The 461,373-nt window shown below is 46.4% G+C and carries 399 protein-coding genes, 25 tRNA genes, 9 pseudogenes, 1 CRISPR repeat array and 2 riboswitches (2 of these 436 only partly in view); of the genes and pseudogenes, 163 read left to right on the top strand and 270 right to left on the bottom strand.

Annotated features, from left to right (window positions below; all coding sequences use genetic code 11):
* Together AC5YBX_RS08105 and AC5YBX_RS08100 are read right to left on the bottom strand one after the other, a co-directional pair.
* Nucleotides 1–469, bottom strand: the 5' portion of a protein-coding gene (locus AC5YBX_RS08105; protein ID WP_494524726.1) for an HvfB family MNIO-type RiPP peptide maturase. It extends 368 nt beyond the left edge of the window; the window shows 469 of its 837 coding nt (coding positions 1–469); the start codon lies at nucleotides 467–469; its stop codon lies off the left edge, out of view.
* 215 nt (nucleotides 470–684) lie between these two features.
* Entirely contained in the window at nucleotides 685–1,164 is a 480-nt protein-coding gene (locus AC5YBX_RS08100) for an HvfA family oxazolone/thioamide-modified RiPP metallophore (protein ID WP_494524725.1), read from the bottom strand.
* Nucleotides 1,165–1,532: 368 nt separating this feature from the next.
* Between AC5YBX_RS08100 and dusC the strand changes: the two genes are divergently transcribed.
* Both dusC and AC5YBX_RS08090 read left to right on the top strand, forming a co-directional pair.
* Entirely contained in the window at nucleotides 1,533–2,462 is a 930-nt protein-coding gene (dusC, locus tag AC5YBX_RS08095; protein WP_494524724.1) for a tRNA dihydrouridine(16) synthase DusC, read from the top strand.
* Between the two features lie 154 nt (nucleotides 2,463–2,616).
* Complete coding sequence (locus tag AC5YBX_RS08090) at nucleotides 2,617–2,973, top strand: TraR/DksA C4-type zinc finger protein (protein ID WP_494519274.1); 357 nt, start codon at nucleotides 2,617–2,619, stop codon at nucleotides 2,971–2,973.
* A gap of 58 nt (nucleotides 2,974–3,031) precedes the next feature.
* Here AC5YBX_RS08090 and AC5YBX_RS08085 read toward each other — a convergent pair whose 3' ends face one another.
* The 17 genes and pseudogenes from AC5YBX_RS08085 to rnm all read right to left on the bottom strand — a co-directional run bounded on the left by AC5YBX_RS08085 (nucleotide 3,032) and on the right by rnm (nucleotide 23,652).
* Nucleotides 3,032–3,973, bottom strand: a complete 942-nt coding sequence (locus AC5YBX_RS08085; protein ID WP_494524723.1) for a sialidase family protein — start codon at nucleotides 3,971–3,973, stop codon at nucleotides 3,032–3,034.
* 260 nt (nucleotides 3,974–4,233) lie between these two features.
* Nucleotides 4,234–5,100, bottom strand: a complete 867-nt coding sequence (rluB, locus tag AC5YBX_RS08080) for a 23S rRNA pseudouridine(2605) synthase RluB (protein WP_494519276.1) — start codon at nucleotides 5,098–5,100, stop codon at nucleotides 4,234–4,236.
* 249 nt (nucleotides 5,101–5,349) lie between these two features.
* Nucleotides 5,350–9,285: a CRISPR direct-repeat array (repeat unit 29 nt; unit sequence CGGTTCAGCCCCGTAGGTACGGGGAACAC).
* Between the two features lie 104 nt (nucleotides 9,286–9,389).
* Nucleotides 9,390–9,683 carry a type I-E CRISPR-associated endoribonuclease Cas2e gene (cas2e, locus tag AC5YBX_RS08075; RefSeq protein WP_494524722.1) on the bottom strand — a complete coding sequence of 98 codons (294 nt, stop codon included), beginning with the start codon at nucleotides 9,681–9,683 and terminating at the stop codon, nucleotides 9,390–9,392.
* 9 nt (nucleotides 9,684–9,692) lie between these two features.
* On the bottom strand, nucleotides 9,693–10,613 hold the full coding sequence (gene cas1e / locus AC5YBX_RS08070) for a type I-E CRISPR-associated endonuclease Cas1e (protein ID WP_494524721.1): 921 nt from the start codon (nucleotides 10,611–10,613) through the stop codon (nucleotides 9,693–9,695).
* A 5-nt stretch (nucleotides 10,614–10,618) separates the two neighbouring features.
* Nucleotides 10,619–11,275 carry a type I-E CRISPR-associated protein Cas6/Cse3/CasE gene (gene cas6e / locus AC5YBX_RS08065; RefSeq protein WP_494524720.1) on the bottom strand — a complete coding sequence of 219 codons (657 nt, stop codon included), beginning with the start codon at nucleotides 11,273–11,275 and terminating at the stop codon, nucleotides 10,619–10,621.
* 1 nt (nucleotide 11,276) lies between these two features.
* Nucleotides 11,277–12,029 carry a type I-E CRISPR-associated protein Cas5/CasD gene (gene cas5e, locus AC5YBX_RS08060; protein WP_494524719.1) on the bottom strand — a complete coding sequence of 251 codons (753 nt, stop codon included), beginning with the start codon at nucleotides 12,027–12,029 and terminating at the stop codon, nucleotides 11,277–11,279.
* Between the two features lie 11 nt (nucleotides 12,030–12,040).
* Nucleotides 12,041–13,075 carry a type I-E CRISPR-associated protein Cas7/Cse4/CasC gene (gene cas7e, locus AC5YBX_RS08055; protein WP_494524718.1) on the bottom strand — a complete coding sequence of 345 codons (1,035 nt, stop codon included), beginning with the start codon at nucleotides 13,073–13,075 and terminating at the stop codon, nucleotides 12,041–12,043.
* 61 nt (nucleotides 13,076–13,136) lie between these two features.
* Nucleotides 13,137–13,700, bottom strand: coding sequence for a type I-E CRISPR-associated protein Cse2/CasB (gene casB, locus AC5YBX_RS08050; protein ID WP_494524717.1), 564 nt, complete (start codon nucleotides 13,698–13,700; stop codon nucleotides 13,137–13,139).
* Entirely contained in the window at nucleotides 13,697–15,286 is a 1,590-nt protein-coding gene (casA, locus tag AC5YBX_RS08045) for a type I-E CRISPR-associated protein Cse1/CasA (protein WP_494524716.1), read from the bottom strand. The genes casB and casA overlap by 4 nt, the downstream gene beginning before the upstream one ends.
* Complete coding sequence (cas3, locus tag AC5YBX_RS08040; RefSeq protein ID WP_494524715.1) at nucleotides 15,283–18,024, bottom strand: CRISPR-associated helicase Cas3'; 2,742 nt, start codon at nucleotides 18,022–18,024, stop codon at nucleotides 15,283–15,285. Before cas3 ends, casA begins: the two co-directional genes overlap by 4 nt.
* A gap of 133 nt (nucleotides 18,025–18,157) precedes the next feature.
* A complete protein-coding gene (locus AC5YBX_RS08035; protein ID WP_475516675.1) occupies nucleotides 18,158–18,322 on the bottom strand; it encodes a BrxR family transcriptional regulator in 165 nt (54 codons plus the stop codon).
* A gap of 149 nt (nucleotides 18,323–18,471) precedes the next feature.
* Nucleotides 18,472–19,002: pseudogene (locus AC5YBX_RS08030) on the bottom strand (BrxR family helix-turn-helix transcriptional regulator); the annotation flags it as partial.
* A 178-nt stretch (nucleotides 19,003–19,180) separates the two neighbouring features.
* A complete protein-coding gene (locus tag AC5YBX_RS08025) occupies nucleotides 19,181–20,443 on the bottom strand; it encodes a tyrosine-type recombinase/integrase (RefSeq protein ID WP_494524714.1) in 1,263 nt (420 codons plus the stop codon).
* Between the two features lie 181 nt (nucleotides 20,444–20,624).
* Nucleotides 20,625–21,248, bottom strand: a complete 624-nt coding sequence (gene scpB, locus AC5YBX_RS08020; protein ID WP_494524807.1) for an SMC-Scp complex subunit ScpB — start codon at nucleotides 21,246–21,248, stop codon at nucleotides 20,625–20,627.
* A 16-nt stretch (nucleotides 21,249–21,264) separates the two neighbouring features.
* The gene (locus tag AC5YBX_RS08015) at nucleotides 21,265–22,053 is read right to left on the bottom strand and encodes a segregation and condensation protein A (RefSeq protein WP_494524713.1); all 789 of its coding nucleotides are present in this window, start codon (nucleotides 22,051–22,053) and stop codon (nucleotides 21,265–21,267) included.
* Nucleotides 22,054–22,174: 121 nt separating this feature from the next.
* Nucleotides 22,175–22,795, bottom strand: coding sequence for an L-threonylcarbamoyladenylate synthase (locus AC5YBX_RS08010; RefSeq protein ID WP_110458066.1), 621 nt, complete (start codon nucleotides 22,793–22,795; stop codon nucleotides 22,175–22,177).
* Entirely contained in the window at nucleotides 22,792–23,652 is an 861-nt protein-coding gene (gene rnm / locus AC5YBX_RS08005) for an RNase RNM (protein WP_494519278.1), read from the bottom strand. Before rnm ends, AC5YBX_RS08010 begins: the two co-directional genes overlap by 4 nt.
* A gap of 422 nt (nucleotides 23,653–24,074) precedes the next feature.
* Between rnm and AC5YBX_RS08000 the strand changes: the two genes are divergently transcribed.
* The 6 genes from AC5YBX_RS08000 to trpA all read left to right on the top strand — a co-directional run bounded on the left by AC5YBX_RS08000 (nucleotide 24,075) and on the right by trpA (nucleotide 30,820).
* Nucleotides 24,075–25,628: an anthranilate synthase component 1 gene (locus AC5YBX_RS08000; protein WP_494519279.1), complete on the top strand. Its 1,554-nt coding sequence runs from the start codon at nucleotides 24,075–24,077 to the stop codon at nucleotides 25,626–25,628.
* Nucleotides 25,625–26,239, top strand: coding sequence for an aminodeoxychorismate/anthranilate synthase component II (locus AC5YBX_RS07995; RefSeq protein ID WP_494519280.1), 615 nt, complete (start codon nucleotides 25,625–25,627; stop codon nucleotides 26,237–26,239). The genes AC5YBX_RS08000 and AC5YBX_RS07995 overlap by 4 nt, the downstream gene beginning before the upstream one ends.
* The gene (trpD, locus tag AC5YBX_RS07990; RefSeq protein ID WP_494519281.1) at nucleotides 26,240–27,277 is read left to right on the top strand and encodes an anthranilate phosphoribosyltransferase; all 1,038 of its coding nucleotides are present in this window, start codon (nucleotides 26,240–26,242) and stop codon (nucleotides 27,275–27,277) included.
* A gap of 14 nt (nucleotides 27,278–27,291) precedes the next feature.
* The gene (gene trpCF, locus AC5YBX_RS07985) at nucleotides 27,292–28,737 is read left to right on the top strand and encodes a bifunctional indole-3-glycerol-phosphate synthase TrpC/phosphoribosylanthranilate isomerase TrpF (RefSeq protein ID WP_494519282.1); all 1,446 of its coding nucleotides are present in this window, start codon (nucleotides 27,292–27,294) and stop codon (nucleotides 28,735–28,737) included.
* Nucleotides 28,738–28,806: 69 nt separating this feature from the next.
* Nucleotides 28,807–30,018 carry a tryptophan synthase subunit beta gene (gene trpB, locus AC5YBX_RS07980; protein WP_475516667.1) on the top strand — a complete coding sequence of 404 codons (1,212 nt, stop codon included), beginning with the start codon at nucleotides 28,807–28,809 and terminating at the stop codon, nucleotides 30,016–30,018.
* Entirely contained in the window at nucleotides 30,011–30,820 is an 810-nt protein-coding gene (gene trpA / locus AC5YBX_RS07975; RefSeq protein ID WP_494519283.1) for a tryptophan synthase subunit alpha, read from the top strand. Before trpB ends, trpA begins: the two co-directional genes overlap by 8 nt.
* A gap of 148 nt (nucleotides 30,821–30,968) precedes the next feature.
* On the opposite strand, the gene AC5YBX_RS07970 is transcribed toward trpA, so the two are convergent.
* Nucleotides 30,969–33,035 carry a S9 family peptidase gene (locus AC5YBX_RS07970; RefSeq protein WP_494519284.1) on the bottom strand — a complete coding sequence of 689 codons (2,067 nt, stop codon included), beginning with the start codon at nucleotides 33,033–33,035 and terminating at the stop codon, nucleotides 30,969–30,971.
* 260 nt (nucleotides 33,036–33,295) lie between these two features.
* Between AC5YBX_RS07970 and AC5YBX_RS07965 the strand changes: the two genes are divergently transcribed.
* The 7 genes from AC5YBX_RS07965 (at nucleotide 33,296) to xthA (ending at nucleotide 37,224) form a co-directional block, all read left to right on the top strand.
* On the top strand, nucleotides 33,296–33,592 hold the full coding sequence (locus AC5YBX_RS07965; RefSeq protein WP_494519285.1) for a DUF6482 family protein: 297 nt from the start codon (nucleotides 33,296–33,298) through the stop codon (nucleotides 33,590–33,592).
* A gap of 28 nt (nucleotides 33,593–33,620) precedes the next feature.
* Nucleotides 33,621–33,917: a DUF3081 family protein gene (locus AC5YBX_RS07960; RefSeq protein ID WP_494519286.1), complete on the top strand. Its 297-nt coding sequence runs from the start codon at nucleotides 33,621–33,623 to the stop codon at nucleotides 33,915–33,917.
* A 17-nt stretch (nucleotides 33,918–33,934) separates the two neighbouring features.
* Nucleotides 33,935–34,540, top strand: coding sequence for an HAD family hydrolase (locus AC5YBX_RS07955; protein ID WP_494524712.1), 606 nt, complete (start codon nucleotides 33,935–33,937; stop codon nucleotides 34,538–34,540).
* 226 nt (nucleotides 34,541–34,766) lie between these two features.
* On the top strand, nucleotides 34,767–35,357 hold the full coding sequence (locus AC5YBX_RS07950; protein ID WP_494519288.1) for a CIA30 family protein: 591 nt from the start codon (nucleotides 34,767–34,769) through the stop codon (nucleotides 35,355–35,357).
* A gap of 195 nt (nucleotides 35,358–35,552) precedes the next feature.
* On the top strand, nucleotides 35,553–36,098 hold the full coding sequence (locus AC5YBX_RS07945) for a septation protein A (RefSeq protein ID WP_494519289.1): 546 nt from the start codon (nucleotides 35,553–35,555) through the stop codon (nucleotides 36,096–36,098).
* Entirely contained in the window at nucleotides 36,098–36,397 is a 300-nt protein-coding gene (locus AC5YBX_RS07940; protein WP_494519290.1) for a YciI family protein, read from the top strand. Before AC5YBX_RS07945 ends, AC5YBX_RS07940 begins: the two co-directional genes overlap by 1 nt.
* Before the next feature lie 20 nt (nucleotides 36,398–36,417).
* On the top strand, nucleotides 36,418–37,224 hold the full coding sequence (xthA, locus tag AC5YBX_RS07935; protein ID WP_494519291.1) for an exodeoxyribonuclease III: 807 nt from the start codon (nucleotides 36,418–36,420) through the stop codon (nucleotides 37,222–37,224).
* 322 nt (nucleotides 37,225–37,546) lie between these two features.
* On the opposite strand, the gene AC5YBX_RS07930 is transcribed toward xthA, so the two are convergent.
* From AC5YBX_RS07930 to AC5YBX_RS07905, 6 genes are all read right to left on the bottom strand, one after another.
* On the bottom strand, nucleotides 37,547–38,995 hold the full coding sequence (locus tag AC5YBX_RS07930; protein ID WP_494524711.1) for a methyl-accepting chemotaxis protein: 1,449 nt from the start codon (nucleotides 38,993–38,995) through the stop codon (nucleotides 37,547–37,549).
* A 549-nt stretch (nucleotides 38,996–39,544) separates the two neighbouring features.
* Nucleotides 39,545–41,791: a xanthine dehydrogenase family protein molybdopterin-binding subunit gene (locus tag AC5YBX_RS07925; RefSeq protein WP_494524710.1), complete on the bottom strand. Its 2,247-nt coding sequence runs from the start codon at nucleotides 41,789–41,791 to the stop codon at nucleotides 39,545–39,547.
* Nucleotides 41,788–42,291, bottom strand: a complete 504-nt coding sequence (locus AC5YBX_RS07920; protein ID WP_494519294.1) for a (2Fe-2S)-binding protein — start codon at nucleotides 42,289–42,291, stop codon at nucleotides 41,788–41,790. The genes AC5YBX_RS07925 and AC5YBX_RS07920 overlap by 4 nt, the downstream gene beginning before the upstream one ends.
* Nucleotides 42,292–42,359: 68 nt before the next feature.
* Nucleotides 42,360–43,025, bottom strand: a complete 666-nt coding sequence (locus AC5YBX_RS07915; protein ID WP_494519295.1) for a nucleotidyltransferase family protein — start codon at nucleotides 43,023–43,025, stop codon at nucleotides 42,360–42,362.
* Entirely contained in the window at nucleotides 43,022–44,059 is a 1,038-nt protein-coding gene (locus AC5YBX_RS07910) for an XdhC family protein (protein ID WP_494519296.1), read from the bottom strand. The genes AC5YBX_RS07915 and AC5YBX_RS07910 overlap by 4 nt, the downstream gene beginning before the upstream one ends.
* A 285-nt stretch (nucleotides 44,060–44,344) precedes the next feature.
* The gene (locus AC5YBX_RS07905; protein WP_475516652.1) at nucleotides 44,345–44,989 is read right to left on the bottom strand and encodes an MBL fold metallo-hydrolase; all 645 of its coding nucleotides are present in this window, start codon (nucleotides 44,987–44,989) and stop codon (nucleotides 44,345–44,347) included.
* A 160-nt stretch (nucleotides 44,990–45,149) separates the two neighbouring features.
* Between AC5YBX_RS07905 and AC5YBX_RS07900 the strand changes: the two genes are divergently transcribed.
* On the top strand, nucleotides 45,150–46,439 hold the full coding sequence (locus AC5YBX_RS07900; protein ID WP_494524709.1) for an alpha/beta fold hydrolase: 1,290 nt from the start codon (nucleotides 45,150–45,152) through the stop codon (nucleotides 46,437–46,439).
* 52 nt (nucleotides 46,440–46,491) lie between these two features.
* Here the strand turns inward: AC5YBX_RS07900 and hrpA are convergent, their stop codons facing one another.
* Together hrpA and AC5YBX_RS07890 are read right to left on the bottom strand one after the other, a co-directional pair.
* Nucleotides 46,492–50,367 carry an ATP-dependent RNA helicase HrpA gene (gene hrpA / locus AC5YBX_RS07895; protein ID WP_494519299.1) on the bottom strand — a complete coding sequence of 1,292 codons (3,876 nt, stop codon included), beginning with the start codon at nucleotides 50,365–50,367 and terminating at the stop codon, nucleotides 46,492–46,494.
* 178 nt (nucleotides 50,368–50,545) lie between these two features.
* Nucleotides 50,546–50,962, bottom strand: a complete 417-nt coding sequence (locus AC5YBX_RS07890; protein ID WP_475516649.1) for a CBS domain-containing protein — start codon at nucleotides 50,960–50,962, stop codon at nucleotides 50,546–50,548.
* Nucleotides 50,963–51,561: 599 nt separating this feature from the next.
* Between AC5YBX_RS07890 and hyaA the strand changes: the two genes are divergently transcribed.
* From hyaA to AC5YBX_RS07825, 13 genes are all read left to right on the top strand, one after another.
* A complete protein-coding gene (gene hyaA, locus AC5YBX_RS07885; protein ID WP_494519300.1) occupies nucleotides 51,562–52,698 on the top strand; it encodes a nickel-dependent hydrogenase small subunit in 1,137 nt (378 codons plus the stop codon).
* Nucleotides 52,699–52,702: 4 nt separating this feature from the next.
* On the top strand, nucleotides 52,703–54,409 hold the full coding sequence (hyaB, locus tag AC5YBX_RS07880; protein WP_494519301.1) for a nickel-dependent hydrogenase large subunit: 1,707 nt from the start codon (nucleotides 52,703–52,705) through the stop codon (nucleotides 54,407–54,409).
* Nucleotides 54,410–54,419: 10 nt separating this feature from the next.
* Nucleotides 54,420–55,091: a Ni/Fe-hydrogenase, b-type cytochrome subunit gene (gene cybH / locus AC5YBX_RS07875; RefSeq protein ID WP_494524708.1), complete on the top strand. Its 672-nt coding sequence runs from the start codon at nucleotides 54,420–54,422 to the stop codon at nucleotides 55,089–55,091.
* 10 nt (nucleotides 55,092–55,101) lie between these two features.
* Complete coding sequence (locus tag AC5YBX_RS07870) at nucleotides 55,102–55,665, top strand: HyaD/HybD family hydrogenase maturation endopeptidase (protein WP_494519303.1); 564 nt, start codon at nucleotides 55,102–55,104, stop codon at nucleotides 55,663–55,665.
* Nucleotides 55,646–57,400, top strand: coding sequence for a NiFe hydrogenase (locus AC5YBX_RS07865; protein ID WP_494519304.1), 1,755 nt, complete (start codon nucleotides 55,646–55,648; stop codon nucleotides 57,398–57,400). The genes AC5YBX_RS07870 and AC5YBX_RS07865 overlap by 20 nt, the downstream gene beginning before the upstream one ends.
* 1 nt (nucleotide 57,401) lies before the next feature.
* A complete protein-coding gene (gene hypF / locus AC5YBX_RS07860; protein ID WP_494519305.1) occupies nucleotides 57,402–59,765 on the top strand; it encodes a carbamoyltransferase HypF in 2,364 nt (787 codons plus the stop codon).
* A gap of 126 nt (nucleotides 59,766–59,891) precedes the next feature.
* Nucleotides 59,892–60,695 (top strand): hydrogenase nickel incorporation protein HypB, encoded by an 804-nt coding sequence (gene hypB, locus AC5YBX_RS07855; RefSeq protein WP_494519306.1) that lies wholly within the window; start codon nucleotides 59,892–59,894, stop codon nucleotides 60,693–60,695.
* A 2-nt stretch (nucleotides 60,696–60,697) separates the two neighbouring features.
* Entirely contained in the window at nucleotides 60,698–60,937 is a 240-nt protein-coding gene (locus AC5YBX_RS07850) for a HypC/HybG/HupF family hydrogenase formation chaperone (RefSeq protein ID WP_110458100.1), read from the top strand.
* Nucleotides 60,938–60,939: 2 nt separating this feature from the next.
* Nucleotides 60,940–62,055, top strand: a complete 1,116-nt coding sequence (gene hypD / locus AC5YBX_RS07845; protein WP_494524707.1) for a hydrogenase formation protein HypD — start codon at nucleotides 60,940–60,942, stop codon at nucleotides 62,053–62,055.
* A 3-nt stretch (nucleotides 62,056–62,058) separates the two neighbouring features.
* Nucleotides 62,059–63,084: a hydrogenase expression/formation protein HypE gene (gene hypE, locus AC5YBX_RS07840; protein ID WP_494519308.1), complete on the top strand. Its 1,026-nt coding sequence runs from the start codon at nucleotides 62,059–62,061 to the stop codon at nucleotides 63,082–63,084.
* Nucleotides 63,084–63,431, top strand: coding sequence for a hydrogenase maturation nickel metallochaperone HypA (gene hypA, locus AC5YBX_RS07835; protein ID WP_475516641.1), 348 nt, complete (start codon nucleotides 63,084–63,086; stop codon nucleotides 63,429–63,431). Before hypE ends, hypA begins: the two co-directional genes overlap by 1 nt.
* Nucleotides 63,432–63,458: 27 nt before the next feature.
* The gene (locus tag AC5YBX_RS07830) at nucleotides 63,459–63,623 is read left to right on the top strand and encodes a hypothetical protein (protein WP_475516640.1); all 165 of its coding nucleotides are present in this window, start codon (nucleotides 63,459–63,461) and stop codon (nucleotides 63,621–63,623) included.
* 404 nt (nucleotides 63,624–64,027) lie between these two features.
* Nucleotides 64,028–64,270, top strand: coding sequence for a hypothetical protein (locus AC5YBX_RS07825; protein ID WP_494519309.1), 243 nt, complete (start codon nucleotides 64,028–64,030; stop codon nucleotides 64,268–64,270).
* A gap of 95 nt (nucleotides 64,271–64,365) precedes the next feature.
* On the opposite strand, the gene AC5YBX_RS07820 is transcribed toward AC5YBX_RS07825, so the two are convergent.
* The 25 genes and pseudogenes from AC5YBX_RS07820 to bioB form a co-directional block, all read right to left on the bottom strand.
* Entirely contained in the window at nucleotides 64,366–65,613 is a 1,248-nt protein-coding gene (locus tag AC5YBX_RS07820) for an ABC transporter permease (RefSeq protein WP_494519310.1), read from the bottom strand.
* On the bottom strand, nucleotides 65,610–66,800 hold the full coding sequence (locus tag AC5YBX_RS07815) for an efflux RND transporter periplasmic adaptor subunit (RefSeq protein WP_494519311.1): 1,191 nt from the start codon (nucleotides 66,798–66,800) through the stop codon (nucleotides 65,610–65,612). The genes AC5YBX_RS07820 and AC5YBX_RS07815 overlap by 4 nt, the downstream gene beginning before the upstream one ends.
* Nucleotides 66,801–66,877: 77 nt before the next feature.
* Nucleotides 66,878–68,056, bottom strand: coding sequence for an efflux RND transporter periplasmic adaptor subunit (locus tag AC5YBX_RS07810; protein ID WP_494519312.1), 1,179 nt, complete (start codon nucleotides 68,054–68,056; stop codon nucleotides 66,878–66,880).
* Nucleotides 68,043–69,038, bottom strand: a complete 996-nt coding sequence (locus tag AC5YBX_RS07805; protein ID WP_494519313.1) for an HlyD family secretion protein — start codon at nucleotides 69,036–69,038, stop codon at nucleotides 68,043–68,045. Before AC5YBX_RS07805 ends, AC5YBX_RS07810 begins: the two co-directional genes overlap by 14 nt.
* Nucleotides 69,028–69,714, bottom strand: coding sequence for an ABC transporter ATP-binding protein (locus tag AC5YBX_RS07800; RefSeq protein ID WP_494519314.1), 687 nt, complete (start codon nucleotides 69,712–69,714; stop codon nucleotides 69,028–69,030). The genes AC5YBX_RS07805 and AC5YBX_RS07800 overlap by 11 nt, the downstream gene beginning before the upstream one ends.
* A 200-nt stretch (nucleotides 69,715–69,914) precedes the next feature.
* Entirely contained in the window at nucleotides 69,915–70,304 is a 390-nt protein-coding gene (locus AC5YBX_RS07795) for a hypothetical protein (RefSeq protein ID WP_494524706.1), read from the bottom strand.
* Between the two features lie 229 nt (nucleotides 70,305–70,533).
* Entirely contained in the window at nucleotides 70,534–70,947 is a 414-nt protein-coding gene (locus AC5YBX_RS07790; protein ID WP_494519316.1) for a hypothetical protein, read from the bottom strand.
* 236 nt (nucleotides 70,948–71,183) lie between these two features.
* Nucleotides 71,184–71,777: a GNAT family N-acetyltransferase gene (locus tag AC5YBX_RS07785; RefSeq protein ID WP_494524705.1), complete on the bottom strand. Its 594-nt coding sequence runs from the start codon at nucleotides 71,775–71,777 to the stop codon at nucleotides 71,184–71,186.
* Nucleotides 71,778–72,088: 311 nt separating this feature from the next.
* Nucleotides 72,089–72,637, bottom strand: coding sequence for an NAD(P)H nitroreductase (locus AC5YBX_RS07780; protein ID WP_494519318.1), 549 nt, complete (start codon nucleotides 72,635–72,637; stop codon nucleotides 72,089–72,091).
* 106 nt (nucleotides 72,638–72,743) lie between these two features.
* Nucleotides 72,744–73,331, bottom strand: coding sequence for an HvfX family Cu-binding RiPP maturation protein (locus tag AC5YBX_RS07775; RefSeq protein WP_494519319.1), 588 nt, complete (start codon nucleotides 73,329–73,331; stop codon nucleotides 72,744–72,746).
* Between the two features lie 131 nt (nucleotides 73,332–73,462).
* Nucleotides 73,463–74,497, bottom strand: a complete 1,035-nt coding sequence (locus tag AC5YBX_RS07770) for a phosphotransferase (RefSeq protein WP_494524704.1) — start codon at nucleotides 74,495–74,497, stop codon at nucleotides 73,463–73,465.
* A gap of 9 nt (nucleotides 74,498–74,506) precedes the next feature.
* Entirely contained in the window at nucleotides 74,507–75,166 is a 660-nt protein-coding gene (gene pnuC, locus AC5YBX_RS07765) for a nicotinamide riboside transporter PnuC (RefSeq protein WP_494519321.1), read from the bottom strand.
* A gap of 47 nt (nucleotides 75,167–75,213) precedes the next feature.
* On the bottom strand, nucleotides 75,214–75,474 hold the full coding sequence (locus tag AC5YBX_RS07760; protein ID WP_494521631.1) for a hypothetical protein: 261 nt from the start codon (nucleotides 75,472–75,474) through the stop codon (nucleotides 75,214–75,216).
* 128 nt (nucleotides 75,475–75,602) lie between these two features.
* Complete coding sequence (locus tag AC5YBX_RS07755) at nucleotides 75,603–77,744, bottom strand: TonB-dependent receptor (RefSeq protein ID WP_494519322.1); 2,142 nt, start codon at nucleotides 77,742–77,744, stop codon at nucleotides 75,603–75,605.
* A gap of 89 nt (nucleotides 77,745–77,833) precedes the next feature.
* Nucleotides 77,834–77,968: riboswitch (TPP riboswitch) on the bottom strand.
* Between the two features lie 158 nt (nucleotides 77,969–78,126).
* Nucleotides 78,127–78,513, bottom strand: a pseudogene (locus tag AC5YBX_RS07750) (YcfL family putative periplasmic lipoprotein).
* A gap of 61 nt (nucleotides 78,514–78,574) precedes the next feature.
* Nucleotides 78,575–79,036, bottom strand: a complete 462-nt coding sequence (locus AC5YBX_RS07745; RefSeq protein WP_494519324.1) for a PaaI family thioesterase — start codon at nucleotides 79,034–79,036, stop codon at nucleotides 78,575–78,577.
* Nucleotides 79,033–79,530, bottom strand: a complete 498-nt coding sequence (locus AC5YBX_RS07740; RefSeq protein ID WP_494519325.1) for a PaaI family thioesterase — start codon at nucleotides 79,528–79,530, stop codon at nucleotides 79,033–79,035. Before AC5YBX_RS07740 ends, AC5YBX_RS07745 begins: the two co-directional genes overlap by 4 nt.
* Nucleotides 79,531–79,548: 18 nt before the next feature.
* Nucleotides 79,549–79,908 (bottom strand): purine nucleoside phosphoramidase, encoded by a 360-nt coding sequence (gene hinT, locus AC5YBX_RS07735; RefSeq protein ID WP_494519326.1) that lies wholly within the window; start codon nucleotides 79,906–79,908, stop codon nucleotides 79,549–79,551.
* A gap of 222 nt (nucleotides 79,909–80,130) precedes the next feature.
* Nucleotides 80,131–80,757 carry a LuxR C-terminal-related transcriptional regulator gene (locus AC5YBX_RS07730; RefSeq protein WP_494519327.1) on the bottom strand — a complete coding sequence of 209 codons (627 nt, stop codon included), beginning with the start codon at nucleotides 80,755–80,757 and terminating at the stop codon, nucleotides 80,131–80,133.
* Nucleotides 80,758–81,196: 439 nt separating this feature from the next.
* Nucleotides 81,197–81,544 carry a tetraheme c-type cytochrome CctA gene (gene cctA, locus AC5YBX_RS07725; RefSeq protein ID WP_494519328.1) on the bottom strand — a complete coding sequence of 116 codons (348 nt, stop codon included), beginning with the start codon at nucleotides 81,542–81,544 and terminating at the stop codon, nucleotides 81,197–81,199.
* 406 nt (nucleotides 81,545–81,950) lie between these two features.
* Entirely contained in the window at nucleotides 81,951–82,814 is an 864-nt protein-coding gene (gene htpX / locus AC5YBX_RS07720) for a protease HtpX (protein ID WP_494519329.1), read from the bottom strand.
* Nucleotides 82,815–83,103: 289 nt separating this feature from the next.
* Nucleotides 83,104–83,787 carry a dethiobiotin synthase gene (gene bioD / locus AC5YBX_RS07715; RefSeq protein ID WP_494524703.1) on the bottom strand — a complete coding sequence of 228 codons (684 nt, stop codon included), beginning with the start codon at nucleotides 83,785–83,787 and terminating at the stop codon, nucleotides 83,104–83,106.
* A gap of 3 nt (nucleotides 83,788–83,790) precedes the next feature.
* Nucleotides 83,791–84,555 (bottom strand): methyltransferase domain-containing protein, encoded by a 765-nt coding sequence (locus tag AC5YBX_RS07710; protein WP_494524702.1) that lies wholly within the window; start codon nucleotides 84,553–84,555, stop codon nucleotides 83,791–83,793.
* Between the two features lie 216 nt (nucleotides 84,556–84,771).
* Complete coding sequence (locus AC5YBX_RS07705) at nucleotides 84,772–85,947, bottom strand: 8-amino-7-oxononanoate synthase (protein WP_494524701.1); 1,176 nt, start codon at nucleotides 85,945–85,947, stop codon at nucleotides 84,772–84,774.
* Nucleotides 85,948–85,992: 45 nt separating this feature from the next.
* Entirely contained in the window at nucleotides 85,993–87,045 is a 1,053-nt protein-coding gene (bioB, locus tag AC5YBX_RS07700) for a biotin synthase BioB (protein WP_494524700.1), read from the bottom strand.
* A 150-nt stretch (nucleotides 87,046–87,195) separates the two neighbouring features.
* Between bioB and bioA the strand changes: the two genes are divergently transcribed.
* Nucleotides 87,196–88,533, top strand: a complete 1,338-nt coding sequence (gene bioA / locus AC5YBX_RS07695; protein WP_494524699.1) for an adenosylmethionine--8-amino-7-oxononanoate transaminase — start codon at nucleotides 87,196–87,198, stop codon at nucleotides 88,531–88,533.
* Between the two features lie 100 nt (nucleotides 88,534–88,633).
* On the opposite strand, the pseudogene AC5YBX_RS07690 reads toward bioA, so the two are convergent.
* From AC5YBX_RS07690 to AC5YBX_RS07655, 8 genes and pseudogenes are all read right to left on the bottom strand, one after another.
* Nucleotides 88,634–88,747: pseudogene (locus AC5YBX_RS07690) on the bottom strand (GGDEF domain-containing protein); the annotation flags it as partial.
* Nucleotides 88,744–89,001: pseudogene (locus AC5YBX_RS07685) on the bottom strand (winged helix-turn-helix domain-containing protein); the annotation flags it as partial. The pseudogenes AC5YBX_RS07690 and AC5YBX_RS07685, both read right to left, overlap by 4 nt.
* A 533-nt stretch (nucleotides 89,002–89,534) precedes the next feature.
* Nucleotides 89,535–90,635, bottom strand: coding sequence for a 2-alkyl-3-oxoalkanoate reductase (gene oleD, locus AC5YBX_RS07680; protein ID WP_494524806.1), 1,101 nt, complete (start codon nucleotides 90,633–90,635; stop codon nucleotides 89,535–89,537).
* Between the two features lie 132 nt (nucleotides 90,636–90,767).
* Nucleotides 90,768–92,552: an olefin beta-lactone synthetase gene (gene oleC, locus AC5YBX_RS07675; RefSeq protein WP_494524698.1), complete on the bottom strand. Its 1,785-nt coding sequence runs from the start codon at nucleotides 92,550–92,552 to the stop codon at nucleotides 90,768–90,770.
* Complete coding sequence (locus AC5YBX_RS07670) at nucleotides 92,552–93,424, bottom strand: alpha/beta fold hydrolase (RefSeq protein WP_475516610.1); 873 nt, start codon at nucleotides 93,422–93,424, stop codon at nucleotides 92,552–92,554. The genes oleC and AC5YBX_RS07670 overlap by 1 nt, the downstream gene beginning before the upstream one ends.
* Nucleotides 93,425–93,527: 103 nt before the next feature.
* Nucleotides 93,528–94,577 (bottom strand): 3-oxoacyl-ACP synthase III, encoded by a 1,050-nt coding sequence (locus AC5YBX_RS07665; RefSeq protein ID WP_494519338.1) that lies wholly within the window; start codon nucleotides 94,575–94,577, stop codon nucleotides 93,528–93,530.
* A gap of 225 nt (nucleotides 94,578–94,802) precedes the next feature.
* Nucleotides 94,803–96,125, bottom strand: coding sequence for a methyltransferase (locus AC5YBX_RS07660; RefSeq protein ID WP_494524697.1), 1,323 nt, complete (start codon nucleotides 96,123–96,125; stop codon nucleotides 94,803–94,805).
* 74 nt (nucleotides 96,126–96,199) lie between these two features.
* Nucleotides 96,200–97,360 carry a chemotaxis protein gene (locus AC5YBX_RS07655; protein ID WP_494524696.1) on the bottom strand — a complete coding sequence of 387 codons (1,161 nt, stop codon included), beginning with the start codon at nucleotides 97,358–97,360 and terminating at the stop codon, nucleotides 96,200–96,202.
* A 219-nt stretch (nucleotides 97,361–97,579) separates the two neighbouring features.
* Between AC5YBX_RS07655 and AC5YBX_RS07650 the strand changes: the two genes are divergently transcribed.
* Nucleotides 97,580–97,840 (top strand): DUF1289 domain-containing protein, encoded by a 261-nt coding sequence (locus tag AC5YBX_RS07650; RefSeq protein WP_494524695.1) that lies wholly within the window; start codon nucleotides 97,580–97,582, stop codon nucleotides 97,838–97,840.
* A gap of 44 nt (nucleotides 97,841–97,884) precedes the next feature.
* Here the strand turns inward: AC5YBX_RS07650 and AC5YBX_RS07645 are convergent, their stop codons facing one another.
* From AC5YBX_RS07645 to AC5YBX_RS07620, 6 genes are all read right to left on the bottom strand, one after another.
* On the bottom strand, nucleotides 97,885–98,250 hold the full coding sequence (locus AC5YBX_RS07645) for a YajD family HNH nuclease (RefSeq protein WP_110458134.1): 366 nt from the start codon (nucleotides 98,248–98,250) through the stop codon (nucleotides 97,885–97,887).
* 159 nt (nucleotides 98,251–98,409) lie between these two features.
* Complete coding sequence (locus AC5YBX_RS07640; protein ID WP_494524694.1) at nucleotides 98,410–100,389, bottom strand: BCCT family transporter; 1,980 nt, start codon at nucleotides 100,387–100,389, stop codon at nucleotides 98,410–98,412.
* 379 nt (nucleotides 100,390–100,768) lie between these two features.
* Nucleotides 100,769–101,470: a phosphate signaling complex protein PhoU gene (gene phoU / locus AC5YBX_RS07635; RefSeq protein WP_494519343.1), complete on the bottom strand. Its 702-nt coding sequence runs from the start codon at nucleotides 101,468–101,470 to the stop codon at nucleotides 100,769–100,771.
* Nucleotides 101,471–101,555: 85 nt separating this feature from the next.
* Nucleotides 101,556–102,374 carry a phosphate ABC transporter ATP-binding protein PstB gene (pstB, locus tag AC5YBX_RS07630; protein ID WP_494524693.1) on the bottom strand — a complete coding sequence of 273 codons (819 nt, stop codon included), beginning with the start codon at nucleotides 102,372–102,374 and terminating at the stop codon, nucleotides 101,556–101,558.
* A gap of 77 nt (nucleotides 102,375–102,451) precedes the next feature.
* Nucleotides 102,452–104,104, bottom strand: a complete 1,653-nt coding sequence (gene pstA, locus AC5YBX_RS07625; protein WP_494524692.1) for a phosphate ABC transporter permease PstA — start codon at nucleotides 104,102–104,104, stop codon at nucleotides 102,452–102,454.
* Between the two features lie 60 nt (nucleotides 104,105–104,164).
* Entirely contained in the window at nucleotides 104,165–106,423 is a 2,259-nt protein-coding gene (locus AC5YBX_RS07620) for an ABC transporter permease subunit (protein WP_494524691.1), read from the bottom strand.
* A gap of 183 nt (nucleotides 106,424–106,606) precedes the next feature.
* Between AC5YBX_RS07620 and AC5YBX_RS07615 the strand changes: the two genes are divergently transcribed.
* Nucleotides 106,607–107,104, top strand: a complete 498-nt coding sequence (locus tag AC5YBX_RS07615) for a glycine cleavage system transcriptional repressor (protein ID WP_494524690.1) — start codon at nucleotides 106,607–106,609, stop codon at nucleotides 107,102–107,104.
* A 182-nt stretch (nucleotides 107,105–107,286) separates the two neighbouring features.
* Nucleotides 107,287–108,108: a DUF2797 domain-containing protein gene (locus AC5YBX_RS07610; RefSeq protein ID WP_494521632.1), complete on the top strand. Its 822-nt coding sequence runs from the start codon at nucleotides 107,287–107,289 to the stop codon at nucleotides 108,106–108,108.
* Between the two features lie 86 nt (nucleotides 108,109–108,194).
* On the opposite strand, the gene AC5YBX_RS07605 is transcribed toward AC5YBX_RS07610, so the two are convergent.
* Nucleotides 108,195–108,785, bottom strand: coding sequence for a DUF4136 domain-containing protein (locus AC5YBX_RS07605; protein WP_494519348.1), 591 nt, complete (start codon nucleotides 108,783–108,785; stop codon nucleotides 108,195–108,197).
* 352 nt (nucleotides 108,786–109,137) lie between these two features.
* Between AC5YBX_RS07605 and AC5YBX_RS07600 the strand changes: the two genes are divergently transcribed.
* The 4 genes from AC5YBX_RS07600 (at nucleotide 109,138) to AC5YBX_RS07585 (ending at nucleotide 111,912) form a co-directional block, all read left to right on the top strand.
* Nucleotides 109,138–109,731, top strand: coding sequence for a LysE family translocator (locus AC5YBX_RS07600; RefSeq protein WP_494519349.1), 594 nt, complete (start codon nucleotides 109,138–109,140; stop codon nucleotides 109,729–109,731).
* A gap of 115 nt (nucleotides 109,732–109,846) precedes the next feature.
* Entirely contained in the window at nucleotides 109,847–110,362 is a 516-nt protein-coding gene (locus AC5YBX_RS07595) for a DUF1415 domain-containing protein (protein WP_494521633.1), read from the top strand.
* 39 nt (nucleotides 110,363–110,401) lie between these two features.
* The gene (locus tag AC5YBX_RS07590) at nucleotides 110,402–111,145 is read left to right on the top strand and encodes a ribonuclease H family protein (protein ID WP_494519350.1); all 744 of its coding nucleotides are present in this window, start codon (nucleotides 110,402–110,404) and stop codon (nucleotides 111,143–111,145) included.
* Between the two features lie 113 nt (nucleotides 111,146–111,258).
* Complete coding sequence (locus AC5YBX_RS07585) at nucleotides 111,259–111,912, top strand: cupin domain-containing protein (RefSeq protein WP_494524689.1); 654 nt, start codon at nucleotides 111,259–111,261, stop codon at nucleotides 111,910–111,912.
* 20 nt (nucleotides 111,913–111,932) lie between these two features.
* On the opposite strand, the gene AC5YBX_RS07580 is transcribed toward AC5YBX_RS07585, so the two are convergent.
* On the bottom strand, nucleotides 111,933–112,979 hold the full coding sequence (locus AC5YBX_RS07580) for an NAD(P)H-dependent flavin oxidoreductase (protein WP_494519352.1): 1,047 nt from the start codon (nucleotides 112,977–112,979) through the stop codon (nucleotides 111,933–111,935).
* Between the two features lie 323 nt (nucleotides 112,980–113,302).
* Nucleotides 113,303–113,716, bottom strand: coding sequence for a nucleoside diphosphate kinase regulator (rnk, locus tag AC5YBX_RS07575; RefSeq protein ID WP_494519353.1), 414 nt, complete (start codon nucleotides 113,714–113,716; stop codon nucleotides 113,303–113,305).
* An 808-nt stretch (nucleotides 113,717–114,524) separates the two neighbouring features.
* Between rnk and AC5YBX_RS07570 the strand changes: the two genes are divergently transcribed.
* The 3 genes from AC5YBX_RS07570 to AC5YBX_RS07560 all read left to right on the top strand — a co-directional run bounded on the left by AC5YBX_RS07570 (nucleotide 114,525) and on the right by AC5YBX_RS07560 (nucleotide 118,606).
* Nucleotides 114,525–116,441: a methyl-accepting chemotaxis protein gene (locus AC5YBX_RS07570; RefSeq protein WP_494524688.1), complete on the top strand. Its 1,917-nt coding sequence runs from the start codon at nucleotides 114,525–114,527 to the stop codon at nucleotides 116,439–116,441.
* Between the two features lie 290 nt (nucleotides 116,442–116,731).
* On the top strand, nucleotides 116,732–117,166 hold the full coding sequence (locus AC5YBX_RS07565; protein ID WP_494524687.1) for a hypothetical protein: 435 nt from the start codon (nucleotides 116,732–116,734) through the stop codon (nucleotides 117,164–117,166).
* 78 nt (nucleotides 117,167–117,244) lie between these two features.
* Nucleotides 117,245–118,606 carry a leucyl aminopeptidase family protein gene (locus AC5YBX_RS07560; protein WP_494519356.1) on the top strand — a complete coding sequence of 454 codons (1,362 nt, stop codon included), beginning with the start codon at nucleotides 117,245–117,247 and terminating at the stop codon, nucleotides 118,604–118,606.
* An 82-nt stretch (nucleotides 118,607–118,688) separates the two neighbouring features.
* On the opposite strand, the gene AC5YBX_RS07555 is transcribed toward AC5YBX_RS07560, so the two are convergent.
* Nucleotides 118,689–120,284, bottom strand: coding sequence for an ABC-F family ATPase (locus AC5YBX_RS07555; RefSeq protein WP_494524686.1), 1,596 nt, complete (start codon nucleotides 120,282–120,284; stop codon nucleotides 118,689–118,691).
* Between the two features lie 270 nt (nucleotides 120,285–120,554).
* Nucleotides 120,555–122,864, bottom strand: coding sequence for a heavy metal translocating P-type ATPase (locus AC5YBX_RS07550; protein ID WP_494524685.1), 2,310 nt, complete (start codon nucleotides 122,862–122,864; stop codon nucleotides 120,555–120,557).
* Nucleotides 122,865–122,958: 94 nt separating this feature from the next.
* Here AC5YBX_RS07550 and cueR point away from each other — a divergent pair, with 94 nt between their 5' ends.
* On the top strand, nucleotides 122,959–123,354 hold the full coding sequence (gene cueR, locus AC5YBX_RS07545; protein ID WP_494524684.1) for a Cu(I)-responsive transcriptional regulator: 396 nt from the start codon (nucleotides 122,959–122,961) through the stop codon (nucleotides 123,352–123,354).
* Here cueR and AC5YBX_RS07540 read toward each other — a convergent pair.
* The 10 genes from AC5YBX_RS07540 to cobB all read right to left on the bottom strand — a co-directional run bounded on the left by AC5YBX_RS07540 (nucleotide 123,351) and on the right by cobB (nucleotide 133,271).
* Nucleotides 123,351–123,581, bottom strand: coding sequence for a hypothetical protein (locus AC5YBX_RS07540; protein ID WP_494524683.1), 231 nt, complete (start codon nucleotides 123,579–123,581; stop codon nucleotides 123,351–123,353). The genes cueR and AC5YBX_RS07540 overlap by 4 nt on opposite strands.
* Nucleotides 123,582–123,786: 205 nt before the next feature.
* On the bottom strand, nucleotides 123,787–124,545 hold the full coding sequence (locus AC5YBX_RS07535) for an SDR family oxidoreductase (protein ID WP_494519361.1): 759 nt from the start codon (nucleotides 124,543–124,545) through the stop codon (nucleotides 123,787–123,789).
* 4 nt (nucleotides 124,546–124,549) lie between these two features.
* Nucleotides 124,550–125,449: a 3-hydroxyisobutyrate dehydrogenase gene (gene mmsB / locus AC5YBX_RS07530; protein WP_494519362.1), complete on the bottom strand. Its 900-nt coding sequence runs from the start codon at nucleotides 125,447–125,449 to the stop codon at nucleotides 124,550–124,552.
* A gap of 56 nt (nucleotides 125,450–125,505) precedes the next feature.
* On the bottom strand, nucleotides 125,506–126,639 hold the full coding sequence (locus tag AC5YBX_RS07525) for an enoyl-CoA hydratase/isomerase family protein (protein ID WP_494524682.1): 1,134 nt from the start codon (nucleotides 126,637–126,639) through the stop codon (nucleotides 125,506–125,508).
* Complete coding sequence (locus AC5YBX_RS07520; RefSeq protein WP_494519364.1) at nucleotides 126,639–127,412, bottom strand: enoyl-CoA hydratase; 774 nt, start codon at nucleotides 127,410–127,412, stop codon at nucleotides 126,639–126,641. The genes AC5YBX_RS07525 and AC5YBX_RS07520 overlap by 1 nt, the downstream gene beginning before the upstream one ends.
* A 21-nt stretch (nucleotides 127,413–127,433) precedes the next feature.
* On the bottom strand, nucleotides 127,434–128,591 hold the full coding sequence (locus AC5YBX_RS07515) for an acyl-CoA dehydrogenase family protein (RefSeq protein WP_494519365.1): 1,158 nt from the start codon (nucleotides 128,589–128,591) through the stop codon (nucleotides 127,434–127,436).
* Nucleotides 128,592–128,738: 147 nt separating this feature from the next.
* Nucleotides 128,739–130,244 (bottom strand): CoA-acylating methylmalonate-semialdehyde dehydrogenase, encoded by a 1,506-nt coding sequence (locus AC5YBX_RS07510; protein WP_494519366.1) that lies wholly within the window; start codon nucleotides 130,242–130,244, stop codon nucleotides 128,739–128,741.
* A 120-nt stretch (nucleotides 130,245–130,364) separates the two neighbouring features.
* Entirely contained in the window at nucleotides 130,365–131,555 is a 1,191-nt protein-coding gene (locus tag AC5YBX_RS07505; RefSeq protein WP_494519367.1) for a thiolase family protein, read from the bottom strand.
* Nucleotides 131,556–132,015: 460 nt separating this feature from the next.
* The gene (locus AC5YBX_RS07500) at nucleotides 132,016–132,486 is read right to left on the bottom strand and encodes an ATP-binding protein (protein ID WP_494521634.1); all 471 of its coding nucleotides are present in this window, start codon (nucleotides 132,484–132,486) and stop codon (nucleotides 132,016–132,018) included.
* A 44-nt stretch (nucleotides 132,487–132,530) separates the two neighbouring features.
* On the bottom strand, nucleotides 132,531–133,271 hold the full coding sequence (gene cobB / locus AC5YBX_RS07495; RefSeq protein WP_475516580.1) for a Sir2 family NAD+-dependent deacetylase: 741 nt from the start codon (nucleotides 133,269–133,271) through the stop codon (nucleotides 132,531–132,533).
* A 313-nt stretch (nucleotides 133,272–133,584) separates the two neighbouring features.
* On the opposite strand from cobB, the gene fur reads away from it, so the two are divergent.
* Nucleotides 133,585–134,016: a ferric iron uptake transcriptional regulator gene (fur, locus tag AC5YBX_RS07490; RefSeq protein ID WP_110458160.1), complete on the top strand. Its 432-nt coding sequence runs from the start codon at nucleotides 133,585–133,587 to the stop codon at nucleotides 134,014–134,016.
* A gap of 231 nt (nucleotides 134,017–134,247) precedes the next feature.
* On the opposite strand, the gene AC5YBX_RS07485 is transcribed toward fur, so the two are convergent.
* From AC5YBX_RS07485 to sdhC, 9 genes are all read right to left on the bottom strand, one after another.
* Complete coding sequence (locus AC5YBX_RS07485) at nucleotides 134,248–134,511, bottom strand: PepSY domain-containing protein (RefSeq protein WP_494519368.1); 264 nt, start codon at nucleotides 134,509–134,511, stop codon at nucleotides 134,248–134,250.
* Nucleotides 134,512–134,843: 332 nt separating this feature from the next.
* Nucleotides 134,844–135,716 carry a succinate--CoA ligase subunit alpha gene (sucD, locus tag AC5YBX_RS07480; protein WP_110458162.1) on the bottom strand — a complete coding sequence of 291 codons (873 nt, stop codon included), beginning with the start codon at nucleotides 135,714–135,716 and terminating at the stop codon, nucleotides 134,844–134,846.
* A complete protein-coding gene (gene sucC, locus AC5YBX_RS07475; RefSeq protein WP_475516578.1) occupies nucleotides 135,716–136,882 on the bottom strand; it encodes an ADP-forming succinate--CoA ligase subunit beta in 1,167 nt (388 codons plus the stop codon). Before sucC ends, sucD begins: the two co-directional genes overlap by 1 nt.
* A gap of 101 nt (nucleotides 136,883–136,983) precedes the next feature.
* The gene (odhB, locus tag AC5YBX_RS07470) at nucleotides 136,984–138,171 is read right to left on the bottom strand and encodes a 2-oxoglutarate dehydrogenase complex dihydrolipoyllysine-residue succinyltransferase (RefSeq protein WP_494519370.1); all 1,188 of its coding nucleotides are present in this window, start codon (nucleotides 138,169–138,171) and stop codon (nucleotides 136,984–136,986) included.
* Between the two features lie 30 nt (nucleotides 138,172–138,201).
* Nucleotides 138,202–141,021 (bottom strand): 2-oxoglutarate dehydrogenase E1 component, encoded by a 2,820-nt coding sequence (gene sucA, locus AC5YBX_RS07465; RefSeq protein WP_494524681.1) that lies wholly within the window; start codon nucleotides 141,019–141,021, stop codon nucleotides 138,202–138,204.
* Between the two features lie 216 nt (nucleotides 141,022–141,237).
* Nucleotides 141,238–141,945, bottom strand: coding sequence for a succinate dehydrogenase iron-sulfur subunit (locus AC5YBX_RS07460; protein WP_475516575.1), 708 nt, complete (start codon nucleotides 141,943–141,945; stop codon nucleotides 141,238–141,240).
* Between the two features lie 10 nt (nucleotides 141,946–141,955).
* Nucleotides 141,956–143,722 carry a succinate dehydrogenase flavoprotein subunit gene (gene sdhA, locus AC5YBX_RS07455; RefSeq protein WP_475516574.1) on the bottom strand — a complete coding sequence of 589 codons (1,767 nt, stop codon included), beginning with the start codon at nucleotides 143,720–143,722 and terminating at the stop codon, nucleotides 141,956–141,958.
* On the bottom strand, nucleotides 143,723–144,070 hold the full coding sequence (sdhD, locus tag AC5YBX_RS07450; protein WP_110458168.1) for a succinate dehydrogenase, hydrophobic membrane anchor protein: 348 nt from the start codon (nucleotides 144,068–144,070) through the stop codon (nucleotides 143,723–143,725). It lies immediately after the preceding gene.
* Nucleotides 144,064–144,438: a succinate dehydrogenase cytochrome b556 subunit gene (sdhC, locus tag AC5YBX_RS07445; RefSeq protein WP_475516573.1), complete on the bottom strand. Its 375-nt coding sequence runs from the start codon at nucleotides 144,436–144,438 to the stop codon at nucleotides 144,064–144,066. The genes sdhD and sdhC overlap by 7 nt, the downstream gene beginning before the upstream one ends.
* Before the next feature lie 435 nt (nucleotides 144,439–144,873).
* Here sdhC and AC5YBX_RS07440 point away from each other — a divergent pair, with 435 nt between their 5' ends.
* Complete coding sequence (locus AC5YBX_RS07440; protein WP_475516572.1) at nucleotides 144,874–146,163, top strand: citrate synthase; 1,290 nt, start codon at nucleotides 144,874–144,876, stop codon at nucleotides 146,161–146,163.
* Nucleotides 146,164–146,579: 416 nt separating this feature from the next.
* On the opposite strand, the gene AC5YBX_RS07435 is transcribed toward AC5YBX_RS07440, so the two are convergent.
* Nucleotides 146,580–147,655, bottom strand: a protein-coding gene (locus tag AC5YBX_RS07435) for an IS3 family transposase (RefSeq protein WP_494524680.1) whose coding sequence is annotated in 2 segments (ribosomal slippage) — nucleotides 146,580–147,403 and nucleotides 147,403–147,655 — 1,077 coding nt in all. Because the reading frame shifts where the segments join, the coding sequence is not laid out codon by codon here.
* A 216-nt stretch (nucleotides 147,656–147,871) separates the two neighbouring features.
* The gene (locus tag AC5YBX_RS07430) at nucleotides 147,872–148,429 is read right to left on the bottom strand and encodes an MDR/zinc-dependent alcohol dehydrogenase-like family protein (protein ID WP_494524679.1); all 558 of its coding nucleotides are present in this window, start codon (nucleotides 148,427–148,429) and stop codon (nucleotides 147,872–147,874) included.
* Nucleotides 148,430–148,515: 86 nt separating this feature from the next.
* Between AC5YBX_RS07430 and AC5YBX_RS07425 the strand changes: the two are divergent.
* Nucleotides 148,516–148,845 (top strand): annotated as a pseudogene (locus AC5YBX_RS07425) (transposase); the annotation flags it as partial.
* A 40-nt stretch (nucleotides 148,846–148,885) separates the two neighbouring features.
* Here AC5YBX_RS07425 and AC5YBX_RS07420 read toward each other — a convergent pair.
* A pseudogene (locus tag AC5YBX_RS07420) lies at nucleotides 148,886–149,961 on the bottom strand (IS3 family transposase).
* 68 nt (nucleotides 149,962–150,029) lie between these two features.
* Here AC5YBX_RS07420 and AC5YBX_RS07415 point away from each other — a divergent pair.
* Nucleotides 150,030–151,192 (top strand): annotated as a pseudogene (locus AC5YBX_RS07415) (IS3 family transposase); the annotation flags it as partial.
* 79 nt (nucleotides 151,193–151,271) lie between these two features.
* Here AC5YBX_RS07415 and istB read toward each other — a convergent pair.
* From istB to AC5YBX_RS07385, 6 genes are all read right to left on the bottom strand, one after another.
* Nucleotides 151,272–152,036 (bottom strand): IS21-like element ISShfr5 family helper ATPase IstB, encoded by a 765-nt coding sequence (istB, locus tag AC5YBX_RS07410; protein ID WP_494524678.1) that lies wholly within the window; start codon nucleotides 152,034–152,036, stop codon nucleotides 151,272–151,274.
* A gap of 28 nt (nucleotides 152,037–152,064) precedes the next feature.
* The gene (gene istA, locus AC5YBX_RS07405) at nucleotides 152,065–153,609 is read right to left on the bottom strand and encodes an IS21 family transposase (protein ID WP_494524805.1); all 1,545 of its coding nucleotides are present in this window, start codon (nucleotides 153,607–153,609) and stop codon (nucleotides 152,065–152,067) included.
* Nucleotides 153,610–153,921: 312 nt separating this feature from the next.
* A complete protein-coding gene (locus AC5YBX_RS07400; protein ID WP_494524677.1) occupies nucleotides 153,922–154,311 on the bottom strand; it encodes an alcohol dehydrogenase catalytic domain-containing protein in 390 nt (129 codons plus the stop codon).
* A 66-nt stretch (nucleotides 154,312–154,377) separates the two neighbouring features.
* Nucleotides 154,378–155,466, bottom strand: a complete 1,089-nt coding sequence (locus AC5YBX_RS07395) for an alkene reductase (protein WP_494524676.1) — start codon at nucleotides 155,464–155,466, stop codon at nucleotides 154,378–154,380.
* Between the two features lie 10 nt (nucleotides 155,467–155,476).
* Nucleotides 155,477–156,574: an alkene reductase gene (locus tag AC5YBX_RS07390; RefSeq protein WP_494524675.1), complete on the bottom strand. Its 1,098-nt coding sequence runs from the start codon at nucleotides 156,572–156,574 to the stop codon at nucleotides 155,477–155,479.
* Between the two features lie 226 nt (nucleotides 156,575–156,800).
* Nucleotides 156,801–157,682: a LysR substrate-binding domain-containing protein gene (locus AC5YBX_RS07385; protein WP_494524674.1), complete on the bottom strand. Its 882-nt coding sequence runs from the start codon at nucleotides 157,680–157,682 to the stop codon at nucleotides 156,801–156,803.
* Nucleotides 157,683–157,869: 187 nt separating this feature from the next.
* Here AC5YBX_RS07385 and AC5YBX_RS07380 point away from each other — a divergent pair, with 187 nt between their 5' ends.
* Together AC5YBX_RS07380 and AC5YBX_RS07375 are read left to right on the top strand one after the other, a co-directional pair.
* On the top strand, nucleotides 157,870–159,066 hold the full coding sequence (locus tag AC5YBX_RS07380) for an MFS transporter (protein WP_494524673.1): 1,197 nt from the start codon (nucleotides 157,870–157,872) through the stop codon (nucleotides 159,064–159,066).
* Between the two features lie 83 nt (nucleotides 159,067–159,149).
* Nucleotides 159,150–159,842, top strand: a complete 693-nt coding sequence (locus AC5YBX_RS07375) for an SDR family oxidoreductase (RefSeq protein WP_494519378.1) — start codon at nucleotides 159,150–159,152, stop codon at nucleotides 159,840–159,842.
* A gap of 563 nt (nucleotides 159,843–160,405) precedes the next feature.
* On the opposite strand, the gene AC5YBX_RS07370 is transcribed toward AC5YBX_RS07375, so the two are convergent.
* Nucleotides 160,406–160,582 (bottom strand): hypothetical protein, encoded by a 177-nt coding sequence (locus tag AC5YBX_RS07370; protein WP_494519379.1) that lies wholly within the window; start codon nucleotides 160,580–160,582, stop codon nucleotides 160,406–160,408.
* 146 nt (nucleotides 160,583–160,728) lie between these two features.
* Between AC5YBX_RS07370 and AC5YBX_RS07365 the strand changes: the two genes are divergently transcribed.
* From AC5YBX_RS07365 to AC5YBX_RS07340, 6 genes are all read left to right on the top strand, one after another.
* Nucleotides 160,729–161,793, top strand: coding sequence for an efflux RND transporter periplasmic adaptor subunit (locus tag AC5YBX_RS07365; RefSeq protein WP_494519380.1), 1,065 nt, complete (start codon nucleotides 160,729–160,731; stop codon nucleotides 161,791–161,793).
* Nucleotides 161,794–161,807: 14 nt separating this feature from the next.
* Complete coding sequence (locus tag AC5YBX_RS07360; RefSeq protein WP_494524672.1) at nucleotides 161,808–165,068, top strand: efflux RND transporter permease subunit; 3,261 nt, start codon at nucleotides 161,808–161,810, stop codon at nucleotides 165,066–165,068.
* Nucleotides 165,065–168,109, top strand: coding sequence for an efflux RND transporter permease subunit (locus tag AC5YBX_RS07355; RefSeq protein ID WP_494519382.1), 3,045 nt, complete (start codon nucleotides 165,065–165,067; stop codon nucleotides 168,107–168,109). Before AC5YBX_RS07360 ends, AC5YBX_RS07355 begins: the two co-directional genes overlap by 4 nt.
* Before the next feature lie 171 nt (nucleotides 168,110–168,280).
* Nucleotides 168,281–169,651 carry a sigma-54 dependent transcriptional regulator gene (locus tag AC5YBX_RS07350; protein ID WP_494524671.1) on the top strand — a complete coding sequence of 457 codons (1,371 nt, stop codon included), beginning with the start codon at nucleotides 168,281–168,283 and terminating at the stop codon, nucleotides 169,649–169,651.
* A gap of 44 nt (nucleotides 169,652–169,695) precedes the next feature.
* Nucleotides 169,696–170,481, top strand: a complete 786-nt coding sequence (locus tag AC5YBX_RS07345; RefSeq protein WP_494519384.1) for a DsbA family protein — start codon at nucleotides 169,696–169,698, stop codon at nucleotides 170,479–170,481.
* Nucleotides 170,482–170,957: 476 nt separating this feature from the next.
* Nucleotides 170,958–173,243, top strand: coding sequence for a hypothetical protein (locus AC5YBX_RS07340; protein WP_494524670.1), 2,286 nt, complete (start codon nucleotides 170,958–170,960; stop codon nucleotides 173,241–173,243).
* A 72-nt stretch (nucleotides 173,244–173,315) separates the two neighbouring features.
* Here AC5YBX_RS07340 and AC5YBX_RS07335 read toward each other — a convergent pair whose 3' ends face one another.
* The 6 genes from AC5YBX_RS07335 to AC5YBX_RS07310 form a co-directional block, all read right to left on the bottom strand.
* Entirely contained in the window at nucleotides 173,316–176,390 is a 3,075-nt protein-coding gene (locus AC5YBX_RS07335; RefSeq protein WP_494524669.1) for an NEW3 domain-containing protein, read from the bottom strand.
* A 621-nt stretch (nucleotides 176,391–177,011) separates the two neighbouring features.
* The gene (locus AC5YBX_RS07330; RefSeq protein WP_494524668.1) at nucleotides 177,012–177,728 is read right to left on the bottom strand and encodes a serine/threonine protein phosphatase; all 717 of its coding nucleotides are present in this window, start codon (nucleotides 177,726–177,728) and stop codon (nucleotides 177,012–177,014) included.
* 154 nt (nucleotides 177,729–177,882) lie between these two features.
* Nucleotides 177,883–178,062, bottom strand: coding sequence for a Trm112 family protein (locus AC5YBX_RS07325; protein ID WP_494519388.1), 180 nt, complete (start codon nucleotides 178,060–178,062; stop codon nucleotides 177,883–177,885).
* Nucleotides 178,052–179,089: a tetraacyldisaccharide 4'-kinase gene (gene lpxK, locus AC5YBX_RS07320; protein WP_494519389.1), complete on the bottom strand. Its 1,038-nt coding sequence runs from the start codon at nucleotides 179,087–179,089 to the stop codon at nucleotides 178,052–178,054. The genes AC5YBX_RS07325 and lpxK overlap by 11 nt, the downstream gene beginning before the upstream one ends.
* A gap of 4 nt (nucleotides 179,090–179,093) precedes the next feature.
* Nucleotides 179,094–180,908, bottom strand: coding sequence for a lipid A export permease/ATP-binding protein MsbA (gene msbA, locus AC5YBX_RS07315; RefSeq protein ID WP_494519390.1), 1,815 nt, complete (start codon nucleotides 180,906–180,908; stop codon nucleotides 179,094–179,096).
* A 35-nt stretch (nucleotides 180,909–180,943) separates the two neighbouring features.
* Entirely contained in the window at nucleotides 180,944–183,553 is a 2,610-nt protein-coding gene (locus AC5YBX_RS07310; protein ID WP_494524667.1) for a DNA internalization-related competence protein ComEC/Rec2, read from the bottom strand.
* A 31-nt stretch (nucleotides 183,554–183,584) separates the two neighbouring features.
* Between AC5YBX_RS07310 and AC5YBX_RS07305 the strand changes: the two genes are divergently transcribed.
* On the top strand, nucleotides 183,585–184,097 hold the full coding sequence (locus AC5YBX_RS07305) for a DUF2062 domain-containing protein (protein WP_494519392.1): 513 nt from the start codon (nucleotides 183,585–183,587) through the stop codon (nucleotides 184,095–184,097).
* A 108-nt stretch (nucleotides 184,098–184,205) separates the two neighbouring features.
* Here the strand turns inward: AC5YBX_RS07305 and lolE are convergent, their stop codons facing one another.
* From lolE to AC5YBX_RS07290, 3 genes are read right to left on the bottom strand one after another with little or no spacing between them, the layout of a single operon-like run.
* Nucleotides 184,206–185,462, bottom strand: a complete 1,257-nt coding sequence (gene lolE, locus AC5YBX_RS07300) for a lipoprotein-releasing ABC transporter permease subunit LolE (protein WP_494519393.1) — start codon at nucleotides 185,460–185,462, stop codon at nucleotides 184,206–184,208.
* Complete coding sequence (gene lolD, locus AC5YBX_RS07295; protein WP_494519394.1) at nucleotides 185,459–186,181, bottom strand: lipoprotein-releasing ABC transporter ATP-binding protein LolD; 723 nt, start codon at nucleotides 186,179–186,181, stop codon at nucleotides 185,459–185,461. The genes lolE and lolD overlap by 4 nt, the downstream gene beginning before the upstream one ends.
* A gap of 4 nt (nucleotides 186,182–186,185) precedes the next feature.
* A complete protein-coding gene (locus AC5YBX_RS07290; RefSeq protein ID WP_494519395.1) occupies nucleotides 186,186–187,418 on the bottom strand; it encodes a lipoprotein-releasing ABC transporter permease subunit in 1,233 nt (410 codons plus the stop codon).
* 95 nt (nucleotides 187,419–187,513) lie between these two features.
* Between AC5YBX_RS07290 and AC5YBX_RS07285 the strand changes: the two genes are divergently transcribed.
* The 5 genes from AC5YBX_RS07285 (at nucleotide 187,514) to AC5YBX_RS07265 (ending at nucleotide 195,026) form a co-directional block, all read left to right on the top strand.
* On the top strand, nucleotides 187,514–188,107 hold the full coding sequence (locus AC5YBX_RS07285; protein ID WP_494519396.1) for a hypothetical protein: 594 nt from the start codon (nucleotides 187,514–187,516) through the stop codon (nucleotides 188,105–188,107).
* A gap of 78 nt (nucleotides 188,108–188,185) precedes the next feature.
* Nucleotides 188,186–191,668, top strand: a complete 3,483-nt coding sequence (mfd, locus tag AC5YBX_RS07280; protein WP_494519397.1) for a transcription-repair coupling factor — start codon at nucleotides 188,186–188,188, stop codon at nucleotides 191,666–191,668.
* Nucleotides 191,661–192,683, top strand: a complete 1,023-nt coding sequence (locus AC5YBX_RS07275; RefSeq protein ID WP_494519398.1) for a peptidoglycan binding protein CsiV — start codon at nucleotides 191,661–191,663, stop codon at nucleotides 192,681–192,683. The genes mfd and AC5YBX_RS07275 overlap by 8 nt, the downstream gene beginning before the upstream one ends.
* 370 nt (nucleotides 192,684–193,053) lie before the next feature.
* The gene (locus AC5YBX_RS07270) at nucleotides 193,054–194,367 is read left to right on the top strand and encodes a molybdopterin-dependent oxidoreductase (RefSeq protein ID WP_494524666.1); all 1,314 of its coding nucleotides are present in this window, start codon (nucleotides 193,054–193,056) and stop codon (nucleotides 194,365–194,367) included.
* 5 nt (nucleotides 194,368–194,372) lie between these two features.
* Nucleotides 194,373–195,026 carry a c-type cytochrome gene (locus AC5YBX_RS07265; protein ID WP_494519400.1) on the top strand — a complete coding sequence of 218 codons (654 nt, stop codon included), beginning with the start codon at nucleotides 194,373–194,375 and terminating at the stop codon, nucleotides 195,024–195,026.
* 158 nt (nucleotides 195,027–195,184) lie between these two features.
* Here the strand turns inward: AC5YBX_RS07265 and AC5YBX_RS07260 are convergent, their stop codons facing one another.
* From AC5YBX_RS07260 to nagZ, 3 genes are all read right to left on the bottom strand, one after another.
* A complete protein-coding gene (locus tag AC5YBX_RS07260) occupies nucleotides 195,185–195,454 on the bottom strand; it encodes an acylphosphatase (RefSeq protein ID WP_494519401.1) in 270 nt (89 codons plus the stop codon).
* 572 nt (nucleotides 195,455–196,026) lie between these two features.
* Nucleotides 196,027–196,581 (bottom strand): alpha/beta hydrolase YcfP, encoded by a 555-nt coding sequence (ycfP, locus tag AC5YBX_RS07255; protein WP_494519402.1) that lies wholly within the window; start codon nucleotides 196,579–196,581, stop codon nucleotides 196,027–196,029.
* Between the two features lie 75 nt (nucleotides 196,582–196,656).
* A complete protein-coding gene (gene nagZ / locus AC5YBX_RS07250; RefSeq protein ID WP_494519403.1) occupies nucleotides 196,657–197,670 on the bottom strand; it encodes a beta-N-acetylhexosaminidase in 1,014 nt (337 codons plus the stop codon).
* Nucleotides 197,671–198,024: 354 nt separating this feature from the next.
* On the opposite strand from nagZ, the gene AC5YBX_RS07245 reads away from it, so the two are divergent.
* Nucleotides 198,025–199,401, top strand: coding sequence for an L-serine ammonia-lyase (locus tag AC5YBX_RS07245; RefSeq protein ID WP_494519404.1), 1,377 nt, complete (start codon nucleotides 198,025–198,027; stop codon nucleotides 199,399–199,401).
* Nucleotides 199,402–199,657: 256 nt separating this feature from the next.
* Here AC5YBX_RS07245 and cysB read toward each other — a convergent pair whose 3' ends face one another.
* On the bottom strand, nucleotides 199,658–200,632 hold the full coding sequence (gene cysB, locus AC5YBX_RS07240) for an HTH-type transcriptional regulator CysB (protein WP_494519405.1): 975 nt from the start codon (nucleotides 200,630–200,632) through the stop codon (nucleotides 199,658–199,660).
* A gap of 232 nt (nucleotides 200,633–200,864) precedes the next feature.
* Here cysB and AC5YBX_RS07235 point away from each other — a divergent pair, with 232 nt between their 5' ends.
* The gene (locus tag AC5YBX_RS07235) at nucleotides 200,865–201,641 is read left to right on the top strand and encodes a hypothetical protein (RefSeq protein ID WP_494519406.1); all 777 of its coding nucleotides are present in this window, start codon (nucleotides 200,865–200,867) and stop codon (nucleotides 201,639–201,641) included.
* A 162-nt stretch (nucleotides 201,642–201,803) separates the two neighbouring features.
* On the opposite strand, the gene pdxH is transcribed toward AC5YBX_RS07235, so the two are convergent.
* The 4 genes from pdxH to speA form a co-directional block, all read right to left on the bottom strand.
* Nucleotides 201,804–202,445 (bottom strand): pyridoxamine 5'-phosphate oxidase, encoded by a 642-nt coding sequence (gene pdxH, locus AC5YBX_RS07230; protein WP_494524665.1) that lies wholly within the window; start codon nucleotides 202,443–202,445, stop codon nucleotides 201,804–201,806.
* Nucleotides 202,446–202,504: 59 nt separating this feature from the next.
* A complete protein-coding gene (gene speB, locus AC5YBX_RS07225; protein ID WP_475516543.1) occupies nucleotides 202,505–203,428 on the bottom strand; it encodes an agmatinase in 924 nt (307 codons plus the stop codon).
* Nucleotides 203,429–203,456: 28 nt separating this feature from the next.
* A complete protein-coding gene (locus tag AC5YBX_RS07220) occupies nucleotides 203,457–204,377 on the bottom strand; it encodes an adenosylmethionine decarboxylase (RefSeq protein ID WP_475516542.1) in 921 nt (306 codons plus the stop codon).
* Between the two features lie 96 nt (nucleotides 204,378–204,473).
* On the bottom strand, nucleotides 204,474–206,387 hold the full coding sequence (speA, locus tag AC5YBX_RS07215; RefSeq protein WP_494519410.1) for a biosynthetic arginine decarboxylase: 1,914 nt from the start codon (nucleotides 206,385–206,387) through the stop codon (nucleotides 204,474–204,476).
* Between the two features lie 430 nt (nucleotides 206,388–206,817).
* On the opposite strand from speA, the gene AC5YBX_RS07210 reads away from it, so the two are divergent.
* The 4 genes from AC5YBX_RS07210 (at nucleotide 206,818) to AC5YBX_RS07195 (ending at nucleotide 210,346) form a co-directional block, all read left to right on the top strand.
* Nucleotides 206,818–207,651, top strand: a complete 834-nt coding sequence (locus AC5YBX_RS07210; RefSeq protein WP_494524664.1) for a CvfB family protein — start codon at nucleotides 206,818–206,820, stop codon at nucleotides 207,649–207,651.
* Between the two features lie 101 nt (nucleotides 207,652–207,752).
* Nucleotides 207,753–208,436 carry a YceH family protein gene (locus AC5YBX_RS07205; protein ID WP_494519412.1) on the top strand — a complete coding sequence of 228 codons (684 nt, stop codon included), beginning with the start codon at nucleotides 207,753–207,755 and terminating at the stop codon, nucleotides 208,434–208,436.
* A gap of 171 nt (nucleotides 208,437–208,607) precedes the next feature.
* A complete protein-coding gene (locus AC5YBX_RS07200; protein ID WP_494519413.1) occupies nucleotides 208,608–209,444 on the top strand; it encodes an ABC transporter permease subunit in 837 nt (278 codons plus the stop codon).
* Nucleotides 209,441–210,346, top strand: coding sequence for an ABC transporter ATP-binding protein (locus tag AC5YBX_RS07195; RefSeq protein WP_494524663.1), 906 nt, complete (start codon nucleotides 209,441–209,443; stop codon nucleotides 210,344–210,346). The genes AC5YBX_RS07200 and AC5YBX_RS07195 overlap by 4 nt, the downstream gene beginning before the upstream one ends.
* A 374-nt stretch (nucleotides 210,347–210,720) precedes the next feature.
* On the opposite strand, the gene AC5YBX_RS07190 is transcribed toward AC5YBX_RS07195, so the two are convergent.
* From AC5YBX_RS07190 to AC5YBX_RS07180, 3 genes are all read right to left on the bottom strand, one after another.
* Nucleotides 210,721–210,927, bottom strand: coding sequence for a cold-shock protein (locus tag AC5YBX_RS07190; RefSeq protein ID WP_028764848.1), 207 nt, complete (start codon nucleotides 210,925–210,927; stop codon nucleotides 210,721–210,723).
* Between the two features lie 303 nt (nucleotides 210,928–211,230).
* Entirely contained in the window at nucleotides 211,231–212,043 is an 813-nt protein-coding gene (gene rlmA, locus AC5YBX_RS07185; protein ID WP_494519415.1) for a 23S rRNA (guanine(745)-N(1))-methyltransferase, read from the bottom strand.
* A 78-nt stretch (nucleotides 212,044–212,121) separates the two neighbouring features.
* Nucleotides 212,122–212,943: a hypothetical protein gene (locus AC5YBX_RS07180; protein ID WP_494524662.1), complete on the bottom strand. Its 822-nt coding sequence runs from the start codon at nucleotides 212,941–212,943 to the stop codon at nucleotides 212,122–212,124.
* Between the two features lie 165 nt (nucleotides 212,944–213,108).
* Between AC5YBX_RS07180 and sbcB the strand changes: the two genes are divergently transcribed.
* Together sbcB and cdd are read left to right on the top strand one after the other, a co-directional pair.
* Nucleotides 213,109–214,521 carry an exodeoxyribonuclease I gene (gene sbcB, locus AC5YBX_RS07175; protein WP_494519417.1) on the top strand — a complete coding sequence of 471 codons (1,413 nt, stop codon included), beginning with the start codon at nucleotides 213,109–213,111 and terminating at the stop codon, nucleotides 214,519–214,521.
* A 96-nt stretch (nucleotides 214,522–214,617) separates the two neighbouring features.
* Entirely contained in the window at nucleotides 214,618–215,511 is an 894-nt protein-coding gene (gene cdd / locus AC5YBX_RS07170) for a cytidine deaminase (protein WP_494519418.1), read from the top strand.
* Nucleotides 215,512–215,616: 105 nt separating this feature from the next.
* Here cdd and AC5YBX_RS07165 read toward each other — a convergent pair whose 3' ends face one another.
* The 11 genes from AC5YBX_RS07165 to yceD form a co-directional block, all read right to left on the bottom strand.
* Nucleotides 215,617–216,492, bottom strand: coding sequence for an NAD(P)-dependent oxidoreductase (locus AC5YBX_RS07165; protein ID WP_494519419.1), 876 nt, complete (start codon nucleotides 216,490–216,492; stop codon nucleotides 215,617–215,619).
* Between the two features lie 459 nt (nucleotides 216,493–216,951).
* A complete protein-coding gene (locus AC5YBX_RS07160) occupies nucleotides 216,952–217,431 on the bottom strand; it encodes an acyl-CoA thioesterase (protein ID WP_494519420.1) in 480 nt (159 codons plus the stop codon).
* A gap of 88 nt (nucleotides 217,432–217,519) precedes the next feature.
* A complete protein-coding gene (locus AC5YBX_RS07155) occupies nucleotides 217,520–217,879 on the bottom strand; it encodes a hypothetical protein (RefSeq protein WP_494519421.1) in 360 nt (119 codons plus the stop codon).
* 160 nt (nucleotides 217,880–218,039) lie between these two features.
* Entirely contained in the window at nucleotides 218,040–219,281 is a 1,242-nt protein-coding gene (fabF, locus tag AC5YBX_RS07150) for a beta-ketoacyl-ACP synthase II (RefSeq protein WP_494519422.1), read from the bottom strand.
* A 185-nt stretch (nucleotides 219,282–219,466) separates the two neighbouring features.
* On the bottom strand, nucleotides 219,467–219,700 hold the full coding sequence (gene acpP, locus AC5YBX_RS07145; protein ID WP_011865403.1) for an acyl carrier protein: 234 nt from the start codon (nucleotides 219,698–219,700) through the stop codon (nucleotides 219,467–219,469).
* 160 nt (nucleotides 219,701–219,860) lie between these two features.
* Nucleotides 219,861–220,607 carry a 3-oxoacyl-ACP reductase FabG gene (gene fabG, locus AC5YBX_RS07140; protein ID WP_494524661.1) on the bottom strand — a complete coding sequence of 249 codons (747 nt, stop codon included), beginning with the start codon at nucleotides 220,605–220,607 and terminating at the stop codon, nucleotides 219,861–219,863.
* 11 nt (nucleotides 220,608–220,618) lie between these two features.
* The gene (gene fabD / locus AC5YBX_RS07135) at nucleotides 220,619–221,545 is read right to left on the bottom strand and encodes an ACP S-malonyltransferase (protein ID WP_494524660.1); all 927 of its coding nucleotides are present in this window, start codon (nucleotides 221,543–221,545) and stop codon (nucleotides 220,619–220,621) included.
* Nucleotides 221,546–221,588: 43 nt separating this feature from the next.
* Nucleotides 221,589–222,548, bottom strand: coding sequence for a beta-ketoacyl-ACP synthase III (locus tag AC5YBX_RS07130; RefSeq protein ID WP_494519425.1), 960 nt, complete (start codon nucleotides 222,546–222,548; stop codon nucleotides 221,589–221,591).
* A gap of 9 nt (nucleotides 222,549–222,557) precedes the next feature.
* On the bottom strand, nucleotides 222,558–223,586 hold the full coding sequence (gene plsX / locus AC5YBX_RS07125; RefSeq protein ID WP_494519426.1) for a phosphate acyltransferase PlsX: 1,029 nt from the start codon (nucleotides 223,584–223,586) through the stop codon (nucleotides 222,558–222,560).
* 15 nt (nucleotides 223,587–223,601) lie between these two features.
* On the bottom strand, nucleotides 223,602–223,772 hold the full coding sequence (rpmF, locus tag AC5YBX_RS07120) for a 50S ribosomal protein L32 (protein WP_020913118.1): 171 nt from the start codon (nucleotides 223,770–223,772) through the stop codon (nucleotides 223,602–223,604).
* A 17-nt stretch (nucleotides 223,773–223,789) separates the two neighbouring features.
* The gene (gene yceD / locus AC5YBX_RS07115) at nucleotides 223,790–224,314 is read right to left on the bottom strand and encodes a 23S rRNA accumulation protein YceD (RefSeq protein ID WP_494524659.1); all 525 of its coding nucleotides are present in this window, start codon (nucleotides 224,312–224,314) and stop codon (nucleotides 223,790–223,792) included.
* A 325-nt stretch (nucleotides 224,315–224,639) separates the two neighbouring features.
* Between yceD and AC5YBX_RS07110 the strand changes: the two genes are divergently transcribed.
* Nucleotides 224,640–225,248 (top strand): Maf family protein, encoded by a 609-nt coding sequence (locus AC5YBX_RS07110; RefSeq protein ID WP_494524658.1) that lies wholly within the window; start codon nucleotides 224,640–224,642, stop codon nucleotides 225,246–225,248.
* A gap of 192 nt (nucleotides 225,249–225,440) precedes the next feature.
* On the opposite strand, the gene AC5YBX_RS07105 is transcribed toward AC5YBX_RS07110, so the two are convergent.
* Complete coding sequence (locus AC5YBX_RS07105) at nucleotides 225,441–226,097, bottom strand: HAD-IA family hydrolase (protein WP_494519429.1); 657 nt, start codon at nucleotides 226,095–226,097, stop codon at nucleotides 225,441–225,443.
* Nucleotides 226,094–227,053 (bottom strand): 23S rRNA pseudouridine(955/2504/2580) synthase RluC, encoded by a 960-nt coding sequence (rluC, locus tag AC5YBX_RS07100; protein WP_110456148.1) that lies wholly within the window; start codon nucleotides 227,051–227,053, stop codon nucleotides 226,094–226,096. Before rluC ends, AC5YBX_RS07105 begins: the two co-directional genes overlap by 4 nt.
* 597 nt (nucleotides 227,054–227,650) lie before the next feature.
* On the opposite strand from rluC, the gene rne reads away from it, so the two are divergent.
* Both rne and AC5YBX_RS07090 read left to right on the top strand, forming a co-directional pair.
* Nucleotides 227,651–231,037: a ribonuclease E gene (gene rne, locus AC5YBX_RS07095; protein ID WP_494524657.1), complete on the top strand. Its 3,387-nt coding sequence runs from the start codon at nucleotides 227,651–227,653 to the stop codon at nucleotides 231,035–231,037.
* A 127-nt stretch (nucleotides 231,038–231,164) separates the two neighbouring features.
* Nucleotides 231,165–232,724: a SulP family inorganic anion transporter gene (locus AC5YBX_RS07090; RefSeq protein ID WP_494519431.1), complete on the top strand. Its 1,560-nt coding sequence runs from the start codon at nucleotides 231,165–231,167 to the stop codon at nucleotides 232,722–232,724.
* A 137-nt stretch (nucleotides 232,725–232,861) separates the two neighbouring features.
* Here the strand turns inward: AC5YBX_RS07090 and AC5YBX_RS07085 are convergent, their stop codons facing one another.
* Nucleotides 232,862–233,770: a bifunctional methionine sulfoxide reductase B/A protein gene (locus AC5YBX_RS07085; RefSeq protein ID WP_494524656.1), complete on the bottom strand. Its 909-nt coding sequence runs from the start codon at nucleotides 233,768–233,770 to the stop codon at nucleotides 232,862–232,864.
* 298 nt (nucleotides 233,771–234,068) lie between these two features.
* On the opposite strand from AC5YBX_RS07085, the gene AC5YBX_RS07080 reads away from it, so the two are divergent.
* The 3 genes from AC5YBX_RS07080 to AC5YBX_RS07070 all read left to right on the top strand — a co-directional run bounded on the left by AC5YBX_RS07080 (nucleotide 234,069) and on the right by AC5YBX_RS07070 (nucleotide 238,404).
* Nucleotides 234,069–234,908 carry an isopenicillin N synthase family dioxygenase gene (locus AC5YBX_RS07080; protein WP_494524655.1) on the top strand — a complete coding sequence of 280 codons (840 nt, stop codon included), beginning with the start codon at nucleotides 234,069–234,071 and terminating at the stop codon, nucleotides 234,906–234,908.
* Nucleotides 234,909–235,013: 105 nt separating this feature from the next.
* A complete protein-coding gene (ylqF, locus tag AC5YBX_RS07075) occupies nucleotides 235,014–235,952 on the top strand; it encodes a ribosome biogenesis GTPase YlqF (RefSeq protein ID WP_494519434.1) in 939 nt (312 codons plus the stop codon).
* 502 nt (nucleotides 235,953–236,454) lie between these two features.
* Nucleotides 236,455–238,404 carry a HAMP domain-containing methyl-accepting chemotaxis protein gene (locus AC5YBX_RS07070; protein ID WP_494524654.1) on the top strand — a complete coding sequence of 650 codons (1,950 nt, stop codon included), beginning with the start codon at nucleotides 236,455–236,457 and terminating at the stop codon, nucleotides 238,402–238,404.
* A gap of 145 nt (nucleotides 238,405–238,549) precedes the next feature.
* Here AC5YBX_RS07070 and AC5YBX_RS07065 read toward each other — a convergent pair whose 3' ends face one another.
* Complete coding sequence (locus tag AC5YBX_RS07065) at nucleotides 238,550–239,425, bottom strand: DNA ligase (protein WP_494524653.1); 876 nt, start codon at nucleotides 239,423–239,425, stop codon at nucleotides 238,550–238,552.
* Nucleotides 239,426–239,652: 227 nt separating this feature from the next.
* Between AC5YBX_RS07065 and AC5YBX_RS07060 the strand changes: the two genes are divergently transcribed.
* The gene (locus AC5YBX_RS07060) at nucleotides 239,653–240,024 is read left to right on the top strand and encodes a diacylglycerol kinase (RefSeq protein WP_494519437.1); all 372 of its coding nucleotides are present in this window, start codon (nucleotides 239,653–239,655) and stop codon (nucleotides 240,022–240,024) included.
* Nucleotides 240,025–240,427: 403 nt separating this feature from the next.
* Entirely contained in the window at nucleotides 240,428–241,234 is an 807-nt protein-coding gene (locus tag AC5YBX_RS07055; protein ID WP_494521635.1) for a DUF481 domain-containing protein, read from the top strand.
* Between the two features lie 117 nt (nucleotides 241,235–241,351).
* On the opposite strand, the gene AC5YBX_RS07050 is transcribed toward AC5YBX_RS07055, so the two are convergent.
* Nucleotides 241,352–242,578: a nucleoside recognition domain-containing protein gene (locus AC5YBX_RS07050; protein WP_494524652.1), complete on the bottom strand. Its 1,227-nt coding sequence runs from the start codon at nucleotides 242,576–242,578 to the stop codon at nucleotides 241,352–241,354.
* A gap of 87 nt (nucleotides 242,579–242,665) precedes the next feature.
* Here AC5YBX_RS07050 and rsmF point away from each other — a divergent pair, with 87 nt between their 5' ends.
* On the top strand, nucleotides 242,666–244,099 hold the full coding sequence (gene rsmF, locus AC5YBX_RS07045) for a 16S rRNA (cytosine(1407)-C(5))-methyltransferase RsmF (RefSeq protein WP_494519439.1): 1,434 nt from the start codon (nucleotides 242,666–242,668) through the stop codon (nucleotides 244,097–244,099).
* A gap of 415 nt (nucleotides 244,100–244,514) precedes the next feature.
* On the opposite strand, the gene AC5YBX_RS07040 is transcribed toward rsmF, so the two are convergent.
* The 9 genes from AC5YBX_RS07040 to apbC are packed head-to-tail and all read right to left on the bottom strand — an operon-like array spanning nucleotide 244,515 to nucleotide 251,436.
* Nucleotides 244,515–245,303 (bottom strand): TatD family hydrolase, encoded by a 789-nt coding sequence (locus AC5YBX_RS07040; RefSeq protein ID WP_494519440.1) that lies wholly within the window; start codon nucleotides 245,301–245,303, stop codon nucleotides 244,515–244,517.
* A gap of 46 nt (nucleotides 245,304–245,349) precedes the next feature.
* Complete coding sequence (locus AC5YBX_RS07035) at nucleotides 245,350–245,676, bottom strand: PilZ domain-containing protein (RefSeq protein WP_494519441.1); 327 nt, start codon at nucleotides 245,674–245,676, stop codon at nucleotides 245,350–245,352.
* A gap of 5 nt (nucleotides 245,677–245,681) precedes the next feature.
* Nucleotides 245,682–246,599: a DNA polymerase III subunit delta' gene (gene holB / locus AC5YBX_RS07030; protein ID WP_494521636.1), complete on the bottom strand. Its 918-nt coding sequence runs from the start codon at nucleotides 246,597–246,599 to the stop codon at nucleotides 245,682–245,684.
* A 2-nt stretch (nucleotides 246,600–246,601) separates the two neighbouring features.
* Nucleotides 246,602–247,231, bottom strand: a complete 630-nt coding sequence (gene tmk, locus AC5YBX_RS07025) for a dTMP kinase (protein WP_494519442.1) — start codon at nucleotides 247,229–247,231, stop codon at nucleotides 246,602–246,604.
* Nucleotides 247,228–248,235 (bottom strand): endolytic transglycosylase MltG, encoded by a 1,008-nt coding sequence (gene mltG, locus AC5YBX_RS07020; RefSeq protein ID WP_494519443.1) that lies wholly within the window; start codon nucleotides 248,233–248,235, stop codon nucleotides 247,228–247,230. The genes tmk and mltG overlap by 4 nt, the downstream gene beginning before the upstream one ends.
* The gene (gene pabC / locus AC5YBX_RS07015) at nucleotides 248,232–249,065 is read right to left on the bottom strand and encodes an aminodeoxychorismate lyase (protein ID WP_494519444.1); all 834 of its coding nucleotides are present in this window, start codon (nucleotides 249,063–249,065) and stop codon (nucleotides 248,232–248,234) included. The genes mltG and pabC overlap by 4 nt, the downstream gene beginning before the upstream one ends.
* Nucleotides 249,065–249,649: a dCTP deaminase gene (gene dcd / locus AC5YBX_RS07010; protein ID WP_475516507.1), complete on the bottom strand. Its 585-nt coding sequence runs from the start codon at nucleotides 249,647–249,649 to the stop codon at nucleotides 249,065–249,067. The genes pabC and dcd overlap by 1 nt, the downstream gene beginning before the upstream one ends.
* Nucleotides 249,650–249,676: 27 nt before the next feature.
* The gene (gene udk, locus AC5YBX_RS07005) at nucleotides 249,677–250,312 is read right to left on the bottom strand and encodes a uridine kinase (protein ID WP_494519445.1); all 636 of its coding nucleotides are present in this window, start codon (nucleotides 250,310–250,312) and stop codon (nucleotides 249,677–249,679) included.
* Nucleotides 250,313–250,323: 11 nt separating this feature from the next.
* Nucleotides 250,324–251,436: an iron-sulfur cluster carrier protein ApbC gene (gene apbC, locus AC5YBX_RS07000; protein WP_494519446.1), complete on the bottom strand. Its 1,113-nt coding sequence runs from the start codon at nucleotides 251,434–251,436 to the stop codon at nucleotides 250,324–250,326.
* Between the two features lie 158 nt (nucleotides 251,437–251,594).
* On the opposite strand from apbC, the gene metG reads away from it, so the two are divergent.
* Nucleotides 251,595–253,616, top strand: a complete 2,022-nt coding sequence (gene metG / locus AC5YBX_RS06995) for a methionine--tRNA ligase (protein WP_494519447.1) — start codon at nucleotides 251,595–251,597, stop codon at nucleotides 253,614–253,616.
* Between the two features lie 128 nt (nucleotides 253,617–253,744).
* Here the strand turns inward: metG and AC5YBX_RS06990 are convergent, their stop codons facing one another.
* Nucleotides 253,745–254,497 carry a Nif3-like dinuclear metal center hexameric protein gene (locus tag AC5YBX_RS06990; protein WP_475516504.1) on the bottom strand — a complete coding sequence of 251 codons (753 nt, stop codon included), beginning with the start codon at nucleotides 254,495–254,497 and terminating at the stop codon, nucleotides 253,745–253,747.
* Between the two features lie 228 nt (nucleotides 254,498–254,725).
* Here AC5YBX_RS06990 and AC5YBX_RS06985 point away from each other — a divergent pair, with 228 nt between their 5' ends.
* A complete protein-coding gene (locus AC5YBX_RS06985; protein ID WP_494519448.1) occupies nucleotides 254,726–255,067 on the top strand; it encodes a hypothetical protein in 342 nt (113 codons plus the stop codon).
* An 83-nt stretch (nucleotides 255,068–255,150) separates the two neighbouring features.
* Here the strand turns inward: AC5YBX_RS06985 and AC5YBX_RS06980 are convergent, their stop codons facing one another.
* Nucleotides 255,151–255,642: an outer membrane lipoprotein gene (locus AC5YBX_RS06980; RefSeq protein WP_494519449.1), complete on the bottom strand. Its 492-nt coding sequence runs from the start codon at nucleotides 255,640–255,642 to the stop codon at nucleotides 255,151–255,153.
* Nucleotides 255,643–255,694: 52 nt separating this feature from the next.
* Here AC5YBX_RS06980 and aat point away from each other — a divergent pair, with 52 nt between their 5' ends.
* The 3 genes from aat to infA all read left to right on the top strand — a co-directional run bounded on the left by aat (nucleotide 255,695) and on the right by infA (nucleotide 257,450).
* Entirely contained in the window at nucleotides 255,695–256,405 is a 711-nt protein-coding gene (gene aat / locus AC5YBX_RS06975) for a leucyl/phenylalanyl-tRNA--protein transferase (protein WP_494519450.1), read from the top strand.
* Nucleotides 256,395–257,117 carry an arginyltransferase gene (locus tag AC5YBX_RS06970; RefSeq protein ID WP_494519451.1) on the top strand — a complete coding sequence of 241 codons (723 nt, stop codon included), beginning with the start codon at nucleotides 256,395–256,397 and terminating at the stop codon, nucleotides 257,115–257,117. The genes aat and AC5YBX_RS06970 overlap by 11 nt, the downstream gene beginning before the upstream one ends.
* Before the next feature lie 114 nt (nucleotides 257,118–257,231).
* On the top strand, nucleotides 257,232–257,450 hold the full coding sequence (gene infA / locus AC5YBX_RS06965; protein WP_005500725.1) for a translation initiation factor IF-1: 219 nt from the start codon (nucleotides 257,232–257,234) through the stop codon (nucleotides 257,448–257,450).
* 184 nt (nucleotides 257,451–257,634) lie between these two features.
* Here the strand turns inward: infA and clpA are convergent, their stop codons facing one another.
* Nucleotides 257,635–259,890, bottom strand: coding sequence for an ATP-dependent Clp protease ATP-binding subunit ClpA (gene clpA / locus AC5YBX_RS06960; protein ID WP_494519452.1), 2,256 nt, complete (start codon nucleotides 259,888–259,890; stop codon nucleotides 257,635–257,637).
* Between the two features lie 34 nt (nucleotides 259,891–259,924).
* Entirely contained in the window at nucleotides 259,925–260,233 is a 309-nt protein-coding gene (clpS, locus tag AC5YBX_RS06955) for an ATP-dependent Clp protease adapter ClpS (RefSeq protein WP_494519453.1), read from the bottom strand.
* 244 nt (nucleotides 260,234–260,477) lie between these two features.
* On the opposite strand from clpS, the gene cspD reads away from it, so the two are divergent.
* Nucleotides 260,478–260,684, top strand: a complete 207-nt coding sequence (gene cspD / locus AC5YBX_RS06950) for a cold shock domain-containing protein CspD (protein ID WP_028764803.1) — start codon at nucleotides 260,478–260,480, stop codon at nucleotides 260,682–260,684.
* Between the two features lie 110 nt (nucleotides 260,685–260,794).
* On the opposite strand, the gene AC5YBX_RS06945 is transcribed toward cspD, so the two are convergent.
* Nucleotides 260,795–263,014, bottom strand: coding sequence for an NADP-dependent isocitrate dehydrogenase (locus tag AC5YBX_RS06945; RefSeq protein ID WP_494519454.1), 2,220 nt, complete (start codon nucleotides 263,012–263,014; stop codon nucleotides 260,795–260,797).
* Nucleotides 263,015–263,444: 430 nt separating this feature from the next.
* Between AC5YBX_RS06945 and AC5YBX_RS06940 the strand changes: the two genes are divergently transcribed.
* From AC5YBX_RS06940 to AC5YBX_RS06915, 6 genes are all read left to right on the top strand, one after another.
* Nucleotides 263,445–264,059 (top strand): rRNA large subunit pseudouridine synthase E, encoded by a 615-nt coding sequence (locus AC5YBX_RS06940; RefSeq protein ID WP_494521637.1) that lies wholly within the window; start codon nucleotides 263,445–263,447, stop codon nucleotides 264,057–264,059.
* Nucleotides 264,060–264,093: 34 nt separating this feature from the next.
* Nucleotides 264,094–264,543, top strand: a complete 450-nt coding sequence (locus tag AC5YBX_RS06935; protein ID WP_494519455.1) for an NUDIX hydrolase — start codon at nucleotides 264,094–264,096, stop codon at nucleotides 264,541–264,543.
* Between the two features lie 179 nt (nucleotides 264,544–264,722).
* The gene (mnmA, locus tag AC5YBX_RS06930; protein ID WP_494519456.1) at nucleotides 264,723–265,838 is read left to right on the top strand and encodes a tRNA 2-thiouridine(34) synthase MnmA; all 1,116 of its coding nucleotides are present in this window, start codon (nucleotides 264,723–264,725) and stop codon (nucleotides 265,836–265,838) included.
* 3 nt (nucleotides 265,839–265,841) lie between these two features.
* Nucleotides 265,842–266,459, top strand: a complete 618-nt coding sequence (gene hflD / locus AC5YBX_RS06925) for a high frequency lysogenization protein HflD (RefSeq protein WP_119978965.1) — start codon at nucleotides 265,842–265,844, stop codon at nucleotides 266,457–266,459.
* 32 nt (nucleotides 266,460–266,491) lie between these two features.
* A complete protein-coding gene (gene purB, locus AC5YBX_RS06920; protein WP_494519457.1) occupies nucleotides 266,492–267,862 on the top strand; it encodes an adenylosuccinate lyase in 1,371 nt (456 codons plus the stop codon).
* Between the two features lie 151 nt (nucleotides 267,863–268,013).
* Nucleotides 268,014–269,141 carry a ribosomal protein uL16 3-hydroxylase gene (locus AC5YBX_RS06915; protein ID WP_494519458.1) on the top strand — a complete coding sequence of 376 codons (1,128 nt, stop codon included), beginning with the start codon at nucleotides 268,014–268,016 and terminating at the stop codon, nucleotides 269,139–269,141.
* Nucleotides 269,142–269,232: 91 nt separating this feature from the next.
* Here AC5YBX_RS06915 and AC5YBX_RS06910 read toward each other — a convergent pair whose 3' ends face one another.
* Nucleotides 269,233–269,682, bottom strand: a complete 450-nt coding sequence (locus AC5YBX_RS06910; protein ID WP_494519459.1) for a DUF4826 family protein — start codon at nucleotides 269,680–269,682, stop codon at nucleotides 269,233–269,235.
* A 321-nt stretch (nucleotides 269,683–270,003) separates the two neighbouring features.
* Between AC5YBX_RS06910 and AC5YBX_RS06905 the strand changes: the two genes are divergently transcribed.
* Nucleotides 270,004–271,041: a Glu/Leu/Phe/Val dehydrogenase dimerization domain-containing protein gene (locus AC5YBX_RS06905; protein ID WP_494519460.1), complete on the top strand. Its 1,038-nt coding sequence runs from the start codon at nucleotides 270,004–270,006 to the stop codon at nucleotides 271,039–271,041.
* A 296-nt stretch (nucleotides 271,042–271,337) separates the two neighbouring features.
* Nucleotides 271,338–271,682 (top strand): hypothetical protein, encoded by a 345-nt coding sequence (locus tag AC5YBX_RS06900; protein ID WP_494519461.1) that lies wholly within the window; start codon nucleotides 271,338–271,340, stop codon nucleotides 271,680–271,682.
* 45 nt (nucleotides 271,683–271,727) lie between these two features.
* On the opposite strand, the gene AC5YBX_RS06895 is transcribed toward AC5YBX_RS06900, so the two are convergent.
* From AC5YBX_RS06895 to ppsA, 5 genes are all read right to left on the bottom strand, one after another.
* The gene (locus tag AC5YBX_RS06895; RefSeq protein ID WP_494524651.1) at nucleotides 271,728–272,159 is read right to left on the bottom strand and encodes a PliI family lysozyme inhibitor of I-type lysozyme; all 432 of its coding nucleotides are present in this window, start codon (nucleotides 272,157–272,159) and stop codon (nucleotides 271,728–271,730) included.
* Nucleotides 272,160–272,228: 69 nt separating this feature from the next.
* A complete protein-coding gene (locus AC5YBX_RS06890; RefSeq protein ID WP_494519463.1) occupies nucleotides 272,229–272,645 on the bottom strand; it encodes a MarR family winged helix-turn-helix transcriptional regulator in 417 nt (138 codons plus the stop codon).
* A gap of 141 nt (nucleotides 272,646–272,786) precedes the next feature.
* Nucleotides 272,787–273,248 (bottom strand): DUF1285 domain-containing protein, encoded by a 462-nt coding sequence (locus AC5YBX_RS06885; RefSeq protein WP_494524650.1) that lies wholly within the window; start codon nucleotides 273,246–273,248, stop codon nucleotides 272,787–272,789.
* Nucleotides 273,241–276,285: a D-2-hydroxyglutarate dehydrogenase YdiJ gene (ydiJ, locus tag AC5YBX_RS06880; RefSeq protein WP_494519465.1), complete on the bottom strand. Its 3,045-nt coding sequence runs from the start codon at nucleotides 276,283–276,285 to the stop codon at nucleotides 273,241–273,243. Before ydiJ ends, AC5YBX_RS06885 begins: the two co-directional genes overlap by 8 nt.
* A gap of 106 nt (nucleotides 276,286–276,391) precedes the next feature.
* The gene (gene ppsA / locus AC5YBX_RS06875; RefSeq protein WP_494519466.1) at nucleotides 276,392–278,761 is read right to left on the bottom strand and encodes a phosphoenolpyruvate synthase; all 2,370 of its coding nucleotides are present in this window, start codon (nucleotides 278,759–278,761) and stop codon (nucleotides 276,392–276,394) included.
* A gap of 126 nt (nucleotides 278,762–278,887) precedes the next feature.
* Between ppsA and ppsR the strand changes: the two genes are divergently transcribed.
* The 4 genes from ppsR (at nucleotide 278,888) to AC5YBX_RS06855 (ending at nucleotide 282,414) form a co-directional block, all read left to right on the top strand.
* Nucleotides 278,888–279,700: a posphoenolpyruvate synthetase regulatory kinase/phosphorylase PpsR gene (ppsR, locus tag AC5YBX_RS06870; RefSeq protein WP_494519467.1), complete on the top strand. Its 813-nt coding sequence runs from the start codon at nucleotides 278,888–278,890 to the stop codon at nucleotides 279,698–279,700.
* A gap of 177 nt (nucleotides 279,701–279,877) precedes the next feature.
* The gene (locus AC5YBX_RS06865; protein WP_475516482.1) at nucleotides 279,878–280,945 is read left to right on the top strand and encodes a 3-deoxy-7-phosphoheptulonate synthase; all 1,068 of its coding nucleotides are present in this window, start codon (nucleotides 279,878–279,880) and stop codon (nucleotides 280,943–280,945) included.
* A gap of 163 nt (nucleotides 280,946–281,108) precedes the next feature.
* A complete protein-coding gene (locus AC5YBX_RS06860) occupies nucleotides 281,109–281,537 on the top strand; it encodes an acyl-CoA thioesterase (RefSeq protein ID WP_494519468.1) in 429 nt (142 codons plus the stop codon).
* 217 nt (nucleotides 281,538–281,754) lie between these two features.
* Complete coding sequence (locus tag AC5YBX_RS06855; protein ID WP_494519469.1) at nucleotides 281,755–282,414, top strand: response regulator transcription factor; 660 nt, start codon at nucleotides 281,755–281,757, stop codon at nucleotides 282,412–282,414.
* Nucleotides 282,415–282,685: 271 nt separating this feature from the next.
* On the opposite strand, the gene fghA is transcribed toward AC5YBX_RS06855, so the two are convergent.
* Nucleotides 282,686–283,528, bottom strand: a complete 843-nt coding sequence (gene fghA / locus AC5YBX_RS06850; RefSeq protein ID WP_494524804.1) for an S-formylglutathione hydrolase — start codon at nucleotides 283,526–283,528, stop codon at nucleotides 282,686–282,688.
* 100 nt (nucleotides 283,529–283,628) lie between these two features.
* Nucleotides 283,629–284,759: an S-(hydroxymethyl)glutathione dehydrogenase/class III alcohol dehydrogenase gene (locus tag AC5YBX_RS06845; RefSeq protein WP_110456194.1), complete on the bottom strand. Its 1,131-nt coding sequence runs from the start codon at nucleotides 284,757–284,759 to the stop codon at nucleotides 283,629–283,631.
* 176 nt (nucleotides 284,760–284,935) lie between these two features.
* On the opposite strand from AC5YBX_RS06845, the gene AC5YBX_RS06840 reads away from it, so the two are divergent.
* Nucleotides 284,936–285,805 (top strand): LysR family transcriptional regulator, encoded by an 870-nt coding sequence (locus tag AC5YBX_RS06840; protein ID WP_494524649.1) that lies wholly within the window; start codon nucleotides 284,936–284,938, stop codon nucleotides 285,803–285,805.
* A 306-nt stretch (nucleotides 285,806–286,111) separates the two neighbouring features.
* Here the strand turns inward: AC5YBX_RS06840 and AC5YBX_RS06835 are convergent, their stop codons facing one another.
* Nucleotides 286,112–286,645: a protein tyrosine phosphatase family protein gene (locus AC5YBX_RS06835; RefSeq protein ID WP_494519472.1), complete on the bottom strand. Its 534-nt coding sequence runs from the start codon at nucleotides 286,643–286,645 to the stop codon at nucleotides 286,112–286,114.
* Between the two features lie 714 nt (nucleotides 286,646–287,359).
* On the opposite strand from AC5YBX_RS06835, the gene AC5YBX_RS06830 reads away from it, so the two are divergent.
* Nucleotides 287,360–287,917: an outer membrane beta-barrel protein gene (locus AC5YBX_RS06830; protein WP_494519474.1), complete on the top strand. Its 558-nt coding sequence runs from the start codon at nucleotides 287,360–287,362 to the stop codon at nucleotides 287,915–287,917.
* Nucleotides 287,918–288,079: 162 nt separating this feature from the next.
* Here AC5YBX_RS06830 and AC5YBX_RS06825 read toward each other — a convergent pair whose 3' ends face one another.
* The 3 genes from AC5YBX_RS06825 to AC5YBX_RS06815 form a co-directional block, all read right to left on the bottom strand.
* Nucleotides 288,080–289,369, bottom strand: a complete 1,290-nt coding sequence (locus tag AC5YBX_RS06825) for an NAD(P)/FAD-dependent oxidoreductase (RefSeq protein WP_494524648.1) — start codon at nucleotides 289,367–289,369, stop codon at nucleotides 288,080–288,082.
* A 190-nt stretch (nucleotides 289,370–289,559) separates the two neighbouring features.
* Nucleotides 289,560–290,171, bottom strand: a complete 612-nt coding sequence (locus AC5YBX_RS06820) for a fumarylacetoacetate hydrolase family protein (RefSeq protein WP_494524647.1) — start codon at nucleotides 290,169–290,171, stop codon at nucleotides 289,560–289,562.
* A gap of 24 nt (nucleotides 290,172–290,195) precedes the next feature.
* Nucleotides 290,196–293,618, bottom strand: a complete 3,423-nt coding sequence (locus AC5YBX_RS06815; RefSeq protein WP_494524646.1) for a hybrid sensor histidine kinase/response regulator — start codon at nucleotides 293,616–293,618, stop codon at nucleotides 290,196–290,198.
* Nucleotides 293,619–293,796: 178 nt separating this feature from the next.
* Here AC5YBX_RS06815 and acs point away from each other — a divergent pair, with 178 nt between their 5' ends.
* The 3 genes from acs to AC5YBX_RS06800 all read left to right on the top strand — a co-directional run bounded on the left by acs (nucleotide 293,797) and on the right by AC5YBX_RS06800 (nucleotide 297,985).
* Complete coding sequence (gene acs / locus AC5YBX_RS06810; protein WP_494524645.1) at nucleotides 293,797–295,749, top strand: acetate--CoA ligase; 1,953 nt, start codon at nucleotides 293,797–293,799, stop codon at nucleotides 295,747–295,749.
* A gap of 173 nt (nucleotides 295,750–295,922) precedes the next feature.
* On the top strand, nucleotides 295,923–297,662 hold the full coding sequence (gene radD, locus AC5YBX_RS06805) for a DNA repair helicase RadD (RefSeq protein ID WP_494524644.1): 1,740 nt from the start codon (nucleotides 295,923–295,925) through the stop codon (nucleotides 297,660–297,662).
* Between the two features lie 65 nt (nucleotides 297,663–297,727).
* On the top strand, nucleotides 297,728–297,985 hold the full coding sequence (locus AC5YBX_RS06800) for a GrxA family glutaredoxin (protein WP_494519480.1): 258 nt from the start codon (nucleotides 297,728–297,730) through the stop codon (nucleotides 297,983–297,985).
* A 366-nt stretch (nucleotides 297,986–298,351) separates the two neighbouring features.
* On the opposite strand, the gene AC5YBX_RS06795 is transcribed toward AC5YBX_RS06800, so the two are convergent.
* From AC5YBX_RS06795 to AC5YBX_RS06715, 17 genes are all read right to left on the bottom strand, one after another.
* Nucleotides 298,352–298,427: transfer RNA gene (locus AC5YBX_RS06795), tRNA-Lys, on the bottom strand.
* Between the two features lie 37 nt (nucleotides 298,428–298,464).
* Nucleotides 298,465–298,540, bottom strand: a tRNA-Lys gene (locus AC5YBX_RS06790).
* Between the two features lie 37 nt (nucleotides 298,541–298,577).
* Nucleotides 298,578–298,653 (bottom strand) — tRNA-Lys (locus AC5YBX_RS06785).
* A 37-nt stretch (nucleotides 298,654–298,690) separates the two neighbouring features.
* Nucleotides 298,691–298,766 (bottom strand) — tRNA-Lys (locus AC5YBX_RS06780).
* Nucleotides 298,767–298,803: 37 nt separating this feature from the next.
* Nucleotides 298,804–298,879: transfer RNA gene (locus tag AC5YBX_RS06775), tRNA-Lys, on the bottom strand.
* Between the two features lie 37 nt (nucleotides 298,880–298,916).
* Nucleotides 298,917–298,992: transfer RNA gene (locus AC5YBX_RS06770), tRNA-Lys, on the bottom strand.
* A gap of 37 nt (nucleotides 298,993–299,029) precedes the next feature.
* Nucleotides 299,030–299,105: transfer RNA gene (locus AC5YBX_RS06765), tRNA-Lys, on the bottom strand.
* Nucleotides 299,106–299,235: 130 nt separating this feature from the next.
* Nucleotides 299,236–299,311: transfer RNA gene (locus AC5YBX_RS06760), tRNA-Lys, on the bottom strand.
* A gap of 161 nt (nucleotides 299,312–299,472) precedes the next feature.
* Complete coding sequence (ybgF, locus tag AC5YBX_RS06755) at nucleotides 299,473–300,192, bottom strand: tol-pal system protein YbgF (RefSeq protein ID WP_494519481.1); 720 nt, start codon at nucleotides 300,190–300,192, stop codon at nucleotides 299,473–299,475.
* A 24-nt stretch (nucleotides 300,193–300,216) separates the two neighbouring features.
* On the bottom strand, nucleotides 300,217–300,756 hold the full coding sequence (pal, locus tag AC5YBX_RS06750; RefSeq protein WP_494519482.1) for a peptidoglycan-associated lipoprotein Pal: 540 nt from the start codon (nucleotides 300,754–300,756) through the stop codon (nucleotides 300,217–300,219).
* A 31-nt stretch (nucleotides 300,757–300,787) separates the two neighbouring features.
* Nucleotides 300,788–302,113 carry a Tol-Pal system beta propeller repeat protein TolB gene (gene tolB, locus AC5YBX_RS06745; RefSeq protein WP_494519483.1) on the bottom strand — a complete coding sequence of 442 codons (1,326 nt, stop codon included), beginning with the start codon at nucleotides 302,111–302,113 and terminating at the stop codon, nucleotides 300,788–300,790.
* Between the two features lie 9 nt (nucleotides 302,114–302,122).
* Nucleotides 302,123–303,058: a cell envelope integrity protein TolA gene (gene tolA / locus AC5YBX_RS06740; RefSeq protein ID WP_494519484.1), complete on the bottom strand. Its 936-nt coding sequence runs from the start codon at nucleotides 303,056–303,058 to the stop codon at nucleotides 302,123–302,125.
* Nucleotides 303,059–303,061: 3 nt separating this feature from the next.
* Nucleotides 303,062–303,496, bottom strand: a complete 435-nt coding sequence (gene tolR / locus AC5YBX_RS06735) for a protein TolR (protein ID WP_494519485.1) — start codon at nucleotides 303,494–303,496, stop codon at nucleotides 303,062–303,064.
* Nucleotides 303,496–304,185: a protein TolQ gene (tolQ, locus tag AC5YBX_RS06730; RefSeq protein WP_494524643.1), complete on the bottom strand. Its 690-nt coding sequence runs from the start codon at nucleotides 304,183–304,185 to the stop codon at nucleotides 303,496–303,498. Before tolQ ends, tolR begins: the two co-directional genes overlap by 1 nt.
* The gene (gene ybgC / locus AC5YBX_RS06725) at nucleotides 304,175–304,573 is read right to left on the bottom strand and encodes a tol-pal system-associated acyl-CoA thioesterase (protein WP_494519487.1); all 399 of its coding nucleotides are present in this window, start codon (nucleotides 304,571–304,573) and stop codon (nucleotides 304,175–304,177) included. Before ybgC ends, tolQ begins: the two co-directional genes overlap by 11 nt.
* A gap of 171 nt (nucleotides 304,574–304,744) precedes the next feature.
* Entirely contained in the window at nucleotides 304,745–306,892 is a 2,148-nt protein-coding gene (locus AC5YBX_RS06720) for a prolyl oligopeptidase family serine peptidase (protein WP_494519488.1), read from the bottom strand.
* Between the two features lie 580 nt (nucleotides 306,893–307,472).
* The gene (locus AC5YBX_RS06715) at nucleotides 307,473–308,306 is read right to left on the bottom strand and encodes a flagellar protein MotY (RefSeq protein WP_494524642.1); all 834 of its coding nucleotides are present in this window, start codon (nucleotides 308,304–308,306) and stop codon (nucleotides 307,473–307,475) included.
* Between the two features lie 191 nt (nucleotides 308,307–308,497).
* Between AC5YBX_RS06715 and rnt the strand changes: the two genes are divergently transcribed.
* Entirely contained in the window at nucleotides 308,498–309,187 is a 690-nt protein-coding gene (gene rnt, locus AC5YBX_RS06710; protein ID WP_494524641.1) for a ribonuclease T, read from the top strand.
* 280 nt (nucleotides 309,188–309,467) lie between these two features.
* Here the strand turns inward: rnt and AC5YBX_RS06705 are convergent, their stop codons facing one another.
* On the bottom strand, nucleotides 309,468–310,073 hold the full coding sequence (locus AC5YBX_RS06705) for a peroxiredoxin (RefSeq protein ID WP_494519491.1): 606 nt from the start codon (nucleotides 310,071–310,073) through the stop codon (nucleotides 309,468–309,470).
* A 310-nt stretch (nucleotides 310,074–310,383) separates the two neighbouring features.
* On the opposite strand from AC5YBX_RS06705, the gene AC5YBX_RS06700 reads away from it, so the two are divergent.
* Entirely contained in the window at nucleotides 310,384–311,703 is a 1,320-nt protein-coding gene (locus tag AC5YBX_RS06700) for a Na+/H+ antiporter family protein (RefSeq protein ID WP_494524640.1), read from the top strand.
* Nucleotides 311,704–311,785: 82 nt separating this feature from the next.
* On the opposite strand, the gene ompW is transcribed toward AC5YBX_RS06700, so the two are convergent.
* The 4 genes from ompW to AC5YBX_RS06680 form a co-directional block, all read right to left on the bottom strand.
* Nucleotides 311,786–312,433, bottom strand: coding sequence for an outer membrane protein OmpW (gene ompW / locus AC5YBX_RS06695; RefSeq protein WP_494519493.1), 648 nt, complete (start codon nucleotides 312,431–312,433; stop codon nucleotides 311,786–311,788).
* 510 nt (nucleotides 312,434–312,943) lie between these two features.
* On the bottom strand, nucleotides 312,944–313,342 hold the full coding sequence (locus AC5YBX_RS06690; RefSeq protein WP_494519494.1) for a YbaY family lipoprotein: 399 nt from the start codon (nucleotides 313,340–313,342) through the stop codon (nucleotides 312,944–312,946).
* Nucleotides 313,343–313,440: 98 nt separating this feature from the next.
* Nucleotides 313,441–314,304, bottom strand: coding sequence for an acyl-CoA thioesterase II (gene tesB, locus AC5YBX_RS06685; protein WP_494519495.1), 864 nt, complete (start codon nucleotides 314,302–314,304; stop codon nucleotides 313,441–313,443).
* Nucleotides 314,305–314,410: 106 nt separating this feature from the next.
* Entirely contained in the window at nucleotides 314,411–315,328 is a 918-nt protein-coding gene (locus AC5YBX_RS06680; RefSeq protein WP_494524639.1) for an SDR family NAD(P)-dependent oxidoreductase, read from the bottom strand.
* 432 nt (nucleotides 315,329–315,760) lie between these two features.
* On the opposite strand from AC5YBX_RS06680, the gene AC5YBX_RS06675 reads away from it, so the two are divergent.
* Nucleotides 315,761–316,636 (top strand): 1,4-dihydroxy-2-naphthoate polyprenyltransferase, encoded by an 876-nt coding sequence (locus AC5YBX_RS06675; RefSeq protein WP_494524638.1) that lies wholly within the window; start codon nucleotides 315,761–315,763, stop codon nucleotides 316,634–316,636.
* A 94-nt stretch (nucleotides 316,637–316,730) separates the two neighbouring features.
* Here the strand turns inward: AC5YBX_RS06675 and AC5YBX_RS06670 are convergent, their stop codons facing one another.
* The gene (locus tag AC5YBX_RS06670) at nucleotides 316,731–317,276 is read right to left on the bottom strand and encodes an aldolase/citrate lyase/malate synthase family protein (protein WP_494524637.1); all 546 of its coding nucleotides are present in this window, start codon (nucleotides 317,274–317,276) and stop codon (nucleotides 316,731–316,733) included.
* A 191-nt stretch (nucleotides 317,277–317,467) separates the two neighbouring features.
* Here AC5YBX_RS06670 and AC5YBX_RS06665 point away from each other — a divergent pair, with 191 nt between their 5' ends.
* Entirely contained in the window at nucleotides 317,468–319,000 is a 1,533-nt protein-coding gene (locus AC5YBX_RS06665; protein ID WP_494524636.1) for a DUF3612 domain-containing protein, read from the top strand.
* Between the two features lie 97 nt (nucleotides 319,001–319,097).
* Here AC5YBX_RS06665 and gnd read toward each other — a convergent pair whose 3' ends face one another.
* Entirely contained in the window at nucleotides 319,098–320,639 is a 1,542-nt protein-coding gene (gnd, locus tag AC5YBX_RS06660; protein WP_494519500.1) for an NADP-dependent phosphogluconate dehydrogenase, read from the bottom strand.
* 236 nt (nucleotides 320,640–320,875) lie between these two features.
* Complete coding sequence (locus tag AC5YBX_RS06655; RefSeq protein ID WP_475516453.1) at nucleotides 320,876–321,316, bottom strand: MarR family winged helix-turn-helix transcriptional regulator; 441 nt, start codon at nucleotides 321,314–321,316, stop codon at nucleotides 320,876–320,878.
* A 327-nt stretch (nucleotides 321,317–321,643) separates the two neighbouring features.
* On the opposite strand from AC5YBX_RS06655, the gene AC5YBX_RS06650 reads away from it, so the two are divergent.
* Nucleotides 321,644–322,642: an NADP-dependent oxidoreductase gene (locus AC5YBX_RS06650; RefSeq protein WP_494524635.1), complete on the top strand. Its 999-nt coding sequence runs from the start codon at nucleotides 321,644–321,646 to the stop codon at nucleotides 322,640–322,642.
* A gap of 116 nt (nucleotides 322,643–322,758) precedes the next feature.
* Here AC5YBX_RS06650 and AC5YBX_RS06645 read toward each other — a convergent pair whose 3' ends face one another.
* From AC5YBX_RS06645 to AC5YBX_RS06635, 3 genes are all read right to left on the bottom strand, one after another.
* Nucleotides 322,759–322,950 (bottom strand): DUF3185 family protein, encoded by a 192-nt coding sequence (locus AC5YBX_RS06645; protein WP_475516953.1) that lies wholly within the window; start codon nucleotides 322,948–322,950, stop codon nucleotides 322,759–322,761.
* A 76-nt stretch (nucleotides 322,951–323,026) separates the two neighbouring features.
* On the bottom strand, nucleotides 323,027–323,407 hold the full coding sequence (locus AC5YBX_RS06640) for an acyltransferase (RefSeq protein ID WP_494519502.1): 381 nt from the start codon (nucleotides 323,405–323,407) through the stop codon (nucleotides 323,027–323,029).
* Between the two features lie 158 nt (nucleotides 323,408–323,565).
* On the bottom strand, nucleotides 323,566–325,470 hold the full coding sequence (locus AC5YBX_RS06635; protein WP_494519503.1) for a propionyl-CoA synthetase: 1,905 nt from the start codon (nucleotides 325,468–325,470) through the stop codon (nucleotides 323,566–323,568).
* A 284-nt stretch (nucleotides 325,471–325,754) separates the two neighbouring features.
* Here AC5YBX_RS06635 and AC5YBX_RS06630 point away from each other — a divergent pair, with 284 nt between their 5' ends.
* The 8 genes from AC5YBX_RS06630 to AC5YBX_RS06595 all read left to right on the top strand — a co-directional run bounded on the left by AC5YBX_RS06630 (nucleotide 325,755) and on the right by AC5YBX_RS06595 (nucleotide 334,439).
* Nucleotides 325,755–326,153 (top strand): MerR family transcriptional regulator, encoded by a 399-nt coding sequence (locus tag AC5YBX_RS06630; RefSeq protein WP_494519504.1) that lies wholly within the window; start codon nucleotides 325,755–325,757, stop codon nucleotides 326,151–326,153.
* A gap of 119 nt (nucleotides 326,154–326,272) precedes the next feature.
* The gene (locus AC5YBX_RS06625; protein ID WP_494519505.1) at nucleotides 326,273–327,442 is read left to right on the top strand and encodes an isovaleryl-CoA dehydrogenase; all 1,170 of its coding nucleotides are present in this window, start codon (nucleotides 326,273–326,275) and stop codon (nucleotides 327,440–327,442) included.
* A gap of 94 nt (nucleotides 327,443–327,536) precedes the next feature.
* The gene (locus tag AC5YBX_RS06620) at nucleotides 327,537–329,144 is read left to right on the top strand and encodes a carboxyl transferase domain-containing protein (protein WP_494524634.1); all 1,608 of its coding nucleotides are present in this window, start codon (nucleotides 327,537–327,539) and stop codon (nucleotides 329,142–329,144) included.
* Between the two features lie 45 nt (nucleotides 329,145–329,189).
* Nucleotides 329,190–329,996, top strand: coding sequence for an enoyl-CoA hydratase-related protein (locus AC5YBX_RS06615; RefSeq protein WP_494524633.1), 807 nt, complete (start codon nucleotides 329,190–329,192; stop codon nucleotides 329,994–329,996).
* Between the two features lie 54 nt (nucleotides 329,997–330,050).
* Nucleotides 330,051–332,084, top strand: a complete 2,034-nt coding sequence (locus AC5YBX_RS06610; protein WP_494524632.1) for an acetyl/propionyl/methylcrotonyl-CoA carboxylase subunit alpha — start codon at nucleotides 330,051–330,053, stop codon at nucleotides 332,082–332,084.
* A 2-nt stretch (nucleotides 332,085–332,086) separates the two neighbouring features.
* Nucleotides 332,087–332,995, top strand: coding sequence for a hydroxymethylglutaryl-CoA lyase (locus AC5YBX_RS06605; RefSeq protein WP_494524631.1), 909 nt, complete (start codon nucleotides 332,087–332,089; stop codon nucleotides 332,993–332,995).
* Nucleotides 332,996–333,063: 68 nt separating this feature from the next.
* The gene (locus AC5YBX_RS06600) at nucleotides 333,064–333,771 is read left to right on the top strand and encodes a CoA transferase subunit A (protein WP_494519510.1); all 708 of its coding nucleotides are present in this window, start codon (nucleotides 333,064–333,066) and stop codon (nucleotides 333,769–333,771) included.
* Between the two features lie 11 nt (nucleotides 333,772–333,782).
* Entirely contained in the window at nucleotides 333,783–334,439 is a 657-nt protein-coding gene (locus AC5YBX_RS06595) for a 3-oxoacid CoA-transferase subunit B (RefSeq protein WP_494524630.1), read from the top strand.
* Between the two features lie 115 nt (nucleotides 334,440–334,554).
* Here the strand turns inward: AC5YBX_RS06595 and AC5YBX_RS06590 are convergent, their stop codons facing one another.
* Nucleotides 334,555–335,133, bottom strand: coding sequence for a thymidine kinase (locus AC5YBX_RS06590; RefSeq protein WP_494519512.1), 579 nt, complete (start codon nucleotides 335,131–335,133; stop codon nucleotides 334,555–334,557).
* Between the two features lie 269 nt (nucleotides 335,134–335,402).
* Between AC5YBX_RS06590 and AC5YBX_RS06585 the strand changes: the two genes are divergently transcribed.
* A complete protein-coding gene (locus AC5YBX_RS06585) occupies nucleotides 335,403–337,535 on the top strand; it encodes a M3 family metallopeptidase (protein WP_494524629.1) in 2,133 nt (710 codons plus the stop codon).
* Between the two features lie 81 nt (nucleotides 337,536–337,616).
* Here the strand turns inward: AC5YBX_RS06585 and AC5YBX_RS06580 are convergent, their stop codons facing one another.
* From AC5YBX_RS06580 to AC5YBX_RS06570, 3 genes are all read right to left on the bottom strand, one after another.
* Nucleotides 337,617–339,185, bottom strand: coding sequence for a Na+/H+ antiporter NhaC family protein (locus AC5YBX_RS06580; RefSeq protein WP_494524628.1), 1,569 nt, complete (start codon nucleotides 339,183–339,185; stop codon nucleotides 337,617–337,619).
* A gap of 78 nt (nucleotides 339,186–339,263) precedes the next feature.
* Nucleotides 339,264–339,480, bottom strand: a riboswitch (Lysine riboswitch).
* A gap of 149 nt (nucleotides 339,481–339,629) precedes the next feature.
* Complete coding sequence (locus AC5YBX_RS06575) at nucleotides 339,630–340,553, bottom strand: electron transfer flavoprotein subunit alpha/FixB family protein (RefSeq protein ID WP_494519515.1); 924 nt, start codon at nucleotides 340,551–340,553, stop codon at nucleotides 339,630–339,632.
* A complete protein-coding gene (locus AC5YBX_RS06570) occupies nucleotides 340,553–341,302 on the bottom strand; it encodes an electron transfer flavoprotein subunit beta/FixA family protein (protein WP_494519516.1) in 750 nt (249 codons plus the stop codon). The genes AC5YBX_RS06575 and AC5YBX_RS06570 overlap by 1 nt, the downstream gene beginning before the upstream one ends.
* 329 nt (nucleotides 341,303–341,631) lie before the next feature.
* On the opposite strand from AC5YBX_RS06570, the gene AC5YBX_RS06565 reads away from it, so the two are divergent.
* The 4 genes from AC5YBX_RS06565 to AC5YBX_RS06550 all read left to right on the top strand — a co-directional run bounded on the left by AC5YBX_RS06565 (nucleotide 341,632) and on the right by AC5YBX_RS06550 (nucleotide 345,442).
* Nucleotides 341,632–342,024: an H-NS histone family protein gene (locus AC5YBX_RS06565; protein ID WP_494519517.1), complete on the top strand. Its 393-nt coding sequence runs from the start codon at nucleotides 341,632–341,634 to the stop codon at nucleotides 342,022–342,024.
* 1,565 nt (nucleotides 342,025–343,589) lie between these two features.
* Nucleotides 343,590–343,976, top strand: a complete 387-nt coding sequence (gene rcsF, locus AC5YBX_RS06560) for an Rcs stress response system protein RcsF (protein WP_494519518.1) — start codon at nucleotides 343,590–343,592, stop codon at nucleotides 343,974–343,976.
* Between the two features lie 108 nt (nucleotides 343,977–344,084).
* Nucleotides 344,085–344,822, top strand: coding sequence for a tRNA (N6-threonylcarbamoyladenosine(37)-N6)-methyltransferase TrmO (gene tsaA / locus AC5YBX_RS06555; protein ID WP_494519519.1), 738 nt, complete (start codon nucleotides 344,085–344,087; stop codon nucleotides 344,820–344,822).
* A 2-nt stretch (nucleotides 344,823–344,824) separates the two neighbouring features.
* Complete coding sequence (locus AC5YBX_RS06550; RefSeq protein ID WP_494519520.1) at nucleotides 344,825–345,442, top strand: acyltransferase; 618 nt, start codon at nucleotides 344,825–344,827, stop codon at nucleotides 345,440–345,442.
* Between the two features lie 103 nt (nucleotides 345,443–345,545).
* Here the strand turns inward: AC5YBX_RS06550 and upp are convergent, their stop codons facing one another.
* Nucleotides 345,546–346,172: a uracil phosphoribosyltransferase gene (gene upp / locus AC5YBX_RS06545; RefSeq protein WP_110456250.1), complete on the bottom strand. Its 627-nt coding sequence runs from the start codon at nucleotides 346,170–346,172 to the stop codon at nucleotides 345,546–345,548.
* 212 nt (nucleotides 346,173–346,384) lie between these two features.
* Here upp and purM point away from each other — a divergent pair, with 212 nt between their 5' ends.
* The 5 genes from purM to asnB all read left to right on the top strand — a co-directional run bounded on the left by purM (nucleotide 346,385) and on the right by asnB (nucleotide 352,949).
* Nucleotides 346,385–347,422: a phosphoribosylformylglycinamidine cyclo-ligase gene (gene purM / locus AC5YBX_RS06540; RefSeq protein WP_494519521.1), complete on the top strand. Its 1,038-nt coding sequence runs from the start codon at nucleotides 346,385–346,387 to the stop codon at nucleotides 347,420–347,422.
* The gene (gene purN / locus AC5YBX_RS06535) at nucleotides 347,422–348,066 is read left to right on the top strand and encodes a phosphoribosylglycinamide formyltransferase (RefSeq protein WP_494519522.1); all 645 of its coding nucleotides are present in this window, start codon (nucleotides 347,422–347,424) and stop codon (nucleotides 348,064–348,066) included. The genes purM and purN overlap by 1 nt, the downstream gene beginning before the upstream one ends.
* 180 nt (nucleotides 348,067–348,246) lie before the next feature.
* Nucleotides 348,247–348,993: an HAD-IIA family hydrolase gene (locus tag AC5YBX_RS06530; protein WP_494519523.1), complete on the top strand. Its 747-nt coding sequence runs from the start codon at nucleotides 348,247–348,249 to the stop codon at nucleotides 348,991–348,993.
* A 197-nt stretch (nucleotides 348,994–349,190) separates the two neighbouring features.
* Complete coding sequence (locus AC5YBX_RS06525) at nucleotides 349,191–350,885, top strand: M28 family metallopeptidase (protein ID WP_494519524.1); 1,695 nt, start codon at nucleotides 349,191–349,193, stop codon at nucleotides 350,883–350,885.
* 402 nt (nucleotides 350,886–351,287) lie between these two features.
* Entirely contained in the window at nucleotides 351,288–352,949 is a 1,662-nt protein-coding gene (asnB, locus tag AC5YBX_RS06520) for an asparagine synthase B (RefSeq protein ID WP_475516425.1), read from the top strand.
* Between the two features lie 71 nt (nucleotides 352,950–353,020).
* Here asnB and AC5YBX_RS06515 read toward each other — a convergent pair whose 3' ends face one another.
* The 3 genes from AC5YBX_RS06515 to AC5YBX_RS06505 all read right to left on the bottom strand — a co-directional run bounded on the left by AC5YBX_RS06515 (nucleotide 353,021) and on the right by AC5YBX_RS06505 (nucleotide 354,549).
* A complete protein-coding gene (locus AC5YBX_RS06515; protein ID WP_475516424.1) occupies nucleotides 353,021–353,374 on the bottom strand; it encodes a 5-carboxymethyl-2-hydroxymuconate Delta-isomerase in 354 nt (117 codons plus the stop codon).
* 1 nt (nucleotide 353,375) lies between these two features.
* Nucleotides 353,376–353,726 carry a VOC family protein gene (locus AC5YBX_RS06510; protein ID WP_475516423.1) on the bottom strand — a complete coding sequence of 117 codons (351 nt, stop codon included), beginning with the start codon at nucleotides 353,724–353,726 and terminating at the stop codon, nucleotides 353,376–353,378.
* A gap of 118 nt (nucleotides 353,727–353,844) precedes the next feature.
* Nucleotides 353,845–354,549 carry a DUF445 domain-containing protein gene (locus AC5YBX_RS06505; protein WP_475516422.1) on the bottom strand — a complete coding sequence of 235 codons (705 nt, stop codon included), beginning with the start codon at nucleotides 354,547–354,549 and terminating at the stop codon, nucleotides 353,845–353,847.
* Between the two features lie 357 nt (nucleotides 354,550–354,906).
* Between AC5YBX_RS06505 and AC5YBX_RS06500 the strand changes: the two genes are divergently transcribed.
* The 3 genes from AC5YBX_RS06500 to rbsK all read left to right on the top strand — a co-directional run bounded on the left by AC5YBX_RS06500 (nucleotide 354,907) and on the right by rbsK (nucleotide 357,298).
* Nucleotides 354,907–355,263: a glutathione S-transferase N-terminal domain-containing protein gene (locus AC5YBX_RS06500; protein ID WP_475516421.1), complete on the top strand. Its 357-nt coding sequence runs from the start codon at nucleotides 354,907–354,909 to the stop codon at nucleotides 355,261–355,263.
* Nucleotides 355,264–355,475: 212 nt separating this feature from the next.
* Nucleotides 355,476–355,901 carry a hypothetical protein gene (locus AC5YBX_RS06495; RefSeq protein WP_475516420.1) on the top strand — a complete coding sequence of 142 codons (426 nt, stop codon included), beginning with the start codon at nucleotides 355,476–355,478 and terminating at the stop codon, nucleotides 355,899–355,901.
* Nucleotides 355,902–356,134: 233 nt separating this feature from the next.
* The gene (gene rbsK, locus AC5YBX_RS06490; RefSeq protein ID WP_494524627.1) at nucleotides 356,135–357,298 is read left to right on the top strand and encodes a ribokinase; all 1,164 of its coding nucleotides are present in this window, start codon (nucleotides 356,135–356,137) and stop codon (nucleotides 357,296–357,298) included.
* 166 nt (nucleotides 357,299–357,464) lie between these two features.
* Here the strand turns inward: rbsK and AC5YBX_RS06485 are convergent, their stop codons facing one another.
* The 3 genes from AC5YBX_RS06485 to yqfB form a co-directional block, all read right to left on the bottom strand.
* Nucleotides 357,465–358,439 carry a nucleoside hydrolase gene (locus AC5YBX_RS06485; protein ID WP_475516418.1) on the bottom strand — a complete coding sequence of 325 codons (975 nt, stop codon included), beginning with the start codon at nucleotides 358,437–358,439 and terminating at the stop codon, nucleotides 357,465–357,467.
* 603 nt (nucleotides 358,440–359,042) lie between these two features.
* Complete coding sequence (gene katG, locus AC5YBX_RS06480) at nucleotides 359,043–361,220, bottom strand: catalase/peroxidase HPI (protein WP_494524626.1); 2,178 nt, start codon at nucleotides 361,218–361,220, stop codon at nucleotides 359,043–359,045.
* A 213-nt stretch (nucleotides 361,221–361,433) separates the two neighbouring features.
* The gene (yqfB, locus tag AC5YBX_RS06475; RefSeq protein ID WP_494524625.1) at nucleotides 361,434–361,763 is read right to left on the bottom strand and encodes a N(4)-acetylcytidine aminohydrolase; all 330 of its coding nucleotides are present in this window, start codon (nucleotides 361,761–361,763) and stop codon (nucleotides 361,434–361,436) included.
* A 119-nt stretch (nucleotides 361,764–361,882) separates the two neighbouring features.
* Here yqfB and AC5YBX_RS06470 point away from each other — a divergent pair, with 119 nt between their 5' ends.
* Complete coding sequence (locus tag AC5YBX_RS06470) at nucleotides 361,883–362,131, top strand: DUF2986 domain-containing protein (RefSeq protein WP_475516415.1); 249 nt, start codon at nucleotides 361,883–361,885, stop codon at nucleotides 362,129–362,131.
* 87 nt (nucleotides 362,132–362,218) lie between these two features.
* Here the strand turns inward: AC5YBX_RS06470 and AC5YBX_RS06465 are convergent, their stop codons facing one another.
* On the bottom strand, nucleotides 362,219–363,730 hold the full coding sequence (locus tag AC5YBX_RS06465; RefSeq protein ID WP_494524624.1) for an MATE family efflux transporter: 1,512 nt from the start codon (nucleotides 363,728–363,730) through the stop codon (nucleotides 362,219–362,221).
* A gap of 40 nt (nucleotides 363,731–363,770) precedes the next feature.
* Nucleotides 363,771–364,598: an ion transporter gene (locus AC5YBX_RS06460; RefSeq protein ID WP_494519529.1), complete on the bottom strand. Its 828-nt coding sequence runs from the start codon at nucleotides 364,596–364,598 to the stop codon at nucleotides 363,771–363,773.
* Between the two features lie 138 nt (nucleotides 364,599–364,736).
* On the opposite strand from AC5YBX_RS06460, the gene AC5YBX_RS06455 reads away from it, so the two are divergent.
* Together AC5YBX_RS06455 and AC5YBX_RS06450 are read left to right on the top strand one after the other, a co-directional pair.
* Entirely contained in the window at nucleotides 364,737–365,285 is a 549-nt protein-coding gene (locus AC5YBX_RS06455) for a L,D-transpeptidase family protein (RefSeq protein WP_475516412.1), read from the top strand.
* Between the two features lie 125 nt (nucleotides 365,286–365,410).
* Nucleotides 365,411–365,989, top strand: a complete 579-nt coding sequence (locus AC5YBX_RS06450; protein ID WP_494524623.1) for a VOC family protein — start codon at nucleotides 365,411–365,413, stop codon at nucleotides 365,987–365,989.
* 116 nt (nucleotides 365,990–366,105) lie between these two features.
* Here AC5YBX_RS06450 and AC5YBX_RS06445 read toward each other — a convergent pair whose 3' ends face one another.
* From AC5YBX_RS06445 to AC5YBX_RS06375, 15 genes and pseudogenes are all read right to left on the bottom strand, one after another.
* Nucleotides 366,106–366,627, bottom strand: a complete 522-nt coding sequence (locus AC5YBX_RS06445; protein ID WP_475516410.1) for a DUF3833 domain-containing protein — start codon at nucleotides 366,625–366,627, stop codon at nucleotides 366,106–366,108.
* Nucleotides 366,624–367,130 carry a chalcone isomerase family protein gene (locus AC5YBX_RS06440; protein ID WP_494519532.1) on the bottom strand — a complete coding sequence of 169 codons (507 nt, stop codon included), beginning with the start codon at nucleotides 367,128–367,130 and terminating at the stop codon, nucleotides 366,624–366,626. Before AC5YBX_RS06440 ends, AC5YBX_RS06445 begins: the two co-directional genes overlap by 4 nt.
* A 3-nt stretch (nucleotides 367,131–367,133) precedes the next feature.
* Nucleotides 367,134–367,643 (bottom strand): DUF2878 domain-containing protein, encoded by a 510-nt coding sequence (locus AC5YBX_RS06435; protein WP_494524622.1) that lies wholly within the window; start codon nucleotides 367,641–367,643, stop codon nucleotides 367,134–367,136.
* Nucleotides 367,621–368,901 (bottom strand): class I SAM-dependent methyltransferase, encoded by a 1,281-nt coding sequence (locus AC5YBX_RS06430; RefSeq protein WP_494524621.1) that lies wholly within the window; start codon nucleotides 368,899–368,901, stop codon nucleotides 367,621–367,623. Before AC5YBX_RS06430 ends, AC5YBX_RS06435 begins: the two co-directional genes overlap by 23 nt.
* A 33-nt stretch (nucleotides 368,902–368,934) precedes the next feature.
* Entirely contained in the window at nucleotides 368,935–369,690 is a 756-nt protein-coding gene (locus tag AC5YBX_RS06425) for a DUF1365 domain-containing protein (RefSeq protein WP_494519535.1), read from the bottom strand.
* Nucleotides 369,687–370,940, bottom strand: a complete 1,254-nt coding sequence (locus tag AC5YBX_RS06420; RefSeq protein WP_494519536.1) for an NAD(P)/FAD-dependent oxidoreductase — start codon at nucleotides 370,938–370,940, stop codon at nucleotides 369,687–369,689. Before AC5YBX_RS06420 ends, AC5YBX_RS06425 begins: the two co-directional genes overlap by 4 nt.
* The gene (locus AC5YBX_RS06415) at nucleotides 370,940–371,659 is read right to left on the bottom strand and encodes an SDR family NAD(P)-dependent oxidoreductase (protein ID WP_494519537.1); all 720 of its coding nucleotides are present in this window, start codon (nucleotides 371,657–371,659) and stop codon (nucleotides 370,940–370,942) included. Before AC5YBX_RS06415 ends, AC5YBX_RS06420 begins: the two co-directional genes overlap by 1 nt.
* Nucleotides 371,660–371,688: 29 nt before the next feature.
* Nucleotides 371,689–372,123, bottom strand: a complete 435-nt coding sequence (locus tag AC5YBX_RS06410) for a nuclear transport factor 2 family protein (protein ID WP_494519538.1) — start codon at nucleotides 372,121–372,123, stop codon at nucleotides 371,689–371,691.
* Nucleotides 372,124–372,132: 9 nt separating this feature from the next.
* The gene (gene phrB, locus AC5YBX_RS06405) at nucleotides 372,133–373,527 is read right to left on the bottom strand and encodes a deoxyribodipyrimidine photo-lyase (RefSeq protein ID WP_494524620.1); all 1,395 of its coding nucleotides are present in this window, start codon (nucleotides 373,525–373,527) and stop codon (nucleotides 372,133–372,135) included.
* Nucleotides 373,524–374,471 (bottom strand): YbgA family protein, encoded by a 948-nt coding sequence (locus tag AC5YBX_RS06400; protein WP_494524619.1) that lies wholly within the window; start codon nucleotides 374,469–374,471, stop codon nucleotides 373,524–373,526. Before AC5YBX_RS06400 ends, phrB begins: the two co-directional genes overlap by 4 nt.
* 23 nt (nucleotides 374,472–374,494) lie before the next feature.
* A complete protein-coding gene (locus AC5YBX_RS06395) occupies nucleotides 374,495–375,247 on the bottom strand; it encodes a ChrR family anti-sigma-E factor (RefSeq protein WP_494524618.1) in 753 nt (250 codons plus the stop codon).
* Nucleotides 375,240–375,887, bottom strand: coding sequence for a sigma-70 family RNA polymerase sigma factor (locus AC5YBX_RS06390; RefSeq protein ID WP_494524617.1), 648 nt, complete (start codon nucleotides 375,885–375,887; stop codon nucleotides 375,240–375,242). The genes AC5YBX_RS06395 and AC5YBX_RS06390 overlap by 8 nt, the downstream gene beginning before the upstream one ends.
* Nucleotides 375,888–375,935: 48 nt before the next feature.
* Nucleotides 375,936–376,559 (bottom strand): hypothetical protein, encoded by a 624-nt coding sequence (locus AC5YBX_RS06385; RefSeq protein WP_494524616.1) that lies wholly within the window; start codon nucleotides 376,557–376,559, stop codon nucleotides 375,936–375,938.
* Between the two features lie 272 nt (nucleotides 376,560–376,831).
* Nucleotides 376,832–377,242: a hypothetical protein gene (locus AC5YBX_RS06380; protein ID WP_494524848.1), complete on the bottom strand. Its 411-nt coding sequence runs from the start codon at nucleotides 377,240–377,242 to the stop codon at nucleotides 376,832–376,834.
* A gap of 180 nt (nucleotides 377,243–377,422) precedes the next feature.
* Nucleotides 377,423–377,587: pseudogene (locus AC5YBX_RS06375) on the bottom strand (TetR/AcrR family transcriptional regulator); the annotation flags it as partial.
* Nucleotides 377,588–377,774: 187 nt separating this feature from the next.
* Between AC5YBX_RS06375 and AC5YBX_RS06370 the strand changes: the two are divergent.
* Together AC5YBX_RS06370 and AC5YBX_RS06365 are read left to right on the top strand one after the other, a co-directional pair.
* Nucleotides 377,775–379,277: a flavocytochrome c gene (locus tag AC5YBX_RS06370; protein WP_494524615.1), complete on the top strand. Its 1,503-nt coding sequence runs from the start codon at nucleotides 377,775–377,777 to the stop codon at nucleotides 379,275–379,277.
* 9 nt (nucleotides 379,278–379,286) lie between these two features.
* Complete coding sequence (locus AC5YBX_RS06365; protein WP_494524614.1) at nucleotides 379,287–379,637, top strand: cytochrome c3 family protein; 351 nt, start codon at nucleotides 379,287–379,289, stop codon at nucleotides 379,635–379,637.
* 223 nt (nucleotides 379,638–379,860) lie between these two features.
* Here the strand turns inward: AC5YBX_RS06365 and ushA are convergent, their stop codons facing one another.
* From ushA to yejK, 7 genes are all read right to left on the bottom strand, one after another.
* Nucleotides 379,861–381,534 carry a bifunctional UDP-sugar hydrolase/5'-nucleotidase UshA gene (ushA, locus tag AC5YBX_RS06360; RefSeq protein ID WP_494524613.1) on the bottom strand — a complete coding sequence of 558 codons (1,674 nt, stop codon included), beginning with the start codon at nucleotides 381,532–381,534 and terminating at the stop codon, nucleotides 379,861–379,863.
* A 238-nt stretch (nucleotides 381,535–381,772) separates the two neighbouring features.
* Nucleotides 381,773–384,361 (bottom strand): endonuclease, encoded by a 2,589-nt coding sequence (locus tag AC5YBX_RS06355; protein WP_494524612.1) that lies wholly within the window; start codon nucleotides 384,359–384,361, stop codon nucleotides 381,773–381,775.
* A 78-nt stretch (nucleotides 384,362–384,439) separates the two neighbouring features.
* Nucleotides 384,440–387,577: an ExeM/NucH family extracellular endonuclease gene (locus AC5YBX_RS06350; RefSeq protein WP_494519548.1), complete on the bottom strand. Its 3,138-nt coding sequence runs from the start codon at nucleotides 387,575–387,577 to the stop codon at nucleotides 384,440–384,442.
* Nucleotides 387,578–387,611: 34 nt separating this feature from the next.
* Nucleotides 387,612–388,679 carry a porin gene (locus AC5YBX_RS06345; protein WP_494524611.1) on the bottom strand — a complete coding sequence of 356 codons (1,068 nt, stop codon included), beginning with the start codon at nucleotides 388,677–388,679 and terminating at the stop codon, nucleotides 387,612–387,614.
* 1,576 nt (nucleotides 388,680–390,255) lie between these two features.
* A complete protein-coding gene (locus AC5YBX_RS06340) occupies nucleotides 390,256–391,044 on the bottom strand; it encodes a M23 family metallopeptidase (protein ID WP_494521639.1) in 789 nt (262 codons plus the stop codon).
* Between the two features lie 102 nt (nucleotides 391,045–391,146).
* A complete protein-coding gene (locus AC5YBX_RS06335) occupies nucleotides 391,147–392,028 on the bottom strand; it encodes a 6-carboxytetrahydropterin synthase (RefSeq protein WP_494524610.1) in 882 nt (293 codons plus the stop codon).
* Between the two features lie 235 nt (nucleotides 392,029–392,263).
* On the bottom strand, nucleotides 392,264–393,295 hold the full coding sequence (yejK, locus tag AC5YBX_RS06330; protein WP_110456279.1) for a nucleoid-associated protein YejK: 1,032 nt from the start codon (nucleotides 393,293–393,295) through the stop codon (nucleotides 392,264–392,266).
* Nucleotides 393,296–393,372: 77 nt separating this feature from the next.
* Between yejK and AC5YBX_RS06325 the strand changes: the two genes are divergently transcribed.
* The 4 genes from AC5YBX_RS06325 (at nucleotide 393,373) to AC5YBX_RS06310 (ending at nucleotide 398,206) form a co-directional block, all read left to right on the top strand.
* On the top strand, nucleotides 393,373–393,588 hold the full coding sequence (locus AC5YBX_RS06325) for a YejL family protein (RefSeq protein WP_494521640.1): 216 nt from the start codon (nucleotides 393,373–393,375) through the stop codon (nucleotides 393,586–393,588).
* Between the two features lie 115 nt (nucleotides 393,589–393,703).
* Complete coding sequence (locus AC5YBX_RS06320) at nucleotides 393,704–395,488, top strand: DUF3413 domain-containing protein (RefSeq protein WP_494524609.1); 1,785 nt, start codon at nucleotides 393,704–393,706, stop codon at nucleotides 395,486–395,488.
* 138 nt (nucleotides 395,489–395,626) lie between these two features.
* Nucleotides 395,627–395,703: transfer RNA gene (locus AC5YBX_RS06315), tRNA-Pro, on the top strand.
* Between the two features lie 334 nt (nucleotides 395,704–396,037).
* Nucleotides 396,038–398,206, top strand: a complete 2,169-nt coding sequence (locus AC5YBX_RS06310) for a sensor domain-containing diguanylate cyclase (RefSeq protein WP_494524608.1) — start codon at nucleotides 396,038–396,040, stop codon at nucleotides 398,204–398,206.
* Nucleotides 398,207–398,213: 7 nt separating this feature from the next.
* Here the strand turns inward: AC5YBX_RS06310 and AC5YBX_RS06305 are convergent, their stop codons facing one another.
* Nucleotides 398,214–399,752, bottom strand: coding sequence for an alpha/beta hydrolase (locus AC5YBX_RS06305; protein ID WP_494524607.1), 1,539 nt, complete (start codon nucleotides 399,750–399,752; stop codon nucleotides 398,214–398,216).
* 165 nt (nucleotides 399,753–399,917) lie between these two features.
* Between AC5YBX_RS06305 and AC5YBX_RS06300 the strand changes: the two genes are divergently transcribed.
* The gene (locus AC5YBX_RS06300) at nucleotides 399,918–400,370 is read left to right on the top strand and encodes a DUF6942 family protein (protein ID WP_475516386.1); all 453 of its coding nucleotides are present in this window, start codon (nucleotides 399,918–399,920) and stop codon (nucleotides 400,368–400,370) included.
* 71 nt (nucleotides 400,371–400,441) lie between these two features.
* Here the strand turns inward: AC5YBX_RS06300 and nadE are convergent, their stop codons facing one another.
* Entirely contained in the window at nucleotides 400,442–401,275 is an 834-nt protein-coding gene (gene nadE / locus AC5YBX_RS06295) for an NAD(+) synthase (protein ID WP_475516385.1), read from the bottom strand.
* 234 nt (nucleotides 401,276–401,509) lie between these two features.
* Here nadE and AC5YBX_RS06290 point away from each other — a divergent pair, with 234 nt between their 5' ends.
* On the top strand, nucleotides 401,510–402,154 hold the full coding sequence (locus AC5YBX_RS06290) for a LysE family translocator (RefSeq protein WP_494524606.1): 645 nt from the start codon (nucleotides 401,510–401,512) through the stop codon (nucleotides 402,152–402,154).
* On the opposite strand, the gene AC5YBX_RS06285 is transcribed toward AC5YBX_RS06290, so the two are convergent.
* Nucleotides 402,138–403,064 (bottom strand): M14 family metallopeptidase, encoded by a 927-nt coding sequence (locus AC5YBX_RS06285; RefSeq protein WP_494524605.1) that lies wholly within the window; start codon nucleotides 403,062–403,064, stop codon nucleotides 402,138–402,140. The genes AC5YBX_RS06290 and AC5YBX_RS06285 overlap by 17 nt on opposite strands.
* A gap of 190 nt (nucleotides 403,065–403,254) precedes the next feature.
* Nucleotides 403,255–403,974 (bottom strand): substrate-binding periplasmic protein, encoded by a 720-nt coding sequence (locus AC5YBX_RS06280; RefSeq protein WP_494524604.1) that lies wholly within the window; start codon nucleotides 403,972–403,974, stop codon nucleotides 403,255–403,257.
* A 205-nt stretch (nucleotides 403,975–404,179) separates the two neighbouring features.
* On the opposite strand from AC5YBX_RS06280, the gene AC5YBX_RS06275 reads away from it, so the two are divergent.
* Nucleotides 404,180–404,833, top strand: coding sequence for an RluA family pseudouridine synthase (locus tag AC5YBX_RS06275; protein WP_494524603.1), 654 nt, complete (start codon nucleotides 404,180–404,182; stop codon nucleotides 404,831–404,833).
* A 71-nt stretch (nucleotides 404,834–404,904) separates the two neighbouring features.
* Here the strand turns inward: AC5YBX_RS06275 and AC5YBX_RS06270 are convergent, their stop codons facing one another.
* From AC5YBX_RS06270 to AC5YBX_RS06235, 8 genes are all read right to left on the bottom strand, one after another.
* Nucleotides 404,905–405,312 carry a hypothetical protein gene (locus tag AC5YBX_RS06270; protein ID WP_475516380.1) on the bottom strand — a complete coding sequence of 136 codons (408 nt, stop codon included), beginning with the start codon at nucleotides 405,310–405,312 and terminating at the stop codon, nucleotides 404,905–404,907.
* 331 nt (nucleotides 405,313–405,643) lie between these two features.
* Complete coding sequence (gene sstT / locus AC5YBX_RS06265) at nucleotides 405,644–406,867, bottom strand: serine/threonine transporter SstT (protein ID WP_494519557.1); 1,224 nt, start codon at nucleotides 406,865–406,867, stop codon at nucleotides 405,644–405,646.
* Between the two features lie 304 nt (nucleotides 406,868–407,171).
* Complete coding sequence (locus tag AC5YBX_RS06260; RefSeq protein ID WP_494519558.1) at nucleotides 407,172–408,071, bottom strand: chemotaxis protein CheV; 900 nt, start codon at nucleotides 408,069–408,071, stop codon at nucleotides 407,172–407,174.
* A gap of 94 nt (nucleotides 408,072–408,165) precedes the next feature.
* Complete coding sequence (locus AC5YBX_RS06255; RefSeq protein WP_494524602.1) at nucleotides 408,166–409,683, bottom strand: phospholipase D family protein; 1,518 nt, start codon at nucleotides 409,681–409,683, stop codon at nucleotides 408,166–408,168.
* Between the two features lie 64 nt (nucleotides 409,684–409,747).
* A complete protein-coding gene (locus AC5YBX_RS06250; RefSeq protein WP_494519560.1) occupies nucleotides 409,748–410,218 on the bottom strand; it encodes a phosphatase domain-containing protein in 471 nt (156 codons plus the stop codon).
* 43 nt (nucleotides 410,219–410,261) lie between these two features.
* Nucleotides 410,262–411,560: a DEAD/DEAH box helicase gene (locus AC5YBX_RS06245; RefSeq protein WP_494524601.1), complete on the bottom strand. Its 1,299-nt coding sequence runs from the start codon at nucleotides 411,558–411,560 to the stop codon at nucleotides 410,262–410,264.
* A 63-nt stretch (nucleotides 411,561–411,623) separates the two neighbouring features.
* Nucleotides 411,624–412,208 carry a methylated-DNA--[protein]-cysteine S-methyltransferase gene (locus tag AC5YBX_RS06240; RefSeq protein WP_494524600.1) on the bottom strand — a complete coding sequence of 195 codons (585 nt, stop codon included), beginning with the start codon at nucleotides 412,206–412,208 and terminating at the stop codon, nucleotides 411,624–411,626.
* Nucleotides 412,205–413,686 carry a DNA-3-methyladenine glycosylase 2 family protein gene (locus AC5YBX_RS06235; RefSeq protein WP_494524599.1) on the bottom strand — a complete coding sequence of 494 codons (1,482 nt, stop codon included), beginning with the start codon at nucleotides 413,684–413,686 and terminating at the stop codon, nucleotides 412,205–412,207. Before AC5YBX_RS06235 ends, AC5YBX_RS06240 begins: the two co-directional genes overlap by 4 nt.
* A gap of 300 nt (nucleotides 413,687–413,986) precedes the next feature.
* On the opposite strand from AC5YBX_RS06235, the gene AC5YBX_RS06230 reads away from it, so the two are divergent.
* The gene (locus AC5YBX_RS06230) at nucleotides 413,987–415,816 is read left to right on the top strand and encodes an ABC transporter ATP-binding protein (protein WP_494519566.1); all 1,830 of its coding nucleotides are present in this window, start codon (nucleotides 413,987–413,989) and stop codon (nucleotides 415,814–415,816) included.
* A gap of 497 nt (nucleotides 415,817–416,313) precedes the next feature.
* On the opposite strand, the gene AC5YBX_RS06225 is transcribed toward AC5YBX_RS06230, so the two are convergent.
* The 10 genes from AC5YBX_RS06225 to gltX all read right to left on the bottom strand — a co-directional run bounded on the left by AC5YBX_RS06225 (nucleotide 416,314) and on the right by gltX (nucleotide 419,360).
* Nucleotides 416,314–416,389: transfer RNA gene (locus tag AC5YBX_RS06225), tRNA-Ala, on the bottom strand.
* A 52-nt stretch (nucleotides 416,390–416,441) separates the two neighbouring features.
* Nucleotides 416,442–416,517 (bottom strand) — tRNA-Glu (locus tag AC5YBX_RS06220).
* A 106-nt stretch (nucleotides 416,518–416,623) separates the two neighbouring features.
* A tRNA-Glu gene (locus AC5YBX_RS06215) sits at nucleotides 416,624–416,699 on the bottom strand.
* Nucleotides 416,700–416,805: 106 nt separating this feature from the next.
* Nucleotides 416,806–416,881, bottom strand: a tRNA-Glu gene (locus AC5YBX_RS06210).
* A 106-nt stretch (nucleotides 416,882–416,987) separates the two neighbouring features.
* Nucleotides 416,988–417,063, bottom strand: a tRNA-Glu gene (locus tag AC5YBX_RS06205).
* 106 nt (nucleotides 417,064–417,169) lie between these two features.
* Nucleotides 417,170–417,245 (bottom strand) — tRNA-Glu (locus AC5YBX_RS06200).
* A gap of 106 nt (nucleotides 417,246–417,351) precedes the next feature.
* Nucleotides 417,352–417,427, bottom strand: a tRNA-Glu gene (locus AC5YBX_RS06195).
* A 106-nt stretch (nucleotides 417,428–417,533) separates the two neighbouring features.
* Nucleotides 417,534–417,609, bottom strand: a tRNA-Glu gene (locus tag AC5YBX_RS06190).
* A gap of 161 nt (nucleotides 417,610–417,770) precedes the next feature.
* Nucleotides 417,771–417,846 (bottom strand) — tRNA-Ala (locus tag AC5YBX_RS06185).
* 104 nt (nucleotides 417,847–417,950) lie between these two features.
* A complete protein-coding gene (gene gltX / locus AC5YBX_RS06180) occupies nucleotides 417,951–419,360 on the bottom strand; it encodes a glutamate--tRNA ligase (protein ID WP_494519567.1) in 1,410 nt (469 codons plus the stop codon).
* A 650-nt stretch (nucleotides 419,361–420,010) separates the two neighbouring features.
* On the opposite strand from gltX, the gene AC5YBX_RS06175 reads away from it, so the two are divergent.
* From AC5YBX_RS06175 to AC5YBX_RS06115, 13 genes are all read left to right on the top strand, one after another.
* Nucleotides 420,011–420,086: transfer RNA gene (locus AC5YBX_RS06175), tRNA-Val, on the top strand.
* A 37-nt stretch (nucleotides 420,087–420,123) separates the two neighbouring features.
* Nucleotides 420,124–420,199: transfer RNA gene (locus AC5YBX_RS06170), tRNA-Val, on the top strand.
* Nucleotides 420,200–420,236: 37 nt separating this feature from the next.
* Nucleotides 420,237–420,312: transfer RNA gene (locus AC5YBX_RS06165), tRNA-Val, on the top strand.
* Between the two features lie 37 nt (nucleotides 420,313–420,349).
* Nucleotides 420,350–420,425: transfer RNA gene (locus AC5YBX_RS06160), tRNA-Val, on the top strand.
* A gap of 37 nt (nucleotides 420,426–420,462) precedes the next feature.
* A tRNA-Val gene (locus AC5YBX_RS06155) sits at nucleotides 420,463–420,538 on the top strand.
* Between the two features lie 37 nt (nucleotides 420,539–420,575).
* Nucleotides 420,576–420,651: transfer RNA gene (locus AC5YBX_RS06150), tRNA-Val, on the top strand.
* A 37-nt stretch (nucleotides 420,652–420,688) separates the two neighbouring features.
* Nucleotides 420,689–420,764 (top strand) — tRNA-Val (locus AC5YBX_RS06145).
* A 150-nt stretch (nucleotides 420,765–420,914) separates the two neighbouring features.
* Nucleotides 420,915–421,142, top strand: a complete 228-nt coding sequence (locus AC5YBX_RS06140; protein WP_494519568.1) for a hypothetical protein — start codon at nucleotides 420,915–420,917, stop codon at nucleotides 421,140–421,142.
* 541 nt (nucleotides 421,143–421,683) lie between these two features.
* Nucleotides 421,684–422,703, top strand: coding sequence for a TRAP transporter substrate-binding protein (locus AC5YBX_RS06135; protein ID WP_494519569.1), 1,020 nt, complete (start codon nucleotides 421,684–421,686; stop codon nucleotides 422,701–422,703).
* 88 nt (nucleotides 422,704–422,791) lie between these two features.
* A complete protein-coding gene (locus AC5YBX_RS06130) occupies nucleotides 422,792–423,430 on the top strand; it encodes a TRAP transporter small permease (RefSeq protein WP_475516366.1) in 639 nt (212 codons plus the stop codon).
* Nucleotides 423,430–424,827: a TRAP transporter large permease gene (locus AC5YBX_RS06125; protein WP_494524598.1), complete on the top strand. Its 1,398-nt coding sequence runs from the start codon at nucleotides 423,430–423,432 to the stop codon at nucleotides 424,825–424,827. Before AC5YBX_RS06130 ends, AC5YBX_RS06125 begins: the two co-directional genes overlap by 1 nt.
* Before the next feature lie 91 nt (nucleotides 424,828–424,918).
* Nucleotides 424,919–426,742 carry a sensor histidine kinase gene (locus AC5YBX_RS06120; protein ID WP_494524597.1) on the top strand — a complete coding sequence of 608 codons (1,824 nt, stop codon included), beginning with the start codon at nucleotides 424,919–424,921 and terminating at the stop codon, nucleotides 426,740–426,742.
* Nucleotides 426,739–428,109, top strand: a complete 1,371-nt coding sequence (locus AC5YBX_RS06115; protein WP_494524596.1) for a sigma-54-dependent transcriptional regulator — start codon at nucleotides 426,739–426,741, stop codon at nucleotides 428,107–428,109. The genes AC5YBX_RS06120 and AC5YBX_RS06115 overlap by 4 nt, the downstream gene beginning before the upstream one ends.
* 41 nt (nucleotides 428,110–428,150) lie before the next feature.
* Here AC5YBX_RS06115 and AC5YBX_RS06110 read toward each other — a convergent pair whose 3' ends face one another.
* Nucleotides 428,151–429,368 carry an MFS transporter gene (locus AC5YBX_RS06110; protein ID WP_494524595.1) on the bottom strand — a complete coding sequence of 406 codons (1,218 nt, stop codon included), beginning with the start codon at nucleotides 429,366–429,368 and terminating at the stop codon, nucleotides 428,151–428,153.
* A 247-nt stretch (nucleotides 429,369–429,615) separates the two neighbouring features.
* On the opposite strand from AC5YBX_RS06110, the gene AC5YBX_RS06105 reads away from it, so the two are divergent.
* The gene (locus tag AC5YBX_RS06105) at nucleotides 429,616–430,506 is read left to right on the top strand and encodes a LysR family transcriptional regulator (protein ID WP_494524594.1); all 891 of its coding nucleotides are present in this window, start codon (nucleotides 429,616–429,618) and stop codon (nucleotides 430,504–430,506) included.
* Between the two features lie 57 nt (nucleotides 430,507–430,563).
* On the opposite strand, the gene maiA is transcribed toward AC5YBX_RS06105, so the two are convergent.
* From maiA to phhA, 5 genes are all read right to left on the bottom strand, one after another.
* The gene (maiA, locus tag AC5YBX_RS06100; protein WP_494524593.1) at nucleotides 430,564–431,208 is read right to left on the bottom strand and encodes a maleylacetoacetate isomerase; all 645 of its coding nucleotides are present in this window, start codon (nucleotides 431,206–431,208) and stop codon (nucleotides 430,564–430,566) included.
* A gap of 81 nt (nucleotides 431,209–431,289) precedes the next feature.
* Entirely contained in the window at nucleotides 431,290–432,276 is a 987-nt protein-coding gene (locus AC5YBX_RS06095; protein ID WP_494524592.1) for a fumarylacetoacetate hydrolase family protein, read from the bottom strand.
* Nucleotides 432,277–432,484: 208 nt separating this feature from the next.
* Nucleotides 432,485–434,029: a transcriptional regulator TyrR gene (tyrR, locus tag AC5YBX_RS06090; protein WP_475516358.1), complete on the bottom strand. Its 1,545-nt coding sequence runs from the start codon at nucleotides 434,027–434,029 to the stop codon at nucleotides 432,485–432,487.
* Nucleotides 434,030–434,262: 233 nt separating this feature from the next.
* The gene (locus AC5YBX_RS06085; RefSeq protein WP_494524591.1) at nucleotides 434,263–434,601 is read right to left on the bottom strand and encodes a 4a-hydroxytetrahydrobiopterin dehydratase; all 339 of its coding nucleotides are present in this window, start codon (nucleotides 434,599–434,601) and stop codon (nucleotides 434,263–434,265) included.
* Nucleotides 434,602–434,641: 40 nt separating this feature from the next.
* Nucleotides 434,642–435,439, bottom strand: a complete 798-nt coding sequence (phhA, locus tag AC5YBX_RS06080) for a phenylalanine 4-monooxygenase (RefSeq protein ID WP_494524590.1) — start codon at nucleotides 435,437–435,439, stop codon at nucleotides 434,642–434,644.
* A 293-nt stretch (nucleotides 435,440–435,732) separates the two neighbouring features.
* Here phhA and galU point away from each other — a divergent pair, with 293 nt between their 5' ends.
* From galU to AC5YBX_RS06060, 4 genes are all read left to right on the top strand, one after another.
* On the top strand, nucleotides 435,733–436,653 hold the full coding sequence (gene galU, locus AC5YBX_RS06075; protein WP_494524589.1) for a UTP--glucose-1-phosphate uridylyltransferase GalU: 921 nt from the start codon (nucleotides 435,733–435,735) through the stop codon (nucleotides 436,651–436,653).
* Nucleotides 436,653–437,666, top strand: coding sequence for a UDP-glucose 4-epimerase GalE (galE, locus tag AC5YBX_RS06070; protein ID WP_494524588.1), 1,014 nt, complete (start codon nucleotides 436,653–436,655; stop codon nucleotides 437,664–437,666). The genes galU and galE overlap by 1 nt, the downstream gene beginning before the upstream one ends.
* Nucleotides 437,667–437,743: 77 nt before the next feature.
* The gene (gene napF / locus AC5YBX_RS06065; protein ID WP_475516353.1) at nucleotides 437,744–438,250 is read left to right on the top strand and encodes a ferredoxin-type protein NapF; all 507 of its coding nucleotides are present in this window, start codon (nucleotides 437,744–437,746) and stop codon (nucleotides 438,248–438,250) included.
* 81 nt (nucleotides 438,251–438,331) lie between these two features.
* Complete coding sequence (locus AC5YBX_RS06060) at nucleotides 438,332–438,751, top strand: bactofilin family protein (protein WP_475516352.1); 420 nt, start codon at nucleotides 438,332–438,334, stop codon at nucleotides 438,749–438,751.
* 69 nt (nucleotides 438,752–438,820) lie between these two features.
* On the opposite strand, the gene AC5YBX_RS06055 is transcribed toward AC5YBX_RS06060, so the two are convergent.
* From AC5YBX_RS06055 to AC5YBX_RS06000, 12 genes are all read right to left on the bottom strand, one after another.
* Complete coding sequence (locus tag AC5YBX_RS06055; protein ID WP_475516351.1) at nucleotides 438,821–439,492, bottom strand: DUF2982 domain-containing protein; 672 nt, start codon at nucleotides 439,490–439,492, stop codon at nucleotides 438,821–438,823.
* Between the two features lie 61 nt (nucleotides 439,493–439,553).
* Nucleotides 439,554–440,306, bottom strand: coding sequence for a YdcF family protein (locus AC5YBX_RS06050; RefSeq protein ID WP_494524587.1), 753 nt, complete (start codon nucleotides 440,304–440,306; stop codon nucleotides 439,554–439,556).
* A 90-nt stretch (nucleotides 440,307–440,396) separates the two neighbouring features.
* Nucleotides 440,397–441,302, bottom strand: coding sequence for a fructokinase (mak, locus tag AC5YBX_RS06045; protein WP_494524586.1), 906 nt, complete (start codon nucleotides 441,300–441,302; stop codon nucleotides 440,397–440,399).
* Nucleotides 441,303–441,331: 29 nt separating this feature from the next.
* Nucleotides 441,332–442,126 (bottom strand): 3'(2'),5'-bisphosphate nucleotidase CysQ, encoded by a 795-nt coding sequence (cysQ, locus tag AC5YBX_RS06040; RefSeq protein WP_494524585.1) that lies wholly within the window; start codon nucleotides 442,124–442,126, stop codon nucleotides 441,332–441,334.
* Between the two features lie 60 nt (nucleotides 442,127–442,186).
* Nucleotides 442,187–442,822 (bottom strand): adenylyl-sulfate kinase, encoded by a 636-nt coding sequence (gene cysC, locus AC5YBX_RS06035; RefSeq protein WP_494524584.1) that lies wholly within the window; start codon nucleotides 442,820–442,822, stop codon nucleotides 442,187–442,189.
* Between the two features lie 114 nt (nucleotides 442,823–442,936).
* A complete protein-coding gene (locus AC5YBX_RS06030) occupies nucleotides 442,937–444,664 on the bottom strand; it encodes an SLC13 family permease (RefSeq protein WP_494524583.1) in 1,728 nt (575 codons plus the stop codon).
* A 103-nt stretch (nucleotides 444,665–444,767) separates the two neighbouring features.
* Complete coding sequence (gene cysN / locus AC5YBX_RS06025) at nucleotides 444,768–446,177, bottom strand: sulfate adenylyltransferase subunit CysN (protein ID WP_494524582.1); 1,410 nt, start codon at nucleotides 446,175–446,177, stop codon at nucleotides 444,768–444,770.
* A gap of 66 nt (nucleotides 446,178–446,243) precedes the next feature.
* Entirely contained in the window at nucleotides 446,244–447,149 is a 906-nt protein-coding gene (gene cysD / locus AC5YBX_RS06020; RefSeq protein WP_494524581.1) for a sulfate adenylyltransferase subunit CysD, read from the bottom strand.
* A gap of 358 nt (nucleotides 447,150–447,507) precedes the next feature.
* The gene (locus tag AC5YBX_RS06015; protein WP_494519591.1) at nucleotides 447,508–448,512 is read right to left on the bottom strand and encodes a permease; all 1,005 of its coding nucleotides are present in this window, start codon (nucleotides 448,510–448,512) and stop codon (nucleotides 447,508–447,510) included.
* 244 nt (nucleotides 448,513–448,756) lie between these two features.
* Nucleotides 448,757–449,002: a thioredoxin family protein gene (locus tag AC5YBX_RS06010; protein ID WP_494524580.1), complete on the bottom strand. Its 246-nt coding sequence runs from the start codon at nucleotides 449,000–449,002 to the stop codon at nucleotides 448,757–448,759.
* Between the two features lie 33 nt (nucleotides 449,003–449,035).
* Complete coding sequence (locus AC5YBX_RS06005) at nucleotides 449,036–449,359, bottom strand: ArsR/SmtB family transcription factor (RefSeq protein WP_494524579.1); 324 nt, start codon at nucleotides 449,357–449,359, stop codon at nucleotides 449,036–449,038.
* A gap of 277 nt (nucleotides 449,360–449,636) precedes the next feature.
* Nucleotides 449,637–450,383: a phosphatase gene (locus tag AC5YBX_RS06000; protein WP_494524803.1), complete on the bottom strand. Its 747-nt coding sequence runs from the start codon at nucleotides 450,381–450,383 to the stop codon at nucleotides 449,637–449,639.
* A gap of 517 nt (nucleotides 450,384–450,900) precedes the next feature.
* On the opposite strand from AC5YBX_RS06000, the gene AC5YBX_RS05995 reads away from it, so the two are divergent.
* The 6 genes and pseudogenes from AC5YBX_RS05995 (at nucleotide 450,901) to AC5YBX_RS05970 (ending at nucleotide 456,992) form a co-directional block, all read left to right on the top strand.
* Nucleotides 450,901–452,121, top strand: a complete 1,221-nt coding sequence (locus tag AC5YBX_RS05995; RefSeq protein ID WP_494524578.1) for a NupC/NupG family nucleoside CNT transporter — start codon at nucleotides 450,901–450,903, stop codon at nucleotides 452,119–452,121.
* Between the two features lie 16 nt (nucleotides 452,122–452,137).
* Nucleotides 452,138–452,848 carry a purine-nucleoside phosphorylase gene (gene deoD / locus AC5YBX_RS05990; RefSeq protein WP_494524577.1) on the top strand — a complete coding sequence of 237 codons (711 nt, stop codon included), beginning with the start codon at nucleotides 452,138–452,140 and terminating at the stop codon, nucleotides 452,846–452,848.
* Between the two features lie 120 nt (nucleotides 452,849–452,968).
* Nucleotides 452,969–453,562, top strand: a complete 594-nt coding sequence (locus tag AC5YBX_RS05985) for a Crp/Fnr family transcriptional regulator (RefSeq protein WP_494524576.1) — start codon at nucleotides 452,969–452,971, stop codon at nucleotides 453,560–453,562.
* 473 nt (nucleotides 453,563–454,035) lie between these two features.
* Complete coding sequence (locus AC5YBX_RS05980) at nucleotides 454,036–454,602, top strand: hypothetical protein (protein ID WP_494524575.1); 567 nt, start codon at nucleotides 454,036–454,038, stop codon at nucleotides 454,600–454,602.
* Nucleotides 454,603–455,120: 518 nt separating this feature from the next.
* Nucleotides 455,121–455,513 (top strand): hypothetical protein, encoded by a 393-nt coding sequence (locus AC5YBX_RS05975; RefSeq protein WP_494524574.1) that lies wholly within the window; start codon nucleotides 455,121–455,123, stop codon nucleotides 455,511–455,513.
* 370 nt (nucleotides 455,514–455,883) lie between these two features.
* Nucleotides 455,884–456,992, top strand: a pseudogene (locus AC5YBX_RS05970) (IS3 family transposase).
* Nucleotides 456,993–457,457: 465 nt separating this feature from the next.
* Here AC5YBX_RS05970 and AC5YBX_RS05965 read toward each other — a convergent pair.
* A complete protein-coding gene (locus AC5YBX_RS05965) occupies nucleotides 457,458–458,492 on the bottom strand; it encodes a glycosyltransferase (protein ID WP_494524573.1) in 1,035 nt (344 codons plus the stop codon).
* 286 nt (nucleotides 458,493–458,778) lie between these two features.
* Nucleotides 458,779–459,111, bottom strand: a complete 333-nt coding sequence (locus AC5YBX_RS05960; protein ID WP_494524572.1) for a YegP family protein — start codon at nucleotides 459,109–459,111, stop codon at nucleotides 458,779–458,781.
* Nucleotides 459,112–459,295: 184 nt separating this feature from the next.
* Between AC5YBX_RS05960 and AC5YBX_RS05955 the strand changes: the two genes are divergently transcribed.
* Nucleotides 459,296–459,847: a tyrosine-type recombinase/integrase gene (locus tag AC5YBX_RS05955; RefSeq protein ID WP_494524571.1), complete on the top strand. Its 552-nt coding sequence runs from the start codon at nucleotides 459,296–459,298 to the stop codon at nucleotides 459,845–459,847.
* Nucleotides 459,848–460,093: 246 nt separating this feature from the next.
* Here the strand turns inward: AC5YBX_RS05955 and rfbC are convergent, their stop codons facing one another.
* Together rfbC and rfbD are read right to left on the bottom strand one after the other, a co-directional pair.
* Complete coding sequence (gene rfbC / locus AC5YBX_RS05950) at nucleotides 460,094–460,648, bottom strand: dTDP-4-dehydrorhamnose 3,5-epimerase (protein ID WP_494524570.1); 555 nt, start codon at nucleotides 460,646–460,648, stop codon at nucleotides 460,094–460,096.
* A gap of 10 nt (nucleotides 460,649–460,658) precedes the next feature.
* Nucleotides 460,659–461,373 carry the 3' portion of a dTDP-4-dehydrorhamnose reductase gene (gene rfbD / locus AC5YBX_RS05945; protein ID WP_494524569.1) on the bottom strand. The gene runs 170 nt beyond the window's last position, so only the last 715 of its 885 coding nucleotides appear in the window; the start codon falls outside the window, past its right edge; the stop codon is at nucleotides 460,659–460,661.

The following is a 461,373-nucleotide window of genomic DNA, read 5'->3' as shown; positions in this document are numbered from 1 at the left end:
CAAATTCAAGTTCACTCATCTGGCTGGCGGGCGCCGCATAAAAGGAGACATTTTCAAGAATAAAGGGCCGTTCAAGTATCTCCTCTACTTGTTTAATGCGCTCGGCCACATGAATAACCGCTTCATCGGTAAAGGGGATCGGCATTAAATCATACAGGTGACCACTGCCTGAGCAGTAACTTAAGTGCTCTGAATAAATCTCTATCCCATGCAAGTCTAAAAAACCTTTAACCTGTTGCACAAAAGCGGTATCTAGTGGTGCGGGACTGCCGATAGAGAGTGATAATCCATGGCAAAAAAATCGATGCTGCTCCGTCAACTGACGAAATTGACGTCCAAATTTGCCGCCTAAGGTCATCCAATTTTCAGGCGCGACCTCAAAAAAGTCGATCCCGCTCGGTACCGAGTGGCAAAATTCATTGAGCATCTCTCGGCGTAAGCCTAAACCTACGCTAGCTACTGGAGCCATAAGTCCCTCTCATCATTAAACTCATATAAAAATAAAAAGTCTGTACATTAAAGACACTAGGCCAGTAAATACTGGCCTAGTTGGCATTGGTGAATAAAATAGGCACTGCAATTATGGCTCTGCACATTAACACTCTATTCAGCAACTAACCATCACCCATCACAAATCAAGCAATTGAATTGCAAAGGAAAAACAAACACATAGCCTTGCCATACTTACTTATTACCACCACACTTGCCCTCTTTAGTCTTGGTCTCGCCGCCACACTTACCTTCTTTCATGGCTTTTTTCTCGGCGCCACATTTACCTTCACCACATTTTCCCTCTTTCATGGCTTTCTTCTCGGCACCGCATTTGCCCTCTTTCATCGCTTTGTTTTGGGCACCACATTTACCCTCCTGCATGGCTTTATTCATGTTTTCGCCACATTTACCTTCACCACACTTCCCTTCTTTGGCAGCTTTACGCATATTTTCGCCGCATTTACCTTCACCACACTTCCCTTCTTTGGCGGCTTTCTTCATGTTTTCGCCGCACTTACCTTCCCCGCACTTACCTTCCCCATCGAGGAGTTGATAGCCAGATTGCATTTCAGAGTATCCGAATGGATTGGCTTGTGCTTGGGCAGCAAATGCAGTACTGACACAAACAGTACCTAAGGCAACAGCGACTGCGGTTTGTTTAACTAATTTCATAATCTTTCCTTCTTTCATCCAATGGTATGCAACTGGTTGCCAACTCCACAATGATGCTGGCTCTATTATATGACCCGATACGCTTACACTTTATTGCAAAAACTTATCATACATCACAGTTATGCTACAAATGCTGTGATAGTGCAACTCGATCTGTTGCCAATGACAGTGCAATTAAGTGATGTCGCCCGTAATATTTTTGTAAGTCTCCTACTCATGACGTAGAATTAGCGCCCTTTAATCCGCTACGTAGCAATACATTCAGTTGCCATTGCTACCGCTAGCGATTATGTCAAACCACACTGTATTTAACGTACTTATTAGTACGATTAGATTTAGCAAGCGAGTTTTCAGAGAGAGCCGAGTCAATGAGAGTAATTTTAGCCCCTATGGAAGGTGTGGCAGATGCACCTATGCGCGCATTACTTACTGCTGTGGGCGGCTATGACATGGTAATAAGCGAGTTTATTCGCGTTGTCGATCAGTTGCTGCCTGAAAAAGTGTTCTATCGCCTGTGCTCCGAATTAAAATACCAATGTCACACCAAATCCGGTACGCCTGTTAGGCTACAACTGTTAGGGCAACATCCTGATTGGATGGCTGAAAATGCGCTTAGGGCCATTGAACTGGGCTCTCGTGGTGTCGATATTAACTATGGCTGCCCTGCGCCTATGGTTAACCGCAGCAATGGCGGCGCCGCGCTCTTAAAAGAGCCCGAAACCATTTATCAGGTGACGAAAGCGGTGCGAGACGCAGTGCCGATAGATAAACCGGTTTCGGCTAAAATTCGACTCGGGTGGGATGATAAAAGCCGCTGTATTGAAATTGCTCAGGCCATTGAAGCTGCAGGCGCCAGTGAACTCACTGTACACGCTCGCACTAAAGAGGAGGCATACCGACCTCCTGCCCATTGGCACTATATTCAAAAAATCAAACAAGTGACTACCCTGCCCATTATCGCCAATGGCGAAATTTGGAGCCGTGAAGATTACCTCAATTGCCGCGAGGCCAGTGGTTGTGATGATGTGATGCTTGGCCGCGGAGCATTGACTGTGCCCAATCTGGCCCATGTGGTTAAAGGCAACCAATTACCAATGACATGGCCCGAGGTAAAAGCGCTACTGATCCAATATTCAGAATTTGAAATTGTCAGCGAAAAAGAGAAATACTATCCCGCTCGAATAAAACAGTGGCTGAGATTTATTGCGCGCCATTATGTAGAAGGTGAAGCCCTATTTTTACAGGTTAGAGTGCTAAAAAATACCGCTGAAATTCTAACGCTACTGCGCAGCAGCTAGTTTGATCCACTAACAAACTCACATTGCTCAACACAGCGCGCTCGATTAGTGTCGATATTTAACAAAATATCACTCACTTTTGATCTTCGTCATAGTCAAGTTGAGTCAGCGGTTTAGACTGGTTACCTAACACGATTAAACTAGGCAATGATTTGTGAGCAGATCCTATATCAGACATGAATTGTCAGAGCTTGAAGCTAATCTCAGGGAAGAGTTAGGCCAACTGCTAGCGCAACATCAGCTATCGATGGATAGTAAGACGCTATCGTTATCAGCATTGATCGATGCGTTAACCGCAGCAAAACTCTGTGATGACCCCTTATTTATACAACTCACCCAGCTCGATGCGGCAATATGTCAGCTCGATATTGGTCTCTACGGCTTGTGCGCCGATTGTGAAACTGATATCGAACCGCAACGCTTGACCCTCAACCCACTGGAGCAGCGCTGTCAACAGTGTGCTGCTGAGCACGCCCACCAGCATCGTCACGAGCTCCGGCTAACTCACTAATAAATTAGCGTTAACCTAGCGTTAACCTAGTGTTAACGCTAGTTTTTAGGCTGCTATTTTAGCTAACATCAAGCGTTATATTGGCAAAATAGATGGCGCATTTGCCTTCATGGGATGAATAGTAACTGACCAACAACTCATCGCCTTGCTGCACAATGCCCGCATAACTGGTATCACCACCCGATGGGAACGTCAAACGCTCAACCACAGTGCCTGTATCTAATTTTATTTCCACTAACGATGTCCGCACTAGGTTGTCATATAAACGCACAATGGCGTACAGCCGCTGCCGGTAGATAAAACTTACTGGTCCGCCTATGCGTTTGTCTAATATCCGCCACTGCCAATGAGTATAGGGCGCTGTTGATTGCCCTAACAAGGCACGTTCATCGGTTTGCCACAGCGGATCACGGCGTAATAAACAGTAGGCAACCCCTTGTTCATCAATGCTTAGTCCCGCCTCATTGACATATCCAGCCCGACTTAAGTGACAGACTAAGGGTTGCCAATCGAGCAATGCATCCTCGGCGAGCTGTGCTTGGTAAAGCCGTACATAACCATCATGTTCATCGGCATAATAAGCAATGCCAAGTAAGCGATGGTGATGGGCAGTAATGCGCCATAACCATTCATCTTGAGCGCCCACAGCCACAGGCTCAGACCAATTGCTGCCGTCATCAGAATACCAATAATAAGATTGAATGCGCGGCGAGCTTCCTTTGGCGAAGGTCGCACCGCTAAACAGATAGAGTTGCCCCTCAAAAACTACTAACTTCGCATCACGTAGATCGGCATCGCTATGGGTTAATGTTGCCACTAAGTCCCAAGTGACACCTGCATCATGTGATGCTAACACCCGAATCATGCCATCGGGCGAGACATGGGCACTGCCCTCTCTAAAGGCACAATAAAGTCGCCGCTTAAACAAGGTAAGGTCGCTAAAGGCATTATGTGCTCCCTTGTCCCAGATGTTGTTCACCCAATTTAATCGCATCGGCATAGCGCATATCCCTAATCACCTTTTATTACGCCACCATTAAGCTTGAACTGCACGATAAGTGCAACCATCTGCAACTTAAGGCAATCGCCAAATACATGTCAAAATAGTGAACGTAATACCATTACCGCCAAGCAGGTACAAAAAAGCCGTCTAAGTGTATTCACTTAGACGGCTTTTAAATCACACCTTACGCTTTATATTAACTAATTAATGCACAGTTACAAGGCACATGCTTCAGCGCTAAGCTTTACTATTTAGCTTTAAGTGCGTTGGCGAGGTGCCTTACCCGCAGTGGTCTTGTGCTTGCGCACCGCACGGCGGATCTTGGCGCTTTTCACTTTAGAGCGAGCAACACTGTGTTTATCGGTACCCATTAAAGTACGGGTCTCTTCTTCGAGTCCGGCTAATTTACGTAGGTAATTAACCTGCTCAATCGGCAATTCTACCCAACCACCACGTGGCAGTGTCTTTGGCAGCTCAATCATACCGTAACGAATACGGATCAAACGGCTAACCTGCACCTCTTGAGATTCCCACAAGCGGCGAACTTCACGGTTACGGCCTTCAGCCAGTGACACATGCCACCACTTATTCATGCCTTCGCCACCCGCAGGCTTTACTTTATCAAAGTGAGCAGGGCCGTCTTCTAGGGTCACCCCATTACGAAGGCGCTGAATAACAGCATCAGACACTTCACCAAACGTACGTACGGCATATTCACGCTCAACTTCGTGTGACGGATGCATGAGGCGATTAGCCAATTCACCGTCAGAAGTAAACAGCAACAACCCAGAGGTGTTGATATCTAAACGACCCACTGCCACCCAGCGTGAATCACGCGTACGAGGCAAACGGTCAAATACCGTTGGACGTCCTTCGGGATCTTTACGACTGCAAATCTCACCTTCAGGCTTATGGTAAGCAATCACACGACAGACTAAATCTTCTTCAGATTTAACCGATACGCTGCGGCCATCGATACGCACTTTGGCATCAGCTTCGATACGATCGCCAAGTTTGGCAATTTCACCGTCAATACTAACTCGACCTGCAGCAATCCATGCCTCCATCTCACGACGGGAGCCATGGCCTGCACGGGCCAAGACTTTCTGCAATTTTTCACTCATTAGTAGACTCTTTATTAATTTATATTTTTAAAGCAAGGAGTTACACCACCTCACTATTGTATATTCTGTTGCCATGTACATGCTGATGTACACAATTTCAAAAGTGGTCTAATTATACGTGCTAAGTTTCTGACACGCAAAATAACAATGTTAAACGACCGTTTAATTTCAAAGCATTTAACCGTGTAAAGAGCCGATACTATTGTTTGTATTGCTTGTAGCGATATATACGGCCTCATATTTCGAGGGCGGTTCAGCCCCGTAGGTACGGGGAACACTGTAGCAATGCTGTTAGCTGATTTCAATTTGACGGTTCAGCCCCGTAGGTACGGGGAACACATTTATGGTGTCTAAGGTGATCATGAGGTGGCCGGTTCAGCCCCGTAGGTACGGGGAACACCCTGTTGAGGGTTGTTGAGTGATGCTAATAAGCGGTTCAGCCCCGTAGGTACGGGGAACACCTGAGTATCCCTGTCTGGAAACTATACCCGACCGGTTCAGCCCCGTAGGTACGGGGAACACTGGCGCTGGCGTACTCGTTACGGGTTCACTCACGGTTCAGCCCCGTAGGTACGGGGAACACAGCCATGTGTTCAGCATGAAAAGCGGCGATTTCGGTTCAGCCCCGTAGGTACGGGGAACACTTCAAAGATGATCCGCGCTTAATTTGTGATTACGGTTCAGCCCCGTAGGTACGGGGAACACCTCTAACACCAAATCGACATAGTGATAGCCTGCGGTTCAGCCCCGTAGGTACGGGGAACACGGCTTAGTGGGGGTTGTAGGTTCCTCGCGAGGCGGTTCAGCCCCGTAGGTACGGGGAACACTTTCAGACACCTCTTTGAAGATTTGCTCTTCCCCGGTTCAGCCCCGTAGGTACGGGGAACACGTAAACCCAGCCTCAACCGCCTCATGCAAATGCGGTTCAGCCCCGTAGGTACGGGGAACACATTGGTGGGCTGCGCGCGTATACGCCGCCGTTCGGTTCAGCCCCGTAGGTACGGGGAACACCTTTCGCCCTCTTATTCTTGTCAGGCTGGATGCGGTTCAGCCCCGTAGGTACGGGGAACACAAAGAGCCTGAAATTATCAAACTTCAAGCATACGGTTCAGCCCCGTAGGTACGGGGAACACAAAGCAAGTCGCACTCTCAATTCTGGGGTTACCGGTTCAGCCCCGTAGGTACGGGGAACACACCGTGGGTGATGCAGTCGTATCGGGGCAGGGCGGTTCAGCCCCGTAGGTACGGGGAACACCCACGATATAAGTTGCGCCACGCCCCGATTAACGGTTCAGCCCCGTAGGTACGGGGAACACAGCTATCGCAGCAGACAACGCCAGCGAAGCGGCGGTTCAGCCCCGTAGGTACGGGGAACACCGCCCACCAGAACCTGGGCTAATCAAAATGCGCGGTTCAGCCCCGTAGGTACGGGGAACACTGCCAGGGTAACACCTGTATAGCCCAATAATACGGTTCAGCCCCGTAGGTACGGGGAACACGTAAACCCAGCCTCAACCGCCTCATGCAAATGCGGTTCAGCCCCGTAGGTACGGGGAACACTAAATCTTGTTCAAATTCATCCATCTTTAATCCGGTTCAGCCCCGTAGGTACGGGGAACACGAATAACCCGCCGCTGCGGCATCATGCAAATGCGGTTCAGCCCCGTAGGTACGGGGAACACTTAGATTCGTAAAGGTCTTTCTCACGAACAAGCGGTTCAGCCCCGTAGGTACGGGGAACACAGTTACACTTATCGCCATATCTTTGGCAAAACCGGTTCAGCCCCGTAGGTACGGGGAACACTTCATAAGCGCAAACACCTCCTCAACATCAATCGGTTCAGCCCCGTAGGTACGGGGAACACCGTGAGTGTATTTAAATCAATAGCTTGGCGACCGGTTCAGCCCCGTAGGTACGGGGAACACTCTAGCCATGCTATAATTACCTCGTTAAATTGCGGTTCAGCCCCGTAGGTACGGGGAACACATTAGGATTAAGTTTCCTGTACGCTTTCCTGACGGTTCAGCCCCGTAGGTACGGGGAACACCTAGTTAGCCGCTAGGCTTTTTTATACTAAAACGGTTCAGCCCCGTAGGTACGGGGAACACATGAAATCGGAACCGATGACAAGATAGCTAGACGGTTCAGCCCCGTAGGTACGGGGAACACTCGAAGGGATTCGAGTTCGTTGCCGCTTGATGCGGTTCAGCCCCGTAGGTACGGGGAACACAAGCATGCCGGCTAGCCGCGTAATAACCTGGGCGGTTCAGCCCCGTAGGTACGGGGAACACACACTGCCTAACTCATCTAGGAATCGGTTTAACGGTTCAGCCCCGTAGGTACGGGGAACACGGGTCAATTGGGGGGCGGGGTCTTGCTGTGGGCGGTTCAGCCCCGTAGGTACGGGGAACACAGCCGCTTTGCCTGGGCGTTAAACTTTGCAATCGGTTCAGCCCCGTAGGTACGGGGAACACGGGTTTAATTTGTGGAAAGGTATTCTAGTTAGCGGTTCAGCCCCGTAGGTACGGGGAACACGTCACCCCTTCATCTAGCAGCCCCCGCCGATACGGTTCAGCCCCGTAGGTACGGGGAACACCCTAGCATGTCGTTAAACCCGCTAGTGAGTAGCGGTTCAGCCCCGTAGGTACGGGGAACACTGTTCGTTCTGATATACGTAATACAACTGAGGCGGTTCAGCCCCGTAGGTACGGGGAACACGTATTTGTTTTTGGTGGCGTGTGCACAGACTTCGGTTCAGCCCCGTAGGTACGGGGAACACTCATTGAGCTACCAGCACCTAATATTGCCTGGCGGTTCAGCCCCGTAGGTACGGGGAACACCAAAGGAATTCAAATGCCCGGTCATCATGTTACGGTTCAGCCCCGTAGGTACGGGGAACACTTTAGGCTTAGGCATTGATCTGACAATGTCCCCGGTTTAGCCCCGTAGGTACGGGGAACACAGGCGGTCATTTATGGACTCGTTACTGGCCAGCGGTTCAGCCCCGTAGGTACGGGGAACACCTTTGTATTATGAAACCAAAAACACGCAGTTTCGGTTCAGCCCCGTAGGTACGGGGAACACAGCTCACGTTAAGAGTAAGCTTATGTTATTAACGGTTCAGCCCCGTAGGTACGGGGAACACAATGGATGAGCAATCATCCTGCAATATCGCATCGGTTCAGCCCCGTAGGTACGGGGAACACATTTTATAAGACCGCCCTTAATATAGTTTCGGCGGTTCAGCCCCGTAGGTACGGGGAACACCGCTGCTCTTCCAGCGTTTTAAGCTCATCTTGCGGTTCAGCCCCGTAGGTACGGGGAACACTGAGTATTTTTCTAACTGGTCTGAGTTTAATGCGGTTCAGCCCCGTAGGTACGGGGAACACGATCTTAGATAGAGCTATTCATGAAGGAATGGCGGTTCAGCCCCGTAGGTACGGGGAACACAGACTTAAAGAATTCAACAGATATTAAAAACACGGTTCAGCCCCGTAGGTACGGGGAACACATGCCCTCGATCGCCGTCCCCTTGAAGAATGACGGTTCAGCCCCGTAGGTACGGGGAACACTAGTCGTGCGTTTAAAGAAAATAAAATTGGAGCGGTTCAGCCCCGTAGGTACGGGGAACACGCAGGAACCAATATTTTCAAGTCGCCTCGCTTACGGTTCAGCCCCGTAGGTACGGGGAACACCGCTATCAAATGATGGACGGCTATAACCACAACGGTTCAGCCCCGTAGGTACGGGGAACACGATTACGACTGTACCAACCGAATGAGCAGAAGCGGTTCAGCCCCGTAGGTACGGGGAACACTCGGACGCGAACTACTCCACGATGAATCCCCTGCGGTTCAGCCCCGTAGGTACGGGGAACACAGCATTTGTTTAAACTAAGTGCTCCTGCTGTGCGGTTCAGCCCCGTAGGTACGGGGAACACTTCCGGCGACCATTCCGGGGTATTCTCGGACGCGGTTCAGCCCCGTAGGTACGGGGAACACTTCTCGGCGAGCGTAAGCGGCAACTCGTAAATCGGTTCAGCCCCGTAGGTACGGGGAACACAGACTCAAGTAATTCTTGCATTTCCATAAATACGGTTCAGCCCCGTAGGTACGGGGAACACTCAAGATACTTAAGACCAGCATCAAGTGATGCCGGTTCAGCCCCGTAGGTACGGGGAACACTCTAAATATACATGATTGTTTCCAAAGAAAAAATCATCCTTACAAAAATCCACCATATTTTTAAAGAACGTCAAGATAGTTCACAAAAAGCTCTATTTAGCCTTTCATTTAGCTTCTTCTACTTTAAATTTAACTAGCCTTAATCCATCAAAATCAATCGGCTCTCTACGATTTTCGCCATAAGTAATAAAATCAAAGCCCGATTCTGTGTTCGTTGCCCATGCCATCACTGCATTACCTTGTTCAGCCAATTCAGTGACCTGATACCAAATCATTTCTCTAATTCTGCGGCCTACATCGCCAACATATACACCAGCTCTTATCTCAAGTAACCATACCGCTAAGCGTCCCCTTAGTCTTGGTGGAACAGCTTCTGTTACGACAATACACATACTCATTAGAATTCCTTAACTTGTACGATGCCCCTCATCACCAAATGACGTTGGTTCTGGCAAAGCTGGTGGTTGCGAATCTTCATATGGCTTTGGAGGGACTATCTCTCCCGCATTTAATACTTCTTCTATTAAGGGGATAAGTCGTTGTAATGTTCTATCTTTTCTAAAAGCTTCACGACATGCGATACGAACTTCTCTATCTGGCTGTTTAGGCCTTTTGCTGGCGACTTTAAATGCCGCAGGTACTACGGTGTCAAACTTGATAATGTCAGCAATATCATAAACAAACGAAAGTGGCTTGCCTGAATGTAAAAAGCCAATCGCGGGAGCATATCCCGCGGCCAATATCGCTGCTTCAGTTACGCCATATAAACACGATGTTGCGGCACTGATACATTGATTAATTACATCTCCGGCTTGCCAATCTTTAGGGTTATACCGCCTTCCCTGCCACTCAATTTCATATTGCTTGGCTAGTAGCTCATAAGTTTTGCGAACCCTCGCACCTTCAATGCCACGCAGCTGCTCCACACTCCTTCGTTCAGGTGCAGGTTCACCAAACCGTAGCTCAAACATTTTACGCACCACCTTGAGCCTTAAATTTTCATCCAATGCTAATTTTGCTTGGTAAAGTAATTTGTCTGAACGTGCACCTCCGGGTTGCCCTACCGAATAAAGCCTCACGCCCGCTTCACCCACCCAAATCAATAATGTACCAGTAGTCGCAGCCAATTTAACCGCAGCGTGACTGATTCGAGTTCCCGGTTCAAGCATGATGCAAACAACTGAACCAACAGGAATATGCATACGCTCACCGTTAACTTCATCAATAACTACAAAAGCACCATCTCGAACATCTATGCGCCCCATACCAACAAAAATCATCGAGTTGCGATCTTTAATTGGTATGGGTTTTAAAGGAAGGAATGCCATATTGGTTAACTAACTCTGCGGATCAACATTAAACCACAGCCCATTGCTTTAGCACGACCAAACCCTTTTTGATATTGCTGAAGGAATAACTCCGGATCTTTCACCGTTAATAAACCTTCAAAATCAACACTAGAAAATTGCACCTTCTGCCCGGAACGCTTTTTACTTTGATGTTGGTTATAAGCAATGATATTGGGTAGGCTATCGAGCTCTACCCCCCATTGTGCTAGCCGTTTTTCATCAGCAAGCCAATAGATGGCGGCTTGGTCCATAATGCTTTTAAGCTGTTCACCATTAATTACATCTTGCTTGTTTTGCCGTTTGGCATGCATCAATACGTCATGCCGTTGGCTCTTTCCCTCTTTTGACGTAATACAAATGGTCGGGTTAACCCGCAATTTAAATGCCAAGCGACTACTAACCATTAATTGCGGTGTAAACGCTTTACTCTGTATGGCAAATAACGGTGTGGAGGCCGGCTTCTTTTTAGACAAAACAAAAAACTGCGGTTGACCAAAATCATCCTGCTCTTCGCGGTACAAAAACTCCCTCTCCTTTTCATTCGGAAATAATTGCCAAAGCAATTGATGAGCAGCGTATACCCCATTTTGACTTAACTTGGCCAATTCAGCACCCGCCTGTACTGTAGGCAATAACTGCACTTTAGATAGGAACATTCACGTCCTCCTTAAGTGAAATTTGATGCATTTCACGTTGTTTGAATTGCCAGCGTTCTCGGCTAATAGGGTCATCCCATGGGTACGTCGTTAATACTGCATCACCGGAAAACTCGGCCTTATCCCCTTCCCAAAAATAGCTGACCCAACCATTGGCTTTTAACCATAAATTGTCTTCATTATGCGAACGGGTGATCGCCGGAAACTCAGTATCTAATGCCTGTTTCAGCGCAGCAGTTTGCACCAAGGTTGGCTTAAGTGGTAACGCCGGCGGGCACGATTTACGGCCTAAACTTAGACTGTACACTGGTTTTAGCAATGCTTGTTGCAACATGGATAAGGTATATTTAGCGTCTTTGGAGAGCGATATCGCCACTATCCACATACCATCACAGCGGTAATCACGGCTTGATAAAATCGTATTCAATTTATAATTAGGTTCGCTCAACTCACTTTTACGCGTACGAAAAACTACTTTATTGCTCGAGCTAGGAACTTGCGCAGTGTGATAATCGCGTAGCAAAGTACTAGGTACCGTTTGCTTAACAGCGGTTAATACCGATTGCTGCAAAGCTTCAAGCTGCTCGCGTTGGTCGCGCTGAATACCCAGGGCTGCACCAAGCAACCCTAAAATAGCCGAACGAGTAGGTTGTAAGCCTGTAGGCCTATCACCGCCTACTGCGGCTTGCCCCCAACTGGCAAGGGGGGCATAGAGTCGAAATACCAAATAATCTTTCATGCCGCCTCCCTTTATTTAGCGACAAAATCAAGTAACTCGGCTAATGAGCCTTCGCCGCTCATGGCATTAAACTGGCAGCGGGTATCAGCACACTCACCGTAAACTTTATCAAAATTTGTCACTTGCTTAGTTAATGCCGCAATGGCAGCACCGGCTTGATCTGCATCATTGACTGGCTTTAAAAAGGCTACTGAAAGTTGGCGTGGTTGCTGCTTTCCTTTCTCGGCAAGGGCAAAACTGGCATAAGCACGAGATGCAAAACTATTTTGTTTACCTGTTGGTGACACTTTCACCGCGGCTTCGGTTAATGCGCGTATCGCAGCGTTGGCTAATTCTTCATTACCAGCTAAGTTTTCAATTAGTTGGGTTTTATTAATGCAGATATAGCTATAAAACAAGGCGGCGGCAAAACCAGATTCACCGATATGTGCTGAGCCTGCATCAGTTTTACCATCGTTTAAATCATCCACTGCGGTAAAGTAATCATCTTCGACCACTACGCTGTGCACACTAATAGCATGTGCCACTTGGCAAGCCGCTTCTACATTAAACGCGGGGCTTGATGCCAACATACGACCAAATAAAGCAATATCGACTGCAGTATGCTCATTTTTTAGTAACGCTAACTCTGCTTCGGTGGGTGCACGGTTTTGCTCTGCTAAGATGGCCACTAAAGTCAAGGCTGCATCACGTTCGGCAGGGCTAATATGGGCAAGTTGCTCAATATCTAATGAGTCTTTTTTGTTTTTACCAAAGACACCTGCAATTGTTGTAGCCCATTCTTTTGCTGCTTTTTCTTTAACATCATTGGCGATTAACGCGTTGAAAATCTCTTCACCAAAGCGCTTTGTACGGGTACCAATTTTCCCCGCCATCGCTTCTTCAAATAATTCAGATACGCGCCAGTTGCGTTTTAAACTTTGTGAACTCACTCGCAGGCGCTCAAACCCACCCATTTTGGCGGTTTTTGGGCGGCCTAAATCATCACGGTTTAAGTTAGCTGGGGCATAGGAGGTTAATAAATGTAATTGGATAAATTGGCTCATGTTCATTCCTTAGTTTTGAAATTTAATTAATTAGGTTATTGAATATCTGTTTTACATTAAGCTATTTTTTCGCTGATGCAGCGCGGTAATAATCCATGGCCCATTGCACGGCAATGCGTTTATCTGCCCGCTCAGGGCGAAAGTTATGGTGCTCAGCAAACCATTGTTGTACGTCTTTGATTAATGCTGTTACAGCAACCTCATTGTTGACTTGCTGCAAAATTCGGCGCATTCGACGCAATAACTCCTCGGCGGTACTTACATCTTGGAGTTGGGCAAAACGTAACTCACTAACTACTGATTTATCGCTGTCACTTTTACTGCCTGCCGCTTGAGCAAGCTTCTGTTTACTATCATTTTTTACATAAACCAAGACACCTGCAAGCGTTGCCCAACATTCAAAGTCTTTTTCGGTTGCCGTTTCGATGATTTCAGTCGGTAAACTCAACCATAAAGCTCGAAAGCCTTCGGTTAGCATGATTGCGCTTAAGCTATCGCAACGCTTTAGTTGGGCTTTGTATAATGTGGGCGCTGTTTGCATGCCATATTCTTTTAATTGTTCAGCAGGCAAGAACATCGTTTGCCACCAGCGTAAACAACTTAGTTCTGGAGAGAGACTACTCATGCTATTTCCTTTTTAACGTCAATTTGATGATTGGCCATAAAGGCTTTAATTTCTTTGCCGCCAAATAACCAAGCGACTAATGCTTGGCGCGCTTGAATACGTTTAGCCATGGAACGGGCATTACCCAGTTCTGATAAGGCGTATTCATCGAATAAATCTACGCAAATATTACGGAGTGTTTGCAACCATGTTTTAGCTACTTCTGGGGGAGATTCAGCATCAGGTATTAGTGCAGCAACCGCGGTAAAAAATGCAGCTTCACTGCGTTGCCAAAAGGCGGTGTCAATAAAAGACGTATCCCCTTTTGCATCGCCCGGTTTATCAAACCAAGCGGCTTTTATTTGGCTACGGCAATGCCAAAGTGCATTATTACAAATTGCTTGTAACTGCTTAATTTCCCTTAATGCCTTCTCTTGTTTTTCAGCTGGCATCGCAAATAGCGGCATGGTTGTGGAATACCACCCATCGACACGGGCTTTGTCAAAGTCATAAGAAAACATCCATATGTTTGGAACATGGCTTATTTTTTCAATGAATAGTGGTAAAACACTATAGAAATGACTAACGACTTTTGCACATCTAAGTTTATTGATTTCACTAGTAAAAGTAATACTTTCCCAAACCTTATAGGTGATCGAATCAGAGCTACCTTTAATAGAGCGATAAGTATCTTCTTTTTTATCGTATTGGTATGGAGTTAATGGATGGTTCCAATGCCCAGAATAATTGTTGCCATGCCCTAGAATTAAATAATCCCTCGTTGCAAACATAGTTTGTGCACCCGTTATTGAGCATAAAAAATTACCCGATACCAGTTTCAGTCTTATGCGATTGGGCATAGCCCAGTAAACATGTAATGGATGTACGTCATGTTCATAAATTTCTTTTGATACTTTACCTTTAGGAGCACTGCTAATAGTTGGTGCCATCCATGGAAATACAGAGCCATCATGAAAATTTGGCTCGCTCCATTTCAAATAATCAAGATTCATAACATTAAGCCAAAGCTTAACCCATAAGCTGCTTTTCTCAGTTGAAGGAGTTATCAATGTTGTTAAAGGACCTGCACCTCTTATACCTACTCGCCCTCCCTTACATGCCTTATTTGGTGGACCATTTAATTGCAATGTGAATAGTGCTAAAGCTCCCATCTCCTGAGACATAACATCGCATTGGCCTCTCTTTATAAAATGGTCTTTATTATCTTTAATACCGTTTTCACCCGGCGTTTCGATTAATAAATTAGAAATCGATTTTAAGCTGCCATGTTCAATAGGATCGTAATCCTGCATAAACAAAGGGCCATCACCATTAAAATTAAACGCATGCTGCACTTTATTAAATGCTTGTACTAACTCATGTTCAGTGGGCGCTTGCTCAAAATTTTCAATCCAAGCAATTTCATCCTCTGGCGCCAACACGGTTTGTAATAGCCCGATGGCAAATTGATAAGCCGCCCCCTGAAAATCAGCACGTGGTAGGGCAAAGTCGACAATATCAGCACGGCCAATGGCTGCCATGGGTAAGGTTTGTACACTGCCGTCTCGCAATTTAAACGGTAGCCATGGGTCTTGAACTAAGTTCATAACACCTCCTGTTTTTGTACCTGACAAAAACCTGTTGTTGAGTGGTAGGTATAGTTTTCCTCTAACTCTGGCAACCAAAGTTGTAGGTATTTTATTTGTTGGTATTGCTGCTCTAATTGACTGACAGCGTTTGCAAAGGTCGCAGGGATAGGTTGTAATTTGTCGGCAAATTTATGTTTAGACATTTTCACTATGCTTAATGGCACGGCAAACTTTTCATCGTCTATCCAAGGAGCCAGTTGGCCTGCTTCATTTTGTTTTAATAACAACACTTCAACCGTTTCAATATCGCTATGCCTTGTACTAATGTCGCTATTATCTTCATACCAATTGGCGCTTTCTGCGCTGTAGCCAAATCGCTGCCATTGTAATAATTGGGATTTAGCTTTAGCGGCTTTACTACGCTCCTCACCAATTAGTTGATTTTCTTGGTTAGTGAGTGTTGCTGGTATAGTGTTATAAGCGTCGTCGCTGTAAACAGCCTCAATCAGTTGGCGTGCCTCACTCGGCATGCGAATAGCCCCTAACGTTAATAACTCACGTAAGCCTAACCATAAACGCCCTGGTGAACGGTATACATATTGCGTATTGCGAAAGTCTTTACTTAGCCAGTCACTCTGTGGCGTAGCGGTAAATTCAGGCGCATGAATATATAGGGTTGCGGGGGTACGAGTATCTTGAATGTTGGATTGGTAACGCCCTTGCTGATCACGCGTATGGCGGTGCAAACGGCCTGCGCGCTGTATTAAATCATCAATAGGGCAAATGTCGGTGATCATGATGTCGGCGTCTGCATCTAACGACTCTTGAAACACTTGCGTTGCAATCAGTACTTTGCCTTTACGGACAGCGCTATCACCTTGCTTACCGAAAATGCTCAACACTTTATTTTCAATGCTTTTTCTATCAGCCAAGACAAAACGACTGTGGAACAATAAACAGTCTTCTGGGTTTTCCAATTGCTCTTGTAAGTTTTTAAATGCGGCTAAAGCATCATCCACTGTATTGCGCACCCACACTACACACTGCCCTTGAGCTACAGCGATTAATATGGTGTCGATGCACGCATTAACTGTGTTCAGCGTGGTAATCGCGACCTCTCTACTGACATCTTTACGACTTGCCAATGGTTGCTCTAGCACCGACTGTTGTTGTAATGCGACTTTCGTGGCTAGTGGAAACGCTTGCTGCTGTAATGGGTAGATCGGAAATTGACCAGCATTTAGCCATACATTGACTAAGCGCTGGCGCTGCTTTAATGACAAGGTTGCGGTAAGCAAGATGGCTGAACCACCTTGATGTAAATGCAGGGCTAATAAGCTTTCCAGTAATTCAAACATGAACTCATCGGCAGCGTGTACTTCATCAAAAATGAGCACTTTTCTATTTAACCCTAATAAGCGAAGTGATTGATGTCGACGAGGTAGTACGGCTAATAAAGCTTGGTCAATAGTGCCTACACCAACGGGTGCTAATAAGGCTTTTTTCTTGGAGTCGGCTAGCCATTGGTTGCATTGTGCCGTAGCCGTACTGTCTGTTTGGTGATAATTGGTGTCTGTACTACCTGATGCTAGTACTGCCTCACGAAATATATCGTTCATTTCACGCGCACCATGTGCCAATACAATGCTTGGCTGTGATCCTTCACTTGTTAGCATTTGCTGGTAATGTTTAGCAACGCGAGCAAACATGGCATTGGATGTAGCCATGGTCGGTAAACCAAAATAAAAACCTTCTGCTGCACCGGCTTCCATTAGCCTATGGGTTAACGCTAATGCGGCTTCGGTTTTACCTGCACCGGTAACGTCTTCAAGTATAAATAATTGGGGTTTATCGTTGATTTCGACAGTTTCCGCCCAGCGTTGCAGCGGCGTTGGCGTATAACCATAATGCGCTTGAATAGATTGAAACGGTTTTATGATAGGCGCTTTATTCAGATCCGTTGCATCTAAAGCATTTTTAGCAATCTGCTGCGCCTGTAACCAGTACTCTTTAAGCGCAATATGGTCAGATTGATAGGTAAAGAAATGACTGTCCGAGCCAACCCAATCAGCTAACACCGCAAGCCCTGCGATTTGCCAACTCACTTGCTCCAGTTTTTTTCGCCATTCCTTTGAGCTAAATTTTTCAATAGGCAGCTCTGGTTGCAAGCAATCCACCACATCACGGAAAAATTCTTCTACTGCAAGCATATTGGCTCGCTCTGTAAAAGCCTTAATTGCCCCCGAATCTTTTTTATCAATAGGCTGCCCGTGGTGACCAAGCATGCAATCCATGATCACCATTAAGGATTTTTTTATCTCTGAGTGCTGTCGATCTCTTTTGTTTAATTTTGGTATTGAAAACAACTCATTGAAAACGAGAAATTCTAATTGTTGCCAGAAATAAAGACCCATACGATCATGACGGAAAGATTTACCGTCGTATTGAGTGCAATGATCTACTTTTAATAAGCGCTCATTATCAATGCTAAACAGTTGCTGAAAGGCCGATGCGAATTTCCCTAGGTCGTGAAGAACAAGAAAAAATACCAATAAACTTTGCACTTGCTTAGGTGTAAGCTCTAAAAAATTTGCGAGATCTTTCGTAAGCACTCTATTGTCATCTAATAAACAATGACCAACAGCAGCCACATCCAAACAGTGATAAGCCAGCAGGTGGTAATCAGCCTCCATTTGTAAAGAAGCCTTTCTGGCCTTACCCCAATATTGAAAATAACTTACTTCATCGGTGTCCATTTCCCTACTCACTTGACTCCCTTGTTATTCGCTCAGTCGCGACCACTTTACTGTGTTCAAAGCGCATCACAACACTGGTAAAAAACTAAGGTAAAGCGACTTTACCTTACATTGGCGATTTGTTATTTTCCGTTCAATTAAGCACTAAGAGCCACTGTTTTATATCATGTTGATTGACCAATACCAGTTGCTGGGTTTCCGGAATGCCATCAAGCATTTTGGTGTTAACCCGCATTTCGTGCAGTAGGTAATTAGCAAGTGCTGCACGGATGTGAAGAATAGGCTGGCCACCTTCCATTTGTGATCATTGGCTAACACAGCTTGTTTTTCTTGAGAAAGACGTTGATCAGGTTGTAGTAAGAGTAGACTAGTAGTTTGCCAGGCAAAATCAGCGTCGACACCTCGATAATGACCATCGAGCAATTCGGCATGACCAAGAAAACGACTTAATACTAGATCGCGATAACCTTGAGACTTTTCATAATAGCCTCTGACATGCCATCTCAACCCCGTATTAACTAGGGTGTAAGGATGGAAGATCCGACCATCACTTTCTGGATTAGTTATAGAAACATAATTAACTTCCATGCGCTTTTGTTGATGAATGGCTTGTACTAATACGCGGATTACGTTTGCCGATACAGTTCGATGTGGCAACGTTAACAAGCTTACATTCAAGTATACCGGTGAGGAAAAATGCAATTGCTTGGTTACGAACCATTGGAGGTAATTATTTCTGTCTATAGAAGTTGCAGTCGACGCAATAAAGTACGGTACAAATTCGGATGAGGGGTCATATGCCTTCGCTGTACGAACTAAGCTATTGGGATAGCGGTCGAGGTGACTTTTTAAATCTTGATAGGCTTGTTGACGGCTAATGGCAAATTGATTGATGAGTTGCTTGTTGCCAATGTTTCCCTTCCACCATGTCAACAATTCAATAAAGTAAAATCTTTGTATTACGTTCCCTGTCACCATATCCCTCTCCTTAGGACATTAACTGACACACTACTTTTATATATCTTATTCACCAAATAATGTCTAGATATTAGGCTTTATCCCTCTATTTAAAAATTAAATATATCACTGTAATATCGTGATATATTTTAGACTTGGAATTTTTTTGATGAGTGCATGCGAATAAAAAATAAGGCGACTATTGCGCGGCCTTAAGCTCCACCACGTTTTCATAAACTGCAGGATCTTTAAGTTGCTGCAGCTTATGCCACCACGCCTTATACGCTTTCGCTTGTTCTTCTATATAATCGTGATGATCATAGATTGACTGCACGCCATCCAGCTTATGCCCCAACATGGTTTCAGCGACTTCCGTCGTAGTGATTTTACTCATGTTAGTGCGCTGCGTTCTGCGCAAATCGTGCATAGTCCAATCATCACCAAGCGGCGTACCGTTCTTAATAGACCAAGTGATAATTGGCTTAGCCATGCGAGTGACAACAGCTTGAGAATATACCTCACCGTCTTTGGTAGGGAACATCAGATCGCCATCGCTTAATGACATAGCAAGCTCGATAACGGGCTTCACTTCTTCTATGATCGGGCGCAGTAATGCACGCTTCATCTTGTAGCCTGTCTTGTGGTTCTCAACAGGTACCGTCCACACCATTTTATCTAAATCAAAATGTGCTTTCTTAGCAAGGCGCAGCTCGCCGACGCGGCAACCATAGAACAACGCTAAAAAGACAAGGATGCGATTACCCAATCGCTGACGATTAGCGTGCTCTATACCTTGCAGCAAAATCGCTAATTCATCATTACTCAGGATGCGTGAACGGCTACCTAATGAGATGTTTAAATCTTCTTTTGACTCGATACCAGCTAACTCATTCGACTTAATTAAGCGGCGGCGAACGGCCCACTTTAACGCACGGCGGCTAACGGTTAACACTAGGTTGGTAATAGTAGGCTTCTTGGCGGCAAGCGACTCAAGCAGATCGAGCCATTGGTGAAGCGTCACTTTGTCGACCTGTTTCTGTCCGAGCGTTGGGAATACGTTTATCTCGAGCGCGCGCAAATATTCTTTTGCCGTTTGCTCTTTGACGTTTGAGCGGCCTTCACCAAACTGCGAGTTATGCCAGGCACGAAAAACACTCTCTACTGTGCCATCATCAGCATTGGCTTTTGCCGCTTTCTCTCGCTTAGCTTCACGCGGATCGATATCATTGAGCAACAGCTTACGCTGTTCGTCGCAGGAATCCCTTGCCTCTTTAAGTGTCATTAAAGGATAAGGACCAATATCGATGCGAGCCGCTTTATCATTCCATCGATAGCGCATTTGAAATGTGATAGCGCCCTTGGCGGTAACCCTAACACTTAGTCCGTCACGATCAGTACGCTCGAAAGCTTTAGCACTCTCTTTGTTTAAGTTTGCTTTTAACCACGAATCAGTTAACGCCATATCCTTTCACCACTGTGTACATAGCGAAATTATGTACGCGATTATGTACACAAATCTCGAGGTAGGTTCTGAATGGAATCGAATAAATTTTTACTGAAAAAGTGACTTTAGCTTATGTTTTCAGCACTTAACACGCACAAAACGAACGGTAGTGAAAGCATCTGAAACAGCTGGTTTAGAATCACTCATTAGTAGACTCTTCTGTAGTTTTGGGCGCTGACTCTGGCGCGTCTATGTCCGTCTCAGAACGGGTCACACCAGAAAACAGCGCCGCTAATGACTCAGCATCAGATAAAGCAGGAAGATCTGCTATCGTATCTAAGCCAAAATAGGCTAAAAATTCATTTGTAGTCGCATACAGAGCGGGCCGTCCCGGCACCTCTTTATGGCCTACAATCTTTATCCAATGTCTATCGGATAAACTCTTAATAATATGGCTACCGACTGCTACGCCACGAACAAACTCAATATCGCCACGTGTCACTGGCTGACGGTAGGCTATCACCGCCAAGGTTTCTAGCGTCGCTCTTGAATAACGCGGCGCTTTTTCTTGCCATAAACGTTGTAAATAAGGACTTAAGGTTTCAATGGTTTGAAAACGATAGCCCCCAGCCACTTTAACTAATTCAACGCCGCGGCCTTGATAGTCTTGTTGCAATGCTTCGATCGCCGCCTTAATTTTAACCCGTGAAACATTAAAATTGGCCAGCACGCTTTCGCTTAAATGTTTTATCGACACCGTTTTCGCCATCACAAATAGGCTCGCCTCAATCAGCTGCTTAAGTTGTTCTGGATTGATTTGCAGTTTATTTTTCGACAATTCAATACGCCCTAACGTGAATGGTCGACAACGACTCGGCCTGAATGACGTCAACCAATAACTCTTTGACCAGCTCCATCAGCGCCAGAAAACTCACCACCACACCACTACGCCCTTCGGCAACATCAAACAGGTGTTCAAACGGGACGTAGGACTTACCTTCTAGCATAGCCAAGATCTGGATCATGCGTTCACGGGTCGATAAGGTTTCCCGGCGAACATGATGGTGCTCCGTCGCTTCAACCCGTTTAAGCACCGCGGCAAACGCGCTGGCCAACTCGACTAACGATACCGAAGGCGGCACCATCAGCGGTTTAATATCGGCAGCTGGTAAGGCTCTGGCTTGAAAAATATCACGCTCTAAACGGGGTAACTCATCCAAGCGCTGCTGCGCCTCTTTGATCACTTCATAGGCTTTTAATTGCCTAATCAGTTGTGCGCGAGGGTCTTCCTCTTCCTCATCGGCCACATCAGGTTTAGGCAGCAAAAGCCGAGACTTAATCTCGGCTAATGTGGCCGCCATCACCAGATAATCGGCGGCTAATTCAACCCTAGCCCCTTGCAGCAGTTCAATATATTCAAGATATTGATCCGTCACAGGCGAAATGGCTAAATCGACCACATCGAGTTTCTGCTTGCGGATCAAATACAGCAGCAGGTCGAGCGGACCTTCAAACGACTCAAGAAATACTTCGAGCGCTTCGGGAGGAATAAAAAGATCGGCGGGTAAGTATTTAACCACTTCACCGCGTACCACGGCTAAAGGTAAACTTTGCTGTGTACCCTGCATCCGCTCTCCCAATATCCCTTATTTTTCAAAGGGTAAAACGATAGCCACCAGCACCATTTTAACGGTATGGCTTTTATCAAACGCGCGATTATACCGGGTTAATCCCTCAATAGACAGGGAATTAACCAAATTGACTCACATCGCCAGCCCCAACACGCAATATCTCAATCTCCCCTTCAGACAAGTCGATCACCGTGGTGGGTTTCTGTCCTAAATATCCGCCATGAATAATCACATCCACTTGATGCTCTAAAATATCGCGGATATGCTCGGGATCAGACTCGGTAAACTCTTCTCCTGGCATGATCAAACTGGTCGACATCAACGGTGCATCCAACGCTTCAAGTAAGGCCAGCGCGATAATGTTGTCGGGTACCCGAATACCTATGGTCTTCTTTTTCGGGTTTTGCAGACGCTTAGGCACCTCTTTGGTCGCCTTAAAAATAAAGGTAAACGGCCCAGGTGTGTTATTTTTAAGCACACGATAAGCTTGGTTATCGACGCGGGCGTAGGTTGCCAGCTCAGACTGGTCACGCACCATCAAGGAAAAATCATGATCGTTATCAATCTGACGAATGCGCGCAATACGCGTCATCGCCTCCTTTTCACCCAATAAACAGCCTAAGGCGTAACCAGAATCGGTGGGGTAAACTACCACTCCACCTTGCTTAATCAGTTGCGCCGCTTGGTTAATCAAACGCGTTTGTGGGTTTTCCTCATGAACATAAAAAAATTGACTCATCGGCTTTCCATCCATTTATCCATTTGCCAAACCCAGTCGACCCCCTGGGGTTGGAACATATTTTTACCCAACTCAATCCAGCTACCCGGAAAGTGGAAATCACTGCCAAGGGACGCGAATAGCTGATTGAGTTTGCTAAGGGCGATTAAATTATTGCGATCATCTAAGGTTTGCTGACCCAGCACCACTTCCATAGCATCGCCGCCGGCCGCTTTAAAGTCGCGTACTAAACGCTTTAACCATTTAGCCGACAACTTATAACCACTTGGATGCGCTAATACCGCAACGCCGCCAGCCTGATGAATAATCTCAATGGCGCTGGCCATGTCGGACCAATTATTAGGTACATAGCCAGTTTTTCCTCGGGCAAGGTATTTCTTAAATACCGACGCCTGATTGACCGCATAGCCATGTTCTGCCAGCCATCTCGCATAATGGCCACGACTTAATGCCGCACTACCCGCGAACGCTTTTGCGCCTTCGTAAGCCCCTTCTATACCGGCTTTTTCTAACCTAAGACCTATCTCTTTAGCACGGGTTTCGCGCAGGGTTCGTTGCTGACAGAGAAACCCATCAAGCGTGGCGTTTGTTCTATCGATGTTTAAGGCAACAATATGAATATCAAAGTTATTCCAACGAGTCGATATCTCGGTGCCATCCACCAATTTTAGCGGCTCAGGCTGCGCATTGTTAAAATGGTGCGCCTCATCGAGGCCCGCCGTCGTATCGTGATCAGTAATGGCCAACACCTGCACCCCTTTTTCAAGGGCACGCGCGACTAACTCTGAGGGCGTTAATTGGCCATCAGATGCGGTGGTGTGGCTGTGTAGATCGATTAAAAGCGTTTCATCTGTCATCCGCATATTCTACTCGAGTTTGCCATTAGAAACATCTAATTGGCTTAACTTATTTACACAAACATTGATGGTCAAATACCGCTGTGCCTTGGCATTAATCACTATTTTTAGAAATAGAAAAATATTCCATTGACATGACCGCCATGCTGATGCTTTTATATAGCCAACGACATAATTTAACTTTTACATGACTTTTCGAGACACAATTTTATGACACAGCAATTTAATCACATCATTTGGTGGTGGCACTTCCCAACATAGCGGGTGGTGTGAAATTCTGTGCTCATGTAAAAGAGACAAGATTGAAACAACAAGCCCGCATTAAATGCGGGCTTTTTGCATTTAAGGGTTTAATTTTATTAACGTATTTTATTAATTAATACCAATCAAATTAACGATTTGATCGGCGCAGGAGCAGACACATGGCGTTACCCTCTCTGGCAAGAGTCAACACAGTAAAGGAGCGGATCACTTACCAAGACGATCCACTCAACTTGTATCAACAACTTACCCAAAATGCGCCGCACACCATGTTGCTCGAATCAGCAGAGATAGACAGTAAAGACCACCTAAAAAGTATCGTGATGACGCACGCCGCGATGATGATACGTTGTGAAGGCTTTCGCCTGATCTTTACTGCACTCAATACTAATGGACAGTCACTGTTAGCGCCCATTAAGGCTTTTTTTAACCTCGACAATGCCGAGCTTCACGACAATCGCTTAACCCTGACGCTCAATCAAGCGCCAGCCCAGCTCGATGAAGACGCCAGACTCAAAGCCACCTCCGCTTTAGATGGCCTAAGGGCTTTGGTGCAACATATCGATTGCGGTGATGATGTAGGGTTTGAGTCGTTATTTCTAGGCGGCGTATTAGCCTATGATCTTATCGATACCGTCGAGCCACTGCCCACGGTGCCAGAGAGTGAAAATAGCTGTCCTGATTACCTGTTCTATTTAGCTGAAACCCTGATTTTGGTTGATCACCAGCAGCAAACTGCCAACTTGATAACCCATGATTTTAGCCAGCAAGTGAGCGTTCAAGCAGCGTTGGCGGCGCGTGCTGAGACCCTAAAAAGTGCCTGTCATACGCTGGACCCTATCGAGGCCTTAATCCCAATTGATGCGCCAACCCAAGTCAACATTAACGACGAAGCCTTTATCAACATAGTCAACGACTTAAAAGAACATATTATTGCTGGTGATATTTTTCAAGTGGTGCCCTCACGCAGCTTTAGCCTCCCTTGCCCGAACACATTAGGGGCATACCGCGCACTGCGCCTTACCAATCCCAGCCCTTATATGTTTTATTTTCGCGGCGACGATTTCACCTTGTTTGGCGCCTCCCCCGAAAGCGCCCTTAAATATGAGGCGGCAACCAATCAAGTGGAAATTTATCCTATTGCTGGCACACGTAAACGTGGCAAAAAAGCCAATGGTGACATCGATTTCGATCTAGACAGCCGTATCGAACTGGAGCTAAGACTGGACAAAAAAGAGCTCTCTGAACATTTGATGTTGGTGGATCTTGCCCGTAACGATATCGCACGTATTAGCCAAAGCGGCAGTCGCCAAGTGCCCGAGTTACTTAAAGTGGATCGCTACTCCCATGTGATGCATTTAGTCAGCCGCGTAACCGGCCAATTGCGCAGCGACCTCGATGCCCTACACGCTTACCAAGCCTGCATGAACATGGGCACCTTAACGGGCGCCCCTAAAGTCAGTGCGGCCCAATTGATCCGCGGCGCCGAACAAGCGAGGCGCGGCAGCTATGGCGGCGCCGTTGGCTACATCAATGGCCTAGGCGATATGGATACCTGCATAGTGATCCGCGCAGCCTTTGTTAAACAGGGAACGGCGCATATTCAAGCTGGCGCAGGGGTTGTGTTTGACTCCGATCCCCAGGCCGAAGCCGATGAAACCCGCCAAAAAGCACAAGCGGTCATTACAGCCATCAAGATGGGAGGCGGACAATGAAACTGTATCTGCTGGATAATTTCGATTCATTTACCTACAACCTGGTGGATCAATTTCGCAGCCTAGGTTGTGAAGTGATTATTTACCGTAACGATGTGGCGGCAAGCTTTATCGCCGATAAGCTGCTCAGTGAAACCGAGCCCGTGGCGTTAATCTTATCACCAGGCCCTGGTGCCCCCCATGAAGCAGGCTGCTTAATGGCGCTTATTGGCCTGCTGGCAGGCAAAGTCCCTATGCTGGGGATCTGCTTAGGCCATCAAGCTATGGTTGAACACTTTGGCGGTAAAGTTGAGCGCGCCACACAGGTGATACACGGTAAGGCCAGCCCAACCATACACTCAGGGCAAGGGATCTTCCACGGACTGCCCTCGCCGCTGCCGGTGGCCCGCTATCACAGTTTAGTCGCCACCCAAGTACCCGACTGTTTAACAGTGATCGCCACCACCGACACCATGCCGATGGCCATTACCCATAAGGATTTCAAAGCCATTGGCTTTCAATTTCACCCAGAATCAATTTTGACCACCTTAGGCAGCCAGTTGTTAACCCAAACATTGGACTATTTAACAGGTGACGAACTCGGGTTAAGTACTGATAAAGGAGCACTGTAAATGAGCGACCTACAAGCGATTATCGATAAGTTGTATTTAGGTCAGAGCGTCAGTCGCGACCAAGCTAACTTGCTCTTTAGCGCCATTATTCAAGGTGAAATGAGCGAAGCCACTATGGCTGGCATGTTGGTCGCGATGAAGATGCGTGGTGAAACCATCGATGAGATCTCCGGTGCTGCCGACGCGCTACGCGCCGCCGCCAAGGTGTTTCCGATACCCAATGCCACCACCCGCAGCCAAGGGATAGTCGACATAGTCGGCACCGGCGGCGATGGCCATAACACCATCAATATCTCCACCACCGCAGCCTTTGTGGCCGCCGCCGCTGGCGCCAAAGTGGCTAAACATGGTAATCGCAGCGTATCGAGTAAATCAGGCTCATCGGATCTACTATCGCAATTTGGTATCGACTTAACCATGGCGCCAGAGACCGCACGCGACTGCCTCGATGAGTTGGGGTTATGCTTTTTATTTGCGCCCCATTACCATGGCGGAGTACGTCATGCCGTGCCGGTGCGCCAATCATTAAAAACCCGCACCCTATTTAACCTGTTAGGTCCGCTTATCAACCCTGCTAACCCAGATTATATTGTACTGGGCGTGTATAGCCGTGAGTTAGTTGAACCTATCGCTAATGTGCTTAACACATTAGGACTCAAACGGGCCATGGTGGTGCATGGCAGTGGCTTAGATGAAGTGGCCGTGCATGGTGACACCTTAGTGTGCGAGCTCAAAGACAAGCAGATCTCCCAATATACCCTTACCCCATCGGCATTAGGGGTTGAGCAAGCGACATTAGCCGAGCTTGAAGGTGGCACCCCAGCTGAAAATGCCGCCATCACGCGCGCCATTTTACAGGGGCAAGGCAGCCAAGCACATCGCAATGCTGTGGCCGTCAATGCAGGGTGCGCGCTCTATATTTCGGGCAACAGCGACACTCCCCTCGAGGGGGTAAAGCAGGCGTTAGCCATACTCGACAGTGGCAAAGCCTTCACCTTACTTGAGCAGCTCGCCAACGCCAGCAGCCCTGCCAATTAATACGAGGAGTCATTGTGAGTAATCAAGCAGCGCCAAGCCAAAGTAACGTATTAACCCGTATTGTTGCGACCAAAGCGGCACATATTGCCGCGCTCAAGTTGCGTTTTCCAGAAGCATCACTTCAGCCCAAGCAGTCGGATCGCAGTCTATTTGCAGCATTAAAAGCGCCCAACGCAGGCTTTATCTTTGAATGCAAAAAAGCCAGTCCGTCTAAAGGGTTAATTCGCCAAGACTTTGATGTTGAAGCTATCGCCGATGTTTACGCCCATTACGCTGCGGCAATATCGGTACTGACCGATGAGCAGTTTTTTCAAGGGGATATGGATTATATCCCTAAGGTGCGGGCGCGCGTTGCACAACCGATTTTGTGTAAAGACTTTTTTGTCGACACTTATCAAATCAAACTGGCGGCGCATCAAGGTGCCGATGCAATTTTGCTGATGTTATCTGTACTCGATGATGCGCAGTATCGTACTCTGGCTCAGCAAGCGCAGGTCTATCAGCTTGATATCCTGACAGAGGTGAGCAATGAAGCCGAGCTGCAGCGAGCCATCGCGCTCGATGCCGCCATTATTGGCATAAACAATCGCAATCTTCGCGATCTATCCACCGATTTAGCCACCACAGAGGCGCTCGCTCCCGCCATACCGCAAGATCGGGTGATCATCAGTGAGTCAGGCATTTACCAGCATGCTCAGGTACGCCGCTTGAGCCCGTTAGTCGATGGTTTTTTGGTGGGCAGCTCCTTGATGGCCGAGGACGATTTAGATATCGCGTGCCGCGCGTTGACACTAGGACACAACAAGGTGTGTGGGTTGACACGTGATGCTGATATACAAGCTGCAACCGACGTCGGCGCCGTCTACGGCGGGCTGATTTTTGCCCCCAAATCTCCCCGTTATATCAGCCCAGCGCGCGCACTTGAGCTAGTACAGCGCCAACGCGGCAGAGGTAAAGCGCTGCGATTTGTCGGGGTTTTTGTCAATGAGGCCACTGAGGTTATTGCCGCGATTGCGGCCTCGCTTAACCTGTTTGCGGTGCAATTACATGGCAAGGAAACCGCCGAAGATATCGCTACGCTGCAACAGGCACTCAAGGCTCTCGATTGCAACGCGCAGATATGGAAAGCGCTCCCCATTAGCGTCGATAGCGGCACAGCAAACCTTAACATCGAAGTGCCCCCCAAAATCGATCGACTACTGTATGACAGCCAACGGCTTAACAAACAAGTCGATAACGCTGGCCAATTTGGCGGCACCGGGCGGTGTTTTAATTGGCAGTTGGCCCTGCCCCATAAAGCACAGGCCATGTTAGCTGGCGGGCTCAATGACCAAAACGCTGCACAAGCGGCAACACAAGGATTTTTCGGTTTGGACTTTAACTCCGGCCTTGAGAGCGCGCCTGGGCTAAAAGATAGCCATAAACTGAACGCTGCCTTTAAGGCGTTACGCCAATATTAAGCAGATTGACCATACACTTATTGATATTTCGCCCAGCACTCACTCTGGGCAACACATTAGGACACGATTATGACTAAGCTTGACCCTTACTTTGGCGAATATGGCGGTATGTATGTACCACAAATATTGATGCCAGCATTGAAGCAACTGGAGTCGGCCTTTGTCGATGCGCAGCAAGATGAAGCCTTTCAAGCCGAATTTAACGACCTGCTGAAAAACTATGCCGGGCGTCCTACCGCCTTAACCTTAACCCGTAATTTAAGTCCCAACCCTTTAGTCAAAATCTACCTAAAGCGTGAAGATTTACTCCATGGCGGTGCCCACAAAACAAACCAAGTGTTAGGTCAAGCTTTACTGGCTAAACGCATGGGCAAAAAAGAGATCATCGCCGAGACGGGCGCAGGCCAACACGGCGTCGCGACCGCGCTGGCTTGTGCCCTGCTGGGGTTAAAATGCAAGGTGTATATGGGTGCCAAAGATGTCGAACGTCAATCACCGAACGTGTTTCGGATGAAACTGATGGGCGCCGAAGTCATTCCGGTGACGTCAGGCTCTAGCACCTTAAAAGATGCCTGTAACGAAGCCATGCGTGACTGGTCTGGCAGCTATGACAAAGCCCACTACCTATTAGGCACAGCGGCAGGGCCGCACCCGTTCCCAACCATAGTGCGTGAGTTTCAGCGGATGATCGGCGCCGAAACCAAAAAACAGATCCTCGAGCGCGAAGGACGCCTACCCGATGCCGTCATTGCCTGCGTCGGCGGCGGGTCAAACGCTATTGGGATGTTCGCCGACTTTATCGATGAACCCTCGGTGCAGCTTATCGGTGTCGAGCCTGCGGGCTTAGGCATAGACACGCCGATGCACGGCGCGCCGCTTAAACACGGGAAAACCGGCATTTTCTTTGGCATGAAAGCGCCATTGATGCAGGATAAAGAGGGCCAAATTGAGGAGTCTTACTCTATCTCGGCAGGCCTGGATTTCCCCTCGGTGGGACCACAACACGCCCATTTGGCGGCAACTGGGCGAGCCACCTATGAGTCTGCTACCGATGATGAAGCCTTAGAAGCGTTTCAACAATTAGCGCGTTGTGAGGGCATTATTCCGGCGTTGGAGTCGGCTCATGCACTCGCTTACGCCGTTAAATTGGCCAAACAAGCCACCAAAGAGACCCTGCTCGTGGTTAACCTGTCGGGGCGAGGTGATAAAGATATCTTCACCGTCGCCGACATTCTCGAACAACAAGTTAAGTCAGCACCACAGGAGAGCGGCAATGAGTAACCGTTATGACGCCACGTTTAGCGCCCTTAAGGCCAACAATCAGGGCGCTTTTGTCCCCTTCGTCACCTTGGGTGATCCAAGCCCTGAATTGTCGCTACAGATAATCGACACCTTGGTCGATAATGGCGCCGATGCCTTAGAGCTAGGGTTCCCGTTTTCCGATCCGCTCGCCGATGGCCCCGTGATCCAAGGTGCAAACCTGCGCTCACTGGCAAGTGGCACGACCGCAAGCCACTGCTTTGAGATGTTAAGCCAGATCCGAAACAAGTATCCCGATTTACCCATCGGCCTGTTGCTGTACGCTAACTTAGTCTATAGCAATGGCATCGATACTTTTTATGCCAAAGCCAAGGCCGCTGGTGTCGATTCGGTATTAATTGCCGATGTACCGGTCGAGGAAGCCAAACCCTTTATCGCGGCGGCAACGCACCATGGCATAGCGCCCATTTTTATTGCGCCGCCTAACGCCGATAGCGACACACTGCAACAGGTGAGCGAGCATGGCAAGGGTTATACCTATTTGTTGTCTCGTGCGGGCGTGACGGGCACCGAGTCAAAAGCCGGCATGCCTATCGCCGATATATTAGCCCGCTTAAAGGCCTTTAACGGCGCGCCGCCTCTGCTGGGATTTGGTATTGCCGAGCCTGCGCAGGTGCGCGAGGCCATTATTGCCGGTGCTGTTGGGGCGATTTCTGGCTCAGCCGTGGTTAAGATCATCGTCGAGCATCAAGAAGATCCTGCAAGGTTACTGGCCACATTAGCCGAATTTACCCGAAATATGAAAGCCGCCACCTTAATGTAACCAAGCTGAATGTAACCAAGCCTAATCGACATAAACTATCAAAGTATGACTCAACAAAAAAGCGCCTGATAACAGGCGCTTTTTTTATCAAGGTAATGATGTTTGATACTGACTTAATTGAGCGTCAATCAAGCGCACACGCCATGCTTTAAGCTTGGGTTTTTACCGCCTCTAGCTTAGCTTTATGATCTAACTCGAAGCTAGGCAAGCTGGTTGCACCTTGCTTAAGATAATGATCCATCCAACGCATCAAACGCAGATGATAATCATACTGGGCAGCCGCTTTACGGTTACCATGACCTTCGCCAGGGTAATAGACCAAACGTACCGCTTTACCTTGCACTTTCATGTAGCGATACAGCTCCATCGACTGCGCCGGATGCACTCGAGGATCCTCTTTACCGTGCATGATTAGCAGCGGCGTTTTAGACTGACCCGCCCAGTAAATGGGGCTGCGCTCTAAATACCATTGCCATTTTTCCCATGGGTATGAGCGTGCATGCACTAGATGCATCTCGTTGGAGATATCTGTGGTACCAAACTTTGACAGTTGATTGCTCACGCCAACAAACATCACACTGGCAGCAAAATGCTCAGTTAACTTAGTCGCCGCCCACGCAGAGGCGTAACCGCCGTAGGAGCCGCCGGTGATACCGACTCTTTTGGCATCCACCAGCCCCATATCCACAAGGTGGTCTTTAAAGCTGACTAAATCGTCAAACTCCTTGCCAGCATAATCGTTTTGCCCAAGCTTGGAGTAATCAACCCCCTTGCCTGTACTACCACGGTAATTGGGGTAAAACACCGCGTAGCCTTGCGCCGCTGCCAGCTGCCCTGGACGCGAGTAGTTGGTTAACCAACCGTCCTTATCATGGCTCTCTGGCCCCCCATGTACTGACATGATTAAGGGGTAACGCTGGCCCTTTTTATAATCCAGTGGGTAGATGAGTATGCCGCCAATCTCGACGCCATCACTGGTGTTAAATGAAATGGATTCTTGCTTGGCAAAACGTTTGTTGTCTAGCCAAGGATTAGAATTGCTCAAACGAGTAGCGCTAGATGCACGGCTACTGAGTTGATAGACCTCATTAGGGTGTTTAGCGGTATTGGCACGCATCACCAAGGTGTTGTCTGAGTCTGATAAACTCAATTGTGAGGCGATGAGTTGCCCAGGTTTGACCACGGTGCGGTAATCGCTGCTACCCGGTTTGAGTAAACCAACTAAAGAGTCAGTATTGATATTGCTGATAAAATACAGCTCGTTACTCTTGTTCTTCCACTCAAAATCACTTACATGACCCAAGTGGTTAGGTAACCATGAACTTATCTTGCCTGTTTTCGTCTCGGCCAGATAGAGTCGCCCAGTAGCTGGATCGTGCTTATCTTGCGCCCCAAGGATCGCCACATATTGGCCATCATAGGAAAACTCTGCCGCACCTAATTTACCTTCGGTGATAAACGAGGTCATGACCTGTTGCTTGTTGGCATCGACAAGATGCCATTGGGACTTCATGTATTGATCGTCAATTAAAGCACTAGGCTGAGTCTTAACCAATAACTGGCTGTCATCTGCCGACCACTGCACCGCCGACACCACACCATCGATTTGCCACGCAACAGGGGTTAACGGCTCATCATTAACGGCCAGTTCAAGCACAAATAGCTGCTTATTGGTTAAGTCTTCTTCATAGACTTCGGCCATAAAGCCGAGTTTTTTCAACTCATCGACACTGCTATCTTTAGCCGGGTTGGCAATTAAGGCGACCTGCTTACCGTTATGACTTAAAGCATAGTCGGCGACATCGGTCCCTTTAAGCGCCAAGGTCTTAACCGCTTGCCCGCCATTAAAAGGGATTCGATACAGGGCGGTGTGTTTATCTTCGCCCATCTTAGCTAAGAAATAGACTAACGACCCGTCGGCAGACCACTTGATATTATTAATGGTCACCTGCCCGGTAATATATGGGCGTTCAACCCCCTTACCATCGACCAAGTACAGTTCGGCCCAGTGGGCACCGTTTTCTTCTTTGTATAACTGCCGAGGCACATAGCGTGTAAACGCGACATTATCGCCCGATGGACTCACTTGTACCTGTGCTACCTGTTGTAGGCCTATGACCTCTTCGGCTGTCAGCAAGTCGGCGCTGCTACTAAAACTGAAAATGCCTAACGATAACGCTATTGCCTGCTTAACAGTATTTAACTGCTTAATCATCAATATCACTCCAATTTGTTCATTTTATTGTTTTTCTCTTGATCTGCTCTGCCATTATAGGTTTTTGTTAACAAAACAAAAGCACCTAAGAGACATTATTCCCCCCTGGTGAAGACTATAATGCAACAGATGTGAACGATTGCCTGCACTTTTATGCTTTAAAATAAAGCCGCGACTCACCATCGAAGCGATTGTCGATAAGTGATCGATTGAGATCAGGCTGACGTAATACCATGACCACTAGGTCTCGGGAGTTAGACATGACGCAAGATGAACTGATTGAACTATTTAAAGCAAACCACCTTTCACCCACCATCATAAACACCGCCGATGCCACCCGTTATCTTGTTGGCGGTGAAGATCACCAAGGTAATTTTTATCAGTTAACCCAAGACGATCTCAGCCCTATGCCCTGTCACTCTCTGGAGCAAGCCAAAGTACAACTGAAACAGATGGGCGTGTGTAAAGCTACCTTCGAGCTCTATACCGCCTACGATGAGATGATTGGCGTTGCCCCTCAGTTCGATAACAAAACCAGTATTGAGTTATCGTTTTAATCCAATACTGAGGTTAAATGGAAGCCTAATGAATAACATAATTAATCTGACCCAAGCACTACGCGTCTATGGGCTAGTGATCGATAAAGGCACTAAAGTCCAAGACTCAAAGAGCGCCCCCGAGCAACAACTTAGCACCGAGGGTAACGGCGGCTATTACTATCAAGATATGCTGGCATGGAGCGATTATGACGGCTACACCGCCTACCTGAAATATAATCAGGTAACTCTCACGCTGTTGTTTCATGGTAAATATATGCTCGACTACCCAAGCGACGCCAAGTTAGCGGCATTTATTAAGAAACTGAATAAACTGGCTAATTAAGCCAAATAAGGAACGTGATGCAACGTTTTACCAACAGCTTTCAAGGCGTGATTTTTGATTTAGATGGCACGTTAGTCAGCTCTAACTTGAATTTTAGCGCATTACGCCAGGCGATTAAGTGCCCAAGCGATCATGATATTTTGCACTTTATTGCAACGCTACCTGCAGAACAAGCCGCTCACGCCCACAAGATTATTGAACAAGCGGAGCAGCTTGATGCACAGCAAGCACGGCTGCTCAATGGCACCGATGCCTTTTTGGATTTCCTGTTAATGCAGCAGATCCCTATGGCAATTGTTACCCGCAACAGTAAAGCCGCGGCGATGCAAAAAATAATGCAAAACAACCTTCCCATTGACTTCGTTATTAGTCGCGAAGATGGCCCGGCCAAACCTGATCCTGCCAGCCTTACACATGTGGCTAAAGTGTGGGGGTTAACGGCGAATAAAATTGCCTTTGTCGGGGATCATCATTATGACGTCGATGCGGCTAATCGCGCCGGTATGCAATCGGTGTTGTTAACCCTTGATGAACACAAATCCTATCAACACCAGGCACGTTTTGTGTATCGCGATTTACACCAACTATTACAAGCAATGCCGTTGATTTCGCTCTGCGCGTAAACCACTCAGGTAATATCCGCACTCTATGAGTGAATGCCATCTCAACCTCATTGATAACCAACAGGAGTGACTCATGGAGCGAACTAATTGGTGTTGCCTTCATCAATTGATGCCTCAGCGGTTCAACCCGTTAGGCGCACAACCATTATCGCAAGTAATATTAATAAGGAGATTACTGAGATTATTAGCACCACGAAGTAGGCTAAACCTAGGCGTTGCCTCAGCGATGCTGCTAACATCACTTACCGCCTCAACAACCAACGCAGAGACTCACATGGACAATATCGATCTACTAAACCTTGATGGCACGCCTCAACAGCAGTGGAACATAGTCAATGACGGCGTGATGGGTGGGCGCTCAAACAGCCGTATACATAATAATGGCAACAGCTTACTGTTTTCTGGCACAGTTTCACTGGAAAACAATGGCGGTTTTGCCTCTATCAGCCAGCCGTTAACCCCATGGCAACAGAGGCTCAAAGAGCCCAAATACGATCCACTTATGGCACAAAAAATAACCGCAAGCCGCATTACCATTACGGCAAATGGCGATGGTAAACGCTACCAACTGCGAATAAAAACCGGTAAAGGCATCGCACAAACCACTTATAAAACCGGTTTTACCCCCCTAAATGGGGCGCCGCAGCAATGGCAATTTTCCCCGCAGCAGTTTATCGAAACCTTTCGTGGCCGCGACTACCCTACGCGCCCCAAACCCGACTTTAATCAGCTAAGTGCGGTGGGGATCTTAATCAGTGATAAGCAAGCAGGGAGTTTTCAACTCGAACTGCATTCACTAGAGCTGCTGCTTGAATAACCGCCATTACCGCTCACATAACAAGTCAGTGATCTACATTTAACAACCCGCTGGCTTGCTCAATGTTTGGCAAGGCTCGCATTAATTTAAATTCATCGCCAATTACCCGCTTCTACCCATTGGATAGCTTTTTCACCCAAAGCAGGCATGCTACACTGCGGCCAATCTGTTTATTGACTCATTGAAACCAAACTTATGAAACAACTGCTCGACTTTTTGCCGTTAGTGATCTTCTTCGCAGTGTATAAATTTTTCGATATCTATATCGCCAGTGGTGCCCTAATCGCAGCTACAGCGTTACAGCTGATCATCACCTACCTGATGTACAAAAAAATTGAAAAAATGCACCTTATCACCTTCGCCATGGTTAGCTTTTTCGGCACCTTGACCTTAGTGTTTCATGATGATGCCTTTATTAAATGGAAAGTGACCGTAGTGTATGCACTCTTTGCACTCGCCTTAGCCATCAGTCAATTTATTAATAAGCCCATTTTAAAGGGCATGTTAGGCAAAGAGTTAATTGTCGCCGATAAAATATGGGCCCATGTTACTTGGTATTGGGTGTTGTTTTTTGTGGGCTGTGCTCTGCTTAACATCTATGTCGCCTTTAACCTGCCTCAAGAGACATGGGTTAACTTTAAAGTGTTTGGCCTAACGGCCCTAACGCTGCTTAACACTGTCGTTACTGTAGTGTACCTTTACAAAAACATGCCCGAAGAACATAAAAAGGAACTCAAATAATGTGGTATATGATCTCATCTCAAGACATTGAAAACAGTTTAGAAAAACGCTTATCAGTACGCCCAGCACATGTGGCGCGCCTGCAAGAGTTATCCGATGAAGGTCGGCTAATGCTAGCAGGTCCCCATCCTGCTATCGATAATGAAAATCCTGGCGAAGCCGGCTTTACAGGCTCACTGGTAGTGGCTGAATTTGATTCACTGGAAGCCGCGCAAGCGTGGGCAGATCAAGACCCATACGTTGCCGCTGGAGTCTATGCCAAGGTGATAGTCAAACCGTTTAAACGCGTATTGCCATAGAGTTGACAGGATTGAACACATTGAAAATCGTATCATTTAACATCAATGGCCTCAGAGCTAGACTACACCAACTTCAGGCCCTTATTGATACGCATGCCCCCGATATTATCGGCTTGCAAGAGACTAAGGTTCATGATGAAGCGTTTCCGCTCGCTGACGTCGAGGCCATGGGTTATAAGGTGCACTACCACGGTGGTAAAGCCCACTATGGGGTAGCTATGCTGTCTAAGCGTGAGCCGCTCAGTGTACAAAAAGGCTTTCCTACCGACGAGGACGATGCTCAGCGCCGCATGATCATCGCCACCTTTAACCAAGACAATGGTAGACCGTTAACCGTGATAAATGGTTATTTCCCACAGGGTGAGAACATCAGCCATGAAACGAAATACCCAGCTAAACGTAAATTTTATCAAGATTTAATGCACTATCTCAATACCCATTGTCATCCAGGAGATGATATCGCCATCATAGGTGATATCAATATTTCTCCCATCGATTTGGATATTGGTATTGGCGAAGTAAACGCTAAACGTTGGTTAAAAACCGGTAAATGCAGTTTTCAGCCAGAAGAGCGTCAATGGCTCAGCACGCTACTCGACTGGGGCTTGGTCGATACTTTCCGTCAATTACACCCCACTCGCAGTGAGCGCTACTCATGGTTTGATTATCGCAGTAAGGGGTTCGATGATAACCGCGGTCTGCGTATCGACGTGATTTTAGCCACACCGTCACTGGCTGAGCGCTTAATTGAATCTGATGTCGACTATAACCTACGCGGTATCGAAAAGCCGTCGGATCATGCGCCGATCTGGAGCACCTTTAAATAAGCTGGCTTAAATCACAGATGAGATAAGCTGGGATAAATGCGCCGTGGATGTGGATGCTATCTCAAGCTCATTTGTGCTAACAGGGTGTGTTGACATACGCCAATACCAGACGCTTGCTTGTGAGATGCCACGTGGCTAGCTGTTAGAGCAAGTTAAAGGGAATTAAAGGCATAACGGGCTGTTTAGCCAATGAGTGATTAGGCACAGCACCAGTAAAGAATGCCCCATTAAAAAGGTTCAATATCGTCTTAAAAAGACGTTATTGAACCTTTTTTAATACTTTTTATGCTGTACGTGACGGAGCACGGCCTAATTAGCGGCATTAACTCAAACGATATTGGCTTAAAATCCCCTCAAGTTCAGTTGATGACTGCTTAAGTGAAGTGGCCAGAACCACTGAGCGTTCGGCGGTCTCTTTAATGGTTTGTGACTGCTGGCGAATATCATTTAACTGGCCGCCAATATCACGGGCCGACACACTTTGCTGCTCGGCAGATGCCGCAATTTGTGAGTTCATATCAAAAACATGGTCGATTGAGTCAGCCATATTATCAATATCTGCACCTACCGTTTCGATGGCTCCTCGACCAAGTTCAGCCTGCTCAACTATCTCATGGGTAATACTGGCTAACTGACCAGAGCCCGTTTGCAGCCCCTCAATCATAGATTGGATCTCAACCGTCGCCTGCTGAGTTCGGCCGGCTAAGGTTCTCACCTCATCTGCTACTACAGCAAAACCTCGACCTTGCTCACCCGCACGCGCCGCCTCAATAGCTGCATTCAATGCTAATAAGTTGGTCTGCTCTGAAATACCATTAATGGTGGTGACGACAGCGCCAATCTCGGTGGCATTGGTCGACAGTGCATCTACCGCGCTCGACGCTGAAGCGATCTGTTGAGTAAGCTGGCCGATACGCGCCATCGCCTCACTGATGCGTAATTTGCTATCGGCCGCCGCATCGGCATTTTGTTTAGTATGATCTGAGGCATTGGCCGCATTATGCGACACTTCACCGATGGCGGCAGTCATTTGGTCCATCGCCACCGCAACGGTGTCCAGAAACTGATGTTGGAACTTAGCCAACTCCTCATTTTGCTGCGCCTGTTGATTAAATTCATCGGCGGCATTGGCCAGTGTGGCCGCATTATTACCAATAGCAGTGACCATTTCACTCATATTGTCGGCACTACGATCGATTTCCCGGGCAATCATACTAAAATCATCGGTACCAAAAAAGTTAAGTCTAAATGATAGATCGCCATCGGCTAAACGCTTAATGGCAGCGTACATGTCCCACAAGCCAGCCCCAAGTGATGTTGAGATCCAGTAACTCAGTTGATACAAAGGATATAAGCCAATCAACGCCAAGCAAAACATCCACCAGCCATCGCCCTTAACCTCTTGCTCCCACTGGGCCACATTGGTGTTAGCCTGTAAAAATTGACCAGCAATGGGGGCGCTTACGGTCACATTATCACCCTGACGCGTATTGACAGCCCGACTGGCTAAACTCAGCCCATGCTGCGTGGCAAACTGAGTCAGTGCAGAGCCAGTGAGCTGTTGTGATTTAGCTATATTGGCATAAGCATCAAGACTGGCCTGCGCCCGTGCAGCAGAGCTGCTGTGGGCGTATTGGGTGAGTTGATTGAGATTAAGTAAGGCTATCGTTAAGGTAATGACGCTGACCATAGCGCACACCACCCAAAATTTGCCATTGAGACTTAACTTGATCATTAACGCATCTATCTTTCTAAATTCGCTTGCTTTCATGGGAGCCCACTTATTTTATACGACGAGATGCACCACGAGCAGTTTCACCGACTAACGTTACCCGCATTCACACCACAATGGCTTGACTGATGTCTAAGACATCTATCGGCCAGTGAGTGCTTTACTGTATGGGTATCGGTAGAAAATGTAACATCACGATGGATTGAGCTTAAAAAATACTCCTGCCGAACCAGCTTTACTTGTGAGACTTAACGCCATGCACAACAAGATGTTAGCAGTTGCAGATAATCACGGACTCAAAAAATGTGATGCTAAACGGCTGTGCACACCTAAAATCAAGGGAGGTAAGTTGGCGGCGATATTAACACCTATAACAAAAGTGATGCAACACTCCAGAGACGATCAACAAGGAGTAGCGGTTTTAGTGACAAATCTTTAGACAACAACACCAAAAGCACTTGGGCACAGCACGCTGATGTGCCCAAGTAACACTGAAATAACCCGTTTTAACTTATAACGGGTCATGGGTTTACCTTGTGCCTAAGTCATACTAAGTCAATTAACTTGAAGCAGTTAATTGACTTGGCATTATACCGACATATGAGCGTTAATCGGCAGCTGACGAATGCGTTTGCCTGTAGCAGCAAAAATGGCATTGACGACACTTGGCGCCACAGGCGGTACGCCTGGCTCACCCACCCCTGCAGGCACCGCATCCGAGGCGATTATTATCGTCTCGATTTCTGGGCACTGTGACATACGTAACAATGGGTAATCATGAAAATTCGACTGCTGCACCCGCCCCGCTTTAAAGCTGATTTGCCCCATTAAGGCGAGGTTCAAACCAAACATCACCGCACCTTCAAGCTGAGAGCGAACACGATCAGGGTTAACCAGCGTACCGGCATCGATAGCGATAATCGACTTCAGCACCTTAAGTTTATTATCCGTCACCTCAACCAAGGTGGCGGTGGCGACAAACGCGGTAAAACTGCGGTGCACGGCAAACCCCCACCCTTGACCCGACGTGGGTTTAGGCTGACGAGCCATGGCCTGCTCTACCGCATCAATCACCCCTTTAAAGCGGGCCGTGTCCACAGGATGACGACTCAAAGAGTCACCATAGTTACCATAGGTGAACCCTTGGTTTTCAAAGGTTTCGTGCCTATCGCTGCCAAGCAGCTCGCGCCACAGTTGTACTGTGGGTAAGCCGCGTTTATGTGCCAATTCATCGACAAATGAGCCAATGCCAAAACCATGCTGAATATTACACACTGAGCGCAGCCACCCGATTCGTGTATGTGCCTGTGCTTTTACCGACTCGCAGCGTAAGCTGTTGATACTCAGCGGTACATCAACAAAGCCCATGTCCAATTCTGAGGCGCTAGGCTCATCAACACTGGCGTTAAAGGTAGAACTGATGCTTGGGAAACCACTGCGTTGTAGTATGGCTTCGACGCCATCGGCCCCCACTTTGCCTTTAAAATACTGGGCGCTAATGGCATGCAGATAACCGTTTTGCAGCTCATCTTCGCGGCTCCAACTGACCTTCACCGGCTTACCCGTTTGTTTGGCTAATAAGGCGGCCTCGACACAAAAATCGGGTTTCGACTTACGGCCAAATCCCCCACCGAGCAAGGTCACATGAATGATCACCTGATCAACCTTGAGCCCCAGCGCATTGGCCACGGTTTGCTGCGCACTTTGCGGGGTCTGAGTCGATGCCCACAACTCAACACCATCGGCTGTTATTCTGGCGGTAGCAGTCGGGGGCTCCATCATGGCATGAGCCAGATAAGGCACGGTATAGAGCGCACTGATGGTCTGCTCTTCTGGCCAGTCAGTATTGACAGGTCCTTGCTGGCGAACCACTTTACCGGGTTGCTTCACCCGCTCACTGAGCTCGGCTAAATACTGCTGTGAGTCATGCTCATCATTAGGCGATCCCCCCCAACTGAGACTCAGTTGTTTGCGCCCTTCGATGGCGCTCCAGCTATTGGTTGCAACAACCGCCACGCCGCCTAGGGGTTGGAAACTCGGCGCACCTTTAGGCGCTGGCAAGGTGATCACATCGACCACGCCAGCGGTGGCACGCGCCTTCGTGTCATCCAGATTATTTAGGACGCTGCCCGCCACGGGAGGGCGGGTAATGCTGGCATATAGCATCCCATCAAGCTGCACATCGTAACCAAATTCTGCTTGGCCGGTGAGAATATCCTCCATATCGACAATCCCATGGGATTTACCAATATGGGTGTACTGCTGCGCCGATTTCAGCGTTAAGCTAGCAGGATCGGGCAAAGGCAGCGCTGCGGCCGCTAAGGCGAGCTCACCAAAACTCAGGCGTCGACCAGAAGCTGAATGCACCACCTCATTGTCAATGCAGCTTAGCTCAGACGCGGGCACCTTAAGGCGCTCTGCGCCAGCTTGTTCTAGCATGGTACGAGCCATCGCGCCCATTTCACGCATCTTATCAAAACCACGGCGAATACTGCGTGAGCCATCGGTATTTTGGCTGCCGTAACGTTCATCCGCCAGCCCTTGTACCACCACCACATTATCCCATTTAGCGCCCAACTCATCGGCCAACACTTGCGGGATCCCGGTTCTGATCCCCTGGCCCATTTCTGAGCGATGACACGTTAAATACACCTGATTATCTTCACCGATAGCGATAAACAGATTAAGCCGAGACTCTGACGTGCCTTGCTGTGCAAGCGCCATCGGGCTCCAACTTACGCCACTGGCTCCTAAGGCTAATCCGCCTCCGGCAACACCAAACAGCTTTAATACGTCGCGGCGGCTAAAATTTTGTACTGCAGTGAATTGACTCATGCTTGTGCCTCCTGCTCAGACTCGCTATGGGCGTCGGCTTGGCTGACTTTTTGACCCGACGCCGTTTGAATCGCCGCCTTAATGCGCGTATAAGTGCCACAGCGACACAGGTTACCTGCCATCGCCTCATCTATTTGGCGCTCTGTCGGCTGCGCCGTCTGAGTTAACAAGGCCGCAGCCGACATCAACTGCCCAGCTTGGCAATAACCACATTGAGGCACATTATGCTCACGCCATGCCTGTTTTAACGGCTCAAACGCCAAGCCTTCAATGGTGGTGACCTGCTTACCTTGCACCTGCTTTAGGCTGGTTAAACAGGCACGTTGAGGTTGACCATCGACATGGATAGTACAGGCGCCGCATAAGCCCGCGCCGCAACCAAATTTAGTGCCGGTAAGACCAACCAGATCGCGAATGGCCCACAGCACGGGCATATTGGGGTCGGCATCCAACGTATAATCTTTGCCGTTTATCTTGAGTCCTAATGGATTCTTGGACATCTTGTATCTCCTTGATAACCCCGACAGCGATTACAGGGTGTTCGACTAGTTAAACAGGTGCTGAGCACCTATATCTTATAAAAATCATACAGTTGTTCTGGGGTATCGATATCAACTTCGGCGCGGGGTAAGCATGCGGCAATCAATTTGCCCTCTTGATAACGACGTTTAAGCAGCGCCTTGGCCCCCCTATCCCCTTTTAATTTAAGCAATTCAGTATAGTCATCACGATGAAATATCGCGGGCACCGCAGGAGCCGAGGCGTAATAGGCGCTAACACGGGAACTGGCTTGCGCGCGAGCGCCATATAGGGTTAAGTAATCAGTAACGTGTAAGGCAAGTTGATCGCCCAGGGTTATCATTAACGACTCGGCGCCCATCGCCTGCGCATACTCAGTCGCAACGCCGATGGAGCTGGCCATCCCTTGTTGCCAGTGGGGGTTAGCCAATACCTTGGCATCGGCTGGTAAACCATCGATCACCGCCTCACGATGCCCACCGACTACCACCACTAACTGTGCGCCCACATGGCTGGCGACCTGGGATAAACGCCCATACACGACCCCAAGAAGCGTCTGTTTGTGGCCCGCTTGTGAACCATCAATTGAGTTGTCAGCCTTAATGGGGGCGGCTAATTTGGCCCCACCAAAACGGCGGCTCCCGCCTGCGGCCAGCAAGGCGATCATCCGTAATGGCGACTGAGTTTGGGATGGCGACTGAGTTGTGTGCGTCATAACATCACCTCTTGCAACGCCCTAAGTTTGGCCTGATGCAACACCCCATGGCACTCAGACAAGATGCTCAGCGCAATCGATGCGGGCAACTCTCCCCCCAAGGCCAAGCCCGCCGGCGCCGAAAAAAACGGTTTAATCGCATCAGGGGAGAGCTCGGCTAACGCCAGCACGCGATCGCGCCTATGCCCAGGGCCAAGCAGAGCAATGTAAGCGATATTCACGCCATTTGCATGCAGCGAGGCCAAGGCCTTAGCATCGAGGGATAAATTGTGGTGCATAACAATCGCCCCATCGAGGCCGTGCCAAAATGACGCATCTAGCGCCTCGATTGGCTGCTTAAGCACGCGGGCACCGACGAAATCATGACTACGCGCATAACTGGTGCGTTCATCGACCACATCAACCCGCCAACCTAGCTCCATGGCAATACGACACACAGGCTGGGCATCCAGACCGCCGCCAAAAATGGCAATACGGTAACGACTGCGCAGCGGGATCACTAAGGTAGTCTGTTCACTCTGGTGAATGCCTGCTCGGTTAAAATCACTCAACTGTAAGCTAAGACCTTGTTTATCAACTTGTGCCTGATTGGCCCATACCGAGGTGGTTATCGCCCCTTGCGGCGCACTCGGATCACACAGGCTGAGCTGGTAATAGCACCGCCCTCCCTGCTTTAACGCCTGACTCAGGGCGGGAAAATTAAGGTAGTGGTTCTGCCGGCACAGGGGAATAAGCATCAAGTGCACCACGCCGCCACATCCCAACTGATAACTGGCGTCAGACTCGTCACTGGCGTCGTAACAGACACTCAGTGCTTGCTGGGTTTGTAATGCTTTTTGGGCGTAACGTTTTAAGTCGGCCTCTAAACAGCCACCACTGATCACCCCAACGCTCTTGCCCAAGGAGTGGATCAACATCATGGCGCCCACTTTGCGATAGGCCGAGCCTTCAACTTGGGTGATCACAGCCAACACCCAGTCATCATCGGGCGCCGATTGCCAGCTGCTCAGGAGATCTTCAATATGATGTGACATCGCCGCATGCCTCCTGCTTGTGACGCATAAATAAAGGATAAGCCCCAACCGATCGCTTAACGCGTCGAAGACGCAATGACAGATACCGCTTGAGTCATCCGCTACCGTTACAGCAGCCATTTGACATCATGTCATCGATAGGTTTTCACTGAACATATCGACCTAGCCTAACAAAGCACAGATAAGGAAACCAATATTATTGCTTGAAAATCAAAGGAACGCCAAAGGCCATTAGTCATGCTGACGGCATAGACTAACGGCAAGGCAAAAGTGTTAGGAGAAAGCTTAGGCTAATAACTGATCGGCAACGAAAGGATTTTGCTCGCGCTCGGCGCCAAAATTAGAGATAGGTCCGTGGCCAGGAATAAAGGTCACATCACGGCCTAATGGCCATAAGTTTTGGGTTATCGACTCGACTAACTGTTGATGGTTTGACTGCGGGAAATCGGTGCGACCAATTGAGCCTTTAAATAGCACATCGCCAACCCACGCCAACTTAGCTTGCTGATGAAAAAACACAATATGCCCAGGGGTATGTCCGGGACAATGCAAGACTTGCAGTGTTTGTTCGCCAACCGAGACGGTATCGCCCGCCGCAAGGTAACGGTGAGGGGCAAAAGGCTGCGCCGGTAAAAAACCAAAATGTTTGCTCTGCTCCGCTAACGAAGTCAACCAAAACTCATCATCTTTATGGGGACCAATAATATCAACGCCAGTGGCTTCACTGAGCGCTTTTGCACCGCCAACATGATCGATATGACCATGGGTTAACAAGATTTTCGCTATCGTTAAACCATGATGAGCCAATTGCTGCTCGATACGAGCGATATCGCCACCGGGATCGACAACCGCAGCTAACTTGGTTTTTTCACACCAAATAATACTGCAGTTTTGCTGAAAAGGTGTGACCGGCACAATTTGATATTTCATCTGCTACTTCCACTATTTCAATTAAGCATAGATTAGGATAACACGTCAGTTTTAACTAATATCGGTTATCAATATATTGATCTAGGATAATCTATGCCACGCTATTGTTTTTATATACAATTCTTGCGGGCTACATCCACTAAAAATCAAAAGGATACACATGAGCAATCGCCAAATACTGTCTGGGATCCAATCCATTAAACACACCTTTATGCTGCCACTGGATCACCAACAGCCCAATGGGCCACACATCAGTGTGTTTGCTCGCGAACTCGTCTCGCCCAGCCACAGCGATAAAACGCTGCCTTACCTAGTGTTTTTTCAAGGTGGCCCAGGATTTGGCGCCGTAAGGCCTGTCGCAAACAGCGGCTGGATAAAAAGAGCCTTGCAAGAATATCGGGTATTACTCCTCGACCAACGCGGTACCGGGCTGTCATCACCCGTTAACGCAGTATCGCTGGGCCATTTAGACGCCGCCGCTCAAGCCGAGTACCTTAGCCATTTTCGCGCCGATAGTATCATTGCCGATGCAGAAGCGATACGTCAGCAGCTTTGTCCGGGCAAGAAATGGAGTATTCTAGGGCAAAGTTTTGGCGGCTTTTGTGTACTTAAATACCTCAACGATGCCCCACATGGCCTCGAAGAAGCCTACATCACTGGCGGTATTCCCTCGCTCACTCGCCGCTCTGATGAGGTCTATCAAGCTACCTATCAAAGAGTACAGCGCAAAAATAACGACTTTTTCACGCGCTTTCCCGACGCGCAGCAATTAGTACAAAACCTCGCACAATATATCAGCACCCATGAGGTGCGTATCGCCACTGGCGAGCGACTTACGGTAGAAATGTTGCAACTGTTGGGGATCAATATTGGCATGGAGCAAGGCCCCGAAGCGGTATATTACCTGTTAGAGCAAGCCTTGATGGAGACCGACCAAGGCCTGCAGATGAATCCGCTATTTTTAGCGCATTTTTGCCAGTTACTCGATTTTAATACCAACCCGATTTTTGCCTTGCTGCACGAGAGTATTTACTGCCAGCAGCACGCATCAAACTGGGCGGCGCAGCGCGTACGAGGCCAATTTGAACAGTTTAACTACCGTGCCGATAGTCCATTTTTATTTACTGGTGAAATGGTATACCCTTGGTTTTTTGAGCAATTTACTAACCTTAAACCACTCAAACATGCTGCGCACCTGCTAGCCGAAAAAGCCGATTGGCCCATGCTGTACGATGTTAATATTTTGGCAAACAATCAGGTGCCGGTCGCGGCAGCCATTTATAGCGAAGATATGTTTGTCGAGATGACCTACAGTTTAGAAACCGCAGCCCAAGTGGGTAACCTAACCTATTGGCTCACCTCAGAATATGAACACAATGGTATTCGTATGGATGGTGAGCGCATCCTAGATAAACTTATTGCCCTTAATCGGCGTCAGCAGTTGCGTTAACGCGCATCACGGCCAGTGACATCCGTTTACTGGCCGTCCTTGAGCGCTATATTTAAGCTTCGTTAATCCGATTAATAATCCGCTTCTCTGAGATGGGATAGGCAGTGCCCAACACCTGAGCAAAACAGGACACTCGGTACTCTTCTATCATCCAGCGGGCATCTTGCAGCGCCTGAGGAATAGCCGCAGTTCGCGGTACCTTAGCCAGTTGTTGCTCGAGTAATTGCTGCACATTATTAATGCTTTGCAGGTGCAAGCGATCGCGATTGGGATCGACCGGTAACTTGTCGAGACGAGTATCTATCGCTTTGATATAACGAACTAAATCGGTTAATCGTTGCCAGCCACATTGCTCAACAAACCCTTTGTAAACCAACTTGTCGAGCTGCGCTTGAATATCACTCATGGCAAAGGCGATATCGAAGCTAATTTTACCCTTAAGGCGTTTTTTTACCTTTTGATACAAGGTTAAAATCTCTTCCACCTGCAAGGCTATCTTGGCCGCTGTGGGGTTAAGCTCTTGGCGTACCCACTCTTTTGCCTGTTCAAATTGCTCGGCGCTACGAATATCCAGCCCTTTTTCGTCCAGTAACTGCTGCACTGCCGCCGATAAAATATCATCGATCAGCTCATTAACCTGACCAAAGGGATTAAAATACATCGCCAACTTGGCTTTATTGGGCAAGGTTTGTTGCAGATGCTTCACAGGCGACGGCATGTTAAGCAGCAACAAGCGCTGCAGGCCACTGCGATGGGCGCGCTGGGCCTCATTTTCATCATCAAATAAGGCAATAGAGACACTGGTTTTATCATCCACCAGCGCTGGAAACGCCTTGACTTCAAAATTTCCTTTGCGTTGCTGATACTGCTTGGGCAGGTCGCCAAAGCTCCACTCGGTCAACGCTTGCTGCTCAATACCTGTGTCGGCCACATTGCGAATCGCCTGACTGACTTGGCCTTGCAGCTGGGTCTTGAGCTCCTCTAGGTTGCGGCCTTGGGCGATGAGCTTACCGCGGTCATCTTCGACCTTAAAATTAATCAACAAATGCGCAGGTAACTGCGACAGATCAAAATCATCGATTGAGACCCGCACCCCGCTCATGCGCAGTAACTGTTTGCACATGGCCTCGAGCAGGCTCACCTCGGTCGATGTCATCGCCTGTAAGCAGGCTCTGGCATAATCGGGAGCGGGCACAAAGTTACGCCTTAAGGTTTTAGGCAAAGACTTTATCAGCGCGATGCACTTCTCTTCTCGTAAGCCCGGCACCAGCCAGTCAAAACCGTTACTGTCTATTTGATTTAATAACGCCACCGGAATGTGCACCGAGACACCATCATCAACATCGGCAGGTTCAAAGTGGTAACTTAGGCAGAGTGTTAAATTGCCTTGATGCCAATGATCGGGAAAATCCAGCGCCGAGATATGGTCATCACTGCGTTTCATCAGCTGTGAGCGTTCAAAGTCTAAGAGATCGGGATTGACCTTTTTCTCCTGCTTCCACCAACTGAGTAATTTGGGCGCGTTATAAATATCAGCGGGAATGCGGCTCTGGTAAAAATCCACCAGTGCCTGTTCATCGACCAAAATATCGCGCCGACGCGACTTGTGCTCTAACGACTCAATGTCTTCCAGCAGCTGACGATTTTTGACGAAAAACGCTTCATTAGTACGCAGTTCTCCGTCAGCTAAGGCGCTGCGAATAAAAATTTCACGCGCCTCAACGGGATCTATCGGCCCATATTGCACCCGGCGACGATTGACTATGGTCAGGCCATATAGCTGCTGATTTTCCAAGGCCACGACACTGCCCTGCTTGGCCTCAAAATGGGGCTCAACATAGCTTTTCTTAATTAAATGGCCAGCTAAGGGTTCAATCCATTCAGGCTCAATTTTGGCGCAGCAGCGAGCAAAGAGGCGCGAGGTTTCGGTCATCTCGGCGGCCATAATCCACTTAGGGCCTTTCTTGGCTAAAGGAGAGCCTGGAAACACAAAAAACTTACGGTTACGGGCGCCGACATATTCGTTGTCTTTATCTTTAAAGCCGATATGGCTCAGTAAACCGGTTAACAGTGCTTGATGCAGGGGTTGATACTCGGCCGGCTCGCTGTTGAGTTTCCATTTAAGATCATGCACCGCTTGACGCAGCTGAACATACAAGTCTTGCCACTCTCGTACTCGCAGATAAGCTAAAAACTCCTGCTTACACAGTTTACGGAACTGGCTGGCTGATAAGGTTTTTTGCTCGGTTTTGACATGGTTCCACAAGTTAACCCAGCCGACAAAATCAGAATGTTTGTCATTAAAGCGACGATGGGCTTCGTCCGCCGCCTGCTTTTTGTCCATCGGGCGCTCACGGGGATCTTGTATCGACAAGCCTGCGGCGATGACCAGCACCTCATGCAAACAGCCATATTCGTTGGCTTGCACTACCATGCGCGCTAAACGGGGATCCACCGGAATCGATGCCAATTGGCGCCCAAGTGGCGTCAGTTGCAGCTGACCTTGGTGTTTTTTAACCGACTGCAGTTCTTCGAGCAGCAAGAAACCATCGCGGATATAACGGGGATCAGGCGGCTGAATAAATGGAAAACCTTCGATATCCCCAAGGCCAATGGCCAACATCTGCAGAATAACCGACGCCAAGTTGGTGCGTAAAATTTCCGGATCGGTAAATTCGGGCCGATTAATAAAATCGGTTTCATCATATAAACGGATACAGATACCAGGCGCCACACGACCACAGCGGCCAAGACGTTGGTTGGCGCTGGCCTGCGAGATGGGCTCAATGGGCAGGCGCTGCACCTTAGTGCGGTAACTGTAGCGACTGATTCTGGCGGTGCCGGGATCGATCACGTATTTAATGCCGGGCACGGTTAACGACGTTTCGGCCACGTTGGTTGCTAATACGATACGCCGGCCAACGTGACTCTTAAACACCTTAGACTGCTCGCCATAAGAGAGACGTGCGTATAAGGGCAAGATCTCAGTATCGCGATACTGGCGTTTATTGAGCTGATCGGCCACATCACGAATTTCACGCTCGCCGTTCATAAAGATCAAAATATCACCGGGGCCTTCGGCCATCAGCTCTTCTGCTGCGGCAAATATCCCCTCGGTTAAATCTAAGTCTTCGTCTTGATCGCGCACTAAAGGACGATAACGCGTCTCAACCGGATAGGTTCGCCCAGAGACTTCAATCACAGGCGCATTATCAAAATGCTGGGAAAAACGCTCTACATCTATGGTGGCTGAGGTGATGATCACTTTGAGATCGGGGCGCTTTTTCAGCACATTTTTTAAATAACCTAAAATGAAATCAATATTCAGGCTGCGCTCGTGCGCCTCATCGATAATGATGGTGTCGTATTGGTCGAGCCATTTATCGGACGTCAGCTCTGCTAATAAAATACCATCGGTCATCAATTTAATGTACGAGCTGGGTTTTATCGCATCGGCAAAGCGCACCTTAAAGCCCACCACTTCACCTAATGGACTGTTGAGCTCTTCAGCGACTCGGCTTGCCACACTGCGCGCTGCCAGACGACGCGGCTGCGTATGGCCGATAAGTCCACGACAACCCAGACCCAGTTCTAAACAGATTTTAGGCAGTTGCGTCGTTTTACCTGAGCCAGTTTCACCGGCGACAATCACCACCTGATGACCCGCGATTGCCCGCGCTATTTCGTCACGTTTTTGCGAAATTGGCAGCGCCTCGGGATAGTCTATTTGCGGGCGACCGCTGCGACGTAGCTCAACCTTTTCCCAAGCGGCAACTGCCAGCGCTTCAAGTTTGACCAATTCATCCCGCTTCTTATCGGAATCGGCTTGCTTATTTAAGCGAAAGAGACGACGCCTAATTTTAGAGGCATCCGCTTGATAACATTGCTTTAAGAAGGCATTAGACAGGGGGTGAAGTGGCGAATTCAAATGCAAAACCCATAAAAGAAAAACACAAGGCTGCGATCCTACCAATTAACGCACGCTATTGGTATGGCAAATGGTGCATTTCTGCAGGAGATAAGGCTCACCCTCGCGTCACTTTAATTCACGCACCTTTAAAGTAACGCGACGGTGAGAGTAGGCAGACAGTCTAGTTCAATAGCCCCTAAGCGGGCTTGAGGTAGCAGGCTTGCATCGACAGGTTTATCGCTTTGAGCACCGCATTACGATCGACAATGCCGACCACCTTGCCCTGCTCTACCACTGGGTAGATTTTGGGTTTAGCCTGTAACATCTGTTCCGCGAGGGTGATGATTGGCGTGTCTTGGGTGACACTTAATACGTCACTGCGCATGCAATCGCTAACATTAGCCGTTAAATCACAGTGATACGAGCTTTTTAACATTACCGCCAAACAATCTTGTTGCGACAGAAACCCCACTAAATTGCCCCCATGATCGACTACAGCTGCCCCGAGTTTTTTTTGTGTCAGCAGCTTTTCTACCGCCGCGGCCAGTGTCATATCCGGATGTAATAACACGGGTTGACGGTCCATATAATCAACGACTTTCATCGATTCCATAGTCTAACTCCTATGATAATGTGCACTTAAAACCCACTCTATTCATTATCAGGTGGATATTGATAGCTAACTAAGCACTAGTCAATTTAACCCATTACTCATTGTCTTAACTTGAGCCTTGTCTTATCGACTTATCCTAGTAAGCCTAGTTAATGCGTCAATAAACAGACCGCTGATCGCTGTAATTGCTCATAGTAAGTGTATATAAGCTTAGCAATATCAACCGACATTTTGCGTAACTTTTTTATTTAATAGTGGCTTACTTTCTGCATTTTTTAGGAAAACGCTTCTCTGGAACACCGTCTGTGTGCACAGCTTCAAGCCATCATGGCATACGACCAACGACTGACTTTTCGGCCTAGCAAGGTGATTTATTATTCTGCGTCAGCTCACACAAGCATTAAAAATTGGGACAATTTGACCCAATTAATAAATTAAACATGATCTGCCTCATACGAATTAACGGAAAAACATCGACTCGATCACGATTCCTCAAAAGCTTGATACATATCAACAAATATCCCTAAATTGCGGCCTAAACTTAGTTGTCGAATCGATACATCACATTTCAGCATCAGAATGACAACAAAGGGTCAACCATGGACACACATGCCGCCTTATACCAACAGGGTCAAGCGCGTCTCGATATGTTGCGCAGCTTATCACCCCGTCATGCCCATTCTTTGCAAAGCAAAATGGAAGAGCATGGCATTTCACGCCGAGATTTCATGAAGTGGAGCGCTGCAGTAACTGCAATGCTGGCTTTACCACTTCCATTTAGCACCTTAGTGGCCGAAGCCGCCGAACTGGCCGATAGAGTGCCACTGATTTGGTTGCATATGGCCGAGTGTACTGGCTGCTCCGAATCACTGGTACGCGCCGATACCCCTAATCTTGATTCACTCATCTTTGACCATGTGTCATTGGAATACCACGAAACCTTAATGGCCGCAGCAGGCTGGCAAGCCGAAGAGAACCTCGAGCATGCCCTAGAAGCTTATAAAGGCAACTACCTGCTGGCGGTTGAGGGGGCGATTCCCACGGCCAATAATGGCGCCTACCTCACCGTAGGCTGTAAAGGCCATACTGGGCTTCAAATAGTTAAACATGCCGCCGAAGGCGCCGCTGCCATTATTTCGGTCGGCACCTGTGCAGCCTTTGGTGGCGTCCAGGCCGCAGCGCCTAACCCAACGGGCGCTAAAGGGGTTGACCAAGTGGTCAATAAGACGGTGGTTAACTTAGGTGGTTGCCCACCCAGTGAGAAAAACATTGTCGGAACGCTGATGTATTTCATCATGTTTGGCCAATTACCCGCCTTAGACATGTTTAACCGACCTAAGTGGGCTTATGGTGCTCGGGTCCACGATAACTGTGAACGTCGTGGTCGTTTCGATGCTGGTGAATTTGTCGAAGAGTTTGGTGACAGCGGGGCCAAAGAAGGTTTCTGTTTATACAAGGTGGGATGTAAAGGTCCCTACACCTACAACAACTGCCCTACCGAGCGATTTAATCATCACACCAGTTGGCCAGTGTTGGCCGGCCATGGCTGTATGGGCTGCTCTGAGCCCAACTTCTGGGATGATATGGCTGATTTTGAGAAGCCTCTAGGCAGACAGTTACTTCACGGACTCGATGCCACCGCCGACACTGTCGGAGCCGTTATTTTAGGGGCGACAGCCATTGGTATCGGCGCCCATGCAGTTGCCAGCGTATTTGCCAATTCGAAAGAGGACTAGTTAAATGAGCAAACGTGTAGTTATCGACCCCATCACTCGCATCGAAGGCCATTTACGCGTCGAAGTTGAAGTTGATGAAAATAATGTTGTTCAAAAGGCCTGGTCCTCATCCACCTTGTGGCGCGGTATTGAGGTGATCCTCAAGGGACGTACCCCCATGGATGTCGGCCTCATCGTACAGCGCATCTGTGGTGTGTGTACCTATTCCCATTACCGCTGCGGCACAGAAGCGGTTGAAAATGCGCTTGGATTAACCATTCCACTGAATGCCAAATACCTGCGTTCTTTAATGCTGACATCCCTGTATATGCATGATCATATTGTCCATTTCTATCACTTACATGGGCTAGACTGGGTCGATGTGGTCTCGGCATTAAGCGCCGATCCTGCCGCGGCTGCCCAAGTAGCTCTCAAATATACCGATAAACCAATTGCGGCCGGTGAAGGTGAACTTAGGGCAGTACAAGAACGGGTTAAAGGCTTTGTCGAAACCGGTAAGCTTGGCCCCTTTGCCAATGCTTATTGGGGCAATCGCACCTATAAGTTTACCCCAGAGCAAAACCTGATCGCCCTATCGCACTACCTTAAGGCACTTGAAGTGCAGCGGGTTGCGGCAGAGATGATGGCGATTTTCGGTGGTAAGCAGCCCCATCCACAATCCTTAGTGGTCGGCGGCGTGACGTCGGTACGTGATATGTTAAGCCCTGCTCGCCTGCAAGAGTGGAAGCAAAAACATGCTACGGTGACGGACTTTATTCGCCGAGCCTATCAAGCCGATATCGTGATGGCAGCCGAAGCCTTTGGTAACGAGCCAAGCGTATTAGGTGGCGTCAATGTGAAAAACTTCATGGCGACCAATGACTTTATCTTGGCCAATGGCGAATACCTGTTTGACCAAGGGGTGATCATGAATGGCGATTTAGCCAATGTCAGCGACCTCAACCCCGACTTGATTAAAGAAGATGTCAGCCATGCATGGTATGACGCTGATGGCCCACAGCACCCCTATGATGGCACCACCATCCCTAACTACACCGGCTTTGTTGAACGCGACACGGTATACGGCAAACTGCCCACCCTCGACGGTGACGGTAAATACTCTTGGGTCAAATCACCACGTTATCAAGGTGAACCCGTTGAAGTTGGCCCATTAGCTTGTCTATTAGTCAGTTACGCACGTGGTAACGAAGTGGTCGTCAAAGCGGTCAATGGGTTACTCGAAGCAACCGGCCTGCCCGTGGAAGCCTTGTTTACCACCCTTGGTCGCACCGCGGCGCGCATGTTGCAAACCTTGATTGTGGCCGAAGAGGGCTTAAAAACCTTTGATGCGCTGATCCAAAATATTCAAGTGGATGAAAGCACCTATGTGAAGCCCGAAATGGACCCTGACCGTGAATATGTCGGTCACGCCATGATCGAGGCCCCGCGGGGGGCTCTCAGCCACTGGATCCGCATTAAAAATGGCTTAGTGGAAAATTACCAAGCCGTAGTGCCCACTACGTGGAATGCCGGCCCTGTCGATAATGAAGGCAAGGTGGGCCCCTATGAGGCGGCGCTCATCGGATTGCAACTGGAAGATCCCACTAAGCCGCTGGAAGTGATCCGTATTATTCACTCGTTTGACCCTTGTATGGCGTGTTCTGTCCATGTAATGGATTACAAAGGCCAAGATTTGGGTGAATTCCGACTCGATGCCAACGGTAACACCTAAGGAGCAACTCATGGATACACCTACTGTACCCTATGAGAGAGCCTTTATATTTAGCGCCGCGATCAGAATTTTTCACTGGTTGCGAGCGCTAGCCATACTGGTTCTTGTCATTACGGGGTTCTACATCGCCTGGCCATTCTTGGTTGCGCCTAGCAACTCAGATGTACTAGTGCAAGGCTGGATACGTTTTGCTCACATCGTGTTTGGCTTTGTACTGTGTGCCATCACTGTGGTGCGAGCTTATCTGTTCTTCTTTGCTAAGAGTGATATCGAGCGGCGCTCCTTTAAAGATGTCACCAGTATCAAGAGTTGGATTGTACAGCTCAAATCCTATCTGTGGATGGGACATCTTGATAAAAAAGGCGTTTATGGCCCATTGCAATTTGTGACCTACTTAGTGATTTCACTCATTGCGGCGTTAATCTGCATCACAGGACTGGTCCTCTATGCTAATGTCTATCATCTGGGGCTCGGTGGCCTCATGTGGGAGCCTGCCGCATGGATAACCGCGCAGATGGGTGGCTTAGCACAAGTGCGTATTTGGCATCACTACTTTACGTGGGTGTTTGTCATCTTTGTGGTGATCCACGTCTATATGGCGGTGTGGACCAGTATTCGATTTAAACATAACTCGGTTGACTCTATCGTGTCTGGATACGATTATCACCCAAAAAAGCATTAACAAGGATGTCATGAAAATACTGCTACTTGGTATTGGTAATGTGTTGTACGCCGATGAAGGTATCGGCGTACACTTCGTTAATTACCTACAAGAAAACTATCAATTTACCCATCCAACCCATCAACTCGATATCATGGATGGGGGAACCTTGGCTCAAGGCCTTATCCCCATTATCTGCCAATATGATTATCTGATTGTCGTCGACACAGTCAATGCTAATGGCGTCGGTCCTGGCGAAGTTTACTTTTTCGATTTTGACAAAGCCCCAAGTGAAATAGACTGGCAAGGCAGTGCCCACGAAGTGGAGATGCTGCAAACCTTGACCATGATGGAGATGGTTGGCGATCGTCCAAAAACCTTTGTGCTCGGTTGCACCCCTACCCTTATCGAGCCGATGACCCTCGGCCTTACCGCTAGCGTCGCCGCCGCGGTGCCTTTAATGGAAGCGACCACGCTGAACCATTTACGCTCACTGGGGTTTAGCGTGACTCGTATCAACAACATTGCTATCGATAAGCTCATTCCCGACTCTTACAAGCGCGGTGTCATCATAAATGAAAATAATCAGATTTGAATTTACCTGCTCACGTCCGGTGCCGCTGTACGCGCACTTATGTAACCAATACCTAAATTACGCTGAGCTCACAATCAGCGTAGGTTACCAAAAAGGCTGTTACTTTATCGAAGCCGAAGGTGAGCAACCGCAACTGGAAACGTTAGCCGATGCCATCGCACACGACTTTTTAATCTCGGTATGGCTGACCGATTCACGCATCGCCTTAATCGATTGTCCAAGCGGCAGAACCAGTCCACTGCAAGGTGGGGCCATTACCCAGGAGTTTTGCCAGCAATGTGCACCGCTATTTGGCGATAATCAATCCCCCCAATTTGGCGATTTGGGCTTGGTGTGCGAGTGTTGCCACGGCGAGCGAAGCATTAACCCCAATTACCAAGGACTCACCGGCGCCGATATTGCGGCGCTGAGCACAGAGCTACTCACCCATGGCACGCTGACCTTAACTGGCGATCTCCCCGTCACCTTGAGCCTCAAGCCACTGAGTCCAACGGGTCGTCCCACATTATTGGTGTGCAACCCCAATACCCTTAATGCCCAGTTCCACTTAACCGATCGCCAAGTGCTTGCCCTGTCAAGCATCGAAAAGCCGCTGATCACGACCAGAGCCATAGATAGCCACCCAAAACTCGACGCCCCGCTGTATGACCTCTGCTTTGCCTATAACCGCTTATTGGTAATTTTAACTGAGCATCTGCGCCGGCAAGGCATTGACTGGCTCTATATTGACGATCCTCGCCACAGTGAGCCACTGGCCTTTATCGACGGTGCCTGGGTCGAAATTGATCACTGCGCACAATCGCCTGTCAAACTTAGGCGCACCACGCCAGCACTGCATGATGATGTGTTACTGCACAACGGCGAGCAGACTTACTATGCCTGCCATGATAAACAGCAATATCGGGTCGAGCGCGTGACTGGCGAACCGACGCCACGACAGCAAGCGGCTTTACTCAGCTTAACGCCCCAAGAGTATGGGCTATCGGCCTTACACAGCGTAAATCTAGAGCATGGCGTGGATAAACACAGCGCCATCATCTATTTTAGCCAGCAGCACGGCGGCCAAATTCAAACACTCGACGCTAAACACCAGAGTGAACTGTTTTTCGCCTTGCCCAGCCTGCCAGACAGTGGCTATGAAATCTATCATCAGTTAGAACAGAGTCCGCAGCGCAAGGTGCTGGAGAAATTTAAACAGCAATACCCAGATGATTATCTCAGGTTGCTCGATCTTAAACTGCCCGCACCACATAATAACCTCACGACCTTGTGGGCCATTGGTGCGATTTTATTGGGTCTACCAAGTCGCTCGATGCAGGTCAATGACCTCAGTGATGCGCTGACGGCCGCGGCTCAAGCCCACCGCGGCGCTAACTCACCACGTATCGACTACCCGCTTACACGTGGAGAAGCACACCGCAGCTTAAACTGGTGCAAGACACTAGGCACCCTAATGAGTTTTCGCCTCGCCGATGACAGAGACAACCGCAAGCTGGCCTTTGGCATGCACGACTCGTTAGCCGATTACCTCGCCAACTGGATAGAGCATTTAGACCAAAATATTGGCGTCCGCTCAGTGGCATTGGCGGGAAGCGAATGGGGAAATCCCCTATTGTGCCAACGTGTGGTGCTGCGCGTCGGTAAAAACTTTCCGATAAAATGCAATCAGCAATTGGCTATCGACGGTAATAATCATGCTATCGGTGCTTTATTGTTGAAAAAACGGCGAAAATAGCGTGACTATCACCCCATCTCAACGGCCTTCGGCTCACGTAGCGGCTGAGCCGCAAGCCGCGCCACAGGCATCACTGCATCGGGTTAAACTGCTGGTCACGGGCATTGTCCAAGGGGTGGGATTTCGCCCCTTTGTCTACCGCCTCGCCCATGAATTAGGCTTGAGCGGCTTAACCTTTAACCATAGCCTGGGCGTGACCATTGAGCTGCAAGGGGCAAGCGCGCAGCTAACGCAATTTATAGCGACATTAACTCAAACGCCGCCTCCGCTCGCCCGTATCGACAGTGTGACTCAAGAGACCATGGCGCCACTCTCTAATAGTCAAAGTTTTGAGATCATTCAGAGTCAAGCTAGCGAGGGGGCGCAGGTCGCGGTATCAGCCGACAAAAGCTGCTGTGAAGATTGCCTCAATGAGATAAAAGATCCTCATAATCGTCACTTTCGCTACCCCTTTACCAATTGCACCAACTGCGGGCCGCGTTACACCTTAATCAATGCTTTACCTTATGATCGCCCCAATACTTCGATGGCGAAATTTAGCCTGTGTGAGCAATGCGCCGAGGCTTATGGCGATCCGCTAAACCGACGTTACCACGCTCAGCCTGTCAGTTGCCCTAACTGCGGGCCGCAGCTGACATTAACCACACCCAATGGCCAAGCGATAGCCCACAGTGATGCCGCGCTAGATCGCTGCGTTGCCTTGTTGCAACAAGGAGATATTGTCGCGATCAAAGGCTTGGGCGGGTTTCATCTAGTATGCGATGCCAGCAATCATCAGGCCGTGATGCGCCTGCGCGACCGTAAACAGCGTCCAGCCAAGCCCTTTGCCGTAATGTGCAGTGACCTTAACATGGCCAAAACCCTGGCCAAGGCAAGTGAGGCTGAGTGGCAACTGCTGTGCAGCGCCGAGCGGCCTATCACCTTACTCGAACGCATCGATAACCCCAGTTTGCTCAGCCCGGGTGTCGCTCCCGATATTGACCGGTTAGGGCTGTTTTTACCCTACACCCCCTTACATCACCTGTTATTGGCGCAGTTGCAACGGCCCCTAGTGGCCACCAGCGCCAACCGCAGCGGTGAGCCTATCATTACCCAAAGCGTTGGTATTCAAAACCAACTGGCTGGCGTGGTCGATGCGATATTGGATCATGATCGCGCTATTTTAAATGGCTGTGATGACAGCGTAGTGCAGATGATAGATGACGAGCTGCAAGTGATCCGCCTAGCACGGGGCTACGCGCCATTGACCCTCCACTGGCAGCACAGCGTTAAAGACCATACCTTAGCCGTCGGCGCGCAGCAAAAAAATAGCCTCGCCTTCGGTTTTGGCCATAATCTGGTGTTAAGCCCACATATCGGCGATCTCTTTAGCCTAGAGGCTGAACACTATTTTACCGATACCTTAGCCACGTTTAGCCGCCTATATCAGTTTACGCCCCGCTATGTGGTGAGCGACCGCCACCCTGACTACGCGCCGACACGCTGGGCACGTGACTATGCAGCAGAGCAAGCTTGTCACCATAGCCAAGTGCAGCACCATTACGCCCATATACTCAGCGTCATGGCGGCGCAGCAATACACAGGTAAGGTGCTGGGTTTTAGCTTTGATGGCACAGGCCTTGGGGATGATAAGCAGTTATGGGGTGGCGAAGTGATGCTGGCCGACGTGAAGGGTTATCGGCGCATCGTGCACCTACAGCCCATGGCGTTAATTGGTCATGAGCAAGCGATTACCGATCCGCGGCGGGTCATGCTCGCCCTGCTGTTTAAGCAGCATTCGCCCGAGGCGATCGCCGCGCTCAATTTGCCCGTAATACAAGGGATGTCACCACTGCTGATACAAAACTTATATCAGTTATGGCGCAAGGACATCGCCATCCATCAGACCAGCTCGATTGGTCGGCTATTCGATGCCCTCGCCTGTTTACTGGGCTTAATGACCCGCACCCAATTTGAGGGGCAAGCGGGCATGTTACTGGAGGGGGCAGCCAATCGCGTTGCCAATGAGCCAGCGTCGCTGCGCTTTACCTTACCCTTGGTGGACGGTGTGTGGCAAACCGATAACCTATGGCAACAGATCCTCGATGCCATGTCACTGCGCGATAATTCCCCCCAGTGGCAAGGACTGATTGCCCGCGCTTTTATGGATTGTCTAGCAGACGCCATCGACAGCTTGACCAGTGAACACGCCCACTTACCTGTGGTACTCACAGGCGGCGTATTTCAAAACCGTTACTTACTCAAACACACTCGGCGGCGGATCAAACAACGTAACCAGCAAGTGCTCAGCCCCAAGCAGGTGCCCGTCAACGATGGTGGCATCGCAATGGGCCAACTCTGGTATGAGATCCACCGCCAAAAATAGGCTGCAAGCTGTGCAGCAAGATTGATAAAAATACTGACATTTTGTTAATAAAGTGACCCGTATCAATGAAGTTAATGCTGTCACCATGCAAAATGTTTATTAGCATTAGATTAAATGGAGTTCATCATGTGTAAAGATTGCGGCTGCTCTATCACTCGACACGAACCGACCCTGGACAGTGGCGCAGAACATGCGGACCACCACGGTCATCACCACGCGCATGAGCATCATCACGGCCACAGCCATGACCATCAAGAGTTGCACAGTAACCCGCAACTCAATGACAGCAAAACCCTCTCCGTCATTCACAAAATTCTCGATAAGAACGATCATGAAGCGGTCCACAATCGGCAACATTTTGAGGCCCATCAAATAACCGCATTCAATTTGATGAGCAGCCCAGGTAGTGGCAAAACCACCTTGCTGGAACACTTAAAAGAGTATACCTCGCTCAACTATGGCGTGATTGAAGGTGATTTAGAAACCTCGCGCGATGCTGACCGCTTAATTGCCAAAGGGATCCCCGCTTACCAAATTCAAACCGGCTCAGCCTGCCACCTTGATGCCTTTATGGTGCACGGTGCCTTGCATCATGTGGATCTTAATCCGCTGGATATATGCTTTGTCGAAAACGTCGGTAACTTAGTCTGTCCCGCCTCTTATGATGTGGGCACCCACTTCAATATCGTGTTGGTATCGGTACCGGAAGGCGATGATAAAGTAGAAAAATATCCGGTGATGTTCCGTAAGGCCGATCTGGTTTTAATCACTAAAGCGGATCTGCTGCCCCATTTTGATTTTGATGTTGAGGAAGCCAAGGCCCAAGTGAAAAAACTCAATCCAAAGGCTGAGGTGCTCATCACCTCTGTTAAAGACAGTGACAGCATGTTTGCCTTTGCACAATGGCTCAATGACCATAGGAGAGCCTAAACATGTGCTTATCAATCCCCTCAAAAGTGGTTGCGATTCACCCAGATGAGCAAGCGGTAACGGTTGAAACCATGGGGGTTAAACGCAAAGTATCTAGCCACTTAATGAGTGAGCCGTTAGCCATGGATGATTATGTGCTGATCCATATCGGTTTTGTCATGAATAAAATCGATAAGGTTGATGCCGAGCAGAGCTTGGCACTCTATCGAGAGATAGTCGACAAGATGGAGCAGGAGCACTGAGCATGATTGACCTAAGTCAGCTTTACCAAGGATTTAGAGATCCCACCACCATACATAATTTGGCCCAAGAGATCCAAACCTTAGCGAGCCAATATCCGAGTAAAATCAATATTATGGAGGTATGCGGTGGCCATACCCATACCATAATGAAATACGGCCTCAATCAACTATTGCCCGCCAATATTGAATTTGTCCATGGGCCCGGATGCCCTGTGTGCATTATGCCTAAAGAGCGTATCGACCACGCCGCCATTTTAGCCTCCCAGCCCGAGGTAATTTTAGTGACGCTAGGCGACATGATTCGGGTACCTGGTTCTAAAGGTAGCTTGGCGCAATTTAGGGCTCAAGGCTGTGATATCCGCCCGATTTATGATCCTCTCGATACCCTCACCATCGCCAAAGATAACCCTGAAAAAACAGTGATTTTTTTTGCTATCGGCTTTGAAACATCCACTCCGATGACCGCGGTGCTGATAGAACAAGCTGAGCAGCAAGGGGTTAATAACCTACTATTTCATATCAATCATGTATTAGTGCCACCCGCCATCGATGCCGTAATGGCCGATCCCAAAGCCACAGTGAACGCTTTTATTGGCCCATCCCATGTGAGCGTAATAAGTGGCGCTAAATTGTATCGCCCTGCGGTTGAGCGCTACCACACCCCAGTGGTGGTCGCTGGCTTTGAACCTGTGGATGTCATGGAGTCGATTTTACGTATCGTCAAACAAAAAGTGGCCGGTACAGCCGAGTTGGATGTGCAATACAGCCGCGCGGTCAGCGAGGATGGCAACTTGCATGCCCAGCAAAAGGTCAATCAATACCTCATGATACGCCCCCAATTTCGTTGGCGTGGTCTTGGGCCTGTGGCCAACTCGGCATTGATGCTACGACCCGAATACGCCCACCGCGACGCCGAACGTATTTTTAGTGACAGGCTTAACGTCGCCGATATTGACGATCATAAAGCGTGTCAATGTGGTGATATTTTACGGGGGATCGCCAAACCCAAAGATTGCAAGGTGTTTGGCCGTGGCTGTACGCCCGAGTCCCCTTTAGGCAGTTGCATGGTGAGCTCCGAGGGGGCTTGCAACGCGTATTATCGCTATAACGGAGTCTAACCCATGTCTGTAGAGATTAAGCTGCCCACCGAAAAAGCCGTTCAACTTAGCCATGGTGGTGGCGGCAAAGAGATGAATAACCTCATTAAGTCTATCTTCTTTAAGGCCTTTGCTAACCCAATTTTGGCCAGTGAAGAAGACGCTGCCCTGCTCAATTTAGACGGGCCTACCGCCTTTACGACCGACTCTTTTACCGTGAGCCCGCTGTTTTTTGCTGGCGGCGATATTGGCAAATTGGCCGTGGCGGGCACGGTCAACGATCTGGCGATGATGGGCGCAGAGCCACAATATCTCAGTTGTAGCTTTATTATTGAAGAGGGATTTGCCATCGCCTCGCTCAAACAGATTGTTGCGAGTATGGCAAGTGAGCTGCATAAAAGCGGCACTCGCGTTGTGTGCGGCGACACTAAAGTGGTGCCCAAAGGCTGCGCCGATGGTTTATTTATTAACACCTCTGGGGTTGGGCGGATCCTCAAACCCCATATTTCGGTCAATAATTTGCAGCCAGGGGATGCCATCATTGTCTCTGGTGACATTGGCCGGCACGGCGCCGCCATATTGATGGCCCGCGAAGGGCTTAACCTAGAGTCAGATTTACGCAGTGATTGCGCTAACTTATGGCCTGTAGTTGAACAACTGATCGCCGCAAATATTACCATCCATGCCATGCGCGACGCCACCCGTGGCGGCCTGGCAGCCGTGCTCAATGAATGGGCGCAGGCATCAGAGGTAGGCATTAGTGTGGCCGAGTCACAGATCCCCGTCAGTGATGAGGTTAAAGGTCTGTGTGAACTCTATGGCTTTGAACCCCATGATTTAGCCAACGAAGGCACCTTTATTTTGGCCGTGCCACAAGCCATCGCATCTGGGGTGGTTGAAATTATCAATCGCTATGGTGATAGCCAAACCGCTGCCATTATTGGTCAAGTGGAGGATAATCATCATGGTAAGGTGATCTTAACCACGCCGTGGGGCAGTAGTCGTTATCTCGACCTCCCCCAAGGCGAATTATTACCTAGGATCTGCTAATGCACGAGTATTCCATCGTCGGCGCTCTGCTGGAGCAATGCGAGCAATATGCCAGTGACAATAACGCCACGAGGATAACCGAAGTGGTGATAAAAATTGGTGTGCTAAGTGGCGTTGAACCCGCCTTATTAGCCACCGCATTTGATACCTTTAAACTAGAAGGACGCGCCAAAGAGGCCGTACTCACCATAGAGCATCAAGCCATCGTACTCAGTTGCCAGCAATGTAACACCACTGTCGAAGTGGCCGAGCGCACTGTCATTTGCCCCAAATGCCACAGTTTTGACACGCGCATCGTTGCCGGTGAAGAGATGCTGCTGATGCAGTTAGCGCTAGAAACCAATTAATCATTATACCTAAAATGGAGCATCACCATGAACAGAGCATTATTACTACTTGTTAGTTTATTACCTGCAGCGGCGTGGGCACACGGAGGACACAGTGGTATTGGCTTATTCCACCATCTATACGATATATTACCGCTTGTGGCATTAGTGATTATTGTCGCGGGGATCATGATGTGGAAAAAACACCATTAAGGTAAACCGCTGACTTCAAGAGTCACACCACAGCAACAGAGTGAATCTTGTGTAGTTCGTGCCACGCAATATGCCAGTAATTGGCACGAATTGCACTAAGTTGACGACTCGCTTATAAATCAAGCGAGTTGTTTCTTTGTCTTGTCTACCATCGAGCCACGATAAACCTCAACTATGCATTGTGCCCTACGTATTCAAACTTTGACGCTATAACGAAAATCTGACACTGATTTTTTATTTGGCGCCTTAAACTTTCCAGCGCCTTCTTCGGGTAAAAGCCCAATAAAAACAGTATCTAATAAAAAGTGAATGATGACTATTTCGCGGCAAAACATTGACAGTTTATTTGTACAAAATTAGCGCGTATAGTGCATCTCTAATTTAGCAACCACCAAGGTACTTTCATGTTCCGCTTAACCATTTACTCCATCGTAGGCTATGCCTTTTGGCTGACCGTTGTCGACGTTTCCACCTATGTTAACCACAGTTCTGACGGCGGTTGGTTAAGTGGTGTGACTCAAGTCTTGTTTGACGATAACCAGCCAAGCACTGACACAGCAGAGCCTTTATTAACTCGCTCGGCCAAGCCTGACAATTGCCAGGCAGACCAAGGCTGTTACTCATTCGCGATAACGGCGGCAAAGTAAACTCGCAGGGGCTAAGCTGCCAGTCAGAACGTCAAGATCATGAGTTACCGAGTAACATCACTCACGGTTTGCTCACCTTGCAAAACAACGCAGCTTTAATCACGTTGCAACGCCACGATGGGATCTAAACGCGCGGCTTTTTGCGCTGGGTAAAGCCCAAAACCTATCCCTATGGTCATACACACCCCTAGCGACAGCAGCACCGCAAAGGGTGACCAGGCCACGGGCCAGCCTGCAGCGGCTGATATCACTAAAGCTAACAGTAATCCCACCACTATGCCTATCACGCCCCCCGTGGCAGAGATAGCGATACTCTCAATTAAAAATTGGCGCGCGATATCTTTACGTCTCGCCCCTAGGGCGCGCAATAAGCCAATTTCAGCGGTACGCTCCATAATTGTTGCCAACATGATGTTCATGATCCCTATGCCACCCACCAGCAAAGAGATCCCTGCCACACATGCCATCACAATGTTGAATATTTGCTGCGTTTTTTGATGTTGGGCCAGTAGATCGGCAGGCACCACGATCTCATAATCTTTTTCGCCGCCGTGACGCCGCTCAAATAGGTGGCCTAAACTTTTAGCCGCCAGTGAAGGCTCAATCCCATCGGCAATGGCCAACTTAATCGAGTCGAGTTCATCCTCTAACGGTTTAACGTTCATCTTCTTGAGTGCCGTTGCCAGTGGAATAAACACTTGATTGCGTTCGCCGCCCAGTTTCACTCCTTGAATTTTAGACTGCACCGCCTCGCCTTCAGACAGCACGCCGACCACCTCAAACCATTGATGGTTCACTTTAATCAGTCCGCCAACGGGTTTATCTTGCGGAAATAAACTGCGCGCAGCTTCGGGCCCCAGCACGGCGACTTGACGATAATGATTCTGATCGGCTTGGGTCAAGCTGCGGCCTTTGGCCACCTTGAGCGCACTCAAATTAAAGTAACTGGGCGTAACCCCAACCACTGTGGCATCACTGCGCCCTTGCGGGCTAAATAAACTAAAGGTTTTCACCTGCTTTTGCGCGCTCCAATCTTTAACAAAAGGCAAGGTGGTGGCCGCACTAGACACATCGCGCAGGCTTAAGCCGATGCTGTGTTCACGGATAGATTTTAACGCATCACCATCGGCGGGCCGCGCATTGATGACGATGTTGTTCACTCCCATGGACTCAATCATCCGCAAGGCTTCACGCTCGGCGCCTTCGCCAACACTGAGCATCGCAATCACCGCGCCCACACCAAATATCATCCCCAGCAAGGTTAATGCGGTGCGCAATTTATGATGGCGCATCTCGTCAAACGCTTGAATGACGCCCTCAACATATCCCTTAATCACCTTCATAAGCGGCTCCTTTTGGGCGGTGTGGTTAAGGCAATCACATCACCTTGGTTAAGTCCGCTGGTAATTTCCGTCATATCGATACTGCGTTGTCCTGGCTCGACCCCCTGCTCGATAAAACCCTCTGCCGTTTTGAGGTACACCCAATAGCGGCCCTCTTTCTGAAATAGCGCTTGGTTAGGCACGGTCAACACCTCATTGAGTGACACCGCATCCACTTTAGCGCTCAGCTGTCGCCCCGGTTGCATGATCGCCGGCAGGGTCTCATCTAAACTCACGGTAAACTGAAAGTAGTTAACTGGGCTGTCTTTATCTTTGGGTTTTGCTAACGCATCGAGCTGACTGACCTTACCGCTGAAACGTTTATCTGGGTAAGCATCGAGATAGACATGAGCTGGTTGCCCCACAGAAAGCCCTGCAGCCTCAGACTCAAGCACAAACAGCTTAGCTTGCATTACAGAGGTGTCGGGCAAGGTGCCTATGGTAAACCCTGACCACATCATGTCACCGACCACTGGCATGGCACCGTCCCAGCCAGACTGATACACAAATAGGCCATCATGGGGAGCGATGATCTCCATCTGTTTGAGGTTATTTTCATAGCGATCAATTTTCGCTTTATGCCCCTGCTGCTTAAGCTCGATAAGCTGCTGCTCGGCTTGCGCCTGTGCATCATGCTGGGACAATCCCCAATCAAAATAGTCCATCTTGGCACCCAAATAATCTTGATTACGCATCTGCTCAATGATCTCTATTTTGGTGTAGACCCGTTCATCTTCACTGAAGAAACGCTCGGCCAAGTCTCGCTCTTCACTGGTGACCTGCGTACCCACCTGCAACTCTTGGCTTACGGTTTTATCTTTTTGTTGCTGCATCTGTTTATCGAGATCCAGCTTATTAAAATCAAACGCTTCCATTTCGAGTAAATAGGCTTGGCGTGTGGGATCCATGCGCGCCACCACATCCCCCGCCTTGACTCGACTAAAGTTGGCTAAAATCCAGGCTAGGGATTGCGGTCCACGCACCCCTGAAGGCACAGTCACCGCCGTCGATTGGCTCGCCTCCAGCTCACCGGTCGCTGGGATCTGCACATTAAAATCGCGCAGCTTAACCTCCATGGTTAACACCCCATCGTGCTCGGGTTGACTGCAGCCAAGCAGCAGTAGACTGCTACAAAGTACGCTGCTCATCAAAACAGATGACCGCAGCTTAGCTTGGCCTAAGCAGGATTTCATAAGACGACAACAATCAAAAAAATGCACTAACATCATGGCAGTAACACCTCATCACCGGCACGTAAACCTTGACTGACCACCATTCGCTCGGCCCCCATATCACCAATAGTAATTGGCTGTTTACGTTCGCCCAGCCAAGTGGGCTGGCGTACATACGCTTGGCCACCGTCAAAGCTCACCGCTTCTTTAGCCACTAATAACGAGGGGCTCGCCTGAGCAATATCAATACTGATCTTGGCCGTCATCCCAGGTCGCATCAGCTCACTGTCGGGCTCATCGATACTGGCGACGGCATCGAACACCACCATGGGGACATCTTGATTCTTATTGCGAAACACCGCGCCCAACTCAATTATTTTGCCCTTAAACACGCGCTCAGGATTGGCGTCGAGACGAATGTTAATCACTTGACCGCGTTTAACCCGCTGTGCTTCCACTTCGGGCACGGTCATGTTGACTTGCATATGAGATAGATCAGGGATAGATAACACGGCGTCACCGGCAAACACCGATTGGCCCTCTTTAATTTTATTGCCTTGCGGATCGTTGCCATACACCACCATGCCCGCGCGAGGTGCTTTTAAGGTCATCGACGCGATCCCCTTCTCTAAGGCTGCCACTTCTGAAGCAAACTTTTGCTCATCCCCGGCTAACATGGCTTGACGCTGCTCGGCGCCTTGGGACTCTAGTGCCATTTTTTGCTTAATCAATGCCACTCTATCTTTGGCAATAATGGCATCACGCTGGTATTTTTCTTTCTCGATTAACGCCACGGTTTCATCGGATAGTTTAAATTTTCGTTCCGCCTTTTCATGGTTCATCTGGGCTTCGGCAAGATCGAGCCGCAGTTGTTCGAGCCGCTTGGCATTGCGCAGGTTAGAGGTTTCAATATCTTGCTTGGTCGCCGCCAATCGCGCCGCGCTGACCGACAGGCGTTGGGTTAACTCAGAGGTATCTAACCTGGCGACCACATCGCCTTTGGCCACTTCGCTGCCCTCTGGAGCCAACTGTTTGACTTGATATTGCCATACACGACGGATCGCCGGCGGCATCATCGCCACGGTATCGGCTGACACCAGTTCACCTGTCACCTCGACTTGCTGGATCAATACCCCTTGTTCGACGCGTGTCAACGCCTGTTGGCCGCAGCCTGCCAGTAACATACTGACGAATAAGGCGCAGCACACCTGCATCATATTACCCTTGCGCATCAGCTAACTCCTTGGTCGCCACCAGCACGCTCATGCCCGGTACCAACTCAATTTGGGCATTTTCTTTGGCAAAATCGATGCCGACCTTAAACCATTTGCTCTGCCCCCAAGCTGGTTGAGACATCGCTTGCTTCCCAATAGATGCAATAGTGCCATCGAAGGTCACTTCAACATGGGCATCGAGTTGCAGACTAACGGCTTGCTTAAGCCTTAGACGGTCAACATCCACCTCATTAACCCAAGCAACGACTTCGAGTTTATCTAGCGCTGGGATCGTCGCCACTTGACGGCCTATCTGCACTGTGTCGCCCACGCCATATTTGGTCTCTGTCCATGGATGGCGCTCATACAAGAGAGGGCCGGCAAATTGCGCGGTTAATTCCAGTTGCGCTATGCCTTGCAGCGCCTGGCTTAACTCCAGCTGGGCTTTGCGTTTATCTATGGCTAACTGTTGACGGCTAGCATCTTGCTTATCTAACGCCTCAACTAAGGCCTGCTGCGCCTTTTCAAGCTCGCTGCGGGCCTGCATCAAACTGAATTGGTTTTCGGCATACTGTTTAGCCGCTAGATAGGCTAATGGCACATCGGCATCAAGCTGGGCTTTTTCCACCTCAAGTTGGCGCTGCTTAAGATCAAACTGTGCTTGCAATACCGCACCCGTTAGCTCGATAGCCGTACTTTGCTCTTGCGCCGTGACCCGCAATAAACTGGCCTCTAGCTGCTCAATTTGATTGGTCAATTGGCTTTTATCAAAAATCACCACACTTTGCCCAGGCTGGGCTAAAGTGCCTTCGGGCAGCATCCACTGAATTTGATAGCGCCAAGCATCTCCGGCCTTAGGTACGGTAAAGGTTTGTGAGTCAACCGAGCTGATTTTGCCCGTTAACAGTAATGAGGGAAAACTATCGTCGGCCCAGCTGCAAAAGCTTATCATGCAAGCAGCCAATGCGGCGCAACCGCCAAAAAACACCTTATGCGGCATGTACACCTCGCTGTTCAATGCTGACGATATCGCCATCGCGCATACGGATGATCCGCTGAGCATAAGCCGCGACTTCCTCCTCATGGGTCACTAAAATGATGGTTTGCCCCGCTTGGTGGAGCTCGGTAAACAGCGCCATTATCTCCACTGAGGTTTTACTGTCTAAGGCACCTGTCGGTTCATCGGCCAATAAAATGGTGGGTCGATTCACCAAGGCTCTGGCAATCGCAACTCGTTGACGCTGCCCACCGGATAATTGGTTGGGGCGATGATCTTGACGATCGCTTAAGCCCACTCGTGCCAGTAATTGCTGCGCATAATCCGTGCTATCGTCGGCATGCTCACCAAAGCGCAGTGGTAATAATACGTTTTGTAATGCACTGAGACGCGGTAATAAATGAAAGCTTTGAAATACAAAGCCTATCTCTTTGTTACGCACTGCAGATAAGGCGTCATCATCGAGTTGACTCACCTCTTGCGCGTTTAAGCAGTAAGAGCCACTGGTAGGCTTATCGAGGCAACCAATAATATTCATTAAGGTCGATTTACCAGAGCCAGAAGGCCCCATGATGGCCACAAACTCATTGGCTTGTATGGAAAAATCGACCCCGCGTAATGCCAACACCGGCGACTCTCCCATTTGGTAGGATTTAACTAATCGTTTTACATTTATCATGAAGTGAGTCTCACACTCTCAAGGCTTACAGCGCCGCAGCCGTTCCGTCGACTAAAATACTAATCATCCACTGTGCCTCAATAGCGCAGCACTATGCAATTGAATTTAGATAATATTACACTCAATTACACTTAGACAAATTTGTACTGAGACAGTTAGGCTAGAAAGCTTACTTATTAGCCCCATGTTGAAATGGCCGCTTAATCGGTAAACACGCCTAATAGCGTAAACACACTAATGATAATAAAAAACACCCACTGAAACTGAACACGACGTGCACTCTTTGCTTCGGCAAAGTAACCAATATATATTTGCCAAGTCGCAAACAGCATAAAGTTAAGGCAGATAAACAAGGCCAAGGCATAGGTTTGCCGTGGGGACACTAAGTGTAAGCCACAGGCAAATAACACCAGTGTCGATAGCACCAAAAATATCGACACATAGTGAAATACACAGTGCATTAGGGTTTTAGTCGTGGGATCAAAATCGGCTTGTAGCATGGGACGTAAAAATTGCGGCTTGGCCATCACAAAATGGCCAACACAGGTAATTGAGGCCAATACTGCTGCAATCAAAAGGTAGATATTCATGGCTTCTCCGACATCACTGTTGGCCGCATTAGCGAGAGCGAGCAACTTAACAAGAGGGACTATTGCAAAACACGATAACTCACTAGACCGTAGTTGAGTGAATGAAGTTTCAGAACCAAACAAAAAAGAGCGCCAGTGCACTCTTTTGATTCATTTTTATTCAACTTACCCTATGCAGAACCTAGCAGCGCTCTATTGGCCGCTGATCTCATGCTCACAGGCGTAACAATCACATAGTGGCCATTATCCAATAGTCGAGGCGTTGCTGCGGATCGGCAAGCAGGTTCTGACAAGGGGTTTTATAACGTCCCATCAGGCCACCTAAACTTTTGTTATTAGGCAGGCTAGCCTGCTGCTTAGCAATGGCTTGTTGCAATAATTGCTCGACCTGCGCTTCACTTTGATACTGCTTTGCCAGTGTTAGCGCCGCCTCTCCCGACTGTTTAAGCCGCTCGCCAACTGGCTTCATCTGCGGGGCATCCATATTGCTGATGGCATCGGATGCAATATGGTAATAAGCAGCGCATTGCACCACTTCTTGATTAAACGCGATTTCAGCGGCTGAAACTGGCGTTTGATTGGCCGTGACAGAAAGACTGAAAACAGCAAACACGGCAGCAGACAGTGGAGTATAAAAGCGCATATGGAAATTCCTTTGCATTAAGCCTAAATATTGCGTTATTTCTACTTTAGATATCGCTCAATATCAAGGTTATCATTTAAAAAATCTTGTTGTTCTAGCATTACAAGCGACTCAAACTAGACTTATGCTTGACGATTATCTTAGCGTTTATTCACTGTAAGTCGCCGCGATAGAGCCATAATAGCGGTTTTATCTCCCCTCAACTAAGCAACGAAACCCTCGAAACAATGGGCTCCCTAGTTTAAAGCCATGCGCTGGCGTAACAGTTGCTTCACTGTAGGCCACTCACTGTCAATAATGGAGTAGACAACTGTATCTCTGATCGTACCATCTTTGAGTAGTCGATGGTTGCGTAACACCCCATCTTGGGTCGCTCCTAGGCGTACTATCGCCTCGCGCGAGGCTTGATTATGCCAGTGAGTGCGAAACTCCACCGCCATCACAGCTAAGGTTTCAAAGACATATTTAAGCAACAGGTATTTAGCTTCGGTGTTGATGCCACTGCGCTGCGCACTTTTACTGTACCAGGTGTGACCAATCTCCAACCGGCGATGAGCTTGCTCCCAGTTCATGATGCGGGTTGAGCCAACAATGTGACCTGACAGGGTATCGCGCACCACAAAGGCTAAGGTCTCACCGCGTTGCTCGTCTGCCATGGCCTGCTCTACATAGGCTTTCATCTCATCGAGATGAGGCACACTGGCATACCATAAGGTCCATAATTGACCATCAGTAACCGCAAGCGCTAACGCAGGAATATGCTCATGCGTCATGGGTTCTAACACTACCCGCTCACCTTGTAACCAACCTACGCGTCCACCTTGATCCATAACGGCTCCTGTATGATATCCACTTAATGTGACCGATTAATGACTCGCTATCTTGTATCGCTTTACGCAACAGCTTTAGCATATCTTGGCAATTGTTCATAATAGTAAGCCGTTAGATAAGCAGCAATGGCCTTACTTGAACAAACATATTAGATGGGGCAAAAAAATGCCCACGCTAAAGGTCGTGGGCAATATAATCACTTAGGGTGAAACCTGTACATGGGTATGAGGCAGGTATAACACCACTGTGACAGTTTTATACTGTATGTAAACCCGACCAAAGTCGAACGACAGCAGACACTAACTGATGACTATAAGTAGCGCACAAAACCTTGGGCCGATTTAGTTGGTTTTATTGGCGCGGTTATCGCTGGGGTCCCCAGATACAAGAAACCGATAATTTGTGCATCGTCGTCCAGCGCTAACGCTTGGTGTAAATGGCGGTTAAATGCCAATCCACCGGTACGCCATATACCGCCTAAACCTAAAGCAAACGCCGCTTGTTGCATCGCCATACAGGCGCAGCCCACCGCAAGGTGCTGCTCTAACGCGGGCACTTTGGCATGCTCAACCACTTTAGCGACTACGGTTATTACCATTGGCGCACGCTGTGGCATATTGCGCACTTTATCGATAGTGCTCGTGTCGCCGCCATCTGCTTGTGTTGCATCAACAAACAGCGCGCCTAAGCGATCGAGCCCCTCACCAGTGGCGACAATGAACTCCCAAGGATTTAATCCTCCATGATCTGGAGCGCGCACAGCGGCACTTAAAATGGTGTTAAGTTGAGACTCGCTAGGGGCCGGAGCCACTAACCGAGGAGAAGATTGACGTGTTAACAGCAGTTCGATAGCATCCACAAAATAGTCCTGTAATAGAGCAAATCAACGGGCAAAGAGTAGCAAATTGATCTATAAAATCCTACTAAAACAGTAGGACTTATCTCTTAGCCAGCGACAATTAAATTCATTGATACCGTTTGGCGATAAGGTAATCAAGACTGGTATAACGCCCTCCTCCAATGACCATTAGCGCCAGCAGCATTAACAGATAGGTGATGGCAAATTCAATCCCATTATTAAGCACCACTAGGTTACCCGATGAGGTTAGCCAATCATAATTACCATATTGTTGCAGTAATGACTTAGCCGCTTGTAACTTTTCAGCCGATGCCAGCACCTGCTCATTGGCTAACCAAGAGTTGGGATCGGCAATCGCCAACCAGCCGTTTTGCCAATGCACACTGAATGCGGCCACCAGCATGGTAATACTCAGGGGAATGGTCACTAGACGGGTTGCTAAACCAAAGAGCAATAAGATGGCGCCAAAAAACTCGGTTCCCGCCGCAAGCGCGACCATCACCTCTGGCATAGGCAGGCCTAAGCCCCAGTTAGGGTCGCCAAACCAAGCGACAGTATCGCTAAAGTGGGTCAACTTATTGTACCCAGCCTGCATCAATACAGGCGCCAAATAGAGGCGCAGCCCTAATGCGACGACACCATCGAGCTGAGATATGCCCTTGAGCGCTTGTTGATATAAACGAATAACCTGCATAAAAAAATCCTCTTTATCATCATTGATAAAAGAGACCCTTACTCAGTTGATAATCTTTCGCATCTTAAACAATTAATGCCAAATAGAAGTCATTTGTCGCTTTTTTAACCCCGTTCCCCCGTTTAATAACACTAAGGTGCGACTCTCTTTAAAAAGTCATCAAAATATTCAAGGTAATCGTTTGCTAGATATGACGCTTTAGCGTCAGCACCGATAAAGGCATTAGCCTGGTTTATCATACCGCCATCAAGTATCAGCTCACTGTGCATTAATAGCGCCCAACAAAGCGCAAAATACCAGTACAGTTCAATCGCAGCCGGCACAGCATTAAGCGCCGCGTCATTGAGTTTGCTATGATCTAGCAGATACTGAGTGGTTAACCATTGGCGCTGCCAATCGGACAATTTATGGGTCGCTAAGATGCTAGCTAAGTCGACCAACGGATGTGAGCTGCAAGCATATTCATAATCGATACACCAAAGCTTATCACCGCTAAGCAGCAAATTATGCGGATTTAAGTCGCGATGACTAAATTGCGGCAAGACCATGCACTCTGCAAGGGTATCGAGTAACCATTGCACTCGTGGACTATGACTGTTCAATAGCTCAAAACGCGCCAGCCAAGCCTGACAATGAGAAACAGAACCGCTTAGCTGCTCACTCACTTGGCTTAATTTAGCCAGATACTCATGCCACTGCTGGGCGACCGAGATTGCATTATCGGGTATGGGTAATGCGCTTAATTCTTGCAGTAAAGACAATAACGCTTGATGCGCCGTCGGGTGCACAGGGGCAACTGGCTGTGGTGCGGCGCTATCGGCGGTCATTAACAGGCCCCAATCCGCAGTGGTTACGATAAATTCACTAAGGTAATATCGATAATCATCTGACACATAATGTAATTGCGGCGCAATCGAGACTTTGGCCGCGCTGCGCCACAGTTGCACTTCACTGTGGCGACTGCAAAGTGCATTACTAGCATCGCTATTAATGCGCAGTGCAAATTCACGCTCGCTGGTGACAATACGGTAATTTTGGTTACTTAAACCATGGGACAAACGTTCAACATCTAACGCCTGAGCAAGGTTACAGCCTTTGGCGGCCAATTCGTCTTTGATATCGGCAGACAGTGATTGCTGCAACGAATACGCTAAGCACGGCGGCATGGTCACCACTTATGACTCATACGCATAATGGTTTGCCTGATTCTCCGATTGCTCGCGCATGCTCGCGCGCCAGATAAAATAACCACCGATCGCCATGCCGACATACAAAATAAATAGGATGCTAGTGAGTAGCAGCCCCTTATTGAGATACAGATAAATTGACACCAGATCGATAACCACCCAGTAGAGCCAGTTTTCCAGCACTTTTTGAGCCACTAAATAGGTGGCCATCACCGCAAAGCAGGTGGTCGCAGCATCAAGATAAGGATAAGACGCTTGAGTCTGGGTCGCCATAAAGTGCCCAACCAGCAAGGAGATAACACTGGTTAGGCCAATCAATAACAGGTGACGAGACACAGACCAACTGACAATATCGACCCCTTTATCGCCACCACGCCCCCTTGTCCATAACCAGTAGCCATAACCCGCCATCGCCATATAGTAAATATTGAGCAGCGACTCCATTAATAACGAGACTTCCCAAAACAGCATAGTGTAGATAGCGGTACTCAAAAAGGCCGCCGCCCAACACCAAATACTGCCACGCATCGCTAGCATCAAATACGCCATGGCCAATACGACAGCAACACCTTCCCACCCTGTCAATTGATGGGCCTGCGCCGCTGCGCTAGAAACGGTTGATACCAACTCTGTCCAAAGTTCTATCATAGTAATATCATACTCTTATCATGAATTATGTAGAGCCTTAATCAAGATTATTGGGTGTGAGACAAGTCCAGTTCACCGCCAATAAATTTCACCACAAATACCGACTTCCCCCATTTTTCATGGGCCGCTTGCATCTCTATCGCCAGCATGTTCATCACCGCGGCATAATCGCCGCAAATTTGTGTCGCCATGGCATTAGTTTTACGCTCGATATGCTCATAACTGTCGAGGCGATCAATAAACCACTGTATAGGTTCGATATAATTTTCTTTAAACGGATACATGCTGATTTCAGCGGTTAATTTCATCATGGTTGATTGCATCTTATTTCATCCTGTACTGAGCAGACTTTGTTTGAAAACAGCCTAGCCTATTGAATACACCAAATTTGAGGCTACTGGATAGCCAGCAGCCTCACACCTTTATGCGATGGGCATTACATCAATTTAACCTTAAGGGTTAAGCCTAGCTGACGCGGATCGCCATAGCGAATGTACTGCTTATCGGCCCAACCTAAATCAGGTTCATTACCAAAATAGAAGCCGCGCACGCCATACTGCTCATCAAACAGATTACGCCCCCACAAATAGGCGGACCACAGCTCTGTTTCATAACCGATACGCGCGTTAAAAATAGTGTAAGGATCTGATGTAGACTCATTACTGTCCGAGTAATAAAATTCACTCTTACCGCTGCTGGTTAAGTTAGCAAACCAACCGTTATCGCTACGATAAGTGGCACCAGCGCTATAGGTAAAGTTTGGCGAGTGGGCTAATTCACGCTCACTTAAGTCCACAAGCTCGCCATACTTATTTTGATATTGATAATCGCCATAGGCCGTCTCTAACCAGCCTGCAGTGGCGTAGAGCATTAAATTATCGCTGGTATACCAACGCCCCTCAAACTCAGCGCCATAATTATAGGAGTCGCTGGCATTTTCGGTGTACAGAATAAATTTTTGCGGCTCATCAGGATTTTGCTGCGATGCTGCAACCTGTTGATCGCTACGATCCATATAAAACACGCTGACATTGGTACTCACATCGCCCTCAAACCAGGTCGATTTTAAGCCAAGTTCATAGTTATACAGGGTTTCGGCCTGATACTCTTTTTTATCACTGAGCGCTGCTGGCAGAGACATATTAAAGCCACCGGCTTTATAGCCTCGAGCGATGCGGATATAACTTTGATGATCATCACTGAGCGCCTTGCTCAAGGCGATATGTCCGCCCCACATAGTCTCAGAGGGGTCAAAGCCATCCCCTGCACTGTCTTGATAATCGCTTTCTCTGCGCTCGACTCTTAGCCCTACTGAGAGGGCATAATCATCACCCAAATCACTATCAAGCTGACCAAATAATGCCATATTGGTGGCGTTATAATCGGCAACCAGTGCTTCTGGCCAGCCGTTGTACACTTCTGTGGTGTGATTATCTTCATCGAGTTTCATACCATACACGCCCAATAACCAATCGGTGCTGCCATTAAATAGCCTTCCTGCATCGGTCGAGCTGAGACGAAACTCTTGTGACACCGTTTGACGATCGCCTACTTTACCCCAGGTATAGTCATACTCACACGGGGCTGCGTCACACACTCTTGCGTGCCAATAATCGGGATTGGCCCAATCACCATCGTATCCATGGTGAGTATCGGTCTGAGCCATTGATGTTAACGACACTAATTCAAAATTGTTGTAACCCGAATAGGTGATTTTAAGCGAGCTACCCGTGGTGCGCTGTTTATCGACACCCGGTGCATCGGTCAGCGTATCAAAACCGTTATTGTCTAACGTCCAGGCATCATAGCCATTATCAAAATTGGCGTGCATCAGGTTAAAATCTAGCGTGAGAGAGTCACTGGCGTACCAGCGCAGCTTAAGGCGGGTGTTTAGCTCATCACGGCCGTTACTGTCATCTTGGCCAGTGTAGAGATTATCGCGATAACCATTTTGCTGATGTTGCTGCAGCGAGACGCGATACAGCAAGGTGCCTGAATCGGTCAGTGGCCCCGAACTAAAGCCGCTAAAGGTGCGCAGTTTATCATCCCCAATTGACACCTCGGCACCATGTTCAAACATCGCCGTGGGATCGTTGCTTTTGAGGTAAATTAATCCGGCTAAGGCATTGGCACCATACCTTGTGCCCTGTGGGCCACGGAGTACTTCTACCTGCTGCAGATCATACATGCTGGCGACCATCCCCAAGCCCGACATATCGATATCATCGATGATATAACCGACCGATGAATTGGGCGCGCCTTGATACTCTTCTTGCTCACCTACACCACGGATCTGAAAATATTTTGGCCGTGAACTGCCGCCAGACCAATTAAAATTGGCGATCGTATTAAGTAGCTCTTCAAAATGCTGCGCCCCTTCATCTTCGATCTGTTGCTGATCGATTATACTGATGCTCGACGGCATTTTATCTAGGGCTGATTGACGAAAATCGGATGTGACGACAAGGACTTCCATCTCATCGGTATCAACTGGAGTCGTATTTGCAGCAAGGCTTGTATGGGTTAACGCTGCGGTGATAGCTAACGCTATTGGAGATAAAGATTTTATTGTAAACATAGGACCTCAAATAAGTTTTTGAGATCCGGCAGTTAAAGAAGCGAGAAAGAAAGCACAATGAGATTATAGTAACCAGAGAGATCCTATAATGCATTAGTGTGGCCCATTCCTACGCCGGTATTAGCCGGATCAGGTTCTAAGGGTTTGTCGATAGACATCTCAGTGAGTCGACTATATGAACAATTAAAACGGTTCACGAGTCGCTAACACCCCTTGGCGCTGAACATTATACATCAACAATACAAGTCTTTGACATCTCTAACGTTAATTTAGGCCATTTATTTATGAAAAAGCGGACTTGATAGTGCAAAACTAGTGCAAAAAAGACGTTAGCAGAGTGCATTGTGCTCACTCCACTCCCCCGCATTATCACCAACACTCCTTAGTTAGAAAAAGCCTCACGTACATACAATTGACAGCGTACGGCTGTGCTATTAGGCGCGACAGCCCGAACCTGTAACTGCTGCTTGCCATGCAATTTAACCGGCTTCCAACTACTGCCTTCATCTTCAATGGCAAAGCCATTAATATCAAACTAGGTAAATTTATATTGTACTCGAACATCTGTTGCCACTTGGCTTTTAAGGGTGCCCGATGCCGTTAGTAACGACCCATCAATACGCGTCTGCACATTATCGACAGCCACTTGGCGATGAAAGGCGTTGTTGTCGACCCTAACCTCACCGGTTGAACTGGCCATCACCCCTGCAGTATGGTTAGCACATGCAGTTAACATCAGCAGTGCGGTAAATAATATGGTTTTTTTCATTTCGCCTCGCTTAATTTAGTAGGGCCTGTTGACCGCGGCCCAGCAGATCTGTTCCTGAGCATTACTCAATCAGAAAATGCGCCCTTGCCGTGGCAATCAGCGCTTTTCGATTGGTTTGCCAACAGTTAATACTCACATTGGCGACCCGTCTGCCTTGGCGGGTTATTTTACACTCGGCAAAGCTGTCTTTATGATGCCCGGCTCTTAGGTAATCGATAGAAAAATCAACCACCTTTGGCACCTTAGTTGCTTGCATAAATACCATTAATTGTAATATAGCTGACATTTCCATAAATCCAGCTATCACGCCACCATGCAACGCGGGCAATGTCGGATTACCGATGTTGTCATCTTTAGCGGGCAGTTGAAATACTAACTCATCGCCAAAACGCGCTACCTGCATGCCGATAAACTTAGCATAAGGCACATGTTCCAGCAGGTGACTAAAGTCATTTAACTCGGTGGCTCTTTTAACAAGGTCTTTAACCTTTAATTCGCCACCAGAATTACTCACTTCGCTCATGACACCTCTCCCATCAGCGCCCGCCTAAAGGGCTCACCTACCATGTCGGGACTTATGCGCATAAAGGATCCCACTGCATGGGCAATAGGATCATCAATGGAATCTTGATAAGCTATCGCTCGAGTAAAAGCCACACTAGACGATAATTTGTAGCATTCAGCAAAGCCATACACGCTCTTATTAGGCGCGGCGGGTTTCATATAATCGACCCGCAAGTCTAACGTAGGCGACAGTTCTAATGATTTGTATTTATCGAAAATACTGCACACCACAGAGGTGCCACTGGCGGTATCCATCAGTGTGGTGATCACCCCACCATGAATAACGCCCGTTTCAGGATAACCGATTAACGCTTTACTATAAGGCAATTCAATTAGCACATGATGTTCACTGGCTTCTAGTACACTGAGCTTTAAACGGCGACACTGTACTAATTGATCCACAAAGCGGCTGGCTAACTCCGTTAAGGGAAAAAACTCGGGATTTGTTTTCATGAATGACTCGATCAGGCGCTAGCTTAGCGATTGCGATACTAATGGCCCTAAATATTGGCCGCCTAGCAGATGCATATGAATATGGAAAACCTCCTGGCCGCCATGCTTATTACAGTTAATTACTAACCGATAACCATCTTCGGCAATGCCCGCTTCTGTTGCGAGTTTGGCGGCAACCGTGATCATCCGTCCCAAGGCTTTTTCATCAGATGATTTCACATCGTTAATGGTCGGAATAAGGTGATTAGGGATGATTAAAATATGCGTTGGGGCTTTAGGTTGAATATCACGAAATGCTGTCACTAGCTCATCTTGATATAAAATATCTGCTGCAATTTCTCGTCGAATAATTTTACTAAAAATCGTTTCTTCGGCCATCTTCGCGTCCTCTCTAATATTTGGGTCTATCAGTATACCCACAAATCGGTGATTTGCGATCGGCATCTATTACAACCACTTATTTACGTGACTGATTATAGCTAACTCTAACGCTAAAATCCTAACAAGTGATGTCGACAACTCTGGTACAAAAAAGGCGGGAGATGACAAATACTCACTGGCCGCGCTGCACGGCGGCCAGATGAGGTATCAGCAGTAATATTATTGCTGCACTTCGTGCAGGTGAGTCTGAGCCCATGCGATAGCTTGGCCACGGCTTGAAACGCCAATTTTACGAAATACCCGGTAAAGGTGGGTTTTAATGGTACTTTCACTGACAAAGAGTTGATTAGCAATATCGATATTCGTGCTACCGCTTAACAAGGCCTGCAACACTTCTCGCTCGCGTATGGTTAAGTTATCGCTACCATCATCGAGCGCGGCATCGGTGTCACCTGTCAGTAATTGTTCAGGAATAATGCGCTGGCCCCTCAATACATCAATCAAGGCCTGGCCCACCTGTTCAAGACTGGTATCACGAAAGAACACCGCCGCCGTGATCGGTGAGATCAAAAAGCGCGCATCAATCTGCTCAGGATAGTGTAAAAACACTACTCGCGCCGAATGGCGCTTTTTAATCTGTTTCTGTAATTGGTAGGCTCGTTGAACATCCACTGTGGCTAAGTCAATCACCACTAGAGAAAAACTATCCTCATTCATGGTCGCCTCTAGACTATCAGGCGCCACTTTCGCAAGTTTAACTAAAAATTGTTGGGGCCAACGTGTTTCCAGTAAATCGTTCAGCAATTGCGAACGCGAAACCACTACCCATTTGATTACTTTAAACATCCTGTACACTCCATGTCGCCTACCAATGGCCTATTCCATTCAACCAACACTCATAATAACAAGTTAACAACCAAACAATAACACTCTAATTGCTCCGACCTCATCTAGCTAGACCTAATCCATGGGGTTAGACTGTCGATGATCAACGTCGTCTCCCGGATCAGATAACCAAATATTGAACAAGAAAGCTCAGGATTAACTTACGAATCATTAGGTGCTGCGACCCATTATTATCACTTAGGGACGGTTCCTAACGCTAATCGCGGTTATTTTACTCAAGCACACCAATAACTCAACACTTGTTCTAACTTGTTTAGGCGCAAACATTTCCCACGTTACCCTGATAATAACAAAGTCACAACGACAGAATGTGGTGACATAAAAAAACACCAGCAATATTGCTGGTGTTTGTTGTTGCGCCTAATGCGCTATGTCATTACTACTTTAAGACTGATTCTGCAGTACGGCCATCATCATGGCAGCTGTCACAACCTGGCTTGTCACCCACATTCGATGAATGAGGAGCATGGCAATCGGCGCATACTAAATTGCCATCATGTGGCTTATGTACTGCGTCCATTTCGGCTAAGGTGCCATGGCAGCTTTGACACTGCTCAAATTCATAAGCACCGTCAGCTGATGGCTCGCCATCGGCATGACATGCTTCACAGCCATCCATTTCTGCATGCATCTCTGCTAATTCTTGTGGTTCAGCCATTGCCGCTGGCGATAATGCCAATGCCGCTAAGCCTGCACCAAATAATGCGCTTAATATTTTATTGCTCACAATCATATCCTCTTTATGGTTGGCATAGTGGGTGTTTGTTTTGAATCACGGCCCATCTTGCCTATGTCCTAATTTGCATTTACGTGACTAAACCTAAGCTAGCCGAGACCTTACAAATTAGCAACGCTTAATGTGGCGGCGATAGTACCAACAGCCAATTACTAAAAATGTGCACTGAATCAAATATCTATAGCCCAAACACCCTACGAGCTGACAAAAGTGACACTTGTCACACCCTGTCTATGCAAAATGGAATCGACTTGGCATTAACAAGTGAACAATCCTTAACCAGTATAGCGGTATTAGCCAATTTACGACATTGATCCATAAAAAACGGGAGCCTTAGGCTCCCGTTTTATCTACGCAATATTATTGCATGCTATCGCTTAAGTGATGACCTAAATCATTATTTCGCTTGTAAGGCCGCGATGCGTTTTTCTAGTGGTGGATGGCTCATTAATAATTCAGCCATCGATTTTTTACCATTGATACCAAATGCTGCCATTTGGGCTGGCATCGCACCAGTTTCTGGGCCACGACGTAATCGGTCTAATGCCGCGATCATCTTATGTTTGCCCGCTAAGCGTGCGCCACCTTCATCGGCTTTAAACTCACGCACACGTGAGAAGTACGCCACAATGATTGACGCTAAAATACCAAACAGCATATCGAGTACAAACACCACCGCCATATAGGCGAACATACCTAGGCCTTCACCCTCTTCATCGTTACTCGACACAAAAGTGTCGATAATGCCTGCCACAACGCGGGCAGCAAAAATAACGAAAGTATTCACCACACCTTGGATTAAGGTCAGTGTCACCATATCGCCGTTAGCCACATGGCTCACTTCGTGGGCTAACACTCCCTCAATTTCATCTTGCGTCATGCCGTAAAGCAAACCGCTACTGACCGCAACCAGCGAGTTATCTTTACTCGGACCTGTCGCAAACGCATTGAGCTCTGGAGATTGGTAAATCGCCACTTCAGGCATCTTAATGCCCGCTTGCTTTGCTTGGCGCGCGACGGTTTCAAGCAACCAACGTTCGGTATGATCTCTTGGGGTGGTGATCACTTCACAACCCATGGTTTTCTTCGCCATCCATTTTGAGATAGCTAAGCTGATAAACGCGCCGCCAAAACCAAATATCGCAGCAAACACCAATAGGCCGCTCATGGTTGAGGTATTCACCCCTAAAAGGGACATAACAATTGATGCAACCAACAATATTGCCATGTTTGTTGCAATCAATAGGAAAATACGCTTCATTTTAATCTCCTGCTCCTGTAAGACACCCTTGGTGCCATCTTTAACTCTCTTGATGACATAATATGTCTGAAAGAGCAGATATCAAGGGGTAAACGTAAAAAAATAATATCCGGTGTGTTATCGAGCATCAATCACTCGCAACGGCCGTCGCCGCAGTCTAGGGCGAGAGTATTAAGCCAAAATTAATATTGCACTACTTTTAATAAGATATGGCATTAATCTTGGTTAATATTAACAAATAAGTGAAACATCATATTGACTGGTAATCCATGAAGTTATCGAGTAACCATTAACAGAGCGCATCCAGCGACAAATAACGGGCCGCCTGACTGACATGCTCTTGGGTATCGTGCGCTGATAAATGCGGCACCACGCCCAGACAGGGGCTCGACATAAGGTGATGTAAACTATCGAGATTCTGCTGTGCGACACTCATCGCCGGATCCACCATATTGGCCACCCAACCAGCAATCTGCACGCCATCAGCAAGTACCGCCTCCTGTGTGAGTAAGGCATGGTTTAAACAGCCCAGTTTCACCCCCACCACTAAAATCACAGGCAAAGATAAACGCTGCACCACCTGAGATAAAAACTCTTCTTGATTTAAAGGTAAGCGCCAGCCTCCTGCGCCTTCGACAATGGCAAAATCGACATCTGTTAACGGTAGCGCTGCCAAGTGCTCGATAATGGCCGCCGCCGTTAGGTTTTCGCCACTGTGCAACGCCGCAATATGGGGCGCGATGGCAGGGGCAAAAGCAAATGGATTCACCTGCGAGTACGCCAACTTAAGTGTCGATTGTGCCATTAAGCTCAATGCATCGCTGTTACGCAGCCCATCAGGGGTAAACTCACATCCTGACGCCACAGGTTTTATCCCCAAGGTCGTGCCGGTTTGCTTGGCCCGATACAGTAAGGCTGAGGCGATCAATGTTTTACCACAATCGGTATCGGTCCCTGCGACAAAATACTGCATAAATTATCCCTTTAATTTGGCGCGAATAAATAAAATTTGATAGGTGAGCGGTAATCCCGCTTTCTGGCGCATCTGCTCTGCTTGGCTATTGAGCGCCAGCCAATCTTGGCGTCCGCGCAAAAGCGGCTGCGCTTGGCCAGTATCGCCCTCGCCTCGCACTGACGCTCCAACCCCTTTGATTGAATAGAGCAAAGGTTTAAGGTGGTTAAAGTGCACCGTGATAGGCATCACCTGTTGCTCCCGCAGCTGCCACTGCTCATGGTTAAAGCTGGCCAAAATCTCCTTTGCCGACTGGAAGCGGTTAACCCGCAACCCCAGCTGCTTAAGTTGCTGCAAGCTGCCATCGACAACAATCGCCAAATAACACTCCCCCTTAGGTGATAGCACGCGGGCCATCTCTTGCACTGCACTATTGAGTGTGGCGCACCATTGCAACGCCAGATTCGAATAAATGGCATCAATACTGTTATCTTGCAAGGGCAAACACTGAGCATCCCCGCAAACACTGAGATACTCAGGGTAGCGCGTACGCATCTGCTGCAACATGCCTGGTGCAATATCGACAGCCAGCACTTGCTTGATTGGCCCCAAAAATGAAAAATCGGTGCCTGGGCCGCAGCCAATATCTAACAGCCGCGACGTTGAGCCCATGGTCTCTTGCAGTACCTGGGCGGTAATACGTTGCAACACATCATGTTGCTGATATTGCTGCGCAGCGTGGGAGAACTGCTGGGCAATCTTATCGACGGCACTCACATTCAGCGTCATAACATTATCGCCAGAGGGCAGCGCTGACCCATTATGCTTGGCAGGTTATGGGCGGCAGAGAGAGAGGAGATAAGCATGTTTGTTGTACCACTTTATTAATGACTGACGCGTTAAATATTTAAGCTTTTAATTTAGGCGCTATAAATTTCGGATTAAGGTGATTGACCCACACAGACCTTAGCATTACCGCATGCGCAGTATTGTTTGGCTAGCGCGTTATAGCACTTCAACCAAGCTGGCTATCAGGTGGTTAAGCTGCGCCTGAGTGTGATTCACATTAAGGGTAATTCTTAGGCGGGCACTGCCTTTAGGCACCGTTGGCGGCCGTATCGACCCGACCCAAATGCCTCGCGCTTTAAGCCCATCGGTTACCGCTTGTAAGCGCTCAAGCTCGCCTATCACTATGGGTTGAATTGGCGTAACCGAGTCGCTCAGCGTGATCCCCGCTTGCTGACATTGCCGCCTAAAGGCATCAATGATGCCGTGCAAGGTGTCTGCGACCTTGGTTGACTCACCAAGCCATTTGACCGCGCGATAGGCAACATAGGCATTAGCAGGAGACAGCGCCGTCGAATAGATGTAATGGCGGGCATTGGCCACCATAAAATCGATACACGCTTGCGAGCCTAAAATCGCCGCGCCCTGACACCCCAGCGCCTTGCCAAAAGTGACCACCTGCACGTCGCAGTTGCTAACGCTCGCCCGCGGCTGCTTTGCCACTGGTAACACCCCAAAACCGTGGGCATCGTCAACGATAAGCCAGCTTTGTGCCTGTTGGCATGCTTGATACAGCGCCCCCAACGGCGCGCAGTCACCATCCATGCTAAAGACACTTTCGGTGATCACCGCTTGCGGCTGATGAGTGGCAATAAGCTTAACCGCCGCATCAATATCGTTATGGGCAAAGCGCTTTAAATGTGCGCTGCTATCGCGTAAGCCATCGATAAGTGAGGCATGGATCAACTTATCGGCCACCACGGTATCATGGCGGTCAAACAAGGTTTTCATCAATGCACTATTGGCGCTAAAGCCCGAGCAAAATAGCAAGGCAGCTTCATGTCCGCAGGCCTCACACAAGGCCTGTTCAAGTTGACGATGCGCCTCACTGTAGCCCGTGACTAAAGGAGATGCGCCGCTTCCCACGCCATATAACTGACTACCTTGGCTCATGGCATCCACCAGCACAGAAGCTTGGCTCAGACCTAAATAGTCGTTACTGCTGAAATTAATAAAGCTGACACCCTCGAGCATAAACTCATTTGGCGTCTCATCGCCCGCCTTAGCGATTGCCAAGGCGCGGCGCTGACGCAGTAACCCTGCGTGACGGGCGCGCGCCATCTGGGTATCGATTTTTTGGCTCAGTCGACTCACCTTAGGTGTGGCTGCACTCATATGGCCAACATCAGCAACAAGGCACTTAACACGTTCAACATTAAATTAGAGCGCCGCCGCATCATAAAAAGGCTGTGTCTGCTTGGCCCTGATGGCTTCGGCCTTGGCAAATACCGCTTTTTCTTCTTCAATGGTTGCCGCTTTACCCTGTTCTGGGTGCAAGCCTAAACGTTTAAATAGCGCCATATCATCGTTTTCTTCAGGGTTGCTGGTGGTGAGTAATTTGCAACCGTAAAAAATCGAGTTGGCGCCGGCAAAGAAACACATGGCTTGTAGCTCATCGCTCATGCTCTCGCGTCCAGCCGACAAACGCACACGTGAGTGAGGCATAATAATGCGCGCAACGGCAATGGTGCGCACAAACTCTAACGGATCAAGATCGTCCAAATTCTCAAATGGCGTGCCCGCCACTTTCACTAACATATTGATAGGGACAGAGTCAGGGTGCTGCTCCATGTTCGCCAACTGCTGCAATAAGCCAGCGCGATCGCTCGCCTGCTCACCCATGCCGACAATACCGCCAGAACACACTTTCATGCCTGCGGCGCGCACATTCGATAAGGTGTCTAATCTGTCTTGGTAGGTACGCGTGGTGATGATATCGCCATAATATTCTGGCGAGGTGTCTAAGTTGTGGTTGTAGTAGTCAAGCCCAGCCCCTGCCAGTTCTTCAGCTTGCGAGGGCGACAACATCCCCAACGTCATGCAGGTTTCCATGCCCATGGCTTTCACTTCTGCCACCATATCTTTAAGGTACGGCATATCGCGCTCATGGGGATTACGCCATGCCGCGCCCATACAAAAACGCGATGCACCGGCGGCTTTCGCGGCGCGAGCCTCGGTAAGGACTTTATCAATTTCAATCAGCCGCTCTTTTTCAAGTCCGGTGTCATAACGGGCGCTCTGAGGACAATATTTGCAGTCTTCTGGGCAAGCTCCCGTCTTAATTGACAGTAGACGACTGATCTGCACTTCGTTAGGATCGTACACTTGACGATGAATACTGTGGGCCTTAAACAATAAGTCGTTCATCGGCAATGCAAAAAGTGATTCTATTTCATCACGTTGCCAGTCATGACGTAGTGGTATTTGTGACATTGATAGCGGCCCTTACTCTGAATATGATCGCGATGAAGTCATACCATTCATCGACATTTATGTTGCTTAGCATACCTTTAGGTCTTAATCTGTCAACGCCAACCAGTGCGCCAAGTTGACTAATGGTCAACAATTAACCACGGAGACGCTATGACCGCGACACCCCCTATCGATTATGATTTTGACAAACAACACATCTGGCATCCTTATACCTCTATGACCCACGCCCAGCCTACCTTTGGCGTAGTGTCAGCCGATGGTTGTGAACTCACCCTCGACAATGGACAGCAACTGATCGACGGCACCAGCTCATGGTGGGCCTGTGTCCACGGTTATAGTCACCCTTATATTCTTGAGGCGATGCAAGCGCAGCTGCACACCTTAAGCCATGTTATGTTTGGCGGGATCACCCATCACAGCGCCATCGACGTGTGTAAAAAGCTGCTCAATTTGACCAGTGATAACTTAACCAAGGTGTTTTTAGCCGACTCTGGCTCGATTGCCGTTGAAGTTGCCATGAAAATGGCGCTGCAATATTGGCAAGGCCAGCAGCTGCCCAATAAGCAACGTATCTTAACGGTAAAAAATGGCTATCACGGTGACACGTTTGCCGCCATGAGCGTGTGCGATCCCGAAGGCGGCATGCACACCATGTTTGGTAATGCGGTCACCCAACAGCTGTTTGTTAATGCGCCGCAAACCCCATTTGGTGAGCCATTACAACACGATGATCTTAGCTCGATGCGCGATGCACTCGATGAACACCACCAGAGCATTGCGGCGGTGATTATCGAACCCATCATGCAAGGGGCTGGCGGCATGCGTTTTTATTCGAGCGATTACCTCAAAGGCTTAAGAGCGCTGTGTGATCAATACCAAGTGCTGCTGATTTTAGATGAAATTGCCACAGGTTTTGGCCGCACCGGTAAGTTGTTTGCCTATGAGCATGCCGCTATTGAAGCCGATATCCTATGTGTGGGTAAGGCCCTAACAGGCGGTTATATCTCACTTGCTGCCACGCTCTGTAGTGACGATGTTGCCCAAGGGATCAGTGACTCGCCCTCGGGGGTCTTTATGCATGGGCCAACCTTTATGGGTAATCCACTGGCCTGCGCCGCGGCCAGTGCCAGTTTAGATCTCATCGCCCGCAATGAGTGGATTGAGCAGGTGGCGCAAATTGAGGCGCAAATGCAGACAGAATTAGCGCCAGCAAGCACATTGCCTGGCGTGGCCGCGGTGAGAGTGCTGGGCGCAGTGGGGGTGATAGAGATGCAACAACCATTGAATACCGCCCAGTTACAGCAGGCGTTTGTTGACTTAGGTGTCTGGATCCGCCCTTTTGGGCGCTTAATCTACATTATGCCGCCTTACTGCATTGATCAGCAGCAACTCACTCAGCTTACTAATGCAATGATATCGGTAGCAAAAATGGTGGGTGAGCAAAGCGCTAACGGGCAAGCACAACCACAATTTATCAGCCACGGTTAATAGCTCAAAGCTAATTGCTCAAACTAAGTGCTAAGTGTTGAGCCTGCAAGTTTGCCAGCGTAATCGAGAGCCGCCAGGCTCTCTATTAAGCAGATACCCATTAGACTCTGATATTAATACGGTTTCTACCATCAGATTTGGCCCGGTACAGGGCAGTATCGGCGGCGCATAACAGGGCTTTAGAGGTGCGATATTGGCCTAAGGTTTCCACGGCTGGGTGGCACTGTCGCCTAAGGCGCGGCGCAGTTGATTGATAATTTTGTGTAGCGGATTGTCGCCGATATCGGCCGCTGGCCAACATTGTGCCACGATATCATCACTACTGAGCACCTCCCCCTGATGGCGACAGAGCAGTTGCAATACGTCCATAGCTTTAGGCTCAAGTTGTTTAACCACTGAACCGCAGCGAAGGGTGTTGGCCGAGGGAATAACCTGCCAATCACCAAAATAAAAAATCTGCTCATCCATGTAAAAGAGATACCCTAAACGTATTGATCGCGTTAGCAAAATGTTGTTGGCGATATTTTTTTGGCTACAACTTTATGCGTAGTCTGAGGTGAAGTCAATTAAACATAAGAAGCGTGCTACCAGATAAGCATGAGATTATTCAAGGCGTTGCCAGATTTTGACTCAAGTTAACCTTACTTAGGTTGGCGTTAGCCTATTTTGCTTTACCGACATTTGCTTTGTCTGCATTAACCCTCTTTTATTCGGCTAAGCCCATCCAGTGGGACTCTGGCGTACGCCATAACATGCGCCATGGGCGTTGATGAGGTTGGTACGAGATAGATAAGGGTGCTGGGGACTGAGGGCTAGGTGCTAGTTATGTTTGCACACATGCCTAGCCCCTTGAGTCGCGAGGGCTTGCTATGGCTAGGTCATAGGACACGCATGTTAAGTCGCAATGAGTGAGTCACTAATATGAGTACTCATTGTTAGTGCGGATGTGGATGCGTATAAATTAGCGCAGATAAATTAAAGCATTAGGCGAATAGTTAAAGTCACTGTTGTTGCTGTAACCAAGAGGCCAATAACACCATACCGTCATCGATAGAGATCAGCGGTTGATAACCCAGATCCTTTTTGGCCGCCGCAATATCAAAATAGTGGCTGGTCGACAGCTGCTTAGCGACAAAACGGGTCATGATGGGTTCTTGCTGTTTACCCAGCAGCCAATAGACACCTTCGAGCAGTGCCCCCACCCCATAGGCAAGATTAGCTGGCACGCGTTGGGTAACCGCAGGCAAGTGTGCACAAGCTAAGATCTTATTTAGCATGGCCGCCATGGTGATGGGCTCATCGTTACTTAAAAAATAACATTGCCCCGCACAAGATGGCGCGTCGTCATATAAGGCCAGCGCCGCCAATAGATGACCATAGGCGGCATTGGCAATGTAAATGGTATCGACAAGTTTATCGTCTCGGCCAACCAATTTCAGTCGTTTGGCCCGAGCACGCGCAATCACGCGTGGCACTAAATGGGGATCTTCAGGCCCCCAAATAAGGTGCGGCCTGAGCGATACCGTCTTTAACAGCTTACCATCGGCCAACACTTGGCCATTGGCCGCCACCACCTGTTGTTCGGCGCGGGCTTTGGACTCAGCATAATAGTTAAGGTAACTGGCGGCATAGGGCTGCGTTTCATCGATAAATGCTTCATCGACTCCGGCAAAAGTGACGCTGGGGGTGCTGGTATACACCAAGCGCGGAATATTATGCGCCACGCAGGCGTTAATAATGTTGTTGGTGCCCACCACATTAGGCAGATAATAGCTGGATTTATCGCCCCACACGCCCGCTTTGGAGGCCACATGAAACACCAAATCGCAACCTTGCAGCGCATCAGAAACCTGTTTGGCATCAATAATGTCACCCTTGAGCATATTGACGCCCATGGCGGTTAGCTCTGGATAAGTGCCACGGGCCAAACCACTGACCTTGATGCCAGCAGCGACAAGCCGCTCACAAATCGCCTTACCTAAAAAACCGCCAGCGCCAGTGACTAACACCCGCGGCGCACGCTGCGCTAATTGCTGTAAGGCGGCTTGCTCTTGTGGGTGAAACTGCGCCAGGCTTGGCGCTGTGGTGTGCTCTGCTGTCATGCTACCTGCTGTTATACTCTCTGCTGTCATGCTATCCGTAGCCATCATCATTTTTCAGTCATTTATCGGCCATTGCTCAGTCAGACTCATTTATCTTTTACCTTGCGGCGAGATCAATGGGGCAATTTTTGCTTATTCTTTATAAGTGGCTTGGGCCCATAGTGCTAATTTTTCTCTAAAAATCTTAGCGTTATGACGAATATCGACTGGGAACCCCCCATGAATGGCAAACCGTGTTATCCCTTTTGTTTGCTCATGGGTTTGGGCTAACTCACGTAATTCGTGATACAGCTGCGCCGAGCAACTGCAGCTTAAACCTTGCTTCAGCTCTAAACAGATCAGGGGCGTGGTGTTACCGTCGATGTCGATACCCACTAAGGCGGAGCGTTTAACGCTGGGATGCGTATTAAAAATACGCTCACAGGGAATAGAGAAATAGCGTTTGATGCTGCCCTCATTGTCAGGCGCTAACGCCTCGACCCGGTGCGCTTTGCGCCCGCACATCCATAATTTCCCGTCAGCATCGAGATAACCCAAATCTCCCATACGATGATAAATAACATCGTCATTGCCTACTATTTTGGCAAGCAGCGTCGCGCTGTCACGCTGATAATAGCATCGACTGACCATAGGCCCTGACACCACAATTTCACCAATCTCACCCGCAGGTAAGCGCAAATTGTCATCCCATTGAGCAATGGGCGCGTTATCGATCCCAATGATGGCAATATCGACTCCCTCTATGGCGTCACCTACGCAGATCCCACCGCCGTTATCTGTGATATCTGTAGTGGCAAATAGGGCCTGACTGCCCATTTTACTGATGGGTAAGGATTCTGTCGCGCCATAGGAATTAAGCACCTCAACATCATCATTGAGTAGCTGACTAAAGCGTTTTATAGAAGCGATGGTGGCAGGTGCACCGGCGGAGATCACCCGTCTTAGGCTAGGCAGTGTTACCGCGTGGTTATCTGTGCCCGCCTCACCTAAACGTTCAATCAGCGCCGGATTAACAAACATGTTAGTGCATTGATAGCGTTCGATCGCGGCAAAGATATGGCTAGGATTGGCCGTAATAGGTTTACTGGCATCCATATCAGGCACAATAGAAGCCATGCCTAGCGCTGGGCCAAAGAGGGAAAACAGCGGGAAAGTGGCTAAATCACGCTCGCCATGGCTTATCTGATAATCGTGTTTAAGCGCGCTAATTTGCGCCTCAAACATGCGGTGGGAATAGACCACCCCTTTTGGCGTACCAGTGCTGCCACTGGTAAATAAGATGGCGCACATCTCATCATGACTCAGCAGCGCCATTGGATAAGGCTTATCCACTGGCACCTGGCTTAAGAGTTGAGGCAAGGACACCCCGCCCCACCAGCCCTTGCCGCCAACGGTGATGAGTTTTTTAATGCTGTGTTTACCCCAGCCAAACAAGCACCTAGCGAGGTGCGCTTTAGGAATACCAATAAAAGCATCGGGCTGAGATTCTGCAAAACACTGCTTAAGGTTTTTTACTCCCATGCCAGGATCAACCAAAATAGGAATGATCCCCGCCTTAAACAAGGCAAAGGTGAGCGTGAAAAAATCGATACTGGGGGTGACCATTAACACGGCTTTCATGCCGCGAGTGATGCCATATTGCTCGAGGGCAAATGCCATACGCGAGCTGAGCTTATCGAGTTCATCGAAGCTAAGCTCTTGATAGCTGAACTTTTTAGTCAACAAACCGCCGTGGGCCTGCTGCACCGCCACCGCCAGTTGCGTTGGGGTTTGCTGGGCGGCGCTGTGCAGATGGCGACACAGATTGGCACCATCGGCATTTAATTGTGGTTTATCAACGACATTTGCCAGCACTGGGCTAACAGATGAGCTACCAGATAAGCTATCGGCTGGGCTACTGCAAACGGGCGGTGTCATTAGTGCGCCATAAACTGGCGAACATGAGCGACAACCTCATCACTGGCATCTTCTAAAATGTAGTGACCACAATCGGCAAATTCATGCACTTGAGCACCCGGAAACACCCGTTGCCACTCATCTAAGAAGTGCTTATCGAACACAAAGTCTTGCAGGCCCCAACAGATCATCACAGGCAGTGTGGCAAACTGTGGCAAGGCAGCGGCAATATCCGACACCAACTGATAGTTTCTATCGCCAGGCTTAAGCGGAATATCTTGCACAAAACGCAGCGTCGAGATGCGATTGGCCCAAGAGTTAAACGGCGCAACATACGCTTGGCGAACCGCTTTCGGCATAGGCTGACGTTTAACGCCAACATAAGATGCAATCGATGAAAAAGCATTAAAACCGCGCACCAATACCGTACCTAGCAGCGTGTTGCGGCAGATAGATAAGGCCCACGGAAAGGGTTTTGCCTCTGGCAGGTGAAACGCGCCAGTGTTGAGGATGACTAATTTTTTAATCCGCTCAGGATGACGCGCCGCAAAGCCCATGCCGATCATACCGCCCCAATCGTGCACGATAAGGGTAATATTTTGCTTAACGTTGAGGTGATCTAATAAGGCTTCTAAATCATCAATACGCTGCTCAAGGGTGTAATCGTATGCGCTATCGTCTGGCTTATCTGACAAACCACAGCCAATGTGATCCGGCACAATACACTGATGGTTATCGCTTAAGGCCGATACCAAGTTACGATAATAGAATGACCAGCTTGGGTTACCGTGCACCATCACCACCGGCTCGCCTTGGCCCTCGTTGACGTAATGCAGTTTGTTACCATTGATATCGAAATAATTGCGCTTAAAGGGAAATAGCGTATCGAGCATGATCTTTCCTATATACCATTTTTGTCCTCGATAACGACCGATGCGCCGCTATCGAGATAATCTGTTTGATTGAGACAACACTATGGGGACAATCAGTGGCCAATTACCACTTAAGCCCAAGCATCATGCAATTTAGACCACTGCCTATCCCAAGAAAACTCACCTGATCGCCTTTACGCAAAAAGCCTTGATCATGCGCCATGGCAGCGGTGACCGGCAACGAGACAGTGCCCATGTTGCCCAAAAATTGGTAGGTGGGAAACTCTTTCTCTTGCGGAATATTAAGCGCACTGAGTACCTGTTTACGGTTAGAGGCGCCCACTTGGTGACAAATCACCTTGTCGACCTGCTCCACCAGCCAGTTACGCTGCTCAAGGAAATGGCTCCAAGTATGTCGTGCCAGCTCGACCCCCTCTTTCAATAGGGCCACACCATCGGTGCGCATAAATTCGCGGTACAGTTGCGTGCCCGCTTCTTGCAAGCCCCACTGACACAAATTGTGATGCTCGGGTGCCGACAGATGGCTTGCGCCCAGCAGTTGGTGCTGGCGATCGCCTTTTAAGGGGATGCTACCATCGGTTAACAACACCGCCACCGCGCCCGAGCCGCCAGTTAAGGTCGCTAACGACTGCGCATAATTTTGCATCGTTGGCTCAGCTAGCATATTGTCTATGGTGATATCGACAATATGACGCGCCGATTCACACGAGACCACCAGCCCAGCTTTGATTTGGCCTAACTCGATGCGATTAGCGATATCGAGAATACCCGACAACACCCCAAGGCAGGCGTTACTGATGTCGTAAATGGCAGTATCTTTTGAGACGCCAAGCTCCGCCGCGATGCGACATGCTGTGGCTGGCTCATGTTGGTCACGACAAACGCCGGTGTAAACCACCGCGCCTAAATCGCTAACACTGATGCCGGTTTCTTCAATAGATTTGTACGCCGCAGCCAAGGCGCCGTCAGATAATCTGTGGCCTTTAGGCCACCAACGACGCTCTTGGATCCCCGTTAATGCAGCAAGCTGCCCCATTGGGATCCTAAACTTTTGATAGAGAGGGGCTAATCGAGACTCTAACTCTGAAGTGGAGACCACTACAGGTGCCAGCTCATAGGCTAGACTATTTATAAAAACGCGAGAATATTTCATGCAACCGTGTAGTTCGCTCAATATATCAACACTAACCGCGCCAATATTTATTATTCACTGATAACCCGACATTTGAGCAAGAAACGGCGCATGATTCAATAAAAAACCATCATAGAGCGGCTTTTTTCGGCAATATGTCGACAAGTGTCGCCTCTTTAACCAAGTCTATCGGTTTTATCTCACCAAGTGGCACGTGCATTCGCCCAGAACCAAGGCAGCGCCGATTTAGTCATGGGGGTGACGCTGAGCCAAAATCAGATAGTTTCGCGGGGTGATCTGCTTATCACAAAAAGTGGTTAACTTGACCTGATAACCCGCATCTTCGAGAAAGCATACTCTATCAAGCAAGAGCCATTGCTCCAGCACGTCACGAAACAGGTGCGCCACCAGATCGATACGCCGCGTGAGTCGCTGGCGTCGATACCCTAGTGCCAAATAATGCTCCACAGGCCAGTTTACCGGCAAGGATACGCCTTTTTGCGCTGCGGCCCAGAGACAAAATGCCTTAAAGTCGCCATTGAGCTGACTCTGTTTTACCGACGGTATCGGCAAGTAATGATCATGCCCGCTCACCTCACGCTGCAAGCTATCAAAACCTAAGCGCCACGCCACCTCTTTATGGCGCAGCTCGGTGGCCTTGTCATTGGCGATAACGCTGTGCTGCAAAGGCAACTGCAGATCGTGACGACTTAAGTTAAGTCCACTTTGCTGAGCGACCTGCGATAACGGCTGATAATGGCTAGCGCGAATAAGATGGTAACAGCAAGGTGATATTGCCAGTGAAGCTGTGTTCGCGCACCTTGCCTGTTGCAGTAACGCCACATGTAAATCGCCACAAGCATGTAATGCCACCGCTTGCTGAGCCGGTTTTAGCAACCGAGCGGCATCGGGACTAAAGGCATCGGCGCAGACAAACCGTTGCGGCAGTGACCACTGCTGCGCAAAGGCTTGACCGCTATCACATAAGGCCGATTGCCATTCAAGACTGGTGACACTTCGCTGCTGCGCTTTAGCGATTAACCGCCCCAGATGACCTTTACCGGCGCACCACTCGAGCACATCGTGCTTATCATCGGCAATGGCCTGGGTAAATGCACTGATCTGCTGCCACTTACGGCCTTTAATGTGGGCGCTAAAATGGGGCGCCACCTCATCGGCTAAGCCGGTGACTGCCACATTCTGTACCGCGTGACTTGCCTGCGGTTGAGCGGTGCGTGGCGCATGGGGCAGCTCTTGGTCTGGCGCGCCGCCTGACAATAACCCCAGCGAATCTAACAATACCTGCGCCTGAGTCGCAGAAGCTGACTTCCCATTGGCCATTGCGTTAAGATCGTGCGTCAGTGCTGGCAGCAAGGTCGCCAGTAAGCGCTGCGTATCGACATCAATAGCGTCGATATCATCATCGCCTATTTGCCACACCTGCTTAGCCAAGGTCGGGTGGTGTGCCTCCCAAGGCAGATGATGACATTCGAATGCTTTAACCTGCCATAACCCTCGGCTGCTATGCAGTAATGCGCCGAGTACCTGCAGGGTTTGACCATAAGACATGTTAATTCCTTCATAAAAAAAGCACTCGGTGAGTGCCTTTTTATTGTAATCAAGTTACCGCAGCGAGCATAGCGCTATTGAGGCGATTGCGGCTTAAGCGCCATGCGTTTGCCCAGCCAAACGCCCAAGCCGAGCGGCGCAAAAAAGATCACCAGCAAAAATAAGACAAAATAGAGGATCAGGCTCTTGAGCGTGGCGGTTAATTGCGCAAACACCACCTCAACCGAGTGCTGGGCAATTTGATCCAAATTGGCTGCGGCAGCCATACGCTCTCTTGCCACCATCTCCTCTAGGGCAAGGCGCTCATTTTTAACCATAGATTCGAGCGCTTGTCGCTCGGCAGACAGCTGCACGAGTTTGCTATCGGTCGCTTCACTGAGCTGTTGTAATAGTGGGGTCAGTTCGCGGCGCAGATCCACCGCTAAGTCTTGCATCATTTGTGGGCTCTGCTCCATTAAGCGGTGAAAACGCGCCGATGTTTCGCTGATGCTGGCCAAGGTCACCTGAATATGTTCCACATTTAGGTTTGAATGCAATGCATAAAGCTCTGCTTTCCAGCCAAGGATCTTAGGCATCTGCTCAGATATCATCGCCATGCGATCGGAAATATCACTCATCACCTCGGGCACGGTACCAAATGTGGTCACCGCTTCAAACTCATGAATGGCTTTAAAGTCTAACCAATCCCTAAAAGCGGAACGGCGCACAAAGGTGATATCGGTCAGTGGATTATCGGCCACGTACTGATTAACAAACGCCTGATACTGCTTAAAATCGACCTCGTTGACAAAGCCTTTCACTGTCTGCTCGAACTCTTGTTGCAGTTGCTGACTAGCGGTGACGGCAATGGCTTGCTGCTCGCCAAACAGTTGTTGACCTGCGCCAGAGGCAAAAAAGGCCGACATTTGAGCCGTTAAGGTCCAGGTATCGACCATAGCTGCCATGGGCGATGCCTGAAAGATCGCCCGCTGCAAAGCTTGCTCACTGTTGATTTTCCACATCAGGGAGTGAGACTTGATAGCCACATCATCGGGCGCTAGCGCCGCAATTTTATCGGCGCTATGCTCAACCCCTGTGTAGAAGGTATTACTGAACTCACGACTAAACACCCGCATATTCAGCTGTTCCTTAGGTAGTGGTTCGATACCACTTTCTAATTTAATCTCCAGTAATGAGCAGCCGCTAACGCCGATTAACATGATGACTATTAAGAAAAACTGAATATTGCTGCGCATAACATAACTCGTGAGGTAAGCAGATTGAAGTACCTCTTAAAGTAAGTGTTTTCTGCAGGCGGCTCAAGTGATAGTGATTAGATAATCTCAATAGCGTCAGGTCTTAGCCTCAGCAAAAACCTCTATGAAGGCTTTATGTTAAGCAAAAAGGTAGCGGCGTTGAATCTGCCTTGCCACTGACGTAGAATCGCGCCCAAAACAATCAACAAGAGTTTACCTATGCGCTCACCCTGCGTCGCACGCTGTGGCCTTAATGACGATGATATTTGTGTGGGCTGTTTTCGCCATATTGATGAGATTGTTGGTTGGGGACAGGCCAGCGAGGCCCGTCAACAGGCGATTGTTGAGGCGGTTAATCAGCGTAAAGCCCAGCTAAAACAGAGCAAGCCGTCTCAGGCCAGTGTGCTGAATAAAGGGCAGATCATTAGCCGTGACAAGTGGCGCCAAGCCGAACAACGCTTGCTTGAACAAGACAGTTGATAACGGCTCGGCATCTTATGCTAGCGACAGGCCGTTGGCGCTTATCACTTTTTGCTCATCATCCCTTTTAAGTCTGCAAACGGGTTATAAGTGGCCGCCTCGACTTTGGTTTCGGTGGTCGCACCATATTGGATCAGCTCTTCATACTTAGCATGTTCATTGTCATGGCAATAGAGGCACAATAGCTCCCAGTTTGACCCGTCTGAGGGGTTATTGTCATGGTTATGATCGCGATGATGTACGGTTAACTCGCGCAAGTTGGAGTGAGTAAACTCGCGGGTACAACGGCCACACACCCAAGGGTAGAGTTTTAACGCCTGTTCACGGTAACCGGTTTCTCGTTTGGCTTTGTATTCGCGCGCCTCAGCCAGCACTTTGTCTAGCTTGCTTTGACCTTGATGGGTTGACATGAACTGTCTCTCTGCAAAAAATAATTGCCTGCAAGAATAATCATTGGCCTAGCTAAGTGCAACCAAAATAGTGCAGCACTATATGCCTTAACCACCCACATAAAAAAGCCCAACTCAAGGAGTTGGGCTTTTAAATCACTTAAGGTGAGCTATTTGGGGTTAGGTATTTTCATCACTGACATATTCTGAGCTCGACAGATGCAGATAATGCAAATAGCGCTCATATTGGGTCACCACGTCGGCCAAGATCTGCTCCTCGGTGTAACCCATTACGTCATACTGTTGACCACCGTGCTCAAGGAACACTTCGACCCGATAATAATTAACGTCACCGTCTTTAATCTCGGCTTCTAACGGATTAGGGATGGTATATGCTCGTATCCTTAAGCCGTAGACAAAGTCACCCTGCTCAGTTTCTTGGATGATAAAGCGGACTCTGTCTTCAACATATTGCATCTGCGCCGGAATATTACGCTTCACAAAGCTTAAACACGCCTTTTCTAAGGCGGGAGCGGCAACATGTTTCAAAAACAGCACAGCATCTTCATGGCTTGGATGCGACACTAGTACATCGATGCGCTCTTCCCAACTGACGTTGGTCTTAGCGTATTGCACACTGGTATTGTGCGATTGTACGCTATTGATCTTAAGCCAGTCATCTTGCAATGCCTTAAACAAACCAAAGCACATTAACAACATCACAATTAAAAATGGCATCGCACTGGCTATCGCTACCGTCTGCAGGGCTTGTAACCCGCCAGCAAGTAACAGTACAGAAGCCACTACACCTTGCAATAATGCCCAAAAAATACGTTGCCATACTGGCGACTTCGGATCGCCGCCCGAAGTCAGGTTATCAATCACCAGTGAACCGGAATCTGAAGAGGTAACAAAGAAGGTCACCACTAGGCATAAGGCGATAGTCGATAACAGGGTCGACATTGGCATATGTTCGAAGAACATAAACAAAGCCACCGACACATCAGAGGATACCGCATCGCTCAAATAGGTCGCGCCGTGATTCATAATGGCGTCGATAGCGGTATTACCAAACACGGTCATCCATAAAAATGTGAAGGCCGAAGGCACAAATAACACGCCAATCAAAAACTCACGAATCGTGCGTCCACGGGATACCCGCGCAATAAAGGTACCTACAAATGGAGACCAAGAGATCCACCAGCCCCAATAAAGCAGTGTCCAACCGCCAATCCAATCATTCTTTTGCTCGTAGGCATAAAGATTAAATGTCTTCCCGACAATATCACTTAAATAGGCACCAGTATTTTGGACAAACGCTTGTAACAAGGCCACCGTTGGGCCAAATAACAACACAAATATCAACAGTAAGATGGCGAGTCCCAGGTTAAGCTCACTGAGGCGCTTCACCCCTTTATCTAAACCAGAAAACACCGATAAAGTCGCGATTAGGCTGATAACTATGATTAAGATCACCTGCACCATGGCAGAAATCGGTACCCCAAGCAGGTAATTGAGCCCAGAGTTGACCTGCAACACGCCAAAGCCTAATGAGGTAGCCACACCAAACAAGGTGCCTAATACCGCAAAGGTATCCACCGCATGGCCTATTGGGCCGTTAATACGCTCACCGATTAAGGGGTACAGCGCACTACGAGGCAGCAAGGGTAATTTATGACGATAAGAGAAGTAAGCTAAACACAACGCCACCACAGCATAAATAGCCCAAGCATGGATACCCCAGTGGAAAAAGGTGATCTTCATGGCATCTTTGGCGGCCTGAATGGTTTGCGGATCGGCATCGGGCGGCGCCAAGAAGTGCATCACCGGCTCTGCTACACCAAAAAACATCAACCCAATCCCCATACCAGCCGAAAACAGCATGGCTATCCAGCTTTTATAGCTGTAATCGGGTTCAGAATGGTCGGGGCCTAATTTTATGTCACCAAAACGGCTGACCATCACAAAGATAATAAAAATTAAGAAAATCGCCACAGCCAAGATATAAAGCCAGCCGGTTTTCATCTCTAACCAGTGCTGAGCAGATTTAAAGATAGTTTGTGCTTGTTCAGGCCACACCGCACCCACAAACACCATAATAAAGATCATGACCACCGATGAATAAAACACCGGTGGGTTGATACTCGATTTTATCGACATAATTCCTCTCAAAATAAGCAAATACCACACAACCTAACAGGTGACTGTCTAGTTGAATTTGATGCTGTCCATGCGGCGCCATGTAAGTTATAAGGCAGCAGCGAGAACACTCCTGAGTGAACGTTTAAACACGATGTAAATAACGGCATCGCTCAAAAACATCTTGAACGACGCAACAAATCACATTAAATAACAACCATTAAAAAGCGCTATTGAATACAATCTACCTTCACCAAAAGCTGGCGCAGTATACCCGAAATACCTTATCAATTCACCTCTTTAGCTAAATTGTATAGATATTCACCTATCTTGATAAAGCCAAAGAGCAGTCTTAAAGACTGCTCTAATCTAAATCGGCAACTGAGTTTGCCTCTACTGGCTAGATTTTTTGCATCTCTTCATAAGAAGTGTGGCGCACATCTTTGCCTTTGACATAATAAATAATGTATTCGCAAATATTTTGGCAGCGATCCCCTACCCGCTCGACGGCGCGAGCCGCCCATAACACATCCAGTACTTCGGGGATTGAGCGCGGATCTTCCATCATATAGGTCATCAACTGGCGAATAATGCCCTCATACTCACTGTCGAGCTTGATATCTTCTTTATGCAGCTCAAGAGCGACATCGGCGTCCATGCGCGCTAAGGCATCTAAAGTCGCATGTAAGGTCCGGGTAGCATGACGGCCCATATTCTCGATACTGACTAGCAGTGGCTGTTGATTTTTCAATCGCTTGTCTAATGCCGCCTTGGCAATCTTAACGCACGCATCGCCGATACGTTCTAAATCGGTAATGGTTTTAGAAATGGCGATGATCAAACGTAAATCACTGGCTGCCGGCTGACGCTTGGCGATGATGCGGGTGCACTCTTCATCGATAGACACCTCCATACCATTGACCGTATGGTCGCCCTCAATCACCTGCTGCGCCAGTTCGACATCTAAATTGCCAAGCGCATCGAGTGCTTGCTCCAACTGACGCTCGACCAAGCCCCCCATAGCCAATACGCGATGACGAATATCATCCAGCTCAGCGTTAAACTGACCCGAGATATGTTTATTTAAATTCATGTTTTCCATTAAAATTCAACCTTGTTAAATATCATCAATTCTGCCATCACTACGAGTCTTAGCCCGCCGTTCAAAGCCTGCGATAGCGATGAGATTAGCCATACCGCCCGGTAATATAATCTTCGGTCTTCTTCTGCTTCGGGGTGGTAAAGATGGTATTAGTGTCGGCATATTCCACTAACTCGCCCATGTACATGAAGGCCGTCTGATCTGACACCCTTGCCGCCTGTTGCATATTATGGGTCACTATCACCACGGTATATTGCGATTTTAACTCGGTGATCAGCTCTTCAATGGTTAAGGTCGAGATAGGATCCAAGGCGGATGTGGGCTCATCCAATAGCAAGACTTCTGGCTCAATGGCAATGGCTCTGGCGATCACCAAACGCTGCTGCTGCCCGCCCGACAAGCCAAAGGCATTATCGTGTAATCTGTCTTTAACTTCATCCCAAATGGCCGCACCGCGCAGCGAACGCTCGGCGGCTTCATCGAGTTGACGACGATTATTAATCCCCTGTAAGCGCAAGCCATATACCACATTTTCATAAATCGACTTGGGAAACGGATTCGGGCGCTGAAACACCATGCCCACATTGCGGCGCAATGAAGCCACATCGACATTTTTGGCGTAAATATTTTGCCCATGCAGTAAAATTTCGCCACTGATATGGCAGTTATCCACTAAATCGTTCATGCGATTAATGCAGCGCAGCAAGGTCGACTTACCACAGCCACTGGGGCCGATAAAGGCGGTTACTTGCTTTTTCGGGATCTTCATCGACACATCAAATAGCGCCTGTTTATCGGCATATTTAAGATCCAAATTGCGGATCTCCAGTGCCGTCTGCTCATGGCTTAAATTATCTAAGTCTACCGGCGCGGTTTGCATTACCGACTTATCTATCGAAATCATATCTGTTCCTAATCACTTCAGGATAAAGGGGGATTGGCGCTCAAGCCGAGCTTCAGCGCAATGTAATCTATGCCCAATTAATGCTCTAGCGAGCGATACTTCTCACGCAAGTGGTTGCGCACGGCGATGGCCGTTAAGTTTAAGCTCACAATCACAGACACCAATAAAAATGAGGTCGCATACACTAGGGGCCTCGCCGCCTCAACATTGGGACTCTGGAAACCGACATCATAAATATGGAAACCTAAATGCATGAATTTACGCTCTAAATGTACAAATGGAAAGTTCATGTCTATTGGCAATGTGGGCGCTAATTTAACCACACCCACCAACATTAATGGCGCCACTTCACCCGCAGCGCGGGCTACCGCTAAAATCAGCCCGGTCATGATGGCGGGGCTGGCCATGGGCAACACAATGCGCCACAGGGTTTCCGCTTTCGTCGCCCCGAGCGCCAAACTGCCTTGGCGCACCGCACTGGGAATACGGCTTAAGCCTTCTTCGGTGGAGACGATGACCACAGGCAAGGTCAAAATTGCCAAGGTGAGCGCCGACCAAATCACCCCGGGTGAGCCGAAAGTGGGCGATGGTAAGGCTTCGGGATAAAACAGTTGATCAAGCGAGCCGCCCAACATATAGACAAAAAAGCCTAAACCAAATACGCCATACACAATCGATGGCACGCCGGCTAAGTTAATCACCGCAATGCGGATCATCTTAGTGATGGGGCCTTTTTTGGCGTATTCATGCAGGTAAACTGCGGCAATGACACCAAAGGGGGTAACAATGACCGCCATCAACATCACCATAAATACGGTGCCAAAGATGGCCGGAAACACGCCGCCTTCGGTGTTGGCTTCGCGGGGATCGGCGCTGACAAAATTGCCCACCCCTTTAAACCAGTGGACTAACTTACCGGCGATGCCTAAACGATTAGAATAGGTGACGCCTAAAATAGTATCGAGTTTAAGCACCACCTCTTCACCGCGCATATCGCGCACCACAACCGCATCGCGAGCCGCCGCTTGACGCAGGGCAAAGAAGGTTTTTTCCAGCTCAAGGTACTCATTTTGCAGCCGTTCACGTTCGCTCGCTAGCGCCTGCTTACGGCTGTCGGTCAGGGCGTTATCTAATTCATAACCCCGCTGCTTGAGACGTAAGTTTTCTAGCTGATAGTTAATCGAGCCAATGTCGCCTTTTTGCAGCGACACCGCTTGGTCACTCAAGGCGACGGCCCGCTCGATATGTGCCTCAAATGAGGCTTCCACATCATCTAACGCTAATCGTTTGCCATCTTCGATAATGGCAATAGGATAACCGTAAAAATCGCCATTTTTGCTGCGCTCAAGCTTAGCCACATCATAGGGCGCGGTGCGCGAGACGATGTCAGTGGCCAACACCCAACGAAAGTCCAAATTCACAAACTCACGGTTACCCGTTTTAATTAAGTAACGGGTGACCGTTTCACCTGGATGCTGCTTAAACTGGTGCCCCGCCGACAACAAGCGCTCGGTAGGTACAGCTTCGGTGTCGTAAATCTCGCCAATCAAGGTTGAACGTACTCCTTGTTGATCCACTAACTCCCACTGATAGATCTCTGCTGGCCAGAAATAACTCAGTCCGCGCCATGCGATTAACAGCAGCAATCCCAACACGGCAATCAAGCTAATACTCACGGCGCCGCCCGTCATCCAGATCCACGGCGAACCCGATTTAAACCACTTACCCATTACATAAGCCTCTTAAGGTCACAGGCGAAAATATTAATGTCGAAAACATACTGGCCTCCACTACAATGAGCTGTAGCGTTCACGTAAACGCTGTCTCACCACTTCAGCAATGGTGTTAACTAAGAAGGTAAAGATAAACAGCACGAACGCCGCCAAGAACAGCACTCGATAATGGGAGCTACCAATGGCAGATTCTGGCATCTCGACCGCGATATTGGCTGCCAAGGTGCGCATGCCTTCAAATACACTCCACTCCATAATGGCCGTATTACCCGTGGCCATGAGTACTATCATGGTTTCGCCGACAGCGCGCCCAAGCCCCATCATCACCGCAGAGAAAATACCTGGGCTGGCGGTTAATAACACCACTCGAGTTAGGGTTTGCCAGTTAGTTGCCCCCAGTGCCAAACTACCGTTTGACAGATGGCGCGGCACAGAGAACACCGCATCTTCGGCAATAGAGAAAATGGTTGGGATCACCGCAAAGCCCATGGCAATACCGACCACCAAGGCATTACGTTGATCGAAAGTGATCCCCAGCTCGTTAGTGATAAACATGCGCGAATCACCGCCAAAGAAGGCCTGCTCAACCACGGGACTGATGTAAAATGAAAACCAACCGATAAACACGATAACCGGTAACAGCATGAGCTCTTGATAGGTCTCTGGCAGGCGTTGTTTCCAGCGCCCAGGCAACTGATGCCAAGCAAAAGCGGTGAGCAAAATGCTGCAGGGCAGCAGCACCAGTAACAGCAAGAGCCCTGGGAGATTATCTTCAATTAACGGCGCCAACCATAAACCCGCTAAGAAACCCAAAATCACCGTAGGTAAGGCCTCCATGATCTCAATGGTGGGCTTTACCACGGCACGCACCTTTGGCGACATGAAGTATGCGGTATAGATAGCGCCTGCAATAGCAAGCGGCGTGGCGAACAGCATGGCATATAAGGCCGCTTTCATGGTGCCAAATGCCAAGGGCATTAGGCTTAGTTTAGCTTCAAAATCATCTGATCCCGAAGTCGACTGCCATACATATTGCGGCTCAGGATACCCCTCATACCACACCTTGTCCCACATGGCGCTCCACGACACCTCTGGATGACTATTGTCCACGGCAAACAAGTGTAATTGCCCGCCCGCCTCGACCACTAAGGCATTGGAGCGCGGGCTAAAGCCCATCACGCCAGGTTGCTTAAGATCAAAGCGTTGGGAAAATAGCTTACGTTGACTGGTGGTATATAAGAGGTTTAATTCGCCTGAGTCGCTAATAGTGGCAAAACTTTTACGATAAAACTCGCTAGCGATACGCTTAACACCCGCCTGATTGCTAAATTGGCGGATCTCTTGATACTGGCGGCCTTTGTCACCATTAACCTGAAAATACTGCAATATCAAGCCATTATCATAACTGACCAATACCGAACTGGCACCTGCCAGCAAGGAGACATCGGTCACCTTGGTTTTGGCTCGCTCCAATTCAATCACCTGCATTAAGGTGATCGCTTCTGCATCGCGAATATCATAGACAAATAGCCGATTACCCGAACGCAGCAGTAACTGGCGTTGATCTGGCGTCATTAACTGCTGCTGCACTTGCACTGGCGCATCACTTATCACGCTGGAGGTCGCTGTCCATTCCACCTCCTCGGTCATCATGTTCTCTTCGCCCTCTTGGCGTGAAAGAAACCATTGACCCGCGTCGCTGCGATAGGCAAAGCTCATTCTATCGCTTGAGTAAGCAAAAGTGAGCTGATTGAGCGCCACATCCCCATCGGCCACTTGCAGTGAAGGTTGCCCTAACGGAAAACTGATATTCGGGGTAATGAGTCGCTGGTTATCTGGATAGGTCACGCCAAACTGAATATCGGCGATGATCACCCGGCCATTTGATAAGCCATATGCGAAGCGTTGCTGGCTAGGAAAGGCGGTGGCACTGCTGACAATGCGTGCATCGGAGGGGATCTCTATGCTACTGGTTTCAATCAGCTGACCTGAAGTTGCACGATAAAACTGCACTTCACCTTGACTGGTGACCCGATAGATAATTTCATTTTGCTCATCGCTGCCCACCATCAAGGTGGCGACATCGGGTTTATCGAGCTGAGCGGTCATAACCGGCGTCACATCGGCGCCATCAAAAATCGGCTTCACTACATACAGCAGATAAAAGAAGATCAACAGCAAGGCCACAAACACCATGATGCCGCCAAGCGTTACTCCTATTTGGGTGAGCTTATCTTGCCAAGCTCGTCGATTAGAGCCCCTTCCCATCAACAGTTTTGCTGTAGTAGAACCAGGTTGAGTTACCTGAGTTTCCATTAAGAACCTCGTTTATGTTTGTTCTGTAGAGTTTTCACTGGGATTGTTGTTACACCTATGTTAACAATAGTCAAACATCCACATCCCATTGCTGACGGTCGAGATTATATGACGTCAAGATGACATTATTGTTACAGCGACACAATGGCATCGATATTAACCAACTTACGGAGTTTTAGCGAAATGTTACGATACCTAGTTACCCTGCAAGTAGCCGATAAACAAGGCTTAGTTGAACAGATAGCTCATATCGTTAGCCGACACGGTGGCCATTGGCTCGACTCAGAGCTGCGCCATATCGATGGCTTATTTGCCGCTATCTTGTTACTGGAGGTCCCCGCTGCCAACTGGGAGACCTTGCTCGAGAACCTCGAATGTATCGATGGTTTGAGTCTGACCTATGCCAAAACCCGCCACAAACAGCCTCATACTCGCTACCAAGGCTATTCACTGGTGGCCTACGACAGACCCGGACTTGTGCACCAAATATCTAATAAGATTAGTGAATTAGGACTCAACATTGAGCGATTATCGACTCAATATGAGAGCGCTAGTCACACCGGTGTGGCACTCTTTCGGGCTAACTTTAGCCTAAATATTCCTAATGATGATATTGAACAACAACTGCGTTTGGCGCTGTACACTATCGGCGATGACGTGGTGCTCGATATCAACGCCTAAGCTGTAGCAGGACTAAGGCACCGATTGTTAATTCATCATCTGCAAGCGGCGCATTAACAATCGGTAAAACCAATCAAAAACATTGCCAGCAATCTGATATAATCCGGTGTCATCGCGATGCTTACTCGCACTTTTTAGCTATTTTTTATTTTATATCGGACTCCATGATGCCAAATGCCCCAATCAGCGGAAACATCCGCAAGATGCGTTCTGCGCTCGATAACCAAGGTCAAGTGCAATACCAGTTGCCACTGTCTGACCAACTTATCGAGATGAATCCGCTTATCGGCCGTCAAGTCACCCTTACTCACACGGGCCATATTTACTGCAGTCATTGCAGCAAAAAAACCAAGAAGAGTTATTCACAAGGCCATTGTTTCGTCTGCATGAAAAAGCTGGCTAGCTGCGATATGTGTATTATGAAACCGGAAACCTGCCATTTTGCACAAGGCACCTGCCGCGAGCCGCAGTGGGGTGAAGATAACTGCTTCGTACCGCACTATGTGTATTTATCTAATACCTCGGGCCTTAAAGTGGGTATTACCCGCCATACCCAATTGCCGACCCGCTGGATAGATCAGGGTGCCACCCAAGGTTTGCCTATTCTAAAAGTCTCTACACGACAACTTTCAGGCCTTATCGAAGTTGAACTGGCTAAAATGATCAATGATAAAACCAATTGGCGCACTATGCTTAAAGGCAATGCCGAGCCACTCGATTTAGTTGAACAGGCAAAAGTGTTACTGCCGCACATCGAAAAACGTATTCATGAACTGTCGATGGAGCATGGGGAGTACGCTATCGAGCAACTCGATGAAGCGATCCTTGCTATTGAGTATCCAGTAAGCGAGTTTCCAACAAAAATCGCCTCTCATAACTTCGATAAAAATCCAATCGTGACAGGTAAACTGATGGGAATTAAGGGTCAATATCTGATTTTCGATACTGGGGTCATTAACCTACGCAAGTTTACCTCCTATGAGATAAGCCTCTGTGCCGATTAACGGCTTTGGTAACGCCACAGCTAACCATTAGTCGATGGTTTTTCCTAGCGATTATAGTTAACTAAATCGCTGTCAACAGAGAACGATTATCGCTGTGGCATACTGGCTAGCATCTTGGCGACCACTCGATCGAGTCTTTGATTATCTTGTTTAGGCGCAATGGATGGCCTTTGGGATAATTCAGTAAAGCCTTGTGCCAATACGCGCCAACTCGGCACGGCGTCCTCACCAGAAAACACCAGCAGTAACACTGAGCCTTTGGCATACTGCCCCATATCTATGCCCTGCTCTGAAACCCCAGGTACTAGGCCAACCTTATTTAAGATCTCTGCATCGGACATGCTGTCACCGAGGGCAACACCAAATCCGATCAATAGCTGAGCAGGCTCTCCAGCGGGCACATAACGATAACCTTTCGCTTGCATCGCCGACTGTATCGCAGAGCTCATCTGTTTTTGAACCGCCTCAATGGAAGACTCTTCATCGACTCGTACCTTGGCAAATTGAGGATGTAAGCCGAACGTTTGCTGCCCACGGCCGAGAAAATCCAGCTCACCCGTCGCCACTATGGTGATTCTATCTTCTGGCGCTGTCGCCGTTTGGAACTCGGGCGCATCATGCACTGTGCAGGCGGATATACTGAGTATCAGCAAAAATGGCATTAATATTTTACTCATCGCATCAATTTCCTTGTTGTTAACGTTTGCTAGTATAACCGATTAAAATTGAACCAATACTGACACTAAGTCATTACTCTCAGTTTGTAGATCAATTAGTTATCATACAATCATTTATCTTCGGCTAACATGCTATCGCAATAATGTCTACCTCATGCAATATATGATTGTAATTTTTCGACCGTCATTTAGTGCTACCCGTTGACCATTTCGATATTCAAATTGACAACGACTCCCTTAAATTACAGTTAGTTACAAAAGCAATTACCTATATAAATATTTTACTGGTCAGGAAGATAAATGTCGGCGATCATACTTTGTTAATTATCGCGTTGAAGAGATTGAAGGATTAATGGAACTGATTTTTGCCATTGCGCTGTTTGCGTTTTCATCTGGTATTACCCCAGGGCCTAATAACATCATGTTGATGTCTTCAGGAGTCAACTTTGGTATCAAACCCAGTTTGCCTCATCTTGCGGGGATCTGCATTGGGTTTCCTGCCATGGTGCTGGCGATAGGCCTAGGCTTAAGCACCCTATTTCAAAGTTACCCCATACTGCATGTCGCTATAAAATATATTGGCATCACCTACTTACTCTATCTTGCCTGGCTGATTGCTAATAGCAGCAGTAAGATGGAGGGCAAACACACTAGTCGACCACTCAGTTTTATCCAGGCCGCGGCTTTTCAGTGGGTTAACCCTAAGGGCTGGATCATGGCAGTGGGCGCGGTAGCCACCTTTACCACCCTAGAGCAACCGCTCACAGGTCAAGTCCTCACCATTGCCTCGGTTTTTTTAAGCGTGGCCTTTCCCTGTGCCATCGTCTGGTTAGGCTTTGGGGTTGCTTTAAAACGGTTACTAAAAAACCAACGGCAACAAAAAGCGTTTAACATCACCATGGCACTCTTGCTTGTGCTGTCTATCATCCCTATGATCGCGCCTTAATTCTCCCCAACGATTGCGCCGTCATAGGCTTAGGGGATATTGATAATAATGGAGACACTAGGTGACACTGCAACGACCAGCAACCGATGACTTTACCCAGGCCATAGCCACCGAGATGCAGCATTGGGTCGAACGGGTCATCATGAAATACAATATCTGCCCATTTGCCCGCCAAGAGGTGTTGGCCGATACCATACGTTACCAAGTCGTGGAAAACCGCCAACTCGATGAAGTGCTCAACGCCTTAATCGATGAATGCCAACTTCTCGATGCCCATAGCGAGATAGAAACCACGCTACTGATCTTACCGCGCGGATTTGAAGGGTTTTACCTTTATCTGGATTTGGTCGACATGGCCAATGATCTGCTTATTGAGCAAGGCTATGAGGGGATGTATCAACTGGCCAGCTTTCATCCAGATTACTGTTTCGATGGCGAGCCACAAGATAGTGCGGCCAACTACACTAACCGCGCCCCTTATCCGACACTGCATATTATTCGTGAAGCGAGCATGGAACAGGCGCTGGCCACTTATGCTGATCCGGAGTCGATCCCCGAGCGTAATATCGCCTTTGCCGAACGTAAAGGCACTGAATTTTTCGTCAAACTCTTGCGAGACTGCAAGCAATAATACTCACAACGACTGGCACAACTTTAAGACGAGATAAACATGGCAACAAAATATTATGTGGTTTGGGCAGGACGAGAAACCGGTATTTTTACCAGCTGGCCTCAAACCAAAGCCTTAGTCGATGGTTTTGCAGGCGCCCGCTATAAGTCCTTTAAGACCGAAGCCGAAGCCAAAGCCGCTTTTGCTAAAGGTGGCGTCAGTGCCCGCCCTAGCCCATCGGCTAACAAGCCGAAAAGCCAAGCCACTGCCAGCGCGGCCCCAGACAGTGATGTGGATATCTATACCGATGGCGGCTGTGAGCCCAATCCCGGCAAAGCGGGATCTGGGCTAGCACTGTATCGACAAGGTGAACTTGCCGAGCTGTGGTACGGTTTATATAACCCTAAGGGGACCAATAACACCGCCGAATTAAATGCCTTGCAGCAAGCACTGCTGATGGCAAAAACCGAACTTGCACGCGGTAACAGCGTTCATATTCACAGTGACTCTCAATATGCCTTAAATTGCATCACCAATTGGGCTTATGGCTGGAAAGCCAAAGGCTGGAAGCGCAAAACCGCAGGCGACATTGCTAATTTAGAGATAATCCAACAGGCTCACGCACTGTATGATGAGCTCAAAACTGCGCTAAAAATATCCCATGTTGCCGCCCACGTGGGCATTGAAGGCAATGAACTCGCCGATCGCATGTCTATCTATGCTATCGATAAACAAGATCGCGACTTTAGCCGCTACCCCGCGCCATTTTCGCTCGATGAGATACTGGCACTGCGCGCCGGTTAATCGACATATTACGCGCAATAAAATCGCGCTAATCTCGGTCTACCATTGGCTATATTCCGTATTAGCCCATATGGGCTAACACACAGCACATCAATGAGTTGGAGAATAACAATATGTTCAACATGGATTTCACTCAGCGGTTGGCTATCGACACCCAAGAGCAAGACTGGCAAGCAAGCCCAGCCAAAGGGGTATGGCGTAAGCCACTTGAGCGAAAAGCCAAGGAGTCTGGGCACACCACCAGCATAGTCAAATATGAGGCGGGCTCGGCGTTTACCACTCATGCTCACCCACTGGGTGAAGAGATTTTAGTACTTGAAGGTGTGTTTTCTGATGAGCACGGCGACTACCCTGCCGGCAGTTACATCCGTAACCCTCCCGGCAGCCAACACGCCCCCTTTAGCCAGCAAGGTTGCACCTTATTGGTTAAGCTTAATCAATTTGCTCCACATGACAGCAGCACTGTGCGCATCGACACCCGAAATACTCCTTGGCGACAAGGCATAGGTGGCCTTCAAGTCATGGGCTTACATCAGTTTGAACATGAGCATGTGGCCTTAGTCAAATGGCCTGCGGGCGAGCGCTTTCAACCCCATCGCCATTTTGGTGGCGAGGAGATCCTAGTGCTCTCGGGTGAGTTTCGTGATGAATTTGGGGTATATCCAGCCCATACTTGGCTGCGCAGCCCGCACATGAGCGAACACTTCCCCTACGTTGAACAAGAAACCATCATTTGGGTTAAAACCGGCCACCTGCCAGTGAGATAGCTGCGCCTACACAGGTTTGCTTATTGTATTTTCCCCGCTAGAGACAGGGTCAGCTCGCTGGCACAAATGGCGTGGCAAGCTTGGCTATTTTGCCCACACCACAAGGGTGAAAAATCACTGTTATGTTGTTTTTCTGCCGCTTGTCTCAATTGAGTCAACTCAATCGCAGCATAGGGGAAATCTGGTGCGTGTGGGCTAATGTAGCCCAATTCTCGCATCAGGCGATTAACAATGCCTCGCGCCGGGCGCCCTGAAAACACATTGGTAATGGCAGTATGCATAGCGGCATCACTCGTGATTGCGGCGCGGTGCAGCGGCGATGTAGTGGCTTGGTTCGTCAACAGATAAGCCGTGCCCACTTGCACCCCGACCGCCCCCAAGGTGAGTGCGGCTTTAACCCCTTGGTGACAGCCTATCCCTCCTGCGGCGATCACAGGCACCTGGACTTGACTCGCCAATTGCGGCACCAACGCCGCCAGCCCCATTTGGGTTGACACATCACGGGTTAAGAACATGCCACGGTGGCCGCCAGCCTCAAAGCCTTGGGCAATGATGGCATCGGCACCATGGGCTTCGAGCCAAAGCGCCTCTTTAAGTGTGGTCGCCGACGAGAGCACCTTAGTGCCCCAACTTTTAACCCGTTTAAGCAGTGTTGGCTCAGGCAAACCAAAATGAAAGCTAATAATGGGCGGATTAAATGCTTCAATCGCATCGGCCATCTCATGGCTAAAAGGAACACGACTGGCACCATGAGGCTGGCTTTCACATTCGATGCCCAGCTCATTAAAAAAAGGAGCTAATTGTACCTGCCAGTTGGCGTGTTGCTGCGCGTCATAGGCTTGCACCTGATGACAAAAAAAGTTGAGATTAAAGGGGTTAGCTGTGGCGCGCGTAATGGTATTGATTTCATCTATCACCTGTTCGGGCGTCAACATCCCGCAGGGTAAGGAACCTAAGCCGCCAGCATCACTAACCGCTATCGCCAATGCACTGCCCTGCACTCCCGCCATCGGCGCTTGAATAATCGGCAGTTCAATACCCAAAAGTGATTCCATTTGATGCTCCATAAGCGACATCCTTTGTAGGCTATGGTTGTAGTTATACCTTTTTGATAACACCACTGCTTTACCGGCGAGCGAGTACGCCAAAGCTGATGTTCAAAGCAGAGTTAATCTTCGCTGCAGTCAACTTATTAAGAGTTGCATGATTTGATAGAGAGTGTAATAAAAAATGAGCCCAACATTCAACTCATCCAATGCATAACCTATTAAATAAAAAAGGTTATTTTGCAATAAGTAACATTGAGCTCACGATAAAACAGCAAAAGGGTCTGAATGCGGCTTAAATTAGCCTTATTCGGCGTAGCCTTAAACGGATTCAGTAATAAATGTTATAAATGATATTCACCCGCTCGCTCTGGCTGATACTCAACCGCAATGATTTTAACCTCTAGCTGACCGCCACCGGGCTTAGGCCACTCAATTTCATCGCCTTCTTTTAAGCCCAGCAGCGCACTGCCCACTGGAGCTAAAATCGAAATTTGGCCTACATCGCCAGTATGGTTTTGAGGGTAAACCAAGGTCAATGAAAACTCTTTATTCGATGAGGCCACTTTAAAGCGCACGGTCGAATTCATGGTCACTATGTTAGCTGGCATCTGCTCAGGAGGCAGGATCTCTGCGCGCTCAAGCTCAGCCATTAAATCATCAATTTCGGCACAGTACTGACCATCTAACGCATCAATCATTTTTTCTAATCGAGCTAAGTCGATAGAAGATACTGTAATATTTGGCTTTTTACTCATAACTAATTTACCTAACCTGTATAAATTCATTATCACTAACGCATCGCCATCAAGGCATGCGATTAGGCTCAAACACGTTCACTGTAACGCAGCGCTGAGCCGATTTTCTCACCTTTGGAACTTATGATTAAACGGTGTCAATCATAAGTCCCGTTATTCATACCAGACATGACAAACATGCCTCCCTCGACGACCAACAGAACGATGTAGGCCAGACATTGGCCGACCATCATCATGGCAACAAAGCCCAAAATAGGCAACGACTAAAAATGTTAGCCTCGGCTTCATAAAACAATAAGGTTTAAAACAAAAAACTCAATATTTCATACCGATAAAATCTATGGTTACACGATATTCACTTATTAGCACGCCAACCTCATTTCCCCCTTGGTCATGAGTATTGGTCCATAGTGATATATAGCCATTAGCTTGGATCGGCAGCGTAGATGCAAGACACGTCACAATTGTAACAATTGTGAGCGAATTACTTATTGGATGAAGTAAAACTATTGCGATTAACCGCGAGCAAATTAGCGCCAAGTTGCTAAAAGTTAAATGTAAACATGCTAATTGTAATCAACTTAATACGGCTGTTTGTATTTAAGAAAAATACCCTGTTCTAGCTCAAGGTTACCCTAAAATTGTCGATATTATATATTCAAGACGATTAAAGGCTGCAAGTGTCACGGTGACACCTGCTCAAATAAAATCCAACAGACATAGAGAAAGGACTTCGCCATGTTTAGTTATATATTCATTTAATTTGTCATCATTAAAGATGACAAATTAAATAGTCAAGGGGCTATAAGTGTTTAGAAATTTATCCATTGGAACTCGCCTAGCAGGCGGGTTTACCAGTTTAGTAGCACTCACGGTCGCCATTATGGCGATATTTTATTTAAGCAACTCTAATCAATTGATTTCAGAGGCTGAAAAACGGGAAATGGAGAGCCTTTACGGTGCCGCCAGCTCACAAATTAACACTCAGGCGCTGTTTGCCGAAGCCATGAGTGCGATTGTGGCTAATCAACCGTCGGTAAAACAAGCCTTTGCAGAGGGCAACCGCGCTGAGCTTACCCGTGAACTTAAGCCCGTTTTTGATGTACTAAATCAGCACTACGGTGTAGCGCAATTTCAATTCCATACCGCCCCAGCGACCTCTTATTTACGCTTACATAAACTAGACAAATACGGTGACGATCTATCCAGTCTGCGCGAGACGATTGTGGAAGTGAATCGATCACGTCAACCTGTCAGAGGCATGGACGGTGGCGTGGCTGGTATTGGTATTCGCGGCTTAGTGCCAATGAACTATCAAGGGCAACATACAGGATCTGTTGAGTTTGGCCTTAACCTATCTCAAGAGTTCGCTAGCCGTTTTAGCCAAGCATTTGGTAGCAATGTGGACATTGCGATTCATGCCGTCAGCAATGGTAGCACCAAAGTATTAGCTTCGACCATTAATGGGCAATCCTTTGTTAGCCAAGATGCCATCTTAGCGGCGTGGAATGGCCAAACCGTTATTAGCCAAAATAATAGTCAAAGCCGACCATGGGCAACACTGGTCAGAAATATTAACGATTTTTCTGGCAAGCCTATCGCCGTTGTTGAAATCGCTATGGATAGAAGCTTTTATGCTGATTCTACCAGTAATACGCGCAACTTCGTCATCATCATGGCTATTGTTGCCATTGGCTTTGCGGTATTCATTGCTTATAGCTTGTCACAAACCATTATTAAACCGTTACGTTTGACCGTGACAACCTTGCAAGATATTGCCGAGGGTGAAGGCGATCTGACCCGCAGGCTTGACGAGAGTGGCCAAGATGAATTGAGTGATTTAGCCAAAGGCTACAATGTGTTTATCGCAAAAATTCAAGAACTGGTGCAGCAAGTTGCCGACTCGACAAATCAAATGGCCGCCGCCACAGAAGAGTTATCGGCAGTGGCTGGAGAGACCCGCCAAGGTGTCGTGACCCAGCGTGACCAAACCACTCAAGTGGCCACCGCCATGACCGAAATGGCCGCCTCGATACAAGAGATAGCCGGTAATACCCATAACGCCGCGACCAATGCACAATCGACCACAGAAATCGCCTTAGAGGGCAATCGCACAGTTGGGCGCAGTGTCGATGCGATTAATTCACTCGCGGCAGAAGTCGAGCAAGCCTCGCAAACTATTCGCGATCTGCAAGTGCAAAGTAGCAGTATTGAACAAGTCCTTGAGGTGATCCGTAATATTGCCGAACAAACCAACCTACTCGCCCTCAACGCCGCGATTGAAGCCGCGCGCGCGGGTGAAGCGGGCCGAGGATTCGCCGTGGTGGCCGATGAAGTGCGCAACCTAGCCCAGCGCACGCAGCAATCGACCGGTGAAATCGAGCAGATGGTCGCAGGTATTCAAAGCGGTACTCAAGAAGCGGTTAATGTTATGCAGCGTAGCAGCCAGAAGAGTAATGATGCCGTCGCTGAAATTGCGGGTACCCAAAGCACACTTAACGAGATCAACCGCTCGGTCGAAGTGATCCACGACATGAATATTCAAGTGTCGGCCGCCGTTGAGCAGCAATCATTAGCCGCTGAAGAGGTCAACCGCAGCATCACCACCATTAGTGATATTGCTGAGCAAAGCGGCCAATCGGTGGAACAAACCGCACTGGCTTGTGATGATCTTGCTAGGCTTGCAGCGGGATTACAGGTGTTAGTCGCGCGTTTTCGCGTGTAACTGCAGTTCCTAGCGAGATAAACTCACTCCGTTTGGTATCAACTTAACGGAGTGAGTCAATTCACCGTCAGAGAGCTTATTTTTTACCGCCCCCCCCCCCACATTTAAACAATCCACCTTGCATCACGCAGCCAAGGTCATCGGCTTAAGCTTTGCCCCACTAGCGATTTAAGCCTGCCCGCGATGAAGACGTTACATCTAGTACTCAGCAGCCAAAAAATCATACTAAAACCCTGTCGCAATAACATTTAAAGATAGGTGTCAGGCTTGCCCTATGAGACAATCACGCCATGAAAATTTACCGTAAATTACATAAAGCGCCTTTTAGAGTATTTCACATCTTTCGACGCCGATTCGGCCTGCGTTTAAAACGCGACATGCTGGTGCTGAAAGATGCGCTGTCACAAGAAAAACAGGAAACCAAAGAGATGTTGGTGACCTACAAACGCTACACTCGTAAACAGGCCAATAAAGAAGAGTTGAAGCTAGCCAACAAGCAGTTAGCCGATCTCATCAAGGGGCTGGGCTTAGGCGTATTTGCCGTGTTACCTTTTGCGCCAATCACTATCCCCATAGTGGTTAAACTGGCTAAGGTGGTAGGCGTTGAGATTCTACCGAGCTCTTTCAATAACTTATCAGAGCGAAAAGCCCAGCTTAATCGTGTGGCCCAACAGCATAAACGTGATATCCACGTCGTAGAAAAAACCAGCAATAACCCGCAGTAACTCACCCGCCACATTCACCTTGTGGCGCTAGCGTGATAATCTTAATTGATTTTTTGACCTCAAATAAGATGATACCCAATGACTTCACTACTTATAACTGGCTCCAACGGCATTCCCTTGTCGATCATTTCAACTGAAGATTTTTCACAATGGCATGAGCAATTGCCAGCAACACAGCAAAATTGGCTTAAAGCCACCCAGTTTTCAGGCAAAGGTTTAAGCCTGATCCCCGGTGCCGACGGAGAACTGGCACAGGTTGTCTATGTTAGCGAATCACCGGATGACTACTGGGTTTGCGGCGATATCGTCAACCAACTGCCCGCCAATCAGTACTACCTCGATGCCAGCGAAGCTCAGTGTAAAGTCGCCGCGTTCAGTTGGGCATTAGGGGCTTACAAGTTCGATCGATACAAGAAAAATGATAAACAGTATCCTCAACTTGTTATTGATAACGACGCTTTGGTCGCCAGTACATTAAAACTGGTACGTTCGGTGACCATAGTGCGCGATCTGGTTAACACCCCTGCTGCCGACATGATGCCACAAGATTTGGGCGACACCATGGAGGCCTTGGCTGAAGAGTTCGGCGGCCAAGTGACGCAAATCATCGGTGATGAACTGCTTGAGCAAAACTACCCCACCATCCATATGGTTGGCCGCGCCAGTGACAACCAGCCACGGCTTATCGATTTAACCTGGGGCGATGAAAATGCGCCTAAAGTGACGCTAGTGGGTAAAGGGGTCTGTTTCGACTCGGGCGGTTTAGATCTTAAACCCGGTGCAGGCATGCGCTTGATGAAGAAAGATATGGGCGGTGCGGCACATGTGATTGGTTTAGCCCACCAAATTATGGCCAGTAACCTGCCTGTACGCCTGCGTGTACTGGTGCCGGCGGTGGAAAATGCGGTCTCGGCAAATGCATTTCGCCCAGGTGATGTGATCATCACCCGTAAAGGCTTAACCGTTGAGATTGATAACACCGACGCCGAAGGCCGCTTAGTCTTGTGTGATGCCCTTGCCGATGCCAGCGATGAAAAGCCTGATCTGTTGATCGACTTTGCCACCTTAACCGGCGCCATGCGCATCGCCTTAGGTACTGAGTTACCTGGCTTCTTTAGTAATGATGACGAAGTGGCTGCTGATATTACTGCTGCAGGACTTAAGGTTGAAGATCCCGTCTGGCGCATGCCGCTGCATAAAGCCTACTTTGATCTTACTGGCAGCGATATTGCCGACTTAGCCAACTGTGGTAAGACGCCTTTTGGCGGCGCGATCACCGCCGCCTTGTATCTTGAAGCCTTTGTGGATGACAAGATAAGCTGGAGCCATTTTGATGTCATGGCGTGGAACAACCGCACCTTACCCGGTCGCCCCATTGGTGGTGAAGCCTTTGGTATTCGAGCGGTGTTTGAATATCTAGCACAACGTTTCGCTAAATAGCCGTTTTAAAACAGCCAACCAACAAAAAGCCCAAGGCAATGTAATTGCCTTGGGCTTTTTTATCAATGGGGTTTAGCGGCGATTAAGCATCGACACCCTTGCTACGCAAGAACTCATCGTAAGTGCCTCTGAAATCGTTCACGCCATCGGCGGTGATCTCTATGATACGGGTGGCGAGTGATGATACAAATGCGCGGTCGTGACTGACAAACAACAATGTGCCTTCATACATCTCTAGCGCATTGTTGAGCGATTCAATCGATTCCATGTCCAAGTGGTTGGTTGGCTCATCCATAACCAAGATGTTTGGCTTTTGCATGATGAGTTTACCAAATAGCATACGGCCCTTTTCACCACCTGATAACACCTTGACTGACTTCTTGATGTCATCAGAGCCAAACAACATACGGCCTAAGTAACCACGAACGCTTTGATCGTCATCTTCTGGTTTGCGCCACTGGCTCATCCAGTCAAACAAAGTCATGTCGTTTTCAAAATCAGATTCATGATCCTGGGCGTAATAACCGATGGCTGAGTTTTCAGACCATTGGATAGTGCCTTCATCTTGTGGAATATCATGGATAAGGGTACGTAATATAGTGGTCTTACCCACACCGTTTTCACCCAGTACCGCAATACGCTCACCCACTTCTGCAATCAGGTTAACGCCTTTAAATAGCGGGTTGTTCTCGAAACCTTTAGCCAAATCTTCAACCACTAATGCGTTACGGAACAGTTTCTTTTCCTGCTCGAAACGGATAAATGGATTCACACGGCTTGAGGCTTTCACCTCTTCAAGCTTAATTTTATCAATCTGCTTAGCACGTGAAGTCGCCTGTTTCGCTTTAGAGGCGTTAGCCGAGAAGCGTGCAACGAAGCCTTGAAGTTCAGCAATTTGTGCCTTTTTCTTAGCGTTATCAGACATCAAACGCTCACGAGCTTGGTTAGCCGCCATCATATACTCATCGTAGTTACCCGGATAAACGCGCAGTTCGCCGTAATCCAAGTCAGCCATGTGAGTACAGACAGAGTTTAAGAAATATCTATCGTGCGAGATGATAATCATGGTGCTGTTACGCTGATTGAGCATCTCTTGTAACCAACGAATGGTGTCGATATCCAAGTTGTTGGTAGGCTCATCGAGTAGCAAGATATCTGGGTCACTAAACAGTGCCTGGGCAAGCAGCACTCGCAGCTTGAAACCTGGCGCGATTTCGCTCATCAAACCAAAGTGTTGCTCAAGCGGAATACCCACGCCCAGCAATAATTCACCCGCGCGAGATTCGGCGGTATAACCGTCCATCTCGGCAAATTCCATCTCAAGCTCAGCCACTTTAATGCCATCTTCTTCACTCATTTCTGGCAAAGAATAGATGCGGTCACGCTCTTGCTTGACTTTCCACAGCTCAGCATGGCCCATGATCACAGTATCAACCACGTTGAACTCTTCATAACCAAACTGGTTTTGGCTTAACTTACCTAGACGCTCGTTAACATCAAGCGATACGTTACCCGAAGTAGGCTCAAGCTCACCGCCTAGGATCTTCATGAAGGTTGATTTACCACAACCATTAGCGCCGATAAGACCGTAGCGGTTGCCGCCGCCAAATTTGACTGAGATGTTTTCAAACAGTGGCTTAGAGCCAAACTGCATGGTGATATTAGCTGTTGTGATCAATGTGAAATTCCGAAATTAGTTAAGCGAAGCGCTGCCAATGGTGGCCATTTGATCCCCAAACTGACGGTATACTCTCAGTCAAGGATGCAGTGATGATACACCGCGCTAAAAGGGACAAATTAAAGCGCGCTACTATAGCGATTTAGGTGGTAATTAGCAATGACAACCCTAAAGTTTCCCCAGAAAAGTCGCATAAAATATCGACGCAATGGCTTCACTAAAGGGTGTCATGACCCAGAGTCTAACAGCAGGATATCTTGCCCCAACCGCCTACTTTTTAGTTGCATCAGTGCCTAAACGCAGTCCTCGTAACCGGTTAGCATTGGTCACCACAGTCAATGAAGACAGGGCCATCGCCGCGCCAGCTACCACAGGGCTGAGTAACCACCCCGTCAACGGAAACAAGACGCCAGCGGCAACGGGGATCCCCAAGGTGTTATAAATAAAGGCACCAAACAGATTCTGTTTAATATTACGCAACGCCGCGTTAGCCAACATAAAGGTATCCGCTAAGGCCATCACGCGCTCAGATAACAAGGTGATGTCTGCGCTCTCTATCGCCACATCCGTGCCGCTGCCCATGGCGATGCCAACGTCCGCTTTGGCTAAAGCTGGCGCATCGTTAATCCCATCACCCACCATAGCAACCACTTCACCCTCTGATTGACGCGCCTTGATAAGCGCCAGCTTTTGCTCAGGACTGACCTCAGCAACGACATCGGTAATGCCCACCTGCTGCGCTACGGCCGTTGCTGTGTGCTGATTATCGCCGCTGAGCAGCACTACCTTTTTTCCTTGTTGTAACAGGGCCGCCACCGCCGCTTTGGCATCATCCTTAATAGGATCGGCAATCGCCACCACGGCCTGTAGATGACCATCAACCGCACAATAAATAGGCGTCTTCCCCATTTGAGCAAAATCACTAGCATGGCTTGCTGCTCGCTCAATATCGCTAATCTGCTCTGCTTGCATTAACTTAAGGTTACCGGCCACCAATCTATGGCCATTCACTTTGGCAACAATCCCTTGGCCGGTGATATTGTCAAAACTATCGACCTCACCAAGCGCCAATTCACGGCGTTTAGCCTCTGTTATCATGGCCGCCGCTAAGGGGTGTTGCGAGCGCTGCTGCGCACTGGCTAGCAAGGCAATTAACTTATCTTCGCTAAGAGGACTTGCCGTCTCATTATCGCCAGCTTGACTGCCTGTAGGCTGATTGTCACGGGTCATCTTAGCGAGCGTGACCACATCGGTGACTGCAGGCTTCCCCTGAGTGATAGTGCCGGTTTTATCGAGCACCACAGTGGAGACTTTACTGGCACTTTGCAGCGCCTCACCGTTTTTAAGTAATACGCCCATCTGGGCCGCACGCCCCACCGCCACCATAATCGACATCGGCGTCGCCAGCCCTAACGCGCAAGGGCAGGCAATGATCAGTACCGTGGTTAACACCACCAGCGCATGGCTCAGCTGGGGGGCTGGCCCCACCACAAACCAGACTATGGCAGCAATAATGGCGATTAGCACTACCACTGGGACAAAGTACGCGGCAATTTTATCGGTTAACCTGCCAATGGGCAGTTTCGAAGTTTGCGCCTCTTGCACCAGTTCGATTATTTTTGCCAGCTTAGTCTGTTGTTGCCTAGCGGTGACTTCGTAAATGAGACTGCCGTTTTCATTAACCGTACCGGCGCTTAACTTATCGTCTGGCTGCTTCTCTACTGGTACAGGCTCACCGGTTAACATCGCCTCGTTGATCAGCGCCTGTCCCTCAAGCACGTCACCGTCCAGTGCCACGCGTTCGCCAGGTTTAAGGCGCAACTTATCACCAATATTAATGGCGCTAATCTCGACAACCTCATCGCCATCATCAGTCACTCGCGTGGCACTGGTCACTTGCAAACCTATTAGCTTACTGACCGCCTCACTGGTTTTACCGCGTGCGCGCAGCTCCATCGCATGACCAAGGTTGATTAAGCCTAAAATCATCACACTGGCCTCAAAGTAAACGTGACGGGTGTCGGCTGGAAACCACTGGGGTATAACAACCACCAACATAGAATAGAGCCACGCCGAACTGGTGCCCAACACGATAAGGGTATCCATATTGGCGCTGCCAGCCTTAAGCGAGCTGTACATACCGCGATAAAAGTGACCGCCGGTAGTGATAAGCAGCACTAAAGTGAGCATGCCCATGATCCCCCAGCCCACTTGTTGTGCGGGGCTGTTGATCATCATCTCATTACCTAACAATCCCCACAGCATCATAGGCACACCCAGTGCAAGCGCCGCCATGGATTGCCATAATCGGGTGCGATACTCCTTACGCTCATTTTCTTGCCGCTCTTTGATCGCTAACTGCTGGTCGATCACTTGCTGGCCCGGATAACCGGCATTTGCTAACGCGTTAGCCACTCGCTGCGCCTTAGCAATCCCCACCACGGTAACCTGTTTATCGGCAAGGTTGACTGATGTTTCGACCTGCTCACCATCGCTAGCTAACGCCGCCATGGCTTTATCAATTTTAGCTACGCAGCTGGCGCAATTCATGGTTGGCACATAAAAGATAAGTTTATCCATGGGTATGACTCCTGTGGATGGATATTAATTTGTCTTTCTATACCATCAAGCGTAATGTCTCCCCTTATGGGAGAGTCAATGTGTGGAGATAAATATGATCAATATTGGAGAGGCGGCAAAACAAACTGGCTTATCGGTTAAGAGTATCCGCTACTATCACGATATTGGCCTAGTGTGCGCCGAACGAGGCCATAATGGTTATCGATATTATAGTGATGCCCAGCTCGATGAATTGCACTTTTTACACCATTGCCGCGAGCTCGGCTTTAGTCTAGACGATTGCCGTACGTTACTGAGTTTAAAAAGTGACACCAGCCGCAGCTCAGAAGATGTGAAACGTATTGCTCAAGTGCACCTTGATGAAACTAACCGGCGTATAGAGCAACTGAATCAACTGAAACAACAACTGAGTGAGTTGATCCATCAGTGTGCCGGCGGGGCTCAGCCAGAATGCGCCATTTTAAAAGGGTTAAGCAACAATAACCTTTAATTAGAACGATTAAATGGCCACTTTTTTCGTAACCAATGAAGCGTGCGGCGCTGTTGCTGTGCGCTTAAACCAAAGTAAATACATAACCAGGGAGACAGCAAGATATACCAAGGCAACTGTGGCCCTTGAGACTGAAATAACAGATAAAAAAAGCCACTGTAAATCACTAATACTCCCATAATGCCAATGAGCAACATCAACTGTTTCGCGACTTTTTCTATCCACATAATCTCTGCCTAATCTCTGACTAACCATTTAAAACATTGATGACCGTATTTAAGTATCACTCATCTCCATATAATCTCTGACTCATGTATAAGATGTATATGACGAAACAAGGTAGTTAAGTATCTCTCATTTGGCCCATTGATGAAATGCGCCAACAAAAAACGGGCCTATGCCCGTTTTGCTTAGTGTATCAAGCCATTTAGCTTAGATACGAATGCCACCGTCGATTTCAAATACTCGGCCGTTAACATAATCGTTTTCGATGATAAATTTCACCGTCGAGGCGATTTCACTCGCTTGACCTAAACGGCCAACTGGCACCATCTGTTCAAGACGCGCCAAGGCCTCAGGCTTCATGGCGGCGGTCATCTCGGTTTCTATCACACCTGGCGCTACGGCGGCGCTACGAATATTGTAGCGCGCAAGCTCTTTCGCCCAACCAACCGACATCGCGGCCACACCCGCTTTTGATGCCGCATAGTTGGTTTGACCAATATTGCCGGCCTTAGCAAGACTAGAAATATTGATGATCACGCCCGGCTGCTGTGATTCAATCATGGCGGCTGCCGCTTCACGACCGCACAAGAATGAACCTGTCAGGTTAACATTGATCACCGCTTGGAATTGCGCAAATGACATACGGTCGGTCACCTTGCCATCTTTGGCTTTGACCAACATGCCGTCGAGCAAAATACCGGCATTATTAATTAACACATTCACCTGACCAAAGTCTTCTAAAATGTAACCAAAACCCGCCACCACATCTTCTTCATCGGTGATATCAAAAGCGTAACCTTGCACTTCCGTCGCCGCGCCAATATCGGCACAGGCACGTTCGAGTTTTTCTTGATCGACATCGATAAGCGCCAACTTTGCCCCAGCAGCCGCTAACTCTTGTGCCATCGCCAAACCAAGTCCGCCAGCACCACCTGTGATGACCACTACCTTATCTTTTAAATCCATCAACTTACCCTTTGTTATTAAACTGCTCAAAAATACTGGAGAAATCACGCTTACCATTGCCTTGACGGGCATGATTAACATATAAACTGCGTGCCAAGGATCCCATTGGAGTACTGGAATTAGACAACAGCGCCGCTTCTTGCGACAAGCCTAAGTCTTTTACCATTAAATCCACCATAAAACCGCCTTGGTAACCGTTCGATGACGGCACGCTTGGCATCACATCTGGACAAGGATTATATTTATCTAGCGCCCAATTACCACCACTACTGACTTTCATGATCTCAGAAAGCACTTTGGGATCAAGGCCATGATCTATCCCCATCTGTAATGATTCACTGGTGCCAACCATTAATACCGACAGCAACATATTGTTGCAGATCTTAGCCACTTGCCCAGCGCCAGCGGCGCCTGCGTGGAATATATTGGCTCCCATGGCATTTAATACCCCTTGGGCTTGCGCAAAAGCACTGTCACTGCCACCGCAGATAAACGTGAGCGTACCCGCGCTCGCGCCTGCGGTGCCACCCGATACGGGCGCATCGATAAACTCAAGCCCTTTGGCTTTGGCCTGCTCGGCCACAAAGCGCGCGCTTTCGGCATCAATAGTCGAGCAATCGATTAATAAGGTGCCTTGAGCAACCACATCGACAATCCCTTTATTGGTGTCGTCACCAAGATACAAGGTACGCACATGCTTGCCTGCAGGTAACATGGTGACCACGATATCGGCCGATGCCGCCGCTGCGCAGGCGCTCGGCGCTGGGATGGCGCCTTGCTCACTCACATGATGCAGCGCATCTTGAGACAGATCGAACGCTTTAACGGTAAAACCCGCTTTTACTAGGTTAACCGCCATTGGGCCACCCATGTTACCTAAACCGATAAATGCAACTGTACTCATCTCTTACTCCTTTTCCCTAGGACAATACCCTGACGAAAACCTGTAACTTACTCGTCCTATCGGCCGAGTTTAGCTAGTGGATGTAGATCCTCAGGCCATGGTGAGGTCAATAGCTGTGTAACCGCTTGTGCGTCCACTGTATCGACACTGGCATATTTCCACTTTGGCTGGCGATCTTTATCAATTAATAGCGCTCGAACACCCTCGACAAAGTCACCGATAGCACAGCAATTACAACTCATACCCAGCTCGCGCTGAAATACTTGTTCGAGTGATAATTCGGTGCCTAAACGTGATTGCTCATAAACCAGATGAAGGCTCAATGGGCTTCCGGCTAACATAGTATTAAGTGCACGTTCTAGCCAAGGTTGATCAGTCTCATAGGCGGCCACTCTTGCCATGACCTGACTTAAATCGCCCTCCATCAACTGATCAATCAGCGCTTGATGCAGTGCAAGCACACTCTCACCCATCTTGATCGAGCAGCGACTCGTCATCGCTTCTAATAACGCATTAAGTTTAGAGTGATTAACCCCGATGTCGCCTTCCCAATCGATACTGGCTAGCGCATCAAACAGCGGCTGTTTATCATCGCTATTAAGATAATGATTTCCCAGGCCAACGAAATAAGCATCCGCGCTATTCATATTGTAAGCGGTCATGCCAAGAAAACGGCCAATGTGGCCAGGCATACGATTGAGGAAGTAACTGCCCCCCACATCGGGGTAAAGTCCAATGGTCACCTCTGGCATGGCGATGCGCGATTTTTCGGTGACAATGCGATGACTGGCGCCAGCCATGAGTCCGAGGCCGCCGCCCATCACTATGCCATCGCCCCACACCAACACGGGTTTATCGAAGGTGTGCAGCAGATGATCTAAATGATACTCGTCGGTAAAAAACACCCTCGCCATGTCGGTCACTTCACCCGGCGTCTCTTTAGAGGCGTGATACAGGGCGCGCACATCACCACCGGCGCAGAATGCTTTTTCGCCGGCACCATCTAGCACCACCATAGCGATGCTATCATCTTGTGCCCACGCGGAGAGTTGACGAGTAAGCGCTTGGATCATCTCCAAGTTAAGCGCGTTGAGTGCCTTTTCCATGTTCAGCGTGGCAACACCGACCAACTTGCCTGACAAGGTGCCTAAGGTTTGAAATACCACGCTATTGCTTTGCTCAATACTCATTAGCTATTGGTCCATTTTGCTTGGCGCTTTTCTAAAAACGCGTTAACCCCTTCGGCCTGATCTTTCGTGTCAAACAAGCCAACAAACAACTCACGCTCGACAGGCAGCGCCTGCGTTCGTGGCATCATTCGGCCCGCTTGAATCAACTGCTTACATACAGTCACACTGCTAGGGCTCTGGTTAGCCACCTTTTCAGCAAGGGTTAACGCCGTATCTAAGGCTGAACCTTTAGCCACCACCTCTTCAACTAATCGCAGCTGCAGTGCCTTGTCGGCATCGACACGTTCGCCACATAAGATCATCCGCTTTGCCCAGCCTTCCCCGACCAAGGCGGTAAGATTTTGAGTACCACCAGCGCAAGGAAGTAAGCCAACGGTCGCCTCAGGCAATGCCATCACGGCCTGTGCTTCAGCGATGCGAATATCACAGGCAAGCGCCACTTCGAGCCCGCCGCCCATAGCATAGCCATTGATAGCAGCAATCGATACCCCACGAAAACCACTGAGGGCTTCAAACGCTTCGCCAAAATGTTTGGCCATTGAAGCCGCATTACCTTTATCGCCATCGGCAAACAGTTTGAGATCGGCACCAGCACTAAAAAACTTTTCCCCGTCACCCGTTAGCACTAAAGCATAAATCTCTTTGTTGGCATTCAGTTCGCTTACTTTTTGCTTAAGTAGCTGTAAACTCGATGCTGTCCATGTATTTGCTGGCGGATTGCTCATTGTGAGTACCGCGGTATGGCCAATAATTTTCTCGATAATCGCTGTCATCTTTATGCTCCTTTGTGACAATTACAGGATCGGGCTAGCGTTTTCGTCGAGTAGACGACGAGCAATAATCAAACGCATGATCTCGTTAGTTCCCTCTAAGATTTGATGTACGCGCACATCACGGAAATGGCGCTCCAGCGGATATTCACGAATGTAGCCGTAACCACCGTGAAGCTGCAATGCACTATCACAAACGCTAAAGCCAATATCGGTGGCAAAACGTTTTGCCATGGCGCAATAGGCCGTCGCTTCAGGGTCACCACTGTCGAGTTTAAAGGCGGCTAAACGCACCATCTGCCTAGCAGCAACTAACTCCGTCGCCATATCGGCTAACTTGAACTGCAATGCTTGAAATGCCGCGATCGGCTTACCAAACTGTTTACGCTCATTCATATATTGAGTTGCGCGATCGAGCGCCGCTTGCGCCGTACCCACAGAGCAAGTGGCAATATTGATGCGACCGCCATCTAATCCCTTCATGGCAAACGTAAAACCTTGACCCTCTTCGCCTAACAGATTGCTTACTGGCACACGAACATTATCGAAGGTAATTTCACGGGTTGGCTGGGCGTTCCAGCCCATCTTATCTTCCGCTTTGCCGTAGCTGATGCCATCGGTGTCTGCGGGTACCGCAATGGCCGAGATCCCCTTAGGACCCGCTTCGCCGGTGCGGCACATAACAACCAGCATCTCAGTCGAACCAGCGCCAGAGATAAACATCTTAGCGCCGGAGATCACATATTCATCGCCTTCACGAACGGCTTTGGTTTTGAGTGACGCCGCATCACTGCCGGCACCCGCTTCGGTTAAGCAGTAAGAGGCCAGTTTTTCACCTGTGGTCAATGGCGCTGACCATTCATCTCGCAGGGATTGAGAGCCAAAGCTAGTGATCATCCAGGTCGCCATATTATGAATAGTCAACATGGCCGTGGTGGCGGTGCAGCCCATCGCAAGCTGCTCGAAAATGATCGAGGAATCGAGGCGAGATAAGCCCATGCCACCTTCCGATTCTGGCGAGTATAAAGCGCAAAAGCCCAGCTCTCCGGCTTTTTGAATGACATCTTTAGGGAAATGATGCTCTTCATCCCACTTGGCGGCGAATGGAGCTAGCTCTTCATTGGCAAATTGAGTTGCCAGTTCGGCAAACTGGCGTTGGTCTTCATTCAGATTAAAATCCATCTGATTAACTCCTTGAGCACCTATGGTTATTCGCCGCTAGTGATAATGCGGCATTTTTTAATATCGGTGCGTTACTTGTTGATTGTTGATTATTAGCGGTAAACACATGATGAAAAGCCTTGGACCCATTAGTCCAAGGCTTTCACGTTATTTCAGGGCAATCGTCATATTCGGCGCATGATGCTCAACATCGGAGATGTCCGATTCAAACCAGCGCGCGGTGATGGTCTTGGTCTCAGTGTAGAAACGCACCGCTTGTTTTCCATAGGCGTGCTGATCGCCATAGAAACTGCCTTTCCACCCCGTAAACGAGAAGAAAGGTAGCGGCACAGGAATCGGCACGTTAATCCCCACCTGGCCCACTTCAATATTATGCTGATACTTACGCGCCGCCGCGCCGCTCGCGGTAAAGATAGAGGTACCGTTACCATATGGGCTGGCGTTGACTATCTCGATAGCGTCTTCAAGAGAATCACTTTCCATGCAGCACAACACAGGCCCGAAGATCTCCTCTTGGTAGATGCTCATCTCTGTAGTCACATTAGTGAACATAGTCGGTCCGACCCAGTTACCGCTTTCATAGCCCTCGACAGTGAAATCGCTACCGTCGAGCAGGCATTCGGCGCCCTCTTCTTTGCCTTGAGCAATCAGCTTAAGCACGCGAGCTTTCGCCGCAGGGCTGATAACAGGACCATAGGCTGCGTCTTTATCATCCCATAAGCCCGGTCTGACTTTGGCGATGGCATCACGTAGCTCAGGGATCCAGTTTTTCGCTTCACCCACAAATACTGCTACCGACAGCGCCATACAACGCTGACCCGCGGCGCCGACAGATGCACCAACCAAGTTATTAATGACTTGCTGTTTATTAGCATCGGGCATGATCACGCAGTGATTTTTAGCGCCGGCAAAGGCTTGTACACGCTTAAGATTATCGGTACCCGTCTTGTAGATATATTGACCCACGCCAACTGAGCCGACAAACGAAATGGCTTTAATATCTTGATGCGTCAGCAGCACATCGACCGCCGTTTTGTCACCATGAATTAGCTGCAGAACACCTTTGGGTGCGCCCGCCTCTTCAAACAGTTCGACCAAGCGCTGCGGCGTCATCGGATCTTGCTCCGACGGCTTAAGTACAAAGGTGTTGCCGCAGGCAATCGCCAACGGGAACATCCATAATGGGATCATCGCCGGAAAGTTAAATGGTGTAATACCAGCGCATACGCCCAAAGGCTGGGTATAACTGTAGGTATCGATACTGCGCGCCACGTTTTCAACGGTTTCACCCATGATTAGGTTAGCAATGTTACAAGCGTGCTCAGCCACTTCGATACCACGCCACACATCACCTTTGGCGTCTTCAAAAGTTTTACCCGTTTCTTGAGCCAGAATCGTTGCAATCTCATCATGATGGGCTTTTAGTAGATGTTGATAGCGAAACATTACCCGAGCACGCTCTGATACAGGCACCTCTTTCCATGTCGTAAAGGCTTTTTTCGCACTAGCGATAGCAATTTCAACTTCTGATGTAGTCGCAGCGTTAATGGTCGCGATCACTTCATTATTAGCCGGATTAGTTACCGAGATCTGCTGAGTGCCTTGGCCTAAGGTAAATTCACCATCGATGTAATGTTTAACTTGAATAGTCATATTGCTTTCCTAAGATCTTTTTAACTAAGACAAAAATGTAAGTGACAGCTAAAAACTCACATCGTTAACTGAGGTTATGCCAATGGGCCAATAGCACATCTATCAGCCCGAGCAAATGGATTAGATTTCAATCGCCATAGCGGTGGCTTCGCCGCCACCGATACACAATGAAGCCACGCCGCGCGTAAGCCCTTTTGCTTTTAAGGCATGAATCAAGGTCACTAGCACACGGGCGCCAGAGCAACCGATTGGATGGCCTAATGCGCAAGCACCGCCGTTGACGTTAACCTTGGTTTCGTCTAGCCCGAGCTCTGAAATCGCTAGCATGGTGACCATGGCAAAGGCTTCGTTGACCTCAAATAGATCGACATCGGCTTTAGTCCAGTTAACCTTGTCGAGCAACTTAGTCATGGCGCCAACAGGCGCTGTGGTAAACATCGACGGCTCTTGAGCGTGAGTCGTGTGACCTTTAATGGTCGCCAGCACCTCCAGTCCCTTTGCATCGGCCTGCTCGCGGGTCATGAGCATGAGTGCGGCAGCGCCGTCTGAAATTGAACTTGAGTTTGCGGCAGTGATAGTGCCTTCTTTGGCGAATGCGGGGCGTAGTGTGGGGATCTTTTCAGGACGCGCATTCCCTGGCTGCTCGTCGGTATCGACCACGACATCACCACGTCGGCTCGATACTGTCACCGGGGTAATTTCAGCTTTAAACGCGCCAGATTCAATCGCGGCATTGGCTTTTTGCAGTGAGCTTAGCGCAAAGTTATCCATCGCTTCACGACTAATGGAGAAGTCATCAGCGGTCTTCTGGGCAAACGTCCCCATAGCACCACCGGTATAGGCATCTTCGAGGCCATCAAGGAACATGTGATCCATCACCTTGCCATGACCCATACGCATGCCGCCTCGGGCCTTGTCGAGTAGATAAGGGGCTTGACTCATGCTTTCCATACCACCAGCGATAACAATATTGGCACTACCCGCTTTAATGAGATCATGCGCTAACATCACCGTTTTCATTCCAGAGCCACAGACTTTATTGACTGTGGTCGCACCAACCGATAATGGCAGTCCAGCCCCTAACGACGCTTGACGCGCCGGCGCTTGACCAAGACCCGCTGGCAATACACACCCCATAAGTACTTCATCAACGTCAGCGCCTGCAATTGACGTGAAATCCATCAAGGCTTTAATTGCGGTGGCAGCCAGTGTTGGCGATGTGACACTCGATAGCGCGCCTTGAAAGCCCCCCATAGGGGTGCGCTTCGCCGCGACAATCACGATATCTTGGTTTGTTTGCTCTGTAGTCATCTTCCGCTCCATCTCGGTATTTTTTGCTCGAACCACATGTTGAGAACACGTGATGAACTGTGATCAATTTCAAATAATATTACTCTGACGTTTACGCGAACGTAAAGCAAGTGTTAACTCGCCAAAATGGTATAACTTTAGTCTAAGGTTTTGTCAGTCTGGATTTACACTTTGGCGTAATGTGTGAGTGGCCAAAAGGCTTGCTGGCAAATAAAGAGAGGACACCTGCCACTATATGGGCAAGCAAATTTTGGGGGGCGATAAAACTTTATAATGTTAAAAATTAACAACTTAAAGGTTAAATTTCAAATACAAATAAAATGCCATCAAGAAAAGCTATACATAAAACCAAGTTATTGGCACTCGCTAAGTGAGCGCCATCAAGGCGACACCGTCAAACTGCACGTCCTTATCTCAGTTGATATATTCGGGCTGCAATGCAGCCACCAAACTTACCGATTTAAAAATCGTCAAATTGTTTGCCCATAGCGCGAATTTGCTTTAATCCCACCCCATGCTGATTACGCTCGGCGCAGAGTTGCTGATGCACTTCATCCAGCGGTTCGCCAATTAACACGATGCGCACCTGATACCCTAGTGCCTTTGCCGCCGCGTCGTAGGCCATATATTCCCAATAGGCCATATTGGTATTATCACAGATGACTATGGGCTCACCCCGTGCCAACGCCTGAATAAACAGGGTTAAATTACGTTGATGGTATTCACTCAGCCGACTGGGATTAAACTGATACTGCCCCTGTTGATAAAATAAGTTATCGGTCGAAAAATAACCCCTAAGCCTTATCTGTTGCGCGACTGCGGCAGGCTGCGCTGCAATAAACTGCTCAACCCAATAACTTTTGCCGCTACCAGGTAAGCCGCGCATAATAATCGCTAACTTGTCAGTCTGAGTATTTTGACTGGCCAACATCCTATCGAGCGCCACGCTTGTATCCAGTTCTATGTCTAATTGCATTACTGCGGCGCACCTATTAGCTCATCGTTAATCTTGTCACCACGCAAAATCGTATCAACCATATGTGGCAAAATGCGGCTGGCCTTATCCTGCAGATGATATTGAAACTGACTGTGGCGATCGGCGGGCATAATATTAACTTCAACTGTTTGCGCGCCGTGATGATTAGCCGTGTCAACAAATCCGGCGGCCGGGTAAACCGTCCCCGAGGTGCCGATGGCAATGAATAGATCGCAAGTATCGAGCGCATGTTGGATACGATCTAGTCCGATAGGCATCTCACCAAACCACACCACATGAGGCCGCAGGCGCTGGGCCGGTATGCAACAGGTGCAGGTATGATTAACCCCAAAGTGATCTGTCAGCAAAAATGTCTGTTGTGAACGAGGGCAGCGCCCTTTTGTGAGCTCACCGTGCATATGCAGTAAGCGGCGAGAACCCGCCCTTTCATGCAAGTCATCAATATTTTGCGTCACCACGAGTAGCTGACCATCAAACTCTTGCTCGAGTCGGGCTAAGGCCTTATGCGCCTCGTTGGGTTCGATATGGCCGTCATGCAGCTGCTGCCAGCGTTCGTTATAAAAACGCTCCACCATTTCAGGATCACGCGCGTACCCTTCTGGGGTCGCTACATCTTCTATTTTATGTTCTTCCCATAGCCCGTCTTGATCCCTAAAGGTTCTGAGCCCTGACTCGGCAGAGATGCCTGCCCCGGTTAATATCACGATCTGCCGATACATCTGCTTTCCTTGTTATTGTTATCTTAATACTGACTCGTTGCCATATATCCAATACGCCTATGTTCAATTTAAGCCTGCCAGAACACAGTGGCGAGGTGTATTGGGCATTAGTATAAATACCACTATAAAAAGTATGTGTAAAATTCGCTATATTTTACCAGCAAACAATCAATTGCACTCGATTTGCTGACTAAGCGAACAATATGCAAGATCAAAGGTTTAAGTTTTTAAATTCAGCCCCTATAATGGTTGCCAATATCAACAACTGAACCTTTATTGGCGATGCTAAGGTTCTGCAATCAAGAGATTAATAATGACAGATGGAAATCAAGCGCTAAAGAAAGCGGGATTAAAGGTCACCTTACCACGAGTCAAGATCCTCGAGCTGATGCAGGGACCTGAAAATCAGCACATCGGTGCAGAAGAACTGTACAAAAAGCTACTCGATATTGGTGAAGAAATTGGGTTAGCAACTGTTTATCGCGTATTAAATCAATTTGATGATGCAGGTATTGTCACCAGACATCACTTCGAAAGCGGCAAGGCGGTTTTCGAATTATCATCACAACATCATCACGATCATTTAGTCTGTTTATCTTGCGGCAAGGTGATTGAATTTTCCGATGATATGATTGAGCGTCGTCAAGATGAGATAGCGATGAAGCACAATATTAAATTAACCAATCATAGCCTCTATCTCTACGGTGTTTGCACCAATGATGAGTGCGATCACGGCGATGCTTAATGGTTAACAGACCAGAGGCGATATAGCCAAGTTAATCTTGATAGCCAGCTGATATGAAAAAGGGATCCTAGGATCCCTTTTTCATTGGTCGCTTTTCACATTTGAGGAGTCAATGCATAAGCCTAAGGAGACAACGCCTAAACGCGGCAGTCACCTTCGACATCACAATGCTTATCAATAAACGGGTTGCTTACATTTTAAATCTCAAATTAACCCAAGCATGACCTCGGCTTAATCGTCTAATCTATCTGAAAGAATTTTGCCATCGATAGGATCGATACGCAGCTCACGCTCGACTCCATCTTTGTAAGCTTCCACTTCCCACTGGTCCCTTTTAACAGAGACTTCAGTAATGGGCGAGTAGCCCTGCGCTTCTAATGCCTTAATCACTTCAGAAAGCGGTTTAGCATCGACAGGTGGCTTCTCATGTGCAAAAGAGTGAGTCGCACCAAGGCATAAAGTACAAGCTATCATTGCACCAAACAGCTGCTTCATAATATCTCTCCTTCATTGCATTTGGATAACACGTTAATTGGGACGATGACCTGACACCCATTTACATCATACCTGCTCTTTTTCGCGGCAATTTTTATCATAGGATTTTGGGTTGTTCAATAATTTTTAGCAGCAAAAAAATGCCTTTTTATATCGATACAGTTATATGACAGCCTGATAAAAAACACAGCACGATTAACTGATACAACAACTGACATAACAGAGGCAAGATAGCGGCGTTTAATGGTTATAGTCGTAAGTTATCAAACTGAAAGCTCAAAAATAACCCACAAAAAAGGCGCCCTAAGGCGCCTATTTACAAGTGGGTAAGATTACCAACCTGTTTTAGTACGTAGTGCACTGCCGATATCTGCAAGTGAACGTACGGTAGTTACGCCCGCCGCTTCTAGTGCTGCAAACTTATCTTCTGCAGTACCTTTACCACCAGCGATGATCGCACCAGCATGACCCATGCGCTTACCTTCTGGTGCAGTCACACCAGCAATGTAAGAAACAACAGGCTTAGTCACGTTAGCTTTGATATATTCAGCCGCTTCTTCTTCAGCCGTACCACCAATTTCACCAATCATCACGATGGCTTCTGTTTGTGGATCGTTTTGGAACATTTCCAATACGTCGATGAAGTTAGTACCTGGAATTGGGTCGCCACCAATACCAACACAAGTTGATTGGCCGAAACCTTCATCGGTAGTTTGCTTAACCGCTTCGTACGTTAGGGTACCAGAGCGAGAAACAATGCCCACTTTACCAGGCTTGTGGATGTGACCAGGCATGATACCAATCTTACATTCACCTGGGGTGATAACACCTGGGCAGTTAGGACCGATCATGCGCACGCCAGTTTCTTCAAGCTTAACCTTAACTTGCAGCATATCCAGAGTAGGAATGCCTTCAGTAATACAAACGATTAGCTCGATGCCACCATCGATAGCTTCAAGAATGGCATCTTTACAGAAAGGGGCTGGTACATAGATAACGGTTGCTGTTGCACCCGTTTCAGCTACGGCATCTTTTACAGTATTAAATACTGGAAGACCTAAGTGAACTTGACCACCTTTTCCTGGAGAAACACCACCAACCATTTGAGTGCCATACGCGATAGCTTGCTCAGAATGGAAAGTACCTTGACCACCAGTGAAACCTTGGCAAATGACCTTGGTATCTTTATTGATTAATACAGACATTATTTGCCCTCCGCAGCAGCAACAACTTTAACAGCAGCGTCAGTTAGTGACTCAGCTGCAATAATGTCAAGACCAGAGTTAGCCAATACTTCGCGACCGAGATCAGCGTTAGTACCTTCAAGACGAACCACAACTGGCACTTCAACACCCACTTCTTTCACTGCGCCAATGATGCCTTCGGCAATCATGTCACAACGTACGATACCACCAAAGATGTTCACCAGAACCGCTTTAACGTTAGCGTCAGACAAAATGATCTTAAATGCTTCAGCTACGCGCTCTTTAGTCGCTCCACCGCCAACGTCTAGGAAGTTAGCTGGCTTGCCGCCGTGTAGGTTAACGATGTCCATGGTACCCATTGCTAGGCCGGCACCGTTTACCATGCAACCTACGTTACCGTCGAGGGCAACATAGTTAAGCTCAAATTTAGCCGCATGTGCTTCACGCGCGTCATCTTGTGATGGATCGTGCATGTCGCGGATTTTTGGTTGACGGAACAATGCGTTGCCATCGATACCTATCTTACCGTCTAGGCAGTGAATGTTGCCTTCGGTCGTGATAACCAGCGGGTTGATCTCAAGCAGTGCGAAATCATGGTCGTTGAACATCTTAGCAAGACCCATGAACACTTTAGTGAACTGCTTCATTTGTGTTGGGTTTAGACCCAATTTGAAGCCAAGATCACGTGCTTGGTAAGGCTGTGGACCCGTTAACGGATCGATAATGGCTTTGTGAATAAGCTCTGGCGTTTCTTCAGCCACAGTCTCAATCTCAACACCACCTTCAGTTGATGCCATAAACACCACGCGACGGGTCGCACGGTCAACAACAGCGCCAAGATAAAGTTCGTTAGCGATATCGGTGCAGCTTTCGACTAAGATTTTAGCAACTGGCTGGCCTTTTTCGTCAGTTTGGTAAGTGACAAGGTTCTTACCTAACCAATTTTCAGCAAATGCTCTGATCTCTTCTTTGTCGCCGGTAACTTTAACGCCACCTGCTTTACCACGGCCGCCTGCGTGTACTTGACACTTAACAACCCACATATCACCGCCAATATGGCCTGCCGCTTCTACCGCTTCTTGAGGGGTATCACAAGCAAAACCTTCTGACACTGGTAAACCATATTCGGCAAATAGGGATTTTGCCTGATATTCATGCAAATTCATGATGATCTATCCGTATACTTCTTATCAAATCCAACCGGCTCATAGGAGCCAGTAGCGAGGGTGATGCCCACCAAAGCGATAGGCATCGAATCAACGTCGTCTTACAGGTCGAGCAATAGACGAGTTGGGTCTTCGAGGAAGTCCTTAATGGCAACCAAGAAGCCAACAGACTCACGACCATCGACTATGCGGTGGTCATAAGACAATGCTAGGTACATCATAGGCAGGATTTCAACCTGACCATTAACTGCCATCGGGCGATCTTTAATGGCATGCATGCCTAAAATCGCACTTTGTGGCAGGTTCAAAATAGGCGTCGACATGAGTGAGCCAAATACGCCACCATTAGTCACGGTGAAGTTGCCGCCTGTCATATCATCAACAGTCAGCTTACCGTCACGGCCTTTGATGGCTAATTCACGCACGTTACGTTCGATCTCAGCAAGGCTCATGGTGTCGGTGTCACGCAGTACTGGCGTCACCAAACCACGTGGGGTCGATACCGCGATACTCACATCGAAATAGTTATGATAAACAATGTCATCACCATCGATAGAGGCGTTAACTTCTGGGAAACGCTTCAGGGCTTCAGTCACGGCTTTGACGTAGAAAGACATGAAACCTAGACGAATACCGTGACGCTTCTCAAACACTTCTTGATACTGCTTACGAATGTCCATGATAGGTTTCATGTTCACTTCGTTGAACGTCGTCAACATTGCAGTTGAGTTCTTCGCTTCAAGTAGACGATTGGCAATGGTCTTACGCAGACGTGTCATAGGTACACGCTTCTGGCTACGCTCGCCTAGTGGGGCTACAACAGCAGCAGGCGCTGATGCAGGTTTCGCAGCAGGGGCTGATTTGACGAAGGCTTCAACGTCTTCTTTCGTGATACGTCCACCCACGCCAGTGCCTTTCACTTGAGCTGCATCCACATTATGTTCGGCGATTAAGCGACGAACTGATGGACTTAGCGCATCATTTGACTCATCACTTGCCGCTTCTTGTGGTGCTTCAGCTTGCGCCTTAGTCACTTCTTGACCAGCAACCGCGCCAGCAACAAATTTAGCAATCACAGCTTCACCTAGAACGGTGTCGCCTTCTTCGGCTAGAAACTCAACGATTGAACCATCTTCTGGCGCAACCACTTCAAGTACCACTTTATCGGTTTCAATATCAACCAAGTTTTGATCACGAGTCACTTGCTCGCCAGCTTTGACATGCCAAGTGGCGATGGTTGCATCAGCAACTGATTCTGGCAGTACGGGTACCTTGATTTCGATACTCATGGAAAGCTATCCTTTTTAAATTATCAATTACTACAGTTTTAATGCGCTATTTATTAGAGATTCTTGTTGCTGAGCATGCAGTGCTGGGTAACCACAAGCAGGGGCAGCAGATGCTTCACGGCCTGCGTAGGTTAACTGTGCGCCTGCTGGAATCGCCGCCCAGAAATGGTGTTGGCTACAATACCAGGCACCTTGGTTCTGCGGCTCTTCCTGACACCAAACGAAATCTTTAACGTGCTGATATTGCGCCAGGATTTGTACCATGTCCTCATGTGGGAACGGATACAATTGCTCGACACGGATCAGTGCAATATTAGTGAGATTCTCTTTGCGACGCTTTTCAAGCAGCTCAAAGTACACTTTACCACTACAGAACACGACGCGGTCAACCTGGCTGCTATCTTGCTCATCGATCTCCGCAATCACGTTTTGGAAGGTGCCAGTGGCAAGCTCTTCCATACTCGATACGGCTAATGGATGACGCAGTAGCGATTTAGGCGACATCACCACCAATGGACGACGCATAGGACGTACCACTTGACGACGTAGCATGTGATAAACCTGCGCAGGCGTTGATGGCACGCACACTTGCATATTGTGGTTAGCACAAAGTTGCAAGAAACGTTCAAGACGCGCACTGGAGTGCTCTGGACCTTGACCCTCATAACCGTGTGGTAACAGCATGGTTAAGCCACATAAGCGGCCCCACTTTTGCTCACCCGATGATAAGAACTGGTCAATCACGACCTGCGCGCAGTTAGCGAAATCACCAAACTGGGCTTCCCAAAGCGTTAATCCGCCAGGCTCGGCTGTGGCGTAACCATATTCAAACGCCAGTACTGATGCTTCAGACAATACCGAATCAGAGATATCGATAGGGCCTTGCTCGTCGGCCACATTACGCAGTGGTAAATAAGCCGTTGCATCGTTTTGATTGTGTAATACCGCATGACGATGGAAGAAGGTGCCGCGACCTGAGTCTTGCCCCGTAATACGTACCCGCTTGTTATCTTCAAGAATTGAGCCGTAGGCTAAGGTTTCAGCAAACCCCCAATCGAGCAGCTTTTCACCCTTTGCCATGGCAACACGATCTTTATAAATCTTGGCAACACGTGACTGTAACTTATGATTTTCAGGTACATAACTTAACTTGTCAGCCAAGTTTTGCAGACGCTCGATAGACATTTCACCTGGGTAGGCTTCGTCCCACTCGCGATCAAGATAAGGCGTCCAGTCAACCGTATGCAGCGTCATAGGGCGCCACTCTTTAACGACGCAATCACCTTTATCGAGTGCATCACGGTAGTCGTTGATCAAGCTGGTGACTTCATCAGCAGCTAAGGTGCTCTCTTCGATTAAACGCTCGGCATAAATCTTACGCGGCGTCGGATGCTTTTTAATCTTGGCGTACATTAATGGCTGTGTAGCACTTGGCTCATCGGCTTCGTTATGACCATGACGACGATAACAAACCAGATCGATAACCACATCACGCTTAAACTCGTTACGGTAATCAACCGCCAGCTGCGCAATGAAGGCAACGGCTTCAGGATCATCAGCATTAACGTGGAAAATCGGCGCCTGCACCATCTTAGCGATATCGGTACAGTATTCTGTTGAGCGAGTATCTTCAGTCAAGTTAGTGGTAAAGCCCACTTGGTTATTGACTACGATACGAATACTGCCACCCACTTTAAAGGCACGGGTTTGAGACATGTTAAATGTCTCTTGTACTATCCCCTGACCTGCAATAGCACTGTCACCATGGATGGTGATGGGCATTACTTGCAGACCGGTTTTACAACCGCGGCGATCGAGACGTGCTCTGACAGAGCCCATCACCACAGGGTTAACTATCTCAAGGTGCGATGGGTTGAACGCAAGGGCTAGATGAACATTGCCACCTGGCGTTTCAAAATCTGAGGAGAAACCTTGATGATACTTAACGTCGCCTGAACCGAGTAATTCGTCGCTGTGCTTACCAGCAAATTCATCAAACAGTTCTGACGGTTTTTTACCGAGAATGTTCACCAATAGGTTTAAACGACCACGGTGAGCCATCCCCACGACCATCTCTTTGGTACCGGCTTGGCCACCACGGTAGATGATTTCACGCATCATGGGCACGAGTGCGTCACCGCCCTCGAGTGAGAAGCGCTTAGCACCGGGGAACTTGGCGCCGAGGTATTTTTCCATACCTTCGGCGGCGTTAAGGCCTTCGAGAATACGGAGTTTGGTGGATTTATCGTAATTAGCTCTACCTAAGGATGGCTCCAAACGTTGTTGGATCCAACGTTTCTCATCGGTATCTGTGATATGCATGTATTCAGCGCCGATAGCACCACAGTAGGTGGCCTTCAGTGCATTCACAAGATCACCTAGCTTCATGGTGTCGCCACCGTGCGCAAATGAACCTGTGTTGAATTCACGATCCATATCGTCGCTAGTTAAGCCGTGGAAGGCAGGGTCCAGTTCAGTGACGGCATCGCGCTTCCATAAACCGAGGGGATCCAGATTCGCATTCTGGTGACCGCGGAAACGGTGAGCGTTGATCAACTGTAGGACTTTAACTTGTTTAGCATCCACATCAGGGTCGGTAATACGAGCAGAGCTCTTATGGCGGCCTTCTAACGCTAAACTACGAAAATATTCACGTACTTTTGAGTGGGCAGCTTCGGGCACATCTGTTGCGCCGTTGGCATATGGGAGGTTATCAAATACCGCGCACCAGTCGTCTGATACTGACTGTGGGTCTTCTTGATAGGCTTCATACATCTCTTCTACATAGGTCGAGTTCGCGCCACTTAAGTGAGACGAATCGAGCCAGGCTTTCATGATGCCTTGGTGCATTTCTATTCCTTTCAAACTTGATACACGTGTTTAGCCAAAGTCTTAAAAATGCAATCCCAGTTAATCGCACTGCAATTGCAATCTATCTGCCGCCCCGAGAATCCAGATTGTACGGCACATGTGTAGTTCCATTACATAAAAGAGCCACTTCCTCTCAAAGAAGAAGTGACTCTTCATGAGCTATATCATTATTAGAATCAGCTCAGGTTGTTGCATTTACACTGCTCTCTTAAGCAACATTGACTTAATGTGTCCAATGGCTTTAGTCGGATTCAATCCTTTCGGACAAACATCCACACAGTTCATGATGCCATGGCAACGGAATACGCTGTATGCATCATCAAGCTCAGACAAACGCTCTTCAGTCGCGGTATCACGGCTATCGATAAGGAATCGATAAGCATGTAATAGACCACTTGGACCGATAAACTTGTCTGGGTTCCACCAAAACGATGGACAGGCTGTAGAACAACAAGCACACATAATACACTCGTAAAGACCATCTAAGTGTGCACGTTCTTCAGGTGATTGCAGATGCTCACGCGCAGGCGTTTTCTCATCGTTAATCAAATAAGGTTTAATCTTTTCGTACTGTTTGTAGAACTGAGTCAAATCGACAATCAGGTCACGTACGACAGGCATGCCTGGTAGTGGGCGGATCTCAATAGTCTTACCCTTAAAGGTAGATATTGGCGTGATACACGCAAGGCCGTTCTTACCATTCATGTTGACACCATCACTACCACACACACCTTCACGGCATGAGCGACGGAACGCCAATGTTGGATCTTGTACTTTAAGTTGCATCAGCACATCAAGCACCATCATATCGGTACCGTCAGCCACTTCCAACGTGTAATCCTTCATGTAAGGCTTAGTGTCTACGTCAGGATTATAGCGATAAATAGCAATCTTTAAATTCATCTGACAGTCCTTAGTAAGTACGCTTGATTGGCGGGAACGCGGCACGAAGCTTAGGCTCCATGTTCACATCACGCTTAGTCATCTGCTCAGTCACTGGGTCAAACAGACTGTGACACAGCCAGTTTTCATCATCACGCTCAAGGTAATCTTCACGTGAATGCGCGCCACGACTCTCAGTACGATAGTTTGCTGCATAGGCTGTGGCTAACGCCGTTGCCATTAAATTGTCTAACTCAAGACATTCGATACGTTGAGTATTGAACTCTTGTGAGTTGTCAGACAGCTTAGCATTCGCCAAACGGTCGCGAATAGCCTTAAGTTCAGCCAGACCTTCAGCCATAGCGTCACCGCTTCGGAATACTGAGAAGTTAAGCTGCATACATAGCTGCAGATCTTTACGGATTGTGGCTGGGTCTTCACCGTCTTTATTGCTTTCCCAACGGTTTAGACGCTCAAGCGACTTGGCGATATCAGCATCTGTCGCATCTTTTGGATCGACAGTGGCGTCAAGCGCTTTACCTAAGTGTTGACCCGCAGCACGACCAAATACCACTAAGTCGAGTAATGAGTTACCACCTAAGCGGTTAGCGCCGTGTACGGATACACAAGCAATTTCACCGACAGCAAATAAGCCGACGACATCTTGCTCGCTGCCATCTTCATTCTTACGAATGACTTGGCCGCTGACTTTCGCTGGTAAACCACCCATCATATAGTGACAGGTTGGCAATACTGGAATTGGACCATCGGCGGGATCGATGTGAGCGAAGGTACGAGACAGTTCACACACACCAGGAAGACGCGCTTCTAGGGTTTCTTTACCTAAGTGGTCAAGTTTCAACAGACAGTGTGGCCCTAATGGACCATCGAGGCCACGACCTTCACGAATTTCGGTCATCATTGAACGTGCAACCACGTCACGTGATGCCAAATCTTTCGCGTTTGGCGCATAACGCTCCATGAAACGCTCACCGTCTTTATTGAGCAGGTATCCGCCTTCGCCACGGCAACCTTCGGTCACCAAAACACCGGCGCCAGCAATACCCGTTGGGTGAAACTGCCACATTTCCATGTCTTGCATCTGCACGCCAGCGCGCATCGCCATACCAATACCATCACCAGTATTAATGTGGGCGTTAGTGGTAGAAGCGTAGATACGCCCTGCTCCACCGGTCGCGAGAATCGTGGCTTTGGCTTTGAAATAAACGATTTCACCGGTTTCGATTTCGATTGCAGTACAACCGACAATCGCGCCATCATCATTCTTCACTAGGTCCAGTGCATACCACTCAGAGAACACTTCAGTCTTGTGCTTTACGTTCTGCTGATAAAGACAGTGCAATAAAGCATGACCGGTACGGTCGGCAGCCGCTGCGGTACGGGCCGCTTGCTCACCACCAAAGTTCTTTGACTGGCCACCAAACGGACGCTGGTAAATCTTACCATTGTCAAAACGTGAGAATGGTAAACCCATCTGCTCAAGCTCGATAATGGCTTCAGGACCGGTTTTACACATAAATTCAATCGCTTCTTGGTCACCGATAAAATCGGAGCCTTTCACGGTATCGTACATGTGTTGTTCCCAGTGATCCTCATGGGCGTTACCCAGCGCTACGGTGATACCACCCTGTGCTGATACGGTATGAGAACGCGTTGGAAACACTTTAGATAACAGCGCGCAGCTCTTACCTTCTTTAGAAATCTGTAGTGCAGCGCGCATACCTGCGCCACCAGCGCCAATAACGACTGCATCAAATTCACGAACTGGAATACTCACTTAAACACCCCACACAATAACAATGCCAGCAGCCAAATAAGAGAAGGCAGCCACGACGAAGACGAATTGGAGTACACCACGCAAACTGACGCATTTCACGTAGTCTGTCAGCACCTGCCAAATACCAATCCATGAGTGGATTAATAGGGCAACTAGGGCCAATAATGTAAACACTTTCATCGGCAGAGTGCTAAATAGACCATGCCAGACGTCATAAGTGAGAGGAGAACTAGCGGCGATAAATCCTACTAAAAAGATAGTGTAACAAGTAAGGATAACTGCACTAGCACGAATAAGAATAAAATCATGAACGCCGCTGCGTCCAAGACTTGCTGCATTTGTTACCATACCCAAATCCCCGCAATGATTGACAGTGCCGCGGCAATAACGAAGGCGGCTTTCGCTGAAGCGTTACCTGAGTCTAACTCTTCCCAACGTCCGGTATCCATGATGAGGTGGCGTACGCCAACGACAAGATGGTAACCCAGCGCGGTTAGAATTCCCCAGACGACAAACTTAACGAACAAGTTATCAAACAGAGATTGTATGCCTGCGAAACTCTCAGCAGATGCGAGTGATTCACTCAACAACCAGATAAGAATGCCGACGGCAAACAGCATGATAACACCGGATACACGGTGTAGGATTGACGCAATCGCTGTTGCAGGAAAGCGAATGGTCTGCAGATCTAGATGGACAGGTCTTTGCTTTTTCACGTTCTGCTCACTTCTGCTCCATTGAGCATTATTTTTGTTATCGAACCCCTTTCGAACGAAATTTGATCAGCAAGCAAACTTACCACCTCGTCTCGCCACAAAAGAAAAGTTTAAACAAACTGTTAACTAATTCAAAAATCACTAATTAAGCTTGTAAGAAATGGTTTATGAATTGGTTTGTTTGTAGCTCTTTTCGAGCCGAGGCAAGTATACGCCGCCGAAATGTCAAATACAAACATCACATTATGCAAATTTAGTTTTTTTGGTAAAAAAATCTGCCAAGTTCCTGTATTGATAAGGGCTTCAGCCAATTTAAGACCATGGTCTAACGAATTTAAACGCTTATTTAAATTGAAATGTGATCTAGATTCACTGTAAAGTATTGGCGTTTGACAAAGCCGCACTCACATAAGAATGAAGTAAGGAGAACGGGGTATGGCTGATAATATAGCCAAATTGGAATTACCAGGGAACGATTCGATTGACCTGCCTATTAAAAAAGGGACAGCAGGATTTGATGTAATCGACATCAGCAAACTAGGTAGCAAAGGTCACTTTACATTTGACCCAGGATTTTTAGCGACAGCATCCTGCGAATCCGCTATCACTTACATTGATGGCGCCCAAGGTATACTTTTACACCGTGGTTACGCAATCGACGAATTAGCCGTCGATTCAGATTATTTAGATCTTTGTTATCTATTGCTTTACGGTGAGTTACCCACTAAGGCCCAATACGATAAGTTTGTCTACACGGTTAAGACTCACACTATGGTTAACGAGCAATTGGCTTCGTTTTTCCGTGGTTTCCGCCGTGACGCTCACCCAATGGCGATGCTATGTGGTGTGACGGGCGCATTATCTGCGTTTTACCAAGACTCTTTAGACGTAAACGATGAGCATCACCGCGAAATCGCCGCGTTCCGTTTAGTGTCTAAAATGCCGACGATTGCAGCCATGTGCTACAAATACTCAATTGGCCAACCCTTTATCTATCCACGCAACGACCTAAGTTACGCGGGTAATTTCCTAAGCATGATGTTTGCTGTACCGTGCGAAGAATATAAGGTCAACCCAATTGTTGAACGCGCGATGGATCGTATTTTCATCCTTCACGCCGATCACGAACAAAACGCATCAACCTCTACCGTTCGTTTAGCGGGTTCTTCTGGAGCTAACCCATTTGCGTGTATCGCAGCGGGTATCGCCTCACTTTGGGGTCCGGCTCACGGCGGCGCCAACGAAGCCTGTTTAAACATGCTTGAAGAGATTGGCACAGTTGATCGCATCCCTGAGTTTATTGCACGCGCTAAGGACAAAGACGATCCTTTCCGCCTAATGGGCTTTGGTCACCGCGTTTACAAGAACTTCGACCCACGCGCTAAAGTGATGCGTGAAACTTGTCATGAAGTGCTTGCCGAACTTAAAGTGAACGATCCGCTACTTGATGTGGCGATGGAGCTTGAACGCATTGCGCTTGAAGATGAGTACTTTGTGTCTAAGAAGCTGTATCCGAATGTCGATTTCTATTCAGGCATCATCATGAAAGCCATCGGTATCCCGACCAGTATGTTTACCGTGCTATTTGCATTGGCACGTACTGTTGGCTGGATTGCCCACTGGAAAGAGATGCTAGATCAGCCTGGTCACAAGATCAGTCGTCCACGTCAGCTTTACACAGGCTCACCTGAGCGTAGCTTTGTCGATTTAGACAAACGCGGCTAATCAGTACGATCTTTGCTAAACGTTAAAAGGCACTCATTGAGTGCCTTTTTTATTCGCATCTATCTAATGGTAGCGTTAACTCTCATGCTCATGGCAACCAATTGCTTGCAGCATGCTTACGTGCAGGTGTTTCTTCGACACCGCTGACTCTCTTTTTGAAAAGAATCATCCCTAGGTGCTCTGCGATTTCACTGCTGAAATCGAAGATCACAGCCGCACCTACACCGATTTCTTAATCTCTTCGATTTAGCCGTCATTGTGTAACCACATAGCCGTCAAAAGCTAACTCGGTTTTGGACAATTCTGTTTTAGGGAGTTTGCTAATTTAGCTATTCATAAATAAGTTATGGTATTGAAAACTGGCTACTAGCTACAGAGGTAATCCTCCCATTTTTAACTGCAATTAAAAATAGAAGTTAGGCAGCCATCAGTGGTGGCCTGCCGTTATTAGCTTTATGTGGTCTTTCATGATTGTAAAACCATAACCACTTAGTTGCATAGTCCTGCACCTCTTTAATTGATTCGAACAGGTACTTGCTGAGCCAACTGTACCGAATTGTTTTGTTATGCCGTTCGATATAAGCGTTTTGTTGTGGATTACCTAGTTGAATATATTCAATTCGAATATTCTGGCATTTAGCCCACGTTGTAAACTCAGTACTGATAAACTCAGGGCCGTTGTCACAGCGAATAACTGTTGGCTTAGCTCGATATTCAAATACCTGCTCTAGCGCTCTAATAACCCTTACAGCAGGAAGTGAAAATCCTGGTTCAATCACTAAAGCTTCACGCCGATAATCATCTATGACATTAAATAATCGGTAATTTCGACCATCTGATAACTGGTCATGCATAAAGTCGACAGACCATACTTGGTTAGGCTTTATCGGCTCTTTTAGTGGTTCCGGTGCATTTCGTTTGAGTCGACGTCTTGGACGAATACGCAGGTTCAGCGCTAGCTCACAGTAAATTCGGTACACTCGCTTATGATTCCATGGCTTGCCTTTTACATTACGTAAATAATCGAAGCACAGACCGAAGCCCCAATCATTTTCATCTTCGGTCAGCTTAATTAGCCAATTTGAAATCTGTGTATTTTCCGCCGATAATTTTGCTTGATAACGAAAGCATGTCTCACTGATAAAGAAAGCCGAGCAGGCCTTACTAATACTGATGTTGTGGTTAGCCACCGCAAACTGAGCGAGTTCTCTTCGCTCACAGGGCTTTACCACTTTTTTGCCATAGCTTCCTGAATGATTTCAGCTTTAAGACGCTCTTCTGCGTACATTTTTTTGAGTCGCCTATTTTCATCTTCTAGCTCTTTCATCCGAGCCATGAGTGATGCATCCATTCCCCCATATTTAGCACGCCATTTATAAAACGTTGCACTGCTCATACCGTGCTCTCGGCAAAGCTCAGGTGCGGGCGTACCAGCTTCAGCTTGCTTCAAAATCGTCATAATTTGACTATCCGTGTACCGCGACTTTTTCATATAGAACCTCCTGCGTTTAACTTACGAGAAAACTCTACTTTTAACAGCTGTTATTTTTCGGGGGGATTACCCAGACTAATATTTCAAAATCATCCGCAGTCCTCACCACCTTCATCTCACTTCTGCCACTTTTGGTGAGAAATTTGAACAAGTCTACTTAACCTGTCTACTACTCTACAGTTCATACTATCCAAATACTAAGAATATATAATACGACTAGGCGATGACCGTTTTTGTTTTCATAAGTTCGCTGTTCTCCAACGCTTCGGGCATCTGTTCGAATTTAAAATATGCAGGTAAACTAACGTTAAAACTGCCTTTTGAAATACGCTCAAGCAGCGCTTCACCATTTTGCATTAATGCATGCCAATCGTCTTTATCACCAAAATCATGTAACGCTCCAAGGGCTATTTCGTGATAGGAAATAGTACGGGTAAATGGCGGGTCAATAGGTTTAGCAATACGATCTTGAATGCAGACAATATGTCCATTCGCTCTTAACAGTGGCACTAAATGGGCGGCATTTTCCCCACTCACCGCATCAAAAATGGCGAAGTATTTCATGTCGATTTGAGATTGCTCCCGATAAACTTGGCGAATACCTAAGCTTTTGGCTCGCTCTTCGCTCAGACTCGCTGAGACAATATCAACGATATAACCTGCTCTGACAAGGATCTGGGATAACAAATTATTCACCGCGCCAAAACCAACGACAAGCACTTCTCTTTGTCGGGTTAATGGAATTTTTTCAAATGCCTGCCACGCAGTAAGCATCGGACAGGGCCCCCCTGTGTCAGGATTGTTGTCACCCCTTAAAATCATCCAATAATTAAATAAAGAGGGCGGTCAATGAGAGCTCAATGGCACGATATTCACCTGAACGTAAAGACGCTGTCTTAAAGAAATTATTACCTCCCCACAATATGACGGTCACGGAAGTGGCTCGCAGTGAGGGGATCTCCTACCAAACCCTGTATCATTGGCGAGATAAAGCCAAAAAAGAGGGTCGCCCTGTGCCAGGTAAAACATTAACCAGTAATGATTGGTCAGCTGAAGCTAAGTTTGCAGTTCTTATTGAAACAGCACCAATGTCAGAAACTGAAATCAGCCAATATTGCCGAGAAAAAGGCTTGTTTCGAGAACAAGTTCAGCAGTGGAAACAAGATTGTTTAGGTGGTTTTAAGACGAGTGGGTAATCCTCCCATTTTTAACTGCAATTAAAAATAGAAGTTAGGCAGCCATCAGTGGTGGCCTGCCGTTATTAGCTTTATGTGGTCTTTCATGATTGTAAAACCATAACCACTTAGTTGCATAGTCCTGCACCTCTTTAATTGATTCGAACAGGTACTTGCTGAGCCAACTGTACCGAATTGTTTTGTTATGCCGTTCGATATAAGCGTTTTGTTGTGGATTACCTAGTTGAATATATTCAATTCGAATATTCTGGCATTTAGCCCACGTTGTAAACTCAGTACTGATAAACTCAGGGCCGTTGTCACAGCGAATAACTGTTGGCTTAGCTCGATACTCAAATACCTGCTCTAGCGCTCTAATAACCCTTACAGCAGGAAGTGAAAATCCTGGTTCAATCACTAAAGCTTCACGCCGATAATCATCTATGACATTAAATAATCGGTAATTTCGACCATCTGATAACTGGTCATGCATAAAGTCGACAGACCATACTTGGTTAGGCTTTATCGGCTCTTTTAGTGGTTCCGGTGCATTTCGTTTGAGTCGACGTCTTGGACGAATACGCAGGTTCAGCGCTAGCTCACAGTAAATTCGGTACACTCGCTTATGATTCCATGGCTTGCCTTTTACATTACGTAAATAATCGAAGCACAGACCGAAGCCCCAATCACTTTCATCTTCGGTCAGCTTAATTAGCCAATTTGAAATCTGTGTATTTTCCGCCGATAATTTTGCTTGATAACGAAAGCATGTCTCACTGATAAAGAAAGCCGAGCAGGCCTTACTAATACTGATGTTGTGGTTAGCCACCGCAAACTGAGCGAGTTCTCTTCGCTCACAGGGCTTTACCACTTTTTTGCCATAGCTTCCTGAATGATTTCAGCTTTAAGACGCTCTTCTGCTTACATTTTTTTGAGTCGCCTATTTTCATCTTCTAGCTCTTTCATCCGAGCCATGAGTGATGCATCCATTCCCCCATATTTAGCACGCCATTTATAAAACGTTGCACTGCTCATACCGTGCTCTCGGCAAAGCTCAGGTGCGGGCGTACCAGCTTCAGCTTGCTTCAAAATCGTCATAATTTGACTATCCGTGTACCGCGACTTTTTCATATAGAACCTCCTGCGTTTAACTTACGAGAAAACTCTACTTTTAACAGCTGTTATTTTTCGGGGGGATTACCAGTGAAGTTCAAGCTAAAACGATTAAGCAGCAAGCCAAATCAGACAAAGCAGAAATAAAATCCCTGCAACGAGAATTACGTTATAAGGAGAAGGCACTCGCTGAAGCTGCGGCTTTACTGGTGCTTAGAAAAAAGCTCAATGCGCTTTGGGAGGACGACAGCGAGGAGAGTTAACGCCTTTGCCTAAGCGCATAACACTGGTGGATTTAATACAAGAAGCTTATGCCCACGGTGCGCGTCTTTACAAAGCTTGCGCTGAAGCAGAGTTAAGTAAACGGACGTATCGCCGCTGGTATCGAGCAGGAAAAGTGCAGGCAGATTTAAGGCCTACGGCAGTAAGACGGGAGCCTGCTAACAAGCTTAATGATGATGAGCAAGAGCAGATATTGGCAACCTCTAATGAGGCAAGGTTTGCAAGCCTACCTCCGTCACAAATCGTGCCGACACTGCTTGATGAGGGGGTCTATATCGCTTCAGAGTCGAGTTTTTATCGAGTGTTAAAAGCCAATGAACAATTAAATCGGCGTGGGCGAAGCCAAGGCGTAACAAAAAGAAGCAAACCAGATGCTTACGTTGCAGATGGGCCAAACAAAGTATGGTCTTGGGATATTACTTATTTAGCCTCGGTCATCAAAGGACGCTTTTATTATCTGTATATGTTTGAGGATATTTATAGCCGTAAGATAGTGGGTTATGAAGTCCATGACCGAGAATGTGGTGAGCTAGCGGCCGAGTTAATGCAGCGCAATATGCTACGCGAGCAATGCTTCAAAAAACCGTTAGTACTGCACTCTGATAACGGTGCTCCGATGAAGTCATTGACGATGAAAGCCAAGCTTGAAGAGTTAGGTGTTACCGCTTCGTTAAGTAGACCAAGCGTAAGCAATGACAATCCTTACTCCGAAGCATTATTCAGAACCTTAAAGTATCGGCCAGAATGGCCTAGCTCTGGCTTTAAAAATATCACCGAGGCACGGGAATGGGTAGAAGAGTTTGTGACTTGGTACAATACCAAACATAAGCACAGTAAGCTCAATTTTGTATCACCGAGTGAGCGACATGCGATGCAAGATAAAGTGATTTTATCTAAGCGTAAGGAGGTACTAGAAGAAGCAAGATCAAGAAACCCTAAACGCTGGCCAAACGGTATAAGGAACTGTTGCGTAATACCATGATGCCGATCGGTCAATACCATTCAAGCCGATCATTTTTTTGTTCGCCAGTAGACCTCCGTAAAATCTAGCTTGAGTGATCGGCTTCAGTCAAGGTCTTTAGTTTTTTTCGCATCGATTCGCCTTTTAATTCCAACTTTATTGCTCCGTGAACAAGTCGATCTAGAATCGCATCAGCATGTGTCGATTCTCCTATCATTTCATACCAATTTTCTATCGGTAATTGACTGGCAATTAATGTCGATTTTGTATCATATCTCGCATCAATTAATTCCAGTAAATCACTGCGTTGTTGAGCCGTTAATGGCTCTAATCCCCAATCATCTAAGATCAGTAAATTGGCAGAGCTAAGCTTGTTGATCAGTTTTCGATAACTACCATCGGCTTGCGCTAAGAACATCTTTTCTAATAGCTCCTTGAGCCTAAAATAATAAACGCTACTCCCTTGTTGGCAGTGGTTTTGACCAAGAGCGCAAGCGAGGTAAGTTTTGCCACACCCCGTTGCTCCCGTAATCAAAATATTTTGGTGAAGGCGAAGCCATTCACCTTGTGCTAATGAACGGATCTGAGTTTTATCGAGTTGTCGTGCTGCGCCATAGTTGAGTTGAGCAAGCGTGCCGCCAACTCTGAACTTTGCTTGTCGAGTTAGGCGGTCAATTTTACGCTGGTCACGCTGCGTTATTTCATGCTCAAGCAATAAACTTAGCCGCTCTTCGAAGCTTTGTTCTACGTATAGATTAGGTTGCTCAAATTGCTGTAATAGCGCATCACGTATACCGCTTAGCTTTAAGTTACTTAACTGGTTATTGACTTGTTGATTGATATTTTTCATAAGATTTCCTTTGATTGGTTAGTTTTTATTAATGGTAATAGTTATTGCCGCGGATATTTTTATGATCAATATCTTGTAGTAAATCACCCTGAGCTTGTGGCAAGGGTTGCTTATCCAAGCCTTTTTCTAAGATGGTTTTCACTTGTTTTACGCGAGTAACACCTGTGGCTAATGCGCGATGACAGGCGGCTTCAAGACGTTGGCCTGTAAACTTCTTGCCTAGGCTTAATAACCCCATACAAGCACGGTAGCTTTGCTCTGGATGCTTTTTAGCTTGCATCAATTGCATAACAAACTGCTCGGTTGATTTGCCAAACTGACTTGCCCAGCGCTCAAATCGCTGCGGTGTCCATTGCTGTTGTTTTTGGTGAGCGATAGGCATATGCAGCTCAAGCGTGGTGTGCGCACCTTCTCGGTATGATCTGGGGTGAACAGCGACTCGTATGCCTTGATGGTAGAGTGTCACCAATTTTCCTGAGGCATGTGCTTCAAGCTTTTGCTTGATCAAGGTATGTGGCACTGAGTAATAGTGTTTTTCAATCTCAATATGATAATCAATATGTACGCTCACTTGTTTCACTAAGGTGTAGCTGTAAGGCAGCGTGGGCAATGGTTTTAACGCTGGTTTATCAATGGCTTCAAATTGACTTAATCGTGAGCCAGGATGTTTTTTCATTTGTCGCTGATTTAAATCGATGAGTAATTCTTGAATCTTTAGATTTAATTGACGCAAGCTAAAGAAGGTTTCATTACGAAGATGTGCCATGATCCAACGTTCAACAATTTGTACACCCACTTCAGCCTTGGCTTTATCCTTTGGTTTATAGGGTCTTGCAGGCACAATGACGGTATCGTAATGCGTCGCTAGTTGTTGGTAGGTTGGGTTTAAGTCAGGCTCATATCGGCAGGGTTTGGTGACGGCACTTTTAAGGTTGTCAGGAATGATCAGCTCAGGAACACCACCAAGAAACTCAAAACAACGGGCATGACTCATCACCCAATCTTCAAGTTTTTGGCTGTAAGTCGCTTCGGCATAGGTATAATTTGATGCCCCCATGACCGCGACGAACACTTGTGCAGTACGGCATTCGCCTGTACTTCCATCAACAATACTCATGGTTGGGCCACAGTAATCCACAAACAGTTTTTCACCTGCTTTATGGTTTTGTCGCATCGAGGTTTTTTGGCATTTAAGCCATGCCTTGTACTGACGGCAGAGGTGAGTGTAACTGTAAAAACCTTCCGCGTGCCGCTCTTTATATTCTTCCCAAAGCAGCAACAACGTCATGGTTTTAGGCCGAAGCTCTTGCTGAACTAACGACCAGTCAGGAATGGTAAAGCCTTTTAATCGAGGCTTTGTTTTGAAAAACGCTTGTTGCAGAGAGTGATCATCCCACTTCTCATCAAGCGGCCAGCAAGTAATATCTAGCTCTGCTGATTTACAGGCATATTTAGACACGATTGAGGGTGAAACAGATAAGCTTTTTGCTATCTGACGATGACTGAGTTTACAGCCGTATTTTAGTCTTAAAATTTCTTTAAGTTTACGCATTGAAATAGGTGCCGTTGGCATGGTCATTCTCATCATCAAAAATGAAAAGAATAACGGTTAAAAACACCTACTGGGTAGACAAAAAGTACAAAAAATGAACTGTACTATTCAAGCCGATCACTCAATACTATTTTGACCGAAAAGTGATCGGCATCGATGGTATTGAGTGATCGCGATGGATGGTATTAGGTGATCGGCTTAGATGGTATTAGGTGATCGCGATGCATGAGAATATGCAACTGTGACGTTATCGGTGAGGTAGTGTTGAACCCAGAAAAAGAGTCTGAAACTGAAACAAGAAATGCAGCTTAAAATTTAAGTAAAGAGTGCCAACTACCTTGAAAAACACCGGGGAAGTGCCGCAGCAAGTTCAAACGATAGGCCCTCAGGCAGTGTCATCACACGCTCAGCGTTCAAAACGGTATATTCAGCGAAGCTACCATGGCGATTTAGTGAGCCATGATATGTCACTCGACGCCCAATTAGACTGGTATCAACTTTAGAACCTACTTGAACGACGACGCCAGCACCATCAACACCTGGAACATGGCCATTCGGCCAATTTAAAGGATTGGCTTTAATAAATTTCCAATCGACAGGGTTAATACCTATCGCTTTGTTTTGTAATAAGACTTCGTTGTCATCTAAAGCTGGTATTTCAGCCTTACCTAAAACAAGACTGTGTGTCTCAATTTGATATTGCCAAATTCGATAGGGTTCCATATCACTTCCACTCGCTTAATGAAAAGGTAAGGCACCAAAGAGTTATCATCCTTGGTACCTGGTGTATTAGGCCTGATATGTTGGATAATCGGTGTAGCCTTCGGCTCCTCCTCCATATAAGGTTAACCTAGCATCGGCATCAAACTCGGCCAATGGTAAATCATGGGCAAATCGGGCGACTAAATCTGGGTTCGTTACAAAAGGTGTACCAAAGGCAACGAAATCAGCATACTGCTTATCTAGCAACTGTTGTGCAGATTGCTTGGTCAACTTTCCTGCAACCATGATTGGATTAGAGTATATTCGGCGTACTTGCTGGCGAAACTCTTCAGGCACCTCTACATAGCGTGATATGTTTTCTGAAAAATGCACATACGCAAGGTTCATCGGTTGTAGTTTTTCCAACAATGCTAACGTTAGTGGAACAATTTCAACATCATCCCCAGCAAAACCCTCTCCGATATGAGGAGACAGACGAACCGCAACTCTTTCCCCACCAATTTCCTCGGTAAGTGCTTGTAACGTATCAACCAGAAAGCGCATACGATTCTCTTGGCTGCCACCATATTGATCAATTCTTTGGTTGCTTTCTAAGCGTAAAAAGGTATCAAACAAGTAACCATGCGCAGCATGAACTTCAACACCATCAAACCCTGCTTCAACAGCATTTCTTGCAGCTTTAACAAAGTCGGCAATGGTTGCTTGGATTTCATCTGCACTCATTGCTTTTGGCTGCTGGGTTTCCACCATGCCAAACCCGCCTTCAGGTAATGGGCCGAAGACCTGATCTGGAATTTTTATCGCTGATGGTGCCAGGGGTTGTGAACCTGAAATATCGGAATGACTACGACGGCCAACATGCCAGAGTTGGATAAATATCTTACCCCCTTCCTCATGAACAGCCTGAGTCACTTTCTTCCAGCCTTCAATGTGTTCTTCTGTGTAAATACCTGGCGTCATAGAGTAGCCCCGACCAACGGCTGAGACAGGAGCACCTTCTGTGACAATCAAACCAGCACTGGCACGCTGACGATAGTAGGTTGCCATCATCTCGTTTGGTACATCACCAGGTTGAGACGTGCGTGAACGAGTCATCGGCGCCATAGCGATACGGTTTCTAATCTCAAGTCCGTGACCTTTAAATACCTTAAACATACTTCCCCCCTTAAGCTTTATACGTTGGATAATCAATCAGCCCTTTTTCACCACCACCAAACAAGGTGTTTGGATCATGCTCTGCCAATGGGTAGCCGTGAAGTAGACGTTCAGGAAGATCGGGATTCGCCACAAAAGGTCGACCAAAGCCGATCATATCAGCCAGTCCGTCATCAATAGCTTGCTTTGCTTTTTCCGCATTATAACGACCTGCGTAAATCAAAATGCCTTGATAAACCTCGCGTAAGGCACGTTTAAAAGACACGGGCGTATCAGGGGCGTCATCCCAATCAACTTCAGCGATATGCAGATAAACGATACCGTGCTTATTCAGTAACGCAGCAGCAGCGGTATAGGTCTCGATAGGGTTCGCATCTACGGTACCATTTAAGGTTGTTAAAGGTGCCAAGCGCACACCAACGCGGTTAGCGCCAATTGCGTCCACCATTGCTGCAACGACTTCATCAAGAAAACGAAGACGATTTTCCAGGCTACCGCCGTATTCATCGGTACGGTTGTTAGCTTCGGAGTCAATGAATTGGTTGATCAAATAACCATTCGCCGCATGCAGTTCAATGCCATCAAAATCTGCTTCAATCGCATTCAATGCCGCTTGACGATAATCTGCGATGACTTGTTGAATATCCGCTTTTGTCATTGCTCTAGGCTGAACGACGTCAACAAAACCAGGTTCATCACTGCCATTATCAACGAATACTTTGACGTTTTCCGCTTTTAACGCTGATGAAGAAATCGGTTGCTCACCACCGATGTTATCTGTGTGAGTGACTCTGCCCACATGCCAGAGCTGCGCGAAAATTGCGCCATTTTCTGCATGCACTGCTTGAGTTACTTTACGCCAGCCTGCAATCTGCTCAGGTGTATAAATACCTGGGGTCCACGCATAGCCTTTTGCACTCGGTGAAATCTGTGTGCCTTCGGAGATAATTAAACCTGCACAGGCTCTCTGAGCGTAATACGTCGCCATCATTTCATTAGCAACATCTCCAGGTTGACTTGCTCTGGAGCGTGTCATCGGTGGCATGACAATGCGGTTTTTGAGTGTGAGTCCACCCAGTGTGAATGGTTGAAATAGTGATAGTGACATAGTTGAGCCCTCTTCATTTGATAGGGGCATACTAGCAAATGAATCACCAAGCATTTATAGCAACAAAGACAAATGATATTTGTTAAAATTGCAATAGTATAAGCATGTTCCAGCAATGATCTTGTTGGGTGTCGATGTCTCATCGGCTTTTATTGGTATCTGTTTTGTCCAAGGTGCCAGAAGAAATAGCCTAAGCGAGGTACGGAGTTACCTCGCGTTGAACGATTTACAGATCCAGTTTTGGCTGAATAAAATCGATAAAAGCAGAAATCCGCTTGGCAACAGAAGAAGACTTATAGTAGACAGCATTAATTTGCTCCCTACCTGAGTTACCGATTTTTTCACCTTCTAACAACGCAATTAATCTTCCTTCCTCAATATCTTTTTTCACCATAAAGCCCGATAGACAGGCGATTCCATTTCCCATCAACGTGAGCTGTCTTACCGTTTCACCGTTACTTGAGGTCAGCGTGGGTGTCAGCCCTGAAAATCCTTTCAGAGGCCATTCGTTGAGTGTTTTTGGTGTTGAAAATCCGATGGTATCGTGGTGCTCCAAATCACTACTCTTACTCGGAAAGCCGCGCTTTGATAAATAATCAGGTGAAGCAACAATGTAAAGTAAACTTCGGCCAAGAGGCCTTGCATGTAAAGTTGAATCATTTAATGCACCGATACGAATAGCGATATCGGTTTTCTTTTCTAGTAAATCAACAAAACCTTCATTAGAGGTTAACTCCAACTCAATATCAGGATAGGTTTGATTAAATGGCTGAACGAGTGGAACTAACTGGTGAAACACAAATGGACTGGCGGCATCAACACGCAGCCGCCCTTTGGGTAATTCCCCACGGGATATGATCTCGTCTTCCGCTTGCTGCAACTGCATCAGCCCTATTCGCACCGACTCAACGAATTGCCGCCCCTCATCCGTTAATTCAATCCGTCTTGTGGTTCGGTTTAATATCGTCACGCCAAGTTGGCTTTCTACCTTACTCACCGCTCGTGATACGCGTGCCACCTGTATATCAAGACTTTCTGCTGCCGCAGTAAATCCGCCAGTATCAACGACAGTAAGTAGAATTTCTAAATCGTCCGATTTCGTGCGCATGCTGCCTACCATTTAATTAAGAGTCTCTTTTTAATTATTGCATTTATAACAAATATCATTTGTTAAATAACCTGTTTTTTGCAACTAAATTTCCACGCAAAATCCCTCCATCAAATCACACCAGCGCGACACGTTGATAAGAACATTCGCTGCTGTGTACAGAACCTAACAAAAGAGGGTAAATGATATGCCATTAGCACTTCTCGCATTGACGCTCAGCGCCTTTGCTATCGGAACGACGGAGTTTGTGATCGTGGGGTTGCTCCCGACCATGGCTTCTGACCTAAACGTCTCACTGCCATCCGCAGGACTGCTGGTGAGCCTTTATGCACTCGGTGTTGCGATTGGCGCACCTGTCTTAACTGCGCTAACGGGAAAGTGGAACCGTAAGCATGTACTCATTACCGTTATGTCATTGTTTGTGATTGGCAACTTATTGGCATGGCAAGCACCTGGTTACAACACCCTTATCGTTGCTCGCATTTTGACTGGTTTAGCCCATGGTGTCTTTTTCTCTATCGGCTCCACAATTGCGACTGGCCTAGTACCTAAAGAAAAAGCAGCCAGCGCGATTGCGATTATGTTCACGGGATTAACCGTGGCATTAGTAACGGGCGTGCCGCTTGGTACTTACATCGGCCAAACCTTTGGTTGGCAATCGACGTTTTTGATTGTAGCGCTATTAGGACTTATTGCCTTGATTGGTAGTGTTTTCTTAGTGCCAAGCAACCTAAAACAGCCTACTGCCGCTAAACTGTCATCACAACTAAAAGTGTTAACGCAACCAAGACTACTACTGGTGTATGCCATCACAGCACTCGGTTACGGTGGTACCTTTACCGCTTTCACTTTCCTTGCGCCGATTTTGCAACAGGAAACAGGATTCAGCGCCAATGCAATCAGCCTAATTATGTTGGTCTACGGTGTATCCGTGGCGATTGGTAATATTTGGGGCGGCAAAATGGCCGATAAGATGGGGCCAATAAAAGCACTGACGATTATTTTTGCGGGACTCGCCACCGTATTAGTTGTATTTAACTTTACGGCCGTTAACCCTATCACCGCAGTCGCGACCATTTTAGTTTGGGGGGCCTTTGCATTCGGTAATGTTCCTGGCTTACAAGTCTATGTGGTTAAACTGGCTGAAAAATACACTCCTGATGCGGTAGACGTCGCTTCTGGTCTAAACATTGCGGCGTTTAACGTGGGTATTGCGCTTGGCTCTTGGGGAGGCGGTATGATTGTGTCAGAAATGGGCTTAATGCATACCTCTTGGATTGGAGCCGTGATAGTGCTCGTTGCGCTTGCTCTTACTCGAATGAGTGGACGTCTTGATAAACGTACAGCAGTTCATTTGTCAGAAGCAAACGTAGTTGTGAAGTAAGTATCACGACAATGGTTACAAGCTGGTCAAGGCTCGGCATTGACCAACTCATTCTTACTTATAATCAACTTAGGTAGCTCACAATGAAAACGGTTTTTATCACTGGCGCCAATCGAGGGTTAGGCCTAGAGCTTGTTAAACAATACGCTCAGCGTGGATGGCGTGTGATTGCATGCTGCCGTGACATCAATACAGCTCAGGCTTTGTGTCTCTTGGTACAAACTTATCCCACCATTTGTATTCATCCGCTCGACGTGAGTAATGAGTCCCATATTCTCGCTTTGACAGAAAAATTTGCGGGCATCGCCATTGATGTACTTATTCATAACGCGGGGGTAAGCGGAGATGAATGTGAAAGCCTAAGCAATATGAGGCAAAAGGAATGGATAAATGTATTAAAGGTCAACACCATTGCGCCCATGTTAATCACGCAGGCTTTGCTTAATAACATTCTTGCTGGCGAAGATAAAACCATCATTGGGATGACTTCAATACTCGCTAGCATCGATGACAACCGCTCTGGTGGTCGATACAGTTATCGCGCATCAAAAGCCGCCCTCAACCAAATAATTAAGTCTTTGGCTTGTGAACTATCCGAAGCGGGTGTGAAGACTATGGCAATTCATCCTGGTTGGGTACAAACCGATATGGGCGGAAAGGATGGCAAGGTAACAGTAGAAGAGAGTGTTAAAGGCATGCTTAATGTTATCGACAATTTAAAACTTAAGCATTCAGGTTCATTTTTTGTCTACGATGGAACTCAATTGCCATGGTAAGCCCTGTCGTTATGTTACATATAAGCTCTAAGGGTATGATATGCTTTAAACTTTTATAGTTTTAATCCTTTCTATAGTCGCTTTGCTCGGGTGGTATTTACACAAAGTCTCCCATGACATTTCCCAAATTGACTGGGATTGGGATGAAAATGAGATCCTATAAATTGATATTGCCTGAATCTATGGCTGGTCACATTACATATTCTAAGGAACAACTGCGAGCTTGCTCTGGACTGAGTAAATACTTTAACGTGAAGTGGGGCAAAACTGAGTTAGCTTTCTACTCGCCACTCACACCAAATGCAGCTTAATCGAAGAAACGTTAGAACCCAAGTGTAAACGCGGCTGCGGCCTTTGCCAGCAGGGATGCTGGTGTAGAGCCCACAAGGATGTGCTTGCGGCGTGTCACAGAAGCACCTGCACGAAAGGCCTGCGGCAAGCAATTCAAAATGATGAAGGTTAACGCTACTATCGTTAACTAAAAACCAAATCACGCAAAATGCCTCAACCTTCATTCAAGGCCACCAAATTTTTTTTGGGGGGGGGTAAAACCACGTTAGCTTTTAACTCACAACTCGCACCAGATGAAGTTGGATTGAAATAACGAAATAACCTAATGTAGGTGCGCCAGTGTAGGTGGCGCCTTCAAACACGCTTGAGCAATATGACGCACCCCATAAGATGCGGCCAATGCCGATATCACCATCGAGTTCACCACCGATTGTTAAAAACCGCAACATTTAAACTTTTACGCTACATCTTTCATTCGGCTCACCAACAAACTAATCCATTCCAAAGCTAACTTATTGTATATAAAGATATAAATGATTTGGCACATTTGATGCTTTATAACCGCTAATGAAATCACACCAATGAGTTTAACGACATGGAAGCACCCAATAATAAGACCATCATCCTACCTATCCTACTTGCGGCACTACTGAGTGCTTGCAGCCCTACCCCCGAGGAAAAAGAGGAGGTTAAATACGCCATTCCCGTTGAAACCACCACGGTCGTTCAAGGGGATGTCTCCTCCTTCTATAGCACGACTGGTACGTTAGAGGCGCCACTTGAAGCTAAGGTGGTTTCCCGTATTGCTGGGCTTATCGAAACCATTAAAGTGGAAGAAGGCGATCGCGTCACTAAAGGGCAGTTACTGGCAGTCATAGACGCTAAACGTCAACGCTATGATTTAGCCCGCTCTCAAGCCGAGGTTGAGATCATCGAGCAAGAGCTCAACCGACTCAACAAAATGACCGATAAAGCCTTTATCAGCGCCGATACTATGGCAAAACTTGAATATAACCTGCAGGCGGCCAGCGCAAAACGTGACTTAGCGGCATTGCAAGTAGAGGAGAGTCTGGTGCGATCGCCTATCGACGGGGTCATCGCCACCCGCTTTGTTAAGCAAGGCAATATGGCTAAAGAGTTTGATGAGCTCTTCTATGTGGTCAACCAAGATGAATTATATGCCATAGTGCACCTGCCTGAAGTTCAGCTCGATCGCCTGCGCCTAGGGCAAGACGCACAACTGTTTGCCAATCAACAAACCGATAACCGCATTGTCGCCAAAGTGCTGCGGATCAGCCCCATTGTCGATGCCCAAAGTGGCACTTTTAAGGTGACTCTGTCGGTGCCCAACCAACAGGCTCAATTAAAAGCCGGCATGTTTACCCGGGTTGAGCTCAGATACGACACGCACACCAATGTGATCACTGTGCCTTACAGCGCGGTGATCAATCAAGATAATCAGTATGCGCTCTATGTGATTGAAGGAGACAATGCCACTCGTCGCCAAGTCAGCCTAGGGTATCGTGAAGCCGACACCGTCGAAGTGATCTCGGGTATCAAACCGGGTGAGCAAATTGTGGTTCGAGGTCAGCAAAACCTGAAAGATCAGTCGTTAGTTGATGTAATAAGAGCACTCGATGTCGCCCGCGCGCAGCAATAACAGGAGTTGAGCTTATGTCGATAATTACTACATCAGTCAAGCGTCCTGTCTCGGTATGGATGTTCATGTTGGCGGTTTTGTTATTTGGTATGGTGGGCTTTTCTCGCCTTGCGGTAAAACTACTGCCAGATCTGAGTTACCCGACCATCACGATCCGCACACAATATAACGGCGCTGCGCCCGTTGAAGTTGAGCAGTTAGTCTCAAAACCCATCGAAGAAGCTGCTGGCATTGTCAAAGGGCTGCGTAAGATCAGCTCAATTTCACGCTCTGGGATGTCAGATGTGGTGCTTGAGTTTGAATGGGGCACCGACATGGATATGGCCAGTCTCGATGTGCGCGAAAAGCTCGACACCATCGCATTGCCACTCGATGTCAATAAACCCCTATTACTGCGTTTTAACCCTAACCTCGACCCTATTGTACGTTTAGCCCTATCGCAACCAGAGGCTACGCCCATTGAGCTCAAACAGCTGCGCACCTTTGCCGAAGAGGAGCTCAAACGCCAGCTCGAGGCATTAAGCGGCGTCGCGGCGGTTAGGCTCTCAGGCGGGCTAGAGCAAGAGGTTCATATTCAATTAAACCAGCAAAAGTTAAACCAACTTAATCTTAACGCCGACACCATACGTGAGCGCATAGCCTCTGAAAACATTAACTTATCCGCAGGTAAGGTGGTGCAAGGCGAGAAAGAATATCTGGTGCGCACCCTAAATCAATTTAACTCCTTGCAAGATCTCGGGCAGATCATCATCTACCGTGATAACACCACATTGGTGCGACTGTCAGACATCGCTGACATTATCGACAGCCACAAAGATCGCAGTGACATCACCCGCATCGGCTCGCAAGAATCTATCGAGCTGGCTATCTATAAAGAAGGTGATGCTAATACGGTCGCGGTTGCGCGCAACATCAACGCTGAACTGGAAAAGCTCAATAAGCTCAGCGAAAAAACTCAGCTGCAAGTCATTTACGATCAATCAGAATTTATCGAAAGCGCGGTCAGTGAAGTGACCATGGCCGCCCTACTGGGCAGCCTGTTGTCTATGTTCGTGATCTATCTGTTTTTACGCGATATCCTGCCCACATTGATTATCTCCATCTCTATCCCCTTCTCGGTTATCGCCACCTTTAACATGATGTATTTTGCCAACATCAGCCTCAATATCATGTCGCTTGGCGGCATCGCACTGGCGGTAGGCTTACTGGTTGATAACGCGATTGTGGTATTGGAGAACATCGACCGTTGTAAAAAACTCGGCATGAGTAAACTCGACGCGGCCGTGACTGGCACCAAAGAGGTCGCTGGCGCTATTTTTGCCTCGACCCTAACCACCTTGGCGGTATTTGTGCCCTTGGTTTTTGTCGACGGGGTCGCTGGGGCGCTGTTTTCTGATCAAGCGTTAACCGTCACTTTTGCCCTGCTCGCCTCATTACTGGTGGCATTAACCACCATCCCTATGCTCGCCTCGCGTAAAGGCTTTAGCGCCCTGCCACAGCTATTGCCCCAAGCTAAAAAGCCGCTGGCGGACACCAAGATGGCGAAAGTGAAACATTACGCCACCACAGTGTTTTCCTTGCCATTTATACTGTTATTTAACTATTTACCCTCGCTATTATTGACCTTAGTCTTAATGCTCACTCGGGTGCTTGCTTGGTTAACCGGTCTTATTATGCGCCCCATCAGTCAGTTATTTAATCGCGGTTATCAGTTATTAGAGCTGGCGTATCATGGTTTGCTCCCTTTTGCGCTGAAACGGAGCAGGCTTACTGTCGTTATTGCCATGGTCATTACTGCGGGCACCATGACTTTAGTGCCTCGTTTAGGCATGGAGCTTATTCCGGCGATGGAGCAAGGCGAATTTTACCTAGAGGTCGAGTTACCCCCAGGGACTCAGGTGAGCGAAACCGACAAGGTACTGCAAACCCTCGCCTTGGCGATTAAAGACCGCAGTGATGTTAAACACACTTATAGTCAAGCCGGTAGCGGTGGCTTAATGACATCCGACACCTCTCGCGGTGGCGAAAACTGGGGCCGATTACAAGTGGTATTAGCCGATCACCATGCCTTTATTGCGGTCAGCCAAGCGCTCAGAAGCACCGCTATGCGCATTCCAGCGCTCAATGCCACTATCGAGCACCCTCAATTGTTTAGCTTTAAAACGCCGCTGGAAATCGAAGTGATTGGCTACGATTTAGCCCAGTTAAAACACACGGCCGATAACCTAGTTAACACGCTATCTGAGTCTGCACGTTTTGCCGATCTCAACACCAGCCTGCGCGATGGCCAACCCGAGCTGAGTATTCGCTTCGATCATGCACGGCTTGCCGCCTTAGGGATGGATGCCCCAACGGTTGCTAACCGCATAGCCCAGCGCATTGGCGGCACTATCGCCAGCCAATACACAGTGCGAGATCGTAAAATTGATATCTTGGTGCGCAGCCATATTGAAGAGCGTAACCAGATAAGCGATATCGATTCGATGATAATCAACCCCAACAGCGCTCAGCCCATTCCACTGAGCGCTGTGGCTGAGGTGTCGCTTAACTTGGGGCCGTCTGCGATTAATCGCATCAGTCAGCAACGTGTGGCCATTGTTTCGGCAAACTTGGCTTTTGGTGACTTAAACGAGGCAGTGGCAGAAGCCAAGGCGCTCATACGCCAGCAAACCATACCAAGCACCATACAGATCCGCTTTGGCGGCCAAAATGAAGAGATGGAACACTCATTTAAATCACTGCAAATCGCCTTAGTGCTGGCCATATTTTTGGTCTACCTCGTGATGGCCAGTCAATTTGAATCCCTTATCCATCCGCTACTTATCTTGATTGCCGTGCCCATGGCTGTCGGCGGCAGTGTATTAGGCTTATACATTACACAAACCCACTTAAGCGTGGTGGTATTTATTGGCCTTATCATGCTGGCCGGCATAGTGGTCAACAACGCCATCGTCTTGGTGGATAGAATTAATCAACTGCGCCAGCAAGGCATAGAAAAAGTGCAGGCGATAGAACAAGCGGCCAAATCCCGTTTGCGCCCTATTATCATGACCACCATGACCACCGCGCTGGGGCTTGCCCCGATGGCATTAGGGCTGGGTGATGGCAGTGAAGTGCGTGCGCCTATGGCGATAACCGTCATCTTTGGTTTGAGCCTTGCCACCTTATTAACCTTGGTGGTGATCCCTGCCCTTTACTCACTCTTTGACCGTAAGCAGTATCAGGGAGAACCTGAGCCTACACCAGCCGCGCCAGCTATGGGAGAGGCACAATGAATATCACCCGCTTAGCGATTGCCCGTCCCGTGACCACCAGCATGTTTTTTGTCGCCATTTTACTGTTCGGCCTTGCCTCCAGCCGTCTGTTACCGCTGGAGATGTTTCCCGGTATTGATATTCCTCAGGTATTGATTGAGGTGCCCTATAAGGGGTCGACCCCCACCGAAGTGGAGCGCGAAATCACCAATATTTTAGAGCAATCTCTGGCGACCATGGGCGGGATTGAGGAGTTAAGATCACGCTCATCGCAAAATGGCGCCGAGATTGAACTGCGGATGAAATGGGGCGAGAACGTCGCCACGAAAAGCCTAGAAGCCCGAGAAAAGGTCGATGCCGTACGCCATCTGTTGCCCCAAGATGTTGAGCGGGTGTTTATCAGGCAGTTTTCCACCGCCGATATGCCACTATTGACGGTGAGAATTTCCAGCGACCGTGCACTCTCTGGCGCCTTTGATCTGCTCGATAAACAGTTAAAAAGGCCCTTGGAGCGGGTCGAGGGGGTATCGCAAGTGACCCTATATGGCGTGGAGCAAAAACAGATAGAGATAAGGCTCGATGCCGATAAGCTCACTGCCAGCAACCTATCCCTTAACGCGTTACAAGCGCGCCTGCGCCAAGCGAACTTTATTGTCAGCGCTGGCACAATACGCGCCAATGATAAGGTGTATCAAGTATCACCTAAAGGCGAATTTCGTGGTTTAGATGAGATCCAGGCCTTAGCCTTAGCACCGGGCATCACCTTAGGCGATATTGCCAGCGTGCGTTACGCCCTGCCCGAACGGCTCGATGGCCGTCATCTGGACCAAAATTATGCCGTAGGGTTAGATGTGTTTAAGGAGTCGGGGGCTAACTTAGTCGATGTCTCTGAGCGCGTACTCAAGGTAATTGAAGCGGCCAAACAAGATCCCCAATTTCAAGGGATCAAGCTATTTATCATGGAAGATCAAGCTCATGGGGTAAAATCGTCATTGTCAGATCTGCTGCTTGCCGGCTTAATGGGCGCCCTGCTCTCCTTTGCTGTGCTGTACCTGTTTCTGCGGGATCTCAAAATGACCTTGGTGGTGGTCTCCTCGGTGCCGATCTCACTGTGCATGACCTTAGCCGGCATGTACTTTTTAGGTTACAGCTTAAATATTTTATCCATGATGGGCTTACTGCTGGCCGTAGGCATGTTGATTGATAATGCCGTGGTCGTAACAGAAAGCGTATTACAGGAAAAACAACACGCCGATAACACCAGTGCAGAGCAAGCGGTACAAAATGGCGTTAACAAGGTGGCTTTAGCGGTGCTGGCTGGCACGCTCACCACCGCCATTGTATTTTTGCCCAATATTTTTGGGGTTAAAGTGCAGTTAACCATCTTTCTTGAACATGTGGCCGTGGCCATTTGTATCTCATTGGCCTCATCACTGCTGGTCGCGAAAACCTTAATCCCCTTGATGCTAAGTAAGCTGCACTTCAAGGTAGATAGCACGCCAAAAACCAGCACCTTACAAGCCTATTATGAGCAAAGCCTTGACTGGATCTTACACCGGCCAAAACGTGCTGGCGTCTTTGCGCTGCTTATTTTGGCTTCCACCGCACTGCCCCTGAGCCAAGTGAAACAAGATCAATCTGACGGTGAAGGCAACAATCGCCTTTATATTAATTATCAAGTCGATGGGCGTCATAGTTTAGCCGTCACCGAAGCGATGATAAACCGCATGGAGGACTATCTTTACGCCAACAAAGAGGCATTTTATATCGATTCAGTTTACAGCTACTACGCGGCCGATCGCGGTCAATCCACGTTATTACTGCAAGAAGATATGGATATCGATATCAAGGCACTTAAACGCCAAATACGTGACGGCTTTCCTAAGTTCTCGATCGCTACGCCGCAATTTGGCTGGGGCGATGAAAATAGTGGCATACGTGTCACCTTAACGGGCCGCTCAACATCAGATTTAATCAAGATCAGCCAGCAAGTAGTCCCCTTACTCAGCAACATCAAAGGGCTAACGGATGTTCATTCTGAGCTTAATGGCACCCAGCAAGAGGTAGTGATCCAGCTTAACCGCACCTTAGCGGCGAGGTTGGGGCTAAGCTTGAGGGAGCTGGCGCAAAACGTATCTCTCGCACTGCGCGGCGTGCCTCTGCGCTCATTTCGGCACGATCCCAACGGTGAGCTGCGTATCGAGCTTGCCTATGAAAAGCAGTGGCAAACCTCACTTGAAAAACTCAAGCAATTGCCCATAGTACGTATCGACAATCGCGTTTATCCGCTGCAAAGCCTTGCCGACATCAGCATTAAGCCCCGCTTCGATACTATCCGTCATTACGGGCGACTCACGGCATTATCCATTGGCGCTAACCTTGACGACATCACCACCGAAGAGGCGCAGCAAGCCATCATAGATGTGATGCAGGCGGTGTCATTCCCCCCTGGATACGGTTACTCGCTGCGCGGCGGATTTGAGCGCCAAGATGAAGACCAAGCGATTATGGCCACCAATATGCTATTGGCGGTGGCGATGATCTACATAGTGATGGCGGCGCTGTTTGAATCCTTGCTGCTGCCCACAGCCATTATCACCTCGATCTTGTTTTCCATCACTGGCGTGTTTTGGGCACTGCTGATAACGAACACGCCGATGGATATTATGTCTATGATTGGTATATTGATTTTAATGGGGATCGTGGTCAATAACGGTATCGTTTTGGTGGATCAAATTAATCAGCAAACGCCGCAATTATCACAACTGCCTGATACCATACACAAGGTGTGCATCACCCGCCTTCGTCCGGTGCTGATGACGGTGGCAACCACAGTCCTAGGTTTAATCCCCTTGGCGATGGGTGACACCCAACTCGGTGGCGGTGGCCCGCCTTACGCGCCGATGGCCATCGCCATCATCGGCGGTTTGAGTTTTTCCACCATCACCAGCCTCTATCTGGTGCCGCTGTGTTATCAGGCGCTATATCGCCTGCGACACCAAGCCAGCACCACACTGAGCAAGGCACAGCAGCGGGCACAGCGTCTCACTTACTGGTGCTAACATTATTGACCCCAAAAAAGATTTGTCAGCCAAATAGCACTTAACCCACCTTGTATCCCCAAAAATAAGGTGGGTAATACTGCGTTGATAGTTTGCACTCTAGATAAGGTTTCCTAGACTTAAAGTTACCTATCACTTTGCATCATAACTCAATTCCATATAGGAATTATTGTGACTCAAATAAGCGCAAATGACACCGAAGGCAATCGCACACTTTTAGTGTTAAACCTTACGGATAATGACAGCTTTTGTAATAAATCACTTAACGATAATCATTGGCATATTATTCATGCCAAGACCTTTGAACATGCCTATAAATTGCTTCAAGAACACCTCTGTTATGTCGCGATTGCGATCATTTCAACACCTTCTCTCGACAAAACCCTGCATGTGATTGAACTGCTGCAGAGCCATTACAACCAGCTGTTATGGATAGCCCTTTGTACCGATGATAAATGCATTAAAGATCAGTTCACATTTTGTTTAACTGATTTTTTTATCGACTATCATCATCTGCCCATCGATAGTGAACGCCTACAACATACTTTAGGCCATACCTATGGCGTCGCCTTAGTCAATGCACAACATCAACAACGCTGTGCCCAAGATCAACCATTAGACTTGTTATTGGGTCATTCGACAGTCATTAATCAGCTAAGGACACAGATAGTTAAAGTGGCCGCCGCAGATGAGCCCATATTATTAAGCGGTGAAACTGGCACAGGTAAAGGCCTATGCGCTAATTTAATTCATAATTTATCGCGGCGACATCTCGGTCCGTTCGTCATCATTAATTGTGGCGCCTTGCCAGCAAGCTTGATCCACTCAGAACTCTTTGGGCACGAAAAAGGGGCATTTACGGGTGCCGACAAGCAATATATTGGCCGGATTGAACGTGCCAATACCGGTACGCTATTTTTAGATGAAATAGGTGATTTATCATTAGATTTACAAATTAATTTATTACATTTTTTAGAAGATCACTATATTGAACGCCTTGGCGGCAACAAGAGAGTCGACATCGATTGCCGTATTATTTTTGCCAGCCATATCAATTTAGAAGCAGCCGTTGAGGAAGGTCGTTTCAGAGAAGATTTATACTATCGTATCAATATTCTCCACCTTGAAGTCCCTAGCCTGAGAACCCACAAAGACGATATTGAGCTATTAACCAGCGCCTATTTAGCCAAGTTCAGCCCCCCCAGAACTCACTACCGTTTGACGAAAAAGGCACTGCATGTCATGGCACAGTATGAGTGGCCTGGTAATGTGAGAGAGTTAAAGAACCGGATTCACCGTGCTGTAATTATGGCTAATAGTGAACGGCTGAGCGAAGCCGATTTAGGCATAAAATTAAGTAAACAGACCAATATAAACCAAGATGTTATCGATCTGGCTCAACATCGTACCGACATAGATACCGAGTTACTACTCGATGCCATTAAACGCAATAACCACAACATTTCGGCAGCTGCGCGTGAACTCAACATCTCTCGCACCACTTTTTACCGACTTATCAAAAAGTGTAAAATTAAGCTGTAATGCTCAACTGAAGGCTCCAACAAACTGAAAAATGAGGGCTTACCATGTTCAAATCGTCATTGAAAATTCTTATATTAATGCTGAGCAGTCTATTCATTGTCGCCTGTCAACCAGAAAGCCCACCTGAACACGATGAACTCACCATGCTAAAACAAGAGTTAGGCCAGTTAAAACAAGATATTCGTATCATGGCCAGTCAGGTAAACGATATTCACCGTGTCGCCATGGCATCGACCGAACCTCAGTATAAAACGTTAGCGACACAAGATAATATCGATGCCAATGGCCAACTGCCAACCCTCGGTGCTGATGAGGCAACCTTGGCCATTATTGAGTTTTCAGATTATCAATGTCCTTACTGTAAGCGCTATATCGATCAAACCTTTTCTCAACTAAAAACCCAATATATCGACACAGGAAAACTAAAATATATTACCCGAGACTTTCCTTTAAATTTTCATCCTAAAGCGAAAGGAGCCGCGATTGCGGCCAACTGCAGTCTACAGCAAGACGCTTATTGGCCAATGCGCGCCCTGCTGTTTAATAACATAAGAACGCTGGGTGACAAGCTATATCAAGACAGTGCCAATGCATTATCACTCAACATTAAGCAATTTAATGAGTGTTTAACAGAGCTGACGCCGTTAACTAAAATCGAGCAAGATGTCGCTTACGGCTCATCGCTCGGCATTCGTGGTACGCCCAGTTTTTTAGTCGGTAAAATAGAAAATAATCGTATTCTTAATCCGAAACTGGTGGTCGGAGCTCAGAGCTATCAAACCTTTAACGCTATTTTAGAAGCCTTGCAGACACCAGATCCAGCTCAGTAAAAAAACAGTTGCCTTGTGGTGGGCCGACAAGGCATGCTTTTTCGTCCATAGTTCCCCCTGTGACTAACCCATGGCCCAGGATTGTCACCATCATTGTTAACCAAACTGAACACCTGAACAAACCAAGTTAAATAGAAAAAACCGATATAACAATCACCTACCTCAGCTCATCGCCACCAGCGTCCCAACCTAACACTCACTTGTTACACTTATGCAACACCCCCACCTCCTCCGAAAAAAAACAAAACAAAACCCTTTTATTATCAGTAAGATAGATATTGGCCTGATGCTTGCTCTACTTAAGGCACAGGTTTAGACCATCTCTGACTTAAGTCAGTCTACTATGCACACAATTTAACAATAGTCAGGCAGTAGTAGGCATTAAGTATCAACACGATAGTCTCTAGCCCAGCCATAAAACAGCATGAATAAACACATACGTTTTATCCATATTCACTGATATGAAGGTAAATATTATGAAACGATTTAAAGGTAACCAACTTATCAAGACGCTCGGGATAGGTTTGGTCAGCAGCGCCATTTTATATGGCGCAACCAGCACCGCTGCCTATGCGTCATTTTTTCCACAGCAAACAGATCAGGCCTGTATGGCCGAACAAGCGGGATTTGACCTCAACTGTACCGCTAACGACGTTAGGGTTAGTAAAGTGGATAACATCACTAACATTGATAATCCTGGCGAAGCTGTACAGTGTGTGCTCGGTGAAGAAGTCACCTTTCTTGCCGATGTGACGATTACCACCACAGCCAATGAAAGGTATGACTATTCCGTTTATCTTCCTGAAGGTAACTGGAGCGCGCAAGACAGTAATCCTAATAACGAGTGCTCTATCTTACTGGGCCGTACCGACGGTCCCGGCGTTGACCTTGAGGAAGGGTTAGATAGCTGCGCCGATATCAGTAAGGCACGAGGTTTCTCACCCACTCACTTATATGAACAGGAGGAGATCACCCTATTTTGTCGTGATGACGATAACTCAGGCAAAGCCGAGTTTAATTACTGTGCCGCTTGGCATAATAAAACGGGCGCCGATTGTAGTGAAAACGATCCTGCAGCGCCGGGCACCCCGTCTAAATGTCGCTGTGATGCATTCGATATTGATGTCTTTATTCGCCCCAATCCACCCCAAGTGGTGAAAACCTTGGTCGGCACCAATACCCATACCGAACCTGGCGGGGTATACACCTTTACGGTTAATTTCACTAACCCAAATGCACAAACATCGCTTTTTATCACATCACTTAGCGATGAAATCGATATAGCTGCCGATGGCAATTATGACACCTCTATCGATTTATGGGGTGCACTAGACCCAGTCGGTGCTGCTGATGGTATCTACCTCACCAGCAGCAACTGTACACAACCTGCCGATATCGGTAATGGACTTGGTGAGATCTTACCCAGTGCGTCATACAGCTGTCAGTTTAGTGTACACATTGTTGATTCTGATCTACCCGACGACCAAACACCTGAGCTGTATGATGATTTGATTAAGTTAGCCTTAATCGATAGAAATGGCGATCCTGTTATCGATGGTAACAGCTGCGCGGCCGTCAGTGGTATCGATGGCGAACACTGTAGTGACACGCGGCAGGTTAACGTAACTAACTTACCCCCCAGCATCACGGTCTTGAAAACAGCGAGCCCAGATCAAGTACCAGAGTCGGGCGGCAATGTCACTTATACCGTGGATGTCACTAATACCTCTGATGCATGGGATTCACCTGTATTGCTTAGCTCACTCATGGATAATAAATTTGGTAATTTAGATGGCCAAGGTGACTGTGCTATTAACGGCTATATCGCACAAGGCGGCACCTATAGTTGTAGCTTTAGTCAATTTATCAGTGGCAGCCAAGCGGGCTCACACACCAATATTGTGACCGCTAAAGCTCTCGATAATGAAAATGCTCAAGCCAATAATGCGGATTCAGCAACCGTGGTCATTAATGATGTGCCTTCGACGATCGATCTCCAGAAAACCGCAGATCCTATCGAAGTACTCGAAACGGGTGACGATCCGAGTGTCTCACGTTCGGTTGACTACACTTTCCTATTCAGTGTGGATGCGGCCGGTGTCGATACCGTGACCTTTAGCAGTTTAACCGATGACATGTTTGGTAATATTACCGCTGAATGTATGGTTGATACCGTCGATGGTGCGCCTATTACTCCTACGCCACTCAATGGCTTTATGCTCGACCCTAACCATAATGCAAGTTGTACCATTGCGAAATCGCTCACCGGTAATGCAACCGATGTGCATGTCAATGTGGCAACAATTAATGGTGTCGATGACGATGGTCAACCCGTATCAGATTTCGACGATGCGACAGTGACCTTCTTACCAAGCCAACCAGCTACCGATATGAAGTTCGCTGCCAGTCTACTCGTGGTATTAGAGCTACATAATGCGGGCATTGAAAATGTGAACCTAACATTGATGACAGTTGGTGGAGCTAACGTATTTACAGAAGATGATACGGCCAGCTTCATGTTAATCAATGACGGCGGAATGCATGACAGCATAAGCTACCCAGCTTGTAATGAGGGGCAAGAGCTGACTTATAATGGTTCGCCCAATGATACCTATAGCTGTGCCTTTACAATCGAGTTAAAACCTGGATTAGAAAATACCGATCCGATTGCTTTCCTCGATGACGTTATCGTCAGTGTTGCTGATGATGAAGGTAATGTATCAACCAATGATGTGGCTATCGAAGTGAACACTATCGAATAACCCTTGCGTTACCTTCCAAAAACTGAAGTAGCCGAGGCCTTGCCTCGTGCTACTTCATCTATCAGGGCATCTCTACTTATTGCCTTGTCCCTTATTCCCACCATTACCGCCATTACCACCCGAACTACTTAACGAAAGTATCACTCTGGCCGTTGCCGTGGTTTTACCATCACTAATGGTATAGCTAAAGCTATCGCTACTCTTAAAACTCTTTGCCGGTACATAGCGTACTTGGCCAGCGGATGTCATTTCAACCCTCCCCTTAGCCCCTTGGGTGACCGATACTAATACCAGCTCATTTTCTGCATCACTATCATTGGCCAACACATCGATAAGTACCGGACTTTTGGATGTCATGCTGACATTATCATCGACCGCTATTGGCGCCGTATTAACCACGGTCTTTACCGTATACAGGGCGCTATCGCTGGCAAAGTAGCGACTATCTTGGCTGTGAGTCGCGGTCAGTAACACCTCATAAGCACCGGGTTCTGCATTAAGATCTGAACTCACGACAATATTCGTTTGACTCGTTTGTCCTGGAGCTAAAAGCAATGAGTTTTGACTACTGTGCCACCCTAGCGGCAATTGTGCAGACAGCTCAAAGGTACTGCTATCACAAGCTTCGCTATCTTTATTGGTCACGCTAATGCCATAGCTTAACTGTGCACCTGCAACTACCTCAGTGTCATTAACACTGTTGAGCATCAGTATAGGGGCTGCACGCTCACATACCGCCACTGGCGAGGCTACCGTATAGGTCGCGGTGTCTGTGACACGATAAAGCGGCTCACTTACATGCTGGGCGCTAATGTCAAAATCATAAATACCGGCACTCGCCTCAGGCAGTGATGTGACATCGATACTGACATCGCGCTGCTCACCGGGTGACAAACTGATCCTCTGATGATTGGCGGTCCACCCCGTTGGGACATTGGCCGCTATCTCGTAATCACTCACGCTACACGCATCACTATCGCGATTGATAAGCGTGCCACGATACGTAACTGGAGTGCCGGCGGCTAGTGGTTCATTGCTATCGAGCGTCAACATAAAGCTTGGCGCGGCTGATACACAGGCCAATACTGGAGCTTCAACCACATAACTGACTGTTGATACCTGCTGATATTGGTTATTGGCGACATTCGTTGCGCTAATAGCAATATCATAAAATCCTTCACTGGCAGAGGTCGAAGAAGTCACGCTGACAGAGGTTGTAGCGCTTTCACCTGGCGCGAGATGCAGGTTTTGATCTTGTGATAACCAACCGCTGGGGGCATCAATGGTGATCGCAAAGCTAGCATCGGTACAGCCGGCGCTATCATTATTGGTAACACTCACCCGATAATCGACCTTACTGCCCGCCTCAACCCATGGGCTTTCATTAGGGGCGATGCTGAGGCTCGGAGCCGCTTGAATACAACTTTCGCCAGCGTAACTCACGTTAACTGATACACCACTTTCGTCGGCCCACTCCGTGGTGATCGTCACTCCAGCGGCAGCATCGGTATAACTTTGCCCCGCGATTAAGGCGGCATCATCGAGATCCCGTAATCCACTCTTAGGTGTCATATCCAGCAACAAGCTACTTTCAATATCTTCATCGCTTTGATTTAAATGCAGTAGCACACCTTGAGTCACGGCTTTGCCAGCAAGGAAACTATCAAAGCCTATACCTTGGCGATATTCTAAGTAATACCATAAGGGGTCGCCGGTTTGCGCATCGCTGCCACGGCGGACTTTAAGTCCTTTCGCTTGACCGTCGAGGGGGCTTTCATAAGGAGCTAACAGATAATTACCATCACTTTCTGCGCTGATAAGCTCGCCTTGCTCTGGCGTTAACCAGCCTAAACGTTCTTTATTAAATAGGTTAAAGTGTCCCTCAGATTTGCCCATGATATCCAGCGTGTCACCATAGGTGATGGCAATGCACGCATCGCTCAGATAACCATCGCCACAACTGAGCTCCTTAGCATGCTTTAAGCCCAAATTATGCCCTAGCTCATGCCCGATGGTGAGCAGATTCAATTCACCATTAATCCAAGCTCGCGACGGATTTCCGCCAAGCGTGCCTTGGCCACGCCAGCCACAACTGCTGTTTTGAGGCAGCAGATAGACCAAACGTTGATATTGGTTCAAATCAATACCAGCATCTATGGCCAATTGTTGCGCATAACGGTCCATACCAAAATAGTCACAATTGGTGTCTATTGGTAAAGTGAAATATCCTCTGACATCGCCACTAAGCCAAGTCTGACCATAAGAGGCTTCTTGGTAAAAGTCATTGACCCGGCCAAAAACCATCTGCTCAACCTCTTCTTGCGTCCAAGGTTGCAGGCTGGGGTTATCTTGAAAATTCAACATCAACACCAGCACTTTCTGCTCGCCAAGCGTATTGGCTAAAGTGCTGGTTTCAGCCATAAGCCGCTCGGTATTGCTCACCTTACTGCTTGCCGCTAACACCACAAGGTTCGCTTGATCATCATCCAAGACTAGGGTATCGAGCGTCTCTTGTTCGGGCGTGCTACTGAACAACCAACCATTAACGTTAACTTGCATACCCGATTGCAACTGTGCGACATCCTTGCTCTCTGGTAGCAGCAAACGAATGCGACCGCTCGGTGTAATGAGCTGATAATGGATTCGATGTAAGCTGGCATCGTCATAATCTTCATAAGTGATAAACAGCTGTCCTTTGAACTGCCGTTTTTGGGCTAACATATTCAGAATGTCGTCTGGTATTCCGGCACGCTTATTCATGGGAACGATACTACGCACCGCAGCAGCAGGATCTCGGTCAAGCAATGCCTGCTGTGCAAGTTGGCGCTGCTCGGCAAGCACCTTAATAGATTTAACTAAGCTTACCCGCTCTGACTGAGCCTGATCTGCTTGTTGGCTTCGATGATATTGAGCCATCAAATGAGATAATTTAAGGGTTTGTTGTTCTACTTGCCACCGATACGGTGAATGTTGGGAACTGTGTATGGCATGAGCCGGAGCATCACTATCATGATCACCAGGTTGTGCTAGAGCCATATTGGCGACCAGTTGAAACGTAACGATGAGCAGAGACAGGATAAATACTGGCGTTCGGCGAAGTGACACGCTGTTGAGCGCACTCTTCATGGTCATAACAGTGGTTTTCAATTAAGTACCCTCTAAAAAACAACACAAAACCAAGCCTTCACCTAAAATAAGGCGAACCTGATTAACTTAAACGGTGAGATATCGCTAGCTAACACCATCATAGGGACAACCCTAGAGATTTACTGGTGTTGAGAGCAAAACAGCGGGCATACTAACAAAGGAGTTGGCGATATTTCAATCAATGTAGAGGTGTTTTTTTAAACGATAACGTCCACTTTTGATGAATTCGTATCGTAATCAAGGCGAAAGCAACAAAATTAAATAGTGGTTAGCATTGAGCCCGCATTAAGATAGGCAATTCAACAATAAACAAAATCGAAACATACCACAAAGCTACATAACAACTAACCATCAAGGCGCAACATTCAAACGCGATTTTTAAGCGCAACGAATATTGAGCTAATTAATTGTTCTAGTATCGCCCTAGTGATACGCAATAAAGAAGCGACTATATTTGACGAAAATTGATACGCCATATCATAGGGCACTTTCGTCAACAAATACCCTAGGTCTTTAAGGAGAACCAAGATACATGCATCGGCTTGTCTGGCAATGTCATCTAAGATGTTGAGCCAAAACGGGCTATATCATGCCAAGGTGAATAAGAGGAGTAATGTTATCTTAATGGCTACGAAAAGCCTTGAGCACCCAATACATAGGCTTAAGATCTTTGCCACCTTTGTAGCGAAATGGCCATAACAATTGCCCTAGCCATTGCCAAGGCGACAGACGTTGCTGCGCATAACGCCAGCACGTTTCGCCGCCACATTGACGGTAATGAGCTAATGCAGGGTTAATCAGCTGATGCTCGGCGCCTAAATAACGATACAGACTATGGATATACACCAGTAGATCACGTACCTGCTGACGCGCCATATTTTTGCCTTGCTGATTGGCTTCAAAATCGATAAAGGTGATATGACCTTCTTGCCAGCAGATATCACGCAGGGCTGGGCGCCCATGGGCAAAACCGGCTTGATGCAATTGGGCTAAGCCTTTAGCACTGTCCTTTAAAATCTGTAATTTTTGTTGTGGATCATCACTATCGGCCAACAGACCGTTGACAGGCATACCGGCATCGGCGACCACTAGGTAATCATCGCCAAAACTCACCAATTCTGGCACAGGTGCGCCTTTCGCGGCTAAGCTTCGCAGTGTGCTAATTTCAAGTTGCAACGATTGTAGCGGCTGGGACTTTAACCATCGCATGGCGCCAGTTAAGTGCTCGGCTTGCTTCAACCAGTAGGTTTGACCTTCAAAGTCAAAACTGACCACCCGCTTACCCTTATTGTCGGCTAACACTTTATCGATAACAGCTTGTATAGCAGGTTTAGTCACACGTTGAACTCCGGTTAGGCTGAGGGGGGATTATGGGCAGTCGATGAGATAAAATCAATTTATCGCCGTTTAGCTGCTGTAACTATAGGCAATGTGGGCAAAATAACAGATGAGTAGTAAAGCAAGCGCGCCTATATAAGCGCGCTCAGGCAGATTAAGCCTCGTCGGTCCACGGCTCAGCTTTATTGGCTAATAATACCGGGATCCCATCATCGATTGCATAAGCAAGACGATCAGCTTTACAGATAAGCTGCTGTTTAGCTTTATCATATTCAAGTTTGCCTTTACAAATTGGGCAGGCAACTATCTCTAAAAGTTTCTTATCAAACGCCATTTGAATTTCCTTGTTGTACTGATTTACGCTGTTGTAACTGAGCTATCAACTGCTGTTCAAACTGTGGGGCTATCTTGGCATCTACCGGTAGATACCACCAGTTTTGCTTTGCAAATTCGCGACATTTAACCGCATCTTTCTCTGTCATCAAGACCTGTGCGCCACAGGCAATGGCATCGATATCGGCTAAGGTCAACGGGTGGTGATCATCAAATGCATGTTGCTTTTGCGTCGTGATCCCCAGCTGGTTTAAGGTATTAAAAAACCGCTGAGGGTTACCAATGCCAGCTATAGCGACCGCCTGTGGTTCAGCACTAAATGCCGCTGTCGATAGGCTGTCGTCCTGTGGGGGCTTAACCGGTTGCCACTGAGCGGCATGCAGTTGCATTAACCATTCACCCTCTTGGCACTCATCACCATTCACTAAAGTAAAGTCAACCGCTTGCTGACGCCAGCGCCCTTCTCGCAGCGGGCCTGCAGGTAACAGATAACCATTACCGAAACGGCGCTCGCCATCGAGGATCAGCAGTTCAATGTCTCGGGCTAGCGCATAGTGCTGCAGGCCATCATCGGAGATGATGATATCAACATCATGTGCTTGCAGCAGAGCATGACAGGCATCAACTCGCTTGGCTCCAATGACCATAGGCACTTGGGTTCGCGCCACTATCATCGCGGGTTCATCACCAACTTCTCGGGCAGGCATACCCGGTAATACCGACTTCACGCCGCTAAAAGCCACGCCATAACCACGACTCACCACGCCAGGGCGGTAGCCATGGCGACGTAACAGCTCAATTAAATAGATAACGGTGGGCGTTTTGCCACTGCCGCCAACGGTGATATTGCCCACCACGATAACCGGCACTGGCATCTGAGTCGCTGACTTTATGCCGACTCGAAACAAAAGCCGCCGAGTGGCCGTCACCAAATAAAACAACCCACAAAGTGGCAGCAAGGCTAAGGCTAGCAGTCGATAACCCACACTTGCCTTAGCGTACCAGAGACGATTAACAAAACCTTGCATCGACTTAGCTACTAAATTGCATTTGGTACAAGTTGTAATAGATGCCTTGTTTTTCCAGCAGCTCTGCATGTGAGCCGCGCTCGACCACGCGGCCTTGGTCTATGACTAAGATTTGGTCGGCATTCTCAATCGTCGATAATCGATGGGCAATCACAATCGAGGTGCGGTTTTGCCTTAGATTATCTAAGCCGCCCTGAATCGCTTTTTCCGATTCGGTATCTAACGCCGAGGTCGCTTCATCTAAGATCAATAACGGCGCATCACGTAATATGGCTCGGGCAATGGCGATACGTTGACGTTGGCCACCCGATAACATCACCCCATTTTCACCCACTTGGGTGTAAATACCCTCAGGCATATCGGCGATAAACTCATACGCATTGGCCAGCTTAGCCGCTTCGATGATTTTCTCTTCGGTCACTTCACCCGGATAGGCATAGGCGATATTGGCTGCAATGGTGTCGTTGATCAAGGTCACTTGCTGTGACACAACCGCCACTTGGTTGCGCAGTGACGCCAATTTGTAGTCTCGTAAGCTAATATCATCCAGAGTGATATCGCCCGACTCTAAATCAGAATAGAAACGGGTGATCAAACTGGCAATAGTGGATTTACCCGATCCCGAACGGCCAACCAAGGCCAAGGTTTCACCCGGATTAACACTAAAGTCCACTTGATTAAGCGCCAAATTTTCTTGGTTATTATAACGAAAACAGACGTTATCAAAGCGCAAACGGCCTTCCACGCGGTCGGTTTCATAGGTACCGGTGTCGACTTCTGCTGGCGTATCTAAAATTTCAAAAATGGTGCTACACGCGGCAATACCACGCTGAAACTCTGCATTCACGCGGGTTAAGCTCTTAATCGGTTGTAGCATCGCCATCATGGCGGCCAATATGGTGGCAAACGTACCCGCGGTAAGGTCGGCCTTCATGCTGTCAAGGCTTGACGCATAAAGCACAAATGCCAATGCAAATGAACCTATCACCATCACCAAAGGTTGGCTAATCGCTTGCGCTAAGGCCAGCTTCATGGTGCGTGAGCGGTTTTCGTTATTGACTTGAGCAAAACGTGCTGACTCGGTTTTTTGTCCACCGAAGACCAGTACGTTTTTATGGCCTTTGATCATCTGCTCGGTCACAGAGGTCACGCCGCCCATGGCCGTTTGGATCTGTTTAGACACCTTACGGAACTTGCGGCTGACAACGGTGATCACTATGCCAATCAGCGGACCAACAACCAAAATACACAGGGATAACTTCCATGAGTTATAAAACATCACTCCAAGCATACCGATAACGGTAATACCGTCACGTACTATGGTGATCAGCGCACTACCTGAGGCTCTGGCGATCTGCTCGGTATCATAGGTGACCCTAGAGATCAGATTGCCACTGCTTTCAGAATCGATATAGCTCACTGGCAGCTTAAGGTAATGTTCAAACACTTGCTGGCGCATATCCATGATCATGCGCGCACTGATGTAAGAGATACCATAAGTGGATAAGAAGTTCGCCAAGCCCCGCAGGGTAAATAAGCCAACCACCACAAAGGGGGCAATTTTTAGCACATCATTATCGGAGTTGAAACCGCCACTTAAGCCCATATCGACACCGTTGACTATGCTCGGTGTGCTTGGCACATTGCTGGCAAAACCCTGATCAATAAACGGGGTGATCGAATAGATAAACGTTGCGTCTACAAGGCCGTATAACACTAGGCCAACGATAGACAAAAATAGCACCCCTTTAAGGGGCACAAGATAAGTCAGCAACCTGAAAAAAACAGTGCTCACTTCACTTTTAGAAGAGTTTGTCATTCACGATTCTATATGTTGGTGCAAAGAAACACATTCTACTCTGTATTGAGCATCTGACCAAATTCAAACGTCCGATTATACCAAAACGGTGCAAAATCATACCGGTAGCCTTTGATTTTCATATCATCTTGGTTAAAAATCACGCTAAGCTGACCGTTATTGCCCACACTGTATTGCTCGACCAGCGCCAATTGATAGCGCTCAATCACTTTTGTTTTAGGAAATCCATAACGATTATTTAAGCCAGCCGCATACAGCACAACAGTGGGTGAGACGGCTTGGATAAACGCCTCGCTTGACGAGGTGTTACTGCCATGATGAGGGGCGACTAAGATACTGCTGCGTAGCCCTTCATAAAAACTGCCGCTCGCTTGGTCCTTAGATGCATAATCATAGCCGTTGCCGTTATTAACCCCATTTTTAACACTATTAGTAACGTCATCACTCACACCATAGCCACGCGGTGCCGTGCCTTGGCTCATATTCGTCATAAACAAGCCCTGTCTCTTGGCGCGTGCAACTAATTGCAGCTCGGCTTCAGACTCAATATCGCCAGGCAGTAACACTTGATGTGTATCGTCACCGATGCGCACGATACAGGAACCATTGTTGCCTTGCTGAGGGTGCGATGGCCCAAGCAGCGCGATAACCAGCCCTTGCCAATGCCAGCTTTGGGGCCGACAAGCAATTGCCCCCTGATGATCAAGATCTGTTACCAGCTGAGTGTGCGGATACATGCGTAACAGCACATCGGCGCCACCCGCATGATCGTTATCACCATGGCTCAAAAATAAGTAATCCACCTCCGTAATCCCCTGCCGCTGCAGAAAAGGAATAACAGTGTATTTAGCGTAACTAAATTGGCTGCCAAAGGCGGCGCCAGTGTCATACACCACGGCACGGCCTTGTTTAATTACCACCGCGCTCAGGCCTTGGCCAACATCGAGTAAATGCAGCGCCCAACGTTTGTCATATTGAGTCAACCAAGGAGTGAGCAGCAACAGTAGACCGGGTAATAATAAGATAACCACCACAAACACAGCGCTTGCCGAGAACTTGGCGGCGCTGGCATGAGCGACCTTAGCGCATAAATTATCCATAGAGGGATCATCGGAGCTAGCATGCTTTAAGCGGTCATTTGCACAAGAATACATTCTTAACGCGGGGGTGATGCTTGCGTATAACAGCCGCAGCAAAAACAGACCCAATAAGGAAAATATCAGTGCCATTGCAGCATCGGCTGGCAAAGCTACCCAGCTTAATGGCAGTGAGTCTAACAGAGAGAAACTCGCCGTGAGCGGCGTAATGACACTATCTAACAAACTTAGCAGTGGCGCCATTCTCAGACTACTCAAGCTGTTTAGCATAGGGTCAGCCAATAGCCACATCAGCATCACAACAAAGGTTAAGGGGATCACCAGCAGGCTAAACCAAGGCACAAACACTAAATTAAATAGCAGTGAATAGGGTGCAATACCGCCAAACAGCAAGCCTTGCAGTAAGCCCAGTAACAAACTTAAACGCCACTGAATTGACCAGAGTTGAGTCAGTTTTTGCCAAAGCCCTAGCCCATAACCTCGCCACTTATCCGGCTGATGGGCATCAATGCTGACAAACTTTTGCTGATGGGCAAACCACAAAATAATCGCCAGCGCACCAAAAGAGAGCCAAAATCCGGCGCTCATAATGCTTAAAGGATCGAGTACTAACACAATAAATAACGCCCACAACAAACGCTCGAATGGGGCTGAAAAACGGCGCAGCATACCTAGCGCTATCACTAACAACAGCATGGTTAAGGCGCGCTGAGTCGGCAGAGAAAACCCCGCTAAATAGGCATAAAAGCTGCTAATTATCAAAGCGATGATGCCTGCTAGATACCGATTGGTCATTGAGGGCGCAAGGCGCCAGCGATTGAGCGCATAACGCGCGAGCCCCACACACCACAGTGCCAGCACCGACAGATGCAAGCCCGAAATTGAGATAAGATGCCCGGTACCGCTTTGACGCAACCCTTGCCAGTGCGCTTCACTTACCTGTTGTTTATCCCCAAGCATCAAGGCTAACATCAAGTCACCATTGGCTAGATGGCTCACCTGCTGACGCAGACGCTCTATAAGCTTAAAGCGAAAACCGCTGGCACTGTGTAATTGCTGCGCAGCAACCACCCTACCTTTACCTATAATATGATGACCAAGATAATAACGCTGGCGATTAAAGCCCCCTTGATTCAGTGGGCTAGATATCGACTTAGGCTTGAGGGTGAGCAACCACTCCTCGCCCAAGCTTACAGGGTCGGAGACTTGCCACTCTAAACGCATAAATTTATTAAAAAAGAGATAAGAATTATCGTCTAACACGCGAATATCGACACTTATCTGGTCGCTGTTTCGCTGAACTAGTGATATGATTTCCGCCCTCACTGAGATCGTGGCATCATCATTACTCGTTTCAAACGCTAATAACTGATGACTAAACAAACTTACCCAAGCGAGTGCAAACACACCGCCTGCCAAGAGTTTTGACCAGCGAATGATAATAATAGCGGCCGCTACACAGCACCAAGCTTGGGTTGTTGTCAGTAGAGAGGGCCAGAGAAGTGCCGTGATAACTGTGGCACAGTAACCGAACATAAATGGATTCATATTGAATCATTTAAGACTGCAAACCTAAGCTATGCCAAAAAAAATCATCGAAAGATTTATGCCAAAACCAGAAACACTGCGAAATCATAAACACTTGCAGATGTTTGGGAAGTTGTTGCATAAACCCAACTTATGGGCGCTTAATCGGCGCTCGGCCCCAATGGCATTTGCCGTAGGTCTGTTTGTCGCATGGGTTCCTATGCCCTTTCAAATGGTATTAGCGGCAGCGTTAGCCATCATATTCAATTGTAACCTGCCCGTCGCCGTGGCCTTAGTCTGGGTCACCAACCCCATTACCATGCCCTTTATGTTTTATGCCGCTTACCTCTTTGGTACTACATTACTCAATCATCCACCGCAAGAGTTTGCCTTTCAAGCCAACTGGCAATGGATTGAAGCGTCACTTTCAACCATAGGCCCGCCCTTTCTAGTGGGATGCCTGGCATTTGCGATCATTTTTGCCACCTTAGGGTACTTTGTGGTTCACAACTTGTGGAAATACTCGATTTTATTCAAATGGAAGCGAAAGAAACGACAGTATTGAGCGATAAGCATGATAAACCGCAGCATACCAAGCACCAGCAAAAAATAAGGCATTGGTACTTAATTGCACCAATGCCTTTAGTTTTATCTTTACATGTTGACCTTAAACTCAACGCCCAGCAAGAGCCTGCGCTGGGTGGATGCGGCTGGCTTTCCACGCCGGATAGAGGGTCGAAATAAGGCTCATTACCAAGGCTAAAGCGATCACCATCGCCACGTCAGGCCAATACAGCTGCGAGGGTAAAAAATCAATAAAATAGATATCGGCTGACAGCAGTTGTATGCCTAAGAGCTGCTCAATGCTGCTGGCTATCGCGCTTAAATTCAGTGCAATAGTGACGCCTAACACCCCGCCAATGAGGCAGCCAAGCATGCCATTTAACGCCCCTTGCACAATAAATATCCCCATTACCGTGGCTTTAGCCATTCCCATGGTCAGCAAAATGGCAATTTCAGACTGTTTATCGCGCACCGCCATCACCAAGGTCGAGACGATATTAAAACAGGCCACCGCGATCACTAAGGCAAGCACTAAATACATTATAGCTCTAACCAACTGAATATCTTGATAAAGATGCCCTTGGGTTCGGGTCCAGTCGGAAAGGTACATATATTGCTGCTGGCTGTAACCAAGGCTGCGGATCAAACTTGGCGCGGCAAATACGTCATCCACTTTAATGCGCACGCCACTCACCCCGTCAGCAAGCCCTAAAATGGTCGCACCATATTGCAGCGGTATATAGGCGGTAGTTAGATCTAATTCGCCGCCAATTTCAAAAATGCCCGACACCACAAATCGATGGCTTTTGGCCGCACTGATGCGTTTAGTCTCATTTGGTTTCGCACTCAAATTTGGGGTGTAAAGGCTTAAACTATCACCTACTTGCAGCGATAAACTGTCGGCAAGCCCACGGCCCAGCACAATATTATTACCCGTTTGCTGCAGTGACTGCCAACTTTGTCGGCTCATATAGTGGGCAATATTAGACACCTTCGACTCAAGGCTTGGCTCAATACCGATCACGGTGAGACCCTGGAATCCGCCCGGCTTTTGAATTAAGCCTTGTAAACGTACAAAAGGCGCAGTGGCAACTATCCCGGCGATCTGCTGCGCATCTTGGGCGATTTGTGGCCAATCACGAATAGGTTCATTGACCCCGGTCAATTCCCCATGGGGCACGACGCCCAGCAAACGTTGTTCTAATTCACGCTCAAAGCCATTCATTGCCGACAACACAGTGATCAATACCGCCACCCCTAAGGCGATGCCGGCTGTTGAGGCAAAAGAGATAAAACTGATAAACCGATTCGATTGACGCGCACGGTAAAACCGCCAACCAACCCACAAGGAGAGCATCTGACTCATGATTTCTCCACACTTAGCGGCTGATTTTGCTCATAAAGTAAACCATCTTGCATTTGCAGTTGCCTGTCCATGCGCTCAGCCAGTTTAGGATCGTGAGTCACCACCACAAATGCGGTACCAAACTGGCTACCCAGCTCGCGTATAAGTTGGTAGACAGCCTCACCGCTGGCCGCATCTAGGTTACCCGTGGGCTCATCGGCTAATACTAATTTGGGTTGATTAATCAAGGCGCGAGCAATGGCGGTGCGTTGCCGCTCACCACCTGACATTTCGCTGGGAGTGTGCTGCAATCGATGACTTAAGCCGACTCGTTCCAGTAATGCCTTAGCTTGCTGCTCGACCTCTTGACGGGGGCGTCCCTGAATCAGCCCGGGCATCGCCACATTCTCTAACGCGGTAAACTCAGGCAGCAGGTGATGAAACTGATAGATAAAACCTAAATCTTGATTACGCACCTTAGCCTGGCGCGCCGCCGAAAGCTGATATAAATCTTCACCAAGCAGGGTCACTGTACCGCTACTGGGTTGATCTAACGTGCCCATGATATGCAGCAAGGTGCTCTTGCCCGAGCCCGATGTGCCCACAATGGCGAGCTGCTCACCGCGATACACATCGAGATTAACACCTTGCAGCACTTGGGTGTCGATGCTGCCTTCATGGTAGCCTTTACTGACATGGTTAACTTGTAACAATAAGTTCTTGTCTTGCTGTTGTGTCATATTACTATTCATACCTTAATGCGCTGGCGGGTTGAACATTGGCCGCGCGTAATGCTGGATAAACCGTGGCTAAAAAGGTGATTAACAAGGTGCCAATCACAATCGCACTCAGCTGCGATAGGGCTAACTGCACTGGCAACGACTGACCTGCTCCTAAGATGGAGATGCCTAAACTCGACATAATGCTATTAAGGTTAAGGGTGATAAGTACCCCCAATAATACCCCGCCCACTAAGCCTAATATCGCATTGAGCGAGCCTTGGATCATAAAAATGCCCATCACACTGGCGGTGGGTAACCCTTGGGTTTTTAGCACGGCTACATCGGTGGTTTTATCAACCACCATCATCACTAAAGCCGACACAATATTAAACGCCGCGACCGCGATGATAAGGCTAAGCATTAACGACATCATATTTTTTTCCATCTTCACCGCCGAAAACAGATGGCCATAATTATCGCGCCAATCAGAGGTGGTGACGCTAACGCCATCCTCGGCAAAAGCCGCCACCACTTGTGGTTGAAGAGTCGAAGCGTTAAATGGGTCACGCAGATATAACCTTAACTGTTTGATCTCACCAGCTTGTTGACGCATCAAGCGCTGGGCATCGTCATGGTGTACATAGGCCAAATTAGCATCGACTTGCGAGCCCATCTCAAACACGCCCGCCACATAAAAATTACGCTGGCTTGGCACTGGTCCTAAGGGGGAATAAACCACGCCATCGCCACTGAGCACCCTGACTTTATCACCTGGAGAAACGCTTAAACGGCGAGCCAATTCGGCGCCCAGCACAATTTGGTAATCGCCCGGCGTTAATACCGCTAATGAGCGATGAAAACGGGGATTCATCAGGGCCACATTTTGTTGTTCTATTTCGGGGTAGATGCCATAGATTTGCACCGCGCTGATGTTGCTCGGCGACTGCAACATCGCCTGAGTCGAGATACTGGGGCTCACCGCGACCACATCATCAAGTTGCATTAGCTTAGCCGCAGTCTGTTGCCACTGCGCTATATCATGTTCGCTATACACGGTTAACTGCGGCACTGCGCCTAAAATACGCTGTTTTAATTGACCTTCGAGGCCATTCATCACAGAGCTGACAATGATCAGCGCTGCCACACCAAGTACAATGCCTGACACGGCAAAAAGGGTAATAAAAGAGGCGAAGGAGTTGGCTTTGCGTGCACGCCAATATCGGTAACCTATGGTCCAAGATAACGCTAAATTCATGTTTCGCTGGGTCTCTTTGCTCAGGAGCCTTGATAAATCATTGAGATGCGCACGATAATAGGGGTAATAGCACTATAAAAACAAGAGGCAATCCTGTGAACACCGACTCAAACTCCTTTTTTAGCGTCAAGCACAGGTTTTCAGTATACCTGTCGGCGTGGCCAGAGGATCAGCCTCTTCCCTCAGAGAGCCAACTCAAAGCGATGTTGCCCCTAGGGCTGCAACTTATCAGCGAAGTAAAAACCATGGAAGCGGGCTGTTTATTACAGCTGAGAAATCTCGATGACGACGCCCGTACCGTAGTCGAATACTTAAAACTGCAATCGCGTAAAATCGATTTAGTATTGCAACATGTGCTTGAACAACAAATCTATGAAGGTGATAAATGCCTTGGAGAGTGTTTTGGCGGCAGTGGCATTCGGGTCATCAGTGATCAGCCTTTACTTGTGGGGCGTCAATATAGGGTCACGCTACACATAAAAGAGGCATTGATTTCGATGTTGTGCATGGCGCAATGCACCGCTTGCGCCCCCATTGCCGGCAATGATGACCAAGATAACGGCTTTCTCTGTGACTTAAGCTTTAGCCAAATCCTCGATGAAGATATTGAACAATTGGTCAAAGCCAGCCTTAATGTGCAACAAAAACAGTTACAACAACGGAAAAAAGACAATCAAACCGCCCCCTAGTTTTCACTGGCACTAGCGAGACTAAGCCTCTACAATGTCGGGCATCTTTGTCGATTTTTGGCCACTAGTCTCATCCCAATGAATGCTTTTTCAGTCTTAACACCCCCGAAAGTCAAAGGGGTTAAAACGCCGCAAACACTGAGCCACTTGCATGGCGCCGCTCAGGCCATCACACTAGCCAATATTTGTGATGCCCATGATGGCTTAACCTTAGTGGTCACTCACGATACGCCCAGCGCCTTGCAACTCGACACTGAGCTTCACTATTTACTGGGCGCGAAATCGATACCTGTGTTGCTGTTTCCCGACCGCGAAACCTTGCCTTACGACAGCTTTTCACCCCATCAAGATTTGGTTTCCCAACGCCTAGAAACGCTGTCACGTATACCCAGCGCGAAGAAGAGTGTGGTGATTGTGCCCATTAGCACCCTGATGGTGCGATTACCGCCGCAGTCGTTTTTAACCGGTAACGTGCTATTGCTCAATAAAGGCGATACGTATCAGCTGCAACAGGTGCGTCAACAGTTGGTAAACACTGGCTATCAACTGGTCGAACAGGTCTACGAACACGGCGAATTTGCAGTGCGCGGCTCTATTATCGATATCTTCCCTATGGGATCGAACCACCCTTACCGTATCGAACTGTTTGACGACGAAGTAGAGTCTATTCGCCAATTTGACCCAGAGACCCAACGCTCCAGCGGTGAAATTGACGCCATTCGACTATTGCCAGCCAAAGAGTTTCCCACCGATGATGCCGCTATCGAAGGGTTTCGTCAGCGCTATCGCCGTCAATTTGAGGTTGTGGTTAAAGAGCCCGAATCGGTTTACCAAATGGTCAGCCGAAAAGTGATGCCCGCAGGCATTGAAAGCTATTTACCGCTATTTTTCGATGAAACGGCCACACTGTTTGATTATCTGCCAGAGCATACCCAATTAGTGGGCATTGGTGACTTAGATACCGCCGCCAAGACCCATTTAAATGAGGTCAGCCAGCGCTATGAAAATCGCCGTGTCGATCCTTTAAGGCCACTACTGCCGCCTAAAGACTTATACCTGTTAACAGAGCAAGTTTTTGAAGCCTTCAAACGTCTGCCCCGCATTTTATGTAAAGGCACTGATTATCAAGGCACCAGTATTGCTGCCAAGGTTGAAGCCTTACCCGATATCGCCTCCAACCATAAATTAAAGCAACCACTATTGGCGCTGCAGCAATATGTGCAATCGGGCATGCCGATACTGTTTTGTGCTGAATCTGAAGGACGCCGAGAAGCCTTACTAGAACTGCTGGCCAAAATAAACATCAAGCCCACGCTGTTTGAGCATTTTTATGAATATGTCAACCAACCTGTTGCCTTTGGCTTGATTGTCTCACCCTTGTCTCAGGGCGCGATTATTAGCGACAAAAAAGATAAACGCTGGGCATTGGTATGCGAAACTGAGCTGTTTGGCCAACGGATTTCACAGCAACGCCGCCGCGATAAACAGCGCCAAATTAGCAGCGATGCACTGATTAAAGATTTAGCCGAACTCAAAGTTGGCCAACCCATAGTGCACTTAGATCATGGTGTGGCCTTGTATCAAGGCCTCGAAACCTTAGACACCGGCGGCTTAGTTGCAGAGTACCTAAAACTCGAGTACGCGGGTGGCGATAAACTTTATGTGCCTGTGGCGTCACTCAATCTGATTAGCCGCTACAGCGTCGGCCCCGATGATGAGGCTCACCTTAATAAGCTAGGTAACGAAAGCTGGACCAAGGCAAAACGCAAGGCTATCGAAAAAATCCGCGATGTGGCCGCCGAGCTATTAGATGTTTACGCCAGACGCCAAGCTAGGCCCGGCACCGCCTGTAAACTCGACAAAGAAGAGTATGCACAGTTTGCTGGCAGTTTTCCGTTTGAGGAGACCGTCGACCAAGAAACGGCTATCGAAGCGGTACTCAACGATATGTGCTCGCCTATCTCTATGGACCGCTTGGTGTGTGGTGATGTTGGCTTTGGTAAAACCGAAGTCGCCATGCGCGCCGCCTTTGTCGCCGTGAATGACAACAAGCAGGTTGCCATACTGGTACCCACCACCCTGCTTGCCCAGCAACATTACGAAAACTTTAAAGACAGGTTTGCCGATTGGCCGATTAAAATTGAAGTGCTATCGCGCTTTAAAACGGTCAAAGAGCAACAGGCCATTCTCGAGCAACTGAGCAATGGCCAAGTGGATATCGTCATTGGCACCCATAAGTTGCTGCAAACCGATGCTAAATTTGACAATTTAGGCCTGCTCATCATCGATGAAGAGCACCGTTTTGGTGTAAGACAAAAAGAAAAAATCAAAGCCCTTAGGGCCAATATCGATATTCTTACCCTAACCGCTACGCCCATCCCCCGCACCCTGAATATGGCCATGTCGGGCATGCGAGATCTGTCGATTATCGCCACCCCGCCAGCTAAGCGCTTAGCAGTAAAAACCTTTGTGCGTGAATACGATGAAGCAACTGTGCGCGAAGCGCTACTGCGTGAGATCTTGCGTGGGGGTCAGGTCTATTTTCTGCATAACAATGTCGAAACGATTGAAAAGCGCGCGCGAGAATTAGAACTCCTGTTGCCAGAAGCTCGGGTGATCACCGCCCATGGTCAGATGCGCGAGCGTGAACTCGAAAAAGTCATGTCTGACTTTTATCACCAAAAATACAACGTGCTAGTGTGCACCACGATTATCGAAACCGGTATCGATGTGCCCAGCGCGAACACCATTGTGATTGAGCGCGCCGATCATTTTGGCTTGGCACAGTTGCATCAACTGCGGGGCCGTGTGGGACGTTCGCACCATCAAGCCTATGCTTATTTGATGACACCGCACCCCAAACGCATGACCAAAGATGCCAGAAAACGGCTTGAAGCCATTGGCGCACTGGAAGATCTCGGCGCAGGCTTTATGCTCGCCACCCAAGACTTAGAGATCCGCGGCGCAGGAGAACTACTGGGCGATGAACAGAGCGGCCACATATCTAAAATTGGCTTTACCCTCTACATGGAAATGTTAGAAGATGCCGTCAAGTCGCTTAAAGAGGGCAAAGAGCCGTCACTAGAGCAGATGCTTAGAGGCCAGTGTGAGGTCGACCTACGCATACCAGCCCTGCTGCCTGAAGATTATGTGCATGATGTCAATATTCGCTTATCGCTGTATAAGCGCATTGCCAACTGCAGTAATGAAAACGCCCTCGATGAGTTAAAAGTGGAACTGATCGACCGCTTTGGTCTGCTGCCACAACCCGCCAAAAACTTACTCGAGCTGACCCTTTATAAACATCAAGCCACGACCCTTGGTATCGCAAAAATCGAGATGCACGCCAAAGGCGGCAGCCTTGAATTTAGAGACGATCATATTGTTGACCCGGGCTTTATCATCGGCCTGCTGCAGAGCCAACCACAAAATTATCGTATGGATGGACCAAGTAAGTTAAAATTCATCATGCCAACAGAAACCGATAAAGAGCGATTAGCCTTACTGTCATTGCTGATCTCGCAACTGATGCAACACCGCCTTGGAGAACCACGTGCTTAAACAAAGTCTATTATTGGTCACCACACTGCTCACCCTTTCCAGTTCAGTATTGGCCGCCGATGAGCGCTGGTTTGAAGTAGAGATTTACCTATTTGAGCGCCAAGGCACGCCATTTGAAGAGATGGTTAAAAACCCGGCCAATATCAATAAACGCGCGCCTATAGACATGATAACGCCACTGTTTAGTACCAATATTACCGGTGCGAGCCTTGGGCTTGAAGGCTGCAGCGCCCAAGAGTGGATCGACGATGCCAATAGATGTGATCAGCAACTTAAATCGAGCCAAGTCAGTCATCCCAGTCGCATCCCGATGACGGTCGCCGCCAGCACACCTCAGTATGCCAAAGTGGGCCAGTCAACGGTATTACTGGCTGAATCTCAGGCGCAATTTGGCGACATCATCAAGAAGCTCAATCGAGAGTCAGGCCATCGCGGTTTACTGCACATGACCTGGCAACAGTCGATGCTGCCGCGCCATTTAGCTACCCCTGTTCGTTTGTTTGCTGGTGAAGACTTTTCAGGCCGTTATTATCCCGATGGCATGTCGATATCCCAGCAGATGGCACCAAGTGAGATCCCTGAATTTAATTTCGATCTTGGCCTCAATCCAACCACCACTCCTGCGCCATTGTGGCAACTCGATGGAAAGATCAATATCTATCTTAACCATTACCTATATGTTGAAACCGCGCTAACGCTTCGCGAAGAAGGCACCAAAGTATTGCCAGCACAAACCGCTGACGGCCTGCTCGCCAATAACGCTGGTACCAAGGTCCCCTATCTATTTAAGATCTGGATGGCGCAAAATAGACGTGTTAAAAGTGATGAAATTCATTACTTTGATCACCCCAATATGGGCATTATTTTACAAATCAGAAAAATGACTCACCCGAGCGAGATCAGCGCTGATACCTTAAAACAGCTGGGGGTAATGCTCGATACCACCTCGCCAATGCCAGCAAAAGATACCCTAGAACAAGCAAGTAACAGTGTTCATCAGACTTTATCGTATTAAAGTAAGACTTTGATAGATAACGCTAGTAGTTAGCGTTATCTACACTCTTGCAGCAAACTGTTACATCATGATAGCAATGCAATGGGTATCACCTTCGGCCATATTCATACAAAAAAGGTTTTCACTGCCGCAACTCCCTCTTTTATCAGACCGAATGCGTAGCCATCAAACAATTAAAGACTCCACTCTTTTCGGCAAATATCCATTGCCGTTTTACTAAAACATTTTTAGCAATCAATCTTGTTAAGGCCATATAGTCAACTAATATTACAGATTAGCAGCATCATTGAATCGTACTTTATTGAGACCGACTCGTCTGACTTTCAATAAACGCGTGCCGCTTAGACGTTGACTAAAAAGGAACCTTAATATGGATGACAGAAAGCAAAAAAAGCGCAAAGGTATCTTCGAGTATTACGCGAAAAATCCTGAATCAGCCGATGAAAAAATCTTCGGTAGAGTCAGCTATCCCGACCGCCGCGGTTTTTTGAAAGGAGCAGGTCTGGCGACGATGGCGGCAGTACTGGGAGGAGCTATCCCCTTTCATCGCAACATGCCAGCAGGTATGATCCCTGCGGCGTTTGCAGAAGGCCTCGATGATGTAGTGATTGAAGGAAAAGAGGGTCTGACAGTACTCAACGACAGGCCGATGAACGCAGAGACGCCACCTCACCTGTTGAATGACGACATCACCCCAACCTCACGCCATTTTATTCGCAACAACGGTATTCCACCGACTGCGGTCAACGCCGAACGCTGGACCTTAACCATTAATGGATTGGTCGATAAGCCTTTGACACTCAGCATCAATGATCTCAAGCAGAATTTCGATGTAGTAGAACAACAGCTATTAGTGGAGTGTGGTGGTAATGGCCGTGCTTTCTTTGAACCCAAAGCCAAAGGTAATCAATGGACATACGGGGCAGTAGCATGTTCGAGTTGGACAGGTGTGCGACTCGCTGATGTGCTTAAGGCTGCTGGAGTTAAGGATGGCGCAGTTTATACGGCTCACTACGGCGCCGATAAGCACCTCTCTGGCGATGAGGGAAAACTCCCCATCTCCCGGGGCCTCCCCATAACAAAAGCCATGGGCAATGAAAACCTTATCGCCTTTGAACAAAACGGAAAACCACTTCACCCGATGAATGGTGCACCTCTTCGCTTAGTCGTGCCTGGTTGGCCGGGCTCGTGCTCACAAAAGTGGCTGACACGTATTCAAATTAGAGATCAGATACATGATGGTCCTAAAATGACCGGTACCGCTTACCGTGTACCTAATCACCCTGTTGCACCGGGTGAAAAAGTCGCTAATGAAGATTTCGAGATTATCGAACGTATGCCAGTCAAATCACTGATCACCTCGCCACAAACCAATACCGAGGTTTATGGTAGCGAAGTCTTAGTGCGCGGTCATGCTTGGTCTGGCGATCGCAAGGTTGATAAAGTACAAATTTCTATCGACTTTGGCGCAACTTGGACCAATGCCTCACTTGCCGCACCAGCAAATGAAGGTGCTTGGCAAACTTTTAATACTAAAGTGAAGTTCCCTCAACCAGGATACTATGAAGTATGGGCTAAAGCTGTCGATGATCATGGGATCAGCCAGCCATTTGCCATTGCTTGGAATCCGAAAGGCTACCTTAATAATACCTTTCACCGTGTGGCATTAGTGGTTAAAGGTTGATAGCAATGAATAAAAGAAAACTATTTGAGCGGGTTTTCCCGCTCTCATTTTACTTGTTGATTAGCTTACCACTTTCAGCAAACGATGCGTTGATTTTAGCCGGTGAACAACAAGCTATGGTTTGCAAATCATGCCATCAATTTTCTCCCAACGGTGTCGAGGTCATAGGGCCACCGTTATGGGGCTTGGCTGACAGGAACATCGCCAGTTTCGACGGCTTTAATTACAGTGATGCTTTAAAGCAAATTAAGGGAAAGTGGAATGCGCCAAAGCTCGATGCGTTTTTGGCGTCACCCAGTGAATTTGCGCTCGGTACCAAGATGGTATTTCCAGGTGTAACAGACCCTGGTGCCCGCGCAGCAATCATAGCGTGGCTAGCAACTAAAAACCCTGTGCCGCCAAATTGGACCACGCAAGCATCTGGCTCACCAGTCAAATCAGCCGGAGATGGTATTTTGACACCTGGAGAGAACATGGATCTCGTCGCTGCGGTTTGCTCCGCTTGTCACTCGCTGCACCTCGTAGCACAACAAGGATTAAGCAAAGCAAGCTGGGATGAAACGTTGCAGTGGATGATCGATGAGCAGGGAATGGATGAGTTAAATGCTGAAGATCGCGAGGCTATTTTAGTCTATCTCTCTACCTATTATGGCTTGTAATCGATGAGTTAGTCTTTTGCGCAAAAGTGTTTCAATAGATCACTAACCTGTGAACTTGCTACCTTCTCTTTGGATCATGGGGGCTCTGTACACAAGTATTGATCTATTTTAAAGGCTCGAACATATAGAGCTTGATCACAAAGCAAAGCCCATCGGCCTCAATGTATCGAAAAGTCGAGGTAGATATCATCAGCCTCATCTTCTTCCACTAACACATCTTGAACAAGAGATTGAGGTGCCCCTTGATGACTCCAAGCGATAAATCGATCGACAGCATTACTGCCTCCCTGTAATAACACGGCAACGTCGCCATTATCGAGGTTTTTCACATAACCAGTCAGCCCAAATTCATTAGCTTTTTGCAGGCTATAGCGCCTAAAACAAACACCTTGGACTTTACCCGATATCGTCAGTAATACCCGTTTCATTTATGCCTCATTTGCTCAACCCGACAGTTAAATATAATCTCACTTGCCCCTTTGAAGATAACCTAAAGTTTCAAGATGGGCAAAATTTAGGCAAAAAAAACAGCTAACTTATAAAGTGGTTAGCTGCATCGGGCGACATACGCAAACAGGAACGGGCGATTAAACCCAAAACAGAATAATATGTATCAATTTGTATCACAAAAGCTGTGATTAACGCTATATCCAGATAAAGAAAATATACTAATAAGCGTAAATTTTAGCCTGAACTATGTTAAATACACGCTTCGCTCATCTTACCGATAAAAAACAATCAACCACTGATGAAGAAAGCTGGAGTAAACAGTAGCCAAAAAAGTTGACCACTACAGTTAAATGGTTAATGACTAAGGAGGAAAAGAAAGATTTAAAAACGGAGGTTAAAAATACCGAGCAAACGTCGCACTAAAATGAACTTGAATAAAACCATGTTCTAAGGCAAGACGTTGCCAGAGCCAAATGACTCAGCCAACACATATTAAAAATAAGATGACATTCATTTCGCTGAGCAACCAAGTTGCTCAGCGAAATGAAGCTCAGCCAAAATCGGGTGGAGCTAACTTAAAATCACTAATACGCGCAAGGTGAGCCGATAGTGAGGCAAATTTGTGGCGCTGTTCTTCATCCCACAACACTTCATAATAAGGGCTTAACGCCGCGGCCACTGCTTGGTTATCATTCACTTCATCATGGCGCGATAAAATACACAAACCATTACCACGATGCTTAGCGCGAAATTGACTCACACACTTATTGGCGATATCAGCGTACTCCTCAGGGCGATCGATTTTTCCCACCATGGTAATTTCTGGATGAATATTGGGATTAATCAATACCGTTTTAATGCCATTTAAAAAGCCAATACGTTCAGCCCAATATGCACCCAAGCCGACACCAATGGCAATAGGATGCGGATCGTCACACACTTGTAACTGGCGATTCACTTCATGTAACAAGTGTTGCATATCATGCTTAGGATGTAGAGTACTATAACTGACCAAACGCACATCATTATCAATAAACTGTAATTGACGCATTTTTTCGTGATTACCCGGACTGGTTGCATCGAAGCCGTGAAAATAGAGGATCATCCTGTCACCTATTGATAAAGATTGAACATTAACTTTAGCTAACTTACTACTGCTACTATTTGCGCTGTATCAAAGTTAGTTCAATACGATTTGCTCGGCTAGCAATTTAGCCTTATGCCAACGAACCTCATCTTGAAGTGCGATCGCAACTTGCACCGGATCGGCGCGTAATTGCGAAACCGATGCCTTAGGCGAGCAAGTTGGCCAACTAAAATCGCTGAGCAACTCGGTGACGCCTAGGTTATCGTTACATACTAAAATCATATCGCATCCCGCATCGAGTGCGGCTTTGGCACGCTGCCGATACCCCCCGACCACCCCCGCCCCTTTCATGCCAAGATCATCAGAAAAGATCACCCCATTAAACTGTAACTCGCTACGCAGTACTTCTTGTAACCAGTAATGAGAAAAACCGGCGGGATTAGGATCGACGCTATCGTAAATCACGTGGGCAGGCATAATCCCCTGCAATCGTTGCTCGGCAATGAGCTGCTTAAAGGGCAGCATATCGAGCTGTCTAATCTCTTGCTCTGATCTTGAGTCCACCGGTTGGGCGATGTGAGAGTCTGCAGCGACACTACCATGTCCGGGAAAATGTTTACCTACCGCAGCCATACCTGCGCTGCTCATCCCCTCAATAAAGGCATCGGCTAAGCTGATCACTTCTTGGGGGTGGCCACTAAAGGCACGCGTGCCGATCACTTGACTTATCCGATTAAGGTCAAGCACTGGCGCGAAGCTTAAGTCAATATCACAGCTCAATAGCTCTACTGCCATTAAAAAACCCAGCTCGCGAGCCCACAGCCTAGCCTGCTCAATATCGCCATTGGCTTTTGGCAAGATGTCGCCCATGGCAGGAATGCGGCTAAAACCATCGATAAAGCGTTGTACTCGTCCACCTTCATGGTCAACGGCAATTAACAGATCGGGCTGTAGTGCTCGGATAGAGGCCACCAGCTCACATAACTGTGCCCGGTCATGATAATTACGGCTAAATAAAATTATCCCGCCGACCATAGGATGCTGTAACTGGGTATTCTCCTGTTCAGACAAGGTTGTCGACAGCAGATCCATCATTAAATAGCTCACTTTATCTCCCTAAAACATGGTTAACACCAAGGCTATCTGTACTGTAATATATAAATCAAAAAATATCGATTAACGATAAATATATGTATCTTAAAAGAAATGGATTCAATTGATTAAAATTGCTTCACGCTGCAAGATACATATACATAATATGCCTAATCCGAACACCCTTCCCCAAAAATAACTAATGCGAAATATAGTGCAAAAGTATGGGATACTGCTACTTTATCAATCTTAATTTGCTGACACACTTAGCACAACATTTTCACAGGTTTGGTCAGCATAAACTGATGTATAGACCTAAAATTATAAGATTGAATAACGATCACCATGAACAAAAGCAGGGTTTTATAAATGATTAGCGTATTTGACATGTTTAAAATTGGTATTGGACCATCGAGCTCACATACTGTGGGGCCGATGAAAGCCGGTAATATCTTTATCAAAGATTTAGAAAAGCATGGTCATTTGGCAGCAACCGATGAGCTAAGATCTGAACTCTTTGGGTCGCTTGGACAAACAGGTAAAGGCCACGGTACAGGTAAAGCCGTTATTTTAGGACTAATGGGTGAAGATCCCGAAACCGTCGACACCGATGCTATCGATGACATTTTAGCTCATGTTAACGACACTCAATCATTGAACATGCCAAATCAAAAAGTGGTTCGCTTCAGCCGCGAGCATGGCATTACCTACCACAGACGTAAGAGTTTACCCGCCCATGCCAATGCGATGACGCTATATGCCTATGAAAAAGGACTGTGTATCTATCAGCGTACTTATTATTCTGTGGGTGGCGGTTTTATTCTCGATGAAGATGAAATTTTAGCTAAAAACGCCTCTCCAGCAGCGCCTATAGAGGCTGCTCCTTACGATTTTAATAGTGCCACTGAATTACTCAGCATGTGTGTCGATAACGGTTTAAGCATATCAGCACTGATGATGGCAAATGAGCGCTCGGTGGGTGAAGAGCAAGAAATTAAACAGCGCTTATGGCATATCTGGCAAACCATGAAAACTTGCGTTGAACGCGGCTATCAAAAAGAAGGTATTTTGCCTGGCGGCCTCAAATTACGTCGCCGTGCCCCAGCCCTTTATCGTCGCCTTAAAGCCGAAGGAAAAAACTCTGTCGATCCGTTAACGGCACTCGACTGGGTCGACCTATTTGCATTAGCCGTGAATGAGCAAAATGCGGCGGGCGATCGCGTGGTGACCGCCCCCACTAACGGCGCGGCGGGCATTATTCCTGCGGTATTATGTTATTACGATACTTTTGTTCAGGAAGTCGATATCGATATCTGCTGCCAATACTTATTAACCGCTGCGGCTATCGGGATTTTATATAAGAAAAACGCTTCGATTTCTGGCGCCGAAGTGGGTTGTCAGGGAGAGGTTGGTGTAGCCTGCTCTATGGCCGCAGCAGCATTGACCGAGATCATGGGTGGCACTGTAGAACATGTAGAAAACGCCGCTGAAATTGGCATGGAACATAACCTAGGTTTAACCTGCGATCCCGTTGGAGGCTTAGTGCAAGTGCCATGTATTGAACGCAACGCTATGGGAGCTGTTAAGGCTATTAATGCCTCTCGCCTAGCGATGCGCGGTGATGGTAACCATAAGGTGTCATTAGACAAGGTGATTAAGACCATGATGGATACAGGTAAAGACATGCGCAGTAAATACAAAGAAACTGCAAAAGGTGGTTTAGCGGTTAACATTGTAGAGTGTTAAGCTGATAATTTTGCCTTTGTCGTCTGTAGGCTTAGCCGTACGCGGGTATGGAGCTTGAACATAAACGAGCAAAAAGAAGGCACTAAGCGTCAAACGCTTTTTTGCTAATAATGACTCACAAAAAAACTCGCCTTGGCGAGTTTTTTTGTCTCTATCGGTTTATGTCACGATATGTTGTTATCGATTATCTCTTTCGATCGGGCTATGAGGAGTTGTCTAGCATATAATCGCAGCATCTCAGGTAAGATCCAAACGACTAGCGTATAGGCAACTCAACATCGGCAAACAAATTTTCAATCAGCTGCGGATCACGCAATGCCACCGCCTTCTCCACGATGTCTTTAGTCAAGTGAGGCGCAAAATGTTCTATAAACTCATACATATATGTACGTAAGAAGTTACCTTTTCTGAAACCAATTTTAGTGGTGCTGTGGGCAAAAAGATGACTGGCATCGATAGCCACCAAATCTTTGTCTATCACAGGATCGATTGCCATAGAGGCGATAACGCCCACCCCTAAGCCTAAGCGAACATAAGTTTTTAATACATCAGCACTGGTAGCAGTAAACACCACTCTGGGATCGATACCCGCCTGATTAAAGGCTTTCTCGATTTCAGACTCTCTATCGAAACCAAAGACATAAGTGACTAATGGAAAGCGGCCTAAATCTTCAATACTGATCTTTGACCGTGTTGCTAATGGATGATCTTTAAGCACTACAATTGAGCGATTCCAATGATAACAGGGCAGCATAATTAAGTCTGAATACAGGTGCATCCCTTCAGTTGCGATAGCAAAATCAGCATCACCTCTGGCGGCTAATTCACTTATCTGCGAGGGCGTGCCTTGATGCATATGCAAATTCACTTTAGGATAGCGATCAATAAAACCACGAATAATATTAGGTAAGGCGTAACGCGCCTGAGTATCTGTGGTGGCAATATTTAACTCGCCCTGATCAGGCTTAGTGTATTCCTCTGCCACTTTTTTGATACTCTCTACTTTACCAAGAATATCATTAGCAATACTGATCACCTGCAAGCCTGCAGGTGTCACATGGGTGAGGTGTTTACCACTACGACCAAAGATTTGAATACCCAGTTCATCCTCGAGCATCCTGACTTGTTTACTGATCCCTGGCTGCGATGTATATAAATTTTCAGCAGTGGCAGAAACATTTAGGTTATGATTAACCACTTCGGCGATATATCTAAGTTGCTGCAGCTTCATCGTCTATCCTTTAGCAAATAGCAAAGTCTGTGCTCCAAGGCTTAACACCACCTAAAATCGGAACCTAAGTATAAGAATTAGTTATAGTATACGAAAAAAATTAAAGCAAATAGAATATAGCATAGAGTTGTGGCAGATCACACGACATTAGCACAAAGCTAGACTAAGATAGCTATGCTAGAGTGTTGATTTATAGTAGCATTAACGGAATTGCATAAATTATGGTAGACCTATGATATTTACTTTGGTTCTGATCCTCATCGGTGCATTACTTCTACTGGTTATCGGTATCAATGTTATCCAACAGCAGAAAGAACGCGCCGAGGCAGAAAGAAGAACAGAATTAGCCAGACAGAGAGCCATAATAGATGAAACTGAAACCGTATTGTCTTGCACAGGTATGTTTCCCTGCTCTACCAATATCGTGCTTATCCTCTATAAACGCGTTCAAGAGGCGTTGTCACTGTCAGTAAACCTTGGAGGTAATCAGGCAACGGATTATCAACGTCGCTTACAAGACATAAATGCGCAAATCGAAGCGCTAAATAACGGCACAAAACAAAATCCGTCGGTAGAAAGCTTTCGCTTACCCGACACAGACAAACAGATCCTCACCTTAGTGCAAGTGCTTAAAAAGCTTAAAGCCATTTTGAGAGCTGAGCATAATAAAGGCAAAATTGATCCCACCATTTTTGCTCAAGAAGAGGCTCGGATCGACAATTTACAATTAAGAATTAATGTCGACTCTATGCTATCGCGCGCCCGTAGTGCCAGCTTTATGAAACAGTACGGCTCATCTAAACAGATGGTGACCAAGGCGCTGGCGACCTTGCATACCATAAAAGCCATGACCCCTAACGACCCCTTTATTTCCAAAAAGGTCGATGAAGCAAAAATATTACTCGATGAGATCATGGGGGCACAGAAGCAAGCAGCGCCTAACGCTCCAAGGCCTAAAAACGATGATGATGATATTGATGTATTGTTCCAACCGAAGAAAAAATGGTAACGCTGATCACAAACTAACAGCGTACGCATCAATACTACTCATAAAAAAATCGCCCGTTGATGGGCGATTTTTTAGTTTCATACTAAAGAGAGTCGCAAGCGTAGCTAAGATGACTAAGTCAGTCGCTTAGCTCAAAAGACTAACTCAAAAAGACTAAGCAGCTTAAGGCGCTAGACGGTCAATCTCCCAACCTTTATCCTGTTTAGTGTATAAAAAGCGATCGTGTAAACGATGCTCTCCACCTTGCCAAAACTCTATGCTCGATGGACGCACTAGATAACCGCCCCAAAACTTTGGCAAAGGAACTTCACCTTGACTAAATTTTGCTTTCATTTCCGCAAATTTGCTTTCCAGCGCTTGTCTTGCCGAAATTTTACTCGATTGCTTAGATACCCACGCAGCTATCTGGCTCTCTTTGGGGCGAGTAATAAAGTACTTTAACACCTCTGCAGTCGACAACTGCTCAGCACCCCCCGTAACCGCCACCTGTCGCTCTAATGCATGCCATGGAAACAACAGACTCACTTTAGCGTTGTGGGCAATCTGCTCCGCCTTACGACTCGCAAGATTGGTAAAAAAGACAAAACCGTCATTATCAAACCGTTTAAGCAATACGATACGCTGAAAAGGTTGCCCCGTTTTATCCACCGTGGCAACAGACATGGCGGTGGGATCGGTCAACACCTCGGCATCACGAATTTGCTCTAGCCAGGTTTCGAATAACGCCATCGGGTGTTCAGGGAGCTCATCGCGATGTAAGCCGCCTAAAGTATATTCTCGCCTGATATCACTGATCTTAGACATCTCTCTACCTTTCCTTGCTAAATGGGATCAAAGCACTGTCGTCAAGTGCGCTGTGGCAATTACTTTTTATGCGCACTAGCCCACACATGCAGCATTTCTAGTCCTAACGTTGCGCCTGCTAACGCCGTGATCTCCGCCGAATCGTAGGCTGGCGCCACTTCTACAACATCCATGCCCACCACGTTCATTCCGCGCAGGCCACGAATGATTTTCATCGCTTTATCGCTGGTTAAACCGCCGCACACAGGGGTGCCGGTACCTGGCGCATAGGCAGGATCGAGGCAGTCAATGTCGAAGGTGACATAAAGTGGCATATCACCCACTCGCGACTTAATTTGCGCCACAATATCATCGGCACTTAAATCATTGGCTGTCGCGGCATCAATCACCTTAAATAGATGGTTACTGGTATCGAAATCGGTGCGAATACCAATTTGAATCGAATGAGCAGCATCGATAATGCCTTCATTCGGCGCATGGTAAAACATCGTGCCATGATCATACTTGCTGCCCTGAGAATAGGTATCAGTATGGGCATCAAAATGTAACAAGGCCATTTTACCGTGTTTTTTATAGTGTGCCCTTAACAAGGGTAAGGTCACAAAGTGATCCCCACCAAAGCTCAGCATCGCCTTACCTGAACTGATAATGGCCGTAGCAAAATCTTCTACTCTTTGGGTAAAATCTGCCGCATCACCGCAGTCGTATACCAGATCGCCGGCATCGACCATTTTAAGGCGTTCGCTTAATTTAAAATCCCAAGGCCAACGCTGCTCTTCCCAAGCTAGATTAACCGAGGCTTGACGAATCGCACCTGGCCCCATTCGACCACCAGAACGACCCGTGGTTGCCATATCAAACGGTAAACCCAATATCACCACATCGGCATCGCTTTGCAGTGGTTTAAAATCCAGAGGTTGTCTTAAGTAACCAAATGCATTGGAATAAAGCGAATAGTCAGGCTTATCTGCAATCGTGGTCATGGCTGCTCCATATGTTGTTAACTAATGATCACAAGCTCACTACCGTTAGCGGTTCGCTAACGTGCGGTTTGTAATGGCTAATATAAAGGGTATTGGTATCGTTTAATGCTAAGTGGTTTTGCGCCAATAATTGCGAAGCCATAAACTCGTTATGACTTAACGGAGCATTAACACCTACCATATCCCAACTACTTGGTTTAAAAATAGTAATTAATGAGTTTAACCCATCCATTAGCCGGTGCCCCGCCTTCATATTGGTCTCTATGCTGACATATGAGCTAGGTTGTTGTGGCGTAATGTGCAGGGTAATGTATTCGCGCCCATGAATGCCGTTAACCGAATATCCCATGGGGCTAAATAGATAGTCATCAAAGGTAAACTCAGGCCAGATAACAGACAGTTGTAATAAGGATAAAATAGTGGCTTTACACTGCTGCGGCCCACACAGATAATCGGCAATCTCACCCTTTATATGGTAAAGCTGTAACGCGCAGCTGTACTGTCTGTGGGAAGATGATGCGCTACAAAAAAGATAATGATGGTGGCTGTCCAGATCACCAATACGATAAGCCTGCCCAGCAATAGACAGCTTTAATCGATCAATATCCTCTTCAAAGCGAGTCGCCTGCAGATGAGGAAACAGTTCGCTCTTGCGTTGATAGCTAAACCAGACAATATGGTCAATGCCAATGCTTTTTACAATATGCAAAGCTGTATCGACTAAACTGGTATTACCGCAGGTGATCAATAGCAGTTTGTTATGCCAAACAAATAAGCTCGACTCACTCAATACATAAGCGTCACAGTCGGCATTAGTCTGCACCGACAATATCTCGGCTCCGGCTTTCGCCAAGGCTGATGACCAAAATTCACGAGTAAAACCGCGCAGCGATGCACTGGCATCGTCAATCACCATCTCTAACCGCTTCTCTGCGCCTTCAAACAACATAGTCTTAACTACCTAACAATCCATCAAAGTGCATAAAGCCAGCTTTAGCATAGGTTTATCTCTGGCTTTATGCTGCATACCATTATGATGATGTGCTTAAGAAAAATCTTCCAAATAGGTGTAGCCTTTTAGACCTAGCTGCAGCTCTTCTAAAATATTGGCCCGCTCACCCTCTTCAATGTGTTGATTGACCAGTTCTTCATAGGTACGCATAAACGAAACTGCATCAAGGTTAACGTAACGCAGAACGTCGGCGACGGTATCACCAGCAAGCACTGATTCTATATTGACCACACCATTGTCTTCCAGGCGCACAACGGCAGAATTAGTATCGCCAAATAGGTTGTGCATATCGCCCAAAATCTCTTGATAAGCGCCCACCAAGAAGAAACCTATTAGGTAGGGGCTTTCAGCGCTCCATGCAGGGACAGGAAGCGTGGTTTCAATACCTTGACCGTCAACGTATTGATCGACAATGCCATCTGAGTCACAGGTGATGTCTAACATCACCGCGCGGCGTTCAGGTTCTTTATCTAAGCCACTTAGTGGCATCACAGGGAAAACCTGATCGATCCCCCAGGCATCTGGCAGCGACTGAAACAGTGAAAAGTTAACGAAGAATTTGTCGGCTAGCTTCTCATTTAACTCATCGATCACTGGGCGATGGAAGCGATATTTACTGCTCATCACTCCTTTGAGTTCGTAGCAAACACGCAGATTCATCTGTTCGGCCCAGGCTCGGTCGGCTAGACTCACTTGCCCAAGCGCAAACAGTGAATGAACTTCAGTCAAATCACTTTGCACATCATGATAAATTTCAATCAAGGCACGCTGGTCGGCACGTACGCTCACTTCTGTCCATGATTGCCACATATTTTTAAGTTGTTGGGGAGCGTCGTCACTCGGCTGCTCAATCTGTTCACACTTATAGGCTTCTGTGCCGATGACATCGGTGATCAACACCGCATGGTGCGCCGTTAAATAGCGGCCAGACTCAGAAATCAACCTTGGCATGGGCTGACCATACTCGGTGCACATATCTTTAAGCACACTAACAATATTATTGGCATATTCAGTCAAGCCGTAGTTCATTGAATTACTGCTTTGGCTACGAGTGCCATCATAATCAACCGCGAGACCGCCACCGACATCGAAACATTTGACATTAGCGCCCAGCTTTTGCAGCTCACAGTAAAAGCGTCCTGCTTCACTTACACCACTGCGAATATCGCGAATATTGGCGATTTGCGAACCTAAGTGGAAGTGTAACAACTGTAAGCAATCCAACATATTATTGGCTTTTAATGAGTCAATAACGGTTAACACTTGCGCCGCAGATAAACCAAATTTAGATTTTTCTCCACCACTGGCTTGCCACTTGCCTTTGCCTTGGAATGCTAAGCGCACCCGTAAACCCAAACGCGGTGTGACGCCCAACTTTTTGGCTTCTTCGAGTACGACTTTCAGTTCAGAGAGTTTCTCGAGCACAATATAGACGCTGTGACCCAGTTTTTCGCCTATTAACGCCAGACGAATATATTCGACATCTTTGTAACCGTTGCAGATGATCACCGAGCTAGCTTTTTGCGCCATGGCCAGTACTGCCATTAACTCAGGCTTACTGCCCGCTTCCAGCCCTAATTGCGGCACTTCCTTTGAGACTTGGCTAGCTAAGATCTCTTCAACCACAGTTTGTTGCTGATTAACCTTAATCGGATAAACTAACAAATAATCTGACTGATATTCGTAACGTTCAATGGCTTGGTTAAACGCATGACACAGACTATTGACTCTGTGATGAAGGATCTGCGGGAAACGCACTAATACTGGTAAAGCCACACCTGACTTAACCATATCCTTGGCTAACTCATTTAACCCAATGCTGTACTCAGGATGATTCGGATCAGGAGATACCGTCACCTCACCGGCCTCGCTTATGCCGTAGAGCCCAGAGCTCCAGTAATTAACGTTATAACCAGCGTAAGCATCTTGAATAGACCAATTACTCATATTTTCTCAACCTGTCTATTGACATTTATATTCAGTAAGCAGCTTGCTTACCAACACATTAATGTTACTCAATATCGCACCATATCGGGTAAATAAGCCGCAACATCAACACCATTTTAGAGTGTCAGCTATCGAAGAAAAACTCCGAGTCCCCGTCATTTATCCACCTAGATTGACTCTGTTTTAAAGTAAAAAAGGCGCGCAATTAAAACCTCGAAACTCACTCAATGCAAGTAACATTATCACAATAATTTAGCGCAAGGGGGATTACACTTTATTGCAACCGACTTTTAGTGCTGTAGCGAGCAAGGTGCAGCGATTAACTCCATAAAAAAATAAACCATTTAAACTTAGCCGTAATGCAGCATCTTAAGTAAAATTCTACTATAATCCGCAGTCGAGTTTGTTAGCCAATACCATAGAGAATCCCATGATTGAGATAGGAAAATCCTGTAACCTCGAGATCGCCAAACAAGTCGATTTCGGTGTGTACTTAAATGCGCACGAATTAGGCCAAGTGCTACTGCCTAAAAAAGTGGCGCCTAAGCAGTTTAACATCGGTGATAAAATCGATGTGTTCCTCTATCTTGATTCAGAAGACATGGTAATTGCGACCACCAAGATCCCTAAAGTCGAAGTGGGCCAATTTGCCTACTTAAAATGCGTGGCTACCGGTCCATTTGGTGCATTTCTGGACTGGGGACTGGATAAAGATCTGTTTTTACCCTTTGGTGAACAACATAAAGAGATTGAAGTTGGTCGCTCTTATTTAGTTTATGTCTACCTTAATAGCGCCGATGAACGCATTGTTGCCTCATCGAAAGTAGATAAGTTTTTAGACAAAACGCCACCTCCTTACAGCAATGGTCAAGAGGTCAACTTAATCATCGGTGGAACGACCGATTTAGGCTACAAGGCCATCATTAACCATGCTCATTGGGGGGTTATCTATAAAAATGAAGTATTTAGAGAACTGCGTTTTGGCCAACGTCTCAAAGGTTTTATTAAGCGTGTAAGAAGTGACGATAAAATTGACTTGGTATTACAACGAGGTGTTAAAGAAGAACTCGATAAGCATGCCAACACCATTATTATCAAACTCAAACAAGCAGGCGGTTTTTTAGCTCTTACAGATAAAACCGATGCCGAACATATTTATGCCGCGCTGGGCATGAGTAAAAAAGCCTTTAAAAAGAGCATTGGCGGCCTGTATAAGGTACAAAAGATCACTATCGACAGCGACGGTATTCGTTTAGTTGAATAGATAACCCGCAATAAGTCCTCCTTGATTAGGATTGCCTTTGCATAAAAGCATAGCTCTGATATAACAAAGCTATGCTTTTTTATACGGAATATCCTACACCTATGAATCTGACCCCTTATGAAGCACGTATCATTGGTTGTCTTTTAGAAAAAGAAATTACCACCCCTGAACAATATCCATTGTCACTCAACAGCTTAACGTTAGCGTGTAACCAAAAGTCGAGCCGAGATCCCGTGATGGCTTTGAGTGAAAACGATACCCAAATCACCTTAGATTCACTGAGTAAAAAACGCCTCATTGCCGAGCAAAGCGGCTTCGGCTCACGAGTCGTTAAGTATAAACATCGCTTTTGCAATACCGAATTTAGCGATCTGCAATTAACATCAGCCCAAGTCGCCATTATCTGTTTATTACTTCTGCGTGGCCCGCAAACACCTGGTGAACTACGAACACGTAGTAATCGTCTCCACGCCTTTGCCGATGTCGCCGAAGTCGAACAAGCCTTAAAGGGCCTCAGTGATAAACAGGTACCACTCGTGCAGCAATTACCACGAGAGCCAGGTAAGCGGGAGTGCCGTTTTACCGAGTTAATCAGTCAACCCGGCATAAAGTTCAGTCAACAGACCGCCACCAGTACCACACAGACATCAAGTGACACCATTCACCCAGAGTCTTCAGACACTGAACAACTTATCGACCGTGTTGAAAAATTAGAACTCGAAGTGGCAGAGCTAAAAGAACAGTTAGCAAGGCTACTGAATCATAAAACCAATCATATTAAATAACCCAACGGCTTATATTGATTAGAAAATAGACCTCAAGCAGAGGTAAATCGAGATAACGATTTAGATTTGCTCCACTGCAGCAATGCTGCGTCGCCATTAATAACATCAATACTTTGCAGCTACACACCTCATATTAGTGTAGCGCGGTCAATTTAGATTAAGGATTAATCATTGGATACTGTCAGCCCAAAAGGTTCAGTTTCAGGGGCATTACTGTTGGCCCGTTTTGAGCTAAAAAAAATCTTATTCAGCACGCGAGGATTAGTTGCGGTTATCGCATTTGCCTTTGTTTGGTTACTGATTTTATGGTATCCAGTAAAGGAAGCTTCTGTGTACCTGTTTTCAACTGAATTTAAACAATTTATTACTGCTCTATTTGGTGAAAATTCAGTCAGCGAACTGTTTACTTGGCAAGTGCCTGAAATGGCAATTGTGTGGATTGCCGCCTTATATTTGTTTCCTCTATTTAGTATTTTAGTCAGCGCTGACCAATTTGCCTCCGACAGGGCGAGAGGTACTTTTCGCTTTTTAACTTTGCGCACCAGTCGGGATACGCTATTTTTTGGCCGTTTTACTGGCTACTTATTGATCCAAGCGCTTCTACTGTTACTCACCTTATTTGCGACTTTGTTACTCGTCGCCTACCGCGATATCAGTGCCATATTGCCAGCTCTAGGCTCAAGTCTCTTTGTGTTTGTGAACATCATGATAGTGCTGCTCCCTTATACCGCTTTAATGGCCATCTTATCGCTATACGCTAATACTGCACGTCAGGCCACCATTTATGCCGTACTCCTGCTGGCAGGTATCAGTATTATTAACAATATTGTGGATTATTACCTACCTGGACTGAGCAACCTACTGCAATGGCTCGCTCCTGGTGCACAGCTGTCGATGATGATCAATACCCATGGGGTTAGCAGCCTGCCTATTGCATCCATTCCGCTAGTTCAAGCAGCGGTACTATTGATATTAGGAAGAACTTACATGGCGAGGATCGCATTATGAGCCTTATTAACTGTCACAACGTTGGTAAATCTTACGGTCACAAACGCGCATTAGATCAAGTGAGTTTTGAGCTTGAAGCTGGGCAGGCTGTGGCATTGGTAGGCCCCAATGGCGCGGGCAAAACTACACTTTTTTCATTATTGTGTGGCTATATAAGTCCCACCCAAGGTGAGATACACATTTTAGGTCATCGTCCCGGCAGTAAAGCACTACTCGGAAAAGTTGCCGCGTTGCCCCAAGACGCACGCTTAGATCCTAATTTGACGATAGAAGCACAACTGGCCTTATTCGCACAATTACAAGGCTTTAATAAACAAGCAGCCTTAGTTGAATGTGAACGCGTACTTAACCTTGTGGCTCTCAATGAGATAGCCAAACATAAGCCCTTGGCACTCAGCCATGGCATGAGTAAACGAGTTTCTATCGCGCAAGCCTTGATTGGCTCACCTCAATTAGTCTTACTCGATGAACCCACAGCAGGACTCGATCCCGCCAATGCCAAAGCCATTAGAGAGCTAGTACGAAACCAATCACATCAAACTACCTTTGTGATCAGCTCTCATAATCTCGATGAACTGGAAAAACTGTGCGATAAAGTGCTCTATCTTGATAAAGGCAGCTTGAATAAATCAGTGTCGATTAAAGATGAGCAAGCAACACAATACTTAACCTTAACCATGCAACATTGCGATACAGAGGCGCTCGTCACGCAACTTTCGATGTGGCCGCAAGTTAACAGTATTAAAAACAGCCAATACAACGAGTTTGTGATCCAGTACAACTTAATGCAAGACTACGAGCTCGAAAGTCAGTTATTTAAACTGTTTTCATCACAAGGCTGGACATATCGTACTTTACAGCGTGGTAGAACCTTAGAAGATAAGCTGTTCTCTAACGAATAACCCACTTATTGTATTTATCAAACCAGTGATCACACTTAAAAAGCCAGCGCCAATGCGCTGGCTTTTTTTATCAGCTCTCATTCAGCAACATGGACCATTTAGCTTGGTGCACTAAAGCAGGCATCAAAAAGAGCTTAAGGCTCAACGTGAAGGCGATTGATTACAACGAGGCGGTTTGTTCTGGAGACATTTAAGTTAACACAAAAGTGTCAAGCTAGTGGTGAGTAGATATTAGTCGGTCGATAGAGGGCCGATGACAAACTAGAGGCCAAAGATAGAAAATGTTATTGGGAAACACAGGCAAAAAAAAGAGCCACTATGAATAGCAGCTCTTACAATTCTGTTCAGTAGCTAAATGCTACTAAAAGGTCAGCTTAAAGAACAGTTACGTTCTCAGCTTGTGGACCTTTTTGACCTTGAGTCACAGTGAACTGTACTTTCTGACCTTCGTCAAGAGTTTTGAAACCGTCAGAGTTGATTGCACGGAAGTGAACGAAAACGTCTGGGCCAGACTCTTGCTCGATAAATCCAAAACCTTTGTCAGAGTTGAACCACTTAACAACGCCAGTAACTTGAGACATGATATAAATCCTGTAACTAAATAAAATAAAGCCTTAAACGGCAGTAGAGCTGGAAAATGCCGGTTTTACTTATGTTAACAGGACGAACTGGTCGTATTGAACACATAAAGTTAAGCCCAACTTTCAAGCTGTAATCACTATAAATCATTCTGGCGGTATGTCAACAGCCATTAGGCATACTAAATATGGTTTTTTACTTTAATTTCTGTCAGTTGTTCGAAATCATGCCAAAGAATGAGGCCTAACAAACAACCTATTTTTTTCTAAGTAAAAAAATTAATAACCTAAACAATAGCTAACAATTTAGCTGGCGCGAAAAACCTCAATTTTAAAATCGAGCTCACAACTAAGAGATCCACTCATCAACCTCTGTTTTTGTTCATCCGTTAACTTCCAGCTGTAGGGGGTCATGGTCAAAAAATGTTGAATATCCGCGCTATCGTTTAACTGCAAATTCTGCTCTACCCGCTCACTATAAAGATGAGTAAATCCCGCTATCTGACTGATAATGTCTGGCTGTGGTCGAGGATTATCATAAATCAACTCTTTAAGAGCGAAGTGATGTTGAGGCCCGGCCGACACAGTAATTAACGTTGCACCGCTTTTAGCTACCCGTCTGAGCTCAGCATCCAGTGACGGCGCATAAATTCGTAGCAGCAGATCGAAACTCTTGTCCTCAAAAGGCATCTCAAAACTGCTAGCGACACAAAAATCGATATCTGGATAACGTTTAGCCGCGTACTTTAACGCGGATTTCGAAATATCGACACCATTCAAAGTAAATGCCCCACGCTGAGCCATCGCTTGATGTAATCTATGTGAGTAATACCCTTCGCCACAACCAATATCCAGTCCAGATGTGGCCTGTTCCCCATATTCAGCGGCGAGTTGATTAACACGATCGCTCATGACTTGATAATAACCTTTGTTAAGAAATTCACGACGAGCGAACATCATCTCTTTGTTATCGCCAGGATCTTTCGAGCGTTTTTTCTGTACGGGTAATAAATTAACATACCCCTCTTTGGCGCAATCAAATCGATGGTTATTTAAGCAGTACCAAGTCGTTTGCTTAAGACTTAAAGGTTGCTGACAAATAGGGCAACGGTAGTTCATTGTGTTATTTCCAAAAGAGAAACTTAAAAATAGAGTTTAAAATAATCAACATTGAATCTGGCTTATGGTTAACGATGACTAATCGTCGTTATCATCAACCAATATTTGCTCTACCATAGCATTAAGCTCTGGCGGTGCGAGTAATTGGTAAGAGGCCAGTTTACGCTGCAGCAAGTCTGAGTGTTCCGCCTGATTAGCTGCATAATGCCAATTAGTACGTTCAGCCGATTGCTGATAATGCCTGGCAATCAATTGCTGACGGCGATGCAATTGCTTATCAAGGTTTGTCATCAGGTCAATAATGCTACTTTGATGCTTAATACCATTATCACTAGCAAAACGGCTCAGCTCTCGACGCACCATGTCGAGCTCACTAAGTTCTAATAACAAACCTTGCTCATTCGATGCAAAATCAAACGGGTGTGCAAGTATCGTCTGTGCACGTCTTAAAGCGTTAGGGCCGCCAAATAAACGAAGATCTTTTTCGAGTTCAATGAGCTGCCATCTGCAACCTGAATCAATCGAAAAACGTAATTGTGTTTCTATAGGCTCAATATAAATGTTCAACCCTTGACGGAGTAAACTGATACATAACGAGAGTGAATAACCTAATCCAGTAAATAAGCGAGCCCCTTGTCCAAGCCCTCGAAACAACCTAGGAGTTAGATATGGCATAGGAATATCATCAAGCGGTACAAGATTCAGCTGCAATAAAGGATGGACACGAGCTATTAATCCACTCGCTGCTCCAGAATCTTCAACGACAACAAACTCAGCAATATGGCCATCCATTGTCTGTAATAAACAATGTTCGCTTACCTGTTCATTAAGGGTTAATACCAGACGAGAGGCTGTCGAAATGTCGATTAACTGTGGTTGCGTAAGTAACGATTCAAACATGATATTCCCTTTAGATAGAGCAGTATTGTACCTTTGTTGACACATTTCTGCTAATTCTAAAGAGGCTTAAACTCAGCCTAGTAGCGATAAATATCGGCTTGCAATGGCACTTAATAGTTTGTCGATGCTATGATAGGCAACAATATTCACTCTGTAGTTTTTTCTATGTCATCGACTCATTCAGCAACTATTTTTTGGCACGATTATGAAACATTTGGCGCTAATCCTGCGAAGGATAGACCGTCACAATTTGCTGGGATCCGTACTGATTTAGATCTCAATATCATTTCAGAACCCGTGACCTTTTATTGTAAAGTCGCCAGTGATTATTTACCTTCCCCAGAAGCGATTTTAATCACTGGCATAACGCCACAATTGGCAAACATGAAAGGGGTGCCTGAAGCCGAATTTATGGCCAAAGTGCATGAGCTATTTTCTGTGCCTAACACCTGTGTAGCGGGTTACAACTCCATTAGATTTGATGACGAAGTTAGCCGTTATGGGTTTTATCGAAACTTTTTTGATCCCTACGCCAGAGAATGGCAACAAGGTAATTCTCGCTGGGACATTATCGATCTGGTCAGAGCCTGCTATGCACTACGTCCTGAAGGTATCAATTGGCCAACAAAAGATGATGGCAGCCCTAGTTTTAAGCTCGAGCATCTTACACGAGCTAATAATCTCAGCCATGAAAAAGCACATGATGCGATGTCAGATGTGTATGCCACCATTGCCATGGCGAAACTGATAAAACAGACACAGCCTAAGCTATTTGAGTTTTATTTTGGCCTACGCAAAAAGGCTGAAGTAGCTAAACATATCGATGTACTCAATATGCAACCTTTGCTGCATGTCAGTTCAAAAATCAGCGCGTTACATGGCTGCACCACTCTCATTGCACCGGTTGCCCATCATAATACCAATAAAAATGCGATTATTTGTGTCAATTTGACCATGGATGTAACCCCCCTTATCGAGCTCGATGTTGAGCAGATAAAACAACGTATGTATACGCCCCGCACAGATTTGGCGCCAGATGAACTCCCTATTGGATTAAAACAAGTCCACATCAATAAATGCCCGTTCATTGCGCCAGCAAAAACCTTAACCGATGACAATGCCGAGCGGCTAAACATAGATAAAATATTTGCCAGGGAGCAATACAAGCGTTTAAGGCAACATCCAGAGATCCGAGAAAAACTGGTAGCTGTATTCGATACGGAACATGACAATGAAATAAGCGACCCCGATCTACAGCTATATAGCGGTGGTTTTTTCAGTAGTGCCGATAAGAATAAGATGGAGATCATTCGTCATACCCAGCCACACAATCTAGCCGCACTGGAACTGAATTTTGACGATCCTCGCCTTAAAGAGATGCTATTTAGATATCGTGCACGTAACTACCCTGAAACGCTAGATGACTCAGAGCAATACCGCTGGCGTGAATTCTGTCAGCAGCGCCTCAATGACCCCGATTACATGATAAAACTGGAAACCCTGCTCAACGATACTGAGGGTGATGAAGAAAAGCAGAAATTACTTCAAGCCTTATGTCATTATCTTAGCAACCTATAGTTAACAAGCTGAGTAAATGCGAGCCTGATCGCATTTACTCAGTAACTTAATTACTAAAATGATTTATCAATTGCCTAACCATTAAGGAAATAGCTCATGCAAGATAGATTTATTCACTGCATAGCTCAGCTACCATCGACCTTGGCTGATAAGTTAGTACCCATCTTAAATGACGACTTTGCCGGTCATATCGATGCACAACAAATTGCCGATTTAGTTAAAGTCACTCAATTACCCATTAATCAACTACTCTTAGCACTGTTGCCTGTGGCTGCGGCGTTAGCAAAGCCCCCCATCAGTGAATTTTATGTCGGTGCCATTGCCAAGGGCAAAAGCGGCGACATTTACATGGGCGGGAATATTGAGCTAGATGGCGAGGCCCTTTTCCACAGTGTTCACGCCGAACAAAGCGCCATTAGCCATGCTTGGTTAAGTGGTGAAAGCGTCATCGAAGATATCATAGTCAATGAGTCCCCTTGCGGACATTGTCGCCAGTTTATGAATGAGTTAGTTGCGGGCCAGCAAATCAAAATCCATCTACCGAATCAGACCACTCAACCACTGTCACATTACTTACCTTATGCGTTTGGCCCAAGCGATCTAAATATCACTCAGCCATTATTGTCTAAGCAACAACATGAACTTGCGCTAGATAGTACAGATCCCATGGTAATTGAGGCGTTGGATCATGCCAGCTTAAGTTATGCCCCTTACACTGGCAGTTATGCCGCCGTCGTGCTCGAAACCCGTGATGGGCAAACCTTCTGTGGACGTTACGCCGAAAACGCCGCCTTTAATCCGTCTATGCTACCGATGCAGATGGCGTTATCTGCCATGGTGCGTCACAACCGTGACTTTAGTGAAATAAAACGTGCAGTATTGGTCGAATCGGGTGAGGGAAAGATTTCCTTGGTCGGAGCCTCAATGGACGCCTTGCATGCCTCTGCGCCAGTGGAACTTGAGCATATCGTGCTCGAACCAAGCAAATAAACACCTTTAATTGAGCCCAATAACAAAAAGGACTGCATTGCAGTCCTTTTCCTATGTACTCACCTGAGCATTAACCGACTATGTCATCACAACGGCCTGATATGCTTATTTACGGTGTCTTTCTAAACGCGATAACAAGCTAGAGGTATCCCAGCGCTGGCCACCACTGGCCTGCACGTCACAATAAAATTGATCCACCAAGGCGGTTAAAGGCAACTGCGAGCCATTACGTCTAGCCTCATCTAATGCAATACCTAAATCTTTACGCATCCAATCAACGGCAAAACCTAAATTATATTCCCCTTGCCACATGGTCTGATAACGATTTTCCATTTGCCAAGACTGCGCCGCGCCTTTGCTGATCACCTCAACCACTTTTTCGCCATCAAGCCCTGCACTTCGCGCAAAGTGTAATCCTTCAGCAAGCCCTTGGACTACACCGGCAATACAAATTTGGTTAACCATTTTAGTCAGCTGGCCACTGCCAACCTCACCTAACCGCTCAGCACAACGTGCGTAGGCTTGCATCACAGGTTTAGCGGCATCAAACGTGGTTTGTGCACCGCCGACCATCACAGTCAATACGCCATTTTCTGCGCCCGCTTGACCGCCAGAGACTGGCGCGTCGATAAAACCAACATCTTTAGCTGCCGCTGCTGCGCCAATCTCACGCGCAACGTCGGCTGAAGCTGTGGTATGGTCAACCAATACGCTACCAGGCAGCATCGCCGCCAATGCCCCCTTCTCACCTAAGATAACCGCACGTAAGTCATCATCATTACCAACACAAACAAAGACAAAATCTTGTCCTTTAGCAGCATCGAATGGGGTTGCTTGGTATTGTCCACCGAACTCTGCTGCCCAAGCTACCGCCTTTGCTGTAGTGCGATTATAAACTGTTACCTCATGCCCCTGTTTCACTAGATGACCCGCCATTGGGAAACCCATGACGCCTAACCCTAAAAATGCGATCTTTGCCATTTGTAGTCCTATCTTTTTAATTGATGTTTTTACCGTCGAAAAATACGGCTTAAATTGTGGGTACAACACATTGTACCTTTAAAAATGAGTCTTTAAAAAAGGCCTTTTAAAAAGAGATTGATAGGCCTATGTAACCGTGAACAATGAGCTCAAATGAAGCTCAATATGCATCATATAACTTACTGCCGCAATGATGGCTTGTACGCTGTGCGCATAGTAATGCCAAAACAAGGAAGTCTATCAGGGCGTAAAGGTTTATTTGTTGCTGAAAGTGATGAGATTCATGCATTCGGCCATGTTCACGCTTAGTGGCAATTAACTGAAAGGAAATAGGCTGAATGAGGCCTGTATTCAAAATGAAACTGATGAGAGTCACATTAGATTTTTAGCTGTAGAGTGTGGCCATGATGAATAGCTGAGCATAAAAAAGGTGCCCATTGGCACCTTTATTTCAATCGATTAGGGCTTTAGATGCGCCGCCATCTCTGCCCCAATTTTTTTACGCATATCCATTAATCGAATAGCCGATTCACGCATCTCTTTATCACCGTCTGTCTGCGGTATCCATTCAGGTACCTCTGTCGGCTGCCCATCATCATCCACTGCGACCATGATCACCACGCAATGTGTTGTCAGATGACGCTCGGCATGTTTTGGGTCACCCGCTTTTACATCAATCCCCAAATGCATTGACGTACGTCCGGTATAAACCACTTTGGCGCTAACTTCGACAATATTGCCTACATGAATAGGCTTAACAAAACGAATCCCGCCAGCATAGACAGTAATACAATATTTACCACTCCATCCAGCTGCACAGGCATAGGCAGCTAAATCGATCCACTTCATCACGGCGCCACCGTGAACTTTCCCTCCAAAATTGACATCGGCCGGCTCGGCTAAAAATCGTAGTGTGATGTTTCTTTCTGTTCCAGCCATGTAATTTAACTCTGTATGATCACCTGATTAAAGTGTACTGCAAATAGCGTAAATCGAATATCTAAGATTGACGATTTACGCTGTAATATTAACCAAACATCATCACTAACCAACATGAAAATAGGATTAACGGTAATGCTAAGCGAAATAGCCACAATTGCACCGAAGCAGTAATAAAGCGATCGAGTTTCAACAGGCGATAGGCTATCAGGCCAGTAAGAAACAACATTAAGACCTCAACCCCGGCAAGCGTATTGGTATCGCCACCGGTATAAATCGCCGTGACTAGCAGCGCAAACCACACAGATGCAAATGCTGTGGCAGCGCAGACAAAGGTTTTCATTCCTATATTGAGCTTTAGCTTGCTTTCGCCACGGATCATAGTACTTAAATTCGCAGTTAAAGCCCCCACAATTAGCATTAAAGGCGTAACGAATATATTTAGCACGGTAGTTTCCTAATCATAGCTGTAATCTAAACAGAGTCGGATTATCTACCGATACCGCGGGCTTGCCAATAGAGATGAATTAACATTAACCCTTATATCATCTAGCGTTAATCACCCATAAAAAAAGCACCCTAAGGTGCTTTAACAGAAGCAAGCTGGTTTATTCACCACGTTTAAACAATAACGAACCATTGGTTCCACCAAATCCAAATGAGTTACAGAGTGCGTACTCAAACTGATGTTGGCGAGCTTTATGGGCAACGAAATCCAAATCGCATCCCTCATCAGGATTATCTAAGTTCAGCGTCGGTGGTACTATCTGATCGCGCAGGGCCAATAAGGTAATAATCGCCTCAACCGCACCAGCTGCACCTAATAGATGGCCAGTCATCGACTTAGTTGAACTCACCAATAGCTCATAAGCATGTTGCTCAAAAACAGATTTAACTGCTGCCACTTCCGCTTTATCACCTGCTGGTGTCGACGTGCCATGAGCATTAATGTAACCCACTTGTGTCTTATCAATACCCGCATCATTGATGGCGTTAACCATAGCCGCAGCAGCGCCTGCACCATCAGCCGGTGGCGAAGTCATATGGAAAGCGTCACCGCTCATACCAAATCCGACCAACTCACCGTAGATAGTGGCACCGCGTGCTTTAGCTCGCTCATATTCTTCTAATACCATTACCCCTGCACCGTCACCAATAACAAAACCGTCACGATCTTTGTCCCATGGTCGGCTAGCCGCACTCGGATCATCATTTCGCGTTGACAATGCTTTAGCTGAACCGAAACCGCCTACCGCTAACGGACAAGTTACATCTTCAGCCCCGCCAGCAACCATCACGTCAGCATCGCCATAGGCAATGGTGCGGGCAGCAAAACCAATGTTGTGTACACCAGTAGTACAGGCAGTCGTTACCGCAAAGTTAGGTCCAGTCATACCATATTTGATCGACAGATGACCGGCTATCATATTGATAATGGTGCTAGGCACAAAAAAGGGCGAAATCTTACGAGGGCCGCCTTTTAATAACGCAGAGTGACCTGCCTCGATCAGCGGCATACCGCCCATACCAGCACCAATAGCGGTGCCAACACGGGTTGGATCTTCTTGCTCCATGTTTAAGCCAGCATCTTCTATGGCTTGAATACCTGCAGCCATACCATACTGAATAAACAGATCCATCTTACGCGCTTCTTTTTTGGGCAGATACTGCTCAACATCAAAATCTTTTACCGACCCACTAAAACGGGTCGAAAATTCAGATGCATCAAATTTTGTGATTGGCGCGATACCGCTCTGTCCTGCAACTAATGCTTTCCAGGACGTCTCTACGGTATTGCCTACAGGAGTGACGAGACCAAGACCTGTTACGACTACACGACGTTTAGACACGTTTTCACCTTTTGACTAAAGTAATGATGATATGCCCCAAGAGGCAATGAAATGATTGGGCTTACTAACGTTATAGCACATTGAGGGGCGAGAGTTGCCTCTGCACACGAACGGTGCTGAGAATGTTCATAAGCCTAAAACAAAAACAGGCGGCATAAATGCCGCCTGTTTTGTAGAATTCAGTATTACTGATTCTTAGAAACGTAATCGATCGCTGCTTGAACAGTAGTGATCTTTTCAGCTTCTTCATCAGGGATCTCAGTGTCAAACTCTTCTTCTAGAGCCATTACCAACTCAACGGTGTCCAGAGAATCTGCACCTAGGTCGTCAACGAATGATGCTGCTGGTTTAACGTCTTCTTCTTTAACGCCCAGTTGCTCGATAATGATTTTCTTTACACGTTCTTCGATGTTGCTCATTAGTTTTCTTTCCTATTCAAATTACGCACTTGCGTAAGATTGCGAGTAGTTTATTCAATTTGGTACACAATGCAAGCTTAACTTTTGTGGTCTAACCACGAAACTTACGCAAATTTACGTCCAAATTCAATTAAAATCAGCCAGTTATTTTAACTGACGATTACACCATGTACATGCCGCCGTTCACATGTAGAGTTTCCCCTGTAATGTAAGCAGCTGAATCCGAGGCTAAAAATAGTACAGCATTCGCAATTTCTTGCGGTTGACCTAATCTTTCCATCGGAACTTGCGACATGATACCCTTTTGCTGCTCTTCAGTCAGCTCATCTGTCATATCAGTCTGAATAAATCCAGGTGCTATAGCATTCACTGTTATTTGACGAGATGCAACCTCTCTGGCCAGAGATTTTGTAAATCCGATCAATCCTGCTTTCGCAGCGCAGTAGTTAGTTTGGCCTGCATTGCCCATTGTACCGACAACTGAGCCAATGTTAATAATACGCCCCTGACGCTTTTTCATCATAGTACGCATCACCTGCTTAGATGTGCGATAAACTGATGTTAGATTCGTATCGATAATATCGAGCCACTCATCTTCTTTCATGCGCATTAACAAATTATCACGCGTGATACCTGCGTTGTTAACAAGAATATCAACATCGCCAGCTTTTTCTTTGATCGAGGTAAACAATTGGGCCACAGAATCACTGTCGGTCACATTTAATACTAATCCAAACCCCTTGTCCCCAAGATACTCTTGGATAGCTGCTGCGCCGCGGTCACTGGTAGCCGTACCAATAACGGTGGCTCCTGCTTGCACTAATGTTTCAGCCACTGCGCGACCAATACCACGGCTTGCACCTGTAACTAAAGCAACCTTGCCAGTTAAATCAATAGTAAAACTCATTAATGACTCCTTTATTCGCTAAGTGCAGCAACGGTGGCAGAATCGTTAGCCACTTTAGCACTCAGTGATCGATTAATTCTTTTCGCTAGACCCGTTAATACTTTACCAGGGCCGACTTCCACTAATTGTGTTACACCAGCGCCAGCCATAGCATCTACTGTTTCAGACCATCTTACAGGACAATAAAGCTGACGCACTAAGGCATCTTTGATGGCGTCAGCCGCTTGCGGCGCGGCAACATCGACATTATTGATAACCTCAATGGATGGTACATTAAATTCAATAACCGCTAAGGCTTCGGCTAACTTGTCAGCAGCGGGCTTCATCAACTCGCAATGTGACGGCACGCTCACTGGCAGTGCCACAGCCATTTTAGCACCTGCGGCTTTACATGCTGCAGCGGCACGTTCTACCGCTGCCTTTTCACCAGCAATAACCACTTGACCAGGACTATTATAGTTAACTGGGCTAACGACGGCGCCTTGAGCAGCTTCATCACACGCCGTTTGGATAGCGTCATTATCTAAGCCGATAATGGCATACATAGCACCGGTCCCAGCTGGGACAGCTTGTTGCATCAATTGACCACGAAGCTCAACCAGTTTTACCGCGTCAGTAAAGTTCATCACACCAGCGCAGACTAAGGCTGAATATTCACCTAGGCTGTGACCTGCCAACATGGCAGGCTTAGGTGCATTAGTTGATGCTATCGCACGCCAAATGGCAACACTTGCTGTTAGCAATGCTGGCTGGGTTTTATCGGTCTGATTAAGGGTTTCGGCAGGGCCATCTTGAACCAATTGCCAAAGGTCATAGCCCAGCACTTGGCTCGCCTCATTAAAAGTTTGTCCAATAATCTCATGCTCTGCAGCTAAATCAGCCAGCATTCCTACGGCCTGAGAACCTTGCCCTGGAAACACATAAGCAATCTTTTCCATTTTTATACCTTTGCTAAATCAATGTATTGTATAAGGAACAACACTAAAAACGAACTAATGCACTACCCCAAGCAAATCCTGCACCAAAGGCTTCTAATAACAATAGTTGACCACGTTGAATACGACCATCACGCACCGCTTCATCCAGTGCAATAGGTACGGAAGCCGCTGAAGTGTTACCATGTTTTGCTAGAGTTAACACCACTTTATCTAAACTCATATCGAGTTTTTTAGCGGTCGCTTTTATAATGCGGAAATTAGCTTGATGAGGAACTAACCAGTCGATATCAGCTTTATCAATTTGATTAATACGTAATGTTTCTGTGACCACATGCGACAATTGCGTTACGGCAACTTTAAACACGTCATTGCCTTTCATCGTCATGTAACCTACGGCTTCAGAACTTTCACCCGCTCGCGGTGGGAATGCACACTTAAGCAGATCACCTTGACGACCATCAGCATAGATATGAGTCGATAAGATACCCGGTGTATCCGAGGAACCAACCACAGCCGCGCCAGCACCATCACCAAATAAAATAATCGTTGAGCGATCTTCAGGCTGACACAGACGTGATAATACATCGGCACCTATGACTAACACTTTTTTAGCCGCGCCAGTTTTAACAAACTGATCTGCAACCGATAAAGCATAGACAAAACCTGAACACGCAGCAGCGACATCAAATGCGGGAATAGTGTGAACACCGAGTAAAGCCTGGATCTCACATGCGGCAGCTGGAAAAGCATTACTGGCACTGGTGGTGCCACACACTATCATGTCTAACTCACTTGCTGCTATACCGGCCATTTCAAGCGCTTTAACTGCGGCTTGATAACCCATGGTCGATACAGATTCATCTTTGGCCGCTATTCTGCGCTCTGAGATACCGGTACGTTCAACAATCCACTGATCACTGGTTTCCACCATTTTTTCCAGATCGTGATTGCTACGGACTTGCGCTGGCAAATAACTACCAGTTCCGAGAATTTTTGTATGCATAAGGAGATATCAGTTATTTATGTCTAAAAGGATCGACTCAAGACGTTCTTCAATCATCTTGGGGAGTCGACGTTGCGCTTCGGTTACTGCCAAACTAATTGCTTGCAAATAGGCAGATTCATCGGCACTTCCATGACTTTTTACTACAATTCCGCGCAATCCTATCAGACTTGCCCCGTTATAGTGGTCGGGGTTCATCTGATTTAAAACACTATTGATACGCGGAGCGATTAACTTTGCCATTAATCGTACAAAAAAGCCTTGAGTTAACCCTTTCTTTAACTGATGTACGAGAAGTCTGGCGATCCCCTCGGAAGTTTTAAGCGTAATATTACCGACAAACCCATCACAGACAATGACATCCACATTACCTAAGTAAATATCATCACCTTCAATAAAGCCGGTGTAATTAATTTGTGGAGTCTGCTGCAATAACTGCCCAGCTTGCTGGACTTGATCGTTGCCTTTTATCTCTTCAATACCAACATTGAGCAAAGCCACTTTAGGTGAAGGAGTCTTATCGACCGCTTCACACAATACCGACCCCATCACTGCAAACTGAAATAAGGTTTCCGAGCAACATGACACATTTGCCCCTAAGTCGAGCAAGTAAACCGGCTTCTGATTGACTGCAGGCAGACAACTGACTAAAGCGGGCCTGTCGATGCCGGGTAAGGTTTTCAGTAATACTTTAGAGATTGCCATTAACGCACCAGTATTACCGGCGCTGATACAGGCTTGTGCCTTGTTATCACGAACTAATTCAATGGCGAGGCGCATTGAACTTTGCTTACAATTACGCAAAGCATGCACTGGGCGATCGCACATTTTTACCACTTCAGTGGTATGAATAATTTCAATTCGTGACAGTAGTGACGATTCACATTGGCGTAATAGAGGCTCTATTTGCGATCTATCGCCAACCATAATGACATTTAGGAAGGGGTATAAGCGAAGTGCCTGCAGGGTTGCAGGCACTGTGATGCAGGGGCCAAAATCGCCCCCCATCGCATCTAACGCAAGCGTCAGATCAGTCATATAATTATCAACAAATTACTTGTTGATAACCTTTTGACCACGGTAGAAACCGTCTGCTGTCACATTGTGACGACGGTGTAGTTCACCACTCGTAGCATCCACTGACAATTGAGCAGTGCTCAATGAATCGTGTGAACGGCGCATACCGCGCTTTGAACGAGATTTTTTATTCTGTTGTACAGCCATTTGACCTGTCTCCTAGATTACTTGCTCTTCAGTTTTTCTAACACTGCAAACGGATTTGGACGCTCCTGTTGAGCGGGTTCAATCTCGCCTACTACTATATCTTGATCGCCTTGGCTGCAACTTTCGTCAACATGCATCGGGATCAGAGGCATAGCTACGATCAATTCATCTTCAATCAATTGATGCAGACGAACTTCACCTATCTCATTGCACTCAATAGGGTCATACGCATCCGGGAGCTCATCGATTTCTGCCTCAGACCCGCAAGGGCTAAAACAAAAGTCGACCGTAACCTCCGTGGTAAATAGTGCCATGCAACGTTGACAATTCAGAGTGAGCTCCGTCACAGCCTTCCCTTTCAGGTAGACTATCCCCTGTATATCTACGCCACATTCAAGCGACACTGCCACATCGGAACAGTCGCCGGCACATAATTCATTTAACCTTTTTAACTGCACACCAGGAACCATGCCTTCATAGGAAAGCTTGCTTGCCGCTGCGCGGTTTGGATCAATTGAAACCGGTATCTTTACTGTTTGCATAAGGCGCGCATATTATAGTTTGAATTACTCTTAGTCAAAGGAAAATTCACTACCTTCATCATTCAAGATAGTTATTCTTAAAAACTCATGAATAAATCAAAAATTATTGGAGGCAAAATTTTACCCAAGCGCTCAGTGATACTCAAGCCCCGCGCGCTTAAAATAGAAGCATTCATTCACTAATTTTAGTCGAATACTGACAGATTTTAGTGGGTAGTCGCACAATGTGACACAATAAGGCTTTGCCTAGCGTACTTGCCAGCCATTGTCAGTACGATTGTATGCCATTATCTTATCTTGAAATATCTTATATAAAGGCCAATTAATGACTCCGTCCATTGTTTTAGCATCGACCTCTAGCTACCGTAAATCACTGCTGGAAAAATTATGTATTACTTTTGATACTTGCGCGCCCGATGTAGATGAAACCCCCAACATCGATGAAACAGCACCCGATTTGGTGACGCGCTTGGCCGTGGCCAAGGCAAAAGCCGGGGCTAGCGGAAAAACGTCAGGGCTCATTATTGGATCAGATCAGGTAGCCGTTGTTGATGGTCAAATCGTGGGAAAACCCTTAACCGAAGCAAACGCAGTAACCCAGTTGATGAACGTCTCAGGTAAAAGCGTTACCTTTTATACTGCCATAGCGCTCTACAATGTGGTTGCTGACAGCGTTGAGGTGAGATGCGAGCCCTTTATTGTCCACTTTAGAGAGCTCACGGAAACGCAGATACGCTACTACATAGCCAAAGAACAGCCACTAAATTGTGCCGGAAGCTTTAAATGTGAAGGATTTGGTATCGCCCTGTTTACTCGCCTTGAAGGGCGCGACCCAAATACCCTAGTGGGGCTGCCTCTTATCGCGCTCACCGAGATGTTACTCAATCAAGGAGTCGATATCCTCACCCCGCAAGCCGATCCTAAGCTTATCTAGGGTGAAGTCAGCCATCAAACGGTTAAACAGACAAAGCCAACTCAGACGAATTGAGTAAGAGCATAAGTTATTTTGATGTCGCTGAGGCGGTGATTGTTTGGGCTACACTAATTTGAGTAAACCAGCTTTGAGTAAACCATCGTAATCGTTAGCGTCTACACGCTAGCGATTACGAAAAAGCAACCAGTTTAACTACCGCGCAGCGGTGATCGCGGCAAATAGGTCGGGAGTTGATGAGACAATCGCAACAGGTAAGGCTGCACTTAATCGCGCTGCACTATGGGCGCCATAACTCACACCAATGGCATCCATTCCCGCATTTCGGGCCATATTGAGATCATGAATAGAATCACCAATCATCACCGCCTTTTCTGGTGCCACCGTCAATTGCTGTAATAATTGCTGCAACATTTGTGGATGCGGTTTACTGTGGGCTTCATCAGCACAGCGACTGGCGACAAAGTGTTGATCAAATCCAGTCTCATTTAAGACCCTATTCAATCCTGCTCGGGCTTTGCCAGTCGCCACAGCCAATTGATGCCCCGATGCCTTCAAGGATAACAACAACTCCTCCGCCCCATCGAAGACGGGGCTTGGAGTTTGGTTAAGCTGCAAATATTGTTCACGATAGACATTAATCATATTCTGCCGAGTCTGATGACAGGCACTGGGGTGCAATACATTTAACGCTTCATCCATCGACAAACCGATAATATCGCGCACCGCCGTCTCAGTAGGCACCAATAAGCTCAACTCTTTTGCCGTTTGCTGCATACATGCCACAATTTTACCGACCGAGTCCATTAGCGTACCGTCCCAGTCGAATATGACTAATTCGTATCGTTTCATACTTTTTCCAATTTCGATAATAGCTGTTCTAACGCCTTATCTAATGGCGCCTTAACCTGCATAACCTCTTCCGTACTCGGATGAATAAATTTAAGCTGCGCCGCGTGTAAGAACAAACGGTTGAGCCCAAGTGCTCGCATTGAATCATCAAAATTCTGCTCACTGTACTTATCGTCACACGCAATGGGGTGCCCCGCATATTGGCAATGCACCCGAATTTGGTGGGTTCGCCCAGTAACAGGACTTGCCTGAACTAACGTTGCCCCTTTATAACGCTGCTTTATTTTAAAGCGCGTCTCAGAGGCTTTACCCTCTTGATTGACCCGCACAATTCGCTCACCCGATTTTAGGGTCAGTTTTAATAGTGGCGCGTTTACAACTTTATCATGGCTCTGCCACTCACCACGCACCAGTGCATAGTAATCTTTCTGCATTTTTTTATAACGCAATTGGTCATGCAGATGCTTAAGCGCACTGCGTTTCTTAGCGATCAGCAAAACGCCCGAGGTGTCTTTATCTAATCGATGCACTAATTCAAGAAATTTTTGTTGTGGCCTGAGTGAGCGCATCGCTTCAATGACACCAAAATCAACGCCACTCCCCCCATGTACCGCAATGCCAGCAGGCTTATTAAGCACAATAAGCCAGTTATCTTCGAATACGATGCGCGCTTCAAGTTGCGAAACCTTGGTCAACTTAGCGCTCGGCGCGGGCTTGTCGTCACTGGCTGACACCCGAACAGGCGGGATGCGAACAATGTCGCCATCTTGTAATTTATACTCAGGTTTAATCCGTTTCTTGTTCACCCGCACTTCACCTTTACGCACGATACGATAGATCATGCTTTTCGGGACGCCCTTGAGTTTAGTCACAAGAAAGTTGTCGATTCGCTGGCCTAAATGATCCTCATCTATGGTGACCAATTCGACTTTATTTAAGGGTTGTTGATTATTCATGCTACGCCTTGCTCTCGTTCAAGCCGCTTATTGTACACAACTAACAACTTTTATGCCTTTCCATTTGCTGAATTTCTGGTTTGTTGCTATATTTGCCACGCCAATCGGGTTAAATGGTGAATAAAGTGTTCCCTCACCCCGAAAGCATGCGCGAAAAGCGGAGAGTAAAAGACATTACTACTGAGTAGCAAATCATTGATTTACAAGTCGTTGCATCAAAAATAAACCGAGAAAACGCGTTTGAACGACTAAACCCAGTATCTATGCCACATTTCAAAGAGGTTTCTCCAGCAAATAGCGCTCCAAATTCGAAGTTTAATTCTAACTCGTCATCAGACTGACGCTTATCGATTTTGGCATTACAGGAAAGTACATAGAATTTATGGGGTTGGTTGACGTTTTACAACGAATTCCTTGTTTTTAGTAATATTAAAAAATAAGCCATAAATAGGTTGCGACACGCAGTGATTGCGTTTTACAGACAATGCGCACCTTAGCCCAGAACCAAGCCGCGAGGCTTCACTCATTAAATCTGGGCCCGTAATGCATCGAAATTAGCGAGTTTGATGACCCTATTTTAAGAAGAAATACGTCATCATGAAACGGATGTTAATTAATGCGACTCAATCTGAAGAGTTGCGCGTTGCCCTCGTTGATGGGCAACAACTGTATGACCTAGATATCGAAAGCCCTGGTCACGAACAGAAAAAAGCCAATATTTACAAGGGTAAAATTACCCGCGTAGAACCCTCTCTAGAAGCTGCGTTTGTGGACTATGGTGCCGATCGCCATGGCTTCTTACCGCTGAAAGAAATTGCACGCGAATATTTCCCTAACGGTTACTCGTTCCAAGGCCGCCCTAACATCAAAGAAGTGGTGAAAGAAGGTCAAGAAGTCATTGTTCAAATTGATAAAGAAGAGCGCGGTAATAAAGGCGCAGCATTAACGACCTTTATCAGCTTGGCTGGCTCTTATTTGGTTCTGATGCCAAACAATCCTCGCGCTGGCGGTATTTCTCGTCGTATCGAAGGTGATGAGCGTACCGAACTCAAAGCGGCGATGTCAGAGCTTGAAGTGCCACAAGGCATGGGGTTGATTGTCCGTACCGCCGGTGTAGGTAAAGATGCCGCTGAACTAAAGTGGGACTTAAAAGTCTTACAGCATCACTGGACCGCTATCGAAGAAGCCGCTAAAACACGTCCAGCGCCATTCCTTATTCATCAAGAAAGTAACGTTATCGTGCGTGCTATCCGCGATTACTTACGCCGTGATGTGGGCGAAGTCCTTATCGACCATCCGCGCATTTACGAGCAAGCTAAACAGCACGTTGCACTCGTTCGCCCAGACTTTGTCGACCGTATTAAGCACTATGATGCCGAAGTGCCGCTGTTTACTCACTTCCAAATTGAAACTCAAATTGAATCGGCTTTCCAACGAGAAGTGCGTCTGCCATCTGGTGGTTCAATTGTTATTGACCCGACCGAAGCATTAACGTCAATCGATATTAACTCTGCCCGTGCCACTAAAGGCGGTGATATCGAAGAGACAGCACTGAACACCAACCTTGAAGCCGCCGACGAAATTGCACGCCAATTACGTTTGCGCGACCTAGGTGGTCTGGTGGTGATTGATTTCATCGACATGACCCCAGTCAGACATCAACGTGAAGTTGAAAACAGAATGCGCGATGCCGTTCACCACGACAGAGCCCGCGTACAATTAGGCCGTATTTCGCGCTTTGGTTTGATGGAAATGTCACGCCAACGCCTGCGTCCATCGCTGGAAGAGTCGGCTGCACACTTATGCCCACGTTGTCATGGTCAAGGGACAATTCGCGGTACCGAATCATTAGCGCTGTCTATTTTGCGTCTAATGGAAGAAGAGGCTATCAAAGAGAACACCTCGCAAATTGAAGCCGTAGTACCTGTGGATGTTGCAGCGTTTCTACTCAATGAAAAACGCAAGGCGATCCGCATCACCGAGCAGCGTCACAACGTCGAAGTGTATGTGATCCCAGATCCAAACATGACCACGCCTGATTATCGTGTTTCGCGTCACCGTAAAGATGACCAAATTAGCGAGTCAAGCTACAAGCTACTTGAAAAGCAAGAGTCTAAGCTTTACGAGCCACGTAAACTTGAACGTGCAGCATCACCAGAGCCAGCACTAAAAGGCTACGCTGCGCCTACGCAAGAGCCAAAAACAGAAACGCCGGCACAGAAACCTGTACAAAAAGCCGCTGACGTTAAAAAACCAGGTTTATTGTCAAAGCTGGTTGCCGCAGTCAGTAACCTCTTCAGTGCCAGTGAGCCAAGCAAAGAAGAGCAAGAAACTAAAGAGCAGCCTCGTCGCAATACGCAAAGCCGTGGTAATAGTCGTCGTAACACACGTCGTAATGATACCCGCAAAAATCGTGATGACAGCGACAACAAAGAGACTGATAACAAGCGCACGCGTTCGCCTAAGGCCGATGCAAGTGATGCTCGCCCAACTAAAGCGCGTAATGACAATAAGCGTGTTAAACGTGACGATACCAAAACGCGCAGCCCACAAAAGGCCGCTGAAGAGGTTAGCACTGAGCAAGAGCAGCAACCTAAACAGGAAGCAGCAAGAGAGCGTCGTCAACGTCGTAACATGCGTCGTAAAGTCCGTGTTCAGACCGAACAGCAACAAGCTGATGAAGCAGCGTTAGCATTGCAAGCACAAACTCAAGATGTCGAGGTTGAGCCTACGCCTGATACCAAACAAGCTGATGTAGCAACGCCACAAGATGGACAAAACGTCCGTCCAAAGCGTCAACCACGTAAAGCTAAGCCTAAGCAAGATAAAGCGACCGATACAGCTGAAAGCTCTTCAGAGTCTAGTGCTGTTGAAGCAAAGCCAGTCGAATCAAAGGCTGATGCTGAACCTGCAAAAGTTGTTGAATCAAAGCCAGCGCAAAACGTTGACTCGACTAACGAGACTCAACCTAAACAAGAGCAGGCTCAAAGCGATAATGATAACAACTCAGCCGACAACAATGACGCCGACGCCGATAACAAACGTGAGCCACGTGATGGTCAACGTCGCAGTCGCCGCAGTCCTCGTCATCTGAGAGCTGCAGGCCAACGTCGTCGTCGTGACGAAGATGGCGACCAAGAAAGCCGTTCAGACAATGGCCAGCCAGCGTTCATCCCAAATGATGTTGAAACCGCGCCGATCCTTGATAATGATATGGCTCAAACTGTTAACACTTATGAAGTAAATAACACTAAGCCTGCAGCGCCACAAGCGACTACTGCAGCGTCACCGTCTGTTGACGCACCGGCGACAGCCACGGTTAATGCTGAAGCAACTGAAGCCACGACAACAGAAGCTAACACATCAGCTTCAGTTCAGACTGAGACTCAAGAGGCTCAGCCTACTGTTGATGCTAAAGCAGATAAATCAGCCTCTAAACCTAAAGGCCGTGTCACTTCGTCATCAAGCGCATCGAGCACTTCAGCGAAAACCACTGCCGACAGTGTCAAGGCTGACAATGTTGCTGATAATGTTAAAGTAGATGTAGATAAAGTTGACGTTGTGCCAGCGGCTAGCGCGCAAGCAGCTGCCCAAGAAGATGTCGCTAAACCTGTTGAAACAACAACGCCAGTAGCAAAAGTTGAAGTGTCAGCAGATGTGGATACCGCTACGGATTCGACGCAAGCACCTAAATCGGTTTCTGCGCCGATGGCCAAGCCAGCGAAGATAGAAGCTTCTGCAGTATCAGTTGCAACACCGCCAACTTCGGCACCTGCAGCCCCAGTAGCAAAGGCTAAAACAGCAGCAAAACCTGCCAGCCGTTTTGGTACTATGGTCAGTTCGACAATGACCAAGCCAACGGTAGAGGCTCGTCCAAATGTTGATATTCCCACAGGGCGTCAATATGAGGCTTCAACAAAAGAAGCAACGACAGAGCCGGCGGCTCGTGGTAACAGCGCCAATTCGGATATGGCCCGCCCTTAAGAGGTAGCCATTTTCGAACTAAAAAGCCATGCTGAGCAGCATGGCTTTTTATTTTATTGCGGTCAAAATTTTGCTAGTATGCCCGGCCGCAATTTCCTTCAACCTATCATTTAATAATAGAGGCTAAATGTTCGATCTTATTCGTCACAAAACCGCTAGCCATAGAGCTGATTTACTTTCAGGATTAACCGTTGCGTTAGCCTTGGTACCGGAAGCTGTCGCATTTGCGTTCGTTGCAGGTGTAGAGCCCATGGTAGGCCTTTATGCCGCCTTTATCATGGGACTGGTTACCGCATTGATTGGTGGTCGCCCAGGAATGATTTCGGGGGCAACTGGCGCCATGGCCGTCGTGATGGTCGCACTTGTCGCCGAACACGGTATCCAGTACCTATTTGCAGCCGTCGTGCTCGCAGGACTTATCCAGATCAGCTGCGGCCTGCTTAAATTAGGTAAGTTTATTCGCATCGTGCCCTACCCTGTAATGATTGGTTTCGTCAACGGCCTTGCGATTGTGATTTTCCTAGCACAGCTTGGCCAATTCAAAGCCCCTGATGCCAATGGTGTACTGACTTGGTTACCGCAAGATCAACTCATGCTGATGTTAGGGTTGGTGGCGCTGACCATGGTGATTATTCAGTTTTTACCTAAGCTGACTAATGCCATCCCCTCTTCTCTGGCGGCAATCCTCACGGTGACGGCCTTGGTGGTCTACTTCGATCTTGATACCCGTAACGTATTAGACTTTTTGAAGTCTATGAGTGGTGATGACAATGCCACTATAGCGGGTTCACTGCCGACATTTGCCATCCCTGAAGTGGCCTTTAACTTAGAAACCTTATACATTATTTTGCCCTACTCCTTTATTCTTGCTGCGGTTGGGTTAATCGAATCACTGTTAACCTTAACCGTGATCGACGAAATGACGGGCACACGAGGCAAAGGCAACAAAGAGTGTATTGGTCAAGGCATTGGCAATATGACCAGCGGCTTCTTTGGCGCCATGGGCGGTTGTGCCATGATTGGTCAGTCGATGATTAATATCAACTCTGGCGGGCGCGGACGTCTCTCGGGTATCACGGCTGCTGTGGCACTCTTGGCCTTTATCTTATTTGGCTCATCCTTAATTGAAATGATCCCACTGGCAGCGCTAGTTGGTGTGATGTTTATGGTTGTTTTAGGTACTTTTGAATGGGCCAGCTTTAAGGTGATGCGCAAAGTGCCTAAGCACGATGCTTTCGTGATCATCTTAGTAACCGTGGTCACTGTGTTTACCGATCTTGCATTTGCAGTGTTTGTTGGCGTGATTGTGTCTGCTTTGGTATTTGCTTGGGAACATGCAAAGCACATCAACGTGGATGTGAGCCAAGATGCTAACGGCTGGAAAGTATACAAACTCAATGGTCCGTTATTCTTTGGTTCGGTAGCTCACTTCTTAGAACTGTTTGATGCTAAATCTGATCCACAAGATGTTATTGTTGATTTCCAAAATTCACGGGTGTGCGATCACTCTGCGTTAGGTGCGATCGATACTTTAGCCGAACGTTACGTGAGCAGTGGTAAAAAACTGCATTTACGTCACTTAAGCCAGGATTGTAAGCAGTTGCTGCATAAAGCAGGCGATCTGGTTGAGGTTAACTTTATCGAAGATCCGCACTACAAGATTGCCGATGACAAGCTCGACTCATAAGGTACCCAGCTCAAGGTACTCAAGGTGTTGAACTGTAAGTTAGTTGAGTGTTAGCTAAGACATCTACATAAAAAAGGCGCATCTGCGCCTTTTTTATTGGTTGTTGCTCATCCGTATTTAAAAACCATTCCTCGTGGCTAACTTTGTTTTACCTTATTGGCAAAGCGCGCCTTAAACTTATCCACTTTGGGCTTAACCACTAACTGGCAATAGGGTTGCTCACCATTATTGGCAAAATAATCCTTATGGTAAGCTTCAGCCGGGTAAAAATGTTGAAACGCCACTAATTCGGTCACTATCGGTGCATCAAATAACTGGGCTTGAGTAAGCTTGGCTACTATGGCTGACGCAGTATTAATTTGTGCTTCATTATGGGCAAAAATGACCGAACGATACTGTGTCCCAACATCATTCCCCTGACGATTTAGTGTCGTGGGATCGTGACTATTAAAAAATATGTCGAGTAATTCATTAAAGCTAATTTGCTCTGCATCAAACTCAATATGCACTACCTCAGCATGATCAGTGGTACCACTGCACACCTGTTTATAATTGGCACTATTTTCATCGCCACCGCTATAACCAGATTGTACCGATATCACCCCGTGAAGCTGAGCAAAAATGGCTTCTAAACACCAGAAACAGCCACCACCTAAGGTAGCCCATTGATGCTTGTTAGTAACTGGTGTTGGGCTTGCCGGTTTAAACACCATAGAGACCGAATTAACACAATGACGGGTATTTTTCTCTGTTAAATATTCGCCTTTAAACACATGGCCTAAGTGCGCGTTACACTGCTGACACACAATTTCGGTGCGCTGACCATCGGCATCGGCTATACGTTTAACTGCACCAGGGATCTCATCATCAAACGCTGGCCAGCCACAATGAGCATTAAATTTATGCTCACTGCGATATAAAGGCGCATCACAGCGCTTACAATGATAAACGCCTAAGGCATCATGATGATTATATTCACCACTAAAAGGGCGTTCAGTGCCCTTGTCTTCAATAACATACTGCTCAAACTCGGTTAATTCACGCATAGATAACTACTCTCTATTGATTCTTTTTTAGTGCTAAATGGCGCAGCCAAGATACCGATGATGATAGTTGCAACCCCTAACAAATTAAAGACAAAGACCGACTGTTCCAGTCCTATATTACACCGTTGCCAATGAACCGACTGTCGATAATAAGTTAATGAGCAACTCAAATGTGGAGTTCATTATGAGGCGATTCATTAATTAGAACCATATTAAGGTGATTTTTATCACACTTATTTGCCCAACTGCAGCGACAACGGTAAACTCTCGCCGGGGTTTACTAACAAGAAAACAGAAGATGAAATTAGAAACAATCGATTATCAAGCACCCGATAGCGCTGAGCGTTTTGTCCAATCGCTGCGCGATACCGGATTTGGCGTATTATCCAACCACACTATCGACAAAACACTGGTTGAAACCATCTATAGTCAGTGGCAAGCCTTCTTTAACAGCGATGAAAAACAGGACTTCCTGTTTAAAGCAGAAACCCATGACGGCTTCTTCCCTGCCAGCATCTCTGAAACCGCTAAGGGCCATAGCGTTAAAGACATCAAAGAGTATTACCATGTTTATCCTTGGGGGCGCATTCCTGACTCGCTCAGAGACAATATTCTCGCCTATTACCAACAAGCCAATAGCCTAGCCGCGGAACTACTCGGTTGGGTAGAAGCACATACACCTGCAGAAATCGCAGTTAACTACTCGATTGCACTACCCAAGATGATAGAAGGTAGCCATAAAACACTGCTGCGCATTTTGCATTATCCGCCAATGTCGGGCGATGAAGAGATGGGCGCTATACGAGCTGCAGCGCATGAAGATATTAACTTATTGACTGTGTTACCCGCCGCGAGTGAACCTGGTTTACAAGTAAAAACCCAAACCGGTGAATGGTTAGATGTCCCTAGTGACTTTGGTAACATCATCATCAATATTGGTGATATGCTGCAAGAGGCCTCTGGGGGGTACTTCCCCTCGACCACTCACCGAGTGGTTAATCCTGAAGGTACAGATAAAACCCGCTCGCGTATTTCTCTGCCGCTGTTTTTACACCCTAAGCCAGAAGTGGTGCTATCTGAGCGCTATACTGCAGAGAGTTACTTGATGGAACGCTTAAGAGAACTTGGGGTCATTTAACCTGAACTCCTCAATAAAAAGCGCCATTTGGCGCTTTTTATTTGTGATTTTTCCGACATATCAAGGTAAAATCGCGCCAACTTCAGCTAAAGGTAGAGTAATAACATGGCTATTCAGTGGTATCCCGGTCACATGCACAAGGCGCGTAAAGAGATTGAAGAGGTGATGCCTCAAATCGATCTCGTGATTGAGGTACTCGATGCCCGTATCCCCTTTAGTAGTGAAAACCCTATGGTAAAAACACTGCGCGGTGATAAGCCATGCATAAAATTACTCAATAAATCCGATCTCGCCGATCCTGCTACCACACAATTATGGATTGACCACCTCGAGCAAGAACAAGGGGTGAAAGCCATGGCGATCACCACCTTACAAGCTGCACAAGTACGCAAAGTGCCTGATCTGTGCCGTAAGCTGGTACCCAGTCGAGATACCACAGAAAAAGATATTCGCACCATGATCATGGGTATTCCTAACGTTGGGAAATCTACTATTATCAATATTTTGGCTGGTAGAGTCATAGCTAAAACCGGTAATGAACCCGCAGTGACTAAAAGACAACAACGCATCAACCTTAAAAACGGTATTGTGCTGTCTGACACACCCGGTATTTTATGGCCAAAAGTGGACAATGAAGCCAGCAGCTATCGCTTAGCCGTCACCGGTGCGATTAAAGATACGGCAATGGAATATGAAGATGTCGCCATGTTTGCCGCTGAGTATTTTTTAACGGCTTATCCAGAGGCCATAGCTGAGCGCTATAAATTAAAAGAACTCCCTAAAGATGATATCGGCCTGCTTGAAGCCATTGGTCGTAAACGCGGTGCACTGAGACCTGGCGGACGTATCGATCTGCACAAAGCATCTGAACTGTTATTACATGAATTCCGCTCAGGAAAAATCGGCCAATTATCACTAGAAACCCCTGCGATGGCTGAAGCAGAAAAGGCCGAAGTCGCGCGCATATTGGCCGAAAAAGAGGCGCTAAAACAGCAAAAGCTCGAAGCTGAACGACTCAAGCGCTCAGGTATTCGCCATAGCTAGCCGCTAATGACTCAATGCGAGCATATACACTCGCATTGAGTCTATCAAAATAGTTTTTATTATAGCTATCTGACATCAATAATATTTATTAGCTTACGACACCTTTTATATAAATAACCATCAAATCAACTTCAATAAGTTCACAGTGTTGGGATGCTGCTAATTAGCAAATGACGATAACGCCTATTTATCACTCAAACAGTACATATCCTTAAATTATTTATGGATTAATATCACAATTTAAACATTACCATCTTTTCAGCTGTCACCACCTATCCAGCCTACCAAATAGTTCAATAACCATACAAATCATTCAAATAAGCCGGTTATGAGCATTTATTCAAACTTAATCACGACTCAACAAGTTAATGACTGTATCCTTTATACAACAAGTACAAATTAAACCAATCAATTGTATCAGTATGCAACGTATTGATACTAAATATAAAATCATTTATAACACGCATCAAAATTATTGATAAGCTGAATAGCTGGATAAGTGATGTTTAAAAATTTACGGTTAGCAGTAAAAATTGGCTCGAGTTTCTTTATCGTACTGACGTTGCTTTCATTAGTGCTGATAGTAGGTATTTTCTCGCTCAATAAAGCCAGCGACGGAATTAATAGCTACCAAGACCTAAACCAAGATACTAACATCGTCAGTGATCTTCAAACTACCATGTTAATGGTGAGAATGAATGTTAAAGACTACTTAATAACCCGTAGTGACAAAGACCTTAATGAATATCGAGATTACTTAGATAAACTCAAGCAGTTATTGGTGAACGCAAAAGGCGAGATCCAAGAACCCCAGCGTGCCAATTACATCGCCACTATTGAGTCCGAGCTTCTCACTTATCAAGACGCCTTTACTAAGGTGGTTAATTTAATTTCAGAGCGAGATAAAGTCTTAGCAAAAGCGATTTTACCTCCAGGCGAAACCATGCGTCAGACAATCGATGCCATCATTCAATCTGCCCATGTTAATGATCAAGCCGACGTGGTTTTTTATGCCGCCGAAGTGCAAAAGTCACTCTTATTCGGGCGTTTATTTGCCTCTAAATTTTTAGACTCAAATAGTGAAGCTGACTATAAAACCGCCCTTGCTGAAATGGGTAACAATTTGAGCCAACACACAGCTGCGCTCAAGCCCTATCTAGAGCAGCCGCAACAGCACGACTCACTGTCGCAATTCACTCAAGCTCAACTCACGTATGTCGATGGCTTAAAGCAGATCCATCAGTTAATTAACACACGTAATGATTTGATTAGCCATACCCTATATCGTATCGGCCCCATAGTTGCTAAAAATGCCGAAAGTACCAAAGAATCTGTCATAACCGATATGCAACGCTTAGGTGCCGAAGTAAAAAATAGCACTAGTAACAGTATTCGCCTCACCTTACTATTGTCTTTGGCAGCCGTAGTCTTAGGCAGTGTGGCAGCGTATGTGCTTACCGTCTCTATAACTCGCCCGATTAGCCAAGCGGTCGCGGCCGCACGCCAATTAGCACAGGGAGATTTAACCATTGAAATCCAGAGTACGAGTAGAGATGAAACAGGGGTATTGATTGACTCAATACAAGAAACAGCAAGTAACTTACGTAATATGGTCACCACAATCACATCAGCCAGTGTTGAATTAGCGACTGCTTCTGAAGAACTTGCTGTCGTCACTGAACAGTCGAGTTTTGGCGTCGTAAAACAGCAAAATGAAACCGATTCTGTGGCGACAGCCATGAATGAGATGTCCACAACGGTTAATGACGTAGCTCAAAATGCAGCACAAGCGGCTGATGCTGCTAAGCAAGCAGATAACCAGGCGAATATCAGTCGTCAAGAGGTAGAGAAAACCATTATGGCTATCAGCAACCTCGCCGATAGGGTTAATGAATCATCAGAAAAACTAACTAGTGTTGAACTGGAAACCGACAATATTGTAAAAATATTAGATGTGATTCGTGGTATCGCAGATCAAACCAATTTGTTAGCCCTTAATGCCGCTATCGAGGCTGCTCGTGCGGGTGAACAAGGCCGAGGATTTGCAGTGGTTGCAGATGAAGTGCGAACGTTGGCACAACGAACTCAAGTTTCGACGCAAGATATTCAAAATATTATTCAACAACTACAAGCAAGTACCCAAAGTACCGTATTAGTTATGCAGCAAGGCAAAGAACAAGCCGCGAGCAGTGTTGATCAAGCCAATAAAACTGGCAAAGCCTTAGCAGTCATCACTCAAGCGATTAGCGTTATCAATGACATGAATATTCAGATTGCCAGCGCATCAGAGCAACAGAGCTCTGTAGCTGAAGAGATCAATCAAAACGTGTTAAATGTTAAACATATCGCAGAAGAAAATGCCGTATCAGCCAATCAGACTAAAGGGTCAACCATCGAAATCGCTCAGCTATCTGAGCAACTAAAGCTGATGGTGAATCAATTTAAGGTGTGAACCTAGCCATGTAAGCGCTAAACGTAACCTATTTGGCACGACTCATTTGGACCATATGTAATAATCTATACCTTATTTTACCGGTCTATATCAAATGCCACATTCCAGCAAAAGTGAGGGGATGTGGCATTGTTAATTAAATAACCTATTGGCTAGGCCTAACACGCATAAAGCTGGCAAATCGAGGCACGCCATTACTGGTTAATCCATAAAATTTATAGGTCACTACGGTCCCTAATGGCGGAGGATTTTGCCGTTCGGCGTCGCTTAAGCCGGAACCCAATTTAAATCGTATGCCGCTGGGTGTTTCGACTTCTAATGCCCCAAGCATCCCGAGATATTTACCTTTGCCTTGATGGTAACCGACCACTTCAGCCTCTGCGTCTTCATAGCGTTTCAGTTTAACCAGATCGTGATTACGACCTTGTTGATATAAAGCTGATTTTCGATGAAGCATCAAGCCTTCACCGCCCTCTTTTATCACCTGACTCAGGTGATCATCTAACGCCAAGGCGTTAGTAAATTGCAGCTGCACTATAACGACTAAATATGGAGAAATATCAGCAAATTGCTCCTGTGCATAACCATAACGCATAGCAAATGGCTGCGCTAACTGCGGCACATCAAAGACCATAAACTTAACTTGACGCCATTGTGTCTCAATGGGCTTGCTTTGACGGATCAGTGCCGAAATCTCATCGAAACGACCGTGTCCAATCCATAACTCTCCATCTAAAGCTTCGGTGGGAAAATCAGCAGTAAACCACTTGGGAATATCGATCTGACGACCACTTCGAGTGTACATAGCACTGCCAGACCAAAAACCTCGAACGCCATCGAACTTTTCGCTGACCAAGTACTCTGATATAACATCTTGCGGGGTATTAGCACCAGCATGTTGTAATTGCAGCTGAACTTCAGTATCCGCATTAAGTGAAATAGGCTCAGCGTAAACAGTTGCACAATACAGGTGTGCTAATAATACACTGCAAACCACCAAACGAAATAAAGTAAATACCATAGACTCCTCCTTGAGTTAGGTTATGGCTCACTACGTAAAACAACATGGATAATAAGTGTAGACTAACAAGGCAAAGTTAAACCTAATGCTAGCAGATAGATAAGCTAACCATTAGTGCTAACAGCTATTGGACCATGATGATTAAAACCGCTCCTGCATATAATCATCATTGGTCACCTTAACTAAAATCACTACTGCGCATCGCTCAGTTTTTACAATGGAATATTATGAAACCAGAAAATAATCATGGCATAAAGCGGGTTTTTAGAGCCACGGGCTTCTCAATCCAAGGGCTCAAACTTGCTTGGCGCTGTGAGGCGGCTTTTAGGCAGGAACTCCTCCTCGCGATGCTGATGTCCCCCATCGCCATTATCCTTGATATATCGACAGTAGAGCGCATCTTACTCATCATGACACTGTTTATTGTGCTCATTGTCGAACTGTTAAATTCTGCCATTGAAGCTGTAGTCGATCGTATCGGCAATGAGATCCATCCCTTAAGCGGACAAGCCAAAGATATAGCCTCAGCAGCGGTATTTATGAGTTTACTATTATGCGGTATCACATGGCTGGTCATCATCCTGCCATTGATTTATTAAGCTTTAATCAACAGTTTCGATTAATAAACCATTGTACTGAGAAATGTCGGATAAAGATCTTATCAATCATCTTTGATAAATTAAGTCATGTAAACCAATTGCTAACCAACTTGTTAAATCTTTAGTTAGCCGAAGAGCCCCACCAGCCCACTGCTATTGCAGAAAAGCCATTGTTGTGAACATTTTTTGATACAAATCATTTAACAAAAACGATAACATGCTAAACTGTTCACAGTAAGATTATAGCTAACACAATACAATCAGAGGCTTATCAATAAGCAATGATTTAACGGAGTATTCTTTGGCTTACAAATATTTACCTTTATTAGCATTAGCACTGGCAATACTCAGTACTCCGTCGTTGGCGAACCAAGAGGCTGACGTGGCCAATGTGTCAGCCGAAATGAAACAGAAGAAAACCGTGATCCGCATTGGTGGGTTTTATTCGAATTCAAATTCGAGTATGGATGTCACCGACCCACTGTTAGGCAATGACTTTAAACTTGATTTTGAAGAAGATCTTAATCTAGCAGAGTCTCAATTCCTGCCATTTTTTGAAATCCAGTATCACTTTAATGCCAAGCATCATATTTATGCCGATTGGAAACAGTTACATCGTAATGCCGAAGTCAAAAAGCTAACAGTTCCGTTTCAAGTCACGTTAGACGATCAAATTTATAATGTGCAGGCAGGTGCCAGATTAGACACCACGCTCAACATTGACATTGCTCGTATCGGTTATGGCTATAATGTTTTCCAAGGTAATAACTACAACCTTGGCTTATCCCTTGGTCTCCATACCATGTTCATCAAAACCGCATTCAGTGGTGATATTGCAGTCTGCCTTGAAGGCAATAACGTGCAACAATGCGGCGATGCCACTCCTAAATTTGTCGATGAAGATGTTACAGCCCCATTACCCGATATTGGTTTATACGCCGACTATGAGTTTATCTCTGGATTTAAGTTCAATGCGCATGCACAATACTTTTATATCGAACTCGATGATATTAAAGGTAGCCTTGTGGATATTCGTGCAGGATTAGAAGCGAAGATCACCGATAATTGGCACATGACCGCTGGATTTAATTACTATAAAGTCGATGTAGATTTCGATAGTACAGTGACACAAGCTGATATTAAGGTCGCTAATTACAACCTTTATTATAGCTTTATCGGCCCCATGCTTTCGGTTAGTTACCACTTTTAACCATACGCATCAACCAATCACTCAACACAGACAAAGCCTGACCCAATATAACAATTATTACGGGCTCTTAATGTTGAGTCATAAAACAAGCAACTTCATCAATGTCGAGCCTTATGCTCAACCATAAAACTGATAACAGACCCAAATCGCCGCACAGATCCCTGCAATATCAGCCGTCAAGCCACACACCAATGCGTGGCGTCCATTGCGAATGCCAACGGCACCAAAATATACCGCTAACACATAAAAAGTTGTCTCTGTACTGCCTTGCAGAATCGCTGCAAGACGTCCGGCAAAGGAGTCGACACCATGATGCTGCATGGTTTCTAACATCATAGCGCGTGCGCCCGAACCGCTAAAAGGCTTCATTATCGCCGTTGGTAAGGCATCAATAAAGCGAGTGTCGCCATTGAATAGATTCACTAAGGCTGTAACCAAATTGAGTAAATAATCCAGCGCACCAGATGCCCTTAACAAAGCAATCGCTAATAGCATTGCCAGCAGGTAAGGAATAAGCTTTATCGATTGTTCAAACCCCTCTTTCGCACCAGTGATAAACTCATCATACACCGCGACCTTACGCAGACCTGCAATGATAATAAAGCTGAAAATCAATGATAATAAGATACCGTTGCCTAGCCCCGTCGAAAGCTCACCAATCGCGGTGACACTTAAGCTACCAAGATAAAATACCAACGCTGAGATCATGGCGAAAAACAATGCACCGTAGCCCAAAATCACACTATTGAGTAACGAAATTCGCTGAAAACAAGCCACCACTAACACCCCAACTAAGGTGGAAGCACAGGTCGCTAATAATATGGGTAAAAAGATATCTGCAGGAGCCGCAGCCCCTTGCTGGGCACGATACAGAAAGACCGTCACTGGCACCAAGGTGACCGAGGAGGTATTAAGCACTAAAAACAGGATCTGAGCATTAGTCGCTACCGCTTTATCAGGATTAAGTGTTTGCAGATCTTGCATCGCTTTGAGACCCAGAGGGGTTGCTGCGTTATCCAGCCCAAGTACATTAGCAGTCAGGTTCATGGTTACGCTACCGAAAGCCGGATGCCCCTTAGGCACCTCAGGCATTAAGCGCCGTAATAATGGCTCGAATAATGAGGAGAGCGCAGCCACAACCCCCGCCTTTTCTCCAACACGCATCAAGCCCATCCAGAGTGATAATACCCCAATTAACCCTAATGCGATTTCCGCCGCCAATTTTGCACTGGCAAACAGTGCATCAACTGCGTTTGATAATAGATGCCAGTCCCCTTGAAATAAGCCGATGACGATCGCCAGTAATGAGGTAGCAAAGAAAACAAACCAGATGCGATTAAGCACAAAAACTCCTTTTTGGCCTAGGTTTAACTAAGGCCTAACTAGCGATGTGATATACTGCCAGACAACAATATCTGCTTTTTCTTTCTTATGGTTCAACTAAATCAAAATTTTATCAATAGCATAGCTAAAGATATGCCCGAACATCTATCGATGGATGATTTTATCGCTTACAGCGATAAGCCATTAAGACCATCGATACGGGTTAATACCTTAAAAATATCCGCGAGTCACTTTGTCGCCTTAATGCAGCCTAAAGGCTGGCAGTTTGAACCTATCCCTTGGTGTGATGCCGGCTTTTGGATCACGGTGAATGATGATGTGCAATTGGGCAATACCATCGAACATATTCAGGGACTATTTTATATTCAAGAAGCTAGTTCGATGTTGCCTCCCCACGCGTTATTTCCAATGCCCATCGATGCGCCTCAAGACTTAACCTTGCTCGATATGGCATCAGCCCCTGGTTCTAAAACCACCCAGCTTGCCACCATGATGCACAATCAAGGCTTACTGGTTGCCAATGAATACTCATCGAGCCGAGTAAAAGTCCTGCACGCCAATGTGCTACGCATGGGCGTAAAAAACACCGCCCTCACCCATTTTGATGCACGGGTATTTGGCGAATACCTCTATGACACATTCGATGCTATTTTACTCGACGCGCCATGCAGCGGTGAAGGTACGGTACGAAAAGATCCAGAGGCTTTAAAACATTGGGATTTTGCCGAGATTGAAGCCATCGCCAACACTCAGATTGATCTAATCGAATCCGCTTTTTTAGCATTAAAAACAGGTGGGTCACTTGTCTACTCAACTTGTACACTCAATCGCACCGAAAATCAGCAGGTGTGTTTACATCTGCAGCAGCGTTATCCTGACTCCGTACAGTTTGAATCACTCGCCAACCTGTTTCCTGATGCGCATAAGGCGTGTACCGAAGAGGGTTTTTTACATGTTTGGCCGCAGATTTATGACAGCGAAGGTTTCTTTATCGCTAAAATTAATAAAATTGCCGATATTGAACGCGCAGTAGAGCAGCCTAAACCACAGAAGAATTTTCCGTTTACGCAGGCTACGAATAAACCGCTTAAGGCCCTTGAAGATTACTTTCAATCGACGTTCGACATTAACCTATCCGAACATGGCGTTGTGATGCAGCGTGACGATGAATATTGGTTATTCCCGCGCAATATCATGCCACTTATTGGCAAGATCCGCTTTCAGCGCATCGGTTTAAAGTTGGCAGATGCACTAAAAAAAGGCTTTAAGGTTCGTCATGAAGCCATAGTGGCATTAGCTGATACCCGTAAGAGTATCCCCTTAGATGAAAGCCAAGCCAGCAGTTATCTTATGGGGCGAGACATTATGTTACCCACCAAAGCCACACCACAAGGTGAGCAACTAGTCAGTTATCATCAGGCCAATTTAGGTCTCGTTAAACACCTGGGCAATAAATTGAAAAACAGCTTACCGCGAGACTTGGTCAAAGATAAGATTTGCCCGTCATTAAGCGCTAAATAGACCACTTAATGCTTAATTAAGCTCACGGCAATTTCGTAACTTAGTCATGAATTTACATTTTGTTACATTTTAATTAACGCTTAATGTAGACAAACCCAGCAACACGCTCAGCCTTGACTACACTAAAAGCCTGAGAGCATTAAGAGGCCATCTCAAACAGTAGCGCACGGCTCTGCAAAGAGCCATTCCCCTAGACCCAGAACAATTGGAATAGTTTTGGGTCTTTTTTTATCTGTAATTTGAAACAGCCTGTGATGATTGTCACCGGCCCGGTGCATTACATTCCTAAAGCTAGAAGTGACGTGCCACAGATGTGCCACAATCACTGTCATACTCATCACAGCCATCACATTGAATCTAAGCATTAAAGGATATTCTGAGTATGATTGACCTTAGGATATTAAGGCCAATCATACTAACGATTGGCTAATTTAGCCGCGTCTCTAAATAAATTGAAGAAGTTGGTCGTTGTATAATCGGCTAACTCCTCAAAAGATTCGCCTCGAAGTTCAGCCACAAATTCGGCCACATCACGAACATAAGCGGGTTGATTTTCTTGCCCACGATGAGGCACCGGCGCCAAATAAGGGGCATCGGTCTCAACCAATAAACGGTCTTTGGGGACTTTGCGGATAACCGTCCGTAAATCGCCAGCATTTTTAAAGGTCACTATGCCAGATACTGAAATATAAAAGCCTAAATCGATCGCCGCTTTAGCCATTTCCCAATTTTCAGTAAAACAATGTAATACCCCACCAACCTTATCGGCTTGGCCCGCTTTAAGTAAGGCAATGGTATCTTCTCTGGCATCACGAGTATGCACAATCAGCGGTTTATCCACTTCAACTGCAAGTGCAATTTGTTGTTCAAAACATGATAACTGCAGCGCTTTCGTGTCATCGGCATAAAAATAATCTAGCCCTGTTTCACCGATCGCCACTACTTTAGGATCGTTAATATATTCATATAACTGTGCAGTATCCAGCCCCTCTTTTACATCTAAGGGATGCACCCCAGCAGACAAGAAGATTTGCTCAAAATCGGCCATTTTGGCTTGCATCTGGGTGAAGCCTTGTTGGCGAACATTGACGCACAAAAAGTAGTCAACACCACGCGCTTTAGCCTGCGCGATAATATGTTGTAAGGAAGCTTGATCGGGAGCAGCCTTGAGACGATCGAGATGACAGTGAGAATCGATGAGCACGCTTATAATCCAAGTAAACAACGAAAAGGACGCAAAGGATACCGAGCTACATGGTGCAGGTCAAATCACTCGAGGAGAGTTCTCGGGCAAGCAAGTTCTCGATATGATGCTTATGAGTGGAAGCATCTGAGATGATTTTTAGCCCAATACCCGCAGGCCTGCCGCCAGAAGCGCCTAGGGGATTGATCCACACAACAATACCTTGAAACTCCATCTTAGTCGTCGACCCAGGAAGTTGGTAGGCCACAGACAACTCTTGGCCTAAATAGTGGCTCTCTGTTGTAGCAACAAACAAACCTGCTGGCTGAATAAACGGCATGTAGGCACGATATAGCTGATGTAAGGTATCAAAATTAACCACGAGGTCGACCATAATTATTACTCTTGTGTTAGTGATTGATACTCTAAAATAAACGATTGAAAAATAGCCATAAAATTCACGTTGGGCATCATATTAAGTTCATGATATGTCGCCATCACCTGAGCCGCTAAACGGCTTACTTTAACATTAACCAGCGCGTCTGCATTTTTCTGTTTAACTAACTTTTGCCTTAAAACTAGATATAAAACCTTAAGCGCATCAGAAACTTGCTTTTGTTCTATATGAGTGAAACTAGCACACAGATGACCGGACGACAAACTTTGTATCCAGTCTTTGCGCAGTTGCAGTAACTCGGTAAACCGTTGTGATTGCAACGCCGCTAACAACTCAATTGGTCCGCCCATGACAGGCAAACACCAGATGACATCACCGCTCAGTTCATATTGCTGAGACAACCATGCTTGAACCTCTTGCGCTGTAGGCAACTTAAAATGCAAGCGTTGACAACGACTACTTATGGTCGCCATCAAGCGACTCGGCGTATCGCTTTGTAATAACAGCAAAGTTTGCTGACCAGGTTCTTCGAGGGTCTTTAGTAGTGCGTTGGCAGCGGCAACATTGAGGCGCTCGCAATGTTTAATCACGGCTACACGTTTACCGCCTTGCTGCGCAGTTGATGTCAGGCGATGACATAAGTCTCTTATCTGATCCACCTTAATCTGGTTGCCATCCGCTTCTATTTGGTAAAGGTCTGGATGATTTCCGGCGAGTGTCAGTTGGCAGGGCTTGCAATGACCGCAGGGTCCCTGTGAACTCGGTTGCTGACAAAGCGCGGTGTGCGCTAACGCTAGGGCTAACTCGACGCCCCCGTATCCTTGATGCATCCCCACTAAATACGCGTGACCTTGCAACCCCGTCGTTAATTGCTGACTAAACTGGGCTATCACAGGCATGAGCCAAGGAATGTTCACCATCATTACCAACCTTGCTGCTGCAGTACAGCCACAATATCGCTATGGACCTTTGCCATGGGTTGACTGGCATCGACAATCACAATGGCATCATCTTGCTCTGCGAGCGATAAATAGGTATATCTGGCGCGCTCAAAAAAGCTCACCGCTTGTTGTTCTATCCTATCCAACGCGCCACGGTCTGCGGCTCGTTGTAACCCCTGCACAGGATCGATATCCAGATAAATAGTCAAATCGGGTTTAAAGCCCTTTAAAGTGGCTTCACTTACCGAAGATACTAACGGCATTAATCCTCGCCCTCCTCCTTGGTATGCTAAAGAGGACAGATTATGCCTATCGCCTAATACCCACTGCCCATTAGCTAAAGCCGGCTTGATGACATTGGCAATCAGCTGAGCCCTCGCGGCGTAAATCAATAAACACTCAGCCTCATCGCATAAAGGATCACTAGGGTCCGCCACTTTAACGAGGTCGCGAATACGCTCAGCCAGCGGCGTACCGCCGGGCTCACGAGTACAGACTGGAATGGCTCCGGTATGCTGCGCAATAAAGTCTCTGACTAAAGCGATAGCACTCGACTTACCGGCTCCCTCTAATCCTTCAATAACAATAAATTTTGCATGGGTATTGTTCATCGATTTCTCTGGTATTTATCTACAGCCCGATTATGTTCGGCTAATGTTTTAGAAAAGATATGGCTGCCATCGTTTTTCGACACAAAGTAGAGGTAATCTACATCGGCTGGATGAGCTGCGGCGTAAAGCGATGCGCCACTTGGCGCCGCGATAGGCGTTGGTGTTAAGCCATTAATTCGGTATGTGTTATACGGCGTTCGTTCACGTAAGTCTTTGCGAGTAATATTGCCATTAAACCTGTCACCCATGCCGTAAATAACGGTAGGGTCGGTTTGCAAGCGCATATTTTTACGCAGTCGATTAGTAAAGACGGCCGATATTAAAGTGCGCTCACTGGCTTTACCAGTCTCTTTTTCAATAATCGACGCTAAGATCAATAACTCATAAGGCGACGTTAACGGGATCCGAGTGTCTCTTCCTTGCCATGCCTGTTGCAGCTCTTGCTGCATTTTAAGGTAGCTTTGTTCGATAATCTCCTTTATGTCATCGCCAGCGACATAGTGGTAGGTATCGGGATAAAATTTCCCCTCGGGTTGGCCCGACATATCGCCATGCTCAATCAACACCCGATTAAATATTCCGTCTTGCCATTGCACTTTGGGTAATTGCATCAAAATTGCGCGCCACTCTTTTATGGTGAGCCCTTCAACTAGAGTGACACTAAAGACCTTTTCGCGCCCTTGGGTTAATTTTTCCAGCAGGCTAATGACGTTATCCTGCGGCGTTAGCTCATATAACCCTGCGCGGATCTGGGTTAAATCAGGGCGAACCTTGGCCAATACTCTCAGCTTCCAACTGTCTTGTATGACGCCGCGCTGCTCCAAGACTTGTGCCATTTGAATAAAAGACGTGCCTCGCTTGAGCTCAAATTCTTGAGCGGATGTCAGCGTCAGCGGCGTTTGACTGTAACTCATCAACGACTGGTAACCCCAATAGAGGCCAACCGATGCTAAGGTGAGTAACGCAAAGAGTGCAATCATCACTCTACTAATGATTTTTTTCATAATGATAATGTGAGGGCTTGGTTTATTTGAAGGGGCAAGGCACTGGGGGCAAAGCGGCACTGTTCGATACGATTGACCCCAACCACACCAAACAGGCTATTGGACAGTAACACATGATCAAACTGACTTAATTCACTCGGGATAACAGGTCTAATCGCAACATTAAACCCCGCCTCAATAAACCAGTAAATCAGCTGTTCTCGCATCACACCGGCAACGCCCGCTAGGTGCATACTTGGCGTCACTACCTGTTTATCTTTGATTAGAAACAGATTCGCCATCGAAGACTCAATCACTTGCTCTTGAGTGTCGAGCACCAACCAATCATCAAAGCCCTTGTCTAACACTTGGGCTTTAATCAAGACTTGCTCTAAACGATTAAGGTGCTTCATTCCCGCTAAACGAGTTTGCCCGCCTAGGCGCATAGGGCTGAGCTGTAAGGCTATGCCATTCGTCTGCCAGTGACGATAGTGACCTGGCATCGGGTGCACCGACACCACCTCTGTGACCGACACATGTTCAGGTAGCTGATAACCTCGTCCGCCCACGCCGCGGCTGAGCAAAAGTTTAATGCAAAAATCGGTACCTAACTCTTGCTGTTGCTCTATCGCAATTGAACTTAATAAACCAATAAGTTGCGCAGACGCTTGCCAAGGCATACCAAGGCGTTGACTGGTTTGTACTGCGCGGCCTAGGTGCGCATCTAAAAACAGCACGCGTCCTTTTGAACAGCGCATCGTAGCAAAAAGGCCATCACCATAGGCGAGGCCTCTATCAACAGCAGATACGGTATCTTGGCGAACGCCATTGACCCATAATAATGCAGACATTATTGGTCCTGACTGATCCGGCTAGCGACAGTGTCTTGCTGATCTCGGTATTTAGCACTGGCCCGCTTATTATAAGGACGCGCCACTGGTGAGCTAAGCCGCTCAAAGTTTAGCGCGCCAATAGTCATCATTGGACGCAATGCCAAAGGTAGTTTTCCACTGTTGTAAAATTCAAGCACTATCTTACCTTGCCAACCAGGATCGATACGATGCGCTGTCACGTGCACCATTAACCCCAATCGCGCTAACGAAGAGCGTCCATCCAACCAACCAACAATATCAGACGGCAAGGTGACGATTTCATGAGTGATAGCTAATGCCAGTTCTCCCGGGTGAAGGAAAAATGCGCCTCCTTCTGGGATCACAATTTTATCACTCATCACACTATCGAGCGCCGCCTGCATTTCGGCACTTGGGCCACTAAGGTCAATAAAAGGAGCGGTATGATCTTGAAATACGCGAAACTGATCACCAAGCTTAACATCGACGCTCACACCACTAATGGCATCAGCATCGGGACGCGGTTCAATCACAATCGAGCCATCATCTAAGCAAGCTTCAATCTCTAAATCCGTTAAACGCATCTCAACGTCACTCCTACATTAATCTTATTATTTTACTAACAGGTGTTGGATTCTGGTTTTCAATATATCGGTGGCGATACGATTTTTACCGCCTCGAGGCACAATAATATCAGCGTATTGCTTCGACGGATCAATAAATTGCAAAAACATCGGCCTTACCGTTTGAGTGTATTGTTGCATCACAGATTCCATCGTACGCCCGCGCTCTGCAACATCACGGCTTAAACGGCGCATGAAGCAGATATCGAGCGGGGTGTCCATAAACACACTGGCATCCATTTTTTCACGCAATGTGGGATCGGTTAACAGTAATATGCCTTCAAGAATGATCACCTTTTTGGGCGTCATAGTGATGGTCTCAGCCATACGCGTGTGTTCGGTATAACTGTATTTAGGAATATCAACCGCTTGGCCATTTTTAAGCGCTTCAAGGTGTTCACACAATAAAGGGTGATCGAGCGCCTTGGGGTGATCATAATTAGTTAATACCCGCTGCTCCATCGACAGATGGCTCTGGTCTTTGTAATAAGCATCTTCGGCTATCACACCTATTTGATCTGTGCCTAAATCACGGCATAGCTCTTCATAAATGGTCTTAGCGATTAGGCTTTTACCCGACGCTGACGCACCAGCGATACCAATAATGACACATTGCGAATTCATGCTTTTAAACCTTACTCATCATCTGAAATTGAAATTGAAACAACACTCTGCGTTTGGGTTAACGCAAGTTGTGCCCCGACTTTACGGGCAATCGCTAGGTACAGCTGCGCCACTTGTCCTTCACTATCGGCCACTACGGTCGGCACACCATTATCAACATCTTCACGAATATTGAGTTTTAGCGGTAACTGGCCCAGTAATGGCACATTGTAACGCTGCGCCATTTTAGCGCCGCCATCTTGCCCAAAAGGATGCTCTTTATGGCCACATTCGCTGCACATATGGAAGCTCATGTTTTCCACAATACCCAATACTGGAATATTGACTTTTTGGAACATGCTGACGCCTTTCTTCGCATCGGCAAGCGCAATATCTTGTGGCGTTGTCACGATAACCGCACCGCTTACCGGTACTTTTTGCGACAAGGTCAATTGAATATCACCGGTGCCTGGTGGCATATCAATCACCAGATAATCAAGCTCAGGCCATAAGGTTTCATTGAGCAGCTGGGCTAATGCGCCAGCAGCCATAGGGCCACGCCACACTGCGGCTTCATCGCCGCCTAACATAAACCCTATTGATTGAGCTGCGATGCCATGGGCACTCGCCGCCGTCATCATCTTGCCATCGGGTGACACCGGATTAAAATCGGGCACACCGAGCATAATGGGGATGGATGGGCCGTAAATATCGGCATCGAGAATGCCGACTTTGGCGCCTTCGGCAGCAAGTGCCAATGCGAGGTTAACGGCCGTAGTTGATTTACCCACGCCGCCCTTACCTGAGGCAACGGCAATGACTTGCTTAACGTTTGGCAATGGCGCTACAGCACCAGATGCAATCGTTGCAGGTTGGAAATCGATTTCACATTCTACTTCATCGATGGCATCGAGTACCGCTAACTTATTGGTAATGGCCATGACCGTATCGCGATACTGACTCTGACACGGATAGGGGTAACACAAGCCCAACAATAGGCGTTTACCTTCGATGTCAAGTTTAGTCACACACCCTGCGGTCACTAAACCTTGCTGTAAATTGGGATCTTGATATGCATCTAAAATGGCCAATACTGGCGCGAGAAGATCATCGCTAAGATGATAATGATGAGAAGCTGAAGACAAAACGACTACCCCCTAAAATTAATTTGGCTAAGTGTATCAGAAAATCTGACAATATTCGGATAGATTTAGCTCAGTTAAAGCAGCTTTTGGTGAAACTTAGGTGATGATCGGTTAGTATCTATGCCATTCTTTTGGGCACTTACTGATTTTGAGACAAGATGGCAACTTCACAACGTAAAATTCTCGTGACCAGCGCACTTCCGTACGCTAACGGACCTATCCATTTAGGCCACATGCTGGAATATATTCAAACCGATATTTGGGCACGCTTCCAAAAGCTGCGTGGTCACGAATGTCACTATATTTGTGCCGATGATGCCCACGGCACTCCGATTATGTTGAAGGCGCAGCAATTAGGGTTAGCTCCTGAAGAGATGATTGCTCAGGTGCAAAAAGAGCATGAGCAAGATTTTGCCGACTTTAATATCGCATTTGATAATTTTCACAGCACACATAGCGATGAAAACCGCGCATTAGCCAGCGATATTTACCTTAAACTGCGCGATGGGGGTTACATCAAGTCGCGCACTATTTCGCAGCTTTTCGATCCTGAAAAATCGATGTTCCTACCCGACCGTTTTGTGAAAGGCACTTGCCCTAAATGTAAATCTGTCGATCAATACGGTGATAACTGCGACAGCTGTGGTGCTACTTATAGCCCGACCGATTTAATCGACCCTAAATCGGCGGTATCGGGTGCGACCCCAGTAATGAAAGACAGTGAGCACTTCTTTTTTGACCTGCCAGCATTTGAAGAGATGTTAAAAGAGTGGACTCGATCCGGTTCTCTACAACAAGAGATGGCCAACAAGCTTGGTGAATGGTTCGACCAAGGTCTGCAACAGTGGGATATCAGCCGTGATGCCCCCTACTTTGGTTTCGAGATCCCCGATGCGCCAGGTAAGTTTTTCTACGTGTGGCTAGATGCGCCTATCGGCTATATGGGTTCATTTAAAAACCTGTGTGACAAACGTGACGACCTTAACTTTGATGATTTCTGGGCTAAAGACTCTACCGCAGAGGTGTATCACTTTATCGGTAAAGATATTGTCTACTTCCACAGCCTATTTTGGCCAGCGATGTTAGAAGGTGCGGGTTACCGTAAACCTAACAGCGTCTATGCTCATGGTTATGTCACAGTCAATGGCGCCAAAATGTCTAAATCAAAGGGCACCTTTATTAAGGCGCGCACCTATTTAGACAACTTGAACCCTGAATACCTACGTTATTACTATGCCGCGAAGCTCAGCAGCCGGATTGATGATTTAGACCTTAACCTAGAAGATTTCGCCCAGCGGGTGAACTCTGATCTTGTGGGTAAATTAGTCAACTTAGCATCACGCACCGCAGGCTTCATTAGCAAACGTTTTGACGGCAAATTAGCCCAAGTGGAAGATCAATCACTCACTGAGCTCTTCTTGGCTAAGCAAGAAACCATTGCCCAGTTCTACGAAACCCGTGAATTTGGCAAAGCGATGCGCGAAATCATGGCGCTGGCAGACATCGCCAATGGCTATGTCGCCGATGCAGCCCCTTGGCAATTGATCAAGCAAGACGATAAACAGCAAGAAGCGCATCAGGTTTGTAGCAATGCATTGAACCTGTTCCGCATCCTAGTGACTTATCTAAAACCCGTGTTACCGCAACTGGCAAAGGATGTTGAAGGCTTCTTGCAGCTCACGCTGACATGGGATGACCTAGGCCGTGACCTCTCTGGGCATGAAATTGCTCCGTTTAAGGCGCTAATGCAACGTGTTGAGATGAAAGATATCGAAGCGATCATCGAAGCATCGACCGAAAATTTGCAGGTGACTGAAGCGCCTAAGAGTCAGCTAGAGCTTGACCCGATTAGCGAAGAGATAAGCTTCGACGATTTTGCTAAGCTTGATTTGCGTATTGCCCGTATCGCAAAAGCGGAACATGTTCCTGAAGCCAACAAATTACTCAAACTGCAACTTGATCTGGGCGGCGAAACCAAGCAAGTGTTCGCTGGCATTAAATCAGCTTATGCCCCCGAAGATCTTGAAGGTAAACTGACCGTAATGGTGGCTAACTTAGCACCGCGTAAGATGCGCTTTGGCATGTCTGAAGGCATGGTGCTAGCGGCAGGTCCAGGTAAAAAAGATTTATGGATCTTAGAGCCTCACGAAGGCGCACAACCTGGCATGCGAGTGAAGTAAATCCACTGTGCTAACCTAGCTACACTCATAAACACATAATAAAAAGGCCGCTTAGCGGCCTTTTTTGTGACTCAAACTCTTGCAACAAGGCTAACTTGCAACCGCGATAATTTGCAGCACGAGTAAAACTACACTGGATTGGTGATATCCACAAAATGATGAGTTAGCTCAAACTCACTGGCCAAATGCTCGCCCAAGGCTTTAATACCAAAACGTTCAGTGGCATGATGGCCCGCGGCAAAATAGTGGATCCCAAGTTCTTGCGCGCTATGATACGTACGCTCAGACACTTCGCCGCTAATAAAGGCATCCATTCCCTGCTCTGCAGCAATATCGATATAATCCTGAGCACCACCACTGCACCACGCTACATGATGAATGGGTTTATCCTTATCCCCCAGATGTAATGGCTGACGCTGTAATACACCGCCAAGCAAGGTAGAAAAGTCATTAACCGACATCGGATTATCCAAACGCCCCTGCCAGACTAAACCTTGGGCAACGCCCTCAATCGACTCTGCATCGACAATGCCCAATGCCCTGCCCAACTCGGCGTTATTCCCCAGCATCGGATGGCCATCAAGTGGTAAGTGATATCCGTATAAATTGATGTCATTTTTTATCAATGCCTTAATGCGTCGATATTTCATGCCCGTTATCACCTCGCTCTCGCCTTTCCAGAAAAAGCCGTGGTGAACCAATATGGCATCCGCATTAAGTTCTATGGCGCGATCGATCAAGGCTTGGCACGCCGTCACGCCAGTCACTATGGTATTGATCTGCGCCTTACCTTCTACCTGTAAGCCATTTGGCGCATAATCTTTATAATTGGATACCTGCAAAAACTCATTAAGGTATCGCGTCAGTTCTAAGCGCGTCATTAAAACTCCTTATCAATTGAATATATGGATAGCCAAAGTCTGGTGAACCCACTATTTGGACATTCTACTTAACAGATTTCGCCTGCCATTATTGCGCTTAGTTTAGCCATATCTGCGCCGCAGTTCATAGAAATCGGTCGAATCTTGGTGAAAATTGGACTTTTTAACCGTTTAAACGATAAAATTACCGCAAACCTTCAATTACACATTAAAAAATAGGTTAAGACTATGTCAAAGTTGACTAAAGAAGAGGTGATTAGCGCGCTGGAATCTGCGCTAAGCAAAACGCAAGGTCATGCGGTTTCTATTGAGCAAAAAGGAAGCTGGTATAAGATCGATGGCGGAAAATCTCTTCGTTTTAGCGAGCTTGAAGCAATGCTAGCAGAGCAAGGCGACAACACTCCGGTGCAAGCTGCTGTAAAAAAAGAAAAAACCAAAACCGTTGCCAAAAAGACAGCGCCAGCTAAAACAGCAAACGCAGCGTCAGACAGTTCAGCCAATGGTATGACCCCTAAAGCGTTATGGCGTGCTAAGTTAGCCGGTAAAGGCCAATTACCACGCGGGTTTTAGTTTTTCTCGCGACCACCAACTCGCGACCATAAACACAAAAAAGGAGCCTTGAGCTCCTTTTTTGTTACCAAGCTTTAACCACCCTACTGGGCAATATCGACTCTCACGCCGCCCTGTAAATAGACAACGCGCACTTCATCATCGACGTTAAACACCATACCGGGATCAAAATCTTGCAACACCATCACCTGCTCGCCATCTTCGAAGGTGATCATCAGCTCAACCAATTTGAGCTGTTGGTAATCATCGCGCTGATAACGATTACCGGCTCTGGCACCAATTAACGCTCCAAGCACAGTGGCAACATCTTGCCCCGAGCCACCACCAAACTGATGCCCAATCACCCCGCCTAATAAGGCTCCGCCAAAGGTCTTCCATCCTTGATTACGATCGCTGATTAACTGGGTTTGGGTAATGTTACGTACCGAATAGACATGGCCATAAACCACTTTCTCTACTGGCACCGCTTTATTGCGCTCATAGCCCGCATTAGCGCAAGGCGATAGCACAACAGGAGACAAGCTGAACAATGCTAAACAAACTATACGAAAGAAGCTCAACTGAGGTTTCAACATAACTGTTTTTCCGCTAACTTATAGAGAGACGCTTACTTAATTTTACTCAATTGTGAACTCACTGTCCTATTTAAATCATGAACTCGTCAAGTTCCCCTCGCCAGAGCACGCATTGACTGACCCCAATGGACTATTGGCCATTGGGGGCGACCTGCAGCCGCAGCGATTACTCAATGCCTATTATGAGGGGATTTTTCCTTGGTTTAACGAAAATGATCCTATTTTATGGTGGTCACCCGATCCTCGCGCAGTATTTGTCCCCGGCAGCATGAAAGTCAGCCGACGCTTAATTCGTGATATCAAAAAGCGTGACTGGCAGTTCAGCGTCAACCTCGCGTTTAAGCAAGTGATCCATTATTGCGCTCAAACCCGAATGGAAAACGAAGGCACCTGGATCACTGCAGACATAGAGCAGGCCTATACTCGCTTACATACTCAAGGTAAAGCTCATTCAATTGAGGTCTGGGATCAGGGCAGCTTGATCGGCGGCTTGTATGGCTTGGCTATCGGCCAAGTCTTTTGTGGCGAGTCGATGTTTCATCTGCAAAGCAATGCTTCCAAGGCGGGTATGATGATGTTACATCAACACCTTTTAGCCCACCAGTTTAAGCTCATCGACGCCCAAGTTGTCAACCCTCACTTGATGTCACTTGGTGCTAAAGCTCTCAAACGCAGTGATTTTATCAACTTATTAACACGCTTTCGGGATGCCGAAGTCGACCCACTTACTTGGCAACCGAGACAGGTGCACCTTGACCTCTAAATCCGATACGATTCAAGTGGGGCTGACCAATACATTTGCCTGCAGTTATTTACCTGAGCGGCAAGAGCAATTAATGGTGCTGCAAGAAGATCGCTTTAATATCGACCTATTTGAGCAACTGCTTGGACTGGGATTTCGCCGCAGTGGCGATACTTTGTATAAACCCCACTGCCCACATTGCTCAGCCTGCATGCCAATTCGCGTTCCAGTTAAATTGTTTTCCCTATCGAGACGGCAAAAACGCACCCTTAAAAATAACCGCGATCTCAGTTGGTCAATCGTCACCACTACCACTGACGAACACTACCAGCTATATCACGATTACATAGCGCAGCGCCACAGCGACGGCCCCATGTACCCGCCTTCGAGGGAGCAATATCATCACTTTATTCATTGCGCTTGGCATCAGCCATTATTGATTGAGCTGCGCCATGAACGCAAGCTGATCGGCGTTGCGGTCACCGATGCCCTGCCCAACAGCCTATCGGCAATTTACAGTTTTTTCTCCCCCGATGAAGATAAACGTTCAATGGGGGCCCTAATGATCTTAATTCAATGCCGCCTGGCGAAGTTAATGAATAAAGAGTTTGTCTATTTAGGTTATCAAATAGATGAATCACGTAAGATGAATTATAAAAAAGCTTACCGACCCTACGAAATATTGACCCCAAGCGGTTGGCAACAAAGTGAGACTTGCCATAAGGAACCATAAAATAGTGGCCCTTTGTTATTTACTAGGATAACGAAGCACCTCTTTACAGCAGAGCGATTTTGCGGCATGATACGCCCGTTTTTAATATTTGAAGGCTAACAGGATAACTGATTAATGGCGAAAGAAGACAACATTGAAATGCAGGGCACTATTCTTGAAACCTTGCCAAATACAATGTTTCGAGTAGAGCTAGAGAATGGTCACGTAGTAACGGCCCATATCTCAGGCAAAATGCGTAAAAACTACATTCGTATTCTTACGGGTGACAAGGTCACAGTTCAGCTGACCCCTTATGATTTGAGCAAAGGGCGCATCGTCTTCCGTTCACGCTAAAGTTAGCTAACGAGTTATTAAAAGCCGGCAAAGCCGGTTTTTTGGTTTACTAGATTTAGTTTCATATTGTAGTTTTTACACAACTAAAGTCAGTGGACTCTGCATTATCTATGCATATTTTACCGAACGATAGATAGCAAAAAGGCTGCAATTGCAGCCTTTTTTAATGGGTGATAAATCCATTTTAGTGGGTCACTTTTTCCAGTCGTTCCACCTCAATAGTCAACTTATCACCATCGACATCTACCCGAGCAGTACCGCCCTTCTCTAGCTGGCCGAATAATATTTCATCGGCAAGTGGTCGCTTGATAAGTTCTGTAACGACACGTGCCATTGGGCGTGCCCCCATCGATTTATCATAACCTTTTTCGGCGAGTAAGGTCCTGGCTTCATCGCTTACTTCCAGTGTGACGGCTTTATCATCTAACTGAGCTTGCAGTTCAACCAAGAACTTATCGACCACTTTGGCGATAACTGTCATATCTAAGTGATTAAACCAGATGATCTCATCTAAGCGGTTTCTAAACTCAGGCGAGAACACACGGTTGATTTCTGACAGTGCATCTTGGCTATGATCTTGCTGTTTAAAGCCGATGGACTTACGCACCGTCTCCTGCACACCGGCGTTGGTGGTCATCACCAAGGTCACATGCCTAAAATCGGCTTTGCGGCCATTGTTATCGGTTAGGGTGCCGTGATCCATCACCTGTAACAGCAAGTTATAGACATCGGGATGCGCTTTTTCTATCTCATCAAGCAAAACTACGCAGTGAGGGTTTTTAATCACAGCATCAGTTAACAAGCCGCCTTGATCATAGCCCACGTATCCTGGAGGCGCACCGATGAGGCGCGATACAGTATGGCTTTCCATATATTCCGACATATCAAAGCGCACTAGGTTAAGCCCTAAACATGCCGCAAGTTGACTGGTCACCTCGGTTTTACCCACCCCGGTCGGGCCAGCAAACAAGAAGCTACCAACAGGTTTACCTTCGCCACTAAGACCACTTCGAGACAGGCGGATAGCAGCACTCAGGGCTTCAATGGCCTTGTCTTGACCAAACACCACCATCTTCAGGTTGCGTTCAAGGTTCTTGAGCATATCCTTGTCTGTGGCCGATACGGACTTCTCAGGGATACGTGCAATTTTAGCGATGATCGCCTCAATCTCACTTTGACCTATGGTTTTTTTACGTTTGCTGGCAGGCAACATCGCCATTCTGGCGCCCGCTTCATCGATCACATCAATGGCTTTATCGGGTAGGTGTCTGTCGTTAATGTGCTTATCAGACAAACGCGCCGCCACACTCAGCGCCGCTAAAGTATAGCGCACCCCATGATGCTCTTCATATTTAGACTTAAGCCCTTGCAAAATCTTAGTGGTTTCTGCCACTGAAGGCTCATTAATATCCACTTTTTGGAAACGTCTAGCCAGCGCGCGATCTTTCTCAAAAATACTCTGATATTCTTGAAACGTGGTTGATCCCATACAACGTAAGTTACCGCTCGAGAGCAGAGGTTTAAGTAAGTTAGAGGCATCCATCACGCCGCCTGACGCGGCGCCGGCACCTATGATGGTATGAATTTCATCGATAAACAAAATCGCATGTTCATCTTGCGTCAGCTCTTTTAGCAATCCTTTGAATCGCTTTTCGAAATCACCACGATATTTTGTGCCCGCCAGCAGCGCGCCTAAATCGAGCGAGTACACCGTCGCATTCGCCATCACCTCTGGCACCTGCTCATTGACGATACGGTAAGCTAACCCTTCAGCAATCGCCGTTTTACCAACGCCCGCCTCGCCAACCAATAACGGGTTATTTTTACGGCGACGACATAGAATCTGAATCGAGCGCTCTATCTCTTCGGTACGCCCAATCAGGGGATCGATATTACCTTTGCGAGCTTCTTCGTTAAGATTGGTGGTAAATTGCGCTAACTTACTGCGCTCTTCTGCTTCTGCATGTTCTGCTGCCTGCTCAGGCTCTTGTGCGCTGTCCATATCATCTCTACCGACCCCATGAGAGATGTAATTAACCACATCTAAGCGGGTAACTTCGCTGTTGCGCAGCAGATAAACGGCTTGTGACTCTTGCTCACTAAAGATGGCCACCAGCACATTGGCACCAGTAACTTCATTGCGACCAGATGATTGCACATGAAACACCGCACGCTGCAGTACGCGCTGAAAACCAAGCGTAGGTTGAGTTTCTCGCTCATCAGCAGGATCGGAGATGACCGGCGTGGTTTGTTCGATGAAGCTAGACACTTCTTCTCTGAGTTTATCGAGGTTGGCGCCACAGGCCAGTAAAGCCTCTTGTGCAGCCGGATTATCGATTAAAGCCAGTAGCAGATGCTCTACGGTCATATATTCGTGACGTGCGTCTCTGGCTTGTTGAAAAGCCAGGTTCAGTGTCACCTCAAGATCTTTATTTAGCATAAGCACCCCCTAAATTAATCACACACTTCGAGATTCAGGCTTTCTCTAATGAACACAGTAACGGATGTTGGTTTTGTCTTGCAAACTGATTTACTTGTGCAACCTTAGTTTCTGCAATACCAAACGGAAAAATGCCACATATTCCCTTACCTTGGTGATGTATCGCTAACATGATATCTGTGGCTTCTTGTTCGTTCTTTTTAAAAAAGAGCTGTAATACCTCAATCACAAAATCCATTGGGGTGTAATCATCATTATTTAAAATCACTTTATACATTGAAGGCGGTGCAATCTCTGCTTCGACACGCTCTTCAATGTGTTCGATATTTCCTGCTTTACCCATCTTTAAATATTAGCCTCTAGTTTTGGCTTCTACCAAATGTTGATATTTTACTTTCAATCACCATAACAGTCATCCGACCAATAACCCAGTCGTTCGCAGTTTTTGCCAAATTGTTACTTTATTGTTAATTTAACCTTGACATCCGCTTTTACTGGTTACATTCTGTTCATTGAGCGGTGAATTCTCCCCGCATCATTAGTTTTACTATCTAACTGGTCAGTAAACAACAGAAGGAAGTGGAAGTATGGCAAACGGAACTGTTAAATGGTTCAACAACGCCAAAGGATTCGGGTTTATCTGCCCTGAAGCTGGTGGTGAAGACGTTTTCGCACACTATTCTACCATCGAAATGGAAGGCTATCGAACTCTAAAAGCAGGCCAACCAGTCCAATTCGAGGTAGAACAAGGGCCAAAAGGGATGCACGCATCGGCGATATCACCGACTAAATAAGCGGTTGATAAAAACAAAAAAGGCAGGAATATCCTGCCTTTTTTATTGGCCAATTTGGGCGACAAAAAGGGAAGCCTACAGGCTTCCCTTCGATCACCACTGTGACCGTCTTAGCTTAATAAACTATTTAAAGTCGCACTTGGCCGCATGGCGGCTTCAGCCTTGGCAGCATCTAAGCGGTAATAGCCGCCTAAATCCACTGGCGCGCCTTGAGCCGCATTTAACTCGGCAACAATTTTAGCTTCGTTGTCGCTTAATGCTTGAGCCAATGGAGTAAAGTAAGCCTTAATTTCAGCATCGTTATCTTGAGTTGCTAACGCCTTAGCCCAATACAGCGCAAGATAGAAATGGCTGCCACGGTTATCTAACTCACCAACACGGCGTGAAGGCGAGCGATTTTCATCTAAGAATTGACCGATAGCAATATCGAGTGCATCGGCTAACACTTGCGCCTTAGGGTTATTGTAGTTCTGGCTTAGGTGCTCTAATGATGCTGCTAATGCCAAAAACTCGCCTAATGAGTCCCAGCGCAGATGACCCTCTTTTTCGACCTGTTGCACATGCTTAGGCGCACTACCGCCCGCGCCCGTCTCAAACAGTCCACCGCCGCTCATAAGCGGTACGATAGATAACATCTTAGCGCTGGTGCCAAGTTCTAAAATGGGGAACAGATCGGTGAGGTAATCACGCAGTACGTTACCCGTCACCGAGATGGTATCTAGGCCAGCTTTAATACGTTTGAGTGAAAAACGGGTCGCTTCAATAGGCGACATAATGTGGATATCAAGCCCATCGGTATCATGTTCAGCAAGATATTTGTTCACCTTAGCAATAAGCTGCGCATCATGGGCACGCTCAGCGTCCAACCAAAATACCGCAGGAGTCGCTGATAAACGGGCACGGTTAACAGCCAGTTTCACCCAATCGCGAATAGGCGCATCTTTAACCTGACACATTCTCCACACATCACCGGCTTCAACTGTATGCGCCAGTAATACATGACCGTCGGTATCAATCACCTTAACCACACCATCGGCTTGGATTTCGAAAGTTTTATCGTGGCTACCATACTCTTCAGCTTTTTGAGCCATCAAGCCAACATTCGGGACACTGCCCATAGTGGTAGGATCGAATGCGCCATGTTCTTTACAAAATTGAATGGTCTCTTGATACACGCCAGCGTAACAACGATCTGGGATCAGCGCCTTGGTATCTTTAAGCTTGCCATCGGGGCCCCACATTTGACCAGATGAACGAATAGCAGCAGGCATAGATGCATCGATAATCACATCACTTGGCACATGTAAGTTAGTAATACCACGATCAGAATCAACCATAGCCAATGCTGGACGCTGGGCATAAATTGCGGCGATATCTGCCTCTATTTCAGCTTGTTTTTCAGCTGGGAGTGTCGCGATTTTGGCATACACATCACCAAAACCGTTATTCACATCAACCCCAATCTCTTCAAACAGCTCACCGTATTTAGCAAACAGCTCTTTGTAGTAAACCTTGACTGCATGACCGAATAAAATTGGATCAGACACTTTCATCATGGTGGCTTTGAGGTGCAATGATAGAAGTACGTCTTCTTCTTTTGCCGCCTCAATTTCACGTTCAAGATAAGTGACCAATGCTTTCTTGTTCATGGTTGACGCATCAACCACTTCACCAGCCTGCAAGGCTAAACCTGACTTAAGAACCTTGTGCGAGCCATCGGCACCTTCAAACACGATATCCACAGAAGTAGCAGCTTCAAGGGTCACCGACTGCTCTGTACCATAAAAATCGCCCCCCTCCATATGGGCAACGTGTGACTTAGAGTCACGGCTCCATGCGCCCATTGAATGAGGATTTTTCTTGGCATAATTTTTGACCGATGTGGGTGCGCGGCGATCTGAGTTGCCTTCACGTAGCACAGGGTTTACGGCACTGCCCTTAATTTTGTCGTAGCGGGTTTTGATGTCGACTTCGGTGTCGTTTTTAGGTTCATCAGGGTAATTAGGTAAAGCGTAGCCTTTATCTTGTAGCTCTTTGATACAGGCTTTTAACTGCGGGATCGAGGCACTGATGTTAGGCAATTTAATGATATTGGCTTCAGGCTTAGTGGCTAATTCACCCAGCTCGGCTAACGCATCGGCTATCTGTTGCTCAGGCGTCAAATAATCAGAGAAGTTAGCAATGATACGGCCAGATAATGAAATATCACGGGTTTCAACACCGACACCCGCCGCAGCGGTAAAGTTTTTAATAATAGGTAGTAGAGATAAGGTGGCTAACGCCGGGGCTTCATCGGTCTCGGTATAGATAATCGTTGGATTGTCGTTCATGTTATGTCCTACGTTTGGGTAAAATAAAGCATTAATGAATCAAGTAACTGTTCTATTACTATTTTCTATCTTTTTATCATATGACGAGCATCAAACTCATCAAGAATGCGCAGATAATCTAGGTGGAGGAGTCAATCTACTTAACCACTTAAACCCCTATGGAGCATGGGCTTTCAAGGCAAGCCAAATCAATGCAACATCACTAGAGCCTATCTCTCAAAAACCACCTACGTTTTGCTATCGATCACATTTTAATGGCCGACATCATAAATCATTCACCGCAATATTCAAATTCCACTAATGGCGAATGCACAGTACAATGTCACGAATCGAATACACTACGCCAGAAGTTTTCCTTGTGAGTTCATCAAAGCCAGTAAAAGCCAAACCTTATTCACGTCGCGGCCAATCAGCGCCATCAAAAACCAAGATGGCAGCGGATAAATCAGCGGCTATCTCTCAATTTAAAAGAGCCAAAAAGCCCAGTAAGCCGCGGGCAGAAAACCCAGTTATCGTGCTGTTTAATAAGCCTTTCGACGTATTGTGCCAGTTTACAGATGAGCAAGGCCGCCAAACCCTCAAAGATTTTATTCCCATAAAAGAGGTCTACGCCGCAGGTCGATTAGATAGAGACAGTGAAGGGCTATTGTTACTGACTAATGACGGCAAACTGCAGGCGAGCATCACCGAGCCTAAAAAGCAAACTTACAAAACCTATTGGGTGCAAGTAGAAGGTGCCCCTACCGCTGAGGCATTACAAGCACTGCGTCAAGGGGTGGAATTAAAAGATGGCTTTACCCTACCCGCTAAGGTTGAAGTTATGACTGCGCCAGATGTCTGGCCTCGGCATCCCCCCATTAGAGAGCGGCAAAACATCCCGACGACTTGGCTCAGTATTGAGATCTGCGAGGGGCGTAATCGGCAAGTCAGGCGCATGACTGCCCATGTAGGCTTCCCGACACTCAGATTAATTCGTTATAAAATAGGCCAATGGAGCCTAGATGGGATTGCTAACGGTGAATATAAAATACTGCCACAAACCTAAACCTAAGTCTGTTGATAGCCACTAAAGGACTGCAATGCATCGCTATAAACCTAATGTCACCGTTGCCTGCATCATAAAGTGCAAGGATAAGTATTTGATGGTCGAAGAGTCTATCGATGGCCAGCTGCGATACAACCAACCGGCTGGCCACCTTGAAGCTCATGAAAGCCTGCTCGAAGCTTGCCAACGAGAGGTACAAGAGGAAACCGGGCTCAATATTACCCCGCAATCTTTAATTGGGGTTTATCAATTGCAGGCAAATCCTGAACTCGCCTTCCTGCGTTTTACCTATTTCTGCCAACTCGATAGCCAACGTACGCCGCATCCACAAGATAGCGCCATCAACCGCGCCTTATGGCTGAGCCTCGCAGAGATCCAAGCCCTTAATCACCAGCTGCGCAGCCCATTAGTGCTCCAATGTATTGAAGATCAGCTACAGGGAAAACAATTTTCGACTGACGTGGTTAATTGTCAGTTTCTCTAGTTAGCTACCACGCATAATGCGTGATAGAATATGCCCCCGCATATACGGCGTTAAGCGTGCGTTGGTGGCTCCTGATCTGTTATTTATCAAGATGCAGTTGAGCGCAACGACACTCGGCAGCAGAGCTGCATTAACTGTGGCGCCGTAGCAACACAATTTTTAAACGGTTTTTAGGATCTATGGCACTAATCGAACCCAATCCAAACGCAAAAAAAGTCATCGTCGGCATGTCTGGTGGTGTTGATTCATCTGTTTCAGCTTATTTGCTGCTTAAACAGGGCTATCAAGTTGAAGGCCTGTTTATGAAAAACTGGGAAGAGGACGATACCGACGAGTATTGCGCCGCCGCCGATGACCTAAAAGATGCACAAGCTGTATGCGATAAGCTGGGTATCACCCTGCATACCGTTAACTTTGCAGCCGAATATTGGGACAATGTTTTTGAGTATTTTTTAGCCGAATATAAAGCTGGCCGTACTCCAAACCCAGATATCATGTGCAATAAAGAGATTAAATTCAAAGCGTTTTTAGAATTCGCCGATGAAATTTTAGACGCCGACTATATCGCCATGGGGCACTATGTGCGCCGCAGCGATGCCTCTGGCCAAAGCCAAATGCTACGTGGTGTCGACAGCAATAAAGATCAAAGCTACTTCCTCTACACCTTAAGCCATGAGCAAATTGCTCGCTCGCTGTTCCCAGTCGGTGAGCTGCAAAAAAGTGAAGTACGCGACATCGCTAAAGAGATGGGGCTTATCACCCATGATAAAAAAGACAGCACTGGCATCTGCTTTATTGGCGAGCGCAAATTTACCGACTTCTTGCAAACCTTCCTACCGGCACAGCCCGGTAAAATCGAGACCGCTGAAGGTGAAGTGATTGGCGAGCACCAAGGCTTGATGTACCACACCTTAGGCCAGCGTAAAGGCTTGGGCATTGGCGGCATGAAAAACAGTGGCGACGACCCTTGGTATGTGGTTGATAAAGATCTCGAGCGTAATGTGTTAATTGTCGGTCAAGGCGGTCAACACCCAAGATTGATGTCGGTTGGCTTCTATGCCGATCAGCTGCATTGGGTTGATAGAAAAGGCCCACAAGATGGTGCCAAGATCACCGTCAAAACCCGCTATCGTCAGCACGACGTCGCTTGCACCCTCACCTATGAAGGTGAAGATCGCATTAAAGTGATTTTTGATGAACCCGTTGCTGCAGTTACCCCAGGTCAGTCGGCCGTATTTTATGACGGTGAAGTCTGCCTCGGCGGCGGTATCATAGATTCGTTAATAAGAGAGTAAAACGTGAGTGAGCCTATTTTCGATCGGACCATGGCTTTTGCCGGCATTTTGCAAGCCATTTCGCTAGTTCAGCGAGTGGCTCGCCATGGTCAAGCAGACAATGACGCCATCGCGGCCAGCCTTAATAGTATTTTGGTCACCAATCCTGACAGTACTAGTGAGGTCTATGCCGATAAAGTGGCTCTCAACCAAGGCTATCAGTTGATCCTCAATCAACTGGGTGATGACAAGCAAAAAGATGTCGAGATCACCCGTTATTTAATCGGCATTTTGGCCCTTGAGCGCAAACTGGCACGCTCATCGAATGCCATGGGCATGCTGGCTGAGCGCATCAATCAGGTGCACCGCCAGCTACACCACTTTTCGATAACAGACGATCAAGTGATTGGTAACTTTGCCGGTATTTATAGCGATATTATCAGTGATTTGGGGCCAAAAATTCAGATCTCCGGCAATCCCGAGTTTCTGAAACAGCCACTGGTTCAGCAAAAAATTCGCGCCCTACTGCTCGCCGCCATTCGCAGCGCAGTATTATGGCGCCAACTGGGAGGCAAGCGCAGACACCTTGTCTTCTCACGTAAAGCAATAGTTGATACAGCAAAGAAAAGCCTCACCCTATAAATAATAAGCTAAGTTCATTAAAGGAGCTTCTAATGGAACTTTCCGCACTAACTGCTATCTCTCCGGTAGACGGTCGTTATGGTAGTAAAACCGCCTCATTACGAGGGATTTTCAGCGAGTATGGCCTGACCAAATACCGTGTTCAAGTCGAAATAAACTGGCTAAAGCTGCTTTCTAGCTGTCCAGAAATTGAAGAAGTTCCACCTTTTAGCGAAGCGGCATTAGCACTGCTCGATCAAATCAAAGATAACTTCAGTGAAGAGGACGCCCTGCGTGTCAAGGCCATTGAAGCCACCACCAACCATGACGTCAAAGCGGTTGAGTACTTTATCAAAGAGAAAATCGCCGATAACGCCGAATTAGTCGCTATCGATGAGTTTGTACACTTTGCCTGTACCTCTGAAGATATTAACAATCTGTCTCATGGTTTAATGTTAACCGATGCTCGCGAGCAGGTGCTTGTACCTTACTGTCAGCAAATCGTTGATAGCATCAAAAAGCTAGCAGCTGAATATCGCTCAGTCCCATTGATGTCACGTACCCACGGTCAACCTGCGTCACCTTCGACTCTGGGGAAAGAGATGGCTAACGTTGCCGTACGTCTTGAACGCCAACTTAAACAAATTCAAGCCGTTGAGATCATGGGTAAAATCAATGGCGCTGTGGGTAACTATAACGCCCACCTATCGGCTTACCCCGAAGTGGATTGGCACACACTGTCACAGCGCTTTGTGACCAGCCTTGGTCTTAACTGGAACCCATACACCACCCAGATTGAGCCACACGATTATATCGCTGAACTGTTCGATGCTGTTGCGCGTTTCAACACGGTACTGATTGACTTTGACCGCGACATTTGGGGTTATATTGCCTTAGGTCACTTTAAGCAAAAAACTATTGCTGGCGAAATTGGTTCATCAACCATGCCGCATAAAGTTAACCCTATCGACTTTGAAAACTCAGAGGGTAACTTAGGTATTGCTAATGCAATTATGCAGCACTTAGCAGCAAAGCTACCGGTATCAAGATGGCAACGTGATCTGACGGACTCTACGGTTCTACGTAACCTAGGTGTCGGCATGGCGCATGCGCTGATTGCTTACCAAGCAACCTTAAAAGGGATCAGCAAGCTTGAAGTTAACGAAACGCACCTGCGTGACGAGCTTAATCAAAACTGGGAAGTACTAGCAGAGCCGGTACAAACCGTGATGCGTCGCTACGGTATCGAAAAGCCATACGAAAAGCTCAAAGAGCTAACCCGTGGTAAACGTATCGATGGCGAGCAACTTGCACAATTTATCGATAATCTCGAGCTACCAGCAGACGTTAAAGTTGAGCTGAAAAAAATGACGCCAGCTAACTACATTGGCCGCGCCGAAGCCTTTGTCGACGAACTAAAGTAAGCGACTAACATTAGCGTTTATAAAGGCGGTAGGCTAATGCTTACCGCCTTTATTGTTTTAAGCCCTTTCGATGCCAAATAGTCGCTATACTGCACTGTTATTGAATAGGCTTTTTTGACTGACTCCCCCTTCTAACTAAGGTTATCACGCCATGTATACTCTCAATTTTAACCTGCAAGATTTTCTCAACCACTACTGGCAGAAACAACCATTAGTGATTAAAGCTGCCTTTAAAGATTTTAACGATCCTATTTCGGCTGATGAGCTGGCTGGACTGGCCTGTGAAGAGGAGATTGCCTCTCGCATTATTTTAACTAAACCCGATAATTGGGAAATCATCCAAGGCCCTATCGAAGATTACGCCCCCTTTGGCGAAGATAACTGGCAGTTGTTGGTACAGGCAGTTAACCACTGGTATCCAGACGCTCAGCCGTTAGTTGAGGCATTTCGATTCATTCCAGACTGGCGCTTTGATGACTTAATGGTGTCATTTGCTACCCCAGGTGGTGGCGTTGGTCCACATATTGATAATTATGATGTGTTCTTATTGCAGGGTGAAGGCAAGCGCCGCTGGAAAGTGGGCCCGCAAGGCACTTATTCCCCTAGAGGTGGCGATACTCATACGGCACTTATCGATGATTTTGAGCCCATGATTGATGTGGTTCTTGAAGCGGGAGATATGCTCTATATTCCACCTGGTTTTCCGCATCGGGGAGAAACGCTTGAAACCGCACTGAGTTACTCTATCGGTTTTCGTGCCCCGAGCCAGCAAGAGTTAATCAGTGGTATTGCCGATCACCTTATCGACACCAATAGTGGTAATAAACGCTTTACCTCGAACCAAGAGCCTAACAGCCCAGGATTATTGCCCGCAGCACAACAAACTCAAATGCTGGCACTGTTAACCGAACTCTTAACCCAGCCAGAACATTATCAGCAAGTGTTAGGACAACTGCTGAGCCAAAATCGCTTTGAGCTGGATATATGTGATCCCGATGGCCAGCATACTAATGATGAGCTGATCGAAGCCTTACAAGATGGCGCTGAGATCCAGCGCATCGGTGGGCTAAAAGTGATCCGTGTAGAAGATGATAGCCAGGCAAGGTTATTCATTAATGGTGAGATCTATCGATTCGATAACATCGAACTTAGCACCCTTGATGCCCTAGCCAACCAGTTTAGCTTTGATAGTGACACCGCATTAGCCTTATGTAAGCAAACTGCTGTAGCCGATTATTTTATCTGGTTACTGGATCAGGGTTACGCTTATCTCGCCTAGTCGGCACAAATAAGGCCCGATATGCTCGGTACAAAAAAGCCGTTTCCCTTTATTAAGGTAAACGGCTTTTTATCGCTTGGCGTTTAAAACGCTACGCACCTTGCCATAACTTTTCATCATTATGGATCTGATACAGACTCTCAGCACGGGAGATCAATAGCTGAGCAAACTTAGCTTGAGTTGGATCGTTTGTCGCACCGGAATTTTTCAAGTTTTCCGCTTTTAACTGCCATATCATTGAAAAATGCCGAATCGCATCACGCGCAGATGCCGCCACTTTCACATCCACATAATCTGACGGTAAATCGCCTGACATCACCCAAAAAGTTTGTGGCTTAGGTTGCTTAGATTCCATCTTCCACACCGCTAAATAAGGCGCTAAATAGCGACTTTCTGCGGCAATCACTTTACTGGGTATCACCCCTTTTTCGGCTAAAAAACGGTTGGCTTTTTGAAAGTGTTCCCTGATCCATTGCTGGGTAAGCGCTTCTCGCTCTTGGTCACTCAAAGGTTGAGTTTGATCGACTGCTTGTTCCGTCATACTGCTTCCTATTGTTGTTATAATTATGGCGTCATTATCCGCGCATCGACTATCTACACCTACGGGCTAAAACCTATAGCCATAAGCGATAACCAAAAATGTTGTCAGTCATTATCGTCATTTTGATGCAAAAAATAACCACCAAGCTTACGTTAACGTAAAGTGGAAAGCTAAATTGCCACCTATATCACGATAATTACACATCTTTGCTTTGTTGAGAGTATCGCTAAATGTTATCGTTCTGCAATAAATATAACAAGCCGTCGAAGTCGCCTATTTTTGCAGCTCGGCGTTTTAATTCCCAAGTGGAGAACACCTAAAGTGGCAGTATTCAATCATATCTCATTTGACGATCATGAACAGGTCGTATTTTGTCATGACAAAGAAAGTGGCTTACGCGCCATTATTGCAATTCATAACACTAATCTAGGCCCTGCTGTCGGTGGCTGTAGAATGTGGAATTATGAGTCAGACGATGAAGCCCTAACTGACGTTTTGCGTCTATCACGCGGTATGACTTATAAAAATGCATTGGCAGGATTAGCCATGGGTGGCGGTAAAGCGGTTATCATCGCCGATCCAAAAATGGAAAATCGTGAAGCCCTTTTCAGAGCCTTTGGTCGTTGTGTTCACAGCTTAGGCGGCAAATACTACTCGGCTGAAGATGTCGGTGTATCGACAGCCGATATTATGATTGCCCATCAAGAAACGCCTTTTGTGGCTGGTTTAGAAGGCCAAAGTGGCGATCCATCGCCCCACACGGCGTTAGGCACCTATTTAGGCATTAAAGCTGCGGTTAAGCATCAGCGTGGTATCGACAGTCTTAAAGGGCTTAAAATTGCGGTACAAGGCGTTGGACACGTTGGCTATTACCTATGTCGTCATCTGCATCAAGAAGGCGCTGAACTTATCGTTACCGACATTCATCAGTCATCATTGGATAAAGTGGCCACTGAGTTTGGTGCAACGGTTGTGGCTCCACAAGATATCTATCACCAAGATGTTGATGTTTATGCCCCATGCGCCCTTGGCGCAACCATTAACGACACTACTATCCCGTTGTTAAAAGCCAGCATCGTTGCCGGTTGTGCCAATAATCAACTTGCAGAAACTCGTCATGGTGAGAAGTTGAAAGAGTTAGGCATTCTCTATGCACCTGATTATGTCATTAATGCCGGTGGCATCATCAACGTATCGTTTGAGAAAAATTACGATCAGGTACAATCGACCGCTAAAGTAGAAGAGATTTACAACACCCTACTTAAGGTCTTTGAGTTATCTGATGCGCAAAATCGCACCACCGCAGACGTGGCTGACGAACTAGCACGCGCGATTATCAATGGTAATAACATTAGCTAATATATTGTTAATATTAGCAATAGCATAATAAGCATTATCATTAAGCCACCGGCGATATCGGTGGCTTTTTATCGTTTATGTCATCCCACCTTAATAACTGTAATTGAGCTTCGATAGATTTTGACATTGAGAGCCCTTTACGATCATGATCCGCTTATCCCAAATACCTTGCACAAGATTTATCTTTACCAGCAACGAGATAAGCTTTATCCACCGAATATTCACATAAGCGTACTGGAAAATGTCATAGTCCTCTGCTTGAATTAATAGCTCATTATTAGTGTCGGGAGAGCACTATGATCAGTTTCAAATACGACTTTACTCAAGATGTTGTGGAGTTACAGGCCAGCGATTGGTGTGGCCTAGAGCAGGTATTTGTGAACGGTAAGCGTGTGTCTCGCAAGCTTAATTTTGGCCCAAAAAGCGAACACCAAATAAAACTACACGATGGCAACCCCTGTAAATTTCAACTTTTTATTGACCCAAATAGCGAACAGATGATCTGCCGTATCTACAAAAAAAACCGACTCATCACCAGTATCAAGCAAGGAAAGCAGAACTTGTTGCAAAGTCGGCAACTGCTTCACAGCGTAGTCTTTTTAACTGCTCTTTGTTGTGTAGGAGGGTTACTACTTGTATGAAACACACTATTTCGATTTAATATTGATTCGGGGGTGTTGAATCATTTAGCACAATGATAATTGCTCACCATTGACGCACACATATTGACGAGTTTGGTAATCACCACTGCCAACAGTGACCATGGTCACCGACAGTTTTTGCTTCTGAATCCCATTTTCAATCAAGAGTGAATTAAGCACAATACCATCTCGAGTAAATGAAACCGAAGTAACGAAATCTCCTACTTCAAGATTGCGATACAAGGCGACATTTACGCTGCCGATAGAGCGAGGCTCTAACGCACCTTCGGCGACCACCAAGCTATAGCCATTAGCCAAAGAGAATAACTCTGCGTAGGCTGTGGGCATAGAGGTATCTGATGCCTGCGGTTGTGCATCTTGCATTGGCTGAAGTACTGACGTATTACTGTTGGTGCTAACAGAGCATCCAGACATAACAACAACCAACAGGACAATAAGCGGGAATTTGGTACGCATAACCATTATCCTCGATCACTTGATGGGTAAATAGACGTAAAAAAGAGGTGTTCGATTTTAAGTGCACTCTTATGGCAGATGGTTAATTTTATTCAATAAATAAATAAATTGCGTTGACTCTGCCTCGCTTAGACAAGCTAAAAAACGCTCATTTATCCATTCAGCTTCACGGGTCAAATCTTGCTCTAATGCTTTAGCACTGTCGGTAAGAAATATTTGGAATGCACGTCGATTGTCGGCTTCTTGATGACGGGTGATTAAACCTTGTACCTGCAGTTGATCGAGCAGTCGAGTCATAGTGTAATTAGCCACATCGCAACGTTTTGACAATTCAGTCTGAGTAATCCCCTCTTCTTGCCATAAGGCAAACAGCACTGGCCAGAGTTTAATCTCTAGATCATAGCGCTTGAGACGCTCATCAAACGCCTTTTGCAGACTGATATTAAGGTGAGATATCAAGTATCCCAAACTCTCATAATGTTTCAATCAGCACCTCCTGCCTCAATAGCCTTATATTAATATTACCATCTGGCTTTAAAGAAACTAGCTTTAGGTACAACTAAATAAGTAAGTAAAACCATTCACGTTATCAAATAACCACTTAGCTAACTTAATAATGCCGTTCCATTAGTCTAGTTCGGTATCATCAAGTAAATACTGTTCAACAAAGCGGTAATAGCAAGCCCGTCCCAGTTTTGCCGATAGTCCTTTAGGGAGTAATACGAAGATATCTTGCTCTTGGATCTCAAAACAATGGCAACTGTCGAGCATAAACTGAGTATCTATAGAGGTGGTGATCTGCAGTTGACCCGCTTCAACCTCTTGATAATCAACAATCAGTAGTGGATAAGCCTCAACCTCGACACGCACTTTTTCCACTGGCGTTATTAAAAAGTAATCACCATCAAGCCGCTGCAAGATGCTGCTAAATAAACGGCTAAATAAACGGCTAAACTTATCTGGTAATAAGCCTTGTTGATAAAACCATTTACCTTGGGCATTGATAAAAAACAGCGGTTTGTCATCGCACAAGCTCACCCCCTGAGTCAGCTGGTGTAATTGGCTATCCGCTGCATTAATATCACTCATGACTAAGCAAGGTTAATAAAGCCTGCAGCGGATGTTTAGGTTTAAAGCCGCCAAATCGCTTCACTTGGCTGCGACACGAATAACCAGAGACCAGCACCTGCTCTGGCAGTAACTGTTTAATGGCGCCGTCCCAAGACATATCAAATAAGGCTTTAGAGCGTGAGTAATTCTCGCTTTCATGGCCATAAGTCCCTGCCATGCCACAACAGCCTAAATTAACGGTATTGAGTGTGGCGCCAAAGTGTTTAAAAATCGCCAGCCATTCATTGGCGGTATTGGGTTTAGCTGTCGATTCGGTGCAGTGACTAAACCAGATGAACACCTTGTCGGTGGGCTCCAACTGAGGAAGCGTCTGGACAATATCCAGTAACCACTCATTGACCAGTTGCACATTGAAATCGCCGCGATTATCACCGAGTACCTCTTTATATTCATCCCGATAACAGAGCACCATCGCCGGATCGACACCAATCATCGGCATCCCCAGTGCAAAAATGTCATTTAAGAAATCTGCACTCGATTGCGCCGTTTTAGCAAACTTATCCAAAAAGCCCTTAATATGGATTGGCTTACCATTAGGTTTAAAGGGTAATAATATCGGCTTAAATCCAAGCTTTTCGATAAGTTTCACTAAGTGATAAACGGTATCGGCTTCGTAAAAGCTGTTAAAAGGGTCTTGTACCACCAGCACATAGCGGTTGCGCTCATCTTGAGGGATCTGCTGTAGCGCCTCAAGATCGTAACCTCGGCAGCTGTGATTCTCTAATTTTTGCTTCAGAGTGGGGACCGATAACGCCGGCGCATCGACATAGCCAAGGGACTTTTTAATCACCCATTGGCTAACCGGGTTTTGTGATACGGCGTTGGTGACTCTTGGCATCATGGCCATTAGCGGCAGTGAGTCTTCTATCCCAGCGACTAAATAATCCTTAGCAGGGCGCAGGTAACGCTGATAATAGATATTGAAAAATTGTGCTCGAAACTTGGGCACATCGACTTTAACCGGGCACTGCGAGGAGCAGGCTTTACAGGCTAAACAGCCTTTTAATGACTCCATCACCTCATGAGAATAATCATATTCTCTATCTATCTTTATGGTGTTTTGGGTGCGCTGCAGCCACCCTAACGGCTTGGCCTTTGCTAAGGCTTCGACATCGACGCCCTCAACTTCTAACAAACGTAGCCACTCACGCATCAGCCCTGCGCGACCTTTAGGCGATTGTACGCGATCGCCAGTCACTTTAAACGAGGGGCACATAGGTGAATAGACACTGTAATTAAAGCACAAGCCATTACCGTTACAGTTCATTACATCGGGAAAAGCTTCCCGGGTAGTCACCGGAATTTGCCTGTCGAACGTGCCACGTTTGGTACTGTCGACATTGTATCGCAGCGGCCCACTGTTTTTAGGCGCCACCAGCTTACCGGGATTGAGCTTATTAAGTGGATCGAATAAGCCCTTCACCTCCTCTAACAGATCAAACAAGGTCTCGCCAAATACCGCTGGGCCATATTCACCGCGCACCCCTTTACCATGTTCGCCCCACATCAAGCCGCCATACTTAAGGGTAAGCGCGGCAACGTCATCAGACACGGTTTTCAGTAAACGCTCGTCATTGGGATCGCACATATCGAGCGCTGGACGCACATGCAGCACTCCAGCATCTACATGACCAAACATACCATATTGTAGTTGGTGGCTATCAAGTAGCGCCCTAAACTCCATAATGTAATCGGCGAGTTTTTCTGGTGGCACCGCAGTATCTTCGGCAAAGGCAATAGGCTTGCGACTGCCTTTGGTGGCCCCAAGCAAACCCACCGCTTTCTTGCGCATGGCATAAATGGTGTTGATGGACCCTTTGTCTGCCGTCACTTGATAACCTAGCAAGCCATCTTTTTGCTGAGCTATCTGAGTGTCAAGCATCTCACATAGCAAGTTCACTTTATGCTCGACCTCATCGGTTTCGCCAGCAAATTCCACCATATTTAAACCGTCGATAATCTTACCTGGAATATCGTCAATTAATGATGAGACCGAATGCCAGATAATGTCTTGCTTAGCTAAATTAAGTACTTTTGAGTCGACCGTTTCAACCACAGTGGCATTGGCTTTGACTAAGTCGGGAGCATGACGCAACGCCGATTGAAACGAATCATATTTAATATTGACCATCATGCGGGTAGTCGGTAGCGGCGTGATATCCAATTTAGCTTCGGTTACCACAGCCAGCGTCCCTTCTGAGCCGGTCAAGATGCGCGATAAGTTGAACTCATCTAGGGCGTCATTCCAGACATTTTTTAAATCATAACCGGTTAAAAAACGATTAAGCTTGGGAAAACGCGCCTCCACTTCAGCACGATGATCGCGGGTCATCTTAGCAATATCACGTTGCAGCACTTGGCCTAAATCAGGGGATCCCTCTTGCTCAAGTGCCTGCAGTTGAGCGTAAGTCAATGGGCCCGTGTCCAACACGCTACCATCATATAGCACGCTTGAAAGCGCCAATACATGATCAGAGGTTTTACCATAAACCAGCGAGCCAGCACCTGATGCATCGGTATTGATCATACCGCCCAAAGTAGCGCGATTTGAGGTTGAAAGATCGGGGCTGAAAAAATAACCATGGGGACGCAGCGCATCATTTAGCGCATCTTTTACCACACCCGCCTCAACTCTCACCCAGCCTTGCTCGGCATTCACTTCGAGCACTCGGTTCATATATCGCGATAAGTCTAGAATTAAACCATGGGTTAATGACTGTCCATTGGTACCTGTTCCGCCGCCACGGGCACTGAACACCACCTTGGTAAAAGTAGGCTTAGTGGCCAACTTTAATGCGATACGCACGTCGGTTTGATTGCGTGGATAGAGCACCGCTTGGGGCAAAAATTGGTAGACAGAGTTATCTGTAGCCTGAGCGAGTCGCGCGCTGTAACGCTTATCAATATCGCCAGTAAAACCGCTTTCGGCTAACGCATCGAGAAAATCGCAATATACGGGCTCTAGCGTTTGTTGATGAGATAACTTAGGTAGCATGCTGGTTTCTGCTTTGTCGTTATTAAAATAGTGCTGCCATTATAAACAAAAAAAAGCCGCTAAAAAGCGGCTTTTATCGAATTAGCTTATTCTATTTTAAGAATAATTAAGCGTGAGCTTCAGCTAGGTATAACCAAGTGTCTATAACGGTATCTGGGTTGAGTGATACGGTATCGATGCCCTGCTCAACTAACCATGCAGCAAAATCTGCGTGATCTGATGGTCCTTGACCACAAATCCCCACATAAGCGCCTTTGGCTTTAGCCGACTTAATTGCCATCGCCAGTAAGGCTTTCACCGCTGGATTACGCTCATCAAACAGATGGCTGATGATGCCTGAATCTCGGTCAAGACCTAGTGTTAGCTGAGTCAAATCGTTAGAGCCAATTGAGAAGCCATCGAAGTACTCAAGGAACTGATCGGCCAACAAGGCATTAGAAGGTAGTTCACACATCATAATGACACGTAGACCATCTTTACCGCGCTCAAGGCCCTGCTCTTTAAGTAGCTCAATCACTTGCGCCGCTTCTTCAAGGGTACGTACGAATGGGATCATGATCTCAACGTTAGTCAGACCCATCTCACCCCGCACACGCTTAATGGCTTCACACTCAAGGGCGAAACAATCACGGAACGACTCAGAGATATAACGGCTTGCACCGCGGAAGCCCAGCATTGGGTTCTCTTCTTCTGGCTCGTAACGTTCACCACCGACCAAGTTTGCGTACTCGTTAGACTTAAAGTCTGACATACGTACAATCACTTTCTTCGGATGGAAAGCCGATGCGATAGTCGCAATACCTTCAACCAGACGTGCCACATAATATTCAACAGGTGATTCATAACCTGCGATCATCTCGTGGATCTCTTGTTGCAGCTCAGCAGTTTGGTCATTGAACTCAAGCAAGGCTTTCGGGTGAATGCCGATCATACGGTTAATGATGAACTCTAGACGCGCAAGACCCACACCTTCGTTAGGCAGACGAGCAAAGTCGAACGCTCTATCAGGGTTACCCACGTTCATCGTGATCTTCATTGGCAGTTCAGGCATTGAATCGACGCGTGATGACATCACTTCGAAATCTTGAATACCTTGATAAATAAAGCCGGTATCGCCTTCGGCGCAAGATACAGTGACTTCTTGACCATGCTTAATCTTGTCAGTGATGTCGCCACAGCCCACTACCGCAGGAACACCAAGTTCACGTGCGATAATCGCCGCATGACACGTACGGCCGCCGCGGTTAGTCACGATAGCACTTGCGCGCTTCATGATAGGTTCCCAATCTGGGTCTGTCATGTCGGTAACCAGTACATCACCTTCTTGGATTTGGTCCATATCTTCGATAGAAGACAGTACCTTAGCAATACCATTACCAATCTTATGGCCAATGGCACGACCTTCACCAATCACATCACCATGGGTTTTAAGGTGGTAGCGCTCGATAAGCTGCACATCTTCACGTGAGCGTACAGTTTCAGGACGCGCCTGAACGATATAAAGCTTGCCATCATTGCCATCTTTTGCCCACTCAATGTCCATTGGACGACCGTAGTGCTGCTCGATAACCATGGCTTGTTTAGCCAGTTCCATCACTTCTTCGTCATTGATAGAGAATTGACGACGCTTGTCAGCGGCCACATCTTCAATCTTAACTTGCTTACCGTGATTTAAATCATCTGAGTAAACCATCTGGATAAGCTTGCTACCAATATTACGACGAACAACCGCTTTGTGACCGGCGGTTAAACTTGGCTTGTGTACATAAAACTCATCAGGGTTCACCGCACCTTGTACGACCATTTCACCAAGGCCAAATGATGAAGTGATAAATACCACGTCGTTGTTACCTGACTCAGTATCCATGGTGAACATCACACCTGATGCTGCAGTATCAGAGCGAACCATACGCTGTACACCGGCAGAAAGTGCTACGCCTTTATGATCGTAACCTTGGTGCACACGGTATGAGATAGCTCGGTCGTTAAACAGTGAAGCAAAAACGTGCTTAATCGCTACCAATACTGATTCATATCCCTTAACGTTAAGGAACGTTTCTTGTTGGCCGGCAAATGAAGCATCTGGCATATCTTCGGCTGTCGCAGAAGAGCGAACGGCAAAAGATGCATCTTGGGTTTCTGAGGAAAGCTTGTCGTACGATTCACGTACAACCTGCTCAAATTCGCTATGGAATGGGGTGTCGATAACCCACTGTCTGATCTGTGCACCGGCTGTAGCGAGTGCATTCACGTCATCTACATCTAGAGAATCTAGAGTGTCGTATATCTTCTGGTTAAGTCCGCTTTGTTCAAGAAATTCATTGAACGCAAAAGAGGTGGTCGCAAAGCCACCAGGCACTTGAACACCTGCATTTGCTAGATTGCTGATCATCTCTCCAAGTGAGGCGTTTTTACCGCCAACCTTGTTGACATCACCCATGCCTAATTCTTGATACCAGAGTACATATTGCTGCACAGTTCTATCTCCGCAAGTTTATTTCAGTGTGGCCCTTTCACACGAGGGCAGCGGCAGTTTACACTCCACAGCAAGCATCGTAAATCTATAATTTTATTTGTAATTTTATTACTACAAGAGGTCGAAATGTCACGTAAAGTCTTTTATATCTCAGATGGGACGGCGATCACAGCCGAAGTGTTTGGCCATGCGGTCCTCTCGCAATTTCCAGTGTCTTTTGAAGCGCTTACCATTCCATTTGTGGAGACAACCAAAAAAGCTCAGGCGGTTAAGAAGCAAATAAATGATTGTTTTATTACAACAGGTGAACGACCATTAGTTTTCCATTCTATCGTCAAGCCAGAAATTCGTGACATCATCTACAGCAGTGAATGCATCGATTATGACTTTTTGAATACCTTCGTCGCCCCGTTAGAAGAACAGCTAGGCATCAAGGCAAGCCCTGTGCTGCATCGCACTCACGGTAAAGCCAACCACAGTTATGAAGCGCGCATCGACGCCATTAATTTCGCTATGGAGAACGATGACGGTCAAACCCTGAAACATATCGACAAAGCCGACATTGTCTTGCTGGGCGTATCACGCTGCGGCAAGACACCCAGTAGCCTCTATTTATCGATGCAGTTTGGTATTAAAGCCGCTAACTATCCTTTTATCGAAGATGATATGGATAACCTCAAGCTGCCAGAGACCCTCAAAAAGAATAAGCACAAACTATTTGGTCTAACCATAGATCCTGTGCGTTTACATGAGATCCGCCAAAGCCGTATGGAAAATAGTCGTTACTCCTCGTTAAGGCAGTGCCGTATCGAAGTTAAAGAGGTAGAGATGATGTACAAACGCGAGCGCATCCCCTTTGTTAACACCACAAATCATTCGGTCGAAGAGATCGCCACCAAGATTTTAGAACTCACCGGACTGGAGCGTCATATGTTTTAAATAAGGGCTATCAGGCAAGATATGACCCAGTAAAAAGGGCAAATTTTGTCAATTGCACTGCACACTTGCCGACAATTAGCGAATATTTTCATGATTTAGGCACTGTGCAGCCTGCAACTATTAGTTATAATCCGAGACAATACGGCGAAATGCCAAGACAAACGCTCGGTATATTGAATGACCACTAAAACAGACGAACTACGCACCACATTATTATGTAAAGCCATTTCACCTGCTAAACTCGCATCTGAATATCCGCTGACTCAAGACGCTGCCGACTACCTTGTACAACAACGACGTGAAGTCGAAGCGATCCTCACCGGTGAAGATCAACGACTGCTGGTGATCATCGGTCCTTGCTCTATTCACGATACTGATGCCGCGATCGACTACGCTAAACGTCTCGCCGTGATGCATCAAGAGTTAAAAGATGATCTGTGCATCCTTATGCGCGTTTATTTTGAAAAACCGCGCACCACAGTCGGTTGGAAAGGGTTAATTTCAGACCCCGATCTCGACGGTAGCTTTAATGCCAATAAAGGGCTTCGCTTAGCACGACATCTATTACAACAGATAACGGAACTCAAGTTACCTATTGCGACCGAATTCCTTGATATGGTTAACGGCCAATACATAGCCGACCTTATCACTTGGGGCGCTGTGGGGGCTCGCACCACCGAAAGCCAAATCCATCGCGAAATGGCCTCGGCACTCTCTTGCCCTGTCGGCTTTAAAAACGGTACTGACGGTAACATCAATATCGCAATCGACGCGGTGCGCGCCGCAAAAGAGCCACATATCTTCTATTCACCTGATAAAGATGGCGCCATGGCGGTATACCGTACTAGTGGTAACCCATTTGGACACATCATTTTACGCGGTGGTAAGCAGCCAAACTACCATGCCGAAGACGTTAATGCCGCAGCTAAGCAGCTGGCGAGCGTTGGGTTATCGCACCGTATGGTTATTGACTTCAGCCACGGCAACAGTCAAAAGCAACATTTACAACAATTAGTTGTTGCCAAAGACATTATCGCGCAACTGGAGCAAGGCTCTACCGCCATTGCCGGCATTATGGCTGAAAGCTTTATTGAGGAAGGCAGCCAAAAAGTGATCCCAGGCCAGCCGCTGAGTTACGGCAAAAGCATCACAGATGCGTGCCTTAACTGGCAAGACTCCGAGCAGTTGCTACGCGACCTAGCAAAAGCGGCCCGTGCACGGATGAACAAATTAGCGGGTGCCTAATCACCCTACTTCTTAACAAGAATGCCCCAGTTTTACCCCGATAAAGGCTTCAAGCATGAAGCCTTTTTATCTTCATTGGATGAACTTAAACACCAACAACCACTCGCCACGTAACTCGATTACGTGTTGGTGGATTTTTTCTGCATAACCTCAAGGTTGCCTTATGCCCCTAACTCACACTCAATCGCCTTATTCTGAGGCGATGTTATCCCGGATTGAACAATCTGAAGCCCGCGTTATTAAAGCGATTTTCCCGTCAATTACCAACCATCACAACACTCTGTTTGGTGGTGAAGCCTTAGCGTGGATGGATGAAACTGCATTTATCGCGGCGACACGTTTTTGCCGCAAACCTCTAGTTACGGTCAGCTCTGACAGAATCGACTTTAATAAAGCGATCCCCGCTGGCACCTTAGCCGAGATCATTGCCAAGGTGATCCATGTGGGTAACACCTCATTAAAGGTGGAGGTGAATATTTTTGTCGAAGATATGTATCAAGATCTGCGTGAGCACGCGATCCGTGGCGTATTTACTTTCGTCGCGGTCGATGATGACAGAAAACCCACCCAAGTTTGGCCACTACACACTTAAACTATTGCAGCTTGTAGAGGTGTAAATAAGTAGCACCTCTATCATATATTGCCTCTATTCTGGCATTAATACAGCCACATCATACTAGACAAAAGTCTTGCAAATAGAACAATTAAACAAAAAATCAACATTATCGGCATAAAATCCATAGAATAATACGCAGGTTATCTGTTACATTGAATCCACCTTCAAATGCAACAAAGATAACCAAAAAGCAATGAAGCTAGAAAATTTGAATATTATCATCGCCGATGATCACCCCTTATTTCGTAATGCCTTGCGACAAGCATTGAGTGGCGCCTTTGCGCAAACCAATTGGTTTGAAGCCGACAGCGCTGACGCCTTACAAAAGCTATTAGAAAACAGTACTAGAGACTACGACATTGTACTGCTGGACCTACAAATGCCAGGCTCCCATGGTTACTCGACCCTTATCCACCTGCGCACTCACTTCCCAGAGCTGCCCGTGGTAGTGATTTCAGCCCATGAAGATGCCATGACGATTAGCCGCGCAGTGCATTACGGTAGCGCGGGATTTATCCCTAAATCAGCCTCGATGGAAACCCTAGCCGAGGCCCTCACTACAGTGTTGTATGGTGATATATGGCTGCCCGATAATATTGAACTGCAACAAATTAATGAAGATGCGACCGATCAAATGGCTGCCAAATTGGCCGACTTAACACCGCAGCAATATAAGGTATTGCAGATGTTTGCCGAAGGGCTGTTAAATAAGCAAATTGCCTATGATTTAGGGGTATCAGAAGCGACCATTAAAGCGCATGCCACCGCCATTTTCAGAAAACTCGGTGTCAGAAATCGCACCCAAGCGGTGATTTCGTTGCAACAGTTAGAGATGGACCGAGTCGAGATTTAGTGTAACAAAGCAGCGGTGAAACGAGCGCTAATGCTGACTCTTGGTTTACCATTAATATCAAGCAGCACTGGCCTCAAATCGACTGTTCTCACTCTCTGTCTGAGCTTAATAGCCGCCCTGTGAAGTAGTGGCGATTCATAGCTTTTGGCTAATAACACTATGCCAATTCAACAAATAAGCCGAACTGATGTTCAGCTTATTTGTTTAACGACTATTCACGCTTTAACACTATAAGCTTATACGGTAGTGCTAGAGTTAAAATGTAAACAGCTTAAGCCGTTAAGTGTTCAAAATGAAACTTCAAATGCGCTTCAATAAAGCTGGCAATAAAGTAATAGCTATGATCATAACCAGCTTGCATACGCAAGGTTAACGGATATTGCTTGGTGCTGGCCACATCGATGAGCGCCTGAGGTTTTAATTGCTCATCAAGGAAACTGTCACACGTCCCCTGATCAACCAGAATCGGTAACCTTGCCGTGGCATTTTTTAGCAGTTCACACGCATCATATTGCAACCACTCATCGCGATTTTTACCCAAATAGTGCTCAAAAGCTTTTTGTCCCCATGGACAATTCATTGGATTGACTATCGGACTAAATGCCGAAATCGACTGATAACGCTGCGGATTACGCAATCCTATAGTCAAGGCGCCATGTCCGCCCATCGAGTGACCCGCAATCGCGCGTTTGTCATTAACCGGGAAATGCTGCTCGATTAACTCAGGTAACTCATTCACCACATAATCATACATCTGATAATGCGACTTCCACGGCGCCTGTGTAGCATTAAGGTAAAAACCTGCCCCTAGACCTAAGTCATAACTGCCATCCGGAGCATCGGCAACCCCTTCACCCCGAGGGCTGGTATCTGGCGCGACAATCGCCACCCCAAGCTCTGCAGCCATGCGCATTGCACCAGCCTTTTGCATGAAGTTTTCATCAGTGCAGGTCAAGCCTGATAGCCAATAAAGTACTGGCACTTTTTGTTCACTGGCCTGAGGCGGCAAGTAAATCGCAAAACGCATCGTGCAATTAAGGCTAGAGGATTGATGTTTATACTGTTTATGCCAACCCTCAAAACACTTATTACTGCTGATATTTTCTATGGTCATCATTTATCCTCACCCTGTGTGGCGCAGGCAACAGCGCTCACCTGCGCCACACAGTAGATTGATGCTAATTGGTTTTTGCTAATCCGTTTATGCTTTGCCACTATTTATCGAAGTGCACCACAGAGCGGATGCTCTTACCTTCATGCATCAAATCAAAGGCATTGTTAATCTCTTCAAGTGGCATAGTGTGAGTAATAAAATCGCTTAACTTGAACTCTCCACGTAGGTATTTTTCAACGATTTCTGGTAATTCAGAGCGTCCTTTAACACCGCCAAACGCACTGCCACGCCATACTCGGCCGGTCACTAATTGGAACGGACGAGTCGAGATCTCTTGCCCTGCACCAGCAACGCCAATAATGACAGATTCGCCCCAACCCTTATGGCAACACTCTAACGCTGAGCGCATCACATCGACATTACCGATACACTCAAAAGAGTAGTCGACGCCGCCATCGGTTAGCTCAACAATCACCTCTTGGATAGGCTTGTCATATTCCTTAGGATTAATGCAATCTGTCGCGCCAAGTTGACGCGCCAACTCAAACTTACTGTCATTAATATCGATAGCGATAATACGTGAAGCGCCAGCCATGGTTGCGCCGATAATCGCCGACAGACCAATGCCACCAATGCCAAATATCGCCACGCTCGCACCCGGCTCTACTTTAGCAGTGTTAAGCACTGCACCCATACCGGTTGTCACACCACAGCCCAGTAAACACACCTCTTCAAGCGGCGCTTCAGGGTTCACTTTAGCCAATGAGATCTCTGGCAATACGGTATATTCAGAGAAAGTAGAACAACCCATATAATGGAAAATAGGCTCGCCATCTTTATAAAAACGCGTGGTGCCATCTGGCATTAAGCCTTTACCTTGGGTTTCACGGATTTTTTGACACAGGTTAGTTTTGCCCGACTTGCAGAACTTACATTCACCACACTCTGGGGTATAAAGCGGAATAACATGGTCGCCTACTTTAACGCTGGTGACACCTTCGCCAACCATCTCGACGATGCCGCCACCTTCATGACCTAAAATCGCCGGAAATACCCCTTCAGGATCATCCCCCGATAGCGTAAATGCATCGGTATGACACACGCCAGTCGCTACAATCTTAACTAATACTTCGCCCGCCTTAGGTAACATTACATCCACTTCTTCAACCGACAAAGGTTGACCCGGTCCCCAAGCAATGGCCGCTTTCGACTTAATAAACTTATCTGACATAGTAATAACTCCCTTGGATGATGTGGATGCGCCACATACAATTTAGTCGCTTTCTTCGCAACAGGTATGACAATCGAACCAGTTTATTACTGGCCTCCTCATGGCAGCCATTGTATTTGTTTCTTGAGGAATGATAATCTAGCAAATCAGCAAATGATTTTTACGAGACAGTAATAATGCAACCTTGGGAAGGGGTCAGCGAATTTGTCGCCGTGGCCGAAACGGAAAGCTTTACCGCCGCAGCCAAACGGCTGGGGATCTCTACCGCCCAAGTCAGCAGGCAGATCAGCGCCATCGAGCACAGACTCGACACCAAATTGCTGTACCGCACCACCCGTAAAGTGTCTCTGACCGAAGAAGGGATGCTCTACTATCAACATTGCCGTCAAGTACTCGACGGATTAGATGAAGCCGAACGCGCACTAAGCAGCTTAAAAGGCACGCCCCAAGGTTGCCTTAAACTGACCGCCCCAGTCGCTTATGGAGAGAAATATATTCTGCCTATTGTTAATGACTTTATGCTCAACTATCCCAGTGTCGAGATGGATGTTGAGCTGACCAATCGCCAGGTTAACTTAATCGATGCCGGTATCGATTTAGCCATTCGTATCGGCAAGTTGGCCGACTCAAGTTTAATGGCCAAACGCATCAGTCAGCGAAAAAACTTTGTTTGCGCTTCTCCAGCTTACTTAAAACGCTATGGCGAACCCCATACACTTTCTGAGCTGAGTCAGCATAACTGTTTAATCGGCAACTATGATTACTGGCGCTTTATCGACCAAGGCCGGGAGAGACAGATAAAGATTAATGGCCGGTTGCGATGCAATACAGGTCACGGCCTGCGTGATGCCGCACTTAAGGGAATAGGCATAGCGCAACTCCCCAACTATTACATCAGCCAAGATCTCGAAGCTGGCACCCTAATACCCCTGTTAACCGCCTATCAAGAGCCCAACGAAGGTGTGTGGGCGCTCTACCCGCAAAACCGCCACCTTTCGCCTAAAGTGCGGTTAATGGTAGATTTTTTGGCAGAGAAACTCCCCTGACAGAGTGCCTTTTTAAACATTTTGGGGTGGTTTTTTTTCACAGCCCTATGAATAGCTCATGCGCTCAAAGCGAAGCAGATTATGTGGTATATCTTGGTTTATGCGTTGTCTACATTAACCCATAAGTCGCATGTTTGAGCTTAGTATGAATGTCTTGATTGTCACACGGATTAAAGATGACACATCACTGATACAAGTATGCCCAATAACCTGAGTGATTGGGCATAGGTATTTCTAGTTAAACTGAGAACAGACAATTGGTCCTTAGTCACTGCACTTAGGATAAGTACATAGAAGAAGTAAGAGTTAGAGATTGTACTTAGCTTTAACCTGTTCGATTAGCTCAGCCCATTGAGAATACTTTTGCAAACTTTGCTGCAGATCGCCCCATTCCACCATAGTGTCCTCCATAGATACCTTATTACCAATACGTAACTGATCCAGATAGGCAAAAGCTGAGGCACGATAATTAGCCATACAGTGGATAATGATCTCTTTATCACGGTGCTTATCCATCACCTCGAAGAAAGCTTCTACCGCCTCAACCTTGGGGTTCATCCAATCGACGGGAATGTAGACATATTCCATACCAGCATCGGTGACCAGTTTGGCTTCATTCGCGTGAGCATCCTTTTGTCCATCAGGCATCAAGTTAATCACCAACTGGACACCGGCTTTACTCAGAGTATTAAATTGTGATTCTGTCGGTAAACCCGCGGTTAAGATCTTAGAGTTGAGCTGCTGATAATCTTTGATCTCATTTAACTCGGGTAGCGGGGTAATGTCAGCATGGGTAAAGCCCGTAAACAATAATAGAGAGAGTAACGCTAATTTTTTCATTTTTTATTCCTGGATTTAATTTGCTAAATAAGGCATTCAATCAAGGGAATTAGTTCACTAAGGTTTTGAAATAGTTGAGCTAACCCCCAATAAAAAGGATATTTGCATTCAAGATCACCATTAAATCCTTACCGTTAAACTTTTATTACAACTCGCTCGCTAAAAAATATTCCTCCATCATGCGCTAATAAAACATACCACTGACCACTAGGGGGATTGATCGCATCCAAGCCAGTAACTGAAAGCCAGCTATAAGTTTGGGTTATTCACCTTTTAGCAAAATTAGTATAGCCACGTTATTGCATAAAATGACCTATCGTCACCTATCAAGCAAAAATCTAATTAATGAAACACGTTAGTAATCCCTGATATAAAAGATATATTTCCCCACTCTCCATGGAAAATTGCTGAGTATCACCTATACATAATAGTGGCTCACTTGGATGTACTTACCTTGATATGGAGATTAATATGCTCACACTACACAAAATACTCATTGCACTGGTATGCGTCATGCTGATCAGCGCCTGTGGAGACGGTGAAGATAACGCTGAACCATACTAAATCTCAGGTAAGCAATGCCGCTGTCATAGGAATCGAATTCGCCCCATCAAGTACGTGACATAGTTCACATTAAACGAACTTCAAATGGAACTTCATCATAATTGAACAAAGCTAGTATTTGAGTTTAAACATTTTCTAGGATGATAAAAAATGAATATACATAATGGATATAAAACACTGCTGCTTTCTCTCGCCTGCTTAACAGCCCAGTTAGCCCATGCTAACGACGATTACATTCAACGTGGCTATATTGGTTTAGGGTATGCCTATGTCGATACCAATGTTGATGTAGTCGGTGTCGGTTCAGACTCGTTCGACAATGGATTACTAGGCGGGATCGTGGGCTATCAATTTCATCGCAATTTTGGCGTTGAATTTAGAGGCTACGCCAATATTGATGACTATGAATTTATGGGAGTTAGCGTTGAAGTCGAAAACAGTTTAAGCCTATTAGCAAAAGGAACGTTACCGGTACATGAGCACTTTAATATATATGGACTCGTGGGCTATGGCAGTGTCAAAGGCGCTATTGCTGATGCCTCACAAACAGAAAGTGTCTTACAGTTTGGTGTAGGTATGGGCATTAATAATGGCTCGCCATTAGAACTGCAAATTGAGTGGTTAAGATTATTCGATGACAGTTTTACTTTTGACGGTGTTAATTTTGAAGGTGATAGTATTAATATTAATCTTATTTATCACATGTAATGGTTTTTAACACGACACCTTATGCAAGAAGCTTTACAAGAGTCATGGTGTATTAATGATAAAGCATGTTATGACCTATTAGGTTAATATACACCTAAACCATAACATGCTTTAGCCACAGGGCGATAAAGCAACATTCTAAGGAGTGAAATTCGCACTGAGTTAGCGGAAATTCTCCATCATGCGATAGTAAAGCATACCAATTGCCATGCCTTGATTTCCCAACCATTCGCCGACGGGCAAACGGATCTGTTTCATGTTGGCAAATAGATCAAACTCTTTGTGTTGACCAATCACAGCAGCGGCCATGATCTCACCCATGATGTGCGAGGTCGCCACGCCGTGACCAGAATAACCTTGGCAGTAAAATACATTGTTAGACACTTTACCTAGCTGGGGAATACGGTTGACCACAATACCCGCCATACCGGTCCAATCAAACTCGATTTCAATCCCCTTAAGCTGCGGGAAGGTGCGCTCAAGCGCCGGACGAAGTTCTGCCGCGACATCTTTTGAATCGCGGCCAGAATAATTGGTACCACCACCAAACATTAAGCGATTATCGGCGGTCATGCGGTAATAGTCGAGTACAAAACGGCTGTCATACACGGCGACATCATGAGGATTGAGCTGCTTAGCAAGTGCGGGATCAAGCTTAATCGTGGCGCAGTTACCTAGGGAGGCAGGAAACAACAAGCCACTTAATTTTTTACGCGCCAATTTATGGTAAGCATTACCCGCCAAGACCACGCTATTGGCTGTAATTTGCCCTTGTGCGGTTTTCACCACGGGCCGATCGCCGTCAATAATATCCAGCACAGCTGAGTGCTCAAAGATCAGCGCGCCATTGGCCTCGGCCGCCCTCGCCTCACCAATACACAAATTAACTGAGTGCAGATGCATATTGCGCTTATTAAGTAAGCCCCCATGATACAGCGGCGTATCGAGGTACTCGGGAATATCGTCTTTTGATAACAGTTTAAGCTCATCCCCCATGCCCCGGCGCACACCTTCATCAAAGGTCGCCTGCATCTCGCTCATATGAGCAGGTTTATAGGCGGTATGCAGATGACCCAGTTTTAGATCGCAATGGATATTGTATTTTGCCACCCGGTTTTTGATGATCTCATGACCGCGCCAGCGCAGATCCCACACGAAATCCTCTGCTTCACTGCCGATTTGATTACGCAGTTGCTTCGTCATCGCCGCGTCGCCAGATAGACTGCCAGTGACCTGACCGCCATTACGTCCAGTTGCGCCCCAACCGATTTTATTTGCCTCAACAATGGCGACTTTGTAGCCTTGCTCCGACAACTCAACGGCAGTGGCAACGCCAGTAAAACCGCCACCAATAATGACGACATCAACATCAAGCTCGCCTTGTAATGATTGATAATCGGTTTCTTGGTTTATGGTGGCGTTATAATAGGAATTGCAGCGCGGTAATGACATGAAGGCTCCCTAAGTTGCTCGGCTAAAGCTTTGTTTTATATTTTTTACAAAGGTGTGTGTTATTTGAGTATATAGAAGTTCAAACACGGGTCAACAACAAAGAAATGAATCAAACGCATCGTTAAAATGAGATGCGTTATCTAAGATAAGAGTCTATAAAATCATTTAGCTAAGGCTGAAACTAAAAAGGCTATTGAGCCTGCCAACGACACTCAATACTGGTACAGCCTTCGTATTGCAGCTGTAGCGTGAACACCTCTTCAGCGTTAATCACCCCAACCCCTTTTGGCGTACCTGTCATCACAATATCGCCATCATTGAGGGTCATAAACTCGCTGATTTCTCGATAGATAATATCGGGTTTATGGATCATCAAACCAATATCACCTTGTTGACGCAGAGTACCATCCACATGCAGGGTAAAGGCTAGTTGCTGGCTATCTTGGGCAATACTCACGAACTCGCTAAATAGCGCCGAGCCATCGAATCCCTTAGCACGCTCCCAAGGTAAGCCTTTTGCTTTTAACTCACTTTGCAATTGCCTTTTAGTGAGATCAAGCCCCAGCCCCACGGCGGAAAAACGGCCAGCTGCCACCATAAAACAGAGTTCGGCTTCATAGTGCAGCGGTTCTTGGTGATAACTCCTCAGCACTGAGGATATAGCCGAATTGGGTTTAACAAATAACACCATCTGCTCGGGAACCTCATTATTAAGTTCGGCGATATGCTCGGCATAATTACGACCCACACAAACAATCTTACTAGGGATGATGGACTTGCCATCACATATTACGTGATTCAAATGAGGCTCCTAAATATGAACTATTTATTTGACTAAACTCGAGATCAGCGCTCGCAGCGCTGCGGGTTTTATCATCTTCGCCATGTAGTGATAGCCACGCAGACGCACGTCGTCAACGATCTCTTTGCGAGTATTGGCGGTGATCAAAATCCCCGGCAAGTGCTCACCATACAAGGCGCGGATCCCATCCATGGCATCGACCCCATTTTGGTCGTTATCTAGATGATAATCCGCTAAGACGATATCCGGGGCGACCCCCTTGAGGCCCAGCTTAATACGGGCATCAGCCAGATCGCTGGCGCAAATGACTTCACATTGCCAACGACTCAGTAAACTTTCTAGCCCTGCTAAAATCGCCTCTTCGTTATCGATACACAGCACTTTGACCCCAGCTAATGGCTGCATGATTAAATTAGAACGTTTAGGGGCGGTCACATGGCTGGCATCACCTAATGGCACGGTTATCGAAAACATTGAGCCTTGGCCCAAAGTCGATACTACCTTGATATCATGTTTGAGCACTCGCGCAATTCTATCGGCAATCGCGAGGCCTAAACCTAAGCCACTGACGCTGTTACTCTGTGGATTATCGAGTCGTTTAAATTCCTTAAAAATTTCGCTCAGCTCATTGTCGTCAATACCGCAGCCGGTATCGATCACTTGGATCTCGAGTCCGCCGGGTCGATGACGACAACCGAACAACACTCGATTCCCCTTGGCGTAACGGTAAGCATTGGTTAAAAAGTTTTGTAACACACGGCGTAATAGGCTTAAATCTGAATGAATGATGACGCTACTGGGCACCATGGCAAACTGTATCGAATAATCTTTGGCCATGGCGTCAAACTCCACCGCCAAGCCTTCGAGTAATTCAGCCACTGAAAAGTCGCGTAACTTGACATCAACCGTGCCCGAATCCAACTTGGAGATATCCAGTAGATCGGTAAGCAACTCACCCGCAATTTTAAGCGAGCTATTCACATGTGACAGTGTGGTGCGCCCCTCATGATCTAAATTAGGATACTGAGCCAGCGAAGCGGTAAACAAGCGCGCCGCATTTAATGGCTGCATGAGATCATGACCCACCGCCGCCAAAAAGCGGCTTTTCGATGCATTGGCGTTTTCCTCTTGCGCCTTAGCCTCGAGCAACTGGCTATTAAGCAGCGCCAGTTCGTAGGTTCGCTCGTTGACCCGGGCTTCGAGCGTTTCGTTCACCTCTTGCAGCGCCTTGGCCTGCGCTCGGTATTGGGTAATATCGGTAAAGGTCATGACAAAGCCGCCGCTGGGCATAGGGTTGCCCTGAATTTTAATGACTTTGCCATCTTTGCGCTCGCGCTCAGACACATGCGCTGTCCCATTGCGCATATGTTGTACCCGTTTTGCCACTTGCGACTCAATATCGCCCTCGCCGCAAAAACCTCGCTCGGCATTAAAGCGCACCACATCGGCGATTGGCATACCTTGCTGTAAAAAGTCTTCGGGGTAGTCATACAACTCGGCATATTTGTAGTTCCATGCCACTAAATTAAGCTCTTTATCAACCACACTCATCCCTTCATAGGCATGTTCGATGGCGCCGCGTAACATATCTTGGCTTAAGATAATTTTTGACGAGGCTTCATCGACAAGATTAAACACCTCATCAAGGGCCAAGTCACGCCCTTGCAGCACCGAATCCATCACCAATGAAGCACTCGAGCCGCCCAAGACGCCCGCTAACATATGCTCGGTATGGGCAATTAACTCCGGAGAGGCGACCTTATGCCAACTGTCGCTGCGCACCGCCGTTTCAGAAAAGCGTGAAAAACTCTCATACGCACGAGTGGGACTGACAAAACGACTGGCCAAAATCAGTAAGTCTTGCTGTGAGATAGGAGACGCTTTGCGCCCCGTGCTATTTTTAAGTTGACCGGGAGTCACAAATGCACTGGCCTGAATACGCTCAGCGACGCCGGCCCTAAACCAGATAGAGCCAAGCACATAACAAGCTAAGTTGGCCAGTAAGGCGGTCAGAACATCGCGGACATTAGGATTAATCGATTCGAGCAGGGTAAAGTCGCCACTAAAGACCCCATCAACCCCGCCCATACCTTGCAGCAAAATATAGCACCACAGGCCAAAGCCGACGATTAAGCCCAAGTAAACCCCGCTGCGATTACCGTGCTTCCAATACATCCCCCCAATCAGCGCAGGGCCGAGCTGAGCAAAGGCGCCAAAGGACAACATGCCAAGCGCCGATAATGAGTCACTGTCCATTAAGGCTAAAAAACTAAAATAGCCGAGCAACAAGATAAAGATGATGGCGATACGCCGTGCATTGAGTAAAAACTGGGAAAATTGACTGAAGTTTTTTTGTCGAATTTTACCCGAACGTAATAATAGCGGTACGAGCCATTCGTTACTGACCATTACGCTGATGGTCACCACAGCTACAATTAGCATGCCAGTGGCTGCCGATAAAGTGCCTAGTAGCGCAATGACTGCGACAACGGGTTGATCGAGCACCAGTGGTAAATTAATCACATAAGTGTCGGCAGAGACACTGTCGCCCAACACTAACTTTCCAGCCAACGCCAGCGGGGCTACAAACAGGCCAAATAACACTAAATATAATGGAAACAACCAACGCGCTTTGAGCAAGGTTTTTTCATCGGCGCACTCGACCATCATCACGTGAAATTGGCGCGGCATACATAAAAATGCCGCCATCCCAACCAAGAGCTGCGGCATCATCTGCTCGATACGCAGGTTGGGATGATTGATCAACTCGGCTGTTTTAGCTTGTTGCCAAATATCGGTAAAGCCATCAAAAAAACCAAAGCTAATCACAGCTCCCACTAACAAAAAGGCACCAAGTTTTACCAGCGATTCAAAGGCAATGGCCACCATGAGCCCAGGGTTATGTTCGGTAGCGTCCAGCTTACGGGTACCAAATAAAATGGCAAAGATGGCCAACAGCGCGGTGACAATTAACGACACCCCGGCGCCATCATATGGAGCATCTTCTGGTTGAAATAGGTTTAAGCTAAACACCATTGCTTTTAACTGTAGCGCGATATAGGGCATGATACCGAACAAGGCGATCAGGGTAACGATAGCGGCAATGGTTTGCGACTTGCCATACCGGGCAGCAATAAAATCGGCCACTGAGGTAATATTTTGTGCCTTGGAGACAATCACCATCTTACGCAGTAGGCCAAAGCCTAAGGTAAACACCAAAATCGGCCCTAAAAAAATAGGCAAGAAAGACCACATATCTTGCGCTGCCTGCCCAACAGTGCCCAAAAAACTCCATGAGGAACAATAGACCCCTAGGCTGAGGCCGTAAATCCAGTTCTGCATTTTTTTGGTGATACGACCAAACCACCGCTCTGCCGCCCAAGCCAATAAAAACAGCAATGACACGTATAAAATGGCGATAACACCGACAATTAGGGTCAGATTCATCGATTTTCCAGTTCTTTTAATTATTCTGCAGCAAATACTAGCGTAAATATGGCGAGAATATAATCACAACAGATTAAAATTAAAGGATATTTTTTTACTAGACCAAGGTCTAATGGAGTGAAAGTGCCGAAGCAATCCATACTTTGCCCACGCACAATAAGATACTAAAGGAAGTCAGATGAGCAACCAGTCTCTCTACAAAGTTCCAAGCGAAATCGCTAACCACGCCAACATTAACGAAGAACAATATAAAAAAATGTATCAGGAATCAGTAGTTAATCCTGAAGGTTTTTGGAGAGAGCATGGTCAACGTATCGATTGGATAAAGCCATACACTAAAATTAAGAAAACCTCTTTTGACGATCATAACCTGTCAATTAACTGGTTTTATGACGGTACATTAAACGCATCAGCCAACTGCCTGGACCGCCATCTAGCCCAAAATGCCGATAAAGTGGCCATCATCTGGGAAGGTGATGACGCCGCCGACCAACGCCAAGTAACCTATGGCGAACTGCATAAAGAAGTGTGTAAATTTGCTAACGCACTGCGCGGCCAAGGCGTGCGTCGTGGCGATGTGGTCACGGTTTATATGCCTATGGTGCCAGAAGCGGCAGTGGTCATGCTGGCCTGTGCACGTATCGGTGCGGTGCACTCTGTGGTATTTGGCGGGTTCTCGCCCGACTCAATCGCATCTCGTGTCATTGATGGTAAATCCAAAGTGATTGTCACCGCCGATGAAGGACTTCGCGGCGGACGAGCCATTCCACTTAAAGCCAACATAGATGAAGCCCTATCTCATCCTGATGTGACCTGCGTTGAAAAAGTGATTGTCTATGAGCGCACTGGCAGTGATATTAACTGGGTTGAAGGCCGAGATATTAAATGGCAAGCCGTGATGGAAACAGCGTCTGAGCATTGTCTTCCTGAAGAGATGGGCGCTGAAGATCCGCTATTTTTACTCTACACCTCTGGCTCGACCGGTAACCCCAAAGGTGTGTTACACACCACTGGTGGGTATATGGTTTATGCCTCGATGACACACGAGTATATATTTGATTATAAAGACGGTGAAGTCTATTGGTGTACAGCCGATGTGGGTTGGATCACGGGTCATTCCTATATGGTCTACGGTCCGTTAGCTAACGGCGCCACAGTGCTTATTCATGAAGGGATCCCAAATTACCCAAGCCCTGCTCGACTCGGTGAGATGATTGACCGCCATAAGGTCAATATTCTTTACACCGCACCGACGCTCATTCGTGCCTTGATGGCTGAAGGTAAAGAGCAATTTGCCGCATTTGATGGCAGCTCATTGCGCATTATGGGATCTGTGGGTGAGCCGATTAACCCAGAAGCATGGCGCTGGTATCATGAAGTCATTGGTCATGAGCGCTGCCCTATTGTCGATACTTGGTGGCAAACCGAAACTGGCGGGATTTTGATCAGCCCGCTGCCGGGCGCGACCGACACTAAACCAGGTTCAGCAACCCGACCTTTTTTTGGCGTGCAACCGGCACTAGTGGATAACATGGGTAATATTATCGACGGTGCAGCCGAAGGCAACTTAGTGATACTCGATTCATGGCCAGGACAGATGCGTACCGTCTATGGCGACCACGATCGCTTTGCCTTGACCTATTTTAAAACGTTCCGCGGCATGTACTTTACCGGTGACGGTGCCCGCCGTGACGAAGATGGCTACTACTGGATAACGGGTCGCGTCGATGATGTGATCAACGTATCGGGTCATCGCTTGGGCACAGCGGAAGTCGAAAGTGCGCTCGTGGCACACGAGTTAGTCGCCGAAGCCGCAGTGGTGGGTTACCCGCACGACATTAAAGGCCAAGGGATTTATGCCTATGTGACGCTCACTAAAGGCTCGACGCCCAGTGAAGAGTTACGTCAGGCCTTACGTCAGTGGGTTCGTAAAGAAATTGGTGCCTTAGCCACTCCAGACTTAATTCAATGGGCTGACGGCTTACCTAAAACACGTTCGGGTAAGATCATGCGCCGCTTCTTGCGCAAAATTGCGGCCAACGAAGTGACCAACTTAGGTGATTCATCTACCTTGGCCGATCCAGCGGTTATCGACACCTTGATTGAAAGCCGCTTAAATCGCAGTGAATAACCATAGCTTAGTTGTCTGCTATGGCGTATTTCATGCTAAGCCATGATTGACCTGACTAGCCCCTCTTTGAGGGGCTTTTTTTATCTGATATAGAGCGTCGCGGGTCGACTCAACCTTGGCACATTGCTATCCTGTTGGCTTTGTAGCCTCAGCGATAGCGACATAAGCACAGCGTGAAATTACGAGATTATCAACAGCAAGCCGTCGACGCCGCGGTGAGCCATTTTAGGCGCAGCCAAGACACTGCAGTGTTAGTCCTCCCAACTGGTGCTGGCAAAAGTATTGTAATAGCCGAACTAGCGCGCATTGCTCGCGGGCGCATTCTTATCCTCACCCATGTTAAAGAGTTAGTGGCCCAAAATGCTGAGAAAGTTGGCCTATTAACCCAAGAGGCCAGCATCTACTCCGCCGGATTAAAACAAAAATCAACGGCCAATAAGACCGTTGTCGCCAGCATTCAATCTGCCGTGAAAAATCCGGCGCAGTTTAATGAGCCCTATTCACTGGTGCTCATCGACGAATGTCACCGCGTCACTGCCGATAAAGATAGCCAATATCAACAGTTGCTAACGCACCTGAGAGCACAAAATGCTCAACTGAAACTGCTAGGCCTAACCGCGACCCCCTATCGGCTCGACTCCGGCTGGATCTATCGTCACCATTATCACGGTAAAATGGGAAATGATGATAAGCCCGCTTTTGAGCAGTGTATTTTTGAACTGCCAATGCGTCCCTTAATCAAACAAGGATTTTTAACCCCCCCTAAACTGTTTGATGGTTTATCCGCTCAATATGACTTTAGCGAACTACAAGCCAGCGATAGTGGTGAGTATCGTGAAAAAGAGGTCAATGCTTTACTCCATGTATCAGGGCGAGCGACTCAAGCAATCGTGACTCAGATAATGCAGTTATCACAACATAAGCAAGGCACCATTATTTTCGCAGCAACGATTAGGCATGCGGAGGAGATAATGACATTGTTAGCCGATGAACCCGCAGGACTCATCACGGCAACGACAACAGCACAAGATCGCGATAAAATCATCGAGCACTTCAAACTGCGGCAGTTAAAATACTTAGTTAATGTTGCGGTACTTACCACAGGCTTTGACGCCCCCCATGTTGATCTCATTGCCATTTTACGGCCTACCGCATCGGTGAGCTTATTTCAGCAAATGGTTGGGCGTGGGCTGCGAATTTGTGAGGGAAAAACAGATTGCTTGGTGATTGACTATGCTGCTAACGGTTTCGACCTCTTTTTCCCTGAGGTTGGTCAAGTCAAACCCAACAGCAAAAGCGTCCCTGTACAGGTGCACTGCCCTGTGTGTCACTTTGCCAATATCTTCTGGGGCCTAGTCGACGATGAGGGTGATTTAGTTGAGCATTTTGGTCGTCGATGCCAAGCCGTAGTCGAAACTGAACAAGGCAAGGTGCAATGTGGTTTTCGTTTTCGATCAAAATCTTGTCCTAACTGCGGCGAAGAAAACGATATTGCAGCCAAAATCTGCCAACATTGCGATCACATGCTAGTGGATCCAGATAAACGCTTAAAAGAGGTGTTACAACAAAAGCATCACCACCTGTTTCGCTGCCAAGAGATGCTATTAGAGTCGCACAACAATAAGCTCAGGGTGCGTTACCTGGATATTGACGGCAATGACTTTAATTGCTATTTCAAGTTCGACACTCCCGCACAAATTAGGGCCTTTTACGCCATATTTGTGCACCAACATACTCGTACACCTGGTTGTAAACCACCTAAGTTCACTACCATTGAGCAGGTTATTGCTGCCAGAGACACCTTTAGAGCGCCAGATCTATTACTGCTCAAAAAAAGTAAAAAAGGCTGGGACTTACTGGAACGATTTTTCGACTACCAAGGACGATTTCACACCGAAAAACGCTTTGCTTGATACAGAATATGCAATCGAATCTTAGCTATGGTATAAAGTCTCGAATTATTTTTTCAGGAGTTTATATGTTTGTTGTAATTTTTGGCCGCCCAGGCTGTCCATACTGCGTTAGAGCCGTTCAGTTATCAGAGCAACTTGTTGAAGCTCGTGATGATTTTAAATTCAAGTATGTAGATATCCATGCAGAAGGGATCAGCAAAGCCGATCTTGAAAAAACCGTTGGAAAGCCAGTTGAAACAGTGCCGCAGATCTTTGTTGATCAGGTTCACGTTGGTGGTTGCACTGAATTTGAACAGTACGTACGTGATAACAAATTACTCTAATTTGTTTATTCTTAATCGATTAAGTAATAATTGAGGAGGCTTAGGCCTCCTTAGTTATTTAATTCGCCAGTTATGAATTCAACATGTAATTCAACATGTAATTCAACCATCAAAAATACCATCTTCTTTTTCTACTTATGAATTATCACGTCTCTAACCGTGAGCTGTATGTACCATCAACATTTAAGCAATCATGCTGATTAAATATTGCGTATTGATGTAATTTGACTTAATTGGGAGTTACAGTTGATAAATGGGGGCATACTAAGCTAAGTGGTTTATTCTAAGACTTTGGCGATATTGATCCATTTCATAAATTTACAAAAATTGGATTAGAATATAGAGGAAAAGTGAATATAGAAAGATTGGTGGGTCGTGAAGGATTCGAACCTTCGACCAATTGGTTAAAAGCCAACTGCTCTACCGACTGAGCTAACGACCCATCTGGTGTCTACTTGTTTAACCACCTGCAGAGAAAGTGGTGGGTCGTGAAGGATTCGAACCTTCGACCAATTGGTTAAAAGCCAACTGCTCTACCGACTGAGCTAACGACCCATCTGGTGTCTACTTGTTTAACCACCTGCAGAGAAAGTGGTGGGTCGTGAAGGATTCGAACCTTCGACCAATTGGTTAAAAGCCAACTGCTCTACCGACTGAGCTAACGACCCATCTGAAGTCTACTTATTTAACCACCTGCAGAGAAAGTGGTGGGTCGTGAAGGATTCGAACCTTCGACCAATTGGTTAAAAGCCAACTGCTCTACCGACTGAGCTAACGACCCATCTGGTGTCTACTTATTTAACCACCTGCAGAGAAAGTGGTGGGTCGTGAAGGATTCGAACCTTCGACCAATTGGTTAAAAGCCAACTGCTCTACCGACTGAGCTAACGACCCATCTGGTATCTACTTGTTTAACCACCTGCAGAGAAAGTGGTGGGTCGTGAAGGATTCGAACCTTCGACCAATTGGTTAAAAGCCAACTGCTCTACCGACTGAGCTAACGACCCATCTGGTATCTACTTGTTTAACCACCTGCAGAAAAAGTGGTGGGTCGTGAAGGATTCGAACCTTCGACCAATTGGTTAAAAGCCAACTGCTCTACCGACTGAGCTAACGACCCATCTAAGTGATGATAATGTGAATTAACCGTCATCAATGGTTAAAAGCCAACTGCCCTGTTCTCTATCAAAAATAGCGACTGAGCTAACGACCCATCTGGCGTCTACTTGTTTAACCACCTGCAGAAAAAGTGGTGGGTCGTGAAGGATTCGAACCTTCGACCAATTGGTTAAAAGCCAACTGCTCTACCGACTGAGCTAACGACCCATTTTTACAACTAAACCTTTTTGATTTAGCGCCCTTGCGACTACGCCGCTTTGAGGGCGCCTATAATACCTTTTTCATCTTCTCATGCAAGTGCAAATTTCTCATTTCTTTTCGTTTGCATGAAAAACAAACTAAGGGTATGTTTTTTAGTTAAATAGAGATTAAAGACCCGCCAGTTGCTGTGTAGCGATTCTAGCCGCAGCACTATTAGCATATTCATTGATCACTTGCTGATAGTAACGCTTGGCAGTTGCATTGTCTGACTGCTTTTGTGCAATCATCCCCAGCTTAACCAAGCTATCACCACGCTTGTTTGAATCTTTAAACTGTTTAACTACGGTATCAAATGCTTGAGTCGCTTCTGCAAATTCACCTTTATTATATAACAATTGGCCGAGCCAGTAGTTCGCGTTAGCTGCGTACGTAGAACTCGGATACTGCTTTATAAAACTTCTAAATGCAGGGATAGCTTCATCATATTGACGCTGTTTAAGCACCAAATTAACCGCCTGCTCGTAAGAAGCGGTTTCGCCTAACGACGAGCTAGTTTCTGATGCGACTGGACTAGCCGTATTTACCACCGATTTAGCACTGCTGAGCTTTGCAATATCATCATAAAGCTGACGTTGACGCTGTAATATCTGATTTATCTGATAATTTTGCTGTTCAGTCAACCCGCGTAAATCTAATACTTCTTGTTGCAAGGTATCGAGTCGTTGCTGTGTTTCAAACTCAGCAGCCTGTTTTGCCTTGAGCATACGCTCTAGACGAGCCACCCTATCATTAGAAGCACCACCAGCAATATCTTCAACCGGCGCTGGTGCGGCAGTCGCCACACCAACACTCATCAGAATTGCCGCGGTAAGTACGGCATTTTTCATATGTATCCCTGTTAACATCCGTTATTAGTAAACTAATACTGCGCGACGGTTTTTGCCAAATCCCGCATCTGTACGAGAGAAATCAAGTGGCTTTTCTTCACCGTAACTTACAATACTCATTTGACTAGGTGAAACACCCATGCTTTGTAAGTACTTAGCAACTGCTTTAGCGCGACGCTCACCTAGGGCGATATTGTACTCAGGCGTACCACGCTCATCGGCATGGCCTTCAATCATGACGCGCACATTAGGATGTTCAACTAAGTATTCGCCGTGGGCATTAAGCACTTCAGAAAACTCTGAAGAAACCGAGCTTCTATCAAAATCGAAATAGATGATGTGCTCTTTACGCAACTCTTGATACTTAAGACGTTGCTGCTCTTCAGGGGTTAAAATAGGTGCCACACCGCCGGTTTCAACACCACCAGTCGTCATTTCGCTACCGTTATTACCACCCATTGAGCTGCTCGCATCTGTTTCTGACTCAGATGTAGTACTACACGCACTCATTGCCATAACGGGAACGGCAACCAACATCGCCTTAAAAAGCTTATTCAAATTCATTTTACATCCTTAATCTTTTTCGAGATTGATATTATAAAAAAGGTGACCAAGCTGGAGATTTCACTTCCCCTTGACCAACTGGCAGTCGAGCCTTAAATCGGCCATCCATAGAGACCGCCGCTAAAACTTGTTTTCCTTGATAAGTTGTGCCGTAAATGACCATAGTGCCATTAGGGGCAACACTGGGTGACTCATCTAAACGCGTCGAAGTCAGCACTTGCATAAAGCGTGTTTCTAAATCCATGCGCGCAATATTAAACTTACCGTTAGTACGGTTAACAAAGACCATACTGCGGCCATCAGGAGAAATAGAGCCACCTAAATTCCATTCACCTTCAAAGGTCAATCTTGAAACTTTACCCGAAGCCAGCGTCACTTGATAGAGCTGCGGACGCCCACCTCGTTCAGAGGTGAAAATTATCGACTCCCCATCAGGCGTCCATGACGCTTCAGTATCTATAGCGTAATGGTTAGTGACACGCTTAATGGCTTTTGAAGTGATATCAACTACATAAATTTCAGGCTGACCATCTTTAGACAAGGTAACTGCTAATTTTTTGCCGTCAGGCGAAAATGAAGGGGCACCATTAATCCCAGGAAAACTCGTCACCTTAGTACGTGACTGAGAATAAATGTCTTGCACAAATATTTCAGCTTTCTTGTTTTCAAAGCTGACATAAGCCAACCTGCGTCCATCAGAAGACCAGGAAGGCGACATTAAGGGCTCAGGTGAGCGCAATAACATCTGTTCGTTATAACCATCATAATCGGCAATCATCAGTTTGTAGGGCGATTTATCTTGATGATCAACTACCACGTAGGCGATACGGGTTAAAAACGCGCCACGGATCCCGGTCAGTTTCTCATAAACAATGTCGCTGATCCTGTGACCATATTGTCTAAACTGAGCGGCACTTATGACCGTTTCACGGCTATCGATCACGTAGTCAACTGCCGATGAAGGGCCGCCTGACTGCATTTGCGCCTTAACCAAATCGATGAGTTCAAAGTTCACTAAATATTGGTCTGGCCCATAAGGCTTTATTGAACCCAGCACCACAGCCTCTGCGCCAACACCCGACCAAGCCCTGGAATTAAAATCTGCTGCAGAACTGATATTACGCTGCGGTAGACCAAGTTCGTCCAAGGGTTTGAATGTGCCACTGCGGGTCAGATCCGACATCACCACATCCGATATTTGTGAAGGCATAGGCGTCGTTCCTTGCCAAACAAACGGCACGACTGCTATAGGACGCGCCGCATCAACCCCTTCGGTGATAACAATATCCAGTGCAGCCTTGACAGGCGCTGTACATATCAACAGCCCTAAAATTAGCCATTTTGTCAAAATCTTCATGAAGCCCCTTTAATTAAATTCCGGTTGAACGGTCAAATTAATCTCTTTTAACTTATTATAAACGTCAGCCTCAGGCGATACAGGTAAACGCCCCGCCTTATTAATAGCCGCTTTAGTGGCGCGGCAAACTACAGGGTCACCCGATAAAATCTCATTGGCGGTAACAAAACCATCCTTTGCTAGTCGAATAAATATGCGACAACTTTTGCCGCGCATCGACTCATCCACCACTAAGTTGCGCTGAATAGTCGCTCGGATCATCGAAGTATAACGCTGCACTTCTGTCGTCACCTGTTTATTACGAGTCTGCGATAATGCCGCTTGCTCGGCCGCTAAAGCCTCTTGCATCATGCGCTCTTGCTCTAAACGTGCTTGTTCTTCAGCTTTACGTTTACGCTCAGCTTCCTCTTTACGCTTACGTTCGTCTGCCGCTTTCTTCGCCGCGGCTTCCTCCTGTTTACGCTTAGCCTCAGCCTTCGCTGCCGCATCTTCAGCGGCTTTTCGCTCTGCTTCTTTCTGTTTACGCTGCGCTTCTGCTTGCGCCGCTTTCTCTTTTTCTTGCTGCTCTTTTAACTTGGCAGCCTTCGCCGCCGCAGCTGCATTTTGAGTTTCTATCTCTTTCTGTTTACGTTGTTGTTCAAGTTTCTTTATTTGTGCCTGCTCACGCTCTCGAGCTTGTTTAGCCTCACGAGCTCTGCGTTCAAGTTCTTCCTGACGTGCTTGCTCTTTACGCTCAGCTTCTCTCTTGTCTGCCTTAAGCTTTTCAACGTGTTGTGCCACCTTTTGTTGGTCGACCACCACAGCTTGCACTGCCGGGGCACTGACTTGAGGAACCACTTTAGGTTTCTCGTCAAAATTAACCCCCATCGCTACAACGATAAGCACGCCAATATGAATACTGGCCGAAATAACAAGAGGTAAAGTAAAATCTGATTTAGCTGCCACCCATTACTCCTCTGGTGAATCTGTCATCAGGCCAACAGATGGTACGCCAGCCTGTTGCAAGGACACCATTAGCTGAATCACTTTTTCATAGGCAATACTGCGATCGGCTTTAACCACCACCGGACGCTCTGGCTCTAGCTGAATAATGGCACCGACCCTTACCGCCAGCTCCTCCAAATCTAATACTTCCTTCGAGCTACTCGAACCCACATCAAGGTAATAATCACCATTAGCATCGATAGAGGCGACCACGGGAGGCTTACTGTCTGCAGGCAAAGTCTCAGCTTGTCCTTGTGGTAAGTCAACTTTTACCCCTTGAGTAACGATGGGCGCCGTGACCATAAAAATAATCAACAAGACCAACATCACGTCGATATAAGGCACAACGTTGATCTCAGCGACAGGCCGGCGTCGTTTACGCTGATAACCTTGTTGCATTAGACCACTTCCTTCTCGCTATAAGCTTGGCGATGTAAAATACTGGAAAACTCTTCCATAAAATTGGCATAAGACATCTCTATCTTATCCACTTGAGTCGAAAATCGGTTGTAGGCGATCACAGCAGGAATGGCAGCAAATAGACCCATTGCGGTCGCAATCAATGCCTCAGCAATCCCAGGAGCAACCATAGCAAGCGTGGCGTTTTCAACCGCACCTAGCGCGATAAAAGAGTTCATGATCCCCCACACGGTACCAAATAGGCCAATATAGGGGCTGGTTGAGCCTATGGTAGCCAATAAGGGTAAATGGGTCTCTAGCTTTTCAAGTTCGCGCGACAATGCCACGCGCATGGCACGATAGCTGCCGTCCATCACCGCACTAGGGACTTTACCATTAAGGTTATTCAGTCGAGCATACTCTTTAAAACCACTGTAAAACAGGGCTTCTAAGCCGCTATTGCTGTCTTGACGCGCTGAGAGTTCTTTATAGAGTTTATTTAAATCGACACCAGACCAAAATTTATCTTCAAACTTGAGTGCGCGTTCTCTAGCCGTGGTCAGTAAACGCCGACGCTGAATAATCACTGCCCAGGAAACAATTGATAACGCTAATAGCGTCAACATCACAAACTTGACTAACAAACTGGCTTGTAAAAACAGCCCAATAAAGGAAATATCAGCTTCCACTCTTAAACTCCTGAACAATGTTTTGCGGAATCGCTCTTGGTCTCATGCGAGACAAAGCTATGCAGGCAACCAGAATATGACCTTCGCAGTACAACTTGCCTGAAGCATCAAGCAACCGTTGACGAAATAATAACGAAGCCTTTTTCAACTCTATAACTTCGGTTTCAACCACAAGGTCCTGCTCAAATCGAGCGGCTACTTTAAAGTCCAACTCCGCCTTTTTAACCACAAAGGCAATATCATCGGCAAGTAATTGAGTCTGTTTCACGCCGATGTGTTTAAGCCACTCGGTGCGAGCGCGCTCGAAAAAGTTGAGGTAATTGGAGTGGTAAACCACTCCCCCTGCATCAGTATCTTCGTAATAAACAGAAATAGGCCATCGAAACATAAATAATGATCGCCAAACATTAGCTAAAATAGAGGCCTACTATACCTACAGCGTAGGCAATTGTGAATGGTTCAGGCACTATCAGTAAGCAGTTACTTCATAAAATTTTGTTAATAAAAAAGGGAAGTTATTCACTTCCCTTTTAAAGTTTCTATCATAGCGAGTCAGTTATCAGCCAATCTTAGCTGGAACAGTTAAACCAAAACTGTGCCAAAGGAAACTGTAGATATCGGCAAATTCATCGATCTTCATTGCTGTGGGTTTACCCGCCCCATGACCAGCTTTAGATTCGATACGCATAATAATTGGCGCATCGCCTGTTTGACGGTCTTGCAGCAGTGCACCAAATTTAAAGCTATGCAGTGGCACTACACGATCGTCATGATCGGCTGTCATCACCATTGTGGCCGGATATTCACGCTCGGTAATATTATGGTAAGGCGAATAAGCGAGTAGCGCGGGGAATTGCTCAGCGACATCGGCGCTGCCATATTCACTGGTCCACGCCCAACCGATAGTAAATTTGTGGAATCTCAGCATGTCTAAAACGCCGACTGCAGGTAACACTGCGGCAAACAGATCAGGACGTTGAGTTAACGCGGCCCCCATCAACAAACCACCGTTACTGCGACCATAAGCGCCTAATTTAGTACTATTGGTGTAATTGTTGTCAATAAGGTACTGCGCCGCAGCATAGTAATCGTCAAACACATTTTGTTTCTTATCAAACATGCCTGCTTGATGCCAACTTTCACCGTATTCGGCACCGCCACGAAGATTAGGCACAGCATAAATACCGCCCATATCCATCCAAGCGATATTCGCTGGGCTAAAACGCGGTGTTAATGAAATAGCAAATCCGCCATAGGCATACAATAAGGTGGGGTTATTACCATCGAGTGTTAATCCCTTCTTATGAGAAACCATCATAGGGACACGGGTGCCATCTTTACTGGTGTAGAACACTTGCTCTGACACATAGTCATCGGGGTTAAACGAGACCTCTGGTTTAGCGAACAGACTAGATTGACCCGTTTTAAAATCAAACTTGTAAGTGGTCTGTGGCTGCACGTAACTATTAAAGGTGTAATAGAAATAGTCTTTGCTTCGCTTGCCATAAGGGCCGGCAATTTTCCCTTTACCGGGCAAGTCTACATCCTGACGCTTGGCACCCTCCATACTGAAAATAGATAACTGACCTAATACATCATGTAAGTAGCTGACCACTAAATGATCGTTAATGATTGCTACGCTCGCAATAGGATCGCTTGATTCAGCAATCACCGTCTTCCAATTTGCTTTGGCCGGACGCTTCACATCAATGGCAATCACTTTGCCATTAGGCGCGTCTAAATCGGTCTTAAAATAGAACACAGATTTATCATTGCCCAAGAAGCTATATTCGGCTTCAAGCTCAACAATCAATTCAACCACCGGAGCATTGTGTTCGGTTAACGACTTATAGAAGAAACGATTGCGACTGTCGGTACCTTGTGAAATCGAGATCAACAGGTAATCGCCCTGCTCCGATACTTCGGCGCCAAATCCCCAATCTTTATTCTGGGGACGCTCATAGATCAACACATCTTGAGATTGATCTGTACCTAATTTGTGATAGTAGACTTTTTGGTTAAAGTTTACATCGGCAAGTAAGTTGCCGCCCGCTGGCGCATCATAACGAGAGTAATACACCCCTTGGTTATCTTTACTCCATTGCGCACTAGAAAATTTAATCCAATTGAGTTCATCAACCAGCTTTTTGCCACTGACGACATCAACAAACTGCCACTGTTGCCAGTCCGAACCTGATTTTGACACGCCATAGGCAATCGTTTTACCGTCACCACTAACAGACACACCGCTTAATGCCACGGTACCATCGGTTGAAAAACTATTGGGATCGAGAGCAACCTTTTCTTGACCATGCTTATCTTTAACATACAACACCGACTGCGCCTGCAGGCCATCGTTACGGTAATAATAAGTGTAATCGCCATGCTCAGCTGGCGCGGTCACTTTTTCATAATTCCACAGCTCAGTGATACGATCGACAATGGCCTGTTTATTTTCGAGTTGAGCAAGATAGTCATGACCAGCCTGTTGCTGCTGTTTTACCCAAGCTTGGGTCGCTTCACTGTCTTCTTCAAGGTAACGATAGGGGTCGGCTACTTCGACACCATGAAGTGTCTCGACCACGCCTTGGGTTGTCGTTGGCGTGTTATCAGTTTGAGATGCATTATACTGACAGCCGCTGAGCACTAGCCCAAACCCCGCTATCAACAGAAGGTGTTGCTTTGACAAAATCGTTTTAAGACTCATCTGTTGCCATCCTGAATATCTAGTTATTATTTATAATAAATTTGTGAGCAAAAGCTCATAACCACGTACTATACAAGTAAAATTAAACAGCGCAATAATATTAAAACAATCAACGATAGCGATACTCCAGTTAATTGTTAATAAAAAACCAACATGGATAAGTTAATTAAAACGTAAAATTATGCACATATTGTGCTTAATCAATCGCAGAAAGGCCAAATGAGTGCATCTAGTGCAATAACCATCACTACCAAGCATTAGAAATACTAATTCAAATTAGCAATTTTTCTCGCTTGCTGCTTTAGAGGGCTAATCCTATAATTCGCCTCGTTTTCAGGAAGTGTCTACCTACGTAGATTTGAAAACAAGAACTCTAAGCTTGTGTGTTGATACACGTAAGTTTTTCCCTGGTTCTTATGCTTGACTTCCTTCCTTCAATTTGTTGATTGCAATCTATTATTTGCGGCCCACTTAACTATATTAAGTGGGCTTTTTTTTTACCTGTAATAATGCCAATACAAATTTGCGGCAATAAAAAACCCAGCATTAGCTGGGTTTATCTGAATATTAGCCGCTACGCCTATAGTGGCTTACTCAACCTTATCACCACCCGGCGGTTACGCGCACGTTCTTCAATGGTGTCATTCGAGGCCACATGACGACGCTCACCATGGCCTTCGGTATGAATACGATCTTGTGGTATACCTGCCGATAAAAACAGATCTTTAAGTGAATTAGCCCGTGTTTCAGATACCTTAGCATTGATAGAACGACCGCCATAGCTATCGGTATAGGCATCGATAAGTACTAACTCTACATCTTGATCGTAAGACAGGTATTGCTGCACTTTAGCAATTTGAGCCTTAGAGTACCTTGTTAACTCATTACCACCAAACTCATAGGTGAGTACAGTAAAGGCAATATCTTCAAAGCTATAAGGTAATAAATTAGCGAGACATGCACGAAAATCGGTATAGTTACGCGCAAAATTAGCGGCGGAAAGCCCTACAGCTACTTTACTAGAACGGTTATACCAATCTGCATAGTAAAATGTAGGCTGCATGCCGCGCTCTAATTCATTCAACATCGACCAAGCCGCATGTTTAGGCACTTCACCGCTAAAGTACTTCTGATAAGTCAGATCGGTTATCGGTTTTGACTGTACACCAGGGCGCCATGCAGGGGCTGTGCTCATCAATTTTGCGTGCGTTACCTCATCAGGTTTTACCCACATATCAAGCGTAAAATTCAAATCATGATGTTTACCCGCGTAACTAGTAAAGATGGCCTTACCGTATGAAGGGATCTCATGTTCCAGTCGGCAGACAATCGGCGTGTTATCACTAATTCGCCACTGTGACTGCTCTAATGATGCCACATAATGGCGTAACTCAGCCTGAACTGTCAGTGACATCCCTAAGCTCAACCATAATGTAAAAATCAACGGCACCCTACTCAACATAGACAATCGCTCTCATTCATTGTGTTACTTAAGGCTATCGGCATGTTTTACTATTCCTTTAGCCTAGATATTAACCAATCAAACATGACAAGCTCAGGCTAGATACTTCATAATAGCGCTTGGCTAATTATTTGGATAATTTGATGAGCGATATGTGCGACGCTAATAAACTCAACCACCGTTTTCGGGGCTATTTCCCTGTGGTTATCGATGTAGAGACTGCTGGGTTCAATGCCCAGACCGATGCGTTGCTTGAAATTGCAGTGACTATGCTGAAAATGGACGATCAAGGTGTGTTAATGCTAGATAAAACGCTGCATTATCATATTGAGCCGTTTGAAGGCGCTAATCTTGAACCTGAAGCACTGGCATTTAACGGTATTGACCCATCTAACCCATTACGCGGTGCAGTATCAGAAAAAGAAGCCTTCTTAGAAATATTTAAAGAAGTAAAAAAAGCACAAAAAGCGTCCGGCTGCCACCGCAGCATCATAGTGGCTCACAATGCCGCCTTTGATCATGGTTTTGTCACCAAAGCAATTGAACGCAATGGGTTGAAACGCACGCCGTTTCATCCATTTGCCACCTTTGACACTGCAGCCTTATCGGGCCTTGCACTCGGACATACCGTGCTCGCTAGAGCCTGCGCTATCGCTGGAATTGATTTTGATAATAAAGAAGCGCACTCGGCACTGTATGACACAGAACGTACCGCCGAGCTTTTTTGCCATATCGTCAATAAATGGAAAGCCCTAGGCGGCTGGCCCTTGGAGTCTGCTGAAAATTCAGCACAGCAAGACAGTGACAAGCAAAGTGAAGTGCAAACTGGTTGATAAGCTCACAGGCAAAATAGGTGAGCTGACGATGGAGTATACCTAAGACCAAGATAGCCTAAGGTAAAAATAGCATTAAAGCTAATAAAGCCGCATCTGTGGGGGATAACTTAGCCCCATCACTTGCTAAAAACGTTTACTTTAGCAAGTCGCGAGAGGATAAAATATCATCAAGGTTATTTATCACGCCTTCAATTGGCTTAAGTGACAGAACCTATTTTGAACACAAAAAAGCCGCGATTATCGCGGCTTTTTGACTGACATACTATAGACCCGAAAATTATAGTGAGTCAGCGTTGTCAGTCAGGTAAGAAGCTACGCCTTCTGGGCTTGCATTCATACCTTTGTCGCCTTTTTCCCAACCAGCAGGACAAACGTCACCGTGCTCTTCGTGGAACTGAAGTGCATCAACCATACGGATCATTTCGTCTACATTACGACCTAGTGGAAGATCGTTAACCACTTGGTGACGTACTTGACCTTCTTTATCGATAAGGAAAGAACCACGGAAAGCCACGCCCGCTTCTGGATGCTCAACATCATATGCTTTACAGATCTCGTGCTTAACGTCAGCAACAAGTGTGTATTGAACTTGGCCAATACCACCTTTGTCTACCGGAGTGTTACGCCACGCGTTGTGAGTGAACTGAGAATCGATAGAAACACCGATAACTTCAACGCCACGCTTCTTGAACTCATCCATACGGTGATCGAAAGCGATCAGTTCAGATGGGCAAACGAAAGTGAAATCAAGTGGGTAGAAGAATACTACAGCTGTCTTACCTTTGATCGCTTCGCTTAGGTTAAAGCTATCTACGATTTCGCCATTACCAAGAACCGCTGCAGCAGTAAAATCAGGAGCCGGACGGCCTACTAATACACTCATTTTATATCTCCATCTATGGATTGAAAAAAGCTTTAGAACTATGAACTAAAAAGCATTATAGGCAGTCACCAGCGGGACACAAGCTATTTGGGATCATTGTCACCTTTTTTGAACAATTTGATTTCAGTTGCCCAATAACTGTCCGAGTCTAACACCAATGCCCACCTAGGGTTTACACTTACGCAGTAAACCTAGATACAGTTACATTACATCTCATTTTTTTTACAGATAAAATGCCGTTCGGCTGGACAAATAGCATGCTTGCGGTCGAAAATAGCCCCCCACTTAAAACACAAAAGCCAGAAAATATATGAATGCAGTAGTTATTGCAGTTTGCTTGATGCTGGGGCTCAGCCTTGCAAGAGTACACGTTGTTATCGCGCTCACCATCAGTGCGCTTGTTGCAGGCTTAGTGGGTGGTATGGATTTACAGCATACGGTCGATGCGTTTAATACCGGACTTGGCGGTGGTGCTCAAATCGCCCTCAGTTATGCCTTATTAGGTGCCTTTGCCGTCGCCCTCTCGCATTCGGGTCTGACGACGCTAATTTCAACAAAAGTGATTACCCTACTGGGTCAAGAGCAAAATAGTCTTAATATCAACCGTGTACGCTGGTTACTGCTGCTTGCTCTATTAGCTATGGCCGTTTCTTCGCAAAATATTTTGCCAATCCATATTGCCTTTATTCCCATTTTGATCCCGCCACTACTGCACGTGATGTCTAAATTACGTTTAGATCGCCGTTTAGTGGCATGTGTATTGACCTTTGGGTTAGTCACCACTTATATGATCTTACCTATTGGTTTTGGCGGCATTTTTCTCAATGATATTTTGCTGTCTAACCTTAATAGCAATAATCTTGATGCTGTACGTGAACAGATCCCAACGGCCATGTTGATACCTGCGCTAGGGATGATTGTCGGCCTATTAGTCGCCACATTTATTAGCTACCGTAAGCCGCGTGAATACAAGCAAGAATTAGCATTAGTTGCCGAGCCAGAAGCCAACATTAATCGCCGCAATATTTTGATTGCCCTTAGCGCCATATTGGCCACACTGCTGGTGCAACTCTACACTGGCTCGATGATTTTTGGCGCACTCGTTGGCTTTATCATCTTCAGTTTTTCTGGGGCGCTTAAGCATGTCGCCGATCAAGATATCTTTAACCAAGGTGTGCGCATGATGGCCAACATAGGCTTTATCATGATATCGGCTGCAGGGTTCGCCGCGGTAGTCAAAGAGACGGGTGATGTGAGTACATTAGTTGAATCACTTTCTTATTTGATTGGCGATAATAAGGCATTCGCGGCCTTCTTAATGTTAGTGGTTGGCTTATTGATCACCATGGGCATTGGCTCATCATTTTCAACCATCCCTATTATCGCTACCATTTATGTGCCACTGGCCATGAGCTTTGGCTTTTCGGTTGCCGCAACGATTGCACTGGTAGGTACCGCTGCAGCATTAGGCGACGCGGGCTCACCAGCCTCAGACTCAACCTTAGGCCCCACTGCGGGTCTTAATGCCGATGGTCAACACGACCATATTCGCGACAGCGTCATTCCAACGTTCATTCACTATAATATCCCGTTACTGGTCTTCGGTTGGATTGCCGCCATGGTGTTGTGATCTTAATGTCATCACTCCGATACAAAAAGGCAGCCACTTGGCTGCCTTTTCGCTAACTAAGATACACCCATACCAATGGCGCTTAGAAAGTGTAACCCACACTGACCATATAAACCCATGGATCGATATCTGTTTCAATCGTCACAGGAGCATCACCTAGATTAAATTTAACATCTGTGCTGATTTGTGCATACCAAACAGAGGCGTTTACCAGCCAGTTTTTATTCACTTGATAATCAAGACCTACCTGAGCTGCTAAGCCCCATGAGTTACTAAGGCTTAGATCAGTCAAAGCACCATCCAAATCATTGGTAAAATCATTGTCGAAGAAGTTGGTGAAGTTAACACCTGCACCAATGTATGGACGTAACTTTGATTGAGCCGAACCGAAATAGTACTGTGCGACTAAAGTTGGTGGAAGATGCTTGGTCTCGGCAATTTTACCGACACCATCTAAAGAAACATCATGACTAAAGGGTGTTGCCGCTAACAACTCAACCCCAATATTATCGGTCAGCATGTAACCAAAATTAAGCCCCAACTGGGTATCATCGCTTACTTTAAACTCACCAAAGCCTGCCACATCCTGACTAGATTCATTTGGTGCAACCATAACCGCACCAGCACGCACAATAATATCACCAGCTTGGTGAGCAGAAACCGCAGCACTAAATCCGCCTGTAAGTAGGGTGGCGGCAACAAGACCTGAAACGAGAGACTTTTTCATCATACTACTCCATTAATACAATTGTATATTGAGATTGTTATTAGCAATTTGCTTACATTTGCAGCCATCCTGCCAGCTGCAACCTTGCTACATATTGATCTATGTCAACAAAATAAATAACACCGTCATTTCAAGTGCGCACCAGTGACACGGATCACACCCACCAAACAAACATTGATAATACCCCTTTAAAATGAGTGACCTAGATCAAACAGGCGAATTAACCTCACCTCAAAGTGAAATAAAAAATGGGCTTAACCCAACAGGTTGAAAGTAACTTGGCGTTAACATTTCGTGTTGCCAATTGGTTCGTATCCGATAGTAAAAGGGTGCATGTCAAATTAACTAAAATGCACTGAGAAACGATTAAGCAACTTGTCAAAGACTTATCAACATTTTTAATAAGCGCTCATTAAGCCAACCTAATTTATTGAGCTAATTTTTAGGAATAAAAAAGGAGCCGAAGCTCCGTTTTTGATTACATATATGTTAAGACAACACGCCTAGCATGAGTTAACGGCCGCTCACTGGCTTCATAATCACTTCCGTGGTGTATTTACCATTATTGATCACCGGAAACTTATCGTATGTTTGAAAGATCACCATACCGTTATAACGGATCATAGCAACGACCCCATAATTGATGCTGCTATCAATAGTATCCGCAGCAAAGGTAAATTTAAATGGCACAGGTACCTTAGCAATATTAAATGACTTCTGCGCCACAATAACCCCTGGTGTATCAAGATCGATAACTGCAATGGTAATAGCACTGCCTTGAGGCAACGCTATGCGCTCTAGATAACCTGCAGCCCCATTAACAATCACTGGCGGCTCGGGCTCAACGGTAACGCAAGCACTAAGTAACAATAAACAAAACAGTGCAATAAACCCTTTTACTTTACCTTTCATGATGTGCATCCCATTAACTCACTATAAAAACTATCTCAAACCACGTCACTCAAAACTATATGCTCAAGTTTGCTTGCAGCAATTCATTCCATTTAAGTTCATCGCTGCGTTAAACGAATTAACCCTTCCTGAGTCGCAGATGCTACCAAGGTGCCATCTTCACTGTAAAACTCACCTCTGACAAATCCTCGACCACCCGACGCATTGGGACTATCGATGCTGTAAAGCAACCACTGACTTAAATCGACAGGACGATGAAACCACATGGCATGATCTATCGTCGCCATGCGCATACCTGGGGTTAAAAACGACACGCCATGGGGCTGCGCTGCGGTCACCAAAAAATTAAAGTCAGAGGCATAAGCCAACAGATATTCATGTACCGACAGCTCATTGGGTACATTGCCGTTGGCACGGATCCACACGTAACGTTTAGGATCTGATGCCGCTGGCGCTATCGGGCTGCTGGGGTTGACTAAGCGCATTTCTAGGGGGGAGTCGGCCATAAACTTTTCAAGCACACGGGCAGGCACTTTATCACGCAACGTCATCGCCAACTCTTGTTGGTTCATTAATCCTTCAGGTCCTGGCACATCTGGCATCTGGCTCTGGTGCTCAAAACCTTGCTCATGAGATTGAAACGAGCAGGTCATATAAAAGATCGGCCGCCCTTTTTGAATCGCTTTCACTTTTCGCGCACTAAAGCTGCCACCGTCGCGAACCACTTCCACATCGTACACTATCGGTAGTTTTTCATCGCCAGCGCGCAAGAAATAGGAATGAAACGAGTGAACTTGCCTTAAAGGATCAACGGTTTGTGCCGCCGCGCTTAGGGCTTGACCCATCACTTGGCCACCAAATACGTGACCGAAGCCCAAATCTTGGCTTTGACCTCGATAAAGGCCAACCTCTATCTGCTCAAGCGACAGCAGCGATAATAGATCATCTAATACTTGACTCATTACACCTTACCGACAATATCTACTAAATTAAACGACAAGCTTACCTTAGAAGACGTTCATATGACTAGAGTATAACGGGGGATAAGGTGTTTAATTACACCGCTAATTATTCAATCACGATATGGTGTTCGCTAGCACTTCTTTTAGCCCAAGCGGTTATTTGAGCTTCACCACTGCGATGTACTCGATAAGGGCGCGCATACTTAAGCTCATGCCAACGCGCATGTATCACATTTGGATTACACTCGGCATCAGTAATACGCATGTGTGGAGATTCAGTGAATTTGCCATGGCTCACACTACCGGCTGCGACCAACAAATGCTGACCGCTAGGAGCTAAGGAGGAGGTCAAAAATAACATCACCGCATTTACCGATGAGGTCGAGAACAGCGGCTTAACTAAGGGTGACAAATGATGTTCGGTCATTTGAGTCAATGCGTGAGGGGTAATCGAGTTGACACAAATATTGCTATCAACACCTTCGATCGCCAGACTATTCACTAAGCCAATTAAGGCCATTTTACTGGTGGAAAAACAACTTTCATGTCGATCGCCATATAAGGCGCTGGCGCCACAGCTCATGAGTATGCGTCCATAACCTTGGCGCTTCATCTGAGGCCAAACGAGTTTAGTCAGTATAAAACTGCCATTGACATCGATATCGAGCTGTTGCTGCCACTGAGCATAAGAAAGCTCCTCGAACGCACAAGGATGATGAATACTGGCATTATTAATGACAATATCAATATGGCCCCAACGGCCAAGAATTGCTGTAACCGCATCATTTAAACCATCACTATCACGAACATCTAACTTAAAGCTCATGGTCTGTGCGCCCAGTTCTGACAGGGTTTGTGCGGTTTTTGCCAGACCAGAGTCTTGGTCAAGCACTGCATCGGGATCGGCAATGCCAGCATCAATGAGCACAACATGCGCGCCCCGCTCGGCAAGCGCGATAGCATAAGCTCGCCCTAAGCCGGCTCCGGCTCCAGTGATCACAGCCACCTGTTCATCAAAACGCATAAGCTATTTCCCTTATGTCATTGCCTTGTTGACGCTTCCCTACATCAAGCTACTACAATCATAAAATTCCATATTAATTAATTAGATAATGATTAACTTAGCCATCAACCGACCTTACTAAAGAGTCTTATAACAGCATATATGATGGTGATATTCTTTGAGGCTATCGACAAATATGAGTCAGGATAGGTAAGGCATTGTGCGCTCGCTCAAACTTTGACAATTTATCTTCACAAAATAATAACAAAATGACATTCAAGTAGAACAGCTGAACAATTATGCGCCATTTGAGCAAAAATAGAACGAAGCAGTTCACATAACGCTAATGCAAGCACTGCAAGGCGTCACCGTTTTTTGCTATGCTATTGATTGACCGTCTTGAGCGAATACCGCTCCCACTCCTATATTGCTAACGTAAGTACAAATACAACAATGAATCCTTGGATCCTGGCGACACGCCCACGCACTCTTCCTGCTGCTATTGGCCCGTTATTAGTGGGCAATATTTTAGCGATTAACCTAGAACAATTCAGTTGGTTCATCGCTGCTATTTCCATGTTATGCGGGGTTTTACTGCAAGTGGCGGTTAACTTAGCTAACGACTACTTTGACTTTAAAAGCGGTATCGACACCCATGAACGCTTAGGCCCAATACGAGTAACGCAAAGCGGCTTACTGGCGCCAGAAAAAGTGCGTAATGCCATGGTTGGCTGTCTGGCTCTGGCTTTAGTGGTTGGGTCAATACTCATTTATCATGGCGGCTGGCCCATCGCACTATTAGCGGCCCTGTCAATTTTAGGGGCACTTGGTTACAGCGGCGGCCCCTATCCATTGGCATCTCATGCATTGGGAGAAGTGGCGGCGTTTATCTTTTTTGGTTTAGTGGCTGTCGTGGGTAGCTTCTATCTTCAGGCTGGCACGACCAACACAGCAGCTTGGTTGCTTGGCAGCGCCATAGGCCTGTTTAATGCGGCTATCATGTTAGTGAATAACACCCGTGATATCCCAACCGATGCCAAAGCGGGTAAATTAACCTTGGCGGTCAAAATCGGCGAAGGCCAAGCACGAGTGCTCTATCAGGCATTGGTTTATCTGCCTTTCGCCCTCATTATTGGCGGCTTTTTTCTGGGGTTATTACCAGGTTTACCTGTGCTCTTAGGCGGGCTATCACTGATTTTGGCACGTAAGTTAAACAGTGAGTTTAGCCACACTTCAGGCGAAGCCTTAAACCCTTTATTGGGTAAAACGGCCAAGTTAACGATTATTTTTAGTGCCTTATTCAGTCTAGGCTTAGCTTTTAGCTTTTAGCTTACATCACACATAAATAAGGCCAGTGAATTCACTGGCCTTATTTATATTATTCGGTAGATAAATTTAGCGATAACCCCAAATTATTGCGCTTTTATACCTCGTATTCAGCGCCATCTTTCGACGTAAATTGCTTGTTGCGACTTCCGGCCTGTCCGCTAACTAGGCTCGTCCAGCTGCGCTGTGATGGCGCCTGTTGACTGTTAACTATGGTCATTAATGTCGCTTCAACTTGCACATCATCAATGCCAGCTAAGTCATTACAACCATGCTCACCCCGACGATTAATAGACACTTCAACGTGAAAACCATTGTTTTTCAAAACCAATGACGTCGGCTCACATTTATGGCCTGTTAAGGCGACAAATTGTTTAGGCTCAGCCAACCCACTTTGACTACCATCGGCAAAGAATGCCAATAACTGCTTATAATAAACGACATAACTGCAGACATCCTGATGCGACCCATTACTCAACGGAAAGTGTTGATCCAGCACTTGCTTAGCATAGGCTGTCGCTTCACTGTGGTTGTGCTGCTCTAAGGCGGTGTTTCCGTTTGTATGTGTCATAGGCATTACCTGCTTGATGAAGTTGTAAATACTTTGGTCGATAAGATTAGATTGCTGTGTGTGAATATTCATAGCTTCATCCTCATATATAATTTGGTACGTTTATCGCGTTTGGGGCATCTCAAAGCTGACTGACTAATAGGTATCGACTTTGCTTTGCCGAAATACACTGCAACTGACTTATCTCGATTGCTTGATTTGTAGTCTAGTCTTTTTTTCTTTACAATTTCACAATAGAAATTTCACAATGTGAATTTTACAAAATGAAAAACAATACAAGCTTAATGAGAAAGTCGCATTTTTTGGGAACCAAAATCCGTAACCTCAGAAAACGTAACAACCTCACCATGGAAGATTTGTCGGCCCGCTGTATCCGTGTGGATACCGATTCGGCGCCCTCGGTCTCTTATCTATCTATGATAGAGCGAGGTAAACGTGTGCCCAGCGCTGGCATGCTAGCTGTTATAGCGGCGGTGTTTCAAAAAGAGGTCGACTGGTTTCTTGACGATGCGCCAGAGCAACAAGCCATCACTCCAGTTAAAGGTTCTCGCGGCGGCATAAGTGGCATGGCGCTAGAGCCAAGCTTTTTGTTTTCTAGTGAAATTTTACAAATTGCCATCCCTGAAATGTTGTCACAAACTGGCATCAGCGGCCGCCAATTTGCGCACTTATTAATACGTGCGCATCAAGAGCATCATCAAAATCATTTTCCTGATCTTGAGCGCGCCGCTGAAGAAGTGGGCTTAAAACGCATGCCGCTCAGCCTAGATGATCTGCTGGAAATTGTCGCCAAGTTAGGATTAACAGTGAAATGGTTTACCCGCGCCCCTAAACAAATCCGTCTTGAAGCAGGTGCTAGCGAGCAGCACATCATCACCTCTTATTTTGAAATGCCCAATAAGCTGTGCCTCAACAAATTACTCAACAACCACACGAATCGGCTCAAATACGATTTAGCCGTCCACATAGGACATTGCGTGTTACACAACAAAGATGGCTTAAAAAGTATTATGGTCGCGGGTCGAAGCCACGGTACTAGCCTAAGTGAAGACAGCTTTACAGCGCCGCAATCCTCCACTGTCGATGCGCAAGATATTTTGCATGCTTGGCGTGATTTTGAGTCGAGCTTTTTTGCTGGCGCCCTGCTGTGTCCCAAGGTTCCCTTTAGACAACTGCTCGACAGGCATGGTTATGAAATTGATGTTGCTAAACGCGTTGGCGTGTCAGCCTCGGTGGCGATGCGCCGCATGACGGCCGTGTCACCTTATAGCCATTGGCACTATTTTGATGCCTACTCACCAGGCAAACTTAAAGCCGTTTATCGGGGTAATGGCATTCCGCTGCCTTGGGGCAATATGCGCCAAGTTGAAGATCCCTGCCAGCACTGGGCGGTATTTAGAATGATCAATGCCTCTTCGACGGGGTCTTCGGCACAGATCTCGATTTTAGATGTGGCTCAAGAGCCAAAAATTTACTGCTGTGAATCGATTAGGGTTAACGATCTGGCTGGCACGCCCCATGTGCTATGCGCCGGTATTGACCTCAACCCCGCCATCGAAGCTCAGGGCGGCGATGCACAAGCTATCGCCCATGAGCTGAAACAGGTCTGTGTCGATAACGGCGGCTCAGCTCACCTGCCCACCAGCATTAAAACGGATATTAAGCGCGTGGCGAGAATACTTAATATCAATTGGATTGAGCGCGGCATAGACAACGAAGCCAGATTGATCTGTTCGCGGGGCTCAACCTGCCCACGTAAACCTAGCTGTTACGCCAGCGGCACTTGCGGCGGATAGATAATCCTATCAGCGCCATCATAAGGTAAAAGGCCACAGGGGAACCCGTGGCCTTTTGCTTATCCCTACCTCAACGGTTAGATGTCATAACTATTGGCTATAACTTTACTAACGTACGTGGCTTGTGGCTCCAATTAAGGTGATATTTTTCCCCTGCTGGAGTATCAATTCGCTCAAAACTGTGGGCACCGAAGAAGTCACGCTGACCTTGTAATAGGTTTGCAGGCAAGGTGTCGCAGCGAGAACTGTCATAATATGCCAATGCCGAGCCGATACAGGGTACAGGCACACCGCTTAACACGGCTTGGGACACCGCCCTGCGCCAATCGAACTGCTTGGTTGACAATGCTGCACTAAAGCTCTCGGCCATCAACAAGTTGCTCAGTTCCACCCCTTGTGTCTGCGCCGCTTGATAAGCCTCACTGATCGACTGTAAAAACTTGGCACGAATAATACAGCCCGCGCGCCATATCTTCGCAATTTCAGCAAAGTCCAATAGCCAACCTCTCTCGGTAGCCATCATCGCCATCAACTGAAACCCTTGGGCATAACAAGCAATCTTGGCGCAATATAAGGCGTTTTCTAACTGTTCGATAAACGTCGAACGCTCACTGCCGGTAAGCGCCGCCTTGCTTGGCCCCGCTAGACACTGGCTTAATTGTTGACGCTGTGTTTTTTGAGTGCTCATTGCGCGGGCATAAACGGCTTCTGCAATAGTTGGCGCGGGAGTCCCCAGCTGTAAACTGCTTACCGCGGTCCACAAGCCGGTGCCCTTTTGTCCCGCTTTATCGAGGATCATCTCCACTAATGGCTTGTCTGTTAAAGGATCGACCTGAGCCAGCACCTCGGCACTTATCTCCATCAAATAGCTATTGAGACTGCCTTGGTTCCAACGCGAAAAGACCTCACTCACCTCTAAGGCACTCATGCCACAGGTATCTGACAGCAACTGATAAGCTTCACAAATCAGCTGCATATCGGCATATTCGATACCGTTATGTACCATTTTGACATAATGCCCTGCGCCAGCAGGGCCAATATAGGTGGTACAGGGCTCGCCCTCTGTCACCGGGTTACCTGGCTCTTGTCGCTCTATCGGTAAGCCCGTTGCCGCATCCACTTTAGCGGCTATCGCTTGCCAAATCGGTTTAATATGCTCCCAGGCATTGATATCACCGCTGGGCATCAATGATGGACCAAAACGTGCGCCCATTTCACCACCCGATACAGCGCAGCTAAAAAAGATAAATTGACCCCCATAATGGGCTTCACGGGCGACGGTATCGGTCCATAGGCTGTTACCGGTATCAATGACAATATCATCGGCTTCAATGCCCGCATCAATCAGGGCACCGCAGACGCCATCGACAGGCTCCCCGGCAGGTACAGATAACACCACAATACGGGGTTTAGTGAGATTGGATAACATTTCAGAAAGATTATTACAGCCTTTAATACGCTGAGGCTGGCCGGCTAAGCGCTCTTGTTGTTCTTGTGCCAGTAAGCCATTAACTTTGTCATTATCTAGATCGAACGCAGCCACACGATAGTGGTTGTCGGCAATATTAAGTGCGAGGTTTTTTCCCATCACACCTAAGCCTATCATGCCAATATCGAGCAGTTCTGAATGATTTTGCATTACATGTGTCCCACAAAAAAAGCGATGAAAGAGGCCTGCCAATGATGGTGTTCACGCGATTTAAATCACATCTCAGGCCAAAAAGAGGAAAACACTAACAAGCCGATTGCTCATATTAAGCAAGCAATAAATTGATAATGATTATACAAAAATGAGTAACTTAATGACTAGGTATTATCCAATATCACTGGCCGCTGAAGAAAACACTGTATTTCAGTAAATCGCCAGCGTGCCCGTTACTGATTGAGCTCCGCCGTCAATGTGAGGCACAGATCGCGCATTTCATCGAGCTTGGCACCTGAAATGCTCACCTTATCCAATAATTGCTGCGTTAACGCCAAGGCAGCTTGTTTCAACGCCGCGCCCGCTAATGTCACATTAATCACTTTTTTACGCTCGTCGCGACTGTCGATCGTCCGCGCCACCAATCCCTTACCTTCCAGACGCTTAACTATGGGGGTCAAGGTGCCTAAATCGAGACGTGTCGATTGTGAAAGATCGGTCAAACTGGCGCCATCGTGTAACCACAATGCTTGCATTACTAGGTATTGAGGATAAGTTAAATCACACTGTTCTAGCAGTGGGCGATAGGCCCGCACTAGGGCGTTCGCGGCAGTATATAAGGCAAAACAGACATTATCTGACAATGCAGGTTTCACTGTTGAGGTCGTTGCCATCGCAGTGTTTTCAGCAGCGCTAGGGGATAGGTTATCTGATGTGCTTGTCACTGATTTGCTCGCCACTGGGTTGCCCTTAAACTCGTTATTCACTGAAAAAGTAATTATAAAAATGGAGGATCAAAATGCGCCAGAAAAACTCAACCCATTCATGTTAGGTATTCAATACCCATAAAACGGTATAAATGCATGCCTACAATAGCAAACCTTATATAGGTTTCTGTTAACACCGACATTTAGTTTGCGCGCAAAGCATTTGCATTACTCAGGCTTTGAGAGTAGAGTTTACCACAATTAGTTAGCGCACAAAGCAAAATGAGGATTTTCATGCAAGCACAACACATTTTACTCCAATCTCGCCCAGAGGGTATGCCAACGGCAGCCAATTTCGCCTTAACTCAAGTCACCCTACCTGAGTTACAGCAAGGTCAATTTTTAGTCAAAAACCTGTGGATGTCAGTTGACCCATACATGCGCGGCCGCATGATTGACAGAGAAAGTTATATCGCACCGTTCGCCTTAGGCGAAGTGCTTGAAGGTGGTGCCATCGGCGAAGTCATAGCATCAAAGCACGCCGACTTCCCTGTTGGCAGCAAAGTAAGCAGTATGAATGGTTGGCGTACTCACTATGTCACCGACGGCAGCGACCACACGATTTTACCTACAACCCCTTTATGTGAGTCTCACTTTCTTGGCGTGTTAGGCATGCCAGGCATGACAGCATGGACAGGTTTAAACCGTATCGCCGAGCTCAAAGCAGGTGAAACCCTGTTTGTATCGGCCGCTTCTGGCGCTGTGGGTAGCGTGGCTTGTCAACTCGGTTTGTTAATGGGGGCCAAAGTGATCGCCTCGGTCGGCTCTGACGAAAAAGTCGCGAGCCTCAAAGCCATGGGCGTTGAGCAGGTGATTAATTACAAAACCACAACGGACTTAAGCGCCGCACTGCGCGCCGCTGCGCCTCAAGGTGTCGATGTGTATTTTGAAAATGTCGGTGGTGAGCACTTAGCCGCCGCGCTGGATAATATGAACGATCATGGCCGTATCGCCGTGTGCGGCATGATTGCCCAGTACAATGATACCGCGCCAACACCTGGGCCGAATAACCTTGCTTATATTATTATGAAAAAGCTAAAAATTCAGGGCTTTATCGTATTTGAGCACTGGGAACATTATCCAGAGTTTACCCAGCAGATGGGTCAATGGTTAGCTAATGGCCAAGTGAAAGCCGAGCAAACTATCTATGAAGGTATCGAGCAAGCCCCTGCGGCATTTATCGGCCTGTTCGAAGGTAAAAACCGCGGTAAGATGGTGGTTAAACTCGCTTAAACGGCTGAATAAAAAGTCGTAAACTAACAAGCCGACTAGTTAAAAGTCGGCTTTTTGAGTTTTGGTTATCAGACAACAAAGCCTAAAACAGGCTTTAATCTACCAGCTGTCAGGGATTATTTTACCTTTAATAATCCGACAAAGACGCATAACCCGCCGCCCACCATACCTGCCCACGCTTCTAGTGGGGTATCGCCGCTGAACGCTCGGCTGATCTGCGAGCTTGCCGAATCATAAATGTTATAACCCCACACTGCCAACGCGACGCCAACAAGAATAAGCGCAATACCAATGACTTTATTGATCATCATGAATCTGTATCCTTTATTTTCAACCTTCGATATTGGCGACAACACATAAAAACTGACTCGCGTGTAAAGACAGTTAACTCGACGCAATGTGTTGACCCCAACGGACAAGCAGTAGACTGCCGCCAACAAATACCATGTTAAAACAAGCCCTAACCATCCAATGATAACTGGCGTATGACAATTTAAACTGCTTAGACACTATCACCATAATCCCCATCAATGTAAACCATGGGGTAAAAAAGAAAATCAACTGCCACGTGACCAACATAACGGCTACATCATGCAGTGTACCACTGACGCTAAACGTCACAACCGAAGCCAATCCTTTGGGGATAAATTGGCTTAAAGGCTTCATCACGTATCGAGATAAGTAATAGCCCCATATCGGATTCCAATAGTGCCAAAAGAGATGAAAGCCGCCTGCCCCCAATGAACGTTGCAACATATTGCGCATCAAACCTGACGCGCCAAGTGGTACCCGTGGCGCTTTTTGACATACGCAGATAAAGATATCGATTTACACACTGGGCTTGTGTCGCCAACTACTGAAGGGCTAGGGCTAAAAAGGAAAAGGGCCAGATGGCCCTTTTCATACAAGCTTAATCACCAGCCTTATACATGGGCATCGGCATAGCCCATCCGGGTTAATACATTACGAACTAGCTCTAATGTATAAGGATCTTCAATGGTCGCTGGCATATTAAAGGTCTGATTATCGGCAATTTTACGCATAGTACCGCGTAAAATCTTGCCCGAGCGTGTCTTAGGTAATTTAGGCACGGCACTGACTAACCTAAACGCGGCCACAGGGCCAATCTGCTCGCGCACAAGGGCTGTCAGCTCTTTATGCAGTTGCTCATCACTTAAGGTGCAGCCTTTTTTAAGTACCACTAACCCCAGCGGCACCTGCCCTTTAAGCTTATCGTCAACGCCGATAACCGCCGCTTCAGCCACGGCTTCGTGTTGACACAATACCTCTTCAAAACGGCCGGTCGATAAACGGTGCCCGGCAACATTAATGATGTCGTCGATACGACTCATAATGTATAAGTATCCCTCTTCATCCATATAACCCGCATCGCCAGTAAGATAGAAACCAGGGTACATGGACAAGTAACTTTCCTTATATCGCGCCTCATTTTGCCAAAGGGTCGCCAAGGTGCCTGGTGGTAGTGGCAGTTTGATCACCACATTGCCAGTTTGATTAGCAGCAACGCGCTCGCCCATCTCGTCAACCACTTGCACATCATAACCCGGTACCGCTAATGCAGGGGAGCCCGCCTTAACCGGCACAGGCGCAGTGCCCATCATGTTGGCGGCCACTGGCCAGCCCGTCTCGGTTTGCCACCAATGATCGATAACGGGTTTGTTCAGCTTCTGCTCAGCCCAATGTAAAGTATCGGGATCGCAGCGTTCACCAGCTAAAAACACCGTCTGTAGACAACTTAAATCAACATCTTTTAAGAAGTCACCATCAGGATCGTCGCGCTTAATGGCACGAATGGCGGTCGGTGCAGTAAAGAAGCTCTTCACCTGATATTTAGCAATGGTACGCCAGAAAATCCCCGGATCTGGGGTGCCCACTGGCTTGCCTTCAAATAATAGCGTTGTCGCCCCCACCAGCAATGGACCATACACTATGTAGGAGTGCCCCACCACCCAACCGACATCCGATGCCGCCCAAAACACATCACCAGCATGTATGTCATAAATATTTTTCATCGACCACGCGAGCGCCACAGCATGGCCGCCGTTGTCGCGTACTACGCCTTTAGGCTGACCTGTGGTTCCAGAGGTATAAAGCACATATAAAGGATCGGTCGCCTCCACTGGTTGACAATCGATATTGGGCGCATCCACCATGGCCGATTGCCAATCCACATCGCGGCCATCAACTAAATCAGCATGCAATTGATGGCGGTTGAGAATAAGGCATTGCTCCACATGATGGGTCGCTTGAGCCAGTGCGTCGTCAAGTAACGGCTTATACGCCACCACACCAGAGGGCTCGATACCACACGATGCCGATAAGATCATTTTCGGCTTGGCATCATTAATACGCGTCGCCAGCTCATTGGCGGCAAAACCACCAAACACCACCGAATGGATGGCACCGAGTCGTGCACAAGCCAACATGGCATAGGCGGTTTCGGGGATCATCGGCATATAGATGATCACTCTATCGCCCTTAGTCACACCTTGGTTTGCCATGTAACCTGCAAGGCGACTCACTTGAGCTTGCAGCTCATTGTACGTAACGCCATATTCGGTATCGGTGATCGGGCTGACATATTGAATCGCCACCTGCTCACCACGCCCTGCCTCTACATGGCGGTCAACGGCGTTGTAACAGGTATTGATTTCGCCACCACTGAACCAGCGATACATGGGTGCATTTACGTCATCGAGTACGGTGTCGAATGGTTTAACCCAATTGATTGCTTGGGCGGCATCGGCCCAAAACTCATTTGGGTTTTCAATAGATTGTTGATGTAATTGGTTATGTAACGCCTTCATTTGCCTCTCTCCGAATGACATGGGTAGCGCCCATATCGGTTACTGATCACTCCGTTTTGCCCCCTAAAGCGACGAGGGCCAGTAAAAGCATTATGAGACACGGCGCGCCTTTGCCCATTAGACCTTTGCATAATGGCCACTCAATTAACAAGCTAAATGATTGTTAATATTTAACTTATTAGTATAGGCATGCGTACTTCGTACATTTTACCGCCTAAAATCTTTACCTTTACGTAAACTTCATATATCGTTCTAGCAATGTTAATTGTTATGGTATTTTTTTGATGAGCGACAAACACACCACCCAGATGACTTATTCCATTAGCGATCTGTCAAAAGAGTTCGATATAACCACCCGTAGTATCCGTTTTTATGAAGATCAGGGGCTGCTAAAACCTAAGCGTCGTGGGCAAACCCGCATCTATGGTCTCAAGGACAGAGTACGCCTAAAACTGATTTTACGCGGTAAGCGACTTGGCTTTTCTCTAGCCGAAACCCGCCGTTTATTTGAGCTTTATGACGCCGACAAAAACAGCAGCACCCAGCTACACACCATGCTCGATCTTGTCGAAGAGAAAAAGACCGCTCTTCAGCAGCAGATGGACGACATCAAGGTGGTATTGATGGAGCTCAATTCTGCCGAGCAGCAATGCCGCGCGGCACTTGAACTACAACAACAGTAATCCTGGATACATAACCATACAGAATTAACACAAGCAGTTGATAAGCCATAAAGTATTACAAAAAACAACACTAACATACTAAAATAATTATAAAAAAATCAGACCTGTAGGATATAACAATGACTCAACTCTACTCCTCTCTTAATTTTGGTCTCGGTGAAGATGTCGATATGCTGCGTGATGCAGTGCAGAGTTTCGCCGCCAATGAAATTGCTCCTATCGCCGCTAAAGTCGATCAGGAAAACGCCTTCCCTAACGAGCTCTGGCCCGTGCTGGGTGACATGGGCTTGTTAGGCGTCACTGTGCCTGAAGAATACGGCGGCGCCGACATGGGTTATCTCGCCCACGTAGTGGCGATGGAAGAGATTTCGCGTGCATCGGCGTCTATTGGCCTTAGCTATGGCGCGCACTCTAACCTGTGTGTTAACCAAATTAATCGCAACGGCAACGCCGAGCAGAAGGCTAAGTATCTGCCGAAACTGGTGAGCGGCGAGCATATTGGTGCCTTGGCCATGAGTGAACCTAATGCTGGTTCTGATGTGGTTTCAATGAAACTGCACGCACGCAAAGAGGGTGACCGCTATATCCTCAACGGCAACAAGATGTGGATCACCAATGGGCCCGACGCCCACACCTATGTGATCTACGCTAAAACTGACCTAGATAAAGGCCCCCACGGGATCACCGCATTTATCGTCGAGCGCGGTTCCAAAGGCTTTAGCCAGGCACAGAAGCTGGACAAACTGGGCATGCGCGGTTCAAACACCTGTGAATTGGTCTTTGAAGATTGTGAAGTCCCAGAAGAAAACATCTTAGGCGGACTCAACAACGGCGTAAAAGTTCTGATGAGCGGCCTAGACTACGAGCGCGTGGTCTTGTCTGGTGGCCCACTTGGGATCATGACAGCCTGTATGGATATCGTGGTGCCATACATCCACGAGCGTGAGCAGTTTGGTAAATCTATCGGCCAGTTCCAGCTAGTTCAGGGCAAGTTGGCCGACATGTATACCGGCATGAACGCGGCAAAATCTTATATCTATAACGTCGCTAAATCTTGCGACCGTGGTGAGACGACTCGCAAAGACGCCGCAGGCGCGATTCTCTACTCTGCCGAACTCGCTACCAAAATGGCACTCGATGCGATTCAACTGCTCGGCGGTAACGGCTATGTCAACGAATATGCTGCGGGTCGCCTACTGCGTGATGCTAAGTTGTATGAAATTGGCGCTGGCACCTCAGAAATTCGCCGCATGCTAATTGGCCGCGAGCTATTTAACGAATCTAAATAGTTAATCGCTTATTGATGGCCGAGAGATCGCTCGGCCTTTGATGAGTGCCAACGCCTCATCAGACACCATCACAGTTTACAAAAGGAACATTGACGTGACGCAACTGAGTAGTCGAATCAATCCTCGCAGCGATGAGTTCAAAACCAAACATCAACAGATGGCCAGTGTCGTGGCCGATCTCAAGCTCAAACTCGCTGAAATTGAACAAGGTGGCGGCGCCGTCGCTATGGAACGTCATCTTGCTCGCGGCAAATTGTCGCCTCGCCAGCGCGTCGAGAAGCTACTCGACTCTGGCTCGCCGTTTTTAGAGATATCCCAATTTGCCGCCTATGAGGTGTATGACGAAGTGGTGCCCGCAGCAGGGATCATCGCCGGTATAGGCAGAGTCAGTGGCGTCGAGTGTATGGTGATCGCCAACGATGCCACGGTTAAAGGCGGCACCTACTATCCGCTGACCGTCAAAAAGCATCTGCGCGCGCAAGATATTGCTAAGCGTTGCCACCTGCCCTGTATCTACTTAGTCGATTCGGGTGGCGCTAACCTGCCACGTCAAGATGAGGTGTTCCCCGATCGCGATCATTTTGGGCGTATCTTCTATAACCAAGCACAGATGTCAGCATTAGGCATTCCTCAAATTGCGGTGGTCATGGGCTTGTGCACCGCAGGTGGCGCTTACGTGCCAGCCATGGCCGATGAGTCCATTATCGTTAAAGAGCAAGGCACTATCTTCTTGGCTGGCCCACCATTAGTTAAGGCGGCAACCGGTGAAGAGGTGTCGGCAGAAGAGCTTGGCGGCGCCGAAGTACACACCAAAATATCTGGCGTTGCCGATCACTTGGCCCAAAACGATGAGCACGCCCTCGAACTTGCCCGTAAAGCCATGACACGTCTCAATCACAACAAACAGATTGAAAGCTTATTAAGCCCAGCCAAACCACCTAAATTTGATATTAATGAGCTCTACGGCATTGTCGGCACAGATCTGAAGAAGCCATTCGATGTCAAAGAGGTGATCGCCCGTATCGTCGATGACTCAGATTTCGATGAGTTCAAGGCTAACTATGGCGCGACACTCGTGTGCGGTTTTGCCCGTATTCATGGCTATCCCGTGGGTATTGTGGCCAACAACGGCATCTTATTCTCTGAGTCGGCGCAAAAAGGCGCTCACTTTATTGAGCTCTGTTGCCAGCGCAAAATACCGCTGCTGTTCTTGCAAAATATCACCGGCTTTATGGTGGGTAAAAAGTACGAGCATGAAGGCATCGCCAAACACGGCGCCAAGATGGTCACTGCGGTCTCTTGTGCCAACGTGCCTAAATTTACCGTGATTATTGGCGGCAGCTACGGCGCGGGTAACTACGGTATGTGCGGTCGAGCCTTTGAACCCACCATGATGTGGATGTGGCCAAATGCGCGCATCTCTGTGATGGGCGGTGAACAAGCGGCTGGCGTATTGGCCACGGTTCGTCGTGATGGACTCGCTCGTAAAGGAGTTGAGTGGTCAAACGAGGATGAAGCGGCGTTTCGCGCGCCAATCGTCAAGCAATATGACCAAGAGGGTCACCCTTACCATGCCAGTGCTCGCCTCTGGGATGATGGCATTATCGATCCTGCGCAAACACGCGATGTTGTCGGCTTAGCCTTGTCAGCCGCCTTAAATGCCCCGGTTCAAGAAACCAAGTTTGGTGTGTTCCGCATGTAAGCGGCCATTAACTTCGATTTCTTAACTTAGGCAAAGGATGCAAACATGACCGACAAGACAACACTAGACACTCAATTTCAATACCTCAGCTGCGCCCTAAACGATGGCGTCGGCGAGATGGTGCTTAACCGCGCCGACAAACATAACGCCTTCGATGAGGTGATGATTAGCGAGATGATCGCAGCACTGGATAGTTTTGCTCGCAATGACGATTGCCAAGTCTTAGTGCTCAAGGCCAATGGCAAAAACTTTAGCGCTGGCGCCGATCTTAACTGGATGCGCAAACAAGCCATGATGGATTTTGAGCAAAACTTGGCCGATGCCAATGAGCTCGCCACCTTGATGCATACATTGGATAAGTTCCCTAAACCGACTATTGCGCTGGTACAAGGAGCTGCCTTTGGTGGCGCACTAGGCCTTATCTGCGCAAGCGATATCGCGATCGCCAACGAGCGCGCCAGCTTTTGCCTAAGCGAAGTCAAGCTTGGATTAATTCCCGCAGTGATCAGCCCTTACGTGGTACGCGCCATGGGGCAACGCGCCTCACGCCGCTACATGCTCACCGCCGAGCGTTTTAATGCAGAAACAGCGTTAAAGCTCAATGTTATCCATGAGATAGCTGATGATCTCGACGCTGCAGAAGCACCCATTATCGCCGCCCTGTTAAGCAATAGCCCACAAGGTATGGCATGGGTAAAAACCTTGTTGTCACGCTTAGAAGATGGCGTTATCGATGACGATACATTGAGCTACACCAGTGAGCGCATCGCCCGTATTCGTGTATCAGACGAAGGTCAAGAGGGGCTAAATGCCTTTTTCGATAAACGTAGCCCAGATTGGAAAGCGATATGAACACCACAATGAATAATGACCCTATTGCCAAGCCAAGCGCGGGAGTTCGCTAACATGTTTACTAAACTACTGATTGCCAACCGCGGCGAAATTGCTTGTCGCATTATCAAGACCGCCAATGCCATGGGGGTAAAAACTGTCGCCCTCTATTCCGATGCCGATAAAGACGCGCGTCATGTGGCGATGGCCGATGAGTCTTTCTACTTAGGCGGTAGCGCACCGAGTGAGTCATACCTAAAAGGCGATCTGATCCTAGAGATCGCAAAGCGCAGCGGCGCTCAGGCCGTTCATCCGGGTTATGGCTTTCTATCTGAAAATGCCTACTTTGCACGCCAGTGTGAACAAGCTGGCATCGCCTTCATTGGCCCAGGCGCCGACGCCATCGATGCCATGGGCAGCAAAAGTGCGGCTAAGATCATCATGGAAAAAGCCAATGTGCCATTAGTACCGGGCTACCACGGTGACGACCAAAGTGATGCAACCTTACTTCAAGCCTCGAAAGAGATAGGCTTTCCGCAACTGATCAAAGCGGCCTATGGCGGCGGTGGTAAAGGGATGCGAATCGTCGAGTCTGAAAAGGAAGCGCTGGGCGCGATTAACTCAGCCCGCCGTGAAGCGGCATCTTCGTTTGGTAACGATAAATTATTGATTGAGCGCTACTTAAGACAGCCTCGTCATGTCGAAGTGCAAGTGTTTGCCGACACTCAAGGCAACTGTATCTACCTCTCCGACCGTGACTGCTCCATTCAACGTCGCCACCAAAAAGTGGTCGAGGAGGCTCCAGCACCGGGTTTAACGGACAGCCTTCGTCGTGCCATGGGTGAAGCAGCCGTTGCTGCCGCTAAAGCGATTGATTATGTCGGCGCCGGTACGGTCGAGTTTCTACTCGACACCCATGCTACCGACGAGGCAAGTAGCTTCTATTTTATGGAGATGAATACCCGCTTGCAGGTTGAGCATCCCGTCACCGAGATGGTTACAGGCCAAGACTTAGTCAAATGGCAGCTAATGGTGGCCAGTGGCAGTGAGTTACCACTGAAGCAAGATGAAGTGCGTATTCACGGTCACTCGTTTGAAGCGCGTATTTACGCCGAAGATCCGCAAAATGCGTTTTTACCTGCTAGCGGTAAGCTGAACTTCTTGCGCGAGCCCGAGCAAAGCCGCTATGTGCGTATCGACTCAGGCATTCGTGAAAACGATGTGATCAGTAACTTTTACGACCCCATGATCGCGAAATTAATTGTATGGGACGAGTCTCGTCCACGGGCACTGCAACGCTTAGTGCACGCACTTGAGTCTTATCAAATTAGCGGTCTGAAACATAATATCGAGTTCTTAGCGAATATCACCGAACATCAAGCCTTTAGTGATGCCAACTTTAGCACCGATTTTATAGAGCGTTACGGTGACACCTTAATTGGTACTAACTTAGATGCTGAGAGCAGCAAAGAGCAAAATAGCGCCCTCGCCTTTGCTGCCCTATACCACCTTTGTGCCCAAAAAGAGCTGGCAAAACTCACCGCCACCAATAGCAATGATCCCTACTCTCCTTGGGGCCAAGTGAGTGGTTTTAGGCTTAACCGCAGCGGTGTTCACCAGCTCACCCTGCTGGACGACCAACATCAAATACAGCACTTAACCCTCAGCCAAGTGGGTGATAGTTATTATCTCAATTTTAACGATCAAACACTGACGCTCAGCGGTGAGCTTAAACAAGATCTGCTGCACGCGGAGATTAATGGTCATAAGAGCAAGATCCCTGTGAGCCGAGAAGGTGATGATTTTACGCTGTTTTTACCCTCTGGCAGCTATCATTACCGCGCGATTCAAACTGAAATTGTTGAAGACCAAGGTAGCATCGAAGATAAACTTAAAGCCCCCATGAATGGCACTATCGTGACCCATCTTGTTGCAGTAGGCGATAAGGTTGAACAAGGCCAAGGCTTAATGGTGGTGGAAGCGATGAAGATGGAATACACCATAGAAGCACCGTTTAATGGCACAGTTACCGCCTTCTTCTTTGAGCCTGGCGAGCTGGTCAGCGATGGCGCAGTGCTTGCCGATGTCAGCGCTAGTGAGGAGGCTTAATCATGTCCACTAGCCTTGGCAGATACCCAAGTAAGGTAAGCCTTTTTGAGGTTGGCGCCCGCGATGGCCTGCAAAACGAGCAAGCAGTCACTACGGCTGACAAGCTTATCCTTATCGACCAGTTAGCCGTGGCTGGGCTAAAACGCATCGAGGCGGGCAGCTTTGTATCACCGAAATGGGTGCCGCAAATGGCCGATTCAGCGGATATTTTTAAGCAGCTCAATAAACGCAGTGGCGTAGTCTACAGCGCGCTTACACCCAATTTAAAAGGGCTGGAACTTGCGCTTGACGCTGGCGCAGACGAAGTGGCCATCTTTGGCGCCGCTTCACAGAGCTTCAGCCAGCGTAATATCAACTGTTCAATTGAAGAGTCTATCGAGCGTTTTATCCCAGTGATAGAGGCTGCTAAAGCCAAAAACATCGCCGTACGCGGCTATGTATCTTGTGTTCTAGGCTGTCCCTATGAAGGTGATATTGCCGTAAGTGAAGTCGCGAGAGTGGCAGAACTTCTTTACAAAATGGGCTGCTATGAGATCTCACTCGGCGACACTATCGGTGTTGGCACGCCAGTTAACGCCCGTAAAATGGTGGAGGCGGTAGCGCAGAAAGTCCCCATAGATAAACTGGCGCTGCATTTTCATGATACTTATGGCCAAGCACTGGCTAATATTCTCGCCTGTTTAGAAACGGGCGTAAGCGTTATCGACAGCTCGGTCGCAGGTCTGGGGGGATGCCCTTATGCCAAAGGCGCATCGGGTAACTTGGCGACAGAAGATCTGGTTTACATGCTGCACGGTTTAGGCATAGAAACAGGCGTTGATTTACCAAGCTTAATAGAGGCGGGCAATACGATTAGCCGAGCGCTGGGCAGAACCAGTGGCGCAAAAGTAGCCCTCGCGCTGACCGAATAACTTAAGGCGCGACTAGAAGAAAAGATGCTCGGCGCCTAGCCTAGCACCTCTCACAGGAGATAATAATAATGGCAGGACTCAATAAGCTGGTTAGCAGCTACGAAGCAGCATTACACGGCCTTGAAGACAACATGACCGTCATGGTCGGTGGATTTGGATTGTGTGGTATTCCTGAAGGACTCATTGCTCAAATGGTTAAAATGGGCACGACTGGACTCACTGCGATTTCAAACAACGCTGGCGTCGATGACTTTGGTTTAGGCTTGCTACTCAAGAGCCGTCAGATCAGCACCATGATCGCCTCTTATGTGGGTGAAAACGCCACTTTTGAGCAGCAGATGCTCTCTGGCGAACTCAATGTTATCTTGACGCCTCAAGGTACATTAGCGGAAAAAATCCGCGCGGGCGGCGCAGGTATCCCCGCATTCTTTACCGCCACAGGTTATGGTACCCCCGTCGCTGAAGGCAAAGAAACACGCGAAATCGATGGCCGTCACTATGTACTAGAGCCAGCACTGAAAGCTGATTTTGCCTTAGTCCGCGCCTGGAAAGCCGATACCATGGGTAACTTGGTGTTCCGTAAAACCGCCGCTAACTTCAACCCTATGATGGCCACCGCAGGTAAGATTACCGTAGTAGAAGCCGAGCATATCGTTGAGCCGGGGGAACTCGACCCAGATCATATCCATACCCCAGGTATCTATGTCGATCGCGTGATCCAAGGCACGTTCGAGAAGCGCATCGAGCAACGTACCGTCAAAGCAGCCACTAAATAGGAGGAAACACCATGGCGTTATCAAGAGAACAAATAGCACAACGTGTTTCCCAAGAGCTACAAGATGGCTTTTACGTCAATTTAGGCATTGGTATTCCCACCTTAGTCGCTAACTATATTCCCGATGGGATGGCAGTGATGCTGCAATCGGAAAACGGCCTGCTTGGCATGGGCGAATTCCCAACGGAAGAGACCATAGATGCGGATCTAATTAATGCGGGTAAACAAACGGTAACGGCAGTACCGGGCGCATCTTTTTTTTCATCGGCCGAGAGCTTTGCGATGATCCGTGGCGGTCATGTGGATCTAACCGTGCTTGGCGCTTTTGAAGTCGATGTTAATGGCTCAATCGCCTCTTGGATGATCCCAGGCAAACTAATCAAAGGCATGGGCGGTGCCATGGATTTAGTGGCTGGCGCGGACAATATCATCGTCACCATGATGCATGCCGACAAATACGGTAACTCAAAGTTACTGCCTAAATGCGAGCTACCGCTCACCGGTTATGGCTGTATTAAACGGGTATTGACCGATTTGGCTTTTGTCGAGATTAAAGATGACGCCTTCCATCTACTGGAGCGCGCACCAGGGGTGAGTGTCGAAGAGATCATTGAGAAAACGGCGGGTAAGCTAATCGTGCCAGAGCATGTACCTGAGATGGTGTTTTAGGATCTAAATGCCTACTCTAAGAGTTACAGGTCTAAGTGTTACAGCTTAAAATCCCCTACAAAAAAGGTTACCTCACGAGGTAACCTTTTTATGAGTGCTGGATCAGTGAAACTGATTAGTCCCACAAAAACTCGCGAAAGTGTTTACGGCATACAGACTCATAACTTTCGTTACCACCAATAGCCACCTGTTCACCCTCTTTCATTGGTTTACCTTCACCATCTAGGCGCACCACCATATTGGCCTTACGACCACAATGACAAATGGTTTTTAACTCGACTAACTTATCGGCCCAGGCAAGCAAATATTGGCTACCACTAAATAACTCACCTTGGAAATCGGTTTTCAGGCCATAACACAGAACGGGAATATCTAAAATATCCACCACATAGGTTAACTGCTTTACCTGCTCTTTACTGAGAAACTGTGATTCGTCGATTAAGATACAGTGTAAATGTTGTTCTTGATGGGCGCTCATTATCATCGAGGATAAATTATCGCTAGCACTGAACACTTGAGCGTCAGTTTCAATCCCGATACGTGACGCCACTTTACCAATGCCATAGCGATCGTCAATCGACGCTGTCATCACCAAAGTGTGCATACCGCGCTCGCGATAATTATAAGATGACTGAAGTAAAGAGGTCGACTTACCTGCGTTCATCGCAGAGTAGTAAAAATAGAGCTGCGCCAACTGAGTTATTCCTATGATTATTTTGAGCGCAGATTTTAACACTAATTAATCGTGTTTCGTAGCTATAAACTAACCCAATTTGCGCTCTTGTGAGCTAGAAAACATCCCAGACTCTTCCCTCGCAAAGCCAAATAATGGTATTGTTGCCCATTACATTTGAGTAAAACAACTTAGCAAACTTATCGTCATTTCAGACAATTTTAACCCAGCTTTGCTACGTTGGACGTGTATAAATAATAACAAAACAACAATTGAAGGTTTTTATAAACATGCGCAAAACATTACTTGCTGCGTCAATCGCGGCCACCATTGCCCTTACAGGCTGCTCACTCAATGAAACTCAAGCGCCTGCTGCCGCAGCGGTGCAAATTCAAAACCCATTAATGCAAGCCAGTTCGCTGCAATACCAAGCGCCCGATTTTAACATCATCAAAGATGAACATTTTCAGCCCGCACTAGATCAAGGTATCAAAGAGCATTATCAACAAGTACTCACGATTGCCAATAATAGCGCGGCGCCGACATTTGAAAACACCATAGTTGCATTAGAAACCAGTGGCGAACTGCTGAACCGTGCTTCAAAGGTGTTCTATAACTTGGCGGGTACAGATAGCAACCCAACACTGCGCAAAATCCAAGGTGAAATGGCGCCTAAAATGGCCGCTCATTCCGATAATATTCACCTTAACGCGCCATTATTTGCCCGTATCGATAGTCTCTATCAACAGCGCAATAGCTTAGGTTTGACGAATGAAGAAGTGCGTCTTATCGAGGTTTATCACCAACGCTTTGTGATGGCTGGTGCCAAATTGACCGATGAGCAAAAAGCAAAAATTCGCGTCTTAAATGAAGAACAATCGACACTGACCAATGAATTTAGCCAGCGCCTAATGCGCCTGACCAAAGAGATTGCGGTGGTTATTGATGATGTCAATCAATTAGCGGGCTTGTCTGACAGTGAAATTCGCGCTGCTAAAGCCGATGCAGCGGCTCAAGGCCATGAAGGTAAATACCTGCTTAGTATCACCAATACTACGCGCCAACCTGTATTAGCTAAACTTGAAAACCGTCAGTTACGCCAACGAGTATGGCAAGCCTCATCAACTCGAGGGATGAGTGGTGAAAACGAAACCGCTTCACTTGTTGCTCGCCTCGCACAACTTCGCGCCGAACGCGCTGAGTTGCTAGGTTACAAGAGCTGGGCTGACTATCGCCTAGCACCGCAAATGGCTAAAAATCCCGAAGCGGTTTACCAAATGTTTGGCTCTATGGTGCCAGCTGTTGTCGCTAACACTCAAAAAGAAGCCGACGATATTCAGGCGATGATCAATAAAACCGGTGGCGATTTTACTCTAGCGCCATGGGATTGGGCCTTTTACGCCGAAAAGGTACGTCAAGAAAAGTTTAATCTTGATGAAAGCTCTATCAAGCCTTATTTCGAGTTCAATCGAGTATTGACTGACGGCGTATTTTTCACGCTTGAATCGCTTTACGGCGTCACCTTTAAGCCGCGCCCCGATCTTCCTGTGTATCATGAAGATGTAAAAGCCTATGAGATGTTTGATGCCGATGGGACTTCGATGGCTATTTTCTACGGCGATTACTTTGCCCGTGAAGGTAAGCGTGGCGGTGCATGGATGAGCTCATTTGTAGCGCAATCAAAACTGCTCAACAGTAAGCCGGTTGTCGTTAACGTGATGAACATCAAAAAGGCACCAGAGGGTGAAGCCACTTTTGTGAGCTACGATGAAGTGACCACTATGTTCCACGAATTGGGCCATGGTACTCATGGCATGTTCTCTAAGGTCACCTACCCTAGCCTTTCAGGCACTGCGGTCTCGCGTGATTTTGTCGAGTTCCCATCAACCTTCGAAGAAGATTGGGCTGCCCATCCAAAAGTGTTAGCTAACTATGCTAAACACTATGAGACAGGTGAAGTGATCCCTGATGAACTGCTGCAGAAATTACTTAAATCACGCAGCTTCAATCAAGGTTTCGATACGCTGGAGTATATGGCAGCCGCATTAGTAGATTTAGAGTGGCATTCACTACCTGCAGACGCACCATTACAAGATGTAGCGAGTTTCGAAGCTAAAGCGCTGGAAAAACATGGCATCAATATCGCTGCCGTTCCACCACGTTACAAATCCACTTATTTTGCTCATGCCTTCCCAGGTGGATATTCAGCTAGCTATTATGCCTACATGTGGAGTGAGATCTTAGCGGCAGATGCTTTTGCTTATGTACAGACCCAAGGTGGTCTAAATCGCGACATTGGCATGAAGTACCGCAAGACGATACGCGAAGTGGGCAACAGCGTGCCACCGATGGAAGCCTACAAAGCATTCCGTGGGCAAGCGCCTACCACAGAAGCGCTACTTAAGCGACGCGGTTTAAACTAAAGCAACTCATGCAACGCCCATAAAAATGCCGCTATGATTAGCGGCATTTTTTATCACTGATTTCGCCTTAGCGGCTCATGATTATATCGTTGGTTTAGCAGCTTGATAGCGAAGTACAACCACACTTATCACAAACAGCACACTACTGGCACCTAAGCCTGCAGCCAGCGATTCGGTAAAGCCGAGCACCACATAGCCACCTAAGCTTATCCCTGCCACAATAAGCGCGTAAGGTAGCTGAGTTAATACATGGTCAATGTGATGACAATTAGCGCCTGTTGACGACAAAATAGTGGTATCGGAGATCGGTGAGCAATGATCGCCAAATACCGCACCCGCTAATACTGCAGCCAGCATGGGAAGCATCATATTGGTGTGCGTGCCCATGGCCATATCGGCGGCAATCGGCAACATGATGCCGAACGTGCCCCAGCTAGTCCCCGTTGAAAACGCGGTCAATCCGGCCAGAATAAATAATACCGCAGGCAGTAACGCAAAGGGGATATTACCTGTGGCTAGGCTGGCCATATATTTACCCGTTTCCATCTGACCAATCACACCGGCAATGGTCCAAGCAAACAGTAAGATATAGATAGCAGGTAACATAGAACGTGCACCTACTATCATCCCTTTAAGGATTAATGATTTATCTAAACCTTGACTGAGAACTAACAGCAATGTGGCCACCAAGCCAATGATCGCCCCGAAAAACAGTGATGAAGCCACATCGGTCTTTTCAAAGGCGCCAATTAAGGTAAATGGCAGATTTTCGGCAGTTAACGCATCGGCACCGCTGCTGATCATAAAATAGATAGTGGCGGCAACCAGTACGGTAATGGGTAAAAATAATCCTGAAATTTTCCCCGAATCGGCCTCAGGCAGATCGCTATTGGCTCCAGGTGGTAATCCTTTAGACTCATCATAAAGATGACCTTTTTGGGCGTTAAGCTCATGCTGACGCATCGGGCCAACATCGAGCCCCATAAAGGCGACACACAATAGGAGTAACAGCGCAAAGATAGCGTAGAAGTTCATCGGGATCATCTGAATGAACACGCTTAGATGCCCTGTATCAGCAAAACCATGTGCCGTTAAAATGCCGCCAATCAGCGCAATAATATATGCCCCCCAACTCGACACGGGTGAGATAACACAGATAGGCGCTGCGGTCGAATCCAGCAGGTAGGCCAATTTACTGCGTGAAATGTAATAGCGATCGGTTAACGGCCTTGCCACGCTGCCGACAACTAAGCTATTAAAATAATCGTCAATAAATACCACGCAACCTAAAAACATGGTCAATAGCTTAGCATCACGTTTATTGCGAATATGCTGACGTGCCCAATTGGCAAACGCCTTAGCAGCGCCGCTGACAGTGATCAATGCGGTGATCATCCCCAACAAGATAAGGAACCCAAGCAGATAGACATTCCAACTATTGAGGGCGCCATCGGCCCAAAATAACCCCGTCACCTGCTTAGCGAGATATTGTCCCGTGTCACCGAAGGAATAATCGGTGATAAGCACAGCCCCAAGTAGGATCCCCACCCCAAGCGAAAGTAATACTCGACGAGTAAAAATCGCCAGCAAAATAGCCACCACAGGGGGCAGCAAGGAAAGCGCCGAATCGGCGTAACTCAAAGTCGTCATTGTTTTATATTGTCTTCGTTAAATTACGAATGGAGGGCAACTGAACTGGTGGGATATAGCAAAAGATATTACACCTGTCCTATCAGTAGCGCTCCATAGTGATACCAGTTGTCGGTATACCTTCTTTTTATCATTCCGGATAAAAAGCACTATGGCAGTGCTGCCTCTATTCGATGACAGCCCCAGCAGTGAGCTTTGATGAACTCGACCACTTCGGCATTAAATCCTTTCCTATTCGCTGTACGGCATCACCCTAACGAATACTACTAATATTTAATGCACCTCTACGTCTCAGGACGCCTGACCAATTTCACTATCGGCAGGCGTGACGCACATAGAAACACAAGCGGCTTTAAGGATGCTACCTCAAAGCCGGCCAACGTGATCTATATCACACTAAGTTTTAAATGAACACCAAGATATTCACCAAGTGTTTACAACTTACTAAAGAAGCTCTACTAACTTAGGTACTGCATCAAACAGATCCGCTTCTAAACCATAATCGGCCACTTGGAAAATAGGCGCCTCTGGATCCTTGTTGATGGCCACAATCACCTTAGAGTCTTTCATCCCTGCCAAGTGTTGAATCGCGCCCGAAATACCAACAGCAATGTACAGATCTGGGGCAACAATCTTACCGGTTTGCCCAACTTGCAGATCGTTAGGCACATAGCCCGCATCTACTGCTGCACGAGATGCCCCTAAAGCCCCCCCCAGTTTATCGGCAAGTTGCTCTAACATTGCAAAATTCTCAGCACTGCCCATTGCACGACCGCCCGACACCACAACCGATGCCGCGCCTAAATCTGGGCGCTCTGATTCGGTCAATGTTTGTGAAACAAATTCAACATTACTGGTAAAAACACCACCAAGGGTCTGCTCGGCTGCCGCGCCATCATTACTCACAGCGTCAAATGCACTCACGCGCACCGTCATCACTTTGATGGCATCTACACTCTGCACGGTAGCCATGGCACTGCCTGCATAGATTGGCCGAACAAAGGTATCTTCACTGACAACTTCAACCACTTCAGACAGTTGCGACACATCAAGTAAGGCTGCTACGCGCGGTAAAACATCTTTACCTAAACTCGATGCTGAAGCCAAAATATGTTGATAATCGTTGGCGATAGAGACCACTAGTGCCCCTAAGTTCTCGGCGATACCGTGGGCATAAGCCGCATTGTCTGCCACTAATACACTGCGCACACCGCTCAATTGCTTAGCAGCCTCGACCACTGGTGCACAGTTTTCACCTGCGACTAATAAGTCTACATCGCGACCAATTTGTTGTGCACACGAAACCACTTTAGCCGTGTCTAGTTTTAAACTCGCGTTATCATGTTCTGCTATTACTAGAATCGCCATTAGATCACCTTCGCTTCATTTTTTAGCTTTTCAACCAGCTCCTCAACAGAAGCCACCATCACGCCCGCCTTACGCTGTGCAGGTGGAGTGACTTTTAGTACGGTTTGATGTGACTTTAGCTCAACACCAAGACTCTCGACCGTTATTGTCTCTAGTGGTTTACGTTTCGCTTTCATGATATTGGGTAATTTGGCGTAACGAGGCTCATTTAAACGTAGATCTGTCGTAATGATGGCTGGCAGTGGCATTTTCAGCGATTGTAGTCCGCCGTCAATTTCACGTGTCACCAAGACAGTTTCTCCCTCAACCTTCACCTCAGAAGCAAAAGTCGCTTGTGGCATACCTGCCAATGCTGCCAGCATCTGACCTGTCTGATTGTTATCGCCATCAATAGATTGCTTGCCCAGTAAAATAAGCTGTGCTTGCTCTTGAGTCTGAATCGCATTGAGTAACTTGGCAATCGACAGCGGTTCAAGTGCTTCGTCGGTTTCCACATGCACACCACGATCAGCGCCTAACGCCATAGCGGTGCGCAATTGCTCTTGTGCAGCCTTAGGGCCTATGGTTGCCACGACGATTTCAGTGACAATACCCGCTTCTTTTAACCGAACCGCTTCTTCTACAGCAATTTCACAAAATGGGTTAATCGCCATTTTAAGATTTGCGGTATCGACATTGCTATTGTCAGCATTCACCCTGACTTTCACATTGGCATCGACGACGCGTTTAACTGGCACCAATACTTTCATAAGGCTTCCTTCTTACCATCTTTTTATGTTGAATAAAAAAGTGCATAGCAAAACTATCACAAACTTAAGCCACTTTACGTGCTGTTGACGTTAACGTCAACAAGAACGCAACGAGAAATCTACAAACAGAAAATGACAACAAAACACCAATATAAAAGTGATTACGTTCACTTTTTCATATCAATTTTAATGCAATTTGGCTCTGCATTAATAAAATTACAATATATAGCAAAATAATTATTTAATTCGTTTGATTAAGCGGATATTAGTTTCTATTATTATCAGTGATAAGCCTATTTACAATTATATTTAAGCAGGACACCAATAATATGAGCGAATTTCTAGATATATTGACACACGGCCGTCGTTTTAAAGCTGCGGTAAAAGAGTTATCTGTAGAAGATTTAAAAGATGTCGCTAGCAAACTAGAAAAGATTATTACCGAAAAAGAGAAGCAGGCAGAAGAAGAAAGCGCTGCGATGGCTGAGCGTAATGCCAAAATTGAAGAGATCCGTCTTCAGATGGAAGCCGTCGGTTTATCGGTTGATGATTTAGGCGCTGTTGCGGTTAAAACTGCTCCTAAAAAACGCGCACCACGTCCGCCTAAATATAAAATCGAAGTCGATGGTGAAACCATCACTTGGACTGGACAAGGCCGCACGCCAACCGTATTTAAAAACGAACTAGAAAAAGGCCGCAGCTTAGAAGAGTTTCTGATCTAGTAAGTTGCGATATCGCCAGAATAGATACCTATATTGACTCTGGCAATACATAACAAAGCCAACACTTGATGTGTTGGCTTTGTTGTAATCAGGGTCAACTTTAAGTGAAAGCTAATATTAATCTCTCCTCTATGATATCTAGACTAGATAGATTAACTCTACTTAGTATCTCCTGATTGACTCGTTAACGATTTAACTGGCCCATTTAGTCTTACATCTTATCGCCCTATCTCCATATCAATACCACTGCGACAAAAATGACTTTGAGTCGCGGTAATATAGTGTTCCCCACTTAACAAGAAAAGATAAGCAATTGATAAGTAGAGGTAAAACACTTAAGCGATGACGACTAAAGCTCCGTTAAACTTATGCTGCGTTCTACACAACTGAATATGCCGAATACAAATACAGCAAGAGCAAATTACATTGCTAACGGCATTGTGCAAGTTCAATTAACTGATAACTTCCACATTTAACTTAGGTTAAGGACAGACTACATATCCTTGTTATCGATACCGTAGTAAAGACGGTTTATCTTTAATATGAATAGCCTAAATTCATTATACTTTGATGACTGAAATACTGAACATAAGTCACTCTCTGCAAGTATTTCACAGCAAATAGCTATCCACTATAATGACCCGCGATAACGATCCCCAAATGCCGATTCATCAGTCCTTAGCCCCAACAACTCTCCATTGATGAAGTATCATCTAATTGCGAAAGTACAAGCGTTTTAATACACGCATAAAAATGAGGGGGATATCGTTAATTATGATTTGTAGTCATTATGGTTAGTATAGTTACTTGAGTGCCAGTGCATCGCGTCTAACACTCGCGACATGTCACTCAACAACAAGGTCGTATTGTTTACCAATATTCACCCCTAAACAAAGAGCTTTAAGCAGTAAATCAAACTTATTTTTCACCCCAGAGATACAGTGACTAGGTTATTGGTGATGCTCATAGCCATTAGTTTATTTCCTGCTTTCAAAGCCAATGACTCCCTATTTCATTCAACTCAATGATGATGGTTCAAGTATTGACTAAAACTGCAGCTGTTAATCTTGTTTACCCATGACTAAGACTACAAGGTAGCATCGTTCCTCGTAGGCCAAAACCGTTTACTCCTGCCAATATTAAACTATCACCAATAACCGTTTTAACGAATATTCAACCAGAGCCAACATCAAAGAAACATGTACACTTGGGAACGAAGAGCACTATTATAATGGTATTTATAGTCAACTCATTTATCCCGTTCATAAAAGACACCTGCGATGCTCGATGCTGAAAAAACGGATTATGGTGTTTACTGTCGCTACACAGTACGCTGGTGCATCATTAGGCATAAAACCTAACCACCCTAAGCACAGATTGACTCGTTAAGGATATTTACCACACTCATTTATGCCAGTGTATTTCCCTTATCGTTAAATAGATGGCAACAATCACCAACTACAACTTTATCAAGCGTCACTAAAGCGGTAGTATTTCCCTCTTAAACAGTACAGTGTGAATGGCGAATTTACACTGTACAGCCTCAACATAAACAGGCCTTTAGCATGAAAAAGATGACCCTTACCCTATTTGCTTTGCTCCTTGCTGGTTGCGCCAGTGAATACACTTTTAATAGCAATTTAGATGGCCAAGCCATTAACGACTATTTTAAAGTGGGAGAGGTTACCCTCTATCAAGAGGGAACTGAGCCAACAGTGCCTTATGAACTTAAAGGTATGGTCGAGGGCGAGTCTTGCCAAGAACGTTCAAATGATGCGCCTGCATCATTAAGTGCAGCACGCACCGCAGCGCGCTACGCCGCCGCCGATAAAGGTGCCAATGGTCTGATCATTAAACGGTGTGTGATGTTTGACCAACCCAGCAAAACCTGCGTAACTCAAACCCTGTGCGTAGGCCAAGCAATTCTGACTCAAACCAACACAGACAAATAAAACCAAGGCATGAACCAACGTAAGCTTAAGCCTATTGCATCAGGCTTAAGCTCCCCTAACCGATGAAGCCAAGCTTCATATTATCTTACGCTTAACCGAGCGAGTAGAATGACTTTTAGCAGCAAAATTCAGGCTGTGGCCATCTGCCACACCCCTTATAAACAAAAATTTGGCATTCCAAGACAACCAGGATTGGTGAGTGCCGCTAGAGGGTTTGTCGAACTACAACCTCCATTTAATCATATCGATACCGTGCGTGGATTAGAGCAATACTCGCATATTTGGCTGCTATTTAGCTTTCATGAAAACTTAGCTCAAGGCTGGAAAACCACAGTTAGACCGCCAAGATTAGGCGGCAATGAAAAGCTAGGGGTGTTTGCCACCCGCTCCACGTTTCGCCCTAACGGCATCGGGCAATCAGTAGTGAAACTGCATGGGATCCACCAGCAAAAAGGCAAAGTGATGCTTGAGATCTCGGCGATGGATCTGCTCGATGGAACTCCTATCATAGACATTAAGCCTTACATCCCTTTTTCAGATGCGATTGATGATGCCCAAGGCGGGATCGCCCATGATGCGCCAGTGTTAGCCAAGGTGCATTTTACCGATACCGTGCAGCAGCAACTGAGCCATTACCAACAAAGCCAGTATCCTAACCTGCAAGCCATTATTGAAGGAGTACTAGCCCAAGATCCACGCCCAGCTTATAAAAAAGCCAAGGCCGATCCCAAGCAATATCAGGTGGCGCTCTACGATTTAGATATTCTATGGCGAGTGATAGATGGTTCTATTCACGTGGAGGCGATCCGCCCTTCAAATGCGCAAAAAATCCGTTTAGATGACTAACCATGACTGACGCTATCGATTATCAAGCCCAGCACAAACAGCGTCTCGCTTACATGCCTTGGCTCTATTTTTCACTTAAGCCGAAACATTTAAGCTGGGCTCAACCCTGGCAAGCAGCCATTCAACAGCACCTGATGGCGGTTGAAACCGTTAGCATAGGTGAGCACTGCTTTATTGCGCCACAGGCGCAGCTGTTTGCTGAGCCGGGACGCGATATTATTATTGGCGATCAATGCATGATAGCCGCCGATTGTTTTTTACATGGGCCGATCATTTTAGGTCGCGAGGTGGCGATCAATCACGGCTGCTCGCTCGATGGTGGACGTGGCAAAATTATTATTGGCGACCAAACCCGCATCGCCAATAACGTCACCATTTACGCCTTTAATCATGGCATGTCGCCCACCATGCCCATCTACCAGCAAAATGCCCACTCAAAGGGCATCGTTATCGGCAAAGATGTATGGATAGGTGCTCAAGCCGGCATCGTCGATGGTGTCACGATTGGCAACTGCGCCGTGGTCGGCATGGGCTGTATCGTCACTAAAGATGTGCCTGATTATGCAATTGTGGCGGGTAATCCGGCTAAGGTCATTGGCGACAGAAGAGATAAAGCCTAATCGCGCAATCATTACGGCTCAATAGCACACAATAAAATAAAAAAAATCCGATGACCAATGGCATCGGATTTTTTATTGCCAAACGGTTTACACCGTCCGCATGTTATTTAGTGCCGAAAATTTTATCACCAGCATCACCCAAACCTGGCAAGATATAACCTTGCTCGTTGAGGCAATCATCGATAGATGCAGTAAATAGCTCGATATCAGGGTGGGCTTTCTCTAGTGCTGCAACACCTTCTGGTGCAGCGACTAACACTAGGGCCTTAATTGAAGTGCAACCACGGGCTTTTAACAAGTCGATAGTGGCGATCATTGATCCGCCCGTTGCCAACATAGGGTCGACCACAAGCGCGATACGCTCATGCATGTTGCTGGCTAATTTTTCAAAGTAAGTCACAGGTTGCAAGGTTTCTTCGTCGCGGTAAAGACCCACTACTGAGATACGCGCACTCGGTACGTGCTCAAGTACACCATCCATCATGCCTAAGCCTGCACGTAAAATAGGTACTACAGTGACTTTTTTACCTTTGATTTGATCGATTTCAACTGGACCATTCCAACCGTCGATAGTCACTTTTTCAGTTTCAAAGTCTGCGGTCGCTTCATAGGTTAATAAGCTTCCTACTTCTGCTGCTAACTCGCGAAAACGCTTAGTACTAATATCCCCTTCACGCATTAATCCAATTTTATGACGGACCAAAGGGTGTTTAACTTCGACTACTTTCATCGTTTTCTCCTGATGCATATTTGTGTTTTTTGAGCAAATTGCACCGATTTTAGTAGATTTGTCCAAATTGGAAAACATAAAGTTTTATAAACACGGTAAATCGTGAGCTAAGTCCGTTTCAATATTCAAAATCATCACTTTCGAGCGCCTCCACAAACTGATAGAATGCGGCGCATAAAAATCCAATAACGATGTACCCGAGAGGATCCTCCGTGAGCACTCCTACCCAACTAAGCTATAAAGACGCAGGTGTTGATATCGACGCAGGCAACGCCCTGGTAGACAATATCAAATCTGCTGTAAAACGTACCCACCGCCCAGAAGTTATGGGCAACCTTGGTGGCTTTGGTGCCCTTTGCGAGCTACCAACTAAGTACAAACATCCAGTTCTTGTTTCTGGCACCGATGGTGTAGGTACCAAGCTTAGACTGGCCATCGATTACAAAAAACACGACAGTGTCGGCGTTGATTTAGTTGCCATGTGTGTAAACGATTTAATCGTTGCTGGCGCAGAGCCACTTTTCTTCCTCGACTACTACGCCACTGGCAAACTGGATGTTGCAACGGCAACCTCAGTCGTCAATGGTATTGCCGAAGGTTGTGCTCAATCAGGTTGTGCCTTGATCGGTGGTGAAACCGCCGAAATGCCTGGCATGTATGAAGGCGAAGATTACGATCTTGCTGGATTCTGTGTCGGTGTAGTTGAAAAAGAAGACGTGCTAGATGGCTCTAAAGTGGTCGCCGGTGATGCACTTATCGCTTTAGGTTCGAGCGGTCCGCACTCAAATGGTTACTCGCTTATTCGTAAGGTGCTTGAAGTAAGCCAAGCCGATCCTCAGCAAGACCTTGATGGTAAGCCGCTTATCGATCACCTACTCGAGCCGACCAAAATTTACGTTAAGCCGCTGCTTAAGCTGCTTGAGCAAAATGACATCCACGCTATGGCACACATTACTGGCGGCGGATTCTGGGAAAATATCCCACGCGTACTGCCTAATGATGCCAAAGCTGTGGTTAAAGGTGATTCTTGGCAGTGGCCAACCGTGTTCAACTGGTTAATGGACAATGGCAACATCGCTGAATTTGAGATGTACCGTACCTTTAACTGTGGCGTGGGCATGATTATCGCCTTGCCACAAGATCAAGTAGACAGTGCTTTACGTTTGCTAAAAGCTGAAGGTGAAAACGCTTGGCTTATCGGTGACATTGCTAGCCGCAATGGCGACGAAGAGCAAGTGGAGATCATCTAATGCCCCAGTGCTGTCGCGTATTAGTTTTAATCTCAGGTAGTGGCAGTAATTTACAAGCCGTTATCGATGGTTGTGATGACAATGTACATGCTGAAGTCGTTGGTGTTATCAGTAATAAACCTGATGCTTATGGCCTTGTGCGTGCCCATCACAGTGAGATAGATACCAGTTGTGTGATAGCGCACCAAGGTGAAACCCGCAGCGATTATGATGCACGCTTGAAGCAAGCCATCGATAAGTATCAACCCGATCTTATTGTGCTCGCAGGCTTTATGCGGATATTAAGTGACAATTTTGTGCAGCAATTTGAGGGGCGGATGATCAATATTCATCCCTCTTTACTCCCAAAATACACCGGGCTACACACTCACCAGCGGGCAATTGACGCTGGTGACAGTGAGCACGGTGCCAGCGTGCATTTTGTCACTCCGGAGCTTGATGCTGGGCCGGTTATTTTGCAAGCCAAAGTACCCGTTTACCCAGAAGATGATGCCGCAACGCTCGCCGCACGCGTTCACGAGCAAGAGCATGCTATTTATCCTCTCGTGGTTAAATGGTTTAGTCAAAACCGTTTAACCATGAAAAATGGCACCGCCTATCTCGACAGTAAACCGCTAGATGTTATGGGCTATGCCGCCGATTAAAGCGCCATAGCTAACAGCATAAATAACAAAGAGACCTCAGGGTCTCTTTTTTTACTTGCACGTAATCCCAGGTAATCTTTGCTAGACCACTTAAAGAATTGGCCTGTGAGTATTGTTTTTACAGCCTAATTAGTTTTAGATGGAAGGCAGTTAATTTCTGCTAGCCACATGGAAGCAAAGATGAAAAATATAATTTGCGATATCGATGGTGTATTACTGCATAACAACAAGCTTATCCCGGGAAGTGATACCTTTATTGAGCGGATCTTAGAGCAAGGCAATCCACTGGTTATCCTCACCAACTACCCCGTACAAACCGGCAAAGATCTGCAAAACCGTCTTGGCGCAGCAGGCATTAATATCCCTGAAGCCTGTTTTTACACCTCGGCCATGGCCACAGCCGACTTTCTTAAACATCAATCGGGTGATAAAGCCTATGTCATTGGTGAAGGCGCCTTAACTCACGAGTTATACAAAGCCGGCTTTACCATCACCGACATTAATCCTGACTTTGTGATTGTGGGTGAAACTCGCTCATACAACTGGGATATGATCCATAAAGCCGCACAGTTTGTGGCTGGCGGAGCCCGTTTTATTGCCACTAATCCAGACACCCATGGCCCAGCCTATAGCCCAGCCTGTGGTGCTTTGTGTGCGCCTATTGAGCGCATCAGTGGCCGTAAACCCTTTTGCGTTGGTAAACCCAGTTCGTGGATCATCCGTAGTGCACTCAACCATATCAATGGCCACTCTGAAAACACGGTTATCATTGGCGATAACATGCGCACCGATATCTTAGCTGGGTTCCAAGCAGGTCTCGAAACCATCTTAGTGACCAGCGGTGTCAGTCAGCTCAAAGATATCGAAAAAGAGCCTTTTAGGCCTAACCATATTTTTGACTGTGCCGGTGACATCGACGTTATCTAATCAATCCGCTTATAGTCATAAAGCGTAACATTTTAATCAGATGGCTCACTTGCTAAAGTGAACCATCTTCACCATCATGTCCCAGCGGCAATAATGTTGAGTTTCACAGACATTACCCTCGTCAGCCAACACCATAATAATAGCGCTTAACAAAACCCAGATTAGCGCCATAAATAACAATAAAAATAGGATATTAGATGCGATTACTCCTACCCGCATGCGCGTTGATAATACTCAGCGCCTGTAGTCAAAACTCAACTGCGGTTCGCACTGCTGTGAACGTGCCAGAGTTTAACGAAGCACGATTTCGTCAAGATATTCAAACCCTGTCATCAGACGCCTTCGAAGGCCGAGCGCCAACCACGCGTGGCGAGCAACTCACACTGGACTATCTCAGTAACGCCTTTGCCTCGGCTGGACTCATTGGCGCGAACGATGGCAGTTATCTGCAATCTGTACCTATGGTGAGCTATACCGCCAGCGAACAGCAGCAAGTTAACCTTGCGGGTATTACAATGCGTTATCGTCAAGATATCGTGCTGAGCAGTCGCCACGATAATCAACAGATCAATATCCATGATGCCCCACTGGTGTTTGTCGGCTATGGTATCAACGCACCAGAATACCAATGGAACGATTATCAAGGGGTCGATATGCGCGGTAAAATTGCGCTGATCTTAATCAACGACCCTGGTTTTGCCCTACCCGATTCGGGTAAATTTACTGGTAAAGCTATGACCTACTATGGTCGCTGGACCTATAAATTTGAAGAAGCTAGCCGCCAAGGTGCACTGGGCGCAATTATTGTGCACGATACCCAGCCCGCGGCTTATCCCTGGTCTGTGGTAGAAAATAGCTGGACCGGCGCTCAACAAGATTTAGTATTAGACAACGCCACTCAAGCACAGCGCGTACAAGTTGAAGGCTGGATAACCCAAACTAAAGCCAAGGCACTGTTTGACGCCGCTGGTTTATCGCTAGCCACATTAACTGACCGCGCCGCAAGCGGGCCCATCAATGTGGCACTGGACAAAACTGCCGATATCGCCTTTGCCAATCAAGCCACATACGCTAACAGCTATAACGTAGTCGCCACCCTTCCGGGCAGCCAGGCTAAGGCAGAGCAGATCCTCTTCACTGCTCACTGGGATCATATCGGCGTCGATACGAGTAAAGAGGGTGACCAAATATACAATGGCGCCTTAGATAACGCTTCAGGCATTGCTGGCATATTGGAAATTGCCCGCCAGTTTGCCAAACAAGCGAGTGAGGGCAACCCCTTGCAGCGTTCGTTAACCTTTGTCGCCACCACAGGTGAAGAGCAAGGCCTGCTTGGTTCTCGTTATTATGCCGCTAATCCGCTCTACCCTTTAACAAACACTGTGGCGGTATTTAACTTAGATAGCACCAACATTTATGGCCGCACCAGCGACTTTACCATTGTCGGTAAAGGCAAATCCGAACTTGAGCGCTACTTAAGCGATGCCGCCAGTCATCAACAACGGGTCAGCGTAAGTGAGTCGCGGCCTGAATCTGGTGGCTTTTTCCGTTCAGATCACTTCAGCTTCGCCCAATATGGTGTACCAGCCGTCTTTGCCGGTGGAGGTAATGAACCGGCCGATGAAGCGTCTAAAGCCTACCGTGCATCAATGAAAGAAAAGATGAAAGGCTGTTATCACAATGTGTGCGATGAATACCGTGCCGATTGGGATCTTTCTGGGGCGCTGCAAGATTTAGGCGTCTACTATCAGGCAGCACAAACTCTTGCTAATAGTGACGACAGGCCCGGTTACTACCCAGGCACTGAGTTTCACCATTTACGCCCAGCCAAAACCCCGGCAGCCAACACGCCGCAAAGGCCAGAGAATATAACAGCCCAAGGCATGCAGTAATGCTAGTGGCCTAGGCCACAGACAGACTCACTCGCGCTTACTGACATGTTTCAACTCACTAGATTGGCAAAGGCTTCTCATTGAAGCCTTTGCTGTATAGATAATCATCACACCATGTAAATAGCTCATTTACCCACCAACATTGGCCATAACATCATAAATTGCGAGTCAATTTAAGATTGTCAAAATCTCGGCATCAAAAACCCAACCAAAATAGTGATTAACCACAAAAATCGCCATTAAAATAAACAATCATCATTTTACAACCCGAATAACCATACAAATAGTCACTCAAAAACCTATAAAACCGCCGTTTTATCAAAAAACAGGTTTGGCAAATCGATAAAATGCTGTCAAAGTGATTGGCAATTGAGATTAAGTGAGTTTTTGGGAGTTTTTGTTATGTGTTCAATATTCGCCATTTTAGATATTCAGTCCGATGCGACTCCACTGCGTCAAGTGGCACTAGAGATGTCCAAACTACTGCGCCATCGTGGCCCTGATTGGTCAGGGATCTACAGCAGTGATAAGGCCATTTTAGCCCATGAGCGTTTAGCCATTGTCGATATCGAACATGGCGCACAGCCACTGTTATCTGATGATGAAACGCTGATTCTTGCCGTCAACGGTGAGATCTATAACCACAAAGAACTCAAAGCTGAATTAGGCGATAAGTACAGCTATCAAACCAACTCAGATTGCGAAGTGATTTTGGCGTTATATCAAGAATATGGCAGCGCATTTTTAGATAAATTAAACGGCATTTTTGCTTTCGTGCTGTATGACAAAACCCAAGATACCTATTTAATTGGTCGTGACCATATGGGGATCATTCCGCTTTATACGGGTCATGATGCAGAAGGTAACTTCTATATCGCATCTGAAATGAAAGCACTAATGCCTGTGTGTAAAACCGTGGAAGAATTTAAGCCGGGCCACTTACTGACCCCTGCAGGTTACGAGCAGTACTATCAGCGTGATTGGCAATCTTTTAGCGCAGTAGAGCACAACGACGCCAGCGTCGATGAGCTGCGTGACGCCCTCGAAGCTGCAGTAAAGCGTCAGCTGATGTCTGATGTGCCCTATGGCGTATTGCTATCGGGTGGATTAGATTCATCAATCATCTCAGCTATCACCCAAACCTTTGCTAAACGCCGCATCGAAGATGATGGTGCTAGCGATGCATGGTGGCCACAGTTGCATTCATTTGCTGTTGGGCTCGAAGGCGCGCCGGATCTCGTCGCGGCTAAAAAAGTGGCCGATGCCATTGGCACCATACATCATGAGATCACCTTTACCTTCCAAGATGGCTTAGATGCGATTAAAGATGTGATCTACCACCTTGAAACCTATGATGTCACCACCATTCGCGCAGCCACGCCAATGTACCTTATGGCACGTAAAATTAAAGCGATGGGCATAAAAATGGTATTGTCAGGTGAAGGCGCCGATGAGCTATTTGGCGGTTATCTTTATTTCCATAAAGCGCCTAATGCCCAAGCCTTCCATGAAGAGCTAGTACGAAAATTGGACAAGCTACACCTTTTTGACTGCCTACGCGCCAACAAAGCCATGGCAGCCTGGGGGCTCGAGGCTCGCGTGCCGTTTCTTGATAAAGAGTTTATCGATACCGCCATGCGCATCAACCCTGAAGCAAAAATGTCAAAAGATGGCCGCATCGAGAAACATATTTTACGCCAGGCATTTGAGCACAAACTGCCTAAAGAGGTGGCATGGCGTCAAAAAGAGCAGTTCAGTGATGGGGTAGGTTACTCTTGGATCGATGGTCTTAAAGATCATGCGGCGCAGCAGGTTGACGATCTACAGCTGGCTAACGCCAAATTTAGATTCCCTTACAACACGCCAGAAACGAAGGAAGCTTACTTCTATCGTTGTTTCTTTGAAGAGCACTTCCCACTGCCATCAGCAGCAGAAACTGTGCCTGGCGGTAAGTCAGTGGCTTGTTCGACGCCTGAAGCACTGGCTTGGGATGAGAGCTTACAAGGCATCATCGACCCTTCTGGTCGTGCAGTGCAGTCGGTACATGAAAGCGCGTATGCTTAAGCGATAGGTAATCACATCGCAAACTAAAAAAGAGACCTTAAGGTCTCTTTTTTATGTCGATAATCCTAACCTTATTCGCAAGGTATGCTGCGCTTAAAATAGTGCTCAGGCACCAAGTCATGTACTTCCATGGTGATGCTGTTGACCGAAGCGGTTAAGCTTGCCATGGCTTGATAGACACTCTGGGTTAAATGCTGCTTTTGCGCATCAGTGCGTCCGGGCATGATACGAAAAGTGAGATGGATAAAACTGCCATCGGCTAACATGCCGATTTGTGAATGCTCACTGCCGTAACTACGCGACTTAATGGCCGATGACTCAAATAAGGCTGAATTAATCGCCCCTTGATGCACGGCTTGGACTAAGGCGTTGATATCGAACTGCTGCGCTAATGGCGCCGAATACTCAATGATACAATGTGGCATATTATTGTGACCATACCGCAAACTCGTTACCGTTTGGGTCCTTAAAGTGAAAACGACGGCCGCCGGGAAAGGAAAATATCGCCTTGGAGATCACGCCTCCCGCCCTTTCCACCTCGGCCAATGTGTGGGTCAGTTGCGCTGAATAGATCACAATCAAGGGCGCACCTTGGCTTAAATCTACATGCTGGTCGCTTAAGTAAAAGCCACCGTTTATGCCTGCATTAATAAAGCAGCTATAACTGTCACCATAGTCGACAAATTGCCACCCAAAGACGTCACTAAAAAACGCTTTAGTGGGTGCCATGGCTAATACCGGAATTTCTAAATAATTAATGCTTAAGGGAGCGTCCATAATCGCCTCATATTGTCGATAGCAGCACATAAAACAGTAGCATAGATAACAAGTTCATGACTAAACAAAAAAGAGAGCCTAAGCTCTCTTTTTTGTTTATCGGCACCAACACGCTCGCTTAGGCAAGTAAGGCAGCGACCAAACCAATCAAACCACCAAACACCCCTCCCCACACAACGAGCCACCCTAAGTGTTTTTTGATCATCTCTTGAACAATCTGTTTCACCAATTGTGGGGTTAACTCTTCAAGACGCTGATGCACTATCGCGGTGATTTTAGCTTTCAATTCGGCCAATACGTCTGGCTGCTCAATCTCTTGCTTAAGTAGCGCATAAAAATCATCACTTTGAGTGATCTCTATCAGTGAGCTTTTCATCTTCTCAATAAAAGGTGCCTTTAACGGTTCAATGGCATCGGTGCCACCAAACATGGCGAGCATGCCACCCAAAGATGACTGTTCAACCGTGGTCACTAGCGCGTCAAATGCGGGGGTCATGTCCACGCGTTCAATGATAGGGGTTAAGTTAATGTGTGATGCACCGTCACCCTGCTGAGACAGAAATTTATCAATATTCTCATCGGTAAAAAACTGTTCCATCATCAAATGGGCAATGCCCGCTTTAAACTCTTCAAACCGTGCGGGTATCACCCCACTGCCGTATAAACCGGGGACCTTTTCAAACAGCATATGGATAGCAAGCCAGTTGGTTAAGGCGCCCGACAGGGCAAATAATCCGACATTGAGCATCACAGGGGAAGCCAATAAGTAGCCAGTTGCCATCACTGCGCCAGCTAATAAATTTGTAATAAAACTCTTATTCAACGTATCTTCTCTCCAACTACCAAGGTGACGACAACTTGTCGATAACCTGTTTTGATGCATAAAAAACCGCGCGTATCTTACCATAAGCCACTCCATAAGCCATTGAGTAACAAACGGCCTTTACTCCACCACAACGCATGGAGATAACATGGGGATTAGGCTTTTAAGATCAAGTCACGTTGACCTTTGTTCCGCCATTATCGGCATGCCTTAATGATTAGCGCATCAACAAGTGCTGCAAACCCAAAACAAGTGTTATTTCAAGGCCCCGATAACACAGCCAGATCAATCATCACTTTGATCCGGGTCACACTTAGGTTAAAATCACGCCCATCAAATTACATGAGGATGTTGTCAATGTTTATCGTTCGTTGGGTATTAGGTCGTATTATTCTGTTTTTTAATTTCATTTTTGCCCCAAAGAAGCGTCAGCGCCCGATAGCAGAACAAACCAAAATTGATGAGCAGACTCGCCAAATTCAGTTATATCAATATCCTGCGTGTCCATTTTGTGTCAAAGTGCGCCGTACTATTCGTCGTCAAGGCCTTAATATCGCGACTGTCGATGCCAAACAAACCGAGCATCAACAAACACTGGTAAAGCAAGGCGGCAAAGCCATGGTGCCCTGTTTACGCATAGAGGAAAACGGTCAAGTACAATGGATGTATGAATCTTCAGACATCATTAACTATCTTAACCAACGCTTCGCATAATGATTGACCAGCGCGTTAATCAGTAATGACTAACGCGCATGATTTTTACCATCAACTTATAGGGCGCCTGCCTGTGTTAATGGTATTCCCTCCACCTAAGTGCGCTAATCACCTTACCTCGCCAGAGACTTTAGCCATAGGTGCTAAGCAGCCCAATTTACGTTATCCTCGAGCCATACTTTAATACCATGCATATAAAGACAATAAAAATCATGCAAATAAAAAATACGCTTGTTTTATTCGGATTATTAATACTGTCCGCATGCACCGCTAGTCAGCGCAGCGTTGATGACTTTGATATCAAAGTGGAAGACAAATTTCAGACCCAAATTACAGGCGATGGCATTAAACTATTCACCTATAAAATAAAATACGCCACATTGCCGACCATAGAGCGACCGTATCTGCAGACAAGGCAAATAGAGCGCCAGCAAAGCAGAAAAAAGAACACACCTCCCGATCTGTCTGATTGGACACAGCAAATTGAATTAGGGCTCGACAAAACCATTGCGATGACTGGATATTGCCGCGAGGGTTATATTGAATTAAGCCGCATTATCGAACTAGGTCGAGGCGAGATCCGTGGTGAGTGTAATGAAGGCGCTACGGCTCAAGATATCGATATATTTACCCCATAAAGCCACCTGTTTTATGGCTCAATATTTTCCTCTTGAGCTTCTAGCAAACGCTCTTATTCCTAGCGTCAATACGCTCCAATAACGAAAATTAACGCCAAAACGAACCAAACCGTTCGTTTTACATGTTAAGCTCTCATCTTTATCACAACTTATCTGCAGCAGAACAACTATATTCTACTATGAACAAACTAAGTCGAAATGAAAGGCTAGCTGTTATTCTCAAGCTACTTAGCATGCATAAACAGCTATCTAACCAACAACTCTCCAGGTTACTCGCAGTGACAGCCAAAACGGTTCGCTGTGATCTCGTCCAACTGGAACAAGACGGCCTAGTAAAACGAATTCATGGCGGCGTCTGTCAGTCTGAAGGGGTGGATATCAAAAAGTACAGCTTGGATGCCATGCTGGCACAACGGATAGAACACAACTTGCTGAGCGACACCTTAGGACTCGATTCAACCCAAGGTAGATTAAAAAAAATGAAACAGAATGTATTTGTACTTGGCTCATTCAATGTCGATATCGTTGCGAACCTAGAACGCTTCCCTCAACCCGGTGAAACACTGCATTCAAGTAGTAGCAGTATTGGCGCCGGTGGCAAAGGTGCCAATCAAGCTTATGCTGCTGCTAAAAATGGCGCTAACATTACCTTTATGACCAAAATTGGTACCGACCAATTTAGTCAATTTGCCCGCCAACACCTGAGCAGTACAGGCATAGACAACACCATTATTGTCGAGTCATCCACCAGCCCTACAGGAACCGCGCTCATTTATGTCAGCGAGCAAGCCGGCGAAAATATGATTGCGGTGAATGAAGGCGCAAATATGACCCTAACTGCCGATGAAGTGCAAACTGCCAAGCATCATATTATTAATGCTGAGCTGTTTCTTACCCAACTTGAAACCAATTTTGATGCTATCAAGTTGGCAATGAGCATCGCCAAAGAGAGTGGCGCTAAAGTGATCCTCAACCCCGCGCCATACCATGACAGAACCCCTGAGTTACTGCCTTTGGTGGATATGATAACCCCCAATGAAACCGAAGCCTCATTAATGACTGGCATTGAAGTCACAGATTTAGAGAGCGCTAAACAAGCCGCTATCGCGATACATGCTTTAGGAGTCACCTCGGTGGTGATCACCCGTGGTGCTGATGGGGTATTGCTCTATGAAAATGGCCAATTTACCCAAGTTGATGTGTTAAAAAGCGCGGTGGTAGATACCACTGGCGCTGGAGATGCCTTTAATGGCGCGTTAGTGGCCGAGCTTGCCAAGGGCAGTACGCTACATGATGCGGCTAAATACGCCAACGCCTATGCCTCCTTAGCGGTTGAGCGCCTTGGTGCGGCAAACATGCCTGACGCCTCTCTGGTCGCGGCAAGGCTTAACGCTTAGTATTCCATCAAAACGCTATGGTCTCAATCAACCTTAATGGCTCAGCCTAGCGCTAACTTAGCTATTAATTTACATTAAAAAGTAATAAAAAAAGCGCAGTAGTAACTGCGCTTTTTTAACGGTCAACCCTTTAAAGTATCAAGCGACCGATAATAAATTTAACGACTTATTTTAAACTAGCAGCATAATCAATAATGCTACTACGATATAAGGCTAATAATTCACTATCATTGACCGCAACACCCACCTTTTGCGGCGCGTGATCCATCCAATCATCGTGTAGATAAGTACGACCATCAAACTTCTGAATGGTCATGCCTTCTGCAACGCCGTCGGTAACCACCCGAATAGGACCTTCTCTTAAGGTAAATAGCTCAGGATTAATCACGTAGGCGATCGCCGAAGGATCATGCACATGGCACGCCTCTAAACCCACTTTTTCACTGTAAAACTTTAAGTAGTAACGGCTGACGTCCCAGATAAACTGGCCAACTTCACCCGCATCGTCACGTAACTGATCAAGATAATCGCGGGTGAAAAAGCTTTGCTCTGTTACATCTAAACCAATCACGACTACTGGCCATGAAGCGGTAAATACCATATCGGCTGCATGAGGATCGTCATGTACATTGGCTTCGGCAAATGGCGTCACATTACCGCGGTGATCATTTTCACCAAAGGCGCCGCCCATAACGACCACTTCTTTGACCAAATCAACGATCGTAGGGTCAGCCTGTAGCGCTAACGCGAGGTTCGTTAACGGACCGATAGCCACTAGGGTTATTTCACCAGGCTCGGCTTTAACCGCATCGATAATGTACTGATAGGCTGGGCGTGGATCCGCTTGGCCTTCTACCTCAGCGGGTACTTTAACATCGCCAAACCCCCCTTCGCCATGAACCACCACAGTTGGGCCGACTGGAGGACGTACAATAGGCTTGCTCGCACCAGTCACTATATCGGCTTGGAGTTTATATTTTTGCTTAAGATATAAAGCGTTATGTGTCGCATTTTCGATAGTGACGTTGCCATAAACCGTAGTGATGGCTTTAAGTTCAATGTCAGGATGCGCTTGGGCAAACAGAATCGCCATTACATCATCAATACCGGGATCTGTGTCTAATATAATTTTAGTTGTCATGGGGATCACTGTCCTACTAATTAGATAAATCGATACTATTACTATAGGGTGTTATATCAATCGCATTACGTCAGTGAATCACTGGTTTAATGTGCTCGATATGGCTGAATGTTCTGCGACTGAGTTAACAAAGACTTCGAGGAAAACAACATGAAATTCGAAGTCTATTTCAGGCGGATACAGACAAATTACGACGTTTAAACGCACCGAGCACTATACAAAAATAATCATGGCTTAAGTGTGATAGGCCATCAAACTTGTACTTGAAAGTGAACATATTGGTTCACTTAAGTGCATGCTAACATATTCGCGCCTTTGCGCTGGATAAAAAATCCATCCGTTAACCTTCCTCTACAGCACCCTTAATCACTAACATTATCAACGTAAAGTTTTATCACCGCCTCCCACGTTTAACACCCTAGATATTGCAGACTTATCGCCGCTGCACCAAAACAAAAATGTCAGTATGCAAGGTGCCGCTTAAACTAAGCGGCACCTTGCATGAGCCGGCTCATGCTACTAGGCATCTTATTGTCATAGCAGTTATCCGTCATAAATTAAATGAGTTGAGCCGTCTAAGTCGTACTTTTTGTACAATAAATACTAACGTAAATCGAAACGATCTAGCTCCATCACCTTATGCCACACCGCAACAAAATCATCGATAAACTTATCTTGTGCATCGTCGCTGCCATAAACTTCTGCTAAGGCTCTGAGCACTGAATTTGAACCAAATACTAAATCCACTCGGGTGGCTGTCCACTTAAGATCACCCGTTGCACGATCAAAGCCTTCAAATAAGGTTTCATCGCTGGATGTGGGTTTCCATTCGGTGTCCATACTCAGCAAGTTGGTGAAAAAGTCATTGGTTAAAATTTCAGGCCTGTCGGTCAACATCCCATGCGGTGATCCATCCACATTGGTAGACAACACTCGCATACCACCCAGTAGTACCGTCATTTCTGGTGCCGTTAGGTCCATTAACTGCGCTTTATCAACTAATAAAGCCTCAGCGGGTACCTTGAGATTATCATCAAGATAATTCCTAAACCCATCGGCAACGGGTTCGAGTACCGCAAATGAGTCTATATCAGTCTGTTCGGCTAAGGCGTCTGTGCGTCCTGGAGTAAAGGGCACACTGATAGAACGCCCAGCATGACGCGCAGCAAGTTCAATACCGACACCACCACCTAGCACAATAAGATCGGCCAAGGAGACCTGTTTACCTATTTGTGCCTGATTAAAGTCGGCTTGAATTTGGCTATAAGTTGCCAAAACCTTCGACAACTGTTGGGGTTGATTGACAGGCCAGCCATTTTGCGGCGCTAATTGAATTCTTGCGCCATTGGCGCCACCCCGCTTATCTGAGCCTCGAAACGTAGCTGCCGATGCCCATGCCGTTGACACCATCTCAGATATCTTCAGTCCGCTGGCTGCAATGACCTGTTTTAAATCGCTGATATCTTGCCTATCGATGCTCTCATAATCGGCTTGAGGAATAGGATCTTGCCAAATCATCTCTGCTGATGGAACGTCTTCGCCCAAATAACGAGCACGTGGCCCCATATCGCGATGCGTCAACTTAAACCAAGCACGAGCAAATGCTTGGGCAAATTCATCGGGATGGGCTAAGAAACGTCGTGATATTTTCTCATAGGCCGGATCAAAGCGTAACGATAAGTCAGTGGTCAACATTGATGGTGCGTGGCGTTTACCGGCATCGTGTGCATCGGGGATCTCATCAGCCCCCGCACCACCTATAGGGCGCCATTGGTGTGCGCCAGCCGGGCTCTTGGTTAATTCCCATTCGTAACCGAATAGGTTTTCAAAAAAGTGATGGCTCCAACGAGTCGGTGATTGAGTCCAGGTCACTTCAAGTCCACTGGTTATAGCGTCGGCCCCTTTGCCGCTTCCGAAACGATTGTGCCAACCGAGTCCTTGTAACTCAATGGGGGCCTCTTCTGGCGCAGGACCAACTAAGGCCGCATCTCCGGCGCCATGAGTTTTACCGAAGGTATGCCCACCGGCAATCAAGGCTACAGTTTCTTCATCATTCATTGCCATTCTGGCAAAGGTTTCACGAATATCATGGGCTGCAGCAAGGGGATCGGGATTGCCATCAGGCCCTTCAGGATTGACATAAATTAACCCCATTTGCACTGCAGCAAGAGGGTTGTCGAGTTCTCGATTACCAGAGTAACGTTTGTCTCCGGCCAACCAAGTGGTTTCTGCGCCCCAATTGACATGGTTTTCTGGCTCCCACACATCTTCGCGACCACCGGCAAAACCTAAGGTTTCAAACCCCATTGACTCCAATGCCACATTACCCGCTAAGATCATTAAATCAGCCCATGAGATCTTACGGCCATATTTTTGTTTAACCGGCCACAATAGGCGGCGCGCCTTATCGAGGTTACCATTATCTGGCCAGCTATTTAACGGCGCAAATCGCTGCTGACCTCGGCCGCCGCCACCGCGGCCATCACTAATTCGATAGGTACCGGCACTATGCCATGCCATACGAATAAACAGCGGCCCATAGTGGCCAAAATCTGCCGGCCACCAGTCTTGAGAATCTCCCATCAGGGTGTGTAAGTCTTGCTTAACTTGTTTAAGATCTAGGCTTTTAAACTCACTGGCATAATCGAACCCCTCCTCCATGGGGTTAGACTTGGATGAGTGTTGAGTCAACATCTCAAGCCGTAATTGGTTTGGCCACCAATCCTTATTTGCTGTGCCACTTCCTGCAACATGATGCATCGGACATTTACTGTTAGACATGAGCACTATCTCCTTCCCTGCTTTACAACAGGTTAGTTATAAAGGTCTATTATTTATAGTACCTTAGCCCCACTTTTGGCCAGTAAAGTCTATCAATCGTTACGATAGACTTTACCGATTAGATAAGTGCTGTACTCCTTACTCTTTGGAGAGCGGCAGCCCTCTTTAAACCGCAGCAAAACCACAGCAAAACCACAGCAAAACCACAGCGGATTATTGGCGTTTAATCACTTCAAAACCAATTAAATACAATTGATCAATATTGCCATATATTGCTCTTATCACCTGCTTTAGCTCATCTAGTGTCATGTTTTCTTGCGATGCATGCTCAAGGTTTAGTGCATCAAACGCGACCGTCTCGACACGATTAACCTTAATGTCGCAAAACCAACGGTTATCTTCAAAGGTCGCAACATGCAACACTTGGCCAACCTTAAAATGGGACTCTGATTCATCTCTTAAGGTAATATTTTTCGCCCCAGAGAGAATATCGGCCTCAAAGCGTTCAAAAAAAGTGATCTCACTTACAGGATTAATTGTCATAAATTGTCTCGATTAGAATGTTTGCCTATAGCCGCCTGCTTGAGATTGAGTTAAAATCCGCCCCCGGTTTATGCTCTCTCGAAGCTAAGCCCTATTTTGAGTTAATTAAGGTGGAGCCAATGAACAGAAAACAGAAGATAATCAAAAAGACCGCAAAACGTGCTAAAGCGCGTCTCAACAAGCATACGGCTCCTACGATCAAGAAGTATATCTCTAAAGGCGATCGCGCCAAAGAGCTAGCTCGTGAACAAGCTGAATTAGCTGCCAAAGCCAATGCTACCAAAAATGGAACAGAAGCGAGCGACAACGAGCAGGCCAGTGACCAACCTACAGAGCCAACCAGCACTGAAAGTGAAACTCAAGCTTAATCGCCTCACCTTGCTAGGCGTCGGTCTTTTACCACCTCAGACTCGGACGCCTTGAACTTCCCCCCCCCCCTCCAACGTTCTATCACACTAGTCTCTAGCCACTGGTTTACCCGTAATGAGCTCTGAGACCCGATTACTGGCTTCGCAATCTTGCTCTTCACTCAGCTGCGCCATTTGAGCACAAGATGATGATAATGGATTAGGACTCGATGGGCTCAGTTCGTCATCGAGAGGCCTTGACTCGGTATTTACCTCAAAACCCACTAACAGAATTTGCTGCTGTTGCACCTTATCAACGAGTCGGTATGCGGTCCACACGCCGAGGACACCAAACACAATCGCGCCCAACACTTGGCCAATTAAGACCCCTTCAACCCCACCCCACTGCGCACCATAATAAACAAATGGAATCGTCCCCAGCGTCGCTTTCCCCACGTTAAACACAGTTGAGTATTTGGCTTTACCCAAATTATTAAATGACGCATTAGCCACAAACAGCGCTCCGGAAAACACGAAGAACACCGCAATATAACTACAGAAAAAACGGATCAGTTCGGCGCTATCACCCTGCATGGCAAAAATCACAATGATCTGCTCTTTAAGTCCAAATAATAATAGCGATATCGAGATCACATAAACGCTGCAAAACAGCAGCGCCTTGGTTAAGATCTCTTTCACCCTATCGAACTCTCTCGCGCCAAAATTTTGTCCCACAATAGGGCCGACCGCGCCGGACAACGCAAATATCATCCCAAAGGCCACTGGCGTGAGTCTGCCTAATACCGCCCAAGCGGCGACATAACTGTCACCAAAATCGGCAATCGCACGGGTAACGACCGCATTGCCGATAGGGGTTGCAATATTGGTCATCATTGCCGGCCCGGCAATAGCAAAAATGGGGCGAAGATCTTGCTTAAAGGCGGTTAAATCAAACTTGCCGACCAACTGGTGCTTAACCATGACGCCGCGCGCGGCAATAATGAGAACAGCCACACGCGCCAGCACCGACGCCAGCGCGGCACCTTCTATTCCCATGGCAAATAAGAAGATAAAGATAGGGTCAAAAATCAGGTTGACGCCACCACCGGCCAGTGTCGATATCATGGATAACTTAGCATCCCCCACGGCGCGCAGCGCAGCGCCAAGCGCCATCGCTAGGCAAATTAGTGGCATCGAAGGCACCAAGATATATAGGTAATCAGCAGCTAACTGGGCGGTGCGACCACTGGCACCGACTAACGCAATAAGCTCGGGAATAAAATAGGTCACCACCATAGCGACCACTATGGCCACGAGTAATGTTACCACCGCGCTATTGAGCAGCAATCGCTTAGCTTGGGCAAACTGTTTGGCGCCTATGGCTCTTGACACTAACGCGCCTAGTGCGATGGACAATCCGATACCGATAGAGGTAGTAAAAAATGAGATGGTACCCGCGTACCCAACTGCTGCAGCTAACTCTTGCTCTCCCAATAAGCTGAGAAAAAAGATGTCGATAAGGTCGACCACAAATAACGCCGAGATCCCGATAGCGGCGGTGGAACTCATCACCAAGATGTGGCGCATTATCGGGCCTTCGACAAACTTTGCGTTAGTCATGTGTATCCTTTATAGAGGGTAAAATAGACAATATTGCAGATTAAAGATCGGTCTCAAGCTCACTGCCGCACTTATCACAATATAGGGCGTTTAACTCATGGCCCGACTTTAAACAGTTACTACAGCGGCGGAGATCTTTTCTACGCACCACCTCTTGAGAGATCTCGGAGGTTAAGATCCCCGTTGGAATGGCAATAATGGAATAGCCTATCAACATAGTAAAAGCGGCAATACCTTGACCAAGCGGCGTTTGCGGGGTGATATCACCATAGCCCACCGTCGTAATGGTCACTATGGTCCAATAGATGGATTGAGGCATAGAGGAGAAACCATTTTCCGGCCCTTCAACCACATACATAACCGCACTCAACACCATCACAATCAGGCTGACCGAGAAGAAAAACAGGAATACTTTACGGCTCGATTGCATCATCGCCCGCAGTAAAACATTTCCCTCACTTAAATACCGCAGTAGCTTAAGCACTCGAAAGATACGGAACAAGCGCAGCACTCGGATCACTAAGGTGAAGTTAGCACCAGGGAAAAATAGCGCCAAGTAACTGGGTAATATAGATAACAAGTCAACAACCCCGTAAAAACTGCGAGCATATTGCCAAGGTTTCGCCGAGCAGTATAAGCGCAGTAGATACTCGAGGGTGAAAATGCCAGTAAAGCCCCATTCGGCAATACGGATCCATGTGCCGTAGCGGCTATTAACACTTTCGATAGTATCAAGGAAAACCAACGCCACACTAAGGACAATACAAACGATTAAGACCAAGTCAAAATAGCGGCCAGCCTTAGTATCGGTACCAAAAATGATATCGCGTAATTTTTCGCGGCGAGACAACTCAGGGGTGGCGTTCATCAGAAATTAACATCCTTTTATATGTATCAGCAGCGGAGAAAATGTGCATAATAATGGGTTCAACAAACTGATCCAGCTTAATCTAAAATAAGGTATGATGAACACCCAAACGGCGGTTTTATTTATCAATCAATGACCATGCAAACACTTTTTAAACAGCTCTTACTGTGCGCCTTACTGCTCAATACTAGTTCAACTTGGGCCACCTCGAGCCAGCAATCTGCCAGCTTTCATGGCTCTAACCACAGTACTGACCAGATTGGTAAAGTCGATTTAGTCATTGTGAATAAATCACAAGCCAGTATGCAATTAATGCGCGATGGCAAAGTACTGCGCCGCTATACGATTGCCATGGGCGATCGCCCCACGGGACATAAGCTTCAAGAAGGCGATCAGCGCACCCCTGAAGGACGCTACCTTCTCGACTACAAAAAAGCCGACAGTGCCTACTACCGTGCGATTCATATCTCATATCCCAATGAAGAAGATAGATTACGCGCCGCCGCCTTAGGGATAGACCCTGGTGGACAAATCATGATCCACGGCCAGAACCCCAATTCGTCATTAACCCCAGATGAAGCCCAGCGACTCAACTGGACCGATGGTTGTATCGCCTTGAAAAACCATGAAATCGATGAGTTATGGCAGGCGATAGAAACAGGAACGCCCATAGAGATCTGGCCGTAACGTTAGTCACACACTAGCACTATGATGTTTATGGTGTTAATGCCATTTGACACTAGCAGGAGGATTTTAATAGCTCATCCTGCACTCACCACTATCTTTTTATGTCAGTAAAAGAGTCCAATGCGATGACAAAAACCCACATTACCCTAGACGAACTTGAACATAGCTGGCCGCAGTTTAGCCATGGTATTCAAGAGTTTTTACAAGAATTACAACTTGATACCCTAGGGCTTGCTTGCGATCATGTCGCCGTACGTGTTAACTCAGAGACTGGCGCCGAGCTGCTTAAAGACTATTTTGGCCAACAAGGCCATATTATCTCTAACAACATGATTAATGGCCGGCCGATATTAATCATCGCGCTTAATACGCCACTGCAACTGGGTGATATGCTTATCGACTGCGTCGAACTGCCCTACCCAAGTAATAAGCATTATCCCTGTGAAGGGTGGGAGCACATCGAGGTGGTTTTGCCAGGCGAAGCACAAAATATTGAGCAACTCAGCCAGCAACTACTTAATGCTGTCCCCACTCTGGCGCCAGTGTTAGCAGGTACAACAGATATCAAGGTAAAATGCAGCTCCCCCCAAGGAGAGCATGAACGCTTAGCCAATCCGACCATCGCCTTTAAGCGCGCTAACCTCTGTATCAAAGTGCATGCCCATGGTATTAAAACCATTATCGCATCAGAGGCCAAAGAGTAACGCTTAATGATGTTGGACGCATGAGCTCATGGGTTATGCAAGGTAACCCTGCATCATCAGCAACAAAAACGCATCGGCTAACGTATTATCGCCGATGCGATTATCAATGTCATTGACTAGATTTTTTCAATATAAAGAATTATTTCACCCACTTTAAAACCAAACTTGCTCATGTCTGTCTTGTTAAATAGACGGTTCTCATCGAGTAGGAACATCCAATCATCTAGGGTCACTTGGTAGGTCTCGCCATCGACTACAATATCTAAATCATACTGCCAAAATAACGCCGAGCCTTGGGTCCTACCCTTGGCAATACCAATCACATCACCGGCTTGACCTTCATATTGATTCTCAGCCACTTTCTTTAGCTGCCAAATTCGAGTCGACTTTTCACCATCGTCAAACTCAAACCACTCTTTGATTTCGCCGTTAGCGCCTTGCCAATTAGCGACTAAATCGACCTCGAAGCGACGTAATAAATTGCCCGAACGATCTAACACAATGCCGTAAGCCTTTAACTTGCCATCAAAAAATTGTTCTAACTTTAATTCAGGTTGAGTGCCTCTATGCTCCTCTAAACTGGCTGAACCACATGCCGTAACCAGTAACAACAATAACAGTGACATCAAATATTTCATTGGCTTAACCCCAGAAGTTGTCGCCTAAGCTTGGGCTCAGACGTATTTTTAGACAACCATATCGCTAAAAAAGCCTCACCAAAGCGGGGATCATCTATTTTCCCTATTAATTGATCTGCCATATAAAACTGACTCTCACCACTTTGATTAACCAGCAAAGTTAATCTATCGCCTGGGGCCACATTGGGCCAAATACGCTGCAGTGGCGCGACCCATTGGGCAATATCGGCGGGGCTATAGCCTAGGTGTTGCCACTGCTCTGCGGTTGCCTCGACTAATGCCTGTTTATCTATGGTTTTGTAATATTCGATACGCAGCGCTTTGATTTTTTTGTCATCTGTACCTGCCTCTATTGAGAATGGCCGCTCACTGGCAAACAGTTCGGCGCGATATAAGGTCCAAAATAGATAGGTCATCTCTCCGGCGCCAATCTTTTCAAGCTGGCTAATGGGAGAGGCATAAACACTGCTACTGAGTAGCATCACAGCTAACCATTTAAACATAAGTCACCTCGTTATATTGGCAAGCGCTGGCGGCTGTAACAACCGATAGCCAGTGATCAGTAGCGGCATTAGCAGCGACCACACCAGCATGAGTGATCCCACCAGCATGAGTTCATTCCAACGGGCCTGTAATACACCAAACTGAATGCCAGCCCAGTAACTGCTGGCACCACCAATGGCGCCAAACAAGACAACAACCCAACTCTTCTGCCGAGTTAACCACTGTAAACTGTGATTAAAACTGATGATAAAGATGCACCAGAGTAAAGCGAGCCAGAGGGGAAAGCCCACATCGACTGTGCTAAAACCACCAAATTCAAGCTGTAGCTTATCCACCGCGATACCAATTGGCACCAACAAGAGTAACTTAGCATCGGCTTTGCGAGTGGGCGACAGTAAAAAATGCAGTGCGATAAGCAAAATCATAGCCAGCGCTGCATTGTCGCCAAGCAAGGCGGCGCTAAACCAACATAGCTGAAATAACAGTAAGTTAATAATCCAAAATCGCTTCATCGGCTTGTCCCACATAACGGGGTTTTCTGGCAACCAGATGATGCGTGCTGATCACCCGCTCTTTGAAGGCACCTTCGCAATAACAAAAGTAGAATAACCACAAACGTTTAAATTCATCGCTGTAGCCAAGTTTAACTAACTCATCCCAACGCTGCTCGAAAGCTTGGCGCCAATCATTGAGGGTTCTGGCGTAATGTAAGCCGATATCATTTATCTCACTCACCACCAAGTCGGTGCGCGACGCCATATGTGATGTCATCACGGCTACCGAAGGTAAACAGCCGCCAGGGAAGATATATTTTTGAATAAAATCAATTCCTTTACGGTATTTATCATAACGGCTATCGGCAATGGTAATGGCTTGGATCAGCATTTTGCCATCGGCTTTGAGTAACCCTGAGCAGGTTTCAAAGAAAGTGCCTAGGTACTCATGGCCCACGGCCTCAATCATTTCAATGGAGACTAGCTTGTCATATTGCCCTTCGAGTAAGCGATAATCTTGCTTGAGTAAGGTGATCTTCTCGCTTAAGCCCGCTTGCTCGATACGCTGCTTAGCAAAGGCATATTGGGCATCTGAAATCGTGGTGGTGGTCACCTTGCAGCCATAATGCTGCGCCATATAGATGGCAAGTCCCCCCCAACCTGTACCAATTTCAACAACATGATCAGTTGAGCGTAATTCAAGCCCTTGGCAGATGGTGTGCATTTTATTGAGCTGTGCGGCACTTAAGCTGGTGGCTTCACTACTATATACCGCACACGAGTAGAGCATACTCGAATCTAAAAAGCGCTCATACAGGTCGTTACCAATATCATAATGGGCCAAAATATTACGCTTAGAGCCCTGCTCGGTATTGAGGTTTTTGCGACGTAAAAAGAGGTTTTTCACCTTTGTGACCCAAGCCATCTTGCTTTCGATAGCATCAAGCTTAGCTTGGTTTCTCGCCATGACTTGAATGAGATGGGTTAAATCTGGGCTGGTCCATTTGGCATCTAAATAGGCCTCTGCTGCACCTATGCTGCCGCCTTGGATAATGTCTTTATAAAAACTACTGTCATGCACCACAATTTGCGCACTCAGTTGGGCCTCTCTATCACCCAGTATTTGATGCTTGTCGCCTTCGATAAGCTCGATGCTGGCATCCTGCAGCTGCGCTAAAAGCTTGACAATCAACGCTCTATATTTTTGGTTAGCCCCAGTATTCACTAAAGCATGACGAGGGTTAAGCGTTTGATTTTGTTTTACAAGCTGTTCCATTTCAACCTCGCTAATCGGACATTACTGTCGTATTTATGTTTTTTCATCTGATCCCGGGTGAGCAATAAACGGCACCCGTTTAATAAATAGTTTCAATGCTTGCCAATATATCCCTAGCACCATTTTGAGTGTCATCGAAGGCGCTGCAAGCAAGGTTTTAGTGAGCTCACCTTGGCTCACTGGGAATTTTGTTAAAGCCAAAGTCGCATCAAAAACTTTACTATGTTGGTGATTCTCAATATGCACTAGCGCCTTGTTTGCTGGCGGAGTAATGCGCCAATGATAAGTCATATTCATTTCCATAAATGGCGACACATGAAAGGCTTTTTTCACTTTCAGCTCTTGCCCCAGCGCCAGTAAATAATAGTGTCGCTGTTGCCATGGGGTGTTGCTCACTTCCGCTAGCATATAACGACACTCACCCGCTCCGTCATAACAAAAGTAGCAATTTATCGGACTAAAATAGATACCCATGCAGCGACATTGTGCCAACATCAGTACCCGCCAATCATCATTCCATTCACCACCTAACGCCCTGACTTTGTCACCAATACGCTGCTTAAGGCTGCCAGGTTCATTCTTAAGATAATCTTTTTCTAAAAACCGAATTGGATTAAACCAATCCCTGCCAAACAGCCTGCTGCGTTGCATCAGTTGTGGCAACTCATCTAAATCGATCCCCATCATGTACATCTTGTAGTTGAAGGCGTGAGTGATATCGCCATAGCGACGATGGCGCACCTCTCCTTTGTAAATACCACTGTGCTCTATATTGGCATCTTGGCTCATAAGGTCAGGCCAAAACGTTTAGTGACATCCAACGCGCTACGCACGCCATCTTCATGGAAGCCGTTATACCAATATGCGCCAACAAAATGGGTGCCACGTTGGCCACATATCTGTGATCGCTGTTGTTGGGCTCTGACGCTAGCATCATTAAGCACGGGGTGATGATAGACAAACCGACGTAATACCTTATTGGGGTCAATTTCGTCACTCTGATTGAGGGTGACACAAAAAGTACTGTCGCTATCAATGCCCTGTAAGATATTCATATTATAGGTGACACAGGAAGGTCGATTAAGATTGTCATCGAGCATGTAATTCCAGCTGGCCCAGGCCAGTGGCCTTTTGGGCAACAGTGCAATGTCGGTATGTAACACCACTTCGTTTCGGCTATAAGGAATGGCACCTAATACCGACTGTTCTTCATCGCTGGCATCGCCTAGCAGGGCTAATGCCTGATCTGAGTGACAGGCAAAAATCACCTCATCAAACACTAAAGCATCATTATTAACCAGCTTAATCACGATGCCATCAGATGTTCTGCGGACCGACTCGATGTGGGACTCAGTCAATACCGGTTTAGACAATTCAGCCAAGATGGCCTCGACATAGACCCGCGAGCCACCGGGCACCACTGACCATTGTGGCCTGTCAGAGATATTAAGTAGGCCGTGATTATAAAAAAACTGGATAAAAAACTTCAGTTCAAATTGCTTCATCTCGGCCAAACTAGTCGACCAAATGGCAGCACCCATGGGTAAAATATAATGTTGGCTAAAAAAGTCAGAAAAACCATGTTGCTGTAAAAAATCACCTAAGGTGGCGTTAGGTGCAATCGCTTGCTCACTATAGGCTTGCTTACACAATTTATTGAATTTCAAAATTTGGCTGATGAGACGCCAAAATTGAGGACGAAAGATATTTCTGCGCTGCGCAAACAATGAATTGAGACCATGACCGTTATATTCAAACCCAGTTTGACGATTATGTACGCTAAAACTCATTTCGGTAGGCTGACCAGCAATACCTAACATCTCAAGTAAACGATTAAAGTAGGGATAAGTTCTGTCGTTAAATACGATAAAACCGGTATCGATAGCATATTGCTTATCTTGATGGGTAATATCAACCGTGGCAGTGTGGCCACCAACATAATCGTTTTTCTCAAACACAGTCACGTCGTACTGCTTATCGAGCAAATAGGCACAGGTTAATCCTGAAATGCCAGAGCCAATCACGGCGATCCTTTTCATTATTTATTTATCCTTATCGCTAAGCGACGCCAAATGGAAAATGGCAGTAACTGTAAGCATCTCATTGTAAATATAAATAACCCCGGAAAACGAATATCACGCTTACCTTTAGCCACACCAGTAATAATCTTAGTGGCGGCTTGCTCTGTGGTCATCAACATAGGCATGGCAAAAGTGTTTCGCTCGGTTAATGGCGTATCGACAAAACCAGGATGGACACAGCTAACCTCAATATCATGCTGAGCCAAATCTATCGATAACACCTTAGCCAGATAAGTTAACGCCGCTTTTGATGTGCCATAAGCTTCGGCTCGGGGTAAGGCTAACATCTCAGCGCTAGAACTAACCATCACCAATCGACCACCGGGCCTTACCAAATTAAGCCAAGACTGTAAGCCGTAAGCAACTGAAATTAAATTGATGTTAATAACTCTCTCAAACCGCTTGGCATCAAAATGCAAAGCATCGTCGATGTATTCGCAATCTCCCGCATTAAAAATCAATAGATCTAACGGCCAATCGACCTTATCAATTACTGGATATTGCTGATATTGAGTTAAATCGAAACACAGTGGGGTGATGTTGGGATATTCCTTAACCAAACCATCCAGTTTTTGCTGATTGCGGCCGCAAGCTAAAATGTGATGACCGGCCTTAGCATAAGATACGGCTAAGGCCCGACCAATGCCAGAAGTAGCTCCCGTTATCATAATACGCATCTTATCCTCCTGCTTTGCTGGCATCGACATTATTTAGCCGCGCGCTGTTTGATGGCGCGAATGACACGGCCAAGTAGTGGAATGTGTTCATATAACATCGCCCCCACATCTAAATAGTCGCGGTGATAAATTACCTTATTGTCCTGCGCCTTTAGATGAGAATGGCCTTGAACAGAAATAGGGCTAGCGCCACGCAGCTGTTTATGACGAAAGGTCATAGTCCAATAAATCGCAGCCTCACGCTCCCCTTCGAGCACATGCTCAATCTCAAAATCACAACTGATCAGATGCTGATATAACCCTGTAAAATAGCTAAGCAGAGCCGGTAGCCCGAACACTTGATGCATTGGGTCGACAAATTCAATATCAGGATGATAGATCTTTTCCAGCGATACTAAATTATCGGTCGAAAGCTCAGTGTAAACCGCGATAAAATTCTGTAACCATAAAGATTGCGCCATCATCCATAAGTCCTAATAAGATTTGTAGAATGCCAAGGCCCTTAAGCGTGCTTGTTTATGATCAACAATCGGTTGCCAATATTCGCTAACCACGCCATTTTTCTCGATATATTCATGGGGAAAATGAATATATTTATCGGGCACATTTTTAAGTTCTGGCAAATACTTACGAATGAACTCACCTTGGGGATCAAATTTTTGACTCTGAGTGATAGGATTAAAAATACGAAAATAGGGTTGAGCATCACAGCCCGTGCTTGCCGCCCATTGCCAACCGCCATTATTGGCACTGAAATCACCATCGATAAGGTGCTGCATAAAGAAACGCTCACCTTTGTGCCAGTCGACTAACAGATGTTTGGTTAAAAAGCTGGCAACTATCATACGCAGACGGTTATGCATCCAGCCGGTGTGAAGCAGCTGTTTCATTGCCGCATCGACAATGGGGTAACCGGTTCGACCTTGCGCCCAAGCGTTAAACGCCTCATCACTGCCCGGCCACTGCGCTAACTGATATTTAGTTTGAAAATTATCCCCTTTGACTAAATTGGGGAAGTGGAATAGCAGGTGGCGATAAAAATCACGCCAGATAAGCTCATTTAACCAAGTAAAAGCGCCATGCTGTTGATCGTAAATCACCTCAGGTTGAGCTTGAATTAACTGCAACGCCAGCCAACGCGGGCTTATGGCGCCTATAGCTAAATAGGGGGATATACCGGATGTACCTTTAATACTGGGGAAATCGCGAGTCGCGGCGTAATTTAATAACTTATATTGCCAAAATCGCGGTAGCACCTCGGCCATCACGGCATCGCTGCACGGCCAAGCACTGGAGTCGAGCTGCGGATAATCAAACGTCACTGGTGCGATAGAGACATCGCTTGGTAATACTGTTGAGGCGGCAGGCGATGGCACACATTCAATCCCCACCTGCTGCACTCTTTTTAACCACGCATTTTTAAACGGCGTAAACACCTTAAACATGTCGCCCTGTTTATTGAGCACACTGCCAGGGGACAAAATGGTATCACATTGCCATAACTTAAGGTGTAAGCCAGACTGGGCAATGTGACGATCGCGAACCACCTCATCGTCTTCCGGCTCAGTATTGGCCAGCACAGTATCACAGCCCTTAGCCTGACAAAATTGCAGCAACACTTGTTGTTGATGAGCAAAATCTGTGGCCGACAAATGGACAAACTCGATGCCATAAGCACCGAGTTGCTGAGCAAATCCATCTAGATGTCGCCGTATAAAGTCAGCTTTAATGGGGGCTAAATCATGTTGTTGCCACTGCTTTGGCGTCGAGATAAATACGGCGGTGTTAACGCCTTGAGCAATGGCTTCACTCAAGGCGGGGTTGTCATGGATTCTTAAATCACGACGGATCCATAAGATACAGCTCAATATCCGTACCTCAAACGCAACTCTTTAGGATGGGGATTTAAATACACTTGCTCTTGCAAGTACTCATTTGGGTACTCAATCAAGTAGTGTTTGATTAAAGTCAGAGGCACTAATAAAGGCTGTAATCCTTGATGGTAAGCGGCAATCTCATCGGTGAGTTCTTTGCGCTTCGCCTCATCTAAATCACGTTTAAAATATCCCTGCAAATGTTGTAGCGTATTGGTATGGCTTCGACGTGAAGCTTTGTTCTTTAACGCTTCCATCAAGCCAGCAATATAACGCTCGGCGAGTTCGTCCAGTTCGATATCCGCGCGGCCCAACAAACGGCCCAGCTCGCGATAGCTCTCAACATGGTGACTCATCACTAAATATTTGTGCACGCTATGGAAATTAATCAACTTATGTTTGCTTATCCCACTGGCTTTAAGATCGAGCCACTTTTGATAAGTAAATATGCGGGTAATGAAATTCTCGCGAATGACCGGATCGTTAAGGCGACCATTTTCTTCGCAGGGCAATAACGGATTAAGTCGCATAACTTGCTGAGCAAACAAGCCTACGCCCGTTGATTCAGAACCTTTGCCGTGATGATGGTACACTTTAACTCGCTCCATACCGCAACTCGGGCTTTTAGCGCAGAACACAAACCCCGCGAGATCGCCATAGTGCTGCGCGGCCTTTTGACCAAATTCGGTTAGCTGTTCAGTAACATCACCGCTGCCATCAGGACGTGATACCGTAATAATATTGTCACGAATGATCTGCCTAATGGTCGGTCTTGGCACCGGGAGACCAATCGCCATTTCTGGGCAGACAGGCTTAAAATCAGCAAAATCACTGAGCTGCTCTACACAGAAATTGGATTTTTTATGACCTCTATCATAGCGGACAGGCTCACCCATCACACAAGCACTAATGCCAATTTTAAGTTTTTTGTCCATCATCTCACCCTCATACTCTACTCATTTTAGTAGATGAATCGTCCTATTGGATTAAGCAACTGGCTCATACCTTGGGTAAAGTGAATTGCATCGCTCGATACCGTTAGACAGACACAGCCTTCTTGCGTTATCGGTTGATGGGTATGGTCACCGTCAAGCCAGATAAAGTCCCCTGCTGTATAATGGCCCATTTCATCATCGAAACTACCCTGTAATAATAACGTGATTTCAAACCCTTTATGAGTATGGCACGGCACACTGCCCCCCTTATCTATATGCAATAAGCTGGCTCTAATGTCATCATCATCAAGGGTCAGTCTTGCACGAGACAACTTGCCAAGTCCTTGCCATTCTCGCAGGCCAATTGACTTCATCGCCCGAGGCAACGAAATACGCTGACCTGCCACTTCAATTTCAGTGACGGTTTGTGCCACAGCAGATTTTACCTCTGCAGGTGATGCAGTAATCGCATCAATCATTGAGGCGCAGTCCCAATCAACCTCTATCTCACTGGTTGACTGCCGCTGACTCGCTCCATGCTCATCACTGAATGATGCTTGATTGGTAAATTGTGCTTCAGATAACTGCTCATTGAGCCAATCATCCTCTTCATTTATATCAAATGCCTGCATGGCTGCCTGTTCTGTTAGTTGCTGCACTTGTTTGGCACATTCACGGCAAAGTTCAACATGGCTGGCAATAATGACAGAAACAGAAGCAGGTAAATCACCAGCAACAAAACCGTTTAATACATTTAATGTTGGATGATGTTTAATCATTGTACTGTTCTCCCATTTGTTGCTTGAGCTTGGCTAACGCTAGCCTTAATCTCGACTTAACCGTGCCGATTGGCACGCCCAATTGCTGCGCCAACTGCTCTTGAGACAACTCTTGATAATAAACCCCTTTCACCACTGCTTGCTGCGCTGGCGGCAGAGTGTTGACATAATTCAACATCTGCTTCTCCATTAAGTGGTCGCCAAAGTTAGACTCTTCACTTTGTGCTTCATCTTGAGCCTGATCGATAGGCCAAATATCATCGCCAAGGTTTTGTTCGTTTTTTGCTTTAATACGCCTTAACATGTCAAATGATGCATTACGCATCACGGTGTACACCCAAGTGGTTGCAGCCCCCTTGTCTACATTATACAGATGGGCCTTACGCCACACATTGGTCATGGTTTCTTGCACCAGCTCATTAGCTTGTGCCTCGCTACCTAACTGTTTTATGCCAAACCGTTTAATTTTGGGCGCAAAAAACTGAAACAGTTCAGTAAATGCCTGTTTGTCGCGTTGCACAGCAACCGATTCAAGCCAATGAGACAGCTCCGTGGGAACCTGAGTCTCGATATTATTGGCGTTAATGTTGCTCTCCCTCTTTGGATAGCTTTTGCTCACTGTTTGTTGCATCTTAACCAACCATTGCTGAAGTATTAAAGTGCATTACGCGAGCAAAAACTAAATGGATCAATTAATATTTTCGTTACCAAAAATCAAACTGTGGAGAAATACTGTCAACTGTTCAAAACTCGATGGGTGAATGAACTTCTCCTTTTCATTCAAAGATAAAGGTAATATTTCTAAAAAGCGAGCACAGACCCAGTCTAGACGATCAAAATGGGTTGTTCCATATAATTGCCCCAGAGCATCATTGTCTTCAAATAGCTGTTCAAGCAAGTGCCCTAGTGCCATTGACGAGCAGTCAATACTCAACCGATCCCAGTGCGGTTTATAACAGGTATCGGCTAACAACAAGTTATCGTCTCTGTACACCATGTTATCTAAACTCACTAGGTGCATGGCCTTAACATCAACGACTAATATGCCATCCTTGCCCGCATGAAAGTCAATCACCTCCACACGAGTGCCCCAGTTAGGAACATTAAATGCTAATTCGTTATCAAAACGAGCAATCACAAACCCACCGCGCTCACCAGCCTGCGCTATCATAGATAAGTAGCGAGGCTCATAAATGCGCAGGCGCTGAATGCCATTGGGTAACATAAATAACGGCAAGGGAATGACTGCCATTTGCCTTGGGCATTTAGGCATAGTCGTCGCAAAATTATCGTTTACATTAATGTCTATCACTGTATTTCTCTTTGTGGAGCAATACCCGTGATACGTAAAGGCAAAAACATGGGATCACAACCATTGGCATAGCCTGTTACTGGCTACTTTTGAGATTCAGCCGATAAGACTGCATGCCCAGTCTTAATAATGAGATTCTAAACTTGTATAAATGACGGCTAATAAGATGCAATACTAAAAAGCTACTTGGAAATATCAAGCACAATGGAGACTATCATCGACCCTTAAGCATCTAATGCAATCATCTCCCAACCCACAATGTAGATTACTAATCACCGGCAATCATGGCGCTTACCCGTCGCCAAGCAGGTTTCGCAGGTACGGACCTTACCCTCTCCTCTATCGAGAAACTCACTGATCATCACCACCATGTCGCGCATCATCTCTTGTGTGATCGGCGTCTTCCAAGGATAACGATTCATTAAACGACTAATGTGGCGAAAACCAGTCTCATCATCGGGAGTAAAATAACACTCATCCATCAACCGGCTTTCGTAAGAGGATGTCGCCCCCGCTAAGAAGAAATACAGTGACTGTACCAACTCCTTAATGTCCATCTCGGTTGCCATTAATTCACCTTGGGCAACCGCCTCTTCGATAGGCGCTCGAATACAACTCCAAAACAGATTTACGCGATGACGTAATATTTCAATTTTTTCCGAACTCGCCAATTGCCAGAACATACTATTTATCGATACAACTCGCAAAATATTAAAAATTGGGCTTCTTTTAACAACTTCGAAAGTAAACAAAATAGGTAGTACTGATAATTGCTGGATATTAAATTGAGGGTTCTCTGAAATAAATATCGGAATACGACTAGAAGTGGTATTTCTTAAAAAAAGACAAACTAAAACATCTTCTTTAGATTCAAAATATTTATATAGCGTATTAGTTGAACATTCTGCCTGCTTGGCTATCTGGGCAAAACGAAAAGACACAACACCCTGATTATCAATTAATTTTTCAGCCTCATCGAGAAGTTGATTACACCTTAATGCTTCACAGCTATCTTTTGGACACCGCATATTTATACCAATTAACATTAAAACCTTATGCTATTTTATGGCCCCAGTATTAATTAGATACTTAAAAGAAAAGTTTTCTTAATCATCATCACATAAAACTTTCTCCCTCGATCCAAAGTGTGATTTTGCGCATAATTAGCCTTGCTCACAAACCATATTGTTACCCCAAGTTAATCGGAGGTAACAAATGCAAACAAGACGTTCATTTTTAAAACTAGGTGCAGGCGCCGCAGCTGCTGGCGCGCTAGTCCACTTCAGCTCAAATGCCAGTCCATCAGATATCAAATGGGATGAAAAACACGAAGTTGTTATTGTCGGCTCAGGCTTCGCAGGCCTCGCTGCAGCCGTAGAGGCGGGTAAGCTAGGTGCGAAAGACATTGTAGTATTTGAAAAGCTAGGTGTTTATGGCGGCAACAGCACACTCAACGCAGGCCAAGCCTGTTTTGCTAATACCGACTTACAAAAGAAGCTGGGTATTGAAGACAGCGCTGAGTTGATGGTGCAAGACCAACTAAAATCTGGCCGCGGCTACGCAAGCGAAGAACTCCTGCGTCATAGTGCCGAGCTTGGCCCCTATATCTACCAACTCACCAAAGATTGCGGCTGCGTTTACCGCGATCACATCATCAATACTGGCGGTACAAGCGCCACTCGCAGTCACCAAGTGATTGAGCGCAGTGGTTCTGGCTTTATTCGTCCTATGTTAAAAACCGCACGTAGCTACGGTGTAAAAACTAAAATCCGTCATAAATTCGAAGGCTTAATTACAGCCGAAGATGGCAAAGTTCTTGGCATCAAAGTGCGTCGCGGCTACCATTTTGGTCACGAAGACTCAGGCGAACTGATCAATGTAAAAGCCGATAAAGGGGTGCTTATTGCCACTGGTGGCTTTGGTGCCAACGTCAATTTCCGCCAAGCACTCGATCCAAATCTTGGTGCTGAAGTGGGTTGCACCAATGCGCGTGGCGCAACCGGCGATGGCCTTATCGCCATGCTCGCAGAGGGTGCTATGCCCGTGCACTTGAGCTTTATTCAATCTGGCCCCTGGGCATCACCAGATGAAGGCGGATTTGGCTATGGTGCTGGCTTCTCACTGTATAACTTCCCTCATTCAGTCGCCATTGACCGCTCAACTGGTCAACGTTTCATGAACGAAACCGCTGACCGAAAAATCCGTGCCGACTTAGAGGTTCAGCGCCGAGATAAAGACGGCAAACCAAACCCAGCACTGCTGATCGCACCTAAGCACGAAGCACAAAAAGATCCCTCTATGGAAAATGTGCTGCGCTACAAGGTCGCGTGGGAATTTGACTCAGTAGAAGCTATCGCCAAGCACTTTAATGTGCCCCTCAAGCCGCTTAAAAAACAGATTGACGATTGGAACACATATGTAAAAGCTGGCGAAGACCCTCAATTTGGCAAACGTATGAACATGAGTACCGGCATCTATCTCACCGCACCATTCATCGTGCAGCGTCTGTGGCCTAAAGTGCACTACTGCCAAGGTGGCATTCAAATCAATACTAAAGCAGAAGTCATTGCAGCGAAAACCGGCGCAAAAATTCCAGGTCTATACGCGGCGGGCGAAGTCTCTGGTGGCGTCCATGGCGTCAGCCGACTAGGTGGATGCTCAACCCCTGAATGCATGGCGTTTGGCGTTACCGCCGCTCGCTCAATCATGGAAGCGTAAGGATTTAACATGAATAAACTCAACCTATTACTTGTGCTGGCCTTAACTAGCTGTATTGCACTATCTGTACAAGCTCGAGATAAACGCGACTACCACGACATGGTCTATGACTCAGGTTGCAAAACCTGTCATGACCAAGGCACTAAGCGGTTTCCAACAGATGAAGTCTGCCTGCAATGTCACGACATGGGTGAACTCGCAGAGCAAACCAAACGCGAAGGCCACGACGCCAAACAGAATCCCCATGACAGCATGCATTACGGCCAAGAAGCCCCATGTATGGAGTGCCACGGAGAGCACAAACCAAAGCAAGCAATCTGTATGGATTGCCACAACTTTGCTTACCCAAAATTTAAATAATTCAATATTACTTTGAATCCATAACTAACCTAAACTGCCTAGTTTGGGTTAGTTAAATCGCTTTGTTGCAATCTTATCTAAAACTGAAATAAGAAAAATCATCATCTTAGGCTCAATTTATGCCATTGCCTCACCAGCTCACACTAGTTTTGAACTCCAATGAGATATTAGTATTCACATCTAAGCTTACGACTCCTTTCAAGCAAGGCACAACTGATATATGCTAACCATCACATCCAAAAGCGGTTTTTGAACCACTGAATTGAACTCGACTTTGATAATCGACACTAGTTGGATCAATTGGGTCATGCAGCTTTAAATATTCGAGTAAGATATCGGCATCAACAATCCCAGTGTCAATGGCATGTTCTAATACAGGGTATCCATTACCACCAGCGGCATTATAACTAGGCAAGCTAAAGCGATAATATCGCTTAGGGTCAAACGGCTTACCATCAATGCTGTTAATGGATACTTTTTTTAGACCGCAATCAACCGTCATATCTATGCCACTAAAATGGGCGAAACCACCCGAGCCTCTTGTCTGAGTGGCGACACTTGCCAGATAGTGCTGTAGATCCACCCCTTTCATTTTCGTGACGCTAACGGTGTTGGCGAAAGGCTGTACAGTTAACACATCTCGATAACTAATAGCACCTTTATCAATAGATGAACGAATACCACCCGAATTAATGATGCCAAAATCTGCATTGAATTCACCGCTACTTTGAGCAGTGGCAAGTAATACTCCCATTGCATTTATTTGATTACGCACTATCTTGCGGTTGCCGACTAATTCAGCCTTTGTATAGCCAATCACCTCATTGAGTATGGCTTCACCTTGTTGTTGAAAGGGGGTTAATAACTCCAGCATCTTGGGGTCTGCTGAAATTCGGGCGACTTCTGTTTCGCTATCTGAATCAAAATTAACGGGTATCAGCTGATAATGAGCAAGGTGCAACTTACCATTATAATATTCGAAATCTGCTCGACCGACATACTTGCCCCACTCATGGGCCTGCATGATCCAAGTACCTTTTTGATTGTCGGGGCGACATTCATCTCCAGGCTTAAAATCAGCGTATTGATTTGATTTAGCCATACAGACTGGATTTTGCGAGTGACCGCCAATAATACCATCAAGCTGCCCTCGATTTAGGCTTCTAGCTAATAACACATCCCCAGGGGTATTACTGCCATGCTTTCCATCTTGATAATGCCCCATGTGTGTCAGAGCAAAAACCAAATCGGGTTTTGGCCCGTGCTGCAAAATGGTTAAGGTGTTTTTGAGCGCGGTTTGCGGCGAAGTAAAACGCAATGATTTTACATATTCAGGATTCCCTATTTCTGCGGTTTGTTCTGTAGTTAACCCCACGATTGCAAGTGTTAGATGGCCTAAATTAAATAATTTATATGGCTCAAAATAAGGTTTCCATTCACCTTCATATTGACGATAAATATTGGCCGATAACATAGGGAACTTGGCCCACTTTCGCTGTTCATCAAGCACACTAAGTGGATTATCAAACTCATGATTTCCTACTGCCATTGCATCGTATTTAAGTAAATTCATTCCCATGAAGTCGGGTTTGGCATCCTGTAAATCAGACTCAGGTACGCCTGTATTGATATCTCCACCAGACAGCAGCAATACTTGTCCGCCTTGTGCATTGACCTCTACTCTTATCTGGTCAATCAAGGTTTTTCGAGCAGCCATGCCATACTCACCTTTGGAATTTGACCAAAATCGACCATGGTGATCATTGGTGTGTAGTACAGTAAATTTAACGCATTGTTCACCAGCTTCGCTACAACTTTGCACTTGTTCAGAACAGCCGGTTATTAGCAATATAGTGTATAGAAATGCTGTAGTAATAGGATTAAGAAACGGTTTCATACAAATCCCTATCGTTAAGTATTGTTTACCTGCTATGGCCAACACTAATTAACCAGCTTGATTTACTTATTTGAATTTACAAACAAGATGAAAAATAGCTAATTTAATATTAAATAGCATACAGAGTATTGAGTTAGCAGATAAGCAGTAAAACAAAAAGCCAGCAGTACAAAGTAAACTTCGTACTGCTGGACTTAATGTAACTTAACTTTGATTTAAAAAATTAAGATTCACAAGATTAACGGCGACGCCATAAAAGTGGAAGTAGTAATAGAAGTCCAGTCCCAAAACTACCTGCACCATCAGGTTTAACCCAACCCTCTTCTTGCTTATTTTTCACATTAACGCTGACGCTGGTGCTATATTGCTCTTGGCCATCACTCACGACAAGAGTGAACACCAACGCTTGATCTACAGATACTTCAGGAGCTGTAACATTAAGCACTAAGCCATCAGCAGTAAAATCTGCCTGTGCACCGCCAACTTGTTTCCAGCTGTATTGTAAGCCTGCTGGCTCATTAGCTATCTCAGCAGTAATTGTTGTGCTTTCAGTTTCATTGAGCTTAGTGTTACCAGTAAAACTGATATCAAGAGCCAATGGAACATTTACAACTTTAACAGCAACCACTTGGCTAGTTTCTAGTGCGCCATCACTTACCGTTAAGGTAAATTGCAGCTGTGTATCAGCGGCAACCTCTGGTGAAGTTAGCATTAACACTGCACTTGTGGCGTCAAAGTCTAACGCTGGACCTGCCGTTTGCTCCCATTTAAAGGTCAGTTCAGCACCGTCTTTAGAAACTGTTGCAGAAGCATCAAGCGTTAACGTTTCACCTTCATTAACCGTTTCTGGCGAGGCAATAATCACATCAACATCTAACTTTGGCGTTACTGGATCACCACATTGATCGCCGTACACAGCTTGTACCCATTCTGGGTTATCGATATAGGGGTTACGGTTCCCCTGATAAGTATACACAGCGTCATTTCGTTGAATGTCAGTAGCACTGACAGGGTCATGTTGATGCCATGTATAAAGCGTACATAATTTACCAATTATCGGCTCATTATTGGACACTTCATCAGCCGTTGTAATGCGATCGACAGCCACCAAATCAAGCATGTTACTATCGTTACCTTGATAACGAGTATCCATGTACATGATCATACGTGCGATATCACCTTTAACGATATCCCTAGGTTCAAAACAACGCTTGGCTGCATCTAAATAATTACCAGGGGCATCGGTTAATTCTGTACCAGTGTCACTACACTCATCAAAGTCATAATTACTGCGTGTTGAGTTAACCTTCACATTAGTCGGACGTAAATGATGCGCGTCGGTATAACCTAACTGCGATTCACTTGGGAATCCATGGCTTTTAGCCCAAACATGCTCACGATTCCAGTCATTAGTATTACCACCGTTACTATGTTTAGATACTGATTGACCAGTGTATAATTCAAGCACATTACTGCTATTACTTGGATCTTCATCAGTAAAGGTCAAAGCTGTCCAGACTTGTTTGTAAGTTAGCTGCTTGTGTCCAGTTGCAATGACAACCGAAAGTGCATTTTTCATCGATTCAGGTGAATCAAAATCACCATTAATCACACTTGAATAATACACATCACGATTAAAAGTATTAGGATCAGCAACTGGGGTTAGTGTTTCACAACCGGTACAGGGATCTGGGTCGATAGGTACCTGAGAGCACACAGCTTCACCGGAACAACCTAGACCATCTGCAGTATCTTTATCAAATACTGCCCATTGGTTAATATCACCAGGGAATGCAGCTGATGCATCAGTATCGCCAGTTGTAATACCATCTTTACGACGAAGGGTTTTATCTTTCGTCGAAAAATTAACATCATTGACATCTAACCATTCAGAGCCTGGGTCTTCGCCCATTTTACCAAAACGGTCGATGACGACACCGTCTTTGAAGAGCACTAATGCGTCATCGCCATTAAAATAGGTAACTGTTGAAACAGTTCCTAATTTAAATGCCTCATCGGCACTTGCATTGTGAAATACGATGCTATCACCAACGGCTAATGAGCCAGACAGGATTTCAGTATTGCCAGGCTCCGTTGTACCGTTAGTAAACAAAGATAACTTGTATTCAGCTGCGTCAAGGTCAATAGCACTACCACCTACATTCGATAATTCAACCGCTTTGTTGCTTCCACCACCCTCAATGTATTCTGTAATCAATAACACACCCGGTTGTATTGGGCATGCACCTTCACCAGGGCAACCAAGACCATCGCTAGTGTCTTTGTCAAACACAACCCACTGGTTATCGGTACCCGGAAAGTCAGCTTCAGCATTGGTCTCACCTACTGCAATGCTTTCTTTTCTTCTAAGGGTTTTGTCTTTAGTCGAAAAATTAACATTATTGGGGTCAGTCCATTCTGCACCTGGATCTTCACCACGTTTACCAAAGCGGTCAATAACAACACCATCTTTGGTTAATACCAGGGCGTCATCACCATTAAAGAAAGTAACATCAGACTCGATACCTACTTTAAACGCTTCGTCGGCGCCACCATTATGGTACACAAGACTGCGACCAGCAGCGAGCTGGCCAGTCAATGTCACCGTGTTACCCGGATCTGTGGCACCATTTGAGAGTAAAGAAAGTACATATAGAGCACTATCAAGATCGATGTTGCTATCACTCACATTTGAAATTTCGACTGCTTTATTACTTCCACCACCTTCTACATATTCGGTAATAACCAAATTTGCATGAGCAGCAGATGAAGCCGTGGCTAGTAGTAGAGCGACGGCTTTGGCGACTGAACTGATTTTATTATTCATAGTCGTATCTTTTTTTATTTGTTAATGAGAGGCGCACTACCCAGTTAGCTGGGCAGGCGCTTAGTCAGTTAATACAATTTACTTACGATTTTGGCGACGAAGTACCGATAAACCAAATAAGGAAAGTAGACCTAAAAATCCTACACTCCCACCCGTGTTATCTTTTTCTTCTTGCGTAATTTCAGCAACGAGGGCATCACGACTGGCAATCTCAAGATCAAATGACACCCCAGAACCTTGGATAACGCTACCATCACGTAGTAGTTCAACCTTAGCGGTATAATGTGCAGAAGGAGCGCCAAAGACTTCGAAGTTTATTAAGCTACTACCGTCTTTACTCAAGACAATATTAGGTTCAACTAATTGAGTTAAATCAAGCTTGGCTTCATCATCTTTAGGGGTCAGTTTGATGGTGGCGACGTCACCAGCAAGTGCACCGATATCTTCAGGTATCTGGTAAGGCACCTTAATCAATTTATTTAGCTTGGTCAGATACATTGAACGACCTGGATCTGTTTCACCTGGAAGGTAGCTCAAGGACACTAAAGCGGGATCATGATCAGATGAGCGGAAATGATCTTCAGCATAGAATTTATTAACTAGATTGTTGTAATCACCTTTGTATTCAACGTTATAGTCATATAGGCTCGACTCAGCAGCATTAATGTGCCAGTCTGCCGCATCGATCACTCGGTTTTCTAAAGATGGCGAAATTAGAATATGGTCAAGAGAACCAACTTCATCATTATATGAATAGCTCCACGCCGTTTTCCCTTTCTTTTCAAATACCTTAGAAACAATGTCCACATAACCATAACTCGTTGTGATCTCAACGGGAGAACCATCAAGATTAAATTGTGGTTTGGTACCAACAAACGTATGACTTGCCGTGATTAACGTTTTGTTGCGTGGATTTTGAGTCAATACTAATAAGGGATCTTCTTTAGCATAGGCATTAAGATCACCTAAAATGATTTTATCGCCTGGAACACTTTTTAACTCTTCTGCTAATTGCACCGCACCAGAAATACGGAACTCAGCACATGACCCTTGGAAATCAAGATCTGGCGCGTCTTTGGTCCAAACCGTTGCGTCACCAAACTCTACTCCCTGCCAATCTTCCCAACACGTCGAACCTTTAGACTTAAAATGATTAACAGCTAAGGTTAGGCGTTTACCTGTTTGATTAACAAGGAAAGTGGCAACTAACGCATCACGATGATAGTTTTGACCGCTTTCTAAGATTTCATCTCTTCCATCTTTAATGACTTCGTTATTGTCATTAACAATCGTAGGCGCTTTTTGCTGCGGCATAGTCACCACGCGCGTACGCTCAATACTTAGCTTACTCGGGCGGTAAATAATCCCCGTTGCAATTGCGTCCGAACCTAAGGCATCTAATTCATCAAGGATCTGATTACCATTATGGTCAAAACCAACAAATACATAGCGGTTTTCTGTTGAGTATGGCTTGTCATGGTTATTCGCATATTCATCGTTGTAATATACGTTCACTTCATTGACTAAATCAGCAATGGCACTTTTCAATCCAAAACCATTGTTTTCCATTTCCATTAACGCAACGACATCAGCATCTAGTGCACGAATTGCCTCTACCAATTTAGTTTTTTGTTGAATGAATTCATTATAGGTGTCAGCACCACGGCTTTGGCCGAATTGGTTTTGATCTCCACCAAATGGCGAATTAAAATAGTTAAATAAGTTTTGACTAGCAACACGTACTGCAAAATGGTTTTCTTCGGTGGTTTCGTCAAGCTCAGGACTATCTGTTCTGGGATAATTATGAACAAAGTTATGGCCTTTTAATTCATTTGTCACCGTCAGACTATAATCACCATAGCTATAGCTAATCACCCCTTCCATGCCTATGACACTATCGTTAATACGAATATAGTTTTGCTCAGGTGTGATACCGAAGTCTGGGTAATACGGGATATCACCATTGCCAGCTTTAATTGAACTTTCAACAATTAAACGGTAATCGTCATTTTGAGCCGCTGCCGCGATAGATTCAGGAGAACCCGCAATATTCTGTTGATTAGGTTGCAAATTGGGGCGCTGATAAGCCAAGGTAATATTGTTACGATAACTGTCATAATTAAAACTGAAACTGCGAGAAACCCGCATATTTTGCTCACCATGGACAAGCGGATTCATGTCTTCAGGTAAATTGACTAACATACCTTCATAGCGTTCAAGTGTACTTTCAAATGATTCACCATCTGACTCTAGCACTTCAATATTTGTTGGTATTGTCGCGGTATAGTTATTGTCAATAACGTCCCACTGTTCTGTAGAAATCTGAGTTTGCCCGAAGCTTTCCGCGACTTCTCCTCCTAAACACAGTGTATGGCCGACCATTTGAGGGTCCGCATTACCTGTTTCGACAAAAAGACCATCAGAGGTTAGTGGATCACCATCAGCAACGATATCGCGGAGGAAAAAACCTTTTGTCGGTAAGCTAACAACCGCAGTCACAACACCTTGCAGCGCAACGTCCTGGCCAACCAAAGGCGATGCACTACCATTACCTTGAATCTGACTAATTGTGGTTAAATTAGCACAAACAAAAGGCACATAAGCTTCAGCAAGATTTGGCGTACCTACTGTCGAAATATCAATAGGATTAATAACTTCCCACTGTGAAGCATCAAAAGTAGCGGATGCTGCTGGTGCATTACCTTCACTATCTTGACGACGACGTAAAGTGGTATCCTGAGCCCAAACGCTGGTATCATCTTTTGCCCCTACTCTATCAAGAATAGCGCTGCCATTCTTGATATAGAAACCATCATTACCGGTTAAATAAAAGTCCGTATAGCTAGTATCGGGGTGACCTGTTCCCACTACATAGGTGCCACCATTATCATTAATAGTTTTCTTATATTCCTCACTGGCATCTTTATTTATCACAACCAGTGATGAATTAGGGGCAATAGTCAGCCCAGTCAATAGTGGCTGGCCATCGGCATTTAACAGTTGGTTTTCGTATTTGCCATTACTCCATATAAATACAGCGGTATCATCTGTAAACGTAAAGGATTCTGTATCATGCGTATTGGTGATTTCGACTGAGCCATATTCGGCACCATAATCTTTTTGCACCATTTCAGTAATCAAGAGATCGTTAGCACCAGCGTAAGCGCCAGAACTGATAAGACTGGCTATTGCCAGTGAGAGAAAACTTTTCTTCATAGTAAACTCGATATGTAATTAACTTAGAATGGAACTAGAAGTACATGCGCATATAAGCATAACCAGCTTCAGGAGCTTCACCAACTCGACCTTCAACAGACAAGATAATGTCTTTCGCTGGACGATAGTTAAACCCTAAGCTTCCCCAACGACGATCTTTTCCGTACGCAAAAGGGAGCTCGGTATAGTCATAATTAGGGCTTTCAATATCCCAACTTTCATATTGTTCGTGGTTAGCTGAGGCAATAATTTCCCAAGATTCATTAAGATCGTATTTACTGCTTAAGGTCACGCCATAATTACAGTAAGTTTCATAGGCAAGGTAGACATCGCCACTTTTACGAGTTGCAATATCTTCATCTTCTAAGAAGGCATTTATACCAATTGCCAGTTCCGGTATCACACTGACTCTGAACCCCAGACCGACTAATTGTTGTTCACCATATTTAGATAAACCATCTGAGCCAGCGCGAGCTTCAACACCAACAACGGCTGAAACTACACCAGACATCCACCCGACATATCCATTAACAATGTCACCTTGCGGTGAACCATTCTTGTGTTTACCATCGTAAGAATAGGACAGGCCATATACTAAATGTTCAAACTTAGCTTCATATTTGACAGTATTCTCTTGGTCACCACCTTCTCCAGTTTCAACGGACTTGTTGAACGTAAAGTCGCCGAAGTGGTCGTATTCATCAAAAGCCGTATCGGTTAAGCCAGCCTCAATCCAATGATGGTCATCAAACTTATAGCCTACATACATTTTGTCTATTGCAAGTTCAAACTCACCGTCACCACCAAGCCAATTTCGGCGCTGGTAATCCAACTCTAAACGATAAATAAAGTTACTCCGCTCGCCCCTGACTCCCATGGTGGCAAAACTGTCATCTACGTAACCCTTAGTATCGTAAAACTCATCGTGGTTGTATTTTGAACTAGTTGCAAAATGACCACCGACACCCACTTCGCCGTACAGGCTGATATAATCTCCATTATCACTTTCTTGTAGTGTTAATGCGTTAGCGGCATGAGCACAAAACAAAGAAGCCAAGGCGATTGCAACGGTTTTTTTTCTAAGCATCGCATATATTTCCATTTGATAAACTTCAGCCCCATCGTAGTACGGGCCTAAATTTGATTAGATAATTATTTATGTATGATTAATTTGGGGAGGAAGAATGTTTTTCAATGTTAAGCAATTCCGACATACACGAAAAAAACACTCTTAAATGTCTAAGAAATGGCCATTGAAATTTTGAAGCGATATGTACACTCAGGTTAACAATATTAAAAGTTGAGCGTCTAACATCAACATGACAAATAACGCAAAACAAATATGCTTTAAATATGAGTGTTAAAACAACACATCAACCCCTCGCAACTAAGTTACAGCGAAATTACAATCAGACCACTATCGAACAACATTTTTTTACAATCGACCATATAAATCAACATAACCATATTAGGTAAGCTGTAAGTCTAAGGCAAGAGAAAAAGTGTGATGTTAGTTCAAAAAAGTATATTTACTTCAGGCTATTAAGACGAAGCACAAATTTTAAAAAATTAAAATTTAGAAACTGAACCAATTATTACGCTTAAAATACAACGAAATCACTAACCGGTGAATGCTTACAAATCTGGGGCAAGGAAAGGGGCTTATTGATGGGATTGATGTTAAAACACATCAGCACAGTTTCTGGTGCTTCTGATGGGGAAAATCAAACTGTAGCACTAGGCCATGGTGCTAAATATAAGCAACATCCACCTCATTGCAAACAACAATGGTTTCCCAAGTAAGTCATTGTGGCTAGAGGAGAAGTCCATGATAACAAAGCCGCTAATTGAGCTATTACTACAAAGTGATTTTATTATCTTTGACAAAGATTACAACAGTGAAGCAATGAGAGATACAGTGCGCTAATGTGGCGCGATAGCAACTCATTATGACAAGTAGATCGTTCATTTCAAAAGCATGTTAACTTACTCGATAATTGGACTGCCAATGTGAAAAACCACCGCCACTAGAAATAATATGTTCGCACAGTAAATCATCTAGCTTCCATACTTACTTAAACTTAATAAATATAAAAATAGTTATCAAAAGATATAATTTAATATAAAACCCAAATAAACGGCAGCCACTGTTTATATCACGAAACAGTAAAAATAGAAAAAATAAACTACAAAACCCTATTTAACAGCAAAATCAAATCGAGAATGAAGATGAAAACAGACAACAACACAAGGCAAGTTCTCAAATGAGAACAATGTTGAATTGAAAAATCTGGCAATAGATATTTAGATAAAAGTATTTAATAGTACTCTTCGACGAAATAAAACCAGCGTTTTCCGTTAGCTCTACCTCCGAACCATAAAACTTACTCTGCATGTATCGATAGGAAATTGACATACCAACGTAAAAATATGATGTTATATCATCGACAGTCCATTCATTGGCAGCTTCAATAAATAAAGTTATGTGCCGCCATTTTTCATAAATGTCAGTAATGGCTTAGCGTCGAACTTGTCCATGACCCTCATAGCTTAATTTTATATGATTTTGACAGCATGAAATAACCCGGACGGGTTCAACTTGGTGCTGTATGCTTCATCGGCTAACACCAGCTAGATGATGTGACAAAATTGAGATTCGACCTAAGCTCACTTTTTTATCATTTAGATGAGTCATTGCTCGTGGCTAATGCACTGGCCATTGATGGTACCACCGTCACCGGATCGAGTCGCATCTGGAACCAGTTGATGCGCCAATCCAGATGTGGGCCCGTCACTCTGCCCGTAGCCCCCACCTCTGCAATGGCTTGTCCCTGTTTGATTATCTCGCCAGGCTTCACATACAACTTACTAAGATGAAGAAAACTTGAACTGACGCCATAGCCATGATCTAAGATAACTGTGCCGCCAGAATAAAACATATCTGGCACAGCGAGAGTGATCACCCCATCGGCAGGGGCCACTACTACGGTTCCCGTTTTCGCTGCCACATCGACACCAAAATGGGGATTACCAGGCTTACCGTTATAGACTCGTTGACTGCCATAGACTCCAGATATTCTGCCCGTTAACGGCCAAATAAAATCTTGAGCGAAGGCCTCTTGAGTTGAGAATTGACTTCTGGCCGCCTTTACCTGTTTGCTATCTTGAGCCGCTCTGGCTTGTGCTTTGGGATCGGGCTTCATGATTTTTTTCGCGATACCCGTCAGGCTATCGATCTGGTACTGTTTCTCACTAATAGTTAGCGGTTTTATTTGCGTCAGCCCATCGGGATAAACTAAGGTTAACTTTTGCGAAAGCGCTGCATCCCGTTCAAAACCAAATACAAAGCTCCCCTTAGGAGTCACCTTTATTTCGCTGCCGTTAAGGTACACTGAGGTACCTGGCGTGGTTTGAGCACGGATTAACGCCCCTTGCTCTAACGTGCCATTGAGGGTCACTTGCGCCATTGCCAAACCACTAAAACCTAGCGATATGGCGCCGAGCAATACAGCCAAATAGTTCAAATATACCTCCTTAAACGACAACGATAACCATGGATAAAGCCGCGATTACGCCGCGCCGCCTTTGACCGAAATAGCCCCTTTACCCACACCTTCATAAGCGATCACTTTAAATTCGCTATCGGGTGCTTCAGCGACCATAGTATTGGCGATAAACTCGGCTAGCAGTTCTACCGTTGTATCATGGGGGATGATTTCACAGCGTTTTTTCGGCATAGCCAACTGGAAGTCGCCCTGTGGGGCCACGTAATGAAAACCATAATGGGTCTCATCGTTAACCTCAGTTTGTGGTGATAAATCAAGTTCATCAACCTCTACTACATCATCGGCTGAACCTAAATAGATATCTTTCCAGCGGCGACTCCAATATTCGTCCCATTGCGGTGCAGCGATGCTATTTTCGAACACATTAATGGGGCTGCGATGACCGTGAGCGATACGCTGACAGTTACCGTCGTGTTTTTTTAACCCATGGGAATAATGATAAAACGGCGTGTCGTGTATTTCATTACGGAGCGTCAATGCGATACCATTGACATTATCCGGTAACACCTCGGCAAGGGCCTTTTGTAAGAAGGTGTTAACGCTATCAAAATCGATAATTTCGGTCGGAATAAGCGCGAAGGCTTGCGCGGGACAAGCTAGATGAATATCGCCTTGCAGACTATCAAAATCCATCCATACACGGTTACCCTGTTGCTGCCAACGCACCTCTGAGCAGGCGGTGGGGATCAATAAGCGATGATCCGCGACATCATCAATGGTGTTTTTGATAGTGCGCTTCACCTTAGCAAAGTCCAGCACCATGTTTTGCTCATCTAACCCACCATCAAGTAAAACATCAACAATCCAGCTCTCGCCTACCATGCCTCGGATTGGACACAGGTAAGAAAAGTCGATAACAGTTAAATCTCTAACAAAAAGTTGCATTTAATCTCCTGGCAGAAAAACAGTCTGCCTGTATTTATCCCATTAGCGAACTGCCAACGGATATAGTCATAAGCCATGATTTCACCTTATCAGTGACATTTTAGCAAGTCATGGTGAAAAGGTTGCGCAATAAAAACCCGCCAATCCACTATCTGTCATCACAAAAAAGCGCCCATATTTAGGGCGCTTTTGCGAGCTATTTCGCGAACTTAAGCTTTTAGGTTCGCTCAAAAAACTATTGTCCGCCCTTTAGACGTCGATCTAACTGATCCTTAAGATTAGCTGGCACGCCTTTGATCAGAATAGAATCAGAAATAGGATCATAAATCACTCGCTCGCCTAAGTGTTGCCCATCAAAACTTAGGGTCACACCGCCGCCAGTGCCTGAAAACTTTTTCAGTTGACGCAGTGTCGGCTTATCACCGGGAAACTCATCTTCAAGCTCGTAGTCGCCACCTTGGGCAAAATCGTAAAACGAGTCCATGCCCGAATCGGCTAATTCATCGGCCAAATCTTTTAATTGAATATCAGCGCCGGTATCACAACGCTCGCTGCAGTAATCAAACACCTTTTCACGGCACTGCTGGCGCTCATCTTTAGTGAGTTCGCTGCTGGCGACAAAATCTTCAACTGCGTTCATCAGTTGCTTATTTTGTACCTTAGTATTAACCCCTTCGACACAGCCCATAAAGTCGAGGAAAAAATCGGCCACTTTGCGGCCCGCACGACCACGAATAAAGGAGATATATTTAACCGAGTCAGGATCGGCTTGCCATTCGGTTAAATCGATACGGGCAGCCAGCTGTACATTATTTAAATCCAGATGGGTATTTTGCGACAGTTCCATATCGTCGAGCACAGTCATTGATGACTTGGCATTAAGCAGTGACACATAAAGGTAGTCACTGGTCATATGGGTATAGCAAGACAGTAGCAAGAAACCGCCTTGACTGAAGTCATATTTAGCCAGCTCTTCTTGCAGTAACTTACCCGCCAAACTCGAAAACTCAACAAAGCCTAAATCGCCATTACGGTATGCTGTTAACGCTTCTTTAAACTTAGGATTAGCCTCTCCGTCTTCACCGTGAGTACCAAAATGACCAAAGCCTTTACCCGCCTTGGTGGTATAAGTTTGATGCAGCTCTTCGAGCATAGTTTCTACGGCTTGGCTGTTTAAAAGCGGTTGGGGACGCAATCTGCAGCTCAGTTGGCCTTCGCCATCTTGGGAAATAGCGTGAATAATTGCTTGTTCGACGTTAATACTCATAAGCCTCGATAGTGATAATGGTAGAAATCCGTTATTATATGCTGCTATTTCAAATTAAAGTGAACAATTTTTCAATTATGGCTATTCAATCTAAATATTCGAACGCACAAGTTGAGTCTATTCTTGCTGAAATGCTAGCAGTACTCGACAAACATCAAGCCCCAACCGACCTGAGTTTGATGGTGCTGGGTAACTGTGTCACCGATCTACTGATGCGCAAGGTGCCTCAAGAGGCTCGCGGCCAAGTTGCACAGCAATTTGCTAACGCCTTAACTCAATCAGTTAAAGGCTAAAGTTTGGCTTAGTTATTTTACGAGTGAAAATCTTGTTTTTATTCGTAAAAAACTAGTAAAGTCGAACAATAGATAATTAAGATAGATTTTTATTTCAACTGATTAGCGGATCCCTATGATCGAGCGAAAGAAAGAGATGAGTCGTGACCGCGTGTCACGCTTAGTGAGCTGGGGCCATTGGTTTGCCTTTTTTAATGGCTTCCTAGGGATGATTATTGGTGTCCGCTATATCGAAACCGTCGGCGCACCAGAGTCTTGGATTGGCTGGAGCTACTTAATTATCAGTACGTTAGGCCATTTTAGCTTTTTAGCCTTTATCGTTTACTTGGTGGTGCTATTTCCTATCACCCTACTATTACCCTATTCCAAAATACTCAGAGGGTTAGCCGCCGTAGCGGCAACCCTTAGTCTGTGTATTTTACTCTATGACACCATTATCTATGATGATTATGGCTTACACCTCAGCCCCTTTGTATTTGATATCGCCTGGGCCGATCTGAATGCATTACTTCAAGGCACCTCTTATATTGTCACACCACTGGGAATAATAATCCTCGAACTGACCGCCGCAAATTACTTATGGAAACGCATCGAAAGCATTCGTAAATCAAATTATGGTTATAAAGTGGTGATATTTATTGGCTGTTGTTTTGTCAGCAGTCACCTAATCCACATCTGGGCCGATGCAGCCGACATTCAAGAAATCACCCGATTAGATGATGCCTACCCATTATCTTATCCAGCAACGGCTCGCTCATTTATGGAGAGTCATGGCATCGAAAAAAGCAGCATAAACTCAGCGGAGCCTCATATCCAACCGTCGCTCAACTACCCAATCTCCGCACTTCAATGCCAGGCAAGCCATCACGCCAATATGCTGATTATCGCCATTGACGGCTTTAGAGCTGATTTACTCGACCAAAACACCATGCCCTTTTTGCATCAATACGCCCAGCAAAATCATTATTTTAGCCAACATTTAAGTGGCGGAAATGTACATCGTAGTGGCATGTTTTCACTACTGTATAGTTTGCAAGGCAGTTACATTAACGCCAATGACTTAAATTATCGGTCGCCGGTATTGACTCAGCAACTCAAACAGCAAGGTTATGCTTTAGCCCATTTTGCACCGCAAATGGCATTATCCCAGCCATTAGCCATGTATCAGGATTTTGAGAGCCATCTCCAAGACACCGACAGCGGTATCGCGGCTGCAGATATAAAGGCTATTGAAACCTTTACACAATGGCAACTGCAGCAGAATGCCGCTTGGTTTGCATTAATCAATTTACAAAGTCCAGACAGCTATGACACGCCTATCGGATTTCTGGGCATTGAAACCGTCAAACCTCAACATGAATTGAAACCAGCGCAAAAAGTGCTGTTTAATCAATATCGTCAATCATTAAACTTTATTGATAAACAACTGGCCAAGCTGTTAAGTGAAACACCCGATGACACCTTAGTAATCATCACTGGGGTGAGTGGTAAAGTCTTTACCAGTAATAACGATGAACCACGCTCAAATTTTTCACCAGCGAATGTCAACGTGCCACTCATCATCAACTGGTCTGGAAATCAGTACGCGAAAACTGTCGATTACCCCACCAGCCATAATGGTATCGTGCCCACATTAATGACACAGATGCTAAATTGTAACAATAAGGCCTCTGACTATAGTTCAGGTGAAAGCCTGCTACAGCCAAGCTCAGCAAGCTGGACTTACATAGGCGATGATCAAGTATTCGGTATCTATCAAGAAGATGAGATCACTGTTATCGATCGCCATGGTAAATATCGTATCTACAACAAAGACTACAGTCAGCAGTTACGTAAAAAAATCAGCGCTCCAGAATTGATAGAGGTGATGCGCGAGGGGCGAAGATTCTATCATCATTAGGGTATCTAAGCAGTTAGCGCCTATAAACTAAGCAATTAACCATTATTGGCGCGCTTAATACTTGCAGAACCCAAGTTGGCTTGATAAAGTTCTGCCTGTCTTAAACAGACCCCAATGTTTTTCTGTTTTGGATATAATCGGTATGTAGCGCAGCCCGGTAGCGCACTGTCATGGGGTGTCAGGGGTCGGAGGTTCGAATCCTCTCATACCGACCAAATTCTAAGAAGCCAGCTTAATCGCTGGCTTTTTTTATGCCAGTTTGTAACCTTACTATCCATCACCTCATGCTAAGCGCGCCTTTTAGTTATCGATTTGTTTCCCCTCAAAGCACTTGCAATCGTAGTGGATAAAACTTAAGAGATGGCAAATTTAGAAAACCCTTTCTTCTAAGGCGTCACTCGTCTCTCTAGCGATTATCAAGAATGTAATAAATTACTATAAAAATGATATATTTAGTTGGTAATTTACCATGTTAATAACTTAAACTAGGCCAATACATAAAGGTAACGTTTGCCTGCGACGACAAAAATCAATTTCACATAGGGATTTATGCAATTGATAAATAAGCGCCACCTTACATTTGCAATAGTTTTGGGGTTGCTGGGACTATTACTGAATTTAGTGCCTATACCACTATTCGGTAATCAACAGCTTATTATCGGTAACCTGTTTTTTGTGATTGTCGCGGTATTCTTAGGCCCTTGGTATGCCTTGCTCACTGCATTGATGTGCGCGAGCGGTTTATATCTAGCTTGGGATAGTTGGCACACTTTCATCTTATTTCCACTCGAAGCCTTATGGCTGGGTTACGCGCGGCGTAAAGAATATTACTCTCTGTATGCCGATGTGAGTTTTTGGCTCATAGTCGGTATGCCGCTATTTTATATTTTAGTACGCTTTGTACTAGTGATGCCTGAAAGCTATATGCTTTTCACCACCCTAAAACAAGGGATTAATGGCATACTCTATACTTCACTAGGCACTATCCTCATCACTATGCTCCCGCAACGATGTTATATTGCTGGGAAGATTAAAAACCAACGTCGTAAGAGCTTTAATCAGCAACTCACTTATACCTTTACTCAATTATTGACATTAGCCTTGCTGGTTTCGGCATTGACCTTTAATAACCTCTCCATTAACCATCAGCAGTTAGATGTTAAACGCCAACTCGAAGATACCGCGCTGCATTTAGGCAAGGCTACCGACACGTTTATCGACACCCATGTGAACGCCATCGATACCGCCGCTCGTTGGTTAAGCTTCTCTGTATATGATCCTGAACGATGGCAAATGCTATTGTTAAAGCTACATAAAAACTATCCTGATTTTGTCTCTATGCTAATCGCTAATGAGCAGGCACATATCAAAAATTCGAGCCCCATTATTAACATTGATAGCTCGAAAAACATTACCCCGGCTAGCATCATGGATCGCCATTATTTCCAACAAGCGTTTTTCAACCAACTAACCTACACCTCACCGGTATTTTTAGGTCGAGGTTTCGGCTCTACCCCCATCGTCGCGATCAGCGCGCCCCTTTACCACATGAATACTCCGCTGGAGCCGGTAGGAATAATAGAAGGCTCGTTAGAGCTTGCAAACTTTGCACAAATTTATCAACGCCTTTCAGATGAGACGCAGCACAATATTGTGCTCACCGACGAAAATAATCTTGTGATCTATGCATCACCCGCTCTCAATAAGCAGCCCTTAAGTGAATTTGCGTTCTCTCACAGTGGCTTTAGCTATAAAACCAGCTTGGCCATGCTCAATATTAAACAACGAGACAATAAAAGCCCCGAGTTTGCCTATGCCAAACACATAGTAAAAAACGGCTGGACACTTTATGTGCTCACACCATTCACCCCATTGGTAGAGCAAGTTGAAAGTCAATATTTCACTACTTTTGGTATCTTATTATTATCATTTATGCTCTCTATTGCGATTATCAAAGTGATCAGTTTACGACTCACTCAGCCACTTGAAGCTATCGCCAACAAATTCAGTAATTGGCATCCGCAGGATCAAGAGGACGCCACCTTAAATGACTCTACACCACAAGAGATCTGTACCTTATCCAGCAGCATTTTAAAGAGTAAGCAGGAGCTGATCAGCTACCAATTAGAACTAGAGGAAAAAGTAGCTCTGAGAACCAAAGAGCTACAAGCGGCTAACACAAAACTACGTTTACTCGCCGAAAAAGATGAATTAACTCAGCTCTACAATCGCCGTTACACCGAAACTCACTTCCCTCGATTAAACGATATGTGTCAACGCAGCTGCGCTGCCATGGCATTTTGCATCGTTGATATTGATCATTTCAAAAGTATTAATGATACCTACGGCCATCAAGCTGGAGATAACGCCTTAATCCACTTAGCCCAGATCATGCAGCAATTTTTTAAACGAGATACTGACCTTATTTCTCGCTATGGTGGTGAAGAATTTCTGATTATTTTACCCCTATGCAATCCGCAAGAAGTAGAACAACATCTTAATGAATTTAGGCAGCAGGTATTTGATGCTCTGATCCCAATAAGTTCTGAAAATAGTATCCAACTGACCATCAGTATTGGTGCAGTAATAAGTAATAATCATTACCAAAGCGATATAGATTATTGGTTTAAGCAAGCCGATATCAATCTCTATCAAGCAAAAAAAGATGGCCGCAATCGCGTCATCAGCAGCCAACTTATTACTCAACCGCACGAGTAACAATTCATCACCTTATTGCAGAGTCAGTATTGGTTTTAAGCGGAGAAGTTAACGCATTAGGATTATTTGCCAGTTGCTGTTGCCCGCTGATATATTCATCTATGCATTCAATCATATACGGAAAGAATGGATTCCACTTCTGGCGTAATATCTCTGACGCTGGTACGCCGAGCACTCCACGTTCTCCCTTGGTCGATACGGCACCAATTTGTACTCTCGGCTGGGTAGTCGCCCTTTTTATTGGCCCATACAAACCATCAGATGCCGGAAAAGGCAATGCGACATGAGATAAAGAGTAAATTGCTCTTGGCCAACTAACCTCCAGTGGCTCATGCAAAATATCGCCATCTTGATAACGCACCACTTCAACTTGCTCGCTGGTTTGCCATTGATCAAGGCTGTCTTTATATCGTTGATTTTGAACTACATTTAACTGATATGGTAATCGACTAGAACCAATTAAAGGCTTAATGGCATCTATTGGGTCATTGACAACCAAAGCTAAATTGACATCAATACGGTTAATATCAAACAAAAACAACTGATGCTCTTTGGCCGGTAAACCTTGATATAATTTCGCTATGACATCGACCGTTGATACCGTACTGTCCGCTATTGACTGAAAGGTAAGCACACGAGTTAATTGCGTCTTTTGTAATTCAGTCATCTGATTAAGCAGTACTTGATTACGCGCCGCAACCTGATACACCACATCGCCAGCATTAACCGCAAACGAGTTATATTTAAACGGATCATATTCAGCTTGTACCGCATTCCAACTGAGTTTCTCTAACCCCAACCATTGACCCAACCTTGATTGCCACTTTGCTGCTGCGGCAACAGGTGATAACCCTATGGCAGGGGAAAGAAAGATTAACCCTGAGTAACTAGAAGGTTTATCTTGATTTAAGGCTTCTAACTCATGATTGAGTGCTAATGCTGCTCCAGTAGAAAAACCAACCACATACAGCGGCTTACCATTAAGCTGTTGCTCTAGGTGACGCGTTGCCAAACTGACCGCTTGCGCCATATCTTGCCAGCGTAAATCAACAAGCCCAGAAGGTAATGTGCCATGACCAGGTAAACGTAACCCTAGAATATGTGCTTTAGCGCGAAAGTGATTAGCAAAATGCGATAATGAATAGGGGGAATCTGACATACCGTGCAGTAATAACACGCCATATTGTGCCGTCGAATTTGGCCATTCAAAGCTGCGATTCCAATCCTGTGGCCACTGTTTAGGATCGGATAGGCTATGGCGTACATAACGGTTGAGCGGTTGACGAACAAGATGTTCGGTGCGCTGATATACTTTTGTGTCTACCTCTTTAAACAACTTATCCTCTAGGGCAAGGTACTGCTTAAAATCTGTCAGTTGCATGCTCTGGTTAAATTGAGATGACAGCTTTATCGTGTGCCATAGCGACAGATCAGCTTGAGTATTGAGTACATACACTCCTACTACTAATAGTCCAAGTATTGTTCCCAATATGCCATAAGTTAACGCTAATAAGAGGTGTTTGGTCGATGTAAGTAGTATTCTCATCTATGTATCATCCCTTACTTGTCCAGCCCACTTAACGGATCATTTGAGCTGAGCCTATTTTATAATCGCGTGACGGGCTAATTAATCCCTTTTAACACAACCCCACTTAACATAGCCGATATGACTCGGTAGACTCTATGAGATATACGTCTAACAAATAAAACAATGACCAACAACATCTTCAGTATTGGCTCTACAAGTGCAGATACCTGCTTTTACCTGCCTACAGCGCCAATCATTCCCAGTAAGTGGCACTACACTCAGCTAGACGCTATTGAACAATTGATAAGTCTCAATGGTAATCACTGGCGTAAAATACTGGTTATTATGGCGAAAATAACTGCACCCGATACTGATTGGCGTCACCATATGCCACAACTCTTAACACAAGGTAACCATATTATGTTTGGCGCTACAGCGCTTAAGCGTAATGCACAACACCATTTTGTCTGTGGTCAGCAAAGCGCAAAAAGTCTCAACCTACCAATATTAGACCAAAACCCAAAAATTAAAGTACTAAACCATGATAAGCATATGATTTATCTACTGCCCTATCTCGATTATAGGCAGTGCCCTAACCATGTTATTGCCGATTTACGCAGTAAATTGGATAAATAAATCATTAAGCACAACAAAAAAAGCGCCCAAGGCGCTTTTTTGTCATAGTCCAAATCTCATCACGCTATTTATTAATCATAAATAGTTGGAATTGGTTTACGCTTGTGCTGCGTCGCCTTATAGATTGCAATAAGACGTGCCTCGACCTTAGCATCCACCGCTTTCCCCTCTAAAAAATCATCGATTTGATCATAGGTCAGCCCTAAGGCAACTTCATCTTCGAGCTGTGGTTTATCACACTCAAGATCTGCCGTTGGCACTTTATTCACTAAAATATCAGGGGCACCTAACACTGCAGCTAATTGCCTCACCTGGCGTTTATTCAAACCAAATAAAGGAGCTAGGTCGCAGGCTCCGTCGCCCCATTTAGTGTAAAAACCAGTAATATTTTCGGCGCTGTGGTCAGTGCCAACCACTAAACCGCCCGTTAAACCGGCTATCTCATATTGCGCAATCATACGCATTCTGGCTTTCACATTGCCTTTAACAAATTCGACATCTCCATGAGAGTGAGACATGATATCAGCTTGCTCTAGCCCCAAAAGCGTTTGATGATGGATCCCTTCGACCCCCTCGCCAATGTTGACTGTAACCAATCTACTCGGCTGAATAAACTGACAAGCTAACTGAGCTTCATCTTCATCTTTTTGCACCTTATAGGGCAGCCTCACTGCGATAAATTGATAACTCCCTTCGCACTCACCTTCACGGTTGAGTTCGTCTACAGCCATTTGACATAGACGCCCAGCAAGAGATGAATCGACACCACCACTGATCCCAAGCACTAAACTAGTCGCATTGGCTTCCTTGAGCTTAGATTTGATAAAGGCAATACGTCGTTGTACTTCGTACTCAACCTCAATAACAGGTTGTACCTTCATTTCACGAATGATCTGTCCTTTCACAATTCCGACTCCGATTAAATTAGCTGACAGCTGAAATTTGCGTGCTCATTATGAGCTAATTCAACATAAATTTCACGACTCAAACTTTCTAAGCAGATTATTTATACTGGATTTACTGCCAACTGACGATTAACCTATGGCAGCGCAGTAATAAGGCATTACCTAACTGGTGCTCCCATTCATAAATGTGCAGCATTAATGTCTTAAGATTATTAAATTAAGGTGTCTGTTTAAATGGGATTAGAGTATCACTTGTTGTTATCATTGGCCGTTATTCATACCGTTGCGCTAGCTAGCCCAGGTCCTGATTTTGCTCTGGTGGTAAAACTTGCGACCCAACAGCAGCGACTGACAGCATTAGCCTGCTCATTGGGGTTAGCTGTAGCAATCACCTTACATACCCTTTTAAGCCTCACAGGCGTTAGCCTACTTATCAAAAGCTCAACCACTATCTATTTGGCAGTACAACTTGTTGGTGCTAGCTATTTAGCTTGGATGGGACTGGGGGCAATAAGATCCGCGATTACTCACTGGCGTAATAAAACAGTATTGGCTACAAAAGGTAAAATCTGCAACACCTTAACGATTAGACAAGGTTTTATTCAGGGCCTGTCTACAAACTTACTTAATCCTAAAGCCATGGTGTTTTTTATCACGCTGTTTTCAACATTAATCTCGCCAACCGTAAACATAGAAACCAAAGTTGCTGTCACACTATTGATGTTCATATTGTCATTAATCTGGTTTAGCTTAATCGCATTAGTATTATCAAAGCCCATTATTCAGCAAAAGATGCAACGCGCAACACCAGTGATCAACTTGATCACTGGGTTGCTGTTTGTCAGCGTTAGCTTAGTGATAATTAACGGCCTGTTTTAAGCTGGTTTAAAATGTAATCGAGTGCGCTGGTTACCGCTACAACTTGAGCCAAAATACAATTTTCCGCATCGGCTTGTGGACTGTCTGGGTAGACCTCAGTGGTGGTGTTAAAACGTGCATCACTAAAACCTGTACATAAACCTAATGATTTAGTGGGGTAATTGATCACCCCAAATTGACTAATAGGCGCTCCAATCAAACGACCTTGCTCGTCGGCAGGAGCAATATGCGTCACCTTAGCAACGGCTTCAATAATCGCTTTTTGCATCTCATCACAAGGATTTTCACTATCGCCGACCAGATAAAAGCCGTCGGGAATATTCCAATTGGTGTGTTCAACAGCATCCCTTGCAGCTAAAGCGGGGCGAAACTCACTATTATCTGTGTCAGTTGTTTCATGCAAGTCAATATGGGCCATAAGCTTGACGCCTAAGCCCGCAACCAAGGCCATTAACGCCGCAGACTCGCCAGCAGGACTATTGGGATAAAATGAACGATTTGGGTCAATCGCTAAAGGATTCCAACGGTTAATGGTTTCATAGCCCCAAGGACTCACGCAGGGAGCAATCAACAGGTTAAAATATTTAGCGCATTGTTTCGCTTGAGTGGCGGCAAATCTCAACGCGCCTTGCACACCTGAGGTTTCGTAACCATGAACCCCGCCAGTGACTAAGACAGTCGGTTTATCATCAGACCAAGACTGGCTTTTAAGGGCAAATAAGGGATATAGCCCTTCGAGATAGCCTAACTCGCCATACTGTAGCACCTCAAAACCTGAAGAAAGCGCGTTAATTTTAGACACCACCTCATCATGATATGAACGTTTAATCTGTTGATTTTGACGCCATAACGCCTTTTCTGCCTCACCCCATGCCTGCCCAGGGGTGCCGATTGAATATTTTTGCGCCATCTTATTGAGCATCCTCTTTGCTTATTGTTAGTTGCAAACCCACTGCTTATAAATGATAAAACATTAATAACTTAACATTAAACTGCCAACTATATCATACTGTTAGGAAAGTTTGAGGCTAAGGTGAATCGTTTAAAATGTTAACGACAGCAAAAATGTTATAGCTTATAAGTGATTATATTCATCACATCTAACGCGCTTGCGCCACGTGATAACGTTGTAAGATTTCTTGGTATTGCCCCGAGGATTGGATTTTAGTTAACCCTTGCTCGTATACCTCAAGTAAGCCTTTTGCCACAGCATGCTGACTAAAGCCAACATAAAGTGTCACCGGCAGCCCTTCACTGCCCGCATATTGAATATCTGCATCAAGATGATCTCGTTGCGCCACGTAATCAATAACCAAACGATTCCCCAAGACCACGTTCACTCGCCCTTTAGTCAAACGCTTTAAATTCATCTTCAGGGGCGATGAGCCAGACGCGCGATAAACGCCAGCCAATAAAGGTAAAAAATTATCTAATACCTCGCCATAGCTATACCCATGGATAATGGCAAGCTGTTTACCATAAAGATCTCGTGGGCGCTCGTATTGCCATTGGTCATTTATTGCAACATAAAAATCATTACTATATTGCCCAATTGGCTGATTAGAAGCCTGTAACTGGTAACGTTGAAGATGTTCATTATTGACCGCTAATACGATATCTATTTTATTTTGTTGCGCACTTTTCAATGCTCGAGAAAAGGGCTGGATCTCAAATTCGGATTGCTGCGCCATCGCCGCAAAAGCGGCCTGCACCACTTCAACCACATATCCTTTATCTTGCTGACCCGGTTTGCATATGTAAGGACACCATTCATCAGAAGCCATCACGACGGGATTTGCCAGTGCTAACACGCTAAACATGTTTAAAAAAAATCCAATAATAAGCTTAATGCGAAGTGACTGTAACAGGTACTGCAACATAGTTTCCTTAACTGTTAACCCGAGACCATCACGCTAACAGAAGGCTAGACTGAGTGCTAGGGCAAGTGTCACTAAACAGAGCAAGAGCCCGTTACCACTACACAGCAAGGCCGTTGTTTGGTAGGATCGCGCCCGAGGAGAACCAATGAAAATTTTTAATTACCAGCCCCCAGCAATCCCGTGGCTCGATATCCGTTACCAAGACCGAGATATTGTTGTGCTCAATAAGCCCGCAGGCTTGCTCTCTAATCCTGGCCGAGCAGAAAATACCTTTGACTGTGCGATTAACCGCTTATTACAGCGATTTCCCGACGCCATTTTGGTGCACCGCCTCGATTGTGCGACGTCTGGTATCATGGTGTTCGCACTCAATAAAAAAGCGGAATCTAATATTAAGACTCAATTTCAAAACCGGATGACTGAAAAATATTATGTGGCAGAAGTTGACGGTATTATGATCCAAGATACGGGGAAAATTGAGCTGGCCATGAAGGCCGATACGACTCAGCCACCATTGCAGATGATTGCCGCAGATGGCAAAGCTGCGACCACCTATTTTGAGGTGTTAACACGCAGAGAAAACAGTACATTAGTTAAGTTAAAACCAATCACCGGCAGAACCCATCAACTCCGGCTACATATGAAAGCCATAGGACATACGATTTTAGGTGATGACTTTTACGGTAACGCAGCGGTCATTAACGCGTCACCCCGCTTATGTTTGCATGCTGAGCATTTAAAAATTACTCACCCGTTTCATCAAGGTGACATGCAATTTTACAGTAAGCATCCGTTTTAGCGGTGCGTCTGTTACTGCGGTGAACCTAATGATATTCACCGCGTTTATAGCATAGGGGTTGACGCTAAAAATTAAGCCGCAATGCGCTTAGCAGTATAAAAACACTCTGCACTATTACAAAACTGTAAATTATTATCGCCTGACAATAAGAAATATTCACCAAACAAGTTTCCGCCGAGATCTTCGAGTTTTAAGCCTTCATCTATTTCAGTCGCTTGCATCTCATCTAAACTATGGCAACCGTCTGTGTACCAAGTTTCCAAAAACAGCTTACCATCTTGGCGATAGAGGGTAATTTTATCCCCTAATGATGGGCGCTCATCAATCCACTGCCCTATTACTTGCCGGGTATCCATATCTTGCTCCTGCCAACTTAGACGTTTACGCTTTTCAATCACAGGCATTTCTATGATCTGGAGTAACGCTGAGAGGTCATTACTACCAAACTCATCCAACATTACTCTACGTTTTTTATCCATAATCCTTTAACCTCGTTATTCATAAAACAATACCGCAAATAAATAGTTAAATTAACACTATTTTTTAATGCTTTAGTTAAAATTGTATCTTACAGTTAAAATAAAGATGCGAGCTGAATCACTATTAATACAATCTCATACCTTTGCAATACGAATAATGCGTCATTGAGATCAGTCTCCTTATCATCAACACTGCCCATTTATAGTCTCGTGCTAAGCCTGATATAAAGCCGTTTTAACTGGTTGACGACAGAAAATATGATATAGCTTTGTATTCTTGCAAAAAAAAAGAGCCTAAGGCTCTTTTTTACTGTGACGCGATTTAAGCTTACTAGGCAAGTTCGGTACGCTCTGCGGCTTCACATGCCGATGCAGTAAAGACCACATCCGTAGAACTATTTAATGCTGTTTCGGCAGAATCTTGGATCACACCGATAATAAAGCCAACCGACACCACTTGCATCGCAACATCATTAGAGATACCAAACAGGCTACAAGCGAGCGGGATCAGTAACAATGAGCCACCCGCAACACCCGATGCCCCACAGGCTGATACCGCAGCAACAACACTGAGTAATATCGCAGTCAAGATATCGACTTGAATGCCTAGGGTATGTACCGCAGCCAGAGTTAACACTGTAATGGTGATCGCCGCACCGCCCATATTAATGGTTGCGCCTAGGGGAATAGAGACTGAATAGGTATCTTCATGCAGCTCAAGCTTTTCACATAGTGCCATATTAACAGGAATATTAGCTGCGCTTGAACGAGTGAAGAAAGCGGTAACACCACTCTCACGTAAACAGGTAAATATTAATGGATATGGATTACGTCTAATCTTGAACCATACGATAAGTGGATTGACCACTAGCGCAATAATCAACATTGAACTGAGTAATACAGCAAGTAATTGAGCATACCCTGCCAACGCCTCGAAACCTGTCGCCGCAAACGTATTTGCTACTAAACCAAAAATACCTATAGGGGCAAGGCGAATAATGAAACGTACCATTTGCGACACGCCATGGCTGATGTCGGCGAACACGGTTTTAGTGGTTTCACTCGCATGATGTAAGGCTAATCCTAAGCCCACGCCCCAAGCTAAAATACCGATGTAATTACCTGTCATAAGTGCGTTAACAGGGTTATCCACCAGCTTGAACATTAAGGTGTACATCACCTCTGCAATGCCTTCGGGTGGATTAGCACCTTCAGCACCAGTAACCAAGACAAGTGTCGTTGGAAAAAGAAAACTTAATGTGACTGCGGTGATCGCCGCAGCAAACGTACCAAAAAGATAGAGGGTCACAATAGGACGCATATTGGTTTTAGCGTTTTTCTTTTGATTAGCAATGGATGATGCCACCAAAACAAACACTAAAATGGGTGCTATCGCTTTTAACGCACCAACAAAGAGCTCGCCAAGAAAGGCCACACTGTGCGCAGCCGATGTCGAAAACAATGCTAACGATACACCGGCAACAATTCCCAACATAATTTGCAGTACAAGACTGCCATTTGCTAACTTAGCAAACAAAGACCGATTTTGATTCATTGATTGACCTGTTATTTTAATTTGTTAGATTCGAACACTTCACGTGTCACGCCCGACTTTCTTGCGCTGTCTCACTTTCTTGTTATATTGATTATTAGCCATCTTATTTAACCAGCAGTTTATTACGACTTACACTGTGACTTAGCGGCTATAAGTACGAAAGGAAAACAACACAGAACGCCAATCGATTCAAGATTAAACTTCCTTCACCTTGAGGTTTTATAGAATCTGACTGGCGTTGTCTAGCAATCGGTTTAAATTAACTGCATATATTACTCATCCGCAGCATAAACATAACAAGACGCTAATGTTTTACCCCTCGATGGGATTCAGCCCCCCGCAACATGGCTTCTATCAGCTCATGTGCATCAAACTTGGTTAGTGCTTCATTAGCCCCTACTTGATGGGCTTGGCTAACACTGATTTCACTCGATAACGAGGTATGCAAAATGATATAAGCATTGGCTAACGCAGGTGTGTTTTTGACCTCAAAGGCCAACTCATACCCATCAAGGCCAGGCATTTCAATATCACTGACCAGTAAATCAACCGGATGACCCGCTTGATGTGCCCGCTCCATAATTGCCAGCGCCTCACGGCCATCAGAGGTCACCTGATAAGGAATATTGATGCTATCGAGGGCATCTGAAAGCTGTTTTCGCGCCACCAGAGAATCGTCGACTAACAAGATATTGAGCGGCTTTAAGATCTCACGTTGTACGTCTGTCAATATGGCGCGCTTGCTGGCTAGGCTAGGTGGAAACACTTTAGACAATAGCAATTCAACATCGAGCAACTGCACTAACTTATCGTCGACCCGAGTCACGCCTGTGAGGTAAGCGTTTTTACCTAAGTTTGCCGGCGGTGGCTCAATATCACGCCAATTACAATCTATGATTTTATCGATAGAACGCACTAAAAAGCCCATCACCATTCGCTGACAATCGGTAATAATGATATAAGCATTTTCACGTTCGTCTTCACCGATAGGCGCATAGCCAACAGCGGCTGCCATATCGATTATTGGAATGGTAGTACCTCTTACCGTCGCCGCGCCAATAATAGTGTGGTGTGATTTGGGAATAGCACTCAGCTTGGTATAGGGCACTAACTCACGGATCTTAAGCGTGCCAAGGGCAAACAGTTGACTGTGTGACAGTCTAAACAACAATAAGCCTTGAGATTGGCTTGCCTTACTTTTCATAATTTACCGACATCTAAATATAAGCCATTTTATGGGCGATACACTACCACACCCACCCACTATTGACGATCTCCAATCAATAATAATTTGACCTCTACAACTGTGACTCTATCGGCAGTAGCCCAATTAAATCGGCCATAAATTTTCGCCAAAAGCTGGCATTGGGCTCGGTGTAATAAGTAGTGGATTGACTATCATCAAACCAAACTAACTCACCCTGTTCGAGCTCAACACGGTAAGCATTTTCACGTAAACTACTGTCGATACCAGATAATATTAACGAGGCAAAAACTTCATTGTTAACAATAAGCCCCAGTTCGGTATTGATCCACGCCGAACGAGGATCAAAATTAAATGACCCCACAAACACGGCATTGTTATCGAGTACAAAGGTCTTAGCATGTAAACTTGAGCGCGAACTGCCTTTCCACGCAGTCGGTCGGTGATTAACATCCACCTTCATCTCATAAATATTAACCCCATTTTCCAGCAGTAATTCTCGGTAGCGCTGATAACCTGCATGAACAGCCAATACATCGGTTGCAGCAAGGCTATTAGTCACAACGGTGACTTTTATCCCCTTTTTCACCGCCGCGATTATGGCTTCTGAGCCTGACTTTGTGGGGACAAAATAGGGAGAAACTAACAGTACTTGCTGTTTAGCTTGGGCGAGAAAACGTCCCAAGTCGGATAATAACCATTGATCTTGTTGGGCGCCTACCGCTTTTTCTGGTGGATCATAAATTACTTCAGCATCGCCCCAAAACCAAGCTATTTGCGTTTTACGGATCTGGCGCAGCAACTGGCTAAACTCAAGACGTTGCATAAATTCATCATTTTCAAATTGCGCTTGCTGCTGCGCCATATTCGCTTGCGCCTTCGCCACCATAGCCGGCGTCGCAGGCTTAGTTAAACTACTGATATCATGCACCACAGGTGCGTTCCAATATAAGTCGAACTGATCCGAGACCTTGTCGACCGCCTCACCTATGGTCAGCAAGTCAAAATCGCCAAAATCCACCTCTTTATTTTTTGAAAAGTATTCGTTACCAATGTTACGCCCACCCACAATGGTAATGAGATTATCAACCGTCAATGACTTATTGTGCATACGATGATTAAGACGACTGAAGCCAGTTATCATGGCTAAATTACGAAATGTTCTATCGTAACTCGGGTTAAACAAGCGCACTTCTATATTGGGATGACTGGCCAAGATCATCAAGCCTTCATCAAGGGTTTTAGTAGTCAAATCATCGAGCAACAATCGAATACGAACACCTCTATCGGCGGCATCGATGAGATACCATACCAGCATACGGCCCGTCTCATCGGCGCGATAGATATAGTATTGTAAATCAATGCTGCGACTCGCTGCATGGACTATGGCTAAACGCGCAATAAACGCATCGATACCAGAAGCTAACGGAAGCACCCCAGTCTGCTCAGGATGCTGCGTTAATGTATCTTGTAGATATTGATAGAGGGATGAGTCTGTTGGGGTAGGTAATTTATAACTCGGCGTCTTAGCCACTTCAGGTAGGCTAGATGAACAAGCGGCCAATAGAAAACTACTGAGTGCTAGTAGTGCTTGAAGCAAAATCTTGTTCAATATAAGCCGCCGTAATATCAGATAATCAGTTCAATAGCCTACTGATTAACATAGGCTATGAGTATCAATCTTGTAAAGCGTATAGTACATCATAAGCGAACTGATCCCAGCCCTCTGCGCTAAAAGCAATATCACGAATAGCACGTACTTGACTCACCGCATGCAGCGGCGCAGCTCCATTGCTCATCAAATAATAGGCCATCAGCAACGCTGTACGGTCTTTTCCTGAGCGACAATGGATAAGCAGGGCAATATCATCAGCTTCACACTGCTTAATAAACGCCAGCGCTTTAGGTAACTGTTCGGCACATATTTCAACATCCCCCGCTAGAGGAGGAACATTACTAGAAAAAGGAATACAGGCGTAACGAAGCCCGTGACCTTCAAGCACCTCAGGCTCACACATCTCGCCACCATTAACCGATAACACGGCGCCGATACCGCCTTGTTTTAACTCGTTAATGTCCCAGTCTTCCTTATTGGGGCCACATCGACCCGCGATTCGTCCTTCTACCAACCAAAAAAGGTGCTGCATAACCCTTCCTTTTATCTATTCATTAACAGAAAACGAAAACTTACTATGGCTTATTACTCCATAGTTGTTCATTGATCTTAGGTAACTTTTTACGCTTTTTCTTGCCCGTTCCAGCAGGTTTTGCCATTGGCTTGTCCATACGAGAGAGGCTCTCCTCTGGCACTTGCTCGTCGGCTTCGAAACCTGGATATTGCTCTCTTGGTAGACGAATCTTGTTCTTTTTCTCTATGACTGAAAAGTGATGATAGTCTTCATGGCTTATCAGCGAAATCGCTTCACCGGCCTCGCCTGCTCGACCACTGCGCCCAATACGATGCATATAATCGGCTGGACTTCTCGGCAGTTCGTAGTTGATCACCACAGGTAGTTTTTCGATATCGATACCACGGGCGGCAATATCGGTCGCGATAAGTACCGTCACTTCTGCACGCTTAAAAGCCTCCAGCAGACGGGTTCGGGTCCCTTGCGCTTTATCGCTATGAAAGACCTCGGCCGTAATACCTTGTTTAGCCAACTTCTGCGCTACACGATTACAGCTATTTTTGGCACTGGCAAATACCAGCACCTGTGACCAGGCATGGCTCTTAATTAATTCAGCCAGTAACGCGGTTTTACGCTCACGATTGACAGTAAATACTCGTTGACTGATGGTTTGCGGCTCATCATCTTGCAGCTGGATCTCAACCGGTTTTTCTAATAGCGCCGAGGTAAGCTCGCGTACCTCTTCAGGAAACGTCGCCGAAAACAGCAAAGTCTGCTTACGCTTGGGTAACAGGGCTAAGATCTGCTGAAGTTCGTCGTCAAACCCAAGGTTTAACATGCGATCGGCTTCATCGAGTACTAAAGTCTGTACCTTGCTTAGCTTTATTGCGTTGCTAGACACTAAATCGAGTAGTCGCCCTGGCGTTGCAACTAATACGTCAGCGCCACCACGTAGGGCTAACATCTGGGTATTAACCGATACGCCGCCATAGACAGCCAATACTTTCGCCTTGGGCTCGAGCCCAGCGCCATAACGGATAAAGCTGTCGGCAACCTGCTGGGCCAGCTCACGCGTGGGTACTAAGACTAATGCGCTGACATAGTTCCCACCACTGACACGTTGGCCGCTCAGTTTTTGTAGCAAAGGCAGCGCAAAAGCGGCCGTCTTACCCGATCCAGTATTAGCACCCGCTAAGAGATCGCCCCCCGCTAGCACTACAGGAATAGCCTGCTGCTGCACCGCTGTAGGTTGGACATAACCCAAGGTTTGCAAGCGCGCTAGCAATGTTTCATTAAGATTAAGCTGGCTAAAAGTGATAGGACTGGGGGTACCAGTAACGGAACGGTTTTCTGAGGTCATAACTAAACAGGGTGCCAAAATATTATATAGCCCAATATTGTACTGTAAAAGCATCCAGAAAGCTTACAATTTACCAGCAACACCACCGCACTCTAAGGTCAATAGTTGCTGTTTAATCTCAAGCCCATAGGCATACCCCGTTAAGGTACCGCTTTTACCTATGATTCGATGACAGGGGATAATAATCGCAATGTGATTCGCGCCGTTAGCACGACCCACTGCCCTCACCGCGTTGGGATTATCAATAAAGTTGGCTATATCGCTATAACTACAGGATTTTCCGTAAGGCTGGGCTAACAAGGCCTGCCACACTTGATGTTGGAATACCGTGCCAACGGGAGCTAACGGCACCGTGAATTCTGTCAGTTGCCCTAAGAGGTATTGTTCTATCTCGCTCTTGGCTTGATTTAAATACACTTCGGCTAGCTGCTTGTCTGCATCTGTAGCGGCAATTAAGGCGATATCTCTTGCGGCCCAGCTATCGGTCTCACGCGGCTTAAAGGTTAAATCAGAAAGGCCAAATCGATTGGCGGCGATGACAATATGACCCATGTCAGTGGTGATGGTTTGTTTTGCTATCGGCATAAAATTGACTTCACCATCGTTTCTCGACATCGCTCGATAGTGTTTAACACAAGCTAGGCTCATTGTTGGCTCCATAATTGAAACGTTAAATAACTGCCCCAAGGTGAAATTTGACTGCTAAGACACTCAGTTTGCGCTGAATAATATCGCTGTTGTTCACCTTTAGTGGTGGTATCATCGAGATGCTCAGCATTTCTAGCTTTAGACAAATTGGCAAGCAGCTGATGCCTCACAACGAGATCACTGGATAATAAGATGTCCGGTAAACTTAAGCCTCTTAGGCGCACATAATCGACCGTCCAAGGCCCTATTCCCTTAATTGACAACCACTCATCAACTGATGCATGGGGATGATGTTGAATAAACAGTGCTAACGCCTTTAATGCTGCCTTTCTTGCTCTGGGCACCTTGAGACAATCGAGCGATGCGCCAGCGATGACTTCGGCAGTAGGAAAGAGTCTCAACCGACGCCCCTCAAGTATCACCGTCTCACCATAATGATCCACTAATGCCTGCAATAGCGTTACCGATTGCAGCACACTCACCTGTTGTCCCAGCACTGCCCGACACGCCGCCTCAAATGGTGACCACACTCCGGGTATGCGAACACCACTATTGATTGTGGGCAAATAATCCCCCAGCGCCGCAAGCCGGCTCTCGACTTCAATCAGATCGGCATCTAAATCGAGCATCCTGCGCATATTACAAACTACAGCCTGTAAATGAACAAGATCATCTGCACTACTCATCACAACCTTAAGCTTGAAACTACAGGACGCTTCACAATGGGTCGCCTCAACATAACCATACCCCCCATTTAATTGAAAACTGCGACCATAGTGGTTCTCTCCCACCCACTCCATCTCATTTACCGCTCGAAGACGATAAAACTCCCGTTGATGCTGCCAATTAAAAGGAGGCCGATAAAAAAGCCGTAAATGAAGACTTGTCGAATCAGATGTTAACCCCACCGCGGCGTGATGATTTTTACGTATCGCACTCGGCGTAAGTTGCAACTGTTGTTGAAATAATTCATTGAAACGCCGAACACTATTAAAGCCGGACGCAAAAGCAATATCGGTAATAGGCATAGCAGATTGGTGCAGCAGCTGTTTGGCAAACATCAGCTGCTGATACTGGGCATATTGTTTTGGTGAGACGCCTAAATGACGCTGAAACAGCTCACGAAGATGTCGACTGCTGATCCCTAATTTATCGGCAAACGCTGCGATGGATATGGCTGTTGGCCCCGATAATATGCCGTTGTTAATAAGTGCCACCGCGCGATTTACCGTGGTTTGCGTCCCTATCCATGGGTTCGATTGAGGTGCACTATCGGGACGACAGCGCAAACAGGGCCTTAACCCTTCATTAGCGGCTGCCACAGCGGTATCGAAATAACGCACATTGTGCTCTTTCGCTGCCACAGCAGGGCAAATAGGCCTGCAATAGATCCGAGTAGAGAACACCCCGACGAAAAAAAGACCATCAAAACGCCGATCGCGCGACAACCGGGCACGGCGAAAGCTTTCAGTTGTCATTCGGTTATCATTAGTCATTGAAGATACAGCTCCGCACTATCATCGGTTGGATTAAGCCAACTCTAATCCAAGCCGTAACCTGATACTAGCGGAAAACGGCGCTCAACCTAATACCACTAAGCAAAACACCACCATGATATGCACAAGCCCTCTGGCATTCCCCTAGCCTATCGACTAGTCCTATTGAATAGATCCGTTTTAGTTAACTCTTGATAGACATTAATGATTAAGCTTCTGGTAATATGTGATATTCACAAAAATTTATCACTCATTCTCAGTCTCTAAGCCATAAGGACATTAATGTTTAAGTTATTTGAATCTTGGGTTAACGCCTTACCCGATGATGAGCCCCAACAACCGCCAAGGGGTATTTACGCTTTTTGTCGGCATTACACCAAAGGGTTTGAAATACCCCTCGTATTAATGTCAATTTTAACTGCCGCCTTAGCCATATTAGAGGTCTCACTCTTCGCCTTTATGGGGGATTTAGTGGATTTATTGGCAAACCACGATCCCGAGACCTTGTTTGAACAACAAGGTGGCAAACTACTGATGATGTCAGTACTCGTTTTGGTGGTCATTCCGCTCTTAGTGTTGCTGCATGCGTTAGTGGTATATCAAGGCTTGCTGGGTAACTACCCGATGTCAATTCGTTGGTTAGCCCATCGATATCTACTCAAACAAAGCGTATCCTTTTATCAAAATGACTTTGCCGGTCGTATCGCCACTAAAGTGATGCAAACGTCACTGGCCGTGCGTGAAACCGTCACCAAATTACTGGATGTACTGGTGTATATCTTGGTTTATTTTTTGTCGATGTTGGTGATCATCGCCGATGCCGACTTTCGCTTGATGCTCCCCATGTTAATCTGGTTAGGCTTATATATTGGTCTGCAGATCTATTTCTTGCCAAAACTAAAAAAAGTGTCGACAGAACAAGCTGATGCACGTTCATCCATGACAGGACGTATTGTCGATAGCTATACCAATATAGCCACGGTGAAACTGTTTTCTCATACGCAGCAAGAAGCACAATATGCCAAAGAGAGCATGACAGGTTTCCTTGACACAGTTTATCGACAAATGCGCTTGGTTACAGGCATTAACGTGAGCGTGCAGGTGATAAACTACCTGCTGGCCTTTACCATTGCCGCGGTCTCTATTTGGCTATGGCGTGACAGTGCCATCACCATTGGCGCGATAGCAGTAGCGGTGAGTTTATCCTTACGTTTAAACGGCATGTCGCAGTGGATCATGTGGGAAATTAGCTCACTGTTTGAAAATATCGGTACCGTTACCGATGGCATGAACACCCTGGCCAAACCCACAGACATTGAAGACAGTGAGCAAGCCAGCGAATTAGCGGTGCGCGAAGGCAAAATCGATTTTCACAACGTCAGTTTTCATTATGGCGAAAAGAGCGGCGTTATCGATGCGCTAAACCTCAATATCAAAGCCGGTGAAAAAGTTGGACTGGTGGGCCGTTCTGGTGCGGGTAAATCAACCCTAGTTAACCTATTGATGCGTTTTCATGATGTCGAAAAAGGCACAATTGCCATTGACAATCAGGACATCAGACTGGTGACACAAGACTCGCTGCGTTCAAATATTGGTATGGTGACTCAAGACACCTCCCTGCTGCATCGCTCCATCCGTGACAACATTCGCTACGGTAAGCCAGATGCTACAGAAGAGGAGTTAGAAAATGCCATCAGACAAGCGCAGGCCTATGACTTTATTAATGAGTTAAGCGATCCTGAAGGTAATCATGGATTAGATGCTCAGGTCGGCGAGCGCGGCGTCAAACTCTCCGGCGGTCAACGCCAACGCATCGCCATTGCAAGAGTATTACTCAAAAATGCGCCTATCTTACTGCTTGACGAGGCCACATCGGCATTAGACTCTGAAATTGAAGCGGCGATTCAGGAGAGTTTATATCAGCTGATGGAAGGCAAAACCGTGATCGCCATCGCTCATCGCCTGTCAACGATTGCAGCCATGGACCGACTTATCGTCCTGGATCAAGGCAAAATTGTTGAACAAGGCACACACCAAGCATTGATCGCACAAGGCGGCATTTATGCTCAGCTTTGGGCACATCAAACTGGCGGCTTCTTAGGCATTGAGTAAGCCTGCACCTTAATCTCAATATCAGCCTCTTTGCCCACATTCCCAGCAAAGAGGCTTTTTTTATGCCTTAAGATTAAGTAGCTAACCTTACCTGCACAGTCCGCTTTCTACAGGCAGAAAACCGCTTGGCACTTGGGTTATCATCGCCACTATCTGAATCATTACGATCTGAATCCTGAATTGCCACCATCTGATTAGACGAGAGCTCTGTAGACACTATCTCAATAGGCTCATTAGCTATCAATAGGTGACGCGCACCAGAGATCAGCGCTGGTCGCTAACAAGCTGATATGGCCAATGGTTTAGCTGAAATTAGGAGAGTGTCATCACGGACATTAGCTGAAGACATAAAAATGCCAGAGAATCAGTCAAGACGTCGGAGAGCCAGAGAGTCGAGTCAGGCAAAGGCATAGTGGCCCATGAAGTCTGAATCAAAAATTTAGGCGAAAAAAAACCACCAATTAAGGTGGTTTCTTCCAACGTACAAGACGTTGATTTGGTGGAGCCTAGCGGGATCGAACCGCTGACCTCAACACTGCCAGTGTTGCGCTCTCCCAGCTGAGCTAAGGCCCCAAATTCACGTTACTATATATGAAAACCATAGATAACACAAAAGGTTAAATAGTGGTATCCCATAGGGGATTCGAACCCCTGTTACCGCCGTGAAAGGGCGGTGTCCTAGGCCTCTAGACGAATGGGACACTGTTGGTACGTTATACTCTGTACCGAGTGAATACTCATTGAAGCCAGTAGGCTATCGCTTCAACGCTATCGAATCGTCAACTTGTCAGTCAACCACTCAAAAAGTGGTATCCCATAGGGGATTCGAACCCCTGTTACCGCCGTGAAAGGGCGGTGTCCTAGGCCTCTAGACGAATGGGACACTGTTGGTACGTTATACTCTGTACCGAGTGAATACTCATTGAAGCCAGTAGGCTATCGCTTCAACGCTATCGAATCGTCAACTTGTCAGTCAACCACTCAAAAAGTGGTATCCCATAGGGGATTCGAACCCCTGTTACCGCCGTGAAAGGGCGGTGTCCTAGGCCTCTAGACGAATGGGACAATGTTGGTACGTTATACTCTGTACCGAGTGAATACTCATTGAAGCCAGTAGGCTATCGCTTCAACGCTATCGAATCGTCAACTTGTCAGTCAACCACTCAAAAAGTGGTATCCCATAGGGGATTCGAACCCCTGTTACCGCCGTGAAAGGGCGGTGTCCTAGGCCTCTAGACGAATGGGACACTGTTGGTACGTTATACTCTGTACCGAGTGAATACTCATTGAAGCCAGTAGGCTATCGCTTCAACGCTATCGAATCGTCAACTTGTCAGTCAACCACTCAAAAAGTGGTATCCCATAGGGGATTCGAACCCCTGTTACCGCCGTGAAAGGGCGGTGTCCTAGGCCTCTAGACGAATGGGACACTGTTGGTACGTTATACTCTGTACCGAGTGAATACTCATTGAAGCCAGTAGGCTATCGCTTCAACGCTATCGAATCGTCAACTTGTCAGTCAACCACTCAAAAAGTGGTATCCCATAGGGGATTCGAACCCCTGTTACCGCCGTGAAAGGGCGGTGTCCTAGGCCTCTAGACGAATGGGACACTGTTGGTACGTTATACTCTGTACCGAGTGAATACTCATTGAAGCCAGTAGGCTATCGCTTCAACGCTATCGAATCGTCAACTTGTCAGTCAACCACTCAAAAAGTGGTATCCCATAGGGGATTCGAACCCCTGTTACCGCCGTGAAAGGGCGGTGTCCTAGGCCTCTAGACGAATGGGACACTGTTGGTACGTTATACTCTGCACCGAGTGAATACTCATTAATGCCTGTAGGCTAAACATCAATGCTAGGTGATACGTTATACTCTGTATCGAGTGAATACTCATTGATGCCTGTAGGCGCTCTTGTTAACCAAGAATATCAATGCTTAGACAAAGTAGATGGTGGAGCCTAGCGGGATCGAACCGCTGACCTCAACACTGCCAGTGTTGCGCTCTCCCAGCTGAGCTAAGGCCCCTTACCTAACTTATCACCTTTGAGTGCACTGCAAGCATTTGCTACGCTGTGTCCCAACTGCGAGGCGCATTCTATGCAGCACACCCAAAAGTGTCAACTCGTTTTTTAGGAATTTATTCTATTTGCTACAAATTCAATCGCTTTGGAGATTCTTTGCTCACAACGAGCCTTTCCAACGAGGAATAAGGTTAAATCAACAGCAGGTGACATACCCGCACCTGTTACGGCAACGCGTAGTGGCATACCGACCTTACCCATACCAACGTCTAATTCAGTCGCGGTATCTTCAATCGCTTGATGAATTCCTTCCAATGTCCACTCTGGTAATGCGGCTAATTTTTGCTGAACCAGTTGTAATGGCTCCAGCGCTACACCACGAAGATGCTTTTTAGCGGCAGTTTCATCGAACTCAGCAAAGTCTTCATAGAAGTAACGACTAGACGCCGCCAACTCTTTAAGGGTCTTCGCACGCTCAGCCAACGCGGTAACCACTTCCGCTAGCGCTGGACCATTACTGGTATCGATGTTTTGATCGGCCATATGCCATTCAAGATGCTTAGCCACGTATTCAGGTGCTAGCTCTTTCATATAATGCTGGTTCAACCATATAAGCTTATCGGTATTAAAAGCCGAGGCGGCTTTATTGATATCATCGAGCTTAAATAGTTGTTTCATCTCATCGATAGAAAACACTTCTTGGTCGCCATGAGACCAGCCTAGACGCACGAGATAGTTCAGTAGCGCTTCAGGTAAGAAACCATCATCACGATACTGCATCACCCCTACTGCACCATGGCGCTTAGATAGCTTGGCACCATCATCGCCCAAGATCATCGCCACATGGGCGTATTCTGGAATTGGTGCACCTAGCGCTTTAAGAATGTTGATTTGACGAGGGGTGTTATTAATGTGGTCTTCACCACGCACAACACAAGTGATCCCCATATCCCAGTCATCAACCACAACACAGAAGTTATAAGTCGGTGTGCCGTCAGTACGGGCAATAATCAAATCATCGAGCAGCTCATTAGAGATTTCGATACGACCACGAACATGATCATCAAATACTACGCTGCCTTCTGTCGGGTTTTTAAAACGAATAACGAACGGCTCGTCAGTGTCTCGTGGTGCTTTATCACGACAGTAACCGTCATATTTTTGTTGCTCACCCTTGGCCGCTTGCTCTTCACGCATAGATTCGATGCGTTCACGGGTACAGTAACACTTATACGCAGTGCCCTGCTCTAGCATCTGAGCAATGATTTCGTTGTAACGGTCAAAACGCTTGGTTTGGTAGTATGGACCTTCATCCCAATTGAGTCCCAACCACTGCATGCCTTCTAATATGGCTTCGCATGCTTCAGGTGTTGAACGCTCTATATCGGTATCTTCGATACGTAAAACAAATTCACCTTGGTTAGCACGGGCATATAGCCATGAATAAAGTGCAGTACGAGCACCACCTACATGTAAAAAGCCGGTAGGACTTGGAGCAAAACGCGTCTTAGTCGTCATAATGGGACATAAACCTATTGTCGAAAGTCTAGAGTAGACTGAACTATTAAATGTGGTGGCTATTCTAACAGCCAAACCCACTAAGAGAAAATACTCTGCATCATATCATTGCGATAAGCCATCATCGACAGCCACCACAAGGCTGCCACAAACTAAATGTACACTTGGTGCCTTTAATCATTAATATTGGAGCCACTCATTTAAGGTAAGCGTAAGGTAAGCGCATTTATACTTTATACAGGACATTAATCTAATGAGTATTGAAACAGACTAATAGATTCGCTTTGATACCCAAAAAGCAATTATTGAGCAGTATCGGTCAATGACCTCTCGAATCTAGCAATTAAAAACGCTAACTCGACTTACCTTAAACTGGACTATGGTAACGGCTCCCAATAAAGAACCTCAGTAGCACAAGGTTATGCTGCCTCTAAAAGCCAGGCTTTATCTTTAGCAAGTTGAATTGCTCCCAGTGATTCAATGAGACCCCCTAACACAACAGACAATATTTAATCGCTTCAAGCTGATGTAAGCCCCCTCTCTGTTTAACATTAACGCAGTCCGCACAAATTTGAACCGGACTAACGTTTTTATCGAAAAAAGCGTTGACACTCGATCAACGCTCCCTATAATACGGCCCCACACAGCGAGGTCGATTAGCTCAGCTGGGAGAGCACCTCCCTTACAAGGAGGGGGTCACTGGTTCGAGCCCAGTATCGACCACCATTCTTTTCATAAAGAATTAAAACATTATGAAATCCCAGGTCGATTAGCTCAGCTGGGAGAGCACCTCCCTTACAAGGAGGGGGTCACTGGTTCGAGCCCAGTATCGACCACCATTCTTTTCATAGAGAATTAAAACATTATGAAATCCCAGGTCGATTAGCTCAGCTGGGAGAGCACCTCCCTTACAAGGAGGGGGTCACTGGTTCGAGCCCAGTATCGACCACCATTCTTTTCATAGAGAATTAAAACATTATGAAATCCCAGGTCGATTAGCTCAGCTGGGAGAGCACCTCCCTTACAAGGAGGGGGTCACTGGTTCGAGCCCAGTATCGACCACCATTCTTTTCATAGAGAATTAAAACATTATGAAATCCCAGGTCGATTAGCTCAGCTGGGAGAGCACCTCCCTTACAAGGAGGGGGTCACTGGTTCGAGCCCAGTATCGACCACCATTCTTCTCATAAAGAATTAAAACATTATGAAATCCCAGGTCGATTAGCTCAGCTGGGAGAGCACCTCCCTTACAAGGAGGGGGTCACTGGTTCGAGCCCAGTATCGACCACCATTCTTTTCATAAAGAATTAAAACATTATGAAATCCCAGGTCGATTAGCTCAGCTGGGAGAGCACCTCCCTTACAAGGAGGGGGTCACTGGTTCGAGCCCAGTATCGACCACCATATTTCCTCTTTTGCATTACAATTCCCTATTTAGAATTAATCAGCCTATTAGCCATAAGTTTTGGTTCAAATTTGTCATTGCTAAACGACTCGCCTCGACTATTCTTCAATAATATTGAGTTCAACAACCGATGAGTATTGGTGGTTATTATGGCCGAAGTCACACAATCTGCCTCACTGGCAAGTATTGCAGCCTATTTAAAGCTCACTCATGAATGTGATGAGCAGCAAGCTATGGTTGAAGCTAAAGAAGTCATGCAGAATTTAGTGGCTATGCGGCAAAAAGGCTTTATTACAGGCTGGTATTTTGATGCTCACGGCCATTTAGAATTATTACCTAGCGACGCTATTATGAAACGAATTGACCCAATAAAATAACGCTACCAACAAGAGTTACAGTAACTTAGCGAGTGAGTAGGTGCTGTTTCTCTCAAGATACTCTCTCTTGTACGCTACAGCATAAAAAACTAAGGATTTGATAAACCCTATTCCCACTCTTCTTATTCCCTCCGCCCGCTATTCTACCTAATCTGACATTACGTCACTCGATGCTTACTCCATTTATTTAGTCGTGATGTTGACCATAACACTCAGAACTCGCTCACTTTCTCGCACAACGTCAAACTCCTTACCAACATGAGTACTAACTAAATGAGTACTCAAATCCTGCTGCTGGATAAGGCTTGCGACCTAAATGGGTCATTTCCCACCCATTTAGGTTAATTTAACTGGCGAGATCTGCCCCATTAGTCAACTCGCTGAAACACAGCACTAAATGCAACCTATTGAGATCTTTGGTTTTACATAAAAATAACATTTATGGCCCACTCCTTGCCTATACTTCCCTATTAAGTTCATCAGTAAACTCAGCCTTTGTGGCCCATAAAGCCAAAAGGATTAATAACATAAGGGAAAAAATATGAGCATATCAAACACCAATTTCACTCTGCACTCACTTAAACGGCTGGCTAAGCTAACCTCGGTAGTAACCTTATTAACTGCCAGCCTGTCGGTGTTTGCCGCCCCAGTAGAAATTAAGTTCTCTCACGTGGTTGCAGAGAATACGCCAAAAGGCCAAATGGCCCTTAAATTTAAAGCCTTAGTCGAAGAGCGACTCCCTGGCGAATATCAGGTAAACGTCTTTCCTAATTCTCAGTTGTTTGGTGACAATAACGAATTGTCAGCATTACTGCTCAATGATGTGCAATTTGTAGCACCGTCGCTGTCTAAATTTGAACGTTACACCAAGAAACTACAAATTTTTGATTTACCTTTCCTATTTCAAGATATGGAAGCGGTTAATCGTTTTCAACAAAGCGAGTCAGGACAAAAATTATTAAACTCGATGAAGCGAAAAGGCCTTGTCGGGCTTGGTTATCTTCACAATGGCATGAAGCAGTTTTCCGCCAGTAGCCCACTGATCTTGCCGGAAGATGCTGGCGGCAAAAAGTTTCGCATTATGGCATCTGACGTTTTGGCTGCCCAATTTCAAGCAGTCGATGCGATACCGGTGAAAAAACCCTTCTCAGAAGTGTTCACGCTACTGCAAACACGTGCTATCGATGGTCAAGAAAATACCTGGTCAAATATCTACTCGAAGAAATTTTTCGAAGTGCAAAGCCATATTACCGAGAGTAATCACGGCGTTTTAGATTACATGGTGGTGACCTCTGATGAATTCTGGACATCACTCCCAAATGATAAGCGTAAAGTGATCAAAGCTGCCTTAGATGAAGCGGTTGCTTATGGTAACGAGATTGCGGCGGCCAAAGTCGATAAAGATAAGCAAGCCATTATCGACTCTAAGCGCTCAGAAATTACCTATTTGACTCCAGAACAACGCGCCGCTTGGGTCACTGCCATGAAGCCAGTATGGGCACAGTTTGAAGATAAAATTGGTAAAGATCTTATCGAAGCCGCCGTCGCTGCAAACAAATAACAACAATAACGATTCGCTAAGCTAATAGGGATGTATTGAGGCCGAGCTCACGGCTGGCGGCCTCTTTCCTATTTAAGGAGCAACAGAGATGATATCTCGTGTATTTTCATATTTTGAAGAAGGTGTGCTCAATGCGTTAATCACCACCATGACGGTGTTGGTGTTCGCTGAAGTGATTGCGCGCTTTTTCTTTAACACAGGTTTTCTGTGGATCCAGGAACTGACACTCACCCTGTGTGGTTGGTTTGTATTATTTGGTATGTCTTATGGTGTGAAGGTCGGCGCCCACATCGGCGTCGATGCCTTTGTCAAAAAACTACCCAAAAAAGGCCGTAAAGTCACCGCTATTATTGCCGTCATTGTCTGCTTAATTTACTGCGCTATGTTTTTACAAGGCAGCTGGGATTACCTTGCAAAAATGTACCAAGTGGGCGTACCGATGGAAGACATCGACTTACCGCACTTTTTAATTAGCCAGCTTGACCCAGACAATGCCTGGGAATATTTACGCATCGATGTTGAAGAGCCCGCCGTACCACTGTGGATGTCACAAAGTATCTTATTAATTGGCTTTGCATTACTCACATGGCGTTTTATCGAATTAGCTATCGCTATTTTACAAAATAAAACTGATGGTTTTAGTTTTGCCGATGAAGCCAAGGAAAGCATGCATCTTGCTGAAAATAACAGTGATAAGCCTGATGTTGGCACCAAGGGAGATAAGTAATGACGATTGCCATCCTGTTTATTAGTCTGTTTCTGTGCATGCTCATCGGTATGCCTATTGCCATTGCGCTAGGTTTTTCTAGCATGCTCACCATCTTATTGTTTTCTGATGACTCACTGGCCTCAATCGCCCTTAAACTGTATGAGTCGACCTCTGAGCATTATACCCTGCTGGCGATCCCCTTTTTTATTCTCTCCTCAGCCTTCTTATCAACCGGTGGTGTGGCGCGGCGGATCATCGACTTTGCCATGGACAGTGTTGGTCATATTCGTGGCGGATTAGCCATGGCCTCTGTCATGGCCTGTATGCTCTTTGCTGCGGTCTCTGGTTCATCGCCTGCAACCGTTGCCGCCATTGGCTCTATCGTCATCGTGGGTATGGTGCGCGCGGGCTATCCGGAAAAATTTGCCGCGGGCGTTATTACCACCTCAGGGACATTAGGCATATTGATCCCCCCTTCCATCGTCATGCTGGTTTACGCCGCCGCTACCGAAGTGTCTGCAGCCAGAATGTTTATGGCAGGGTTAATACCGGGATTAATGATGGGGCTTTTACTCATGCTCGCCATCTACATTGTTGCGCGTATTAAGAAACTCCCCTCTCGCCCTTTCCCAGGGGTAAAAGTACTGGCCATATCGAGCGCTAAAGCCATGGGCGGCCTAGCGCTAATTTTTATCGTACTAGGTTCCATCTATGGTGGTATTGCCAGCCCTACTGAAGCTGCTGCGGTAGCGTGTGTTTACGCTTACTTTATTGCCGTATTTGGCTATCGCGATATTGGGCCACTAAAAAATGTCAGCTGGCGAGAGCGCGGCGAGTCCCTTCTAAAGGCTTGTGCACGTAATATCGGTTTTATCTTGCTTGCCGTGCTTAAAACCCCGGTGGACAAAGAGATCCGCCACGTGGTCAGAGATGGCGCTAAAGTCAGTATTATGCTGCTGTTTATCATCGCTAATGCGATGTTATTTGCCCACGTGCTCACCACTGAGCGCATCCCACACTTAATTGCCGAAACCATCGTTGGCATGGGGCTTCCCGTTTGGGGCTTCCTCATCATAGTCAACCTGTTACTGCTAGCTGCAGGTAACTTTATGGAACCCTCGGCAATTTTGCTCATCATGGCGCCGATTTTATTCCCAATCGCGACGCAATTGGGCATTGATCCTATCCATTTAGGCATCATCATGGTGGTCAATATGGAGATTGGTATGCTCACCCCGCCGGTAGGGCTCAACTTGTTTGTGACCGCGGGTATCACGGGGCGCAGCATGGGATGGGTGATTCAATCCTGTTTACCTTGGTTGCTATTGTTGCTGTTCTTCTTAGCACTGATCACTTACGTTCCACAGATCTCGTTATTCCTGCCTGAATATATTGATAAGTTAAATGGTTATTAAATAACTTGATTTTAATTAACAATTAAGTGAGTCTGGCAACGGTAGCTTTCCCCTTGCCAGACTCACTATTGTTGATGCGGACATGCATTTTATGTCAATGAATATAAAAACAAAAAAATACCTCAGCGTCACTTTGATTATCGCATTAGGCCTAGTGCTGGTATTAAATATCGCCTATTGGTTTCATTTAGATCATGGCTACCAGCAGACTCAACGTCAATCTGCCGCGCAGATGAAAGAGCTGGTCAGTTTTCTATCGGGCGCCCTATCTCGTTATCAAAGCATCCCTCACGTACTGTCGAAAAATCCATTATTGGTCAACGCACTGCAGCAACAAGGTGACACAGGCCCCCTCAGCGCATTAAATCAGTATTTACAAGAGATCCAGAGTATCACCGAAGCGCTCGATATCTATCTGGTCAATGCCAACGGCGATGCCATTGCCGCCAGTAATTGGCAGCAAAGTTACTCGTTTATCGGACAAAACTTTGCCTTTCGCCCCTATTTCCAACAAGCGATAAAGGGCCAACTCGGACGCTACTTTGCCGTGGGCACCAGCTCCAATAAACGCGGCTATTACTTCTCTTACCCCATCTATACTAGCGGACAACGTCAATCTGCAGAGCAAGTGCAACCAGAAATTCTTGGTGTGATAGTGGTAAAGGTCGATGTTACCGAGATAGAACAGCACGGTACCGGTATGGCCAGAGCCAGCAATTATGAATTTGCCATTAGCGATCCCGATGACATCATCTTTATCTCGAGCGCCCCACAATGGCGTCTGGCCGCTTTCAATGCGGTAACACCCGAGCGGCAACAGCAGATTAAGCAGTCACGCCGCTATGCCGATAGAACTATCCACGAATTAACCATTGAGCCGCCATACACAGATCCAGCGGATAAGCGCTACCCTATCTACCGGATTAACCACAGCAATAACAACGCCATTGACTACATGGACAGCCAAACAGTAATGGCAGAGGCTGGTTGGAAATTGCATATCCTAGCCCCTATGGCACCAACTTATCAGGCTATGCCGCCCTTATTGCTGCTTTATGGCGCCTTATACCTGTTAATAGCCCTAGCCTTGCTGTACGCCGTTGAGCGACGTAAAAACAGCCTACGAATGCGTCACGCACACGAACAGTTAGAGCAAAGAGTACAAGAACGAACTCAAGCTTTAGAGAGTAGCCATCGACAACTCAAAGAGACCCAAGATGAGTTAATCCAAGCCGCTAAGCTCACCGTGATAGGCAGTTTATCGGCCAGTATCAATCATGAGATCAATCAGCCCTTGGCCGCTATCCGCAGTTACGCCCAAAATACCCAAACCTTACTGGCCAGAGCCAAGTGGGATGATGTAGGGCGTAATATCATCACTATCATAGAGTTAACCGACAGGCTGGCCGCTATCGTGTCGCAATTTAAAAGCTTCACCCGTAAAAGTGCTGGCAATGAGAAAGCCACCAACGTAGCCCAGTGCATCAACGATGCCTTAACCATTATTCAGCCAGAAGTCGATAAACAGAGGGTTGAGCTGCAACTTAATGTCGACGATAACCAGATCCATATTTGGTGCGATCCTATCCGGCTACAGCAGGTACTGGTGAATTTAATGAGCAATGCCATTAAAGCCATGCAACACAGTTCGCCTAAACAGTTGATTATCGGCGTAACGGTGACGGATAGAGTCAGCATTAGCATCGAAGATAGTGGTTCTGGGATTGAAGAGAGCCAAATGAAAAAAATCTTCGACCCCTATTACACTTATTCTCGCCATGGGCTCGGCCTTGGTTTGTCTATTTCACGGCGGATCATCGAAACCATGCAAGGGCAAATAAGCGTGGCTAACCGCATAGAAGGCGGCGCCATTTTTAACATTACCTTGGCCACATATACACCAGGAACGCCATGATGCTAACCGATGAACTAACACAATACGACATAATTATTGTCGATGATGAACCCCTTATCGGCTGCGCATTGGTTCAGTTATTTGAGCTGGAATCATATCGAGCAATCGCCCTTACCGAGCCGCAACAACTGATGCACGCCTTACCTCAAAACTGGCCTGGGATAGTGATCTCCGACGTGAATATGCCACATATCGACGGCTTAACACTGATGGCGGATCTCTTAAGCCAAGATAAAGATATCCCTATTATCTTACTCACAGGGCACGGTGATATCGCCATGGCGGTGCAAGCGCTAAAACAGGGGGCATACGACTTTATTGAAAAGCCGTTTAACAACGAACATATGCTCGACATTGCAAAACGCGCCCTAGAAAAACGCAGCCTGACGCTGGAAAATCGTAGCCTCAAAAAGGAGCTCGAATCACACAGTACACCTGGGCCGCGCATTCTGGGTCACAGCCCCGGCATAAAGCAGATGCGCCATATTATCGAACAGGTGATCGACATGCCCGCCGACATCTTAATCGAGGGAGAAACCGGTACAGGTAAGGAGTTAGTGGCGCGCTACTTACACGATCATAGTGTCCGCAGCGCCGCCAATTTTGTTGCCATCAATTGCGGTGCGATCCCTGAAACCATTATCGAAAGTGAGCTATTTGGCGCAGAGGCCGGTGCCTTTACCGGAGCCGACAAAACTCGCATAGGTAAGTTCGAATACGCTAACGGTGGCACCCTGTTTCTCGATGAGATTGAAAGTACCCCGCTGGCCTTACAAGTAAAGTTACTGCGCGTGCTTGAAGATAGAAAAGTAGAGCGACTGGGGTCAAACAAGAGTATTGCCTTAGATATTCGCATCATTGCCGCAACCAAGATGGACCTTAAATCCCTGTGCAATACTGGTGAATTTCGCCAAGATCTCTTATATCGCCTCAACCTTGTCACCATACCTATCCCTGCGCTGCGTGAACGCCGGGAAGATATTCCACTGTTATTTTTACACTTTGCCCGTGTCGCATCGGCGCGTTACCACAAAGCACTTATTCCACTGTCGACAGAAAATACCGCTCAGCTGATCTCTCATGATTGGCCAGGTAATGTCAGGGAGTTAAGAAACCTTGCCGAACGCTATGTCCTGCTTGGCGGCGAAGCAGCCTTTGCCACATCGATGACCCCAAGCCATCAACTCAATGCCAATATGTCACTGCAGCAACGGGTAGAATTTTTTGAGCGCCTGTTGATTGAGGAGGCGCTCAATGTCAATAAAGGCAGTATTAAACTGACCATGCAGCAGCTCGAATTACCGCGTAAAACCCTGTATGACAAGATGCAAAAATTTGGCCTCAACCGTAAAACCTTTATCCAATAGGCATTGGCAGTCACTGTAGATAAACCGTCGAGGGGTTTGCCTTAACCTGCTACATCGGCCAAAGATACGGGCACGCGCCGCTGAGCGCGTGCCAAATACAGTACCAACACGGCCACCAGCGATAACACCACTAGGCTACCTGCCACAACGCCATTCCAGCCCCAATGCTGCCAAAAGGGTAATAGATAAGGGCCACCTATCGCCGCACCAAGATAGTAACTGCACAGATACAAAGCGGTGGCTTTAGCTCTATGCTGCTGTGCACGCTGGGCTACCCAAGCATTACAGACGCTATGAAAAGTGAAAAAACCAAAACTGGATAAGATAAAGCCAGCCACAATCGCCTCACTATTATCGAGCAAGGTCACCATGCTCCCCAGACACATCATTAATGTCGACAACACAAATAAGGGTTGGCGGCCTAATTTATTCACCCATTTAGCGGAGCGAAAAGAGGCATAAGTGCCACTTAAATAACAGAGGAAAATCAAGGTCACCTCAAAACGCCCCCAGTTAAAGGGCGCTTGCATCAGGTGCAACTGAATATAACTAAATTGATTGACCATCACCATAAAGGCCATAGCACCCAGTAGATACAATTTAATCATGGTGCTATCGCTAAGGTGTAACCAAAACCCTTGGGCGTCGCTGCGCTGAAAACGTAATTTAATCTCGCCACGCTCGGCGCGAATTTTATCGCGATTAGGCAACAGCCCTATCACGACTAAGGTACCAAGGGCGGTAATGCTGCACAGTAATAACATCGACTGTTGCCAATTAAGATATTGCGTCATGACACCACCGAGTAATCGCCCAGCAATACCACCCAAACTGTTGGCCGCAATGTAAACCGCTCCCGCTTTCAGTAAAACCGACTTATCGAGCATATCTTTGAAATAGGCCATCGAAATGGCGGGCACCGCCGCCAATAGAGCCCCTTGGATCAAGCGCAGTGCAATCAAACCACTAAACTCTGTCACAAACAGCAACATGACATCGGCAAGTACTAGCAGCCCTAAACTCCACAACAGTGGCTTTCTGCGACCAATTTTGTCCGACAAGGTGGCATAAAACAGCAATGAAAAGGCTAACGAGAAGCTGGTCACTGACAGCAGCAATGTGGCGTGCGCGGGTAATACATGAAAACTACTAGCAATGAGTGGCAGCATGCCTTGCACCAAATATAAATTGATATACACAACCACAGAGGCTAAGGACAGCCCCCATATTAATCGGGTTTGCAGTTGTTGATGACTCATGGGTGACACACTTCTCTGTTATCTCAATAGACACAGGCTAGCATTAGCCCTAACATAACAAAAATAGATTATTTTGATTGAGTCCATATTATTTTGTTATGGATATATCTTGCGCTCAGTCGGTTTAGCTCCAAGATTACTTTGGTGTTTAAAGAGCTAAGATACCGTTGAACAAGGGCTAAGATAACCTTACTAACGACCCTAGCGATAACAGCACTAGCAACTAACCAACTCAGTGAGCAATGATGTGGATATCAAACAACTTAAACATTTCGATGCCTTAGCCACCAAAGGCAGTTTCACCTTGGCGGCCAAACAACTCAATATTGCCCAGCCGGCACTAAGTCAAAGCATCAAACGATTGGAAACCGATTTAGGGGTCACCCTGATCAATCGCAATAAACATTATCGCGGCCAAGATGGCAGTCGTTTGACCCTCACCGCCGAGGGTAACGCCCTGCATCAGCACGCTTGTCTCATCATCAAGCAACTTAAGCAGGCTGAGGCACACATCAAATCGATGGCGAACCTGACTAAGGGAGAAGTGCGCATTGCGGTGCCCGGCATGCTGGGCTCTTACTATTTACCCTCGCGCTTAATGGCCTTTCGCCATCGTTATCCCGATTTGAAACTGTCATTATTTGAGGGCGGTACCCGCGACAGTTTGCGCATGTTGCAAAATGAAGAGGTCGATATCGCCATCATCACAGGGCAAGATCTGCAAGCCAACTTCGACAGTCACCTACTGCTGAGAGAGCAAATGGTGGTCGCCCTAGGTGAAGATCACCCACTGGCAGACCAAAGTTGCATCACCCTGCCACAATTTTTCCAACATGAATTGGTGATGTTTAAACCCGGTTACTTTCATCGAGAATGGATGTTGTCTCAAGCCAAACAGCTGGGATTGGAGGCCAATATCGCCTTTGAAACCAACTTGATCAACCTGATTAAACAGGTGGTGGCACAAGGCTATGCCATCACGAGTGTGCTAGAGATGGTGATAGAGCAGCGCGATAATATTTTGGCGCGGCCCTTTTCACCTGCGGTCTATCTAGATTTGTATATTGCTTGGAACAAAGACCGCCCCGTCGGGCTGGCTGACCGAGCCTTTGTCGACTTTCTGATGACCCATCGCTAATACCGGCTAGACGGGGATTAGGCCATATCAGCTCATTAAGGTTAGCCAAATTAGATCTCACTGCGCATCGGCTTGCAGCTCGGGGGAGGCGTGAATAAACGCATCAAGTTGTAGGCAATTATCATAAATACGCTCAATATGCGGATAGGCGCTCAATGCAACATTAAAGCGCTTGGCGTTATATACCTGAGGGATTAAACACAGATCCGCCAAGGTGACAGTATCACCAAAGCAGTAACGCCCGGCATAGGTTGCCAATTGGGTTTCAAGCGCGCTAAAACCACTGTGGATCCAGTGGTGATACCATGCCGATTTAGCCGCTTCATCAAGTCCCGCCGGGCCACTTAAATATTGCAGCACTCTGAGATTATTAAGCGGGTGGACTTCACAGGCGATAGCCAGTGCCATGGCGCGCACTATGGCTTTATCTTTCACATCATGGGGCAAGAGGGGTGGCTCGGGATAAACCTCATCGAGGTATTCAATAATCGCCAGCGATTGTGATAACGCCAGTTCATCATCATCCTCAATTAAGGTTGGCACTAACTCCTGAGGATTCAATGCGGCGTAATCAGCTTGATGTTGCTCACCGCCCGCTTTAACTAAATGTATCGATTGATGCTCAACATCGACACCTTTTATATTCAGTGCGATGCGTACTCGATAAGCGGCGCTCGAGCGCCAATAACCTAATAATTTCATGCTCCACTCCCTATGCCGAAAAACCCTGGCGACAAAAACGGGGCGCATTACTGTCGCCCCGTATTACACGTGCTGGTCAATTTACCCTTGGTATTTCACTACCTGCTGATCGATAGCACCAAATATCGATTGCTCATGTTCATCAAGCATTTCAATACGCACCCTGTCGCCAAAATGCATAAACTCGGTCGATGGTTTACCATCGGCAATGGTTTCTAACATACGGGTTTCCGCTAGGCAGCTCGAGCCAGCGCTGCGATCGTAATTAGAGATAGTACCTGAGCCAATAATCGCTCCAGCCCCTAAGGGACGCGTCTTGGTAAAGTGGGCAATCAACTGACTAAAATTGAACGTCATATCCTCACCACAATTAGGTCGACCGAAGAGTTGATTATTGAGATGGGTAATTAAAGGTAAATGCACCTTAGTATCTTGCCACTTATCGCCAAGCTCATCTGGGGTGACCGCCACTGGCGAGAAACTGCTTGAGGGTTTTGATTGGAAAAAGCCAAAGCCTTTGGCCAGTTCAGCCGGAATTAAGTTACGCAGTGATACATCGTTCACCAACATGATCAACTTAATGTGCTGAGCGGCAGAGTCCACATCAGTGCCCATAGGCACATCGTCGGTGATAATCGCCACTTCTGATTCAAAATCGATGCCCCACTCTTCACTTGCAAGCTCAATATCGGCCTTAGGTGCAATAAAGCTATCTGAGCCACCTTGATACACTAAGGGATCGGTCCAAAAGCTTGCTGGCATCTCGGCGCCGCGGGCTTTACGGACTAATTCCACGTGATTGACATAGGCACTGGCATCGGCCCATTGGTAAGCGCGAGGCAGGGGCGACAGACATTTGGCTTCATCAAAATCGATAGCATTATCAAGCATGCCACTGTTGAGCGCTTCATAAAGTTCTTGCAGCTGAGGCTGCAGTAAATCCCACGCATCAAGCAGTTGCTGCATAGTATGTGCGATGGCTGGCACGGCAACAGTTTTGGTTAAATCCTTACTGACCAGCATTAACTGGCCGTCACGGCGACCATTATTGTAACTCGCTAACTTCATAGCTACTCCTCAATATTCTTATTGGTGATGGCACCGCAATGGCCGTGCATCGTTCTCTGGCGTACTTAATAATTCGGCATGAGCATACAAATACCCTATGCCCACTCAGATAGAAATAGCGTGACCTAAACCACGCTATATTTGCCCTGGTTAATTGTTGTAAATCCTGCGTTACAAGCCTAGGCGCTCTTGCACCACCAACAAGGCGTCAACCGCCTTTTGATTTACCAATCTTATATTCGCGTAGTTTGTTAGCGATAGCGGTATGGGACATGCCCAGCTTTTTAGCCAATTGGCGGGTACTGGGGTAAGCCGGATAGAGACGCCTCAAGATATTGGCCTCAAACTGTTTCATGGCATCATCTAAACAACCTTCAAACTCGTGATCAAAATAACCAAACCCTTCCGCATAAGAGGGCAACTTCAGTTGCTCCACGGTTAACTCGGCCGACCCGTCCCACATAGAAACAGCGCGGAAAATAGCATTCTTTAACTGACGCACATTGCCCGGCCACGCATAGCTGAGCAAATGCTCACGACACTGCGCCGAGATACGGCGAATGGGGATGGACAGTTGCTGACTATAATGCTCTAAAAACATCTCGGTTAAGGGGATCACATCCACCTTGCGATCGCGCAGACTCGGCAGATGAAAGCTGAGCACATGAATTCGGTAATAGAGATCTTCGCGAAATTCGCCGCTTTGACACAATTCAGCAAGGTTTTTCTGAGTCGAGCAGATAATACGCACATCGGAGCGTACCTCGACATCGCCACCGACGCGTCGGAAAGTGCCATCTTGCAGTAGGCGCAGCAACTTGACCTGCGCCGCCTTGGACATTTCCGCCACTTCATCTAAAAAGACCGTACCGCCCTTGGCTTCTTCAAAAAAGCCGCGTTTGACCACCTCGCCGCCACTCACATAACCAAACAGCTCCTCTTCGGCCGCACTGTCAGGCATCGCTGCACAATTAATGGCAATAAAAGGATATTCTCGACGCATGCTGGCATCGTGACAGGCGCGCGCCATTAACTCTTTCCCCGTGCCGGTTTCGCCAGTGATCAACAAAGGTGCATCCAGCTGCGCCATCCTTCTGGCTTGCACTAATACCTCTTTCATTTTATCACTGACCGCAAGCACGTTTTCAAAACCCGTGGTCTGATTTTGCAGCGCGTTAAACTGTTTACCTAAACGGGCCGGAGACTTAAGTGATACTACGGCGCCCGCAAGAATACTTTTATCCTGCTCATCGGGCAGGTAAATCGGAAGCATCTCGGCGAGGTACTCACTTTGACCTATGTTGACCCGTGTCGCCTGCGCAAGCACCTGTGGTTCGCTAAGCCAACGGGAAAAATTAAATCCTTGTACCCAATGGTTAAGCGATTCGTCTAGCACCTCATGCTCGCCCATGTTCAGTGTCATCAATGCTGACTCATTAACGATGCGGATGCGCCCTTTTACATCGAGAGAGAACACCGAATCGGGCAGGGTTTTAAGTAGGGTTTTAAGCGCGTAATGTTCTTGTTCTGACGGCATAAAGGAGACAGTTCGCACATCACTGACCCCTTCAACCTTGCGGATTAACGGCAGTAATTCACTGAGCACATCAAACTTAACTTCAGCAAATTGGAGATAGAGAAACCCTTGATTGCTGGCGTCAATGGCAAACAGGTTAATCCCATAGCCCTCTAACACCACCAATATATCTTTTGCTAGACCCACACGGTCAATACAACTTACCGCTAAGCGCATACTATTATCGTCCCTTTGTTGTTCTTATTACTGCGTTATTATTGGGAATATCCTTTGCAACCGCCCCGCATCACCCAGGTAAAATAAGGGTGGCGATGTCGGTGCCGATAAAACGCCTATACGTTAGAATGTTCTGCGATAAGTGGCAAGACTTGTTTACAGCGGAAAATAAACTCATAAAATAAAACAGCGCCATAAAAAACTTATAACGCTGATTCTCAATAACTTTTAACTTAATCGAGCAACTGGTCGGTCTTGGCAGCCATAATGAAATCGTTACGATGCAAGCCCTTAATAGAATGTGACCACCAGGTAACGGTCACCTTGCCCCACTCGGTTAAGATCCCCGGGTGATGAAACTCCGCTTCAGCGAGCTCCCCCACCTTATTGGTAAAGGCCAGCGCCAATTTAAAGTTCTTAAATTTATACACGCGCTCCAGCTGCATAATACCGTCACGCACCTGTACACCCCAATCTGGGATCATATTGAGTAACTCTCCTAGCTCGGCCTCACTCACCTTAGGGGCATCGGCCTGACAGGCTTCACACTTCATTTGTGCTAATTCCGACATATATCATCCTTAAATCTTGATAGTAGGGTTAATCCACAGCCTAGCTGACGTTAGCTTTGGGCTCAAATAATGGCGCATGTAACCCAAGTTGACGCGCCTGAGTGACCGCCGACATCACATCCATCTTCACAATTTCATCGAGATAATCTATTGATTCAATCGTGTAATATATCGGCTGCATAATATCGATACGGTACGGTGTTCTCAGTATGTCAATGAGATCGAAAGGCTTGATCAACGGCTTATCGCCCATGGCGTATAGCGTTTCACCGGGCGAACTTAAAATCCCGCCCCCATAAATTTTTAACTGATCATCAGCCTGCCTAATTAAGCCGAATTCCACCGTAAACCAATATAAACGCGCCAGAAAAACCCGCTCCTCTTTCGAGGCTGCTAGGCCTAACTTACCGTATTGATGTGAAAAACGAGCAAATGAGGGGTTAGTTAACAGTGGGCAATGACCAAAGATCTCATGAAAGATATCGGGCTCTTGCAGGTAATCAAACTCCTCTTTAGAGCGAATAAAGGTCGCCACAGGAAACGCTTTATTAGCCAGCAACTGAAAAAATTGCTCAAAAGAGATTAACGCCGGCACCGCCGCGGTTTTCCAACCTGTCGTGCGGCTCAAGACAGTATCAATCTCACTCAATTGCGGAATTCGCTCACTGGGCAAGGCCAGTTCACTTAATCCGTGTAAATAGGCATCGCACGCATATTTAGGCACATTATCTTGCTGACGTTGATACAAGGCTTGCCATGTTTCATGCTCGCAAGAGGTGTAATCGATACGCCCATGTCGGTCCGGATACTTAGCTTGATATGTTGTCGCTTTACTCATGATAAATACAACCCTTAACTGCGCTTGCCTCCATAGTTGACGAAAACCGATGATTTGTTAACCGGATCACACTTTTAAATTACCCAATACTTACGCCATTTCTGTAACCTAAAATTTACAACCATGGAGTTGGCTAGATTAAAATGACTGTATTTCAATAAGCTAACAGATGTAATGAAATCGTCGCATTTGTCTATAAAATGACAATAATTACCTTTAACTGCAGTTTAAAATGGCTTTTCAAAGGTTTTTTATTAGAATAAGGCCAACATCGCCCCACATCTAGGAATAGGATGAAACAGCACAAAGTCCGAAAGGCAGTGATCCCCGTAGCGGGTCTCGGTACCCGCATGCTTCCGGCAACCAAAGCTATCCCCAAAGAGATGTTGCCAGTGGTCGACAGGCCGCTGATACAATATGTCGTTAATGAAGCGATTGCCGCCGGTATAAATGAAATTGTGCTGGTCACCCATGCCAGTAAAAACTCGATTGAGAACCACTTTGACTCCAGCTTTGAGCTAGAAGCTCAGCTTGAACGCCGAGTAAAAAGACAATTATTGGCCGAGGTGCAGGCTATTTGCCCAGCGGCAGTAACCGTGATAAGTGTGCGTCAGTCTCAAGCAAAGGGGCTGGGTCACGCGATTCTCTGCGCACAAAAAGTGGTAGGAGATGAGCCTTTTGCCGTGCTGCTGCCCGATGTGATCATCGATGAATTTAGCTGCAATTTAAGCCGTGATAATCTCGCCGACATGGTTAACTTGTTCGACGACACCGAAACCGGACAAATCATGGTCGAGGGCGTGCCAGCGCACTGCGTCGACCAATACGGTATCGCCGATGTCAATGGCCACGCCTTAACCCCTGGCCAATCTGAGCCCATCAGCGCCTTGGTTGAGAAACCCGAGGTCACAGAGGCACCATCAAACCTAGCCGTGGTCGGCCGCTATATTCTGCCACGCGAGATCTGGCCGTTACTGTCGAAAACCCCCGCTGGCGCTGGCGATGAGATCCAACTCACTGATGCCATTGCCATGCTGATGGAAAAACAAACTGTTAATGCCTATTACATGAAAGGCAAAAGCCACGATTGCGGTAACAAACAGGGTTATATGCAAGCGTGTGTCGAACATGCGCTGCGCCATCGAGAAATAGGTCCAGAGTTTACCCAATACCTTAAGACGCTGGTTGCAGCATTACCACAGGACAATGATTAATGACCATTTTAGTAACGGGTGGTGCAGGCTATATTGGCAGCCACACCCTTGTTGAATTACTCAATGATAATCAAGACGTTGTCGTTATCGACAATCTGTCTAATTCCAGTGTCGAAGCCTTAGCACGTGTCGAACACATTACCCAAAAGAAGATCACCTTTTATCAAGGCGATGTACTCAATAAAGCGTTTTTACAAAAAGTGTTTACCGACCACCAAATCACGGCGGTGATCCATTTTGCTGGATTAAAAGCGGTCGGAGAATCGGTGGCGCAACCACTGCGTTACTATGAAAACAATGTCACCGGCACATTAGTGTTATGTGAGGTGATGGCTGATTTTAATGTTAAAAAGTTAGTCTTTAGCTCATCGGCAACCGTCTATGGCGACCCCGCTTCACTGCCGATCACCGAAGACTTTCCGACAGGGGCAACCAACCCTTATGGGCAATCTAAGCTCATGGTGGAACATATCTTAAACGATCTGTATCACTCTGATCCTAATTGGAATATTGCTCGGTTGCGTTATTTCAACCCAGTAGGCGCCCATGCTAGCGGGCTAATAGGGGAAGATCCTAACGATATCCCGAACAATTTAATGCCCTTTATCGCTCAGGTTGCTGTGGGTAAGCGGGCATTTTTAAGTGTATTTGGCAATGATTACGACACCCATGACGGCACTGGGGTGCGTGATTATATTCATGTCGTCGACTTGGCCTTAGGCCATTTGAAAGCACTAGAGAAACTCAATAGCGGCTGCGGCTTAGTCACCTATAACTTGGGCACAGGCCAAGGCTATAGCGTACTGGACATGGTGAAAGCCTTTGAAACAGCCTGCGGAAACAAGATCAAGTATCAAATTGCGCCGCGTCGACCTGGTGATATAGCCGCCTGCTATGCCGATCCTAACAAGGCACAAACCGAGCTCAACTGGCAAGCGACGCACAGCATCGAAGATATGGCCAACAGCAGTTGGCACTGGCAATCGAGCAATCCAAACGGATACCATGACTAACCCTAGGTATCCTCAATACCTGCCCACATTGTAGAGCGCCTCGGCGCTCTACATCATCAGCTTTTGGACCTAACAGCATGAGCAACGCAATTAATCAGAGCCGCCGTAGGCTGTTTAACCGTCGCCAGCAGCAGGCGATACGCCCACCGTGGAGCCGAACTGATGTTGAATTTACCGATATCTGTACGCGCTGTAACCTGTGTATTGAGGCGTGCGAAACAGACATTATATTTCGCGGTGACGGGGGCTTCCCTGAAGTGAATTTTAGTCAGGCTGAGTGCACCTTTTGCACCAAATGCGTAAGTGCCTGCAAAGAACCTCTCTTTAATGATACTACGCACGAACCTTGGCAACTAAGAGCCTCAATAGACAACAGCTGCTTAGCAAACAGTGGCATCTGGTGCCAAGCCTGCAAAGATGCCTGTGACGCCAGCGCGATTAACTTTACACCGTCGATTGGCGGCGCCCCGCAACCTTCCATCATGCTTGATAGCTGCACAGGCTGCGGCGCATGCGTCTCGCCTTGCCCCAACCAGTCAATATCCATCACCACAAAAGAGGCGGTATGCTTGCCAAAAAACTGACAGGCGCGCCAAATATTAGTGGTTTTACTAGGCAGGTTTTACGGGTAGTATCTACTTAGAATCGTAACAACAGTGACTATTATGTTTAAAAGAAAAAACAGTAATGCAGGCCTGACTTTTATTGCACAAGGCACTAAGGTGTGCGGTGAAAGCCACTTTTCTGGAGAAGCCTTGATCGGTGGGGAGCTGCAAGGCAAGATCAGCGCGCTGAATAAAATCACTATTGAAACCGATGGTTATATTAATGGCGAGCTGCGATGTAAAGAGATCAAAGTCTCTGGCCTGTTTAAGGGCAAGCTCAAGTGTGAAAAGCTGATTATTACCGGCACCGGAACGGTAGAAGGCGAGATAGCCTGTAACTCAATGGAGATATTTTCCGGTGGCCAGTTTATCGGCGTGCGGGTAAAAGAAGAGGTAGCTTTGCTGTCAAATGAGCAAATGCACCAAGAAACACCTGAACAACATTCACCCCATCATGCTAACGCAGAGCTGGTTAACTAACGGCAGTATGTATCAAATCTAGGCGCTGAGTGCACTCCACCGCGCCTAAACTGCTCTAAAGCCCGCACACTACTGAGCTAACTCGGCAGCTTGTTTATAGTCTCTAATTAAGGTTAAAAAGTCGCGCGGCGCTCTATCTAAACAATCCACCGGAATATAAACATGGTAGCCAAACTGGCCATTGAGCTGCTCACAACGGCGGGAAAACATCGCCTGCACGCCTTTATAGGCTTTACCCTCTAGCGTCAGAGGCGAAAATTCTGAATTAAGATAACGCTCTAGATCCGCCAACTCACCATCTAAGGTTAGCGATGACATCAATAATGGCCGCTGCTCCGTGAGCAAACCGGTCGCCAAACGCGGCGGAATATCATCGATAAGCGGCGCCAATCGCTTTAGTTTGATCCCGATATAAGGCAGCTCATGATTGTCAAAGCCCTGTATATTTCGCGGCATATCGGCACGCTGAATGTTGTCCCATTCTAAATAAATACTGCCACGATGATGATGGTAGACCAAACCTTGCGGACGTAGTTCCACACTCACCTCTGGCTGCATTAATTTCGCGGCGCCAAGCACAGTAAAAAGCGCGCCAAATACAAAACAGGCAAGCCCCAGCCCCATTAGCGAACTCGATGCAATAAACATCACTACCGCACTTACTAACGCGATAGAGCCTATCAGGGTAAAACTCCAGCCGTTGCGTTTTGATACCGCACGAATAACGATTGATTCTTGCACCTATAACTCTCACTACAACTCAGTAGGCCCTCAAGGCCACTGATAATTAAAACGATTTATGCTAAATCAGCGGCTCATCTGCCACTGCAAATTTAATCTTAAGCCACAGTGATCCCACATATTCATGAATGGCCTGCTGAGAGGTCAGCAGATTTCTGGCATCAAACTGCCACCAGTAACCTCGGCGGGCAATAAAATTTGCGGGTGCAGGCTGTGGCTGAGTTCCCGCTTGAGTAAATATCTGCATTGCACGTGGCAAATGAGTCGCCGATGTCACCAAGCGAAATGGCACATCGCCAATTTCCCACTGAAGATGCTGCGCCTCTTCGAGCGTGTCTTTAGCCAATGGCAAACGAATAATACGCGCAGCATCGACCCCAAGTTCAATCGCGGCCTGCGCCATCACTTGAGCCTGAGGCAACTTATCACCTCCGCCCCAACCACTCACGACTAACTGACAATTGGGCCCTAATGTTAATTGACGCACCGCTTCGGTTAAGCGCGCTAAAGCGATGGCTGACAACTGCTGACTCGCGCTGGCATTAATAGCTGAGTCATGACCACTGCCAAGAACCATCACCACGCAGCCTGAGCCCATGGGTTGATTATTCACTGCATATTGCGATTCAAGCGATGAAGCCAGCCAATAACTGCCCCATTGACTACTGCAAAATAACAGAAGTAAGCACGCGCTTACGATTAAGGACTTAACCAGTTTACGCCGCCTTAATATCATAATCGCGAGAAGCAATAAGATAATGGTTAACGGCACTGGCATCAGCAGTTGCGATATGATTTTTTTTACCCAGAACATGGCTATCCTTGCCTCTTAATATTAGCGTTGCGCAAGTTTAACGTAAGCGATATGCAATACCAAGCGAGTGCGGTTTATTCACTTTCACTATCACCACAGCCACGCCGCGCCGCGGACGCCTGATGAACAACCATATAAATTCGGCACCACTGCTGTGCGGCACTCGCCCCCTAATACATAGCGAGATAAGAAAGCCGGTAGCCGAGGATAGATGGCAGTGACATTAGACATGCCGCCGCCTAATACGATGATATCCGGGTCAAGAATATTGATCACATGGGCCAAACTGCGGGCAAGCCTATCAATATAGCGCTCAAAACAGGCCATCGCCTGCGCATCACCTTGATTGACTAGCGCCATCACTTCGACTCCGCTAGACACCTTACCTTGCTGATGCGGCTCGAGGTTATGGTGATAGTCACGCACAAAACCGGTGCCTGAAATAAAGGTTTCGATACAATCTTTATTTCCGCAAAAACACGCGGTGGAATTAAATTCATCCGCCGTCATCCAAGGCAAAGGATTATGACCCCACTCGCCGCCGATGCCGTTACCGCCACCATGAACCTTGCCATTGATGGCGATACCAGCACCACACCCGGTGCCAATAATCACTCCAAATACCATCGCCTTACCCGCGGCCGCGCCATCGATGGCCTCTGAAATAGCAAAGCAGTTGGCATCATTAGCTATCCGCACTTCACGATCCAAACGCTCACACAGGTCAAGGTCTAACGGGTGACCATTGAGCCAGGTCGAATTGGCATTTTTAACTAAGCCTGAAAAAGGAGAAATTACCCCCGGGATCCCAACTCCAACCGTCGCCGTTTGCCCCAATTGTGCCTCGGCCTCATTGACTAACGAGACAATGGTATTGAGTGTCGCGGCATAATTTGCAGGCGTCGCGACTCGCTTTCTAAATTGCTCCATGCCCTGCTCATCTAAGGCCACCAGCTCAATTTTAGTGCCGCCTAAATCAACCCCAATCCGCAACATGTTTACACTCCACTGGATAACGTAATGGATCAGTTTATCGGCCAATGTTTAGCCGTAGCAATAAAATAAGGATTTAATATCGTCTCTTTTTGGTTATAGGCTAAGCGTAAGCCTGTAGCATGATTGATCACCGCGCCGCCCGCGCTTTCAAGTACCGCCTGAGCCGCCGCGGTGTCCCATTCGCTAGTTAACCCTAAGCGGGGATAGATCTCTGCCGCGCCCTCGGCCAACATGCAAAATTTCAATGAACTACCGATGCTTAACAGGCTATGTGGTCCAAGCGTGGCGAGATAATCTGCCAGCCCAGGGCTCACATGCGAACGGCTTCCCACCACCCGAGGCACCTTGGGTACAGGTACAACTAGCGAGGTTAAATCAATCAGCTCGCCGCCATCGGTTAACCAAGCGCCAAGGCCTGCGGCGCCGTAATAGCACTTTGCTAATGCTGGGGCATAGACCACCCCCGCCACAGCTTGATGATGGTCGATAAAGGCGATATTAACGGTAAACTCACCATTTCGCTTAATAAACTCTTTTGTGCCATCGAGAGGATCAATCAACCAGTATTGCGACCATTGGCGGCGCGTGGCCCATGGGATATCGGCAGCCTCTTCAGACATCACCGGAATATCGGGCGTTAACTTGGCAAGCGCATCGGCAATCACATGGTGGCTCGCCATATCAGCCGCCGTCACAGGGCTATCATCTGATTTTGCCTCGACAGCAAACGTCTCTTGCGCGTAAATCGCCATAATCGCATCGCCTGCCTGCTCGGCAATGGCGACAATCTGGGCTAACCAAGTGGGATTAAAGGGGGCTGTCAATTTACTTTACCTCTGCGCAGGGGCGCAAAATAAGATGAGTATGCCATAAAATTGGCATCTCTAACGTGCACCAATGAGCTGTTGCGCGATTAAATAATCAATGACTTGCTGAGCACATTGCTGCACATTGTGGCGCGCGGTATCGAGGCGAACATCAGGTGCACTCGGCGCTTCATAAGCCGAGTCGATACCGGTAAAGTGTTTAATCTCGCCGGCGCGCGCCTGCTTGTATAACCCTTTAGGGTCTCGCTGCTCACAGACCTCTAGCGGGGTATCAACAAATACCTCAATAAATTGCTTGTCGCTAAGTAAACTTCGCACCATGGCTCTGTCAGTAGCAAACGGCGAAATAAATGCCGTCGACACTAATAACCCCGCATCGACAAACAGCTTTGCGACTTCACCAATGCGGCGGATATTCTCCACTCTGTCGCTATCTGAAAAACCTAAATCACCATTGAGACCATGGCGAACATTATCACCGTCAAGCACATAGGTACTGGCGCCTCGCTCATGCAGCATCTTATCGACTGCATTGGCCAGCGTAGATTTACCTGAGCCACTGAGGCCTGTAAACCATAATACCGCCGCCTGATGCCCGTTGGCTGCCACGCGGTCTTGATGCGACACACTGGCCTGATGCCATACTACATCGGAGGATTTATCTTCTGTTACCACGGTTTTATAAGGTGACATTTGCAGTCCTTAAAATCACACACTTGAGTATTAAATTACGCTTACAGGCTCAACACTGATCTTCACAGCTTCTGGAGCACTCGATCATCACGCATCCCACCAGCATCCTTTTAGCTAAAAGGGGAAAAACAGCGGCACTGTCGTCAGCACAATCGCGCCGTAGGTCAGGCTAACGGGCACACCGACTTTAACAAAATCACTTAAGCGATAGCGCCCCGCATTATAAACCATCAAATTAGTTTGGTAGCCATAAGGGCTGATAAAGCTGGCGCTAGCAGCAAAGGCGACCGTCATAACAAAAGGTAAAAAATCCACCCCAAAACCCAAGGCAATGCTGTAAGCAATAGGAAACATCAAGGCCGCCGCCGCATTATTGGTAATAAGCTCGGTCATCAACCAAGTCACCACGTACACTAAAACGAGCGCCAACATTACATGCTGTTTATCGGCGATGCTGGCAACCCAAGTGGCAACCCCTTCTGCGACACCACTATTGACTAAGGCGTGGGCCAATAAAATCGCTGATGCCACAATAAGCCAAATATCGACCGGAAAACGGCGTACCACTTCGTTGACATTAAGGCATTGACTTAAGAGCAGCACCCCGAGCAGCAATAGCATGCCTTGCAGCATCTCGATAATACCGATAGCCGCTAACATGATGGTGACCATAAAGCCGCCAATGGCAATCCATGCCTTAACCCCACTAATACGAGTCTCAGGCTCGACGCCACTGATCACAATAAAGTTTTTACTTACCGTGCGCCGCGTTAAGAAGCGCTTACCTACCGCCAGCACTAAAAAATCACCGGCTTTAATGGTCACCTCGCCTAACTTACCGGAGATCTCTTCACCGTCACGGCGAATGGCCACTGCAGCGGCATCGAACAAGGCCCTAAAACCAGCACGCTTCATGGTACGTCCCACCAGCACACTTTCTTGTTTGACCACCACCTCGGTGAGGTTAGAGTCGAGTAAGCCATTTTTCTCGGCAAACATCTCCAGCCCAGAGAACTGCCCTAACTGCATCACCTTAGTGATATCACCACTGAAGATGAGCCTATCCCCTTGTTGCAATACTTCTGTTGGTGTCACCGGGCTGATTAAGCGGTTATTGCGCACCACTTCAACCAAAAACAGTGACTCGAGATGCCGAAGGCCATTGCCTTCTACCGAACGGCCAATGAGCTCAGAGCCCTCAATGACCTTAGCATCGATAAAATAGCCCTTAGAACTGGTTTCTTGTTGAGCAATACTGGGCAGCCAGCCCGACACCAATCTCAACACAACACCACAACCCAACACCAGTAAAGTACCAATGGCGGTGAACGAGAAAAACGATAATGACTGGCCCGATACATCAATATACATACTGTTGATGATCAAGTTAGTCGAGGTGCCCACTAAGGTGAGCGTGCCGCCAAGGATCGCCGCATAAGAGAGTGGCAACAACAACTTACTGGCCATATGATGGGGGTTGTTACGAATGGGGGACAGCAAGGTCGCCACCACTGCCGTGTTATTAAGTAAAGCCGAGCTCAGCGCCGTCATACTAAAGAGCCTAAGCCAAGTACTTTGGTAACCACTGACGATCACTTTGGATGCTATCACACGCAGTAAACGGGTTTTTTCTAGGGCAAAGGAGCATAAGATCAACAACACCAAGGTCACCAGACCGGGATTAGACATGCTCGCTAACAGCTGCTCTTTGGTGACCAAATTAAAGGCCACTAGCACCAGCAGGGTGACACCAAATACCTGTGCGGGTCGGTTTTGAAATCGCACTAAACCGACAATGGTCGCAACAAAAATGGCAATAGTGAGGTAGGCGTTTAGTGTCATAGTGTCCTATCTTTATGCGGCTCAAAGCGGCTAGCGATAAGCGGTAAGCTGACTTACTCGCTTACCGCTTCCACTTACGACTTAGCTTTCTCTTAAAGGCGTCTTAAGCCTTAGCGATATCTTTAACGCCCCAATGGGGAAAGTGCTTGCGCACTAAGGCATTCATCTCAAGTTCAAACTCGGAGATCGCACGCTTTTTACCCTTAGCGGCATCAATCGCCTTGCGGATCATTCCGGCGCCAACCGTCACATTGGTTAATCGGTCGATAATGATAAACGCCCCGGTATCGCGATTAACGTCATAGGCATCAAATTGCACCGACTCTGTCAGTGAAAAATGGCAATTCCCCATCTCATTAAGTGCTAACTGCTGCGCCGGATGTTGGGTTAAATTATTAATATCAACCTTATAATTAATCGCATCTGCAAAGCCATAAACCGACTTACTGCCTAATTTGATAGCATATTCGCGGTCCACACACAGTGGCTCTTCGGTCATCCACACCACATCGGCTTCAAAATGCGCGCTAGAGTTGGGTTTATCATGTGGACGCACCAACATATCGCCGCGGCTGACATCTATTTCATCGGTTAAGGTTAAGGTTACCGCCTGACCCGCCACGGCTTTCTCAAGCTCTCCCTCAAAGGTCACAATCGATTTAATGCGACTCTCTTTACCAGAGGGCAAGGCGGCAACGGTGTCACCCACACGAATGTCGCCCGACGCCAAGGTGCCGCAAAAACCTCGAAAATCCAGATTAGGCCGATTAACATACTGCACTTGGAAACGAAATGAGTCGCTCTTATCCTGCTCAACTGACACCGTATTAAGCAATTTGAGTAAGGTAGAGCCTGGATACCAAGTCATATGGCTACTTTCATTAACCACGTTATCGCCTTTTAATGCCGAAATCGGCACAAAACGTACATCCGTAAACGCCAAGTCTTGGGTAAATTCACGGTAGGCTTTTTTAATGCTTTGATACACACCTTGGTCGTACCCCACCGCGTCCATCTTATTGATCGCGATGATCACGTGTTTAATGCCAAGCTGCGAGCAAATATAACTGTGACGCCGCGTCTGTACCTGCACCCCGTGGCGTGCATCGATAAGAATAATGGCTAAGTCCGAAGTCGAGGCCCCGGTCGCCATATTGCGGGTGTATTGTTCATGGCCTGGGGTGTCGGCAATGATGAACTTACGTTGCTCAGTAGCAAAATAACGATAAGCCACGTCAATGGTGATCCCCTGCTCACGCTCAGATTGCAAGCCATCGACCAGCAACGCCAGATCAAACGCATCATCCGTAGTATTAAAACGTTTAGAGTCTTTCTCTATGGCCGCCATCTGATCTTCAAAAATCATCTTGCTATCAAACAACAGGCGACCAATGAGGGTCGACTTACCATCATCCACACTGCCACAAGTCAAGATACGCAACATATCTTTGTTTTCATGCAGCTTAAGATAGGATTCGATATCGGTTTGCAATAACGTCTGTTCTGTTGTCATGATCTTTCTCATATTCTGTAGGTGAACGGCACACTTAAGGCATTTTTACGGTTGCGGAGCGGCGGCCTAAAAGTAGCCTTCCATCTTTTTCTTTTCCATCGAGCCGGCTGAGTCGTTATCGATCACTCGTCCTTGGCGCTCCGAGGTGGTGCACAGCAACATCTCTTGAATAATTTCAGGCAAGGTGGTCGCATTCGACTCCACTGCGCCGGTGAGTGGATAACAGCCCAAGGTCCTAAAACGCACCATCTTGTGCTCCACCATTTCACCGGGCTCAAGTGCCATACGCTCATCATCAACCATGATCAACGTGCCATCGCGCTTCACCACAGGGCGAGGCTCGGCTAAATAAAGAGACGGTATATCAATACCTTCAAGATAGATGTATTGCCAGATATCTAACTCAGTCCAATTCGATAGGGGGAACACGCGAATACTCTCGCCTTTATCGACCTTGCCATTGTAGATATTCCATAATTCGGGGCGTTGATTCTTAGGATCCCAGCGATGCTTACTGTCACGAAACGAATAGACTCGCTCTTTAGCACGTGATTTCTCTTCATCACGACGGGCACCGCCAAAGGCGGCATCAAAGCCATGCATATCAAGTGCTTGTTTAAGCCCTTCTGTCTTCATGATATCGGTATGCTTGGCACTACCGTGGGTAAAGGGCGAGATGTCCATGGCTAATCCGCGCGGATTTTTATGCACAATCAAATCGAAACCATACTTTTTCGCCATCAGATCACGAAACGCAATCATCTCTTTAAACTTCCAGTTGGTATCGATGTGCATTAAAGGAAACGGGATCTTACCGGGATAAAAGGCTTTGCGGGCCAAATGCAGCAATACTGAGGAGTCTTTACCGACAGAATATAGCATCACTGGGTTATCAAATTCTGCGGCAACTTCACGCATGATCTGAATCGATTCCGCTTCGAGTTGTTTCAAATGAGTTTGCGCTGTAGACATATCGGTTTCCGTATAATATCAATTATATCAATTGGCTAATCAGCAAGCTTACCTATTAATAGACTCGTTTATGCGCAAGCAAAAACATTGATAGGCTCACCAAGTGATGGCATTGAAAGAATAATAACAGTACCAATACGATTTAGAAGTTATAAATATTAATTTATTTATACTAAAAAGAAATAAGAAGTAATGAAAGTAAAAACGGTGAATTTAAACAGTATCAAAAAGCAGCAATGAATGAATGAATACCATGTTAGGTGATAAGGGGACATAGACAATTGTCGGCTTGTAAAAGTAACATCCCCTGAAGGCGTCAGGCTGAATAATCCCCTTGATTTATCGCACTTACACCAAGTTAGGCTAACGGGATCAAGTTTAATAGCCACCCCATTACAGTGAAAGACACTAATAAAATAAAAAATAATAATACTAGCAAACGCCACTGCATCACTTGTTTCAACATCACAAACTCAGGAAAACTGGCAGCAACTGTGCTCATACAAAATGCTAATGTGGTTCCCAATGGCACACCTTGTAATAACAAGCTTTCTATTACAGGGATCACTCCAGTTGCGTTTGCATACAGTGGAACTCCCATCAGCACAGCAAGCGGAACAGACCACCACTGCCCATCACCTAAGTTGGCTTCAAGCCAACCCGCTGGCACAAAACCGTGCAAGGCTGCACCTAAACCAACACCAATAATGACCCACTTCCATACTCTGCCAAATATCTCAACAGTTTCAGATTTGGCAAACTGATGGCGCTGCTGCCAACTGACAGCAGATGCTGTTGTTAACGATGCTGCTTGGCCTTTTATTCCACTAGATTGCTCTTGTCCCATTGCATAAGCCTTAGCGGCTAGAGGTTGCAGCCAACGCTCGGCTTTGAGCAGATCCAGTAATGCACCGCCTAATATACCAATGCAGATGCCGATCACGGTATAGAGCAAGGTGACTTTGAATCCGAGCAGACTAAATAGTAATAGAATAGCGACTTCATTAATCAACGGTGATGTGAGCAAAAACGCCATAGTAATGCCAATGGGGATCCCTGCAGAGGTAAACCCCAAAAAAACGGGAATACTAGAGCAAGAACAAAACGGGGTTATCGCACCAAATCCAGCCCCTAATCCATAGCCAACCATTCTTGGTTGACTGGATAAATAACCGCGAACGCGTTCAATATTTAGCGAGGCTCGCAACCAACCAATGGCATAAATCATGATAATCAGCAGAGCGAAAATCTTAGTGGTGTCTTCAATAAAAAAGTGTACCGCCTGACCAAGTTGAGTTTGATTCGACAACCCGACTACATCGTAAACGAGCCAATCTGCAAATACAGTAAACCACACTAACATCTTTTACCCCATAAAAAAGACTTAGTAAACCAGCAGTAATATGGCGTCGATGAGCACCTGAGTTGCAAAACCATAAATTGCGAGCAATTCAAACTTGAGTGTTCAGCCACAATCTGCAGCATAGAAGCCTTTGGCCGCTTGAAACGGCGCTAGGCTAAGCTATGCAGCAACTCGTTGTATTCACGTAAGCACTTAAACTTACAACAAAAGCCTTTGTGATTTTCATTAACGAACATGATCAGCCCTATTGGCTAGGATCTTGCGTTAACAGCTGCTCAATCTCTTGATGAGACGGTACTTTTCCTGCCGACACCACTGCACCATTAATAACGATAGCCGGTGTCGACATGACACCATAATCGAGTATGGCAGCCATATCAGTGACTTTGCTTAACTCAATGTTGATGGCTAAGTCCTTTGCAACTTGTTGAATATCTGTCGCTAAATTGGTGCACTTTTTACACCCACTTCCTAATACTTCTATTTTCATATCACGTCTCTTCTAAGTGTTTCTAGCTAAAAACTAAGACTTAACCTGTGCAGCCAAATCTTGAGCGTTTTTCGCTATTACGGCTTCTACACAACCCAGCATTTTTAATAAGCATGGGGTTTCTAGACGGTAATAAATCTGTTTCCCGTCACGGCGGCTACTAATAATCCCCGCCTGCTTTAATACTGATAGGTGTTTGGATACTGTTGAGATATCAGCTTTAACACCATCAGTAAGATCGCAAACGCAATATTCTTGCTGTTGCAATTGTTCCAATAACCACAAACGCGTCGGATGGGCTAATGCCTTAAGTACCGCAGCACGAGCATTGAGTTTCAATTGCTCTTGTTCTGTCATGGCTATGTCTCTTTTTACTTTCTCATTTGGCATAATCGCCAAGTGTTATTTGAAAGGCAAGAATTACTGAATGATTTTGCTAGGAAATATGATCAAGCTCATAGGTAGGCTCTTTAACAGAGTCGTAAGAAAAGCGTATTACGGTGAGGTATCAGCACGCGTTAATTAAACATTAAGCCCTTAATGTTTAAGCACTTGGTTTGAAACAACATAGTGAATAAACCCAAAGTTTATGAAGCTCAACTCACGTCGAATCAAACCTAAGCGCTACGATATGTCATTCGATTAAAACAGCGTATTCATCAAGCGATGTATGCCCTCTTTCCAAGAGAAAATGCAACAAGGCTTCAGGACTACGGTTGAGTAAACGTTCCATTGGAAAACCCACCGCCTCAATAATCTCTTCCGACTTATCAAAACCTGCCAAGTCAAAAGCGACATGGGAATCAGAGCCCATCACCAGTAACCCACCGGCTTCTTTGACTGCACTAGCAATGGCAGTGCAATTATCCACACTGCCTTTTCTTGATGTTAAAAAAGAGGAATTGTTTATTTCAAGCGCCACATTATGTTTAGCTGCGACCGCTGCGACACGTTTAATATCAATTGGGTAAGCTGGGTTGCCGGGATGAGAAATAATATCGACATTGCCACTTTCAATCGCGTTAATGAGCGCCAGAGTGTGAGCCTCTTTAGTGGAGGGCGGAAAAACCGGCTCATGAAAACCGGCCAGTACAATATCGAGGGCTTGCAAATATTCACCAAAAAAATCAATTTCGCCGAGTTCATTTTTGATGTTGGCTTCGATACCACGCAGTACACCAATACCATCAACGACCCTAGGTAACACGCGCATATTCACAAAGTGCCAAAAGTGGGGAGCATCGGCCATATCGGGACCATGATCGGTAATAGCAAACAGTTTAACCCCCTTCTCTTTCGCCACACTAAGGTAATCATGTATGGTGCTATAAGCATGAGTGGAAGCAATGGTATGCGCATGAACATCAACAAGAAATTTCATGATAAATCTTATTTCCTGGATCAAAAAGTTGCGTTCTAGTCTACTATATTTGACCAGCTTTTCACCATGCCCTCTTAGAGCCAAAAATTAAAACCAAAATCAACATTTACAAAATGCTCACCACAAAATTACCATCGTGTAAGCCAAACCATATAGGCATCTCCCCCCTTTTGCAGCGTCGAAATCCAGCAACAAAACAGTCTGTACGTATCAGCTCCTGACGTCAGATACTCAAAAGGCATTTTTGGCATGTTCCCCCTCAATAGCCTGGAGCTAATCAATTGTTAATTTAGGAAATGTTCATTAGTACCTCATTCGCCATTGTTGATTGAATATTCTCAAGCTCAAAAAGAAACAGATACTCGCAGCCAAAAAACTAAGCTAACCAATTGATTAAAATAGGTTAAATCTTTACCTCGCATTTGTAATAAAAATATTGCAAAGCGGAAAAATGTCCGTTTTTTTTGTAAAAATTTGAGGAATAATTTAAAGACAATAAAAAATGGACTCACTACTTATGTCGACCTTAATGAGCTGTATCGGAGTTACTGTACTAATACTTATTGGTATATTATTTTCTGAAAATAGAAAAAGTATTCACTTTCGAACCATTGCAGGAGCGTTAATACTTCAAATATTACTTGGTGCTTTCGTTATGTATGTGCCAATCGGTGTATCGATTCTAGAAAGCATGAGTAATGGGGTTAATAATGTCATAGCATTTTCTAATGCGGGTTTAACCTTTGTTTTTGGTGATTTAGCGAGTTATAAAGTAGGTTTTATATTCGTTATCAATGTGTTGTGTGTTGTTGTATTTATTTCAGCTTTAATATCTGTCCTTTACCATCTGAAAATAATGCAATTTATTATTAATATTTTCGGTGGAGCCCTATCAAAATTACTTGGAACAAGTAAGGCTGAATCGCTATCTGCCACCGCTAATATTTTCGTTGGCCCAATCGAAGCACCTTCTATGGTCCGTCCGTTAGTTAAAAATATGACTCGCTCGGAGTTGTTTGCAGTGATGACCGGTGGTTTAGCTAGTGTCGCGGGGGGGACTATGGTTGGTTATATTAATCTCGGGATTGACCCCAAATATATTTTAACCGCATGTTTTATGACGGCTCCTGCAGGTTTATTGTTTGCTAAATTGTTGTGCCCTCAAACAGATCCCAATTTAGTCAAAAATAAGATTGAAATAGAAGATGCCGATAAATCGAAAGGGCTACTCGATGCTATCTCAAGTGGATCCTTAATGGGAATGAATCAGGTCATCACTGTCACAGCACTATTAATATCCTTTGTGGCATTAATTGCGTTACTTAATGGTATTGTCGGCTCTGTTGGAGACTTATTTAGTATAGATAATCTCACATTAGAAATGATAATTGGCTATTTACTCTCACCATTAACGTTTCTGATGGGTGTGCCTTGGTCTGAAGCCATACAAGCAGGATCCATTATAGGGCAGAAGATTGTCGTCAATGAATTTGTTGCTTATATCAACTTTCTAGAAGTATCGTCTTCATTATCAGAAAAGACACAGGCAATCGTGATCTTCAGTTTATGTGGATTCGCAAATATGGGCTCACTCGCCATGGTCGTAGGTGGAATTGGTGCAATGTGCCCAGATCAAAGAGAGCTTATTTCACAAATTGGTCCAAGAGTGCTTTTAGCCTCTATTCTAGCAAACTTAATGTCTGGAACCATTGCAGGCGGTTTAATATCATTAATGTAATATTCGAGGTACAAAAATGTCTACTCCACATATAAATGCTGAGCTCGGGGATTTTGCTAAAACAATCATTATGTCAGGTGATCCTTTACGAGCCAAGTTAATAGCAGAAACTTACTTAGACAATGTAAAAGAAGTCACCAACGTTAGAGGCATGCTCGGTTTTACTGGTATGTATCAATCGAAACAAATATCGGTTATGGGCCATGGTATGGGAGCCCCCTCTGCAGCGATATATTTCAATGAGTTAATGACGACTTATCAAGTAAAGAACTTCATTAGAGTCGGCAGTTGTGGTGCCATATCAGATGATGTCAAATTGAAAGATTTAATCGTCGCGATCGGCGCATCTACCGATTCAAAAATGAATCGAACTCGGTTCTTAGATCATGATTTTGCTGCAGTCGCCAGCTTTGATTTATTGCAGGCGTGCCATGAGCAACTACAAAAAACAGCAATTGAGTATAAAGTCGGTAGTGTATTTTCATCTGATTTATTTTATCGACCCGATGCAAGTGATTACCAACTGATGGCAAAAAATGGAGTGCTTGGTGTTGAAATGGAGATAAATGCGCTTTATTCACTCGCTGCCGAACATCAATGTCGTGCACTTGGCCTGTGCACAGTAACTGACCATATTACACGTCAAGAACACCTAAGTGCCGACGAACGTAGAACAGACCTACACGAAATGGTTAAAGTGGCTTTAGACACCGCTGTAACGTTCTAACCCTCCCTTTTGGTTCATTATAAAGTGGCTCATAAATAGAGCCACTTTATAAAAATTGATTTGAATAAAGCAAAAGCGTAGTATTGGCGCAACACTAATGTACAGTTAGATTAAAGTAACATGAACATTGTTGATATGATTAAGTCAATAGGTTTGACTCCAATTAACTATGAAAAAAACGTTTACTTACTCAGACAAAAAAGTCAGATTTCAAACTTAATATTCTGTACAAATGCTAGCTTAACAATATCTTATGTCAATGTATGCGGAAATGAATTCATCCTCAAGGTTGAAGATAATTACACTGGATTTCTTGGTGAAATGGAATTTTTTCAAGAAAACAACAATTCATTATTTAGTGTTAGAGCAAATAGACCCGGCAGCCTATATAAAATCTCAAAATCCAATTTTTTAACCATACTCGGCGATAATCCTGACGTGTTTATATACATTACATCTTTGATCACTAAAAGATATAATAGAAATATGCACGAACTCATTAAAAACATCACGCAATCAACTAGAGTGAGTATCATTAATCAAATACTTGATGCTAAAAGCCGTGCCAGTGATGACTTTTTTAAGCTGTCGACAACCCTTGGCGCTAAAAAGCTCGGAATAACCACAAGGACTTATAGACGAATACTTAATGACCTACTACAAGAAGGATGCATTGAAAAATCAAAACCTTACTACAAAATTATAAACCTCTGATCTCACTTTCACTCACAGGTGGCAGACCGAGCTTAGTTGATAAAATCTGAATTCGGGACTAACTGGAAATAGTACAATCAATCCCTCGCGAATCGAGGTTCCTTTATGTTTTTGAATTGATGAAGAAGTTATCTGTAGTGGCACACTAAATTACCACTGCACCTTATTAGAGGGATGGTAACCCCACGGAAACACACCATAGATACGCCTGTCGTATCGAGGAGTATTCATAATTGAGTCAATATGCTTTTGACCGATAATACCTTTGTACCGCTGCAAATATTGACATTACTTCACGACGCCCCCAATCACAAAATATAAACAAAAACAACAATTAAAACACACCGTTAACACTACATCTCTTTTTTGTGACTAAATACCTGCTTTTCACTCTTCTCAAGTAATTCAACTTGTGTACGTATAAACTATTGACTTACAATGCGTCAATTTTCTGACAGGGAGGAGTACTTACGATGAAGAAATTAGCATTGTTGTTAATATTCACGTCGTTTTTGTCATATGGAATGGCACCATTTGGTTTAGAATGGGGAGAAGATGTCACGCAATACGGTGAGCTCAGGCAAGAAGGAGGACAAAGCCGCGTTATCGCTCCTGCTTTACCAAAATCATTATCCATTGCCGATCATTACATTCTCTATGCTGATAATGAGCACGGTTTAGTCAAGGTAACCATGAAGAGTCATAAATATGGCTTGTCTGAGGATGAATTTAATCAAGATTTTAACTTCATCAAGCAATCACTAATTGATATTGGCTATAATACGAGCAGTTTTTTTGCCAGTGAAATATACTCGTATAAATGTGTGCTGCAAGGCTCCTGTAAAGGGAAGCGCTGGTATGGTTTGATCGATGGAAGCACGCATGTGGCGTTAGAACAGATAGCAACAACTCGAGAAACAGCCTTTATTCGATTAGAGTTTAAATCGCCTCACCTATTACACGAAGAAGCTCAAAAAGAGCTCCTTAAAGCTCAGCAGCAGGCCAATAAAATGAACAAAGACAGGTTAGTATTTGACTAGATAAATTTTAACAAACTGGTCCTACGATAATGTTTTCATTATTCCTATTCATTAATAGGAAAGTGGGCAATCCGCGATTGAATAAAAACAAGAACTGGACTCGATATTTGCCAATACGGTCAATATTACGCACGCATTTGCTATGCTAAAACATGGCAAATGCTACCGCCTATTCTCCACTTTAAACGCAATCTTTTTTCCACACTACGGTAATCCTCTCATTTTTAACCGCAGTAAAAGTAGAAGTTAAGCAGCCTCTGCCAGCGGGACGGGCAGTTTGGTGCAACACCACTAGATGGATGTGTTTAATCATATAAAAATGTAACACATCAACAAACACCTAAATTAGTTAATCAACAATAACTTACAACTAAAGTATTGATAAAGGCCCCCTTTACCAACCAAAAAATGTCACTGGTCAACTTTTTGACTTTCATTCTGAGTTATCTGTTAACTTTCCACAATTAAGTTGTTATAGTCCACTAAAATAAACTTAAAAAAAACAAAATATTAACAGTATGAAAACGATATTTTATGGAAGAAATAGGTCTTTTCTACTCAAGACTGCACTATTGCTCGTCGCAGGGTGCCTAAGTGGCTGCCAAACCCCACAAACACAAATGGTTACGGTTACGGCCTCAGAGTTGAGTCAATATTGGGTCATAAAAGACAAGGTGATAAATTGGGACTTGATCATTCAGCAATCCTCCAACTCACAAAAAATTGATATCCAATTTGATATTGATCGTCAAGGTAACATGACTAATCTTGAGATTAATGGTTTCAATAGAGAGCCAAATTCTGTCATTGCACAATTTGAAGCTTATCAGTTTACCGCAACCGTAGAAAACTTCACAAAAATCCCTGTACGAGTTAATGCGTCCCTCTTATTTAACCGCAACTCAGGCTAAAGTGGCACCGGGGCAATCTCCTCATACTTAACAAGGAGCTAGCTACTGATCTTGTCATTGTTTTTAATAAGGCGTATTCACGTCTTATTATATTTCACTTGCTACACACGATCTTCAGAATCAAAGCCGTTTGAAACACATACACTGCTGATAGACAAAAAGTCAAGATCGAAATCTTGGCTTTTTGACAAACCCGTACTCTGGATTTTTGTCGTCAAATCAACACTGGCACAACGCTAATACAATTTGACACATCACGTCTCGGCTAGAAATAATAAGAAGTCTGGATCACACCACCGGTAATCCCCCCCGAAAAACCACGGTGTTCATAAGTAGAATTTTCTCGTAATCTGTAACTAGGAGATTCTCAATGAAAAAATCAAGATTTAGCGACAGCCAAATACTATCAATTCTTAAGCAAGCTGATGCAGGCTCACCTGTTCCAGAGCTTTGCCGTGAGCACGGTATGAGCAGCGCCTCTTTTTACAAATGGCGCTCCAAATATGGCGGTATGGACGCCTCGTTAATGGGACGACTTAAAGAGCTAGAAGATGAAAACCGTCGCCTTAAAAAGATGTATGCAGAAGAGCGACTCAAAGCCGAGCTGATCCAGGAAGCCATGGCAAAAAAGTGGTAAAGCCGTCTCTGCGGTGCGAGATGGCAAGGAACGCCGTAAGCTCTAGGGAAGTGAGTATCCGTTTGGCCTGTAGCACCTTCCACGTCAGCGAAAGTTGCTATCGCTATCAGCCTAAAAACTCAGACGAAAACGCTGTCATAGCTGACTGGCTAATTCGATTGACGAACAACCAACGTAACTGGGGTTTTGGCCCATGCTTTCTTCATCTACGTAACGTCAAAGGCTTTGGTTGGAACCATAAACGTGTTTATCGAATTTATCGTGAGCTTGAGTTAAACCTTCGTATCAAACCTAAGAAGCGATTGGTTCGTGAAAAACCACAGCCACTAGCGGTACCTGAAAAAGCCAACGAATGTTGGTCAATGGACTTTATGCATGATCAACTTGCAGACGGCCGTTCAGTCAGATTATTTAATGTGATCGATGACTTTAATCGAGAAGGGTTAGCTATCGAAGTGGATTTTTCTTTGCCAGCAATCCGTGTGCAAAGAACACTTGAGCAGATCATTGAGTGGCGTGGAAAACCGAAGTCTATACGGTGTGATAATGGGCCTGAGTATATCAGCAGTTTACTTGTAGCTTAGGCTGAGAAGCATCAAATAGCGCTTTGCTATATCCAACCAGGCAACCCTCAGCAAAACGCCTATATCGAACGCTACAATAGAACTGTACGTTATGATTGGCTATGTCATTACCTGTTTGACTCTGTGGCCGAGCTACAAAACTTTGCAACTGAATGGCTTTGGGTTTATAACAATGAACGACCAAACATGGCATTGGGAGGAATAACCCCCATGCAGCGTTTAGCCCAAATTAACAAGTCTACTTCTGAACTCCATTAAAAATGGGGGGATTACCTTTAGGAGTGAGAAAAAGCTCTCGGAAACAGCGCTCTCATGACCGTTTTCTCTTGCGGTTCATACTTGCTTCAAAATTGTGTAGAATATTTTTTTATAGCAAATTCAGGCAATAAATCGCATGCCTGTTTGATCAATTTTACCGGTAAATTTCCTTTACTGGTGGACTTAAACGAGCCGTCATTTTGCATCGCTTCGTCCAAAATCAAGCCTAAATAGCGCATCATTGGGCTGGAAAATAGATCATCAAGTGTATGGAGTCACCCAACCAAACTCGTTAAATGGGGCATGTAACCAATTGCCCATTTTCGTAGGCGATAAGCCGCAGAAGTCAGAATTAGGACGATTATTATACTCTTCCATCCTATGTTGCATCACTGCGTTAAGTTCATCGATCGTCAAATTGGGATTCATGGCTACGGTTTGTTCAACGTCAATGGGAGCTTTACCTTACAGCGACTTAATAAAGCTTTCAAATTGCTCAGCAACATCAGATTTATTATATTTAGGAGGTAATGCTTTAATAAATTTTTCGGGATAAAGGAGTGCCTCTTCAATCCTAAGCCCAAGATCTTCTCCCTCTTTAACTATCCCGGCGAAGTCTTCCCCTAGGACTTCTAGTGGGCCTACGGCCTCCGTTGCTACGATAGGTATCCCAAGTGCCATAGCCTCAAGCAAAACATATCCCATAGATTCAAACTCCGAGCATAATACCAAGCATTTTGCCGTCTGCATGATATTCCATGGGTTTTTAAGCTCACCTAAAAAGTGAATTTGATGGGAGATATCACATTGTAATACTAGCCTATGCAGTTTCTGCATAATTGGGCCATTTTGCTTAGGCTCTGTTCCTATAAAAACTAACTCAGCTAAATGATGTAATACTTCATTATCAATATAAGTGCTTAACAGCAAATCCTGACGTTTCTCTGGCGCAATTCGTCCAACATGTAAAATAAAGTTTTCTGGTACGCTAATATTTAAAGGCTCATTTGCTTTAGCCTGAATGACATCACATTCAAAAGGATTTGGTATATATTTTATTGGGTTTTTAACGAATGCAGTCATCTCATCGCAAAGCTTTTTAGAAATAAAAACAACTTTTCTATCACCAAGAGACAACCTTAACCTAACAAGCTCCTTACACTTACTTATTATAGATTGAGTACGCTTAAATCTATATAAAGCATCACCATGAATAATAGAAACAATTCCCTTTGAGGGAGCATAACGACTTGCTGCATTATTAACAAGGATCATAACCTCCTGCTTAACAAGAGGAGCTCTATGAAACAACAAATTAAACTTATTAATCTTCTTTACACTTACCCATGAAGACCAATACTCAAAATCAGTTTCTGATTGGTTACCTAAATTCCAAACTTCAACCTCGTTACCTCTAGCAACTAACTCTTTCGCTAATATTAACGTTGCCATTTCAACTCCGCCGGGAGAAATATGTCTTACTACAAATATATACTTCATATCGAATAAATAACCAGGAAATGATTAATAACAGGGTTGACAACCAGCAATTGAGCTTAGACAACAACCCATTCACAGTTAACGCGGTCCGCGCAAAACAAAGCAACAACAAGAGAGAATCTTTAATACCATCAACCGTAACATGCTCGTGATGTGATCTGATGTAATTTTATTGAATATAATTATAACGTAATTCTCGATTGTTTTATTATCTGAATTCGAAAATACTTTGTCTTTGAGGCATTCAGGGTAGTTAAAGGTTATCATTCCTAACTACCCTATAAGTCTATGAGAGGTCAATAACTTCAGCTGAGGGGGCATTATTTTTCACCGAATCAATACCTTTTTCACGAGACTGATCCGATTCATATTGTTGAGATGTACCGATAATTTGATGATTACCAGCCTTCAAATTAAACATATACTTCCCTGATGAAGACTGTTTACGTTCGTAACGAGAATCATCGCTGGCATTCTTTTTGACAGATTCAATTCCATTTTTACAACCTGCTTTATCTGAATACCCCTCACTCGCTAGAATATTCTGACCGTTAGATGCCTTTAACCTAAAGCGATATTCATTCGCTGTATCCTTATAAATTTCAAATTTACCAGACATTTCACTCTCCTTTGTTGTCTCTAAGTTGTCACGGATTTGTGCAGTTTCAACTGTATATTTACATTATGATAAACTTAAGTAATGCAGACCATGATTACAGGCATAAAATTAAGCCTATCAGAAAATTACCAAATTTCCATGTGAGGAATTTGTCCCCCGAGGAAGAGAAAGCAGAATCACCCCTATGACGATTGATGAAGTGCGTCTCTTCTTGCGAAATGTACTAACACAATGGAAGGACTACTTTATCATCCGTATTTGGACCGGTATGCGCAATTGTGAAGTACATGGCCTTGAATGGGAACATATTGATTTTGGCCATCGCTTGATCCGCATTCGTCAAAACGGGGTCAGTGGTCAGATATGTGATATAAAAACGCCGAAATCCCGTCGTGAAATAAAAATGTTCGACACCGTCTATAACGCATTTCAGCGAATAGAAGCCACAAGAACGCCAAATAGTGACTTTGTCTTTACTGGTCCCTCTGGCTCACCGCTTGAGACGCATTATGTCAGTCGAAAATTATGGTACCCGACTCTTAGACAGGCGGGCTCAAACAGCGCCGACCTTATGAAACACGCCACACAGCAGCAGTGCTGCATATTACAGCCCATTAAAACCCACTTTATATCTTGCAAATGCAAGTTCACAGCTATACCAGATTGCTATCTGAAGCATATGCCCCCTATGTCGCAAATACTTCACGTCTTGATGGCTTATCATTTGACTCACTAATGATAAGCAAAGGGCTCGGTTAATACTTAATTCATTAGCAAAGGAAAAACGAAACCCATAACAGTAGATTTAACGTCAACCATTGTATTGATACGCTAGACTTCAAAATTGAGCTTTCGGGGGGGGGGGGGGGGCGGTTACCAGACCCCCTTCCTAAAGCTTAACTTAAAACGATTAACTACGATGAATGCTATACCTATTACCTAGTCGCCAAAGTCAATACATACCATCAATTTTACAGCCCCACTAACAATGCGCTTTGGTGTATGCTTGTAGGCTCATTGCCGTTGAATCTTTACTCGAGAGTATGGGTGATTCAGCACTCATAGGCCACGCTATGCCAATGTCAGCATCATTCCAGGCGATCGAAATTTCACTCTCAGGATGATAGAAGTTAGTGCATTTATAGACAAACTCCGCCTTGTCACTGGTGACATAAAAGCCATGGGCAAACCCTTCTGGCACCCAATGTTGACGTTTGTTGTCGGCGGATAGATATTCACCTACCCATTGGCCAAACGTTGGTGAACCTTTACGAATATCAACCGCGACATCGAACACCTCACCTGATACGACACGTACTAACTTTCCTTGAGTATTTTCAGTTTGGTAATGCAGACCACGCAAAATCCCTTTTTTAGATTTAGAATGGTTATCTTGCACAAAAGTGGTAGGTTGACCTGTGACTAGCTGCTCAAATTTCTGTTGATGCCAAGTTTCCATAAAGAAACCACGTTCATCACCAAATACCGTCGGCTCAATAATTTTTACATCTGGGATCGCTGTATCAATAACCTTCATAACGTAACTATCAACCTTTATATGCGTGTATATTGGTATTAAGCGCCTGTTTCCAGTCGCTCGCCTCGATACCGAAGTGCTGGGCAATTTTAGCCGTATCTAACATTGAATTGGCTGGGCGCTTAGCCGGTGTGAGGTATTCTTGAGTGGGGATAGAAGTTAAGTTGGGCTTGTTAGAGATAACCGACTCATTAACCGCAATATCAAATATAGCGTCGGCAAACTCATACCAACTCACATGCGGTAAACCTGAATAATGATAAACACCATATTCAACCTGCTCTTGCGTAGCAATCGCATCGGCGATGATGATCAGGGCACTGGCGATATCGCCGGCATACGTTGGGCCGCCAAACTGATCGCCCACTATCCTCAAACTGTCGCGCATGTCGGCTAGGCGAAGCATGGTTTTGACAAAGTTATTACCATGCTCGCTAAACACCCAAGCGGTTCTCATAATGATATGTTTATCACACAACTGCATGACGGCACGCTCGCCAGCAAGTTTACTCTTGCCATAAACACTTTGCGGGGCTGAGCAGTCACTTTCTTGATAAAGCCCCTGTTTATCACCAGCAAACACATAATCGGTGGAAATATGCAATAACGCCGCACCTATCTGTTGTGCAGCTAACGCTAAAAACTTAGGGCCATCACTATTGATGGCAAACGCTAACTCAACCTCATCTTCCGCTTTATCGACTGCGGTGTGCGCTGCGGCATTA

The organism is Shewanella sp. 492, from assembly GCF_059338445.1.
Note: the sequence above shows the minus strand (reverse complement) of the source record. Positions and strands in the feature narration are given on the sequence as shown.

Excerpts from the sequence above, each read along its gene's own strand:
- AC5YBX_RS07525 (WP_494524682.1), bottom strand. The coding sequence starts at position 126,639 with ATGAGTATTGAGCAAAGCAATAGCGTGGTATTTCAAACCTTAGGCACC.
- pal (WP_494519482.1), bottom strand. The coding sequence starts at position 300,756 with ATGAATTTGAATAAGCTTTTTAAGGCGATGTTGGTTGCCGTTCCCGTT.
- AC5YBX_RS07325 (WP_494519388.1), bottom strand. The coding sequence starts at position 178,062 with ATGGCGTTTGATAAGAAACTTTTAGAGATAGTTGCCTGCCCAATTTGT.
- rnm (WP_494519278.1), bottom strand. The coding sequence starts at position 23,652 with ATGACAGATGAAACGCTTTTAATCGATCTACACAGCCACACCACCGCA.
- AC5YBX_RS06680 (WP_494524639.1), bottom strand. The coding sequence starts at position 315,328 with ATGCGTTTTGATGAACAGGTGGCTGTGATCACTGGAGCCGGAGCCGGC.
- fabD (WP_494524660.1), bottom strand. The coding sequence starts at position 221,545 with ATGGAAAAGATTGCTTATGTGTTTCCAGGGCAAGGTTCTCAGGCCGTA.
- AC5YBX_RS06250 (WP_494519560.1), bottom strand. The coding sequence starts at position 410,218 with ATGCAGCACCTTTTTTGGTTGGTAGAAGGACGAATCGCGGGTCGATGT.
- AC5YBX_RS07440 (WP_475516572.1), top strand. The coding sequence starts at position 144,874 with ATGGCTGATAATATAGCCAAATTGGAATTACCAGGGAACGATTCGATT.
- AC5YBX_RS07235 (WP_494519406.1), top strand. The coding sequence starts at position 200,865 with ATGATATTTACTTTGGTTCTGATCCTCATCGGTGCATTACTTCTACTG.
- galU (WP_494524589.1), top strand. The coding sequence starts at position 435,733 with ATGAAACAGCACAAAGTCCGAAAGGCAGTGATCCCCGTAGCGGGTCTC.
- AC5YBX_RS07505 (WP_494519367.1), bottom strand. The coding sequence starts at position 131,555 with ATGACTACAGAGCAAACAAACCAAGATATCGTGATTGTCGCGGCGAAG.
- AC5YBX_RS07870 (WP_494519303.1), top strand. The coding sequence starts at position 55,102 with ATGAAAATACTGCTACTTGGTATTGGTAATGTGTTGTACGCCGATGAA.
- lolD (WP_494519394.1), bottom strand. The coding sequence starts at position 186,181 with ATGACACAACAGCAAGACAAGAACTTATTGTTACAAGTTAACCATGTC.
- AC5YBX_RS06485 (WP_475516418.1), bottom strand. The coding sequence starts at position 358,439 with ATGACAACTAAAATTATATTAGACACAGATCCCGGTATTGATGATGTA.
- AC5YBX_RS05965 (WP_494524573.1), bottom strand. The coding sequence starts at position 458,492 with ATGAAGTATATATTTGTAGTAAGACATATTTCTCCCGGCGGAGTTGAA.
- AC5YBX_RS05955 (WP_494524571.1), top strand. The coding sequence starts at position 459,296 with ATGACGATTGATGAAGTGCGTCTCTTCTTGCGAAATGTACTAACACAA.
- tmk (WP_494519442.1), bottom strand. The coding sequence starts at position 247,231 with ATGAACAATACCCATGCAAAATTTATTGTTATTGAAGGATTAGAGGGA.
- AC5YBX_RS07540 (WP_494524683.1), bottom strand. The coding sequence starts at position 123,581 with ATGTGGATAGAAAAAGTCGCGAAACAGTTGATGTTGCTCATTGGCATT.
- AC5YBX_RS06450 (WP_494524623.1), top strand. The coding sequence starts at position 365,411 with ATGACAAAAACCCACATTACCCTAGACGAACTTGAACATAGCTGGCCG.
- hinT (WP_494519326.1), bottom strand. The coding sequence starts at position 79,908 with ATGGCCGAAGAAACGATTTTTAGTAAAATTATTCGACGAGAAATTGCA.
- AC5YBX_RS07770 (WP_494524704.1), bottom strand. The coding sequence starts at position 74,497 with ATGCCGCCGTGCTTAGCGTATTCGTTGCAGCAATCACTGTCTGCCGAT.
- AC5YBX_RS06280 (WP_494524604.1), bottom strand. The coding sequence starts at position 403,974 with ATGTTTAGCGTGTTAGCACTGGCAAATCCCGTCGTGATGGCTTCTGAT.
- AC5YBX_RS07710 (WP_494524702.1), bottom strand. The coding sequence starts at position 84,555 with ATGACGCTGAATGTGAGTGCCGTCGATAAGATTGCCCAGCAGTTCTCC.
- rnt (WP_494524641.1), top strand. The coding sequence starts at position 308,498 with ATGAGCGATATGTGCGACGCTAATAAACTCAACCACCGTTTTCGGGGC.
- AC5YBX_RS07360 (WP_494524672.1), top strand. The coding sequence starts at position 161,808 with ATGTCGATAATTACTACATCAGTCAAGCGTCCTGTCTCGGTATGGATG.
- AC5YBX_RS07795 (WP_494524706.1), bottom strand. The coding sequence starts at position 70,304 with ATGAATATCTACCTTTTGATTGCAGCAGTATTGGCCTCAATTACCTGT.
- AC5YBX_RS07810 (WP_494519312.1), bottom strand. The coding sequence starts at position 68,056 with ATGCGCAAGGGTAATATGATGCAGGTGTGCTGCGCCTTATTCGTCAGT.
- pabC (WP_494519444.1), bottom strand. The coding sequence starts at position 249,065 with ATGTCTGCATTATTATGGGTCAATGGCGTTCGCCAAGATACCGTATCT.
- AC5YBX_RS06275 (WP_494524603.1), top strand. The coding sequence starts at position 404,180 with ATGAAAATTTTTAATTACCAGCCCCCAGCAATCCCGTGGCTCGATATC.
- AC5YBX_RS06400 (WP_494524619.1), bottom strand. The coding sequence starts at position 374,471 with ATGATGGACAAAAAACTTAAAATTGGCATTAGTGCTTGTGTGATGGGT.
- AC5YBX_RS06615 (WP_494524633.1), top strand. The coding sequence starts at position 329,190 with ATGACCGACAAGACAACACTAGACACTCAATTTCAATACCTCAGCTGC.
- AC5YBX_RS06470 (WP_475516415.1), top strand. The coding sequence starts at position 361,883 with ATGAACAGAAAACAGAAGATAATCAAAAAGACCGCAAAACGTGCTAAA.
- AC5YBX_RS06625 (WP_494519505.1), top strand. The coding sequence starts at position 326,273 with ATGACTCAACTCTACTCCTCTCTTAATTTTGGTCTCGGTGAAGATGTC.
- upp (WP_110456250.1), bottom strand. The coding sequence starts at position 346,172 with ATGAAAGTAGTCGAAGTTAAACACCCTTTGGTCCGTCATAAAATTGGA.
- AC5YBX_RS07615 (WP_494524690.1), top strand. The coding sequence starts at position 106,607 with ATGTTACGATACCTAGTTACCCTGCAAGTAGCCGATAAACAAGGCTTA.
- cas7e (WP_494524718.1), bottom strand. The coding sequence starts at position 13,075 with ATGAGCCAATTTATCCAATTACATTTATTAACCTCCTATGCCCCAGCT.
- yejK (WP_110456279.1), bottom strand. The coding sequence starts at position 393,295 with ATGAGTATTAACGTCGAACAAGCAATTATTCACGCTATTTCCCAAGAT.
- AC5YBX_RS07220 (WP_475516542.1), bottom strand. The coding sequence starts at position 204,377 with ATGTTGTTTGAAGGCGCAGAGAAGCGGTTAGAGATGGTGATTGACGAT.
- AC5YBX_RS07310 (WP_494524667.1), bottom strand. The coding sequence starts at position 183,553 with ATGAATCCATTTATGTTCGGTTACTGTGCCACAGTTATCACGGCACTT.
- acs (WP_494524645.1), top strand. The coding sequence starts at position 293,797 with ATGAGCAACCAGTCTCTCTACAAAGTTCCAAGCGAAATCGCTAACCAC.
- casB (WP_494524717.1), bottom strand. The coding sequence starts at position 13,700 with ATGAGTAGTCTCTCTCCAGAACTAAGTTGTTTACGCTGGTGGCAAACG.
- AC5YBX_RS06630 (WP_494519504.1), top strand. The coding sequence starts at position 325,755 with ATGAGCGACAAACACACCACCCAGATGACTTATTCCATTAGCGATCTG.
- sucA (WP_494524681.1), bottom strand. The coding sequence starts at position 141,021 with ATGCACCAAGGCATCATGAAAGCCTGGCTCGATTCGTCTCACTTAAGT.
- cas5e (WP_494524719.1), bottom strand. The coding sequence starts at position 12,029 with ATGAAAGATTATTTGGTATTTCGACTCTATGCCCCCCTTGCCAGTTGG.
- AC5YBX_RS07865 (WP_494519304.1), top strand. The coding sequence starts at position 55,646 with ATGAAAATAATCAGATTTGAATTTACCTGCTCACGTCCGGTGCCGCTG.
- AC5YBX_RS06230 (WP_494519566.1), top strand. The coding sequence starts at position 413,987 with ATGTTTAAGTTATTTGAATCTTGGGTTAACGCCTTACCCGATGATGAG.
- AC5YBX_RS06355 (WP_494524612.1), bottom strand. The coding sequence starts at position 384,361 with ATGAATAATAAAATCAGTTCAGTCGCCAAAGCCGTCGCTCTACTACTA.
- fabG (WP_494524661.1), bottom strand. The coding sequence starts at position 220,607 with ATGAGTTTTACTATTGATTTAACTGGCAAGGTTGCTTTAGTTACAGGT.
- AC5YBX_RS06855 (WP_494519469.1), top strand. The coding sequence starts at position 281,755 with ATGAAGCTAGAAAATTTGAATATTATCATCGCCGATGATCACCCCTTA.
- AC5YBX_RS06690 (WP_494519494.1), bottom strand. The coding sequence starts at position 313,342 with ATGAAAGGTAAAGTAAAAGGGTTTATTGCACTGTTTTGTTTATTGTTA.
- bioB (WP_494524700.1), bottom strand. The coding sequence starts at position 87,045 with ATGTCACAAATACCACTACGTCATGACTGGCAACGTGATGAAATAGAA.
- AC5YBX_RS07950 (WP_494519288.1), top strand. The coding sequence starts at position 34,767 with ATGCTGCTAACATCACTTACCGCCTCAACAACCAACGCAGAGACTCAC.
- cybH (WP_494524708.1), top strand. The coding sequence starts at position 54,420 with ATGGATACACCTACTGTACCCTATGAGAGAGCCTTTATATTTAGCGCC.
- AC5YBX_RS06425 (WP_494519535.1), bottom strand. The coding sequence starts at position 369,690 with ATGAGCCAAGATGCCAATATAGAGCACAGTGGTATTTACAAAGGAGAG.
- tesB (WP_494519495.1), bottom strand. The coding sequence starts at position 314,304 with ATGAGTCAAGTATTAGATGATCTATTATCGCTGCTGTCGCTTGAGCAG.
- casA (WP_494524716.1), bottom strand. The coding sequence starts at position 15,286 with ATGAACTTAGTTCAAGACCCATGGCTACCGTTTAAATTGCGAGACGGC.
- AC5YBX_RS07930 (WP_494524711.1), bottom strand. The coding sequence starts at position 38,995 with ATGAAAGCAAGCGAATTTAGAAAGATAGATGCGTTAATGATCAAGTTA.
- hypD (WP_494524707.1), top strand. The coding sequence starts at position 60,940 with ATGATTGACCTAAGTCAGCTTTACCAAGGATTTAGAGATCCCACCACC.
- AC5YBX_RS07550 (WP_494524685.1), bottom strand. The coding sequence starts at position 122,864 with ATGGATAAACTTATCTTTTATGTGCCAACCATGAATTGCGCCAGCTGC.
- AC5YBX_RS07955 (WP_494524712.1), top strand. The coding sequence starts at position 33,935 with ATGCAACGTTTTACCAACAGCTTTCAAGGCGTGATTTTTGATTTAGAT.
- AC5YBX_RS07460 (WP_475516575.1), bottom strand. The coding sequence starts at position 141,945 with ATGAATTTAAAGATTGCTATTTATCGCTATAATCCTGACGTAGACACT.
- AC5YBX_RS06245 (WP_494524601.1), bottom strand. The coding sequence starts at position 411,560 with ATGACCTCAGAAAACCGTTCCGTTACTGGTACCCCCAGTCCTATCACT.
- AC5YBX_RS07365 (WP_494519380.1), top strand. The coding sequence starts at position 160,729 with ATGGAAGCACCCAATAATAAGACCATCATCCTACCTATCCTACTTGCG.
- AC5YBX_RS07900 (WP_494524709.1), top strand. The coding sequence starts at position 45,150 with ATGAGCAATCGCCAAATACTGTCTGGGATCCAATCCATTAAACACACC.
- AC5YBX_RS07345 (WP_494519384.1), top strand. The coding sequence starts at position 169,696 with ATGTTCAAATCGTCATTGAAAATTCTTATATTAATGCTGAGCAGTCTA.
- AC5YBX_RS05960 (WP_494524572.1), bottom strand. The coding sequence starts at position 459,111 with ATGTCTGGTAAATTTGAAATTTATAAGGATACAGCGAATGAATATCGC.
- AC5YBX_RS07730 (WP_494519327.1), bottom strand. The coding sequence starts at position 80,757 with ATGTTTAAAGTAATCAAATGGGTAGTGGTTTCGCGTTCGCAATTGCTG.
- hyaB (WP_494519301.1), top strand. The coding sequence starts at position 52,703 with ATGAGCAAACGTGTAGTTATCGACCCCATCACTCGCATCGAAGGCCAT.
- AC5YBX_RS08085 (WP_494524723.1), bottom strand. The coding sequence starts at position 3,973 with ATGCCGATGCGATTAAATTGGGTGAACAACATCTGGGACAAGGGAGCA.
- AC5YBX_RS07340 (WP_494524670.1), top strand. The coding sequence starts at position 170,958 with ATGAAACGATTTAAAGGTAACCAACTTATCAAGACGCTCGGGATAGGT.
- AC5YBX_RS07260 (WP_494519401.1), bottom strand. The coding sequence starts at position 195,454 with ATGAAACGGGTATTACTGACGATATCGGGTAAAGTCCAAGGTGTTTGT.
- AC5YBX_RS06945 (WP_494519454.1), bottom strand. The coding sequence starts at position 263,014 with ATGAACGACAATCCAACGATTATCTATACCGAGACCGATGAAGCCCCG.
- trpA (WP_494519283.1), top strand. The coding sequence starts at position 30,011 with ATGAGTAACCGTTATGACGCCACGTTTAGCGCCCTTAAGGCCAACAAT.
- AC5YBX_RS07430 (WP_494524679.1), bottom strand. The coding sequence starts at position 148,429 with ATGCTTACTGCGTGGCAGGCATTTGAAAAAATTCCATTAACCCGACAA.
- AC5YBX_RS06125 (WP_494524598.1), top strand. The coding sequence starts at position 423,430 with ATGACGATTGCCATCCTGTTTATTAGTCTGTTTCTGTGCATGCTCATC.
- AC5YBX_RS06530 (WP_494519523.1), top strand. The coding sequence starts at position 348,247 with ATGAAAAATATAATTTGCGATATCGATGGTGTATTACTGCATAACAAC.
- AC5YBX_RS06655 (WP_475516453.1), bottom strand. The coding sequence starts at position 321,316 with ATGGCAACGACCTCAACAGTGAAACCTGCATTGTCAGATAATGTCTGT.
- AC5YBX_RS07785 (WP_494524705.1), bottom strand. The coding sequence starts at position 71,777 with ATGGATCAAGGTGGACGCGTAGGTTGGTTACAAGGTGAGCGGGTAGTG.
- AC5YBX_RS06015 (WP_494519591.1), bottom strand. The coding sequence starts at position 448,512 with ATGTTAGTGTGGTTTACTGTATTTGCAGATTGGCTCGTTTACGATGTA.
- htpX (WP_494519329.1), bottom strand. The coding sequence starts at position 82,814 with ATGAAGCGTATTTTCCTATTGATTGCAACAAACATGGCAATATTGTTG.
- rnk (WP_494519353.1), bottom strand. The coding sequence starts at position 113,716 with ATGAGTAAAAAGCCAAATATTACAGTATCTTCTATCGACTTAGCTCGA.
- AC5YBX_RS05995 (WP_494524578.1), top strand. The coding sequence starts at position 450,901 with ATGTCGACCTTAATGAGCTGTATCGGAGTTACTGTACTAATACTTATT.
- AC5YBX_RS05975 (WP_494524574.1), top strand. The coding sequence starts at position 455,121 with ATGAAAACGATATTTTATGGAAGAAATAGGTCTTTTCTACTCAAGACT.
- AC5YBX_RS06290 (WP_494524606.1), top strand. The coding sequence starts at position 401,510 with ATGGGATTAGAGTATCACTTGTTGTTATCATTGGCCGTTATTCATACC.
- AC5YBX_RS07790 (WP_494519316.1), bottom strand. The coding sequence starts at position 70,947 with ATGCGCTTTTATACTCCACTGTCTGCTGCCGTGTTTGCTGTTTTCAGT.
- AC5YBX_RS06800 (WP_494519480.1), top strand. The coding sequence starts at position 297,728 with ATGTTTGTTGTAATTTTTGGCCGCCCAGGCTGTCCATACTGCGTTAGA.
- AC5YBX_RS06270 (WP_475516380.1), bottom strand. The coding sequence starts at position 405,312 with ATGGATAAAAAACGTAGAGTAATGTTGGATGAGTTTGGTAGTAATGAC.
- AC5YBX_RS07035 (WP_494519441.1), bottom strand. The coding sequence starts at position 245,676 with ATGGTCGACCTCGTGGTTAATTTTGATACCTTACATCAGCTATATCGT.
- bioD (WP_494524703.1), bottom strand. The coding sequence starts at position 83,787 with ATGCAGTATTTTGTCGCAGGGACCGATACCGATTGTGGTAAAACATTG.
- AC5YBX_RS06575 (WP_494519515.1), bottom strand. The coding sequence starts at position 340,553 with ATGGCGATTCTAGTAATAGCAGAACATGATAACGCGAGTTTAAAACTA.
- oleD (WP_494524806.1), bottom strand. The coding sequence starts at position 90,635 with ATGACAGCAGAGCACACCACAGCGCCAAGCCTGGCGCAGTTTCACCCA.
- AC5YBX_RS07065 (WP_494524653.1), bottom strand. The coding sequence starts at position 239,425 with ATGGTATTTACTTTATTTCGTTTGGTGGTTTGCAGTGTATTATTAGCA.
- yceD (WP_494524659.1), bottom strand. The coding sequence starts at position 224,314 with ATGCAAACAGTAAAGATACCGGTTTCAATTGATCCAAACCGCGCAGCG.
- AC5YBX_RS08035 (WP_475516675.1), bottom strand. The coding sequence starts at position 18,322 with ATGGAAGGTGGCCAGCCTATTCTTCACATCCGTGCAGCACTTGCTAAT.
- AC5YBX_RS06840 (WP_494524649.1), top strand. The coding sequence starts at position 284,936 with ATGCAACCTTGGGAAGGGGTCAGCGAATTTGTCGCCGTGGCCGAAACG.
- purB (WP_494519457.1), top strand. The coding sequence starts at position 266,492 with ATGGAACTTTCCGCACTAACTGCTATCTCTCCGGTAGACGGTCGTTAT.
- AC5YBX_RS07080 (WP_494524655.1), top strand. The coding sequence starts at position 234,069 with ATGAAATTAGAAACAATCGATTATCAAGCACCCGATAGCGCTGAGCGT.
- AC5YBX_RS06895 (WP_494524651.1), bottom strand. The coding sequence starts at position 272,159 with ATGCGTACCAAATTCCCGCTTATTGTCCTGTTGGTTGTTGTTATGTCT.
- AC5YBX_RS07940 (WP_494519290.1), top strand. The coding sequence starts at position 36,098 with ATGTGGTATATGATCTCATCTCAAGACATTGAAAACAGTTTAGAAAAA.
- cysC (WP_494524584.1), bottom strand. The coding sequence starts at position 442,822 with ATGTCACCTTATAAAACCGTGGTAACAGAAGATAAATCCTCCGATGTA.
- sdhD (WP_110458168.1), bottom strand. The coding sequence starts at position 144,070 with ATGGTAACAAATGCAGCAAGTCTTGGACGCAGCGGCGTTCATGATTTT.
- oleC (WP_494524698.1), bottom strand. The coding sequence starts at position 92,552 with ATGACACCGCCCGTTTGCAGTAGCCCAGCCGATAGCTTATCTGGTAGC.
- AC5YBX_RS07595 (WP_494521633.1), top strand. The coding sequence starts at position 109,847 with ATGCAGCATTGGGTCGAACGGGTCATCATGAAATACAATATCTGCCCA.
- clpA (WP_494519452.1), bottom strand. The coding sequence starts at position 259,890 with ATGCTAAATAAAGATCTTGAGGTGACACTGAACCTGGCTTTTCAACAA.
- AC5YBX_RS06420 (WP_494519536.1), bottom strand. The coding sequence starts at position 370,940 with ATGAAAAGGATCGCCGTGATTGGCTCTGGCATTTCAGGATTAACCTGT.
- AC5YBX_RS07920 (WP_494519294.1), bottom strand. The coding sequence starts at position 42,291 with ATGTCCAAGAATCCATTAGGACTCAAGATAAACGGCAAAGATTATACG.
- AC5YBX_RS07055 (WP_494521635.1), top strand. The coding sequence starts at position 240,428 with ATGAAACAGAAGAAAACCGTGATCCGCATTGGTGGGTTTTATTCGAAT.
- AC5YBX_RS07970 (WP_494519284.1), bottom strand. The coding sequence starts at position 33,035 with ATGATTAAGCAGTTAAATACTGTTAAGCAGGCAATAGCGTTATCGTTA.
- plsX (WP_494519426.1), bottom strand. The coding sequence starts at position 223,586 with ATGACTGATCTGACGCTTGCGTTAGATGCGATGGGGGGCGATTTTGGC.
- AC5YBX_RS07665 (WP_494519338.1), bottom strand. The coding sequence starts at position 94,577 with ATGAAATATTCTCGCGTTTTTATAAATAGTCTAGCCTATGAGCTGGCA.
- AC5YBX_RS06325 (WP_494521640.1), top strand. The coding sequence starts at position 393,373 with ATGGCTATTCAATCTAAATATTCGAACGCACAAGTTGAGTCTATTCTT.
- maiA (WP_494524593.1), bottom strand. The coding sequence starts at position 431,208 with ATGAAATTATTAGGTTATTGGCGCTCGAGCGCCGCTTATCGAGTACGC.
- AC5YBX_RS06300 (WP_475516386.1), top strand. The coding sequence starts at position 399,918 with ATGACCAACAACATCTTCAGTATTGGCTCTACAAGTGCAGATACCTGC.
- AC5YBX_RS06980 (WP_494519449.1), bottom strand. The coding sequence starts at position 255,642 with ATGTTGAAACCTCAGTTGAGCTTCTTTCGTATAGTTTGTTTAGCATTG.
- AC5YBX_RS07670 (WP_475516610.1), bottom strand. The coding sequence starts at position 93,424 with ATGCTCGATACGCTATTTCCCTTTAAGCGCAATTATTTCGATATCAAT.
- AC5YBX_RS07270 (WP_494524666.1), top strand. The coding sequence starts at position 193,054 with ATGGATGACAGAAAGCAAAAAAAGCGCAAAGGTATCTTCGAGTATTAC.
- AC5YBX_RS08015 (WP_494524713.1), bottom strand. The coding sequence starts at position 22,053 with ATGCAGGGTACACAGCAAAGTTTACCTTTAGCCGTGGTACGCGGTGAA.
- ompW (WP_494519493.1), bottom strand. The coding sequence starts at position 312,433 with ATGATGAAAAAGTCTCTCGTTTCAGGTCTTGTTGCCGCCACCCTACTT.
- AC5YBX_RS06510 (WP_475516423.1), bottom strand. The coding sequence starts at position 353,726 with ATGGACGCTCCCTTAAGCATTAATTATTTAGAAATTCCGGTATTAGCC.
- AC5YBX_RS06000 (WP_494524803.1), bottom strand. The coding sequence starts at position 450,383 with ATGAAATTTCTTGTTGATGTTCATGCGCATACCATTGCTTCCACTCAT.
- AC5YBX_RS07305 (WP_494519392.1), top strand. The coding sequence starts at position 183,585 with ATGCCAAAAAAAATCATCGAAAGATTTATGCCAAAACCAGAAACACTG.
- AC5YBX_RS07110 (WP_494524658.1), top strand. The coding sequence starts at position 224,640 with ATGACTCCGTCCATTGTTTTAGCATCGACCTCTAGCTACCGTAAATCA.
- lolE (WP_494519393.1), bottom strand. The coding sequence starts at position 185,462 with ATGAGTCAGATGCTCTCCTTGTGGGTTGGTTGGCGGTTTTACCGTGCG.
- rbsK (WP_494524627.1), top strand. The coding sequence starts at position 356,135 with ATGCATAAACAGCTATCTAACCAACAACTCTCCAGGTTACTCGCAGTG.
- AC5YBX_RS07820 (WP_494519310.1), bottom strand. The coding sequence starts at position 65,613 with ATGAAGGTGATTAAGGGATATGTTGAGGGCGTCATTCAAGCGTTTGAC.
- AC5YBX_RS07825 (WP_494519309.1), top strand. The coding sequence starts at position 64,028 with ATGTTCCGCTTAACCATTTACTCCATCGTAGGCTATGCCTTTTGGCTG.
- rluB (WP_494519276.1), bottom strand. The coding sequence starts at position 5,100 with ATGAGTGAAAAATTGCAGAAAGTCTTGGCCCGTGCAGGCCATGGCTCC.
- AC5YBX_RS06345 (WP_494524611.1), bottom strand. The coding sequence starts at position 388,679 with ATGGAAATATATGCGATGCTTAGAAAAAAAACCGTTGCAATCGCCTTG.
- AC5YBX_RS06445 (WP_475516410.1), bottom strand. The coding sequence starts at position 366,627 with ATGAAATATTTGATGTCACTGTTATTGTTGTTACTGGTTACGGCATGT.
- lpxK (WP_494519389.1), bottom strand. The coding sequence starts at position 179,089 with ATGCAAGGTTTTGTTAATCGTCTCTGGTACGCTAAGGCAAGTGTGGGT.
- cueR (WP_494524684.1), top strand. The coding sequence starts at position 122,959 with ATGATCAATATTGGAGAGGCGGCAAAACAAACTGGCTTATCGGTTAAG.
- deoD (WP_494524577.1), top strand. The coding sequence starts at position 452,138 with ATGTCTACTCCACATATAAATGCTGAGCTCGGGGATTTTGCTAAAACA.
- AC5YBX_RS07705 (WP_494524701.1), bottom strand. The coding sequence starts at position 85,947 with ATGAGTGCAGCCACACCTAAGGTGAGTCGACTGAGCCAAAAAATCGAT.
- AC5YBX_RS06060 (WP_475516352.1), top strand. The coding sequence starts at position 438,332 with ATGTTTAAAAGAAAAAACAGTAATGCAGGCCTGACTTTTATTGCACAA.
- gnd (WP_494519500.1), bottom strand. The coding sequence starts at position 320,639 with ATGCAAAATCATTCAGAACTGCTCGATATTGGCATGATAGGCTTAGGT.
- holB (WP_494521636.1), bottom strand. The coding sequence starts at position 246,599 with ATGGTGAACATTCCTTGGCTCATGCCTGTGATAGCCCAGTTTAGTCAG.
- AC5YBX_RS07060 (WP_494519437.1), top strand. The coding sequence starts at position 239,653 with ATGAAACCAGAAAATAATCATGGCATAAAGCGGGTTTTTAGAGCCACG.
- AC5YBX_RS06115 (WP_494524596.1), top strand. The coding sequence starts at position 426,739 with ATGATGCTAACCGATGAACTAACACAATACGACATAATTATTGTCGAT.
- sucC (WP_475516578.1), bottom strand. The coding sequence starts at position 136,882 with ATGAATTTGCATGAATATCAGGCAAAATCCCTATTTGCCGAATATGGT.
- tolB (WP_494519483.1), bottom strand. The coding sequence starts at position 302,113 with ATGAAGATTTTGACAAAATGGCTAATTTTAGGGCTGTTGATATGTACA.
- AC5YBX_RS06570 (WP_494519516.1), bottom strand. The coding sequence starts at position 341,302 with ATGAAAGTATTGGTGCCAGTTAAACGCGTCGTCGATGCCAATGTGAAA.
- AC5YBX_RS06910 (WP_494519459.1), bottom strand. The coding sequence starts at position 269,682 with ATGACGGAACAAGCAGTCGATCAAACTCAACCTTTGAGTGACCAAGAG.
- AC5YBX_RS06455 (WP_475516412.1), top strand. The coding sequence starts at position 364,737 with ATGCAAACACTTTTTAAACAGCTCTTACTGTGCGCCTTACTGCTCAAT.
- sbcB (WP_494519417.1), top strand. The coding sequence starts at position 213,109 with ATGTCATCGACTCATTCAGCAACTATTTTTTGGCACGATTATGAAACA.
- speB (WP_475516543.1), bottom strand. The coding sequence starts at position 203,428 with ATGACCACGATTGCAGATAAGCCTGACTATTCGCTTTATTCCAATGCA.
- AC5YBX_RS07830 (WP_475516640.1), top strand. The coding sequence starts at position 63,459 with ATGAACAGAGCATTATTACTACTTGTTAGTTTATTACCTGCAGCGGCG.
- AC5YBX_RS07485 (WP_494519368.1), bottom strand. The coding sequence starts at position 134,511 with ATGAAGCAGCTGTTTGGTGCAATGATAGCTTGTACTTTATGCCTTGGT.
- AC5YBX_RS07565 (WP_494524687.1), top strand. The coding sequence starts at position 116,732 with ATGAAAATTTACCGTAAATTACATAAAGCGCCTTTTAGAGTATTTCAC.
- AC5YBX_RS06435 (WP_494524622.1), bottom strand. The coding sequence starts at position 367,643 with ATGAAGCGATTTTGGATTATTAACTTACTGTTATTTCAGCTATGTTGG.
- AC5YBX_RS06700 (WP_494524640.1), top strand. The coding sequence starts at position 310,384 with ATGAATGCAGTAGTTATTGCAGTTTGCTTGATGCTGGGGCTCAGCCTT.
- hypB (WP_494519306.1), top strand. The coding sequence starts at position 59,892 with ATGTGTAAAGATTGCGGCTGCTCTATCACTCGACACGAACCGACCCTG.
- AC5YBX_RS06830 (WP_494519474.1), top strand. The coding sequence starts at position 287,360 with ATGAATATACATAATGGATATAAAACACTGCTGCTTTCTCTCGCCTGC.
- AC5YBX_RS07245 (WP_494519404.1), top strand. The coding sequence starts at position 198,025 with ATGATTAGCGTATTTGACATGTTTAAAATTGGTATTGGACCATCGAGC.
- AC5YBX_RS06650 (WP_494524635.1), top strand. The coding sequence starts at position 321,644 with ATGCAAGCACAACACATTTTACTCCAATCTCGCCCAGAGGGTATGCCA.
- AC5YBX_RS07745 (WP_494519324.1), bottom strand. The coding sequence starts at position 79,036 with ATGAGCGAAGTGAGTAATTCTGGTGGCGAATTAAAGGTTAAAGACCTT.
- istA (WP_494524805.1), bottom strand. The coding sequence starts at position 153,609 with ATGCCAACGGCACCTATTTCAATGCGTAAACTTAAAGAAATTTTAAGA.
- AC5YBX_RS07265 (WP_494519400.1), top strand. The coding sequence starts at position 194,373 with ATGAATAAAAGAAAACTATTTGAGCGGGTTTTCCCGCTCTCATTTTAC.
- AC5YBX_RS06305 (WP_494524607.1), bottom strand. The coding sequence starts at position 399,752 with ATGAGAATACTACTTACATCGACCAAACACCTCTTATTAGCGTTAACT.
- AC5YBX_RS06860 (WP_494519468.1), top strand. The coding sequence starts at position 281,109 with ATGCCCCTAACTCACACTCAATCGCCTTATTCTGAGGCGATGTTATCC.
- AC5YBX_RS07515 (WP_494519365.1), bottom strand. The coding sequence starts at position 128,591 with ATGGATTTTAATCTGAATGAAGACCAACGCCAGTTTGCCGAACTGGCA.
- AC5YBX_RS06580 (WP_494524628.1), bottom strand. The coding sequence starts at position 339,185 with ATGACGACTTTGAGTTACGCCGATTCGGCGCTTTCCTTGCTGCCCCCT.
- ylqF (WP_494519434.1), top strand. The coding sequence starts at position 235,014 with ATGGCTATTCAGTGGTATCCCGGTCACATGCACAAGGCGCGTAAAGAG.
- AC5YBX_RS07960 (WP_494519286.1), top strand. The coding sequence starts at position 33,621 with ATGAATAACATAATTAATCTGACCCAAGCACTACGCGTCTATGGGCTA.
- AC5YBX_RS06645 (WP_475516953.1), bottom strand. The coding sequence starts at position 322,950 with ATGATCAATAAAGTCATTGGTATTGCGCTTATTCTTGTTGGCGTCGCG.
- phoU (WP_494519343.1), bottom strand. The coding sequence starts at position 101,470 with ATGGAAAACATGAATTTAAATAAACATATCTCGGGTCAGTTTAACGCT.
- ybgF (WP_494519481.1), bottom strand. The coding sequence starts at position 300,192 with ATGAAAAATGCCGTACTTACCGCGGCAATTCTGATGAGTGTTGGTGTG.
- cas3 (WP_494524715.1), bottom strand. The coding sequence starts at position 18,024 with ATGGACACCGATGAAGTAAGTTATTTTCAATATTGGGGTAAGGCCAGA.
- AC5YBX_RS06465 (WP_494524624.1), bottom strand. The coding sequence starts at position 363,730 with ATGACTAACGCAAAGTTTGTCGAAGGCCCGATAATGCGCCACATCTTG.
- AC5YBX_RS06350 (WP_494519548.1), bottom strand. The coding sequence starts at position 387,577 with ATGAAGAAAAGTTTTCTCTCACTGGCAATAGCCAGTCTTATCAGTTCT.
- AC5YBX_RS07890 (WP_475516649.1), bottom strand. The coding sequence starts at position 50,962 with ATGGAATCGATGAAAGTCGTTGATTATATGGACCGTCAACCCGTGTTA.
- AC5YBX_RS07370 (WP_494519379.1), bottom strand. The coding sequence starts at position 160,582 with ATGTTGCGGTTTTTAACAATCGGTGGTGAACTCGATGGTGATATCGGC.
- pnuC (WP_494519321.1), bottom strand. The coding sequence starts at position 75,166 with ATGATAGAACTTTGGACAGAGTTGGTATCAACCGTTTCTAGCGCAGCG.
- AC5YBX_RS06395 (WP_494524618.1), bottom strand. The coding sequence starts at position 375,247 with ATGATTAAACATCATCCAACATTAAATGTATTAAACGGTTTTGTTGCT.
- AC5YBX_RS07850 (WP_110458100.1), top strand. The coding sequence starts at position 60,698 with ATGTGCTTATCAATCCCCTCAAAAGTGGTTGCGATTCACCCAGATGAG.
- asnB (WP_475516425.1), top strand. The coding sequence starts at position 351,288 with ATGTGTTCAATATTCGCCATTTTAGATATTCAGTCCGATGCGACTCCA.
- AC5YBX_RS06240 (WP_494524600.1), bottom strand. The coding sequence starts at position 412,208 with ATGAGCCTAGCTTGTGTTAAACACTATCGAGCGATGTCGAGAAACGAT.
- AC5YBX_RS06915 (WP_494519458.1), top strand. The coding sequence starts at position 268,014 with ATGTATACTCTCAATTTTAACCTGCAAGATTTTCTCAACCACTACTGG.
- mmsB (WP_494519362.1), bottom strand. The coding sequence starts at position 125,449 with ATGAGTACAGTTGCATTTATCGGTTTAGGTAACATGGGTGGCCCAATG.
- sstT (WP_494519557.1), bottom strand. The coding sequence starts at position 406,867 with ATGAATCAAAATCGGTCTTTGTTTGCTAAGTTAGCAAATGGCAGTCTT.
- AC5YBX_RS07655 (WP_494524696.1), bottom strand. The coding sequence starts at position 97,360 with ATGCGCAGCAATATTCAGTTTTTCTTAATAGTCATCATGTTAATCGGC.
- AC5YBX_RS06705 (WP_494519491.1), bottom strand. The coding sequence starts at position 310,073 with ATGAGTGTATTAGTAGGCCGTCCGGCTCCTGATTTTACTGCTGCAGCG.
- cobB (WP_475516580.1), bottom strand. The coding sequence starts at position 133,271 with ATGTATCGGCAGATCGTGATATTAACCGGGGCAGGCATCTCTGCCGAG.
- cas2e (WP_494524722.1), bottom strand. The coding sequence starts at position 9,683 with ATGAGTATGTGTATTGTCGTAACAGAAGCTGTTCCACCAAGACTAAGG.
- phhA (WP_494524590.1), bottom strand. The coding sequence starts at position 435,439 with ATGAGTAAAGCGACAACATATCAAGCTAAGTATCCGGACCGACATGGG.
- AC5YBX_RS08025 (WP_494524714.1), bottom strand. The coding sequence starts at position 20,443 with ATGGCGTTAACTGATTCGTGGTTAAAAGCAAACTTAAACAAAGAGAGT.
- AC5YBX_RS07965 (WP_494519285.1), top strand. The coding sequence starts at position 33,296 with ATGACGCAAGATGAACTGATTGAACTATTTAAAGCAAACCACCTTTCA.
- AC5YBX_RS07915 (WP_494519295.1), bottom strand. The coding sequence starts at position 43,025 with ATGACGCACACAACTCAGTCGCCATCCCAAACTCAGTCGCCATTACGG.
- cdd (WP_494519418.1), top strand. The coding sequence starts at position 214,618 with ATGCAAGATAGATTTATTCACTGCATAGCTCAGCTACCATCGACCTTG.
- AC5YBX_RS06525 (WP_494519524.1), top strand. The coding sequence starts at position 349,191 with ATGCGATTACTCCTACCCGCATGCGCGTTGATAATACTCAGCGCCTGT.
- cspD (WP_028764803.1), top strand. The coding sequence starts at position 260,478 with ATGGCAAACGGAACTGTTAAATGGTTCAACAACGCCAAAGGATTCGGG.
- AC5YBX_RS06500 (WP_475516421.1), top strand. The coding sequence starts at position 354,907 with ATGTTTATCGTTCGTTGGGTATTAGGTCGTATTATTCTGTTTTTTAAT.
- AC5YBX_RS07205 (WP_494519412.1), top strand. The coding sequence starts at position 207,753 with ATGAATCTGACCCCTTATGAAGCACGTATCATTGGTTGTCTTTTAGAA.
- AC5YBX_RS07590 (WP_494519350.1), top strand. The coding sequence starts at position 110,402 with ATGGCAACAAAATATTATGTGGTTTGGGCAGGACGAGAAACCGGTATT.
- AC5YBX_RS07090 (WP_494519431.1), top strand. The coding sequence starts at position 231,165 with ATGTTCGATCTTATTCGTCACAAAACCGCTAGCCATAGAGCTGATTTA.
- AC5YBX_RS06260 (WP_494519558.1), bottom strand. The coding sequence starts at position 408,071 with ATGAAAAGTAAGGCAAGCCAATCTCAAGGCTTATTGTTGTTTAGACTG.
- acpP (WP_011865403.1), bottom strand. The coding sequence starts at position 219,700 with ATGAGCAACATCGAAGAACGTGTAAAGAAAATCATTATCGAGCAACTG.
- AC5YBX_RS06990 (WP_475516504.1), bottom strand. The coding sequence starts at position 254,497 with ATGACGCGCTTAGAACTGACGCGATACCTTAATGAGTTTTTGCAGGTA.
- AC5YBX_RS07390 (WP_494524675.1), bottom strand. The coding sequence starts at position 156,574 with ATGTCACTATCACTATTTCAACCATTCACACTGGGTGGACTCACACTC.
- ppsR (WP_494519467.1), top strand. The coding sequence starts at position 278,888 with ATGTCACGTAAAGTCTTTTATATCTCAGATGGGACGGCGATCACAGCC.
- AC5YBX_RS06640 (WP_494519502.1), bottom strand. The coding sequence starts at position 323,407 with ATGCGCAATATGTTGCAACGTTCATTGGGGGCAGGCGGCTTTCATCTC.
- AC5YBX_RS07130 (WP_494519425.1), bottom strand. The coding sequence starts at position 222,548 with ATGCATACAAAAATTCTCGGAACTGGTAGTTATTTGCCAGCGCAAGTC.
- AC5YBX_RS07995 (WP_494519280.1), top strand. The coding sequence starts at position 25,625 with ATGAAACTGTATCTGCTGGATAATTTCGATTCATTTACCTACAACCTG.
- AC5YBX_RS06285 (WP_494524605.1), bottom strand. The coding sequence starts at position 403,064 with ATGGCGCAAAAATATTCAATCGGCACCCCTGGGCAGGCATGGGGTGAG.
- AC5YBX_RS06130 (WP_475516366.1), top strand. The coding sequence starts at position 422,792 with ATGATATCTCGTGTATTTTCATATTTTGAAGAAGGTGTGCTCAATGCG.
- clpS (WP_494519453.1), bottom strand. The coding sequence starts at position 260,233 with ATGGGTAAAGCAGGAAATATCGAACACATTGAAGAGCGTGTCGAAGCA.
- AC5YBX_RS07510 (WP_494519366.1), bottom strand. The coding sequence starts at position 130,244 with ATGACTATTCAAGTTAAACATTACATCGATGGTGAATTTACCTTAGGC.
- AC5YBX_RS06320 (WP_494524609.1), top strand. The coding sequence starts at position 393,704 with ATGATCGAGCGAAAGAAAGAGATGAGTCGTGACCGCGTGTCACGCTTA.
- rsmF (WP_494519439.1), top strand. The coding sequence starts at position 242,666 with ATGGTTCAACTAAATCAAAATTTTATCAATAGCATAGCTAAAGATATG.
- AC5YBX_RS07400 (WP_494524677.1), bottom strand. The coding sequence starts at position 154,311 with ATGGAACCCTATCGAATTTGGCAATATCAAATTGAGACACACAGTCTT.
- AC5YBX_RS06865 (WP_475516482.1), top strand. The coding sequence starts at position 279,878 with ATGACCACTAAAACAGACGAACTACGCACCACATTATTATGTAAAGCC.
- AC5YBX_RS06635 (WP_494519503.1), bottom strand. The coding sequence starts at position 325,470 with ATGAAGGCGTTACATAACCAATTACATCAACAATCTATTGAAAACCCA.
- cysD (WP_494524581.1), bottom strand. The coding sequence starts at position 447,149 with ATGTCTACAGCGCAAACTCATTTGAAACAACTCGAAGCGGAATCGATT.
- galE (WP_494524588.1), top strand. The coding sequence starts at position 436,653 with ATGACCATTTTAGTAACGGGTGGTGCAGGCTATATTGGCAGCCACACC.
- AC5YBX_RS06085 (WP_494524591.1), bottom strand. The coding sequence starts at position 434,601 with ATGTCGGAATTAGCACAAATGAAGTGTGAAGCCTGTCAGGCCGATGCC.
- fghA (WP_494524804.1), bottom strand. The coding sequence starts at position 283,528 with ATGACCATAGAAAATATCAGCAGTAATAAGTGTTTTGAGGGTTGGCAT.
- AC5YBX_RS07905 (WP_475516652.1), bottom strand. The coding sequence starts at position 44,989 with ATGAAATATCAAATTGTGCCGGTCACACCTTTTCAGCAAAACTGCAGT.
- hypE (WP_494519308.1), top strand. The coding sequence starts at position 62,059 with ATGTCTGTAGAGATTAAGCTGCCCACCGAAAAAGCCGTTCAACTTAGC.
- udk (WP_494519445.1), bottom strand. The coding sequence starts at position 250,312 with ATGAATTCGCAATGTGTCATTATTGGTATCGCTGGTGCGTCAGCGTCG.
- mak (WP_494524586.1), bottom strand. The coding sequence starts at position 441,302 with ATGTTGCGGATTGGGGTTGATTTAGGCGGCACTAAAATTGAGCTGGTG.
- AC5YBX_RS07605 (WP_494519348.1), bottom strand. The coding sequence starts at position 108,785 with ATGAGTAAAATATTAATGCCATTTTTGCTGATACTCAGTATATCCGCC.
- sucD (WP_110458162.1), bottom strand. The coding sequence starts at position 135,716 with ATGTCTGTATTAATCAATAAAGATACCAAGGTCATTTGCCAAGGTTTC.
- AC5YBX_RS06550 (WP_494519520.1), top strand. The coding sequence starts at position 344,825 with ATGACTGACGCTATCGATTATCAAGCCCAGCACAAACAGCGTCTCGCT.
- hyaA (WP_494519300.1), top strand. The coding sequence starts at position 51,562 with ATGGACACACATGCCGCCTTATACCAACAGGGTCAAGCGCGTCTCGAT.
- mltG (WP_494519443.1), bottom strand. The coding sequence starts at position 248,235 with ATGAAAAAAATCATTAGTAGAGTGATGATTGCACTCTTTGCGTTACTC.
- AC5YBX_RS07580 (WP_494519352.1), bottom strand. The coding sequence starts at position 112,979 with ATGGAGCATCAAATGGAATCACTTTTGGGTATTGAACTGCCGATTATT.
- trpD (WP_494519281.1), top strand. The coding sequence starts at position 26,240 with ATGAGCGACCTACAAGCGATTATCGATAAGTTGTATTTAGGTCAGAGC.
- AC5YBX_RS06440 (WP_494519532.1), bottom strand. The coding sequence starts at position 367,130 with ATGTTTAAATGGTTAGCTGTGATGCTACTCAGTAGCAGTGTTTATGCC.
- AC5YBX_RS06515 (WP_475516424.1), bottom strand. The coding sequence starts at position 353,374 with ATGCCACATTGTATCATTGAGTATTCGGCGCCATTAGCGCAGCAGTTC.
- AC5YBX_RS06715 (WP_494524642.1), bottom strand. The coding sequence starts at position 308,306 with ATGTCACTGACAGTTCAGGCTGAGTTACGCCATTATGTGGCATCATTA.
- AC5YBX_RS06985 (WP_494519448.1), top strand. The coding sequence starts at position 254,726 with ATGTCAAAGTTGACTAAAGAAGAGGTGATTAGCGCGCTGGAATCTGCG.
- AC5YBX_RS06110 (WP_494524595.1), bottom strand. The coding sequence starts at position 429,368 with ATGAGTCATCAACAACTGCAAACCCGATTAATATGGGGGCTGTCCTTA.
- speA (WP_494519410.1), bottom strand. The coding sequence starts at position 206,387 with ATGAGTAATTGGTCTATTCAAGATGCTTACGCTGGTTATAACGTTAAT.
- AC5YBX_RS07585 (WP_494524689.1), top strand. The coding sequence starts at position 111,259 with ATGTTCAACATGGATTTCACTCAGCGGTTGGCTATCGACACCCAAGAG.
- AC5YBX_RS06720 (WP_494519488.1), bottom strand. The coding sequence starts at position 306,892 with ATGAGTCTTAAAACGATTTTGTCAAAGCAACACCTTCTGTTGATAGCG.
- AC5YBX_RS06595 (WP_494524630.1), top strand. The coding sequence starts at position 333,783 with ATGGCGTTATCAAGAGAACAAATAGCACAACGTGTTTCCCAAGAGCTA.
- rfbC (WP_494524570.1), bottom strand. The coding sequence starts at position 460,648 with ATGAAGGTTATTGATACAGCGATCCCAGATGTAAAAATTATTGAGCCG.
- AC5YBX_RS06815 (WP_494524646.1), bottom strand. The coding sequence starts at position 293,618 with ATGAATCTGACCCTAATTGTCGGTGTTATCGCCATTTTATACGTGTCA.
- AC5YBX_RS06665 (WP_494524636.1), top strand. The coding sequence starts at position 317,468 with ATGAAAAACAATACAAGCTTAATGAGAAAGTCGCATTTTTTGGGAACC.
- AC5YBX_RS06885 (WP_494524650.1), bottom strand. The coding sequence starts at position 273,248 with ATGAGTGATATTAATGCAGCGGATAGCCAATTACACCAGCTGACTCAG.
- istB (WP_494524678.1), bottom strand. The coding sequence starts at position 152,036 with ATGAAAAATATCAATCAACAAGTCAATAACCAGTTAAGTAACTTAAAG.
- msbA (WP_494519390.1), bottom strand. The coding sequence starts at position 180,908 with ATGACAAACTCTTCTAAAAGTGAAGTGAGCACTGTTTTTTTCAGGTTG.
- mfd (WP_494519397.1), top strand. The coding sequence starts at position 188,186 with ATGAATGCTTTTTCAGTCTTAACACCCCCGAAAGTCAAAGGGGTTAAA.
- AC5YBX_RS06340 (WP_494521639.1), bottom strand. The coding sequence starts at position 391,044 with ATGGCGCAAGTGACCCTCAATGGCACGTTAGAGCAAGGGGCGTTAATC.
- AC5YBX_RS06940 (WP_494521637.1), top strand. The coding sequence starts at position 263,445 with ATGGCAGCGGATAAATCAGCGGCTATCTCTCAATTTAAAAGAGCCAAA.
- mnmA (WP_494519456.1), top strand. The coding sequence starts at position 264,723 with ATGGCACTAATCGAACCCAATCCAAACGCAAAAAAAGTCATCGTCGGC.
- AC5YBX_RS06845 (WP_110456194.1), bottom strand. The coding sequence starts at position 284,759 with ATGTCAGATAAGTTTATTAAGTCGAAAGCGGCCATTGCTTGGGGACCG.
- AC5YBX_RS07945 (WP_494519289.1), top strand. The coding sequence starts at position 35,553 with ATGAAACAACTGCTCGACTTTTTGCCGTTAGTGATCTTCTTCGCAGTG.
- AC5YBX_RS07160 (WP_494519420.1), bottom strand. The coding sequence starts at position 217,431 with ATGGCTGGAACAGAAAGAAACATCACACTACGATTTTTAGCCGAGCCG.
- AC5YBX_RS06460 (WP_494519529.1), bottom strand. The coding sequence starts at position 364,598 with ATGAACGCCACCCCTGAGTTGTCTCGCCGCGAAAAATTACGCGATATC.
- AC5YBX_RS06010 (WP_494524580.1), bottom strand. The coding sequence starts at position 449,002 with ATGAAAATAGAAGTATTAGGAAGTGGGTGTAAAAAGTGCACCAATTTA.
- AC5YBX_RS07180 (WP_494524662.1), bottom strand. The coding sequence starts at position 212,943 with ATGTTTGAATCGTTACTTACGCAACCACAGTTAATCGACATTTCGACA.
- AC5YBX_RS06050 (WP_494524587.1), bottom strand. The coding sequence starts at position 440,306 with ATGTTCTGGGTAAAAAAAATCATATCGCAACTGCTGATGCCAGTGCCG.
- AC5YBX_RS07385 (WP_494524674.1), bottom strand. The coding sequence starts at position 157,682 with ATGCGCACGAAATCGGACGATTTAGAAATTCTACTTACTGTCGTTGAT.
- AC5YBX_RS06670 (WP_494524637.1), bottom strand. The coding sequence starts at position 317,276 with ATGAATATTCACACACAGCAATCTAATCTTATCGACCAAAGTATTTAC.
- AC5YBX_RS06310 (WP_494524608.1), top strand. The coding sequence starts at position 396,038 with ATGCAATTGATAAATAAGCGCCACCTTACATTTGCAATAGTTTTGGGG.
- AC5YBX_RS06585 (WP_494524629.1), top strand. The coding sequence starts at position 335,403 with ATGCGCAAAACATTACTTGCTGCGTCAATCGCGGCCACCATTGCCCTT.
- AC5YBX_RS07070 (WP_494524654.1), top strand. The coding sequence starts at position 236,455 with ATGTTTAAAAATTTACGGTTAGCAGTAAAAATTGGCTCGAGTTTCTTT.
- AC5YBX_RS07805 (WP_494519313.1), bottom strand. The coding sequence starts at position 69,038 with ATGCCGCATAAGGTGTTTTTTGGCGGTTGCGCCGCATTGGCTGCTTGC.
- gltX (WP_494519567.1), bottom strand. The coding sequence starts at position 419,360 with ATGACGACTAAGACGCGTTTTGCTCCAAGTCCTACCGGCTTTTTACAT.
- AC5YBX_RS07660 (WP_494524697.1), bottom strand. The coding sequence starts at position 96,125 with ATGTCTTATGGTCAAACCCTGCAGGTACTCGGCGCATTACTGCATAGC.
- AC5YBX_RS07760 (WP_494521631.1), bottom strand. The coding sequence starts at position 75,474 with ATGAAATTAACCGCTGAAATCAGCATGTATCCGTTTAAAGAAAATTAT.
- AC5YBX_RS06495 (WP_475516420.1), top strand. The coding sequence starts at position 355,476 with ATGCAAATAAAAAATACGCTTGTTTTATTCGGATTATTAATACTGTCC.
- AC5YBX_RS08010 (WP_110458066.1), bottom strand. The coding sequence starts at position 22,795 with ATGAGTCAATTTTTTTATGTTCATGAGGAAAACCCACAAACGCGTTTG.
- ycfP (WP_494519402.1), bottom strand. The coding sequence starts at position 196,581 with ATGATCCTCTATTTTCACGGCTTCGATGCAACCAGTCCGGGTAATCAC.
- AC5YBX_RS06825 (WP_494524648.1), bottom strand. The coding sequence starts at position 289,369 with ATGTCATTACCGCGCTGCAATTCCTATTATAACGCCACCATAAACCAA.
- metG (WP_494519447.1), top strand. The coding sequence starts at position 251,595 with ATGGCAACTTCACAACGTAAAATTCTCGTGACCAGCGCACTTCCGTAC.
- yqfB (WP_494524625.1), bottom strand. The coding sequence starts at position 361,763 with ATGACAATTAATCCTGTAAGTGAGATCACTTTTTTTGAACGCTTTGAG.
- bioA (WP_494524699.1), top strand. The coding sequence starts at position 87,196 with ATGACCGCGACACCCCCTATCGATTATGATTTTGACAAACAACACATC.
- AC5YBX_RS06365 (WP_494524614.1), top strand. The coding sequence starts at position 379,287 with ATGAATAAACTCAACCTATTACTTGTGCTGGCCTTAACTAGCTGTATT.
- AC5YBX_RS08000 (WP_494519279.1), top strand. The coding sequence starts at position 24,075 with ATGGCGTTACCCTCTCTGGCAAGAGTCAACACAGTAAAGGAGCGGATC.
- napF (WP_475516353.1), top strand. The coding sequence starts at position 437,744 with ATGAGCAACGCAATTAATCAGAGCCGCCGTAGGCTGTTTAACCGTCGC.
- AC5YBX_RS06030 (WP_494524583.1), bottom strand. The coding sequence starts at position 444,664 with ATGACACTAAACGCCTACCTCACTATTGCCATTTTTGTTGCGACCATT.
- tolR (WP_494519485.1), bottom strand. The coding sequence starts at position 303,496 with ATGCAACAAGGTTATCAGCGTAAACGACGCCGGCCTGTCGCTGAGATC.
- rcsF (WP_494519518.1), top strand. The coding sequence starts at position 343,590 with ATGAAAAAGATGACCCTTACCCTATTTGCTTTGCTCCTTGCTGGTTGC.
- rne (WP_494524657.1), top strand. The coding sequence starts at position 227,651 with ATGAAACGGATGTTAATTAATGCGACTCAATCTGAAGAGTTGCGCGTT.
- AC5YBX_RS07815 (WP_494519311.1), bottom strand. The coding sequence starts at position 66,800 with ATGAGCAGCGTACTTTGTAGCAGTCTACTGCTGCTTGGCTGCAGTCAA.
- AC5YBX_RS07755 (WP_494519322.1), bottom strand. The coding sequence starts at position 77,744 with ATGTTTACAATAAAATCTTTATCTCCAATAGCGTTAGCTATCACCGCA.
- pstA (WP_494524692.1), bottom strand. The coding sequence starts at position 104,104 with ATGGGTAAGTGGTTTAAATCGGGTTCGCCGTGGATCTGGATGACGGGC.
- AC5YBX_RS07620 (WP_494524691.1), bottom strand. The coding sequence starts at position 106,423 with ATGGAAACTCAGGTAACTCAACCTGGTTCTACTACAGCAAAACTGTTG.
- fur (WP_110458160.1), top strand. The coding sequence starts at position 133,585 with ATGACAGATGGAAATCAAGCGCTAAAGAAAGCGGGATTAAAGGTCACC.
- infA (WP_005500725.1), top strand. The coding sequence starts at position 257,232 with ATGGCGAAAGAAGACAACATTGAAATGCAGGGCACTATTCTTGAAACC.
- cas1e (WP_494524721.1), bottom strand. The coding sequence starts at position 10,613 with ATGGCATTCCTTCCTTTAAAACCCATACCAATTAAAGATCGCAACTCG.
- purN (WP_494519522.1), top strand. The coding sequence starts at position 347,422 with ATGCCCCAGTGCTGTCGCGTATTAGTTTTAATCTCAGGTAGTGGCAGT.
- AC5YBX_RS06335 (WP_494524610.1), bottom strand. The coding sequence starts at position 392,028 with ATGCAACTTTTTGTTAGAGATTTAACTGTTATCGACTTTTCTTACCTG.
- AC5YBX_RS07800 (WP_494519314.1), bottom strand. The coding sequence starts at position 69,714 with ATGATAAATGTAAAACGATTAGTTAAATCCTACCAAATGGGAGAGTCG.
- AC5YBX_RS07210 (WP_494524664.1), top strand. The coding sequence starts at position 206,818 with ATGATTGAGATAGGAAAATCCTGTAACCTCGAGATCGCCAAACAAGTC.
- rluC (WP_110456148.1), bottom strand. The coding sequence starts at position 227,053 with ATGAATAATCAACAACCCTTAAATAAAGTCGAATTGGTCACCATAGAT.
- AC5YBX_RS06835 (WP_494519472.1), bottom strand. The coding sequence starts at position 286,645 with ATGAAAAAATTAGCGTTACTCTCTCTATTATTGTTTACGGGCTTTACC.
- AC5YBX_RS07925 (WP_494524710.1), bottom strand. The coding sequence starts at position 41,791 with ATGAGTCAATTCACTGCAGTACAAAATTTTAGCCGCCGCGACGTATTA.
- AC5YBX_RS06235 (WP_494524599.1), bottom strand. The coding sequence starts at position 413,686 with ATGACAACTGAAAGCTTTCGCCGTGCCCGGTTGTCGCGCGATCGGCGT.
- dusC (WP_494524724.1), top strand. The coding sequence starts at position 1,533 with ATGAGAGTAATTTTAGCCCCTATGGAAGGTGTGGCAGATGCACCTATG.
- AC5YBX_RS06120 (WP_494524597.1), top strand. The coding sequence starts at position 424,919 with ATGTCAATGAATATAAAAACAAAAAAATACCTCAGCGTCACTTTGATT.
- katG (WP_494524626.1), bottom strand. The coding sequence starts at position 361,220 with ATGTCTAACAGTAAATGTCCGATGCATCATGTTGCAGGAAGTGGCACA.
- AC5YBX_RS06610 (WP_494524632.1), top strand. The coding sequence starts at position 330,051 with ATGTTTACTAAACTACTGATTGCCAACCGCGGCGAAATTGCTTGTCGC.
- rpmF (WP_020913118.1), bottom strand. The coding sequence starts at position 223,772 with ATGGCTGTACAACAGAATAAAAAATCTCGTTCAAAGCGCGGTATGCGC.
- AC5YBX_RS07535 (WP_494519361.1), bottom strand. The coding sequence starts at position 124,545 with ATGGATTTAAAAGATAAGGTAGTGGTCATCACAGGTGGTGCTGGCGGA.
- ushA (WP_494524613.1), bottom strand. The coding sequence starts at position 381,534 with ATGAAACCGTTTCTTAATCCTATTACTACAGCATTTCTATACACTATA.
- rlmA (WP_494519415.1), bottom strand. The coding sequence starts at position 212,043 with ATGAACTACCGTTGCCCTATTTGTCAGCAACCTTTAAGTCTTAAGCAA.
- AC5YBX_RS07640 (WP_494524694.1), bottom strand. The coding sequence starts at position 100,389 with ATGTCGATAAAATCGAGTATCAACCCACCGGTGTTTTATTCATCGGTG.
- AC5YBX_RS07650 (WP_494524695.1), top strand. The coding sequence starts at position 97,580 with ATGCGCTCACCCTGCGTCGCACGCTGTGGCCTTAATGACGATGATATT.
- cysN (WP_494524582.1), bottom strand. The coding sequence starts at position 446,177 with ATGACAACAGAACAGACGTTATTGCAAACCGATATCGAATCCTATCTT.
- cysB (WP_494519405.1), bottom strand. The coding sequence starts at position 200,632 with ATGAAGCTGCAGCAACTTAGATATATCGCCGAAGTGGTTAATCATAAC.
- hypA (WP_475516641.1), top strand. The coding sequence starts at position 63,084 with ATGCACGAGTATTCCATCGTCGGCGCTCTGCTGGAGCAATGCGAGCAA.
- AC5YBX_RS05980 (WP_494524575.1), top strand. The coding sequence starts at position 454,036 with ATGAAGAAATTAGCATTGTTGTTAATATTCACGTCGTTTTTGTCATAT.
- AC5YBX_RS07085 (WP_494524656.1), bottom strand. The coding sequence starts at position 233,770 with ATGCGTGAATTAACCGAGTTTGAGCAGTATGTTATTGAAGACAAGGGC.
- AC5YBX_RS07645 (WP_110458134.1), bottom strand. The coding sequence starts at position 98,250 with ATGTCAACCCATCAAGGTCAAAGCAAGCTAGACAAAGTGCTGGCTGAG.
- AC5YBX_RS07910 (WP_494519296.1), bottom strand. The coding sequence starts at position 44,059 with ATGTCACATCATATTGAAGATCTCCTGAGCAGCTGGCAATCGGCGCCC.
- AC5YBX_RS07560 (WP_494519356.1), top strand. The coding sequence starts at position 117,245 with ATGACTTCACTACTTATAACTGGCTCCAACGGCATTCCCTTGTCGATC.
- AC5YBX_RS06140 (WP_494519568.1), top strand. The coding sequence starts at position 420,915 with ATGGCCGAAGTCACACAATCTGCCTCACTGGCAAGTATTGCAGCCTAT.
- AC5YBX_RS05985 (WP_494524576.1), top strand. The coding sequence starts at position 452,969 with ATGAACATTGTTGATATGATTAAGTCAATAGGTTTGACTCCAATTAAC.
- AC5YBX_RS06370 (WP_494524615.1), top strand. The coding sequence starts at position 377,775 with ATGCAAACAAGACGTTCATTTTTAAAACTAGGTGCAGGCGCCGCAGCT.
- AC5YBX_RS06675 (WP_494524638.1), top strand. The coding sequence starts at position 315,761 with ATGAATCCTTGGATCCTGGCGACACGCCCACGCACTCTTCCTGCTGCT.
- AC5YBX_RS07380 (WP_494524673.1), top strand. The coding sequence starts at position 157,870 with ATGCCATTAGCACTTCTCGCATTGACGCTCAGCGCCTTTGCTATCGGA.
- pstB (WP_494524693.1), bottom strand. The coding sequence starts at position 102,374 with ATGATTTCGATAGATAAGTCGGTAATGCAAACCGCGCCGGTAGACTTA.
- AC5YBX_RS07520 (WP_494519364.1), bottom strand. The coding sequence starts at position 127,412 with ATGACAGCGATTATCGAGAAAATTATTGGCCATACCGCGGTACTCACA.
- tsaA (WP_494519519.1), top strand. The coding sequence starts at position 344,085 with ATGACTTTTAGCAGCAAAATTCAGGCTGTGGCCATCTGCCACACCCCT.
- AC5YBX_RS07395 (WP_494524676.1), bottom strand. The coding sequence starts at position 155,466 with ATGTTTAAGGTATTTAAAGGTCACGGACTTGAGATTAGAAACCGTATC.
- AC5YBX_RS07355 (WP_494519382.1), top strand. The coding sequence starts at position 165,065 with ATGAATATCACCCGCTTAGCGATTGCCCGTCCCGTGACCACCAGCATG.
- AC5YBX_RS07190 (WP_028764848.1), bottom strand. The coding sequence starts at position 210,927 with ATGTCTCAAGTTACTGGCGTTGTTAAGTGGTTCAACTCTGACAAAGGT.
- AC5YBX_RS06900 (WP_494519461.1), top strand. The coding sequence starts at position 271,338 with ATGATCAGTTTCAAATACGACTTTACTCAAGATGTTGTGGAGTTACAG.
- AC5YBX_RS06135 (WP_494519569.1), top strand. The coding sequence starts at position 421,684 with ATGAGCATATCAAACACCAATTTCACTCTGCACTCACTTAAACGGCTG.
- AC5YBX_RS07105 (WP_494519429.1), bottom strand. The coding sequence starts at position 226,097 with ATGAAACGATACGAATTAGTCATATTCGACTGGGACGGTACGCTAATG.
- AC5YBX_RS07165 (WP_494519419.1), bottom strand. The coding sequence starts at position 216,492 with ATGGCAAAGATCGCATTTTTAGGGTTAGGCGTCATGGGTTTCCCAATG.
- AC5YBX_RS06005 (WP_494524579.1), bottom strand. The coding sequence starts at position 449,359 with ATGACAGAACAAGAGCAATTGAAACTCAATGCTCGTGCTGCGGTACTT.
- tyrR (WP_475516358.1), bottom strand. The coding sequence starts at position 434,029 with ATGCGCTTAGCGGTAAGTTGTATTGACCGTGTGGGTCTAGCAAAAGAT.
- AC5YBX_RS06095 (WP_494524592.1), bottom strand. The coding sequence starts at position 432,276 with ATGAAGTTAGCGAGTTACAATAATGGTCGCCGTGACGGCCAGTTAATG.
- AC5YBX_RS07195 (WP_494524663.1), top strand. The coding sequence starts at position 209,441 with ATGAGCCTTATTAACTGTCACAACGTTGGTAAATCTTACGGTCACAAA.
- AC5YBX_RS07775 (WP_494519319.1), bottom strand. The coding sequence starts at position 73,331 with ATGCAGGTTATTCGTTTATATCAACAAGCGCTCAAGGGCATATCTCAG.
- dcd (WP_475516507.1), bottom strand. The coding sequence starts at position 249,649 with ATGCGTTTAACGGATTTAGAGATTGAAGCTTGCTTAGATGATGGCTCG.
- AC5YBX_RS06935 (WP_494519455.1), top strand. The coding sequence starts at position 264,094 with ATGCATCGCTATAAACCTAATGTCACCGTTGCCTGCATCATAAAGTGC.
- odhB (WP_494519370.1), bottom strand. The coding sequence starts at position 138,171 with ATGAGTATCGAAATCAAGGTACCCGTACTGCCAGAATCAGTTGCTGAT.
- AC5YBX_RS06565 (WP_494519517.1), top strand. The coding sequence starts at position 341,632 with ATGAGCGAATTTCTAGATATATTGACACACGGCCGTCGTTTTAAAGCT.
- AC5YBX_RS06430 (WP_494524621.1), bottom strand. The coding sequence starts at position 368,901 with ATGGAACAGCTTGTAAAACAAAATCAAACGCTTAACCCTCGTCATGCT.
- AC5YBX_RS07375 (WP_494519378.1), top strand. The coding sequence starts at position 159,150 with ATGAAAACGGTTTTTATCACTGGCGCCAATCGAGGGTTAGGCCTAGAG.
- ydiJ (WP_494519465.1), bottom strand. The coding sequence starts at position 276,285 with ATGCTACCTAAGTTATCTCATCAACAAACGCTAGAGCCCGTATATTGC.
- AC5YBX_RS06605 (WP_494524631.1), top strand. The coding sequence starts at position 332,087 with ATGTCCACTAGCCTTGGCAGATACCCAAGTAAGGTAAGCCTTTTTGAG.
- AC5YBX_RS07500 (WP_494521634.1), bottom strand. The coding sequence starts at position 132,486 with ATGTTGGCCAGTCAAAATACTCAGACTGACAAGTTAGCGATTATTATG.
- AC5YBX_RS07600 (WP_494519349.1), top strand. The coding sequence starts at position 109,138 with ATGGAACTGATTTTTGCCATTGCGCTGTTTGCGTTTTCATCTGGTATT.
- AC5YBX_RS06410 (WP_494519538.1), bottom strand. The coding sequence starts at position 372,123 with ATGATGGCGCAATCTTTATGGTTACAGAATTTTATCGCGGTTTACACT.
- AC5YBX_RS06600 (WP_494519510.1), top strand. The coding sequence starts at position 333,064 with ATGGCAGGACTCAATAAGCTGGTTAGCAGCTACGAAGCAGCATTACAC.
- AC5YBX_RS07740 (WP_494519325.1), bottom strand. The coding sequence starts at position 79,530 with ATGAAAACAAATCCCGAGTTTTTTCCCTTAACGGAGTTAGCCAGCCGC.
- ybgC (WP_494519487.1), bottom strand. The coding sequence starts at position 304,573 with ATGTTTCGATGGCCTATTTCTGTTTATTACGAAGATACTGATGCAGGG.
- pdxH (WP_494524665.1), bottom strand. The coding sequence starts at position 202,445 with ATGTCTAAGATCAGTGATATCAGGCGAGAATATACTTTAGGCGGCTTA.
- AC5YBX_RS06380 (WP_494524848.1), bottom strand. The coding sequence starts at position 377,242 with ATGTTCTGGCAATTGGCGAGTTCGGAAAAAATTGAAATATTACGTCAT.
- AC5YBX_RS06415 (WP_494519537.1), bottom strand. The coding sequence starts at position 371,659 with ATGCGTATTATGATAACGGGAGCTACTTCTGGCATTGGTCGGGCCTTA.
- trpB (WP_475516667.1), top strand. The coding sequence starts at position 28,807 with ATGACTAAGCTTGACCCTTACTTTGGCGAATATGGCGGTATGTATGTA.
- AC5YBX_RS07290 (WP_494519395.1), bottom strand. The coding sequence starts at position 187,418 with ATGAATTTAGCGTTATCTTGGACCATAGGTTACCGATATTGGCGTGCA.
- AC5YBX_RS08100 (WP_494524725.1), bottom strand. The coding sequence starts at position 1,164 with ATGAAATTAGTTAAACAAACCGCAGTCGCTGTTGCCTTAGGTACTGTT.